The organism is Acidithiobacillus ferrivorans (genome assembly GCF_016250455.1).
GTDB classification, from domain to species: domain Bacteria; phylum Pseudomonadota; class Gammaproteobacteria; order Acidithiobacillales; family Acidithiobacillaceae; genus Acidithiobacillus; species Acidithiobacillus ferrivorans.
This window is the reverse complement of record NZ_CP059488.1, coordinates 1-461,373: the sequence shown is the minus strand read 5'-3', so window position 1 is coordinate 461,373 and position 461,373 is coordinate 1. Positions and strand designations below refer to the sequence as shown.

Genomic DNA, 461,373 nt, shown 5'->3' with positions numbered 1-461,373 from the left:
CCTTGAGGCGTCCCAATGCCGCAGGGGAAAGTCCCTTGGCCTCTTCGCCCAGGAGGATAAAGCGCCTCCTGCATGTGGCCAGAAGATACCCCATGCAGATACAGCCAGGGGACCGTGGCCGCCACCGTCCGCGATTTACGCACATACGGTGGCACCAGTGCCGAATTGAATTTAATCCCCGAACCCGAGCGATCCCGAACCTTGGGGACCTTCACTGGCACAGGGCCCAGGGCAGTTATGATCTCTCGCTCCGGCAGGTGGCCGTTACGAACGACCGCCTGACGACCATTGACCATCCGTACCGCAGAAAACTCTTCCAGCAATCCGGCCACCTCTGTCTCTATGGCCTGTTCGATCAGGGAACGTGCCGCACGCCGCAGCACGCCCTCTATCCCCAAGCCCAGCTCTCCCATACCACCCTCAAATACGGTATTCTTTTCCACGGCGTACTCCTTATGTTGCTTACTTGGTCTGCAAACCCTTTGTAGCAACAGTACGCCACCTTACTCAAGTCAGTTGTAATCTGCCTGTACACCAGATTCGATCATAGCTCCATTTGTGACACTTCTATATCATGACTCCTTCGGAACCATTTCTGGCCTTGAATCTGTTAATTCAGTTTGTCTATCTTTACTATGTTCAGCATATGTCACCCAAGCGCGCTGGCACTTCCATTACTTTCTCAATGACCGTTTCCGTTGCATACTTGCCATTCGAAAGCTCACCCGGAGGCTGAGAATCCGCGAGACGCCAGGATGATACTAATTTTCCGTGAACACCAGCAGCAAATTCAGGGCTGCACCCCGACCATAAATAAGCGCGCCACGGCATTGTTATGCGCATCGATACTGTCGGGCATAACGAACAAACCTTTCGCCACACCGATCCGCTTTCCAGACAGGGCCGTATCTATCGGCACCAACTTGGCGGCGAAACAACCATTCCTGGCGATCACCATCTCGCGCTTCTGTCCTTGCTCGATGGCTTCCCCCAGGCGGGACAGAAAGGATTTGGCTTGTAACATATTGACTGCATCGTATTCTCCACAAAATGGAGCCCGCCTATAGTCTGGCCAATTAAAATGGTCAAGACCGTGATTATGCTGTCTGCCACCGCAAACGCTGTCCGGGAACTACCCTGTGACGCGCAACACCGCCTGCCGCCACCTCCAACGTCGTGCGGGCACCCCGGCAGGATTTCATGCGCCATGCGCTGACACCTGAGTGACAAGCCAATACACCCTCAGATCGGTATCCGACAGGCCTTGTCTACAGACGACGGGGTACCGTACTATCTTGTGCAACGAACGGTAGTAACAGACTGGAAGCGGACGTTGGGCAAAGCGCAAGGAGAAGTATTGTTGATTGATTAATGTCGAGTGCAACTCCATCGAAGCCGTTCGATCCAATATTGACCGCATTGATCGTCAGATTGTCACTCTACTGGCAAAGAGTGGGACTTATGTAAAACAGGCGGCAAGGTTCAAGAAAAACACTACCGACGTCAAGGCACCCCAACGGGTTGAACAGGTTATTACGAAAGTCGTCACCCCGTCCGTCGAGCTTGGCGCAAACCCAACCGTTACCGAGCAGGTCTACCGTTCAATGATTGCTAGCTTCATTAATGCTGAGTTGGCTGAACATGCGGCCATGTATAATAGCAAATAATGCACAGCATAAATTAATTAGGCCAGCCGTCCGGCGCATCAAGTCACACTGAATTATTACCCAAACTGTCTAACAACACAAAGCATATCGGAATCTATTTATTTACAGGGTACAAGGAAAAAAACAAATGAGATTTATACATATTTCTGATATTCACTATTTTGGTGATTTTAACCAGGAGCGAGTTATTGACGCACTATGCTATGACATTCATAATCTGGTTAAAGCACAAGAAGTAAGCGCAATACTGTGCACTGGTGACCTCGCCAGCAAAGGATCTTTTGAGGAAGACGTCACTGCGAATAAAATCTCCCAGATGTTAAACAGGATTCGTCTGTCTGCCGGGAGCGATATACCATTAGTAATTTGCCCCGGCAATCACGACATGAGTATTAAATCGCGAGACAGCATATACCAGCCAATATTCGACGCTATTGATACTCCAGAAAAAGCAAATAGCCTTTTTGAAAAACTTAGTGCCGATCAGAGTTTTGGTTTGTTCTCCCACCTAAATGGTTATTTGCAACTGGCTAAGCTAGTTAACAAAACATATTACAAAAATAATCCCTTGTATTATACCTATAAGCTTACAATTGGGTCAAATAACATTGGCCTCGCAATGCTTAACAGCGCATGGCTGACTAAGGGCGGCGGGAGCAAAGATTATGGCAGCTTATACGTAGGTGAGCGACAAGTTGAATGTGCATTAGAAGAGATAAATGGCTGTGATGTAAAAATTGCATTGATGCACCATCCTCTAGAATGGCTTAATCCAGCCGAAAGAGAAGTTATTATGCGAAGTTTATCAAGAAACTTCGACGCATTATTCTGCGGCCACAATCATTCGGCCACTACAAGTGCATTAACTACAAACAGCGGAGCTTTGTTTGTCAGTAACGCGGGATGTATATATCAATCTCGCGATTACTTTAATGGCTATTTCCTTGTCGAATTCGACTCAAATAAATCTGACTGGATTGTGTCGGCGAGAGAATATTATTCTCAGAGAAATGAATTTGATATTTCGCCAAGGTTTTCGCACGACGGAATAATGATTTTTTCTATTTCAAAACGCTCTCCAGAGAGCTCGGTTCTTATTCCTGCGAATATTGTTCAGGCCGCTCAAAAGAATATTAATTCTAAATTGTTATCGTATTCGGCATCATCTGTTGCTCCAAAGATTCTTGGTGCAATTTTTGTTGAGCCAACCCTGGCGCGCGAGAGCGAAAAAAATTATGCCGCGCGAGAAACGGTGTCTGCGGAATCTGGCACTAACGATTTACTAAATCTGAATTATTTATTCAGCATTTCGGACGACATACTACTCATTGGTAAGCGCGAGTCTGGAAAAACTACCTTGATTAATTACTTGATAGCAGACCGTTATTTTGATTTCCATTCACCTGCTCGTGCAGCATTTATTATCGACATTTCTAAGCTTAGCAGATTTACAACTGCTGCCATTCTTGAGCAAGCGGTAGATTTTACTGGATCAGAACTGCCCCGCAGCAAAGTTATCCAGCTCCTAACTGGAGGATTCGCAGCCGTTGGCTTCGATAACGTTCAGCTTCATAATCCGGAACACGAAAAGTTAATAACAACTTTTTGCAACGAATACTCGAAAATAAGATATATTTATTGTGCAGCAGAAGAAGAAGTTGATGAGCTGTCCTACAAGGAGCCGCCAACATATCAACGCAACCGCTTTGTAGCACACATTCATTCATTTAAAGGAAATCATACCCGCGAACTAATTAGCAAATGGTTTGGAGAACCACTCCGAAGCGGTATTGTAGATCAAAAGTTTGATATGGTAAATAAGTTGTTAAACGGCCTGCATGTTCCTCACACACCGTTCCTTGTTTCTATCTTGCTCTGGGTTATTGAACAAAATCCAAACACTAGCTTGCTTAATCATGCTTCGGTGGTAGAAGTTCTAATCGACGGCCTTCTCGACAAGCTAAACGAATCTAAATCACGCTCAGAGTTTGATTCAACAATACAGGTGCATTTTCTTACGGAGTTTTCAGCGAAGCTTGACGAAGATAGAATTGAATCTGTCGCCGCACTAGAATTTGAAGCGTTCGTTGTTAACTATTTTCAGAAGAAAGGCCTGAACGTCTCCACTCGTGGGTTTACAGAGGAACTTCTTCGTAAGGGATTACTCTTTGAGGGGTTGCAGCAGATCGGATTTAAGTACGATTGTTTTCGAGCGTTTTTTCTTGCAAGAAAGTTGGCCGACAGTTCCGAACTATTAAGTAACGCAATAACTATAGATAATATTGGAAGATACCATCCTGAAATCGATTTTCTAACTGGATTGCACAGAGATAGAAAGACTCTATTAAGTGACCTTCTAAATCTCGCTCGTGACTTTAAAATTCCAGATGATATCAACGTAGAAAGTTCCTTCATTGATGAGATTGACGGCAAAACAACCCTAGTTCGTGAGCAATTATTAACGGCAATTGATGATGGACTTACGAGCAATAACGTTGATGACGGTCGAATGCGCACCAAGATCGATGGTCTTGCAGAAGTTCCAAGTGATGCTTCGGTGGACCATAAAATCGCTCGTAGGCGATATAGCTATGAGGCATCCAACATCGCGGCTAGACATTTCTCAATATTGCGGATTCTTTCTGTAGCATTGCGCAATAGTGAATTGGTTGATGATGTAAAGCTCAAAGAATCATGTCTAGATGAAGCACTAAATCTTTGGTCAAGATTTATGCTTATAATCTTAAAGTCAATTTCACTTCTTGATCCTGATGAGTTGCAACAAGTCCTTCCTGAGCCTATTTCTGATGGCGGACCCGATGAAATTAAGCAAATCTTATTGATGATCACGCCATCTGCGATTGTAAGCCTGATGTGTGATCTGCTCGCCACGCCAAAGCTAGAGGGTTTTATTTCGAGTAAAACAGGAAGCGGTACAATGCTTGTACGGGCGCTTGCTGTTTGTCTAGCTTTAGAAAAACCAAATAAGTTATTCATTGACCACGCTATTTTGCTAATCAAGGAATGCGGTCGAAATGGTGTTATTCCGCAGTTGATTTACCTCAAGCTTCTCCATCTCTATCTTTTTAATGGATCTCGCGAATCGACCGGATTATTGCGTCATGGATTGGGTGAAGCCTTTGCTATCCTTCGCATTGGCGGCGAAGGTCGTAAATCTCGATCGTTAAAGGGAGAATTCCTTCAGCGAATTGATAAACATCGATCAAAAGTTCAGTCTGAAGTAAATTGACAAAGACTTTTACGCGAAACGTATGATTAATGTCAAGAACCTGAATGACTGATTACGCTGCCCTGCCGCCGTTGAGCCCTGATGGTCGGCGGTAGACTGATTGCGGTCATTCAGCAATGCTGGCGCATCTTCGGGGAAGATATGCCCACCAAACAAAAAAGTTAAACCAACATCTCAAATATAGGAAACACTATGCTTCGCACTTCCACGGCCTCGAACAGCGCATGGATACCGCTGCGCAAGCGTTCCCCGTTTTAACCGCGGAAACCTTGCAACGTTGTACAGCAATGGGATTTCCAGTGATACGGGTGGCCTGGATAAGTATGGAGACGGTCAGGATTGTTATGGAATTGCCAAATTTATCAGCTTGCTAACATATATGACCAAGCGTGGGCCAGCCTTTGTTTCTTTAGTTTGGATTTACCTATTGATATTTTAGAGAATTGTTGTTAAGTATGATATTATTTTCTCCGGCCCGTACCTCAGACGTAAAGGAAATACAATGGCTAACTTTTTGTACATAAAAGAGCAGCAGCGCTTGGAGTTCAATAAGCTTTATGAAAGATATTTAACTGAACACAGTGACGGCACATTTATTCAGTACCCTGCATCTCATGGCCCAGACGTGAACAATGAGCAGATCATGAGAATTGAATTCGGTGAAAATCACTATAAAGAGTTCTGTAAGGCGCTTAGAGAAAACGACATTTATTTCAGAGAGAAAGAGTGATGACTGGGCAACGGAAAGAAGATAATCAATCTCTATCAGCAGGGAAAAGTTACGTCTGCTATTGCTAACTCTAGCTCTCCTTTACTCTATAAATATGTAACAAATGCCCGTTAGGACTCGATGAAACGAAGAAACTCATCATTGGACATAACGAGGCTCGAGTTCAAAGGGATCGGGAGAATCTCGTTGAGACGAATAGTCGTGTTTTTTAAGGCGTCTAGAGTGCCATAGTCATTCGTGACTAAGGTATCGAACGTATTTAGGTCGAGGATTAAGGCAATATAGGCGTCCTCACAGTCATTAGCGTCGATACATAACTCAGTCTCACCGCGTGGCCGGCGATTGGCGTACTGATATAAGCGATGCATGAGATAGCCAAAGTACGGTGCTGTCGCAAGAAAGGTTTTAGCTTGAAGACTTCTGTCGTTTGTTGGAGAAAGCGACTTGGCTGCGTCAGCCAAATAACCGAATAACGCTTCGGATGTAAGCGTGTGTTTACCGTTCAGCAATGGATCAAGCCCCGCGAGGGCAGGAAGTGATTTAATATGGGCGATATAGGTGACTTCCTCCTTTTGGAGAATCTCTTCAATTATCTTTCCAGCATCGATGCATGAAGCGATGGTGCCGTCTGGATAGGTAAGGGTCTTGGTACCTAGATCTGCTAGAGACTGAGATTGTTGTACTGCCAACAGTAACTGGCTTAAAACAAGCTTATCCTCCCCTCTCGTCGAATTAGCTGATAAGTGAAGTTTATCAGAAAGAAGCCAAAAAGGATCGTTCAGTAACAGTGGTATTTGGCATTTAAGAAAATTTCCTCGGGCTCGTAAGTATTCCGGGTCATCCAAATGACTGGCTAATTCTAGGACGGTCTGCGTTGAAACCGCGATGCCCACCTTCGATTTTGCCTCAGTCAACTTAGGGTGAGAAATGCCGCGGATTGCTGACGTATCAAGAATAAACATAATAAGTCCTAATTCATATTTAATGGCGCAATCGACGTATAGCTCGGTGTCGAGTGTCATATAGAAGTTGAAGACAAATTATAACCAATAGAACCTAATATATTTCATATTTATTGTGCTCCATGTAATATCTGCAAAAATGCAGTCCCAGGATAATAAATTGCTATGTGGGGCATATTTACACAAATCCTACGCTGACTCAATAGCTGCATTTGTCGAACGCTGGCAGTTCGTGGTGCCATCACCGTAACATCCGCCTTTGGTCAACCCGAGTTCGACAGTTCATCGGCAAAAATCGTCAATTTCGTAACATCGCCCCAGCATTCATAGGGGTTTCAGCGCCTATTTTCTAAAACTTCTGTGGTGGCACGTTTTATCACTTAGGCTCTTTTGTTGACATGCCTATGAACGCTGATAAAGTGGCGGCATGCATGTGAAGATCACCACCTCCGGCAGCCGCCGCTATGTCCAGCTTGTCGAGTCCTACCGGGATGATGCCGGAAAGGTCAAAAAGCGTACCGTCGCCACACTTGGGCGACTGGATCAGGTCGACAGTCAGTTGAATGCCGTGATTCAGGGCCTGATGAAGGTCAGCGGCCAGGTGCCCACCCCGGCGCCAACGATTTCTTCTCCACCATCCATCGCTTTTGAAACAGCGCGTGCTTTTGGCGATGTCTGGGCCTTGACCGAACTCTGGAAGGAGCTGGGGTTCAGCGCCCTACGTCAGGTGTTCCGCAAGACCCGCCATACGACCGATGTGGAAGCGCTGATCCGGGTGATGGTCCTCAACCGGCTCTGCGATCCCGAATCGAAACTGGGCGTACTGCGCTGGGTGGAAACCGTCGCCTTGCCGGATGTCACCGTGACAACGATTACCCACCAGCAACTCCTGCGCAGCATGGATGCCCTGATGGAGCAACAGAGTGCCGTAGATGCTGTGGTAGCCGGACTGTTGCGCCCCCTGATCGATCAGGACCTGTCCGTGGTCTTCTATGACCTCACCACGATCCGCAGTGAAGGCCTGGTCACGGTTCCCCAGGACGTCCGTCAATTCAGGATGGCCAAGGAAGGTCTGATCGCTCGCCAGTTCATGCTGGGGTCGTGCAGACTGCAGAAGGTTTGCCGATCTACCATGAGGTCTTCGATGGCAACACCGCTGAGACCAAAACGCTGCTGCCGACCCTGGGCAAAGTGCTGGAGCGCTTTCCGACAGTGCGGCGCCTGGTGCTCATCGCGGATCGCGGGTTGTTGAGTCTGGACAATCTGGAGGCGTTGCAGGCGATCCGGCTGGCCAACGGGCAGTCGCTGGAGTTTATCCTGGCCGTACCGGGGCGGCGGTACCATGAATTTACCGATCTGCTGGATAGTTTCCAGCGGGAGTCGTGCAACACTGCCACTGAAGAAGTCATCGGTGAGCGCACCTGGAACGACCTGCGGCTGGTTATCGCCCATGATCCCATGACGGCGGCGGACCAGACCGCCAAGCGGAATGCGCGGATCGAAGCGCTGATTACTCAGGGCGACCAGTGGGCCGGCAAACTGGATGATCAGGACGACGGCAAAAGCATCGGGGACGCAAACTCTCCGACAGCGGTGCCAAGGCACGCTTCTACCATGCCGTCTGCGAGGCGCATTTATCGCGCATCATCCAAGTCGATATGGCCGCACAGCAGTTTAGCTACGACATCGACAAAAGCGCACGCACCCTGGCGGAAAAGATGGATGGCAAGCTCCTGCTCGTGAGCAATGTGCAGGACCTGTCACCGGCGGAGGTCGTGGCCCGCTATAAGTCTCTCGCCGATATCGAGCGGGGCTTCAAAGTGCTCAAATCCGAGCTGGAAATCGGCCCGGTCTACCACCGCCTGCCCGACAGGATACGGGCGCACGCAGCGATCTGCTTCATGGCGCTGATTCTGCATCGGGTCATGCGCAGTCGTTTACGTGCGAGTCACACCGGGCTGACGCCGGAACGAGCCTTGGAGCAACTCCACCGCATTCAGCATCACCGAGTTCGTCTCAATGGCGCCCCACCCGTATCCGGGGTGTCTTCCATCCAGGAATGTCAAAGCGAGGTTCTGCATGCCCTCCGGGTAAAAAAACCAGCCGCGTCTCAGCAATTGACGCTGTTGTAGTGGAGCGTTTTGAAATCGCTATTTTCAATATCAAGGAGTTGCGAGATTAACTGTCGAACTCGGGGGTCAATATTACTCGTTCTGTGTCCGGAGGTGAATGGCTGTTTCCGCTGCCCTGCCGCCGTTGAGCCCTGATGGTAGGCAGCAGACTGATTGCAGACATTCAACAGCGGAAAGCCAATGACATCATCCGACCCAAAGCAGACCCCTGAACTGACGACCGAGCAAAAGCATTGTACCAAAAACCACTATTCGCTTCCTATAGAGGCTAACTAGCGATTCTTGATTTGAATGAAATTGCCTGATAACAGCGTTAAATGTAGTGTCTTTTTTTTAAGAGGGGGACAGAATCTGTATAACAGAATGATTGATTCACTCTTTCGATCAAAGAAAATACTTGGCCTTCTGCTTCAAAGAAATCATTTCTAGGCAAGTAATTCATTGTGATGCCCGTGCCTTTCAGAATCGAAATAATCCTTCGTTGATGTTCCTTATATCGAAATTCTCCCACTTTTGGGTTGCTGGATTTATCGTTAGACGTGCCGATTTCTTTATTTAGTTTTGCCACGAAATCAATATAGTTCTTGGATATGTCTGTTTTCCCGGTTCTGGATTTATCAAAAATACAATTATAAAGAGAAAGCACATCCACAGATGAGGGAGAGATCATGCTCAACTTTTCTATTTCACCATTTATATAGCTATGAAATATTGAAAAATGCGCGATATGATTTGATAGTGCGGATGTGTTTGAGTTATTAAGATAACTAAGAAGGGCGACGATAATGCCCCCGACAGTGGCTACAGAAACCAATAGTTTAAGCGTTGCATTGGCTATATCTATAGCACTATTGATCGATTTTAGAAAGAATCCAACACACTCATTATTCAAGCAGAGCAAAGAATTAAACAACCCCTCATCGCACATGGTCATCACGGCTACGACTGCAGACAAGGCAAAACCGACAAACGCAATTGCCGATAAAGAAATAACCAATATTTTAAGTTCTTTAGAATCCATAGGTCGGAGATATACTTTTTAGCCTGCCTCTAAGCTCGGCAGATGTTTTAAAATATGTCCTCTGCAGTATGTTTAGCCGTTCATGCGCCAAATAAAATCTCTTCATGTACCAAAAGGTGCTTTTATTTGCGCTATAATCTTTTTCAAGTCTTTCAACTATCTTCTTTGCACGAACAATATCTTTTTTGGACGGCAAGGGAATCACTTTTTTTAGCCTTAGCACAAGCTTTTGATGTTGATTGTGACCGATACGCCCTAATTTGTTAACGCGCCCCATGCATCTATTAAAGTCTTTTCGGAATGCATGAGATGTCCTGTAACGATGTTCACTCGCCAGAATTTCAATATTTTTCACTGCCGCCCTAATATTCCGCACTTCAGACGATGGAAGCCTGGGTTCCTTGAAGCCAATCCGGAGACCGTGAACTGTAAGGGGTTCAGTAGAGATGTGTTGAATCTTTGTTTTATTTGGATTAAGTGGCAGTCCTTTTTTATCAAGCATTACTTCAATTGCGCGAACTGCGTAAGTAAAGTCATAATCCGATATTACAGATGAAACATTCATGTCGTCCACATATCGCGTGTAAACTAAATTCTTGTGTCCTAGTTTTACCACCAATTCGCCTTCAACATCCCAAAGGCATAATGAGGCGATGTAACTAGAAGTAAGAGCACCTTGGACGACATGCCCATCTAAACAGCATAAATCAGATAATACCTTGGACACCTCCACATCATACTTTAAGAATTCTGTGAATATATTTTCAACGTAACTTTGATGAATATTATCAAAGAAATTCCTAATATCTAGGGTAAGAACGCTTTTTGCCCCACAATGTCGCCTTGCGCAACTAATATAATCTCTTTCAACGACGAGAGATTCACCACAATGTTGGTTGGGGACCGAGCCGAAAATATGGTCTGGCCAAGCAATTACATCCGAATTAGACAAGATACGGGCGTTAATCCTGCGTTGAATCTTGCGTATGAGAAAATGCGGACTGTATACCTTTCGCAAGGAACCATCGCGTTTAGGTGTTTCCTTAATCTTGTAGCGTTCAGAAGCGGACAACTCTTGCGCTTCTTGTATCTCTTCGAGAGTTACGTCCAGGCATGACGCTAATTTGGCCAAGCTGCCAATCGACTCAAGTGAGATCTTTTTTGGATTGTATATATCTATTTGTCGAGCTTCCATGATAAAGATAGACTCGGCCACCCCATACAATAGGGGAAAATGAAGAGCGTTGTTTTCGTCAGCAAGGCTGTTGGTAGCAACCGCCCTTCATATGGCCAAGCCTAACGTCCTTCTCTCTTCCGGATGGAAGAGACGGAGGGTATCACTCCTCCCGACAAGCCTTGATCCTTTTGAACCAAGACGCTCTAATAATTCAGAGCATCACCAACAACTGTAGATTTGCTGACTGCCACAAGTGAGCGATGCGCTCACGCGACTAGAAGCTTAGCACTATTTGTGTCGTGCGCAAAGAACGAACGTGATTGTTGCAGAATTCAGGGGGCCGTTGGTCTATTTCCGCGCACGGGGCCGGGTCTTGCCGCTTGCCGCTTGCCACATTACGCATACACGCCAGGAGGCTGGGACAAGTTTCTGCTTTCCTGCAGAAGGTACCGCCTGAACTGCCTGATCCATGAAGACGGCGACCGACCGATTATGGCCGATAGTAGCTCTACCCATGCCGCCTGTGAAGGACCGCTCTAGTAAAGGGTTGTCTGATGCCTGCCCACACTGCGGCTGGTTCTGCAGGGCTCCTCGGGCAGGCGTCGGACAAGCCACGAAGGAGGAAACCGCGGGGGGAAACGTGATGTTCAGATGAGGCTACAGGCTATGGGGATTTGAAGCGTCGTATCCTGGCACGAAAGGCCTAATTGGCATGACTGATGGGCTGATTTGTTCTCTTGGATAGGTAGTCTGTGATCGTATATGCTCGATTTCTGGCGATACACTACGGTTCAACAGGCTGAAATTGTCCTGTTTTCTGGACGAGGCCCAAGGGTCTCTTATTGGCTCTGGCCAATATATCGCCGGTTGGCAGTGGGGTAGGTATCGGTATGCGCTGGAAGTCATAGTGCGCCGCAATGCCGGGGTGGCGCGCGGATGGAGGATTCACGCACCAGAATGTCGACGATGATCATCGCGGCCCCGCAATCCGGGCAGACAAAGGTGGGCTGGGTGGCTGTTCCTGCTGACGTTTCATCGTGTTGTGGCGATGTATCGGGAGTCGCGTGTAAAAGCTTGCGTACCAGCGCAAGCTTTTTCTTGCGCCCGGCGTTGGCCAGCAGCCCATAGTGTCGGATGCGATGGAAACTGCTGGGTAAAACATGCATCAGAAAGCGACGCATGAATTCGTCCGTACTGAGGGTCATGATTTTATGACGAGTACGACCTTTTGCCCGGTAATCTTTCCAGCGGAAGGTTACCCCGTGCGCGTCGAAGGCCACGAGGCGCCGGTTGGAAATCGCCACCCGATGCGTATAACGGGATAGATAGGCCAGCACCGCCGCCGGTCCGGCAAAGGGGCGCTTGGCATAAACCACCCATTCGCAGTTCCGCAATGGCGCGAGCCAGTCGGCGAAGGCGGCGGTATCGACCAGCGCAGCATATTCTCCGAAAAACTGGAGCTGACCGGCGTGGTGCGTTTGACTGAGTGCTTCGAGAAAGCGCCGTCGAAACAGGCGCGAGAGCACCCGCACTGGCAGGAAAAACCCCGGCTTACAGGCGACCCAACGGGTGCCGTCGAGAGATAAACCGCCGCCGGGGACAATGCCATGGACATGGGGGTGATGCGTCAGCGCCGATCCCCAAGTATGGAGGACCAGGGTAGCCCCGATGCGTGCACCCAGATGCTGGGGATCTGCCGCAATGGTGTCTAATGTTTCGGCAGCGGCGTTAAACAGCAAGCGATAAATCACCGCCTTGTTGTAATAGGCGATCGCGCTGATGGGTGCCGGCAAGGTGAAAACCACATGATAATAGTCTACCGGCAGCAGATCGGTTTGCCGGGCCTCCAGCCAGCGTCGAGCCGCGCTGGCCTGGCACTTCGGGCAATGCCGGTTGCGGCAGGAGTTATAAGAAATAAAGGCTGGTATGGCTACTTCAAACATGCCCATCGGTTCACCTTCTCGGCAATTGACGGCTTTGTTCGTCGTCGATTGCGGGCAATGCTGCGACGGCAGAAGCATCGACCGGGTCAAGGTCGATGTCTACGCGATCACAAACAATGGCCGAATGCCTTCTTCGCTGATCTTGGGCTGTTCACGATGTACGAAGCCCATCAATTGGCGCGCCAATCCCGATGTGGAAACAACTGACTGGAGAGCCCGTCGCGGGAAAACCGCACACCGGGTTCGGAGGGAGGGGACGGTAATCGCCGTTCCCTACCCCTATCCACCGCTGCATAGTTGCCATTCGAAAGCTCACCCGGAGGCAGAGAATCCGCGAGACGCCAGGATGATACTATTTTGTCCGTGGACACCAGCAGCAAATTCAGGGCTGCACCCCGACCATAAATAAGCGCGCCACGGCATCGTTATGCGCATCGATACTGTCGGGCATAACGAACAAGCCTTTCGCCACACCAATCCGCTTTCCAGACAGGGCCGCATCTGTCGGCACCAACTTGGCGGTGGGACGGCCATTCCTGGCGATCACGATCTCGCGCTTCCGTCCTTGCTCGATGGCTTCCACCAAGTGGGACAGAGAGGACCTAGCTTGTAACATATTGACAGACTGCATCGTATTCTCCACAAAATGGAACCAGCCTATAGTCTGGCCAATTAAAATGGTCAAGACCGTGATTGTGCTGTCTGCCACCGCAAACGCTGTCCGGGAACCACCCCGTGACGCGCAACACCGGCTACCGCCACCTCCAGCGTCGTGCGGGCACCCCGGCAGGATTTCATGCGCCATGCGCTGACACCTGAGTGACAAGCCAATACCCTCAGATCGGCATCCAAGAAAATGACATCGATGGGGAAACGCATACCCACGGTGTGTACACTCCCGCAAGCAGTCAGCAACAACCCCTGCTGATTAGAGAGTTCGGCCTTGCCCAGCAAACCCTGCAAACGGTCGAGAAAACTGGCCGCCATCTGCACCTCAGACCAGAGCACCTGACCATCACGGCAAATCATCCCTGCCGGTTTCAAAAACCGCCTTCCTGAAGAAATTTCATATAGATGACAAAAATCAGCATCAAAAAAATAACCTGATATCGCGGTAGGGATACCCACCATTTTTGCTAAATAAAGTAATTGAAAATTTTACCAATGAATCATGTGAATGATACCCAATTTAATTTACCTAGCTGACACCCCACACTTGCTCGCTGAAAACAAGGACGAGCTCTTTACCAAAGGTTTCTGGTGTGGCACCCCTAGAGCTGTTCCAACAATGACACGTTGTCACGCACTGCAAGAATGCGCTACTTACGGAACGCGTTGCAGGAACTGAAATATCAATTGCGCGATCTGTTTCTGGCCGGCTGCGTTTGGATGTATGCCATCCGCCTGGTAATATACATCAGCCCCGTGGGTCTTGAAAAATCGTCGTAATTCTGCATAAACCGGAATGACCGGAACGTTCATGGCGTGGCCTGCCGTATAAATATCCGAAATGGGGCCACGGATCAACATGGCTTCGCTGATACCGGAATTCGCGTGGATTAGCGGCGGCGGCGTACAGATATAAATCTTGGGGTGCGTTTTGAGCTGTGCGAAATGGCGAATCATCTCTTCTGCATCCGCGGTGAACTGGGAACCAAGTTTTGACCAACTTTTGGGGTTGGCATCATTGGTGCCCAACATGATGATAACAATATTGGGATCAAAGCTTGTGGCGGCTTTATATTCCGCTGTCTTCCAATAAGGCAGGCCGCCATTCTTCAGCATAGTAGCGCCGCTGTGACCGAAGTTTGCAACCTGATAGCCGGTTCCCAATAATTGCTGTAATTTCCCCGGCCATCCTTGGGTATGCCGCTGTGGAACTCCGTCACCGTAGGTAATACTGTCTCCGACGCAGGCCACGCGGATTTTCCCCGCCACCGCCCGGGAGTCGGTGAGCAGAAACAACAAGCCGGCAATCAAGATGACCGGAAACAACCGCCAAGCGCCGGATTTGTGATGGTCCATAGAAGACTTCTCCCATACCGTTAGAAATATGACCAAGCCAGACTCCCGACGGGTCGAACAACGCGGGGGCGTCCGTCATTACTGTAACTCCGCAAACACCCCCAACGCCCGCTTCAGATCCTCCCAGACCTTGCGTTTATCAATCGGGTTGCGCAGCAGATAGGCGGGGTGGTAGGTGACAATCAGGGGAATGCCTTGGTATTGCTGGGTCGTACCCCGCAATTGGCTGAGCGGCGTACCCATCTGAAGCAAGCCCTGCGCCGCAAAGCGCCCGAGGGCGACAATCACGCGCGGCTGCAAGAGGGCGATCTGGCGCTGCAGATAGGGCATGCATGCCTGCACCTCCGGACCCAGCGGGTCGCGGTTGTTGGGGGGGCGGCATTTGAGGATGTTGGCAATATAGACGTCTTTCTCGCGGCTCAGGCCCATGGCGTGGAGCATGTTGTCGAGGAGTTGACCGCCGCGACCCACAAAAGCTTCGCCGCGGCGGTCTTCTTCCGCGCCCGGTGCCTCGCCGACAAAGAGCCAGGATCCACGCGGGTTACCGGCACCGAATACGGCATGTTTACGGGTTTCGCCGAGGGGGCAGGCCTGACAGGTGCTGACCATGTTGTTGAGGGCACGCCAGTCCAGGGTGGCGATGCGTGTGATCCGTTGCGGGTCCGCAGCAGGGGTACTTGCCTGAGTGGCAAGCACTGGGGCTTGCCGAGCTTCAGTCTTGAGCGGCGGAGCCGGGCTGCGCACCGGAGTTGGTACCACCTCTGCGGGTGGTAGGGCAGCAGTCGCTGACCCCACATCGCGCCGTGCAGAGGACATCGCGGCAGAGGCTGGCTGCGCTGGCGCGGATACGGGCCGATTCGGCAAAGCGGTTGGGGCGTTAACCAGCGGTTTTGCCTGCACCATCTCCGGCGGCGGGTCGCCGGGCACAGGCAGACGCAGGAGTTGCAGGAATTGGCGTTGTTCGTCAGTGAAGGTGTCTGGCATGAGTCTATGCTAAAGGTCCGGTCCATCGCTGGCAATCCTTCTCGCCAGCCGGGAAGAACCCATCAGAAGGCTATTCTTTAACAAAAAATTCAGTATGATAGTGGGCACAGGCCACTCAGAGTGAAGCATCACCCGGTCGACCCAATACGAAATCCATTACCCTACAGGGAGCGTAACCATGGAAACCAGCAATCTCGCCGAAGTAGCCAGCAAGGACGATCGTAACATCGCCGCGCTCACCCATGCGGGCGGCATCTTGTTCGGGTTCATCCCGGCGCTGATCGTCTATCTCCTCAAAAAAGACAGTGGCCCCGCCTGGCTGGTGCAGCAGAGCAAAGAAGCACTGAATTTCCAGATCACCGTGCTGATTACTTATGTGCTGGCCAGTATCCTGAGTATCCTGCTGATCGGCATGTTGATTTTCCCACTGATTTTCATAGTGAATCTGACATTTTGCATTCTGGCAGCCATCAAAGCCAGCAATGGGGAGACCTATCGCTATCCCCTGACTCTGCGTTTGCTGAGTTAATGCGCAGAACCTGAGGGCGCTCGCCCGGCTTGCGCTGCTGCGGTGCGCCCCGTACCCTACGCCCTTATCTTTCGTAATTTAAGGATGGGGTCGGCTGAATGTCTATTCTGCGGCTGGAAGCGGGGCAAGTGGAATGGGGTGGCCGGGCACTGCTGGACCATGCCGAACTGAATCTGGAGGCGGGTGAGCGGGTCGGCCTTATCGGCCGCAACGGTGAGGGCAAGTCTACCTTATTGCAAGTACTGGCGGGCCTCAGTGCCTTGGATGCGGGAAACCTGTGGGTGGCACCCGGCGTGCACCGCGCCTACCTGGCGCAGGAGCCGGAGCTGGCCGGAGAACACGACCTGCTCACCGCCATCAAATCCGGGCACCCTGCCTGGCGACACTTGCAGAACGCCGATGCGGACGACGCTCATGCCCATGCCCTCGCCGACCATCACGAGGCCTGGCAGATCGACTATAAAGCCGAGGCCCTGCGCGATAGCTTGGGGCTGCCCGCTGCGGGCGTGGTCAGCGCCCTTTCCGGTGGCCAGCGCAAACGGGTAGCCATCGCCGCCACGCTCGTCGCTGATCCGGACCTGCTTTTTCTCGACGAACCCACCAACCATCTCGACCTGCCAGCGATTCTGGCGCTGGAGCAATCCCTGCTGCGCCATCGCGGCACGCTGGTCTTCATCACCCACGACCGGCGTTTTCTCGACCGCCTGGCGACCCGCATTATCGAACTGGATCGCGGGATACTGCGCAGTTTCCCCGGCACTTTTGCCGCTTATCAAAGTCGCAAGGCCGAAGTTCTCGCCGCCGAAGCCGCCGCCGACAGCCGTCTGGAAGGACAACTGGCGGAAGAGGAGGCCTGGCTGCGCCAGGGCGTCAAAGCCCGCGCCAAGCGCAATCAGGGCCGCCTACGTCGTCTGGAGGGGCTGCGTGATGAGCGCGCCAGCCGTCGCCAACAGCAGGGGCAGGCCACCCTGCAAATCAGCACGGCGGACCGTTCCGGTGCACTTATTGCCGAACTGGATCACGTTTCTTTTGCCTATAAAGGGCGTCCGGTCATCCGCGATTTTTCCACGCGCATTGAACGCGGCGACCGGGTGGGCATCATCGGCCCTAATGGGGCGGGTAAGACGACACTGCTACGCCTGATCCTCGGCGAGCTGGAGCCACAAGAGGGGACGATCCGCCGCGGCACCAAACAGGAGGTCGCCTACTTCGACCAGATGCGGTCCACCCTCGACCCCGAGAGCCGCGTGTTAGACGCCATCGCCGACGGCAACGATTTCATCGAAATCAATGGTGAACGCCGTCACGTACTGAGTTATCTGCAAGACTTTCTTTTTCCACCCAGCCGCGCACGAGGACTGATCAAGGCGCTTTCTGGCGGCGAGCGGGCACGCCTGCTGCTCGCCCGGCTGTTTGCCCGCCCGGCTAACATCCTGGTACTGGATGAGCCCACCAATGATCTGGACCTGGAGACACTGGAAGTTCTGGAAGAGCGTTTGCAGAGTTATTCGGGCACGCTCTTTCTAGTCTCCCACGATCGAGACTTTCTCGATAACGTGGTCACCCAGGTCATCGCCTTCGGCGAAGATGGCCAGATCAGTCAGAATGCTGGCGGCTATGAAGACTGGCTCCGCTGGCAGACGGAGTCCCGGCGTCCGGCAAAATCTACGGAGAGTGGCGGTGGCAAGGGTTCTGGCAAACGGGACGGTGGCGGCAAGGGCAAAAAATCCGCCATGAGCTACAAGGAAACCCAGGATCTCGCCATTCTGCCCGCGCAGATTGAGGCGCTGGAGAAAGAACAGAGTGAAATCGCCGCCGTGTTGGCCCTGCCGGAAACCTACCAGAACCCGGAACGGCTGCGCGAAGTTCAAGCCAGTGCCGATGCCATCGGCGCATCTTTAACGAAAGCCTATGGGCGCTGGGAGGCGCTGGAAGAAAAAGCGGCTGCCCTGACCGCAGGCTCCTAGGAAGCAGACTTCGGCGTGCCGCGCCCCTTGTCGCGCAGCAAAAAATGCAGCATCACGCCGTCAATAATGGCCGGAACCAGAGCGGTGATCAAGCCCACGGCCATACTCATCCAGGGTCCAGGCGGCACCTGCGGGTCAGGGATAAAACCCTGCCATTGCCAAGCTATCCCAGTTACCCCGTAGGCGATAATCAGCCCTGGAATCAGCAGCAGACCATCCACAGCCAGAAGCACCAGCACCGCCAATAGCACGAGCAACACCATACCCGCACCGTTGATCAGTTCGCGCAGCCACTGCAGCCAGTCGCGCGGCTCAGCCATGGTACACCCACAACAGAATATCTTTGCGCGGCAAGGTCACCGAGGCACCGCTTTTGAAGTCCAGGACAGCACTGGGCCAGAAGGCCGTGGCCGCAGAGCGCGGACTTGCCCGATAAGCACCTGGCCAATCGGGAGCCGCCGCTGCCTGATGCCCACCGACAATGATGGCACGCGCGCCCGCTGCATCCACATAAATATGCGCCACCGGGATGCGGGCAAAGGCAGCCGCCGCCAGTACCCCCAGCAGGATCACCGCGATACCTACCGTAAGCACCCTCGCGACCCATTTGTCCAGTCTGCTCATTTGCCGCCTCCCTCCGCCCAGATTTCGGCCTGAGTGGTCGTAATGTGATTATGCTTAGAGGCACAAGCCTTACCTCCGCACCAGCGTGGCGCAATGTTCAACTCTTCAAGGGCATGGCGCATGGTTACCCGGAACACTGGTGCTGACTCGACCCCACCGAAATTCCAGTAGCGAGTACTCCCGCGCAGAGTCACCGCCATCACCAGCTTCGGCGCAAAGCCCGGTGCAAAGCCGACAAAAGTGGCATTGGTCCTGTTCTTCAAAAAGCCGTCCTTGCCATTGGCCATATTCGCAGTTCCCGTTTTACCGGCCACCGCGTAGCCGGGAATGGCAGCGAGGATACCGGTGCCATTGGCCGCACAAACCCCCTCTAGCCAGTGCCGCAGGTGGGCGGCGATGCCCGCAGACATGATCCGCACGCGCTGCACCGACTGTCCGGCAATCAAGGTCGGGGTAACATGATAGCCTCCGTTGGCGATGGCGGCATAACCCTCTGCCAATTGCAGGGTCGTCACGGACACCCCGTAGCCCAGCGCAATTGTGGCGTGGCGCGCCTTATCCCAGGTCTGGGGCTGGGGAAGCACGCCACCCGTAGCACCCGCAAAACCGAGATTCGGCTCCTGACCGTAACCTGCCGCCAGGTACATGTCATAAATAGCCTTTGCGGGCGTCCGCAAAGCAATTTTAGCCGCACCAATGTCGCTGGAGTACTTGAGGATATGCGCCACGTTCAATTCATGGTGTACCACATCGTCGCGGATACAAAAACCGCCCACCGGCAGGCAGCGGGAGACATTGAAGCTCTGGTCCGGCTGGATGCTGTCCGTTGCAAGTGCCGCAGCCACCATAAACGGCTTCATGACTGAACCGGGCTCAAAGGCCTGATGCACGGCATTATTCACATAATCAGAAGGGTCGCCGCAACCGGCGCGCGCGTTGGGATTACAGGAGGGCACGCTCGCCATGGCGAGAATCTGCCCGGTTTGCGCATCCATTACCACCGCCGAGCCCTCTGTGGCGCCGAAGTGCTGTTGCGCTGCCAACAACGTCATGTAGGCCCAATACTGAATCTGCGGGTTGATAGTCAAATGCAGGTCGCGGCCGGGCACTGGCGTCTGCCGCGCACCCACAACATGAAGCACCTCGCCCTGCCCGTCCACCAGCACCTTTTCATTGCCCGCTTTACCCGATAACCATTGGTTGTAACCCATCTCCAGCCCGGCGGCGCCCTGATGATCCAGATGCACAAGGCCCAGCAGCGGTGTGGTTACCGCACCCAGAGGATAATAGGTGCGGCTGGTTTTTTGCACATAGATACCGGGCACATGCAGCGCGTTCAGAGACTTACCCAACTGCGGCTGCACCTGACGCAGGATATAGGCGAAGCCTGATCCACCCGACTGCACCCGCGCCGCCAGAGTCTCCGGACTGATGTCCAGAGCCTGCGCCACTTTGTCCCAGTCTTTGCGGTGGGCATTAAAGAGGCGCGGATCGGTCCAGATGGTCACCGCCGGCACATTTGCCGCCAGCGCATCGCCGTTGCTGCCATAGATCGCGCCCCGGTCGGCGGGCAACGGCCGCGTCTGCAAATAACGCATACGCCCCTGGGTACGCAAATCATGGGCCCGCCACCACTGCAATTCTGTATCTCGTGTCAGCACCACCACCAGCCCCAGCAGAATGACGATAAGGAGCAGCGTCGCCCGCCAGCGCGGCAAAATGCGTTGCAGGCTTAGTCGTTCCGGTGGCATGCGCAGTTCCTCAGCATTTTTCTTGGGTCATCGGCCTTCAGTGTGGCGTTGCCGCCCCATGCGCAGACTGACGATGGATCGCTTGCAGCCAGGAAACAGCTGGGATATAGCTTTGATTGTCTCGCAACAACTGCAATAAGGTAAGCTCCGCTGCATGCTTTTCACCCGCCCGCCATTGGGTCAGGGCGATTTCCATCTGCAGATTACTGCGCGGGTAGGGGAAAAGCGGCCGCTGCAAACCCGCGCTTAAAAAGGCCACCCCCTCTTTGAATTGACCCTGATCCACATAAGCCAATTGGGCGATTTTATTGCGCAGGCTGACACTTTCGGGATTGATGGCCAACCCCTTACGCCAAGCCAGCAAAGCCTGCCGATCCCTATGTGTTTTATCGAGATCTAGCAAGGCGCCCTGCGCCAGATAGAGCGTTCCGATGGAATTCCATACTCCCGACTGCTGTGGAATCCCTACCAGACTCTGCCGGTACTGACTGAGCGCTGCCTTTACCAGAGAACGGCGGTGTGCGACATCCGGCTGCGTCTCACGATCCGCGAGAGTCAGATAAGTGTTGGCCAAATACACATGGGGTTGTGTCGCCAGTGGGCGCACCAGGGTCAGCACATCCGCCGCTTTGAGCAAAAATAAGGCCCGTTGGTTCGGATTCGTGATCACCCGATTGAGCCAGCCATTATCGCTCAGCAAGGCAAAAATCGCAGCATCAGCGATCAGATTCCAGGAAGCAGCCACTACCGCCAACACCAAGAGCGCCTGCGTAATGAATCCATGGTTAATGCCGATCCGCGGCAACAAGGGCGCAGTCTCGCCCTGGACACCGTAGATACGCCATGCACGCGCCAGAAAAAGTCCCGCCAGCAGGCTCAGGGGGAAATTATAAAAAATGAAGTTCCCTAACGCATGGCCGGTAATAGCGAAAACCCCCAACACCAGACCCAAAGCCGGCAAACGGCGTTCATCCGTCACCTGTAGGGCCCTGCCCGCGCGGTACAACAGGCGGTACATCGCGTACATAAGGACTGCCGCAAAACCCAAGAGAAAACCCAGATTGATGAGTCCACCCTCGGCCAGATACTCCAGATAGTCGTTGTGGGTGTAAGTGCCGGCCGAGGCGAGTTCGTCAGGCAGGCGGTATGCGGGATAATTCAGAAAATAGGACCCCATCCCGGTACCCAGCCAGGGATGGCTAAGGAACATATGCCAGGTGGCCACCCACATCAGTCCGCGCGATATTGTAGCGATATTGCTTGATATATAGCCTGGAGCAAGATGCCCGATCAGATCAAAACCATGGGTATACCCCATCAACAGCAGAGCAATGAAGGCGAGTCCGAAAATCAACACGAAGCGCGCGCGCGCCGCGGGCTGTCGCCACAAGCCCCAGATGGCAAAAGGCATGGTACAAGCCCATGCCAGAAGGCCGCCGCGGCTATTGGTAGAGAAGAAGGCGAGGAGCAGCAGCGTCAGCGTCAGCAGGTAGAACAAAGCTACCGGATCGGCACCACCACTCAAGAAGCGGGTACGACGGCGGCCATCCTGCACAAAATAGACGGCAAGGGTCGGAAAAAAAAGCAGATTCAGCCAGGCGGCAAAACTATTGGTATCCAGTAGCGGGCCATAAGGCCGCAAATTGACCAGAGCAACGCCTTGCCCCATCCACTGGTAATACTGCCAGAGAGCCATACCGCTTAGTATCCAGGCACTGGCCAGTACGCCCCGCCACAGCCAAAGCCAGAACTGTTCCGCAACCGGCTCTGGAATCAGCACACTGACGAGGAATACCAGCGGCAAGGAACCCAGCACCCAAAAATAAAACCAGCTGCTATAGGGCGATCCGCTCCAGAACAGGGTCAGCCCAAACCACACTAGCCAGAGCAACATAAAAACCGGTAGGAAGCCGCGGGGCCAGGGCAGTCCCGCACGCAAACGTGGCCACCAAACCGCGGCACCCCAGATCATCAGAACGATACTGGCCATTGCCAGTAGCGGAATCAGCTGCCCGTTGTAATACCAGGAAAGTCCATAAGCGATGAGAGCAAAGGCGGTATAGAGCCCGGCCCGGAAAGAGGGTGCGGCAGGATTCACTGATCGTCTCCGACATGTTGTGGACAACGGTAATCACCATCACCCCGGCCGACCGCCGCACGAATGGAAAGATGTCGGCTGCAGCGCGTGCAACGCACCAAACGATCGACAGCAGAAACTTTCGGACGCCGGCATTTCTGGCGCCAGCCATAAAACAGGATCACAGCAAACGCTGCGACAATAAGCCACTTCAGCATCGGCAAGCACACCCGCGTGATGCCAAGGCGCCCCTATTTCCCATACAGGCGCATCGACCAGGAAAGTCAAAAAGACCATTACCCAACGACTACGAAAAAGGCCCGACAATGCGGGCCTTTCCTCAATTGGTCGGGGCGAGAGGATTCGAACCTCCGACATCCGCCTCCCGAAGGCGGCGCTCTACCAGGCTGAGCCACGCCCCGATAACATAACTTTAAAAATCACGCCGCACAGCAAATGCCGCCAAAAAAGCCAGGGCTTCTTTCTCCACACTGCCTGGGAATCCGGACAAGCAGGCAATAGCCTGATCCACCTTTTCCTCCGCGACGCGCAAAGTGTAATCAATTGACCCTGTTCTGGCAATGATTTCCCAGACAGGTTCAAAGATGGCCGGCGCATCACCGCAAAGAGCCTCACGCAGAATGGCCTGCTCTGCCGCCGTGGCATGTTGCATGGCATGGATGTAGGGTAAAGTTGCCTTACCATCAGCAAGGTCATCACCGCGGTTCTTACCCATTTTCTCGACACTGGCGGAGTAATCCAGGGCATCATCCATCAGTTGAAAAGCGATGCCGAGCAGGGAACCGTATTGCGCCAACGCCTTTTCCGCGGCAACATCCAGATTGTTTACCAAGGCCCCGATACGCGCTGCCGCCTCAAAAAGCTTGGCGGTCTTGGCTTCGATAACCGAGAAGTACGCTCCAGGACTCAGATCAGGGTCGTTGGCATTCTCCAGCTGCGCGACCTCACCCTGGGAAATGACGCTGGTAGCCTCCGCCATGGTGGCGAGGATACGCATATCGCCGTCCTGTACCATCATTTCGAAAGATCGGGCGTATAGAAAATCCCCGACAAGCACTGCGGCGGCATTGCCCCAGAGTTGATTGGCCGTCGCATTACTGCGCCGTAGTTCGGAACCATCGACCACATCATCATGCAGCAATGTGGCCGTATGGATGAACTCCACGATCGCAGCCAGTGGGATCGGACGCGGACCGCAGTCGCCGCCCATACGCGCGGCCAGTAGCAGAACGATGGGGCGCAGCCTTTTGCCACCGGCATTGATCAGGTAAGTACCCATGGCCGGAATAGTCGGCACCCCGGAACGCAATTGCTCTTGGATGACGCTGTTCACCGCCGCCATATCGGACCGCACGAGGCGGTTGACTTCCTCCAAATCCATGCCCTGCTGCTCCCTGTCTGCCTGCATCAGCACCTGCTCCACACCGGAAGGTGCCAAGCTTGCGGCCGCAGGCGATTGTCGTTAGCGCGGCATAAACTTGTCAAGCGCAGTTATTAGCGGTCGGTGGCAACGCCGGACAATCCGGCAGGAATATCCAGGTGGCGTGATTGGGCCAACCGCCGCAAAATCTCTGGGTCACCATTCCACTGCGCCAGCACGCTCCACAAAGGGTGTGGCCCCAGATCGACACCGGCCCGCAGCATGCGCTCGCGCAAAGTTTTACCACCGATTCTCACCGCGAGAAAGAGCAGGATCAATGCGTTGAGATAGTCCTCAATACGACGTTGCTGGTGGGTAATACGCAAGAGTTCGGCATAGAGAGGCAGGCGTAGCGGCTCATGCGCAATGGCCCGCTGCAATACCGCCATACCGTAGGCAGGATCAGCGTTACGAGACACCAGCGCCAGCGCCATCTCTGCAGTCATGACCGTCTCTGAGGCCTGCGCCTGCGCTTGAGGTACCGGCACCGCCATTCCCACCTTCTCGGCCAGCACCAGCAGTTCGAGATTGCCCGGATCCTGCGCCAAACCGGTATCCACGCGTTCTTTCCACCACGCCTCATTCATGGTCGCCGCGCCTGATTTCTCTCCCAGAGCTTCAAGCAGCTCGGCATAACTATCGATGTCTGCCATCGCCAGGTAGGCATCCAGAAGCCTGTTGATCGCCCTGGTCTCATGAGGGTTAAGGTCTACGTACCAGCGCAAAACCGTAGCCGCCTGGGCATAGTGCCCATATTCCATATAAATAACGGCTTCATTGAGAAGGTCGTTAATGCTGAGCACTTGCTGTTCAGCGCCGCAGGTAGTCGTTACAGATGGGACAACAGCATCTACGCTGGATAATACTTCGGGTCGAGTCTTCGCCACGTCCGTGGCGGGTGCCAAACACGCTGCTGAGGAGGCTGGCGCACTGCTCTTATTCTGTACGCGTCGGCGCCGTGCCCGCAGACGGATAAAAACTTCCACCAGCAGCAGCATAACCACCGCGATTTCCAACAGTAACATTACACCTTGCATAGCCGCCTCAAGCTCAACCAAACATGCCCCTTATACCAGCACACAAGGGGTATTTAGTCGAAAGCCTGGGATTCGCCAGGGCCGCTGCCAGGCGCGTCTTCCATGCCCAGTTCTTTAAGCTTGCGGGTAAGCGTATTACGCCCCCACCCGAGCTTGTGCGCGGCGTCCTGTTTATGGCCGCGGGTATGTTGCAGTGCTGCTTCCAGCAGGCAGCGCTCGAACTGTGGCTGAATCCTGTCCAGCAAGGCCTCTTCGCCACCGGCGAGACACTGCCGCACCACGGCCCCCAGCAGCAGACGCCAATCCTGGGCGTTCGAATCCAACAGCGGCACGGCAGGCGGCGGCGGTGCGGCCATTTCCGGCGGCAAATCCGTCACCTGGACCTCGCTGGTGGGCGCCATCACGGTAATCCAACGACAGACATTTTCCAATTGGCGAACATTACCCGGCCAACGCCAATTCATGAAGGCGGCCTCCGCCGCCGGACTCAATACCTTACGCTCGACATCCAATTGCTCCGCACTGCGACGGAGAAAGTGGCGAGCCAGACGCGGGATGTCTTCACGCCGCTCCCGCATGGGTGGGAGGTGGATGTGGATGACATTGAGACGGTGGTAGAGATCTTCCCGAAAGCTACCGTCGCGTACCTTGGCTTCAAGATTCTGGTGGGTCGCGGCAAGAACGCGGACATCCGCACGTAGGGGCGCATGGCCACCAACCCGGTAGAAGGTACCGTCGGAGAGCACCCGCAGCAGACGCGTTTGCAGCGCGGCGGGCATATCGCCAATTTCATCGAGAAAGAGGGTGCCCCCGGAGGCCTGTTCAAAGCGACCCTGCCGGGTCTGCACCGCCCCGGTAAAAGCGCCCTTTTCATGGCCGAAAAGTTCCGATTCCAGCAACTCGGCGGGAATGGCCGCCGTGTTGATGGCGATGAACGGTCCGCGCGCGCGGGGACTGTGTCTATGCAGAGCACTGGCTACCAGTTCCTTGCCTGCCCCCGACTCGCCGGTAATAAGCACGTTGATCTGTGAACGCGACAGACGACCAATGGCACGAAACACCTCCTGCATGGCGGGGGCCTCGCCAATCATTTCCGCCGGATCACTCTCCTCAACACCGGCAGCGTGCGGCTCTGTCTGACGGCCAAGAGCGCGCCGCACCAAGGCCACCGCCTCGTCCATGTCAAAGGGTTTGGGCAGATATTCAAAGGCCCCGCTCTGAAAAGCGGCGACGGCATTATCGAGATCGGAGTGCGCTGTCATCACAATTACCGGCAGCTTCGGCCAACGCGATTGCACCTCACGCAGGAAAGCCAGCCCGTCCAGGCCGGGCATGCGCAGATCGGTAACGATGGCCTCTGGTTGCTCGCGCCCCAGTGCCCGCAGAGCACCGTCGGCCTCGGCAAAACTGCGCACCGGGATATCGGCCTGGGCCAGCGCTTTTTCTAATACCCAGCGAATGGAAGGATCATCATCAATAATCCAGACCTCTGTCATGCGGATGCCTCCCGGTGCGGTAACAAGGGCAGGGAAACGGAAAACACCGTTTCCCCCGGTTGTGAGTGGCAATGAACCACTCCGCCGTGCCCGCGCACCAATCCCTGCGCGATGGCGAGCCCCATCCCCATGCCCTCGGCACGACTGGTGACCAGCGGCAAAAAGATCCGCGGCAGCAGGTCTGGGGGGATTCCCGGGCCGCTATCGACCACATCCACACGGAGCGCCAGGCGGAACTTGTGATGCAAGAGGGTAACGTAGCGATCGACCCGGGTGCGAATCAGGATCGTGCCGTGGCGATCCAGTGCTTGCTGGGCGTTACGCATTAAGTTCAGGAAAACCTGCACCAGTTGCTCCTGATCAGCCAAAATATCGGGGATAGAGGGATCGTAATCGAAGCGCAGGAAAATACCCGTGGGCAATTCCGCGTTCAGCAGCCGACGCACATGTTCGAGCACCTGATGGATATTCACTTCGGCAAAAACCGGGCGGCTGCGGGGCCCCTGCAGGCGATCCACCAGATGATGCAGGCGGTCGACCTCGTGGAGGATGACCCGAGTGTAATCCTTCAGTTCCGGGCGCTGCAGTTCACGCTCCAGAAGCTGCGTGGCGCCGCGCAAACCGCCGAGGGGATTTTTGATTTCGTGGGCGAGGCCACGCAACATCTCCTGGGCGACGCCATAGATACGATCCTGCATTTCCTCCTCGGCATGACGTGCCAGCAACTCCATCGGTCGCATTTCCAGAATGAGGCCACCGGTTGGCGCCGGGGTCACCACCAAATCTACTACTGCACGACCGCCCTCACTCAGTACCAAAGACAAAGCCCTGCGCAGTATGGCCATGTTCGCCGTGGCGACATCCGCAAAAAGTGTAGTGAAGTGCTCATCACCGACAATGCTGCAGAATGCCGACAAGGTCTGTCCCAGTGCCTGATGCTGGCTGATGCACAGCAGATTTTCAGCGGCAGGATTCATATAACGGATATGGTAATCACTCCCCAAAACCAGCACCGCTGATTCCAGAGCATCCAGCACCATATTCTCTGTGGGCAGAGCGGTTATTTTTTTGCGGCGCACCATGCAAGCTCCGATTTTGTAACTCACCAAATAGGCTCTATGCTCAGCCAAGCAAAAAACGCACCAACTCATCAGGAAGGCGACACCATTCACCCCGGCATACCACCCGGCACTGCTGAGATCCTCACCAAAAACCGGGCCCACGATCGCCCTGCGGCGGTCGATCGCCAACCCGCCGGTTGCACCATAATAGTGCGTTTTTGACGGATTGCCTAGCGCCTCCGGGAGGCAGACGCGGTCCACGCTTCCCAACGGCCTCATTTTCAGCGAGTATCATAAAATTCATGCCGTCGGGCTCACAGGAACACTCCATGACCTATTGCCTCACCGCTCATGTCGCAGAGGGGCTGATTTTCTGCTCCGACTCGCGCACCAACGCGGGTGCCGATAACGTCAGCATCTACTCTAAAATGCACAGTTTCTGCTGGCCCGGGGACCGCTTTCTCTGCCTGCTTTCAGCGGGCAATCTGGCGACCGCTCAGGGGGTGGTCAAGCGGATGCAGCAAGATATCGACCAGGACTCGGAAACCCATCTGCTCAATCTGACCAGCATGGCGGAGGCCGCGGACTATGTCGGTCTCATCAATGCCGGGGTGCAGCGTAACCAGGCCAACCGCGACACCGCCAACACCAATTTTGAGGCAACCTTCATCCTGGGCGGCCAGATCAACGGAGATACTCCGGCGACCTATATGATTTACCCGCAGGGCAACTACATCCATGAGTCGTCAGATCACCCATTCCTGCAAATCGGCGAAATCAAATATGGCAAACCGATTCTGGACCGTGTCATCAGTCCCGACCTCTCGCTAGAGGCGGCGGCACGCTGTGCGCTGGTGTCCATGAACTCTACCATGCGTAGTAACGTCACTGTGGGTCCGCCGGTGGAATTGCTCATTTATCGCACCGACAGCCTGCAGTCAGGGCGTTACCTGACATTGTCCGAGGATGACCCTTTCTACCGGAGCATCGGCGAGCGCTGGAGTCAGGGATTACTAAAAGCGCTGGATGATCTGCCACGCTTTGCTTGGGAGACTTCCGGCACCCCACTGGTCTAAGCTCTAGCAATGCGGGCAGATATGGAGAAATGTCCTATGCACCAAATATGAATAATGCGCACCGTTATGGTGCAACCGTGCAGTGCTTCCCTGCTCAAATACGGTTTGATACCTTGGTCAGGCTCACCAATCAGAATAGCGTTGTCACCGAGATCAGGAAAAACCGGAGAACACCCGACCAGTAGTTGGCGCAAGTATTGCTTAATCCTTCCAATAATTATAGTGCGCTCTGATCCGGTATACGGACAAGGACGTCGCCTCACCGCCATATCAGGAGCGTGATGCACGCGCAGAGGAGAAAGTGGCTTATGGATTGGCTGAGCAAGCATTATCAGCAGCAGAATGCCTATGATGAACTGGTGGGCGAAGGTGGCATTCCGCGTCTGGTCGCAGCCCCACTGTTTGACTACCTCAGCACCTTGGACAGCAGCGAACTGCTCGTCCGCCGACAAGCCGCAGATGCAGCGATCCTCGCCATGGGCATTACCTTCACCGTGTACAGCGAGGCTGGCAATATCGACCGCGCCTGGCCCTTCGACATTATTCCCCGCATCATGTCACGACGGGAATGGACACGCATTGAAGAGGGGCTCAAACAACGCTTGCAAGCCATCAACCTCTTTATCGACGACCTGTATAACGAGCAACGCATTGTCGCCGACGGTATTTTCCCCGCTGAAATACTGGCCAGCTCCCACAATTTCCGGGACGCCTGTCGGGGCGTGCACCCGCCTTTGGGGGTCTGGGCGCACATCTGCGGCAGCGATCTGGTGCGTGATGCCGACGGCACGATCTATGTGTTAGAGGACAATCTACGGGTTCCCTCTGGCGTCTCTTACATGCTGGAGAACCGGCAAATCATGAAGCGGCTCTTTCCAGAGCTCTTCAAGTCCGCCACCATCCTGCCGGTGGACGACTACCCAAACCGGCTCTACGAAACGCTCGCGGCCCTGTCCCCGCGCGAGGAGGAGCGACCCGTCGTTGCGGTGCTCACCCCCGGCATCTATAACTCGGCCTACTTCGAGCATAGTTATCTGGCACAGCAGATGGGGGCCTATCTGGCGGAAGGTGCGGACTTTTTTGTCGGCCACGACGATGTCGTTTATCTCAAGACAATCTCCGGGCCACAGCGGGTGGATGTAATCTACCGGCGCATCGACGACGATTATCTCGATCCCGAAGTCTTTCTCCCTGACTCCACCCTCGGCATTCCCGGGCTGCTGCGCGCCTGGCGACGCGGCATGGTAGCCATCGCCAATGCCCCCGGTGCCGGCGTCGCCGATGACAAAGTGGTGTACGCCTTCGTGCCCGAAATCATCCGCTATTATCTGGATGCCGACCCAATCCTGCCCAACGTACCAACCTACCTGTGCATGCGCGACGCGGACCGCGATTACGTACTGAATCACCTGGACGAACTGGTGGTCAAACCGGCCAACGAGTCGGGTGGTTACGGCATGTTGATCGGACCACACGCTCTGCCGGAAGAGCGGGCACGCTTCGCCGAACTGATCATCGCCAACCCGCGCAATTATATCGCCCAACCCACGCTGAATCTTTCCACCGCACCGACTTTGGTGGACGATCACCTGGAACCCCGTCACCTGGACCTGCGCCCGTTTATTCTGCAGGCCGACAAAATGTATGTGACCACCGGCGGCCTGACCCGGGTGGCCATGCAACCCGGGTCGCTGGTGGTGAACAGCTCCCAGGGCGGTGGCAGCAAAGACACCTGGATTGTCGATAAGGAGGCCCCATGCTTTCGCGGGTAGCTGAAAACCTATACTGGATGGCCCGCTATCTGGAACGGACCGAAGACATGGCCCGGCTGATCAATGCCACCACACTGCTGCTGCTCGATCTGCCCCAGGGCGCCGAGTTCGGCTGGGACATCCTCTTGCAGGTGACGGGCGATGCCGAACTCTATACAGAGCGTTACGGTACGCCGGAGGAAGATCGCATCATGCGATTTCTCATTGCCGACGAGCGCAACCCCAACTCGGTGATGGCCGCCATCCACCAGGCCCGGGAAAACTGCCGCACCTTCCGCGATCTGCTCCCCGCCGAGTTCTGGGAGCGCCTGAACACTCTCTTCCTCTTCGTGCGTGAATATGCTGGCATCAGCTCGGACAGCCGTCATGCACGTTATGCCTTTCTCAGCGAGGTCATTTCCCGACGCCATGCCCTGGTGGGCCTGCTCATCAGCAGCATGAGCCAGGACAATGTGTACCAGTTCATCAAGCTGGGCCGCAACATGGAGCGCGCCGACATGACCACGCGCATTGTTGACGTGACCAGCGCCGTGATCCTGCCTCAGGATCATGGCCTGCAGAAAACGACTGGAGCCAGCCTCTGGCTGGGCGTACTGCGGGCCATGAGCGCCTTTGAGATGTACCGCCGCCACGTTTCCGTGCAGGTGCGCAGCAATCAGGTGGTAGACTATTTGCTCAAGGACGGCAAGTTTCCACGCAGCATGAAATATTGCATGGGCGAGATGGAGGTGGCGCTGGCCCACCTGCCCAACGCGGGCATTCCTTCCGAGGCAGTGCGCCGGGCACGGCGGCGCTTGGATGCCCTGAAGCTCGCCAACCTGCGCCCGGACCTGCTGCACGAATATCTCGATCAGGCGCAGAAAGATCTGGCCATGGTCCACCGCACCATTCAAGGCACCTACTTCGCCCGGGATGGGGATGCTTCGGGCTTTGATGGCATGCCTCAGGGACTGCATTTGAGCGCCGTACAAGCCTGACGGAAAACACGGCACCCACTTCAACCTTCAGAGGAAATCATCATGGGTATCCATGTTGTTCTGCGCCATCAGACCAGGTATGACTTTGATCGCCTGGTGCAGATCCACCCTCATGTGCTGCGCCTGCGCCCGGCACCACATTGTCGCACGCCGATCCTGGCCTACTCGCTCAAGGTCGAACCGGCCAGGCACTTCCTCAACTGGCAACAGGACCCTTTCGGCAATTATCAGGGGCGCCTCGTTTTCCCGGAACGCGCAAAGTCGCTTAAGGTGGATGTGGAGGTCATCGCCGACCTGACAGTGATAGATCCATTTGATTTTTTTATAGAACCTGCGGCAGAACACTGGCCCTTCCATTACGATCCCACCCTCCGCAAAGAACTGGCACCCTACCTGGAGCGGGAGGAGGCAGGCCCGTTAATGCAGCGTTTTCTGCTCGACATCACGCGCCGTCGTCAGCGGACCGTGGATTTCCTCGTTGCCGTTAACCAGCAACTACAGGGGTACATCGGCTATACCCTGCGCATGGAGGTCGGGGTACAAACCCCGGAAGAAACCCTGCAAAAAGCCAGCGGCTCCTGTCGCGACACCGCCTGGCTGCTGGTGCAGGTGCTCCGCCACATGGGTCTCGCCGCCCGCTTCGTGTCCGGCTATCTGGTGCAACTGGTGGCCGACCAGGCCCCACTGGATGGACCGGCTGGCCCCACCAGTGACTTTACTGATCTCCACGCCTGGGTGGAGGTCTACATCCCCGGTGCCGGCTGGATTGGTCTCGATCCCACCTCCGGACTGTTTGCCAGCGAGGGACACATCCCGCTGGCCTGCACCCCCCATTATGAAAGTGCCGCCCCCATCACTGGCGCCACCGACGCCTGCGCGGTGGAGTTTCACTTCACCAACTCCGTCACCCGCCTGCCGGAGACACCGCGCGTCACCAAGCCCTACACCGACACGCAATGGGAACAGGTGATGGTCTTGGGCAATGCGATAGATATCCGCCTGCAGACCGCTGATATGCGCCTCACCATGGGCGGCGAGCCCACCTTCGTAGCCACCGAAGGGGTGGATGACCCCGAGTGGAATCAGGAAGCCCTCGGCACGGAGAAGCGGAAACACGCTGAACGGCTGGTGCGCCGTCTTGGTCAACGTTTTGCGCCGGGCGCACTGCGGCACACCGGTGAAGGCAAATGGTACCCCGGTGAGCCTCTGCCGCGCTGGGCACTCGGCCTCTACTGGCGCAAGGATGGCATTCCCTTGTGGCACGAACCCCGGCTGCTTGCCGATCCACTGCACGACTACGGCTGGCCAGCGGATACTGTCCACAACTTCGCCTGCGCCCTGACCAACCACCTGCAAATCGACAGCAACCGCCTGCTGCCCGCCTACGAAGATGCCTGGCATATCCTGCATCAGGAAGGCCGCACCCCGGTTAATATTGATCTCAGCACTCATCGCCTAGATGATCCGCTGGAACGCCAGGCGCTGATCGGCAAATTGCAGGCCGGACTCGACCACCCGGTGGGCTGGGTGCTCCCCCTCGCCTGGGAATGGCGCCAGCAGCGCTGGTACTCGGCGCCCTGGAGTTTCCGCGGCGGGCGACTGGTTTTGCTGCCTGGCGACTCGCCGCTGGGTATGCGCCTGCCCCTCGATAGCCTGCCTTGGGTCGTCGAAGCCCATAAAAAATGGCAGCCGGAGAGTGACCCCTTCGCGCCGATGCCACCATTACCGGATATCCACGGCGAGATCGCCGCGCGCAACAGCCATGTCCCCGAAGCACCGCCATCGCCCACGGCGGACCGGCAACTCTGGGAGGAGATACCCCATACCGCAGTCACCCTGGAAATCCGCAAAGGCTGCCTGTACTGCTTCTTCCCACCCTTGCAGGTCATGGAACACTATTTGTACCTGCTCAGCGCGATCGAACACAGCGCCGCCGAACTCAATATGCCGGTGGTCATTGAGGGCTATGCGCCGCCCAACGATCCACGGGTGGAGAAGTTGCTCGTCACCCCCGACCCCGGAGTCATCGAGGTCAATATCCATCCTTCCACGCACTGGCCGGAGATGGTGGAAAAGACTACAGCCATCTACGAGGACGCCCACGCCTGCCGACTGACCGCCGAAAAATTCATGCTTGATGGGCGCCACACCGGTACCGGCGGTGGCAATCACATGACGCTCGGCGGCGCCACCCCGGGCGACAGCCCCTTTTTGCGCCGCCCCGATCTACTGCAGAGCCTGATCACCTACTGGCAGCACCATCCAGCCCTGTCTTATTTTTTTAGCGGCATGTTTGTCGGCCCCACCAGTCAATCACCACGGGTGGATGAGGCGCGCCATGAGGCCCTTTACGAACTGGAGATCGCTTTTGCTCAGGTGCCACCCGGTACCGTGCCACAGCCGTGGCTGGTGGACCGTCTCTTCCGCAATTTGCTGGTGGACATCACCGGCAATACCCACCGCGCCGAAATTTGCATCGACAAGCTCTATGCGCCGACCGGGGCGGCCGGTCGGCAGGGGCTGGTGGAGCTACGTGCCTTCGAGATGCCGCCCCACGCCCGCATGAGCCTGGTACAGCAACTGCTGGTGCGGAGCCTCCTGCTGCGGTTCTGGGAAGCCCCTTATCGCCATGAATTGGTACGCTGGGGTACCACCCTGCATGACCGCTTCATGCTGCCTCACTACGTCTGGGAAGATCTCCGCGACGTGTGTGTCGATCTACAGGAACACGGTATTCCTTTCGATCTCGAATGGCTGACGCCCTTCTCAGAATTCCGCTTTCCGCAGCATGGCCATGTCCGGGTCGGCGAGATCGACATTGAGCTGCGCGCGGCCATCGAACCCTGGCATGTTCTCGGCGAAGAAGTGACCGGCACGGGCATGGCGCGTTATGTGGATTCCTCCGTCGAACGGCTGCAGGTGCGCGTGACCGGCATGACCCCGGGACGCCATGTGATCGCCTGCAACGGACGGCGGGTGCCGCTACGCGCTACCCGTGCCCATGACGAACACGTTGCCGGAGTACGTTATCGTGCTTGGCAGCCACCGTCCGCGCTGCACCCGACCATTCCGGTGCATACACCGCTGACTTTTGATCTGATCGACACCTGGAACGGGCGTAGCATAGGCGGCTGCACCTACCATGTCATGCATCCCGGTGGCCGCAATTCAGAAGCCTTTCCGGTCAACGCCTGGGAAGCAGAGGCACGGCGGCAGAGCCGCTTCACCACCACCGGGCACAGTCAGGGACCACGGCCGGATGCGGTCCTGCAGGGTCCCAGTGAGGGCTTCTTCGTGCCCACCGGCAGCGGTGAACATCGCTGGCTACCGTCCTATGCGGACGACCAGCCAGACTATCCCCACACCCTGGATCTGCGCCTGGCCCGCCCCGCTGCACCAACCTGAGCAACCTGAGGGGACGGCACCCTCCACGCGGGAAAGCGCCTCAGCTTTCTTCCTGGCGCTGATCCTTGTGCTGTAAGAGCAGAACTTCTGCCCGTGCGCCGAGATACACATAGACACCCAGTGCGACCATCAGTGCGGCGGCGGCAAGCAGCAACACCACCGCCAACCACAAATGTTGCGGGGCATCCAGGGCGAATTTGAAAACCAGCATCAACCCTTCAATAGACACCGCAATCAATATGGCGGCGATAAAACGGGTCAGGGTGCGCCGGGTAGTGCTGTGGCGACGAATATCTTTGCGGAGCAGCACCTCTTCTTCAAAAATGGTCTTCGCTAGATCGAATACCGCCAACGCCAATGTAAAGAGAATGGTTGCCTGAAAAGGGGCAGCAAAATCTCCTGGAGAAGCTGCTGACGACCATACCGGCCCCAGCGATAGCACCGCGTGCAACCCCAAAGCCATGCTCACCGCCAGCAATCCCAATGAAAACAAAATGTAAAAAAACTTAAAATAGGGTTCAAAACCGCGGCGAATATCGTCCTCTTCGAGCAGGGCAAGGGCACGATCGAACTCACTGTCCACTACCACCATACCCAGCAGTTTGCCACTTTCATCACGAATCGGAGCGGCGGCAGTCACACAAATATGGCCATTGGCAGAAGAAAGATAAGGCTCGGTGAGTATCGGGCTATTCGCCTCCAGCGTCAGCCGGTAATACGGCCGGTGACTGCGGTCCACGCCTTCCCCACCCTGCGTATTATGTCGGCGGGAGGCAGCAACGTTATCACCAATCTGTAGCCCTTCCGCATCAAGTAGATAGCAAAGGTCCAGGAAAGGATGCCGGGCAATGAGGCAGGCTAGTTTTTGGCGTTGTGTCTCACGGTCCTGCTGCAACAGCAGCGGACTGGCTACTGCATCGACTACTCCACCAAGTAAAACCGAAAGGTCTTTGCGCACCTCACGAAAATGCTCGAAGCGATTCATCGGTAATCACCTGTCGGGTCGAAGGCCGGGAATGGGCACCCACTAACAGAGCAAAGCGTGTGCCACGTCGAGCCGAAGTGCGCCTTTTAAAGATATCACACGGCAGCGCAGCAGCGCATCGAGAAGCTGGCACACTTCCTGCTTTATCAACATTGATCATGGTCATGTGATCACTCCTCCTCAAGTGGCTTCCAGGGCGGTCCTACCGCCCTTTTTTTGTCCACAAACCGCTTTTTCCTATACATCCAGCAAAAACAGTTAATTAAAAACATCATCAGCCCCGCGCCTACCCGTCAAAGCAGAGGGGTAAGGCGCCTTCACTGCACTGGCGCCGCCCAGAATTCTGCACCATACTTGTGCAGCGGGTGCGCCATCCTGGCGCACGACGTTTGCGGCCAGCTCAGTCCGCCCATTCACCGTAAAACGCCCGGCGGTCGATGCTGCTCATGCCGGAGTGGCACGGGAAATGCTTATTTCATAGCGTACTTGAGGGCTACGCAACCAGCGAACCCCATGACCTATAATGGGTCTAAACAACGTGAACGCGGCAGTGCCGCAAGGAGTGGCAAATGGCGTTATTCGACCGTTACCAGGAGCGCTTTCTGCAACAGCAGGAAGTTGTCCTCTCTATAGATGCCTACCTCGATCTCTGCGCGCGTGAGCCCATGGCTTATGCCACCGCAGCCGAGCGGATGCTGGCAGCCATCGGCGAGCCGCAGGTGCTGAACACCCAGGCCGATCCCCGGCTGTCACGTATTTTCATGAACCGTAAACTGCTCACCTACCCCGCCTTCAAGGACTTCTATGGTATTGAAGATGTCGTAGAAAACCTGGTCGCCTATTTCCGGCACGCGGCGCAGGGCCTGGAAGAACGCAAGCAGATTCTCTATCTGCTCGGCCCGGTGGGAGCGGCTAAGTCTTCGCTGGCAGAACGCCTGAAGAGCCTGATGGAGCAATACCCCATCTACTGCCTCGCCGCCCATGGCAAGGTGTCGCCGCTCTTCGAGTCGCCGCTGGGACTCTTCGATCGGGATGAAGATGGTCCGGTACTGGAGGATCGCTTCGGCATCCCCCGCCGCGCCCTCAATGGCGTGATGTCCCCCTGGGCGGCCAAACGACTGCGCGAGCTTGGCGGTGACATCCGCAAATTCACCGTCCACCGTCTGATGCCGTCCCAGTTGCACCAGATCGGCATCACCAAGGTGGAGCCGGGCGACGAAAACAATCAGGACATCTCCAGCCTTGTCGGCAAGGTAGACATCCGCAAGCTGGAAGACTTCTCCCAGGACGATCCCGACGCCTATTCCTATGCGGGCGGCCTCAACGTCGCCACTCAGGGTGTGCTGGAGTTTGTCGAGATGTTCAAGGCACCCATCAAGATGCTCCACCCCTTGCTGACGGCAACTCAAGAAGGCACCTACAATGGTACCGAAGGCTTCGGTGCCATGCCCTTCCAGGGCATCATCCTGGCCCACAGCAATGAATCGGAATGGTCCGCCTTCCGCAATAACAAGCGCAATGAGGCTTTTCTCGACCGTGTCTACATCGTCAAGGTGCCTTATTGTCTGCGCGTCACGGAAGAGACGCAGATATACCACAAGCTCCTCGAAAGCAGTGCCCTGCACGCCGCCCCCTGCGCCCCCGATACCATGGACATGCTGGCCCGCTTCTCCGTCCTCAGCCGCCTCAAGGAACCAGGCAACAGCAGCTTGTGGTCAAAGATGGAGATCTACGATGGCAAATCCCTCAAAGACAAGGACCCCAAGGCCAAAAGTCTGCAGGAATACCGCGATGCAGCCGGTGTGGACGAGGGCATGGATGGCATCTCCACCCGTTTCGCCTATAAAATATTGTCGCGCACCTTCAACTTCGACAGCGAGGAGGTGGCGGCCAACCCGGTACATCTCCTGCACGTCCTGGAAACACAGGTTCGTGCCGAGCAGTTCCCGGCAGAACTGGAGTCCCGCTATCTCGCCTTCCTGAAGACTGAGCTAGCCCCCCGTTATGCTGAGTTTCTCGGCCTGGAAATCCAGAAGGCCTATCTGGAGAGTTACGGCGATTACGGCCAGAATCTCTTTGACCGCTACATCCAGTATGCCGATTTCTGGCTACAGGACACGGAGTTCCGTGACCCCGATACCGGGCAACTCATGGACCGCGGCCTGCTCAACGAAGAGCTGGAAAAGATCGAGAAACCGGCGGGTATCGCCAACCCCAAGGACTTCCGCAACGAGGTGGTGAACTTCGTGTTGCGGGTCCAGGCATCCAACGACGGCGTCAGCCCGGCCTGGACCAGTTATGAGAAGTTGCGCGTGGTCATTGAGAAGAAGATGTTTGCCAATACGGAAGATTTATTGCCGGTAATTTCTTTCGGCAAGAAGAGCTCCTCTGACGATGAGCGCAAACATCAGGACTTCGTCGCGCGGATGACCTCCAAGGGCTACACTGAAAAACAGGTACGCCTGTTGGTCGACTGGTATATGCGTTATCGCAAGCATCATTAGGGATACCAGGCCGTCGCAGGAAAAAGCTAGCGCCCAACACACCCCTCAGCCACCATATCCTGCCCGCATTTGCGGGCATTTTTAACAGTGGTCCGATCATTGCCGTGGTGCGGCATATTTACCGCACTATTTTGGTGCACCCCTCGCTCCAGATACCTCATCGCGAGCCATAATCCATACGCCTTCCCGTTGTTAGTCATACTTGCACACTTATTGCTTAACTCCATCGAAGTAATCGACGAGGCAAACTGCCTTATCTCTGACAGGAAAGTAAGGAGTGACAAAATGCAGAAGGGAGCGATACACAAAATTTCTGTGGGAGCGTCGTGGGTCGGCGCATTAACCCTGTTGGCCAGCCCGCTGGCCCAGGCCGACACCACGCCGCCTTTTAACAGTGGCGATACGGCATGGATGCTGAGTTCCACGGCTCTGGTGCTGCTCATGACCGTCCCCGGCCTGGCCCTCTTTTACGCAGGCATGGTGCGCAAGAAAAACGTTCTGGCCACAGCGGCGCAGAGTTTCGCCATCACGGCACTGATTTCCGTACTGTGGATGATCATCGGCTACTCACTGACCTTCACCGCAGGTAATGCTTTCATGGGCGGGCTGAGTCGCCTTTTCCTCAACGGCATGGGCCTGGATTCCGCCAATGATCTGGCCCCCACCATCCCGGAGTCCGTCTATATGACCTTTCAGATGACCTTTGCCATTATCACCCCGGCACTGATTGTCGGCGCCTTTGCCGAGCGAATGAAGTTCTCTGCCCTGCTCTGGTTCACCGGCCTCTGGTCACTGCTGGTCTATGCGCCTATCGCCCACATGGTCTGGGGTCCCGGCGGCTGGCTGGCTGCAGATGGCGTCCTCGACTACGCGGGCGGCACAGTGGTACATATCAATGCCGGTATTGCCGGCCTGGTCGCGGCGCTGGTCATGGGCAAAAGGATCGGTTACCGACATGACATCATGCACCCCAACAACCTGATGTACACCCTGATTGGCGCATCTCTGCTCTGGGTTGGCTGGTTCGGCTTCAACGCCGGTTCGGCGGTGGCCGCCAGTGACCGCGCGGGGATGGCCATGGCTACCACCCAGATTGCTACTGCCGTGGCGGCCCTCTCCTGGATGTTTGCGGAATGGCTGGCGCGCGGCAAACCGACGGTGCTGGGCATGACTTCCGGCGCAGTAGCCGGTTTGGTCGCCATCACTCCTGCCTCAGGTTTCGTCGGCCCCATGGGCGCCCTGTGGATCGGTCTTGCGGCGGGCGCCATCTGCTTCTGGGCTGCGGTCTACCTGAAGAACCAGCTGGGTTACGATGATTCTCTGGATGCCTTCGGCGTCCATGCCATCGGTGGCATTATCGGCGCGTTGCTGACCGGCGTCTTTGCAGTAAAGGCCATCGGCGGTACAGCGGGTGTGCTGGAAGGGAATATCGGACAACTGCTCATTCAGGCGACGGGTGTTGGTGTCACGATTGTTTATGATGCCATCGTCAGCTTCATCATCCTCAAGGTCATCGACTGGACTCTGGGTCTGCGCGTCAAAGACGAGCAGGAACGGGATGGACTGGATATTACCCAGCACGGTGAGCAGGTATACGAGTAAGCCGTGATCAGGGCGGACCGCCCATGGGAGGGGTCCGCCGCAACCATCTGCCCCATTTTAGGTCATAATGAGGGTGAAGCGTCGCTGACCAGGAGTCTGCCATGAGCATGATTATCGACCGGCGCAGTTCCGGAACCCGATCCACGGCCAACCAGGATCGTCTGAACAGACGTGTTCGCGCCCGGCTCAAGGTCGCTGTCGAAAAGATGGCGCGTTCCGGCTCCATTGAAGATCTGGCCAACGCCGACCAGCCCATTTCCATCCCCACCCGCGATCTTCATGAACCCAGCTTTCGCCGCGACCTCAGCGACACCTCCTGGGAGCGGGTGTTACCCGGCAACAAGGAATATCAGCGCGGCGACAAAATCAGCAAACCCGAGGGCGGCGGCCCGGGAAAGGGTCGGGAAGGCTCACCGGACGGTCTCGGCGATGACGAGGTGGCCATCGTCCTCTCCGCCGACGAATTTCTCGATCTGCTCTTCGACGGGCTGGCCTTACCCAACCTGCTCAAGACCGTGCCGGGGGATATTCAGGCCGATCAATGGCGGCGGGCGGGTTTCATTAAAGATGGCAGCCCCTCCCGCATGCACGTCGGGCGCACCATGCGTGCCGCCCGTGCCCGCCGCCTCGCCCTGCGTGCCGGCAAGCGCCGTGAATTGCAGGACCTGCTGGACACCCGCGACACACTGCAGGAAGAGATTCAGGGCCGCCTGACGCAGAAGCAGGATGTCTCCGTGGAGCAGGAGCGCCTCAGCGAACTGGATCGTCAGATTGCCGCTCTGGAACGCAAAATCAAAGCCATTCCCTTCATTGATGAGGCGGACCTGCGCTTCGCCCATATCGACCAGCAGCCCCACCCCATCACCAATGCGGTGATGTTCTGTGTGATGGATGTGTCCGGCAGCATGGGCGAGAAGGAAAAGGATCTGGCCAAGCGCTTCTTCCTGCTGCTGTATCTGTTCGTGCATCGCCACTATCAGGCGGTGCAGATCATCTTCATCAAGCACCACAGCACCGCCTCGGAGTGCAGCGAGCAGGCCTTTTTTGGTGCCCGCGAGGGAGGCGGCACGCTGGTCTCCCCGGCCATCACCCTGACCGAGGAGATCATGCAGCAACGTTTCCCGCCAGACCGTTGGAATGTCTATCTGGCGCAAGTATCTGACGGCGACAATTATTTTGCCGACAACGCGGTGGTGGAAGAGCATCTTATGAGTCTATTGCCGCGCTTGCGCAACCTCTTCTATCTGGAGGTCAACCGTGACAGTGAGAGTGATCTGCTGCAACTGTACGAAGCCATTGCTCAGGATTTCCCGGAGCTGATCACCGCCCGCGCCAGCGAACGCGAGGATATCTATCCGCTCTTCCGTACCCTCTTTGCCACTGAGGAGATGCCGAGCCATGTCTAAGTTCCTCTTTACCGACAACGACTGGACCTTCGCGCGGATCGACACCGTCACCGAAGCCATCGCCACCATCGCCGCCGAAGAACTCCAGCTCGACACCTACCCCAACCAGCTAGAGATCATCAGCGCCGAGCAGATGCTCGATGCCTACGCCTCCATCGGCCTGCCGGTCTATTACGCCCACTGGTCTTTTGGCAAACAACGCGCCATCGAGTCCGGACAGTATCGGCGCGGCGAGATGGGCCTGGCTTATGAACTGGTGATCAACAGCAACCCCTGCATCAGCTACCTCATGGAAGAAAATACCATGACCATGCAGACTCTGGTCATCGCCCATGCCGCCTACGGGCATAATGCCTTCTTCAAAAACAATGTTTTCTTTCAGCAGTGGACCGATGCCGAGGGCATCCTGGACTACCTGGAATTCGCCCAGCGCTACATCGCCCACTGCGAAGAACGCTACGGGATCGACGCAGTGACCGACGTATTGGATGCCGCCCACGCCATCAGCCGCAACGGCGTGGATCGCGCCCGCCGCCCGCGCCAGCTCTCGGCGCGCGAGGAAGAGCGGCGGCGCGAAGAACGCGAGCGTTATCTGCAGCAGCAGCTCTCGGAAATCTGGCGGACACTGCCCCCGCATAGCGTCGACCAGCCCGCTGATGCCGCTGTATTTCCGCCATCCCCCCAGGAAAACCTACTCTACTTCATCGAAAAAAACGCTCCACACCTGGAGGGCTGGAAGCGGGAAATCCTGCGCATCGTGCGCAAGATCGCCCAATACCTCTACCCGCAAGGGCAGACCAAGATCATGAACGAGGGCTTCGCCTGCTTCGTGCATTACCATATCCTGCACAGCCTGCATGCCAGGGGGCTGATTACCGACGGCACCCTGCTGGAGTTTTACGCCAGCCACACCGCTGTCACCTTCCAGCCAGACTTTGACGATCCGCGCTACAGCGGCATCAACCCCTATGCCCTCGGTTTCGCCATGTTCCAGGACATCAAACGGATCTGTCTCGCGCCCACGGACGAAGATCATCGCTGGTTCCCCTTTGCTGGGGACCCCGACTGGCGCAAGCACATCCACTTCGCCATGCGCGAATTCCGCGATGAGAGCTTTGTCCTGCAATATCTCTCACCCAAGGTCATGCGTGACCTGCATCTCTTTGCCCTAAGCAACGATCCCAGCGCTACGACGTACCAGGTGAGTGCCATCCATGATGACTCCGGCTACCAGTATCTGCGCCAGGCCTTAGCCCAACAAATCGCCGAAAGCACCCGCCCGCCGGACATTCAGATCGTGTCCGTGGATCGCTGGGGCGATCGCCATCTGCGTTTGCGGCAGATGGATAGCCAACCCCTCGCCCAGGATGAGGCCCAGAGAACGCTCAGCTTTGTTCATAGCCTCTGGGGGTATGATGTTCACCTGGATATGGAAGACCTTTCTCTGAGTGAACCGCTCACCTCCTGAGGGTTGATACGCCGCAACTCCAACATACGCACCATAGTGGTGCATAACGCATCATAATAGTGCACATCACCGCTTGCTACCTAGCTTGTTTTACTAAACCCATTGATTTTTAAACCGTTACAAATTGGCATCAAGTTTGCTAAGAGCTCCCTGTAATGTCATACAAATAGGGAGCGACAAACATGAAGACGTTAAAAAACGGTTATCGTTATAAAATCATCTCGCTGGCAATGTCTGCGTCACTACCCATGATGATTGAGACCGGGCACGCATCGCCACTGGCGCTGCCCAGCCCCCTGACCTTTGCGGCTGGCCCTTTGGGCACCCTCAACGTACAGGGCGTGGCGAGCGGCTACGGCGTCTGGCAGGACAACAAGTTTGCCGGATCAGGCAACCCTGGCAACAAATCTGCATCCGCCGACATCAGCAACGGTATGGTCATCATCCAGAAGAACACCGGGCTCGTGCAGTTTTATCTACAGACAGGGGCGTATAACGTCATGACCCTGGGCTCCAGCTATTTCTCCACTGGCACCTTCACTCAGAACACCTTCGGTGCCCTGCCCGTCGGCTATGTTGAGATCGCGCCGACCGACAATTTCAATATCCAGATTGGTAAGCTCTATACCCTGATCGGTGCCGAATACACCTATAGCTACCAGAACTGGAACATTGAGCGCGGTTTGCTCTGGGGCCAGGAGAATGCGGTCAATAAAGGTATTCAGGCTAATTATACCGCAGGCCCGGTCACTGCGTCGGTATCCTGGAATGATGGCTTTTACTCGAATCGCTTTAACTGGGTGACCGGCATGTTGACCTGGGCGATTAACAAACAGAACAGTGTGTTCTTTCAAGGTGGTGGGAATCTGGGACAGACCGATTATACCTACTCCTCCATCGCTACCACACCGTTGCAGAATAACGAAAGCATCTTTGACGTAGGTTACACCTATAGTGGCAGCAACCTGTCGGTCACGCCTTACGTGCAGTATACCAGCGTACCGGCCGGCGCAATTCAGGCGCTGGGTGCTGGCACCAGAAAGACCAGCACCCTCGGTGCCGCCATCCTTGCCGACTACAGCCTGACGGACAAAATATCCGTCGCCGGTCGGGTGGAATACATCAGCAACTCCGGCACCGTTACAGATGGAGCGGCCAACCTCACCGGCTTCGGCCCCGGCTCCCATGCCTGGTCGCTGACCGTGACGCCGACATATCAGAACGGCGGCTTTTTTGCCCGGGCTGAGTTGTCTTATGTCGCTGCTACCATGCCAAACAATACGGGTTTCTCAGGCACCAACAGCCTTGCCCAGACCCAACTCCGTAGCATGCTCGAAACCGGCTTCATGTTTTAACCCCCGGGGCTTCTGCCCCAGGGATGTTCCAACCCTGTACGAGAGGTGTCGCCATGAAATTGATTACTGCCATTGTTAAACCCTTCAAACTCGATGATGTCCGTGAGGCGCTATCGGCGGTAGGGATCCAGGGCCTCACGGTTACCGAAGTCAAAGGCTTCGGGCGCCAGAAAGGTCATACCGAACTCTACCGCGGCGCTGAATATGTGGTGGATTTTCTCCCCAAGGTCAAGATCGAGGCGGTAATCAGCGATGATGCCGTCGACCAAGCCGTTGAAGCCATCGAAAAAGGTGCCCGCACCGGCAAGATTGGTGACGGCAAAATCTTTGTCTCCGAAGTCCTGGAAGCCATCCGTATTCGCACCGGCGAAACCGGTAATGATGCGTTGTAACCAGCTATAACCGCTTTACCACCGCTCCCTAATCCTTATAGGAGGAAGTTCTTCATGTCAGTAGCTTGGCTTAATACCGGCGACAATGCGTGGCAGCTCACCGCAGCAACTGTCGTTGGCTTGCAAAGTGTCCCCGGGCTCGTCGTCCTGTACGCGGGCATCGTCAAAAAGAAATGGGCCATCAACTCCGCTTTCATGGCTTTTTATGCCTTCGCCGCCGTATTGATCGCCTGGGTGCTCTGGGCTTACAACATGGGCTTCGGCAATGAATGGTTTTCCTTCGTCGGCATGCCGCACCCGATCCTCACCATGCAGGATGAGCTCACCCAGGCGCGCATTCCGGCCTCCAACACCACCGCCGCTTTCCCCATGTCTACCATGGTGTACTTTCAGTTCGTTTTTGCCGCCATCACCTTGATCATCATGGCTGGCGCATTCCTCGGGCGCATGAGTTTCAAGGCCTGGATGATTTTCGTGCCACTCTGGCTGACCTTTTCTTATACGATCGGTGCCTTCAGCCTCTGGGGCGGCGGCTTCCTCTCCACCCTCGGCGTCATCGACTATTCCGGTGGTTACGTCATCCATCTTTCTGCCGGGATCGCGGGCTTTATCGGTGCGGCGGTCATTGGCCCCCGGCTGGCGCGTGATCGCGAAAACTTTCAGCCCAACAACGTACTGCTGATGCTGGTTGGTGCCGGAATTCTCTGGCTCGGCTGGAACGGATTCAATGGTGGTGACCCCTACGCGGCGAGTCGCGATGCTGGTGCGGCCGTCCTCAACACCAATATCGCCGCCGCCGTCAGCGTGATCGTCTGGACCATCATGGATCTCATCTACTTCAAGAAGCCTTCCGTCATTGGTGCTGTGCAGGGCATGATCACCGGCCTGGTGGCCATTACCCCGGCCGCCGGCGTGGTAGATGGTTGGGGTGCAATCGCCATCGGCATCGCCTCCGGCATCATTCCCTGGCTGAGCATGAATCTTCTCGGTAAAACCGCACTGTTCCGCAAGGTCGATGACACCTTGGGTGTCTTTCACACCCATGCGGTAGCGGGTGTTCTGGGTGGCATCATGGCGGGCTTGCTGGCCACCAAGGCCGGCTGTGCGGCTTTCGGGCTGAGCACTCCCGGTGGTGCCATTGATGGCAACTGGCATCAGGTCTGGCTGCAGCTTATCGGCGCAGCGTTTATCATCGTGCTGAACGTTGTGGTGACCTACATCCTGCTCAAGCTCATCAGCCTGATCGTGCCACTACGTATGTCTGAAGAAGAACTGCTGATCGGCGATGATGCGATCCACGGTGAAGAAGCCTACGCTTTCTATGGCGACGGTGAACGTCGACCGGTGGCAGGGGACTAAACTCCACTAACACTTCAACATCCTTGCACACGGCGGTTACCCGCCGTGTTTTTTCTCCTTATTATTCACTTAATAAACTATAAATATCTTAACACCTATCATTTGCTATCGGCCACACAATAAACAGAAAAAATAACTTACGGAAAATATAAGGAGATTATATTTTTCACACATTGACACCTTGCCGAATTGTTCTAAATAACATTATAAGGCTAGACAACCGGCCTACCATGGCCGACTTATCGGGAGAAAGACACGCCATAAGTTAACGCATAATGGCATATTTTATGACTTTTACATCCCAGATGAAGACCTGCCCAAAGCCCAACAACAAGCGTCTCGTTTTACTGAGGATCATATGGAAAACGTAAAACTCTCTGAACGTGTTCCTGTCGGTGCATTCTACCGAACCAACATAGAAGCGGTAGAAGATGTACGCAGCAGATACTTCATCGCACTATCGATTCCTGCATTTTTACTCATCATGATTGGGATCGGCACCTGGGAGTCCTTAGCCTTCCACGCGCGATCTGCGACCTCATTTCACCAGTATGAACACTACCTGGGAGCGCTTAACAAAATTCAGGAGGGTCAAAGTTCAGCAACACACGCTCTTCAAGAGCTTGCCAACCAGACAGCAAAGTCAAGAACCAACATTAGCGGCCAGTATCTATCTAATTTTGAAAAAAAAATGGCATACAATCAGCCATTAAACACTGCCTTATCCAATCTATTACATGGTAACAATGGAAATATTCCACTAATACGTGGACAACTAAAAGCAGCAGCGCACCATTATCAAGAAATCGAAAAACAGTACTTCAGCTATGCTCAGTGGTTCTTATCAGGAGGTGGGGCGCTCATTTTTTTATCACTGATATATGTTTGGTTCGGTATTCTGCAGCCCATCGGCAAACAAAGCAGGGAGCGTGCGCTTGCCCTAGCCCGTGCCGGTGAATTCAATGAGGACGTCATTAATACTTCACGGGTAATCATCATGGTGATCGACGCAAAGGGTAACGTCGTTCTCGTGAATCATTATTTTCAAACGCTTTTGCAATGGCCTCGCACACAAATAGTCGGTCACCCTTTACTGAATCGTTTATTTCTTCCGCAAGATCATGCAAGCATACTAGCACTGTTAGACGTGGGCAATCCGGAGCAAATTCAAGAGCTCCCGATACTCAATTCTGCGGGTAACCAACTGATCATGGCGTGGACTGTGACGCCGGTACGCGATGTGACTGGCGAGGAACTCCTGCGGGTTGCCATGGGCGTGGATGTCACGGAACGGGCAGCCGCCGAACATGCACAACAAATTGCCCTGCTCAAGGCGCAGTCGTTGAGCGATCGTCTACAAGACGAGGCACAACAAGCGGCAGAACTACACACAGCTTTTCTCGGCCCAGAGCAGATCTCGCTACCAGGCCTCTCCGGTATCGCCGCCAGCATCACCAGCTCGGAAGTAGGCGGTGACTATCTGGATTGCTATACCACCAAAGAAACATCCGTGCTGGTACTCGGGGATGTGAGCGGACATGGTCTCGCGGCCGGGAGCATCGTGGCTGTCGCAAAAACAGTTATCAACCAATTGCGGGCGGATGGTATTGGGCGTCCAGATCAAGTGCTTAGGCAGCTCAATAATGCCATTCTTAATACCGCACAGGGATTGCGTCTAATGACCATGATTTGTGCAGCAGTAGATTTTCGCCACGGCATTCTATACATCGCTAATGCAGGGCAGCAATTTCCCTATCTCCAAAAACCGGATGGGCAGTGGGAGATGCTTGAAATTGGTGGACTTCCATTAGGCCAGGAATTGGATCTCGATATCTCCACAAGCGAATTTGATATGCCGTTAGGAAGCCGACTGATCCTCATCAGTGATGGATGGGTTGAAGAAAATGCACCGGATGGAACGCCATTTGGCTATGAGCGATTGGAACAAGCACTCGAAGATTTTTCTACCTTAGGTGACACCCAATTGCGTGATGCGCTAATCGCCAGACTGATTGCATTCTGTGAACGAGATACTTTTGATGACGATTTAAGTATCATCGTTGTGCACCATAACGAGCGTTATCCTGCAGTTTCTGAATGGCGTTCAGAACAACCACTGGAAATCATCAGAATATCTCAGGATTACTACGCTAACAAGACCATTTCTCCGCGCTTGTCACGCCAACATATCGTACTATTTGCTGAACATGAATGGCAAAACCTGCTTCCACGGATGAGTCAGGATGGAATACGTCGGATACTAATTCCAGGAAACCCATTCCTGCAAGCCATGGGCTGGGATAACCTCCTTAATGCCCACAAGGAAATTGACAACGAGCTATCACTATATCTCCATATTGATACTCCTCTGCAATTACCTATCACCACTTCGACAGATAAAGTGGGGGTTATTTCGTCCTTGGCGTCCTGGCTGGCGGAGACTGACGTGCGCGATGACTGGATCGACGTCTGCACACTCGTCGCCGATGAGCTCCTCGAAAATGCACTTTATGCCGCACCACGAGATGCCCGGGGACAAGCCATTTATTCAAAAAGCGTAGATCGCATACTTAACGAAGATGAACATGTCAGTCTGCATATGGGTCGTCGAAATAACATTCTCGCCGTTCAGATGAGAGACAACTGGGGCACATTAACACCCTCAACATTATTACAACGCCTAGGCGCACACATTCAAGGGCATGGACTCATCGCCGATCAGGGAGGCGGTGGATTATATTTGTTGTGGCGCTTTTCTGACTATATGCAAATTCGCGTTTTCCCTGGGCGCGAAACGCGCGCGACATTATTCTTCGACCTGGATCATCCACCGCACGAAGACCACTATCCCGCATTCCAATTTCTTTATCACAGTGACATTTGCGAGGTAAATCATGACTACCTTTGAAATCATCACTCAAAGCTCAGCCGATGATCCGGTCATCTACCGCCTGCGCGGCGTCATTGACGCCGCCGCCAAAGCGCACATGGACCCCCTGCTTGCCATCAACAAGCCAGCCATTCTGGATTTCACCGAAGTTTCACGCGTTAACTCTATGGGTTTAGCCATCCTCCTCAACATCTTGAAACAACTTCACGGTAACAGACTACCCATCGCGGTCAAAGGGATGAATCGCATGACGGCGATGCTGTTTAAAATGACCGGATTGAATCAATACCTGACAAATCATGCAGCCGCACCCGAGGCTGCTCATGTAACATTGACAAATACTTCGTCCACGCAAAATCATCCGTCACCACAACCTCCATCGCGGAGCGATCATTGGCGATTTTCCGTGAGCCTGCAGGAGCGGTCTCAGTTAGAAGGGTGGTATTTTCTCAATACCTATCTTCAAAAGAAATGGGGACACCCTATACGACTAGAGCCCCATTTCGGCGCACTGGAACAGAATAACACGGCACCTTCAGACTCCGCAGATATAGTGTTTGCCTCACCGTTTGCTGTATGCGAACTCATTCAGATGGGTTTTTCACCATTACTTGTACCCTGCGCAGCCCCCGAAGAGGCCGTCGTAATTTGTCGAAAAAATGACGAAAGAATGACATTTAATCAGTTCTCTCGCCCCAAAGTCATTACCGACAGAATGGACAGCTACGCCTACTTGCTAGGTAGACTGCTCATGGATGAATCAGGCTACTCATCGGACAATGCCAACTACTTATTTGTCGGCAATGATATCAAGTCTGTGCAAATGCTGCTACGAAACATGGGCGATATTGCCATTTTGCCACGACAAACCTTTTACGGACTTTCATCCATCACTCAAGATCAACTGAAAGTCATGGATGAGAGTCAAACGGACTTTGCTTATCATGCATTATGCTTGTCTTCACACCGGCGAGCCGATGCCACGGCGATCATAGATCTCTTCATGTCTCTGCAAGATGAAATAAAAGGCCAGGAGATACTCAGTGGGCTTGGCATTCGTGGCTGGCGTGAACCGGCATCCGAAGAAATAAACATGTTGACCGAAGTGTACAAAAAATATGTGGGAAGCGGGTAACATTTAATAACCAATTTTTACAGCTACAAGACTCTAATTTTACTGTGTATTACCAGAACTTTGTGGAGAACCATCATGTATCTAGAACACCCATCTTATTTGAGCCCTGGCGATACTGCGTGGCAGATAACTGCAGCCACACTCGTGGGGTTACAGAGCGTTCCGGGGTTGGCCATTCTTTATGGTGGTATCGTCAAGAAGAAATGGGCACTCAATTCCGCGATGATGGTCTTTTACGCTTTTGCTGCCGTTCTGATTACGTGGATGCTCTGTGGCTTTAGCATCGCCTTCGGCAACCCCGTGCATCTCGGCCCCGGAATACTTTCTGGACTATTTGGTTGGCCTCGCCCCGTCATGTCCGCCATCGACAGCATCGGCCAAGCCAACATTCCACTATTGAATGGCATCATGCCTGCCTTTGCCTTTCCACAATCCGCATTGATTTACTTTCAATTTGTATTCGCTGCCATTACCCCCATTCTGCTTGCCGGCGGCGTTCTTGGACGAATGAACTTCAAAGCATGGATTATTTTTGTACCAATATGGTCTGCACTCGTTTATTCAGTGGGTGCCTTCATGCTCTGGGGTGGTGGCTGGTTAGCGCAACTCGGAGCCGTTGATTACTCCGGAGGTTACGTCATTCACGTCGCTGCGGGTATTTCAGGATTCGTAGCGGCGGCGGTGATTGGACCGCGACTTTTTGCAGACCGGGTGGATTTCCCTCCGAATAACCTCATTATGGCCATGGCTGGAGCCGGTCTATTGTGGCTTGGCTGGAATGGATTTAACGGCGGTGATCCTTACTTCGCCAATCAGGATATGGCCGCTGCCGTGATCAATACCAATCTCGCCACAGCGGCAGCATTACTGACATGGCTATTCATGGACATGGCGTTTCTCGGCAGAGCATCTATGGTGGGGGCCATCAATGGTATGATATGCGGATTGGTCGCTATCACACCGGCTGCGGGTTTCCTGAATGGTTGGGGTGCACTGATACTTGGCGTAACCGCCGGTATGATTCCCTGGATTACCATGAACAAGATAGGACCAAAAACATGGCTGAGTAAGGTTGACGATACGCTTGGTGTATTACACACCCACGCCGTTGCCGGTGCCGTAGGTGGATTGATGGTGGGTCTTCTCGGTGATCCGCGCATGGTCCTATACTACGGAGCAGGCAAAACACCGGACATATCCGTAGATGGGTTACTCTATGGTGGTGGATTCACGCAACTCTGGCATCAATTGATCGCTCTCGTGGTAATCGTGGTATATAACGCCGCTATGACATTCGTTATTCTGAAGCTGTTAGGGGTGTTCATCCCACTGCGCATGAGTGACGCTGATTTAGAGATCGGTGACTATGCCATACATAAAGAGGATCCCATTCCGGGGGTCATGGGTGCGCCCATTGAGAATCTGGTGCCGAATAAACCCGCATGGGATGGTCCCGATACGGTCGGGCCAGCGACTCACTATCCGCCAGCTGGTACGGATTAGTGACGGCTTAGTTGGCGAAGTCCGCTCCATCCGGTTGCGGACTTCGCCAGAAGCAATGGTCCGATCCGGTGGTGACCTAGCCTCTGGTACACCCATCCCCACCCTGCCGTTGTAGGACCTCAAAGGACTTTGATGATTCCCGATTCTGTTCTGAACCGATTACAACATCTGGTGCGCGTCTACGAATTCAGTACATTTTTCGAGGAAACGGCGGCACTAGCCGCAGACCTGATGGAGGCCGATGGCGCGGCCTTCATCGTCCACGAAGATCATAACCTGCGTTACCTGTTTTTTCATGGCCTACCCACGATCTATTCAGACCTGTCGAAGCACGTTTTTCCCGATGACTGCGGCAACAGCGGTGCCGCACTACGGGAGGACCGCGCCATTTATGTGCCGGATTATCCGCACAGCCCCCACGCCATGCCAGAGTATGTGGCTACTGGTTTACAGGCAAGCCTCGCCCTCCCCGTCCACGGCCCCAAGGGTGTCAGTGGCGTCCTGGCCGTTGCCTGGTTCCGCCCGGCGCCCGCAGAGCTCGCTGAAAGCACCCTGCGCCTGGCGCAACTGTTGGCCGATATGCTGGGTGCCGCCTGGTACCGGATGGGTATTGAGCTGCACCTGGAACAGATTGCGACTCGGGATACCCTCACCGGTGTACCCAATCGCTACCAGCTCGAAGAACGCCTAAACATCGCCTGTGCCCGCGCACAGCGTGATCAACGCACCCTCGCCATTGTTTTATTGGATATTGATGGCTTTAAGGAAGTGAATGACAGCTTGGGGCACAGCGCGGGGGATCGTTTGCTGCGGGAAATTGTGACCCGCCTGCATGACGTGCTGCGTGCCAGTGATACCATCGTCCGCCTGGCCGGTGACGAGTTTTTACTGCTGCTGGAAAAACTGCACAGCCCACGCGACCTGGAAGATATACTCCAACGCATTCTGCTGGCGCTCAATATCCGCATGGGGGTGGATGATCAGCAGGTTGGTATAACCGCCAGCGCCGGCGTCACCACCTATCCCCATGATAACGTCGATCCCGTTGAGCTTATCCACCACGCAGACCAGGCGGTCTATCGCGCCAAGGCGGCCGGTGGAAATTGCTGGACCTATTACGATCACGCGGATGATGACCGCCGACGCTCCGCCCAACACCTGCGCGGTGAACTGGAGCGTGCACTGGCAAAACAGGAATTCGTCCTCTACTGGCAACCCATCATCGACATGCAAAGCGGCCTTTGCGTTGCGGCCGAAGCATTGATCCGCTGGCAGCACCCTGAACGCGGTCTGCTCCTGCCCGCCAGCTTTCTGGATGTCGCGGAAAACTCTACGGTCATGCTGCGCATTGGAGCGTGGGTTATCCATAACGCCTGCCAACATGGCGAAGTCTGGGCCAAGCAGGGCATGGTCCTTGACATCCAGATCAACCTCGCTGCTCGCCAGGTAGAAAACCATCGTCTCTGCGACGACTTACGCCGCGCGCTGGCGGACTGCCCCACACTGTCTACAGAACGCATCTGTCTGGAACTGGTTGAACGCATCGCCCTCCACGATATTGCCAAAACCGCCAGACTGATCAGTGACTGCCAGAGACTTGGTGTGCGCTTCGCCCTCGACGACTTTGGAACCGGGCCCGCCGCACTGCAATACCTGCTCGAACTTGGCTGCAACCAGATCAAAATCGACCACAGCTTTGTCATCCCCATGGCCGGGAGTCAACGTCACCAACAGATGATTCAGGCTATGATCCAGATGGCCCACGCGCTGGGCGTAACCGTCACCGCCGAAGGCATTGAGAACATGGAGAGCGCCGACCTCCTGCGCCAGATGCAGGCGGACCGAGGGCAGGGATATGGCATCGCCAGGCCTATGCCGGCATCAGATTTTGCCACATACTGGCTACAAAACACCGCTACGGAACAGCCTGCATCATGACGAAGATTCTCGTTTTACAGCACCATCCGCAAGAAGGGCTGGGTAGCCTGCAACATATTCTTGCGGCACAGGGGCACCAAACGGAGGTGCATCGCCTTGATCTGGGCGTACAGGTTCCCAATGATCTGCTTGGCTATGGCGCCTTGATCATCATGGGCGGACCCATGAGCGTCCACGATACGGGCCGCTACCCGTGGCTCCTCACCGAGCAACAAATTATCCGCCGGGCAGTTGGCGAAGAACTCCCCGTTCTGGGACACTGCCTCGGCGGGCAACTGATTGCCCGTGCGCTGGGCGGCCAGGTAACCCCTAACCCGGATGGCCCGGAAATCGGCTGGTGGACGGTCACCAAAACCCTGGAAGCAATGAGCAGCACCTGGTTAGCAGAGCTTCCCGACTCGTTCACACTCTTTCACTGGCATGGCGAAACTTTTTCCCTACCATCCGGTGCGGTACCGCTGCTCTCCAGCGACTTTTGTGCCCAGCAGGCCTTTGCTATTGGTAAACACTGTCTGGCCCTTCAGGGCCACCCGGAAGTCACCCCCACCATGGTGCAAGCCTGGACGGAAAGCATGGCGGATGACCTGCAGCAAACCGGTGCAGGCATACAGCGTAGCGGGACTATTCACGACCATCTGGAGCGTCGATGTGAAGAGTTGCTGGGCAGCGCCACAGCAATCTACCGCCCCTGGCTGGAGCAGTTGCGCTGACAGCGCAGCGCAGCGCCGCCCAGCCTTGATCATCTCCGCAGTCAGCAAACGGTGCGACGCCATGACCTCCGTCGGATCACCGACAGCAGCGGGTGGTCGGCCGCCATCGCAGGTCACTATGCCGCATTCAAGGTCGCGCGATGGCCTGCCCAACATACTGCCCCATCCAGTGTTCTATCTCTTGCACCTCACGGAGATGTCCATAAAGGCCTATGCGTGCCGAGAATTTAGTGACTGCAGCGCCTTTGGTCCGCAAGGTGATAAGAATGGCGTTACCCTCTGAATCATAGCCATGCACTTCGACCGTATCGGGGCTGATCTGCTTGGACCCGATAAACTGCATCCCCGCCTGAGGTAAGGCTTTCTCAGCCGCGGCAGTAACCACGCTGAGCGATGCGGGGTAATAAGTATAATACGGCACCGGATTAACTTGTGGGGCCCAGCTGGCTGTACATCCACTCAGCCCAAGGGCGAGCACCACAGAGGCCGCCGCGAGGCGTGATGATAGGGTCATAGCATTCTCCATAGCAAAGCACGAGATCGGTCCGGGGAGTGGACCATCGCCCCATACTATACCGCAAAAGGTGGCGGCGGGGATTCATCCTGCAAAGCCTCATGATGGTGAAGTACTAGGAGACACTCGGCCCGGGACAGCCATTGCGATCGGCAGAACTGTACCTAGTTGACTACACTAGCATCCTTGTGGAGCTTGGCACCATAATAAGCACCTAAATATTATACGAGGAGATAATGACGATGAAGACAGCACGCTGGTTGATGATTGCAACATTACCCCTTGCATTGGTGGGCTGCGCAAATAATCCCTATGCCAGTAATAGCACTACGGCGAACACGACGGGAGGTTCCCTGCTCGGTGCTTTAGCCGGTGCGGTTATCGGTAACCAGACAGGTTCCCCACTGGCGGGCGCCGCCATCGGCGCCGGGTTAGGCGGACTTGCCGGTTATGGCATCTCTAACAGCCAACAGCAGGCACCGGCACCACAGCCCGGTTACTATGCAGCGCCACAGGGCAGTGTACCGTGCCCCACCGGCTATGTGTGTACACCGACGGCGCCGCAATACCAGCAGGCCCCCGCCTGTCCGCCAGGATATACCTGCTACCATCGATAAGCTTGTGAAGCATGGCGTAGTCCAAACGTCCGGCAGGGCGCCCCGCTGCCACATATACAGTGGCGCCTGGAGGGCAGCGACCGGACGGCAAGGCACGGGGCACATTAAACAGAACAAAGGAAACCCTGATGGAATTCCGACAGCGCTGAGGCGGCCCATGGCAGCAGAAGTGCCGACCGTACACATCGTTTGCCGATACTTCTCGTTTATTGCTTGAGAATAAACAGCCAACCATCAGCTTCACTTGAATTTTCCGGAGACCATGGCCTAGAATGCAAAGGTCTTTCCAGACGGAGGCCGTGCATCAGCATGTGCGTACGATACCATCTTCAGATTTTCAGGCTGGGGGCTTTCGGCTTCGCCGCCGCAGCACTTGCGGGCTGCGCGAGTGTGCCCAGTCACACAGTCGGCACGTCAGGCGGTGGCTACGGTTCGGCGATGGTGGGCTCCGCTTATTCCACCGGGCAGGATTGCCACGCGCCGACGCCAAACCTCAATGCTGCCTACAATCAACCTTATGAAATAAATGGGTATTGGTATCATCCTATGCGTGGCGATGCCAGTTTTTCCGAAAATGGAATCGCCTCATGGTACGACCAGCAATCCTCCAGTGCTGTAACCGCCATGGGCACTGCTTTTCATGCCCGACAAATGACAGCCGCGAGCCGAACGCTACCGCTGCCCTCCTGCGTGCGCGTCACCAATCTGAAGAACGGGCGCAGCGTCGTCGTGCTGGTCGATGATCGCGGTCCCTTCGTGAGTGGTCGTATCATGGATATGTCTTATGGTGCTGCCAGCCAGTTGGGCATGCTCAACCAGGGCACAACGCCGGTACATATCCAGGTGATTCCCAGCAGTTCAACCCCCAGCACACCGTCCCCTCAAGTGCTGCCTGTGGCACAACGTATCATGCCCAGGATGGCGCCCGCCTATTCACCGCCTTCCACTGCCAGCGCCAACCTGACGGCTGTAGTGGACGACGCTTTTTCCAACAGTCCGGAACGCGCCATATCTGCCGCCGCCCAGAAAGCCCCTCCAGCTCCTATTCCACCGCGCCGGGAGGCCGCCACCCACATCTTAAGGCAGTGGCGGCAAGCACCGCGGTCCGAGCAAATCTATCTGGAAACGGCAAGCCCCATGCAGTTGCAGACTGCTGTCCGCGAGCGCGGCAAGCTGCAAGATTTCGGGATCAGCACCGCGCACATGGTACCAGTATCCTCCACAACCGCGGGCAGGCTATATAAAATCAAAATCGGTCCGATGGCTCCTACCTCCGCCCCGCAAGACTATGCGGCCAGCTTGCAACGCCTGCGCCTTGGCACCTTTGTCGTCAGCACGCAGGAGGGTTAAAGACATCCGCGCTTAATTTGCGCAAGGGTGGTGCCCGCCGCTCGCCGAGAATGGCCCAGACTATCAGGATGATCCAGGCAATGCCCGACCAGCCGAGCACGATGTTCAGCACCAGTACCCACAGAAAATGTTCGTGATGCCGTGCGGCGGCAACAATGCTGGGGATGAAATAGATGAATAAACCGAGTATGGCACCTAATAACCATACCACCACGTGTAAAAACATCGCCGCAATGCCCAATCCTATCAGGGCCAGCATAACAATGCTTATCGCCATTAAAGTACTCAAGCCGCAGCTCCTTCCGCCTTAGCGGTAAATAGTTTACTGATAATGGTATCTCCCGCCAGTTCTTCACCACTGAGCGTCAGCGCCAGCAATTCACCGCCCAACACTTCCGGGGAAATAATAAGGTCCACACCGATTTGTCGTAGACGTTCAAGATTTTTACCGTTCTGAACCGCCGCCACGGTTTTTCCGGGAATGGCCAACTCCTTGGCTGCAAGAATGATAAAGGCGTTCTCGCTGTCGACAACCCGCAATGCGAGCACACCCAAGGCGCATTCTGCCCCCGCCTTACGCAAAACATCCAGGTCCGTTGCATCACCTATCATGAGGTCTTCCTTAGCCATCCACACATGCTCTGGCGTCACGGGAACCAGCACCAACGCCGGTAAATGCCGGGCACGTAATGCACGATAGGTGTTTTGTGCCAACGCATTATCACCAATAACCAGATAATGGTTACGGTGAGCACGTTTTCTTTCTCCCATCAGCAGGCGCTGCATCCGGCCATTCACCAACGGTACAACGACCGCAGAAATAGAAGTTGCGAAAACGGTGATACCCAGGATGATGATAGAGATAACAAAAAGTCTGGCATCTTCGCTTGTCGGCACAATATCCCCATACCCCACAGTGGACATGGTGACCACGGCAAAATACAAGGCGCTCACCAGATTCTTGATAGGCGGCGAAAATCCTGCGCCCAGCACGTAACTGCCCAGTACCGCATAACTCATCAGAAGCAGAATAGAAATCGCCGCAAAAAGCGTACCTGCAGCCACGCTCGAACGTGCAAAATGACGCCGAAACAACAGCAACGCAACCAGGATGACGACATTAAAAATGGTAACGCCACTCCATACAATACCATAGTGATGCAGCAATATGGCCAGCATCGCTGCCGCCAGCACCAAGGTAATGGCCCAGGAAAAACGGGAGCGAAAGAGCAACCCGAAAGCCATCAGCAGCAGCACAAACCCGGCCACCGCTTCGGGTACTGTACCCAAAGCCGACAACAGGGGTGCCTGGGTCAGACTGGTGGAGGGTGCGAGATCAGCCAGTTCAGGGAAGAGCTGTATGAGATGGGGCAATGCATCCAGTATGGCCAGCACCCCCAGTAGTCCTACAGCAATAGCCATCGGTATCTGTGGAAACCATATATCCAGATGCAAAACTACTGGTGCCTTAACCACGAAGCGAAAAAATCGCTGCCGCAGCGATAGTTTCAGCACATCGGGGATTCTGATCATGGACAGCCCCTCATTTTTGGAGACCAGACGTTGGTAAATTGGAAATTCGGCTGCCGGACCAAAAGTGTGCGCATACCAGCGGCAACGGCCACAATCCACAACCCATCCAGAACGATAAACGTTCCATAAAACATTTTTCCAAGTGTCCAAAAATTCAGTAACCAGCACAAAATTGGACTATGATACATCAAGATCGTTCAAAAATAGCGACATGCCTTCTGGAGAGTTTGCCGCTGTGCATCTGTTATTGGAGAAAACGAAACGATAATTGCCGAGGCCCATATTGACCGGTCCGTCCTTCGATGTCATTTATACCATCTTCCACAACTGCCCATCCGCCAGATAAACCGCACAGAAAATCGCTCTTGACATTACACCGAGCTCCAATGTTTATCATGGACAGATAGTAAGCTATATGTAAACTGTCAGCAGCCATCCGTAAACGTGGCTTACAGCGGACCTTGCCGCGAAGAGGTGCATTCATGGAAGACGAAAAACGTGGGCACCTTGAGATTGGCATAGAGGGGATGACCTGTGCCTCTTGTAGCGCGCGGGTGGAACGGGCGCTGGGCAAGCTGCCCGGTGTAACCTCAGCCAGCGTGAATCTGGCGACTGAGCGCGCCGAGGTGCTTTTCGACCCACAACAGCTCGATGCCGCCCGCATCGCCGGGGCGATCCAGGCGACGGGCTATGCGCCAGTGACCGATGAGATCGATCTCGCGGTGGATGGCATGACCTGCGCTTCCTGCGTGGGACGGGTGGAGCGCGCACTCAGACAGCAACCCGGAGTACTGGAGGCGGCGGTGAATTTGGCTACCGAACGCGCGCATGTGCGCTATATCCCGGCGATGGTCGGTATGGACGAACTGGCCACCGCCGTAAGCGCTGCGGGTTATGCAGCACATCCCGTACATGAAAATGGGGAGCAAGACACCGACCAACGCCGCGCGCGTTTGCGCGCCATGGGCCGCGATGTGATCGTGGCCGCAGCGCTGGCCACGGTGATCCTGGTGTTAGCCATGGGCACGGCCTTCATCCCGGCCTTGCATCGTGCGCTGGCGGCGGCGAGCCCCTTTGCGCATTTCTGGGAGTGGGTGCAGTTCGTGCTCACCAGCATCGTCCTGTTCGGGCCGGGTCGGCGCTTTTTCAGACCAGGCCTGATCGCCTACCGCCATCTGTCGCCAGACATGAATTCCCTGGTCGCCACCGGCACCGGCGCAGCCTGGGCTTACAGTGTATTGGTGCTGCTGGCTCCCGCGCTGTTTCCAGCGGAGGCGCAGCATGTGTATTTCGACTCTGCGGCAGTAGTCATTGCCGCCGTGCTCGCAGGCAAGTACTTGGAAGCACTGGCCAAGGGCCGCACCTCGTCGGCGATCCGCAAACTGGTCGGGCTACAGGCCAAGACTGCGCACCGGCTCGACGAGAACGGTGCCGAGCAAGATATACCGGTGTCGCGATTACGCACCGGCGAGCGCATCGTAGTCCGCCCCGGGGAGCGCATTCCGGTGGACGGACGCGTGCTCGAAGGCCGTGCGCATGTGGACGAGGCGATGTTGACGGGCGAGCCCATACCTTCTGCCAAAAATCTGAATGATGCCGTGGTCGGCGGCACGGTCTGCCAAGATGGGCGATTGGTGGTGGAGGCCACTTCGGTCGGGCGCGATACCGTACTGGCGCAGATCATCCATCTGGTGGAGAACGCGCAGACCGGCAAGCTGCCGATTCAGGGACTGACCGACCGCGCGGTGCGGGTGTTCACGCCGGTGGTGCTGGTCATCGCGCTGGCGACCTTCGGCGTCTGGGTGGTATTGACGGGCAATGCCAGTGTGGCGCTGGTCACGGCAGTGGCCGTACTGGTGGTGGCATGTCCCTGCGCCATGGGCCTGGCGACTCCGGCGGCGATCATGGTGGGCACCGGGCGTGCGGCAGAACTCGGCGTGCTGTTTCGCAGGGGCGAGGCGCTGGAAACGCTGTCGAATGTCGACACCATACTGTTCGACAAAACCGGTACGTTGACCGAGGGTCATCCCGCGTTGGTCGATCAGGGCGGCGGCGCACCCGAAACCGCGTTGCGTCTGGCTGCAGCACTGGAATCAGCGTCCGAGCACCCGCTGGGGCGAGCGATTGTCGCGGCGGCCGGAGAGCGCGGCATGAACATACCTGCCGTCAAGGATTTCCGCGCTATTGTGGGCTATGGTGTCGAAGGCGAGGTGGAAGGCCGTATGGTGCGGGTTGGCGCCCGTCGTTTCATGGAGCGCGAAAACGTGGCGCTGGGCGATGACGCCGAGATGGCCGCGCGCCTCGAGGGCACCGGGCGCACGGTGGTATTTGTCGCTGTCGACGCAACGCTGCTCGGCTGGCTGGCCATCGCCGATCGCATCAAACCGGAGGCGCGCGCCGTAGTGCAGGCGTTGCGCGAGCGCGGCCTGCAGGTGGCCATGGTCACCGGTGATGCGCGCGCCACTGCGCAGTCAGTCGCCACGGAACTGCGCATCGAGGAGATACACGCCGAGGTGCTGCCCGAGGATAAAGCCACGGTCGTGACCGGTTTGCAGGAACAGGGCCGCCGGGTCGCCTTCGTTGGCGATGGCATCAACGACGCTCCGGCGCTGGCGCAGGCCGACGTCGGCATCGCGCTCGCCTCGGGCACTGACATCGCCATCGAGGCAGCGGACGTGACGCTCACGCGTGGCCAGCTCGGCGAGGTGGTCACGGCGCTGAATGCGGCGCGCCGGACGCTGGGCAACATCCGCGGCAACCTGTTCTGGGCCTTTTTCTACAACATCCTGCTGATCCCTATCGCTGCTGGCGTGGCTGCGCCTATCGGCATCCATCTGAATCCGATGGTGGCTGGTGTAGCCATGGGTCTGTCCTCGGTGTTCGTGCTCGGCAACAGCCTGCGGCTCAAGCGGCTCAAGGCTTACATACCCCTGATTACACCGGGCGCGGTGAAACATACCGCGCTCACACCCGCTCATTCCTGAGCCATTGTTCAAATCAAGGAGAACATTATGAGTCAGTTCGTTTTCAGTGTACCCGCCAAGGGCGATTTTGATACCACCGTGGCGCAGGTCACCGAAGCCCTCAAGGTTGAAGGCTTCGGCGTGCTCACCACCATCGACGTGGCCGCCACGCTCAAGGCCAAGCTGGGTATTGAGGGGCGGCCCTACGTCATTCTCGGGGCTTGCAACCCGCGCTACGCACATCAGGCGTTGGCGGCCGAGCCTGATATCGGCGCCCTGCTGCCCTGCAACGTGGTGGTGCGCACGGAGGCCGATGGCAGCGTGAGCGTGGTGTTCATGGATCCCGCCGCCGTACTCGGCATGGTCGACAAGCCGCAAATCACCGCGCTCGGCATCGAGGTGCGCGACAAACTCCAGCACGTGGCTGATGCCGTGCGTGCTTGAATAACTTTTATGCGAGCGCTTTGAATGATTCCTTTCACTTCATTCCCAACAGGAGAAAAGCCATGAGCGATACCAGGCTGAAGATCACCGGTATGACCTGTGCGCACTGCGTGCGTGCCGTAACGAAGGCACTGGAAGGCGTGCCCGGCGTGGCAAAGGCGGACGTCACGCTGGAGCCAGGAGAAGCCGTAGTGCACGGTCAGGCGAGCACCGCCGCACTGATCACCGTAGTTGAGGAAGAGGGCTATAAGGCGGAGGTGCGGGGCTGAAGCCCTGCACGCCGATCCGCCATGTCTGATCCTGTGCTGCTCTACACCAGTCCTGGCTGCCCCGACTGCGCCGCCGTGCGTCGCTACCTCGAAGAACACCACGTCGCTTACGAGGAACGCGACGTGACCGCTCCCGGCGTGGCTGAGGAAGCCAAATCACGCTACGGTGTGCGGGTCGCGCCGATCACAGTGATCGCCGGCGAGGCGTTGTGGGGGACATTTGCCCATCAAAAGCCACGGCTCGATGAACTGCTGACCAAGACCTGAACTTTTATGGATTGGGTTGTCGAGAGCCTATTACGACGAAAATACTGGCCAAGGCAGGCACGATCATTCCCCCCGAAGCGGGGGCATCGATGCCCCCGGTCTGCTCATCCCGGCTGGCGGGTGCCTTCCACCTCGACTTTAATGTGGATGGTGTTGGACAGGCCTTCCGGCAGATAAGCGGTCATTCCGTAATCACTCCGCTTGATGGTGGTACTGGCTACAAAACCCGAGAGGTAACCGCCCCAGGGCTTAGGCAGATAAGCCACCTTTCCGGCACCACCTATGTGCACCTGGAAGACCACCGGCTTGGTAACACCATGCAGTGTCAGGTTGCCGAACAGCTTGCCGGTTTCTTTGCCCGTGGGCTGGTATTTCGTGCTCACGAAGGTGACCTCCGGATATTTTTTGACGTCAAAGAACAACTTGCTGCGCAGGTGCTCGTCGCGCAGGGCGAAATCCGTATCGATACTGGATGCCGGTATGGTGATATGGACCTGGTCTTTCTGCGGGTCCTTGTTGTCAAAGGTGTAAGTTCCGGAGATTTTGTCGAAGCGGCCGGTAAAAGGTGCAATACCCACATGGCCGAGGGTAAACAGGACTTCCGTATGCTGCGGATCGATTTTGTAGGTGCCGTTGGGATTGCCGGTCAACCAGTGATACGAGGAGGATGCAGCGGGTGCGGCCATGGCGACAGTGGCCAGCACACCGGTGCCCAGCACGGCGACCGCCAAAGCGGTTACAGGTTTTAGCGTATTCATGGGATCCACCTCAGGTATGGCTTCATAAATTTTTGGCAACCTCGACAAAGTAGGTACTAAATAGCGGGGGACAGCTCCCGGGGTATGACTTCCCCATCCGTGTCTTCGGCATTCCAGCGCCGCGCCAGCGTATCCAGCGCGTCCAGCACTTCCCGCAACTCCAGTCCACGCCGGGTCAGGCCATAAGTCACTTCCGGAGGAATGCTGGGATAATACTCCCGAAAGATGACCTGGGCCTCCTCCAGGGTACGCAAGCGCTCCGTCAGCATGCGCGAAGAGATGCCACCCACTTCCCGTTTAAGCACCCCAAAACGCAACGGGCCGCGCTGCCTCAGGGTCCACAGGATGTACGTGGTCCATGGCCCCATCAGCAAGCGGAGCAGGGCATCCATGGGGCAGGTGATTTCTTGTTTGCTTTTTCGAGTCATGGTTACTCATCCGTACCTACTTCACAAACCATACTAAATGGTCTTTACTGGGCAGGCAATGTTCACTGACGCGAGGAGTTCATCATGAGCAAAATACTGGTTCTGTATCACAGCCTCTGGGGTCATATCGAAACCATGGCCCAAACCATCGCCGAGGGTGCCCGGGAAGTCTCTGGCGTGACAGCGGACATCAAGCGGGTGCCCGAAAGCATACCGGCAGAAACTCTGGCCGCCATGCATGCCAAAACCGGTCAGCCTGCTCCAGAAGCCCACCCCGATGATCTGGCGGATTATGATGCCATTATCTTTGGCACGCCGACCCGCTTCGGCAACATGAGCGGACAGATGCGCAATTTTCTCGACCGTACCGGCAATCTCTGGCAAGAAGGCAAACTGGTGGGCAAAGTCGGGAGCGTTTTTGCCAGCACGGCCACCCAACACGGCGGCCAGGAAACGACCATTACATCTTTTCACAGTTTCCTTTTTCATCAGGGCATGATCGTAGTAGGCGTCCCTTATAGTTGCCAGGAGCTTATGAACATGGATGAAATCAGCGGCGGCACGCCCTATGGGGCGACAACCATCGCCAAAGGCGACGGCAGCCGTCAGCCCAGTGCCAACGAACTGGCGGTCGCCCGCTTCCAGGGGCGCCACGTCGCGGGCATTACCCACAAGCTATTCGCTTAGCTTTCAATACCGCAACCCGTAATTACCACCTTTGGTACCACTTACGGTATTGGGCTGGTGCCCGCATGTAGGCAGAGCACAATCATTCTCCTAAAAGTGCGCATCCCGCGCTCAGGTCAGCCCCTGACCGGCAAAGACACGGACGTGCCCAATAACATGGGCCTCAGAGCCATGATTCCCCCGCATGGAGCAGACGGGTGAACCATCCTGCAGGCTGTACTGCGGTTTTGGCAACCACCGGCACCGTCTGCAGGAGATGACCATGCCAGCTAACAGACAGGGTACCAATGGGTGCACCGGCGCGAATGGGCGCTTTAAGACTGGCGACAGGAATAAACTGCGTATTCAGTTTGGTACCTTGTTGCTGTTTGGGTTCCGACACGATCACCGCGCTGGTGGTCACCCCCTGCACGGCTGCCGGACTCCAGTCTCCGTGATGGATTTGCGCCACCACCTGCCCGGCCGTATACAAGGGAACATTCTGCCAGCCATCCCAGCCATAATGGAGCAGTGCACTGGCGTCACTACCTGCCGCGCTGCGCGAGGGGGCACCCATGACGACCGCCACCAGGGTGCGGCCGTCACGGGTCGCGCTGGCATCCAGATTCCAGCTGCCTTTCGTCGCCAGACCGACACCCAGGCCGTTGATGTCCGCCCGACCAGCGAGGGGGTTGTAGTTGTACTGGGTGATATGATTATAGGTGTAAGCGGTTTTTCCAGCCAACTGCAACACCGCAGGATACGCCCGAATCAAGTACTCCGAGAGTCGCGCAATATCCAGTGCGGTACTCGTCTGACCGGGCTGGGGCAAGCCATCGGGGTTGGTAAAGTGGGTGTGCCGCAAGCCCATAAACCCGGCATCACGATTCATCAGGTCCACAAAACCGCCGACGCTGCCCGCTACCGTCTGGGCGATGGCGATGGCGGCATCATTACCCCCATCAATGAGCAGACCGCTTTCCAGTTGAGCCATGGTCACCGGCATACCCGGCTGAATAAACATCCGCGAACCCTGCACATGCCAAGCGCTGTCCGCAACCCGGATATTGGCTTGCGGCTGAACTATCCTTTGTTTTTCGGCCTGATACAGGACGTAGGCGGTCATCAATTTGACCAGCCCGGAGGGGTTGAGGGGTTTTTCGGCATGCTCCGCCATGAGCACTTGACCGCTGTTGACATCCAGAAGGATGGCACCTTGTATACCCGTCAGTTGTGGTACCGGCATGGGTGGCGGCGGGGGCAGGGTTGGTAATGCGGGCAAATTCGGGGTGGCCGCATTAGCACTCCCCCATGCAATCAAAGCCACAAGGGCCAGAACTTTGGGCGATTTCATCGTTTTCGGCGGCTCTTTATTAATAAAATCCGGCTAATAATACCTTGTTGGAAATCCACCGACAGGGAAAAGTTCCCCGTGGGCGTCATTTTTTCCATCCGCCGGAGCGTACGGCAGCAAAACACCGTACCAGCACAGCATGAGCAATCAGAGACCAGCACCTCTACGTTGCAAATAACGCTGCAGTAAAGCCATCGTCGAGGCGTCGTGGGGATGACTGGCCGTACCCCGCATATCCGCCACAATCCGCTGCGCCAACACCTTGCCCAGTTCCACGCCCCATTGATCGAAGGAATCAATGCCCCAGATAATGCCCTGGGTAAAAACGCTGTGCTCATAAAGTGCCACCAGAGCCCCCAGAGTGTGCGGCGTGAGCGCATCAGCCAGCAACACACTACTCGGTCGATTGCCAGAAAAAACGCGGAAAGGCACCTGCGCTTCGGCGACACCTTCAGCACGCAATTCCTCCGCCGTCTTGCCAAAAGCCAGCGCCTCGGCCTGCGCGATGAGGTTAGCCATCAGCAACTCATGTTGCTTTGCCAACGGACTGAGCGGTTGACAAAAACCGATAAAATCACAAGGAATCAGACGTGTCCCCTGATGAATCAATTGATAGAACGAATGCTGCCCATCGGTGCCGGGCTCGCCCCAGATAATAGCGCCCGTATCGACGGCAACAGGGTGACCGTCTTCGTCCACGCTCTTGCCGTTGCTTTCCATCTGCAGTTGTTGGAGATAAGCCGGGAAACGCGCCAGATCATGGGCATAGGGCAATATGGCCTGGGTCTGCGCACCCCAGAAGTTATTATACCAAAGCGCCAGCAAACCCATGAGCACCGGCAGGTTCTGCTCCAGGGGCGCCGTTTGAAAGTGGGTATCCATCGCATGAAAACCCGCCAGCAAGGCGGTGAAATGCTCAACCCCCACGCCCAGCATGGTAGACAGGCCGATAGCCGAATCCATGGAATACCGGCCACCAACCCAGTCCCAGAAGCCGAACATGTGCTCGGTGTCCATCCCGAAGGCCTTGACTGCTTCAGTGTTGGTAGAGACCGCGACAAAATGCCTGGCCACTGCCGCCTCGCCCAAGGCCGAGGTAATCCAATGGCGTGCTTCCTGGGCGTTGGTCATGGTCTCCAGGGTAGTGAAGGTTTTGGAAGAGATGATGAACAAGGTCTCGGCAGGATCCAGATCCGCCGTAATGTCGGTAAAGGTCGCGCCATCCACGTTAGCAACAAAACGTAGTTCCATACCAGGGTGACGGTGGGCGCGCAGCGCCTTCCAGGCCATCTCCGGCCCCAGGTAGGAGCCGCCAATGCCAATATTGACGATCTTGCGAACAGGCTGGCCGGTCGCCCCCCGCCATGTGCCCTCATGAATGGATCGGGTGAAGGCGGCCATGTGTTCCAGCACCTTATGGACTTCCGGCACCACATCCACCCCCGCCGTACGCATGACACGATCTTTGGGCGCGCGCAGGGCCGCATGGAAAGCCGCCCGCCCCTCTGTGTGGTTGATCCGTTCGCCCGCGAACATCGCCGAGCGGCGCTCTTCCAGGTGCCGCGTCCGCGCCAGGGCCATCAGCAAACGCAGTGTCTCCGGGTTAATAAGGTGTTTGGAATAATCCAGATAAAAACCACAAGCCTCGGCGGAGAAGTGCTGGGCACGCTGCGGATCGTCATGAAAGAGTTGACGCAAGGTCACCTGCTCCCAGCTTTGCCGATGTTGCTGTAAATCCTGCCAGACAGATAATGTATTCAGGGGTGCAGACACGGAAAAACTCCTTGCAAGAGCGGGACGGACGCGGAAAGGTACTGGCCCAAGAGTAGGCAAGGCGAGCCTTCGCTGCAAGGGCAAAAGCAGCAGCAAATGATGAAGCGCCGGGCTTTTGCCCTGGGCAGCATGATTTCACCGCCCTCCGGCCAAGCCCGCGGAAACCCCTGAATCACGGCACCAAGGATGGCAAGTGATCGGGGGGCCTAGCGGCCTGGATTTTCCTCTAAAGCCCACTGCTCATCGAGGCGCTCGCGGCGGCGAATGAGGCGGTGCTGATGGCCGCCGATGAGCACTTCGGGGGGGCGGGGGCGGCTATTGTAGTTGCTGCTCATGGCGAAGCCGTAGGCCCCGGCGCTCATGACGGCGAGCAAGTCACCAGCCTTGGCCGCCAGGGGGCGGTCCTTGGCGAGGAAATCGCCGCTCTCACAGACTGGGCCGACGATATCCATGGGCTGCGTGGCTTCTGCGCTCTGGTGCAGCGGCAGGATGTCATGCCAGGCCCCGTAAAGTGCCGGGCGCAGCAGGTCATTCATGGCGGCATCCACCACGCAGAATTGCTTGCTGCCGTTATCCTTGAGGTATTCCACCCTGGTCAGCAGCACGCCGGCATTACCCACCAGCGCCCGGCCCAGTTCCACGACCCGCCGCACCTCTAAACCCTGCAAGGCCTGCTCCAGCGTCCAGGCATAATCGGCGGGATTGGGCGGGGTTTCGTCGTGGTAGCAAATACCCACACCACCGCCCAGATCCAGATGCTGGAGGGCAATTCCATCGGCAGCCAGTTCATCATATAGTGCGCGTACCCGCGCTGCCGCCTCCCCCAGGGGGGTCAGGTCCAGCAACTGGGAGCCGATGTGACAGGCAATGCCTTTAAGCTCCAGCGCGGGGTGTTGCGCGGCCTGCAGGTAGAGATCGCGGGCCTGCTCCATGGGGATCCCGAACTTACTCTCTTTCAGCCCCGTGGCGATGTAGCGATGGGTGCCGGGGTCCACGTCGGGGTTGACCCGCAGGGCGACGGGCGCACGCTTGCCCATGTCGGCGGCAATGTCCGCAATGCGCCAGAGTTCGGCGGCGGATTCGACATTGAGGCAGGAAATAGCGGCGTTGAGGGCAGCATGGATTTCGACGCTGGACTTACCCACGCCGGAAAAAACGATCTTGCCCGCATCGCCGCCGGCACGCAGCACCCGCTCCAGCTCACCACCAGAAACAATATCGAAGCCCGCGCCCATCTCCGCGAAAAGCCGCAGGATGCTGAGATTACTGTTGGCCTTGACCGCATAACAGACCTGGGTATTCCCCCCGAGGGCAGTGCTGAAGGAGTGATAGCGCTCGCGCAGCGCCGCTTCGGAATAGACGTAGCAGGGCGTGCCGTAGCGCTCCGCGATCTCCTGCAAGGGGAGATCTTCGCCATAAAGGGCGTGATTGCGGTAGTGAAACGTATTCATGGGGCAGCAGGGCTCTGAACAGGCGCCGTGGGCTCAGCGGATGTGGGGTTCTGGGCAGAAACCGTGGGTGCGCCAGGTGTAACGCTGTGGGCGGGCGGCAGGGTCAAGGCCGTTTTACGGCCGCAACCGCCCAGCGCGAGACCAAGCAGCAGGAGGAGGAAGATGGCGCGGGCGCGGTTCACAGGGCCTCCCGCTGCAAGCGCTCACGGGCGCGCCGGATGGCGGCTTGCACTTGCCGGGGTGCCGTACCGCCCAAGTGGTCACGCGCCGCCAGGGAGCCTTCCAGCACCAGCACCTCATAGACTTCCCGACCGATGAGCGGTGACAAGGCCTGCAAATCCGCCAGTGGCAAGGCTTCCAGGCCGATGTTGCGTTCTTGGGCCAGGCGTACCGCCCGTCCCACCACGGCATGGGCATCACGGAAAGGCAGCCCCTTGCGCACCAGATAATCGGCCAGGTCCGTGGCGGTGGCAAAGCCGCGTTCTGCCTGCGCGCGCATAACTGCAGGCCGGGTCTGCAGGCCCGGCAGCATCCGGCCCATGATCTCCACGCTGGCGCGCATCTGGTCGAGGGCGTCGAAAAAGGTTTCTTTGTCTTCCTGATTGTCGCGGTTATAGGCGAGGGGTTGACCCTTCATGAGGACGAGGATAGCGACAAGATCGCCAATCACCCGCCCACTCTTGCCGCGAATGATTTCCGCGACATCAGGGTTCTTCTTTTGCGGCATAATGCTGGAGCCGGTGCAGAAGCTGTCGGGCAAATCAATGAAGCCAAAGGGCGCCGACATCCACAGGATCAGTTCTTCCGATAAGCGCGAGAGGTGGACGGCGAGGATAGCCAGGTCCGATAACACCTCCATCACAAAGTCGCGGTCGGAGACGGCATCGAGGCTGTTTTCGGCGACGGCCTCAAAGCCGAGCTGACGCGCCACATCCCAACGATCAATGGGGAAGGTGGTCCCCGCCAGCGCCGCAGCACCCAAGGGCAGCACGTTCACCCGCCGCCGCGCATCCAACAAGCGCTGGGTATCGCGGTGGAACATCTCCACATAGGCCATGCAGTGGTGGCCGAAGCTGACCGGTTGAGCCACCTGCATGTGGGTCAGGCCGGGGAGGATGGTTTCGACTTCGCGTTCAGCGAGATCAATAAACACCTTTTGCAGATGCTGGAGCGCCTGGATGAGGTCATCCAGACAGCCGCGGGTATAGAGGCGCAGGTCGGTGGCCACCTGATCATTGCGCGAGCGGCCGGTGTGGAGCTTCTTGCCGACGTCACCGATGATCTCGGTCAGACGCGATTCCACATGCATATGGATGTCTTCCAGGGCATCGACAAAGGGCAGGCGATCCTCGGCAATTTCCTGGCGCACCTGCGCCAGCCCGGTGACGATGGCTTCCGCCTCCGCCTCCGTCAGCACGCCGACCCGGCCCAACATGCGCGCGTGCGCCATGGAGCCGCGGATATCTTCCCCATACAAACGACTGTCCACCTGAATAGATGCCGTAAATGCCTCGACCAGACTATCGGTGCCCGCCGCGAAGCGCCCACCCCACATTTTTTCACTCATGCCCACCCCTCCTGTCTTGCCCGCGACTATAACGAAAAGGGGGCGTTGTTCGCCAGCGCTTCCCGCCACCGCTCTTTGGCATTCCTCTCCGGCTCTTGCTACAGTCTAAAAGAGGCACTTACACACGGGGGTACAACGAATGGACGAAGCCGAAAAAACGCATAGTCGGCGCTGGCTGATCGTGTTGCTGTTTTTGCTGATTGTGGCGGCGGTACTGTTCTTCTGGTGGCAGAATCAGCAGGTCAAGGCACGGGCCAAAGCGCCAGCAGAGGCAGCGGCTGCCGTGCAACTGACATCCCCCACGGCCTCTACGCAGTCTGTTGCGAATTTTCCCGTTGGCAAGACCATTTCTCAGGAAGGCACGCTGGAGGGCCCCATCAGCGGACAGTGCGGCAACATCAAGTGGCATGATCTCAGTCCCGCCGAAGTCGCCAACCTGCGTAAGCTTTGCCCGCCCGTAGCCGCTGCCCGGTCCTGAAGTCATCCATTTAACGTGACTGCGGCAGGGTTATGCGCGTCTCCAGGCCGCCACCTGGGGCATTGGCCAGGGAAAAACGCCCGTGATGGTAGGCCACAATCCGTTCGACGATGGCCAGCCCAAGTCCTACCCCGCCGCCCCTTCCGGCTTGTGCAAAAGGCGCACGCACGGTTTCCAGTTCAGTCTCCGCAATACCTGGCCCGTGGTCGCGGATGCGGATCAGTACGCCGCCCGCCGCGGCTTCTGCACTGACGTCTATGGGTGTTCTACCGTGCGACTGCGCATTGTCGATGAGGTTTTGCAGGGCGCGGGCCAGACCCACTTCCTGTATGGGCAGCTTCGGCAGATCCGCCACAGGGGGGTGCCACACCACGCCAGCCTGCTGGCGCAGAATAAACATTTTAAGCCAGAGACCCAGGTCAGTCGCTACCAGCGGCTCCTGCTCGCCGCTGCGGGCATAATCCAGAAACTGGTGGATAACCTTATCCATTTCCTGAATATTGGCGATAATTTCACCACGGACCGCCTCCTCGGCCGGTAGAAATTCGGCGCTCAGGCGCATGCGGGTAAGCGGCGTGCGCAGATCATGAGAGACCCCCACCAGCACCATCTCCCGCTCTTTCCAGAGACGATGCAAATCGCGCAGGGTCTGGTTGAAGCGCTCGGCCAGGCGCCGCAAATCAGCCGGGCCCGCCTCAGGCAGATCAGCCGTCGTATCGCCGCCGCGCAAACGTGCCACCCCCTGCATGAGCCGGGTAAGAGGCCGGGTGACTTGACGTACCGCCAGATACGCTCCCAGCCAGGAGAGCAGCAAAATGGCCGCCAGTTTGAACCAGGGCAACGGCAGCCCCGGTGAATGAGGCATGGGCATGGCCAGAGCCAGGGTTGCCTCGGGCCGGGCTTGCAACCAGAGCAGCCGGCGCTGGCCGTCCATGCGTAGTTGTGCCTGCGGCCAGCCCATGCGGTGCAGCAGCTGCAGGGCATTTGTCAGTACCGGCATACGGGGTTTGTGGCCGCGCAGCGCACCGGCAGGAACGATGCGGAGCCCTTGGCGCATCAGCATGGACTCTGTCGCCTGACGCTGGGCCGGGCTCAGCGTTTCACTCAGGGTCAGCATTTGCGCCCAGTTCTGCGCCAGACGCTCGGCCTGCGGGTTGGCCTGATAGATATTGAAAAACCAGTACACCGCAAGCTGACTCAGGAGCAGCAACCCGGCGATGATGAGGAACATACGGGTAAACAGGGTATCCGGCCAGAGGCGCGATTTTTTCATCCGGGTAAAACGCCTCCTTCCCTGGGCGTTGCGCCCCCACCGTCCGGTACCAGCACATAGCCCCGCCCCCAAACGGTCTGAATATAGCGTGGCTCGCCAGGATCGTCCTCGACGAGGCGGCGCAAGCGCGAGATAAACACATCAATACCCCGTGAACCCGGTGTGGCGTCGTCGTTACCGTGGGTCATGGCCAGCAGACGGTCCCGCGAGAGCGGCTGCCAGGGATGACTGGCCAGCGCGTGCAGAATGGAAAACTCGCTGTCGGTAAGGGAGATTTTCTCCTCATTCCGCCACAGACTGCGGCTGTCGAGAGCGAGGCGGAAGGGCCCGAAAATAAGCACTCCCGGGGTTGGATCGCTACTGCGCAGATCCTGACTGCGGCGCCGGACGGCACGGATACGGGCAACCAGCTCCGGCGGCTCAAAAGGCTTGGAAAGATAGTCGTCGGCACCGACATCAAGGCCTTGCACCCGGTCGCGGAGATCACCTCGGGCAGTCAGCATGATGATAGGCAAATGCGGTTCCTGCACCCGCAGGCGCTGACAGATGCTGAAGCCGTCTTCGCCGGGCATGAGAACGTCCAGCAAGAGCAGGTCATAGCATTCCCGCTCCAATTGGCGATCCATCTGCACGCCGGAGGCAGCGGCGTGGACGACAAAACCCTGCCCTTCAAGGTAACGCACCAGCATAGTGCGCAGCCGGGAGTCATCATCAACCAGCAGGATTTTGCCACCCGCCGTCATTTACTTGCCCCAGTGTCCCCGCTTGGTTCCCATTTTTTTATACAACGCGGTAGCTTTCTGCCACTGCACCGGCGTCAGGATCTTGTGGAGATAATTCACCTGCTGGATGCCATGTTCGAGCATTGTGGCATGATCCTTGAGGACCGCTTCCTGCAAGGGGACGATGGCACTGCCCGAGTCACCATTCAGCAACGCATCACGCAATGCGGTGTTGTGGACCAGCATCTCGTGACGCCAGGCCGGCATGGCTTTTTCCATTTGGCTTCGCCAGTTTTTCAGATCCGTTTCCTGCACCGGGGTCAGCTTGAGGTCCACCGCATGCCGCCAGACGATGGGCATCAGCATGGGCACGGGTGCATTCCGCATCCAACCACCCTTGCGCATGGGGCCATGCTCCCATCCCCCCGGACAGTGATGACCTTGCATCATGCCCGGCCCCATGGGGCCACCCTGCATGGCTGGCGGGGTCTCAGCACCTGTCGCAAAGGCAGGCACTGCCGCCAGCGCCATCGTTCCAACCATCAATCCGGATACCATATGCTTAAATTTTAACATCACTCGGCTCCTCGTCACTCAGGGGGAAAGGTGTGCCCTTTCCGTAGGAGACAAGTTAGCGCGCCGCCCCGGCGGACGCCAGCAGCAAAGTGTCAAGAATTGTGAATAGGAGAAATTGCTTGTTGCTGTGGACACACAGGGCAGTCCACTCGTGAGGAATAGCAACCCACATGGGATTACGCCGGCACTTCCAATGCAAAACGAGCAGAGCCGCCTGTTCAATGACAAAAAAGTTCCTGATTAGCACGATTTTCCAGCCGTACTTTCGGTTCAGTGCGCCGTTGCGATATTTGGCAATACGGTTCTAAACCGTAAATCATTTGGTAACATTAATTTTTGATATAGTTACCAAAAGTATCCCCGCTAGCATAGTAGTTGCGGCCAAAATCAGACGGGCAGTTATTTGTTCGCCCAGCAACGGAGCCGCACTAATGACGACAATCACGGGAACCAGCATTTGTATGACAGCACTCGTTACGCCCCTTAGCTCCTTCATTAGAATATACCAGAGCACATAAACCAATGCCGACGTTATTGCACCAATGAGCATAGAATAATAGATTCCTGCAAGGCTTATATGAATGACTTCATGATGCCAGCTTTCTATCGCCGTATAGATCACCAATAGAATAATAGCAGCCAGCCCAGAATATACAAAATTTGCCGTTGTAGTCGCCAAGTCATCCATAGAACTTTTGCCCAGTATCGAATATCCAGCCCATGCGACACCGGCCCCTATCATCAATCCTATCCCCAAAAGCTTAGGAAGATGCGAGATGCCACCCACCAACACCCACAACCCCACGAGAGTTATTCCGCTGCCAACCCACTGCCGTTTTGACAACCGGTAGCCACCACGAATCTCCCATGCCAGCATGGTCGCCTGGATGGCAAAAAATAAAAAAAGAGTCCCCGTTGCCGCCCCAAGCTGTTCATAGCCATATGCAAATGCCAACGCATACACAAACAACATCATTGGCATCAGCAAATGATGCAATCTTGGCCGCGACTTAGTCACCATCATCAGGACAATTAAGATCGCCGCGCCACTCTCTAGCCGAATTGCGGTAAATGGAAGCGGACCAATTAAATGTCCTCCCAAGGCAGCTCTTGCCAGCAGACTATTACCAGCCATACCAAAGAGTACTATCAGAGTCAGCAAGATTATGCGTACGCGGGACATATAATGATTTTCCTTGAACGCATTTGCCCCAAGAGAATCCATATAAATACTGATTTCAACGCATAGTGACGAGTCGGAAAGGAGTAGAGCGGTTCTTGGCTTTCCCGGAGTAGGCGGTGCCCACGGCGCAGATGGCTATGGTTTCTGGATTTTTCAGCGTTTATCTTTATGCTTCCTTATTTTCCTGTTAAAGCGACTTATGGCTTGGCATGATTTGCACGTATCCAGACTGGCCAGGCTCTTGCCTATGGCAGGCCTTGGATACCGTCCGAACTGATGGCAAAGTTGAGGCAGGTGATTAATCTGAAAGTCAGGATCATGTCCAGTCTATACACAATCTTGCCTGCCTCGCTCCGGGGATCAACCGCAGGGTACCAATCCATGGGGACTGATGCCAAGACATAAGTCTGGGCCAGCCATCAGACGGCGCTGTTTCCTGCGATGCAGTAGGGAAACTTGAGAAGTGCGGGACTAACAGACACAGTTATTTGACGCTACTATCGGATCGCGTTAGCATTCATCGATGATCATGAGCTTTGCCGACAAGCAAACCGCCGCAGTCTTCGCTGGCCAGCAAGTGCGCCGCTTTGGAGCGGAACTGCTGCGGATGGCGCAGCGGAAACTGGCACAGATGCATCGCGCCGGTCGGATCGAAGATCTGGCCGTACCGCCAGGCAACCGCCTGGAGAAGCTCTCCGTCGATCGGAGCGGCCAATGGAGCATGCGCATCAATGATCAGTGGCGGATTTGCTTCGTATGGCGCGACAGCAACGCCTGGGACGTGGAGATCGTGGATTATTACTGTATGGATGGAGGTATATCGTGAGCATTCGTGTGGAAGAGATCGAAAAGATGGATTTTTCCGATGTGGCGAATTTGCGCGCAGGTCGGTCTGTCCCCATTCACCCCGGCGAAATCTTGCTGGAAGATTTTCTGAAGCCGATGGGTATCACCCAGTACCGTCTAGCCAAGGAACTCGGCGTCCCGCAGCGCCGTATCGGGGAGATCGTGATGGGAAAGCGGGCCGTTACCCCGGATACCGGGCTGCGGCTGTCCCGGTTTTTCGGGATGAGCGACGGTTTCTGGGTGGGCCTGCAAATCGATTACGATCTTGCCGTGACGCGCCACGCCATGCAGGCAGTTCTCAATAAGATTCAACGATACGACGTTCATGCGGCGTAACGACCAGGATCCGCTGGTAACGACTCCGGCAGGTTGAGTTTGCCGCACTCTGGGCAGGTGGACTGAAAGGCTATATTGCAGCGGAAGCAGACCTTCCCGCGCTGCCTGGGGACGGCTAATATAGGCCAGTAACAATCATTTGTGACCGGGGGTGGTATGGGAATATTATACTACAGTTTGGAATGTTACGCTGCACTGTCAGTGTAGTCGAATTAGCGTTATGCACCCATTATCAGATAGGAGTCTTTTATGAATGCAAAGCATTCTGGGCAGTGTCTTTGTGGGGAAATCAGCTATTCAGTTGATATTGAACCAGTGTTTACTGGAAATTGTCATTGCAAAGACTGTCAAAGATCATCAGGCAGTGCATTCATTCCGGCGATGCTTTTCCCTGAAAAAGATGTTATTGTTTCAGGGGAAGTAAAATATTTCGAGTCTCAGGCAGACAGCGGAAATATACACAAAAGAGGTTTCTGCCCGAATTGTGGTTCTCAATTGTTCGCTCGGTTCAGCCATATGCTAGGAATTCTGGGTATAAAGGCTGGAACTTTAAATGACTCATCGAATTATGTTCCAAAGCTAGATTTCTATGTAGGTAGTGCTGCACATTGGGATTTTATGAACCCAGAGCTACCTAAAAAGCAAGGGGCAGCACAAAACTAACGATAATGCATAACGATTAATTCAAGCCGACACTGCTTCTCGGCGCGGCTTAATTCAAGCGTTATACGTCTCAATCGGAGCCTTCATGAGTGACATCTACGCCAACGCTGTTGATTCGCTTCAAATTGGAATTGAGCACTTCCTGAAGGAGCCCGGTTACTCCAGCAGAAAACACGCGATCCTGACGCTATTTCACGCAATAGAGATGTTCCTGAAGGAGCAACTGCATAGAACGAATCCGATTCTTATCTATCGGAACATCGACGCAATAATCACGGCCGACTCGATGACAGTCGGTATCAAAGAGGCGCTTATACGGCTCGAAAATCTGTGATTAGGTTTACCGAAACAGCCGCAAGAAGTCGTTGCGCGAATTCAAAAGCGAAGGAACCGCATTGAACATTATCGTTACGATCACAAAGGAGAAGATGAGACCATAATATCGGAGTCGCTGGCTTTTATCTTGTTCTTTGCAGAAATCGTACTCAAGGCTAAGCTTGAACGCGATGTGCCGCTGGAAACGCTGTGCAAAATTCGAGGCTTGGTCTACGACCGCCAAGATCTCTACTGGATAGCAATGTATCGACTTGAGCAATGGATGCATGAAGTTTGGCCTCAATGGAACAACGAATAGTCAGACACCCCAGACGAGTTCCATGGAACAATTAACTGCCAAATTTGCTGTGAGTCCTATCTGGTGATCGGGTACCACGACAAGCCGTTTTTCTTTCGCTGTAATACCTCTGTTGCCGCTGCCGAGTGCAAAAATTGCGGTCGTACTTATCTCTTATATGGATGCCTCCATGTGTGCAAGAGGATTGCGATGTCTGACATGTTGAGGTCGGGTTGCAGTCTTATATCCGGCCTTTGATGCATGACATTAAGCCTGCTGGCCCTGATGAAATCTGCCAGGAAAGTCCTCATCTCTAAAGCGTCCTTATTAGGACAGAGAACTTCCAGGTTCCCTTTCCTGCGGTCTGACCTGTTTTGCCATCAATCGTGTACCGCCTGCGCAACTCCTTTTTCTGAACGTCAACAATCCTGTAACTATTACTATAGGGCGGCCGCATTCCTAGCGTGATTGGCCACACATTCTGTGTTTTTCACCAGTAGCTCCCAGATGGTTCGTGCCATCTTGTTGGCCTGTGCCACGACCACCACATTATGGGGTCGCCGACTGAGCAGTTTGTCAATCCAGGGATTCCGATTCTTGATCTGGAAGTTCACCACCGCCCTGGCTCCATGGGTCAGCAATGTTCGGAGATAGGTATCCCCCCGTTTGCTGATCCCCAGTAACCGGACCTTGCCACCGGTCCCACTCTGGCGGGGAACCAGCCCCAGAAACGCCGCAAACTCCCGTCCTGAACGAAAGGACTTCATATCTCCCACGGTGGCGATAATGGCAGTTGCCGTAAAGCGCATATCAGGCCGCTGTACGGCTTCCCAGATCGCTGCCGCATCGTTCTTGTTGGTCTTCACGAAGGGACGCACAAACTGGGCAGCAATCAAGCGGACCTCATGCCCCAGCTTACGCAATTCCCGTCCCCAATAGTGGGCGCTACCGCAAGCCTCCATCGCCACGATTCCCGGTTGGCGAAAAACTCCAGGAGTGCACGGCGCTTCAACTGTTTGCGGTGAATCTCGCCGGTCTCCAGGTTTACCCAGTGCAGTTGCATGACCCTTTTTGCCAAATCCAATCCGTATGTTGTAACCTGCATGACGAGTCCTCCTTGTCCTTTACGTGGATAAATTTCCACCTTGGCACCTTGATGCCGTCCGGATCAAGCGGGGACTCCCTTCTGAAGCGCCCCGCTGCCGGTCCTGTAGGGGGAGGCATCCATTCCATCTGTTTGATCTCTTTGAAGCCCGCTTCGATCTTCCAGCGGGCGCCATAGTATTCGATGATCTGTGTCACCGAGAGAGTCAGGTCCGTGGTGAAGAAGGCCACCCTCTGGGTCTTGCGAAATACCCAGACGACCCGCACCGGGCAGCGCAGGTTTTTGAGCATAAAGACCTGATCGTAGGCGAGCACATCGCACTGTTTGCCGTAGAGCATGACCGAGAACGTCTGCGCTAGGTCCCGTAAAGACTCTGCCAGATCCGTCACCGATCCGCAGCGATCTCCATATTTGCGGGGCCGCCCTTTGGCGGCCTTGGCGGCGTCATTCGGTTCCGCGTACAGGGCGGTATTGATACGCAGGCGGGACAGCAGGTGGATGGATTGTCCCGATGCACTCAGGGGCTTCCACAGACCGTTATTACTGAACCAACTGTCGCAGACGACCAGGAGGGGTGGCTTATCGATAAAATGGGCGGCGATGCGCAGGATCATCTCCGCCGCCTGCGCCATCTTTGACTGAAAGGTCACCAGCTGGCCGTGACTGCGGGCGTTAATCTTCCCGGCATCGATGTCCTTCTGCCGATGGTAGAAGCGACTGGCCAGCGGCAAGCAGGACCAGCGACCCTTGATGGGTTTGAGCAGCCCGAGCATGACGATGTTCTGCGCCCACGGGTAGGTCGATTGGTTCACCTTGGCGGTATGATCGAAGAAGAAGCCGCAGCCAAAGATCCGCTTTCCAGTTTTGTTGTTGATGCTGTCGTCGAAAGCCAGCATCAAGCGCCCGTCGACCAGGGGGACGGGATCAGGTTCCAGGCAATGGGCCAGAGGCGATCCCAGGCCAGATGGGTCGAGGCCATGAAGAAATAGAAGCGGCGGGCATTCACGTTCAGACCGAACAGGGTCTGCAGGGAGTGCAGCAGATTGGAGCTCATAGAGGAGGTAAAGGGGACGATGACCGCCAGCAGGGTGAAGATGAACCAGTGGGAACGTTCGCGACCCAGTCGCGTGTCGGAAAAGTCCGATTGGAAAGGGGTGAGTAAATCGCGTAGCATAGTCATCGAACAGGGCCTCTTGCGCTTTATAATCAGTGAGTTAACGTGCGCTTATTATGTCACGACGAGACGTTCTGTTCACCTCTATCTAGCTGTTTTATCGAATAAATAAGGTAAGAAGCGGTTACCAAAAGGCACAACAATAAGCACTTTTTATTTATTCATAAACTCAATGTACGAGTGACGGTACTGAAAAACGGTGAAATTTCAGTGCCTTGACAGACGCCGCTTCCCATGCCTTTACTGTTGTCATCTTCACTCCACACGGGCCATCGCGCATGGGAATTGGTTATACTATACTTACAGACAGGTTCTCGCTCCCGGTCTTGGGAGTTGAGATTATCCATGCTGGGAATATAAGGAATCAATGCCCTGCTGGCAATTGGTTGCGTGTAATGCAAGCTTATGGAAAATCTTCGCGAAGGGTTTCTGAATCTGCAAATAGGGCGGGCACAGGATGGGGAGGCCATGCTGTCAAATAGGCAAGAATTCGCGAGCCCACATTGCTTAGTCCATCTCTCCTGGACACGTAGGCAAAGCGTATGCAGCTGCTGGTACAGGTTGTGGATCGACAGATCGCTTTAGGACGGGCGCAGATACAGGTAACGGCGCGGTGCCACACTGCCGACTATCAGTGCCGGTGCTGCCTATGGGTGGACACTGTCACCGTGCCACGGACCGGCGACAGCTAAGCTGAGTTTCCTGGAGTCGGTAACATGCTGTAGAGGTGGATTTATGCTGAAAATGTGCTTTAGCAGGAGGTTCTACCAGACCGCGAAGACTGACAGATCTTGGATCGTCTCATGGATTTTTCTGGCAGCAACAAGTATTACCACGATCCACGCCTATGCAAGCTCGCAATTTGAGGAGAATGCTCAGCATTTGGCGTTTACCAAAAACAAAGTTGGCACTTTCGATATCCGTGTCGGGCAACCCATTATTGCTCCACCTGCTGTGGATGGGAAAAATCTATTGGTGACGACAGGGAAAACCGGTCGCCATCAAAGTGGCCAGGTACTCAGCATTAATGAAAAGACGGGTGCAATTCTTTGGCGAACGCCTTTGGGCAACATCACGATGACGCAAGCGGTTGTAGCCGGAGATTATGTGATAGTGGGTCTTGGCGGAAAGCGCATGTTTGCAGTCAACGCCGGACGATCCTGTCGGTCCCGGTTTCCTCATGCCATCGTCGCACTCCAGGCAACTACTGGTAAGATCGTCTGGAAATATGCTACGCGCTGTCAGGATATGCCGACACCCACAGATGTACACCACGAGATTCTAACGCCGACCGGCGGTGGGCGCTTCATTGCGCTTGACAGTCACACGGGGAAACTACTTTGGCAAATACCCATCGCTGGGTGGTCAGGGATGTCCTCTCCTGCCAGAGCCCGCTCAAATCTCTACTTCGGAACGGATAATACCTTTACGAATCGTAATGACTTTTATGACATCAACTGGCGAACCCACAAAGTCGTATGGACACGAAATTTTACGCATGCCGTCAATCTTGCAGAAGCCTCGCCAGTGATTCATAAAGATACGGTGTTCACGGCATTTATGCACATACAGTCCTACGGACCATTCAGCTTTGTTGCACATCTCTGGAATCATATTCCAATGCGTGAATTTACATTTCAGATAGTTTCCATGAACGCTACAACAGGACAATTGCTACATCAGCAGGTTATTTATTCTCACACTGTGTCACCGGTAAAATGGGCTGATTACAGCATCACCAGTAACGATATATACTGGAAGAATTGGGTCATGGCGGCATTGCGAAAAGCTGCACGCGCCCTCAATATGACGATAAGATTGTCTGATATGGATAAGTCTGATCCTGCGCTCCCAGGTATCTACGATCCTCCACTTACGGCATGGCATCATATCATCTATGTCGAGCCAAGACTTACTAAACGCTTATATGCCATTGACGCTCACACCGAGAAAATTCTTTGGTCTTTTCGCACGGGGGAGGATATCACTAACCCCAATATTTATCACGGTGTTCTTTATACGGTAAATATGAAAGGAAAATTATACGTGCTGGATGCGCAAAGTGGTGATTTGATTTATACCAAAAAACTCGGAACCGGTACTGTCGGACCCTCCGAAGGGTTACTCAGCCCACACGCATTTATCGTAGGTGGACGTTCCGGAAAGTTAATATCCCTGTTTATCGCATCTCGCCACAGGAAATGAGTCAAGTCGTTTCGCATAAGCCTTGGGTTATGAATATCAGCCGCTTACATTACACATTCCAAAGACGCCCCTACGGCTGAGCAAGCCAGTTCGCACCGGTCATCATCATAAGGGCACCTCGAAAAACCTTCCCATTTCGGCTATATATGATAAAATATAACCAGTTGAATGTTCTGGGGTATGCCGGATGACACCACGAAAGAGCGCAATCAAAACCGACCTGTTTGCAGCGGATTCCCACCATCAGAAACTGGATCAGTTGGGTGATCCATTGCTGCGCATCGCTCCCTGCATCGACTTTCCTGCCCTGGCGGCAGAGGTCGATCGTGTGGCCCTCGTCCGGCGAGTCCCCAGGGCGGTCGCCCTCCTTATCCCACGGAAACCATGGTGCGGATGGATATTGGTGTTAAAGCGCCTTTACAATCTTTCAGACGAGCAGATGGAGTATCAGCTGCTGGATCGCCATAGCTATCAGCGTTTTTGCGGTCTGGTGGATGCTGCACGTCTTCCGGATCGCACGACTATCTGGCACTTTGAAAACCGTATTGGCGTAGCCGGTGCCGAAGCGCTGCTTGCGGCAGTCGAGCAGCAAATCCTGCAGCACGGCTATGTGGCCCGGGGGGGCCAGATCATTGATGCCACGCTGGTACCGGCACCCAAGCAACATTTCTCCAGAGATGACAAGGAACAGATCAAAAAAAACGCTATGCCTGCCGACTGGAGCCCAGCGAAACGCCGTCAGAAAGATCTGGATGCGACCTGGACGAAGAAGCATGGCAAAAGCACCTATGGCTTCAAGCTCTATTGGAGTAGATCGCAAACACAAACTGATCCGCAAGCTGGTGACCGACACGGCCTCTGTCCACGACAGCCGGCACTTTGAAGTTGTACTGGATGACTGGAATACCAGTGCGGAAGTGTATGCGGATAGAGGCTACCCCAGTCAGGAGCGGGAAGAACAACTCAAGGCCCAAGGCTACCGGAGTCGTGTCCAACGGAAAGGCAACCGCAACCACCCACTGTCCGAATGCCAACAGCGGCGCAACCATAAAATCGCCAAAGTGCGGGCGCGCGTAGAACATGTATTCGGCGCCATGGAGCAGATGGGCGGCAAGTGTATCCGGACCATAGGCCAGGCGCGGGCCGACTTTGCGCTGACCATGATGGCGGTTACCTACAACATCAAGCGACTGGGGTTTCTCGAAGTAGGTCCTATGAGGGCGTTGGCTTGCCCGCAATGCGGCAAATTATGGAAAAACAGCCGTAAAGAACAGCATTCGGCATCAAAACAGCAGGAAAATAACCTGAATTCTGAGCGCCGGTTTTTAGAGGTGCCCATCTGTAACTTTATCCCAATCCACCATGGTATTCCGTCAATCCTATCTGCGTGTTACCAGATACTCTAAGCGCATGCTGGCAAACATCGAAATCGGGCTGTGGATTGCGTGATCAGCCAGTCCTACGCTTGGTCCGCTGTGTTTCCCCGCATGGCCTTCACCGCCTGCCCCAGCCCTTCCTGAAACCGATGACTGTGCACATGCAACTGGCCGAGCAGGCGATGGAGTTCCTCGCGCGTTCCACTTTGCCGTACCTGGAGAATTTCCCGGCCCAGGATATGCACTGTTTCGTGCTCGGCCAGCAAGGTCTCCACCTCGGGTAGTTCCGATGCATGGGCATGCAGCCAGGTCGTGATCGGGCAGTCGGCCAGTTCCATATGCTCGTGACCCTGATGATTCATCACCGACTCTGCTGCCGCCCGCACCCAGCCCAGATGCTGGTACAGGGCCAGCATCGGCGTGTCCGCATCCCCGACGCCGAGGACAAAACTGCGCACAAAATCCGCCACCGCTTCCGCCTCCAGCGGCCTGGCAATGGCGTACCCCTGGAGATAGTTGATTTTCATCTCGCGCAGGAAAGCGATGTGCGCTTCGGTTTCCACTCCTTCCACGGTGATGAGGACGCCCATCGCCAAGCCCAGATTGACGAGACTTTCGACGAAAATCAGATCCTGGGGTTTGTTCGACAACTCGCGGATGAAACCCTGATCGATCTTGATCTCGTCAATGGGCAGATTTTTGAGTCGCAGGCGAGAGGCGTAAGCACTCCCCACGTCGTCCAGAGCGATTTTGATGCCCGCGCCGCGCAGTCGCTGCAGATGTTCCAGGGCGGCCTCCTGTTCGAGGATTTCCCCGATTTCCAGCACCTCCAGCACCAGGGATTTCGGAGGGACACTCGGATACGCCGCCAGGATGCCAAAGACCGTATCGGCAAATCCGGGTTGATCGAGTTCTTCCGGGGTGACATTGATGCTGAGAAAGAGGTCCAGTCCGGTTTCCCGCCACTGTGCGAGTTGCTGCAGTCCCTTTTGCAGCACGAAGCGCCCCATTGCTTGACGCTCCCGTACCCCCAGGGCGGAAAGGAATTTGTCGGGGGAGACCTCCCGACCCTCCCGGTGCCAGCGGGTCAGGGCCTCGAGACCCGCCACCCGATCCGTCGCCATGGCCACCAGAGGCTGATAGCGGAGGGTCACCGCTCCGCTGGCCAAGGCGCGCAGGAAATCCCGGCGCAACATCTCATCGCCCATGCTGACGCTGCCAATATCCGGGTGGTAGAGCTGCACCCAGCCCCCGCTCTCGCGACCAGATCGTATTTTGGCGGCATACATGGCCTGGTCCGCGTGGCGCAGGAGTAGGTCGGCATCCCCCTCGTCAAAGGGATAGAGCGTCAACCCCAGGCTCGCCCGGATGCTGACAACCTCTCCCTGGATGTAGAAAGGCTGCGTAATCGTGGTCTGGAGACGGGCCAGAACCAGATCCAGTTCATCCATGCTGCGTAGGCCTTCCAGCAACAGGATAAATTCATCGCCCCCCAGGCGCGCGACCGTATCGGCTCGCCGTACCGCGTTCTGCAGGCGGCGCGCCATTTCCTGGAGCAGATCGTCACCGGCGGCGTGCCCGTAGGTGTCATTGACCGGTTTGAAGTCGTCGAGATCCAGAAAACCCACGGCCAGAAGCTGTTCCTGGCGGTCGGAACGCGCCAGCGCCTGAACAAACACCAGTCGCAGGCCATCGCGGTTGGGTAGGCCGGTCAGGGCATCGTGGATGGCGCGTTTTTTTTGGTGGTCCCGCTCATCAATGAGAATCTCTTCTTGCCGATTACGCAGACGCATCTCCCGCGCCAGCAAAAACAGCGTAAAGGCACCAATCCCAAGCAGGCCCAAAACGATGCCAATATTATTGGGCAGCAGCCTTTTCTCCTCGTCCCACCAGGCTTGTTCCGCCAGAGACGATGGCCATCCTGCAGCGATGGTCCATGGGTATCCAGGTACTGGTTCATGCACTTGATTGTCTGAGGGAAAACTCTGCAGGGAAGGACCGGAAAGAGAAAGCTTTCCCTGCCGGAAAAAAACAAAGGGTACATGCTGGGCATCCAGCAGAAACAGGTCGTAATTGGGTAAAATGGTAAGCGTATCGAGACTCATGATATTGATCGGGCTGCCGACTGAGAATAACAGATGGGCGCCTCCGGCATCATGCACCCTGTAGCGCATAGTGATTACCCGCGCGTGCATCCTCTGGGCATAGTGAAGCTTGCCAATCAATCGGTTCGGGTGGCCTGGCAAAGGCGTAAAATCATTCGCTAGCGAAATCGGCTGGGAAGATTGCGGCAACGTTGACCAAAGAATGCGATCCCCCAAGCTGTTTTGAAGATTGATGGCCATGACATTGGGATATTGTGCCCGGAGGATTTGCACCTGCTCTAAAGTCCTGGTGCCGGGTGTCTGCACTCCGGCATCTTGGGGCAGCAAGACGTTGCCGACGTAGACCAAATTATCGAAATACTTATTGAAAACGGCCGCTACCTGCAGCGCCGCGCTCTGCGCGGACAGTGAGGCGTGCAGTTTGATTTTCTCTGCAGCGACTCGATGCAAATGCTGGGACTGCTGAATGTACAGCGCCGTCAGCAGGCTCGCCAGAAGCATAAAGGCTATGCCCACCTGCCGGAGGGTGCGGCGCTGCGTAGCGGTTAATGGTGCAGTGATCATGGTAAGCGGGTACGATTTTGGGAGGAATATCTGAATAGTAGACAATGGTATCTTTCCGGCACCTGGTGAAACTTGCTCCAGCAGCGGTGATAGCTTGTCATTCCGACCATCCTATCGTTGGTGTTCGGCTGCACCATTCTAGATCATAACGATACCGGGTGTCCTCATTTGTAGTTTGACAATAATGGATAGTCCCGTTTCAAGCGGACAATCGTGTGAAAGACTATGCGAACACAGCGGGAGCCAGCTAACCAATCCGTGAATGCCAGCGTTGGCGGTTGCAATAAATCTCGATGCATTTCCGAATAACCGATGGTTGTTATAACCGCGCTGTCCATATCCGCTATGGGCGGTAAATCATTCAACCGGACAAGGCCATAGCCCCAGGACTACGGCAAGCATGCTGCTATCTCTTTGATTGGTTGATCCTATCTCTGTATTTTTACGCTGTGTACGATGAGCAGCATTGAATCTTCTGCGAATTCATCAGGTTGCAGCGAATCTGATATGCATGAAAATATGAATAATCAATGAGTTATGGAAGACTTTGGCGGAGCCCTGGAGGGGAAGGAGAGGTTCATCCCATTAAAACAGTGATTTTCTCCATTTTTAGGATCAGACACGAGTCCTACTATTTTAACCGAGTCCTATGTCCGCTTCCAGTCTGATTCTGCCGTTCGCTCCGCAAGGTACTACGGCACCCCGTCGCCTGTAGACAAGGCCTGTCGCAAGAGGCAAAAGACGGGTTGCCGCCAAGCATACCCCGTCGTCTGTGGATCAGGGGACTAGGATAATACTATTATGTCCGTTAACACCGCATGCGTGCTCTGCTCGCGGACAAACCGAATTAATAACTATAGGCAAGCCCGAGATTCATACCGAGCAGATTGGTCGATGATGGGGGCTCCTTACCAATATACTTCGTGGCACCTTGATAAAACGTTACAATGCCCGTCCCAGTGTAGGTAAGGTGGGTGAAATCCAAGCCACCATAAACATGCCATCCACCGGAAATTTTATAGTCTGCATGAATCCCTACGGTTTCTTCTCCACTGGTACCAAACCCAGAGGACCATTGGGATGTTTTGATGCCCCCGCCAACAAGCGCGAGTACACGCATGTCAGCACCCAGGACCAACCTGGCTGTCGGTGCGTACTGATACATGAGACCGGCGCCAACAAGCGCAGAATGGTAACGTTCGTGAGTACCGGGAAGCTGTCTGTTCCACAACAGAAACCCACCCGCTATATAGGGTGTGAGCATCATGTTATCACTAATAGAAAAACCTTTGCCCAATTTTCCCAGAAAGTTCTGCGTGGTTGCCTGATCCGTTGTATCAGCGCGCCTAACTGAGTTCGGTATGCCAGGGTTATACACGAACCCTTTATAAGCTATCCCGGCCGAAGAATAATTGTAATTAAGCGATAAATACAGATTTCTTGTGAGGTTATTATTCATCCCCGAGAGATTTACCGAAAATCCCGGCAACCATCCTGATTCCGTATCATCCATTGGCGCACTGAGGACACCTGTTGTGGCAAAGTGTTCCTGATAATTCATCAATGTGCCCGTCGCCGCGAGACCTATTTCGTTGTTGGCCGCAACGATTGGATTCTGGCTGGCATTCCAGGCGCTGTCGGCCATGGCAGAGGCGGAAAACAGGGCCAGACTTGCTGTGGTCAGGGTTGCGATGGCTTTCTTGTTGATCATGCGGACATCCTTTTATTTATCCCTTAAGATAGTGTTCACGCGCTGAATCGGCCTGTAACCCAATGGTAACCATACACGTCACAGAGTCAGTAAAGATTTATATAGAACATGATTCGTCTTCCGCAAGGCCCGCCCGTAACATTTCGCAACAATTTCCTCTGGTGCCACATCTTCCTTGTGACCCCGCTTTCCGGGAGAATGGCGGCTCCACTGCCGAGGAACCTGAGCGTGCCCCCCAAAGCGCTATTGCTGGCTGTCTGTACCGTTTTCTGTATGGCTCAAGGCGGGCTGGCGCAAGCTGGCGTCGGTGCGTGGCTGGCCGACCCTCTGGATACGGATAGCGGCCTGAGTGCCAGCCCGGCCCAGCCTTGGACCACCCAAGCCACCCTGCCCGATTTACCTAAGCTCCAGGGCCTTTCTGTGGACGAACAGGCGCAAATCTGGACGCTGCCGCAACTCACTGCGTATGCCCTCGCCCACAACCCGCAGACCGCCGCCGCCTGGGATGGATTGCGTGCGCAGGCGGCAAGCCTGGGGATGGCGAAAAGCGCCTGGCTGCCGAGCCTGTTCCTCAATACCAATTTTAGCCGCCGACAAGCAGCCTCCACCGCCGGCTTTACGGTCCCGGCACGCAACAGCGCCAACCCCAACCTGACCTTGAGTTACACCCTATGGGACTTTGGCCTACGCGCCGCCAAGGTGGATGCTGCCCGCGCCCAGGAATGGGTGGCGGGCTTCACCCAGAACCAGAACATCCAGACCGTGGCCTTCAGCGTCGCGCAGGCCTATTACCAACTCCTCGGCAATCAATCCCTAGTCCTTGCCGATGAAAAAACCGTTGCGGAAAACCAGAAAAACCTGGAAGCCGCCGAGGTGCTGCATCGTGCCGGGCAAGCCACCATCGGCGCCCTCTATCAGGCTCGGGCCGCCATGGCGCAGGCGCAGTCCACCCTCGCCGCGCAACGCCAGACCGTGCGCAGCAGCGAAGGGTTGCTGGCCAGCACCCTGGGCCTCAGTCCGCAGACCACCCTGAAGATTACGTCCCTCAAACTGGGGCAGGAACCACCCCAACTCCACAGCGCTGCCAAGACGCTGATGCATGCCGCCCTCACCGCCAATCCCACCCTGCAGCAGGCGCGGGCGCAGGTAGCGGTGGCCCAAGCCAATGTCCGCAGCGCCGAGGCCAGTGGTCTGCCTAGTCTGGGGGTCAACAGCTCTTATGGTTATCTCTATCAAGGCGGCTTCCGGCCCGGTGACACCTGGACGGTGGGTTTCACCCTGACGGTGCCCCTCTTCACTGGCTTCAATACGCATTATCAGATACGCCAGACACAGGCACTGAGAGACCAGGCTCAATCCAACCTCGCGGCCAGCCGCAACAGCACCGAAGCGACGGTCTGGCAGGATTTTCACAACTTCCAGGGCGCCATTGCGGCCTACCCCGGCGCACAGAGCGGTCTGGAAAATGCCGGGAAGGCGCTGGAGGTGGTACAGGCCCAGTATCGGGTCGGCCAGGCTACCATTCAGGATGTCCTCCTCGCCGAATCCACCCTGGCGCAGGCGCGCTACACCCTGATTCAAAATCTGGTTAACAGTTATGTCGCCCTAGCGCAACTCAGTCAGGCCGTCGGCATACCTTTGGGAGAGAATGCACCGTGACCCGTCCCCCTGTTGTTCTCCTGCTGACGCTGGCAGTCCTCTCCCTGCTGTTGAGTGGTTGCCAGACCAAGACCAAGCATGAAATGCCGCCCCTGCAGGTCAGTCTCGTCAGCGCCAGCACCCGCCCCATGACCCATTACGAAGCTTTTCTGGGCACGGTGACGCCCCTGCAAACGGCGACAATCGTGCCGCAGACTTCCGGCATCCTGCAGAGCGTGCAGTTTGCCGAGGGGAGCATGGTAGAGAAGGGACAAGCCCTGTTCACCATCGACCCGGCACAGATGCAGGCAGCGCTCGCCCAGGCCCAGGCCAAACTGGTGGCGGATCAGGCCACCGCGCGCTACAACCGTAACATAGTGGAGCAGGACCGCCCGCTGGCGGAAAAGGATTTCATCACCCGGCAAAGCTTCGATCAGGCAGTCTCCCAGGCACAGGCGGCGACAGCGCAGGTACAGGCTGACCAAGCCGCCCTGGAGCAGGCCCGCCTCAACCTCTCTTACACCCGCATCGCCGCCCCCATCAGCGGTCGCATCGGGCTGGCCCAGGTCAAGGCAGGCAACCTGGTCATCGCCAACCAGACACCACTGGCTACGGTCAACCAGATCGCGCCCATTACCGTGAATTTCAGCATTCCCCAGGGCTTGCTGAGCGCGGCGCGGTGGGCGCAACAGCAGGCAATTCCCCTGCCCATCAACGACGAGAAAATCGGCACCGTGCTCGCTCAGGGCAAGCTCACTTTTATTGACAACAGCGTGAGCCTGGGGACCGCCACCATCGGCCTGCAGGCTACCGTACCTAACACCGACCTCGGCCTCTGGCCAGGGCAGTATGTGCAGGTGCAGATGCCGGTACAGCAATTGGCACAAGCCACAGTGCTGCCGGTGGGCGCGGTCCAACAGGGCAGCAGCGGGCCCTTTGTCTATGTGGTGCAAGATGGCAAAGCGGTGGACAAATCGGTGCAGGTGCTCTGGGAATCGGGCACGGATGCGGTGGTACAGGGCGTAGACAAGAGTATTCGGGTGATTTTTCCGCTTCCCGCCCGCCTCTATCCGGGGGCGAAGGTGAAACTCACTGGCACCCCTGCAGCCACCGGGTCGCATAGGGGTCAGCAGAGGAAATCCGCATGAATTTCTCCGCCCTGTTCATTCGCCGCCCGGTGATGACGGTCGTCCTCATTCTCGGACTGGTGCTGTATGGCATTTTTGCCTTTATGAAACTGCCGGTAGCCTTGCTGCCCAGTGTGGACTTTCCGACGGTCATGGTCGCGGCGAGTCTGCCGGGAGCGAGCCCGCAGACCATGGCCAGCGCCGTGGCTACGCCTTTGGAGAAACAGTTTTCCGCCATTCCTGGCCTGTCCTCCATGAGCTCGGTGAACAATCAGGGCTCGACGCGGGTCATCCTGCAGTTTGACCTCAGCCAGAACATTAATGTCGCCACCCAAAATGTCGAAAACGCGGTCACCCAGGCCTCCCACCTGCTGCCGCCGGGCATGCCCAGCCTGCCCTTCGTCAAACAGCTCAATCCGTCGGCGGCACCCATCGAGTTTATTGCCCTCGCCGCGCCCAATATGCCTATCTATCAGCTCAACCAGTATGCGGTAGACAAGGTGGTGCCCGCCATTTCCGGTATTCCCGGCGTCGCCCAGGTGCTGATCTTCGGCGAGCAGAATTACGCGGTCCGCATCCACGCCAACCCCTTTGCCATGCAGGCGCATGGGATATCGCTGCAGGCCCTTACCCAGGCTATTTCCAGTCACAACGTCAATCTGCCGCAGGGCACAGTGCTGGGTGCGGTGCGCAATTATGCGGTGAATGTGCATGGCCAGCTCCATGATGCCCAGGCTTTCGCCAGCATGCCCATCACCTTCGCCAACGGCGCGGTGGTGCCACTCGCAAATATCGCCCAGGTCAGCAACGGCGTGGACAATGACCAGATCGCCAGTTGGCTGGGGGGGCAGCGCGCCCTGATTCTCGCCGTAGTACGCCAACCCAATGCCGACACCGTGGCCATCTCCGACGCTATCCAGAAACGCCTGCCCCTGCTGAGCGCTAGTCTGCCCGGCGGCGCCCACATGACGGTGGTGTACGACAAAGCCGACTATATCCGTTCGGCGGTGGAGGAGGTCGAAGTCACCCTGTTGCTCGCCTCCATACTGGTAGCCGGGGTGCTCTGGCTTTTCCTGCGCCGCGGCAGCCCGACCCTGATTGGCGCACTGGCGATTCCCGCCTCCATTCTCGGCACCTTCGCCATCATTTACGCGCTGGGCTACACCCTGAATACGCTGACGCTCCTGGCGCTGACCCTGGCGGTGGGCTTTGTGGTGGATGATGCCGTGGTCATGCTGGAAAACATCGCCCGCCATGAGGAAAACGGCGAAGAGCCCTATCAGGCGGCGATTGTTGGCAGCCGCGAGATCGGCTTTACCGTGATTTCCATGACCCTGTCGCTGGCCGTGGTCTTCCTGCCTTTTCTGGTGATGGGTGGCATCATCGGTCGTTTATTTCGCGAGTTCGGCGTCACTATCGCGGTGGTCATCCTATTGTCCGGGCTGGTATCCCTGACGTTAACCCCCATGCTCTGCGCCCGCTATCTGCGGGTGAAACATCAGGGACAGAGCCGCTTCGAAAGCGGTTTCCTCAGCCTGCGCGACTGGTATGGACGCAGCCTGCGGGTGGCGCTCAGCCATCGCGGCTGGGTGTATGGCGGGGCCTTGCTGAGCCTGCTGGCCACGATCGGACTCTTTATCCTGCTGCCCAAGGGCTTCATCCCTACCGAAGACAGCGGCATGATCATGGGCAATCTGGAATATCCCCAGGGCATTTCCTTTGCCCAACTCGAAACCACCCAGAAGGCCATCGCCGCTGCCGTCGGCCACAATCCAGCCGTGCAGTCCGTGTTGTCCAGTGCCGGGCAGGGTGCAGGGGCCTTTGGCTCCGCCAACACCGGGCGGCTGATCATCCGCCTCAAGCCCTTGGGCGAGCGGGCGTCAGGAACCCAGGTCATTGGGGAATTGCGCAGTACCGTCAGCCATTTTTCCGGGGTTGAAGCGAGTTTCCAGTTACCGCCCGCCATTCAGATGGGGCCGGTCTCATCACAATCTCATTACCAATACATTCTGCAGAGCGAGGATCAGAATAGCCTGAATGTGACCGTGCCCAAACTGGTAACAGCCCTGCGCAAAGTACCCGGACTACAGGCCGTTAACAGTGATCTGCAATTAGCCAACCCGGAAATCGAAGTGCACATCCTGCACCAGCGCGCCCAGGCTCTGGGAGTCACTCCTCAGGCCATCGAGCAGGCGTTGAACTTCGCTTTCGGCGGCACCCAGGTGGGCACTATCTACGCCTCCACCAATCAATACGAGGTCATTCTCGACCTGGCGCGGCCGTTTCAGGAAAATCTCGGGGCACTTTCGGCGATCACGGTGCCGGGCAGCACCGGCCTGGTGCCCCTGGCCGCATTGGCGCACTTCGCTTACGGCGTCGGACCCTTGAGTATCAGCCACTACAACGGACTGCCCAGCGTGACCATTTCTTTCAATCTGGCCCCCGGCACCTCCCTCGGCGATGCGACCCGGACCGTGCAGGACACGGCGACAAAGATATTGCCCGCGGATGTGCAGGGAGAGTTTGGTGGCTCCGCCGCGGCCTTTTCCCAGTCCACCGGCAGCCTGCCACTCTTACTGCTGGCAACAGTGGCTCTGATCTACGCCATTCTGGCCATTCTCTATGAAGATTTTATCCATCCCCTGACCATCCTCACTGCCCTGCCCCTGGCCGGTTTTGGCGCCTTGCTGGCCCTCTGGATTTTCCATCAGGAACTCGATCTGTTCAGCTTCGTCGGCATCATCATGCTGGTGGGGCTGGTCAAAAAGAACGGCATCATCATGGTGGACTTCGCCATTCACCGCCGCCGCGAAGGGGCCAGCGCCATCGATGCCATGGTCGATGCCTGTGTCACCCGCTTCCGTCCAATCATGATGACGAACCTTGCCGCGGTGCTGGGTATTCTGCCTATCGCCATTGGCATCGGGGCGGGTGCTGAGTCGCGGGTGCCGCTGGGCGTGGCGGTGGCGGGCGGCATCATCGTCTCGCAGTTTCTGACGCTCTATGTGACGCCGGCATTCTATGTACTTTTTGAGGGATGGAAAGGGCACTGGAAGGGCAAGGCACCTGTTTCAGAGACGGCATCTCACGAAGCGATGTAAGCATCTCTCGGCGCCGGACTCCGCAATATCGTCCATTTGTGATATATAACGGGTAAAGGCCAACTATCTGAGAGTCTCGCCACATGCCCGCAAAAATACTTTTCCTCCTCCTCACGCTTGCCCTGTCAGGCTGTGCTTCCCTGCCACCTTCTTCCTCTTCAACCACCACCGCCAGCGCTGCCGCGCGCAGTACCGCTTTGGCCAATCGCAATAGCGAGGCTGCGCAGCAACGTCTCGCCGCCGTCGCCGCCCAGCGCGCTGAGGCGGCACAGCAATTCTGCCCCAACTGGCAGCAGGCGCTCGATCATGCACGCAGCAACGCGACGGGTTGCGCGCAAATGCCCACCAACGAACAGGCCACCTGCTGGCAAGCCGTTTCCCAGTGGGCACAGGAAGAGAGCCATTATTTCCATGCCCTGGCGCCACTTCTCCAGAGAAGTGCTTATGCGTCCCCAGCAGCCCAGGCGGCACATTTTTTTGATTTGACTCAGGGGTGGGCTATTACTTGTCAGAACGGTCAAAAGGCCTGCACCGCAGCGTCTGGCCACCGGCAGATGGACAACAGCAAAAATGCCATCAACCATTTCTGCCGGCGTTAATCAACGACATTTCATAAGTGATGGTTGTTTTCAATTTTAGGCGCATTGGTTATCCTACGGACAATGGGGCTTTAAGCAAGTAGTCAAAAAATGGTCGGCCATCATCAAAGGTGATTATCATGCTCAAAGCGTTTGCCAAGGACTTCAAAATATTTTTGCAGCGCGGCAATGTCATTGATTTGGCTGTTGCCTTTGTTATTGGCACGGCATTTTCCGCCATTGTGACGTCATTGGTCAGCAACCTGATCATGCCGCCTATCGGTATGTTGCTCGACAAAGTCGACTTTTCCAACCTCTATATCGTATTGAAGGAAGGCACCGTTCCCGGCCCTTACCAGACTCTGGAGGCCGCCAGGAAGGTGGGCGCCGTGACCGTGAATTACGGCCTCTTTCTCATGTCACTGATCAGCTTCTTTATCATTGCGCTGGTTATTTTTTCCATTGTGCGAATCATCAACAAGCTTTACACCAGACCTGCTACTGCCGTTACTACCAAAACCTGCCCTTTCTGTGCATCGACGATCCCTCTGGCAGCCACACGCTGTCCCAACTGTACCTCGCAACTGGGGTCCTGAAACCGCAGCGCATGAGTACCCGCTCCGCCGGGTATTCTGGCTCTGTTTTTGCCAACCGCTTGCGTGCCATCGCTTTGACGCCCCGCTTCGCGTATTCTCAGACTGCTTTTTCTAACCTGTAGGACCGGCTTTTGATCTGGGAAAATCTGTTGTATCTCATTGTCGGCGTGATGCTCGGGCTATTTGTGGCTGGACTGATAGCGCGCAGCATGATCCAACGCCAACACGATATCAGCGAGGCCCTTCGGGAAGGCAAGCAAGCCAGTGCCGCTCAGATGGACAGCCTGCAGCGAGAAATAAGTGCGCTGCGGCAACAGGCTCAGGAACAACAGGAAATCCTCCGCCATGAAAGTGAACATAGAGCCGGTGCCGAAGCGGAAAGCCGCCGTATCCCGGCGCTCGAAAATGCCTTGGTGGCGGAGCGCAACCATGCCGCTTGCCTGCAAACAGAGTTAGCCGCCCTCCAGGGCCAGTTGGCGGAACTCGGTGAACGGCTGGAGCAGGAACGCCTGCGCGGCAACGAAAAACTGGCACTCCTGGAAGACGCCCGCCAACGCCTCGGCGATGCCTTCCAATCCCTCTCTGCCGAAGCCCTACGCCGCAACAACCAGTCCTTCCTCGAACTGGCACGGGAGAATCTGGAGCGTTTCCAGGAAAGTGCAAAAACCGATTGGGAGGGCCGCCAGAAGGCCGTGGGACAACTGGTGGAACCTATCCGTGAGTCTCTGGAGAAAGTGGGCACCCGCATCGACGCCATGGAAAAAACCCGCGTCGATGCCTACAGCGCCCTCAATGAGCAAATTCGCGGTCTCGTACAAGACCACCTGCCGCGCCTGCATCAGGAGACCGCCGCGCTGGTGAAGGCGCTGCGCCAGCCCGCCGCCCGGGGTCGCTGGGGCGAAATGCAGCTCAAGCGTGTCGTCGAAATGGCCGGCATGCTGGCTTATTGCGACTTCACTGAGCAGGAAAGCGTTACCACCGATAACGGCCAGCAGCGCCCTGATCTCGTGGTACGACTGCCCGGCGGCAAACGCATCGTCGTCGACGCCAAGGCCCCTCTGAATGCCTACCTGGAAGCCATGGAAACGGACGACGAACAAAAACGTGCCCATTTCCTGCACAAGCATGCCAGCGAATTACGCACCCACATGACCCAACTCAGTAAAAAATCCTACTGGGAACAGTTTCAACCGACCCCGGAGTTTGTCGTTCTTTTTGTGCCCGGCGAGGTATTTTTTAGCGCCGCCCTCCAGGAAGACCCATCGCTCATTGAATACGGGGTGGAGCAGAAGGTGATCGTGGCCAGCCCCACCACCCTCATTGCCTTGCTGCGCGCGGTGGCCTATGGCTGGCGGCAGGAGTCCTTGGCCGAGAACGCCCGCGCGATCAGTGATCTGGGCAAAGAACTCTATGATCGCCTGAGCACGTTGGCGGGTCACTGGACGCGGGTAGGTAAGGGGCTGGGCCAGGCGGTAGAAGCTTACAACAAAGCGACCGGATCGCTGGAAGGCCGTGTGCTGATCTCGGCGCGCAAATTCCGCGACCTCAAAGCCGCACCGGATAACAAAGAAATGCCCGTCATAGAACCCGTGGAACTGGCCCCGCGCCTCCTTCAGGCTGATGAGATCATTGGCGCAGAGACTACGGACCCGCTCCCGGAGCGACGCTAACTTACAACAACCCACCCGGAAGCGGGACAATACAGTGTCAGGAGGCGTTTTCCCGTCGCGGTTGCGCCTGCACCAGCGCCAAGGGCAGACTGAAAGTGACTTTCTCCTCTACACCAGGCGTCTCTTTCGGAATCCGCGCGCCCCAGCTCTGGAGGGTGTCGATAATCTCCTGTACCAGGCTTTCCGGTGCCGACGCTCCGGCACTGATACCGATTTTCTCCACCCCGTCAAACCATTCGCGGCGCAGTTGTTGCGCATCCTCAATAAGATGCGTCGGTGTGCCCAGCCGGGTACCCAATTCCGCTAAGCGGCTGGAGTTGGAGCTGTTCGGCGCGCCCACCACCAGCAGAATATCGACGCCGGGCGCCAGCGACTTCACCGCATCCTGCCGGTTCTGGGTCGCATAGCAAATATCATCTTTCTTCGGCCCTTCAATCAGCGGGAAGCGCGCACGCAGGGCAATAATCACTTCAGCGGTGTCGTCCATGCTCAAGGTCGTCTGGGTAATGTAAGCGAGCCGCTCCGGGTTGCGGGGCGCCAGGGTCGCCACATCGGCGACATTGGAAACCAGATACATCATGCCCTCCGCGACCTGACCCATGGTGCCCTCCACCTCCGGATGGCCGGCGTGACCGATGAGCACCATCTCCATACCGTCCCGACTGTATTTCTTAACTTCCATATGCACCTTGGTCACCAGTGGGCAGGTGGCGTCAAAGACACTCAGCCCTCTTGCCGCCGCGTTCTGGCGAACCGTGATGGGCACTCCATGGGCACTGAAGATCACCGTCGCCGCATCAGGCACCTCATCCAACTCTTCGACAAAGATGGCGCCACGGGCGCGCAGATCTTCGACGACATGACGGTTGTGAACGACCTCATGCCGCACATAGATGGGCGCACCAAAAAGCTCCAGCGCACGATCGACAATCTGGATCGCCCGATTAACTCCGGCGCAAAATCCACGCGGATTCGCTAACAAAATGTCCATGCTGAGATTCCCAAAATTAATCAGCCTCGATGTTCTATCCTGCCGCCCGCCCTGTCAACCGCCGCGAGCGACTATTCCGGCAGGGGCTCCGGTGCGGGGCATGGGTGTAACCGCAGGTCTGAGGCGTAGTATCATGGGGCCGTCGACACCCATCGGCGGCTCACTTTCTGCCGGAGACAGGGCTTATATCTCCGGCCTGTTTTTTTAAGGCAGGTCATTCCCATCTGAGGACTGAACGGATGCTCATCAACTGCGTAGTGTATAACGATGGTCGCAAACAAGCGGATATTCCTCTCGAAGAGATTTCAGCGCACTTACATCAACCCGGTAACTTTGTCTGGGTGGCGCTGCAAGATGCCAGTGAAGCAGAATTGCGCGCCATGCAGAAGCAGTTCGGGCTGCATGAACTGGCGGTAGAGGATGTCTTTAACGGGATACAGCGGCCCAAGGTCGAGGAGTATGACGAGCACCTTTTTGCCTACCTGCAAGTGCCTGCCTACCATGGCGGGGAGGTGCATATCGGTCAGATCAGCATTTTTGTCGGGCCCGATTTCGTGCTTTCGGTACGCCAGAACTGCGAACAGACCTTACTGGGGGTGCGCGAGCGCGCGGAACGGGAACCGCATCTGCTCAAATATGGCTCTGTCTATGTGATGTATGCCCTTTCGGACGCCGTTGTAGATCTCTTCTTCCCCGTAGTAGATGCCCTGGATGATGAACTGGAACAACTGGAAACCGCCATGTTTCATAATCAGGAAACCCGCAAAAACATGGAGCGGCTCTACGATATTAAATACAAGGTCAACGTGCTGCGTCACGCCCTCCTGCCCCTGGCCGATGGTTTCAACAAACTCTACGGGGGCCGGGTTCCGGCGCTGGTGGGCGATGCCGAAAACTACTTCCGCGATGTCCATGATCACATCATGCTGCTCAACAGCCAGTTGGACTCCATGCGCGACACCATTTCCACCGCCATTCAGGTGAATCTCTCCCTCATCACCATTGACCACGGGGAAGTTAACAAAAAACTCGCCGCCTGGGGTGCCATCCTGGTACTCACCACCATTTTTACGGGCATCTGGGGTATGAACTTTAAGTACATGCCGGAATTACACTGGAAGTTCGGTTACCCGCTGGCTTTGCTCATCATGGCCAGTTGCGCCGTTTATCTTTATCGACACTTCAAGAAGACGGGCTGGATCTGACGGGGCGACTCAGAGATCGCCCCACAACGCCTGGGCGACGGCGATGGCGGCGATGGCCGCGGTCTCCGCGCGCAGGATGCGCGGTCCCATGCGCAACAAGCGAAAGCCGTGGGCCCGCGCGGCGGCCACCTCCTCCGCTGCCAGCCCACCCTCAGGGCCACTGAGCAAGGTAATCTCCGGCCCCGGATGACTTTCTATGCTGACGAAGCGCGCGCTGCCCTCCGGGTCGAGGACCAAGGGCGTTCCGCGCACGGCATCCCAGGCCACTTCCAACGCCAGAGGCGGGGCCAGCTCCGGGATGGTCGTGGCGCCACTTTGCTCACAGGCAGCAATGACGATGTCCCGCCAGCGCGCCAGACGCTTCTCCCCGCGCGCTTCACTCAGTTGCACTACCCCATGGCGGCAGGCCACCGGTTGAATCCGCCGCACCCCAAGTTCTACCGCCTTCTGCAAACTCCAATCCCAGCGCTCTCCCCGGGTCAGGGGCAAAAAGACCTGAATGGCCAAGGGCGAGAGCGTCACCTGCAGGTGACGCCCAGCAAGCTCCAGCAACGCCACCCCTGAAGACACCCCGACCAGAGTGGCGTGATAGACAGCACCATCCCCATTAAACAAGGTAAGTGGCTGCGCATTTCGGGCGCGCAACACCTTGAGCAAATGGTGACTGGGTCCGGCGGGAAGCAAAAAAGGTCCGCTTTCAGGGAGATTGGAATCAGCGTATAAGTGAATGCGTGGCATAGGGTCTGACATTGAGCAGGAGAACACGGGTGGGATTATATCATCGTGACACTGGCGTGGGTGACCCATGATCAAAGACACCGATTGCCGTCGCCCCCCCGTCTGGCAGACACGGCCCGGGCTGGTTCCGGCCTGGATTTACAATCAGGTCATCATTCTGCAACATGCCGCCCCGGGCCCCGTTTTCATCCCCTTGCGCTACGTCTCGGTCATGGCCATCCTGATGGAGCGGGAATGGGTGTTCTGCGACTACATCGGCGGGCGCATTGCGGTCAGCGTTTGGCACCACTTCGCCACCCAGTCCCGGGACGACCTGCACGAGGGCGTGACCTGCCAGATGGATCTTTTCAGTCCGGAAGGAGAAGAGATTCTGCGCCGCCTGCCCATGGAATTTCATCAGGCCCTGAACAACGCCGTCAAAAAGTCCGCAGAAAAAAGGCGCCACCCTGCCCAAGTGATCGCTCTGGATACCCAGCTGCGTCGGGGCCGAAACCCAGAGGCTGAGCACTAAGACGCGTACCGGAGACAACACCCATCATGACACCAGAAATCGATCAACAATGGGTGGGCAAACTGCTGCGCACCTGTGCCGAACGCTTCATTCTACCCCGTTTCCACACTGTCAGCGCCAACCGTAAACCCGATGGCAGCATCGTCACCAGCGCCGACATTGATAGTCAGAACTTTTTGCAGGACATGCTTGCCGCCCGTTACCCCGACATTCCCCTGCTTGGCGAAGAAATGAGCCTTGCCGAACAAGCCCGCCTGTTACAGGAAGCAGACACGCTCTGGTGCTTGGATCCCCTCGACGGCACCAGCAACTTTGCCGCCGGTGTCCCGGTGTTCGGCATTTCCCTGGCCTTGCTGCAAGGCGGGCGGTCCATGCTTGGCTGGGTGTATGATCCAGTGCGCGCCGAGCTTTTCTCCGCAGCACAGGGCGCTGGTGCATGCATGGATGGCGTACCCCTGGCGGCTCGCCAGGCACCGAAGCTCCAACACTGTGTCGGGGTCGTCGACTACAAAAGACTCAGCCGCCCCCTCGCCCTGCGCCTGATTGACGAGCGCCCCTTCCACAGTCAGCGCAACTTCGGTGCCTCCGTCCTGGAATGGTGCTGGCTGGCCGCTGGCCGCTATCATTTTTATCTGCATGGCGCCCAGCAACTCTGGGATCGCGCTGCGGGTGCCCTGATTCTCAATGAGGCAGGCGGGCGAGCCACGCAACTTAATGGCGACGGCCTGAGGGAAAGTGATCTGCCACCACGCTCCATCCTCGCCACCCTCGACCCCCAACTCCACGAAAGCTGGAGACGATGGCTGGAAACCGCCGCCGAGTTCCCAAATGCAGCCCTTTGATTTATGCTAAAACGATTATTGTCTTCTACTAATCCATCACTGAAGGAAAAACCCCATGGCCTCCATTGGTAATCTCGCGTTGTCCCTGCTTCCCGTTACTGAATCTGCGGCCCGCGCCGCCAGCAGCTGGATCGGTCGGGGGGAAAAGGAACTCGGCGACGGTGCTGCAGTGGATGCCATGCGTTCCGCCATTGCCCAGGTCCCCATGCGTGGCCTGGTCATCATCGGTGAAGGTGAAAAAGACGAAGCCCCCATGCTCTATAACGGTGAGGTGGTAGGCTCGGGTACCGGCCCGGAAGTAGAGATTGCGGTTGACCCCGTCGAAGGCACGACCTTCCTGGCTCAGGGCATGCCCGGCTCGATCTGCGTACTGGCGGCGGCCCCTAAAGGCAGCATGTTCCAGCCTGGTCCGGCCTACTATATGGACAAACTGATTGTCCCGGCCCCGGCCCGCGGTAAAATTGATCCTGCCGCACCGATGAAGGACAAGCTCCACGATCTGGCCCGTGCCCTCGGTAAAGAGGTCCGCGAGCTGCGCATTTTTCTGCTCAAGAAGCCCCGCCACGAAGCCATGATTCGCGAGATCCAGGCGGCCGGTGCTACCGTGCGTTTACAGACGGACGGTGATGTCAGCGGTGGCATCATGGCCGCCCTCGGCACCAAGGTGGACGCCATGATGGGCATTGGCGGCACCCCGGAAGGCGTCATTTCCGCCTGCGCCGCCCGTGCCATGGGTGCCGACATGTTTGGTTGCCTGTCGCCGCAGAAGCCCGGTGAAGCCGAAGCCATCGCCGCCGCCGGTCTTAAAGCCGGGCAGTGGTTGAGCCGCGATGAGCTGGTGTCCAGCGATGATGTGCTGTTCGTGGCTACTGGCCTGACTTCCGGCGACATCCTCGATGGTGTAACCCGTTCCCACTATTTCGTAGAGAGCGAGAGCCTGGTCATTTCCGGTCACGACGGCATCCTGCGCCGGGTCCGTACCCACCAGCGTATCGACTGATTTTTATTGATAAGGAGTGTTGTTTATGACTATCACCCGTACTGATCTGGCGAATGCTATCCGCGTTCTCACCATCGACGCCGTAGAAAAAGCCAAAAGCGGCCACCCCGGCATGCCCATGGGCATGGCGGATATCGCCGAAGTGCTGTGGAACGACTTTCTCGTCCACAACCCGGCTAACACCCACTGGGCCAACCGCGACCGTTTCATTTTATCCAACGGGCACGGGTCCATGTTGCAGTACGCGCTCCTCCATCTCACCGGTTACGATGTCTCCATGGAAGACCTTGAGAGCTTCCGCCAGTGGCACAGCAAGACCCCCGGCCACCCGGAATATCGCGACACTCCCGGCATCGAGACGACCACCGGTCCGCTGGGTCAAGGGCTCGCCAACGGCGTCGGCATGGCATTGGCCGAGCGGATGCTGGCATCGCAATTCAACCGCCCCGATCATGAACTCATCAATCACTACACCTACGTCTTTCTCGGTGATGGCTGCCTCATGGAAGGCGTCTCCCACGAAGTCTGCTCACTAGCCGGCGTCTGGGGCCTCAACAAGCTGATTTGCTTTTACGACGACAACAACATCTCCATCGACGGTCATGTGGATGACTGGTTCAGCGATGACACCCCGGCGCGCTTCGAGGCCTATGGCTGGCATGTCGTCCGCCATGTGGACGGTCACGATCCTGAAGCTATCAAAAAAGCCATCGTCGAGGCCCGCAAGCAAACTACCAAGCCAACCCTGATTTGCTGCAAGACCGTCATTGGTCATGGTTCACCCAACAAAGCCGGTACCCACGACGTCCATGGTGCGGCGCTGGGTGCGGAGGAAATCGCCCTGACCCGCCAGAATCTGGGCTGGAGCAGCGAAGCCTTCGAGATTCCCGAGGCGGTCTACCATGCCTACGATGCACGCGCCAAAGGGGAATCAGCCGAAAGCGCCTGGCAAGAAAAATTTGCCAAATATAAGTCCCTTTTCCCGAAAGAGGCCGCCGAGTTCGTGCGTCGCCTGTCGGGCAAACCCAGTGCTGACTTCGACAAGGCCATCGCCCGGCTCATCAGCGATTTCCGCAAGGAAGCGCCGAAGATCGCTACCCGCGTCGCCTCCGGCAAAACCATTCAGGGTATTGCTGCGACACTGCCCGAGTTTCTCGGCGGCTCTGCCGACCTGACGCCGTCCAACAATACCCGCTGGAAAGAAGCCATCGACATCGGCAAGCATCGTCTGATGGGTAACTACATCCACTACGGTGTGCGCGAATTCGGCATGTCCGCCATCATGAACGGTGTCGCCCTCTACGGTGGCTTCCTGCCCTTTGGCGGCACCTTCCTGATCTTCTCCGACTACAGCCGCAACGCCATTCGTATGGCGGCGCTGATGGGTATTCGAGTGGTCTACGTAATGACCCACGACTCCATCGGTCTGGGCGAAGATGGCCCCACCCACCAGCCCATTGAGCAGGTCAACAGCCTGCGCCTCATTCCTAACCTGCATGTCTGGCGCCCGGCAGATGCCGTGGAAACCGCCATCGCCTGGGAGTCCTCCGTCAAGCTGGAGCGGACGCCGTCCCTGCTGGCTCTCAGCCGACAGAACCTCCCGGCCCTGCCCCATACCGACGAAACCGTGGCCAACGCCCACCGTGGCGGCTATGTGATCAAAGATGCCGAAGACGGCAAAGCCAAGGGTATTCTCATCGCCACCGGCTCTGAAGTGGAGCTGGCACTGGCAGCACAGGCCAAGCTGGCGGAGCAGGGACATCCGGTGCGCGTGGTTTCCATGCCCTGCATGGACATCTTCGCGGCCCAGGATGCGGCGTATCAGGAGAGTGTCCTGCCCAGTCACATCACCAAGCGGATCGCTATCGAAGCGGGCACCACCGGGCTCTGGTACAAGTATGTGGGCCTGCACGGCGCGGTCATCGGCATAGATCATTTTGGTGCCTCGGCTCCGGCGCCGATTCTATTCGAGAAATTCGGCTTCACCGTGGATAACGTCGTCGCACGTTTCCAGGCACTGTAAATATTTTTATTCTTAACATTTAAGGAGTTAACATTATGGCGTTGCGTATTGGTATCAACGGCTACGGGCGTATCGGACGAAATATCCTGCGGGCGGTATACGAAGCGAACCGGACCGACAAGGTCCAGATCGTCGCGGTTAACGATCTCGGGAGCCCCGAGACGAATGCCCATCTGACACAGTACGATTCCGTGCATGGCCGTTTCTTCTTGCCGGTAAGCGTGGACGGCGGGGACATGCTGGTAGGTGACGACCGTGTCAAGGTACTCGCGGAACGTGATCCCGCCAAACTGCCTTGGGGCGATCTGGGTGTCGATGTCGTGTTGGAATGCACCGGCTTCTTCGCCTCCCGCGAAAAGGCCGCCCTGCACCTCAAAGGCGGCGCCAAGAAGGTCTTGATCTCTGCTCCTGCCAAGGACGCGGTGGATCTGACGGTGGTGTACGGCGTCAACCATCAGTTGCTTGACCCGGCCAAGCACCACATTGTCTCCAACGGCTCCTGCACGACCAACTGTCTGGCGCCGCTGGCCAAGACCCTCAATGATCTCGCCGGCATCGAGGGTGGCACCATGAATACCATCCACTCCATGACCAATGACCAGCGCATTATCGACGTCTATCACGAAGACCTGCGCCGCGCCCGCGCTGCCGGGATGAGCATGATCCCCACCAGCACCGGTGCCGCCAAGGCCATCGGCCTGGTCCTGCCGGAGCTGGCCGGCAAGCTGGACGGCTTCGCCATCCGCGTGCCCACGCAGAACGTCTCCCTCGTTGACCTCACCTGTATCGTCAACAAGGAAGTCTCCGTCGATGAAATCCATGCGGCGATGAAAGCGGCCAGCCAAGGCGCGCTCAAGGGTGTTTACGGCTACAACGACAAGCCCCTGGTCTCCATCGACTTCAACCATAATCCGCACTCCTCCACCTACGAGTCCTCCCTGACCAAGGTCAAGGGCAAACTGGTCAAGGTCTGCTCCTGGTATGACAACGAGTGGGGTTTCTCCAACCGCATGGTGGATACCGCCCTTGCCATGATGGGTCAGGCCCGCTGAGAGGGGAACTGACCATGAATATCATGCGTATGACGGATTTACCCCTGAAGGGCAAACGGGTGCTGATTCGCGAGGACCTCAATGTCCCCATGAATGATGCGGGGGCCATCACCGATGACACCCGTATCCGCGCCAGCCTGCCCACCATTCGCGCCGCGCTGGAAGGCGGCGCGCGGGTGCTGCTGATGTCCCATCTGGGGCGTCCCAAGGAAGGTGTTTTTGACGAAAAGGCCAGTCTGGCCCCCATCGCCACGCATCTCGGCCACTTACTGGGCCGCAATGTACCTTTGGTGCGGGATTGGCTGGATGGCGGCAAGGATAGCCTCGCCCAGTTGCAGGACGGGGATGTGGTCGTCCTGGAAAACGTCCGCTTCAATGCGGGCGAAGGCAAGGATGACGAAGCGCTGTCCAAAAAAATGGCCGCGCTCTGCGATATCTATGTGATGGATGCTTTTGGTACGGCCCATCGTGCCCAGGCCAGCACCCACGGCGTCGGCAGGTTTGCTCCCATCGCCTGCGCCGGCCCGCTGCTGGTCAACGAACTAGAGGCGCTCGGCAAGGCACTGCAAAATCCCAAGCGTCCTTTGGTCGCCATTGTCGCCGGGTCCAAAGTCTCCACCAAGCTGACCATCCTCAAGTCCCTGGCGGACAAGGTGGATCAACTGGTGGTAGGAGGCGGCATCGCTAACACCTTCATCCTCGCCGCCGGTCATTCCGTGGGCAAGTCACTGTGTGAAGTGGATCTGGTACCCGACGCCCAAGCCATCATTGCCGCCGCCAAAGCCAAGGGTGGCGACGTCCCGCTGCCCTCTGACGTGGTCGTCGCCAAGGAGTTTTCGGCAACGGCCCCGGCGCGGACTTGCGGCGTGGCCGAAATCGCCGCCGATGATATGGTGCTCGACATTGGTCCCGATACCGCCAAGGTCCTGGGCGACATTCTGCGTAAAGCAGGCACCATCGTCTGGAATGGTCCGGTCGGGGTGTTTGAGTTCGACGCCTTTGCCGGCGGCACGGAAGCCATTGCCCACGCCGTAGCCGAAAGCAGTGCCTTCTCCATTGCCGGAGGCGGTGACACCGTCGCTGCCATCAACAAATTCAACATTGAAGACAAAGTCTCCTATATCAGTACGGGTGGCGGTGCCTTCCTGGAATTCCTCGAAGGCAAGACCCTGCCCGCCGTAGCCATGCTGGAAGCACGTGCAAGAGGTAAATTCAATTGATACGCCGGACGAAAATCGTCGCAACCCTGGGTCCTGCCAGTTCCGATGTGCAGGTCATCGATCGTCTGATCGAGGCGGGCGTCGATGTCGTCCGCCTCAATTTCTCCCACGGCACGGCGGAAGAGCATATCCAGCGTGCCGATATGGTGCGGGAAAGGGCGCGCGCCCATGGCCGTGCCATCGGTGTGTTAGCTGATTTGCAGGGGCCCAAAATTCGTATCGGCAAGTTTGCCGAAGGCAAAATCCACCTCAAGGAAGGCGAGCCTTTTATCCTCGACACCACTTGCGCCCTCGGCGATCAGACGCGGGTGGGGGTGACCTATCCGCAACTGGTCGGGGATGTAGACCGGGGCGCGACCCTGCTGCTCAATGACGGCATGATCGTCCTCTGGGTAGAAAAGGTACAAGGTCACGAGATTCACACCCGGGTCGTGCAGGGGGGTGAACTATCCAACAACAAGGGCATCAACCGGGCTGGGGGCGGACTGACCGCACCGGCGCTGACCGACAAGGACAGGGCTGACATTATTACCGCCGCGCGCCTGGAAGCCGACTATCTGGCGGTTTCTTTTCCGCGCAGTGCAGCAGACATGGATGAAGCCCGCCGTCTCTTCCGGGAGGCGGGCGGACATGGGGCAATGGTTGCCAAAATCGAGCGGGCCGAGGCAGTAGAGGCCATTGAAGAAATTCTCGCGGTCTCCGAAGTCATCATGGTGGCGCGCGGTGATCTGGGCGTTGAAATCGGCGACGCCGCAGTGCCCCCCGTACAGAAGCGGATTATTGCCCTAGCGCAAAAATACAACCGCCTGACCATCACGGCGACACAGATGATGGAATCCATGATTCATCAGCCCATTCCTACCCGCGCTGAAGTATCCGACGTCGCCAATGCCGTGCTCGACGGGACTGATGCCGTGATGTTGTCTGCAGAAACGGCGAGCGGCGCATTCCCCGTGGAGGCCGTTGCGGCCATGGATCGAACTTGTCGCGAGGTCGAGCGGCAGGCACCCATCAACAATACCCTACCGATTCTCGACCGGCCACTGGAACGGATGGACGAAACCATCGCGGCTGCCGCCATTTTAGCCACCATGCGCTCCCCCATCGTCGCCATCGCGGCGTTTACCGAAAGTGGCTCCACCGCCTTATGGTTGTCCCGTGCCAATCCCCGGGTGCCGATCTACGCGTTAACGCCGCAGGTCTATACCCGGCGCAAGGTGACTTTGTATCGCGGGGTCCACCCGGTGAATTTTCCCCAGAGTCGCCATGATGATCCGGTGCAGGTCATGCGGGCGGCAGAAGACGAACTGCGACGACGCGGTGTCGTTCGCAACGGTGATCTGATCCTCATTACGATTGGCGAACCCATGGGTGCCTCCGGTGGTACCAACACCCTCAAGCTGGTGCGTGTCGGAGATGTTACGCATCGTGCTTAAATCTGTTTCTTTTGAGACTGTTACCGGGGTCCACTTGCAGTTTACGGGGTCCCTCTATACGATTACTCGATACCAACCAATTTTTCATTCACGTTTAGGAGAAGCATTATGGCCCTAGTTTCCTTGCGCCAGTTATTGGACCACGCCGCCGAGCACAGCTACGGAATTCCGGCTTTCAACGTCAACAACCTGGAACAGGTGCGCGCAATCATGGAGGCCGCTGCTGCCGTTGACGCACCGGTTATCCTCCAGGCTTCTGCCGGTGCCCGCAAATATGCCGGCGAGCCCTTCCTCCGCCACCTGATTCTCGCCGCCATCGAAGAATATCCGGACATCCCCGTCGTCCTGCACCAGGATCACGGCGCCAGCCCGGCGGTCTGTATCCAGGCCATTCGCTCCGGTTTCTCCAGCGTGATGATGGACGGCTCCTTGCTGGAAGATGCCAAAACCCCCGCCAGCTATGACTACAACGCCACCGTTACCGCCAGAGTTGTGGAGATGGCCCATGCCGTCGGCGTCACCGTCGAAGGCGAATTGGGTTGCCTCGGCTCCCTGGAAACCGGCCTCGCGGGTGAAGAAGACGGCGTCGGTGCCGAAGGCTGTCTGACCCATGACCAGATGCTGACCGATCCGGAAGAAGCCGCGCTCTTCGTCAAGGCCACCAAGGTCGATGCCCTGGCCATCGCCATCGGCACCAGCCATGGTGCCTACAAGTTCACCCGGCCGCCGACCGGCAAGGTGCTGCGCATTGACCGCATCAAGGAAATCCACGCCCGCATTCCGGACACCCATCTGGTCATGCACGGCTCCAGTTCTGTGCCCCAGGACTGGCTGAAAATCATCCACGAGTTCGGTGGCGATATCGGCGAAACATATGGTGTGCCGGTAGAAGAAATCCAGGAAGGCATCAAGTACGGCGTGCGCAAGGTCAACATCGATACCGACCTGCGTCTGGCCGCCACCGGCGCAGTGCGCCAGAGCCTGTATAAAAACCCCAAGAACTTCGACCCCCGCAAGTTCCTGACGGCTTCCCTCGATGCCATGCGCGACATCTGCCATCAGCGTTTTGAGGCTTTCGGCAGCGCCGGGCAGGCCAGCAAGATCAAGGTCATCCCGCTGGATACCATGTTCAAGCGCTACAGCAAGGGCGAACTCGACCCCCGCGTCACCGGCGTCTAAAACACGCTACTGACCTGTTGGCTGGCGAGAGCGCATGGCGCTCTCGCCCTGTTTTGGAGGCAATATGACCCAGTTCAAGATTTCCCCCTCCATCCTTTCGGCGGATTTCGCCCGTCTGGGTGAGGAAGTGCGCGCCGTCGATGAGGCGGGCGCCGACTACATCCATATCGACGTCATGGACAACCATTTCGTCCCCAACCTGACCATCGGACCGCTGGTGGCAGCAGCCATCAAGCCGCATACCCAAAAACCCCTGGACGTGCATCTCATGATCTCGCCGGTGGACAGCATCATTCCCGACTTCGCCAAGGCCGGCGCTGACATCATTACGGTGCATCCTGAGGCGACGCTGCACCTGGATCGGACCATCCAGTTGATCCACAGCCTGGGCTGTAAGGCGGGTGTCTCCCTCAATCCGGCCACACCGCTCAACGTGCTGGACTATGTGCTGGAAAACCTCGATCTAGTACTGGTGATGAGCGTCAACCCCGGCTTCGGCGGGCAGAGCTTCATTGAGTACACCCTGCGCAAGATCGAGGCGATCCGCAAACGCATCGAGGCCACCGGCAAGGCCATCGAGCTGGAAGTGGACGGTGGTGTCAAGGTGGATAACGTGCGGCGGGTCGCCGACGCCGGCGCCGACGTCTTCGTGGCGGGCAGCGCCATCTACAACACGCCCGACTACGCCGCGACCATAGCCGCCTTCCGCAAAGCGCTGGCGGGCTGAACGATGGTGAAGCTGAACACCAAGCCATTTACCGCGCGCGTCGTCCTGCTCGATCTGGACGGCACGCTGATTGATACCGCACCAGATCTTGCCGGTGCGGCCAACCATGTGCTGCAAAAACTCGGGCGTGCGCCCGCCGAAATGCCGGTCATTCGTGGTTTTATCGGTAACGGCGTCCGTGAACTGATGCGCCGCGCGCTGGCGATCCACAGTGATCCCAGCGAAGTGGAATTGGATGCGGCCATGGTCGATTTCAGCCAGTACTACGGGGAGCATCTGCTAGACCATAGCGTGATCTACCCGGGGGTGCGCGGCACGCTGGAGGCCTTGCAGGTTCAGGGCCGGGAGCTGGTATGCATCACCAACAAGGCGGCGGCCTTCACCGTGCCGCTGCTCCAGCGACTGGACCTGTACGATTTCTTCGGACTGGTCTTGTCCGGCGACAGCCTGCCGCGCAAGAAACCCGATCCATTACCCCTGACCCATACGGCCGAACATTTTCATCAGCCGGTGGGAAACTGCCTGCTGGTCGGCGATTCGCGTAACGACACGCAGGCGGCGCGAGCGGCGGGCATGCCCATTGCCTGCGTGACCTACGGTTATAACGGCGACGAACCGGTCCACTGCCTGGAGCCTGACGCGGTACTGGACAACATGAGCGAATTATTGGATATTCTGGCGTAGATTTGCGAGGAATCAGAGGCATCATGCGGAAAACACTGCGGTGGGAGAGACGATGGCGTTGCTGCTGAAAGGCAGTGACTTCTTTTCTATCGCTCTAACGAGGTGATCCGTGATTCCAAAAGCAACCTTTGAGGCTTTGGCGCGCCAGGGCTACAACCGTATACCCCTTTCCCGCGAGGTCATCGCCGACCTTGACACCCCCTTATCGGCCTATCTCAAACTGGTCGATGGTCCCTATGCCTATCTGCTGGAATCTGTGCAGGGCGGCGAAAAATGGGGCCGTTATTCCATCATCGGTCTTCCGGCACAGCAGATATTGCGGGTCACCCAAGGTGTTGTCACTGTTCATGTGGACGGCGTCGAGACCGAGCAGGCGACCCCGGCGGACCCCCTGGAATGGATCAGCGCCTTCCGCAAGCGCTTTCGTGTGGCACCGCTGGAAGATATCGGTGACCGCTTCAGTGGTGGCCTGGTCGGTTATTTCGGCTACGACATCGTCCGCACTATCGAGCCCCGCCTCGCCCGCAGCGCCCCCTTGCCCGACTCGCTGGATTTGCCGGAAATTCAGTTGCTGGTGGCCGACGAACTGCTGATCTTCGACAACCTGCGCGGGACCCTCCGTTTGCTGGTGCATGCCGACCCCGCCCAACCCAATGCCTGGGAGCGTGGCACCGCCCGCCTGCAGCAGCTCCAGCAGCGGCTGCGCGAGTCGGCACTACCGCCCCCACCGCCGGTGCGCACCAGACCCGTCCGCGAGGAAGATTTCACCGCCAGCTTCAGTCGTGAGGGGTATATGGCGGCAGTGCGCACCATCAAGGAATATATCGGCGCCGGAGACGTGATGCAGGTGGTGCCATCCCAACGCCTGTCCACGCCGCTGACCGCGCACCCGCTGGATCTCTATCGCGCCCTGCGTGGCGTCAACCCCTCCCCCTACATGTTTTATGTGGACTTGGGCGATACCCATCTGGTGGGCTCGTCGCCGGAGATACTGGTGCGCGTCGAAGATGATCAGGTCACGGTGCGCCCTATCGCCGGCACCCGTCCGCGCGGCAAGACCCGCGCCGAAGATGAGGCGCTGGAGCAGGAATTGCTTGCCGATCCCAAGGAACGCGCCGAACACCTCATGCTCATTGATCTGGCGCGCAACGATGTGGGGCGTATCGCCGACACCGGCTCGGTGCAGTTGACCGATTCGTTTGGTATCGAACGCTACTCCCACGTCATGCACATCGTCTCGCAGGTCACGGGACGATTGCGCCCGGAACTGGACGCCATGGATGCTTTACGAGCGACCTTCCCGGCCGGGACCGTTTCCGGTGCGCCCAAGATTCGCGCCATGGAAATCATCCGCGAGGTGGAGCCGGTAGCGCGCGGCGTCTACGCGGGGGCGGTGGGCTACTGGGGCTGGAATGGCAACATGGACACCTGCATCGCCATTCGCACCGCAGTCATCAAGGATGGCATGCTGCATATTCAAGCGGGCGGCGGCATTGTCGCCGACTCGGAGCCCGCGGCGGAGTGGGAAGAGACCATGAACAAACGCCGCGCCATGTTCCGCGCCGTAGCACTGGCCGAAAACGGCCTCGACCCCGAAGGGAGGGCAGATCATGTTGCTCATGATTGATGGTCGGGGTTGTACTGACATCTTCTTACCAGGTAAGAAGTGAGTGCTACCATGCGAACCGTAACTGTTTCTGATAAGGGCCAAGTCGTCATTCCGGTGGAAATCCGTCGTCGCTTAGGGATCACGCCGGGCTGTCAACTCGACTTTAGTTTGGAGGGGCATGTCATCCGTGCGGAGGTGAAACGCCAGGTTACCCCGACGATCGCCGAAGACGGTTTTGGCATGCTGGTTTGCAGGCGGCCGGGCAAACGCCGTCTTGCCGATTTCGATGTCGCCCTCGCCATGCGGGAAACCAAAGATGATCGCCCTTGATACCAACATTCTGGCGCGTTTCTATGTGGCTGACCCGGCTGACCCCGAGGCCGCCAGACAACGTCCGATTGCCCATAGACTCCTGACCGAATCCCCCCAGGTGTTCGTACCCCTGACCGTAATCCTTGAGCTCGAATGGGTCTTGCGCGCCTTTTATGGCTTCGCGGACGAGGATTTCGTCAGGGTCGTCAAACATCTGCTTGGTCTGCCCAACGTCAATGTCGAGGATTGGTCGCGCATCGCCGATGCCTTGGCCTGGCACACAGAGGGGCTGGACTTCGCCGATGCGCTACACCTGCTGGCCAGCAGCCATTGCACGGAATTCATGAGCTTCGATGACCGTCAATTCGCGCGCCGCGCCAAACGTCTTAGTGTTGCACCTGCAGTCGTTGTGCCTGCCAAGTAACCGCCGTCATGCCGTTACCCATCAACATCAATGACCTCCTCCACGGTAAACCCGTCGAATGGGAACGCCTGGAGTTCAAGGCTGGCTGGAACCCGGAGGCTGTCCTCCACACGCTTTGTGCTTTCGCCAACGACATTCACAATCTGGGCGGTGGCTATATCCTGATCGGCATTCAGGAAGAAAACGGTCGTCCCGTACTGCCGCCCGTCGGCCTCGACCCCGCGCAAATCGACGCCATCCAGAAGGAACTGCTAAACCTCGGCTTCAATGCCATTGCCCCCTATTACCACCCTATTGCCGTTCCCGTGGAAATCGAGGGGCGGCACGTTCTGGTGCTCTGGGCTTTGGGTGGACCGACGCGTCCCTACAAAGCGAAAATCAGTCTGGGCAAAGAGAGCAGAGACTACGCCTACTACATCCGCAAAAACTCCAGCACCATACGCGCCAAGGGGGCAGACGAAACTGAGCTGATGTCATTGGCGGCCACCATCCCCCACGACGATCGCGTCAACCAGCAGGCCAATGTGGAAAGCCTCTCCCGTGAACTGATGCAAGACTATCTGCAACAAGTGGGCAGTGATCTGGCCAAGCAGGCACCCGATCTTTCATTGGTAGAACTTGGCCGCCAGATGGGCGTCGTGGGTGGGACAGACGAAGCGCCGTTCCCCCTCAACGTCGGCCTGATGATGTTTAATCCGGAGCCATGGCGCTTCTTCCCTGTCATGCAGATTGATGTCGTCTGGTTTCCCAAGGAAGGGCCGGGTGGAAATAAATTCTCGGAAAAAATATTCAAAGGCCCGATACCCCGCATGACCCGCGACGCGCTCGATTACATCAAGCGCAACCTGATTACCGAAACCGTCATCAAGCATCACGGACGAGCCGAAGCAACCCGCGTCGAAAACTTCCCTTACGACGCCCTCGAAGAAGCCGTCGTCAATGCGGTCTATCACCGGGGCTACGACACGCGCGAGTCCATCGAAATCCGTCTCGAACACACAGAGCTGATGGTCATCAGCTACCCTGGGCCGGATCGCTCGGTGCGGCTGGAGCAACTGCGCGCCGGGCGCGCCCGGCCACGACGCTATCGCAACCGCCGCATCGGTGAATTTTTGAAGGAGTTGGAATTCACCGAAGGCCGTTCCACTGGCATCCCCAAGATCATGGAAGCCATGGAAAAGAATGGCTCCCCGCCTGCCGAATTCGAGTTCGACGAAGACCACAGCTATTTCATGGTGCGGCTACCGATCCACCCGGCGGCATTAGAGGTAGCAGAGTCAGCAACCGGCACTGCGGCGATTCCATCGGTAAAAATGGGCGCTGGCGATACGGCGGCAGGTGCCGGGATCAAGTCGGGACTAAGTCGGGACCAGGTTGAAATCTTGCACAAGTGCTTGGCCGATAGCCCAATTGCAGATCTCATGGCCGTCGCTGACCGGACCAACCGCACCAAGTTTCGGGATCAGGTCATCAAGCCAATGCTTGCCGATGGCCTGCTGGAAATGACCATTCCGGACAAGCCGACCAGTAGCAAGCAGCGCTACCGCATCACCGACAAAGGCCGGAACCTCCTCGCCTCGTTGAATTGAAGGCGCAGCATGAATTACCCCAGCATCCGCATCGAAGGCGCAATCCTCTCACCGGACATCCTCGACCATCTCGACGATGCCGCTGGTCAGCGTCCTGCCGATTTCGGTCTCGACACTGGCACAAGGTCCGTGGGAAGCCATCGACCAACTGGTGAACCAGCTTGGGCGGGTGCTCGGACGAACACCCATCGCATCGGGTGCTGGTGGCTGTCTAAATCGCACTTTTTACGGAGAACGCGTAATCTACAGCCCAATTAAAGCACTGCCTTGCAAAAAGCGGGCATGGAAGAGGGCATGATTCGCGAGTGTTTTATAGTAGAATACATACAAATCAATAGGATAATTTTATTATGCTACTCATGATTGATAACTACGATTATGTTCCAATAAGGGCCATGGACGTTTACGTTTTCTATAATTCCGTATTATATCAGCGTGTAATATTCTAGTGGCTTCTAATAAGACATAATGACATCCAAATAAAAAGCGGGTATAAAAGCGGGTATGATTTCAACCATACCCGCTTTTTTATGCTCACGGATGTAAAAGTTCGCCAGGTCAGGGCTACAGGCAAACCGTGTAAGCTCACCGATAGCAATGGCCTCTACCTAGAGGTTATGCCTAGCGGGGTTAAACATTGGCGCTATCGCTATCGCATATCCGGCAAGGAAAACCTATTTGCCATAGGAGACTATCCAGAAGTCTCCCTACAGGAGGCACGAAGGGCAAGGGATGCGGCCCGCGAGCTGGTAAAACAGGGAACGCATCCCTCTCATGCACGAAAAAAGCTGCAGATAGACCGACAGACGGATAGTGCGGTGACGTTTGAGTTGGTGGCCCGTGAGTGGTTAGCCAAGAAAATGGAGCACTGGACGCCCTACTACCATAAACAAGCCACACAATGCCTGGAGCAGAATGCCTTTCCTCGGATTGGAAAGGCGGCGATTAGAAACGTGAAATCAGCCGACATTCTCGAAATCATGAAAACGATGGAGGCACGCGGCGCCGAGACCTATGCGCTGCACCTGCGTCAGTGGTGTTCGTCCATTTTTCGCTATGCGGTGGTTACTCTGAGGGCCGAAGGGGACCCCGCCGCAGCCTTGAAAGGCGCCATCATCCGCCCGAAAGTCAATCATTGCAGAGCGATGGATAGGGCGGATATTCGTGACTTCCTACGTCGCCTGGAGGGCTACGGTGGGAATCTGACGACGGTCATCATCCTGCGACTTTTGATGTATTTATTCGTGCGAACGGTAGAGTTGCGGAAAGCCCGCTGGGGGGAGATTGATTTGGGTGCCGCGGAATGGATGATACCGGCAGAGCGCATGAAAATGCGGCGAGCGCATCTGGTACCGCTGCCCACTCAGGCTGTGGAGCTACTTACGGTGCTGCAGGGTGTTACTGGGGCTGGTGTGTGGCTGTTCCCGAACTTTCGTAGGCCGACAGACTGCATGAGTGCCACTACGGTCAATCGCGCGTTGGAGCACATGGGCTATCCGTCCGGGTGTTGGACTGGCCATGACTTCCGCGCAACGGCGTCAACGCGCCTGCATGAGCTGGGGTTTGCAAGTGCGGTCATCGAGCGTCAATTGGCCCATGTCGAGGGGAATGCGACTAAGGCGGCCTACAATCACGCCGAATATCTGCACGATCGTCGAATCATGATGCAGGCCTGGGCCGACTGGATCGACGCCACGAAACTACCTTAACCGGTCTTCTTGTCTCGCGCCGCTGTCACTTGGGAGGCAATCCATTCCTGAATCTCAGACTCCAGCCAGCCGACCATGCGCGGCCCTATCTTGATCTGATTTGGGAACTCCCCTTTTTTCATGTAGCTGTAGATGCTGGCGGTACACATGCCTACGATCCCCCGTACTTCTGCAATGCGCAGGATCCTATCCTTGCCCTCTTGCAGATTGTTGAACGTGTTTTCCGGCAATGCGAACAGGTTGGTTTTCGGCTTAGACATGATTTATACCCCTTCTAATGGCTTTCATCGGCACCTAACGCCATCTAATAACATACAGAATACCGTTATGTCAAAATCGCATGAATGTCGATTTACGTTTGAAAATGTCATGCGAGTTTTCCTAAGTGGAAGCGAGATGTGCCGGGTAGCGTTAGCGCGATGGGCGCGCCAACGGAGCCGGTCCGGCATGATTGCCAGACAACCGCTATGCGAGTGATAGGGTGAATCGGTCGATCTATTTTGTACGAAGTAGCGTGTCTATTTTTTCTCGGCGGCGCTGTTCCGCGTCCTGAATCTCTCGGAAGATTCGCTCCTGTTCGCGTTGAGGCAACTGCTGAAAAATCTCTAGTAGCGCCCTATCACGATGATTTGTAATAAAAAGATGTTCAACATCTTCTCGCCCGTTCAGCAGCCAATCGACGGACACTTCCAGCTCATCAGCGAACTTTGGGAGCTTCCGCTTGTCCAGTATGCCGTCATTGAGGAAGTGCTGGATGACCTGCGGCGCCTCTCCAACCTGTCGTGACAGCTCAGCTTTGGTGTACCTGCGTCCCATGGCGAACTCACGCGCCACTTTTCTTTTAAATGCTTGAGTGGCGCGTCCCGCAATTTGCTGGTTGGTCGGTTCATCATCATTCATCCTAAGAGGATACTTGATTATAGACACCTGAACAGATCACTTGACGACAACCCGAATGCAGCATAACGTAATAAATAATGCATGGTTAAGGCTGGTGATATTATGTGTAAACATAAAGGGCGGACAGATGGACTCGCCAAGGTCGGAGGTGGCGGGCGCAAGTGCTCTGGATGGGTGAACAGAGATGTCTTGATCAAGGCGGCACAGTTCTTCGGAAACCAGAGAAAGCTTGCACTAGCGATTGGTGCGTCCCCCGTACTGGTGAACCAGTGGATGCACCAATCCACCACTTTTCGGCCTGAGTGGGCTGTGCGCATTGAGAAGGCATCTCGTGGAGCCGTGCTCCGCGAGGAACTCCTGCCAGACGTTTTCGACCGCTCCTGGTCCAAGCGGAATCCGATCTGCGAGGCGAACTGATGGCACACCCAAAAGGAAAATCCAGGCCATACGCTGTCTGCTGCGAGGACGGTGATGGCGTCCACCCCTTGCGGGGATTCCGCTATGCGACACGGGCGTCTGCGGAGACTGCGCTGGGCGATCTGGATTGCGCGATGTCCTTCAGGCGACACATGGGACTCGGCGGCTGGCAACGCGGCTGGCACAGCTTTGTGGTCATCGACATGAGGGAGGCCTCTTGAGGTCGTTCACGCCCACAAAAAAACAGGCCCAGAAAACTGGACCTGCCTTTCTTTTCGCTGTTGCTGCTCTTCACCGGATATTTGCAGCGGATGAGGCGACCCGTTACAAAGTGGCTACTCTTTCCATAATGAGCAACATAATCAGCTACTTGGTGTTATGCTGGCCTCTTTCTGAAAGCGGGCAAAATGCCATATCAGAAACCCATTTCCATTCCGGATACAAGATGTCTTCTTTCGACGGACGTCATCTTGCACCGATTCAAATTCAACATCACACACTCAGCGCCACATACTCGGCACCACAACCATGCACTGCACAACACGTACTACGAGCACTACGACATGCACTGCACAACACCTAGCTATAATATAGCAGAAAACGGGTTTTACAACACCCATGCCGTGTCGGGGGTAGGGAAGCCCTACGTCATACCAATGGCTATCGTCGGGGCAATGCAGGCGGTGCTGAACGCTGCGTCTGACGTACCCATGAGGGCGCGTTTAGTGCTGGCACAACTCGTTAGTTGTGCGAAAACCCGTAATCTCGCAGAACCCGTATTCCCAAGTGTGGCGACATTGGCGAAGCGCGTTGAATGCTCAGAATCCACGATCCATCGACACCTGAAGGCGTTGGCGGACGCGGGTTACATCGAAAGAAAACCTCAAGGCCACAAAAAAAGGGGCGGGTTGGCCGTTGTTCATACCATGCTGAAACACCGCGTCGCCGCTATCGTTGGGCTCCCCTACAATCCGTATGGATGCAGCCAGCGCCTCCTGTTTGACAACAAAAGCTCGGCAGCCCGCCAGCAATCCGCAGTGGCAGGCGCTCAATACCCAGAGGATCGGCAGGAAAGTTACTCGATAGAATTACCAGCGCCTACCACCCCCCGGCGGCCCAGCAAACCCGTCCCTCACGACAAATTTGTCGCAGTGCAACAGGGGGGTGCCCACGCCAGCATCCCTGAGGACCTTGTGTTTTTGCTCGACAAAGGAGCGCATGTTTTCCAGGTGTGCCGCTGGATGGCTCGCGCCAGGAAAGCAGCATGGAAACTCAGCGACCTGGTCCGGATGCGTAAAGAACGGATACTGAATGCCGGAAATCCCGTAGGTTATCTGGTCGGCCTACTGAAAGCTGCGGAAAATGGTGAAAAAATCACTGATTATGCACCCGGAGCCATGGATACCATGGCCGATGAAATCCGTGCGGCCAACGCCAGAAAACACCAGGAAGAAAAGGAAGCCGCGATGCGAAGGCTGGAGTATACCCTGGTTGAGTGGGCATCGCCTGGAGGCTTGCGATGGGTAAGAACTGAAAAAAACGCAGAGAATGGAAGGATGTATCTGGAGAATCCAATGGTAGATCCCACTGCCGTCCCGAAAGAAGCCATTTCTGTGAAGCTGCTCGATAGTTATGTCCAGGCTGGATCAGCGAAAGTGATTTTTGATTACGGACCTTCCTATGGTGAGGATAACAGTCAAGGGCTTGAGTTGATACAACAGAGTGTTCGGAACATTTCAAGGAGATAGTAGATGGGACATAAGACGTGCCTGACACCGATAACGGATTTGTTAACCGGTTTTATTGATCGTGCTGAAACTGGCTCCTTTGCTCAAAGCGTAACTCGCTTATCTACGGGATTCACGGATCTGGATGAGATTACTGCTGGACTGCATCCTGGGCAGTTGATAGTGCTGGCTGGCCGCCCAAGCATGGGGAAAACGTCGCTTGCCATGAATATTGCCGAGCATGTGGCCTGTGTCAAAGGTGATCCGGTTGCCGTTTTCAACATGGAAATGTCCACGGATAACATTACGATGCGGGCACTTTCTTCTCGTGCTTGGACGGATGCTCGGCGTCTGTGTGCAGGCCGCACGCACGATGACGACTGGCCGCGCTGGTGTAATGCCGCCAAGGAGTTGGCGAATGCCCCATTATTTATTGCCGCATCATCGGAAAACACCGTTGAGAAGATTCGCGCTAAAATAGTGCAGTTGAAGCAGAAGCAGAACGTGCGTCTGATCGTTGTCGATTGTCTCCAACGAATGATTCATGGTGATAAAGCGGAAGAAATAACCAAGATCGTCCGTGGATTGAAATCGCTAGCCATGGAGTTGCAGCTTCCCGTGATTCTTACATCCCAACTCAACAAAGAGATTGATTGCCGTGTGGACAAAAGACCCAAGGTCAGCGATCTGCTCCACATGGGTGCTCTCATAGATGAGGCTGACTTAATCCTTTTTCTCTACCGTCATGAGATTTATTACCGCGATGAGATTCTTGACCAAGAGGAAGATAGTCTTCTGGGGATAGCAGAGGTTATCATTGGGAAACACCGAAATGGTCCTTTGGGGAGCGTGCGATTTCGTTTCTTTGGTGAGTGCGTTCGTTTTAAAGATCTATGAGCGCCCTCCTCATCGTCGAATCCCCCAAAAAAGCCCAGCATATCGGGCATATTCTCGGGAACGGCTGGCAGGTGAAGGCTACTCTCGGCCATATCCGGGATCTTCCCGTAACCGGGGAAGCCGCTTATGTCCGCCCGCCAGACTTCGCCATGCGCTACGAGATTCTGGATACGAAGCACAAAGAGATCGTCTCCGGACTCCGGGCTGCGGCGCAGAGCGCCGATGCCGTGTACATAGCCACCGACCCGGATCGGGAGGGCGAAGGTATCGCCTGGCATGTCTGCCAAGTGTTGAAGATCAAACCCGGTGAAGCCAAACGTGTGTCCTATCAGGAAGTGACGGAGACCGCCATCCGTAAGGCATTACTGGCTCCGCGTCCGGTGAACATGCGCCTGGTAGCTGCGCAAGAAGCCCGCCGGGCGCTGGATCGCATGGTCGGATGGGAAGTCTCCCCTGTCCTCAGCAATACCATCGGGGCGAAGGCCTCGGCGGGACGAGTGCAGAGCCCAGCACTGGCGTTGGTGGTCGAGCGCGAGCGAGCCATCAAATCGTTCAGACCCACGGCGTTCTACCAGGTACTCGCACACATGCCAGGCAAAGACGGGGTATCCGGTTGGAGAGCATCCTGGATAGACGGCACCAAAGAAGGCGAATACTTCCAGGACAAGGCATTCGCTCAGGCACTTGCCGATGCTCTGCCCTCCATGCCCCTTGTCGTATCCAAAGCGGAATCGAAACCCACACGCAAGGCCCCTGCTCCCCCCTTCACCACCAGCTCCATGCAGATGGATGGCGCCCGCGCCCTCAAGGTCGGAGTGGAAGACATCATGAAAGCCGCACAGGCGCTCTTCGATAAGGGGCACATCACTTACCACCGCACGGACAGTCCGAACCTCTCTGAGGAAGGTGAGGCGCTTCTGCGTACCGCGTTGGAAAAAGCCGGGCTTCCCGTTGTGGAAAAACCGCGACGCTGGAAGGCCAAGGGCGACGCCCAGGAGGCTCATGAGGCGGTTCGCCCCACGGAGCCCCTGTTGGAGGAAGCCGGTGAGGATGCTAATCAACGCGCCCTCTATCAGCTCATTCGCAAGCGGGCGCTGGCGTCCCAGATGCCGGATGCGATCTATCAGCAAACCTCATGCACGCTGAGTGGCGGGACTTTTCACTGGAGAGACCTGTCGCACCCGGCACTGTTCCGCGCCGTGGGGTCGGTGCTTACGGACCCTGGCTGGCGTGCCCTCTATACCGAGAGCGAAGACGATAGCGAGGGCAAAGAGACGGAGGCCGCAAATCCGGTACCCAAGCTCTCCGTCGGTGACAAGCTCAAGGCCGAGCGCGGAGAAATGGTCAGCAAAAAGACCAAGGCACCGCCGCGCTACACTGAATCGACACTTATCAAGGCACTGGAGGACCACGGCGTAGGCCGCCCGTCCACCTATGCCAGCATCATCAAGGTGCTCTACAAGCGTGATTACATGAAGCGCAAAGGCAAGGCGCCTGCCCTCTACGCGACGGATCTGGGTGAGCAGGTCGTCGATGCGCTGCGCCCTTTCGACTTCGCGGGCCTGGAATACACCCGGCTGATCGAGGAGAGCCTGGATCTCATCACCGAAGGCAAGATGCCACCCCGTGACCTGCTGGCGAAATCCTACGCGGATATTCAAAGCACCATAGCAACCATGCCCAAAGGTGCAGACAACTCGCAGCCGTGCCCGATAGACGGGTGCGGCGGCACCGTCAGTCGGCGCGAGAGCAAGAAGAAAAAGGGGTCGTTCTTTTGGGTGTGCTCCAATCGGGATAACCACAATCTGCTCCAGGACAAAGACGGGACACCGGGTGAACCTTTCGGGGATCAAGCGGAATCCAATACGGACGGGCCAGCGTGCCCGGAATGCGGAAAGCCGACTGGACGCTATGAGACATCCAAGAGGCATGGGTTTTTCAGATGCGCCAAAGGCCACGGAACCTGGTGGGACGACAAAGGGGCCATCGGTAAACTCTGGGAGACACTGCCGGCGGGCAAGGGCGGCAAGGCCAAGCCCGAAGCCGCCGCCAAAAGATCCGCGGGCAAACCGGCGGGGACGCGCACGGGTAAGCCCGCAGCGCGGCGGTCAACGATCATGGATTAAGGATTATCCGCATAGGACGGCGATATGTGGGTGATGCACAAAATACGCCGGAACCGTTAGACGATAGGAGTATGAGCCATGCAGATAGATACGAAGTCAAAAAAGGCGATTGAAGATGTCATCAACCGCAGAACAGCCATCCACTCCATGCAGGAGCAGATCAAAGAAGACATCAAGGCTATCGCCGAATATCTCGACATCAAACCGGCCCAACTCAACAAGATCATTGGGCTGGTCGAGAAAGAGCGCGAAAATGGCGACGTGGTAGAGTCGGAGCGCGATATTCTGGATACGGTAGAGGATATTGCCGGGTCAAAATCGACGGAAGGGGAAACGGCATGAACACAGAGGAACGCAAAATGCGATTAGCGGAAATTGAAGAGGAGCTGGCACGCAAACGCATACAGGAAAAGCTCTTAGTAGAGCGAGTTGAATTTCTCAAGAGCTGCGGTGATGATGACGAAAGCAACTTCGACGATTTTGTGGCGCAGGTGCGTCAGGCAAGGCCGGATCAAACATTCACCTTTGAAAAAGCGACAAAGGAAAACAGGATGGGAAGCCACCAGGCACATTGGACATTCCCCGGTGCACGACGTGGCGGAACCGTTACGTGGGTACACGGTACCAACGAACTATGCTGGGGCATTGATCATAGGGATGTTGATGCCTGGGAACAATACGAGCGGTCCTGTGGACGAGAGCCCAGATACACCTGAGCTGTCGTCCTGCGGGATCCAACACAGAAACGGAAACAGGGCACGCCTAAAAAAGCGGCATCCCGAAAAGCACATGGATTGTTTCGGGAATGTGACGATGCGAGTAGAGTTATCCACAGAAATTGTGGGTTGTCCAGGCAAAAGGAGAGAAAGGATGTTGAAGAAAACACTGTTTGCAATTATTGCATTAGGAACTTCAGGACTCGCTTTTGCGGCAACACCGTATGCGGGAAAATGGGAAGCGCGGTTCTCTGGCGGGGATCAGGGGCATTGCGCGATCCAGATTCGGGTATCTGGACGGCTCACCGGCATCTGCCACGGACGCAAAGAGAGCAATACACCGTTCCAGGTGGCAGGATTTGTGCGCGGTTCGACCATCCATTTCGGAATCGCCGGAACAGGTGCCAAGTTCGCCGGATATCTGAAAGGCGATCATGGCAAAGGTACATGGCGGAATACCGGAGACGGTGGCACCTGGAGTGTGAACAAGGACGCTTATTGATCACTGGCAGGGGTCCGGCGAACTTGGCACCTCCAAGGGACGCGATAGCGGCCCGCACGTTCCCGGACGTGCCCCCGCCCGCAGGGCGTGAACCGGCTCGAAGAGCCTGATATGGCCCGATAGGGCCTGACTGGGATGCGCGATAGCGCAATCCTGAAATCCCCCCGGAGGGGGTGATGAATACCAATATCCAGCAATATTCATGCTGGCACGATGGAATACGCGATAGCGGCACGGGGGTTTGATATGGGAGCAGCACGGCAGCAACAGATCGAAGCGTTCTTCGCGCAGCGACGCGACTGGCGGACACCGGACATCGTAATCAATCCGGTTGGAACACTGGTTCTTCATGACGGGAGGGGCTGGGTCTGTTCGCCGTGGCTAGAAGAGTTCATGCGCGAAATACGGGGTCGATACAATGGCGCGGATGATCCACGAGTGATGCTCTCTGTTCCTGCACACAGGAGTGGTGCCGGGCTATGGGACTTGGCGTTGTTGGAATCTGGCCTCAGCACATACTTTGGCAAGGCAGAGTATCTCTGGCCGCAGCCCATGCCGCTTTCGGCCATAGTTGCCTTGCGGAATATTGGGTACCCGCCAGGCGTAGAACCTATCACCTACATAGACTGTCTTCCTGACCGGATTCTCGACACCATAAGAAACAAGGACACGACGAATCCTGACCGGATTATCTACTGGCGGCCATCGGACCAATCCATCACCACAATGGATCGCTTCGGGATCGGATGGGTGGACAAGGAAGAGGATTTGCTGGACATCGTACAGGTTCAGTTCGCGGGGCAGCCAGAGGATGTTGTGGCGGTTTTTGAACCTTGAGCCGCAAAAAACCCCAAGCCGAAGCATGGGGGTGGGGGTAGATCAGGAAGCGCCGTCGGATAGATGGCGCTCGGGGTGCTGAGATTGTGTCTCTCGAAGCTCCCGCTCTTTTCTGGACTGTTCGGCCTTCATGTTCACAAAATCCAGGAACAAATAGAAGCCGCCGATGAAAAGAGCAATGCCTATCATTGTCAGTGCGAAAACTGTAATCCCATTCATCTCACTCTCCTTTTTCTGAGGGTGCAACAATTGCGGCGACGAATACCAGAACCAGCCAGACCACAGCGGCAAGGAACAACTCTTCGAGTTTGCTGTTTACCAGCGAGGCAACCGCTATGTAAGCAGACGCGCCCCGTGCAGCCAGAGACAATTCATGTGCTAAAAGACGCCGCCGATGCGGCGCATAAAAAAGCACAAACACCTTGGATCGGCGCAAACGCTCCCATAGATTATACATCGAAATACTCCTTCTAGGTCATACCATTCAGGAGTGCCGGACAGTTTCTATGTACCTGCGGGCGATGGACACGAAAAAACCCCAAGCCAAAGGCGAGGGGTGGGGGGAGAATCAAGCGGCAGTCTTGCGACGTGCCTCGATAGCATCAAACAACTGTTTCGCATCATCGCCGGTGAAGTTGACCTCCACCCACTGCTTCGCATACTCCAGGCGAGCGGCTTCAGTACGCTCGATCCTTCTAATGGCGCGAGCGACCTCTTCAGACGGCCCCGACGATGGATCTGGGGCAGCAGCTTCAGAGGGTTCAGCGGCGGTAGAGGTGTTGCCGAACAGGGCAGCGACCTCACCTGCCAGGCCAAGGAAATATTCCTCCTTTGCGGCCTTCCGAGTGGCGTCAAGCGCAGCCTTGGCTTTTACGCCCGCCTTTTCAAGCGCAGCAACAGCCGCCGTGCAAGCATCTTGGGCACGACGGAAGTGCGATTCCGCCTTAACCTCTTGGCCGTCTGTCTTAACGGACGCAACATGATTAACAAACGTCCGGCCACCGCGATCAACCGACGTGGGAAAGCACGCGATGGTGATCGCAACGCCAATACCGCGGTCTTTAATGGCAGCCTCCAACTTCGGAAGAAGCCGCTCACAAAACTCTGTTCCAAGGTCAAGCGAGAGAACTGTTGAGTCCTGGCCGTTGTTTAGGAAAACCCGCACCTTTTGGAACACGTTTCCCTGGGCGTCTTTCGTTTGGGGAGTAAATACCCCGGAGAGCGTGCCAGAGAGCTTGGTCAGAAGGGGTGCCCCGTGTTTCTTGAGAGCAGCACGGGCGACTTTGGACCTTTCCTCGGTGTAACCCGCCTTCCAGCCGGCCTCACCAATCTCGGCGCGTGCCTCTTGAAGCGCCGCGTTGGTGGTGGCGTCATTCACCAATATAAACCCAGCTACAATCGTATTATGCTGATACATAAGATATCTCCTTTCAAAAGGTCCGGCGAAAGTGCCGTAGATCGTTCCGACCAGGAGTACCGGCCAGTTTCTATGTACCAGCAGAGGGCTGGCATGGAAGATGCCGCGTCAATAGTGTATTTTCACTAGACTAGGATTTTCGACGATTGTGAATCAAAGAAGGACGCCCTTGTTCCGAAACTTTGTCTATAAGGCCTGGGTCGATCCCAAGGACGAACCCTTGCTGATCGAGCAGGCCCAGAGAATCAGACGTACTTACGCCAAAGCCTGCCAGTTCGGGACGATGGATGAAGGGCGAAAATACTTAAACAGAGAGCTGGCAGACATCTGGTATGCCACGCGGCAAATGACAGCGACCTGGCTCAAGGGCGAACATGCTCGGCGCACCATCAAAAGAAAAGGCCGTCCAGAGGACAATGATACGGAGAAGGCCGCGCACGACGGCTACGATGGCGTGATCGGGGGTGTGCTCGTGTCCGCCAACGAGATCCCCTATGCCGAGTTCCTGAAGCGTGACGAGAAATACAAAGTGCATTTCAAAACCATTAAAGCAGGAGAGAAACCGCTGATGGAGCTGACGATGCCGCTCTGGTCACGGCGCGATGGAGAACCGTTCTCCGTGCGTTTCCTGATGCACAGGCCCATCGCAGGTCATTTATTGGTGCGCCGGTTTCACCTGGTGATGCGCTATAAGCGCCACGCAGGCAAGCTCGTCGGATATACTTGGTACGTCAGTATCATGGTGAAGATGGATAACCCAGAGATGAGAAAACCCCGAAGGATCGGGACCCTCTGGCCGTCCTGGAAGGTGGAACCAGACGGCAGCATCCTCGTGATGCGCCTGGAAATTGATTATCTTGACGGCAGTAAAAAGGACATAAAGTACCATCTGCCACCGGGGACCATATCCAGGGCACGGCGAGCCTATCACCTGTCAATCATCGGACAAGATAACATCGAATACAACAACTTCGACCGGTGGCGCATGGATACCTACCGCAAATGGGCCGTGGATGTCTGCAAACGGGTGGATGTCATCAAGCAGGTGGATTTCACCAAGCCCATAGGTCTTGAGGTTGGGAGCAGCGTGCCGGGCACTATACCGCGTCATCGACCACTCGTGGCCGTGGGACTTCTGATCGCGGCGATCCGCGAAAAAGCCAACGGCAGCGGGATTAGCCTCGCCACGGAATAGGTCGTTCCATCATCACGCGCTTGCATCCTGCATTATCATAGTGTATTTATAATAACCGAATGGAAACCGTCCGTCTGGCAGTGCCAAAAGAGGTTGCACACCGCCATAAGCGCGGGTGGATACTTTTGTCGATCATCACCGGTGGATTGGGATGTGCGGCGGCATTGTGGGTGATTATTTTCCAGAATGGACCCATCAAGGCGGTCCCGTTACCGCCCGCACCCGCACAACACGTTTCGGATAGGGCAAGGAAGAACGTGGTGACGAAGCCCATAGTGATTAGGTCTAAACAAGTGGTTACTCCGGTGGAGGCGCCTGCCGTAAGCAATCCGGCAGTAGCGAATATGATCAGACAGGTGCAGGAAATGCAGCAAAAGGTGCAGGGCATGGAGGCTGAGGCTGAAAATGGTCAATAAAGAATTCAATATGGATGCGGAAGCAGTGGATTTGCTCACCCTGCCCGCCAACGAATTTGCGGCATCCATCCTGACCATGCTCTATCTCAATGTGCTGATGCCCAAGGGCGTCACCGAAATGACCGTGATCTGTAATGGTAGTGTAATTACACTAGGAAAAAATGACCCAATGGATCGCCTCCGGCGGGCAACGCAATGTCTGGCTGAAGAAATCCGCGTGCAGGAGATCAAAAGTGCGTAATCCTTTTGCAAAAAAGACGATCGACCCCCGAAAGGAGCCGGTAGTGGGCGAGACGGAAACGAAGCCCATAGACGGCATATCAGGCGGGAAAGCCAAAAAGAAGTCATTGAGCGCCAAACAGAAAACGGTCATTAGTGTCACGGTTCTCGCCGTGGTCGGCTTGATGGTTGCCAACAAGATAATGGGGCCAGCAAAACCAACCGAAGCGGACCAGTCATCGGGCATTGCCCCCATCATGGCGCCACACCAGACCGCGTTGCTTCGTCATTCAGCTACTGCGCATCCCGAAGCACCATCCAAGACCACCGCCACCGGGCCATTGATGCCGTCAACCACCCAGGTGGTAACGGCGCAGCCCGCCGTGCCCTATTCCGCCACACCCACGACGGAATCGCCACAATCCATTCAAAACTTGTTGAGTTCCGCCAGTGATGATACGGCCACAGTGATTCAGACATGGCCAGGCCCCGGCGGATTGACCGGGGCGCTCTACCGGGATGTCAACGGACAGGAAGGCGTCGCCTGGGTGGACGCACCGGACAACCTCGTGATGATCGGCACACTCGTTGGTGCCGATGGCAAGAACTACAACACCAGCTCAGATTTCGCGCTGGCGGCGAATCATTCGGTAGCTACACAGCCGGTCAGCGAAGAGCCGACCGCTGCGGGCGCCGTATCGACCCTCGGCACGCTCATGACAGGTGGAACCGGATTCACCGAAGGCAGATCCGGCCCGCAGGCTACGGTGTACATAGACCCCAATAGCAGCGTCGGACACAGCCTCTATCTGGCCTTGGCACCCAAAATCGCTGCGGGAATCCTGAATATTCGTTATGTCCCCATCGCCGAGAAAGACAAAAGCAGTCTGCACAAGGCCGAAGCCATCCTCGCCGCGCCCGCACCCGCCAAAAAGATGAGTATGGACGAGCGCCTGTTCAAAAAGTCTCCCGACGGGCAGATGGAAGGCGGCATTCGCGGCGTACCCAGCACGCTGTCCATGGTGCAGGAAGTGGACGGAAATACCGCATTACTGGCGACCGCGGGTTACATCAACAATCCGGTGATGGTCTATTGCGACAAAACCGGTAAGCACCAGGTATCGGTAGGAGACGCCACGGTCGGCGATCTCGCTTCCATTCTGGACAACATCGGCGCTTGCAAAGCCGGGGTCTGACTTTGAAACACTTTGGCGAGTTGCTGTTTTTTCTGTTCATTGCCTTTCTGATCTGGGTGTTTATCGGGGGTACGCCCGACCAGCGGATTCACCGGGTATGCAGTCCTATTTCTTGGGTAGGTAACTTTGTTGGATCCGTAGCGATAGCGGCAGACACCGATTACGGCAGGAGCATCAAGAATGGAACCGCTAATTTGGACTATCGGTGTCAGTTGACGATTTGGGATTATTTCTATGCGGCCAAGTGGGAAAAAGAGCACCCCGGAGTCCCGCTCCCCGGTGCTCAGAATGCTCAAAAGGGTTCTTAAATGGCGGATATTTGTTCTGATCATGGCGGTAGGCATGGCCTGGCATACCTGGGAGTTCCAGTGGGTGCCCCAGGTGATGATTCCGTGCTACGGGCAGTATGTGAACGACCCGCAGAAGGAAACCCTGGACTGGCAGATGGCCCATCCCTTCATGGCCGGAGTCTGGTCCGGCGCATCCCTGGGATTCTGGCCAGACGGTTACGCCGTCCCCAAGGGATGCAGTTATGTCAACGAGGGTGCGGGGGTTCCGCCGTGGACCTACACGCCCTTCGCGCATCTGGCATTTCCCGCTTTCCAGATATGGGCCACCTTGTTCACGGCGGTCTTCGTCTGGCTGTATGCGGCGTTCTTGGCCTGGGCCTTTCGGCCTGCGCCCACTGGACGCCCTCTTGGATGGAAAAGCCTGTGGCCCAGGCGCACGCACCCGCAGGTCCCGTCATCTACCAGCCTCAGCCCCGACTCGGAGCGGCATGGCAATACCAGCAGCCCGAGCCAGGACTCGCCCACGTCCTCGGAAAACAGATGCCGGCCATCGTGAATACTCCCGCATTCGGCCCCATCATCGTGCATCCCCGGATGATTCCGACACATTCACCATGGATGCCGCAGCAAACGATTCCATTTCCGACAAGGAGGCCCGCGTTCCATATCCCGGAGGCCTGGTTCAAGGCGGGCGCCAAGCGGCTGCATACACAGGCATCCATCGTTAATCCGTGGAGCTGCAAGCCAGCAACGCTCCCTTGTGGAAAGACAGGTACCGACTATTGGGCCTGCCAGAAGCGCGACAAGACCCTGGCACAAAAGGGGGAAACATCATGCAAGCCGTAAGAATGCCCAACCACGTTGACGACACCCAGCAGATCCTTTTCTGGGATGTCGAAGAAGTCGCGGTAGCCGCCATGTTTTTTATTGTCGGCTATGTGATGCGCGAACTTACCATCTGCGTAGTGCTCAGTGTGGGGGTGGTGTACCTCTTCTCGGGCTGGAAGAACAACCAGCTCAACGGTGTACTCCCGCACATGAGCTATCAGTTCGGATGGTGGCGGCTCAATGATGTTTTCCGGAATGGAAACATCAAGGAGTGGATCTCTTGAACTGGGACTTCTTCCGCAAAACCTACGACAAACTGGCGGAGAATAGTCGCCTGTATCTGTTCGTCATTGTAGCGCTCGTGATAGTGATTCTGTCGCAGCAGTGGATGATCTTCACGATGAAGACCAAGACCACTCTGGTACCACCTTATCTCGATAAGGCCGTGAATATCGGGTACGCCACGGCCAGCGCCGGTTACTACGAGTCCTGGGGCTTGTACGTCGCTGAGCTGGTCGGAAACCTTACGCCGGGCGACGCGACATACGTTGCCAATAGCCTCGGTAAGCTGTTCGATGCGAACGATTTCGCCATCGTTAAAGGCAAGGTGCTCGCCACGGCAGCCGCCGAGCGCGGGGACCAGGCAAATTTCTTTTTTCAGGCGAAGCGAACCATCTGGCAGGCGGCGAACAAAACGGTTTTTGTCTACGGGCTTCTCAGCCAGATCAACAATCTCGGGCAGACCGTATCCAAGGTGCATTACACCTTTTCCATGGCGGTACACATAGAAGGTGGCAGGCCTGTGTTGGATAACTTCAACGCCTATCAGGGCGGACCGCACACCATCAAATGGACCATGGCTCAAGAAAAAGACAAGGGGGCGAAATGATGCGCCGTTACGGGATCCTCTGCACCTTGGCCTTATGGCCTGTAGCGACGCTCGCAGGTGTTATGGCGCCGCCGCCCCCTACAGATACAGCGCTGACGCAAGGAGCGAGCCTCGGTCAACAGGGAGCGACAGAATATCAACAAGCCAGCGCAGGTAGTGCGGCATTCGCGCAAGGGGCAAATAACGGCTCTGGGCGATTCGTCATGCCGAGTTCGCCAGATCGCACGTCAGTTCTGCAGCAGTCGCCCGCCTTTGCGAGTCTTGGGCACATCCCCGCAGCGCCAAGTCAGCCCGATTTAACCGGTGGCAGGATGCCGGCACCCATGCCGCCCAGCGCACCCGGTAGCGCACCGTATATGCCACCGGCCACAGTAACCCCGCCGCCGGTCGGCGCCAATCCGTACACGATCCGTAGCGCCGCGATGAACACCTATGGCGCGTCCAACATCCCGCCGCACATGAGTTTCAAGGCGGCACGCATCGGGAGCATTCCAGTATCCACTACGGATATTCGCGTAGATCCCGGAAAAACCTATGCAGTCATAGTATCTGGTGTCACGCCTAACCTTTTTGTCACGCCATTCGCACATCCCAAAATCATCGCGGGGAGCAGCCAATATGCCAAGCCCTTCAAGCATGGATCAGATGTCATCATCGGTGTGACACCGAGCTTCCCCGAAGGGGTATATATCACCGGAGAAAATCCGGACGATCCAGTGGCGTCTCTCACTCTGATTCCGAAAAATACGCCGGCGAAAAACTATAAACTGGTTTTTCCGGGCTTCGTACCCAGAAGAGCCCCTAAAATCCCTGATCGGTCGGCCTATGCCAGTGTCATGGTCAGCCTGATGCGGGACGCGGTACTCGATCAGGTGCCAGAGAATTATCGGCAAAGCCGACGGGTTCCGAACCTTATATCGCCTACGCCATTATCCTGGACGGGCCTCTCGCACTGGATCGGGGGGCGCTATCAGATTGTGAGCTACAAGCTCACCGATAATGTCCATCAGGCCGTCAACCTGGTCGAAAATGAATTCTACCAAAAGGGCGTTCTGTCCGTAGCCTTCTATCCGCATCACAAACTCTATCCCGGAGAAAGCACGCAACTCTACCTCGTAGAAGCATTACCCGCCTCGCACCGGGGGCTGGGGGCCGTATGGTAGGTATCAAGGACCGCGCCAAGCTCTGGTGGAAAACCCAAAGCCCGGAGACCAAGCAAAAACTCAAGTTCGGAGGCCTTGCTGCGGGTGTGATAGGCGCCGTTGTCATCGGCAGCCAGCTCGCAGGACCACACAACAATAGTGCCGCAAACGCGGCATTGAAGAAGGCTATGGCCACCAACAGCCAGGTCTATGTTGAGCATCCTACTTCGCAAACGCCTGCGGAAATGGAAGCGCGGATAGACCATCTGGAAGATCAGATGAAGAAGCTCGTCAAAATCACGGCGGCTGAAAGCGGGATGACGAAAAATCAGGAAAAGGACCTTTCCGGGCATATCAGCAAAACCCTGCTCGCCAAGCTGAAGGCGGAGCACCAGTCCGTGCCTGGGGCAGCGCCCAGCCCGCAGATGCAGCAGTTGGAAAGCAGCATTTCCGCGCTGCAGAATCAAATCGCCACGATGAGATCCCAACCCATACAGCAACAGCACTACACGCCGCCGCAGACCTGGGTACCGGCATCAAGCCCGGTAGTTTTGGGACAGTTGCCGCAAACGCCAAGTGGAATACCGTCAAGCAATGTGCCTACGGCACAGGGCGGAATCCCTGCGGCTCCGACAACCCCTGCGCATCTGGATACCGTCAATCTAAAGCATCCGCACAAGCTCTCCACAGTGATGAATGCCGTGACGGTGAAGAGCAAAAAGGGCATCTATCTGCCCGCCGGCACCATTTTAACAGGCGTGTTGGTTAATGGGTTGCAGGCGGGTACAGGGCCACAAGCGAAAACCAATCCGCAGATCGTCGATATTCGTGTCAAGAAACGGGCCATTTTGCCCAATGGATTACGCGCCAATCTCGAAAACTGCATGGCGATTGCCAGCGGATACGGCAGCATCGGCAATCAAAAAGTGTACATGCGAACCAATATGCTTTCGTGCGTCGCACGAGGAGGCAAGGTCATCTCGGCGCCCATCCATGCGTATATCGTGGGATCCGACGGGCTGGTAGGCGTGTCCGGGAAAGTCGTATCGCATCAGGGACCGGCGATGATCAAGTCCTTTATCGCCGGCATCTTCTCGGGGCTCGGCAATGCGGTGCAGCCCATGGGTGTCCAGGGCCTCAATCTCAACCCGGCATCTGGCAGTACTCAGGGATTCCAGATGCCCTCTCCGAGCTACATCGGTGCAGAAGCCGCGGGCGGCGGGGTATCCACGGCGGCGGGCCAGATCTCCAAGTTCTACCTGAATGAAGCCGAGTCCATGTTGCCAACGATCCAGGTCAACCCGGGCGTGTCAGTCAGCATGATTCTGGAGACGGGCGTGCGGGTGCATACCGACGGTGAAAGCAAAGCGCAGATTCAAGAGGCCCAACTGCAGTCGGCACAGGCATTGAACAACAGTCCGATGGCGCCCAGCGGGATGCAAAGCCCCTACGGAGAAACATCGCCCTACGCAGGGGCCGGCCAGTCCCCCGCCGTGGCGTCCGCTTTCCCCAGCCAGGGTCAGTACAACAACACACCGGAAGCCCAGACCCGTCAGGAGTACGCCCAGCCATGATGAACCGCTATCTCTCCATTCCCGTTACGCTGGCGGTCGTCGTCCTCAGCGGATGCGCGGCCAGTCATCCGTGTATCCACGGAAAGGGCGGGGTCTGCGTCGGTCCTCGTGAAGTGTGGGGCATCACGCGGCACCGGGACCAGGTGAATCCAGACAAGAGCACCATCAAGGAACAGACCCTTGCGCGAAAGCTCTTGCGGACAGCGCCCGGCAAAAACGATGTTCTACCTTCTCTGCACCCGACGACCGCAGCTTCTGGAACCACGGTGGCCGGTGGCGGCACAAGCCAGTCTCAGGCGACAGCATCGGATTCAGGCAGCACCGGGACTGCACCCCTGATGGCCCCTCTACATTACCCCAGGCCGCTGATTTCGCAGCCCAAGGTGTTGCGGGTGTGGGTCGCACCCTACCATGGACCGGAGGGCAATCTGCATTTTCCGGGGATGGTGTACTCCATCATCACGCCGCAGACGTGGACTTTGGGAAACGGGTCCGCCCATGCCCAGGTTCCGGTGCCGGCAAGCTGATGGGTTTTCAATGAATGTTTCTCTCTTGATCAAGGAGTCTGATATGACAGCAGCAGTAATGAGTAAGGCGGCCAACGGGTACGATCAGATGATCACCCGTCTTGACCAGATGTTGAGCAGCAAGAAGGCACTCATGACGGCGGCCCTGTTGCTCGTCGCCGTCATGATGATGGCGATTCAGGCGCACGCCGGTACGGGTGGTACGTCCTTCGCCGCAGTAGCCACCAAGATCGAAGGTTGGGCGCAGGGTGATCTGGGTCTGGCCATCGTCGCGGGTGGCCTGATTTTTGGTGTGGCTACCATGGTTTTCACGGGTAAAGGTACCGTGCTGGCCGTCGTGGTTGGCGGTGCCGTGGCGCTGTACTACGGTATCCCGGTCCTCATCAAGATCTTTGCGGCTACTGCGGGCACGATCATCAGTCACACGCTGATCCTGCATGGCGTTGCCTGATGGTTAAATGGTCCATGCGGACCTTGGCCGGCGGATTGGCCGCCGGCCTGTTTCTCGCAGCGCCCGCCTGGGCGTTCGCCGGAAATGTGCCGCTCGCATTCCAGGCAGGCGCCAAAACCATCATGGCGATGAGCCACGGTCAGGCAATTATTCTCAAAACATTCCCCACAAAAGCGGGGCTGAATGGATACACCGTGCAGGTGTCTCCGGGTCACGCACTGATCATGTACAGCACGAAAAACGGCAAGTATGTGTTCATGGGCGGGCTGTTTACCGCCAGTGGAACCAACGAGTCCGTGCGCTATGCCCAGAAATATTTGCCCGCCGCTGATAAACCGCGAGTGATCAGCCCGGTGGACGTGGGCACAACGGTCCAAAAAACCACCAATTTCCTCATTGGAAAACCGGACGCACCCAAGCAAGTCTGGATGGTGGCGGACCCGAACTGCATCTTCTGCCACCTGGCTTGGGATCACCTGAAATCCTATGTGGATAACGGATCACTGGCCATCCATCTGATACCCGTTGGCTTCCTGAAGCCGAGCAGTCTGCCCAAAGCGGCAACCATCATCGCGTCCACAAGTCCGGAGAAAGAGTGGCGTTTCGACGAAACCCACTTTAACAGTCAGGAGGAAGAAGGTGGCATCGTGCCCAAGGCGCAGGTATCCGCAGAGGACACTCGCTCCATACAGGCGAACAACCGCTGGATGAACGCGCACGGTATCCATGGCACCCCTGCCTTGATCTACAAGAATCCACAAGGGAAGTGGCAGGTGACGCCCGGAATGCCCAGAAACACCGCAGCCTTCGTCCAGGACGTTGGCTGATGGCCGTCGTCGCCAAGGCATTCATCTCGACCAATGACCGTGACAAGGCGCTCACGGCCACTATGAACGAGCTATTTGAAACGGCGGCGCGAAAGAGATGGTCAGATCTACATTTTGAGAGCCTGGAGGATGGCAGCACGGAAATCCGGACAAGAATCCGTGGACGACTCAGTGTGGTGGCCGTCATCTCCCCGGGTGAGGCAAACCTGCTCGTTAATAAATTGCGGTATCGGGCAAATCTCGATGTCGCCGACACCCGGCACGAACAGGATGGCCGATTTGTGCAGGAGTTCGAGGGACGGCGCATCGACATCCGCCTGAACATCGTGCCGACCAACTTTGGGTATTCAGCAGTGGTCCGGTTGCTGGATTCAGCCAACGCGGGTTTACCCATAGAAAAACTGTTTATGCCGTCGGGTGTGGAAGATGCCTTCCGCTGGGCACTCAGTCAGCGCGAGGGCCTCATCCTCACCGCAGGACCGACCGGATCCGGTAAAACGACGACGCTGTACTCCGGCATGAATGCACTCAACACGCCGGACGTGAAGATCGTTACGGCAGAGGATCCCGTGGAATACACCCTGCATCGTGTTCAGCAGATTCCAGTTGGACCTGGCACGGGCCGGACCTTTGCATCGGCGCTTCGCGCCATGATGCGCCAGGATCCGGACAAGATTCTGGTCGGCGAAATCCGGGACGAAGAAACGGGAGCCATCGCCATGCGAGCCGGTATGACCGGCCACCTGGTCATGGCCAGCCTGCACGCCAATTCAGGGACGGAAAGCTATTTCCGGCTGGAAGACCTCAAGATACCCAAGCACATCATCGCCGCATCGGTAAAACTCTTCCTGGCGCAGCGCGTGATCGCCACTGTCTGTCCACATTGCAAGGCCGCTTCCGAAGTGCTCAATCCAGAGGTCTTTACGGGCAGCGGCGTTGCCGTACCGGATCAGGAATGGATTGGGAAAGGCTGCGAGGATTGTATCGGTACGGGGTATGCGGATCGTCGGGCCATCTTCGAGGCCATCAAAATGACCAAGTCCTATCGGGCGGCATTGGGAGATCAGGAGGCCATGGAGGCCGCAGCCCGCCTGCAGCCCCAGTATGCGACGCTGCAAACCGCCGGCTGCAATTTGATCGTGGCTGGAGTCACGAACAGCCTGGAGATCACCAGGGCATTATCAGAGGGACTCGCTGCATGACACGGAAGGTGCAAGTTGCCGCCATTGTGGCCGGGATCATTCTGGGATTTGCCAGTTCCGCCGCTTTCGCGGGACTGAATGGGCTGGACGGCATGACAGACAACGCCCACCAGTTCAAACCATATCGCCGGGTACACCTGGGACCGAAATATCAGGACACCATCATCGAGGCGATGGTCTATGAATGCCCGTTTTGCCGGGCACTGAACAACCAGACGCTACGCTGGGCCGACACCTTGCCATCCAGTATTCACTTCGAGCAGATGCCGGCGGCGGTCGGCAAGCCCTGGATCTCCATGGCGCAGAGCTATTTTGCGGTGGCCGCTGTTGATCCCGGAATCCTGCCACGATTCGATAGCGAGGCCTTTCATTTGGTACAGGATGATCACGACTCCTACTCGGATCCCAGAACCTATGCGCTGGCGGCAGAGAAAATCGGGGTGCGGCCCGCCGATTATCTGGCGGCTATGCGGTACAAACCCATCCAGCAGCTCGTGTTGCAGGATATTCGCGTCATGGGCAAAGCCGAGATACGCCAGACGCCCTCTCTCATCATCTGCGGTCGCTATGTGATCACACCGGGCAGCGTGCAGGGAAATTACAGCCTCTACTTCCAGCTTGCCAACGCCTTGGCATCGCATTGCATTTCCGAAAACCACCTGGAGGATGAAACCCCGTGAGCACGTTAAACGATCAGCTTTACCGGATCATCCAACGGCGTCGCCTGGAGACGCTTTTCCCCTGGTATGCCTGGGATCCCGAAAGGAAGCTCATCTTCATGAATCGCGGGTATGTGGGGACCACTATGGCCTGCAACCTGCTGTCCGGCGCGGATGATTCGCTCATGGACGAACTGGGTGCCGCGTTGTCCATCAATCTGCCCGCCGGCACGTTTATCCAGATCGTCAACTGGAACGTGCCAGATGTCACCAATATTATCTTCGATTATAAAAGTGCCCGTGATGACATCTTTTCCGATCCGGGCCTCACCATGGCGCAGAAGAAGCTACTGGACGGGTTTACCGACAACATTGCCGGGTTTATGACCGGGATGGAGAAGAACGGCAAAACCTTCAAGGATTCGGGGGTGCCGCTCACCCAGAGCATGGTGCTTATCTCGATCAAGGTGCCCACAGCGGAGATCCCGAGTGACGAGCATATCAAGCTGGCTGACGAACAGATCAGCGCCTTTCAGTCCAGCCTCAACACCTTTAATCCTCAGCGACTGAGCCGGGAGCCCACACTATCCATCTGGCGTCGATTCTTCAATATCCAGGGTGAATGGGAATACGACGCTGACGATACCACCTTGCTGCGAGACCAAATCCTCGGTCCTGGTGACGGCATAAAAGACGACGGCGGCATGTTCACGATCTCGCATGGAGACGATAAGGAAGACGTGATCTCAGTGCTTTCCATCAAAGGGTTTTCGCGCCCGGTGAACGTCTTTTCGACGGATTTTCTGATGGGTGATCCGCTGGGGAAAACCACCCAGCTTATCCGTCCGGCTGCGTTAGTCTGGACCATACACATACCGGACCAGGTCAAAAAGCGCAGACAGGTCACGGCCAAGAGTCTGGCGATTAACTGGCAGGCTTTCGGACGCATGGTGAAGTGGGTGCCACGCATTGCCCTGAAAAAAGAAGGCACCGACTATCTGGTCCATGCTCTGAACCATGGTGAACATGCGCTGGAAATGGCGTTTACCGCCATTCTTTGGGGTCGGAACATCAAAGAAGCGAAACAGGCTGCCAGCAACTTCACCAGCCATGCCGGTAAAGCAGGATTCACCATGCTGCCCGACAAATATCTGGCCCTGCCCATGTTCCTGAACGCCTTACCCCTGTTCCCGGACACCGAAAGCATGGGTATGACGCACCGGCTCAAATCGGTGGCCACGAGTCATGCCACAGCCGCAGCGCCGATTCTTGTGGACTGGACCGGCAATGCCGGCCAGGGCCGCATGACGACGAAAGGAGCCGGTACGATTTTCATAAGCCGGCGCGGGCACGTAATGCTCTTGGACCTCTATTCCTCTGAGTCCGGTCAAAACTTCGTTCTGGCCGGCATGACCCGCTCCGGCAAGACCGTCACCGGGCAACAGATCATCATGGATCAGCTTGCCCTGGGTGCCCAGGTCTGGGTCATCGAAATCGGCAGAGGATTCGAGAAGCTCTGCAAACTCTTCGGCGGAGATCATATCGACGTGCGGCCCGACATGGACATCGGCCTGAATCCTTTTTCCAGTGTGGAAACGCTGGATGATGAATTGGAGGAGTTGGTCGGGATCATCGGCACCATGATCTCGCCGAGTGGCAATCTGAGCGATTCCGATATGGCTACCATAGGCATCGCCATTCGCGCCGTTTACGGGGCCAATGGCACTAACGCCACACCTACCCACGTCGCGCAGTATCTCGCAGCACAGGATCACAAGTCGCGTGCCATCGAAATGTCGGAGATGATGCACGAGTTCACCGAACACGGGGCTTACGGACATTGGTTCAATAAGCCCATGAACGTCGATCTCACGGGGCGATTCGTCAACCTCGAACTCATCGAGCTGTCAAAACGTAAGCATCTTATGATGGTCGTTCTGATGCAGATGATGTTCGCCATCGCTCGCCAAATCTCCGCAGACAAAGATCCAAGTGATGTGCGCCGGCGGATCCTCTTCGTCGATGAGGCCAGTGTGCTCCTCAAAATACCGACAGCAGCCCATTTCCTCGAAGGGCTGGCCCGGCGAGTGGCCAAGCATCGCGGCGCACTCGGTATCGGTATCCAGGGACTTTCGGATCTGTACGCCAATGAACAAACCAGAACCATCGCGGCACAAACAGCGCACTTTATCGTCATGAAGCAGAGGGGCGACACGATCAAGCAGCTCGAAAAAAACGAGCAGTTCGACATCGGCAGCTACGGGCTATCCCAGATGCGGACGGTACGTAAAACCGGAGAGTACGCAGAGGCATTCATCTACAGCGATGGTGCCATGGGAGTGGGGCGATTGAAGCTCGACCCCTACCGGCGTGTGCTCTTTTCGACGGAAGGCCCGGAAAAAGAGGAGGTCCTGGCGGATATGCGGGCGGGCATGGATCCCGACTCGGCTATCCGCAAGTTTATGGCAACTCATCCGGGCTACATCGAAGCACAGGAGCAGGCCCCGGAAGAAGAAGAGGAAGACATGGACGACACCGATCCGCCGGATTATCTGCAATCCATTGCGGAGGCAGAAGCCGCAGCGGACGCGGCTTTGGCGGCAAAGGAGGTTGCGTGAGCACTGAGACTACGACAACAGAAGGTGCGTCTCCGACGCCTGCGACTGAAACGGCAGATCCACAGCCGGTCCGCCCTCAGAAACGCGGCTTTTGGCCACGGTTCGGGTACCCGGTCATGGTGGTTATCGGGATTCTGGGCGCGGGGGCCGCATCTTTTCTGGTACAGGCCAACTGGGGATATTTCTGGGGGCATAGCGGCACGAGTGTCACGGCACCAGGGCCGGTGAAAGTCAAAGTCGTCTATATCGACTCGGGCAAGATCATGTCGGACGTGATCAAAAACGTCACCGTCAACGGTGGCGGTGTATCGCACCGGCGGGCTGCGGAAATCGGCCTTGCCGTAGGCCAAACTATACAGGGTATTGCCAATGCCTATGCCGCCAAAGGGGATCTTGTCCTATCCCAAAACGTACTGGCCGCACCCGCCAGCAATAACCTCACGGCCATGGCGGAGGAAGAAGTCATGGGGCGTGTAAACGCCATCCTGCAAGGGCCAGCGGCGCCCGCCGGCGGTACCCATGACTGACAGCCCGCGCAAACTCGGCATTCGCGCAAAGATGACGCTGATCTTTGGCCTGGCTGCTATTGCGTTGGCATTGAGCCCCTTTTTACGCCCGGCGCTGGCCGCACATTACAGCCTGACCATCGACCCGCAGTATCAGTCCTGCCTGCCCTGGACCAGCTTCTTCGTCCGCTATGGACCCGTAAAACCCAAGGTCGGAATGCTGGTGGTATTTCATGACCGGAAAATCGACGTGATCGCCAACGGTCAGCACATCCTCGTGGTGAAGTATGTCGCGGGTGTGCCCGGTGATCGCGTGAAAATCACGCGCCGGTCTATCTGGATCAATGGTCACTACTGGGGCAAGCGGTGGCTGATGCCCTGGGTGCATTTTGAGCATCTGCGTGTGCTGCATCCGGGACAGTTCACTATTCCTGATGGCAGGTATCTGATCATGGGCACCACGCCCGGAGCCTACGATGGCCGGTACTGGGGCTTGGTCCCAGCTCGGAACATCATTGGCCAGGCATGGCCGGTGTAAGGGAGAGGACGATATATGACACTTACCACAAGAAAAATTTGGCCCAAAGCTCTATTCGCAGCCGTCCTCTTAGGAAGCATGGCCACACAGGCCTTCGCCGCCCCAACAGGGATTCTGGCGCATGTGCTTGCCGCACATCACGCGGGGAAAATCTTGAGGACTTTCCCCGGTCCGGACGGGCTGACTGGTATCGTCATGGAGTACAACGGCAGCAAGGCCATCGCCTATCTCACTCCGAACGGGAAATACCTGATCAGTGGGCTGGTGGCGAACCTGGAGACCGGGGCGAACGTGACCGCCGGTTATGGCATCAAGTACATCGGCAAGATCAACCTGGTGAAAGGCCCCGCGGCATCGAAAATTGCTTTCCAGTGCGCAAGCCTGTCCGGGATCACCGTGGGCAATAAGGGCGCAGCGAACGTCATGATCGCCGTATTCAACCCTTCCACGCCAATGGGTCACAAAGTCATGGCAGTTATGATGGGGGAGGCCGGACAAATGGCAAAAAAGGGCACGCTGCATGTCATGGCACTCAGACTCGTGCCCTATGGACCGCTGGCCCCGGCAATCCTTTCGGCGGGGAACGCTGGACGTGAGCAACGCCTGGCGAGCGTGTTAAAGCACAAGTCGCCGGGTTATGTCACCACAATGGGAACGCGCTTCGCGCAGCGGAATAATGTGGTACTCGGCAATATCCCGATGAAGCCGCCTTTTCTGGTCATCTACTTTCCGCAGGCGGGCCTTTCCGCAGCCGTCCCGGTCCGCAGCCTGATGCGGGTAGCATCCACCGTGAAGTCGGCGGAAGTTATCGCCGGGAATGTCCAATGATCGCGCCGGTCATCAATCAGCAGCAGGTTGCGGCCATCGTGCAAAGGTCGGATGCGATTATGAGCACTGCCGGCACCAGATCGGCTCCGGCATGGCTTCGAGAGCCCAAGGCGACACCTGCAGAGCAGGCCGCGGTCACGCCACAACTCGATAAGCAGGGCGCCAATATCCTGCAGGAGTATGCCGCCCAATATGCGCCACAGAGCAATGGCAAGGCGCAGGCATGGCTTCGCACGCGGGTCAACGGCGTGCCGGTGGTGCCGCCCAATCTGCACGGCAAGGCGCTCCAGGAATATGTCGATCACACCCTCATGGCGAAAGAGGAAACCTCGGCAAAAACGCTGGTGTTCATCAGCATGGATATGCCGCACAGCCTCTTGCGGCGCTGGTTCAAGGAGGTCGCCGATAACAAGCATCTCTTCGAGACCACGGTGTTTGTCCTCAGAGGATGGCCGAATAAGGCGGAAGGGCTGCCGGAAATGATCAGCACCGTGAACAAGCTCATGCCCTCGTTCAAAAAGACCGCGAACGTAGAGATCAATCCCATCCTGTTCACCGATCACAAGGTCAATCTGGTGCCGGTGATCATCCATCAAGAGCCCAATCAGCAATGGGGCGTGATGGTCGGTGACGAGTACGGGTTTCGCGGGGCGGTAAAGCGCATCGACAAAGGCAAAGGGAGTCCTACCAAGGTTCGCGGCGAGGCCTGGAAGGTCGCTGAGCCCAACATGGTTGCCGTGTTCCAGCAGAAGATCAAGCACTTCAACTGGAAGACGGAGGAGGCCAAGGCCAAGGCCCACGACTGGCAGAGCGTGCGAGCGCGATTGGGCGATCCCTTGCCGGATTCTCTGCGCGGGCGGAACTACAGCTTTAACCCTTCCGTCATCGCCACCCGAACGATCCGCCTGCCCAGCGGCAAATTGCTGGTCCGCAAAGGACAGGAGATCGACCCGCTCACCATGTTCCCCTTCCCCTGGAGCCAATCCTACATCGTCCTGAACCCGTCCCAGCCGTGGCAGGTGAGGCAGGTACAGGCGTGGGAAAGCATGTACCCCAATGTCGTGATCATGGCGAGCGAGTTGCCCGCCACCTGGCAGGGGGAGAACGCCGTGGTAAACGCTCTGAATCACCCGGTCTACGGAATTTATCCGGGGTTGGCGCAACGGTTGGGCATCAACCGGGTGCCGGCGTTGATCCAACCCGACCACGATGTGTTGTCCATTACGGTTCCGAAAGAACCTCTGCCGGGGGAACGGAGATAAAAATTGAAAATAAATGCGTTAGAGACTATCGGCAGACTTTTAAGCAAACCTCATTCGGTCGGCCCCCTCTCAGTCGCGAAGTCACACAGTTTAGAAAAAAGCACCGATTAAAGTGAGTCCACAGATTTCCGGCCAAAAGGCCTTTTCAACGGAGGTGTGTCATGCAGTTGAGCAAAGCCATGAAGGCGGTATCAGCGGTCGTTCTGGTTGCGGGAATGGGGTTTTCTGGTGCGGCATTTGCTGCAACAGATTCGGCGTCCTGCGGACCCAGCAAGATGCCCGACACGACGAATTACTGTTGTAACGCCAACAAAGTCTACAGCGTGGGAAGCACCATCCACAAAGGAAAACTCGTTTGTCATGTGGCTGGAGAACCTTTCGGAGCTCCGACCGTGGCTTATTGGACAAAGGGCAAGTAAATGCCTCTTCGCACATGGATCGCCGCAGGACTCACGGCCATTAGCCTCGCCCTGTCTGTACCGGCACTAGCCAGTAGCGCACAGGTGGCGACCATGTGCCCGGACGCGGGCGTTTTCAATGAACTGATCGGCGGGGTGTGCTGGTCCGCCCTCTTCCCGCTGCGCATCGCGGGCTCGACGTGGTTCGGCGGCAACTCCGGGGTACCCAATGGCGCGGCATCCGGAGCCGTCTGTGAGTGTGGCGGGAGCTGGAAGCACCTCACCCTGCCAACCGTCGGTGTCCAGATCGGATACTGGCAGCCCACAATGCTCATTGAGGCCGTGAGCCATCCTTTTTGCTCGCCGGTTCTGGGTGGCGTGAGTTTGTCGCCCAGCTCGACCACGGGAAACCAGTGGACCGGATCGTGGGGTGGCAACATCGGTACCGGAACGTCCACGTCCCAGCACAACAGCACCTTTTTCAATGTGCAGCTCTGGACTTTTCCACTCATCACGATGATGCAGCTTGCCAACATCCCGGACTGCAATACGGGTTACAGCGGCATGAATCTCATGCTCATGAGCGAAGTGTTCCCGACCTGGAATAACGATCTCCTGTCCTTTTTAGCTTCGCCGGAAGAGTTGCTGTACGACAACCCCATCGGATTGATCGGTTCCGCGGAAGAGTGTGCCCAGGAAAGCGTAGGTGCCCAGCCCATCGACAATGAATACTGGACGGCGGGCTGTTGGGGACTGCTCTATCCGATGGTCGGCAGCAATCTCGATGGTAATGACCCCATACAGGCGTCCAGTATGGATGTGTCACGGATGATCGCCATGGGATTCCGTCTCGGATTCCTGGAGCGCACGATGGGCAACAGCACGCTCTGTGGCCCTCGCCGCACCTATGTCTTGCCCAAGGCGCAGTTCCGCTTTCAGATCCTCTTCCCGAACGATGAAACCAATCAGGAACCCAACGCCAGCATCAATCTCGGCAATGCCCAGCAGCCGTCCGCGCAGAGCATCCCGCCGGCCAATTATGTGACCCCATCGGCGAGTAACCAAGGTACGGTGGCGCAGCCGGGCGGCGTGAATATTCAGGCGCCACCGACGCAATCCGGGGAGTGTACGCACTGGATGGGACAATCACCCTTTCAATGGGGGGAATGGGATAGCCAGCCCGCGACCGGGGGCAATTACGTCTATCTGGTCTGGCAGTGGACCAACTGCTGTCTCGGCATCATCGGCAACCAGGGGCCTACGGGGTAGCCATGGGATTCTTCGTCTGGATGGGACACCCCAAGCGTCAGCGCCGCGCCGCTGTGTTGTTTATGTCGTGGATGGTCGGCATGGGGATTTACTACGAATCCACGGCGACGGCTGAGGCGAGCACCTTTATCAACCAGGCGCAAAGTGGTGCCAACTTCGGCAACTCCTTGCTCATGGGCGGGCAAAGCGACGCCGCTAATAACGCGGGCACCACGGAGATGCAGGGCTTCGCCGGAATGAGTCCGACAGGAGGCCAAACGCAAGCATCCTCCTACTATCTCTCGAACAACGTGGGTATGACCCCCGGCAATGCCATCAATCAGGCCGATAGCGCCAACTCCGCTCTGATGAGTGATCCATCGTGCCCGGCTGGATGGCCCGGCCCGCTCAACACCTTTCAGCAGGACGGTGTCGGCAGCGTCACCGCCCTTGAGCACGCCTGCCAGGCGCCCTTGCAGGCCGCCCGGAGCAGCATAGAGACGGCGGGTGGGGGTGCCACCACGGGCGCTTATGCGGGCGCCCTGGCCGCCATCAATGCCTTTCAGCAGGCGGAGAATCGCGCAGGTTCCGCAGGCAATAATCTCGATACCTCCTGTGCGCCCGTCATCAACGGCGCTTACCAGTACGCACCCGCCTGCAATCTTTTGAGTCAATCGGGCACAGCGAGCGTTGCCGCGCTGGGGTCCACCTGGAACAGCACGATAGCGCCCCTGGAATCGCGCTGCAGCACGCTCTATACCAGCATCACGAACCCCACTGCGGCTCAGGGTCTTACCAATGTATTGACCTCGATGACCGCCAGCCTCGACGGGCTCATCGGCACGGGTGTCACCGGCGGTGCGGTGAATGTCAGCAATAATGGCGACGGTGCGGTGGCCCTGCCCACAGGCTACGGCACTGGCCAGACGCAGGCATCGCAGCAGTATCAGCAGATTCTTGGTGCCTGTACCTACGCCCAATCCTATCTGGAAAACATTTCGGCGTACCCCGGCGGCATGAATGCCTACGCCAGCGATCCCATGATCAACAATTTCATGAGTAACCTGGCGAATCAGCCGATGATCAACAATATGATGCCATTCATCGAGAGCAACCCTTCGGTGTTCGGCCAGTATTATCAGAACGTCGCCTGCACGAACAACAACACCAGCATCGCCAATGCCAGCACGACGGCGACCGGACCAAGCACGACCACCACCAGTGCGCCCAGCTTGAACTCTAACCCCGTTGCCTGCACCGAACCTTTATCCACTTACGAAAGCACAGGATGGATCACCAACTTCCCTGATCCTAACGCGCAGTGGATCTACGGTGTAACGGGGGGCTGTGGAGCCGGCGTGCCCAACGGCCAAACCGATCTCATGGAGGGCACATACTCCAATACGACGGGTGCCCCGATCAACGCCACACTTTATCTGGCGGCGGACGATGAGGGCATCGTCAATATCAACGGAACGCAAGTGGCGTCCTATTCGGACGGTGGAACGGGCGGTACCGGGGCGCAAGCCTATCCCGCTACCGGGGGTGTGGTTTCAGTCCCGATAACCCTCAGTCCGGGGCCGGACGAAATCATGTATTACATCACCAATAGTGCGGGATCTGCGTCTGGAAATAACCCATCGGCGGGCATACTCTCCATCATCGGCACCGTGAACGGTCAAAATCAGGTGCTCATCGACACGAATAGCAGTTGGGTATATGTGCCGCAAAACGCGGCGCAGGCGGGATCAACCGTCACCGTCAATCCCGGATCCGTGACCGCCAACACCACACCGAACACCCATGCGCAGAGTATTCTTTGCAATAGTCCGATTCAGTGCATGGGTACCCAGTGCCATGCGCTTTTTGGCAACCAAGACCTGCACTTCAATCAGGCGCTCACGGCACTGTCCGCCCTGCAACAAATGGAACAGGGGGCCATGTGCGCGACGGGAACGTCTATTGCCGCGGGTAATTGTCAGCCCATCATTTTCGGCGGAGTGGCCAGGTACTGCCGTACCTGGCCTGCCGGCGGGGTATTTACGAATAATTGTTGTGCGCAAGGTCTAAAAGACGCCGGGGCAAGCGGGAATTTGGCCAACTACCTCCTGCTTGCGCATGACACCTGGAAAATCGCCAACGCGCCAATCGTGGATGCCCATGTCTGGGGCATGGGCGCGTTTCATGGATGGGTAGAAAGCGCTTACAGCAGCATGAATCAATGGGCGGCCACTTCCTGGCGCTATGTCACCACGGTTTTCAAGGGAGCGGCTGAAGCCGTTAGCAATGCGTTTGGCATCGTAGGATCGTCGGCATCCACGTCGGTAGGCGTTACAGCTAATGCGGTAACAAGCGGAACCAGCACTGCAACCACGGGCTTGGTCAGCACAATGGAGCTCTATGTAAAGGACTGGCTCATGCAGGCTGCCGCCTATATTCTGAATATGGTTTTTGGTCCGCAAATGGCGGCTGAGATTATGACTGCGGTGTATAATTTCATAACCTCGGCGTATTACGAAGATATTATGATGTTTTTCAGCGTGATCGGCTGGATATATATGGTCTATCAGATTCTGCAGATCATAGGAAACCTTCTTACCGCGTGTAAGAACGAAGAGTTCAAGTTGGGACAGAAGCGCAAACTCCATGCCTGCCAGAATCTGGGAACATACTGTGTCACCAAGGTGCTGGGTATCTGCATGGAGCACAAGGATGTGTTCTGTTGCTACGCGAGTCCTCTTTCGAGAATTATCGCATCGCAGATCAGGATCGGACAGCCCAACGTGGCGGGGGGTTATGGCACGGCCCAAAACCCGCAGTGCGGCGGCTTCACAGTGCAACAACTGGCGGCTGTGGACTGGGCTGAAGTGTCGCTCAGTGCGTGGCAGGCGATGCTCCAGAATGCAGGGCTTATTTCCGGGAGCAACGCGCAAGGTGCCGCGACCTATACACCTGCGCAAATAGATCATCCAGCGGGCGACGTGAATATCAGTCAGGCACCCATATCCGTAGGCCATGGGCCGGTTGTGGCGCAAACGCCGGTCGCGGTGCCGACAGGGAATCCCAATGCAATTCCTTGATCAATTCATGTACCGCATCACAATGTTGTCATGGTGCTGAAAATGATGCACCATCACACATCATTAGATGCAAAGGGGGTGAGTATGAGAACCACTGTGACGATTGATGATGTGCTCTATGAGCGGGCGTTGGAGGTTGCTGATCCTGACATGGATAAGGCTGATCTATTCCGTGAGGCCATCAAGACCTTTGTGAGAGTCCAGTCGGCCAAGCGACTGGCCGCCTTGGGCGGAACCGTGCCGCAGATGCAGGAAATCCCCCGCCGCCACGAACTTGCGGAACAGTGAAGGGAATTCTTGTGGATACATCGGTGTGGGTCGATCACTTCCGGCATCGCAATGATGCGCTGGTTGAACTGCTGGAGCGTGATCTGGTGATGGCGCACCCTTTGGTCTTGGGCGAAATCGCCTGTGGAACACCGCCTAATCGGGACAAGACGCTGTCCGATCTCGACCGCTTGCAGTCTACTCAACAGGCCACAGTGCGGGAGACGATGGCGTTCATTGGGCGCGAGCGACTGTTCGGTTTGGGTTGCGGCCTGATAGACATCCTTTTGCTGGCATCCACCATGATAACGCCGGGGACGGAGCTGTGGACACTGGACAAACGGCTGTGCGCGTTGGCGGAGCGGTTTGGCGTGAAGCACGGGTCATTCCTGCATTAGGACTTGGGATCGTTGGCTGAAATGACGGGACGCAGCCGTTCCTGGTTGGCGATGGAGGCCATCAAGGAATACCTGGAAAGAGAACAATGGCAGGTGTCCCAGATTCGTGAAGCGATTGCGGAAGCGGATGCCGGGGATTTTGCTTCTCAGGAGGAAGTTGCTGCGGTATTCGGCAAGTGGACATCTCGTGCAGGTTAGGTTTCTTCGGAAAGCCCTACGGGATCTCAATGATAAATTTAGCGCATAAGGGAAACGTCATGCCCATATCCATCAGACTGCCGGAAGAAATCGAACACCGGCTTAACGAACTGGCCGCCCGTACCGGGCGCAGCAAGACCTTCTACGCGACCGAGGCCATCCAGGAGCATCTGGATGACCTGGAGGATTTGTACCTGGCGGAGCAGGCGCTGATTGAGGTTCGTGCGGGTCGCTCCGAAACGATCCCACTCGAAGAGGTCATGCGCCAGTATGGCATGGAGAGTTGATTTGTCCGGCCTGGCTCGAAAAAACCTCGCTGAAATGGATCCGCCCGCAGCCCGAAGGATCCTAAACTTTAGGAAATAGGAAAGGGAGAAAACCCGTGGGTATAACGCATACGACGATCCCGCTTGGTAACCCCGTAAAGCGGGAACTTGCCCCACTGGAGGTCAACGCCCTCTCGGATACTGGCGCGCTGCACCTGTGCATGCCGCAGCATGTGGCGATCCTGTTGGATCTTCAGGAACAGGAGAAGCGGGAGGTCACGCTGGCGGATGGTTCCAGACTCCAGGTGCCGTATGTCGGGCCTGTAGAGATTCACTTTGGAAATCGGCGCTGTTTCGTTGGTGCCATGGTGATGGGCGACGAGGCGCTATTGGGCGCTATCCCGATGGAGGATATGGATCTGGTGGTGCGCCCCATGACGCGGGAGGTGATGGTCAATCCGTCCAGCCCCAACATCCCTTTATCCATGGCAAAAGGAGCGGGGCGGTGAAGATCTATCACGTAAAACCTATTATCGCTTCTCTGATCGCTGTAATGCTCGCCGGTTGCGTTTCCGCGCCTTCGATCATGCCGCAGGCGGAACGCACGCAGTATCCAACGCTGCACCGGGCCATGGAGAACACATCCGTTGTTGAACATTGGAAAGGGTGTAGTGGCGGCTGGGGAAATTATTACCGTGAGTGTCAAACGGAGTTTATCAACCAGTCTGTTGGCCCAGTGCCGTTGCTCGTGGCCGCTGTGGGTGCCAAACACCTGCCAACCAGTATGCGACCGCTCAACGACGCGATGGATATCGGCGATATCGTCAATGGAGCCACGATGACGGGGTTTGGGGGCCTCGCTTCCGGCAGCATCGGCCTGGGGCTTTTGGGCCTGCTTTCCGGAGGGGCGTCACCCGATCTGGCCGGGCTCCATCGTTTTCAGTCGGGGAATTTCCTCTATGCGGTTCATTTTGAATCCACAAGAGCGGCGGCCAACTCATTTATTCCCAATGCCGCGATGTTGGAAGCCCAGGTGTCGGCAAAGTCTGGCGGGGCCGTGGTGGGCCATACGTCCTTTCAATTTGACGGTGTAACCTGGAAACCGCATAAGGAGCGCTGGAGAGCCGGGTCAGGATCCTTTGGGATTTTTTACAAGGCGCGTCCAAAAGCAAACGGTGCCGCCATTCAACCATTCGCGGTCTGGGATACCAGACTAAAACCCTTGATGAAGGCTTATGCGGTCACTGATCAGTGGGAATGGGCAACCGGAATCACGCAAAAAGAACGCGATATCAAGGTCAAAACAATCTCGGCGGTCTATCCAGGATGGACGTTCGTGGCATCTGAGGGTGCAGATGTTACGCTTATCTGCACGTCGGGATTTTGCCATACTGGCCCGAATATCAATGGTTAGGCGATCTCGATGAGACGCATAGTAAAGTTGTTTTCGTGCTTATCGGATTAGCTCCCAAAGACATCATATGTGGTGTGAAGCATCTTTCATGAGCACAATCTATTGTATGAGAAATGTTACGTTGGGAGACAACCCGATAAGCACGGTTGTTTTATCTGGCATTCATGGCGGTGGTGTATTTACACGCCGCCAATGCCCATGACTATCCCGGCGAAGCCGAAAGCAAAGTAGGAGATCTTTGGTCAACTACCCCGCCTTGAAGGGGCGGAGCTTGGGGCAAAAGCCACAGGCTGGGTTGACCAGGGGACCGGAGTGATCCGGTAGACGTGTGGCGCAGGTCGTTGAGACCCACTCCGGGATGCTTCCTCAGTCCCGGACACTGGAAGGTGAGAGCAATGCTGGCGAAAGGTAAAGCGCCGAATGTTTCCACCGCCCTCGAAAGAGGGGAGCCGGTGCCACACAGCCCCGAGGGGAGATGAGGCGCAGGCCTCGCGTCACAAGCCGTCCGTAAGGACATGCAGTCAGCAGGACAAAGGAGTAAAAAATGGCCGTATTGGTTTTGGACAAAAGGAAGAAACCGCTCATGCCGTGTTCGGAGAAACGGGCGCGGCTGTTGCTGGAGCGTGGGCGGGCGCGGGTGCATCGCATGGTGCCCTTCACCATCCGGCTGGTGGACCGGTTAGTGGAAAATTCCGTGCTGCAATCTGTCCGGGTGACAGCCGCCCCCGGCAGTAAGACCACGGGGCTAGCTCTGGTGCGGGAGAAGGAGACGGTGGATGCGATCACCGGCGAAGTCTCCCGCACCATCGTGGTGCTGATGCTCCTGGAGTTGCAGCATCGGGGCCATGCGATCCGCGATGCCCTTGTCAGTCGCGGTGCGTTTCGGCGGAGGCGGCGCGGGAATCTGCGTTACCGTCCCGCCCGTTTCGACAACCGCACCAAACCGAAAGGCTGGCTGGCACCGTCGCTGCAACACCGTGTCGATACGACAATGGCGTGGGTGACGCGGCTGCGGCGCTGGGCACCCGTCACGGACCTGTCCACCATGCTGCATCGCTTCGATACCCAACGGCTCCAGAACCCGGAGATCAGCGGGGTGGAATACCAGCAAGGTGAATTGCAGGGCTACGAGGTCCGTGAATACCTGCTGGAGAAGTGGGGCCGCAAATGCGCCTACTGCGATGCGGAGCATACACCCTTGACCATCGACCATATCCACCCGAAAAGCACGGGCGGCAGTGACCGGGTGAGCAATCTCACATTGGCCTGCTTCCCCTGCAACCAGCGCAAGAGCAATCGGGACATAGCGGAGTTTCTGGCGAAAGACCCGAAGCGTCTGGCCCGCATAGAAACGCAGCGGAAAGCGCCACTTCGAGATGCCGCCGCCGTCAACAGCACCCGCTGGGCGTTGTGGGAACGGCTCAAGGCAACGAACCTCGATGTGGAAGCCGCCAGCGGCGGGCGGACGAAATGGAATCGTAAACGGTTCAGCGTACCGAAAGCGCATTGTCTCGACGCCGCATGTACTGGTCCTGTGGATGCGATTCATGGCTGGCGGCAGTCCATGCTCCACATCAAAGCGACAGGTCGCGGCAGCTACCAGCGCACGCGCCTGACGAAGCACGGATTTCCGCGTGGGTACCTGACCCGAAGCAAAAGTGCCTTCGGGTTCCAGACCGGTGACATGGTGAAAGCCGTCGTCACTACCGGCAAGAAAGCGGGCGCTTATCTCGGCCGCGTCGCCATCCGCGCCAGTGGCAGTTTCAACATCCAGACGGCAAAAGGTCTGGTACAGCACATCCATCACCGTTTCTGCACACTGGTTCAGCGTGGTGATGGCTATGGATACAACCTGACGCTTCTCCACCCCGCGCTGAACCACGGGGTTGCCGAAGCAGGAGAACAGTGATGCGAGGCAGGATCAGAGCATTCGCGCTTTTCATAGTGTTATTACACTCCGGATATATTTGGGCCACCACCGGCGATACCGCTCAGCAAGACATCGCCCGCGAGTTTTCGGGAGCGCCGACGACGAACAACAACGGCGCCAATCCCATCGCGGCGCCAACCGACTGTAATGCCGCGTTGCAGCAGGAAGAAGCGGCGGGTCAAATCCCCGCCAATGAGTCCTGCTACTGCCAGGTGGGAGCCACGACGCCGACCTGTGTACAGAATGCGGCAAGCACTTGTCAGGCCATATTGCCGGCAGAGGAATCCCGGCTGGGACCGAATGCCGAGTATTACGAGTGCACCTGTCCGTCCGGGGCGAGCACCCCGTCCTGCCCCAGCTATTACAGCTTGTGTCAGGACAACCTTCAGTATTACCAGAACGCCTCGAATCAGTGTTCTTGCTCGAATCCTTCGACGACGGCGGCACCCTCATGCGTCAGCGATTATTCGCTCTGCGAGAATAATGCCGCACAGTATGAAAATAGCAATACCACCTGTTCATGCTCGCAAACGAGTACCTCGCCAACTTGCTGTACATCGACGACCACGCAGAATTGCTCAACGACACAGCAATGTACGACGACGCAGCAGTGTCAGCAGGTGGCTACGGGTTGGTCCTGCCCGGCGACATATAACGGTGTTCCATTTTTCTCTATGGAGTGCCGGGGTATCAACTCTGAGGTTCACCAAACCAACGAACCACTGAGCTACTGCACCACTCAAACGCCAGATTGCCTATACTCGACCGGCTACTACCTTTACGTGATATCTGCAGGTACTACCTATGGCCAGCAGTGCACTCCAGTGACCACCTGCACACCCGTACAAACCTGCACCCCCGTCACCACCCAATCCTGCATCACGGAGCCCTGATGAAACTCCGCGCCGCCATCCTCTTCGCTCTCTTCGCCGGCCTGCCGGCTGCAAGCCTATCCACCACTGCCCAAGCCGCTTCTGTGTACGGCATCGCCCAGAACGATCTCCAGATGAACACGCTGGGCACACCATACATCCATTCGCGCCATACGGGGCTTATGCCCTACTGGGGGCCATGCGAACGGTGTACGACGCAAATGGTATCCGAGCCCGCCTGTACAGTGGGTTCGCAGCCTCAAACACTCGCAACCTGGACAAACGCCGGTAATAGCTCATGCGGCGGATATGAGAGCGACACGTTTACCGCGACGACGCAGTGTTCCCTCTCTGGCGTGGTGCAGCTCGTCATCACCAATAACAGCTACAACCCGGCGGACACTACGGGGAAGGTAAACTACGGCATCAACATTCCGTTGACCGTTCCGAATGGCGGCAATTACGGCACGCAGCTAAACATGAATGATGTGTTCGGCGGCAATAACTGCTCTCAGAATTTCGATTGGTACCCGTCGTTCGGTATTACCGGAGAAGATGTTAATGGTACCTTCAACGGCTCCATCACCTTCGGCAATTATCTCTCGCCATCGCAGTACGCTCAGAGCCCGACGTTCCCGGTGGTATTCCAGAATTACAAACTGGTATCGGTGCGGACCTGCAAGCAATACGCGCCCACTTCCACCGAATGCCAGACGCCACCGCCCGCCTCCCAACTGAACCAATCCTCCTACGCCTGGGCTTGCAATACGGCGGAAAATGGTTGGCAGAGTGAGGTGTGTACGAACAGCGCCATCGCGAGCTCCGGGGCGCAGTGGATATTCGGAGCAAACGACGGCATCACCGGCACCGCGCAGGCCGGATATTCGGTCATGCAGGCGCAATATGCCAATCCCACAAATGTTGCCATGCCCGCCACGCTCACTTTCGCTGCCGATAACTATGGCTGGGTGTGGATCAATGGTCAGCAGGTGGGGTTTACAAACACCTTCAGCACGCTGACGACGACCAGTATCACACTGCCACCGGGCACCGACACGGTGGATTTCATGGTGATGAACATGCCCAATTCACCCCAGAGCAATCCTACGCAGTTTGAGAATCCGGCGGCGGGGATACTGGCCATAACCAACGGCTCCGGTCAGACGATTCTATCCACTAACGACACGGATTGGACCGTTATCGACAATCCGCCAGCGACACCCAATCCCACACCACAAAGCCTGATCTCTGGCACCGGATACACCCCGCAAAATTGCGCTGCAGGAGGATGCTGATGAAACACGCAATCACGGAAACGGATAATGGGTCCAGGCTCATTGATGCCCAGGGTCATCTCATCAGGACGGCGGACGCCGACCGCAGGCTGCTTCATGTTTTGCCAAAACTGTATGTCGATACGCCGATTCTGCGCCGCTTTATGCGGCCTGAGCATGTGCGGCTTTCCGTCACCGCCGATCAGCCTGAGTTGAACCATCTGCAACCGCCTGGAGGATCCATTCAAGTGACGCAATGCGTGCCGAACAAAGGCTATTTCATCGGAGGATGCCAGGACACGCGCTATGGATGGTTCGTGCGGCTGCCGGACGATCTCGATGTGATTGATCTCGTCTTCCATTGGGACATTGCGGTGGACGCCGCGCATTTACGCCAGCGCATCGAGCACGAGATCAGTCTCAACCTGAACCCAGGTCCTTACAATACATGGTCCATGGATTTGTCCGCCTGGCATCGTGTGCGCCGGTTCGAGCCGGGCAAGCCGCCACTGGTCTTTCAGCCGACCACTCTGCTGTCGGGTGCGGGATTTAATGAGGGGCGCAATGTGGAGGTTATTGACATCCTCCTTGGCGACGAATCTGAGGATGGTGATTTATTCGTGTACGTCGAGTCTTTGGAAATCCCCGCCATCCCCTTTTCGGATCTAGCTTACATCGAGGCGTTCCAGGACAGGCAACTGCATGAGATTTCACGACAAGCGACATTCACCAGGAACAACGATGCGCACCGGGAAAACGCCGTCATAGAAATGCCGAAGGAGGTCTTTGTCTCTGCTGTTCGCGCCGCGAGGGACGTTCCTTTCGACAAGAGCACGCCATATTTCAAGGGGCTCTGCGCGGATCATCCGGCCATGAAAACCCTCTCCGACTGGTGGAATGAGCACGCGCCGGAGCATCGCTGTGCAGCCTTCGCCATGCCCTGGGTGCGGGTAGAAGAGGACGCCGATGAATACTGGTGTGGATACTACGAAACCCCCAACACGGCAATCGCCCCTTTCGCCAAGGAGCAGACGGCCAACGCCCGCGTCGGGGATGGTGTTCTTGTCCAGTTCATGCGCCCGATTACGGAACAGGATTGTGGCCCGCATGGGGTGGACGTTCACCTGGTCAACGGGAATGTCCTTTGGAACGTGGGCGTAGACATCGAGGATGTGAAATCCGGGGAATATGATGAGGCATGGTATTCACTTGAAGCACTGTCTGTTTTCCCGAACCGCTTCCCGGAGATTTGGGGCGCGTTGGCGGAGGAGGCGATAACATGCTGACCGAAGAGCAGAAAAAAGAATGGGGTCGTTGGGCGAAATTGGCCGAGGCGAACGCCCAAAAAATGCTGAAGCCAGGCGATAGGCTGCGCGTAACGAAGTGCCCAGGGACAAAGCGATGGATCACGTTCTCACATTGGGACGGATGCTGGGTCGTTTCCAAGTCGGGGATCGGTGATTATCACCCCGTCAATGTGGATTTTGTTAATGGTCTGCCTGTCGATTTCGCAGGAAGAGGGATTCATGACTGAAGAACAGAAACTCGACATCATAGTCAGCGCCCGGCTTTTTTGGCGTTATTTCTGGCGGATCGCGCTGTTTACCATTGCCGGCATGGTCGGGACTGGCGGCGCTTCGCATTGGTGGATCACAAAAAATCATTACACGGGAGTGCAAGCGCACAACGTAGCAGAGTGGTTCACGCTGGTCTTCCTGATCCTGCTGTTGATTTACGGCATGGGCATCTGGGCGGGGCGACTGGTCACACGCCCCATGACGGTGCATGGTGAACGGATCTCGGTGACGGTCGTGCGGAAGAATGGCCAGCCCATTCACCCATTAGCCAAGGCGCTGGCCTGTTGGTGGGGCTTTAATTGGCGGAACAGCCTAATCTTCGTAGTAGGGACAGGCCTGCTCGGTGCCATTACTAAAAACCCGGATGTCCTGGTAACGGGTTATCTTCTGCTGGTCGTCCTGGGCGGCATTGGCTCGATGTGGTGGTGGATTTTTCATCCACTGGGGAAAATCCACCTGGTACTGCAAAAGGATTCCACATGAGCATCTTGCGGTTCCTGAAAGGCGTCATTTTTCACGGATTGCTGTACAGCGTCGCGGCAAGCGTCCTGGCATGGATACTCATATTTGCTATTGCCGTCTACCGTTACCGTTACATCGGGCACACGCCAGATCATATCCTCTGGCTAGCACCGCACATGATGTCATGGCCGAATGCGCTGGGTAAGGCCGCTTATATCGCCAGCGTTGCGGCCATCATCACCGTTGCTACGGGTCTGGCCCTGACCGTGCTCTTTAACATTGTTAGTGGGCTGGTGATGTTGGTTGCCATTGCTATTTTCAAGACCCGGCATCACGAGACGTTGAGCCAACATACGAAGCGGTTATAGGAGGCATTATGATCTGGTTGCTGGCGGTAATCGGTATCCCAATTCTGGTGGTTTTGATGCTGTTCTTCTCGGCGGCTGAGGATTTCTGGTCGATCATCACCTTCAGGATCGACTTCTCCCGACTTGTCGGCGATCTTCTCCATATTTTGTTTATCGTTGGCGTTGGTATTTTAGCGGAGTTATTCAGCCTGTTCATGCTGATAAAAGACATCCTTTAGGGGCCAAAATGTGTAAGAAACCTATCCATACAGGAGCTAGAATGCTGACCGCGCACGCCATCAAGGCGTTCGTGTTACGCGGGGCGTTATACACCATGTTCATGGCAACGCTGGTGTGGTTTTTTGTGTTTCTCGCGGGGATATATCACTATTTCAGCGTTGAGCACCTGGCCTGGGACGCGGCACTGGAAATTTCAGCGCGGCTCTCCGGCGTTGTGGCACTGGTGATCGCCGTGACCACGTTGACATTGATGTATGCCGTAACCGGGGCGGCGCTGGGGTTTTCATGGATCACCGACAAATTCAAACAAAAAAGAACAGGGAGCGAATAAGTGAGCAATATCATAAAAATATCACCAGGACAGGGGCGGGGTGAAACCTTCGAGCACATTACGCGACTTGCTGCGGACTGGATCTACCGCTTCGGTTATTCCTCACGGGACATCATGGAGAACCATCTTTTTCCATCTGAGAAAACCAAGGGCTTAGTGCGTGCCCTCTTCGCAAAGGGCTGGGCCACCGAGATTCCGTGCTTTTGCGGGGATCCGTCGAAGCGGGATCAGCCCAAGACCGTCATTGTTCTGACACCGCTGGGTGTTGCGCAGTTCCGGGATGAATACGATACCGTCTGGGAATACCCGGAGGTGGCATGGACGCGCTGCGACCTGGTGCGCTGCGACGACCTGCTCTATGTGCAGCAGGCCACGGCAAATAACCTGCGAACCGGCTCCATAGATCAGTTCTGGACGCCACGGATGATACTCGGGGCCGACCCCGAGTATCCGCTTCCCGATACGGAATGGCTGACTCGGACGGGGGAACGCCTGTCTGTGGATGCGGACACCGGGTGCTCTTATCCGTGGCGGCATCGACTGTGCCTCAATCTGAGCATTCGCATGGGTGCCGATCACCCGATCTATAACCGTGCGGCACTTCTATCGACGCAGTACGAGATTGTGGAGGATTACCACGAGCGACTGAAGGCCGGGAAGAAATTACCCATCTGGGCCGATGAGCCAGAGGATTTCGTCCCGCTCGCAGAAGTTGAGGTGCCAGACCTGTCGCGCAAGATGGTGGTGTTCCTCGCGGAAAGCGGACGGGAGATCGTGTTGTGATAGCTGTAGAGCTTGGGGGGTTATTCATTGTCGGGTGGTCGCTGCGCTTGCTACAGCCGTCCATAAAGGGCATGACCGGGGAATGGAAAGTCCGGCAGGCGTTGTCCTGGCAGAAAGCCACCGCACTGAACGACGTGATTATCGCGGATGACCGCGGACTCACCCAGATCGACCATCTGGTGCTGACGCCTGCGGGCATCGTGGTGCTGGAGACCAAGAACTATGGCGGAAAGCTCTACGACCGGGGCCGCAAGCGACCCTGGACGCAATACATCGGTAAGCAGCAGAACCAGATCCACAACCCGCTGGACCAGAACTACCGACATCGCAAGGCGCTGGCCTTTCTGGTGCCGGGTGTGCCCCTTCTGGACTTCGTGGTCCTCGCCGGAAGTGGCAGGTTTGCGGGCGTGGTGCCCCAGGGTGTGCTGACGATCTCCGAGTTGAACCGGAAGATCTGCGAGTTGAACGCGCTGGGGAGCGTTCCGGAATCCCTACAGGATGCGTGGCACACGCTACAGCCGGCGGCCCACACGGACAGCGCCACCCGGCGGGCGCATTTGCGCTCTATTCCAGGCGGTACAGAGGCGATCTGGCGTAGCGGCGCAGGGAAGTGGGGATTGCTTCTGGGGGTGGCCATGGTGGTGGCGGGAATCGTATGAAAAAACAACGGCAATCTGCAAAAAGAGGTTGACTAGCGATCATGAGGTGGTGAAGGGAGAAATGCCTGTGGTGTGCAAGAAGTGGTTGACTGGAGTCATTCTCAATATGTGCCGTTCTGTGCAGAACAGGGTTGAACACGCGGTCGTGGCACTGCCATCAAATTCTCTGCCTGGTGGTTAATCATCCCCAACCTGCGAATGCGAATGACCGGGTCGCAGCGAAGGATAGGGGTAGGAAACGGCGATTGCCGTCCCCTCCCTCCGAACCCGGTGTGCGGTTTTCCCGCGACGGGCTCTCCAGTCAGTTGTTTCCTCATCGGGATTGGCGCGCCAATTGATGGGCTTCGTACATCGTGAACAGCCCAAGATCAGCGAAGAAGGCATTCGGCCATTGTTTGTGATCGCGTAGACATCGACCTTGACCCGGTCGATGCTTCTGCCGTCGCAGCATTGCCCGCAATCGACGACGAACAAGGCCGTCAATTGACGAGAAGGTGAACCGATGGGCATGTTTGAAGTAGCCATACCAGCCTTTAAGAGTCGGGTTGAGAGCTGCAATCACGCAATCAATAGAGTTTCCCTCGTTACGCTTCGTCTTGATGCGGATTTTATCTCGCAAGGACATCAGACTTTTCTTGCGTACCCGACGCTGCCCTGCTTCAAACCGGTAACCCAGAAACTCAAACCCTTGATCCTTTACCCGGCAATCCCCAACATGGGTCTTGTCCGGATGAAGCGTCAATCCGTTCGCACTCACCCAAGCGCGCATGCGAGCCAGCGCAGATTCCGCTTCTTCCCGACTGCGACATAACACCACGGCATCATCGGCGTACCGCACCATCACCAGCCCGGCTTCACGCATTTCTACGTCAAGTTCGTGCAGGTAAATATTGGCGAGCAGAGGGCTAATCACCGCCCCTTGCGGACTACCAGACATCGGCGTCCATCGCTTCATGTCCTCCATGATGTCTTGCTTGAGAAACCGCTGAACGAGCTCCAACACTCCGCCATCTGCAATCCGATTTCCCACTTTCGCGAGAAGAGATGCGTGTGGAATCGTGTCAAAGTAGCTTTGCAAGTCTGCGTCCACCACCCAGCAGTGGCCTGCTTTCAAATACTGATCCACTTCGCGCAGCGCATCTTTGCAGCCCAGACCTTGCCGAAAGCCGTAGCTTCTTGGCTCGAATTCGTGCTCAAAGATCGGCTCGATCACCAGCTTCAGTGCCGCTTGAACCACGCGGTCTTTGACGGCAGGTATACCGAGCGGGCGCCGCCCCTTGCCTTTTGGTATGTACACACGTCTTACCGGTTGCGGGCGATAACTGCCATCCCGCAGTGCTTGCGCCAGTTCGGCCAGATACCAGTCCCGTCCTTGCGCGAATCTCTCCACGCTCATGCGGTCTACACCAGCCGCCCCAGCGTTCCGTTCGACCTGTATCCATCCCAACCCCAACGTTTCGGGGCGCGACACTTTGTCGATCAGACTATGCCATTTGCCTCCCTTAACTCCTGTTTGAAGAGCTGCCAACATAGCTTCTGTCCAGATTGGAGCTGGCACGAATTTCCGCTGCATGCAGCTTCCCAGCGCGCCTGCATCTTGTTTAGTCGTTTCCAACACTGACGATGCTTTGATTTCCATCTCTGCTCTCTCTGGCTTTTGGCTATCAACTTTCCTGCCCCACTTCCCTAATGCGCCTTTTGCTCTGACGCACGTCTCCACGTTACAGCTACTGCTCCGTGTCCGGTACTATTGGGACTCTGACTCCTGCCCGCGTTCACCGCACAGGCAGGTATCCCCGCTTGCTACGTGCCACCTTCCCATCGTTCCGTCCTCAACCACGTTGTACGCCACAGCATCGCTTTATCCGCCACTACAGCGTGCTGCGTTAATTCCAGGCTTCGCCACTTTAGTGCAGGCTCGCCGCAATACCCCGCCGAAACAGGTTCGTCATCCTACGGACCGACAGTTCGCTTCCGGTTACTCCCCACCCCGCCTCGCGACGACGCAGTTACCTTCAGCTACGGAGCTGTGGCCAACTCCGACAGGGACTTTCACCCTGCAAATGGCACGCCCTCGCGGGCGTACACTAAACCGCTGGCGCGGTAGGGTGGCTTCGTTCTGATTTTGTGGGCCATTGTGACAACGTGCCCTCCATTTCCTATGTTGAAAGCTCAGGCAATTCGCCTGCTTTCAGGATAGGAGCAGCGTCATGACCCCTTTGAATCGGGACATTACTCCCCTACGTCAACGCATGATCGATGATATGCGGATGCGCAAACTAGCCCCTAAGACACAAACCGCCTATATCCGAGCCGTGCGGAAATTCGCAGGCTATCTGGGGCGACCACCGGACACGGCGGCAGCGGAAGACCTCCGTTCTTTCCAGTTATACCTCGCCAATCACGGTGTTTCGTCGATCACCGTCAACGCTACCATCACCGGGCTGAAGTTTTTCTTTGAAGTCACGCTTGATCGTGCTGACTGTATGTCAAAGATGCAATCCGTGCCGGTCCCGCGCAGGCTACCCGTGGTATTGAGTCGTGAGGAAGTAGCCCAACTGATCGCCTCCGCCCCAAATTTGAAGTACCAAACCGTCTTCTCGGTCGCCTATGGTGCAGGACTGCGCTCTCATGAGGTGATCTCCCTCAAGGTCGGAGACGTCGATAGCCAGCGCATGGTTCTGCGGGTCGAACAGGGCAAAGGACTACAGGATCGCTACGCCATGCTCTCGCCAGTACTGCTGGAGCGTCTGCGTGCCTGGTGGTGGGCAGCCCACGCACAAGGGAAGATGCTCCGTGGTGGTTGGCTGTTCCCAGGACGCGACCCAAGTCATCCGCTCAGTCCTCGACAAATCAACCGCGCCATACACTTTGCTGCGACTGCGGCAGGGATCAGTAAACGGGTTTCGATGCATACGTTGCGCCATAGTTTCGCCACCCATCTGTTGGAACAGAAAGTCGATATCCGGATCATTCAGGTCCTGCTCGGCCACCGGCGTCTGGAGACCACGGCGCTCTATGCCCATGTGGCCACGGAAATCCTGCGTGAAGTGGTCAGTCCAATCGAGGGCCTGCGCCCCATGTAGGCCATCTCCGTGGAACAGCCCGCCGTAGAGGTCGCGGATATTTTTCGTGCCCATGGGCCTTCCTGGCGACAAGCTCAGCACACCCACTTGAGCCGCAGCCAACTCAAGGTCATGTCCGCCATCGAACAGTGCCGCAGCGCAGCGCTGGGAGGACATCTGCTGCGCTGCACGGAGTGTGCGCATACGGACATCTCTTATAACTCTTGCCGCAACCGGCATTGCCCGAAATGCCAAGCCAGCGCGGCTCGACGCTGGCTGGAGGCACGGCAAACCGAGCTGCTGCCAGTGGATTATTATCATGTGGTATTCACCCTGCCAGCACCCATCAGCGCGATCGCTTATTCCAACAAGGCGGTGATGTATCGCCTGCTGTTTAACGTCGCTGCCGAAACACTGGAAACCATTGCGGCCGATCCCCGGCATCTGGGTGCACGCATCGGGGCTACGCTGGTTCTGCACACATGGGGATCGGCGCTGACACATCACCCCCATGTCCATGGTATTGTCCCCGGTGGCGGCTTGTCACTAGACGGCACCCGTTGGGTCGCCTGCAGACCGGGGTTTTCCTACCGGTACGGGTGCTCTCGCGCCTGTTTCGACGGCGCTTTCTCGAAGCGCTCAGCCAGGCGCACCACGCCGGCCAGCTCCAGTTTTTCGGAGAATATGCTGCGCTGGTCGATACCGGCGCCTTCGCCGACTGGCTCGCGCCATTGCGGAACTGCGAATGGGTGGTTTATGCCAAGCGCCCCTTTGCCGGGCCTGCAGCGGTGCTGGCCTATCTATCCCGTTATACGCATCGGGTGGCGATTTCCAACCGGCGCCTCGTGGCCTTTGACGCGCACGGGGTAACCTTCCGCTGGAAAGATTACCGGGCAAAAGGTCGTACTCGTCATAAAATCATGACCCTCAGCACGGACGAGTTCATGCGTCGCTTTCTGATGCATGTTTTACCCAGCGGGTTCCATCGCATTCGCCACTATGGGCTGCTGGCCAACGCCAGGCGCAAGAAAAACCTAGTGCTGGTCCGTAACATTTTGCACGCGACACCCGATGCATCGCCAGAAAACGAGGATACCTCCGCAGGAACAACCACCCAGCCCACCTTCGTCTGCCCGGATTGCGGGGCCGCGATGGTCATCGTCGAGACTCTGGTGCGTGCATCTTCCATCCGTGCACCACCCCGGCATGGAGTTGCGCAATGATTGCCAGCGCCCACCGATACCTACCCTACTGCCCACCGGCGATATATTGGCCAGAGCCAATAAGAGACCCTTGGGCATCGTCCAGAAAACAGCATAATTTTCGCCTGTTGAATCGTAGTGTGCCGACAGAAATCGAGCATATCCGACCACGAGCTGCCCGCCCCGGAGAACAACTCCGTCCACAGTCCTGCCAATCTGGCCTTTTATGCCAGGATATGACGCTTCAAATCCCCATAGCCTGTAGCCTCATCTGAACGTCACGTTTCCCCCCGCGGTTTCCTCCTTCGTGGCTTGTCCGACGCCTGCCCGATAAGTCCCGCAGCACCAGTTGCCGCGTGGGCAGGCATCAGACAACCCTTAGCGTAACCGGACATCCAGAAATTGTTGTCAGTACGCAGTGCGCTTGGGTGACGTTTACCAGGCATAGAAAGACACGTGCTTATCCTGCTGTCTCCCAATGCCACTAAATATGGGGTTCTGTGAAAGCCCCTAAAAACTACACTACGACGACCGACTGGCCTTGCCTAGAAATGCTTGGCGAGGGTAGTGGGTTTGGGAGACAACCGGATAAGGACGGAAAGACAGACGAGTTGATTGACAGATTCAGGGTCATAAATGACTAAAATGTGTCTAGAAATAGAAGCATCACAAAAACGTTCGTTTGTGTGACAAAAAATTGGCATAACAATTGCTTTTGTGATGCGGTATAGCCAGATTTTGGGTATGCAGGTACGCTTTGCGACATCGCGATATTCTGTCATATATATCGAATCTCTCGATGGTTGCTCACTTTTTCTAAAAATGGAGACGTCCAACATGCAAAACAATTGGTCTGCTTTGGTACATCGTTATATGTCACAAAATATAGAGTCGGACCCCCACCTCAAGAATCCAGCCATTACGCCGACGTCAGGGGCGGTCAGGAATCGGTCGGTATGCATGAAAGCACAGCCGCCTGTCATGGCCTTACTCGCCAGTCTGTGGGTGGCGGGCATGGGAACCGCTGTGGCCGCCCCCCCACTCCAGGTCGCCTATGCCGGTTCCATGGGAGCGGTTATGGACAGCATTTGGGTCCTGCCTTCGCCAAAACACACCATGTGACCTACCAAGGAGAAGGACAGGGTGCCTATGGCCTCGCCCACCTCATTGCGGCAAAGAAGCTGCGCACGGACGTATTCATCTCCATTACGCCCGGACCCATTAAGGTGCTGGAAAAGGCCGGGATGGTGAGCAAGGCGGTCCCCGTGGCCAGCACCGCCATGGTCATCGCCTACAGCCCCAAGAGCCGCTATGCCAAAGAGTTTGCAGCCGCAGCCGCTGATAAAATGCCTTGGTACACGGTGCTGGAGAAGCCGGGGATCCAGTTCGGACGCACGGACCCGCAGACGGATCCCCAGGGTCAGAACATCATCTTTACCTTCCTTCTGGCGCAGAAGTACTACCACCAGCCTGAGCTTGTTCAGCGTGTTCTAGGCCCTGTGGAGAACCAAAAGCAGATATTCACCGAAGCCTCGCTGCTAACACGCCTGAAGAGCGGACAGATGGACGCTTCCTCCGGATATGAGAGCGCAGTGAAATCGCTCCATCTTCCCTTTATCATTCTCCCGGACGAAATCAATCTGAGTAATCCAGCCATGGCCAAGGCCTGGTACGACACCGTGCATTTCAGCATGATGGTGGACGGCAAGACCAAGACCCTGCATACCCAGCCTTTGGTGTTCTATGCCGCCGTGCCCAAAGACGCGCCGCATCCAAAATTGGGTGAGGCCTTCATCCGCTTCATGACCAGCAAGGCTGGGCAGGTCATGTTCAAGGAGACGGGCTACAACCCACCCAAAGGGGGCGATCTCTCCTAAAAGGGAATCATGAGGTCCTTAAATGGACCTCTTTTAATGCCTTGCGTCATATTCCGTGAAATATCTCGATACAAATCGTTATCAAGGAAAACTACCATGAGAAAGAGAGCACTTCCCCTTGGGTTCGTGGCCGCCACGACCCTGCTAGCCACCAGCATTCCTGCTCATGCAGAAACCCTCACCCAGTTTTTTCAGAAAAGCCACATCGATGGCCAAATCCGTTCCTATTATTTTAGCCGCCTCTATGGCACACCGAACACGCCCAACGCCAGCGCCTACTCCCTCGCGGGTCGCCTGAATGTCATCACAGCACCGTTTTTGACGGGATTTCGTGTGGGCGTGAGTTTTTATACGGCCAATTCCCTGGGCACGCAGAGCAGCGATCCCGCGCGCATCGATAAAACCTTGATGGGTATTGGTTCCTCCATTAACACCCTGGGGCAGGCCTATCTGCAGTACAGCCAACCCTGGCTAACGGTGCGTGTGGGCGATCAACTGATCAACACCCCCTGGCTCAACCGTGTGGGTGGCCGAGTGATTCCCGTCACCTACCAAGGGGTCTACGCCAAAGTCAGCCCCATCGCGCATCTGAACCTCGTGGGACTCCGAGTTTTTCGCTGGAAAGGTCGCACCTCGAACAACTTTTACCGGGACAACCTCTATTATCCGACGAACTACAATGGGGACGCGCTCTATGCGGGTCCCAATAATCTTCCCAGCACGATACCAGCCGCGAACGGCGCGCTGGCATTTGGCGTGAAATACGCCTTGGATGGCGCTACAGTGCAGTCTTGGTACTACGACTTCTATCATTTCGCCAAGATGTGTTACGGCGCTGGGCAATACATGCTGCATACCAGGACCGGTTTCAATCCCTTTGTGGCCGCCCAGTTCGTGCGGGAATGGGAAAGCAATAACGCCTTCGCCCAAACCGGTACCCAACTGTTCAACCAGCCCGGTGAAACGGTCAACAGCACGGCTTACGGCGTGAAGGCGGGCCTGAAATTTCCCAAAGGCAGCGTCTTCTGGGCCTATGACGCGACGAATCTGCATCCGGGTGCCGTGGGTGGCGGGGCGATCGTTTCTCCCTATACCATCGGGTACACGGCGGACCCCTTGTACGTGGATGCCATGATTCAAGGTTTGGTGGGCGTAGGGCCTGGTCATGGCTGGCGTCTGCGTGCGGCTTATTGGCTCTGGCATCGGCGGATCCATCTCGCGACTGGTTTTTCCCAGTTCAACACCTATTTTACCGGGAACAGCAACTGGACTCACGTTAGCGTGACCTATTTCCCCAAAGGGTTCTTGCAAGGCTTGGCGGTACGGGATCAGTTCGAGGTGGCCAACGGAGGCGTCAATCTCTATCCCGGCAGCGGGAAAAACGCCTTCGTGTATAACCGGGTGATGCTGACGTATAAGTTCTGAGCAAAGAAAGAGCGACTTGGAATTTTCTGCCGCGCGCCTCATCCAGTATCGCTGTGTGAGGCGCGCGTAGCGATGATGTGATGTGCTAAACTTTACTCACGCACTCAAATATCATCCCAATTTCCACTAAGGAAACTCTCATGAAAACCAGCCTACGCAATCACCTGAAAGGAAAAATCGTCAATATCATCAGGGGGGAAGTTGTCTCCGAGATAGAGATAGAAACGGCAGCGGGTACCGTGGCTTCAATAATCACCACGCATAGCCTCGATCATTTAGAATTTAAGGTCGGGGATTCAGCCATCGCGGTGGTTAAGGCCACGGAAGTTGGTGTCGAGAAACCCTAACGATAACCACCTACCCATTACCCAAGCATTCCTGTGTAATGGGAATGTAGCGCGATTTAATTGTGTGGTCACGTCACACCAGACAATTTGCATCAATTTGTCTGGTGGCCGCCGTCCCCGTCTGGACAAACGGCCAAATTTTGCTGAATTCTCCGCCTGCCGAATGAGGGTTATTTTGAAGCAAAAAGGTAAGGCTTATTTTCCTCGCAGTTGCCAGTTGTCATGGTGGTTTCCACCGCCCTCATATCCTTATGAAGGAATCATAGTGCAATTCAGTGAGCCACGTCACTCATTATGTGATCGGTTCCTGAGTACTAACTGGCATATGGGCAACCGAATGACTGCTATCAGTCTGGTCCGGACGATCGGGCTACGGATCACCCAGGCCACTTGGAAAGGTACGGCAGTTCTCAGCACGTGAGCAAGGGCTCGTGAAGGAGCCGGAGGTGGGCGGGTATTTCTGCCTGACACCCCTGGGACCACGTTCGATGGTCACATCCGCTCAGGAAGCGTTGACCGCACCCAGAGCACCGAATGCCACACCGGCCAACAATAATCAACCCATACGTCCGCTGCGTTTGCTCCGTCAGAGTGAAACTTATATGGATGCCTCCTTTTGTGCAAGTCGACTAGACGTCTAGCTTTTTGAGGTCAAAGTGCTGCCTTATATCCGGCCTATTATGCAGTTTTTCCTGCTGGCCCTGATGAAATCCGCTGGAAGGGTCCTTATCTTTATTGCGTCCTTTTTGGGACAAGTTTACTCCAGGTTCACCCTTCCCCGGTCTGACCTGTTATGCCATCAATCATGTCTACCTGCGCAACTCTGAAACTTTAGAATAGTGTGAGTGTCCAGCTACTCAACGGTGATCAAGCGGTAGCCACCGCCGTCGACTTGTAATTCGGGTCAAACTGGCGATTCTTAGCCAGTAAGGCCCAGATCGTTCGCGCCATTTTGTTGGCTTGTGCCACGACGACAACATTGTGGGGCCGTCGGCTGCGTAATTCGTCGATCCAGGGATTTCGATTCCTGGTCTGGCAATTCACCACGGCTCTCGCCCCATGAGCCAGTAGGGTTCGGAGATAGGTGTCCCCACGCTTACTGATGCCCAACAGTCGAACTTTGCCGCCGGTACCACTCTGACGTGGAACCAGTCCCAAGAACGAGGCAAACTCCCGCCCAGAGCGAAAGGACTTCATATCTCCTACTGTGGCTACAATGGCCGTTGCGGTGAGTAATCCCACGCCGGGGATGGCCATCAAACGAGCCACCGCCTCCTGGTTCTTTTTCCATAGGGTCAGGCGCTTCTCGATATCGGCTATGTCCTTGTCGAATTCTTCCAGCCGCTTGCGCTGACGCCGAAAGGTCTCCAGCGCCAGGTCCGATAGCCTGCCCTCCAGTGTTGCGAGCGCCTCAGGGAATTCCTTCAGGCCTTTCTCGCGACCTTGGGGAAGATCTATGCCAAATTCATAGAGCAGCCCCCGGATCTCGTTCACCTGCATGGTCCGGATCTTGACCAGCTGCTCCCGCATGCGATGCAGGGCCAGAACGGACTGCTGCTCCTCGCTTTTGACGGTGACAAAGCGCATATCTGGACGCTGAACAGTTTCCCAGATCGCCGCCGCGTCCGCCGCATCGGTCTTGTTGGTCTTAACGAAGGGGCGCACAAACTGCGCGGCGATTAAGCGCACCTCGTGGCCCAGCTTACGCAGCTCCCTGGCCCAGTAGTGGGCACTGCCACAGGCCTCCATGGCGATAATGCCAGGCTCCCGGTTCACGAAGAACTCAAGGAGTTTGCCACGCCGTACCTGCTTGCGATGGATCTCACCCGTCTCCCAATCCACCCAGTGCAGCTGCATCACTCGTTTTGCCAAATCCATCCCATAAATTGTATTCTGCATCTTGAGTCCTCCTTAACCCATTTGTGGATGAACTTCCACCTTGGCACCTTGATGCCGTTCGGTTCAAGCGAGGACTCCCTGCCCCTGGAGCTCCCCGCTGCCCGTCCTGTAAGGGGAGGCATCCATTACATCTTTATTGTCGAGGTAGTATTTTTTTATCCGTTAAGAGCCGCGCATGGCTCTCTTAAAGATTGCTTCTTGCAATAAACGCTCTGCTGATTACTTGCTGGCCAGCCAGTCTACAACTTTAATATCGAGTACATATCTTTATTTTCCAGTATACGACTTTATTACCAGGTATAGAACATTGTTTTACTTGTACATCAGGATTCCGGCATGCGCGCTGCCTGTCTGGCCGCTTCCAGCCGGAGAGGGGCCAGCACATGCAACCACAGCAGCGTGGCCAGACTGCCGATGGAGTTGCGACAAAGAACGAAAGTTCCCACAAGAATGCAACACTACACTAGGCGGTGAGCCGAACCTTCTGAAGGAGCTTGGCGTTGATGGAAACGATCACGGTGGAAACGGACATCAGGGCCGCCCCCACGGCTGGGGACAACACTATGCCGATGCTGTAGGCCACCCCGGCCGCAAGCGGGATCGCTACGATATTGTAGCCGGCACCCCACCACAGGTTTTGAATCATCTTGCGATAGGTCGCCCGGGAAAGTTCGAGGATGGCCGCCACATCCCGAGGATCGGAACGGACCAGCACGATGTCCGCTGACTCGATGGCGATGTCCGTACCCGCCCCGATGGCGATCCCGACGTCGGCCTCCACCAGGGCGGGGGCGTCGTTGACGCCGTCACCGACCATGGCCACGCGCAATCCCCGCGTTTTTACCTCCTTGATCTTCTCCGCCTTCTGCTCAGGGAGCACTTCGGCGAAATAGTCGTCAAGCCCCATTTCCTGGGCCACCCAGCGGGCCACCGCTGCCGAGTCCCCGGTCAGCATCATCACCTGTACGCCCATCCCCTTCAGCCGCGCGAGGGCTTCCCGCGACTCTGCTCGAATGATATCGGCCAGCGCGACCGCCCCTGCCGGTTTCTCATCGACGAGCAGGTATACCACCGTTTTGCCCTGGGATGCCAAGGCCCCGATCCGCCCATCGCTGACATCGAGGCCGTGCTCCTTGAGATAGCCGGGACTTACGACTTTCACGTTGCGTCCTTCCACGATGGCTTGCGCGCCCTTGCCGGGGATGGCCTTGAATTCCTTGGGAGGCTCGAAGCTTATGCCCCTCTCTTTGGCATCTGCCACGATGCCGGCGGCGATGGGGTGCTCCGACTGGCTTTCGAGGGCTGCGGCGAACCGCACGACCTCATCTTCGGCATATCCGCCCAGCACGACCACATCCGTGACGCCGAACCGCCCCTCCGTCAAGGTCCCGGTCTTGTCGAACACCACCGCCTGTAGTTGGCGCGCCCGCTCAAAAGCAGACCGGTCCCGGATAAGCAGCCCATGCTGCGCCGCCATGGCGGTGGACACGGCGACGACCAGCGGAATCGCTAGGCCCAGAGCATGGGGACAGGCAATCACCATAACTGTGACCATGCGGGCCAGGGCAAACTCGAAGTGCTGGCCAAGGACCAGCCAAGTGGCAAGGGTAAGCCCCCCGACACTCAACGCGGTAAGGGTCAGCACCAGGGCCGCGCGGTCGGCCAGGTCCTGGGTCCGGGAGCGGGACTCCTGTGCCCGGCGCACCATCTCGATGACCTGTGAAAGATAGGTTTCACTGCCGGTCTTGTGGACCTCGACGGTGATACTCGACTCTCCGTTGACCGAACCGCCGATCACTTCGTCGCCGCCCCCCTTCTCCACGGGCTGGCTTTCGCCGGTGAGCATGGCCTGGTTGACGGTGGTTCGCCCCTCGACGATCAGACCATCTGTAGGGATTTTTTCGCCGGGCTTCACCAGCACCCGGTCACCGCGCTGCAGATTGGCGACCGGCACGTCTTTCATACCGTCCGGGGCCACGAGATGAGCCTCGGAAGGCATCATTTGCACCAGTTTTTCCAGTGCGCCGGATGCCCCCATGACCGATTTCATCTCGATCCAGTGGCCGAGCAGCATCACATCGATCAGCGTGGCGAGTTCCCAGAAGAACACTTCGCCCTGAACCCCGAACACGACGGCACTCGAGTAAAAATAGGCCACGCTGATGGCCAGGGCGATCAGCGTCATCATGGCTGGCTTGCGGGTTTCGAGTTCGGCAAACAGCCCCTTCAGGAAGGGCCAGCCGCCGTAGAAATAAACCCCGCTCGATAGTGCGAAAAGCACATAGGACGACCCTGTGAAGGCGAGTGCCGCCTCCAGTCCCAACAGTCGCTGGATAAGCGGCGACAAAAAAAGGATAGGGATCGTCAGGGCCAGTGACACCCAAAACCGCTGCCTGAAATCGGCGATCATGGCGGCATGGTTGTGACCGCCGTGCGCACTGAGATGAGCGGTACCCATCCCTTGTTTCTGATGTCCCGAATGGTCCATAGAGTCCTCTCCTTTTACCGCCGCAGGGCCTTATAATGCCGGTTGCCGGTTGCCGGTTGCCGGTTGCCGGTTGCCGATTGCCAATTGCCAATTGCCAACCTTAGTGCGCGTTGAGCCTGATTCCGTAGGCTAGGTATGGTAATGGGACAAACGTCCGATGAGCGGCGGAGCAAAATAGAATGTCACACCCTATATACGGCTACGCCTCGGCATCTGGGGATCCACATCCATGCCGCAGACTGGATCCTTAACCAACGAGATAAGCTTTCCACCGCTGCCCCATCTGTTGGTAGCGCATCCGGACCAGCTTCGGCGGATGGGGAAGCGCTATCGTTCCAGGTCGCGGCGCCTTTCCAGGTACTCATCCCTTCCAATTTCCCCACGAGCATAGCGCTCGTGGAGTACATCCAGCGCGGTGGTTTTCTCGCCACCCCGACTCCCGTGACCTGGGAAGGCCCGCACCAGCGACACGATCCCGGCAACAATGCCAAAAATCAGCAAGAGGCAAAGCAAACCCCAAAACAGGATCATGAATGCCGACCCGACCCAACCGTAACCATTGAAAAAACCACCCATCATATAAGGCCACATTTTCTGTTCCTCATCGTGCTCGCTACACCATGGACGCAGAACTAACTCTCGCCGATAACCAGCTCACTTAAGGCTTCAGTGTAGTAGGCAGTGTCCACTTATTCCATCTTCTTTCAGGCCATCCAATGGATGGGGCCAGCCATCGGCGTCCTGGCGACTGAGGATATGGTCTGCGGCAAGATCTTCGGCCACCCGTACCTTTGCTGCCAATGGCCTTCCCTGGGTTGACCGTTAGATATCTCCTCAGCTCACCCCTGCCTCGCAGTAACTTTGCTCCACACGTTGGTAACGGCGCCACACATAGATTGCCCAGATGCGATAGCGTTTCTCGCCGATCATGGCAACAGCCTCTTCCTTGTGTTCCTCCAAGCGCCGGACCCAGTGGGTGAGGATTTGGGCGTAGTGGGGGACAGAGGTTTTTCACGTCCAGGACTTCAAGGTGCTGGCCGGCCATTTCGAGGACCAGCCGCCAGAGATGGGGAATCTCGCCGTCGGGAAAGACTTGCAAACACCGACGGTTGGGGCGGTAGAAAAAGCCGTAGATAAGGGGCACGTCAGTAAGGGCGGGAAGCGCGGCACTCAGTCGCGGCAGCATTGACATTTGATGGCCGTTGAGTTTTAATGACTAAACTAACGTCTCGAGATTGGGGTACTGTGCGCGTTTTTCGCCCGTTCGTTCGCCGGATAGCCTTTATGGCCCTGCTTCTACTGCTGCCTTGGATAGTGGCACCCGTAGACGCGGCTCCGGCGCTGTGCGCCCTGTCGATGACAGGGGTGGCCGCACACGGCACACAAATGCCGCGTTGCGAACAGGCCCTTGGTGCCCCGGCTCAGCAGCAAGGCTCCTGCCTGACTGCTTGCTGCCACCACGATATGATGGCGCCGGTAGCGGAGAGTGCCCACAACATCACCCCCGCCATGTCGGCTCTCGCCGTTTCCGTTGCATCCTGGATTACTCTCTCTTCTCCTAAGCCCGTTCCACACTTTCTCCGCGTTGCGGCCCACACTGGTCTTCCCCCACTCTCCGCAGTTCGTTTTCTCATTTAGCCTCCCGCCTGAATCCGCAGTCCCGCGCACATAGTCGCGCCGGACAGGAAATTCGCGTCTTAGGCCCTAACTCGGGCCGTATGTGGAGGCTATATGAGCGATGTGCAAAGAAGTTCTGGAAATAAATATTTTCTAAAGTGGGTTGCGGCTATTTGCAGGGGCGCGGGGCCACTCTCCCTTCCCGCCATGCTGATGATGGTGTTCAGCCCTTATGCCAGTGCCGCCCCATTGAGCCTGCAGGGTGCTGAGGCTATTGCCCTGCGGCAAAACCCCGGTCTCGGCGCCCTAACCCAGAAGATCGCGGAATTACGGCATAAAGCCGTGGCGGTAGCCCAACTGCCCGATCCGCATCTTGGTCTCGGTGCCGTGAACCTGCCCATCAACAGCTTCTCCATGAACCGGCAGCAGATGAGCATGCTGAGCGTGGGCCTGAGTCAGACTTTTCCCTCCTTTGGCAAATTAGGGCTGGAAGGACAACAGGCGGGAATGGAAGCGCAGATGGCGAACTTCACCCTGCGCGGCCAGGCTGCCGAGTTGGTGCTATTGCTGCGCCGCGCCTGGCTGCAAGCCCTGTATACCGAAAATGCCATGGCCACGGTCCGGCATCAGGAACAGTTGGAGGCCGAAAGTGTGCAAGCGGCACTGGCGCTCTACCGGTCCGCTCAAGGGTCGCAGGCCGAGGTACTCCGTGCCCAACTGGCGCGCGACAGTTTGGCCAATGACATCACCAGATTGCAGGCAGAGCAGGCAAGCGATCTGGCGCAAATCGCCCAGATTCTGAACCTGCCGGAACCGCCGTCCATAGAAAAGCAATGGCCGAATCTGCCGCCACCACCCACTCTTGCCGAAATGGAAGCCCGACTTTCCGGCCAGCCCCTCCTGCGCGCCGCCCAGGCGCAAACCCGGGCCGCGCAAATGGGCGTGCAGGTAGCCAAAACCGGCTATTGGCCGGACGTCACCGTCAGCGTCGGTTATGGCCAGGATTTCCACCCCGGCAGCCCCAACTGGCTGTCAGCGGGGGTTAACCTGAGCCTGCCGATTTTCCCGGGAGATCGCCAGGACCAGGACGTTGCCGCCGCCCAGGCCAAGGCCCAGCAGGCGCAATACCGCTACGACGATCAACACCTGGCCCTGACCCGGCAGGTGCGCGCCGCCTTTGCCCGTTACATAGCCCTCAAGACCCAGTTGGATCGGACCGATCAACGCCTGCTGCCCACCGCACGGAACGCCTTTTCCGCAACGCTCGCCGCCTACTCGGCAGGGCGCGCCGGACTGAATGCGGTGTTGCGCACCCAGAAGGAAATGCTGGACTACGCCCTGGCCCGCCTGCAATACCGCCGCGACCTGGCCATCAGCGCCGCAGAACTGGATTTCCTCACCACTCAAGGAGAGATGCAACCATGAAGTCACGCAACTGGATCATCGGCATGGGTCTGCTCGTCCTTGGCGTAGCCCTCGGGGCTGGAGTGGTGTGGTGGCTGCGGGCCCCCGCCGCGGCACCGAGCGCCAACGCCGCCACAACCCAGCCTCAGGAAAGCACATCCAAGGGACGCCACATCCTCTACTGGGCCGCACCCATGAACCCCAAGATCCATTCGAATCACCCGATGAAGGACAGTATGGGGATGGCCTATATCCCGGTCTATGCCTCCAGCCCGAACGCAAAAAAAGAGTCCGGTCTCAGCATCGATCCGCGCCTGGCGCAAAACCTGGGGGTGCGCCTTGTGGCGGTGCAGCACCGTCAGATGGGGCATGCCATCCATACCGTGGGCACCGTGGCGGTGGACGAGAACCGGGTCTATTCCGTCACACCACGTTTCTCCGGCTGGGTGACCCGCTTGAACGTCCGCGCCGTGGGTGACCCCGTGCAGCGCGGCCAGGTGCTCGCCGAGATATATTCTCCCGAGCTGTATAGTGCCCAGCAGGAATATCTCATTGCCCGCCGCCAGGGTGGAGCGATGGAAGGCCCGGCACTGCTGGCGGCAGCCAGGGCGAAATTACGGCTGCTGGGCATGCCGGAAGGCCAGATCGCGGCGCTCGCCCGGCGCGGCACGGCGGAGCGGGACGTGCCGCTCATGGCGCCCGCGTCCGGGGTGGTCGAAACCCTCAACGTGCGCCAGGGTGGTTACGTCTCGCCGCAGACGAATCTCTATGAAATAGCCAACCTCGACCGGGTTTGGGTCAATGTGGCGCTCTACTCCCATCAGTTGTCCTGGGTACGGATCGGCAACCCCGTGCGTCTGCATCTGCCGGCCTATCCCGGCAAGACCTGGGAAGGACGTTTGAACTTCCTCTATCCGACCCTCGACCCCAAAAGCCGGACGGTGACGGCCCGGCTGAGCTTTCCCAATCCCGGGGGAAACCTGCGCCCCGGCATCTATGCCGACGCCACGGTTCTGGCCAGCCCCGAGGAGACTCTGGCGGTGCCCAGCAGCGCCGTACTGCGTACCACTCAGGGGGATTATGTGATGCTGGGTGAGGATAATGGACATTTTCTGCCGGTCCAGGTTGCTCTGGGGCCGGAGGCCGACGGCTGGGTAGCCATCGACAAGGGACTCAAGACGGGGGACCGGGTAGTGGAAAGTGCCCAGTTCCTGCTTTATTCCGAGTCTCAGTTCCAGTCGGTCAAGGCCCGTATGTTAGGGGGCAACACGGCGTCCACCACGAGTGCCGCGCCGGGCGTAGGGGTTTCCCAGCCGCAGAACATGACTCAGGGCCGGAAATCCTCTGCACTGGCCGCTCCCGCCGGGAATGCTGGTGCCCCGCCAACGCCACCGGCCTCATCCGGTCCGAGCGCCATGGCCGGGGTGAACAGGGGTCAGGGGGGCAAATCCCATGATTAGAGCGATCATGCGTTGGTGTATGGAAAACCGCTTGCTGGTCGTGATCGCCGTCCTGGTGTTGATCGTCGGCGGTACGCTGGCGGTGATCAACATCCCCCTGGAAGCGCTCCCCGACATCTCGCCCACCCAGGTCATCGTCAAGACCTCCTACCCGGGTCAGGCTCCGCAAATCATTCAGGACCAGGTCACCTATCCCCTGGAGACCACCCTGCAGGAGGTACCCGGTGCCCAGGCGGTGCGCGGCTACTCCATGTTCGGGGACTCCTATGTCTACGTCCTCTTCAAAGGGGGCACCAGCATCTATCAGGCCCGCAATCTGGTACTCCAATACCTGAGCCAGGTGCAGTCCAAGCTGCCGCCGGGGATCACACCGGCCCTGGGCCCGAACAGTTCGGGGGTGGACTGGATCTTCGAGTATGCCCTCAGTGACCCCGGCGGGACCTTGAATCTCGCCCAGCTCACCACCTTGCAGAACTGGTTTCTCAAGTACGAACTACAGGCCATCTCCGGCGTCGCGGAGGTGGCCACGGTGGGGGGCATGGTGCAAGAATACCAGGTGGTGGTGGACCCACAAAAGCTCCTCGCCTACCACCTGACCCTGCCGGAGGTGGAGACCGCCATCCGTGCCGCCAACGGGGAGACCAGCGGTTCGGTGGTGGACATGGGAGGAGCGAGTTATATCGTCCGCACCTCGGGCTACATTCGTTCCCTGAAAGACCTGGAGGATGCGTCGCTGGGGGTGCGCGACGACGTGCCCATTACGCTGCGGCAGGTGGCCCGGGTGCAGTTGGGCCCGCAGCTGCCCAATGGCATCGCCGATCTCAATGGCCAGGGTCAGGTGGTGGGCGGAATCGTGATGATGAACCAGGGCGGCAACGCCTATGCCCTCATCCACCAGATCGAGCGCAAGCTGAAGGACATCCAGCCCTCCCTGCCCAAGGGCGTGCAAGTTGTCACGACCTATAGCCAGGCCCCGCTCATCCAGCGCAGCATTCATACCCTGACCGGCAAGCTGCTGGAAGAATCCCTGGCGGTGGCGCTCATTTCCCTGCTCTTTCTGCTGCGCGCGCGTTCGGCGCTGGTGGCCCTCGTCGCCCTGCCGCTGGGAATACTGGCCGCCATCCTTATCATGTGGGGCATGGGTGTCCCCGCCAACATCATGTCCCTGGGCGGCATCGCCATCGCCATCGGCGTGATGATGGATGCCCCCGTGGTCATGATCGAAAACATGCACAAGCACCTGGAGCAAACCCCCGGTGTCGATCCCTGGGCGGCGGCGATGGCGGCGGCGGAGGAGGTCGGTCCGGCCCTGTTCTTCTCGCTGATCATCATCGCCGTTTCCTTCCTGCCGGTCTTCGCCCTGGGCGGCGAGGAGGGCAAGCTCTTCGCGCCCCTCGCCTTTACCAAGACCTTTTCCGTGGCCGCCGCCGCCATCCTTTCCATAACCGTGGTGCCCATTCTCATGGCATGGTTCATCCGCGGTCGCATCCGCCCTGAAAACAAAAACCCCCTGAATCGGGTCCTGGCTTTCCTCTACCGTCCGGTCATCCACGGTGTCCTGCGTGCGCCCTGGATTATTTTGATCCTTGCCCTGCTGCTCACGGCCACCCTCTACTACCCCTGGAACCGCCTGGGGTCGGAATTTATGCCGCCGCTGAACGAGGGGACGCTGCTCTATATGCCGGTCACTCAGGACCCGGCGGTTTCCATCGGCGAGGCCGCCACGCTCCTGCAGCAGACGGACCGCATCCTCAAGACCTTCCCCGAAGTGAAAACGATCTTCGGCGAGGCGGGACGGGCCCAGACGGCGACGGACCAATCGCCCCTGTCCATGTTCGATACGGTGGTGAATTTAAAGAATCCCGACCAGTGGCCAGCCGGGATGACGATGCAGAAGCTGCAAAGCAAGATGAACAAAGCCATGAGTATTCCCGGCCTGTCGAATATCTGGACACAGCCGCTCAAGGGACGGGTGGACATGCTGACTACCGGTCTACAGACACCACTAGGCATTAAAATCGGCGGAACGGATCTCGATACCCTGAACCGCCTGGGGCAGGAACTCCAGACCGTCCTGCGCAAGGTACCCGGCACCCAGAGCGCCTATGCGGCACAGGTCACTGGCGGCCGCTACATCGTCGTGCACTCCGACCGCGCCAAGGCCGCCCGCTATGGCCTATCGGTGGCGGATGTGAACCGTCTCGTGGAGACGGCCATCGGTGGCGAGGTCCTGACCACCGCGGTACAAGGACTGGAACGCTTCCCAGTGGATCTCCGTTACCCCCGGGAACTGCGCCAGTCCCTGTCCACCCTGATGGAAAGCCGCATCGCAGCTCCCGATGGCGCCCAGATCCCTCTGGCCCAGGTAGCCGATCTCCGGATCGAGGGCGGGCCTGCCATGCTTACCAGCGACAACAGTCGCCTGAACAGTTGGATCTATATCGACCCGAAGCCTGGCACCAACATCGGTGCCTATGTACCCCGCGCCAAAGCGGCCATTGCGAAAGCCGTCAATCTCCCAGGAGGTTATACCGTCTCCTGGGTAGGCCAGTATCAGGTCATGGAGCAGGCCGCCAAGCGCCTGGAGCTGGTCATTCCTGCCGTCATTCTGCTGATCGCCCTGCTCCTCTACTTCAACTTTAAAAACTGGGTGGAGGTAGCCATCATCCTGCTCACCCTGCCCCTGTCCCTGGTGGGAGGCTTCTGGCTCACCTACTGGCTCGGCTACAAACTCTCGGTGGCGGTGGCCGTGGGCTTCATCGCCCTGGCGGGAGTGGCGGCAGAATTCGGGGTAGTGATGCTCCTCTACCTGGATCAGGCCCTCATCCGGCGGCAAGCTCGTGGCGCTTTGCAGACCTGGCACGACCTTCGGCTCGCCGTCATCGAGGGGACCATGCTGCGCCTGCGGCCCCTGGCCATGACCTTGACCCTGGTGGTGGGTGGCCTCTTACCCATCATGTTCAGCCACGGCGCCGGTGCCGATGTGATGAAGCGCATTGCCGCCCCCATGGTGGGCGGCATGTTCAGCGCCGCGTTACTGGCGCTGCTGGTGATCCCCGCCCTCTACGCCCTGTGGCAAAAGCGGCGATTGGGCCTGCGGTGATGATGGCGCGCGAAATGCAGAAGGAGAAGTTCGTGGCAACACTAACGAAGCGTAGGCGTGGAGGATCGATGATGGAACCGAAATTATTGACATCGGCGAAGGTGGAAGGTGGGGGGCATGGTGGGATCCGCTTCCGTCTGGAGGGGGAATTAACCCCGATATTGACGTTGGACTTGGACCCTTTGAGTTTTGTGCTCTTCGAGCATCACACCTTATTGTGGAAAGACTCGAAAACCGCTATTTCGGCCACGTCGCCGAACAGCGCTCGAAGTTTCTGGGGCCGTCCGTCGTGGCTGATGATGGCATCCGGACCCGGGTCACTGAGTCTCAGCCGGGATTGCGTCGGCAAGATATTCGGGGTGAAGCTGCATGACGGAAATACCTTGTTGGCACCCGCCCCGCACTTTCTGGCGGCGAGCGGCGCGGTCCACATTGAGAGCTTCTCCGGCGGAAGCGACGGACCTTGGGTTACCGGGGACACCGCGCCAAGCGTTGATCGCTTTTCCGTGGCGGGCGACGCGGAGGGGTTGGTTTGGTTGCACGGTCACGGTGATATCTGGGAACTCACACTGGCAAAAGGGGAGTCTTTGGACCTGGATCCGGGGGCATGGATCGCTCGTGATCCCTCAATCCAATGGGAACCCATCGGACTGGGATCGCTTTCTACGGATATGGCCGCAGGAGCGAACTGGGGCATATGCCGCGCACAGGGTCCCGGGACCATCTGGATGCAAAGCGGCGGAGTCGGCCCTGCGCGATGGTGAGGGCTGTTCCACGGATATTTGTGGCCTGGTCAATGATACGCAGATCCTGGAGGAAGTATGAAATCGACAACGGATAACCGTTATATCCTGCACCCTGTCTGGGACCCGCTGCTGCGGGCACTGCATTGGTGGATGGCGCTTGCCATGATGGCGCAATTCACCTCAGGCGCTACCCTCCTGGCCTTGGGTAACGACATGTCTGACACCCTGATGGGGAAGATCGACATCATCCATTATGTCGGCGGCTATGCTTTCGCCGCCGGGCTGGCGCTGCGCATCCTCTGGCTCTTTGTCGGCCCGCCGACGGCGCGCTGGCGCGACCTCCTGCCCCTGACGTCAGCCCAGCGCCGGATCTGGCGGGAAACCCTCGCCTGCTATCTGAGCGGCTTCCGCCGTCCGATTTCCCCCTATTGGGGACATAACGCTTTCGCTGGCCCCGCCTATCTCGCCTTTTTCCTGATTGCCGTGGCGCAGATCGCCTTGGGAATCAGCCTCTCACTTATGCCGGATAGTGAAGCGATGAACTCCCCGTTGATGGTGATGCATGAATGGGGTTTCTTTCTGCTGCTTGCCTTCGTCATTGTCCATGTGGCGCTCGTGATGGCGCACGAGATCGCGGGCCGCCACGGTTTGATATCGGCCATGATCCACGGCCACAAGGGATTCACCGAGTCGGAACACCAAGCCCTTCATGCCGATTGGGACGCTGCGCTCAGTGTCCAGGCGGACCCGAGCGGCGGGACGGAAGAGCTGGACGATATTACTTCAAATAACGGAGATGTCACAAAAACCAGGCATGAGTGATGGATAGGCGAGTGGTACGGACGCGCAATTTCGCCGTGGGCGGAAAGGAGGGACACCGGAAATTATTGCCATAACCAAGTGTTTAAACTTTGACAAACGAACAGTTCAACAACAGCAAGGAGACGAACATGAAACGTTTTTATCTCACCCTCATCCTGGCGTGTTCGGCGGCGGCCACGCTTCCGGCATATGCGGCCACAGGCAACATGCCGGGTATGGACAATATGCGCACCGTGTCGGGCCAAGCGACCAAGGCCCAAACCTTCATGGGGCAGGGCAAAATCAACAGCATCAGTCCTGATGCGAACTCGGTCAATGTCGCCATGGGCCCCGTCAAGGCCCTTGGTTGGCCCAGTATGTCAATGAATTTCCTGCTCCAGAACACGGCCATGCTCAACAGCCTCAAGACTGGAGAGATGGTGAATTTCGTCTTCGCAAAGGATACCGCCGGGGGGTACGTCATCACTAGGATCACGCTGGTCAGACAATGAAAACACGAAGTAACTGTAATCCGGCCCATCGGGGAATACCACGGGGATATTATCGAGTTATATCATCCACTGGATCGCTACTAAATTCATCTGAATCAATACAGGAGGATTCGCCATGACATTAGAAACATCCCACCAGGAGACATACAAAGAAATACGGATCATGACAATCAGACTTCGCCATGCTGCCCTGCGGGGTTTTATGATGACGATTCTTATGACCGCACCATTATCTGCCTATGCACGCGAAGATCATGCGCCAACCAATCCGAGGTATGAGACAAAAATACTGACAGATAAAGCAGAATATTTAACGTACACCATGATTGTACAGATCAAGGATGGTCACTGGAAGGAAGTCGTTAAGGACGCCCAAAAGGTTGCCGAGATTGGCAAACGAATACAGGCAATAAACACTTATTGATGTGGCCACCAGCGCCATTAGACCTTCGTGACGAGCAGGAACGCTAGCATCTATCAGCCGGATGGCTTGGTGTAACGGGACGATGCCTTTGTGGGCGAGGGACGGTCGGGCGGGAAATTGGTCGTGGCGCTGAAAGGTAAAACTCCCGTCATTTTGGCCGTCGAAAGTTCAGGAAAGAATGCATGCTTAATTCTAAAAACAGCAGTTCCCTTTCGCTGAAATCATGAGATTCACCTGATAGGATGGGTTTTTCGTTGTGAAGATGGTTACCCAACGGCTGACCACTTGGGGGTTTGCTTCTCATGGTCTTTGGGGGTGGAAACACACTTGGACGGGCACGGACTGTTTGCGGTGCTACTGCAGAACCGCAAGCCCACCGTCATCGGGTAAAGGCTGCGCGGGATACAGCCAGCAGTGCGCTGCCGCTTGTTGGCGTAAGGCAAAATCACCATAACGGATTTTAGAGTTATTTTGGTGAGGTATTCGGGTATATATTCGTCGAACAGCCGGTACAGAGGTTACGCTACCGCCAGGTACAGCAAACTCAAGGGATACCACAAATGGCTAATTGCTGTGAAGACAAAAGCTGCGAGATCGCCAATGTCGGTGTCTTACTAGCCGCCAGCAGCATTTACCTGCTTGTGCTTGCCTCGCGCTGGCCGGACATCATCGTCGGTGCCCTTATCTCCGGCGTGTTTCTCAGCTCCGCGCTTAATGTCCTGCGGCAATCCTTGCAAGCGCTACGTGCGCCCGTTTCATCCCGTTAAGGCGTGCAGCGGTTCGGCTTGCTCGGACAAGCCGTGACCGAAAGAAATCAGACAACAGCTTTGGACAAGGGGTTAACCGGGCTTTACGTTCCGGGCTCCCCCAAACCCCAATAGCGATAACTCCAAAAGCCAGCTTGAAAACCAAGGTTTTGTGACGGCATGGGCACCCGTTCCCGATGGCGCCCGGTGTCCGCCACTGGCACCCGCATCGTCACCAACCCTTAACCCACGACCACCCTCACACTCCCAATATGCACCATCTGCATGAATGAAGGCCTTAGGAGATTTCTATGACCTCCGGGCTGTTCGGGGCCGAACCGCCGTGGCACACACACCCTTCCCCTTGGGCAGCGGTCACCAACTCATGCAGGATACCGCATTCGGCGGTGGTATGCCGCCCGTGGCAGCATCCGCGCAGTTGCTCAAGCTGCCTCGCCAGCGCTTGTAGCGATTGGAGCCGTCCCTGTACATGAGCCAGATGCGTATTGATCAACCGATCCACGTCCAGGCAATCGTCCAGCGGATGATCCAGCAGATGCAAGAGTCGCTGCACGTCCGCGAGTGGCATGTCCAGCGCCCGACAGTGGCGAATAAAGGCAAGCCGTTCCAGATGCGCGGGGCCATAAGCTCGATAGCCGTTCGCCCGCCGAACTGGCGCGGGCAAGAGGCCTATCCGTTCATAATAACGGATGGTCTCTGGATCCACGCCCGTGGCCTGCCTAAGTTCGCCAATTCGCATATCATCCCCCCAAAAAGAGCAGTATAAATCCTTGACCATGTAGTGACTACAAGGTTTTTAATGGCAATTCATTCGGATTTTTGCAGAGAAGGATGATGTATGGCACACGATTCTCATGACCATGCCGGCCATACCGCTGGTCACCATCATACCCACGCGCATAGCCATGCCCACGGTCCGGCAAACTACGGCCGCGCTTTTGCCATCGGGGTGGCGCTCAACCTGAGCTTCGTGCTGGCTGAGGTCGTGTTTGGGATGATTGGACATTCCCTGGCTTTGCTGGCGGATGCCGGACATAACATGAGTGACATCCTGGGCTTACTCATGGCTTGGGGCGCCACGGCACTGTCTCGCCGCCAGCCCTCGGCGCGCTTTACCTACGGGCTGCGCAGCTCGTCTATTCTGGTGGCTCTGGCCAATGCCGTATTCCTTTTGGTGGTGACTGGCGGGATCGCCTGGGAAGCGATTCAGCGCCTGCTGCATCCCACGCCCGTGGCAAGCGACATAGTCATTGGCGTCGCAGCCTTCGGAGTGGCGATCAATACTGGGACCGCCCTGCTGTTCATGGCGGGGCGCAAGGGCGATCTGAATATCCGGGCGGCATTTCTGCACATGGCGGGCGATGCCGCTGTATCGCTCGGGGTGGTCCTGGCGGGGATCGGGATGCTGTTTACTGGCTGGTTTTGGCTGGATCCCACGGTCAGCCTGCTCATCAGCGCGGTGATCGTGATCGCCACCTGGGGCTTGCTGAGGGACTCCCTCAACCTGACCCTGCACGGCGTGCCCGAAGGAATCGAAACCCAGGCGGTACGCGCCTATCTCGCCGCCCTGCCGGATGTGGCGGCGGTACATGACCTGCACATTTGGGCCATGAGCACCACCGAAACGGCGCTGACCGTGCATCTGGTCATGCCCAACGGCTACCCCGGAGACGCGCTCCTGAACCGGATCGGCAATGAATTGCAGAGGCGCTTTCGCATCGACCACCCCACCTTGCAGGTGGAGGCTGGCGATCCGGCCCACCCGTGCGCACTGGCGCCGGATCATCGGGTTTGAGATTTTCCGGAAGGTTTATGCAAGGATCCAAGAATATGGCTTCGAGAAGATTTCTTTTCCACAATTATAGATACTCTGAAGACCAATGTCCTCATGGGATTAGGAAAGAGACAGGATATGCCATCAACACCTTTGAGGATCGGCTTGTCATAAACTCCGGTACTTGGTATTCAAGCGATATCGCCGACCGGCTGATCATATCGCCAATGCAAGCCGATGTTCGGCCCTTCAAATCCTCATCACCTGTACCTAATCAGTACAGATCGTTGAACAGGTATTTCTTCGGTATGGGGGGCTATGGCCTGAATCAAAACTATTGAGGAAAAGGTCATGAACCCGACTGGAGCCCGAGGACCCACCCCCGAAGAAGCCCAAGACCGCCTCGCCCGCTTCGGCTCCCACCAGAAACATCGAGGAAGCAGAATATTTAACGTACGCTACCGCTAGGTACAGCAAACTCAAGGGATCCCACAGATGGCTAATTGCTGTGAAGACAAAAGCTGCGAGATAGACGCCATGCGCGACAGTCACAGGCGTGTACTGTGGATCGTGCTCGCCATCAACGCTGTCATGTATTTCGTGGAAGGCTCGGCGGGCCTAATCGCCCATTCAATTTCGCTGCTGGCGGACGCGCTGGACATGCTGGGCGATGCCTTGGTGTATGGGTTCAGCCTCTTCGCGGCGGCACGGTCGGCGCGCTGGCAGACAGTTGCTGCCTTGGTAAAGGGCGGCTTCATGCTCGCCTTTGGGCTTGGTGTGCTGGGGACTGCGGCCTACAAGGCGTTTCACCCCGTCATGCCGGGTATAGAAACGATGGGAATCGTCGGCATGCTGGCACTCATCGCTAATCTTGCGTGTTTTTTTCTTCTGTACCGATCCCGTGGCCACAACCTAAACATGAGTTCCAGTTGGCTGTGCTCTCGAAATGACTTGATCGCCAATGTCGGTGTCTTACTAGCCGCCAGCAGCATTTACCTGCTTGCCTCGCGCTGGCCGGACATCATCGTCGGTGCCCTTATCTCCGGCGTGTTTCTCAGCTCCGCGCTTAATGTCCTGCGGCAATCCTTGCAAGCGCTACGTGCGCCCGTTTCATCCCGTTAAACCGTGCAGCGGTTCGGCTTGCACGGACAAGCCGTGACCGAAAGAAATCAGACAACAGCTTTGGACAAGGGGTTAACCCGGTTTTACGTTCCGTTGCTCCCTAAACCCCAATAGCAAAAACCCATGGTTGACATCTCCGTTTTCTGCCGGTACAAAGGCCCCTGAATTCTTCACACAGGAGGGCCAGCGACTTGGACAGTGACCCTAGTTGCTTTCACAAAGCACCGTTGCAGTTCGTAGATCGGGTCATCCTGGCATAGTTGCTGTTGCCATCACCCGGTCCTCGGGTGATGGAATATTTCCATTCATTATCGTTGTTTTGTGCGCGCCGCCGTGAGTGCGTCCCAGTCGCATGCCCGTAAAGGAGCATACGATGGCGACAGAGGTACAAACCAAAAATATCACTAACCTGTTGGCATCCCTTCCCGAGGATCAGCGCCACCGGGTGGCTGACCGCTGGCGGGTCCACCAGCAACGGGAAGCATTGATTCAGCGCCCTTCCTTTTGGAAACGGCTCTGGCTCTTTCTCACCCTCATCGGGCCAGGAATTCTCGTTATGATCGCGGATAATGATGCTGGTGGGGTGATTACCTATGCCCAAACCGGCGCCGCCTATGGTATCGGATTTTTCATTCCGTTTCTCATCCTCATGGTCCCCGTGGCCTATGTGGTGCAGGAGATGACCGTCCGTCTTGGCGCAGTGACACACCGCGGGCATGCCGAAATGATCTGGGGTCGTTATGGCCCTTTTTGGGGCGCCTTTTCCCTCTTCGATCTGGTCGTCGCCAACATCCTCACCCTCGTTACAGAATTCATCGGTATCACCATAGGGATGAAGATGTTTGGCGTGCCCGCTGTTTGGAGCGCATTGGGCGGATTTCTCATCGTTGCAGGAGTGCTTTTATTTTTGCGTTATCACACCTGGGAACGGGTGGCGCTTTGGGTTGCTGTTGGAAACTTGATTTTTGTCCCGCTGGCCATTGCTTCCCATCCACACTGGGGACAGGTGGTAAAGGCCTTGGGGAGCTGGCATATCCCTGCGGGTATCGCGGTAAGCGGCTTTGTTTATGTGATTCTCGCAAACCTGGGCACGACGATTGCGCCATGGATGCTCTTTTTCCAGCAATCGAGCGTGGTAGACAAAGGCCTGACAGAAAAGGATATCCCCATTGGCCAGGCCGACACCGCCATTGGCACCATTCTGATGGGGCTGGTCGCCATAGCCTTGGTTGCCCTGACAGGATCTTGGGTGTATGGGTTGTCCGGCGCGGGAAATTTCGGAATACACCGTATCATGGCAGCTCTTGCACATAGCCCAATCGGGTCTGTCGGTACCGCGCTCTTTGGGCTGGGACTGGTCGAGGCCGGTCTGATTGCCGCCATCGCGATTACCGCAAGCACTTCCTGGGCCGTGGGCGAGGCGCTTAAACTGCCGCGAAGCATCAATTTACGGCCTCAACATGCACTCCCGTTCTATTTGTCTGGGCTTCTAGGTACGGCTTTGGCGGCCTTGATCGTCCTGCTCCCACATGCTCCTTTGGGATTTTTGAACCTCACCGTTCAAGTGGTCGCCTCCATCTTCATGCCAGCGGCAATGATGTTCCTGCTGCTATTGCTGAACGACCCTGAAATCATGGGTCAGCATGTGAATCGTCCTTGGCAGAATATGGCGGCATTCAGCATTGTGGGTTTACTGATGGTCGCCGACGGTCTCTATGGATTTACGGTGGTTTTCCCTCACGCACTTTAGGAGATGGCACATGCAAGATAAAGACTTTTATCCTGACACCGGGGGCCCCAAGGAAACCTTAGATGTCTCTGATGGCTTTGAAAGCTTTCTTCTGGCAGAAGGGGGCGGGGAGTTGGCCCCATTATCCCGTGCACCCGTTCAAGGTGCGGTGAAAATCGCGTTTTGGGGGCTGCGGCTCTACATCGTCGCCATGTTGATGCTAGTGACGATTGGTTTTACCCGCGGGATGCATTGATTAGGGTGCGGGCTTATTAAGGAGGTGCCACAAATTGGGCAGTAAACGTTATATTTTATATTCATATACGAAAATTGTCTGTTTCTAAGCATAACCGCTGATTCGTGGGAGTGCCCTGGCAGGCATTTTGAAAAGGAACCAACATGAATAAAATAAATTTTTTCCCTATTACCGCCTTGCTGGCAACGCTTATCATGAGCATCCAAGCCGTACGTGCAGATGATGCCGTCCAAAATCCCTGCACCGGACCATCCGCATTACTCGCTCTGCTAGATCGGCCCACGGTGTCTGACAGCGCGTGCGTGGTGCAATACGGCCAAGCCGTACTGGAAGCTGGCTACCAACACGCCAACCTTACGGGAACCGGAGGCGGCACTGCCGATAATTTCCCCGAGGCGGAATTGCGCTTTGGCATGCCGGGCCACAACGAATTCGTCCTGCTGCCGCCCAACGACAATCTCCAGCAGGTCCCAGGCAGCCCACATCTCCAGGGGTTCTCGGCCACCACGGTCGGCATCAAGCACGAATTGGGCTATACCAAACACTGGCTGGGGGCCGTGGAAAGCTTGTTTACTCTGCCCTCCGGGAGCCCGGCATTTGGCAGCCGGGGGACAGGGGTAGCTTTTAACGGTATCGTTGACTATGCTCCCAGCAACGACACCGGGATATCCTTGCAATTGGGCGTCACATCTCAGACCAATCCCGCACTCGCAGGCGGTGGTCGCTTCACCAGCGTTAATCCGGACATCACCTTTACCTGGTTGCCTTTGTGGAATCTGCAGTTCTATGGCGAGGTCTACGGACAAAGCCGCACGGGGCCGGGCCTGGGGTCCGGTTTTGATGCGGACGGCGGTGTGCAGTACCTGCTAACCCCCTCCTGTGAGGTAGACCTCGAAGAAGGTGTGCGCCTGAGCGGAAACCTAGGTGGATTTACCCATTACTTCGGGGCAGGGATGGGTTTCCTGTTCTGATCCGTTAGGGTCCTTAAACAAAAGGGTATCAGATGTCCTGACAATGCAGCCGCCCCTCCCTCGTCGTAACAAGGCATTGCAAAGCGATGGGGGTGCGACAATTTGCCGCATGTAACCGTATCCGTATTAACTGTAAGATAATTTACCTGGGACGAGGAATCTGGTGTCTGTCAGCGATAAACAGCGCAGCCTATAGCTTTAACCGTGTCTTTGGTGCCGAGGTGAAGGTTAAATTCCAGATCCAACCTGGGAGGTGGACGGTCCTGCTACTGTGGCCAAATATGCCGAACTCCTTCAATAACCCAGGTGTGCAAAGCGAATTTTCGATCAACTGATGGGCATCATACCGATGGTCGCTGGTCTTTTACGGTCAAGTAACATCTTCCGATGCTGGATCTGTGGAGCGGGCGGGAAGGGCCCCACATCAATGCTCCAAGTTGCCAGGATTCTGGATGTACAGTGTTCACAGTGTAGACAATACTGGAACCATCCCCGTGGGGCGCTGTGCGCACGCAGTGAATATCCAAAGTGCGTTGGGGGTGGCGGTGTTCGTCGCGTCGGTTATCCTCCATCACGCCATGCCGCCATCTGACATGCGCCAGCTTGCGTCATCGCAGTCCATCTCGATAGTTAGCCCCATCGAGGTAGTTAAACTAACCATCACTGCACATGATAGCGCTTGAGCCAAGAGTGAGAGCGACTGATCGCATGATAATTGGAAAGGACGCCGTCATGAATAAGCTCCTCGTCGCGCTGTTCGTAATAACCGCCCTTGCAGGGTGTTCGCGTTCCAATAATCTGGATGATAGCCATACCGTGAAATGGTACTTGGCGCACGATGCCGCCGCCTACCCCTCTTTTCTTGTTGGTTTTTTGGGGTCGGCGAATTCAAATAATAACCACCCGCCCTCTGCGCCCAGGAAACCTGAAGCGTAAAAGAGCTCGTAAGGTGTCTGGTATCACAATGCCAACCCCATCCCCGGCGACGCAATGCATAGTGGAGCCCAGCACCTGCCTCCAACGTGTCGAGACATACCTCTCGTGCAACCCAGGTAGTGGCTCTCGACAACCCAATACGTACAGGAACGCGCCGAGCGGTCCCGTAGCAATACAAAGCCCCACTTGAGAACCTTGGACTCTGGTGTGGCGCGAATATCAACCGCAACAAACAGTACTGATAACGCGGTAAGGATAAACCACAAAAGCATCACGCCATTCAACATTCCCCCTCCCCCCATCCCCTTGAGCCACGCCCAAGTGATCGTTGCCGACAGATAGCGCCTGCACTTACGCCCAGATCTGGAGCATCTCCAACCACCTTGCCCGAGTCAGAAGGCGCAATATTAAACGAGGAGAAGCATCCAGCTTGCTCTACGGTCCATCCTATGACCGTTTGTAGTCATTCATGTGCTTTTATCCCCATGTTCAGTAAAGTTTTAGGTCCCGGCCAGCAATTCATCAAGCCGTGGCTTCTGATGAGCAAATGTTCCCCATAACGCCTCGCCAGCGATCACCGTGATTGGCGCGACCCGCACTCCGTAGCGTGATTTGGCTTCCTCAGCCACGCCGGGAGCAGTCACGTCACGTTCCTCGTATGCGACATCGTGTTCCTTGAGGTAACGGCGCACTGCCGCGCAGTCGGGGCAGCCGGGACTGGTGTAGAGCAGTACCGGATCAGACATGACGGTCGGTGTGCGGGACTTCAGCCCCGCCCCTCCGCCTCATAGCCTTCTTCCTTGACCGCAGCGATCAGTGCGGCGGTGCTCGCCTGACCATGCACTACAGCTTCTCCTGGCGTGAGAGTGACGTCCGCTTTTTCAACGCCGGGTACGCCTTCCAGCGCCTTCGTCACGGCCCGCACGCAATGCTCGCAGGTCATGCCGGTGATCTTCAGATTGATATTGCTCATGGGTTTTCTCCTATTGGAAATGAAGTGAAAGGAATTATTCAAAGCGCTTGCATAAGTATTATTCAACCACGCACGGCATCAGCCACACGCTGGAGTTTGTCGCGCACCTCGACGCCGAGCGTGGTAATTTGCGGCTTGTCCACCATGCCGAGTACGGCGGCAGGATCCATGAACACCACGCTCACCTTGCCATCGTCGTCCTCACGCACCACCACGTTGCAAGGCAGCAGGGCGCCGATGTCGGGCTCGGCCACCAACGCCTGATGGGCGTAGTGCGGGTTGCAAGCGCCAAGAATGACATAGGGCCGTCCCTCAATGCCCAGTTTGGCCTTGAGCGTGGCGGCCACGTCGATCGTGGTGAGCACGCCGAAGCCTTCCACCTTGAGGGCCTCGGTGACCTGCGCCACGGTGGTATCAAAATCGCCCTTGGCGGGCACACTGAAAACGAACTGACTCATATGGATTCTCCTCGTTTGAACGATTGCTCAGGAATGAGCGGGTTCGAGTGCGGTATTCGGTACCGCGCCCCGGGTTACCGTTGGCACATAAGCCTTGAGCCGTTTAAGGCGCAGGCTGTTGCTGAGCACGAAGACGGAGGACAGCCCCATGGCTACGCCAGCCACCATCGGATTCAGATGGATGCCGATAGGCACGGCCACGCCAGCCGCAACCGGGATCAGCAGAATATTGTAGAAAAAGGCCCAGAACAGATTGCCGCGGATATTGCTCAGTGTGCGCCGTGCCGCCGTCAGTGCCGTGACCACCTCGCCGAGCTGCCCGCGCGTGAGGGTCACGTCTGCTGCTTCGATGGCGATGTCCGTGCCTGAGGCGAGTGCAATGCCGACATTAGCCTGTGCGAGCGCTGGGGCGTCATTGATACCATCGCCGACGAAGGCGACCCGTCGGCCCTGTTCCTGCAACTGGGTGACGACTTTCGCCTTATCCTGGGGCAGCACCTCGGCATGCACCTGCTCGATCTGTAATTGCCTGGCAACAGACTGAGCGGTAGCCCGCGCATCGCCAGTGACCATGGCCACCTGCAGCCCACGCGCGCGTAATGCCTGTACAACCGCATACGCCTCCGGTTTGATGCGATCGGCAATGGCGAGCCACCCGAGCAGCGTTGCGTCGACCGCGACGAACACCACCGTGCGCCCGTCATTCTCTATTTGTGCCGCAGTCTCGGCGTTATCCCCCAGCAGTACATTTTCGCGTTCCATAAAACGTCGGGCGCCAACACGCACCATACGGCCTTCCACTTCACCTTCGATCCCATAGCCGGCAATAGAGCGGAAATTTTGGACTGTAGGCAAGTGTATACCGCGCTCGCCGGCCGCAGTGACAATAGCCCGCCCGAGCGGATGCTCGGAAGCCGATTCCAACGCTGCAGCCAGACGCAGTGCTGTAGCGGGATCAGGGCCACCCTGATCAACGAGGGCGGGACGGCCTTCGGTCAACGTGCCAGTCTTGTCGAATAGCAGGGTGTCAACATGTGATAGCGTCTCCAGTGCCTCGCCTTTGCGAAACAGCACGCCGAGCTCCGCCGCACGTCCGGTGCCCACCATGATCGCCGCTGGCGTTGCTAATCCCATGGCACAGGGGCACGCCACCACCAGCACGGCGACTGCTGCGACCAGTGCGATGCTGACATTGCCCGTCAAGGCGATCCAGACGCCGAAGGTTGTTAACGCGATGACCAGCACGACTGGGGTGAACACCCGTACCGCACGATCGGTCAGCCCCTGAATCGGAAGTTTGCCGGTCTGTGCGCTCTCTACCAGGTGGATGATATGTGCCAGTACGGTGTCGCGCCCGACGGAGGTGGCCTCTACTACCAATCGCCCATCCTGGCAGATGGTGCCACCCACTACAGTGTCATCCATGGTCTTTGCCGAAGGCAGGGGTTCGCCGGTCAGCATAGCCTCGTCTACATGTGCGCGCCCCTCGACTACGCGTCCGTCCACAGGAATCCGTTCACCGGGGCGCACCACGATGCGCTCGCCAGTGCGCAGTCGCGATACCGGCACCTCTTGCTCGATACCGTTCGCATCGAGCCTATGCGCGGTTTTTGCCTGCAAACCGGCCAACTTGCGAATGGCCGATGAGGTGCGGCCCTTGGCCAACCCCTCCAAGTACTTGCCAGCGAGTACGGCTGCGATAACGACCGCGGCTGAATCGAAATACACATGTCGTGCATCGAGTGGAAACCATGCGGGCGCCACCAACACCAACGCACTGTAAGCCCAGGCCGCGCCAGTGCCGGTGGCCACCAGGGAGTTCATGTCTGGCGACAGGTGGCGGTAGGCGATCAGTCCTGGCCGGAAAAACCGCCGACCAGGCCCGAACAAAACAATACTGGCAAGCACAAACTGCACCCACTCCCAGAAATGCGCAAAGGGACTCGCGACCATCAGCGCATGATCAAAGGCTGGGACGAATGTGGCACCCATGGACAGCACCAGAATCGCCATGGCCAGCACCGCAGCTACGATGACATCACGACCCATGGCGCGCAAACTCACACGGCGCTGGTCTGCCTCGTTGACATCCTGCTCCCCGTCTTCCTGAACAGGATGCGCGGCGTAACCAGCCTCGCTTACGGTGCTGGCCAATTCGTCCATACTGATCATCGCCGGGATGTAGCGCACATGCGCACGCTCAGTAGCCAGGTTAACCACAGCCTCCAGTACTCCGGATTGCTGTCTGAGTGCACCTTCTACGCGGCCCACACAGGAAGCGCAGGTCATGCCCTCCACCACAAGATCAATCTCATCGGTCACCGGTACGTAGCCGGTCTCGCGGATCGCCTCGGCGATGCGGGCGGCATCGAGTTGCTGTGGGTCGAAAAGCACCTCGGCGCGCTCAGTCGCCAGGTTCACATTAGCCGAGGTTACGCCGGGCAGTTTGCCCAGCGCCCGTTCCACCCGCGCGCTACAAGAGGCGCAGGTCATCCCGTCTATGCCAATCTCAAGGTGTCCACGGGTTTTGTCATCCATGAATATATCTCCTCGGGTGATGCCCGCTGTGTACAGTGGATCACGTCTTAAAGAAGGATTCCGAGAAACTATATGTAACCCACTATCCGTCCATCATAAACCTTGAAGCTTGCTACAATGTCAAGAGTATTTGATTGCGTTTAGCTCTCGCAAACGAAACTCCGACAGTCTGCTAGCAGCCCGTCGGTTTTAGCTTCGGGCTGCCGCCCATCCCCACCCATGGTTTTTTGAAAACGCCATTATTTGGGTAGTTTTACCCATTGTTGCCCTATATTTTGCTGTTTTCTTCATTTTCCTGCCCTACAGGCGCAACACGGCCATACGTTTTATATTCCACGCCAGACAAACAAGGCTCCATTCCCCTTGTGCCTGGCGCAGGCCGCGCAATGAGAACTGCCGAAACCCCATCACCGATTTGATGATGCCGAAGACGGGCTCTACCGTTTGCTTGCGTAGCCGGTAGATGCCGCGACCAGCCTGGGTCTTCAGACGATGGATCATGGCCTGCATCAGGGTGGCAGCTTCAGCCAGTTCTTCAGGCTCGGTATGCCGCTGCCGCCAATCTGGATGATGATCTTCCCGGGCCACGGCAATGAAGGGGGTGATGCCTAGCGCCTCACAGGCTTCGACATTCTTTTCGCTGCAGTAGCCTGTGTCGGCAACGAGCGCCTTTATGGGACCCAATACCGCAGCTTAGGTTTGCAGCATCTCCAGCATGGGGAGTACCTGCTCTTTGTCATTCGGCGCTTGGCTGACACCCGTGGCCACCACCAGCATGGTCTGGTCATCGACGGCGGCTTGGGCATTATAGGACTGTTCAAAGCCGCCACCCGAGACCGGCATGATGCGGGATTCCTCATCGGTGAGGTTGATCTGATCCTGCGCTTTCGGGGCGGGATCGGGTGCTTTGGGTTCTTTGCCCAGACGTTTCTGGCCGGTTGCTTCACGTTCAGCGCGGCGGGCCATTTTCTCGTCGTAAAGGATTTTTTCCTTTTCATAACGGGCTTGAACCCGTTCGGCAATCTTGGCCTTGGCGGCGGCCATCACGGCTAACCGGTCTTCGCGGCGACGTATCTCCTCGGGCAAATTCACACCATCAGGAATGACTGCCTGATCCGCTTGCTCTGCCAGCGCGAATAATTCCTGCACTTCGGCCTTCAGCTGCCGCTCCATCTGTTCGATATGGCCGTGGGACAGGGCTTGATGTTTGGAGGCGTTCGCGTGGATCTTGGTGCCATCCAGACAAACCCGGCCAATCTTCAGCAGCTTCATTTCTTGGGCCAGTTCCAGCACCTGCACGAACAGGTTTTGCAGTTCACCCAGGAAACGGCGGCGGAAGTTAGCCAGAGTATCGTGGTCAGGATGACTGCCGGCAGCGAGATAGCGGAAGGCTACGGAATCGTAGGTGGCCTGTTCCAGTTTGCGGCTGGAGAATACCCCATTGGCATAGCCGTAGACTAAAATCGCCAGCAATGTTGCCGGATGATAGGCCTTGCAGCCTCGACCGGCATATTGCTTAACCAATCGGGAGAGGTCCAGATGCTCAATCACCTCGACGATAAAGCGGGCAAGATGCCCTTCGGGTAACCAGTCCTCCATGGACGGAGGCAGAAGATAACTGGTCTTGCGGTCGGGGTCGATAAAGAGGGCCATCGTTCACTCATCATATTGAATATAAATAATTATATCTCATAATGAGGCTGAACGAAACTCCGACAGGCTGCTAGCAACCTACACGCAGACATCAGCGAAGCTCCAAACGCTGGCCGGAAAAATAAAGCTACTCGAATGCCAACATCAAGATGACCCCACTGCATTTCCGCTTGATGCGGCCACAGCTGGCAATCTATTCGACCAGATGCAGATGATACTCTCAAACGCAAATCAGGAATGGACGAAGATGATGAAGGGGAATAAACCTGAGCAGCCAAAAGATGCGTTCAGCAAAAATTCTAACCACTGAAAAACGCCATATTCTCGAAAAGCTCACCAGAAGCTCTGACACGCGCAGTGCTATGGAGCCTGACTACTTCCATCTCGGCGATCCGTTACTTGATCGCCCAACACTGCGCGGATCCATGGTGCTGGCACTGAACGAAGGTTTTCTACTAGACAATAAGAGGTCGTTTTTGTATGGAAGTCCCATGGACGTAGGAGGACTTCGTTTTGGATTCATCAATCCGCCCGGTGACCGATCACGCCTCCTCCAGCTCGTTCAGTGTGACGCTTATAAGTTCTTTGCTTTTTTGAGCGCACTTGCCGAAGTGCCGAACGAAGCGCGCTTGGCGCTGTTTTCTCACCGCCCGCATGAAGCGGTGAGAGCAATTATCAGCGATGTGTTTGGACACGAAGTGAGCCAGTCTATGTTCACGCTCGGAGACGATCCTCACGCATGGCTTTTCGAATACGCATTAAGGCCGGACTATATTCTGAAACCAGAGCATGTCTCTTCGTTGTGGTGCCCGAATACCTACAAAAACACAGACAGTTTCCGCACGCTACGTCGATTGCTGAGCGGGCGCATCCACTACTACAACCCGAAGTATGGACTGGAGGCCTGCTGTGGGAAATAACCCAGCATTTATCATTGTGGGGGCCTATGAGTGTGCGGAATTGGAGGCTCTTCCGTCCCATGTGTCGCCGATAGTCGCAGAGGCAACGACTGAAGGATTCCGGCGTTGGCGCTATAAGATTACGAAACCGTACCGAATCTCGCTTGAAGGTCCCATTGGGCCATTCAGAAAAGGGATTGGCGACCTATTTCCGGTCCGATCATATACGTCCATCGAACCTGTTGCGTTCGTAGACACAGTTCAACTGATTGCCATTTCACAGGCTCGCGTAATTGTTTCTGAACATAAAATGATATTGGCCTTGAGAGTGATCAGCCTGGCTGTGAGGAAATGGAACCGCCCAAGCGATATGCGTCGCATTTTGATCACTTTAGTTAATATATTTCTCTAGCGTGGAAATGAGGATGACACCTCGGATCCCACAGTGGCCAACAAGGTGTTTCGCGTGGAGCCCTCGTTCACTGCACTCACTCGGCGTACGTGAAGACCGTGTTGAAAATGTAGATGGAGTAAAACGACTGGTTTACGCCGCACACCGGCCACTAAATTGGCGATGCCAGACCGCCCCTTGGGGTCGTCTTCTGCCTAATGGAACCCATCCAGTAAGCGGTCATTACGAATTATTACAGTGGACAAATTAGACGTGATTCTCTGGTCAATTCAGCGTGATTTTACAACCAGGAGGAACAGGTTGAGCGAGCAAGAGGCTGAACCAGTAAAGAATAAAGCCCCCAAGGCTTTGCGGGATGTCAACGAAACCGAGTTCGCCGCGCTGGTGCGCGGCCTTGTCCTGGATGTGGTGGATGCTCACATCCACTGGGGCCAATTAACTCTATTAGAAAAAGAAATGAATGCGAGGCCAGATGTTTCGGCTCAGGCGTACACGTTCTGGCATTACACGCGGGTAGCACATCGCCAAACCGCTCTTGCGAGCCTGGCCCGCGTATTCGATCAAGAGCCTGGTTCGCTTCACATGCGTTCGTTTTTGGAAGCCATACGTGACCACTTACACCTCTTTAATAAAGAGGGGATTTCACGGCGTCGGCCTGATGATCCGTTTGTAAAAATGATGTCGCCAGAGGCCGCAAAGCCAGATCCAGCACAACTCGCACGCGATATAGATTCGTGTTCAACTTTGGATCCAGACATCAAGGCGCTGAACAGATTTCGCAGTAACCTTTTGGCTCATCGTGGGGCCAAGCTGACAAGACAGGATGATGTAGACAAATCACCTCCGCTGTTGGTCGAGCAGGTGAAGCGGCTACTCGACAGAGCTAAAACGCTACTCAATCGGTACAGTTTCATGTTCGATAATTCCGGCTATTCCATGGTTCCTCATGGACACGGGGACCTTGTGAACATTTTCGACGGTGTCGAGCGCGACCTGAATCCCAAATTCCGCGATTGAAGCAGGCGACTATGGTGCGATGGGGAGGGAGCAGGTTTTCGGCAAGATTTAGGGTCGTGCGCGACGATATGTTCAGCGATATATCACTGATTGAGGTGGTTTTTGCGTGGGATTCGGGTATAAGAACCCTGCTAATCCGGGCGTCGGGCAGCGATGTCCATCGTGCAGTGCGCGATCCTGGTGGTGCTTGTCCTTACGCGCCAGTCATCCGGGTGCAGGGTCGTGAATGAAGGCGTAAGCGCGGCTCCGAATGGCCGCAAAGTCTTCTGCAACAGTTGCCGCCACCTTCAGGACCCAGGTACCAGCATGGCGGATCAGGCGGCCCGGTATTTGAAATAGCCGCCAGCGCACGGTGGCCACCCGATGCCGCTGCCAGCCTTCGCCGAGGGCCGAGTGTTTGAAGAGCACGAACAGATTGTGGGCGATGACCCCGATTCGGAAGAAGGCCGCATTAGCGCTCTCTTGGCCGCAAGGCATCCGTTCCATGCCGAAGCCGACTTTGAGTTCCTTGATGCCATTCTCGGAATGTTCACCCCGCTGGCGGTACCAGATCAGCACATCGGCGGTACTGCCCGTGCGGTTGCTGGCAATGACGTGGTAATGGGGCCGGTCTTCTTCCAGCAGTTCCGCCTGATGGTGATACCGCACTACGATGAGACGGAAGGCTTTGTGGGTATGCTCCATGCTGTGCACGGTCTCGGCTACGGCGCAATCGGCATACTGGGTCCAGGCGGAATCTGGAATGGCGGCGATGGCTGCCAGCGTCGGGGCATCCAGTTTGCCGCCGATGGCGAAGGTCTTGCCGGTCTCTTCGCAGTAATTGAACAGATCGGCCTGATAGCTGGCGGAGTCCGCACGGACGGACGTAAGGGTATGGTCTTTGGGCAGGCGCGCTTGGCAGGCTTTGACGAAATCAAGATTGGCGCTGGCCGGAGCGACATTCCCGGCCCGGAAGCCGTCGTGGATCACCACCCCGGCTTCGGCCAAGTGCCCCACCATGGGCATGTAGCCCCGTTCCCCTTTGTAGGTCCAGGCCGCATCCCGTTTCTCCGCAATAATCTGGGTGGCATCGATATCCAGGGTGTGGGTCCGGCGTTCCAGCTTGCGCAGGCGCTGGGCCACGATCCGGCGGTTCACCCGGTCCAGCCCCGTCAGACCTGCTCCTTCTCCGGTGCGGCGCAGCCAGTCTCCTGCCGCGTCCGTGCTGGGTAAAGTATCCAGATGCAGCAGGCTGCGTAAGCCCTTATCCATATGGATCATCTGCAGATCCTCCAGAGAACGTCCGCCACCAGTCAGCATCAATACGAAGGGCAGAACATGCGGAATCGCTCCATAACCCCGCTTGCTGCCCGGCTTGGGCATTTCCTGTTCCAGCCAGCGATGAACGCCCAGCCCTCGAATGAACTCTCCATGGAGCACCAACCCTGATTGTGCGGTCATGGGTTCTTCAGTTGCTGCCACCTTGAAAGGAAGCACGGTTCGTGCCATTTTTCTCATCGGACCCTCCTGTAAGTCTCCCGGTAGGTGATCTGCTTTCGCAAAGCCATTATACCGGAAACCCTTACAGATCGGGTCCTTCAATCCACTTCCACCTTATTCCATCGCGGAATTAAGGTGAATCGGCAAAAGGCTGAAGCAGAAGCACAGGGAAAGCCAGAGTTTCCGTAAGATCGTAGATAGCCCGTGTCGCGGCCGCAGTTGGGTTTGGAGTCGACAGTGCATCTCCGACACGCAGCAGTCCGGAGTGGGTCGAACGCGGTTATATTGATGATTGGGAATGAATGACCGCTTCCAGTCTTTACCGGCCATCCAACAGAAAACCTCCACCGGTGCCTTTGACATAAGGAATACAGGTCGCGGAAGCATTCTCCTTCCTACCAGCATGCTTCTACATACCCTAATCACCGCGTTCCGTTTTCCCACCCAAGGCCAATGCGAATTATTCAGGTTTACGGCCTGCAAGTCCATGGGCTTCCAACCTCATTTTACAAATAGCCCTTTTTTGTCACTGAACCCATAGGTCTTCTTGCCCGCACGTCGGCGTGAACGGTATGCCCACAAGTCGAAAACCGGACAAACCTCTCCTGTCGGGGTGCAACATCTTGATCGTCTCGCGGCTCCAAGCAAAGTGTGGTTACAATCTGCGACGCCATGATAACCGCCTATTGGTGAACTGCGCTCCGGATGCGCTCATCGGCCAGTATCCGGTACCCATGCTTCGACCGGCGTAGTGCCGCGTCATACAGCAGAGCCGTGACTTCCTCAGCGGAGGGAGCAAATCCGAGATAGGCTTTCTTTCTGCCGCCAAACGGTGTGTTTTTACGCCACCACGAGTGAATCAGGAGCCATTCTCCGAAGAGGTCCTGACATAAGTCTACCTGGTAGCGCCGCTGTTTCTCTTCATTCTCCCAGAGTGCCGTAATCCACCCGGTAGCCGGGTGGCTCGATGCGTGCAGCAGGCGGGCCTGTTCCTGCGCAATGGCCTTGTGGTCGATGCGCGGTTTACGCGGCTTCTTTGCCGCGGGCGAATGTTCTTTGACGGGCACCACGTCGATCTTTGGTGCGGGCCTGGCCACCACAGTGGCCGCCGGCGGCACCGCAAAGGTGCTCGCCACCGACCGCAAGACGGGCCGCATCGCTGGCCCTTTGGCATAAGGCCTGTGAGGCACATAAGGAACGGATCTTCCTTGCATTACATCCCCCTTACGGCATCCTGCCGTGAACAATATCGCGCAAAACAGAGTCCGGGAAAACACCTTTAATCATGCCCACATGGCCATCCGGAAGCCGGAACACGAGATCCGGCACAATGTCCACGCCCGTCTCAATGAGCATCGAGCGGTTGTACTGCAGCCCGGCCCGCGCTGCAGCGTCAGGGTCTATGGCTCGGACGCCGCCCGTGCCGTTTTGCACAACGCCCTTCATGTCTACGGCGAGGGCCGCAGGAGGATTCGGTGCCTCCAGGATGGCCGCCGACTTCCCCAAACTGGAGGGCGTCAGGAATCCTACGGGGATGTAACGCACCGTCAGTTTTCCTTCTGGATAAACTGCTGTTCCAGCTTGTACGGTACGGGGCAGTAAGAGCAATTTGGGTCGAAAAAGTCGTAGACCACGACGGGGCCATGGCCGACCTGGACATAGGCGGAATGATCAAGTTGCCGCCAGTATTGCACCCATGACGCCCCATGCGCGGCCAATGGGACAAACCCCAGCATGAGCGAGGCCGAGAGCGCCTTATACCACAGCATCCTGTCCTTCCGTCTTCGCAACATGATTCTGCAATTCTGCGCCATCGGATGAAGAATGGTGAATTTCATCAATGCCGGACGCACCATCTGTTTTTATGCCGAGCCATGCGGCAAAGTCGCCGAAATCCGGGTATCTTTCCCCACTTTCCAAACGATACTGCTCAATGACCTTTCCTAAAGCAGCCAAGGCCACTTGCATCAACTTTGTGTCCCTTTCGCTTTTGCTGCGGGTGACTCGGTTCAATCCGAGTGATACCTCGATGATCTCCAGATCAACGGCTTCATCCCCGCTAAATTCTGCGGAAACCCTGCGAACCGGAATACCTGCGATGTTCTTTGCCATGGCGGTCAATCTCCTCGTAACCACGATACGGCTTGGATTATATCGCATATAACAGATATTGACGATAGGTTGTCGTTATGATGTTATGATAATGCACTCACGTTCTGGGGGGTTGGTGGCGTGACATGAGGATACTGTAGTTATGATAACCTATATTATACTAACTAGGGCTCATTCAGGCAGGGGAAACAGGGGTCATGATCGACGTTGACGGGCTGACAAACCGCTTCACCCGGTGGCTTGTGGGGCCAAACTTCAGAAACCCCTACTCGGTAGCCACAATCCGCCTATATGGGGTAACAGTGCGCCGCTTCCTGGAGTTTGTGGACTTCGACGGGGTAATGGAGATTCAGGAAGTCAGCATCCATCTGGTACGCAAGTACGTCGTTAGCGGTAAAATTGGAGCTATAGCGCCGAAAAACACGCAGACTGTTAGATCATCCAGCCTTGTACTGTTCTTTGATTATCTCGAATCCAACGAAGAAAACTTCGGAAATCCCGCAAGGGAGTTTGTAGATGACCAGAAGCGCAAAAGCGGTGGCAGAGGCGGAAGAACGGCCAGCAGACTCAAAACCGTGCTGGAATGGGATGAGATCGACCGTCTGCGCTTCGAGGCGGGAAGATTGGAGACGATTGCCGGTATCCGCGATGCGGCTCTCATCGGATTGATACTCGACACCGGCCTGCGGGCGAGTGAGGTGTGTGGCCTCACTATAGCCGATGGCGATGGATACCTGGCAGGACGCCTCAAGGTGATCGGCAAGGGCGACAAGGAACGCCTGGTGCGCTTCGAACCGCATCACGCACCCCGGATGCAAAGCTGGCTCCGGACTCGCCGACGGCTCACCACCCGCGATGGCAGCCTTTTTGTGACCGACCAGGGTAACGGCCTGACCATCGCTATGCTCTATATGATCGTGAGTCGTCTACTGGAGCGTGCGGACATTCACAAGACCCAGCAGGGGCCTCACCTGCTACGACATACAGCGGCCAGCATGTGGCTGGCCAAGGGCATTGAACTCAAGCAGGTACAGGAGAATCTTGGGCATAGTAATATTGGGACTACGAGCAGGTATTTGCACCTGCTGGAAGATTCCCGGAACCCTTAAAATCGAAACGGTGATCGTCATACTCACCACACTGAACAAACCTCATTTCTAATGCTGCTTGTGGGACAGATCTTTTCACTGATAGCATCATCCTATATCTGGTGGCATAAGAGTCGCCATAGATATTTTTACATGTAAAATCCATATAAAAAGGATAATACTCATTCGATGAAACAATGGAGTTAAATAATCCATTGATGCCACCATGAAAGCACTTTGATCCATTTATTTCAAACGCAGTGCTTTCGTCGAGATCATCTAGCGTAATTCTCTTGTCTACATTAACAAAGCCGTTGTGACCTAATCCAGAAGCTACTTGAAGGTTATTGAACTCGGGTATAATTTTTTGATCGGACAAATAGGATATATTCAACCTACAATCTATTGCGAATGCCGAAGAAATGTTCGTTAGCCGCCCAGAAATATGTGCACCAGGATGGCTGGTACTTTTGTCGCTAAACATGCTAAAACCAATCGCTCGACGATCGTTCTCTTCGTCATCATTGGCCTCAAAGTTCATGACCAGCATTGGGCTATTTCGCTTGCGCTCTCTTTCCTCCTCTTTTCTGTTTGCTTCCCGAGACTCATAACCCAAATAAAAGGTAGCTGCTGTCATCACGGATGTCACAACAGCCAATGTCATTGTTGCAACCCCTGTTAAATGCTCCACGATCCAATTCATGACTGTCATCACACCAACCCAACCAGATTACCCACAATCCTCACCGTCTCCACACTCACCCTTACAACCTGCTGAACAAGCCTGAAAATATATTCTGGATCCTCGTGCTCCCGGCACCAGTCATTTGGGTCGTTCCTGATCCCGCTGTCCTTGTCCACAGTGATCTTGTAACGCTCCATGATCCACTCGATAGCGGGCTTGCCGTTCACGACATACTCATAGGCTTCCAGCGGGACACCCTTGATGGTGATGTATCCGTTACAGTGGATGATAGTCTTGTCCCTCTCCCGTCCCGTCAGCTTGGCAAACTCCATCTTATCGATGTGATAGAGCGTGTGGGGCGGCAGGTTCTTCGCCGAGTCCTTGATGACGATTTCCAGCCCCTCATAGGGATCGATCTTTTCATAGTTCAAGTGCCAGTAGGCGAGATCCCGCCCGGCCTTGCTGAATGCCCAGAAGTCTGGTGCAAAAGGAATTCTGGGGAGCATCTTCTTGAGGTCGTTGGCATAGCGTTCCCGGTACTCTGGGGAGTGCAGAATGCCATAGACGTAGTAGAAAATATCCTCTTTACCGATGGACCCGTCCAGATAATGGGCGCGGTAGTCCGCCAATGCCGCATCGGTGATGGCGTCGCGGCGGACATAACCGTCGGCATCCGTTGCCATCTCCACATCTTCCAACAGGCCGCCCTGGCCCTTTTGTTCGGATGGCTTTTCGTAGTAATAGAAGGGGAAGCATTGTGCGCCATCCATGTGAACGTGCAAATCTGGTGTCGTATCAACTATTAAGACTGAAAAATCTTTTCTATGCCCCGTACCCGGAAGAACGATAGCGAGGTTTTGATGGTGGGCCGTGGGGAATAATACCGGCATCTTGTAAACCATATCGTTCATCTGGCGACTGGTGTAAAACCACTCATGAACGAATGGCCGATAGGCACCAATCCGCACTGCTTCTTCTTCGTACACATGAAGGCTATGTGCAAACTGAGGTGGGAAGTCTTTGCTCGCATCAAACCCGACCAACCTCCGTTTTGTGCAAAACATGGTTGCAAGCCCACTTGATTTTTTGCGGGCTCCATTTATGATACACATGTGCTGAACATGCACAGCAAGGAGAAAGCAATGGCAACAGCCAATGAACGCATTCCGGTTCTGGTGACTTCGCAGGAGAAGGCACTGATCTCCAAGATGGCCCGGGACGCTCATATGTCGATGGGAGAGTTTCTACGCCGCGCCGCCTCGTCGTTCCGCCCGAGCGAGGACGAGAAGATGCTGGAGGGGATGATTGACCAGATGTTGAAGACAACTGCCCAGGCGAGTGCTGCCGTTGACGACGCATTGTCCTTTGTGGATACCTCAAACAAACGTATTGCAGCCATGGAATCTGGGCGGGTGTATTGATGGCAATCACGGACAAGATGTGGGATGCGTTAACCACCGTCATCAAGATGAATGACAAGGTTGAGGCACTGGCCGGCACAGCAAAGTCACAGCAGGAAAAGATTGAGAATCTAACGGAGCGGGTAATTCGGCTTGAAACAGCGTTGGAAATTGCATTATCACGTCCGGTTACCACAAGGACTGATGCGGTCCAACTGGAACTCAAAGACTGATCGCGTTCCGCTGCCTACCGTCCAATGGGACGTTCCAACCAGAAGCATTTAAGACCATCCGATCGATCAAAGCCGCTGGGCTTGCGGTTTCCAACCTTGTTTTGCATATTGCCCACATGAATAATGCCGCGCTCACAGTCATTTTTCAGTCCGCGAGACCAACTGATTCGTTGGGAATCTGCGCTGCCAGAATATCTCTGACGGGCCTGTTCATTGTAGAATTCGATCATTCCCCGTATATTCTTTGCTAATGCGGGCCTGCTAAAGTTATATACCCAAGCATCTCTATGTGATGCTACTCCAAGAGAATAAATTGAAAATATAACCTTTTTACATTCTCCTGATTTATCCCCAACGGCCATAAATGAACTAAAATCCTCACTTCTCTTATTGATCCAATCATGGCTTTCATTGGGCGTTATCCGTCCCCATGGCACATTCTCGATGCTGGTAGAGTCCTGCACAATCTTCAGCTTTTCTTCACACGACAGATAATCGCCAATATCCCGGTAATGGATATTGCAAGGCCCAGTCTTGGCCGGATTCCTAATCAACAGAGTAATGGCGATGGTTGCTCCACTTCCTTGACCAAATATATTGCCGCCTTCTTTTTTGTCAAACTTCCGAAAATTCCCCCGCAGGTTAAACACATAGATGCTCGTAAACTCCTCCGTCAACGATTTGCGGAAGCCGTCCATGGTATTCCCGTCAATCCAGCCACCATTGCTCACAAAGCAGATCACGCCCTGGTCCTTGATGCGGTTGGATGCCCAGCGGAAGGCCCTCATATAGCTGTCATAAAGGTCAATTTTACTGCCGGCGGTTGAATAAGCCGCATAGGTATTCCGTATGCTCGCATCCAATGCCTCATACTTGAAATTTTGGTTGTTATCATTAGCATTTTTCTGACCGGATGAGTAGGGCGGATTTCCAATTATCACCCTTATATCCGCCTGATTCTGTCGGCGTGCGCGTTCGCTATTTTCCTGGGAGAACATCTCCGTTTTCTTCTGTCCTTTCTGATCCCCCATCATGAAGGTGTCGGTGAGCACGATACCGGGGAACGGCTGGTAATCCTGCCCAGATATATCGTGATAGGCCGCCTCGATGTTGATGGCGGCAATATAGTAGGCCAGCAGCACAATCTCATTGGCATGCAGCTCGTGGGCATATTTGTAGGGCAGTTTCTCAGGCTGGATCAGTCCGTTCTGGAGCAGGCGTACAAGGAACGTGCCCGTTCCGGTAAAGGGATCAAGGATATGGACATGCTCATCGGCCAGCCGTACACCGAACTCTTTTTGGAGTGCCACGTCAGCACTTTTAACGATGAAGTCCACGATTTCCACCGGGGTATATACGATCCCCAGTCGATCCGTCATGGATTTGAACGCAGTGCTGAAAAACTTCTCATACAGCTCCACGATCACCCGCTGGCGGGCCTCATGATTATCCAGGCCGGATGCGCGTTGGCGCACGCTGTCATAGAAGTCCTTGAGGTTTTCCGTGTCCTTTTCGAGCGCCTGCCCCTCCAGTATATCCAGCATCCCCTGCATAGCCTGGGAGACGGGGTTGTGGCTGGTGAATGCGTAGCCGGAAAACAGCGCATCGAATACGGGCCGGGTGACGATATGCTGCGAAAGCATTTCCACAGCCTCATCGCGGCTGATATTGGGGTTGATATTCTCGCGCAGACCGCCGAGAAAAGTATCAAAAGCCTCTTTCGTGCCAGGCCTTGGATGTTTCAGGAGATGCTCGATGCGCCGACGGTGATTCTGGGCGATCTCGGCCACGTCCTTGGCCCAGGACTCCCAGTAGCGCCGGTCGCCGCACTTCTCGACCACCTTAGCGTAAATGGCGTCCTTCCACTGGCTCAGGTTCTCCTCGGTCAACTCGAAGGCAGACTGGACGCCATCGACATCTACCCGGTCCTTTTTGGGCGGGGTAACAGCCTTGACACCGATCACATTGATCTTGTCGTCTTTCTTCTTGTTCAGGTCGATGGTGGCAAACTCGCGCTCCAGGCGGTCATCGTGGGCACGCAGAGCATTGAGCACCTGCCAGACCACCCGATACTTCTTATTGTCGTCAAGGGCCTTTCCCGGGTCTTTATCGCCCGGTATGCCGATGGGCAGAATCACATAGCCGTACTTCTTTCCCGGAGCCTTACGCATGACGCGGCCAACGCTCTGAACCACATCCACAATGGAATCGCGGGGATTCAGGAAGATCACAGCGTCGAGTGCCGGCACGTCCACGCCCTCAGACAGACAACGGACGTTGGTGAGGATACGGCAGGTGTTTTCACCCCTGCCCGTATTCGCCTTGAGCCAATCGAGCTTATGGTTGCGCGTCAGAACATCCATAGTGCCATCGACGTGCTCGGCCTCAAGGGCCATGGTTCCATCTCCATCCTCCCGAAGCTCGTCCACGACCGCCATGAACTCCCTGGCCAACAGCTTGGAGTGCGGGATGGTACCGGCAAAAGCCACGGCGGTTCGCATGGGCTGCGCGTCACCCCCGAAGTCCACGCTGCCAAAGGCACCACGCTTGGCAAGACCATTCCAGCAGCCCACAATCTTCACGGCATCATCCAGCTTCAGGCTGTCCCCGGAGTCGCCAATGCGATCCTCCAGCTCTTGCAGGATGCTTTCCTGATCTACGGCCAGGATCAGCACCTTGTAGTCAGACAGGAGATCCCGATCCACCGCCTCGGCAAAGCTCAAGCGGTGAAAGACCGGCCCGAAGTGGGCCTCATTGCTCATGGAATAGACCAGGTGGCCCTTCTCCTCGGCCTTACGGCTGGCGTCATCTTTGTAAATCTTCGGGGTGGCCGTCATGTAGAGGCGCTTTTGAGCGTGGATATAGTCGTTATCATGGACGCGCACAAAATGGGAGTATTCCAGCGTATTCTTCTCGTTGTCGAACTGAGCCACCCCCGCCGTGCGATGGGCCTCATCACAGATCACCAAATCAAAGGCTGGGCACCCAGCCTTTTGCGCTTCATGCACGACTTCGATGGATTGGTAGGTGGAGAAGATCACCGTAATCCGGCCATCGTCGGATGTGCGGTTCAGGTGCTTGGCGAGCTTCTGAAAATCAGTCGTCGCAGGATAAGCAAGATCATGAACCCGGATGTCTTCCTCTTCTTTGCCAACTTTACTGTCAGAGCAAACTGCATAGCAGCGCAACGGTGCATGGGCCTCTGCCGTCCATTCTCGAAGCGTTTGCGCCAACAAAGCCAGGGACGGCACCAGAAAGAGTACATGGCCACCGGGTTGCACCATGGATTCCATGATGGACAATGAGGTATAGGTCTTGCCCGTACCGCAGGCCATAATGAGCTTGCCCCGGTCATGGCCCTGAAAGCCCATCAGCACATCCCCACGCGCAGACTCCTGGTGCGGGCGAATCTGCTTGCCCGTCTTGCGGCGCAAGGATTCCGGCTTCTCCACGTCGAAGGCGGACCAGTCAATGACGCTGTTTTCTAGATCGGTTAGACCGATACGGCGAACGCGGATTTGTTGGGTGTCCAGCATCTCATCGGCGTTTTTCCCCCAGTGATCTGTAGTGGAAATAATCAGACGGCTGGTAAATGGCTCCCTGCCGGAGAGCATGAAGAACGTCCCCAGATCATCCATGGAAATGCGCTGATCTTCCCCATAGAACTTGCACTGGATCGCGCAAAAACCGACATCACGGTCCTCGGCCACGAGATCCACCCCTTTGTCCTGGGCAGTGAATCCATGGGCTTGCAGCTCCGGCCAATCCTTCCAGAGCCAGACACCCGAGAACTGGTCCGCGAACATCGGATCTAGACGCAGAAAAGCCGCCATCAATCGCTCAAAGGCATCTCCCTTGCCGCGCTGATCGACGGTGTACTGGCGGAACTGGGCGAGGATGTCGTGGATGGTGTTTGCGGACATGGGGGATTAGCTCTCTTCTTTGGGTGAGCGCTCAGGGGCTTTTATTTTCACACAGAGAGGCTGCGGGGATCGTTCCTGTAACCAGGTGCTGTCTGCAGGAGGCGGGTTCAGGTAATTTATTACAATATCTGGCAATTCATCATCACTTATCATCATAGTTTTATCTTTCAAAAAACCGAAACGGCTTGTGAAATACTTGACGTTCGCATTAAACAGGCCAGAAAACCAGAGCCACTTCCGCCTTGCTTCTGGATTTATGTGGACAAGATTATCCATAATTATCTGACGATATTTCTTGAAATATTCTTCAACATCACCATTTTTGTTGGGAAGATAATTCTGTTCTGGGTAAATCGAGTCCAGAATAATCTGGCCTGAATTATTTTTTGCAAATATGCCTAAATTGCCATAAAGGGAGCCTTTCAATCCATCTAGTGCTTGCACCGCTGATTCATTTAGCATTATTTGCGGGTCAACTGCACTCTTTTCCCCTTCTACCGCTTGCTGAAAACCAGTCCCAAAGATGTTTGATTCAGTGCAATGGGCATTCCCAACGGCAATAGCGCCACGCACCAGGAATCCCATATCCAGTAGCGCGTGTGTAATCTGGATGGCTTTAATAGAGACGGCGACAAGCGGAGGGTATGGTGACTTTTCGGAGATTGGTGCAGAGATAACCAAGCTATCTGAACAGCTCAAACACTTTAGTTCCATATTGTCTGGAAATGCGGAATTTCTACCCTCTGAACTGATTTCTCTTGGGATAATCTCGTTAAACAACATATCTAATTGTTTCAACTTGATCGAGTCTTCCTCTGCCGCCTTCACGAAATTTGAAAACCCCAAAATATCCAGATAGGCAACAGCGTGTGGGTGAAATTCCATCATGATGACGCTTCCTGCGATACCCAAGGATTGATAAGCGGAATGCTGAGATCCTCGAAGTCTGAGATGTTGCGGGTGGCCAGATGCGCCTGCCGAAAATGGGTGATGGCGGCAATCTGGGTATCCGCCTGGGGAATAGCCCGCCCAGACAACTTCCTCTGAGCGGCGATCTCTGCAAACGCCATTGCAGCGCCTCCATCAAAGGGAAGTATTCGCCCCGCAAAGTCTTCCCGAAAGATAGCAGCGATAGCCTGTTCGAGGTTGGTTCGGCGACTTCCTTCCGGCAAGATACGCACTCCATAAAACATCTCTGCCTGCGTGATGCTCGTCGTGTAGAGATTATCTAATGGTTGGCTGGCTATCCAGGACATGACCTGTCCGGCTGGAGCGGGGCGAAGCAACTCTGAAATGACGTTGGTATCCAGTACAATCATTGGAAGTCGGGAGGATCCCGAACAGGATCTCTAGGCATGGTCGGCAAATCCACTCCGCCAAGAGGCTCCATTCGCGCTCGAATCCTCTGCGCCAGATTGCCTCCCTGTTGCTCCGACGATTGCAGAGCAGCGCGTAGAATCTGTCTGGCTTCTTCTTCCATAGACAGCCCGTGGGTCGCCGCACGGATGCGAAGGCTGGTTTTTACGGATTCATCCAGGTTCCGAATGGTGATGATGGCCATGATAACTCCGCGTTTCGCCAATTTCGATTTAGTATAGGCATTGCATTCATTGCAGGCAACCATAGGCCGCGAAAGGCATCTGATGGTTCTTTCGGTGAATCACTCGGCGAGATCCCCCGACGGGGAACATCCGCTAGTTGTGGCTCTGTGCCACCCAAGCGACTCAGACGGTGGGCACGTTCTCGAATTAAAGCACGCAATGCCTCTTTCAATAGGGTTCCACGGTCTTCCAGTCCCCCTACCCTGATGTTGGGAAGCTATTGACCTGATGCAAACCCCTCGCACTTTCGCCTTGCATTCGGAAAGCACGCCAGATAACCATCGTCTGCCTTGCCCGAAGGCGGTAGCCCGACCTGTGTCTTCCCGCAGCGCCCGATGCCGTTGGTACCTATAACGTCCGGCGTGAAATGGCGGCAGGAGCCACAGGTTATTCTGGTGTTATTTTCTGGGTCAGCCATTCGCTTTCTCGCGCACTATCCGGCTGCTCCGGTACGTCACCACCCGGCGTGCGGAAATTTCGACCGGATCCATATTCGTCGGATTCCGCCCCGGACGCGCATTTTTATGCAGCAGGACAAAATTGCCGAAGCCTGAGAGCTTCACGTCTTCGCCAGAGGCCAGGGTCGTGCGGATGGTGTCGAATATCGCCTCGACCACCAGCTTGCTGTCTGTTGCCGACAGCCCGACGGTGTCGGATAGGTGGCGGGTTAAATCCAGCTTGGTAACGGTCATTTTTATGGGTTCACCTTGTCCTGAAGCGACTTGGCGGCCTTGAACGTCACATTATTACGCGCCGCGATCTGGATCTCTTCACCCGTCTGCGGATTCCGCCCCTTTCGTGCTTCCTTGCGTGAAAGCTGGAACGTGCCCACTTCTGGGACGACGATCTTCACCACCTTCGTGATCTCGGCATGAATCGTCTTGCCGAAGGCTTCCAGAAAACGCTCTGCTTCAGTCTTGCTGCTTTCGGCGTGATACGCCAGCGCTGCCACCAATTCTGATTTCTTCAAGGCCATTCTCCTTTTCTTAGTGAACCGACTATTGCCGAGGGGTACTGTTACTGCATACAGACTGAATTAGCGCATCCACATCCTCATCGGACATTCCAAAACGTGTCTTGAGGCGGTCTCTAGCTTCTTGCCGGTGTTCATCCGACACCGGACCAGCTACCCGCAGATCGAGGTGATAGCGCACCGACCCGGGTGCCGCCAGCCGGGCCAGATAAGGCTTGCGTCCGGTCAGAACACGGATCGCCATGCGCACATTTGTCGCCGTGATGTCTTTGACGTGGCGGCTTCCGATAAGCCCCTCTCGGATAGTCGCCACCAGATCGCCCCCAGTACCAAGGGCGATAGGCAGCTCATGCTTGACGATGAGCGCCACGTTGCCCCATTTCCCCAGAAGGCGGCCAGCCAGCGCTCCGGCATCCACGAAAGGCGGACCCGCATCCTTTCTGGCCAGGCCAGGGCGCTTCCTGGGCGGCCTCACGGGCTTTGTCTCTGGCGTCTCGGCGGTGGGTTCAGTCCGCACATCCTGCTTCCGCAGATCAACCGCCGCCATTTTCAGGATGTCGATAGCTCTGAGATGTCCTGGATCTTTCTTGGCGTCCAGCACGGCAGCTTGCGAAAACTCGGCGGTTTTGGCCTTTTTCTGCTTGTTATAGACGATTTTCTGCTGTTTTTGGACTTTCTTTCCCATTTCACATCCTAAAATCGAATCCTGATAAGAAAATTATCGCACCCAGAACAGATAAGCCATCACCCCGACGATCCCCAGCGGAATCGCCGACAAGGATACTAGGCGCAGGTCCGGCCTGGACGGAATGCACTCCAGCAGGCACTCAGCCGCTATAAGGGGCGTCAGGATGAACTGCCAGCCACCCAGCCACGAGAACCGCCCAGGCGTCCCGTACACGATAACCGCGTATGCCAGAGGCATGAGCAGCAAAGGGGACAGTCCGATCAGTGCCCCATTAAACCAGCGGGGGTTATGGATCGGCACACGGCCCAGCGCATAGGCATTCCCCATCTTCTTGGGAATGAATCGGGGAAAGCCGGGGCGCCCGAAAGTGGCAAACGCCACCATCCAGTGCGTCATCTCGTGCAGAATCACGCCGGGCAGCGCCGCCAGCCAGAACGCCACGATATTGCGGCGAAACAGACGCAGTATCAGCACCCAGATCAGGGTGAGCGCACCGACGAGTTCCATGGGCGTTAGCACGCGGCAGGCGTCAGCACGCGGCGACACAAAAATCCATGGTAGGGGATAACGCCCACGATTGCGCGGCGCAGTCCCACGACGCATCGCCCGCCAAGCGTTCAGACAGACGATGCAAGCCTAAATCATCGCAAAATGTTTGGCAGGCCGGGGCGTCGAAGTCCTCACGCATGACGCCTGTATTTCCCGGTCGCAGCTCGGGAGCCTTGCGCCAGTCCATGATATGCAGGTTGCGCTCGATAGCGGGAATCATGGCCGCTATGGCGACCGACTTCTTATCTTTGGCGTGGCCTTGATCTACCGCTTGCTGTATGCCCTCCAGCCCGCCGTGCAGTCGTAGCAGTTTCAGAGCGGTTGCCATGCCGACGCCAGGTACGCCGGGAATGTTGTCGGATGGATCACCGGCCACGGCTTTCGCTAAAAGATATTCATCTGGCCCCGCGAATGGCCCATCTTTAGCGGCGGCGGTGCGCAGCATCTCCAGCGACATCGGTTTGTCGGTGATGGGCGTAAACCAATCGACACCCGGTGAAAGTGCCTGCCACCAGTCGGTATCGCCGGAGATCATTGTAACCCGGTCTATGCCATGCGCTGCGGGCGCTTCGTTCAGACACAATCGCCCGGCGAGATCATCGGCCTCCGCATCCACGGCCCGCATTTGAATCACGCCCATGTGCAGCAACAATGTGCTCGCTAACGGCTGCTGTTGCCGCCAGCTATCGGCTACCGCCACTTTTTCCGGCGTGTCTTTACGGTTGGCCTTATATTCCGGGCAAAGCGATTTTCGCCATGCGGCATGACCGTCCCAAAGCACCACGGGTACTGCGCCGGGGTATAGTGACGAGATTCGCATGACCGACTGTGCAAGCCCCATGACGCCGCCCGTCGGCTGGCCATGGTGCGCCAGGCGTGAGAGGGCTGGCACATACATCGAAGCGTATCCGATGTTATTACCGTCGATCAGTAGAACGTGCCGCATATCCTATCTCCTCTGTGATTCATTGGCAGAGTCCGACATTACGGGCTCTTCCAACAATAATGCTTCAACGTAATCCCGATACCGTTTCCACGACCCCACGGCATCCCGATAAATCGGCTTATTCACCTGCCCCTGGCTGGCAGTGAGTATCCGTCTTGGATTCTCATAGAACCGTGCGCAGGCTGGATCCCAGTCTTTGCCCAGCGCCCGCAGCAGGCCGGTCACGGTACCCTGCATATCGTCCACCAGCGCCTCATAGGACACCTCCAGCACCCGCTGGGGATAATCCTCCCGGTATCCCTCCATAACCTCCTCATGCCAGCGGAAATACCGCCCCAGCGTGCCGAGATCATGTGCGTAGGGGTGGATTCCTCTGAAGTGCTGACGATAGATCGACGTGCAGTTATCCATCGGATCACGGCGGCACCAGATCACCCGGGCACGCGGGAACAGGTGCAGAATCATACCGGCATGGACGAAATTATGCGGCATCTTGTCGATGCACCATGCGGCGCGGGGCGCAATATTGCCGGCTTTGCGGCTGAAAGCGTCGCAGGCCTGCAGTACGGTCTCACCGTTGTCCGTGGCGTAGTACCGCTGGGCCACCATCGCCATGTCGTGAAGCTCGCCCGCCCCATGAAAAGCGGGGTGCATGTCGAGTATTTGCTCCAGTAGCGTTGTGCCCGAGCGCGGCATACCCACTATGAATATCCATTGTGGACCATCACGGGGCGCTGGTGGTGCCAGTTGCAACCAGGGTCGCCGGCGGATCCATGTGTCGAGCTGGTGATGGCCCTCTTCGCTGAAGGGTTGACTGACCGCCATGATCCGGTGCGCCGCATGATAGTGCTGCATGGCCGCCGCTGGCGTGCTCTGTTCTTCGGCGATCCGCGCCAGACGAAAATGCAGATCAGCGATGTCTTGCGGATGGTCCTTTCTGGGCGTAGACAGGTACGTCAGGGCATCGGCGATGCGTTCGATGACCTCCGGCCCTTCAGCCGCCATGATCCGCAGCGCGTGCGCCCGTGCACACTCCGGTAGGCCCTTGACGCGCTCGCGGGCCTCAATGAGGTATCCGGCATGGATGAGCACCCAGGCCACCAGTTGATCGACCGCCGGGCCGTGCATCGTGTGCGTTAGTACCACGGCTTCATCGAAGCGTTGCAGCTCGGAAAGGACCAGTACCCGAAGATACCGGGCAAGATTCCCTGTCTTGTTCTGGTCGAGATAAAGGGCGGTTTCCTCATCCACCAGCGGGGCCTTGCCCGCATGGATCATGCACACGACGCGGCCCTCAAAAGCGCGGCCATTGGCCATCTTTTGGTACACCACAGACCAGGCATCCACCGCTTCTTCCCAAAGCCCTAGGCCCTCTGCGAGTTCCGCCCGGTAGCGCCATCCATCCATGCGTTGCGGATGCAGCTCGCAAACTTTTCGGAAGGCGTGCAGGGCGTCCAACACCTGCCCCTGCTCTTTCAGGCTGCCCGCCAGATTAAACCAGGCATCAACATGCGTGGGATCCATCTCTACTGCGGCGCGTGCGGAATCCTCGGCGGATTTCCAGTCGTGCAGGCGCAAATGGCACACGGCGGCGTTGGAAAGTGCGTCCGAGCGCATCATCACCGGGGCGCGGTCGTTGCCCCAAACCATCTGGAACGCGCCGATGGCCTCCCTGTACCGCCCTTTCTGGAGATCAAACATCGCGTTTCGCATGGCAATATCGGGTGGCATCATTGTTCAGTGCTCTAAATAAATACTGTCTCAACAGGATGACGATGGTGGCTGGTATGAATCACAACCCTGCCGAGTCGGAACCAAACACCGCCCGTTCCTCCGCCGTGCCGTGGTCAATCTCATGGCAGTAGTCCGGCGGTGGCGATTGGTCAGATGGATCAATCCAGCTTGGCGAGCCGCAATATTTGCAGGTGAACGGTGCTTCATTCTTTCCCACAAGCAGAAAACCAGACTCGTTGAACTTGAACTCAGGAAGCGCCCATTCGCAGGCAAAGGCTGTGTTCTGCGCGGTTTGCAATGCGCCCACAATGGCGTCCTTGCTTTGCCAGGACATGCTCATCTCGCGCACTTCACGCACGATTGCATCAAGGTCGATCCGGGCGCTCGTGCTGTTGAAAAACTTCCACTCTGCAATGTTTTCGATGGCAGCGGAAACGTGAGCGACTGCAAAGGCATTGGCAGTATTGAAGTCGCTCCCAGGAAGCAGTCGCTTCGCCAGTTCATTCGCGCTGTAGAGCATAATGATTGGGTGATGCTGAAAAAGCGGATGAACGATTTCCATACTAATCCCCTTCTAACTCACTGAGAAACTCATGTTCTTCGCCCAGGGTCCTGTCTCCGGCATCCCAGCCGGACACCCGATGCGCACACTCGCTGCACACGCCAAGGCCCGCCGCTCGGTCCAGCCTGACCCAGCAGCATCCCGACTCGCAGGCGTGCAGGTCGTCGCAGCCGCACTCAATGCACTTGGCAATCATTCGGCACTCTCCCCCGGCATGAATCAGGCCATCGTCCCAATGACGACAACCACGGACCCGACCCAAACGCCGCAACACAAGCAAACGTGAAAGGCGCACCTGGTAGGCTTGGAGCCTATGAAAACGCACGACGCGAAGGGGCTCAAAACGACAAGAACCGGATGACGACACCAAAACAGCCGGAGAAAAGTGATGCCAGCACAAAACAGGCTGACCAGAATAAGAACAAATCCAAAGAAACGGTTTATCTTTTATAATCATTCGTATATCTCCTATCAAGCGCGTGAAACATCGCCCAGCACTGGTGATATTCCGCCATGGAAAGGCTATACCGGGCCATCAGGTGATAGCTCTCGTTTCTCTGAGGCAATTCCCGATTCAGCACGGTTTCGGCGGTCGTGCGCCAGGTGCCATCGAAGTCGAAAAGCACCTGGTCGGCATCTATGGCTATTCTCTTTGCAATCATTCGGCAATCCTTCTCAACAGAAAGTGGCGAATAATCGCCGCCATTTTCTTGCTCCATGGCGGTGTAGCGGTCTGGATTGGAGGCAGTCCGAACATGGCTCTGGCTCCATCGACGGTGATTATTTTATAAGGATCGCGTTGACGCACCACATCTGCCATTTTTTCTAATATGGGGACAGCTTTGAGGTATTCCAGACCTTCAACCCAGAGCACGGTGTCTTTGACTCCGCGCTCGTTGTGGGTCATCACCTGCACATCCAGCAGTAGAATCTCGGGGAGATAGCATTCGAGTACATCTATAACCAGTCCCATATCTGTATGACTCATGTTTGCTATTGCTTGATTTTTGATGCGTTGTATTTTGCTCATTCGGCAATCCATCATCTATGATATTTACCCGTTATCTTGTTTAAGACCGCGATTTCAATCTGATCCTTTTTGATGTTTGTGTTAGGTATATTCACGCCACCCCTCCAACCACACTTAACGCAACAGCCACCGGCTGCACCCAAATAGGCATGGCATTGAGCATGAAAGTCTCTCCGGACCACGCCAGCAGGAGCGTTTGACCCATCACCCCGGCGATGGCCTGTGCCGCTGGTGGAGGTACCGCGTTCCCTATCCTTTCGCGCCAGGCCGAATCGCTGAGTCCTTCCAGCTCCAGATGCTCTTCGGGGTCTACCAGCCCTTGCAGAGCCGCCAGCTCCAGAGTGGTGAATGGCCGATGCCAGGTGTTGTCCAGAGCGCGGATGACGGCCACTAGATTGGTGTTCTGATCGGGCATTTCGTCCGCCTCATTCCCGATCGAAAAACAGGAAGCGCGTGGGTCCGCCACGCTCCACTTGCCGTTATCATGCCCGGCGGCTGCCGATACCGCCCCACAGGATTCTGCCCAGGGCACAACGCCGTAATGGGCCGCCGTGAGGTAGTGATCCCCTTTGGCGCGAGCAAGGCCCGTGCGGGGATCGGCCACGGCGAGTGCACCGCCAGCAACATGAGATGCGCCTACGACGGTCTTACTCGCGCTGTCCCATGGGACGATGCGATAGATGTTCTGGTGCGTAGTGCTCTTGTAACCCGGTCGCGGGTCTGCCACGGAGAATCGTCCCGTCATGGGGCGTCCGCTGGCTGTTACAGCGCCACTTGCCTGCTCCCACGGCAACACACCCAAAGTACCATCGTGAATTTCCTCAAGGCGCGGGTCGGCGACAGCGTAGCGCCCATTGGTGACAGTACCGCGTCCCGAAATGGTCCCGGTCGGCGCATTCCAGGCATTGACGCCCAGGTAGTGGGCGCGGCGTTCCGGCAGAATCAAATAATCCTTGAGGGTTCCATCCTGGACCGCCAGCTTGTTGAGTGATCGCCAGTCGCCGCCGGCCTCCACGAAGGCCAGGCGCACCCAGGTCTTCCATTGCAGAGAAGGGACTCGGTGCATGGCGCCGCCAGAAGGATCTCCAGGCATGGGCATCCGGCCCAGAATGTCGCCCACGGCCAGCAAAGGGCGCTTTTCCGGCTCATAGAGGAAGGGTGGCACCTTCTCCATGTGCCGGGCCACCAGCAGGAACCGCTTGCGCGATTCGGCGAGGCCGCCCAGTTCGCCGCAATCGTGGGTAGTCTCCGCCACGGCATACCCATACCGGCGCAGCAGCCCACCGATCTGATCCAGCAGGTGCCGACCCCGGTTCTGAATCCGGGGGACGTTCTCCAGGATCACGAACTCCGGCAAGTCATCTTTCCAAGCTTCCAGGGTCAGCCAGATCCCGCGCACGGTCAGGCGGTTGAGGGCCTGGTATTTTTCGGTTTTGCTCTTGCCCTCGGAAAGCAGCCCGGAAAACGCCTTGCAGGGTGGGCTGGTGAAGACGATATGGGGCCGTTCATTGCCCGCGGCCTTGCGGATGTCCGCTGGCGTCGCCTCTCGCCAATCCGCAGACGGCTCCTCGCCGTGGAAGGCACGGAACTGATCCCTGTCGAAGAGATTCAAAAGTGTGCCCGGTACGCCGGCAAGGCGCGAAAAATCGGCGATGGCCCGTTTGTCGGAATCGACCCCACCTAGGCAGCGGAAACGGGCCTGCATGGAGCCGACGCGAGCCTGCCCACGGTTGAAGCCGGCAGCGCCGCCGCCCAAGCCGCAGAACAGGTGGAAATGGCGGATTTCGCGGTAGTTATTCATTATTCTTCTTCCCCTTTGCATGGCGCCATTCCTGTTGTCCACGACTCCCTTGATTCCCTTTCCGCCTGATACAACCAACGATACCGCGCTAGCCAGTCGTCTATATTCCATGGACTCGGTAGAGCACCGTCCCCCCGCCCTGCCTCGCGTATCTGAGAGGCCCACATGGTCAGGTCGTCGGCTAACTCAAACGCAATCTCTTGTTCATCATCCTTCTTCATAATTCCATCGCCTTTCGTATCTGATATGGCTTCAATCCAGCAGCCACGCAGCCAGCTTCCGTGGCATGGTAATAATGAGTCTCTTCATATGCCCGACCCTTGCGTACCAAGCCCGCGAACTCCAGCCGCTCCATGCTCTGCAGATCCACTCCAGCCGGAGCAAAATGGTTACGGTAGCCCCACTGCCGCTTTTTGATGTGCGACCCAATGCCGAGCATGTGACGGAGGTTGTCCATATCTGTATCGTTTATCATTATCTTTCCTTGAATAATAACCGGCATAACGAACAAAATGTGTCACAGAACTTACGGTATGGTATTCGGGCCAGCTCCAGACCAGTTGCTGCCAGATGAATGGCTTTTTGTGTTGGTACCCACATAATGACCGTGACTGCTAGGCCATTGCGTAGTTTCGACAATCGCGTAGTAACCCGCAAACGCAAGCAGGAGCCAGCACACCGCTATCGTGATTGGCCATTTTGATAGTTGGAGAAACTTGTCTTCTGTCATTTCTGGATTTTCCGACTCCACCAGTGCTTTGTACGCTCTTGTGTAAAAGCGGATCACAAAAAACAAAAAAGAAACAAGCATAAAAGAGAACAGTAAGATTAATATTATTCTAAAGTCTTTAGGTCCTATACCGACTTCGCTATAAAACCTGAATATAATGTCATTCAGACTCATTTATTTTCTCCTCTTCACCAAAGCATGTGTTTTTGCACCGATTGCGACGATCACCGCGCCGCTCCCTTGCTACCCAAATGGTACACATGACGAATAAAAAGAACCGCCACAGTGATCGCCTGCGAGACGAGTCCGATCACACCAAGATAAATAAGATAAATAAACCAGTGCGGATTAATGTTTCCCACCTCAGCACGCGGCTTAGTGTATCCCAGCCCGGCAATCAGAAAGCAATAAGGTAGAACCACCCAGCACGCAAAAATGAGATGTGCAATAAATTTCAGAAAGACGCCAATCATCCTCCGCCCATGGGTGTTAACTCCCCGCACCATTGGCATGAATTCCCGCTCCAAAAAAATGTGAAGACCTCTCTTGAAAGTCATGACGCGTTCGCTTATCTGTGTCATGTTATCGCACCCCCACAAAAAATCCCTATCATCGCTAGCCACTTTTTTAGCTTAGGTTTTCCGTTACAATTTTCTACATTCCATGTTGCATTAGTCCAGGCGATGCCGGTTTTGTCACTCATAAACAGCGAGGCGCGAAAAATCGGCGATGGCCCGTTTGTCGGAATCAATCTCGCCCAGGCAGCGGAAACGGGCCTGCATGGAGCCGACGCGAGCCTGCCCACGGTTGAAGCCGGCGGCACCGCCGCCTAAGCCGCAGAACAGGTGGAAATGGCGGATTTCGCGGTAATCTTTCAGCATGATCTTTTACTCTTCATCTTTCTTCTGTTTTCCATTTCAATGGACCATAATAACTGCCAATATTTTCAGGATCAGGTTTTATGTCACCTATGTACTCCATATAAAGATGTTTCCCATCATTGACCAGATAATGTCCGTTTTCGACGATCTCTCCGGGTTCAAGAATCTTCGCCAGACCGCTGGTGCATTTTTCAGCCCATGCTTGCTCAATAACGTATTGTGAAGCACCGTTTTGGTGCAGCATCATGCAGAAATTCGCTATATCGACAGGATCGCCTTTGTTTATATGTTCCATCAGTAATTGCGCCAAATGCTCAGGTGTGGCCGTCTGCCATCCACCACGACCTTTCTCTTCGCGGGAACGACGCATTTTGGCTTTCATCGCTTCGGCAAAAGCATCAATGGCAAGATCGTCTGGATGTTCGGTTTTTGCGGTCATACTTTTTCTCCAGGCCCCAACTCTTGCCAATCCATTTCCACTGGATCCCCAACACGCCAGCCTTCTGCAAGTAGCCGTTCAAGCGGTTCCAAAACATCTGGTTCTTCGGTGCCTATATCCAGCACATCTGGATCATTGACGCTCCAATGTACGTCGTGGACATAAACGTAATCGCCCTCTGGCGTACATTGGAGCGCGGTGCCCACTGTTGGCACGAACGGGATATGAATGCAGATATAAATATTCTCAGCTTCATATTCCTGTTCGCCGATAGGTTCGGCGATATGTCTAACAACGGCTTTCATGCTGATAGCCCTCCATGAAAACTCTCCTATCCCTGCGCCAAAACCGATTTACGAAGACGATCCCGTGCGCCTTTATCGCAATCCGAATAGGATGCAGACAATGCCCGCAGCAGCACCACTATGGCCCGATGCCGGGCCTCCGAAAATGTCTCCGCCGGATTCTGGAGAATAAAAACGGGGCCGCTGCGACCGCCGGTGTTGTGCCGGAAACCTGCCGTCCAGTGATAGCCGGCGGCATCGCGGCCTATCCCGATTTCCCACCAGGTATCACCATCGAGATCGTGCCGCTCCCAATGGCAACTGTCTTGCGCGAAGCAGCGCGGATTATTTTCGCTCACCCGCGCCGCCGCCACATCCGGCACATCAAGACCAGCGAACAAATCCGGTGTATAGCCGGGCATAATTCTGCTTCGCGTATCAAGCGATGGCATGATGCGCCTCCACATCCCGAAATAGTGGTTTTCCGGCCATGCCCACCAGGGCAGACCGGAAAACTGTGGTGGCCCAGAGGGACCGCCCCAAAAAAGAACGGGCAGCAACCCCCTTGCTGTGGACGACGCGGCGGACCGCGCCGCCGACAACCCGGACGATGGCCCGAACAACCGAGACGGCGACGGCCTGAGCCATGTCCGCCACGCCGTCAGCAGCTTCCTCGATCTCGCTACGACGCCGCATGGCCTCGTCAATCAACCGGCCAACTTTCTTCTCGACGGGCTCCAGAGCCCGATTCTTAAACAGAGAGGCGTCATCAGCCACGAAGATCCCCGCCTTAGCCGCGATCACCACGACCGCGAACAGCGTCGAAACCCGAATGATCATCACCATGACAGCACCCCCTTAACCCTTCCTAATCCAAATCCCTACCCATAATCGTTATTCGTCGAACGTCAGGCCTAGCGATTTTTGCAAGCGCCGCCGTTCGGTCAGGATATGTTCCAATCGTGCGGCGAGCCGTTCGAGTTGAATGGCAGTGGGATGGCAGTGGGATGGCACTCCGCCAACCTCCTGGCCTGCGTCCGCGCCCTCACCACCAGTCCAATGGGATTGGGCACCGGGCGATCCGGCTCCTGACTGCCACCTACTGTTGCCTGTAACACGATTTTCTCCTTCACTCGCTCTTGCTGATTCGCCGACAGCCACGACCAACTTGTAAGTTATATTAAATACACTATGATTCACGAAGTCAAGAAAAAATAACAACGTGTTCACATGGTTAGCCCTTATAGAATCCTGACAGGAAAATGAACATGAAGCTTGCCACCGTTATGAAAACCATGCCCCACTTATAAAGCCGTGCCCGCCCCTCCTTGGTCAGGTTGACACCGATCAGCGGGAGATAGCTCTCCGCGATTTTCCAGCCATCCAGAGGCGGAATCGGCACCAGATTGAAGCCAGCCAGGGCAAAGTTCGCCATTGCCATGATGAAGAACACCTGCCGCCAGTTCTCAGCAAAAGGCAGGTAGTGGAGACCCAAAAAGAAGTAGGCCGTAAGCACCGATGCCGCAGGCCCCGCCGCAAAGATGAGCCGCCAGTCCGCCATCGAGGCTTTATCCTCGTCGAAACGGACATAGCCCCAGATAGGCAGGATGCCCACGGCCATCTTTTTCCAGCGCAGAAACGTGAGGGATCCTGCACGGATTTCAAAAACGGCACGCCGTCCCAGCAACAAGGCTACGACCGCCGCGTGCCCCAACTCGTGCGCCAGAATCGAAAACACGAAGAGTAGCAGCGTCGCCAGTAAAGCGAAGAGAAAGAATAATGGGCTACTGTGCATAAGAATCCCCCTCACTGCATTATGAGCAAGAAAAAACCCTCAAGGCAAAGCCGAGAGGGTGGAGGATTACCAGTTCCAGCTTAAAGAAGCGGGAATTGTCTGGAGCAGCCCACTAAGGACAGCCTTCGAGCGTTCGCGCTGAATGGCGCTCCGGCGCTCACCAAACTCCGCCTTGAGCACACCTATCGTATGCGCAAGAACGATCTCCTCATTTCCGTGAGTCGAATCCGCTTGTAATGCCGCATGGACACGCACGGCTATGTGCTCAGGACTGACAGACATACATAAATGTGCAGAACTCAATATCGAAACGTAACCGCTATTAAGCTTCTGGATACGCCGATCTTCCGTCTTTGTTACGTTCATACTCTGGATTTGGGCACCGCCATTGGCGAGACTGCCCATAAACACAGACACCTGGATAGCTATTGGGACGGGCTGCTTTTCGAGATCCCGTACATAGCCCCATATTTCACGGGTCGATGCCTTATACAAAACAACCAGTTGTTTCAACATTACATCCTCCAAAGAAAAAACCCGGAAGTGGGTTGGTTCATATCCATGGAGGATTACCGGACAATTTCCATGTGCCGGCGGCGGGTACCGAACACAAAAAACCCCAAGCCGAAGCATGGGGTGGGGGAGGATCAGGGTTTGCTAAAGGTGCTCATGCTCGCATCCATACGAACACGATCTTGTGGATCCGCAAATACCTTGCTGAGACTATCCACTACGTGCGTCGATGTCTCATGAGGAATCCGACCGCGAACAGCCGCTAACTCTTCTGGTGTGGGCATATCGTGCGCCACGCCCTCCGGAAAAAACTGATCGTAGAGGCGGTTGATGGCAATGTGGACCGCCTTGTTTTGTGAAACACCTAAGTGCTCCGCAATCCGTTTCAATGCGAAGTGCGTTGCTCCCGTAATCGTCTTCTCGTCATCAAAACGGACGGTGATGGCATGGGCCATATCAATCTCCTGTAACCACATTGGTATGATGGTATCATAACGATACCGTTTTGCAATCATCGGGTGCGGGTCAGAAACCGTGAACAGCGCCCAGTGCCCTTCTCAGTTTGCCCATGGTCACTGGATCATCCAGCCGAAGTCCCCCTATCTGAGCACACTCCTCCGGTCGAAAACGCGCCGTCACCTTGAAGTCGAACCGAGTTGGCTGGCTTAATCCAGCGGCCTCCAGATCTTCCTTCTCCCACAACACCATCTCGTGCGCCAGATGCCCGGAGATGGATACTTTCTTCGACGACCCGTAAGTCACCGTAACCACTTCGCCGCCGAAGGTGCTTTCCACCAACACTACCACTCCGTAATGAGGGAGGGTTCGGCCATCATCCGTCGGAAATGGCACTTTTACGATGTCGCCCGCGCTAATTTGCGTGTCCATACAACCTCCAAGAAAATTGGTTCATACCGGGAGGAGATACCGGACAGTTTCCATGTACCGGCGGGCGCCGAACACAAAAAACCCCAAGCCAAGGGCGAGGGGTGGGAAAATCATCAAGTAGCACCCTTTACGGTGTTCAGCAGCTTGCAGAGCGCATCGCCTTCGTCTTTGCCAAGACCATCGGCGAAACCAAACGACACAGCAGCCCAGATGGGGTCCGGCTGGCTGTCAAAGAGCCGCGACCGCAGAATTTCCCCGATACGCACCAGGCCGCGGGTTGAGAGCGGAGCGGACAACTCGCCTGCACGATACGCCGAGCGGGTCTCGGTCCCGAACCGGATCAGGAGATCGAGGATCTCATCCGGGAGATCGGTTCCGAACTTGCCCGAAAGGATCGCCTTCTCTTCCTCATTGGACGGATAATCCACCTCCGTGAAAAGAAAACGATCCAGAACCGCGGCATCCTGTACCTGCCGCGCACGGAACGATCCCGTCTCATCCCCGCGACCACGGGTGTTACCCGTAAAGGCCACCCGAAAGTCCGGATGCGGCTGGATGGTGTCGCCCGTCTCCGGGATCACCAGTGCGGAGCCTTCCAGGACGCGGTTGAGAATGATCGTGATCGACGGAGGCAGCGCATCGCCCTCATCAAACACAATCATCTGACCATTGCGCAGCGCACGGACCAAGGGGCCATCCACGAAGGCCGTAGCCCCGTTTTCAAGCCCCAGATACCCCACAATGTCCGCACGCTCCGTGCGTGCGTTGCAAGACAGGGTAACGCAGGACCAGCCCAGCCGTGCCGCCAACTGCTCGGGGAAACTGGTTTTGCCACTCCCAGCGGGGCCGGAAAGGTACATGCTCCGCCCTGCCACGCCCGCCATCCAGAGAAGCCCTTTGCGGAGCAGGTCTGGACGGAAAACGTAATTCTGAATCTTGTCGGGGACTCCTTCCGCCCCGACTTTGCCGGGAAACATCTTTCCCGCGAGTGCTGGGATACCAAAAGCGGTTCCCAAATCAACGGTGGTAGTGGTCATTACATCCTCCAAAGAAAAGGCCCCGGAAGTGGGGCGGTTCATACCGAGGAGGATTACCGGACAGTTTCTATGTACCGGCGGGGTTCGGACACAAAAACCCCCAAGCCAAAGGCGAGGGGTGGGGGAGAATCAAGGTTTGCTGCAGTACCAGTCTGAGAAGTCCTGCCTCCTCACCAGTTCCAGCCAAGAGAAGCCGGGATGTTCTGTAGCAACCCGGTTAAATCCCTGCCCTGAGCAACCTCAACGGGTGCCGGTGCCCGCACGACCTTCCATTGGTCCAGCAGCGCGTCAATGCCGTTACTGAGGCCGCCATGACGGACGAAATTGCCGTAAACATTCTTGATGACGCTGTCCATCAGGAGGTCCAAATGGGAAGTCCCTTGAGACAGAGGTTCCGGCACCTCAATGTCCCGGTCCCAGCGGAGCGGGTAACATGGAGTCTTCTTGCGATGTGTCGCCACCGCCTTGGCAATGTCCGTAGTTGAAACGACAGGCCTGCCGCCACCCCCTGGGCCACCGTAGAAAACCTTAGTGAGCGTGCCCCGGGCATCACGCCCCTGAAGCACACCCCAGACCTTCATCTTCGGGCTGTTCGGATCCTGCAACAGCCATAATCTTGCCTTCATAAACACCTCCAGTTTTCCCCAAAAACGTCCGTAGTTCATACCGTATTCAGGTACCGGACAGTTTTTGTGTACCGGGATAAGGCTTCGGGCTTTCATTAAATCAGTTTTTATAGTAAAAACACTATGAAATGAACATCGAAAAACGCGAGGCCATCATTCTTACCAGCACCCGAGGCATGGCACATGCCCTGGGGCGGCGGTTTGGCGTGCGTTCGGCATCCGCATCGGAAATGGTCACGCGCAAGGGCACCCGCATTCTATGGACAGGTGGGCCGCTATTGCGGCACTGCACCCCCGGCGAGTACCGACCGCGATGGAAAGACTATCGCCTGAGCGATTTGCCGATACTCCCGGACTTCCGGCTCAAACCCATCGCTACCGCGAGAGATCGCATCAAGGCGATACAGGATGCCCTGTCCGCCTGCGATCAGGTCATCCATGCCGGAAGCCCGGATGCAGGCGGGCAGTTCGGAATAGACACCCTCCTCGATCACCTCGACTGGAAGGGCTCGGTGCAGAGGATGCTGTTACCATCCCTGCATCCGGAGGACATCAGCGAGGTTCGGCCAGTGTCCAACACGCCATATCGCGCCTGGACGGAATCCGAGAAGTGCCGGATGCACGCGGACTGGCTCATCGGCATCAACCTCTCCCGGATGCTGACGCTGACCGCCAACCAGTCCACGCCGATTCCCGCTGGCCGCGTCATGACGCCCCTACTGGCTCTGATGCGCGACCGCGCATCGACCCAAATCCCCAAGCCTGAATCCGTCATCACCCCATTCGATACCGCCCATCTGCAAGCCGCCTGCCTGCGATCCGCGGGCACGCCTCCCGAGAAAACGCTGATGGCGGCACAGAACCTCTATGAAGCGGGTCTCATCTCGTATCCTTTCACGAATCACAAAAAGCTGAATCCGGCGCTCTGGTCAGCGCACCATGCGTTTCCAGTCGATCTGCACCAGGTCGAACCGGCTGTGATGGCCCACGCCGGCGGCCTGCAGATACTCGACATGCCGAAACGCCCCCTGAAATCCGACGAACAGACCGTGTTCGAGGCCATATTGGCGCGGGAATCGCAGCTCCGGCAGGAATGCTCCCGGCAGGGCTGCACCCGGCAGACGGCGCACCATCCGCAGAGCACCCATGCGCTCGCGGATCTGTACGAAGACATGGCGGATTTGCGCCGCTGGGTAGCATCCCCCGAGTTGCGGGCACGCGCTGACGACAGCATCCAGCTCGGCACGCCCCGATCTCGCCACACCATGCTCGCTAAAGTTTTCAAGGACGGATTCGTGAACCCGTCCACTTTGCGCATCACGCATAAAGGCGAAAGCGCCCTGGCACACGTCCCGCCGTCCATGCTGGATTCGGGAGCGATCATTTTGTGGGAGTCCGCAATCAGCGCTGTGGCGCAGGGAAGTCTCGACGCGGACGCATTCATGCGACGCATTCAGAGCTATGTAGGCAGTCTTTTGCAAGAAACTCAAAGGAGAAAAGCATGTTAGGAGATAAGCCGCTGGCCAGTTACGGCCACGAAAACGGGATGTTGAACGTCGCATGGATCAGCGGATTTGCGAGGAACTTCACGCGGGATGGGGATAGCGTCAGTGGATTTATCCAGCAGACCAACGATGTCACCCGCATGGTTCCCGTGGGACAGTCCCCGCGTCATAAGCGCACCTTCGCGGCCATCCAGAACGAAGAGGCGGTCAAGATCACCGGACGGGTGCATGGCCGCTTCGTCACCTGGAACAACGGTACCAAGGAGGTGACGGAGCACAGCGCCTTTCTCGACCCCCTGGAAGTGTCATCCCCCAGCATCATCGAAATGCCCAGTTCGCTGACCTGGCACACGCCGATCAAGAATCGCAAGGCCGACCGGATTCAGCAGGACGACTTCCAGCCCTTTGGCGGGGAAACCTTCGGAGAAGGCCGGATGCGGGATGCCGCGAATAACGTCGTGCTCGCCGGCATTGTAGACGGTATTCGGTCTTTGCGCGGCGAGGGGCAGAATGTCATCGTCGGAGTCGAAATCATCCTGCGACAAACGGAGAACCCTGAAGAAAGCATTCCCGTGCGGATGATGAACAGCAAGCTCGCCCGCATCATCAGGGAAGAATTGCGCATGGGCCGCCCGATTATGGTGCAGGGCAAGCTGCGGGTGCGTGACCTGAAGGCCGTTGATGCCGACGGTATCGAGACACCAACTGGGCAGCAGGTCGGTTACGTCTGGTGCAGAAGCATCCTCAATGCCCGGCGTGGCAAGGACATCCTCACGATTCCATCCTGGGTGAAGGACATCATGGCCCGCTATGGCCAAGCGCCGGAGGGCGGCGAAACGGCTCCAGAAGAGGATGCTCCCAAAGCTGCGGATGCCCCTGAACGTGCGGGGACCGCCGCCGAAAGCAGCATAGAAGATGAGATCGCCAGCCAACTGGCGAGCCTGTAAGTGGCGCGGGGGGGCGCGGGTGTGGTAGATTTTCTGGGTGCCCGGCCAGTTGCCGGTGACGTGTATGAAGAGCCGGATCCCGCAAGGAGTCCGGCTCGCTTGTTTTCAGCGTCCGCACCGCCTCCCTCCATAAAATCATCCCCCTGGTACATAGAAACTGTCCGGTACTAGGGGTCGGTATGAAGCTCTGGCATTCCGCCAGGCATTTTCTTGAAGGAGATACACCATGTATAGCATGAATAAGGTTCAGTTTGTTGGCCACCTGGGCAAAGACGTGGAGCTTCGTTACTCGCCTGCGGGTAACGCATTCGGATCCACATCCATTGCCACATCCCGTCGGGTCAAACAGTCGGATGGCACCTATAAAGACGCCACTGATTGGCACAATCTTGTCCTGATGGGTAAGACCGCTGAAAACGCCAACAAGCATCTCGGCAAAGGCAGCTATGTCTTTGTGGAAGGCCGCTTGCAGACCCGCAAATGGGCTGACCAGGACGGGAATGACAAGTACACCACGGAGGTCATCGTGAACACCATTGGGTATCTCGAACCCAAGGAAGGTAGTGCGACAACTGGCAATGGCAACGGGATGCCCCCGGCACCAGGCGAAGACTTCGACGACGACATTCCGTTCTGACCAGTACCCCACCCCTCGCCTTTGGCTTGGGGTTTTTTTACGTCTGGCACCCCTGGCACCAAGGATAAATAACCCGTGCGCGACAAGCTGAAGCTGGGAGGCAGTGAGGATACGGCGGCCCTGTTGGGGATCGCTGCCTCCCTGTGGGCCTGTGGCCCCTATATCGTGTCCGGACCCATCTGGCAGACCGCGACCGGCATTGCTACGGCGGTCGGCGGTCTGCACCTCACCCGCAAGATTCATCGCTGGATGGACGGTGGAGAGCACGCGATCAGAACCCGCGTCGATCTCCCCTCTGACCCCCCTATTCTCAAGGTTTCGCATCACGAATCCTTGCCGGATGCCGTATTGCTCGGCTACTTGACCAATTCCGGTGAACCGCTGTGGCTGCCGACTCTGGGCGACACCAAACGCCCGGAGGATCCACCGAACGATCACATGATGATTCTCGGCATGTCCGGTGTCGGCAAGACGGTCGCTGCCAGCGAAATGATGCTGCAACAAATCCGCGCCGGCGGTGGTGTCATCTTCGCCGATGGCAAGATAGACTCCGGCAATATCAACGTGCTCTGGCAGATGCTCCGCTGGACCGGGCGCGAAGATGACTTGGTGGTGATCCATCCAGGTGATCCTTCCGTCAGCAATACCTACAACCCCATCCTTTATGGTGACGCAGATGAAGTGGCCTCGCGTATCATGTCCATGGTCCCTGCCGCCGGCAACAGTGCGGGTGCGGACTTCTACCGCAAGAGCGCGACACAGGCCCTCAGCGCCCTCATAGCCGCACTGCAGCGCGGCGGATACGCCTATACCCCTGCCGACCTATCCCTCTTGCTTCTGAGCCCCTCGGAACTCGATAAACTCCCCAACCTGCCGGGTATTCGCGGTACGCCGGAGGGTCGTGTAGCCGCATTGTTCATCAACCGCTTCCGGGTGCCCAACAAGTCCGGCGGCACAATGATCAATGTCGAGAAGGTCAAGGATCTGTTCGGCGGCATCGGCGGTCGTCTTGGCCTCATGGGGTCCGGCAAGTTCGGTGAGATTGCCAACACCACCCGCCCCGACGTGAGCCTCTACGAGTGCATCATGCAAAACAAGATCGTCTATCTTCCCCTACCCACCATGGGCAAGGAAGAGACGGCCTCTGACTTCGCCAAAATGTTCATTGGAGACTATCGCACCGCCGTCTCCTGGATTCAGAACCTTCCAGAGCGGATGCGGCCCAATCCATCCACTCTGGTCTTCCTGGACGAACCAGGTTCTTACCTGTCGGACACCTGGGACCGCCTCTTCGAGCAGGCCCGCTCCGCCCGCCAGCGACTCATGCTCAGCCCGCAGACCAAGGCCAACCTCGATAGTGTCTCCGAAACCCTGTTCGACAAGGTGGCGGGCAACTGTGCCACGAAGACCTTCTTCCAGCTCGGCGCCCAGGAGACGGCGGAGTTTGCCGGGGATTTCATCGGACAGCGGTTGGGTGTGTTGAAAACACTCTCGGAAAGCAGCTCGGATTCTGCCAGCGAATCCTCAACGGATGTGGTAGGCAGCGGTGCCGCCGGCGCGGGCGCGGGAACCACGGAAGGCGAACGTGAGCAGGAGATGTACAAGGTCTCCCCGGATGACCTCAAAGCATTGGGCAAGGGAGAGTGCATAGTCTCTTGGGGAGGAAGCAGCACCTTTCACGTCAAGGTGCCCATGGTTTCCTTCAGCGACGAGTTCAAGAAGTGGGCGGGAAAGCCAAAAATTTATGCTCCCGAGAACCCCAGGCGTCCGCGTCCGTATCGGACGGATTACGGTATTTTCGAGCGCCTTGAGATGGTCATCAAGGCCGATCAGGATTACATCAAAGCGCAGTTCCCGGCGAAGCAGGAGAAAAAGGCCGAAACCAGGAAGCAGGCGGATGCTTAGATCGGAGGCGTTTGACAAGGCCAGCACCAAGGCGTTAGGCTCTAACATACGTTACAGCCTAACAGGCGGGTGTATGAGCGCGGAATCAAATCGGGAACGGCAAAAGCGGTGGCGGGAACGCACTTTGAAGGAATCCGATGGTCCGCAATTGACCCGATTGCAGGTGTATATCGAGCTCGAAGCCGCTGCCGATCTGGAACAGATCGTCCGGAAAACCGGGTGGACGAAGCGTGTTGCCATCGAAACCGCCATCAAAAAGCTGGCCCGCGATGTTGATTAGAAAGGAGCTGAATCATGAGTCAGTCCATTATGTCCCCAGTGACGGGGGCCAGCCCCGTGGCGGCGACACACTCCACATCGGCACATGCCGGGATGCTGGCCCATTTCTTCACACCGGGGACGGACTTCCTGATCGTGGCGACCGTGGTATTGCTGCTGCTGTTGCTGTGGATGCCGGTAACGCGGGAGATATTGAAGGGGATTTTTGGGACGCTGTTGATGCCGGTGTTTTCGGCCATATTCCTGGCGACCTTTCACTGGATGGTGAAGACGGGTCGGACGATAGTGGATGCCCATCTGATTTTGTTTCGGAATCTGTACTCTTCTCACAAGGACATACATCCCACCCTGGAAGATCCGAAGAGAAAGTAACCCGCGTCATCCGGGAGTATGTCGATGAGTTGACGCCGGACAGGCGGCTCGTTTTCTACCACCTGCAAAGCAGGATCGCCCTGGCCACGACGAAACGGGTGACACCGGCACGCAGGGAGTCGGCGGTGCTCTGGATTTTTGGCGCAGAGTCACGGGAAGACATCGGCTTTGCCGATTGTTGCGAGGTGCTGGAAGCGCGTCCGTGGATCGTGCGGTTGCGGGTGCAACTCCAGTTCTGGTTTCGGGATATGCGCTTTACGACAGCCATTCCCGCCCTGGTCACGCCACTGCCCGCCCGCATCGTGGAAGAGGCCTTCGGCGCGTCCGGTGAGGACGGAATATGGGCGGCCAGGCGCCTCTGGGAGTGGCCAGGCGCGAGCCACGAGGCGTTATGCCGGATCACCGGCGCACCGGCTCCCTTGGCGCTACGGCACGCCCTGGAGCATCTGGAACAGTCAGGGATCATAGTATCGGGATTCGACGGGTTGTACTGGTACTGCGTCGGACACAGCCCGCTGAACCGCTACGGGCAACCGATCCCGGTGAGCTGGGCCAGCTTTTGGAAAACGGTCTGAAGGAGATTTTGATGAGAGCTTACACATTCGCGCATTACGAGAAGGCCTGGACCGGCTTGATGGTCTCACATCCGCGCTTCGGCGGCGGTGTCATCGTGCGCGTGGTGCGCGACGGTGGCGATGTCCTGGTAGCCGTCCGTTTCCACGACGGGCTGCGCAAGACCTTCGCCTCGGGCGAAGAAGCATTACGCGAGCTGAAGAGCCTCCGGGGGATTCTCTCCGCCCCGCTGGATCCGCTCGACCGACTCAGCGACCAGGCGCTGCAGCGGCGTATTCAACAAGCCCAGCGTCGCCACGATACGCGCTGTCAGATCGACGACGATCTTGAAGAGCGCCTGGATGCGGCTGCCGGAATGCGCAAACTCATAACCTGCCCGCCGGCGGGCTCCGCTGCCGCCTGGACCTGGTAGCAGTTTCCCATGGCCGCAGCTCCACATCGTCGCATCGTCAAATCCACCCTCACGGTGCTGACGTTCTGGGTGCTTGTGGGCCTCGCCGTGGCCGCCTGGACCAACCTGCCGATGATGCTCTCCCGGATCCCGGAGATTCCGTGGAGACTGTCGTGGATCGCCATCGTGCTCTTCTTTGCGGCGGCGCTGGCCCTTGCTGTGGACGCCTATCACATCTTCCGGGTAACGATGGGATTGCGGCCCATGGCATACCGGGGTGCCGTCACCAGCATTGGCATTCTGCCGTCGCCCATTCTCCCGATTCGCCTGACCATCTCAAATAAACAGCAGGTGCTACGCCTGCAAGCCTTGCTGGCGACGATTTCACCGGACAAACACGACCCCCGGCTCAATACCGCGGTACTACTTGATCTCGCCACATCCAAAACCCCAATGGCGGACCTCTTCTGGGCGGTGTTCTCCATTCTGGATGCGTCACAGCTCCCGGCCTCCCCCGTGCGGGGATCCCACGGGGATGCGCTCCTGATCAGCCATAGCCTGCGGGTATCCGCGGCCATGGCGAAGCTCTGGGAAACGGCGACCGCACCCGTCATGCCGACGGACGTGAATAAGCCCGCGCAAAGCCGCCCATACGATCTGCCAACCGCGATCCTCGCAGGCATCGCCCATGACATCGGCAAGGTGCGCTGTTTCAAACGCGGGTCGGACGGGACCATTACGGTGATTGGCCTGCACGATATGGTAGGCAGCAGGATACTGGCCAACTTGCCCGAGTTCTGGGGGATCGTGGATGACCAGGGCGTGCATGACGACTACATCCAGCGTCTCCTCACCCAATCCATCCGCTATTACCACCATCCCAACGCCTATCCCGGCTCCGGATACAAGCGATCCCTCATCCATACCGACGGCGCCGTTACCGCCCTTATGGAGGCGATTCATGATGCCGATCTCGTAGCCGGGGCCATAGAGGGCCGCAGCAGCGAAATCATGGCCGACTATCGGGACGAAGACGAACTGCCCGAACTCGATCTGAATCAGCAGATATGGGAAACCTTCCTGCACCTCATGGACGATGGATCCCTCATCAACAGCAAGTCCCCGCAAAAGCGCATCGCGTACAAGAAGGGGCGCGTTCTCTATGTCATAGAGAACAAGTTGCGCACGCTGATCTGCGATCACCTGTCTTTGACTCGCGCCGACTACACCGGCAACAACAATGGCAATCCGGGCAAACTCATCAATGTCATTGCCCACCGCCTCGATGCCCAGGGGCTGATCAAGAAAGACTTTCAGGGGACGGTCTGCAAGAAACCGGAGGGCGCCGGTTTCTATCTGCAAATAGACGGAACCAATAAGGATGGAGAATCGTCCGAAACGGAATTGCGTCTGCCCCACTACATCGTGCGCATCACCGAGGATGAGAACAATCCATTCGCCAAATATGCGAACATGGAGGATTATCCTGCAACCATCACGCCCAAGGCTCCCACATGGCCGCAGTGGTTCTCCAAACCGAAGGAAGAGGCCGCAGAGCCCCTGCAAGCCCCGGAGGCTACTGCAGCATCTGCCCCAACGCCCCCCGCGCAACAGGCCTGGGCAGGAGATGGAGAAGACGAAGGCGACGCGGACGATAACGACCGCGACATACCGCCGGACCTGCATGAAGCAGTCCCCCACGACGCACCAGAAAGCACGGGAGAAGAGGAGGACGATGACGACCCCTTCAATGTACCCAGTGTGCCACCGGCACCTTCTGGAGAACCCCCTTCAGGAGAAATCTCTTCGGATGAAACGCGAAGCGAGCCCCCTGACACGCCGCCCGCACCCGTTGCCGAATCCATCGGGAATATGCTACCCGCGGAATCTGCAGCGGAAAATCAGACGAACATTCGCCAACGCGAAGAAAAGCTGCGCCAACTACAGCGCGTCCGGGACCGCGCCAGTATGAACAGGGAAAGCGCCCACATCATCAGGAGAGAAATGGAGACCCCGAAAGAGAAGAATCAGAAGCTCATCGAGCGTGTGCGCTACTATTGGACTCAGTACCCCGACATTCTCACGGAAATAGCCGGCAGAGATCTGCACCTGGATACCGCTGCCCGCAAGTCCGTGCTCTTCGCCCTGATCTGGATGGACCAGATTCGCCGGGATCGTGCGCAAATGACCGGAGCGGATGACCCCAATGCTATCCAGAAGGTCAGTCTGAACGACCTGTTCAGCTTCCCCGTGAAAGACAGTACCGGGAAACTGGTGCTTAAAGCTCTTGAGAAGCTCGGCACCGGACGTGTGCTTATCCCCGAGATGAGAACCCTGCTGGAAATCAGAACGCTTGCGGACGGGAGCATCGACCTTGAAAACGGCACGCTCTCGGCGCCCGTTCAGTTGCCGCACGACCAGTCTGCCGCCTGATGGAAGAGCGACTGCTGTCCGCGACCGAGATCAACCAGGCGTTATCCACCTGGATCCGGGGTGACAGCCCGAATGAGGAGCGCCTGTTCCGGCAACTCCTGCCCGCCTTCCGGCGCATCGTGCGCGGTGTCGCCGGAAGGATGTGCCGGAAGACGGGCATCCCGCTGGATGACGAACTTCAGGAGGAGATTCTTCAGAGGATATGGATAGCGTTACTCAAACGACGGGACCAAAAAGAAGGCTTCACCAGTGAACTCCCCGCGAGCTTGTGGGTCTGGACCACCGCCCAGTTTGCCATGACCCGGATCTTTCGATCAGAAAACCGCTATGCGCTGTCTGCTCAGTCCGAGGACGGTCACGACTGGATGGACAGCATGACCGAAGGACGGATCGGCGATCCTCTGGAATCCATCATGGAAGAGGAAACCATGACCCTGATGGAACAACGACGGGAGGAGGCTATGAAGCGAGTCGCACCATTCATCGGGAGTTTGCCCACACCGCCCGAGACACCTGCGAGAGAGCGGGAGATGGCCCCCATCGGCCCCGCTATGGAGTTGCGGGGGGTCATTCGTAAATTGCACTGGAGTCAGCGGCAGATGGCGGAGTATCTCGGTGTCTCCGTAGGCATAGTGTATAACTATGTCTACGGACGCACGCTTATCCCCGATTACCAGATGGACCGTATTCGCGCTGCGGAAAGAACGACGGGAGACTACTCGGATACCGGCTGGGACGAACTTCTCCGCAGCGCGGAAGCGGCCCTGCATGTGACAGAGATCCCCCTCAGAACCGAGCTTGCGGAGCGCATGGGCGTATCCGAACGCACCCTGCGCCGCTGGATCGCTGGCGGCGACGGATCGGCAAAGGGGCTCACCAAGGCCGTAGCACTCAGGAATCGTGGCTGGACGCGGGCATAGAAAACCCTCAAGCCGGAGCGAGAAGGTTGGGGTGGATCAGGATGCCAGCGGCAAATGTCGCAACCCCTTCCTATCCAGAAGTTTATTTAATACACTATGAAAGTATGTAGCCGCAGAATTGGGGATCTAACACCTTGTTTGTCATCGCACCTGCCTGGACACACCAAGCCGATTTTCACGGCGCACCGATCTCCTGCATTGCTGCGGCGTCCAGGCAATACGGTGTCCCGAAGCGGGACATCATCGCCCTGATGAAAAATGAGGGTGCGGCCCCCGGTGTGGCGGCACACGACAGCAATGGCACTACGGATCTCGGTCCGATGCAGGTCAACACCTGTCACCTGCCATTCCTGCGCCAGTACGGATACAGCTATCAGGTACTCAAGAATAACGCCTGCGCCAACGTCATTGCTGGTACCTGGGTGTTCACCCGCTGCCTCGCTCAGACGGGTAACGTCCTGAATGCCGCCGCCTGCTATAACGCAGGCATGAGTGGAATGCCGATAGCCTGGCAAAACGGTTATGTGGCGCGATTCGCGGCGCACCTGGGGCTGCAGATCCAAAATGGCCCCACACACCAGGAAGAAGCGATACCTGCGGGTCTCGTCGTCCTCAAAGGACAGAGGAATTGAACGGGCGGGCACGCGCACTGACAGCCATCGGCATGGCCGCCGCGATGCTCACGGCCATGCCGGGCGCATTCGCAGGCCCGCTGGACAGCAACGCGCACGGCTGGTTCTGGTATCAGCTCCCGCCACCACCGCCCCCCAAGCCGCGGCCATTGCCCGTCATGGCTCCAAAGCCGGTAGCAAAGCCCAAGCCAAAGCCCAAAAAACCGCAGGTTCTTTCGGTAAAATGGATCCGCGTGCATCTCAAGAAGTACCGGAATGAGGCGATCAATAACCCCAGCACGAAAAACGTCACCAATTACCTATCGCTTCAAAAGGTGATGTTCGACAAGGCCCAGAACTTCGCCGAGAAGTTCGTGCAGGTCGCCAATACCAATCCCGTGCTCAACTACTCGAACCTGGTACCCCGGTCCAATGCCGGCAACAGCGCGTTTAACACCTACATTGCCGACAATCGCCAGAAGGCGCTTCAATATCTCACCAAGAAGGTCGGTATGTGGGTCTTCGTCAAACACGACTGCCCATTCTGCAATATGCAGCTCGGCCAGTATCGTCATCTTCTACAGCTCGCCCACTTCCGCACGGTCTACATAGACGTGAATCATGGCTCGATCTCTGGCGTCCCGAAGAACGCCGTTTTTGTGCAGGATCACGGGCAGGCCAAAATGCTGCACCTGGTAGAAACACCCGCCATCGTGATGGTCTGGCCACCAGACAATTTTGCCGTTGTGACCCAAGGATACCAGGTGGCGGGCACCCTGATGCAAAACATCGTGACCGATGCCGGATATGTGCATCTTCTACCAAAGAAACTCGCTCAGTGGTCCACCAGCGCCTACGAGCGCGGTGTCATGACCACGCAAGAGATTCAGGCTGCTGAAAAAGAGGGTATCACCGCTCCCGGGCAGATCAGCAATTATGTGCAGAACCAGACTGAAAACCGGATTCATACTTGGTAGGAGAAATTTGATGCTAAATCAGGACGCCCCCTCATTCCGCGTCATTGCTAAAGGTGTTTTACTCGCCGTGGGCACTTCCATGGCCACGACCATGGCCCTGCACGAACAGATGGCCTATGGCCTGGGGATGCAGAGTTTCGTGCAAGGCATGTTCTCGGCGACTTCCGCTCCGACCCTGGCGAATACCGGCAACGGCTACACCCTTTCCGGCGGCTACTCCGAGATCCGCACCCCTCTCAGCGGCGTCAACATCCTGTCTTTCAGCCCCCCCGACATCTCCGCCGGATGCGGGGGGATCAACCTCTACATGGGATCCTTCCACTTCATCAATGGACAGGAGTTTCTGGCCCTGCTCCGCACCATTGGACAACAGGCGTTGGGATACGCTTTCCAGCTCGCCATTGACGCCATGTGTCACCAGTGCGGTGCGCTACTGGCATCCATCCAGAAAGCCATCACCGCCATGAACAACGCTCTGCACAACACCTGCCAACTGGCGCAAGGGGTTTTCCCGGCCAACCAGATCTTGGGTGCCTTCAAAAGCGTAGGAGAACAGGCAGTAAAAACCATGGGTGCCAACGAGGGTGATGTCAGCGACTTTTTTTCCGCCAGCAACTCGTCGAATCATGCCGGGGTTTTGTCACACATCGCCAACACCTTCTACAAGAATATTACCCAGTCTTTCAATGGACAGACTACCACTCGGCAAGTCCCCCAGTCGGCCTTAACACCCGAAGGCAATATGTTCTGGAAGGCCATCAACAATAGCGAGGCATACAACCTGCTGACCAATATCGACGCCGGTGCCACAGGCACGCTCAATGGTCAGGCCTGCGCCACGGCAGGGAGCAACGCCTGCACCAAGGAAATCCTGATGTCACTGGTCGGAACAGAGATTCTGCGCCCGTCCGCAAGCGCCCAGGGCAATACCGTGCAATCGAACATGCAAAACCAAGCCACATCCTCCACACCCAACGCTTCCGATTCCAAAAACACCGAAACCGTGGGTCCGAGTCTGTTTCTCTCTAATCTTGTGGATGGCACCAAGGGTGCCCCGGTATCGACCTGTCAGCCCTGGGTATCAGCTAATAATCACACTTATCAGCCTTTCTCACCCAACATGGGATGCGAACTGGTGGACCCTGGGCAAACCACGCTAGGTGCCATGGGTTATGAGGGCATCGCCAGACACATCAAGCACATGATGTATGGGGGTGGCCCAGGCAATCACCTCGGGCTGGTGAATTACCTCAGCACCGGACAGGCGCTTTCCACGAACCAGATGGCCTTCATATCGACCGTCCCCGCCGGGATCGTATCCCTCATGCACGAGGCACAGCCTAATGTAAACCTCATACACACCATAGGGCAGGACGTGGCCCCCATCCTAGTGGATGCCTACGCCGTCAAGCTGGGTACCGCACTGATGTCCACGGAATCCAGCGTCTACAACGGAAATTCCCATGTAATTATTCCTAAAGAATATTACACCGCCATGAGTGGTATGGCGCAGGAAATTGATGCGTATTCCGAACGCGAGGCGATCCACGAAAACGTGATGAATACCCTGACCACCATGGTTCGCAATTATCGCGCATCCTTGGCAGAAAATGGAGCGAACAGCCAGTAATATCCGGCAAAAGAGGGCTTTGACGTGGTTCCAAATATCTATGTCGTAGGCAATCTGAACAGTTTTTTTTCGGCGCTGACCGCGCTGCAGATGCTTTTCAATCCGGCAAACAACACCCTTTGGGCCGGGAATAACGGCGCCTTTGGCGGCGGCGCCCTGATTGCTTTGGGACTCGTAATAACCCTCGTGATTCTTTTCGTCACCTCGATGCTCAAGCAGCGATTCGAGATGCACCAGGTCCTCCTTCTGGCGGTATTCTTCGCAATCATGTTCGCTGTCAAAACCCCGGTCAACCTGGAAAATATGTATAACGGAGATTCCAGTATCGTCGATGGAGTACCCATAGGGGTTGCCTATACCGCGTCGATCTTCTCCACTGTTTCCTATGAGGCCAGCAAGGAAATCGGCCAGGCCTTTCAGCAAGCAAACAATACGGATACCAGCCTGTTTACCGGTTCTAATGGCAATGGTGGTGTCTACGGATTCGATGGGCCATTGGCACTGACTTACAAATTGCGCGGTTTGTACAGTCTGTTTTCCATGAAACAAGCACCAATGAGCAATTCAGTAAGCAGCTTTGTAGCTTCCTGCATCGAACCTACCAGCGATGTTTCACAAGGAGAAATAGGCACGGCGGGAAGCCTGACCTGCGCTTTCTTTGGCCTGAATTGTACAACTGGTCAACAGCTCCCTCTGGCTAATGCCGAAGCCACGCTGTATGTGAACAGCGCCGATCAACCCGTATCCGGGCACACCGTACCCTGCAGTACCGCATCACAGACTTTGGCAAGTGCCTGGTCTGACTTCCAGAATGGCACCACCAGTGCCGGTGTCCCGAATTTTAACGATCTGCTACAGGAAAAGACGACCGGATCCAGTCTGAACGGGCAGACACCTGCGTCGGCCAGCATGATGGTCGGCACCATGCTCCAGGGTACGGCCAATACCGGCTACGACTACATGAACAACATGATCCTGAATTGTGCATTCCAGGCTGGGGAGCACGTCGGATTGTCCGTTTATGACCCTAATATGCCAACCGCCTTAGACCCGTATTGCGTTACCAAGGCTACCGCCTTCGGACGCCAGGCGGCCATGAATGCCGGTACCGCATCATTATTCGGCATGAACATGCTGCCTCTTATGGCGATTCTCCAATTCCTGTTTTTCGCCATGACCCCTATCGTGATCGGTGTCGTCATGATGCAGGGGATGGCGGGATTGAGTAATTTCGGGAAGTTCCTGCTTTTTGGCGCATGGACCGAGAGCTGGATGCCTGTCGCCGCGTTGATCAATGACTACTCCCAGGAGATCGTCGGCGAATCGTTCAAGAAAATCAGTGCCAACTTGGGCGGCGTCCCCATGACCAGCCCATCGAACATCGGGATGATTCTGGATCATGTGCAGCGCAATCTTTCCATGGCGAACCTCATGATGGGCCTGACACCCGTACTGACATTCGCCATCCTGTCAGGATCCTATTACGGCTTCTCCCAGCTTGGAACGGCCATCCGTGGTGACAGCGTGATGGACAAGAACATGAGCGAGTCCACGCCGACGGCGGGCGCAAGCACCCTGGCGGGCAACACATCTGAGAGGACGTTTGCCAGCCCTGGTAATGGCCGGGTGATGGACATGGAATCGGCGCTAAATGCCTCTAGTATATCGAGTGCAAGCAACACGAGTAGCGCGGTAACAGGAGCCCAAACGGCCTCTATTGCAAAGGCACAAGAGGCCTCTGCCAGTGCAACGCAGCTCGGAGAAGCAACGTCATCGCTTTTGAATGACAAAAGCACAGCACTCAACAGCTACCTAAAGGATAATAACGGTGCAAAGCAGGCTTATGCTCAGATGCAAAGCGCACAGCACTCTGTGAGCAATGCAACAGGCCTCGCGGAAGATAAGGCCGCAGATTTTTCGGCGCACTTAAAAACGAATATGGGCGGCAAAATTCTCGGCAGAATCTCTAGTGGAAAGGTTGTCGCTGCAATGGCAGATGCGGGTATGAGCATCACTGGCGAAGAAGGTTCAAAAATTGCGGACAAGCTGAACACTACCGCAGGGATAGCCGCTTTGAACTCGCTCACCAGCAGCAGGAATCTGGATCACTTTAACGGTGTTGATTCCGGAGTGGAGAATAAAGCCGGCCAAGGAACAAAGGCCAGCCTTGGTCAAATGGCCCGGCAAACCTGGGCGGATGCAGCACAGGCCAAAGTGGCTCAACAGCAAGCGCAGTCACTTGCCGAAGCCGCAAAAAATGAGTCAGGTCAGGGTGCAGCCCAAAGCTACGATACCGCAACATTAGGTGCTGCTATTCAGAACCGAGCGTCTGGTCATCCGGCAATACCATTTACGGAAGCCATGGCAGAGGCCAACGGTCTGGGTGGACTTTTTGGTAAGGGCTTAGAGCTTGCCAAAAAGTCTGGTGACACCAGCCAATCTGCACAAGCCGCATGGGCCGCCCAGTACGCATATCGGCGAGCAGGCGGGGAAGGCAAATGGGGTAACGCCGACAATTTCATTCATGCCATAACCGGAAACATGGCGTTTGGTGGGGAGACTGCACACATTGCCGAACAGGCGCAGCAACAGATTGGTTCAATCTCTCACAATACCAATGCTGCGGGGAATAATGCCGCCATATCCAGCATTCCGGCCTTCAACGCTGGAGTGGATAGTGCCACAGAAACATCCCCAGGAGGGCCGACCCCTGGAGCGGCGGCAGCGAAAGCTGATGCCGCTCAGGGGGCCACCGATGCGTTCTATGGTGCCAACTCTGGTGGACAAGATTACGCTCCTGGAACTGGCGCACGGTTTTATAAAGCCAACAACAAAGGATTTCACAGTCCTGTTCTGAACAGCCCGATTGCTGGCACCGTAGTGAACGCGGTGACCGCACCCACCGCCGTCAACAACCTTGCGGATGGAGAGACCAGGCATCCGGGACCAGTGAATGAAGTTGCGGACACAACGGATGCGGCACTGAATGTAGGAGGAGCTTTGGCAGCGCACACCGCCGAGGTTGCACAAAAGGATTTTGATAAGGCATCCGTCGCGGCCACAAATAGCCCGCAAGAGGCAGTGGAAGTTCAGGGTGGCGCACCTTGAAACAACCTACTTTCATGAATCCTAAAAGGATTAATATAGATACAATCTTGTATTCCGACTTCCATTGTGGTATCAGATCAGATATATCCGTTGGAATGAGGACTCCGACATGAAAGCAAATAATATCCAGAACTCACAGATTGCTGATGATCCGCCACTCCCTACTTTCTGGGGAGAGATTCGTAACTTTTTCACCGGCCTTCCCGATAGATGGAGCCAAGACACGGGATTAGCTCATATTGATCGTCCTGCGGAGTGTCATAAAAACATTACAGAGGAAGAGGGCTTGCCTACTCTTTCAGGTCTTATTGGGTCCTTTTGTGCTTCCCACCTTGATAGCTTTGATAGCGCCGCTGAGATGATCTCTGACCCGACATCGTTTGATGGCTATATGTTTGGAGTCGGGCCATTCAATGGTTTTAGCAAGAGCGACGACGACTAAATCTCGTTATCACGGCTCTCCCTCCTGACCCATCAGCTAGCGCATAGAAATGCCTAAGTGCATTACATAATGCTTTAATATTACATGTAGAATTATGCTGTAGCCATTGATATCGTCGTGTAGTACGTTCGTATCCATTAGGAACGCACCGAGGCAGCCACCGATGAGGGATGGGTGGGCAACCTGGGCGAAATGGTTTTTAACTCGTGGTTCAAGCACGAGGGAATCCAAGGTTTTGAATGGGTACTAAACGATGCATCTGGTCAGCCCGACTTCGTGACGGCCCTGAACATTCGCATTGGGGTCAAGACGGTGAAGCGCAAGGTGCTACCCCGTGAGGACTATACCGCCAAAATCACCGCCCGCCATACGGATGAACCAATCGACCAGGTCTTCTTCATGACCTACGAAATCGCCAAACGACGCATGTGGCTTCTGGGTGGTATCGACCGCGAGAGATTCCTGCAGGAGGCTCGCTACTACGGGGCCGGGGAATGGGTACATACCAACTACCAGATTCGGCAGGGGCATGAGATTTACAACATCGAGATAGCTAAGCTGACCGCTCCCAAGGACTGGATCAGCCAGGTCACCTAGTGGGCTTAATATCTGTAGCCGCAGTCCTCGCTTTTGCACGGAAGAACCCACACATGGGGTTGTCCGTCCTACTTTGACGATACTTGCTGCGCCATGGGTTGGGAGATGAATGTCTGTGAGGAGTGTGTGCAGAAGCTTTCTGGTTGGAGTGAGATGGTGTACAGTTTGTGAAACTTTTACCTGAACTCTCTCCGATTAGATACCTCCTGTAGAGTTTCTCTACCGAAAGACCGGTCCAGACTGTTAGCTGCCATTGGCGATTTAAACCCCTATAGTCCCAGGTTAGCACTGGAAGGCGGTCAATCTCCACTGGTGAGCGCTATGAGATGTCTACGCATTTAAGCAAGTGTATGGCGCTGGATGCGGTTCCCGAATGGTGGTGCACGACTACAAATACCGCAGATAGAATAGGAATATTCGTTCGAATGCTTCTTTTACAAAAATCAAATTCTTCGAACGCCGCGGAAAGATATTTCGAAACGGGGGTCTACCATCTTCCGATCTGTGTAGCCACATGGCATCATTCTGCATGTCCAGTATACATGAAAGCTCCTGTCTATAAAGATTCGTGGATCCTTTACCATTTAAAATTGCTTTCATGTTTTTCGCCGCTGCGCTAGCTCGAAGTTGAGCCATATGGGCTTGATGCGGCACCCATGGCGGCGGATTCTCGTGATTAGCGCAATCTCCCGCGGCAAAAACATGAGGCAGCCCCTTTACCTGTCCATATTTATCTACATCAATATGGCCACCAATAGACACGGGAAGGCATGACTTCTGCACAAGCGATGGTCCCGTTATTTCAGGAGAATAGAGGACCAAATCGGCCTTCCTGAACCTGCCATCCTTATCAGCCATCCCTCCATCTAAAAATTCTGCCGGCTCATATCCATCGTCAAGGATGATCCCGCGCTCACGCAGTCGATCGGTTATCGCGCCTTTCTCTCCCGGACTTCTATCTGGGGAGAAGAAATGAATCTCAAAATTATTTCTTACCTCCCTTTCTCTCAATGCGTAATCCAGGAGGCAGGCGCATTCATACATGGGGCCGGGACGTCCGGCAACGAAACCGTCCATCCGGTTAATCTTGTAGCCGACATATATGATACCAGCACTCAGGGATTCCAGCTTCTTTACAAATACATCCATGTCATCAGGACCATAACATGGCGAATATGTATAGTCTTTTGTTCCAGGAATGTCGTCTTTTCTAAAGGATGGCCCTATACCAATAAATAGATAATCATTCTTGTATTCTCCATCATGGGTAATCACGGTCCGTCCGCCGTCCTGTATATCGACAACCGTACCCTCAATAAAGCGAATGTTTCGTCGTCTTAGGAATGGACGAATATCAATGGTGACATCTGCTTTGTTTTGCTTCTTTGTGAGAAATTCAGGAATTGCTGGAAAATAAATGAATTTACCATTTCCGATGACTGTGATGTCGTATCGGGAATATATCCTTCGAAAAAAATAGGCGATGACAGGAAAGATGGGGATGGCGAGAAAATACCTAACGAAAAACAGGGATGCGAACCCATTGCCTATGATGGTGATTTGTTTCTTCATCAGTATCCCTTTTCAATATGCTCAACGACATGATGCCCAATGAGCAAGCGATCATTCCGGAGGACGCGCATCGGTACATGCCCGTCCCGGGGAAACCGTCAGCCGTTAGGACTTTTCGATGATTTCCGCATGCAGGCGGATCTTCCCTTGATTCTGCAGATGGGCCAGCAGGGTGGTCACGCTCGCCGGACTCATGGACAGCGCGGTGGCCAGCGCCTCAGGGTCCAGGCTGCCGCGCTCCTCAATCAGCTTTAGAACATCACCTTCCCGGGCCGCCAGCCATTCTTCAAAAAGCTGGTGCAGTTCAGGCTGCGCATAGACCGCCAGGGAAGTGGTGCGACGCATGGTGTCCAGCATTTCCGTACACATTGCCATGCACGTCCCCATCATCTGTTGCATGGGATTGCCGCCGCTTTCCGCCCCTTCTCCTTTCTGACCCATCATCTTCTGCATCATCGCCATGGGGCCTCCGCCGCCCTGGCCCATCTGACCCATCATTTTTTTCATCATGCCCATGCCCATGGACTCACCGCCGCCTTCTTTTGTCGCTGCAGATGCTTCCTGCGGACTCTCCGCCTGACCTTCTGGTGCTTTCGTTTCCATTGTAAACCTCCTGAACTGCAGAACCTGATGGAAAGGGAATGTCCCGGAACCTGCGGAGCATCCCCACTTTTCCCGTTAACCGGGAAGCCGGAAAATGGCGCCGTAATGATACGGAGGAAGTTCGACCACGCGATCCAGCCGGAGACCAGAGGGTTCGACGACGGCGCGCACCTGCTCCGGCGTCATGCGCAGTTCCGTGCGCGGTCCGCGGGCCTGCCCCAGGACCGGTGTTTCTACCCGAGGGCGGGCGTGCCAGTTGACGACGGCGAAAAGCCCGCCGGGCTTCAGGACGCGGGCGATCTCCCAGACCAGGGCCGTCTGCTCGGGCACGCCGTGAAAGGTATTGGCCATGAGGCAATAGTCCACCGGCTCGGGGAGCAGCCGATGCAGGTCCATGGCGTCGCCCTGCAGAAAGGTGCAGTTTCCCAGCCCGGCGCACACCGACGCGGCGGCGGCCAGCATCTGCTCGTCCAGATCGAAACCGAGGATTCGGCCGTCCTGCCGGGCGAGGGCGGCGGTGAAATAGCCATCCCCGCAGCAAAGATCCAGCACCGTCATGCCGGGCCTGACACCCAAAGCCATGACGACCCCCTCCGGATCGGGCCACAGGGCCTGCCACCAGTCGGGATCGGGCATGACCGTGGCCGGGAAAAACGCCGCGTGCTCTTTCGTATCCATCCCTACTCCTTCCGTACTATTCCAGATCCTTGCGCATCTGCTGGTATTCTTCGCGGGTGATCTCGCCCCGGGCGTAACGCCGGTCCAGGGCTTCCCGCGGAGTTTCTGCTGCGCCCGATGTTTTGTGCGAACCCCCGCACATGGGGCCGCCGCCCATGCCGCCGCGCATCATGAAAACGATGAAAACCACCATCAGCACCAGAAAAAACAAAGGGAAAATCATCATCCAGGGCGTCCAGCCCCACCCGCCATTTATCCACATGAGTTGGCCCTCCTTTTGGTCATGGAAACGCTTTCGTTGCTAATATCTTCCGAATCCTGAGTATTGGCCAATGAGGCATGTGCGGCCACCCAAAGCTGCAACGATTGCAGGATCGCCAACAACTCCGGATCGGGGAGGCAATAGTAAATAAAGGCTCCCCGGCGCTCTGCACGGACGAGGCCCGCCTCGCGCAAGATGCGCAAATGGAAGGACACATTGGTTTGGGGCAGAGCGGTGGCATGAATAATGTCGGTCACTGGCCGACATTCCGTCCCCAAGGCGCAGAGAATGCGTAGGCGGTTGGGCTCAGCCAGGGCCTTGAAGACGGGTCCCAGGAGGACGGCGGGGCAGGATTCAAAATCCACGGCAGGCACCTCATTGACATAAGTCATGTTACATATGTATGTTTGCTCATACTACTTATGACGCATAGATTTTGTCAACGGATTTCGATGGGTTATTTTCCTCCTCCCACCCTGCCAAGGTTTTGCCATGTTGACTTTGATCCACTTCGATTTCTGTCCTTTCTGCCAGCGGGTACGATTGGCATTGGGATACAAAAATATTGAATTTGCCGAGCTGCCTGCGCGGTTTTATGGACCAGACCATTTCCGGAACATCAGCGGATTTGAGCGGCTTCCAGTCATTATCTATCCTGATGGAGACCGCCAAGGCGAATCCCTGGATATCATTGCCGATCTCGATCGGCGTTTCCCGGCAACGCCGCCGCTCCATCTGGGAGCCATCGCCGCCGCCGATCTGGAGGCGGTGCTGGCCTGGCGCGCGCGCATCAGCGGCATGCTTTTTCGGCTGATTGCACCGACTTTGCCGCAATACCCCGGGCTCGGCGACGATCCCCGCGCCATGACTTTCTACCGGGAACGGATGGAGGGCTGGCTGGGAGACACCCTGGAAGGACTGCAGGCCCGGCGGCATCAGTGGTATGCCTCCCTGGAGGCGGAGCTCAACGGGATTACGGACCGTATCGCCCGTCATGGTTTCTATACGCCGGTATTTTCTGTCGCGGACACGCTCATCACCGGCGATCTGACCGGTTTGCGCCTTCTGGAGGACATCACGCTGCCGCCGGAGTTGAGTGCCTATTTCGCGCGGGTGGAGACGGCTGCGGGGGTGTCTCTTTTGCCCGAACCCCTCAAACAAGGGCAGAATCTTTGACGCACGCCGCCCCAAGGCTCCCACCAGGATGGGAAGGTCGAAGCTGGACAGCCAGTACCGGATTCTATAGAGCAGCGGAATGCCGGAGAGATCATGGAGGGGGCTTTCATTCAGGGTCAAAGGCCAATCTGGTTTGGCCCTAAAAACCTATCCTACCTCTCCCGAGATTACCACCAGGCCGCCCCAGGGCAGTGTATGGGGCAGTACCCGTTCCATCGCCCGCGCCACGCGGTTCCCGGAAGGGAGGAATATGGCGGAGTGTACCGCCAGCCGGCGCACTCTCAGGCCGGAGAAGAAGTCGAGCACTTCGCGGGGACGATGCCAGCGCGCCCCACGATAGGCCCCGCTTCCACCGCCCCGGCCCTTCTGCCTGTAGAGCAGGCTCGTCCGGTTGAGCCAGCCGATGGCAAAGCGCTGCCGCGTCACCCGCACGATCTCGGCCACAGCTTGGCGCTCGTCTTCCACGAAGCACAAGGCCGCGACCGAAACCACCCGGTCGAAACTGCGGTCGGGAAAAGGCAGGGCACGGGCATCCCCCACGATCCAGCGGATCGCGGGAGGCCCCTTGATTTGAGCGAAGGCGAGCCAGTCCGGGTTCGGATCCAGACCGCTGGCGAGGAGACCCTCCTCGGCAAAGCGGCGGGTGAACCACCCGGTACCACAGCCCACATCCAGAAGCGTATCCCCCGGCCGGGACTGTAGTACCCTGGAGAGCAGGCGGAACTCGGCCATGCCGATCCAGCGCCCGCGAGCGGTATCGTACCAGGCGTCATAAGACGCGGCGTCCATCAGCCTACCGCGCCTGCCAGCCCGCGCCAGGCGTTGATCAGAGCGTTCGCCGCCTCGTCGATCTCCGCCGTGGTGGTGAATCGGCCCAAACTCAAACGGATCGCACCCAAGGCTTGTTCCCGGGGCATGGACATCGCCGCCAGAATATCACTCACCGTATGCCCGCCCGCATGACAGGCGGAGCCCGTGGATGCGGCGATCTCCGGGGCGGCGGCGAGGAGTTGCCAGCCCGCCACGCCGGGGAAAGAGAGATTCAAGGTATTGGGCAGGCGCTCGGTAGGGTGGCCATTGAGCAGCAGGCCGGGAATGGCGATAACCAGCCGTTCCTGCAAGGCATCCCGCAATAAGCGCAGCCGTGCCGCTTCCTCCGCCACCCCCTCCTGTGCCAGCCGGGCCGCGGTGCCCAAGGCCACGATGTGCGGCACGTTCTCGGTTCCAGGGCGCAGGCCCCGTTCGTGGTCCGCCCCGGCCATGATCGGCAAAATGGGGGTTCCTTCCCGCACATATAGGGTGGCCACGCCCTTGGGCGCGTAGAACTTGTGCCCCGCCAGAGTGAGGAGGTCGGCGCCGAGATCATGGACATCGATCGGGATCTTGCCCGCTCCCTGGGCGGCATCCACATGCATGAATGCGCCGTAGGCATGAGCGAGTGCGGCGATTTCCGAGACGGGTTGCATCGTCCCCGTTTCGTTGTTAGCGAGCATCACGGATATCAAAGCGGTGTCGCGGCGGATCGCCTGCGCCGCCGCCTCCATGCGCACGCGGCCCGTGCCGTCCACTGGCAACACGGTGAGCTGCCAGCCCTCCGCTTCCAGCCAGCGCATGGGCTGCATCACCGAGGGGTGCTCCACCGCCGACGTGACCAGGTGGCGCCGCTCCCCCCGCAGGGCCCGCGCCGCCCCGAAAATCGCCAGGTTGTTGGCTTCCGTGGCGCTGCCGCAGAAAACCATATCCTCCGGCCGCCCGCCGATCAGCGCCGCCACCTCCGCCCGCGCCGTTTCCACTGCCGCCTTTGCCTCTTTGCCATAAAGATGTGCGGAAGAAGGGTTGCCGAAACGCTCCCGCAGCCATGGCTCCAAGGCCTGTGCCGCTAAGGGATCTACTGGGGTGGTGGCGTTGTAGTCGAGGTAAATTGGCAAATCGTTCATTAGACTCCCACCGGGACTTCCAGGCAAAAAGGCCGAAACAAGCTATTGTAGGAGTATGGTGGGCCCTTGAGGGTCTTGCAATCGACAATGCACAAGAGTCCCCACCCGATTGAGTCATGGCATTCCATGTGATCTTTTTTGGCGAAAAAACAAGATGCCAGCCGTCTTACGCCCAGTAAATCCGGATGGCAGTCTGACTCCAATATTCATCCGCTCCTTAAATACACGGGCGGCCGGACCAGATCTAACGGCACTGCAGCCTAGCTGTAGGGTCCGTGTTTTTTGGTCCTCTTTAATAGGCCGATACCTTCGCTACGGCTTGCCCGAAGCGCCCGAAGCGTATGGCCAGAATGGGTAGCACCAGCAGATTCAAAACGGTAGATGTAATCAGGCCACCGAGAATGACCTGCGCCATTGGTCCTTCGATCTCGTTGCCCGGCGCCCCGCTGGTGAGCGCCAGGGGCAGCAGGCCCAAGGCCGTGACCAAAGCGGTCATGAGAATCGGTACCAGCCGCTCCTGTGCACCCCGAATCGCCGCATCCTGCCCCCAGGACACCCCTTCCTCCCCAACAAGATGTTGGTAATGGGCAATCAGCATGATGGAATTGCGTAAAGTGATGCCGAAAATGGTTACGAACCCTACCAAAGATCCAAGGGACAGCACACCGCCTGTAAGCAACACGGCGGTCACCCCACCAACCAGGGCGAAGGGTAGATTGAGCAGTACCAGGAACAAGGCTCGCATGCTGCCCAAAGCGATGTAGAGCAGGAGGACAATACCAACCCCCGCCATCAGCGCGTGCATGAGCAGTTCGTTTTGCGCTTTCGCCTGGGCCGCCGCCGCACCCGAAAAGGTCACATAGGTCCCAGGGGAGAAAGAGACGGCTTCGTGGATTCGTTGTTCCGCAGCATGTACAAATTTACTCAACGCCTGCCCGCGCACATTTGCGGTGACGGTCTGTACCGGCTGTCCTGCGGTTTCGAGGATGGCATAGGGTCCAGGGCTTTCATGGATGTCGGCCAAATCGCGCAAGGGTACCATCAATCCATTTGGATTGCGCAACGGCAGATTGCCCACCTGCGCGGGATTACGCCGCCCTGCGGGATCAAGCGTTACCACCACATTGAACACCCGGTTGCCTTGATAGGTTTGCGCAACTACGGTGCCCGCGTAGGCGGTCTGAACCGCATCCAGCACATCTACCGGTGCAAAACCCCAACGTGCCAACGCCGCTTGTCGCAGGCTAATGACCAGTTGCGGCGCAGTTGGAGGCGCATGCATCTGCACGTCTACCGCGCCGGGCAGGTGCTTGAGAACCGCGGCGATTTCCCGCGCCTTTTCATAGAGCGCATCGAAATTGGTCCCAAAGACGCTGATTACTACCGGCGCGGTGTAACCGGAGATTGTCTCTTCAATACGATCCGACAGAGGGGTTTCAACGGAGAAACTCACCCCTGGAAACCCCGATAGGGTCTTGCGGATCCGGGTCAGGGCCTGCTCCTGGGCCTCCCCCGGGAGAGATTGGAGACCGACGATAAATTCGCTCACGTTGACGCCGTAAGTATCCGTACCCGTTCTCTCCGCCCGCCCCACCCGCTGTGCCACCGAGCGGACCGCGGGGATGCGGCTCAAGGCCATAGATATGTGGCGCCCGAGTTGCAGCGACTCGGCAAGCGACGTCCCCGGTGCAGTGGACACATGCACGATGAAATGCCGTTCACTAAACTCCGGGAGGAAATTACTTCCGAACGAGTGGAAGACTGCCGCTGCGGCCAGGAATAATATCGTGATCCCTACCATCAGCCACCGGTGCTGGCCCGCGATGGCGGCGAGCACCCGCGCTTGCCCCGCCTTGAGCGCACGGATCCAGGCATGATCGATTGGGCTGGTTGGCGTGTGTCCCAGCAACAGGTAAGCCAGGGCAGGGGTCACGGTCAGCGCAACACCCAAAGAGGCGAAGACGGCCGCGATATAAGCCTCCCCCAGCGGCGCGAAGAACTTACCGGCTACCCCGGAGAGCGACAGTACCGGCAGGAAGACCAAGGCCACGATAAAGGTGGCGTAAGTCACCGCTCCGCGTACTTCCATCGAACTTTTGAGCACCACTTTCGCGATGGATAAGGGTTGTGGCCGGGCGCGGTTTTCCCGCAGACGCCGAAAGATGTTCTCGACATCGATGATGGCGTCGTCCACCACTTCGCCAATGGCAATAGCAAGTCCACCCAAGGTCATGGTATTGATGCTGGCGCCCAGCGCGTTGAGAACGATGACCGCGGTGATCAATGAGAGCGGGATGGCGATGGCCGATATCAAGGCGGTGCGCACATTGAACAGAAAGAGAAAAAGCACGGCAACGACCAGGATGGCCCCTACCAGCAGCGCCGTGCGCAAGTGGGCGATGGCGGTTTTTATGTAACTGGCTTGCCCGAAAAGATCCGGATGCAAAGACACGCCTTGCGCCGCCAGTACCGGTTCGAGTTGTCGGAGCCGATCCTTCAACACCCTGGTCACCGCCAGGGTGTTGGCACCGTACTGCTCCTCGACATTAAGGATGACCCCCGGCTTGCCCCCTATGGTGGCACCGCCGATGGCTGGCGCCGGGGCCGCCGCTACCTGCGCCACGTCGCCCAACCGGACATCCGCACCCTGGTGACGCAGGATGACCACGTTCGCCAACTGGGCGGCGGTGATGCTTTGGCCCTCGGTGCGTATGGCGATCCTTTGGTTGGCATCCTCCAGGAAGCCCGCCCCCCGTACTCCGGTGGCCCGTTGCGCAGCGCGAACGACGTCCTGGAAGGTCAATCCGAAACGGACCAGCTTTTCCGGTTCGACCTGGATCTGCAGCTCGCGCACTTGCCCACCGTATATGGCGACATTGGCCACGCCGGGGATGCTGAGCAGTTGTGGCTTGAGCAGCCAATCGGCCAGGGTGCGCAGTGTCATCAGCGAGCGGGTGTCCGACGTAAGACCCAGCACTTGGACAACGCCCGTCGCCGACGTCAACGGGGTCAGAAAGGGGGCGCGTACACTGAGCGGCAACTGTCCGGCGACGGTGTTCAGCCGTTCGGCCACGATCTGGCGATCCCGGTAAATGTCCGTCCCGTTATGGAACGTCAAGGTAATCACCGATAGGCCTTGAATGGATCGAGAGCGCATGGCCTGCAAACCGGCTATCCCGGATAATGCGTTCTGGATGGGCTGGGTGACCAGTGCCGCCACTTGCTCGGGCGAAAGACCCGGCGCTTCGGTATCAACCACCGCTAATGGCGGTGTGAAGTTGGGGAAGGCCTCCATTTCCATGTGGGAGAGGGTGTACAGCCCGTAGCCGACCAATAAAAACGACAGGGCGATGATCATCCCGCGAAAGCGGATGGAGAAGCGGATAACGGCTTTGAGCATGGCGGATTCCGAAGTGCGGTGGGCGAGTCAACGACTGAAATTTAGTCGTTGTCCTGGTCTTCATTGGCCTCGTGGCTTGCCGACGGCGGGGCCAACAGCTCCTGGGATAGCAGGAGTTGGGCACCTTGCGTCACCACCCGTTGTCCCGGTCTGATATCCGTCTCGAACCAGCCGCTCGGGACCGGATTCCGCGTGGACACCAGATGCCGGACAAAATGGTCCGCGTCGGTTTGTAGATAGACCCAGGCTTGACCGGCATACCACAGCACTGCGGAATCCGGCACCACAATGCCCTGCGTCGCCCGTCCTGCCAGCGGCGCATCCACTGCTACCCGCATGCCGATGCGGACATGGTGTGCGGGCATCCGGTAAAAATAGGTCTCACCCTGGACGCTGGGATCACTCTGCGGCGCAGCGGAAATGAGCCAGGCGTCGGTGTAGGCGGTCGACTTGCCGCTCTCAACATGGACAACCGGCGGCATGGAGGGAATGGCCAGACTCGGCGGCAACGTGACCAGCAAGAGGGCATCATGGCCGTTGAACAGGCGAGTGAGGGGGGCGCCGACTTTGCCCAGTATCCAGCCCCCCAGCGCGGATCCCCACTGGGTAAGCGCCATCTGCCGCAAGCTGGCGGCATTGGCCAATGCCGCAGTGAGGCGTGCCTGGTCCGAGCGATACGCCGCCTGCGCCGCCTGTGCGGTTTTGATGGAAATGTTCTGGCCGTCTCGATTCAGGTGGCGCAGCCGTTCATACTCCCCCTGCGCAGCAGTAACGGTGGCACGAGTCACCCCTGCCTGACCCAGAGCGGCGGTGTAGCTTGTGCGCAACTTCAGGAGCGGTAGTGGGTCAAGGATCACGCCATAGGCACTGACTTGGGCTCGATAGCGCGCTGGGGTAAGGGGTCGTGTGCGGATACTGGCCTGCGCCTGCAGCGCCGCATCCAAGACAACGACCTTCAGACCGTGCGCAGTAACAGTCATCGGCATCTCATGGGCGGGGTCTGTTTTAGCGCCGCCCCCGCCTTCGGGGTACGCCCTCGCGCCAAACCAGGTCAGGATGACCAGGAACAGCAATGCGGCCAATATGCCCGCAATGACCAAATTGCGTTTCATGCGCGCGCCCTCTCGCGACCGGATGGGGATTTTTCGTGAAGTGCAGGTTTGAGAGAAAGATGCTCCGTAAAGGGCCGCTGCAGGGCATTTTCCAAGGTACCCAGGGCTTGTTGTGCCTGATACAAGGCGGCGAGCCGGTCCTGGGCCGCTACCAGAGACGCCAAGTGCCCACCGAGCATGGCTACGGATCCGATGGCACCCGCAGCAAATCGCTGATCAAGCATGCGCTGGTGTTTCGTTTGGATTGTGAACAGGTTCTGCGCCGTATGGAGTGTTTGTACAGCGCCGCGATAGCCAACGACGGCCTGACTGACTTGCCCGATCACCTGGGCCTGCAGGGCGGCGAAGCGCGCAGATTCTTCCGTCACGCGTGCCTTGGCGACGGCGATTGGGCCTTGGTTTTGATTCAGCAGGGGAAGGGTTAAGGACAACAAGCTCAGCGACCACCGGCTATCCCCTTCTTCCCATTCGTAACCTGGGCCCAAATTAATGTTGGGATATTGCTTTGCGATTTCGAGCTTGAGGGTGTCCTCGGCGGCGGCATATTGTGCCAAAGCGCGCCGAAGATCCAGGCGGTGGAGCAATGCCATCCGTTCCAAGGTCCTGGTGGATAGCTGCTGCAACGCGGGAAGACGGTCTATGCTCGTGAAGTCGAAACGCGTGTCGGCAATGGCGCCTACCGGCAGGCCCAGCGCTTCAGCCAACGCCGCCCGCACACTGGCGGCGTGCGCCTTGGCGGCGGCTAGCGCCATCTGCGTCCGTTGTAAGGCCAGTTGGGCGCTGTTTACCTCAAACGTGGCGCTCTCGCCGACGGAGAAACGTTGTGATATCAGTTCCAGCATCCGGCTGCGCACCGCTGTTTCGGCCTTGAGTGCTTTGATTTGCTCTATGGCCGCAAACAGGTCCAGGAATCGTTGGCGGACACGGGTGCGCAGCTGCCAGGCGGTCTCGCCTACCTGGAATCGCGCGGCGGATGCGAGGTCAAGGGCCTGTTGGATGCGGTCCCCCCGTTTGCCCGCCGTTTCAATGGGCACATCGAAGGAAAAACCGAGCGTCCAGGGCAAAACTCCGCCAGGGGCGATGCTGTGGTGCTGAGAAAGGAAGCTGATACGGGGATTCGGGCGTTGGCCGGCGGTGATCACACCCGCACGAGCAACTGCCCAGTGGGCACGCTGGGCGGCCAGTTCCGGACTTTCATAAAGGGCTACCAGGGCAAGATCATCCAGATTCCAATGCCGCTTGGGCCAGTGCTTCGGCGGGCAGCCATAGTGGGCGAGAAAAGTCCTTAGTTTCGGGTTATCAAGGCTGCGCGCCTGAAAGGCGGCTGCGGTCACTGAGGGCACCAGCACGCGCGGATGGTAACTGGCGCAGCCACTCAAAACTGCCAGGACCAAAATCGTCAGCACCGAGTGCCGGTGCACGCGCACAGCAGACATTACGGCGGATGATGCTGCCGCCCTCTCCCCGCAAAGCGCCTGTCTCGGCGAAAAAACAGCGCTTTCCCTCTGTCCGCCTTTTGACAAAACGCCCGATCCTTCAGAAAGGCGCCTCTCTGATTGCACCTCTCGGCCAGCACTCCTAATGGTCCATCGCACTGTTCTTTCCCTTTATCTGTGGGCAATCAGGAGCACTGTTTTGAAGACTTCCACTGCCTCGGCAGGCTCATGTTCTCGCCTCCCCGTCTTGAAGCGACGATGCCGTGACGTGTGCGAGTCGTTGACAATCTCGTGAGTCATTATTATATTCATTCAAATGAAAGATTCAAGCACTGCACCTCGCTGCCGTATCCGTTGCTTTGAACCCGAAAAAGTAGCGGGTATCCGCGATCGCCTGGCTGAGGAAGAGGCACAGATTGCGCGATTCGCCCGTGTTTTCGAGGTGCTGGGCAACCGCACCCGGCTCCGCATTCTGCGGGCTTTGGCGCGAGAGGAGTTGTGTGTTTGCGACGTGGCGCAGGTCCTGGATCTCAGTATCGCCGGCGCATCCCATCAACTCCGGGCATTGCATGACCGGGGATGGCTGCATATGCGCAACGACGGCAAGATGGTGTATTACCGACTGTCTCCGGACGCCCTGCGGCAGGTGCTGCAGGAGGGCAGGATTTTCCTGGAGGAAGGCATCGCTTCATAGGGGGTGACGAGGGTTTGGGGAGAATCCCGCAGATGGAATGGTTACGCACCGTCAAAAACTGAAGGTGGTTCGGATGCACGGTTGGCGCAGGTTATCCATAGTCTATCGTGCCTCGGGCCAAAGGGTATCGACGATATGACCACGGTCCAGAGCAGACGACCGTCGTTCTGGACCCCAAAACTTCGGTTGCCGAAGTCTTAATCAATCCAAATCCTATCCCAGCATCTGCCTGGCGAACACGGTAACTTTACGCCCGTTGGGCGAAGATCTACTATCCGCAATGGGTTGCCGGTGCGGATCCTCCAAATAGATTGCGGAGAAGTGCGGTGAGGGCTTTTCTCCCATATAGGTGACCGGAGTGGGCTTCAGCCTTTGAACATTGCAGTTCTGTCGCCGGAGAAAATCTGTCCAGGATTTTACGGTTGGATGCCATTTGGGAACGCTTTCTTGAGGAGGTAGGAATGAACGAGAAGAACATCGGCCTTTCCACTCGTTGCGTCCATGCCGGAGAGCTGAAGGACCTCCACGGTTCGCCGCACACACCGATCTACACCACCACCACCTTCAAGTTCGATTCCACCGCCGACTTGCTTGATGTGGTGGAAGGACGCAAGTCGGGCAGCCTGTATACCCGCTATGGCCTCAATCCTACCCTCTTCAGCCTGGAGGAAAAGCTGGCCGCGCTGGAAGATGCGGAGGCAGCATGGGTATTCAGCTCGGGCATGGCTGCCGAAGCGGCGCTGTTCCTCGCCTACGGACGCAAGGGCATCGTTTGCATCGGCGACGCCTACGGCGGCACCATGGAACTCCTTTCCAGCCAGTTGCCCGAACTGGGCATTCCCACCCACTTCCTACTCGGCAGCGAGCTTGGCGGGTTGAAGATGTTACTGGAAACCGGGGCGGGTCTGGTATTTTTCGAGACACCGACCAATCCTACATTGGAAGTGCTCGACGTTCGGAAAATTAGCGGCATGGCCCATGAATACGGCGCTCTGGTGGCGGTGGACAGTACCTTCGCCTCACCGGTAAACCAGAACCCGCTCGCACTAGGCGCAGATTTCGTCATTCACAGCGCAACCAAGTATCTGGGGGGTCACAGCGACATCACCGCCGGTGCATTAATGGGATCCAAAGATCTGCTGGCATCGGTGTGGAACTGGCGCAAGAATCTGGGCACCGTGATCGCTCCGGAAACGGCTTCGCTGCTTGCGCGCAGCATCCGCACCCTGACCGTGCGGGTGGAGCGACAAAATGCCACGGCGCAGGCAGTTGCGGAGGCAATGACAGAGCATCCAAAAGTGGCTCGGGTATTTTATCCGGGGCTGCCCGCTTTTGCCGGCCACGCGGTGGCCAGGTCTCAGATGAAAGGGTTCGGCGGCATGCTGACGCTGGAACTGAATGGTTCCTATGAGGATGCAGTGCGGGCGGTGGACAGGTTCCAACTCTTTGCCATCGCGCCCAGTCTGGGCGGGGTGGAAAGCCTCGCTACCATGCCGGTGACTACTACTCATCATGGTCTGTCACCGGAGGAGCGGATGCGGCGCGGCATTTCCGATGCCATGATCAGGCTCTCCATCGGCCTGGAGGACGCCGCCGACCTGATTGCCGACCTGGAACAGGCGCTCGAATGAGACCCTGAAGAAACACCTTCGTAGGTCTTCTTAATAACGGCTCTCCGCCGCCAAGTAAGCTGGCAGGAACTGGCAGAATGGCTTGATGATTACCCAAAAATAGTATCCCAAAAGGCTACCAATTGCGCTCCATAATCTTCAATTTTGTGAATGGAATTGTGGCCCGCCTTGGGCAAAACCCATAGCTGCACCCGTTCGTTTTTGCGCTGCGCATAAATCGCCCTGGCGTCCGCCACCGGTACCTGGGCATCGTCCTCGCCATGGACGAGCAACACGGGACACTTTATCCGCTGGATAGTCGCAATGGGAGCGATATCGGCAAAACTCACACCAATTTGCCTCTCTACCGTCTTGAGCACCCAACGCCCTACCGGCCAGTAAGGGACATGATGAGCTGCCATGAGCCTGCGCATCACCACGGCAGGATGGGCAAAGGCGCCAATACTGACCACCCCCGCCACACGGCGGCGGGAAGCCACCAGCAAGGCCGCCGCCGCCCCCAGCGAATGACCCAAGATAGCGACCCGCCCCGGCGCAACATCAGGCCTGGCTTCGAGCCAATCGATGGCATGCTCTAGATCCTCGGCGAATTTGGGCATGGAAGAGAAATCATCCGTATCACTCTTGCCATGATTCCTTGCGTCAAAAAATAGCAGCGGATAACCCGCACGATGTAAAACTGGCGCAAAAGGCAACATCATCTCTGCGTTTCCTCCCCATCCGTGGATAACCGCGATGACCGGGACCGGGAGGGGTGAGGAGGTGATCTGTGGCGCGGGAATGTACCAGGCGAAAAGCCGTTTGCTCCCTTCGGTGGCAAGGGAAATTTCCTGGTAAGGCAGATTAAAACGGGCTGGCGTGCCTTTTTCCACCATTCGCGGCGCCCGAAAGGCACGGCGGAGGAACCATGGCGCGAGAGCGTCGAGCAATACCAGCAGGGCGGTAATTCCAATGAAGAGTTCGATGATGCATGCCGTCATGGTTGGCAACCGGATATCCCCAAAGGCGATCTCATGAGCGCGATGCTTCAGCTAGCCCATGTTTGACACCATGAAAAATTTTTTCAATAAGGACTGATCGGCGTACTTCTGGGCGTACATTTCTGGGCTCGGTTCTAGCAGGTTTCTTTTTAGGCATAGGGCAAAATAGAACGGACTTAGACTTGCGGTCTAACGTGGGTCTAAGGGTCTGCGCGCTTTTGCGTAGACCCGCTTGAGCGTAAGTTTGGGCTTATACGGCTCCATTACAGCACCATGCCATTTTCACCCTACTAAAATTTGTGGATAGTCTTCTGGAAAGCAGACATAATTATCACCAAGATAAACAGAAATTTTTTTATCTCTGTTAATACGGATACACAACTCATTGACCAAATCCTGACTATGAGGCTCAGTTGTGGCATAAGCTTGATTACTTGATATGCCTGCTTCGATGATTTTGAATTCCCTACTCTGAAAACGGAACCAGTGATCTCCCGTTGCTATTTTTAAATTCATTTCCCCTCCTCGGGTTATTGGCACAGCCTAACAGTTAATAGAGAGACCGGCGGGTCAGGACATTGTTTGATATAACGACGTCGTCCATAACACAAAATCATCATTTTTATTTAACAATATTATCTCTCCAATCGGTCCCTATATGCATGTATGAAAAGGTGGGTCCGGCACTGTCCATCTTTGTGCATTGGAATTATGCTCCAACTCTTTGTTGTCTTCTATAGGAGCGAACATCATGGGGGTGACCCCGCCCCCACCTGATGGACATGGTATCCATCGTCTGCCGTCGCCGGCATTGCAGTTTCTGCATCGAGGACAACCACATCCCACAGGTGCACCGCACACTAACCAAAATTATCTGGACGTCCGGTTACGCTGCGACCCGGTCATTCGCATTCGCAGGTCAGGGATGATTAACCACTAGGCAGAGAATTTGATCGCCGTGCCTCGACCGCTTGTTCAACCCTGTTCTGCACAAAACGGCACATATTGAGAATGACTGCAGTCAACCACTTCTTACACACTACAGGCATTTCTCCCTTCACCACCTCATGATCGCTAGTCAACCTCTTTTGCATATGGCCGTAAAAATCACTCCCTTGTGCAAATCGGGTAATGGGCTATTTGATCGCCCTTTTAACCGCCGGTGCAGGAACCATTCTCATCGTGATAGGAGGGCCTTTGGGTGTCGGTTTATCCAATTTATCTCTGATATGGGGTGCGATGATTGCGGCGATTTATGTGGCCAACGGATACTGAAGGACAATGCGACGAGTCTGGCCGAACCGGTGTGGGATACCCCGGGAAGCGCGATTATCCCAGCCTTACCGCCGTCCCATAAGCCGTCACTTCGATAAACTCTTCCTCATTCCCGGCCCCCATGCTACTACTGTCGAACCGAAAACAGATGACGGCATCGGCCCCGTTATTCTTCGCCTCTTCCTGCATGTCGGCCACGGCGTTTTCCCTCGCCGCTTTCACCAGCTTTTCGTAGCCAGCCATCTTGCCGCCGGTTATGGATCTGATCTTGCCCATAACGGTCCCCAGCTCCGAACGGGAGCGAACGGACACCCCGTATACGGTGCCCAGCGTCTGGGTGATTTGCTTACCGGATATTTCCGCACTGGTCGTGATGAGCATCGGTGACCCCTTCCTATGTTGATGTGCTTGCTGGATCGGCAGCGGCCCCGGCCCCTTGCAGTTCATAGAGCATTTGCAATCGCTCCATGGTGTAAGGTGTGCGCGATGAGTATTGTTTGGCAAGCTCGACCAGGTGCGGCGGCGTATCCGGTGGCAGATTGGCGACGGTGAATGCCACGAGCTCCTCTCTGGACATGTTCTCCGGGGCAGCGGCTGACGTTGTTGGCGAAGCTGTAGAAGGGACAGTCTTTTGATCCGTTGTACCCACCATCTCTTCACGTCCGGACCCGCCACGCTTCTTCATTAGCGGCAACAATGTGCTATCTCCGGCTATGCCATGCTCTGCCGCGTTACGCAGGGCGAGCTTAACCATCACGCTCCTATATGATGGCTGTATGCTGTTATACCAGGCTAGTATTTCCTCATCATCATCGCCAATATAAATCGTTATCCGTTTCGACATATCATCCCCCGGTCTAATCGTTTCATATCAGGACTTACGCCGATTCGCCATGCCGGGCATTCCAGACGCCTTCACCAAACCGCCGGAAACCTTCCGCTACGGCGAATCGTGGATCCTCAATGAGTTCTGCTTGTGGCCAGTAAGGGGCCAGCCCATCGAAGAGCAGTTCGGCACCACCGCCAGCCACGAGAATCTTGTCGAGCTTGCGCCCGTTATCCCCGAACTTCGTGGATACGGCATCAAATATCTCTGAGGAGAGGATTCGCATGGCGATCTTCACGGTGGCAGAAACGTCTATCTCTTTGCCGTAGTATTGGATGGCGCCCTTCCAAAGCGCATCATCGGCATCCAGGTAGTCCACCTCATAGCCCTGGTCCTTCAGCTTCTTTTGCACCATGATGGCCGCACGGCTCATACCATTAGCAGATCCTGCAGCTTCTTCGACCCATCTACCGTTCAGCAGAGCCATCGAGTCGGTGGTGAATCGACCAATGGCGATCACGCCCATATTCTTTTTCGCATCGGGAATCATACGGCCCTTTTCGTCAATGCTGTATCGCATGGAGACGCCGTTGGGCTCCGGATAGACCTTGACCTCCGCTTCGGTGCAGGCGGATACGATGTTGCGCATCTGGAGCTGCTTCTCACGAAAGATCGCGGGTGGAAGACCTGTAATCACGCTGTCTATATTGCCCACATCCGCCATTACCAGATTGATGGCCCCTTGCACCAACGCCCGGAACTCCCGCATCTCCAGCCAGCGATGATGCAGGCCAGCGACCTTGAGCGAACCCGCCTCATGAATAGCCGTGTCACCGATGAAGTAAACATCGCCATCCACAGTGACGGTTTCCTTCGCGGCTTGGTCTGATGCGGCCTTGTCGCTAATGGTCATAGCAGGCACAGCGACCGATGGAATGGTCACATGCTTGATTTCGCCATCCTTACCTCTCCAAGCCACTTTTACCGCTGAGTGTCCGATGTCCAAACCTACGCACGCCATAAAAGCCTCCAGAAAATGAGAACACCACACCTAACACCAAAACAGCGCGAAGCAACACTATAACGGTGTTCACGCAGCCTGTATGACACGATACAACATCAAACGACACACAACAACACCAATCATCGTCATAACCACAATGGCGGTGATGGGAATGACGCCACAAAAAGGCATTTAACGCGCTATAACGACACCACGCCACGCTAATGCAACATGAAAGATACTGTTGTGACACTAAAATGGCCTATAAATGGATAGCTATCGCTGCTTGTGGGCACGATGCCAACCACCACTGACATAAGTTAAACCTTAAAATATCATTTTACCGTCACTCCATCGTTTTCATGATAATATGGCCTATCAAGAACCTGCTCTGGCGGCACTCAGGTGCTATAGCACCACCACAACAACACCACACGACACGATTGATGACATCAGAAAATTACGCCCTTGATGATGACCTGATCCGCGAATCCAACCGCTACGCGCCGCTTCCTGCTGGATCCGATGCACAGATGGTGCGCTACCTCACCATGCACAGGGACCGCACGGTGGCCCTCCTGGGCGAAATCGACGAGGCGTTAGATGTTTACCGCCGCGCCCTTGATGCGTACCAACCGAAGAGCAACCAGAAGGTAGGTCTTATCTGGATGCGGGAAAGCGACCGCCTCAACGGTGCCACGAAGCCCATAATGGTTCGCTGGCTGATCCGTAATTACTCCGGGGGAATGCGCTGGTTTTATACGGAGCTTCCGCAAAGGGATCTGCCGCGTCGGGCGAAGAGCCGCGGAGGATGGGCATTAGGTGCCGATGAGACGAAGGAAGCGTTGCGCCGCATTCAAACTCTCATGGAGCAGAGGAAAAATCTGGTGGCCCACTGGGCGAATCTGTCTCGGGCCTTGTCCGCAATGGAAGCGTCGATACCGGATCTGCGTGAGGAGCGTCGGAAGGTTCTGGAAGCTCTGCCGGCTGCGCCTTTCTACGCCCAGTCCCAGAAGTACAATCGGGGCGGTTGAACTGTCCGTTACGGAAAGCCCGCCTTACCTGCCGGGCGCACCACAAAAAACCCTCAAGCCGAAGCGAGAGGGTTGGGTGGAAAATCAGAAACAGCCGGTTGCTTCAAGCGCAAACATCTTTTCAGCGTGCGGCGATTCCGTAATGGGCGTTTCCGTCCACAACAGCACCTCATCGCCGTCGGGATCCAATACGGTTTCGCATTGGGTGCCTTCCACGTCGTAGTCGGCGATCACCACCTGGACCTTCGCCGCTGCCGCCTCTTCGTCGAGATAGACGGCGTTGACCAGGCCACCAGATAAGCTCACGAGGATTTTCATATCGCACCCCCGACTAGGCTATCCAGGCGGCCCTTGATGGCCTCAGCCAGCGCGAACATATCGCTGTCGTTTGCCAAGGCATCATCAAGATCCAGAAAAGCGCAGACCTGACGCCTCTCCAACAGCATGAATTTGGCGGACTGGAACACATGATCCGCCTCATCCAGTGCCTCGGCACGCACAAGGCGCCCGAATGGTATTTCCCTGAAGAAACACAGCCCGGCCTTTCCATTGTATTGGTGGGCCGCCCCATCATCGGAAAGAATGGGTGCTTCAGCTGGTTCGTACAAGAAGTTCACCTTCTCGCCGTTTACAAGCCGCTGAAGATTATTCTGCCAGACTTGCGCTTTATTGGTGACCCACTCCAGATAATCAGCCTCGGTGATTTCTTCCAAAGGCGGGGTCAATGGTGCGATCTGGTCCAGTCTGTCTTGACACCAACGCCGGATCGCTGCCGGATTGTTGCCCTTGTCGATCATGGAAATGATGTCCTTGGCTTCCACCAGCTCGTCTCCGTCCGTGACCACCAGATCCTCGGACTTTCCTCCGGCACGAAACCGGAAATAGGTCTTCTCGGCCTTATACTCAAAGTATTCACTGGATTCGAGATCATAGGGAATTCCCAGACGATCCAGCTCCGCCACCAACCACGGCTTGCCATTGCGGGCTTCTTCTTCCTCAAAACATGACACCTTGCTGCTGGGCTCCAGCTCCAGGCAGCAATCTTCTGCGTCCTTGGGCAGAAACTTCGTCGCCCACGCAGGAAACCGCACCGCACCATAAAAACGGTCACTCATGACACCCTCCTGAAATGTGCTCGTGGCGGAATGCCAGAGCCTCATACCGGGAGGGTGTACCGGACAGTTTCTATGTACCGCCAAAGAAAAACCCCACCGCAGAGCGCGATGGGGTTGGGGGGGATCGAACTGCCCAAAAACCGATCACGCTTTTTGGGCAGACTTAGAGCCTAATCAACTTGCCTGGGAACGCCCCGTGCTGCTCGGCAAGCTCAGAAAACCGCTTGGCGACTCGTTGGATGTCCTCTTGGGTGCCCGGCTGGTACCCCTTTGCCGCCCTGGTACTTCGCCAGTCTTCCATAGAAGGTTCGTCTTTGTCGGCCTCGACCAGATCAATCCAAAGGCGATTCACGGCCATGACCACCAATTCCGGCGCGGTATGGTGAGGATACATGGCCAGGATTTCGTCAAGCTTCACCTTGACCCGGCGGGCTTCGTCTTCAGTCAACCCAAACATATTTTTCTCCAGAAACTTCAATGCAAACATACTCCACCTCCTGATCAGATATGTCCAGCAGACCGCAATGCCCGCTGTAGCTTGTAGAACAGGTTAGGGCATTCCTGAATGTTCGAGACAGGCTCGAAATCCCGAATATCGACCCACGCCACCTCCTTCATGTCGAAACGAGTTTCCCTGGCAAGATGCAATTTCTCTACATCCCGCTTCTGTTCGATCTGAAACTCATGTTCCAGAGGGCAAGAATCCAGGTGACTTGACGTTCCTGCCGCCACCAGCATCCGTTCCTCGTTCACTTCCAATACGAAGCAGTAATGCTTCATCTTTCTGCGATCAGTGATCGCTTGGTACGGATATGGACCGTACACAATGTCTCCGTCCTCCATGGTGGATCCTCCTTGTCAAAATCATTCCGGAGAGGACTACCGGACAATTTCTATGTACCGACGGGCGTGAGACGTAAAAAAACCCCAAGCACAAGGCGAGGGGTTGGTGGTTGTCGTGAGCAGAGGACGGGATACGTCCAAAGCCCTTCTGTTCCCAGGGATCGACTGTAGCCCCGGTCATCCTTAACGATGACAGGGGTGCTCAGGAATCAAATGATTCCGAAGCTGGCGAGCTTACCGCGAATACCAGCATAAAAACTGGTACCTGCGATAATGCAAGCCACAATGACGATAGCCATTGCAGTCTCTCCATATTGATTCATACCGACCCCTAGTACCGGACAGTTTCTATGTACCAGCGGCATGTTTTTGTGGACTACCGGACAGATACATAGAAACTGTCCGGTAGTCCTCTCCGGAATGACCGGCCCGCTTCGGGCTTTTTCTTTGGAGAGGCATTATGAAAGCATTACGCATTTTGGCCGCAGCATTGGGCCGCAGCATCGGCGGGGTCAGCGTCACCGTGGATCCCAGCGCGGACACCGCCTACACGGACGGAAGACGGGTCGTATTGCCCCTTCTCCCTGACGTAGGCGGAGAAGGCCTGGAGGACCTGCTACTCGGCCTCACTGCACACGAGGCATTCCACATCCGTTTCACCTTCGGTGGCAAAGCTGCCGAACCACCTGCGGGCGTCCGCGTCACACCGTTCATCGAGCGCCTTCAGAATGGTTTGGAGGATCCGCGGATCGAGGCCTTGGGCATGAAGCAGTACCGGGGAATCCCCAAGTACCTGCACAAGCTCATCGACTACGGGGTCCGGCAGGGTTGGTTTTCGGACGCCCCGAAATGCCGGGAGCACCCCGGCAACCTGGTCCTCTTCGGTCTGCTTTACCAGTTTCGTGCGCATTTTCTGGGGCAACACGCCTTGGATACCGCTGCGAAGAACTGGGGGGATGCCGTCATCAAGCAGTTTGGTGGCGAACTCTGGGCTCAGGTCGTATCCATCGGCGAAGCGGCGGTTCGCGCTTCCTCAGTGGACGCCCCGGATGGCCCGTGGATTGCCGCGCAGAAGATCAGCGATCTTTTGGGCGACGCCGCCAAGAACTACCCCAATAAAAAGCGGGGGAAGGCGGCGAAAAAGGCTATGGAAGCCCAGGAGGGCGAGCTGCGCCAGACAGACGTTTCAGGCATGGCGACAGGAAACCTTACGGCGGAAGTGAAAAATGCCTCCTGGCAGATGACGCTAACGCCTACTCGTCAGCAGGTAGCGGATATTCCGGATGACGTAAAACTCGAAGCCGGCAGGCTCTACCGCAAAATTGCCGGCCCTCTGGAAAGCAAGCTCTGGGCACGGTCGCAGGAAGAGACATATGCGGCTCGCACGGGCACTTGCGGGGTTGTAACGACAGCCCTGCACCGGGTAGGTACCAGCGGATCGGTATTCGTCCGGCGGGTTGAAGGGGATTCCCGCAGTATCGCCGTGAAGCTCCTGATTGACAGATCCGGGAGCATGGAAATAAGTAATTCTGGATCTGAGAGTCGGCACTTCTTGGCTGCTGCCGGTGCTTTGGCGCTTGTCAGAACCTTCGCGAGCCTCGGCGTCGAATATTCGGTGTCGTGGTTTAACGGTGAGTTCACCCAGGGGCGTCCGTTTTCTTCAGCGCCGCTCAAGGCAAATGAGGGCTGGTCGTGCTTCTGCTCTGGTGGAACCTACATGGAAGGCGGCATGACCCATGCCGGCCTTGAGCTGCAAAATCACCAGGCGGATCGGAAGCTGCTGATCGTCCTTACGGACGGTTCGGTGGCGGAAGAATCCGTAGCGGCCATCGACGATGCGTTTATGCGGCAGGGCATCGAGGTCCGGTACGTCCTGATCGGAAAACTGGATGGATTTGATTTCGCCAAAGGACGTGTTGGGTCTTCGGATGATGTTGGAAAATCCATGATTGAAGCTTTTTCTGGTTTTGCTACTTGATCCCCCCACTCCCACGCTTCGGCCTGGGAGTTTTTTGTGCCTGGCGCCCGCCGGTACATAGAAACCGTCCGGTACCTCCTATCGGCATGAATCACTAAGGGGGTATGCTATGCTGAGTTTGACGAAGTGGTTTTTGGGGCTTAATAGGGCCGCCAAGAAGCACCTTGCGCGAAGGCTGGACGTAGCCAGCCATGCTGTTACTGTTTTCCTGATGCCGTTGCCAGCCTACGGGTTACAGCACGCATTTGCGGGGACCGTAAGCGAACTGGACTGGGTGAAAATCGGTCTTTCTTCGCTGGTGATCCTGGTCTGGTACGCGATAACACAATTTGCCGTAGTTGCCATCATCAACACACTCGATGATGCGTAATAAGGAGGTTAAGATGCTGAACTTTTTACCATTATTGATTCTTGAGATTGTAATTGTGAGTCTTGGCGCCTGGTTCTCTATCACTATTATTCGTGCTGCGGCACTATCGAAGAAGGCGGACAGGAAGCCTGCTGAACCAGGTAGCAATGACACCGCTCATGAGTGTTGACTGGTCACTTTAACCATCGGTACCGTGGTGGTTTTGGCTTGAGCATTTGGCGGATACCGCCACGCGATCATTGATCCCTCCCAACCCTCACGCTTCGGCTTGAGGGTTTTCTTTGTGCGGCGCCGCTCTGGCGCTACTTGCCGACGGTGCGGTTATCGAACAGACGGCCTCGGCACCTCTCACCTACCGAATCATCCACCAGGGCGCGTCCGTGCCCCTCTCTGGCGACATCGTACAGCGATTGAGAATCGACCAGCACATCAGGGAGGTCTGCACCGTGAATGGAAGAAAGCAGTTTTATCTGCGCTGACGCGGATCACATCCAGCCACCGACTTTCGATTAGAGTCTTTCGCATGGTGGGGCACGCCACAAGCACCGCGAGCAATGGGTCATATTTGCCCTGTAGCGCATTTTCCGACTGTGGTTGGATGGGTGGGACGATTAATGCGCCCAGCAGGTGGCCTTGGGGCGTGCCAGGCCTTCCACAGCGCCTGGCCTCGGCGAACCCGATGTTTTAGAAAACCGAAAACGGTGCCTCTGTGCATCTTTGTTTTCTGTTATAGATATACAAAAATGCTATAAATAGGTTGTTGTTCCGGGATTAAAACGCAACATATTGAAATTACAACTTAAAAGACACATTTGTTGAAATGTGTGTCTATCATTATGGGGCACGGTTTCGGTAGAAAAAAGGCCGCCCAAGATCGACCTGGGCGGCCACTGTCCTGCGGAAACGCCCGGAAGCGTCAGGTGAACCTATCCGTTAGGGCGGTATGAATTCCTCTGATCTCCGCGCCTGAACGGAAGATCAGAGGCCCCTGATTACCACCTCCGGGTGCGGAGTTTTTGGAGATTGATCCCGGTGGGGGATCATAAGGCGGCAACCTGCCCTATGTCGCCAAAATACACTTGCGGCCCCGCCACGTCCATGCCCGGTACATAGAAACTGTCCGGTATCTCCTCCCGGTATGAACGCGGCATTTCGCCGAATCCTTCAGGAGATTGACATGAAAGCACACGTACACACGGCCACTGGCCGCGCAAACATTTTCCAAGACGAGACGGGCGTGCATCTGCGCGTCCTGGAAACCAATGGCAATGTTTGGGAGGCAGGGTTTTTCCCCGCCGAGAAGTGGGATGAGCTGCCGCAGGCGTGGCAAGCGGCACTATCATTGGCGCGGGAGATCATCTCTCCCGATTTTGGAACACGGCACTAAGGGAGGAAAACGCCATGAAAACAGTAGTTTTTCTCCCGGAAATGAAGGCGATAAGTGGTACCAGGAGCATCGACCGCAATTTGGTTGAAGCGCGTGACGGGCGGGATCTGGACAAGGTGTTGGCCTCCGCCGGCACCATCCAGATCATGCCCAAGGACGCGCTAAAGCCCTTTGGCCAAGCCCGCAAGGCGGTTGACCGGGTGTTGTTGCGAAAAGGTACCCGCTTCTTCGGTGGCTTCATGGTCGCCGATGCAGTGGTCCCAGAAGTCCAGGCTGAGTTGGAAAAAATCAGCCTGGACTTTGACGCAGCGAAAGCCAGACTCATTGCGGACCTGCCGGGTTTGATCGCCCTTCGGGTATCCGAAGCGCCGGAATGGGAGGACGTAATTCGTGCTAACGCCCCGTCCACTTTGGATCTCGCAGAAAACATCAGCTTCGGTTGGGTGAAAGCCCCCATCGACCTAGCGGATCCGGAGATTGTGGAGACCCTCAAAGGTGATCCGCTGGCAATAAAAATTGCCCGAGAGATGGCTCAGATGGCTTCTACTCATCTCAGCAAGCCTCAGACGGGCAAGAAGGGCATTGCCGGCCTCTCAGTGCTTCAGGCCATCCGGGTGAAAGCTCAGGCTCTGAGCTTCATTGATAGCCGCCTGGGAGGTCTTGTAGCAGCCCTTGATGCAGTTATCTGCGACGCAAACGCGGCCAAGGGCACGCCAATGCAGTCGGCGAGCGCCCTCGTGGTCGGCGGCGTACTTCAGGGTATGACCAAGGCGTCCGCGATACTCGCCGTTGGTGAGGCGGGCGCATTTGATCTACCCTCACCGGTCGATCCGATTCTGGGTACTCCTGATGCTGACGCTGATGTCGCTGCGGACGCATCAGCGGCCATTCCTGTCGCCACACCGGCTGTCCCGGTCTCATCCTGGGCCTTCTGATCTCCCCACACCCCTCGCTTCGGCTTGGGGTTTTTTTGTGGCTGGACAGCCCCGACCACCGTCTTTGGCTGCCCAAATCGCACTTTTTTTCAAGAACAGGTACTCTACAACCCCATGAAACCACAGCATTATAAAAAGCGGGTATAAAAGCGGGTACGAATTGAAACGCTGACATGAAATAACTTATGTTAATCAGTAGGATGGTGCAATTATGCTACTCATGATTGATAACTACGACAGCTTCACCTACAACCTGGTGCAGTACTTCGGCGAACTGGGGGCGGAAGTGCGGGTCGCGCGCAACGATGCCATCGACGTGGCGGCCATTGAGCAATTGGCACCCAGCCGCATCTGTATTTCGCCCGGCCCCTGCACCCCCAACGAGGCGGGTATTTCTCTGGACGTCATTCATCATTTCGCCGGAAAAATCCCCCTGCTCGGGGTCTGCCTCGGGCATCAAGCCATCGGCCAGGCCTTCGGCGGCAAGGTCGTCCGCGCAGCGCAGGTCATGCACGGCAAAACCTCGCCCATTTTTCATAAGGGTCAAGGGGTATTCCGCGGCTTACCCGACCCTTTCGCCGCCACCCGTTATCACTCCCTGATCGTCGACCGTGACTCCCTGCCAGAGGCGCTGGAAGTGACGGCCTGGACCGCCGAAGGAGAAATCATGGGCTTGCGCCACCGCAGCCTGGATGTAGAGGGTGTACAGTTTCATCCCGAATCCATTCTCAGCGAGCACGGCAAGGTCTTGCTGCAACACTTTCTGCAAGGAGGCGCGCAATGATCGTCCGGGACATACTGGAGCACATCGTGGCGGGGCAGGACTTGTCGCGCCACGAAGCGGAAACCGTCTTCGCCGGTATCATGGCCGGGGACTGGACGCCCGCACAAATCGGCGCCCTGCTCATGGGCCTGCGCATGAAGGGGCAGCGGGTTGAAGAACTGGTGGGCGCTACCATGGCATTGCGCGCCTGTATGACCAAGGTCGTGGTCTCCACGGATCACCTGTTGGACACCTGCGGTACCGGCGGCGATGCCTTGAGTACCTTCAACATCTCGACCGTGGCGGCGGTGGTGGCGGCGGCGGGTGGGGCGCGGGTGGCCAAGCACGGCAACCGTTCCATGCTCAGCCGCAGCGGCAGCGCCGATGTGCTGGAAGCGGCCGGTCTGCCTATGGACATGAGCCCCGAGGCCGTCGCCAACAGCATTGAACGCATCGGCATCGGTTTTCTGTTCGCGCCGGCGCACCATAGTGCCATGCGCCACGCCGCCGGCCCGCGCAAGGAACTCGCCATCCGCACCCTGTTCAACCTCATGGGACCACTGAGCAACCCTGCGGGAGCACCGCATCAGGTGCTCGGCGTTTATGCCGAGCGCTGGCTGATCCCTCTGGCGGAGGCCGCGCGTGAACTGGGATCGCGCCATGTGCTGGTCGTCCATGGTCACGATGGCCTGGATGAAATCAGCCTTTCGGAACCCACGGATATCGCCGAGTTAAAAGACGGCGTGATCAGCCGCAGTCGGATTCAGCCGGAGGATTTTGGCATAGCGCGGGCACCGTTGGCCGCTTTACAGATCGACAGTGTGGCGGCGGCGCTGGCGGCGGCCGAAGAGGTTCTGCAGAATCAGCCCGGACCCCGTCGCGACGTGGTTCTGCTGAACGCTGGTGCTGCCCTGTATGCAGCAGACGTAGTTCCCGATATGGCCGTTGGTGTAGTTTTGGCACGGGACGTGCTGGAGTCCGGCGCCGCCTGGAACAAGTGGCAGGCCTTACTGGGTAAAACTCCACAGGGATAGAAGATGGCCGATATACTTAAGGAAATTATTGCCCGCAAGCGCGAAGAGTTGACTGAGCGCAAAGCTCGCCTGGGCCTCACGGAGTTGCAATCGGTAGTGGCCCTGACGGCCCCGCCCCGTGACTTCATTGGCGCCATTCAGGCCAAAATAGCCCAAGGACAAGCCGCCGTGATCGCCGAAATCAAGAAGGCATCGCCGTCGGCGGGGGTTATCCGCGAGGACTTCAACCCGGTGATCATTGCCCAGGATTATGCGACCCATGGGGCGGCCTGCCTGTCGGTCCTGACCGATGCGCACTATTTCCAGGGTGCTGACCTCTATCTGACCGCCGCCCGCGAAGCCTGTACACTGCCGGTATTGCGCAAGGATTTCTGTATTGATCCCTATCAGGTCTGGGAGGCACGCGCCATCGGGGCCGATGCCATCCTGCTCATCGTCGGGGCACTGAGCGATGCCGAACTACAGAGCCTGGAAGCCATCGCGCAGAGCCTCGGTCTGGCGGTACTGGCAGAGGTGCATGATGCGGCCGAGTTACAGCGGGCATTGAAGTTGCGCACGCCCCTGATCGGCATCAACAATCGGGATCTGCGGCGCTTTGTCACCGCGATCGAAACCACGCTGCAACTACTGCCGGAGATTCCCGAAGGGCGGATAGTGGTCACCGAAAGTGGCATTCATCGACGCGAAGATGTGGTGACTTTGCGCGCAGCGGGGGTGGGTGCTTTTCTCGTCGGCGAGGCATTCATGCGCGCCGCACAGCCGGGAGAGGCCCTGGAACATCTGTTTTTTGATTAAACGCGGTTTACACGGCTAGTTGATTGTCATTAAATGGGAATCTGCAATTTCCGGAAATAGGGAGTGGTTTGTGAAGGCACGTGTACAGTGGATGGGTCCTGAGCAGATGAGCTTTGTCGCTGAGGCCGATAGTGGTCACGCCCTGGTCATGGACGGCTCCGTCGAGATTGGCGGGCGCAATATCGGGCCGCGCCCCATGGAACTCCTGTTGATGGGTCTGGGCGGCTGCTCCAGTATTGATGTGGTCATGATCCTCCAGAAGTCCCGGCAAGATATCCGCGACTGCGTGGTGGAGCTAAGCGCCCAGCGCGCAGATCAAGAACCCAAAGTATTCACCCAGATACATCTGCATTTTGTGGTATCCGGCAAGGCGCTCGACCCCAAGCGGGTGGCTCACGCCATAAACCTGTCTGCAGAAAAATATTGCTCGGCCAGCATCATGCTGGGCAAAACTGCGGTGATCACCCATGACTATGAAGTTCGAGAAGAAGGCTGAGGATGCCGTTATGCTACTAAGTAAAACCAGCGAATATGCCTTGCAGGCCCTGATTTATCTGGCCGCCCAGCCGCCCGGAGAATCGGTACTGAGCCGGGACATCTCCGATTATCTGCATGTTCCCGCCCAATATCTGGCGAAAATTCTGCAAGATCTCGCCAAACGCGGGGTGCTGGACTCCTTCAAGGGGCGCGGCGGCGGTTTTGTCATGCGTTCCGGCGCAGAGCAGCTAAATATCCTGGAAGTGGTGGAAATTGTCGAAGGACAGCCTTTTGGTCAAGGCTGCGTGCTCGGCCTCAAGGCTTGCGCCGATGAAACAGCCTGCCCCGTGCACACGCAATGGAAGCCACTCAAGGCCGAGGTGGTCGGTCTGCTCAGCAAGCAGACCATTGGCAGCATGGCCGAAGCCGTACGTGCCGGACGCTACCGCATTTACCTGCCGGGTACGGAGTTGAATATGCGCCCAATCCGGGCACCCAGCAAAGACCTCTCCTGAGCCGTCAAATCCAGAGTGCCCCCCGCGTCAGGACCTTGGAAAAAACCCCCATAGCCATACGTACCGGCATGGGGAGTTTTTCGGCGCCCAGCGCCTCCGCCTTTTCGGCGTGCCCGACTTCGTCGTCCCGCATCTGTGCCACAATGGCGCGGCTGCGCTCATCATCGGCGGGGAGCTCATCCAAATGGCTGTTGAGATGTTCTTCCACCTGATTTTCCACCGCGACGACCAAGCCGAGATTGCTGGCGCGCCCGCGACGGGCAGCCAGAAAGCCCATGCTCCAGCCCGCGCTGTACCAGAGCGGGGCGAGCAGGCTTGGGCGACTGTTGAGTTCCCGCAGACGGGCTTCACACCAGCGCAGGTGATCTTCTTCCTCCACACGGGCCTGCTGTAGCTGCTCACGCAGGGCAGGGTCATTCGTGCCCGTCGCCTGGCCCGTATACAGCGCCTGTGCCATGATCTCACCCGCATGGTTGACCCGCATCATGCGTCCGGCCCGCTGTCGTTCCCAGGGACGCAGGAGCGCGTCGGGAACGTCCCTGGCCGGATACGGTCGATCACTGCCAATCTGCTGTCCGGTCAGGGTACGCAAGGCATTATCGATATTGGCGATGACTTGATCGCTGAACATGGCATCTCCACACGCTGTCAGTAAAGGCTAATTTGGGTATAATGTCCTTGTATGAAGAGGGGGTCAACGCTTATGGAAGATGCTTTTTATCAACGGCATATGTTTCTTTGCCTGAATCAGCGCGACAATGGCGAGCAGGCCTGCAATAACAGCGGCCTCGCCGAAGAGATGTTTCACGAGGCCAAGAAGCACGCCAAAGCCCTCGGCATCCATGGCGAAAGCCAGGTTCGCGTGAACCGTTGCGGTTGTCTGGGACGGTGTAGCGAGGGGCCGGTTGCCGTCGTTTACCCCGATGCCGTCTGGTACACCTATGTAGACGCCGACGATGTGCGTGAAATCGTCGACTCCCACCTGCGCAACGGCGTACCCGTCGAAAGGCTGCGAATCTGATGCTACCCATTGATCGCCGGCATCTTTACGATGGGGGCGAACTCGCTGGCCTGGAATGTGTAGGCCAGCACGTTACCATTCCGGGCCCGGCGGGTATGCTCGAGGGTATCACGGCGTGCCCCGATAAGGAGACGCGCGGCGCGGTAGCGGTCATCCTCCATCCGCATCCGCTTTATGGCGGCACCTTGAACAACAAGGTTGTGTATTGTCTGAGTCAAACCTGCAATCAATTGGGCATCCCCTCGCTGCGTTTCAATTTTCGCGGCGTGGGAGAGAGTACCGGCGTCTATGATGATGGTCGGGGCGAAACCGAAGATTGTCTGGCGGTGCTCGACTGGGTACAAGAGCGCCGCCCCGGCTTCGATATCTGGCTGGCCGGATTCTCCTTCGGAGCCTATGTGGCCTATCGCAGCGTGCGCCGCCATCCCCGTATCAGCCATCTTCTGACCGTTGCCCCGCCCGTTAATCTCTTTGATTTCGGTTCATTGCCGACCCCGGCCTGTTCGTGGACCCTGATTCAAGGCGAACTGGACGAACTGGTCCCCGCCGCCGGCGTGGCAAACTGGGTCGATACCCTGCCCGTTCAGCCCCGGAAGATTTTGCTGCCCGCAGACCACTTCTTTCATGGTCAGTTCAACGCCATGCAGGCGGCGCTGTTACAATCCCTCAGTGACGAAGTAACCGAGATAGGAGTCAGTGATCCCTGTCGTGAATCCAGCCTTTCTTGAACTACGGGCGCTGCATAAGCGTTATGGCGAACGCGAGGTGCTGCGCGGGGTAGACTTCGCCGTTGCCGCCGGGGAGTGCTTTGCCCTGGTCGGTCCCAATGGGGCGGGCAAGAGCACCACGGTGCGGGCGATCCAGGGACTGACACCCACCGATGGCGGAGAGATTCGCATCGGTGGTCAGGTGCTCGCAGAAATGGGGCGCGCGGCGCGGGCAGACATGGGGGTGGTGCCGCAAACGGATAACCTGGATCCCGATTTTAGCGTGCAGGAGAACCTCTGGACCTACGGCCGCTACTTCGGCCTGCCGAAGGCGCTGATCCGCCAGCGCAGCGCCGAGTTGCTGGAGTTTATGGCCCTCAGCGGCTATGCCGCGCAACCGATCCATTCGCTGTCCGGCGGCATGCAACGCCGCCTGACCATCGCCCGCGCCCTGATTAACGCCCCCAAATTGCTGCTGCTGGACGAACCCACCACCGGCCTCGACCCCCAGGCCCGTCATCTTATCTGGCAACGTCTGCGCGAGTTACGCCGACAGGGCACGACCTTGCTCCTGACCACGCACTACATGGATGAAGCGGAACGGCTGGCAGATCGGGTCGGGATCATCGACCATGGCCGGATTCTGGCGGAAGACAGCCCGCGCGGTCTGATCGCCACCCATATCCCGGGGGGCGTCGTCGAATTGCGCCGGGTGGACGGTGCACTGCCGGACCCGCAGGATTTGCATCGCCAATGGGTGCGCATCAGTGAGCGCATAGGCGATACCCTGATCTGCTATGGGACGGATCTGAGCCCGCTGCTGGCGCACTTCGCGGAGGATCCGGCCTATCGCTGGTTGCAGCGTCCCGCCAGCCTGGAGGATGTATTTCTGCACCTCACCGGGCGCGATCTGCGGGAGGAGACCGAATAATGCCGATTGGCGAAGTCTTGCCGGGACCAGGTGCGCTGGCCGTCTTGCAGCGCAACTTCGGCGTCTGGCGCAAGCTGCTGGTGCCGAGCATGCTCGGCAACTTTGGCGACCCGCTGCTTTACCTGCTGGCGCTGGGGTATGGTTTGGGGCACTTCGTCGGGCGTATGGACGGGATGCCCTACATTACCTTTATCGCCTCCGGCATTGTCGCCAGCAGCGTGATGAATACGGCCAGCTTCGAAGGGCTTTACTCCGCTTTTACCCGGATGAGCGCTCAACGCACTTACGCGGCCATGCTGGCCACGCCCCTGCGGGTGAGTGACATTCTCGCTGGCGAAGTGCTCTGGTGCGCCGTGAAAGGCCTGATCAGCGCCGTGGCTATCATCATCGTCGCCAGCTTCTTCGGCGCCATACAGGGCCCCTGGGTGCTGCTGGCGTTGCCGGTCATTCTGCTGGCGGGGCTGAGCTTTGGCGCACTGGCGCTGGTCATGACGGCACTGGCGCGCAGTTATGATTTCTTCATGTATTATTTCACCCTGGCGGTGACGCCCATGTTTCTCTTTTGTGGCGTTTTCTATCCCCTCCATTCGCTGCCGCCCCTTGCCCAGCAAGTCGCGCAGGTGCTACCCCTGACCCATGCGGTGGCGCTGCTGCGACCACTGCTGACCGGGCATCTGCCCCACGAGGTGCTGTACCACGCTGGCGTTTTGCTGTTGTACACCCTGGTGGCCTATGGATTTGCGTGGCGCCTGCTCAGCCGTCGGCTGCTGCGCTGACGATAAATGGACGGCAGTCGCACCGGCGCCCTTGACAGCGACGCAGGTTAACGCTTTAATTTGCGCCTCACGGCGCTTTAGCTCAGCTGGTTAGAGCAGCGGAATCATAATCCGCGTGTCCGGGGTTCGAGTCCCTGAAGCGCCACCATATATCAGCCAGTGATCCGCCCCATTCTGGCAATCATCAGGTGCAAAGCTACTGCTCGGCCAGATTGTTGGGCGCGCAGTTCCTCCTCGCTCAGGTAGATCTTCGCAACACCCATATCGGATTTTAGGGTATCTGTGCCTTTCCAAGTCGTCAGGCCCATGTTCTGCACCGGATATCCCATGAACCCGCCTGGCGAGAGGAGGTGAAGCATGCAACGCGTAGCGGGTGCCGTGATGGGCGCCCTGATTGGTGATGCACTGGCTTTGGGATGTCACTGGTACTACGACCTTGCCGAGCTGCGGCGGGAATGTGGTCCCTGGATTACCGATTATCTCACGCCGCGCTCCGGCCGTTATCACAGTGGCCTGCTTGCCGGCGACATCTCGCAAACCGGATTGCTGCTGGTCATGCAGATGGAGTCCTTGGTCCACTGCGCGGGTTACGTGGAGAAAGATTTCACCCAGCGGCTGGATACGGAGCTGTTCCCACACCTGGACGGCACGCCCATGCAGGGGCCGGGGGGCTACACCAATCAATCCATTCGGGAGGCCTGGCGTAAGCGCGTGCCAGAGCATCACCCATGGGGAGAATGCGCCGGGGACGCGGACACGACGGAGGGTGCCGAGCGCGCCATTGCCATCGCTGCCTTTTATGCCCTGCGGCCGAAAAAAATGGCGGAGGCGGTGTGTAGCAACATTGCCCTGACCCAGCGCGATCCGGCCATCGTCGCCATGAGCGTCGCCTTCAGCGCCGTTCTGGCCCAGTTGGTCTCTGGCGCTGCGTTGACGCCGCAGATAGGCGCCACGCTCATGGCGCAGGTGCGCAGCGGAGCACTGCCATTCCACACGGTTACCCAAGGCCACTTGCAGCCACCGCCGCAGGGCGCCGAAAGGACGCAGGCAGGCCGGTTTACGTCACCCGACGCCCTGCTCACGGCCGGATACGCAGCGCTGGCCGCCGCAGATCCCGACATCGTCATTGAACCCGCCTGGAAGGTGAGTCTGGTTTACGGCATGCCCTGTGCCATTTACCACCAACTGCCTGCGGCTTACTACCTGGCCAGTCGTTTCCGGGAAGATTATGAATCAGCCGTACTGCACGCCATCAACGGGGGCGGACAAAATATGTCCCGCGCGATGTTGACGGGTGCGCTCGTGGGCGCCCAGGTGGGTCTGGAGGGAATTCCCCGTCGTTTCATCACCGGGTTGCGTGACGCCCAGCGCTATCTGGCGCTGGCGGCGGAACTGGAGCAATCGGCGGCCAGACTGGTGACCCGCACCGCAGCGACCGGGCCTCTGCGACAAGCCGAAGCTCAACCGGTTAAGCCAAATCATTGAGCTGTCTTGCGCATGCCAATCAGGAGGGAATTGATGTCGGCCACACCCGAACTGCACGCCAGGCCCAGCGAAGCGGATGTGTTGCAGCGATTACCCGAGGAGGTGCGGGAGCGCATCCAGGATCGCTGGCGGATTTATCAGCTCCGCCATCATCCCTCCTGGTGGCGGCGACTACTGCTGTTTCTGAGTCTGATCGGGCCCGGCATCCTGGTGATGATCGCTGACAACGATGCCGGCGGCGTCATCACCTACGCCCAGACAGGGGCAATGTACGGTATCGGTTTTTTTATCCCCTTCCTGTTGCTCATGATTCCGGTGGCCTATGTGGTGCAGGAAATGACCGTGCGCCTTGGCGCAGTGACGCATCGCGGTCATGCCGAAATGATCTGGGGGCGTTATGGCGCTTTTTGGGGGGTGTTTTCTCTGCTGGATCTGACGGTAGCGAACATTCTGACGCTGGTGACGGAGTTTATCGGTATCCGTGTGGGCATGAGCGTGTTCTCCGTGCCGCCGGCCCTTTCGGTCATGCTGGCCTGGATATTTGTCGCCGCGACCATGATTTTTTTGCATTACCATACCTGGGAGCGGCTGGCGTTGTGGATCGCCGCAGGCAATATCGTTTTTGTGCCCCTGGCTATCGCGGCGCATCCCGACTGGGGCCAGGTTATTGCGGCGGTAGGCAACTGGCACATCCCGGTGGGGACTGCAGTGGGTGCCTTTACCTATGTTGTACTCGCCAACCTCGGAACGACGATCGCTCCGTGGATGCTTTTTTTTCAGCAATCTTCGGTGGTGGATAAGGGACTGACGGTCAACGACATCCCCAGCGGCCAAGCCGATACCGCCTTCGGAAGCCTTTCCATGGGGATCATCGCCATTGCCATCGTCATCTTGACGGGCACCCTGGCGTATGGGCACGTCCATACCGCCCAGTTTAACATCCACGCGATCCTCCACCTGTTACGGCAGAGCAGCCTCGGCAGCGTCGGAACCGCGCTGTTCGCTCTGGGCCTCGTCGAGTCCGGGCTGATTGCGGCCATTGCCATTACGGCGAGCACTTCCTGGGCGGTGGGCGAGGCCCTCAAGCTTCCCCGGAGTCTGAATCTTAAACCGCAACGGGCCTTGCCCTTTTATCTGTCCGGCATTTTGAGCGCCGGAATGGCCGCTCTGGTGGTGCTGATTCCCCACATCCCCCTGGGGTTTTTGAACCTGACCGTGCAGGTGATCGCTTCCATATTCATGCCGGCGGCCATGCTATTTCTGCTCATGCTGCTCAATGATCGCGAGATCATGGGAAGCTACGTGAATCGGCGCTGGCAGAATTATTCAGCTTTCGCCATCGTTGCTTTCCTCATCCTCGCCGATGCCATTTACGGCTATACCGTCGTCTTCCCATCCGCCTGAGGAAGTGTTACATGCATCCCAAAGAAGACTTTCGTTCCGAGGCGACCCCGGAATTTCTGGCGTTTCTGGAAGAAGAGATCCATCAGGAACCCAGGCCCCTGACCCGCGCACCGATTCGGGGAGGTATTCAGATAGCCTTCTGGGGCTTGCGTATCTACATCGTGACCATGCTGATCATGGTGGCCATCGGTTTTGCACACGGTATACATTGACCGCCCATCTCTTCCTCTCGCTGACAGCGGTCAAGGCGCGGACATAACCAGCCGCCGTGCGGAAGGCCAGAGCCCCACCAGGATGGCAGGATCTTTTCGCTAGTCCGCCTCACTTCCCGATGCAAAAGTGCGAAAAAATCTCGCCGAGAATATCTTCTACATCAATATGGCCGGTGATACTAGCCAATGCCACAGCGGCTTCACGCAGCGACTGCGCGACCAGTTCGGGGGAGTCTCCCAGGCGATGTATATCGCACGCGGCGTGAATGTCCTGCAGGCAATGCTCCAGCGCCTCGACATGGCGGCGGCGGGCGCTGAAAGGACAACTGTCGCCCTGCACGCCGAGGGCTTCAATCAAGCTGCGGCGCAAAGTATCGAGACCGGCGCCAGTTTGCGCAGAGAGGGCGATGCCCTGCTCACCGACGGGGGCGAGGGGCGGGGCAGAAACCAGATCCAGCTTGTTCCAGAGGATCAGGCGCGGTCCTTCCGGCAGGTCACGCAGGATGGCTTCGTCCTCCGCCTGCCATCCCGTGCTCGCATCGGCCACCAGCAGGATCAGTTGCGCACTGTGCAGTACGTTGCGGGCACGGGCGATGCCTTCCGCCTCCACGGCATCCGTGGCCGCGCGCAATCCGGCGGTGTCGATAAGCTCCACCGGCAGGCCGTCGAGGACGATTTCTTCGCGGAGCAGATCGCGGGTGGTGCCGGGGATGGCGGTGACGATGGCCGATTCGCGGCGGGCGAGGGCGTTCATCAGGCTGGATTTGCCGACGTTGGGTCGTCCGGCAAGCACCACCCGACCGCCGCGGGCGAGTCGGGCGCCTTGTTGTGCTTGCCTGAGCAGATGGGCGATCTGGCCTTCCAGCCGCATCAGGCCATCGGCGATGGCCTGTTCGTGGGCATCGCCGAGGTCTTCTTCACTGAAATCCAGTCCGGCCTCGGCGAGGGCGAGGAGTTGCAGGAGCTGGCCATGGATGCCATCGACCGCCTGCGAGAAGGCACCCTCCAGGCTCGCCGCTGCGGCGCGTACCTGGGCGTCGCTGCGGGCATGGATGAGGTCGGCAACCGCTTCGGCCTGGGCAAGATCAAGACGACCATTGAGAAAGGCCCGCTCACTGAACTCGCCGGCACGCGCCGTCCGCGCGCCCAGAGCGATGGCCTCGCTGAGCAGGCTGGCGAGGGCCAGCGGGCTGCCATGGCCCTGCAATTCCACGACAGTTTCGCCGGTATAGCTGTGGGGGGCGGGAAAATAGAGGGCAATGCCATGATCAATCACGCTGCGGTCGCGGGCGTGAAAGCGGCGAAAATGGGCATGCCTGGGCATCAGTGCTTTTACTTTTGCTCCACCGCAGAGCGTCGTCGCGATGGCCAGGGCCTGTGGCCCAGAGAGGCGCAGAATACCGACGCCGCCCTCTCCCGGCGGCGTGGCAATCGCCACAATGGTGTCTCCCTGCTGATAGGCCAAGGCTTTAACTCAACACGAAGGCCCCACCCTAGTCCTTGGTCGCCATGATATGGCGGGTGATCAGGTACTGCTGGCCGATGGAGACCACGTTGTTGGTCAGCCAGTACAGTACCAGACCCGCCGGGAAGAAGGAGAAGAATACCGCGAAAATCACCGGCAGTGCCGACATGATGCGCTTCTGCATGGGGTCCACCGGCGCTGGATTGAGGCGCTGCTGGAAGAACATGGATACGCCCATGAGCAGGGGCAGGATGTAGTAAGGATCGGGTATGGCCAGATCATGAATCCAGAGGATAAAGGGCGCCTGCCGCAGCGAAACGCTCTCCACCAGCACCCAGTACAGGGCGATGAAAAAAGGCATCTGCAATACAATGGGCAAACAGCCCGCCATAGGGTTGACCTTCTCGCTGCGGTACAGCTCCATCATGGCTGCGCCTAGCTTCTGGCGGTCATCCCCGACCTCCTTCTTCAGTTTCTCCAGCTTGGGCTGCAACTTGCGCATATTGGCCATGGAGCGGTAACTGATGGCTGAAGGGTAGAAGAAGATGAACTTGACCACGATGACCAGCAGGATAATCGCCAGACCCCAGTTGCCGACCAGTCCATGGAACCAGGTCAGCACCACATGCATGGGCTCGGCGATGATGGCGAACCAGCCGTAGTCCACGGTCTGCTCCAGGCCGTTACCCATGGCGACCAGGGTTTGCTGCTGCTTCGGCCCGAGGAAGAGCTGCTGGGTGATGGTGGTGCTCTGGCCCGGTGCCAGGGTCGGCAGCAGGGTGCTCACTCCGGCGACATAATTGGTACCCGATGGACGGGTATAAACCTGGGATTGTGCCTGTTGGGCAGGCACAATGGCCGTGAGGAAGTAGTGATCCATCATCCCCGCCCAGCCGGGGCCGGACTTCAACTCCGGATGATCGTGGATATCTCCGAAACTCACTTCGCTGAAGTTGCCCTGGTGCATGAGCACCGCGCCGGTGAAAATCGACATAAACATGTGACTTTCAGCGCGGTCATTGCGCAGGATCTGGTCAAAATAGCTGCCATTCCACGCCGTGGACCCGCTATTGGTGATGGTGATGTGTTCGTCCACCACATAGCTGTCGGGCTGAAATATCCATGTTTTTTCGACGCTCAGGGGGCCGGCTTTGCCGATGAGGGTGATAGGCTGGCCGTCGGCCCGCCGAACGGCAGGAACGGCAAACTGGGCAACCAGAGTCTGTCCATCGCTGCTGACGAAGCCGCTCTGCTGCACAGTGAGCTTGGCTGCCGCCCTGTCGAGGATGGGATAGGGTGCAGGATTATCCACCGCCTGCGGATAACGACGCAGGCCGAGCTGTTGAATATCGCCGCCATTCAGGCCGATCTGGCCAGTGAACACCTGCGTCTGGAAAGACACCGTAGGCCCAGTCGCCAACTGAAGACCGGTGCTGACCGGCGCAACCATCGGTCCAGTCACTACCGCCGCTGAGGTAGCCCCAGCGGATGTTGGCGTGCTGGGGGTCGTGACACTTTGGCGGACGGCAGTCGGCGTAACCGGTTTCGGCGCATTCTGCTCCTGCCAGGCCTGAAACAGCAGGAAGACGACTACGGCAAGTGCAACAGCGAGGATGGTCTTCTGATTATCCATGAGGCCCCAAGGCGTTTAAGGAACGGGATCGACACCACCGGAGTGCCAGGGATGGCAACGGCTGATGCGTTTGATGCCTAGCCAGGAACCTTTGGCGATGCCATAGCGTTCAATGGCCTGACAGGCATATTCGGAGCAGGTCGGGTAAAAACGGCAGCGCGGTCCGAACATAGGGCTGATGACATACTGGTAGCCGCGCACGACAACGACGGCCACGTGCCGCACACTCATGCCCTCTCCAGCGTCTGTTGGAAGTAGGCACCCATGGCCCGCATGCTGAGTTGCCGGGCACCCGCGCGCGCTACAACCAACACATCCCGCCCCTGCGTGCGCGTTGGCTGCTGCCGAAAGGCTTCGCGCAAGCGTCGCTTGATACGGTTGCGGACCACGGCATTGCCCACCTTGCGACTCACTGCCAAACCCAGACGGGGGTGCGGCAGTTCATTACGCAGGGCGTAGATCACCAATTCTGGGAAGACCTTCTTGCGTCCCTGCTTGAGGGTGCGCTGGATGGCCGCCTTCTGGCGGAGGCGATCCTCGCGGGTAAAACGATGAGGATGCACCGGCGCCGGGTTCATGACTTACGGGCAGAGACGCTGACGGCCCTTGGCACGGCGCCGCTTGAGTACAAGGCGACCGGATTTGGTGGCCATGCGGGCACGGAAACCGTGGGTCCGCTTACGATGAACAACGCTGGGCTGAAAAGTACGCTTCATGAGACACTTCCTGCGGATAATTCTTAAGGGCTGAGAAGATAAGGAGATGCTGCACGAAAGTCAAGGCACCGGGCCGCATTTTCGGGACCCGGCAGCCCGTATCTTCAGAGGATACGGGGCAGACGGCCGTCGGCAGCGAGGCAAAAAACCCTAACGCACAATCGGCTTATACCGCAAGCGATGGGGCCTGGCGCCCTCCTCACCCAAGCGGCGTTTTTTGTCTGCCTCATATTCATGGTAGTTGCCCGCAAAGAACTCCACATGGGCATCGCCTTCAAAGGCGATGATATGGGTCGCGATACGATCCAGAAACCAGCGGTCATGGGAGATGACCATGATGCTGCCCGCGAACTCCAGCAAGGCGTCTTCCAGCGCACGCAGGGTTTCCACATCGAGGTCGTTGGAGGGTTCATCGAGGAGCAGGACGTTGCCGCCAGCGATGAGGGTTTTAGCCAGATGCAGGCGGCCACGCTCACCGCCCGACAGCTGTCCCACCAGTTTTTGCTGGTCGGCGCCTTTGAAGTTGAAGCGGCCGCAATAGGCACGGGATTGGATCTCAAATTTACCGACCGTGAGAATGTCCAGCCCACCGGAGATCTCTTCCCAGACATTGTTCCCAGCGGCGAGGGCATCACGGGACTGATCGACATAGGCCAGTTTGACCGTGGAGCCAAGGGTGACGGCGCCGCTATCCGGCGTCTCCTGACCCACAATCATGCGGAAAAACGTGGACTTGCCAGCACCATTGGGGCCGATAACGCCGACAATAGCGCCCGGCGGCACTTTGAAGCTGAGGTTTTCAAACAGCAACTTATCGCCGAAGCCCTTGGTCACATCATGAAATTCCATCACCTCGTTGCCGAGACGCTCCGCCACCGGGATGAAAATTTCCTGAGTTTCATTGCGGGTCTGATATTCGTAAGAACTCAATTCTTCAAAGCGGGCCATACGGGCCTTACTTTTGCTCTGCCCACCTTTAGCGTTCTGCCGCACCCATTCCAGCTCGTGTTGCATGGCTTTGAGGCGCGAGACCTCGGTGCGGGCCTCCTGTTCCAGGCGCTTTTCCTTCTGCTCCAGCCAGGCGGAGTAATTGCCCTTGTAAGGGAAGCCGCGGCCGCGATCCAGTTCCAGAATCCACTCGGCGGCATTATCAAGAAAGTAACGGTCATGGGTAACGGCAACTACGGTACCGGAGAAGCGTTGCAAATACTGCTCCAGCCAGTCTACGGATTCGGCATCCAGATGGTTGGTAGGCTCGTCGAGGAGGAGCATGTCGGGACGGCTGATGAGCAGGCGGCAGAGCGCAATACGGCGCTTTTCACCACCGGACAAGGGGCCGACCAAAGCGTCCCAGGGGGCGAGACGCAGGGCGTCGGCGGCCACTTCCATCTGTTGCTCGGCCTGATGGCCATCACTGGCGGCGACAATAGCTTCCAGACGTGCCTGCTCGGCGGCGAGAACGTCAAAGTCCGCATCAGGCTCGGCGTAGGCGGCATAGACCGCTTCCAGCTCCTGTTGCGCGCCGAGGATCTCACCGAGACCCTCCTCCACCACCTGGCGCACCGTTTTATTCGGATCGACCTGCGGCTCCTGCGACAGATAACCAATTTTGAGACCGGGCATGGGCAGCGCTTCGCCTTCAAAATCCTTGTCGACACCCGCCATGATCTTTATCAGGGTGGACTTGCCGGCACCATTCATGCCGAGTACGCCAATCTTGGCGCCGGGGAAGAAGGACAGGGAGATATCCTTGAGCAGGGCGCGCTTGGGCGGCACGATCTTGCTGAGGTGATTCATCGTAAAAACGTATTGCGCCATGCCGTGTTTTCCATCCAGAGAGTGGGTTTAGACCGCCAAGGGGCGGAGTTGTCCTAGTGTAGCGCAAATGGCAGGCCGATTCTCGAACAGCTGACACTGCCGGCGCAGCGCCAGCAAGAAAGGCAGAGAAAGTAAAGTATGCCATACCCGCCAACCGGCATTGTGGTCGTGTCCTGCCGATTTGCCGGAGCATATACGCCATTCGTGTGACCCATTTCCCAAGAATTAAGCCGCATACTCTGTGCCATTCTTTTTTGGCTTTTTTGGGGTCCCGATTAAATATAATGAAGCCCATATTAAATGGCAGACACTTTATCCGGCATAGCTGCTTGCCGTATTCTTAACTGGTCGGAGTGGGCTGAGCTGCGGAAAGGTGAAGTCCAGAAGGTGCCTGTGCACCGTGTAAATGAAGGATGACTGAATTTGAACAACATGCCTTACAACAAGTTTAACCCGCGCGAATTTATTCTGCGGGACTGGCTGGCCCTGGACAGGACCGTATTGGCCAATGAACGGACGTTTCTGGCGTACACCCGGACGTCATTGACCCTGGTTCTTGCCGGCCTGACTTTTATCCGTTTTTTTGGTCCCGACATCTGGTCCACCATCGGCTACATCTCCCTGATTTCGGGTACCACCCTCTGGGTGACCGGCGTCAAGCGCTATCTGCACATACTGGGGCATTACCGCGCCATGATTGTTGCGGAAAACAAGGCACTGAACGACAACAAAGGCAGTGCCGTCACGCCCTGAGATTCCCACACCCGGATGGCATCGCGCTCAGGAAGTGCCGATGTGTACCAACCCAGGGAATAAGGCCGCCAGGCCATTGGCGATAAAGGTCACGGCAATAGCCGCGAGCACCAGCCCGAAGATGCGGGTAGAAATATTGATGCCGGTCACCCCCAGTCGGCGTGACAGGGGCTCCGCCAGGCGCAGCGCCGCATAGGCTACCCCGGCAATCAGCACTATATCGACGATCAGCAGGCCGCTGGCCAGCCACGACGCATTTTTGTGATGGGCAATAATCACGGTGATCATGGTACCCGGACCCGCCAGCAACGGAATCGCCAAGGGTACGACGGCAACCGCCTCTTTCTGCATCCCCTCGGCAGCTTCCTCCGGGGTATGCCGATAGCGGCTGGACTTGGCCTGCAACATGTTAAAAGCCAGCATCATCAGCACCATGCCGCCAGCCACCTGAAAAGCGGCGATGCTGATCCCGAAGAATTTCAGCATATATTCACCGAGAAAGGCAGACGTCAGCAGCACGACGGCTACCGCACGGGATGTCAGCTTGGCCGTAGCGATCTGCTGTTGCGCATCTTCGTCGCCGGTCAGGGCAATGAAAATCGGAATAGCGCCAATGGGGTTAAGAATGGCGAGTAGTGCGATGAGCGTCTGCAATGCGCTGTGCAGTTCAGTAGCGATGGGCATCCGCGCCCCCCTTATCGGGTCGGTCCCAATGTAAGGCCCTTGAAAATTGCGGCGTGAAGACGTATTTAATAGGCATCTTTGAAGTTACAACCCAATACGGAGTCGATACGATGCCAACTTACGAGTATGTATGCAAGGACTGCGGGCACCATCTGAGCGCCGAGCAGCGCATGAGTGATCCCCGTCTGACCGACTGCCCCCACTGCGGCAAAGCGGGACTGGAGCGGCAACTCAGCGCCGGCGGCTTCGCCCTGAAGGGTTCTGGCTGGTACCAGACCGATTTCAAGGGGGGCGGCAACAAAGCCAGTGAGAGCAAACCGGAAGCCGCCGCTGCGCCGTCCTGTCCCGCTGGGGGCTGCGCCTGTCATTGACGTAGCGCGCGCGGCAAGGCTAGATTGTGCGCGGGCCTCCCGGTCGGGTGGCCCTTTTCTTGTTGATTCATACGGGATGTAGCATGCGGACACACTATTGTAACGGCATTCACGAAAGCTTGATTGGCCAAACCGTCACCCTCTGCGGCTGGGCGCAACGGCGGCGCGATCACGGCGGCGTCATTTTTATTGATCTGCGGGATCGCGAAGGCTTGGTCCAGGTCGTCGCCGATCCGGACCAGGTGGACGCCTTCGCGGCCGCCAATGAGTGCCGCAGTGAATTCGTGTTGCAGGTGGAAGGTGTGCTGCGCGCCCGTCCCGCGGGCACCGAGAATCCCCACATGCCCAGTGGCAAAGTGGAACTGGCCGCAGCGCGCATCAGCATTCTCAACCGATCCGAGCCGGTCCCTTTCCCGCTGGATGAGGAAGACATCGCCGAGAATCTGCGGCTCAAATACCGCTATCTGGATCTGCGCCGCCCGGAAATGCTGAATCGCTTGCGACTGCGCCACCAGGTGACCCGTTTTGTGCGCAGCTACCTGGATGCCGCTGGCTTTATCGATGTGGAAACACCCGTCCTTACCCGCTCCACCCCCGAAGGCGCCCGTGACTATCTGGTGCCCTCGCGCACCCAGCCGGGACATTTTTTCGCGCTGCCCCAGAGTCCGCAACTCTTCAAACAGCTCCTGATGGTGGCCGGGCTGGACCGTTACTACCAGATCACCAAATGTTTTCGTGACGAAGACTTGCGCGCCGATCGTCAGCCGGAGTTCACCCAGATTGATATCGAGGCCTCCTTTGTCGATGAAGAGGCCGTTATGGGGATTGCCGAGCCCATGATTCGCGGGCTTTTCGCCGAGGTGCTGGGGGTGCAGCTCCCCGACCCCTTCCCGCGCATGACCTACACAGACTCCATGCACCGTTTCGGTGTGGACCGCCCCGACCTGCGCAATCCGCTGGAACTCACCGAACTCACCGATCTCATGGGCGAGGTGGACTTCAAGGTCTTTCGCGAAGCCGCCGCGCGCCCGCGCGGGCGGGTGGCCTGCCTGCGTATTCCGGGCGGTGCCCAGCTCAGCCGGGCGCAGATTGATGTCTACACCCAGTTCGCCGCCATCTACGGGGCCAAGGGCCTGGCCTGGATCAAGGTAAATGCCCTGGATCAGGGTAACGAAGGTCTGCAATCCCCCATCGTCAAGTTCCTGCCGGAAAATGTCTTGCGGGAAATCCTCCGGCGCTGCGGCGCGGCAGCGGGCGACATCCTCTTTTTCGGCGCCGATACGGCCAAAATCGTCAACGAAGCCCTCGGTAATTTGCGTAACCGTCTGGCCACTGATCTGGGTTTGCTGACAGGCGAATGGTGCCCGGTCTGGATCACCGACTTCCCGATGTTCGACTATGACGACAAGGAAGACCGCTGGACGTCCACGCACCATCCCTTTACCGCGCCGCAGACGGAACACCTGGAAACCCTCAGTCAAGATCCCGGTAACGCCCTGGCACGGGCTTACGATCTGGTGCTCAACGGCAATGAGGTGGGCGGCGGCAGTATCCGCATCCATCAGGAGACGATGCAGGAAAAGGTTTTTGCCGCCCTCGGCATTGCTGCGGAAGAGGCGCGGGATAAATTCGGTTTCCTCCTCGACGCCCTGCATTATGGCGCGCCACCCCATGGGGGTCTGGCTTTCGGACTGGACCGGCTGGTCATGCTCCTCTGTGGTGCCGAGACGATCCGTGATGTGATCGCCTTCCCCAAGACGCAAAAGGCCGGTTGCCTGCTCACCGAAGCCCCTGGCACTGTGGCCGACAAGCAGCTTCAGGAGTTGGGCATCCGCCTGCGTCCCGGAATCGGCGCCGACGTACAAAATCCCTGAAAAGGGCACCGCTTGACGGGCAGCAGGCGGCTTCGTAACGTAATCGGATATTTTACACGCGCGATAGCGCCTGAGAGGGTCGGTTATGGGTGTGGAAACGGTGATGATTCAGGGACTCCGGCGTAGCGATGGGTTGGAACTCGATGCGCGGATTCGGCGGGCCAAGGCAGCGCTGGGCAAACGCGCGGTCATCCTCGGCCACCATTATCAGCGCGAGGAAGTCTACCGTCATGCCGACTTTCATGGCGACTCCCTGCAGCTCTCCCGTGCGGCCGCCGAGCAGGAGGCCGAGTTCATCGTCTTCTGCGGCGTTCACTTCATGGCGGAAGTGGCCGACATTCTCAGCCGTCCGGAACAGGCGAGCATCCTGCCCGACCTCAATGCCGGTTGTGCCATGGCCGATATGGCCGATATGCCCCAGGTGCAGCGTGCCTGGGAAGAGCTGGCGACGGTGATCGATGTGGAGCGGGAGGTCACCCCCGTCACCTACGTGAACTCTTCGGCTGCGCTCAAGGCCTTTTGCGGCGTCCACGGCGGCACGGTCTGCACCTCCTCCAATGCCCGCAAAGTGCTCGACTGGTCTTTCCAGCAACGTCCCAAGGCCCTGTTCTTCCCCGATCAGCATCTGGGACGCTGGACCGGGCATCAACTGGGTATTCCGCTGCGCGACATGCCGGTCTGGGACCCCAGCCAACCCCTCGGTGGCCTCACGCCCGAGGAAATCCGCCGTGCCAAAATTCTGCTCTGGAAAGGGCACTGCGCCGTCCACCAGATGTTTCAGCCGGCCCATATCGAACGCTGGCGGCACGAGCACCCGCAGGGACAGGTGATCGCCCATCCGGAAGCGTCTTTTGAAGTCTGTCAGCGCTCCGACGCCGTCGGCTCCACGGACTTCATCCTGCGCACGGTCAAGGCTTCGCCACCCGGCAGTGAATGGCTGGTGGGCACTGAAATCAATCTGGTCACCCGCCTCGCCGAGGAGGTGCGCGCGGAGGGCAAGACGGTGGAGTTCATGTCGCCTATGGTCTGCATGTGTTCCACCATGTTCCGCATTGATCCGGAGCAACTGGCACGCTCGCTGGAAAGTCTCCTTGCCGGTCAGGTCGTCAACCGGATTCAGGTAGACCCCGAGACCGCCGCCCAGGCCCGCCTGGCACTCAAACGCATGCTCGCCGTTTCCTGACGGACACCATGGGGCTATCGTCTACGACGGCCGATCAGGCAACGGAATGGTCCTTTACCCAACGCAGCCTGCATGCCCTGCTTTACGGCTACACCCGCTTTTATCAAGGAGGTCACTGGGAGTCCAGCAGCATTCCCGCAACCGGGCCGGCCATCCTTGCCTGCAACCACGTCTCCGTGCTCGACCCTTTGTTCCTGGTAGCCAGCAACTGCCGGATGATTTCCTTTCTGGTCGCGCGGGAATATTACGACAACGCCTGGACACGCCGCCTGCTGGAGCAGACTTACAGCATCCCCGTACGTCGCGACCGCCGTGACGTGGGTGCCCTCCTGCAGGCGCGCCGGTTATTGGAAGACGGACGCGTGCTGGGCATATTTCCCGAAGGCGGGATCAACCGCGGTCAGACCCAGAAAGGCCTGGCTTGGCTGGTGCGGGAAAGTGCTGCTCCGGTGGTGCCCGCCCATATCAGTGGCGCACGGCAAGGCCGCTCTGACCTCGCCACCTGGCTGCGCCGGCAGCGGCCCCTGCTGCGTTATGGCGTGCCCCTGCATTTTCATCGTGATGCCGATGCCGCCGAAGTGCTTGGCGCCACCATGAGCGCCATCACCACCCTCGCATGACGGCATCCCCGCCTTTGCGGTACCATGGGCGATATTTTGGCAGAATAATCCAGTGATAGAACAGGGAGTACGTTATGTCCGGGCATAGCAAGTGGTCCACCATCAAATTCAAGAAGGCGCTGAAGGACGCCAAGCGCGGCAAGATTTTCACCCGCCTCATCCGCGAAATCACGGTGGCGGCGCGGGCGGGCGGCGGTGATCCAGCCAGCAATTCCCGCTTGCGTCTTGCCCTGGACAAGGCCTACGGGGCCAATATGACCAAAGACACCATCGAGCGGGCGGTCAAACGTGGCACCGGTGAGCTGGAAGGTGTGGATTACGAGGAAGTAACCTACGAGGGCTATGGCCCCGGCGGTGTCGCTATCCTGATCGAGACCATGACCGACAATAAGGTGCGTACCGTCGCTGAAGTGCGCCACATCTTTTCCAAGCGCGGCGGCAATATGGGTACGGCAGGCTCGGTGGCTTACCAGTTTAAAAAGCTTGGCCTGATTATTTTCCCGGCAGATGCTGATGAGGACCGGATTCTGGAAGCGGCCCTGGAAGCAGGTGCTGAAGATGTGGTCAATGAAGGCGAGCGGATCGCCGTTTATACGGCCCCATCGGATCTTCACAGCGTGGTTCTGGCCCTGGAAGCGGCAGGGCTCAAGCCGGAAGAAAGTGAAATGACGATGATTCCGGAGAATACGATCGAGGTCAGCGGTGAGGAGGCGGAGAAATTGCTGCGGCTCATCGATTTCCTCGAAGAAAATGATGACGTGCAGAACGTCTATGCCAACTACGAGATCAGCGACGAGGAAATGGCCCGTCTGGAAGCGGCATCCTGAACCCGCGATGGCGCTTTTGGCGGAGTCTGCGGCCATGCTGAATGCCGGAACGTCGCCGGCACCCCTGCCCAAAGCCGCAGTGCGGATAATCGGTATTGATCCCGGTTCTTTGCGCACCGGCTACGGCATTATTGAGTCTGACGCGTCTGGCCAGCTCCGGCATATCGCCCATGGTTGCCTGAATGTGTCCGGGCAGCCCTTTCTGGAACGCATTGGCGCCATCTATCACGAATTGAAACAGGTTATTGGCGACACTCAGCCGAACGTGGCGGCCATTGAGCAGGTGTTCATGGCGCGCAATGCCGACTCTGCTCTCAAGCTGGGGCAGGCGCGCGGGGCGGCGCTGGTCGCTTTGCTCGAAGCCGGGTTGCCCGTACATGAATACACGGCACTGCAGATCAAAAAAGCCGCCGTCGGTGGTGGCCATGCGGCCAAGGAACAGGTACAGAGCATGGTCCGCTGGCTCCTCAAACTGAGCGAAAACCCGCAGGCCGATGCTGCCGATGCCCTGGCCTGCGCCATTTGTCATGCCCATCATGCCAGCACCCAGCAACGCTGGCAGCTGGCTGCCAGCCGCTGAACCGCGTCACGACCGAAGGGACCACCCGTCATGATCACCTCGCTTACCGGCACTATCTTGCAGCGGCGTCCGCCCTGGCTCTGGCTCAATGTGCAGGGCGTTGGCTATGAACTGGAGATGCCCCTGTCTGGCTTTTATCAGATGCCCGCCGAAGGTGCAGCGCTGACCGTGCATACCCACCTCACCATTCGCGAAGATGCCCATTTACTCTATGGCTTCATGACGGTAGCGGAGCGCGATACGTTTCGCCTGCTGATCCGGGTCAACGGCATCGGTGGCAAGGTGGCGCTGGCCTGCCTTTCCGGTCTGTCTGCGGAGCGGCTCAGTCAGGCCGTGGCCGAAGGTAACACTGCGCAACTCACCGCTATCCCCGGCATCGGCCAGAAAACCGCCGAACGGCTGGTGGTGGAACTGCGTGACAAGATGGGGGGCATCGCGCCGGGACCTGTCGGCAGCACCGCTAGCGGCGACCCCCGTCAGGAAGCCATTGCCGCACTGCTGACTTTAGGTTATAAGCCTGCGCAGGCGAGCCAGGCCATAGCCGGTCTGGCGGAAGGTCTGGGTTTGGAAGACCTTATCCGTCAGTCGCTGCAAAATTTGTCACGTCATTGATTTTTTGGAACCCACCAGCGCGCCAATGGTCAGATCAGAATGATGGATAGAGGCCCTCTCGACCCCCAGGAAGCCCACAATGATGCGGTGGATCACGCCCTGCGTCCGCGGCGGCTGGCGGAGTACCTCGGACAAGCCAAACTGCGTGAATCTCTGGGTCTGTATATTGATGCGGCGAAAGGTCGCAGCGAAGCACTGGATCATGTGCTGCTCTTCGGGCCACCCGGCCTCGGCAAAACCACCCTGGCCCATATCATCGCTCAGGAGATGGGTGCGGGCCTCAAGGTCACTTCTGGCCCGGTGCTCGACAAGCCGGGTGATCTGGCCGCCATCCTCACCAACCTCCAGCCCCACGACGTGCTCTTTGTCGACGAGATTCACCGCCTCAGTCCGGTGGTGGAAGAAATCCTCTACCCGGCGCTGGAAGACTACGAACTCGACATTCTCATCGGCGAAGGACCCGCGGCGCGCTCCATCAAAATCAGCCTGCCACCCTTCACCCTGATTGGTGCCACCACCCGTGCCGGGCTGCTGACCTCGCCGTTAAGAGATCGCTTCGGCATCAGTTTTCATCTGGAATTCTACAGTGACGCCGAATTGACGCAGATCGTCACCCGTTCCGCCCAGATTCTTGGCACGCCGCAAGCCCTGGAGGGTGCGCAGGAGATCGCCCGGCGTGCGCGCGGCACGCCGCGCATCGCCAACCGCCTGCTACGCCGGGTGCGAGATTATGCCCAGGTACGCGGTAATGGCGAAATTGACATGGCGACGGCGCAGGCCGCCCTGACCCTCATGGAGGTGGACCAGCACGGTTTTGATGGTCAGGATCGCAAGTTGCTCCAGGCCGTTATCGCGCGCTTTGCGGGCGGGCCGGTAGGGGTGGAGAGTCTGGCGGCAGCCATTGGCGAGGAGCGCGGCACCATCGAAGATGTGCTGGAACCCTTTCTGATTCAGCGCGGTTATCTGATTCGCACCCCGCGCGGACGCTGCGCGACGGAACTCAGCTATCTCGCCCTCGGCCTGACGGCCCCCAAGGAACCCGGGGGATTTTTCAATGCTGGCTAACGATCCCGTCAGCACTTTCCACGTTCGCGTTTATTATGAAGATACGGATCATGGCGGGGTGGTGTACCATGCCAACTACTTACGCTTCATGGAGCGCGCCCGCACCGAAATGCTGCGCGAACGGGGTTATGAACTGGATGTACTGGAGCAGGATGCAGGAATCATTTTTGCGGTGCGTCGCGCCCGCCTGGACTTCCGCGCTCCGGCCCGTTTCAATGACCTGCTCCGGGTGGAAACCAGCGTCGTGAACAAAAGCCCCGTGCGCATGGGTTTTCATCAAGTCGTTTCGGTTGGGGACAGGATACTCTGTAGCGGAGAGGTGGAAGTGGTCTGCCTCGATGCCGCCGGTTTTCGTCCCCACGTTATTCCTGCGGCATTATTGCAGGCCATTCCTCTTTCTGTTCAGCCGTGAGATTTTATGGATCCCCATACCATCGCCGATACCACCCAATCCCTCTCCATGACCCATCTGGTGATGCACGCCAGCGGCGTCGTACAGGTTATTCTCGTCATATTGCTCATCGCGTCCGTTGCTTCCTGGACGATCATCTTCCAGAAGTTTGCCGTCTTTAGCAGCGCTCACAAGGCCCTGGCACGCTTCGAGAAGCGTTTCTGGAGCGGTGGGGAGATGAGCCAGATCTATCAGCATGTTTCCGGAAACAGCAACCTGGAGACGGGCGCGGGCAGCATTTTCTGTGCCGGTTATGAAGAATTCCAGCGCCAGCGCAATAAAATCCGTCCCAGTGATGCCCTGGATGCCGCGCGGCGCGCCATGCGGGTTGCCCAGATGCGCGAAGTGGGACGCCTGGAAAACAATCTGGCCTTCCTCGCCTCCGTATCCTCCGTCAGCCCCTTTATCGGCCTCCTCGGCACCGTCTGGGGCATCATGACGGCTTTCATGGCCATTGGCGTTGCCGGGCAGGCCACTCTGGCGACGGTGGCGCCCCCCGTCGCAGAGGCCCTTATCGCTACGGCGGCAGGTCTGTTCGCCGCCATCCCGGCAACCGCGGCTTACAACCGCTATGTTCATCAACTGGACAAGCTGGATGCGCAGTACGAGGTTTTCATGGACGAATTCACCAACATCCTGCATCGGCAGGTGCCTGAGACGCAGCCATGAAACGACGGCGTCTTATGGCGGAGATGAACGTCGTCCCCTACATCGACGTGACCCTCGTGCTGCTGGTGATATTCATGCTCTCGGCGCCGCTGCTGACTCAGGGGGTGAATGTCAACCTGCCCAAGGGGGTGACCAAACCGGTATCGGATAAGACACCGCCGGTACTGATTTCGGTGACCAGGCAGGGTGGTATCTCGGTGCAGTACAAGCAGAGTCACCGCGCCGTTGCCCTCGATGACCTCGCGACGATGGTGCGGCATATTGCTGCCGCCAGCCATGATCAGGTGCAAGTGCTGGTGGGCGGTGATGCGCATGTGGATTACGGCAAGGTCATGGCGGTCATGGCGCGTTTGCAGGAGGCGGGCATTTCCCATGTCGGCCTGCTGACCCGCCAGGAGGGCCATTGAAAGAACGCAAATCGTTCTGGCCGCTGGCACTGGCCATCGCGCTCAATAGCGCGATACTGGTGGCCTTGTTCTGGAGTTTTCATATGGAGGTGCCGAGCGCCGGAGACACCCCGATGCAGGCACAACTGAGTAGCGGCATGCCACCGGTTGCGGCACCTACACCACAGCAGCCAGTTCCGCTAGCCAAGCCAGTCCCTGCGCCCAAGCCTGCGCCGAAACCGGTACCCGCACCCACTCCGAAGCCTGTACCAGTACCAAAGCCGGCGACACCGCCCCCACCCAGCGCCGCCCGGATTGCCGCCGAAAAGGCGGCACAAGAGAAAATGGCAGAGCAGAAAGCCGCGCAGATCACCGCCGAAAAACAGGCCGCCGAAAGGCGGGCTGAGGAGTTGGCGGCACGCGCTGCGCATGAGAAAGCCGCGCAACGGGCAGCCGACAAGGCAGCCGCTCAAAAGGCAGCCACACAAAAAGCCGCGGCGCAGAAAGCGGCCGCAGAAAAGGCCACCGCCGAAAAGCAGGCGGCGCAAAAAGCGGCCATTGCCCAGCGCGCTGCGGCGCTGAAGCAGCAACTCGCCAAGCAGCAGGCCAAGGCTGCAGAAGCCGCGCGGGCCAAGGCACTGCAACAGCAGATGGAAGCCCGGGCCAAGCTGCAGGCCGAGGCCAACATGGCGGCGGCGCTAGCCAAGCAAGCAGCAGAAAATCAGCGATTGTCCGCTCTTTTCGGCAACCAAATTGGGGAGCGTGTCAAGCGACATTGGCAGCCCGTTTTTGCGCCCAACCTTCATTGTCAGGTAAGAATTGAGCTTTCACCGCAAGGTCAGCTGGAAGGCGACCCGGCAATTACCCGGTCCAGTGGAAATGCACAATTTGATTCAGCAGTGATTGCTGCGATTGAAGCGGCAGCACCGTTCCCACCACCCATTGGGTTGTCTTACTCGGAATTTAAAGTTGTGAATATCGTCTTCAGCGCTAAGGAGCTCAGTAATGGCTAAAAAGTTAATATTTATTTGGCTGCTATCGCTTATAACATGGACCGTTGCCCTTCCCGCCCAGGCGGCGCTCACGGTGCAAATCACCAAGAGTGTTGCCTCGGCTCTGCCTATCGCCATTCCTTCCTTTGGTCCGGGCATAGCCGGACAGCCATCCGTCGCCGATGTGGTCCGTAATGACCTGAGCCACAGTGGTTTGTTCCGGGTCATTGACCCGACGGGCTACCCCGGTGATCCGCGCGCGCCCAGCGGCGTGCAGGCGGCCGACTGGACAACGGTGGGCGCCACCGGCCTTGCCGTGGGCTCTGTGGAACCGCTGAACGGCGGCTATGTGGTCAACGTCTATGTCTACAACGTCAGCACGGGGCAGGAACTCATCGCCAAACGTTTCACCTGCTCCGCCGCCGAATTGCACATGACCGCGCACCACGTCGCGGATGTCATCTACCAGGCGTTTACCGGCAAACCCGGCCCCTTCGCCAGCCGGATCGCCTATGTCCGGCAGACCGGCGCAAACTACGAACTGCTGGTGGCTGAATCCGATGGCTGGAATCCACACCCCATCGTGCGCGGTATTATGCCGGTGTTTTCGCCGGTCTGGTCGCCGGATAATCACCGTCTGGCCTATACGACCTACGCCAATGCCCGGGCCGTGATTTATGTGCAGGATCTGGCTACCGGACGGCGCCAGTCCATCGCCCCCGGCGGCGAGATTGTCAGTGCTCCGGCTTTTTCGCCCAACGGCGAAGAATTGGCATATGCCCGCTCCTCCGGCGGCCATACGGAACTCTACGTAGCGAATTTACGCACCGGACAGCGCCGCAGGCTCACCAACGATGACGCTATCAATACTTCCCCGACCTGGTCACCGGACGGCAGTCAGATCATATTTGTCTCCGACCGCGCCGGTAGTCCGCAGATCTATGGGATGAATGCGAGCGGCGGCGGCGTGCATCGTCTGAGCTACGACGGCAACTACAATGCCGATCCGGTCTATTCGCCCGCGGGTAACGCGATCGCCTTCATTCACCGCACCGATGGCGTCTATGCCCTCGCCGTGATGAACCCGGATGGCAGCGGCGTGCGCGTGCTGGATGCCCAAGGCAATTGCGATCATCCGAGTTTCGCCGGTAATGGCCAGATGATCCTCTACGGCACCCACCGCGGCGGGCAAAAAGTGCTGGCGGAGGTCAGTCTGGACGGCAAGACCATGGCCATACTGCACAGTAATGCGGGGGAGGATAGCCAGCCGGCCTGGTCCCATTAACCGGCGCGGCGCTCAGACATCCTGATAAGGCGTGGGATCGGCAATCCCCGCCTTTTGGAAGCCGTCCCGACGCAGACGGCAACTGTCACAGCGGCCACAGGACCGGCCTTCGGCATCGAGCTGGTAGCAGGAGCGGGTCATGCCGTAATCAACCCCCAAACTGCTGCCGAGACGAATAATCTCGCTCTTGTTGAGAAACTGCAGGGGCGCATGAATACGCGGTCCGCGGGCTTCATCCCCGAGACGGGTGGCCACCTGCGCCAGTGCCTCAAAAGCCTGTACGAATTCGGGGCGACAGTCCGGATAACCGCTGTAATCCTGACTGTTCACGCCCAGAAAAATATCTCTGGCGCGCAGCACTTCTGCCAGCGCCAGCGCCAGCGCCAGAAAGACGGTGTTGCGCGCCGGTACGTAAGTGATGGGTATGCCCGGCGTCAGTCCGGTCTCGGGGACGCTGATTTCCGGGTCGGTGAGTGCGGAACCACCAAAGGCCGCCAGATCAATATTGACCACCCGATGGCTGGCGGCGCCCATGGCCTGTGCCAGCAATGCCGCGTAATGCAATTCTTCCTTATGGCGTTGCCCATAATCAAAAGAGATGGCGTGGACCGCAAAGCCATCCCGGCGCATGAGCGCCAGCACGGTGGCGGAATCCAGTCCGCCGGAGAGGAGTACGATGGCAGGTATGGCAGGCGTTGGCATGGTCAATGTCCGGGCAGGTCGCCCCAGATCAGTTTGTGCAACTGAATCTGCAAACGTACCGGCAGATGGTCAGCGAGTATCCATTCGGCGAGATCACGCAAGGCAAGCGCACCATGGCTGGGAGAAAAGAGTATTTCACAGCGCTCCGCCAGCGCTTCCCGCACGAGTACATCCTTGGCCCAGTCATAATCGGCGCGACTGCAAAGCACGAATTTAATCTGGTCCTGCGGGTTAAGCAAGGGCAGATTTTCCCAGAGATTGCATTCGCACTCCCCGGAGTCAGGACTTTTGAGATCGAGCACCTTCACCACCCGGCTGTCCACCCCGGCCACGGAAAGAGCGCCGCTGGTTTCCAGAAAGACTTCATAGCCCGCATCGCAAAGCTGCGTCAGCAGCGGCAGCACATCGGCCTGTGCCAGCGGTTCACCACCCGTCACCACCACCAAGCGATTGCCACCAGCGCGAACGGCTTCCAGAATCCCGGCAATTTGCTGCCATTCACCGCCATGAAACGCGTAGGCCGTATCGCAGTAATGGCAACGCAAGGGGCAGCCCGTGAGACGCACAAAAGTCGCGGGGCGCCCGACACTGCGGGTTTCCCCTTGCAGGCTGTGGAAAATTTCCGTGATGCGGAGCCGCCCCTCCATCACTTTTTGGCGGGTAATGCCTGCAACTGCGCCTCAGCCTTCTGTGCCGATGGCGTGCTCGGGTATTGCTTGATGATCTTGTCGAGGACGACGCGGGCTTTGCCGGGCTGACCGATGGCCTGATAGATTTCCGCCATGCGCAACATGGCTTCCGGCGCCTTGCTGCTTTGGGAGAAGCGGGTCTGCACGGTATCAAGACTTTTCAGCGCCGCGTCATTCTGGCCCAGCACATATTGCGCCTGCCCCAACCAGTAATACGCATCGGGAACCAGACTGCTTTGCGGATGCCTCTGGATGAAGCCCTGCAGACCGGTTACGGCGGAGCCGTATCGGCCTTGGCGCAGCAGATCGAAAGCCCGCTGGTAATCAGACTGCCCCAAGCCCTGGATCGTGGGCGCCGAAGTGTTACTTGCGGCGCTGGCGATGACCGCAGCGGAATTGATAAGCGCGGCGCTACTGGCGGTAATAGCCGTGCTGCTGGTACTGGCTGTAGCAGAAGTCAGATTCGCCAGTTGTGCAGTCAATGCCTGCTGCTGAGTCTGCAGGGCATGGGTTTTGGTGTCCAGTTCGCCGCGCAGATCGCGGACTTCCTGTTCCAGACGTTGGGTCCGGACGAGGAGGTCAGCCAGCGCACTCTGACTGCCCTTGCTGGCCTGCTGAACCGCCACCAGGCTGCCCAGTTCGCCCTGCATGACCGCCATCTGCTGTTGCAACTGCAGCACTTTCTCGCCGGTTGACTCGGCCTGTGCAAAAGGACTCAGGCATAGTAAGGAAAGGACGGGAAAAAGATGCCAGCGTGTCATCAGCAAACTCTCCTTGGCGTTCAGCCCTTATAGCCACCGCTGTAAACGAAGTCCACACGACGATTTTTTGCCCAGCAGGCAGAATCGTTCGTGGTACACAAGGGATTGTCCTTGCCAAAACTAACGGTGCTGACCCGCGCCGTGCTGACGCCCTGGGATTCCAGGAACTGTTTCACGGTCTCGGCGCGCTGTTCACCGAGGGCCAGATTGTACTCCTGGGTACCGCGATCATCGGTATTCCCCTCCAGACGGACCTGGATATGGGGATGGGCGACCATGAACTGCGCATTCTGGGTGGCAATCTGCTGGGCCTGTGCATCCATAGAACCACTATTGAACTCAAAATGCACCCGCAAATGCTGCGGCAAGGCGGCCAATTCAGCGGCAGTCAGACCACTGCTGCCCCCGCCGATGGGGCCATTGGCATTGAGGTTCTGGCCATTGATGCCTTCACCGGCATAACCGGCCGTGGCTGCAGAGTGGGCGGGAGCCACCGCTCCGGCGTTAGTCGGAGCCCCGCTCCCCACGTTGTGCGCACATCCCGCCAGCGTCAGTGCCCCGGCCACAGCAACAACCACCTTCAGAAGATCAGAACGCATATTTTTAACCCCCGCAAAAATTTACGGAATTGTAGCCTGTAGCCAGAGATAATAGCAATGTGGCCCTCTACAGCCTCGACGAGCGATCCCTTTCGCGCTAGATTGTCAAAGGATACTACCGTCTCCCACGAAACAAGCATGGCCCTATGAACCAGACTCCGGAACAAGTCATCCTGGCGCATGCTCACACCACCAGCCGCCTGCTGCCCAAGGCGGCGGTGTGACCGATCGCGCTGCGCCGACACCCGACAGCGAGGCATCGGAAAACATTCATCGCGGTCCGCGTATCGCCTACTCTACACTGATCAACTTGGCGGGTGCTGCCATACCAGCAATCCTGCTGTTAATCACTGTGCCTCTCTATCTCCACCTCATTGGTGAGGCGCGTTACGGTGTACTAGCTATAGTTTGGCTGCTTTTGGGTTACTTCGGTGTGTTCGACATGGGGTTCGGGCGAGCGGTCGCCAATCGTATCGCCGCCCTCCATGATGCTTCGATCGAAAAGCGCCAAGGTGTTTTTTGGACAGGGTTAGCAATTAGTGCCATTACCGGAATCTTTGGAGGTATCATTCTCTATCTGGTTGGAGATTGGCTATTTGCCCATGTTTTCGACATCAACGGTTCCTTACGTGACGAAGCAGAAAATGCCATGCCGTGGATGGCACTCGCGCTGCCCCTTGCCATTATCATCTCGTTGCTCGCGGGCGCCCTAGAAGGACGACAAGCGTTCCTCGCTCTTAACGGGGCACAAATTTTTGGCACAGTACTTTATCAGTTGCTTCCATTAAGCGTGGCCTATGCAGGCTGGATAACATTACCCTACCTAATATTTGCCGCCATTGTGGGGCGGTTTTTTAGCGCTCTGTTGCTTTTCGCCCTCAGCTATCGCTATACACCCCTATCGCCCCATCCTCATCTCGCCATCAACGAAGTAAAGCCATTGCTCCATTACGGCGGCTGGGTTACCGTCACGGGATTGGTCGGCCCCTTATTAACCGTTTTCGACCGCTTCGTCATTGGTTCCAGAATGGGTATGGTGGCGGTCACCGCCTACACCGTACCCTATAACCTCGTCATGTATCTCTCCATCCTGCCTAGCAGCCTGCAGACCGCCTTATTCCCACGATTCGCCATGGTGGGTTCTGACGAGGCAAAAGTCCTAGCGGCGCGGAGTGTGTTATCAATAGCCGCCATCATGACGCCGGTAGTGGTGATTGGACTGCTGCTCATCAAACCCTTCCTGATCTTCTGGGTAGGCACAGCGCTGGCGGAAAAGGCAATCCCGGTCGGACAAATTCTGCTCCTCGGCATCTGGATCAATACACTGGCCTTTATTCCCTTTACCTACCTCCAGGGCAGGGGACGCCCAGATCTACCGGCCAAGTTTCATGTCTTGGAGCTTTTGCCCTACATCGGTATTCTGTGGGTGTTTATAGACTTACTCGGCGTATCAGGTGCCGCTTTGGCGTGGGATCTGCGCGTCCTTGCGGATGCCCTGCTCCTTTTTTGGGCTGCGCAGACCTTTTCCGCCTTGAGCCATGCCATGGTGGGTATCCTGCCCATCACGGGAGCCTTCGTCGCAGCTTTTGAACTGCCTTATGATTCTGTCCTATATATGGGAATTGGCGTAGTGCTGGCGGGCGCGAGCGCCGGATGGTCCGTTGCCACCATTCCTCAAAACCTGCGCATAGCCCTTTTGCAGCGCCTATTGTTGCGGCGACCCCCTGTCGAATCATCGGCATCCCAGGAAACTCATGGACCATAAAAATATTCAACTTCAGCCCTGGCCCAAAGAAGGTTTGGAGCGAGTGGAAAACTGTCCGATCTGCGGAGAAGTGGACCGAACACTGTTATATGAAGGCTTGACGGACAAGGTATTTTTCTGCGCGCCGGGACAGTGGTCACTCTATAGCTGCCCGACGTGTGGGTGCGCTTACCTGGATCCCAGGCCGACGCCAGCCACCATTGCCATAGCGTATAGTGCTTACTATACGCATGAAGAGGTGGTAAATGATGTTCCCAAAGGCCGACTCGGCTTATTCAAACGCAGGCTGCGAAACGGCTACCTGAACGCCCGTTATCAAATGCATCTTCGACCAACGTGGGGGATGGGGCGCTGGATAACTCCCCTCTTGCCCCAAAAGAGGTGGGTGGATGAAGGGGTTCGCCATCTCCCCACCACCGAAAAGCCAGGTATTTTGGTGGACATCGGCTGTGGCAACGGTCAGTTTCTGCGCACAGCCTTGCAACTGGGTTGGGACGCATGGGGCGTTGATCTCGACCCCAAGGCGGTGGGAACCGCCCAAAAGACGGGGGCCACCGTCATCCAAGGCGCCTTTCCAGATACCGGCCTACCTTCCGGACATTTCGATATCGTGACCATCAGCCATGTGATTGAACATGTTCACGACCCTCTAGCGGCGTTCCGGGAAGCGTTCCGAGTGCTCAAGCCGGGGGGGGCGATATGGCTCGCCACGCCAAACTTGGAGAGTTTCGGCCACGCACGTTTCGGCTCCGACTGGCGGGGGCTGGAGCCGCCACGCCACCTCGTACTTTTTACCGGCCATAGCATGGAAAAGGCAATGATCAACACGGGATTCGCAAATATAGAATACAAGCCATGCCCAATGCAGGCTTCAGGATATTACCAAAATAGTCTGCGTCTTTCCCGTGGCGAGGATTCCTTCGATGACAGAGCGAGCACCCTACCTTTGGCCCTGCGGCTCGAAGCCCTAATCGCAGACCTCAGAGCTGTGGCCAACCCATCTCGAAGTGAAGCCATCGTGATGACGGCCACACGTCCGCCATCAGACTGAATTCCAACATTAGGATAATCGCGATGAATGCTGATAACGTAATTAACCCCGGCCAGGTGACGGTAGTTACGGTTACCTATGGTGACCGCCGACACTTGCTGGAACCGGTACTGCGGGCAACACTCGCACAAGAAGTGGGCAAGATCATCGTCGTTAATAACGGTGCATCCTGGAATGTGGATGCTTTGGCTAGCACGCTGGAATCTAAAGTGATCGTCCTCAATATGGACGGTAATGTGGGATCCGCAGGGGGTTTCTCTGCAGGTATTGCGCGAGCGATAGAGACCGACGGCGAGGTCATCTGGCTCCTGGATGACGACAATCTGCCTAATGCTGATTGTCTGAAGGAATTATTACACGCCACCAACCAATCTGACTCTGAATACTTTATTGCCTTGGCTGCTAGACCCAGGATGATTGCCAACCTTAATGCATCTGCAACCCAACATTTTTTTGAGAAAAAATCAAATTATTTTTTAGGAATCCATATTATTGACATTCCCAGGAAAATAATAAAATTATTATTTTCAAGCGATCCCAAACAACTCAGCGCAAAGTGCACAGATATAAACGTATGGACCGCGCCCTATGGGGGGCTGTTTTTCCACAAATCATTAGTCAACACCATTGGCCTGCCGAAGGCAGAATTGTGCCTGTATGTTGACGATTCAGAATATACTTGGCGGATGGTTCATCATGGCTATCCCATCCAGCTTATATGCAGAGCTACCATCAACGACATAGATGATTGGGAAGAGAGATCTCATGGAAAATTTGGCATGACGGCATGGTTGTCTGTTCCGTCATATCGATTTTACTATTTCATGAGGAACCAGATTTGGTTTACTTTCCATCAGGTATGCAAAAATAAATTTTTATTTTTGTTTAACGGACTAATATTTTTTATTGTTTTAGGCTCAGTAAGCATCTTTCAAGGAAAACCCCATGCGATCACCACTATGTACAATGCTGCATATGATGGGATTTTCTCAAGACTCGGAGAAAGCTACAAATACCCACTTCCTGGCAACATGAAAAACCATTAGTTAACAATTAAATAAGATACAGTTATGAATAAATAACGGCAATTATCCATGGCCTTGTTTGCAACCAACTGTATAACATTGTAACCACCAACAAACAATTCAGAATAGATAATTATTTAATAAAAATTAATAACCAGAAATCCACAGAAAATATATCGCACAAAATATCTAAATAATTTGCTCCGTCTCAAAAACTGCAATGCCATTACCAGCGCGGCTGGGGAGGGGTTTCATGAAGGCGGATCATAGGTGGGAGATCGCAACACGGAAAATAACACCCACTTGGCTTAAGACTCTGGTTTATCGAACGGTTTTTCCCATACCGACCACGCTACAATCCAACGCTAAAGGTTGCCATGAAAACCTCCAACCATTCGCCCTCGCCTAAAAGGTCAATGAAAACTGTCATAAAATCATGGATGCGCGCTTTATTGGCAAACCCGAATGTCATTGCCATCGCTCGCAACATGTTGCGCCTATTTCCAGCACTGGAAGAAGAGGTACGAGTATGGGTTTATTTATTTAAAAAATATACCCTTCGTACCCGCCACGCACCACTCTTGGCAGAAAGCCATCGGACGCAACCAAGTTTTATTCCCGAAGAACATCAACTATTGGTAGACATATCGGGCCTGATATTGCGTGATGTACATACCGGCGTGCACCGAGTCGTGCGCAGCATCTTACAAGAACTCCTGCGCCATCCACCTTCACGCTATGTTGTAGAACCAGTTTATGCCGATGGGACAGGCCAACTTTGGTATGCACGAAAATTTCGCAACATCCTAATGGGCAAGGAACCCACCGATCCTGAAGAATCTCTGGTGCTCCTTCAGGCAGGAGATGTGTTTTTTTGCCCTGACCTGTACCTAGACTATCCCTTTCCGGCATTATCGGCCCTGCAACAGCGCGGATTACGGATTGTGTTTACTATCTACGATATCATTGGCCTGAGTGATCCATGGCTTTTCCCTAGAGCCTACAACCTCGCCTTCACCGACTGGCTCGCTGGCGTGATGACGGTGGCCGACGCCATCGTCTGCGACTCCCGCTCTGTTGCTGACGAAGTAAAAAATTGGTTGCAGCAACACCCCGATGCGCGGCAGGCGCCTCTGCCCATAGGCTATTTCCAACTTGGTGCGAACCTGGAGGCCAGTAAACCCACTGAAGGCGTAAACGCGAATGAGGCAATGTTGCTGACGCAACTACGCGAGCGACCCACCCTCCTCATGGTCGGCACCGTAGAAGCGCGCAAAGGCCACGCCCCGGCACTCGATGCGCTGGAAATGCTCTGGAAAGAGGGCACGGACATCAATCTCGTCATCGTCGGGAAGGAAGGCTGGCGCAGCCACGACCTGGTCCGCCGTCTGCGCCGCCATCCCCAGCGCAACAAGCAACTGTTCTGGCTGGAAAAGGCCAGCGATGCCCTGCTCATGCAGCTTTACGCCCAATCGACGGCCTTACTGGCCGCCTCCTTCGCCGAAGGCTTCGGTCTGCCGCTCATCGAAGCGGCCCATTACGGCCTGCCCGTCATCGCCCGCGATATCCCGGTTTTTCATGAGGTGGCGGGCGATTTCGCCTTTTACTTCCCCAACAGCGATAGCGCCGCCTTGGCCGACAGCCTCCGCCACTGGCTCCAGCTCCACGCCGAGGGCCAAGCCCCTCGCTCCGCCGACATGCCCTACCTCACCTGGGCGCAAAGCACCCAGCAGCTCCTGAAGGTGATCCTGGAAGACCACTGGTACACCACCTATCAGCCCGCAGATGCGCGGGAGACCCCCAGCGCTAAATAATGCGTGCGAGATTTTTTCTACCCCTGGTGTTTTGTGTATGACACCCCAGCCGAATCATTTCGCAAGCGAGCAATCCTTGTTTCGTTGCAAGCTATGGTCAATGCCATCACTTAACCCGCCAATAATGCTTTGAGATCCCTGTTTATGCCGCGTGGCCGTGCAGGGCACGAATCGCCGCATGGGGATCCACAGCCACGATCTGCAAAAGCGCCCTAGCTGGCCCTGCCGGACGTACCCGCTTCTGCTCCCAATTCTGCAAGGTCTTGAGCTTGACCCCGATCATCAGGGCGAACTGCGACTGAGAAAGCCCTGTGGTTTCACGGATAGCCTTCACATCAGGATCCGGAATGCGGGTCGTCCGCCCGTTATCATCCTCGCCGCGCATATGACGGCCCATCCAGCGCACACTATCCAGCAGTTCGTCAAATCCTTGCTCATCCATGATGTAACTCCTGCTCAACGAGCTTTCCTAGCTGACGGATTTGCTCCTGCGTTAGATCTGACCCTTGCCCGTCCACCAGTAGTAGATCACGCGAATCCCTCCACGCTTTCCCCTGCCTTCGACTCCCCACCGCACCTTGCGTAGACCACCGCCATGGGGAATCACCACGCCCAATGCGGGGTTCTCTACCAATGCATTTTGCATGGCTCGGTATCCCTCATCATCGAGGATGGCCACGATGGCTTTGGTGAATACGGGTGACTCGACGATGACCATGTAGTTATCATACGCTGCAAGCGTATGGTGGGCAAGATTTGATGCGGGAAGCCGAAACAAGCCTTCTGCACGCGCTCCTCACCTCAGCCCGCGGATGCGCGGGAGACCACCAACGCTGAATAACGCGTGCAAAACTTTTTCTACTAAATACGGTTGAACAAGGCCGTTCAGAGCTTGCCCTCTGCCGACCTCGCGGCATTCTGGCGTGGGTTCGCTGAATTTGACGCGGCGACCTGGGATACGCAGATTGAGGTCAATGCGACAACAGGTTAGACTGGGCGGGTTGCTGGGAGAAGCGCTCGCCGAGTAGCACAGCGGCACGGTACGCGAGATTTGAGGTACTTCACATCCATCTGAAACAAAACCCTGGGTACCCATCATTAATGTCATTGGCGATGATTATTGCCGGACAAATCCACATACGGTATGAAGTATCGCGATGCTTAGCGACTTATACGAAGCCAGTGTAACCCCACCGGGAGCTGATCATGTTCTCCCGGAATAGTGCCGCCAGCCGATTCTTTGGACTGAAGGCATTCACGATTTTTCTGCTGGCACTGCTGTTCTTCGGCTGTGGCATTGGCAATACCAGTCTTTGGAACATCGACGAACCCATCTATGCCCAGTCGCTGAAGGACCAGATTGCCCAGCACAATCTGGTGGTCCCGACCTTCAATGCGCGGCTGATGCCTGACAAACCCGCACTCAATTACTGGCTCATGTGGACCGGCGTCAAGGTGCTGGGCTTGAACTCCTGGGGTTTACGGATGGGTTCCGCTGTCGTCGGGGCCTTGCTGATCCTCTATCTGATCATGGCCCTGCGGCGTCTGTATGGTGAAAATATTGCGTTGATCGGCGGCCTGCTGACGGCCACGGCGCTGCACAGCACGGTGATTTTCCGCGGCGCCACACCGGACCCCCTCCTCATCCTGACGGTCACCATTGCCCTGCTGAGTTATCTGCGCGGATACCTGTTCCCGGATATCCGCAGCCGCGAACTGCTCATCACCTATGCCGCCATGGCCTTCGCCACCCTGGATAAAGGCCCCATCGGCTTCCTGCTACCGGGCCTGATTATCGTGCTGTTTTTGTTGCTGCGCCGGGAGCTGTCCTTTCTCTGGCGGGAAGGTCGGCTGGACTGGGGGATACCGCTTTTTCTGCTTATTATGCTGCCCTGGTATCTTGCCGTGGGCGTCGAAACCCACTGGGCCTGGGATCGCGCCTTCATCTTCAAGCAGAATATCGGTCGCTTTGATGACAGCATGCAGGGGCACCGCGGCCCCTGGGTGTATTATCCGATCAGCACTTTTCTCGGGATGCTGCCCTGGTCGATCTTTTTACCGCAGGTTTTTCGGGATATCTGGCTTTCCCGCCAGCACTTTTTACGCAGCCAGCCGAAGACGCTTTTTCTGCTGGTCTGGGCGACGGCGTGGATCGGCTTTTTTACCCTGTCTGCAACCAAGCTCCCCAATTATGTCTGGGAAGCCTACCCGCCGCTCTTCATTCTGCTGGCCGCTTATTTTGAGAAAGTCCGCGTTGCCGCCACGCAGCCCGCGCGCTGGGGAATGGCGGCCTCTCTCGGGGTGCTGTTTCTCATCGGGCTGGCACTGAGTGTCTTCGCCGCCTGGGTGGTGCCTTTGCGCGAGCCGCAGCTACCGGGCATGGTGGAGATCGGGATACCTTATATGCTGGCAGCAGCGGTCGCCCTCGTGCTGCTCCGGCGGCAACGCTGGCCGCAGGCTGGAGTCACCCTGGCTGGCGGCAGTGTGGCGCTGGCGGCACTGCTGGTTTTCGTCATCACCCCGCCCATTAACGCCGTGAAACCCGCACGGGCGATGGGGCAACGCATTGCTGCCCTGCAGGGCCCGCAGCCCTACCGGCTCGCCTCCTGGCAGTGGTTTCAGCCGAATTTTCTGTTTTATGCCGGGCGCGGCAACATGCCCATCCGGCATCTGCGGGCATTGACGGAGTTACCTGCGGTCCTCGGCCCGGAGCCTCTTTATCTGGTTTGTCCGGCCAGTGATATACCTGCCGTTCGCGCCGCAGTGCCCGCCGCCTATCAGCAGCAAACCATCATGATACGATACGAAATCTACAATCACACGGATATCGCGCTCCTCCGCATCAGCGCACGGCAGGAAACATCTTGACCTCCATAACGCGCCAAACTACCATAAATAAAACATGTGGTGATGGAGTCCACCCGATAACCGCCTTTATAGGCTAATGACTGCTACTGATCCTGATCGCAAGGTCGGGCCGTGGAGCGTCATGGAAACCATATAAAGGGGAAGACATGTTCGGCGATATCGTCCTGCAGTGTGGACAAGTCTTGACGGTGCTTTTGTTGTCACCGCTTTTGCACGGCTTCATGGTCACCATGGAAGAGCGCGTTCAGCGCGGACAGGGGCCGTCCATATTCCAGCCCTATCGGGATCTCTGGAAACTATTTCACAAAACCCTGCTGATACCGGAATCCGCATCCTGGGTGTTTTTCTGGGCGCCGGTGGTGGCTTTTACCGCTATGCTCATCGTGCCGATGCTGATTCCGGTGCTGACCAATTTCCCCCTGCCGCTCTCGGACATGGGCGATATCCTCGGCGGCGGCCTGATTCTGACCCTCGGTGGCTTTTTCATCCTGCTGGCCGGGCTGGATACGGGTCAGCCCTTTGGTGGACTGGGTTCCAGCCGGGCGGTTATGCTCGCCATCCTCGCCGAGCCGACCCTGATCCTGGTCTTTGTGGGTATCACCTTTCTCGATCACTCCATGCTGCCTTTCGTCGCCAATCACCTGCTGGCACAGCATCCGGCAGCCTACTGGAGCCCGGCGCATATTTTTCTGATCTTCGCTTTTTTCATCCTGCTGACGGTGGAAACGGACCGCCTGCCCATCCACTCCACCATCCCTTACGAAATTTACATGATCGACGAGGCGCGAATTCTGGAGTATTCCGGGCCATTGCTGGCCCTGCTCAAATGGGCGGGCTGGATGAAGCAGTTTTTACTCTACACCATTTTCCTCAATGTCTTTTTCTTTCCGTGGGGATTGTCCACGACGGGCAGTCTGGGTTCAGTGCTGCTGGCGTTGCTTATCATACTGGCCAAATATGGCGCGGTGGGGCTGGTGATGGTGGCCGTGGATACGCTGCAGTCGCGACTACGCTTCTATCGTTATCAGGAGCCGCTGGCGCTGTCTTTTCTCTTTGCCGTGCTGGCCATCGTGGCTGACCAGCTTTAGGAGGGTGCGATGCTGATCTTTCATCTCGGTCCCCTGGCTACGTCCCTGTTCAGTCTGCTGGCGATTCTGGCGCTGGTGCTGTCCTTTGTGATGCTGGCATCTCATTGGCTGAAGAATCATGTTTATGCTTTTGCGGCAGAATCCTGGACTATCGCGGCCATTTCCGCCGCTATCGGCTATTACGGGCATTATCCCGAACTCTACCTCATCGCCGTTCTGACAGCGCTTTTTCGCGGAACCATCCTGCCCTACCTGGTGCTACGTCTGGTCAACCGACTGGATATCCAACGCGAGTTCACCCCGCTGCTCAAACCTTCCTCCAGCATGGTCCTTGGCGCGGCGCTGGTGATTTTCTCCTACGAGGTCGCGCGACAGCTGGGGGTGGCGCTGCACCTGACCGACAACATTGCGGTGCTGGCCCTGACCTGCATGTTCAGCCTCAAGCTCATCGGCTTTTTGATGATGATCCTGCGCTCCGAGGCCATCAGCCATATTTTGGGGCTGCTGGTGATTGAAAATGGTATTTTTCTGGGCTCACAGATTCTCGTGCCCGGCATGCCGGTGCTCCTGGAACTGGTGATCATCTTCGACCTGATGACCATTGTCATGGCCTTCGGGATGCTGGTGCGTTTCCTGCAGGCCCACGCCGGGACGACCAGCAGCCGCGGCCTGCAAAAGCTGGTGGGCTGAGATGGATTTTACGGCGCTCATTGCTGCCCTGTGGATTGTGCCCGCGGTAGCTATTGTGCTGATCATGGCCATACGCCGCCCGCGCTGGGCGGAGTATCTGAATCTGACGTCATCGGTGGCCGTTTTTGGCCTGACTCTGGCCATTCTGGTAGCCCTGCCCGGCAAGGCACTGGTGACCGGTGCAGGCTATATTCTGCTGACGCCGCTGGGGGCCTGGGTGCTGCTCTGCGTTGGGCTGGTCTACCTGCTGGCGTCTCTCTATGCCATCGGCTATATGCGCCTGCTTCCCGAGGAAAAGCCCCGTCTCCACAAATATTATGCCTTACAGGCCGGCTTTGCGTTGACCATGCTGATCGCGCCACTAATGAACAATCCCGGCATCTTCTGGATTGCCATCGACTTCACTACCATCGTCAGCGCCTTTCTGGTGGGTTTCGAGCGGGAGGCGGAGTGTATCGAGGCGGCGTGGAAATATCTGATCATCGTTTCTGCGGGTCTGGCATTGGCGCTGCTCGGCATCATTCTCTTCTACTGGGGCGGGACCTTCACCCTGGGGCCGACCTATGCCCTGACCTGGGCTAATTTGCGGGAAGTGGCGCCGCATGTGCCGGAGACGCTGCTCTTTCTCGCCTTTCTGCTCACCCTGGTGGGCTTCGGCACCAAGATGGGTCTAGCACCCATGCATACCTGGCTGCCCGATGCCCACAGCGAAGGCCCGGCGCCGGTTTCCGCCATGCTTTCCGGGGCACTGCTGAATATCGCCCTGCTCGGCATCTACCGGTTTCTGTCCATCGTCGACAGCGGTGGTTATGGAGTGATGGGGCATACGGCACTGCTGGTGCTGGGCGTCATTTCCCTCTTCGTCGCCGGAATGTTCATCGTCCGGCAGGATGGCGCCAAGCGCATGCTCGCCTATTCCTCCCTGGAACACATGGGAGTGCTGGCCATCGGCTTTGGTTTCGGCGGCCCCCTGGCCTTCGCCGGGGCCATGTATCACATGATCAACCATTCCCTGACCAAATCCATGATGTTTTTCGGTGCTGGCAACATGATGCGCGCCTATGGCACCAAGTCCATGAGCCAGATGCGACGGGTATTGCGTTATTACCCGGTCAGTGGCGCGCTCTGGCTGCTGGGGGCGGTGGCCATTACCGGAGCACCGCCTTTCGGGCTTTTTCTCTCGGAAATCACCATCCTGCGTGGTGGTATACTGAGCCCCAACCCCTGGGCGGTGTGGGTGATGGCGATATTGCTGATCCTCATTTTCGTCGCCTTCATGAACCACTTCCGGCGCATGATCTGGGGACCGGAACCGGCGCCCGGTGCGGAGCCGACCCTGAAGCTGTCCGTCTGGAATACCCTGCCCATGTGGCTCGCCTTTGTACCGATTCTGGTGCTTGGACTGTGGTGGCCGGAAGGGCTGTGGCATTTCTTTCAGCAGGCTTTTCGGGCGCAACCATGAGTGCGGCCATGACCTATAACGATTGCGAACGGCGCCAGATATCGGCAGCGGAGCTCACGGCGGTCGCCACCGACTGCATAGCCGCCGGGATGCGCTTTCAGATGGCCTGGCATGATTGGGAGGAGGGTGTCTGTGTCGTGCGCTATCTGATCAGCCAAGGCAACCGGGTACCTTTTCTGCTATTGGAGTTGCGTACGGACGAAACCTTGCCGTCCCTGGCGGCCATCGTGCCTCTGCTCGGCTGGTATGAGCGGGAGATGCAGGATCTCGGTGGTCTGCGCTTTACGGGGCATCCAGAGCCCTATCCCCTGGTGATCCACGAAGGATTTTCGCTGCCGCGCCCGCCGCTGGGGCGGGAGGGGCCGGAAGGCCACCTCAGCGGTGCGTATGCACCGCCCACCATGCCGGAAGTGCGGGGAGATCAGGTACAAGACCTCTATTGGGGGCCAATACGGGCCGATGTGGTGGAGACGGGGGAATTTCACTTCTCTTACATCGGCGAGGCCATCCTCCACTACCATCCCCGGCTGTTTTTCAAACATCGTGGGATGGAAGCACGCTTTGCCGGACAGCGTGTCGAGGCGGCCGTTTTTCTGGCGGAGCGCGTGTCGGGCGTCGGCAGTGTCGGCCATGCCCTGGCCTATTGTCAGGCCGTGGAGTCCGCCTGGGGTATCGAAGTACCCGCGCGGGCACAACTGCTGCGGGTGATCCTCGCGGAACTGGAGCGCCTCTACAATCACTTCCACTATTTTGGTCTGCTGGCCAAGACGACGACGCTGAAAGTGGGCTCGGCGACGGGCTTTCTGCTGGAGGAGCGCGTGAAACAGCTTGCCGGACAACTGACCGGGTCGCGCTTCCTGCGCAGCCTGCTGACCATAGGCGGGTTGCGCCACGACCTCCAGGCGGAGCACCTGGCGAGCGCACTGGAAAACATCATCGACGAGGGCGAAGCGTATCTGACCCGCTTGCACCAAACTGCCAGCCATCTGGACCGCCTGATGGGCACCGGAATTTTATCGAAGGAAGCCGCCTTTGATCAGGGGGCGACGGGACCGGTGGCGCGCGCCTCCGGCCTCGACCGGGACCTGCGCCGCGACCATCCCTACGCCGCCTACAGCCACCTGCGCTTTAATGTGCCGGTGCGCGAAAAGGGCGACGCCATGGCCCGCAGCGAGGTTCGCGCGGAATCCCTGCGCGAGGCTATCGCTCTGCTGATGCAGGCCTCCGGACACCTCAAGGCGGGTCCGGTGCGCGCCGAATACACCGCGCCGCAGGGACAACAGGAAGGCCTGGGCTGGGCGGAAACGCCGCGCGGCTCGCTGTATTACAGCGTACGGATCCGCGATGGCCGTCTCGAACGGGTGAAGATCAAATCCCCCTCATTTTCCAACTGGCGGGTGTTCCCGCTCACGGTGCATGGCACCAACATGATGGACTACGCCATCAATGAGGCCAGTTTCGGCCTCACCACCGCCGGTTGCGACCGTTAGGAGGACAAAATGCCGGTATGGACCTGGACAGGATTAAAAGCGGGTAAAGCCGCCACCCACTGGCCGCAGCACGGTCCCGACGGGCAGGAGGGCGTGCTGGGCATGCCGCGCTGGGACCCCACCGCCTGTCGCAGCGACTGCAACACTTGCGCCGCCGCCTGCCCCACGGGCGCTATCGCCGTCGTCAAGGACACCGTGGCGGTTGATTATGGGCGCTGCATCGTCTGTCAGCGTTGCGTGGAGGATTGCCCGGAAGGGGCGATGACCAGCTCCTATGACTGGGCCTTCGGCGTGCGGCGACGCGAAGACCTGATCTGGGCTGCGGCACTGAATGGCCCCGAAGGACAGCAACTGGGCAAGGGGGTGGCACGAAGCCTGCGCCGCAGCCTGCACATTCGTCATGTGGATGCGGGCTCCTGCAATGGCTGCGAATCCGAAATCAGCGCCCTCGACAACCCTTTTTATAACCTGCACCGTCTGGGTATCTTCTTTACACCCTCGCCACGCTTTGCGGATTTGCTGATGGTGACGGGCCCGGTGACGGCGCCCATGCATGCACCACTGCTGGCCACCTGGGAGGCGATGCCGGAACCCCGCATGGTGCTGGCAACCGGTACTTGCGCGGTCTCCGGCGCGCCCATGGACGGGGGCTACGCGGGTGGATCGGGATTGGAGGATGTGCTGCCGGTAGACGTCTGGCTACCGGGCTGCCCGCCCAATCCCGCGGCACTGATTCATGCGCTGCTCCTGCTGCTGGAACGGATGCCGCAACGGGTTCAGGGAGGCCATTATGGTGCTGGATAGTTTTTGCATCGCAGCTCTGCTCCTGGTTCTGACCATTGCCCTCGGTGTGCTGCGGCAGGGCTGGCTGGCGCGGATCACCCTGATTGTGGGTACACTGGCGATACTGATTGGCAGCGCCTCCTGCCTGCCAGACGGTTCGGCGACCGGGGCGCTGTGGCCGCTGGGCGATATTGCCGTGACCTGGCAGCTCCAGCCCGCTGCGGCCTGGCTGTTGCTCTGGGGTGGATTGGCGGCGCTGGCGGCCTTTCTCTCCCCCAGTCGCGCCCAAAATCCCGCCATCTGGATGGCCGGCGCGGCCGTTGCCCTGCTGGGCAGTCTCGGCGTTGCCGGTTTGCAGGAGGGTGTCTCTTTTCTGATGGCCTGGGAGTTTTTGAGTTTCGGCGGCGCGATCATGCTCCTCGCCGATGGCCTGCAGGAAACTCAACGCGGCGGGCAGGCCAGTCTCTATATGCTGGCCCTGTTGGAAATCGGCGCGGTGGCGTTGTTGCTCTGCCTGGTGCTGCTCGGCGCGAGCGATACGCAGTTTGCCGTCTGGGCAGCGAGCTGGTCCACTTATGGCACGGCGGCCTTCGGAGTGGCGGTGCTGTTTATCATCGGCTTCGGCGCCAAGCTCGGCATCCTGCCCTTTTACGAATGGTATCCGGGTGCTTACGGGAGTGGCAGTGGTGCTTCGGGGGCACTGCTTTCCGGCATTGTGCTGAACGTCGCGTATTTCGCCCTGGGACGGGCCATGCTCGACTGGTTGCCGGTCAGCGCCGCCACCGGTGTGGGCATTCTGCTGGTGGCCCTGGGGACGGTATCCGCCATCCTCGCTATTCTCTACGCCTTTCAACAGGAAGACTGGCGACGCCTGCTGGCATTTTCTACGGCGGAAAATGCGGGGCTGGCGGTGGTCGCGCTGGGTGCCGCCTCCCTGTTCCGGGCCGACGGCCTGTCCATGCTGACGACTCTGGCCTGGACGGTAGGCCTGATTCATCTCGGCGGCCATAGTCTGGCCAAGGGTGCCATGATGCTCAGCGCCGATCGGGTGGCGGCGGTGCGCGGCAACTATCAGATCGCGCAGAGCCGGGTACTGGCCCTCGCCCCTTGGACTTTAGGCATCGGCGCCCTGTTCGGGGCCATGAGTCTCGCCGCCATGCCGCCCATGGCGGGTTTTGCCAGCGAATGGTACCTCTTTCAAACCGTGTTTCAGGATTTCCATCTGACTTCTTCTGCCGCCCGGGTAGCGCTGGCGCTGAGCGGTGCTGGCCTGGCCCTGACCGCTGCCATTGCCCTGGCGACCATGGTCAAAGTCTTCGGCATCGGCCTGCTGGGACGGGAGGAAAACCCGACCGAAGTCACGGGCCGCTGGCCGCTTCTGGGTCTGGGTCTTTTGGTGCTGGCCTATGCCGTGGCGCTGCCCTGGACATTAGCGGCACTGGTCCGGGACGGCTGGCCCGCCGTTCCCCGCTGTGGCCGCCATGGTGCGCGGCCCGATACTGGTGCCATTGACTCCTCATTTCGCCTTTATTTCGCCCCCTTTGTTGCTGCTCATGGGAGTATTACTGGCACTGATTCCCCTGGGTTTGCTGGGCTGGAGCCAGCACAGTCACGGCCGCCGCCGGGTACCCGTATGGGGTCACGGCCTGCGCCGGATACCGGCGGACAATGCGGTGACTGCGCTGGCTTTTTCCAATGCACTGCGGGAATTTTATAGCTTTGTGTACCGGCCCAGCACCAATACCGAAAAAAGCCATACGGACCGCCATTATTTCGTTCATGAGGTGCACTTCAATTACAGTCAGGCCCCCGTCTTTGGACCCTGGTTGTTTCGCCCGGCAGTACGCCTGGTGCAGAATCTCAGCGACCGGATTGGTCTGACCTTGCAAAATGGCTCACTCAACGCCTATCTCGCTTATATCGGGATACTGTTGATCGTCATTCTGGGCAGCGTCTTTTATTTGTAATAGAAAGGAGTAAAAATGTTTGCCACTTTCGGCTTCATTGCGCTGTTTGCCGTACTCGGTGCCTGGGCGCGTTATGGACAGACCTTGCTGGTGCAGACGGTGTTCGGCCGCGGTTTTCCCTGGGCAACCCTGAGCATCAATGTGCTGGGCTGTTTTATCATGGGCTTCCTGTTTTTTGAGACCTTGGAACGTATTTCGGTAAGCCCGGAATTACGCACCGGAATACTCACCGGCGGACTGGGTGCTTACACCACCTTTTCGACATTCTCCCTCGAAACGCTGGTGCTTTTTGAGAATGGTGAAGCCATCAAGGGCCTGCTCTATATGTTTACATCGCTGTTTCTGTGCGTCGGTGCCGCTTTTGTCGGGGCCTGGGTTTCCCGCAGCATCTGAGAGGTGAAGCATGACTACGGTATCTGTAGTGCGTATTTATATTAAAGAAGGCGATAAACATGACGGACATAATCTCATGGAGGAAATCTTCCGCATGCTCCACGATCAGTACAAGGTGCATGGCGTTACCGCCTTTCGCGGTATCGCGGGCTTTGGCAGCAAAGGGGTCGTGCATGCCGACGATATACTGCGCCTGAATGTGCACCTGCCGCTGGTGTTGGAGTTTTTTGATGAGCCAGAGACCGTGGATGCCGTGCTGCCGCACCTGCGGGAATTGGTGCCACCAGGCCATATTCTGCGCTGGGAAGCGGATTGCGATTGCTGACCTTGACGGGAATTTGAATGACCAAGGGTGTCCTATACTCAACCCAAGGCGGATATTTGCGCATATAACTTGAGTGTTTCTGCCATCCATTTTGCAAGAACGGGAGTCTCAACGTGAAAGATCTACGCACTAGCTTCTTGGACCACATTAAAAAAGGCCTCAAGGGAAAGCCGTTGCCGCTGCGCGTCCTTTTCTGGGATGGCCATGAATACACCTTCGACGAGCAGCCCCTCGTCACTATGCATCTGCGTTCCGCCAAGGTCCTCTCGCGCCTGCTCATGGGCAGCGCGCTGGATGTGATCGGCGAGGGGTATGTGGAAGGCACCATCGGCCTTGATGGTCGCTATCAGGATATTCTTGCGGTAGCAGAAGGATTGGGCGATGTCTTCCCCGCCAAAAAGCCCAAAGGTGGCATTTTTCGTAAACATCACGCCACCCACAGCAAATCTCAGGATGCCGAGGCGGTTCAGTACCACTACGATGTCTCCAATGATTTTTACAAGCTCTGGCTTGACCACAACATGGTCTACTCCTGTGGCTATTTCAAAACCGGCACCGAAGATATCGACACCGCGCAGGAGCAGAAGCTGGATCATGTTTGCCGCAAACTCCATTTGCAGCCCGGCGAAAAGCTCCTCGATATCGGCTGCGGTTGGGGTGGCCTGCTGACTTGGGCCGCAACGCATTACGGGATTCAGGGCGTGGGTGTCACCCTCAGCGAGCAGCAGTTTGCCTACGCCAAAGAACACATAAAATGCGAGGGCTTGGCCGATCGCGTAGAAATTCGCCTGCAGGATTACCGCGACATTCCCGAACGGGATTATTTCGATAAAGTCTCTTCGATAGGGATGTTTGAGCACGTCGGCCGCGCCAAGCTAGGCGAGTATTTCCAGGTGATCAACCGGGTGCTCAGGGAAGGCGGCTGGGTGATGAATCATGGCATCACCGCCGGCCAGCAGGATGACGAAGACGGGCATCATTCCGGCAGCGATTTCATGGATAAATACGTCTTCCCCGACGGCGAGATCCCTCATTTGTGGCGCCTGGTATGGGAAATGGCGGGACAGGATCTGGAGGTTCTGGATGTAGAAAACCTGCGCCCCCACTACGCCCAGACCCTCATCCATTGGGTGCAACGCCTGGAAGCACGCAAAGCAGAAGCCGTCGCCATGGTCGGGGACAAGCGCTATCGCATCTGGGCCATCTACATGGCGGGCTGCGCCTATGCCTTCTGGCGCAATTGGTCGGCTCTGCATCAGGTACTGGCGATCAAACAGACCAAAGAAGCATTAACTCTGCGCCCCTGGGAACGGCGCTATCAGTACCAGGAGGACAGCTTCCACCGGGCCGATCCGGATTGGGGGGATTTGTAAACGGCGCCCCAGGACAAACGAGCCCTCGTTAGCGGACGGGGGATTAAGCCCGACATCCGTGGTGTGGAAGGGACGCGATGCACTTACGCCGTCAGCGTCAGCAGGATATCGGCATACCAGGTGCAATTGAGGCCCAACGATTCATCGACTTCGGTATCCCGCCCCCCCATATCGATACGCGCGGAATGCACACCCAGCAGCTTCCACGGTAGGACCTGATCACCCTCTGTACAGCGCAGCACCACAGGTGCGCCGCTGCTGCCACGGTGTGTCCGTGCGTCCGTGAGGAAATACCCTTGCCCCTGAAAGCGCAGACCGAAGGAAGAAGCAATGACTGCCTGCCGGACCACCGGCAGATGATGTAGCGTGTCATGAAAGCCCAGCGGAAAGCCAACCACCAGCAATAAGCTACCCACTTCGATTTCCTGGAATGAGCTTTGCAAATGCGTCGGCGTAAAGCACTGGATCACCACCGACTCCGGTAAATCACTGCGATCGATTTCAATGACCGCCACATCAATCTCTCCCCCACTGTCTTTGCCCTGGCGCCAGAGGCTTTTGCCATCGCGGTAAAGATAAACCGACAAAACGGTTGCGCAGGTTAAATTCTCGGCATCCGTATGGAGTTCAATCTCAATACGGTTCGGGAAGTGTTTGCTGGGTTTGTCCGCGACCACATGTCGGCTGGTGACGAAAAATAGTCGTGTATCTCGGGCGAAAAAGAAACCACTGGCGCGGGTGAGCAGTCGATCAATATCAAATGTCGACACGCGGGCCGTGGTTAAGAGCAACGATTCAATCATGGGGATCCTTGGTGCTAACCATCCGTCGAGAGGGCTGAACGCACCAGTTGCGGCATCACGAGAAGGCCATCAGCACCGGCTATGGCCTCAATATTTATCACTGGCGGGGAAGAGCCCACCTCTCCAAAAATCGTCGCGAAGGCGACGTCGGCGGCGTCGCGTCCCGTGCCAAAACGTACCAGCCCCATGGGAATCGCGGTTCCCGAAGGGTCGAACAAATACCATCCACCGACTAAATACACTTCGACATAAGCATGAAAATCCAGGGGGCCATAGGCGGGATCCACCCCATAATTGATGCCCGTCGTAAAGCGGGCAGGTATATTGCTGGCACGGCAAAGCGCAATCATCAAATGGGCAAAATCACGACAAACACCCGCTGTCTCGATCAGGGTGTCGATGGCGGAACTGTTGGAATCCGAGATGTTTTTGGCGTAAGTAATCCGCTGCGCCACCCAGTCACGAATCGCCTGAACCCGGCCATAGCCCTGCTGCCGCTGACCAAACTCACGCATCGCCAGCCGATAGAGGCGGTCAGACTGACAGTAGCGACTGGGGTAAATGTAACCTAATACCTGTGCCGGCAGTCGCGCTACCGGAACCTCGGCGATCTGTTCCGGTGCAGCCATATAATGGGTCAGATCAACAGATGCCGTATAAAAGATTTGCAGGGGCCCCGTAGCAGCACTCAGCCGCAGGTAACGGTTGCCGGTCGTTGGATCGGTCTCTACGGTCAGCGGCATCTGCTGATTGACCACCAGCGACTCATCGACCACTACTTGTCGGTTGGTATGCGCGGCATGGATGTTAAAAATGAAGTTGCTGCCCGGTTCATTCACTTCATAACTTAAGGCCAGGGAGAGTCGCAGACGAATCATGGCCAGGGCACCTCTCTGCAGACTATAAATGTGTGTTGATCACTGGATCAGGTTTTCGCCGGATAGCCGATGATGCACTTGCTTGTAAGTATGCCGTATTGCTGGCTGACGATCCAACCTGGGGGGGCGCGCCGTCACGACCTTTTGTTTTGCGCTACGTCCGCCTATGCTTCTTGTCGACTTTTGCCACTTTCACCCGGTGGCGTCGCAGCTACCGCTCTCCATAAACGGGTTGCCAGGATGAACCAATTAGTGACTACGACGCGGCACTGGAAACGCGCCCCATGACGAAGATGCAGGATGATACAGGAACGCGAGGGCAGCGACTGGGCACGTTCACCGTAAAGTGGTTATTGCAGTGGACCGCCCGGTGGCCGGATACATGGCGTTCACGTTGCGGCGGCGGGTTGGGGCTGATCGCCATGGTAGCACTCCCCAAGATACGCAGGGTGGTGGACATCAATCTGGCGATTGCTTTTCCTGACTGGTCGCTCGCCAGACGTCAGCAATTACGCCGACAAAATTTTTGTGAACTCGGGCGCACCGCTCTGGAATTAGGACCGATATGGGCGCGACACTTACCTGGGGCACTAGATATGGTGCGCACGGTGGAAGGCGCGGAGGCCGTCGATCACGCCCTCACGCTGGGGCATGGGGTCATTCTGTTCACCGCGCACCTCGGCCCCTGGGAGGCAGCCGTCCTCTACACCGGACAGCGCTGGCCGATTACCGGTATGTACCGGGCGTTACGCAATCCCTGCATGGATGCCCTGATGCGGCACTGTCGCGAACGCAGCGGGGCACGCCAGCTCAACAAGGAGCGTGGCATCCGCCCCTTATTCCGAATCCTCAAAAAAAAGGAAATCATCGGCATCCTCACCGACCAGAATGTTGATCCGCGAGAGGGAGTGTTTGCGCCATTTTTTGGGTATCCCGCGTGCACGACCCCGGTGCTGGGGCGGCTGGCGGCGCGTGACCGCGTGCCCGTTTTCGGCATGTTTGCCTATCGTTTGCCGCAAGGGTCGGGGTTCAGAATTGAATTTGTGCCGCTGCCTGACACTTTTCCCAGCGGCGACGCCGTGGCCGACGCCTCCGTCATGAATGCCTGCATGGAAACCGCCATTCGCAAAGCCCCAGAACAATACTGGTGGGTGCATCGCCGCTTCAAAGATCAGCCCGCAGCGCGCGAACGCCCTTACTGAGCCTGCGTCAGAGAGCCACTACCGAGTCATTCATTGCACATCTCCGGGATCAATTCTTCAGCGCGAAGGGGAATCCTTGCAAGAGCTGAACGACCTCTACATACTACGCTCAGGTAACAGATCGTGGCGGCGCCGCCCTGGCGGACCGCGTCTTGGGTTATCATCCATCACCGCCAACTCCGACTTAGAGGAAATAGCCATGAAACAAGCTAATTTTGCCCGTTCGTTCGCCCTTGGCTCTGCTTTTGCCGTGACCCTCGGCACGCTCCCTTTGCTGGCCACTTCGGCAGACGCTGCGACCATGCGCATGGCGACTGCACAGCCCGTCGCCATGAGCACCGCCACCAAAAGCGAAGGCAACTGCTCCCAGAAGATGGGCAAGGGCTCCCAGGAAGGAAATTGTTCCAAAGGCAACATGAAGACCAAAGAAGGCAAACACGTCAAGAGTCACATGAAACAGCAATAATAGACTGTATCTATGCCATCAAGGATTCAACGGGATGAAGCTGCCCTGGCAGGATACGGGCAGCCGGCGCCTTAACATCCCATAAGCGGGAGGGGCAGTCATCCATGCTATCTGCTTTGAGCAGCAATCCCCACACACCCGCCAATAAGGCGGTTGGTTTGGGCCTGCGCCGCGAATTCCTGCCGCAACTCCTTGCGACACCAGGGCACGGGGTGGATTTTTTTGAACTGGCCCCGGAGAACTGGATTAACTTCGGCGGCCGCCCGGCAACCCAACTCCGTACCCTGACCGAAAAGCATCCCTTCATCTGCCACGGTCTGTCTCTCTCCATTGGCGGACCAGCGCCGCTGGACATGGCGCTGCTGGAGGCCGTTCAGGGCTTTATGACGGAGCATGGCATCCACCATTACAGCGAACATCTCGCCTACTGTGCGGACCACGGCCAACTTTACGATCTGCTGCCGCTGCCCCTCACCGAAGAGATGGTACACCATGTGGCGGGGCGCATCCGTCAGACGCAGGACTTCCTGAAAATGCCGCTGATCGTCGAAAACACTGCCTACTACGGCGGATTCCGCCATAGCGCACTCACCGAGCTGGAGTTTCTGCTGGCCGTGCTGGAAGAGGCGGATTGTCGCCTGCTCCTTGATCTCAACAACCTCTACGTCAACAGCATCAACCACCACTACGACGCGGTGGATTTTCTGCGTGCGTTACCCGCCGGACGTATCGTCTATCAGCACCTTGCCGGTCATGCCCGGCACCCCCAGGGCTGGCTCATCGACACCCACGATGCGGTGGTCGAGGCGCCGGTCTGGGATTTGCTGCGCCGCAGTGAACAACTCTTCGGCCCCCTGCCCACCCTGCTGGAATGGGATAACCAGATTCCTCCCCTGCCCCGGCTTCTGGAGGAGCTCCAGAATGTGCGCCCAGTGCAGGAAGCCCGTGGCACAGCCTGAATCCGGCAGCGATCGGGCGCTGACCACGGCCCTCGCCGCGCATCTGCGCGCGCCTGTAGATCAGAACTGCCCCGCAGACTTCGATTTCCAGGCGGCGGAATTATACCGTGAACTGCTCGTCGGCAATTTTGCGGCGGCCCTGCAAGCCTGCTTCCCCCTCTGGATACGAGCGATGGGTGAGGCGCAGTGGCTGGCGTGGCGAGACGCCTTCATCGCCGAACACGCCTGTCGCAGCCCCTTTTTCCGGCAAATACCCGACGAATTTCTCGCCTACCTGTCTGACCGGCAGGCAGACCTTACGGCAACGCTCCCCTATGCCCTCGAACTCGCTCATCTGGAATGGCTGGAGCTTACTCTGGGTGTCGCCGAGACTGACCTGCCCCCCCAATGCGACACCGACGGCGACCCCTGGACCAGCACCGCCGTTCTGAACCCGGTGCATGCCCTGCTACAATACCGTTACCCGGTACAACGGCTGATCCTCGATCCGTCCTTCACCACGGCGCCGGGGCTTGCACCGGAGCCCAGCCCCCTTTTTCTCTATCGTGATGCGGAGGATGTCGTGCAGATGATCGTGCTGGATGCCCTTGGTCTCCGCCTTTTCGCTACACTGCGCGAAACTCCCATGCCCGGTGCCAGCCTTTTCGCCCAGTGGCGGGAGTGCGGTCTGTTGGAGCAAGCGACGGACCTGCACAGCCTGGAGGCAAGCATTCGCGCTTTTCTGCAACGGATGCAGTCCGCAGGGGCCATTCTCGGCACTATACCTACGCCTCCATGAGCCACCCGGCAATCGAACCGGGCTTTATCGTCCTCCACGGCGACCGTCTGGAATGGCTCAGCGATGCGGTCCTGGAGTGGCTGCGCGAGCACCCGTTGCAGCCGCTGGAAGAGGAAATCTTTCTCGTCCAGAGCAATGGCATTGCCGAGTGGCTGCAATGGACCCTGGCGGCCCATGAAGGCATCTGTGCCGCAGTGCGCGTCGCGCTGCCGGGACGCTTTCTCTGGGACAGTTATGGACGAGTGCTCGGCACCGGCATCGTCGCGACCCGCTCGCCCCTGGACAAGGCCCCCCTCACCTGGCGCCTGATGCGGCTCTTGCCGGAGCTGCTGCCCCAACCCGATTTCGCCCCTCTGCGGCATTTTCTGGGGCAATCGCAACGGCCTGGCGGTGCATTGGAACGGCGCTGGCAAATGGCCGCCCAGATCGCCGATCTCTTCGACCAATATCAGGTCTATCGTGGCGACTGGCTGGCGGACTGGGCCGCCGACCAGTCGTCCCTGCGCCGTGGCGATGGCGAACGTATGGCCCTGCCCGCCGACCAGCGCTGGCAATCCCGGCTCTGGTCGGCGTTACGGCACGACCTGCAATGCCGCGAACAGGATCAGGCACTGGGTCGGGCGCAGGTGCATGACCAGTTTCTCGCGGCCCTGAACGCCGGGCAGCCCCCCGCTACACCGTTGCCCCGCCGCGTTATTCTCTTCGGGGCCGCCACGCTGCCGGAGCAGAGTCTGACGGCGCTGGCCGCGCTTGGGCAGCAGATGCAGGTGATTCTCGCGGTACCCAACCCCTGCCGCTATCACTGGGCCGACATCGTCTCGGGACGCGAATTGCTGCGGCGCGAACGCCGTCGCCAGGCGTTGCGCAACGACCGTGATCTGTCGGCCGTTGCGCCCGCAGACCTGCATGTGGAAAGCAATCCCCTGCTCGCGGCCTGGGGCCGTCAGGGCCGGGATTTTCTCAATCTGCTGGACCAGTTCGATGAAACGGCAGCACTGCAGCAGCAGATGGACATCCCACGCATCGACCTCTTCAGCGAAGATCAGGGCGGCACCCTCCTGCGCCAGTTGCAGGTGCAAATCCGTGATCTGGAGGGTATCAGGCCGGAAACCTGCACCGCGCTGGCCGATAATGATCACTCCGTGGTCTTTCACATCGCCCACAGCGCCCTGCGCGAGGTGCAGATCCTGCACGATCAACTGCTGGACCGCTTCGCCACCGGCAAGCTACAGCCCCGCGACGTGATCGTCATGGTGCCGGAGATCGCCAGTTTTGCACCCCTCATCCGCGCCACCTTCGACCAGTATGATCGGGAGGATAAGCGTTACATTCCCTACCACATTGTCGACTTGCAAGCCCGCGACGAACAACCCCTGCTTCAGGCCCTGGACTGGCTGCTGCATTTGCCGGAACAGCGCTGCCGGCAGAGCGAAATCCGCGATCTCCTCAACTGCCCCGCCCTGCGCCAGCGCTTTGCTCTGGAACTGGAGGACCTGCCCATCGTGCAGCAATGGTTGACTGGTGCCGGCTGGCGCTGGGGCCTCTCGGCGCAACAACGCGCCGCCCTGGGCCTGCCCCATTGCGGCCCCCAAAACAGCGGCGCCTTTGCCCTGCAACGCCTCTGCCTCGGTTATGCCAACGGCGATGACAGCCATTTCGCCGACATCGAGGCCTACGGCGAGGTGGGCGGGCTGGACGCCGCACTCCTCGGCCCTCTCAGCCAATTGCTGGAGAAACTGGAGCACTGGCAGCACGTTTTGACGGAGTCCCTGACGCCGGAGCACTGGGGTGAAGCGGCTCGCGCCCTGCTCATGGACTTTTTCAGCGCTAGCGATGACGACGACGCAGCCCTCCTGCAAAATCTGGAAGAGACCCTGCGCCAATGGCAGGCGGACTGCGCGGCGGCAGATTTTAACGAAGCGCTCCCCCTCGCCGTGTTTCGCGGCGCCTGGCTAGAGATGCTGGATGCGCCGGATTTAGGGCGCAGCTTTCTCGGCGGCGGCGTCACCTTTTGTACCCTCCTGCCTATGCGCGCGGTGCCCTACCCGCTGGTCTGCCTGCTTGGCATGAACGAGGGCGACTACCCCCGGCGTAGTCCCCGCCTGGACTTTGATCTCATGGCACTGCCCGGCATGGCCCGCCCCGGCGACCGCTCCCGTCGCGATGACGACCGCTACCTGATGCTGGAAGCCCTCCTTGCCGCCCGACAGGGACTTTATATCAGTTGGGCCGGAAAGGATCAGCGCAACAACCGCGAAAGAGCGCCCTCTCTGCTGGTGACGCAGTTGCAGGATGCCATGCGCAGCGGCTGGCCGCTGTCCCTGGAAAAGCGCACTTTCGCGCATCCCTTACAACCCTTCAGCCTGGAATATCTGCTCGGCAAACCTGGACTATGCACCTGGGCCCGCGAATGGTATCCATCTCCGCACAGCGCCCCGGAAGACACCGCGCTCCCCAACCCTGCCGAGCTCACCCCCCGCCGCATCCGCGAATTGCTGGAGTTTTTCCGCCTGCCCGCACGCGCATTTTACCGGCAACGCTTGCGCACGGACTTCAACGAAGAAGACTTGGCAGAAGAAGACGACGAACCCTTCACCCTCAACGGTCTTGAAACTTATCACCTGCTCGAAGACCTGCTCCGCGGCGCCGAAAAAAATAGCCCGGAGACCACCGCCGCAAGGGTGCAGGCGCAGCAGCGCAGCGGTCAGTATCCCCTCGCGGGCATGGCGGCGAGAACCGCGACCGTACTGCTCGACGACGCCACCGCTATCCTCGCCGCCTGGCGGGAGATCAGCGCGGAATGGGCCGCAGCGCCACAACGACCGGCTATTATCCATGCTCACGGCCAAATGTTGCTGGAAGACTGGTTACCCGCTTTGTACCAAAATAACGCAGGAGACCTCGCCTGCATCCAGCTCTGCGCCAGTCGCCTGCTGAATAAAGACAGTAAAAAACCGGAAGGGGATAAACTCGCCGCCCTCTGGCTCCAACAATTGCTGGCCAGCGCCACCGGCCTGCGCTGCGCTGGCATTGTTGTGGGCCGGGATGTGCTTATCCGCGCCGCGCCGCTGCAACTGGATGCCATGGTCGCACTGGACGCTCTGCTGGATCTCTGGCAGGAAGGCCTCTGCCAGCCCCTGCCGGTCACCCTCAAAACCGCCCTCGTCAGCCTGCAAGGTAAAAACCCGAGTCTGATTTACGACGGCAATAAGCGTCGGCCTGGCGAAGTCCAGAAAGACCTCGGCCTGTTCCGCGATTACCCCGACTTCACCACCCTCAGCAGCACCCGCATTGGGCCCCGGCAGCGCGGCTTCGCTGACTATGCCGAAGCCCTCTACCGCCCCTTCGCCGATTGGCTGGAAACCCTGGAATGGCAGGCGCACCCATGACCACGATTCTCGACCCCCTGCACTTGCCCCTGCGCGGCAGCCGCCTGATTGAAGCCAGCGCCGGGACCGGCAAAACCTGGACTATCGCCGCCCTCTACCTGCGCCTGATCCTCGGGCATGGCAGGAAGGACGAATGCTTCACCCGCGCCCTCCTGCCCGAAGACATTCTGGTGATGACCTTCACTCGCGCCGCCACCCAGGAACTCAAGGAACGCATCCGTGATCGCCTGCAACATGCCGCCCAATACTTTCGGCGCACCGACACCCCCGCAGAGCCAGATGCTTTTCTCGAAGCGCTGCTGGCCGACCATCCCGATCCCAAAGCTCGCGCCCAAGCCGCGCACCAACTGGTCCTCGCCGCCGATGCCATGGATGACAGTGCCATTTTCACCATCGACGCCTGGTGTCAGCGCACCCTGCGCGAACACGCCTTTGCCACCGGCAGCGATTTCCGCGAAACGCTGCTCCTGGACGAAACGGATCTACGCAACGACGCTGTGCGCGATTTCTGGCGGCAGGAAATCTATCCGCTGACCGAGCCCGCCCTCAGTGAAGTCCTTCAACTCTTTTCCAGCCCCGACAAGGTGCAGCAAGAAACAGATGCCCTGCGCCGGCTCGACCCGCCCCTGCCCACCCCCGTGTCTACTCTGGCGGACTGGCTGCCCGCCGCCGTCACCGCGCCCCGGCGGCAACTTGCCGCCCTCAAGGTGCAATGGGCGGCGGAGCATGATGCGTTTGCGGAATGGCTACTGGGGATATTACAAGGTCCGAAATCGAGCAACCCGCTGAACGGCAAAAGCATCAGCGTAGCCATCGTCACGAGGACCCTCGCTGCACTGCGCGGCTGGGCAGACCGCCCAGAAATTCTGCTCCCTGATGAGCTGGCCATGTGTCAACGCCTCACCGCCAGCAATTTACCGTCCTACTGCAACAAAAATCAGACCATTACTCCACCCCCCGCTGCCGAGGTACTGGATACCCTGTTCAGTGCGTTAGAGGCCATCGCTCAACAATTCACCCAACTGCACGGCGCTATCCGCAGCCACGCCGCCGCCTGGATCAACGCCCGTCTGAGCCAGCTCAAGGCCAGGAGCGGACAGGTCAGCTTTACCGACTATCAACAGCGCCTCGCCGGGGTGCTGCACGACAAAATTCAGGGACCGGCGCTTGCCGCCCGCCTGCGGCAGAAATATCCCGCCGCCCTCATCGACGAATTTCAGGATACCTCCGCCCTGCAATACCAGATTTTCGACGACATCTACCATGCCGCCGACAACGCCCCCGACACCCTGCTCCTGCTCATCGGTGACCCCAAACAATCCATCTACGCCTTTCGCGGCGCCGACATCGACAGTTATCTGCAGGCACGCCGTCTGACCGAAGGCCGCCACTACGCGCTCGGCATCAATTATCGCTCCAGCCACGCACTGGTCAGCGCCCTCAACGCCCTCTATACCGCCGCCGAACACACCGACACCCAGGGCGCATTTGCCTATGCAGCGCCGGGCGCCGACAACCCGCTCCCCTACCAGCCGGTGCGGGCCCATGGCCACGAAAAGCTCTGGCAAGTGGCCAAACAGCCCGCCCCAGCACTCACCTTCTGGGCAGCAACCGAGTCACTCACCAAGGACCATTACAAGGCACTGCTGAGCGAACAGGCAGCAGAATGCATCGCCACCCTGCTCACCGACCCGACCGCCGTTTTCGCCGAAGACGGGAAAGATCCAAAGCCAGTCCAGCCCAAAGATATCGCCATCCTCGTCCGTGACCGCTTTGAGGCCGCCAGCATCCGTCAGGCGCTCCACCGTCGCCAGTTGCGCAGCGTCTTTCTCTCGGAGCGGGACTCCGTCTACACCAGCCATGAGGCCCGCGACCTGCTCCTCTGGCTGGAAGCCGTCGCCGATCCTGAAGACGCCCGCCGCCTGCGCGTCGCCCTCGCCCTGCCACTACTGGGACAACCGCTCAGCATCCTGGATGCCTTCAATCAGGACGAAACGGCCTGGGAAGCGCAGTTGGAGCAGTTCCAGGATCTCTCCCGGCAATGGCGACGGCAGGGGGTGCTGGCCATGCTCCACCACAGCATCCATCAGTTTGGTATTGCCGCCCGGTTGTTGACGCAGCCTGAGGGCGAACGCCGCCTCACCAACTTGCTCCACCTCGGCGAACTGCTGCAGCAGGCCAGCGCCACCCTCGATGGCCCCGAAGCCCTCATCCGTCACCTGCACGAGGCCATTGCCGCCGGGAGTGATCAGAATGACGCCCACATCCTGCGTCTGGAGAGCGATGCCGAGCTGCTGCGCGTAGTCACCATTCATGCCGCCAAAGGCCTGCAATATCCACTGGTATTCCTGCCCTTCATCGCCACCAGCAAAGCGGCCAGGGCCAGTCCGTTCACCGTCACGCACAGCGCCGCAGGGCAGCCCGCCATCCACTGGGAAAGCGGCGACACGACAGCCGCAGAAAGGGCACGCCTGCAGGAAGATCTCCGCCTCCTCTACGTCGCCCTCACCCGCGCCGAACACGCCCTCTGGCTGGGTCTCGCGGCACCCAAGAACGCGGGAACACCGATTTTTGCAAGCAGCGCCATCGCCCACCTGCTGGGCAGCGAACGCCCCGCCCGTGACCTTGCCACGCTGCTCGAAGATTGCGCCCGACTTTCTCCCGAAATTCGCGTCGAGATGCTCACGAACAACATTCCCACGACGCTGGCCGTGCAGCACTACAACAACACCCTTAATCCGCCTGCAGAATACACCACCAGCTTCGAGAAGCACTGGGGCGTCGCCAGCTTCTCCCATCTGGTGCGCGATCTCGCCGCCGACCCGTCGGCGCCACTGACACCCCGGCGCGCGCAGACCGGGGCTCCCTGGCATCGCTACCCGCAAGGCAGGAATGCCGGCAGCTTTCTCCATGACCAACTGCAACGCCTCGCCCAGAACGGCTTTGCCCAAACCGGTCAGGACCTCTTTGCCGAACAATTGCACAAGGCCTGTACCCAGGCCGGCCTGAGCGATTGGGCCGAGGAGAGCGCCGAATGGCTGCAAGCCATCATCCACAGCCCCCTCGCCCCCCTCCCGGCGACCCTCCACGACCTTACGGATTACCAAAGCGAAATGGCCTTCTGGTTTCCCAGCGACGCCCTGCGCAGCGATGACCTGGACAGGCTCTGCAAACAGCACGTTTTTCCCGGCGCAGAGCGCCCCAAACTCCCCCAGCGCGTCATCCACGGCATGATGCGCGGCTTCATGGACCTGATTTTCAGCCATGCCGGGCGCTATTACGTCCTCGACTACAAATCCAACGTCCTCGGCGGCGGCGATGCGGAGTACCACGCCGGAGCCCTGCGCGACGCCACTCTCGGCCATCGCTATGAGTTGCAATCCAGCCTCTATCAACTAGCCCTGCACCGTCTGCTGCGCCAGCGCATGGGCAGCAGCTACCGGCCCGCAACGCAGCTCGGCGGTACCCTTTTCTTTTTCCTGCGCGGGCTGCATGGACCGGAGCAAGGCATGCTCCATCTTCCCGCCGATCTCGCCCTGCTCGACGCCCTCGATGACCTGTTCGGCCTGCCACAGCGTATAGCTCAGCCATGCGTAAGCCCATGACCTCAGCCATGATGGACCAACTCCGCAGCTGGACTGAGGAAGGCTGGCTACGCCCCCTCGACCTCGCCTTTGCGCAGTTCCTCATCCGCCTGGACCCGCAGGCCCCGGCCCTCCTGCCCCTGGCGGGTGCCCTCCTGGCGCGCCTCGAGGGGGAAGGGCACCCCTGCGTCGCGCTAGATGACTTCCTCAGCGCGCCCGAACGCTTCCTGGACTGGCCCGCGCCGGAGCTCGCCACGCTGGCAACCGCGCTCGGTTACTGGCCCCACGCCGCCGCATGGACAGAAACCCTCGCCCAGAGCCTCTGCGTGCAGGTCACCGAGCGCAACATATCCGACCCGGCAAACAGCGCAGAAACACCTCTGGTCCTCAGTGCCACCCGCCTTTATTTGCGCCGCTACTGGCGCGACCAGCAATTCATCGCCGAAACGCTGCGCCAGCGTGCCCAACAGCGTGTCGCCGATACCGCCAAGCCCGAGGCCTTAAAACCCTGGCTGGAGCAGCTTTTCCCCGCACCTGACGAAACCCGCAACGAGCTCCCCTGGCAAAAAATCGCCTGCGCCCTCGCCCTGCGCAGCCACTTCGGCATCATCACCGGCGGCCCCGGCACCGGCAAAACCTACACCGCAGCGCGCCTCATGGCCTTGCTCATGGCGACCAGCAGCACCGCTCTGCGCATCGTCCTCGCCGCCCCCACCGGCAAGGCCGCCGTGCGCATTGACGAATCCCTGCAGAGCGCCGTCAGCACCCTTCCGCAACTGGGCCCGGGACCCGATATGGCCGCCGCCTTCGCCCGCCTGCGTCCGGCGCGCACCCTGCACAGCCTGCTCGGCGCCCGTCCCGACCGCCGCCGCTTTCGCCACAATGCCGCCAATCCCCTCGAACTCGACGTACTGGTGGTGGATGAAGCCTCCATGATCCATCAAGAGATGATGGCCGCCCTGCTCCGCGCGCTGCCGCCCACGGCCCGCCTCATTCTCCTCGGCGACCAGGACCAGCTCGCCTCCGTCGAAGCGGGCGCCGTGCTGGCCGAGATCTGCCAAGGCAGCGGTAGCTACGATACCGAGACCTGCCACTATCTGCAGGCCAGTTGTGGTGCCACACCGCAGCCCAACGACAGCGGCACCAGCCCCCTTACAGCAAGCATCGTCCGCCTGCAACGCAGTCACCGCTTCAACGCCGAAATCGGCGCTTTGGCGGATGCCGTCCACGGCGGTCACCCCGAAACCGCTATCCGCATCCTGCAAACTGCGCAGACCAGTACCCTCGCCTGGCAATCCGCCCCCGCCATCCACCAGATACTGGATCTCGCCGGCACTGAGATCGCCTATGGCCGCGTCTGGCAAGCGGCGAGACAGCCGCCGCCAAAAGACCCGCAACAACATAGCGCGTGGGTTAAGGCCATCCTCAAAGACTACGCCGATTTCCGCATCCTCTGCGCCTTGCGCCAAGGCCCTTGGGGCGTCACCGGCATCAACCGCGCCATTGAAGACTATCTGCAACGCCAGGGCATCTTGCAGAGCCGCGGCCTTTGGTATGTCGGCCGCCCCGCCCTCGTCACCCGCAACGACCCCGGCCTCGGTCTCAGCAATGGCGATATCGGCATCGCCCTGCCCGACCCGGATAGGCGTATGCGCGTCTATTTTCCCAACAGCGACGGCCCGCCCCGCGCCATCCTTCCCAGCCGTCTCAACCACACTGAAAGCGCTTGGGCCATGACCGTCCACAAGGCGCAGGGCTCCGAGTTCGCCCACACCGTACTCATCCTCCCGCCGGAAGACAGCCCAGTGCTGAGCCGCGAACTGCTCTACACGGCCATCACCCGGGCCCGCATCTGCTTCACCCTCATCGCCCCCCGTGCGCGCCTGGAAAACGCCATTCAGCGCCAGACGCGGCGCATGAGCGGGCTACATGCGGCCTTGTGCAATGCCAGCCGTTGAATGGCACCGGCATTATTTTGGCAAAATTGCCAGGAACCAGCTGATTTAGCTCATGGACATACGCCCCACGGCACCAACTAACGCCCATCATGTGACCGGGCTTACCCGCGCAACGGCGGCGCGGCGTTTGGCCGAAGAGGGTCCCAACCTGCTGCCGGGCAGCACGCCAAAAACGCTGCTGGCCATCGTGCTCGGCGTCCTGGTCGAGCCGATGTTCGTGATGCTGTTGGTGGCTGGCGGCATCTATCTGCTCCTGGGGGACCATGCCGAAGCGCTCTTCCTGCTGGCCTTTGTGTTCGTGGTCATCGGCATCACCCTGGCCCAGGAGCGCAAGACCCAGCGTGCGCTGGAATCGTTGCGCGATCTCTCCGCCCCGCGTGCCTTGGTGATCCGTGATGACCGGGAACTGCGCATCGCCGGACGCGAGGTGGTGCGCGGCGATCTCCTGGTTCTACACGAAGGCGATCGCGTCGCCGCTGATGCACAACTGGTGCAGGGTCAGCTCACGGTGGACGAATCCTTGCTCACCGGCGAGGCGGTGCCAGTGGACAAGCTCCCTAACCCGAAGATCACTGAGCTGGCCATACCTGGCGGTGATGGCACGGCAACCTTGTACGCCAGCACCTTGGTTACCAAGGGGGTAGGGTTCGCGATGGTCGGTGCAACGGGTACAGACACTGCGGTGGGACGTATTGGCCAGGCTTTGGCAACAACGGGAGAGATGACCTCCGGCCTGCAACAATCCACGCGCCGGCTTGTCCGTAACCTGACGGTGATCGCGCTGTTGTTGGCCGTATCGCTGTTTTTGGTGAACTGGTTGTGGGATGGACGTTCGTTGCTGGAGAGCCTGCTCTCGGGCATTGCCCTGGCCATGGCCATCCTGCCCCAGGAGATTCCGGTCATTCTCACCGTATTTCTGGCCTTGGGCGCCTGGCGTATTTCGAAAAAAAAGGTGTTGACGCGCCGCATGTCCGCCGTTGAGTCGCTGGGAGCGGTCACTGTGCTTGCGGTGGACAAGACCGGCACGCTCACACAAAATCGCATGGAGGTCGCGGAGCTGGCCGCAGGTGATGCGCATTTCATTGCGTCACAGGATGCCGATCTGTCCGAAGCCTTTCACCCCCTGGTCGAATTCGCCATGCTGGCAACGCCGGCAGATCCCTTTGATCCGATGGAAAAAACCATCCAAACCTTTGGTCACACGCGGCTGGCAGGCACCGAACACCTTCACGACGATCGCCGCCCCGAATTCCAGTACGATCTGTCACCCAACATCCTGGCCATGACCCGGGTGTTTTCTGGTGCGCGACCGGCCACCCATTTGCTGGCCACCAAAGGCGCCCCTGAGGCGGTGGCTGATCTATGCCATCTGGCAGATGAACTGCGATTCGCCATTCAGCGTCAGGTTGAAGCCATGGCCGAGCGGGGACTGCGGGTGCTGGGTGTGGCCAAGGGCGAATGGCAGGCAGGCAGCCCGGATGCGCCGTGGCCACCAAGCCAGCACGACTTTGATTTTACCTTCCTGGGCCTGGTCGGTTTTTTTGATCCGCCGCGCCCCGAGGTTTCCGCAGCGATTGCCGAATGTCGAGCGGCGGGAATACGCATTCTCATGCTCACTGGCGATCATCCTGCCACCGCGCGAGCTATTGCCAGGCTGATCGGTCTGTCCGATAGGCCAGAGGTTATCACCGGCGCCGAGATCGCGGCGCTGGATGACATCGGTCTGCGCCAGCGCCTGCTGCAGGTGGACCTCTGCGCTCGCCTACAGCCGGAGCAGAAATTGCGCCTGGTGCGGGTGCTGCAACAAGCTGGCGATGTGGTAGCGATGACCGGCGACGGTGTCAACGACGCCCCCGCACTCAAAGCTGCTGATGTGGGCATCGCCATGGGGGAGCGCGGAACAGACGTCGCTCGCGAAGCTTCTGCCCTGGTGCTGCTGGACGATAGCTTCGCCAGCATCGTCGCCGCCATCGCACAAGGGCGGCGCATCTACGACAACGTCGTCAAAGCGGCGCGCTTTGTCTTCGCGGTGCATCTGCCCGTTATCGCCCTGGCGCTGCTGCCAGCGATATTCAATTGGCCCATCCTGCTGTTGCCGGTGCATATTGCAGTGCTTGAACTGCTGATCGACCCGGCCTGTTCCACCGTGTTTGAGGCTGAGCCTGCGGCAGCCGACATCCTGTGTCGACCACCGCGCCCACGCGACGCTAACCCATTCGCTGCCGGTAACATTGGCTTTGCACTGGCGCAAGGCCTCGGGATCGCCATCATTCTTCTGGCCGGGTGTGCATTGTTGCAGAACTTAGGCTGGACCGAAGAAAACCTTCGTATCAGTGTGTTCACCGGCTTAGTGCTGGCGTTATTTCTGTTGATCCTGAGCAATCGCGACTTGGCCCATACGGCGCTGCGTAATCTGGGCGGTAATAATCCGTTACTGGCACCCATGTTCGCGGGTGTCGGTGTCGTGCTCGTGGCGACCCTGACGATTCCTTTTGTGCGCAATGTGATGGGCTTTGCTGCCATTAGCATGCCACCACTCCTGGTTGCCGGCGGACTGTTGTTGGCCTGTATCCTGTGGATGCAAATCGTGCGTTTGGTATTACCAATTATTTTGATTTAACTCCCAATGGACGGTCCTCAGAAAAATCTTCAAGGTACACTTCATTTCGCCAGCGATCATAAGAATCTACTATTACCACAGCTTGCAGCAAGGCCAATTGATAACTTGACATTCAACCTGCTTAACTGTTTTATTGCACCATGACAAGCGCGTGGATAAAGCGGATTGCTGAACACTTTATTAGCAGAAAGCGTCATAGTGCGATTTTTACAGTCATTGCATCGAGGGGATTTTATGGATATCATGAAGCGCTATAAGCGGTTAATTTATGTGGCGGCATTACTTTTTGTTGGTGCTTCCATGCTTTCTGGCTGTATAGTGGCTCCGCCGTATGGAGGCTATTATGGCGGCCATTACGGGGAAGGGCGCGGCGGGTGGCATCACGGTGGCGATGACTGATTACAACCCACCCTGTGCAATGCGTTAATAGTGACCGCCTGACATTGTTAACGCCTCTTTTTTTCAACATATGGAATCCTATGAAAAAATATCTATTGACAACACCGTTATTTATCCTGGGGCTCACCTTCTCCGTTGCCCACAGTGCGTTTGCTGACGACCAGGGTTACGCTCCTGGTTACTACATGACACCGCAGGCTTACTATGGTCAACGTACAGACTATAGGTCCCGTGATGAGCACAGATACAGAGATGGTGAGCGACACAGAGAAGATCGGCAGCATAGGCGCCGAGATTATCATCGCGGCGACCATTAGGCAGCCGATCCCGGGAGTCTACGGATCTCTATTTGCGCAACCGGATACCCAAAATTTTACCTTCTGGCAAATGGCGCGAGGCGTCATGTAGCGCACCCGGTGGTCATGCTTGCTGGCCCACAGCCAAACTGGCCAGCCACCTTATAATACGAAGCACGATGAGGGATTAATGTCGCGGTGACGGCCGGCAGTGTGAGGCCTGGCACGACACGACGAGCTCGGCCCGGTGAAAAAGCCGGGCCGAGCTGTGTCTGAATACATCGCCATATCCACAAATGCAGAAAGTTAACACTACTCAGATATATACCGGCTCCCCAGGGCCGCCGACTATTGGAGCATTCCAGTAGTGGCTTCCTGAAGGGGAATAAACATATTCTGGGGAATACCTACTAAGGGGCACTTCGAATAACAAAAATTTCACGACTTGAGAATGGAATATCCCCCTTTCCTCGCCACTTTCAGGCGATTTTTACGCACTATCCCTACTTTATCTGCGTATTTCCAGTATTTTTAGCCTTTTTCGTGGGCTTTGGACGGATTGATCCCTACCTGGCCACCGATTGCTGCATTAAGCAGGTAAATCGCCGCATGTTATAGACCAGATTCATCATGCCGATTTTGACTTCAGCGCGAGCCATACCAATGGTGCGCAGAAACTTACCACCCTGCTGTACCATGGCGCCAAAGGCATGCTCAACCCGTGCGCGGTGGTGTGACCGGCGCGTGTTGGCCAACTCCTGGGCCTTGGTCAAGGGCGGTTGCGTTGCGCCTTCTCGTGGATTCGGCTGCGGTAACCTTTTTGACATAGCATTTGCTCCGCTTCCGTTGAACGATAGGCGCTGTCCGCAAAAACCTGTACGCCCTGATTCTCCGGGTCCAGAAGCGCTTCCAGGCACTGACTGTCATGCACAGCGGCATCCGTGACCATGTACTGATGAATCAGCTTGTGGCGCTTGTCCACGTTGATATGGTTCTTGTATCCGAAGAAACTGCGGCCATTCTTTTTGGTCCAGCGGGCATCGGTGTCTTTCTGGCGGCGCTTGGCGGGCTGATCCTGCCACGTCTGGGGCGTTTCGCCCTGATTGACCTGTTCCCGCTCCTTCCGGTGCATCCGTTGCCGTGGAACCGTCACAAAACTCGCGTCGATGATTTGCCCGGCCCGTGCGGCGTAGCCGGCTTCCCGCAGAAAAGCATGGAAGGCCGTGAACAGTCGCTCCGTCAGTTTGGCCTGGGCCAGTGATTCACGGAATAGCCATAAGGTCGTGTTATCGGGTACGGCTTCCTCCAACCCAAGCCCCAGGAAACGCTGAAAACTGAGGCGATCCCGAACCTGGTATTCGGTTTGTTCGTCGCTGAGATTGTGCAGTTGCTGTAACACCATCATCTTGAAGAGCAGCATCCGGTCGTAGGGCTTCCTCCCTCCCGGCCCTTTGGGTTTGGCCTTCGGCACACTCTCCAGAATTGGGCGGAAGCGCTCCCAGGGAATGAGCCGGTTGAGCAGCGGCAGGCCGTCGCCCAGCAAATCCAGTTCCCGCAACCGGCGGTCTCCGGGGAAAAATCCTGTTTGCCCTACCAGTCCTGCCATGGTTGCTCTCCCTTCCAATCGGCTCCCTATATTTTACTGGAAGTGGGGAGTTTTTCGAACCGCCCTAAGGTCTGAATATGCGCAGAATGGCTGGTGATTTTGCGGCATGAAGCGTAGCCATGCCGATATGACCCCACCAGTACAACCAGACAAATGACGAAAGAAAATCGTGCATTTTCTTGGGAATCTGGTAGAAGCTGATCGGGGCTGCCACTCCGTAATTTGGAATTAAGAAAAACATGATAAATCCTAAGAAGGCCATACCGGTCACGGCAAGTAAACCAAGACCATGTATCATGCCCGGTAAACCGCCGCGCATCCCACTGGGTGGCAACCTTCTCTCTGCCAGCCCCTTTATATCGCTGCATATATTTTCTAAATACTCGCCACTGTACGGGAAAAGGTGTGCGCGTATGCTTTTGTTATAGAAAACCTGGGTCCAGAATGCAATAACAATGACTGTGGCGAACATGCCAACCCACATGTGGGCATGAAACAATAAATGCCGAAATGGAAGCTCGCCAAACTTTTTCCATATGGCTTTCATATCGAGCTCACTGAAAAGCAGAAAAGTCACCACCAGTGCAAATCCCACATGTATCCATCGCGTACTTCTTGGCCATTCTTGAACATTTTCAGACATGGAAATCCCCGTAATTTGATGATATATAATTTGTAAAATAAAGCTGATTATTCACCGATCGAATCTTAACAGGTGACGCCGCATGTTGCAATCATCAAAGCTGTTTTGCATATTACTAAAAATCATAAATATAATGATTAACTGTCATGTTGTGTTTGGCTTTTTCCTAACTGGCAATTAATGGCAATAATGCAACAACCTCATATCATTACAGTTCCCATCCTATAATTTATCATCACGCCACCGAACACGAACGCAGCCCACCTTCCCGGACTGATGGGTGGGTATTCTCATAATAATCGGTATTACTGAAACCCTTTGACAAGTTATGATGCTATCACTTGTCAAAGGGCAGCGCGTCACAGGACGCAGTGCCCTAAAACAGCTTAGAACTTGGCCGATACCGTCATAAAATACTGCCGGGGAGCACCCGGATCAGCCAGAATGGCACCAGTACTGTTACCACCGAAGTACCCGCCACTGGTAATGTACTCAATGGGGTTGTACTGTGCGTCAAAAAGATTGTATATCCCCACCGAGAGCTTCACGCCTTTTAGAGTCGGTATGTATTGATTCAAACGGCTTGTTTTTATCCCAAGGCTAAGGTTAGAGACGTTGTATCCCGGCTGCTTCTGATGCGATGGCGCACCGGTCACGTTGTTAAAGAGATACTGTGAGCTCGTGTACTGATCCACAAACTGGGGTGAGAACAGGAAGCCATGATAGTAGTACCGATAATCAATACCTGCACTCATGGTAAGGTCCGGGCTATAAGATACATTGGCACCATGTAACGTCGTACCCCCACCCTGCGGAGTATATGAGGTATAGTACGAGTGATTGAATGCCAGATTAGCAAACAGATGCCAGTTCCAGGAGGGATTGTCGGCAATCGCGATATTTACGCCATTCACCACCGCATTCGCCGATGCAAATTTGGTTTGGGCGATATTGCTCAGGTAAGTCGCTATGGTCTCATTGGCCAGATGATCATAGTAGTAGTTGATGTTGAATGTGAAATTATGAAGCATCATCCAGTTGTGCACCATGAACTTGGCACCCACTTCATAATCCGTACTTTTTACCGGCTTCAAGCTATTGAAGTCGATGCCACCGCCGTGGCTATTATAGGCCCCAAAGTTATTATCAGTAGGATTTTGATAAGACCGGGCATAACTGGCATATATGGAACCCCACTTTACCGGGGCAAAGCGAATGCCAACCGAAGGTTCAAGACCGGATATGGTGTCCGCAGAGCTATTGATCAGCGTCTGATTCTGAGCACCGGCAGGAAGGTTGGTGAATGCCTGGTTCCCGTTATTATACATTTGGGTCTGGTACTGGACTGCAGCAATGCCCGGCGTAATCTTGAAGCCGGAAAACGGCGTGATCGTGTCTTGAATAAAGCCCGTCAAATAGTTGTTATACAGCACATCACTATTGTACTGACTGGGAAACGACGGACTGGTGCCGAGAAGCGTGTTGTATCCGGCATAGGGCGTGGTGAATTGTTGGTGAATCCATGACCCACCTGCTTTCAGGAGATTCATCGGCAGATGCCAGTCAAAATACAGTTTGTCTCCATAGGTGTCTGATGTCGGATTGTAATACTCCGAATTCGCACTATTCCCTGGTATATAATTGTTAACGCGATAATGCACCCGGTGGCCATGGCGATACCACGCCAACTCATGTAGCGTCACATCTTTACTGAGGTGGAGATTCAGCTTGGAGTACAGCATGTAGTCTTGTACCTTCAACTGTTTAAACCAGATGGACTCTGGCAGTGATGCGTAATATCCACTGGTCTGCTGACTATACAAAGGCGCATTGGCGTTCAGACCTTGGGTAGTGATGCCCTGTATGGGAGTAACCGGGATAAAATTAGGTCTGAACTCGCGCGAGCTATCTACATAACCGCCGAGGCTGAAGGTGCCACTTCTGAAGGTCTTCACCGCCTTACCAAAATAGGCAAAGGACTGGGCTGGGGCACTGAACGAACCCGTGCGGAAGGTGTTGTTTTTCGTATAGCCTCCGGCCAGAACAGCGGACCAACCATCGTACATCCCCGTTTTGAGATCGAAGTTGTAGCCGAGCGTGCCGTTACTTCCGAATGAAGTCCCTATTTCAGCGCTTGGTTTTACCGATGGCTGCAGCGGTACGAAGTTGATGGTACCGCCGATACTGTCGAACCATCGCCCGGCGGGATTTCCGGGACCGTAGGTCACATTGATGCCATGGATCATCTGCAGGATCGGGATTTCGTTGGAATCCCAACCACCATTGTGTGAAATCAAATTATTCATAGGGATCCCGTCAAACAGCACCGTCAAGCCATTGCGCTCGACGTCACCGTTCACCGATGACCAACCGACCTTCACGCCGCGCACGGCGATTTCATAGCGCGCGGTCGATGCGATGCCGCCATAACCACGGACAGCGATACCGGGCGCCAGAGAGAGCGCTTGTGCAGCGCCGGCGGCTGGCCCAACCCCTTTAATTTCACGCTTTCCGAGTACCGCCTGGGATTGGGTGGATTTGAATATTTTCTTTTTGGTCAGCTTACCATCGGTGCTGGCCAGCGCTTTGGCCGAATCAGAAAGTGCGTTTGCTGAAGCGTTCACTTCACCAATACTGGTGGATTTACTGCCCGCATTTTGCACCTGAGAAACGTTACGTCCAGGCACCGAGTCGGCACCGAAAGCTGTTGTTAGGGTACTCAGTGTACAAAACCCCGCAGTACACATTGCGAACAATAACGGGTTAATAAAAAACCGCTTACTCATTTTTGGCTCCTGTGTAAAAAGATGCTCGCATAAAATCATGTGATGCCACCATGTTGCTCACGCAACAAACAAAATACTACAGGAGAATTATGACACTCAGATTACGCTACAATGACCATAATATGACATTCCACATTTAAAAAACCGAGGCGAAGGAATGTTTCGCCCCGGCTAACCGCATTACTTCGTGATGCTATAAATAAGTTTTAATATCAGATAGTTAACAACAAGCACGGCTAAGCGTGAAAATCACACCTAGCCATAATGGAACGTGGCGTCTACGCAAAATGACCTTCAAGGCTGACATAAACCGCCCGTGGCATACCCGGATCCGCTAACATCTGGCCGGCCACACCATAATACCCACCGCTGGAGATGTATTGATAACTGTTATATTGCTTGTTGAGCAGGTTCAACACATCCACATTCACCGACAGTTTGTGCAAGGCAGCAAACAGATATTGATGCCCAATATTCACTCTCAACGCCGCATTCCAAATGCCAAAAGCAGGCAGCTTCTGGTTGGTTGGTGCCCCGGTGTTGTTATTGTAGATATTCTGGGCACCGGTATATTGCCACCATATTCTGGGCTCATAAACCACTCCGGCATGGTACCACTGGTAATAAGCGCCAATGTTCGCCGTCTGTGCAGGGACATCGGATACCGGCATCCCATCATAGGAAACCCCATGCGAATTCACATAATTTGAATACACGGCCTTTTCAAAGCTGAGATTGGAGAAAATATGTATATTATACAATGGGTCATCTTCGAAATACAGGTTCACTCCGCTAAATGTCGACGATCCTGATGCAAACTCACTATACAGATGGCTTACCACGGGGATGGGGATGATCTCGTTGGTGTCATTCAAGTGATAATAATTGGCGCCGAACGAAGCATGGTTGAGGATCCCGTCATGGGGTACATAGGCTTTGACACCGAACTGATACTGCGATGAGGATTGCGGCTTCAGTGAAGACGCCAGCATATGCGCATAGGTCCCGGTCGCCCCGGCCGGTGCTTTATATGCGGTGGAGTAGTTGGCATAAACCGCGACATTCGGGGTGATTTGCCAATTGGCGCCGATCGATGGTTCCACGTCCGTGAAGTTGGTAGATGAATTAGGCTGACGATCCCCGCTGGTACCATATGAATTAACGCCATTGCTATACCCGTTGAGGGGGAACTGGGCCGCTTCATTGTTGACAAAGTTGGTGTTGAATGTCACTACCCGCAATCCTGGGGTGATGCGTAGATTGCTGACGGGTTGTATATCATCCTGAATGAAAGCTGCCAGGTCAGTCATATACATGTAGGAGCTATGAGAGTCCCCATTAGGTACCGCAAGACTGCCATTTACCGGCGCACCAACTATAGGGTTGTACTGTGCCTGTGCAGGACTAGAATTGTAAAACTCCAGAAGCGAGTTGTATTTGTTGTTGAGAAAATAGCCACCAAAAGTAACCGTATTCCATGGCAAGCGGTCGGTAAAGTATAGCTTGTCACCATAGGTGTCCGATTTTGCCAGATAATATTGGTTCAAGGCGCCAGGACTATAGGTATTATAGTGCAAGTGCTCCCGTGACCCGTGACGGTACCATAATAGATTGTGCAGCGTTAAGTTGCATGATAAGTGGTCATAAAACTTCGAGTACAGAATATAGCTGGTATTGAACGCTTCCTTCCAATATACGGAATAGGGTACCGTAGTATAAAATCCGGTCGTCTGCTGACTGTAAATAGGCCCAGGGTTTGAATTACCGTTGGCATTAATCCCGTTAACGGTGACATTGGAGTTGGGGGAAACAGGGATCGCTAATGGTCGATATGAAACTCCTCTGGCGGCGTATGCACCAAAGCTGAAATGGCCGCCATGGAATCTTTTGATGACTTTCGCATAATAGGCGTAATTATTGCTGGGATTGTTGAACCCATACCCGTTCAGGTAGTTGCCAGCACTCGTCATGCCTCCCGCGATAATGCCCGACCAGCCATCAATATTGCCGGTGCGTACATTAAAGTGGACGCCACGCGTGTTGAAGCTGCCGTAAAAACCTCCGATACTGGCACCCGCTTTGGCGGTAGGTTGCAAGGGAAGAAAGTTGATGGATCCCCCGATATTATTGAACCAGCGGTTTACCGGATACCCAGGGCCATAAGTGACGGCAATACCTTTGATCATGGACATCTGTGGCACCTCTGGGGAGCCCCACACACCATAGGCGGGATCGACCATGGGGACACCATCAAAAGTGACCATGACCGTGCCGTCATTCGCATTGCCAGCAATATTGCTCCATCCGGTCTTCATGCCGTTAATACTGATCGTCGTTCTAGAGCCTCCGGCTGGCGAGTCGGTTTGCGTGTTCACGCCAGGGGCGACCGCCAGTGCTTGGCCAGCACCCCCTGCAGGTCCGGCGGTCTCCATTTGTTTCTTACCAATCACCTTGACGGATTGTGTGGACTCGAAGACTTCCTTTTTGGTGGGTACTTTACTCAGTGTATTCAATGCCAGTCCGGCTGACACCCGCCCAACATTAACCGCGCCATGAGTGGGAGCAGAAGTGGTTGATGCAGTGGCCCCGGCTTGAGCCGCCGCCATGACGGTAATGTTCAGTGCGCCCGTGGCGGCAATAGCCACTAGCAGAGGTTTTAACGGCAGTTTCTTGTACATCTCGTACTCTCCTTTTTATTTCAGCGGGGTTTTGCGGCAATACCAATATCACTGACCCCTGCCTTCTGGCAGGCATCCATGACGTGAACGAAGTCTTGAAACGGTACGGCTTTATCAGCGGCGATGGTGATCTGGGTCTTGCCGGGGTTGCCGTCACGGGCGAGCAGTTGCCTGAGACCGGCAAGATCATAGTGCTGCCCCTTGACCGCCACCGTCCCATCTTTCTCGATGTTGATGGTGTAATGCGGGTGCGGCAGCAGCTTCGCCTGACTGGAGGCGGGCAACTGCAAGTTCAGCCCCTTGTCCGGGATCATCTGCAACGTAATCATGATGAAGAACACCAGCAGGAAGAGCATAATGTCGATCATCGGGATGATCTCGACCCGCCCCTTCCTCTGTTCGAAATAGCGCCGTTCCATCAGCCCGCCCTCGTCACGGTCGCTGCCATCTTCGGCATCGCGGTCTGGATATTCCCCGCGCCGTCGGTGATCGGGTGTCCGTCCATGCGGTTGAGCAGCATGGTCTTCACCGAATCCAACTGCAGCAGAATTTGCCGCACCTGATTGTTGAAGGCGTTGAAAGCCACCAGGCCGGTCATGGCAATGAAGAGACCGGTGGCGGTGGCGACCAGGGCATCCGCCACCCCGCCCGTCACCGCCGCCGGTGCGTGTCCTGGTGCGGCCAATATGGAGAAGGCGTGAAACATACCGATGATGGTGCCAAAAAGTCCCAGCAGTGGTGCCAGGGTGATGATGGTGTCCAACACCCATAGGCGACGATCCAGTTGCGGCGCCATGACCAGGATGCTCTCCTCCAGGCGACTGGCCAGTGGATCGCCCTGCACGTGTCCCGAGTGGCTCGCCGCCGTTTGCAAGAGCGCCGCCTCCGGCAGGTCGCCTGCGGCATCCGCGAGGGTTTGCAGGGCACCGCGATCCAAGCGTCCGTGCTGGGCGAGCTCCTGCACAAAAACGGTGCCGCGCAGCATGGTGCGGCGCAGATACCAGAACCGGTCGACAATAACGCCCAGGGCGACCACAAGAAGGCCGGCCAGCACATAAAGCACACCGTCGGAGTAATTGGCGAGGTGGATGAGGTAAGCGGTATTCATCAATAAGACTCCTGAAATATCAGAAAGAAACGGCGCCGAAGCGCGCGCGGAAGAAGAAAAATTGGTGCTGGGGGTAGCGTCCTGCGCGACTTGTAGATGCGGCAGGACCCTTGGATGAATCGACGGCTGTTACCGGGCAGGAAGCCCGGGTAACCGACCCGAATGGTGCTTCCCGGTCAATCCAACTGCTTTCCGGCGGTTTGCCGGCGAGAAAGCGAAGCGGAGTGAGTCGCTGTGTGCCCAAGGCGGCTTTACAACGATGCAGGCCACTGGCCCGAAAGCTCAACCCGATATAGGCAGACAATCGATCAGGCAAGGCGTGGGCAATCAAAATGTGTCCCGCCCCGGCACACACCAACGGGTATGCCGGGCTTTGTATTACGGTGTTCATGCGGCTACCTCTTTATATGCGCCGGGATGTATCCGACGACATCAAAAGTGGAGGTCTTTTGCCTCTTGGAATAGCCCCATGCTAACAGCCGAATATTGCATCCATGTGTCACTGAGGTGCTGATTTTATGACGTTGTTATGACATTTTTATGACGTTTTACGTATTCTTTGGTGGTGAAAAGCGGTATCCGAAACTGTGCACTGTTTCCAGCCAGCTTTTGGCACCAACACTTTCCAGAATCTTGCGTAAACGATAAATCTTGACCACCAGGGTATTAGGAGCGAGATAAGTGCCCTTACCCTCCCACAGGATGTCGGCGATCTGATCGTTGGAAACGACCTCGTCCGGATGGGTGGCGAAATAATAAAGCAGATAAAAAAGCCGTCGCGGCAGATGAATTTCCTGTCCCAATATCCAGACCCGCAGTGACACCAAATCGATGCAGAGGTTTTCCTCTTTAACCACCCGGGCAGGCGCCTGTGTGCGCAGCTTCTTGAGGAGACCGCAGACCTGAGCGGTTAAGATTTCCGGCCCCATACTGGCAGGGATATACGCCTGTGCACCTACTTCCAGAGCTGCTACAGCGTGTGTTTCTTCATGGTCTACCGCACTATTGCCGACCACCAGGAAGGGCAGATCGCCCGCACGCGGCGCGAATTGCAGATGCCGCACCCAGTCACTTGTCGTGGCAGACCATCCGAGCAGAACCAGGACTTCAGGGTCCCAGCGCCGCACCAACTGCTCCGCTTTAGAGCGCTCCATGATCCGTATTACCTGGCCACCAGTGCGCTCCAGAGCCACTTCAACGGAGATGATCGTTTTACCGTTGGTCCGTGCATTCACCAGCAACAGGATCCGTGGGCCGTGTGGTGATCCGGTCCGCATCGGCGAGGAGGGTCGCGTCTGCGCAAACATTGCCGCACGTAGCACATGTACCGCGTGCGCAACAGCGCTGTTTAATAAAATTAATAACATGGCGGAAACTCCATGCGCACCATGCACGCGACGCACAGATGGAAGAAGCTCACCGAGCAATGTTGAGCGGGGGTGTCGATGACACGGAGTTGGACTACGTGCGTGCCCGTGGACTGACTCATGCAGTTCTCCTTAATGCGGGGCTAGATTGCGGCTCCGGTTAGGATAACTGGCTTATGTGACATTAGCATGAAGGTTACATGACTTTTTTATGACAATTCATGCCGGCGACGCCCTCAGACCAGGGATTATGGTTACTCTCCTGGCACCATAGCAGAGTTTTCCACAGGCATGCGTTTATCTGCAAATACCCTGCTCGCCGTCATCTGTCGCCAACGAGCGACATCCACACATAACGACTAAATTTCTCTTCTCCCCCTCTGAAAAGCGCTAATTATTAAGTGGACTCAAATACATAAGAATTTACTGCAATTGCGCGCAGGTTATTTATTTTGTTGTTCCCAGGCGACGAAAATGGTTGCGCGCCTATAGCCTCAATTAAGCCATTTTTACAGAAAATTAGTGACCTACGCCTGGTGGCATATAACTTGCTGGATCTATCTGCATGACTATCAGCAAATCAAAATTCAATATCCGTATCATCGTGCTTCCCCTGTGTTGTGGGGCGCTGCTCGCGGCTGTTTCTCCGGGTGCTGCAGCAATACCATTCGCTTTCAGTCAGGTGGTGCATGACGCTCATGATCTCGCTCAGAGGGCCTGGCATCCGCGCCCGGTGGAGGCCAGTAAAAGCCTGCGCCAACTAAGTCCGCAGGCGTATGGGCATATACTCGATACTCATCCACTGTGGAAGCACGACGGTTTTCCCTTCGAAGTCTTATTTTACCCGTTGGGCGGCACCTTTGATCATCCCGTGCGCGTCAATGTGATTCGCAACGGTCAGGTGTATCCCATTCGCTATGATTCGAAGACCTTTTCCGTCGAGGGCGCGCTGGCGAAAAAGGTCCATATCCCCAAAAATGGAGGCTATGCGGGTTTCCTTGTTAAAGATACGGGATATGCGCGGCAGCACGATGAATTTCTGTCTTTTCTTGGTGCGAGCTATTTTCGGGCGGTGAACAAAGATGCGGTTTATGGCACCTCGGCACGCGGACTCGGGATTGACACCGCGCTGCCCTCCGGTGAAATTTTTCCGTATTTCCAGGAATTCTGGCTACAGCGCCCAAAGCCTGGCGTGCATCATCTGACGATTTATGCGTTGCTCAACAGTCCGTTGATAACCGGCGCCTATCGCTTTGAAGTTACCCCCGGCAAGAACACGCATATCCGCGTCCACGCGGTCCTGTATCCGCGCAAGAAGATTCGCCAGTTGGAAATCGCGCCGTTATCCAGCATGTTCTGGCATGGCCGTGGACGCGGCATTCGCGCTGGGGACTGGCATCCGCAACAGCATGATTCCAGCGATCTCATTATGGCCAACGGTGATGGTGAGTGGATTACCCGACCATTGAATAATCCACTGTATACGCAGGTCACACGGTATACCTTGGCGCATCCGCAGGGCTTTGGTTTGTTTCAGCAGGATCGGCGATTCACCAGTTATGAGGGAATCTACACGCAATATCAGAAGCGTCCGAGTGTCTGGATTCAGCCTTTGAACGATTGGGGAAAGGGGCAGGTAGAGCTGGTGGAATTACCTACCAATAACCGCAATCTTGACAATATCGTGGCGTTTTGGGTACCGCAGCATCCGCCGCAACCGGGGCAGGCCTTTTCCGTTAGTTATCGCCTGAATTTTTTGCGTGACGCCGCCGATCTGCCACCAGGGGGGCACCCCGTCGCGACCTATTTTGGGACCGTGCCGCACAGCGGCGGGAGCCGCCGTATTGTGGTAGATTTCGCGGGTGGCGGTTTAGGCCGACTCCCAGCGAACACCCCCGTGCAGGCGCATATTTCCGTGGGGCCGGGCACCCGTTTAATCCATTCCGCGGTACGCTTCGACCCGGCCAATCATCAGTGGCAGTGGCGGGCCCAGATCCTGCCACCAGCGGATCATCCGACCAACGTTCGCGTCTTTCTGGAATCGCGTGACCACGCCCTCAGCGACACCTGGACCTATCTGCTGCAGCGCAGCAAGAAGTCTTAGGCGTCAGACAATAACAACCTGAATAGATCGTGCGGCGCGATGGCTTCTTGCAAGCCATCGCGCCGCACTCCCCAAAGTATGCTTCAGTCCCCGTTCGTCAACTGTTGCGTTGCGGAGCTGGGATTGATCTGGACGTGATCCCCGTGGGCATGCGCAAATGCCGGGGCGGTCAGGCCACCCATCAGGATAATGCCCCATACGACGGCAGCTCTGACCATCCTTTTACCGCGTGCAGAGGTACGACGTGCTGGCAAGACAAAAGTAGCTTTGAGGCTGTCACCTATTGTTGAAGCGACGGGTTGCTGACTGAAAAAGTGCCGCAATGCATCTTGCGGAGAACGCAGAAACGGTTTTGAGGCCATCGACGAACGGTGAATCACCGGAACTTGCTGACGACGCAACCATGCCGCAGGATACTCAGCGTGACGCGTGGCGGGCAATGAGAGCGTCAGTCTCGCATGCAGTTCATCCCCCTCCGCGAGGGACCCGAGCGCGGCCTGTAGTGCAATGAATGCGTTACCATTTCCCGCACCACTTGGCACCTGTGTAATTTCCTCTTCTACCCAATGCCGCTGTGCGGGTGTCAACGCCAAGTGGTCCAGGTAGCGCTGCGTCAGGGCGGGTGTTGTGGTATGCGGGACCTCACCGCGAAGTAGCGGTGATCTGGAAATGTTAACGGCATCAGCATCTTTTAACACGATAAAACTCCATGATTTGGCGGTTTCCCTAAACCATATACCATGTAACCAAGCAGATATCGTGCCATAGCCGCTATCGGTTGTTTTTCGCGCTGTCAGTCCAATAGTTGACCATACTGAACCGTACTTTCGTCGCCCTAAGGCAACAAAAAGAAAATGAGCTGTGGCGACACGCGAAATGAAAATCATCGATAGCATGGGATTAAAATCTATCGTTTATTGATCCGTTGTAGAGGGATTGCGACACCCGGCTCTTCCGTCGCTCAATAACGACATTCACCACCCTTTTCATCTTCGGACTGGTATTAAGGCGTTCAATACCGTTTAATGGAAACTACGTGGCCTTTTCAAAGCGCAACGCTGCCGAATTCAGGCAATAGCGCAGTCCCGTCGGTGTCGGACCATCGGGAAATACATGCCCCAGATGGCTATCACAACGGGCGCAGCGGATTTCCGTGCGGACCATACCGTGACTGGCATCGCGAATTTCGCAGAGGTGGTCAGGCGCATAGGGCTCCCGGAAACTCGGCCAACCGGTCCCCGACTCAAACTTGGCTGTAGAACGAAACAGCGGTAGGCTGCATAACGCGCAGACGAAAGTCCCATCACCCTTTTCATGCAGCAGTCCACCGCAGAAAGGCGGCTCCGTACCATGCTCAAAGAGCACATGACGCACCTCGGCAGACAATCCCCGCGCCATTTCTGCACGTTTATCAGCCTCAATCGGGGTTAGATCAAATCCCGCAGATGAACAGATCATCGCTATAATCTCCTTCAAATATTACGCAACAATTGCGGAAAATGCGCATGCAGCTTTTCCACTTTCGGTAGCGCCACCGCACAAATATAGGGTTGATCGGGATGCCGGCGGGCGTAATCCTGATGGGTGTCTTCGGCGGGATAAAAATGCGTCAAGGGCGTGATTTCGGTGGCGATGGGAGCCGCAAAAACACCCGCCTGATTGATCTGCGCCACATAATCCCGCGCCATCACCGCCTGCGCATCGTTCAGAGTAAATATGGCGGAGCGGTACTGCGTCCCCACATCATTCCCCTGCCGGTTGTGCTGCGTCGGATCGTGGGCCACCGCAAAAAAGACCTGCAACAAACGGCCAAAAGAGAGCAGCCTCGGATCGTAGTGAATCTCCACCGCCTCAGCATGGCCCGTTGCACCACCGCACACCGCCCGGTAGTTCGCCGTCTCCGCCGCGCCGCCCGTATAACCAGACACCACCCGCGTCACCCCGGCAAGATCCAGATACACCGCCTCCACGCACCAGAAGCAGCCCCCCGCCAGTACCGCCATACCAGGTATATCGGCGGCGGGATCCTCCCGGCCGGGAGCAGGAATCGTTAAAGTCATGACATGCACTCCATGAGCGCCCATTACCCCTGACCGGAGTGGGCATTGTCCTGAGCATAGCGACAAACTTTCAGCAAACCAAACACCAGCGGGCTGATGTGCCAGACTCCAGCGCATTTGCTAGTATTTACGCTCTGGCGAGATTCGTTTTGCAAAAATTGGGGAGAGTGGGCATGGCAGATGAAGATCAGCGCAGCAGAACAAAAGGGCGCATTGCATTCAGAAGAGCCGCAGGGCTGCGTTTAGCGGCGCTGCTTTTCGGCCCACTAGTGCTCGCCGGGTGTGCAACCACCAGCCCGAATCTCAAATCTGCGGAGCATCTGGTGCAAAGCAACTTCCATGGCCAGGCCCATGTGGTCAAGGTTTTTCCCGGTCCCACCCAAAAACTTACCGGCATCGTCGCCGAGAATAGCCAGCATCAGCAGGGCATACTCTGGATGTTGTCCAACCGCTACCTCCTGCTCGGCCCGGTGGTGAACGATAAGGGCCACGACATCACCCAAACGGCCACAAAAAGGTATCTGGCCCAACCCAGGAAGGTCCCTGCCGAGCATCTCGCCCCGGCGGCCCTGAAGGCACCGGGCTTCACGATAGGTCATGCCGGCCCGCTGATCGTGGTGTTTATGGATCCCAACTGCATTTACTGCCATCTGCTCTGGAAAGCGTTACAAAAACCCGTCGCCGACGGGCAGCTCCGGGTAAAATTAATCCCGGTCGGCTTTCTGAAAGACTCCAGTGCCGCCAAGGCCGCCACGATTCTCGCCGCCAAAGACCCGGCAGTCGCCTGGGCGAATAATGAGAAAAGATTTAATGACCATACCGAGGAAGGCGGCACCCAGCCCTTGGCGCAGATTCCCCCAAAGGACGTGGCAGCCATCAACACCAACACCACGTTGCTGCAGGCCAGCGGCGAAGAAGCGACACCAACCCTGCTTTTCTGCCAGAAGAATTCGTCTGCCGCCAACGCAACAAAGGATAAAACCGGCCCGCAGATGACCCTGGAACATGGCATCGCCATACATGCACTGCCCGCGCTAATCGGCTCGCTCGATGGCAATGTGAGCGCGACGGGCTGCACCACCCCTTAATCTCCGCACGCCTGGCGCACTTCGATGCGCGCCGACTTCCCTCCCGGGCAACCCTTGGTTATATTCCGCCTATGCACCGTTCCACACATGATGATCTGGTCATCCTCGGCGGCACCTTCGACCCTATCCACTACGGGCACCTGCGCGCCGTGGAAGAAGTGCGGCAGGCCCTTGGCGTTACACAGGTGATGTTGATCCCGGCCGGGCACCCACCGCACCGCCAAAGCCCGTGGGCTGATGCCCGCCATCGTCTGGCCATGACCCGCATCGCCGTCGCCCACCACCCGCAGTTCACAGTCAGCTCCTGGGAAGTGAAGCGGGAAGGGCCGTCCTACAGCGTCGACACCCTCACTGCCCTGCGCCAGCAACGCCCAGATGCGGTACTCGCCATGGTCATCGGCATGGATGCCTTTCTGCGCTTCGACACCTGGCACCGGTGGCAGCATATTCTGGACCTCACCCACCTCATTGTTACCGGGCGCCCCGGCTGGCCCGCCGCCGAATTACCGGAAGCCCTGCGTCAGGCACTCTATCAGCGCCGTTGTGAAGATGTCAGCACCCTGCGTCAGACGCCAGCCGGGCGCATTTTGTTCCACACGGTCACCGCGCTGGAGATCTCCGCCACCAGCATCCGCAGTCTGCTCGCCAGTCATCACAGTCCGCGTTTCCTGTTACCGGACGAAGTATTGGATTATATTGACGCTGAAGGGCTCTACCATAGCCCGTAACCCGACACAAAGGATCATAACACTTGGCGACAGCAGAAACCCTCCGCGACCTGGCCATCTCCGTTCTGGATGAACACAAAGCGCTCGACATCAAGAGCATTGATGTCCGCAAGCAGACCGACATCACCGACTATCTGATCATTGCCTCCGGCACATCCGACCGCCACCTGCGGGCGCTGGCCGACGCCGTGATGGCCCGCATGCGCGAGGAAGGCGTAAAGCCTATAGGCAAGGAAGGCCTCACTGTGGGCGACTGGGCGCTGGTAGATCTCGGTGACGTCGTCGTCCATGTGATGCGTCCGGAAGTGCGCGATTTTTATCAGTTGGAGCGGCTCTGGGGAGAGCTCCCGCAACTGCGTGGCCAAAACGAGGGGCGCTGATCCGCAATGCGCCTCTGGGTGCTGGCCATCGGCAGCAAAATGCCGGCATGGGTAGAGGCGGGCGTCGCCGAATACACCGCACGGATGCCGCCGCAAATGCGCGTCGAGTGGCGCGCGCTCCCGCTGGCTCGACGCGGGCGCAGCGGGGACCCGGTACGCTGGCGGCGCGAAGAAGGCGAGCGAATTCTGGCAGCCACTCCCGGCGGTGCCGAGCGGGTAGCGCTGGAAGTGGGTGGCAAGCGTCTGGACAGCGAAGCCTTAGCGCAGCGCATCGACACATGGTTCGCTGGTGGACGCGATGTGGCACTATGGATCGGCGGCCCCGAAGGTCTCGATCCCGCCCTGCAACCGGACTGGCGCTGGTCCTTGTCGCCCCTGACCCTCGCGCATCCGGTGGTGCGCGTCGTGCTGGCTGAACAACTATACCGGGCCTGGAGCATTCAGGCCCGGTTACCTTATCATCGTGGCGGAGAGGAGTGACGCTGACGTGAATACGCTATGGAACCGAAGTCTCTATCCCCGCCTGGGGATGGCACTGGCCCTGAGTCTGGGCCTCAGCGCCTGCGCGCAGATGGTACAGGTCAACCCGCAACAGAGCGCCGCTGACGCAGTTGCCGTACAGGCGGGCCGGGAGCGCATTCTCGCCCTCTCGCCTGCGGTCAACATGCGGCAACTAGCACCGGTAGAGAAGGCACTGAACGCCGCACGGGAAGCGGTTACGCGCGGCGATCATGTGTATGCCGAGCGGCAGACCCTGCTCGCCAGGGTCCTGCTTGACAACATTCAGACCCGCCTGAATGCGGCCCCGAACAGTCAGCGCGCAGCGCTGCAAAGTCAGATCGGCAATTTGCAGAGTCAGATTGCCACGACCCACCAGCAAATTGACGCCACCAAAGCACAAATCGCCAAGGAGGCTTCATGATGCGCGCCCGTCACTTCACCGCCGTCGTCCTGCTCCTTGCGCTGCCCGGTATAGCGGTGGCCGATATCGCCACCACGCAGGCCTTGCAGCAAGCCCTCCAGCGCCTGGAAAAGGCCCAGCGCAGCGGCCCGCCCATACCTCCCGCCACCCTGTCCGGCCTGCACAGCAGCCTGCGGATGATGACCAGCGATCAGGTCAACCCTGTGCTTTTCCAGGTCGATCGCGCCATTTTTAACGCGCGCCTCGCCGGTCTCCGCGAACAACGTCAACAGGCGGCAGAACAAGACCGGCTCAGCGGCCTGCGACAGCAGGTGCAGTCGTTGACCCGCCAGCACCAGGCGCTACAGAACGAATACGGCAAGCTGCGCGAACAACTGGCGAGCAAAACCATGAGCGGTGCCCGGACCCAGCACCTGCAAGCCGAAATCCAGCAGCAGCAGCAGATGTTGCAGTCTGAAGAACAGCGTCTGGCCGGGCTGGCGCAGCAGCAGGGCGCCACACCCATCCCAGGCGTCGCCGCTAGCCCGCTCACGACGCAGCCCGGCTACGGCAAGGCGTTGATGGTATACGCCCAGGTCCGAGCCGCCAGCGACGGGGTACATGTCACCATGCCGGTAAACAGCTTGTTCGGCAGCGATACCCGGCTTTCCGCTGACGGTAAACAGCGTTTGCAGGCTATTTCCGGCATCCTCAAGCAGACGGCAGCCAGTGAAATACTCGTGCGGGTAGCCCCCCAGCCCCTGGGCGCCAATGTCGCCACCCAACGCGCCGAAACCATTCTCCGCACTCTGCGCCACAATGGTATCCCCGGTACGGTGCTGGCACTGGCCACCGGCGTCGGCCTCAGTTCGGGGACCGCCGAACTGCTGTTGGTGAACGCCAGCCCGACCCCGTGACCCGCCTGATTCTCGCCTCTGCCTCACCGCGTCGCCTGGCCCTGCTCCAGCAGTTGGGCTACGCGCCGGAGATTTTAGTCACCGCCGTGGATGAAACTCCGCGACCCGGCGAGACTCCGGCTGCCCTCGCTCAGCGCCTGGCCCATAGCAAAGCACTCGCTGCGGGTCCGGCCAACCCGGAAGCCATCATCCTGGCGGCAGACACCGTCGTGGCGTTAGGGGATCGCAGCTTCGGCAAGCCCGGCAACTTCGCGGAAGCCATGCAAATGTATGCGGCACTCGGTGGCCTCTGGCATCAGGTGCATACGGCTGTCGCTGTGCTCCATCGGGACCAGGTGACTCTGCGCCTGTGCAGCAGCGCCGTGCGCTTACGCCCTCTTGCCAGCACGGAGATGCGCGCCTACTGGGATACCGGCGAACCGGTTGACAAGGCCGGGGCTTATGCCATTCAGGGCATCGGCGCGGTCTTTGTCAGCGGTTTGCAAGGATCCTATAGCGGCGTCATGGGCCTGCCCCTTTTTGAAACGACTGAGATGCTTGCCGCTTGCGGCCTCTCCACCCCTTACCTCTCAGGACAACCATGAGCGAAGAACTGCTGATCAACGTCACCCCCCAGGAAATCCGCGTCGCACTGGTGGATAACGGCGTCCTCCAGGAACTCCAGGTTGAGCGCAGCGGTCATCGCGGTCTGGTGGGCAATATCTACAAAGGCATCGTCCGCCGCGTCCTGCCCGGCATGCAGGCCGCTTTCGTCGATGTCGGCCTGGAACGAACCGCCTTTCTCCACGCTACGGACATTCAGGATGACAGCGAGGAGGTGCAAGGCGAGACGGACATCGAAACCCGTGCCGGTCACCACGAGGTTCGCAACGTCTGTGCCCTGCTCCACGAAGGGCAGGAAGTGGTGGTGCAGGTCATCAAGGACCCTCTCGGCAGCAAAGGCGCGCGCCTCTCCACCCGCATCACCCTACCCGGACGTTATCTGGTTTACATGCCCTTTGTGCCGCGCATCGGCGTCTCCACCCGCATTGAATCGCCTGAAGAACGTTTCCGGCTCAAGGAACAGCTCAAATCCGCGATCCCGCCCGAAGAGGCTGGCGGCTACATTATCCGCACTCTCGCGGAGGGCGTAGAAGAGACCGATTTCGTCGGCGATATCGATTTTCTCCGGCGCCTGTGGGACTCCATCCGCGCCCGACTGGAGCATAGCCCGGCCCCCGGCCAGATTCACAGCGACCTCAACCTCGCCATGCGCATGATGCGCGATGTGATGTCCGACGACATTCAACGGGTACGCATCGATTCGCGGGAAACCGTCGATGCCGCCCTGGCCTTTTGTCGGGGCGTCACCCCGGAAGTCGCCGATCGCATCGAGCACTACAGCGGCGAGCGTCCGCTCTTCGATCTTTATAATGTCGAGGACGAAATTGAGCGCGCCCTGCAAAGCCGGGTTACCCTCAAGTCCGGTGCCTACCTCATCATCGACCAGACCGAGGCGCTGACCACGGTGGACGTCAACACCGGCGGCTTCGTGGGGCGGCGCAATCAGGAAGAAACCATCTTCAAGACCAATCTGGAGGCGGCTGCCGCCATCGCCCGGCAGATGCGCCTGCGCAACATCGGCGGCATGATCATCATCGACTTCATCGACATGGAAGACGAAGAGCACAAACGCCGCGTCCAGCGCGCACTGGAAAAGGCCATCCAGAGCGACCGTACCCGCTGTAACATCACCCAGATCTCCTTTCTGGGCCTAGTGGAAATGACCCGCAAACGCACTCGCGAAAGTCTGCGCCAGACCCTCTGCGAACCCTGCCCCTACTGCCATGGCCGCGGTTTCATGAAAACCGCAGAAACCATCTGCTACGAAATTCTCCGCGAGATCGTCCGCGAAACCCGTGCCTACCCCGCCGAACGCTTTGTGGTTTTGGCGTCATCGCAGGTCATGGAGAAACTCCTGGACGAGGAGAGCACCAGCCTTGCGGCACTGGAGGAATTTATCGGCCGCCCCATCAAGGTGCAGGCAGAGGCGACTTATACACAGGAGCAGTACGACATCATTCTGATGTAGCAGAGCAAAGACGCGACGGGATTCTTTAATTTATGCAGATTCCCCGCAGCCCATATCAACGTTTTGTTTTCTGGAAAGCTTCCAGCAATCCACCCTCAAACGCTTTTTGCGTCTGTTTCACCGTTTCCCAGTCTCCGATAACGGGGGCCTTCAACAACGATGCGATAGCGCGATGAACCTCCCAATGCAGTCCAAACAAGAGCGAGTTTTCCGCAAGACCCAGACGCCGCATATGCTCATCCATGGCACAGCGGGAAGCCTCTGCCAGTTCATCACTATTGATCAACAGCGGATTATCGAGGATCACCTTTTTCAAAGCCCCTTGGTCGGATACCTGTTTGGCATAAAGTCCGAGCAAGCTGGTCGGATGCTGTCGATGATAGGATGGATGCTGGACGAGAAATTCCCGCAATTGCGCTACGGGCATGGGCCTGGCGATAGCATAGCCCTGCAATAATCGGATGCCCATGACCGAGATCGCATCCAGGATGTCATCCGTTTCCACCCCTTCCACCACCAGGTCCACTCCCATGCCGAATGCCAAATCCCGGATAGAAGCAATAAAATACAAATCCTGGGGCCGCTCCTCCAGGGAGCGGATGAAGCCCTGATCCAGCTTGATCTCATCAATAGGCAACACCTTAAGACGCAGCAGTGAGAAATAAGCACTGCCCACATCATCCAGAGCGAGGCGAATACCCAGATCCTTGATGTCGTGCAAAATAGATAACGCGGCATTACGCTCCAGGAAATCGCTGCCCCCCAGGATTTCCAGCGTAATCCGGGAAGAATCAATGCCGCTGGCTTCAACAACCCCTGCCAGACAGCGGACGTAGCGGTCGTCGACGGATTCCTGGGCTACGTTAAAGGATACCCAGAGCGACCATCCCAGAACATCCAGCCCGGCCAGATCGGCCAATGCCCGGATAAGGACCATCCGGCTGAGATCAGTAGTGTCCTCGGCCGTGATCAGTGGCAGGAACTCTCCCGGATAAAGAATTCGTCCATCCTCGTCCCGCAGTCGCGCCAATGCCTCCACCCCCACGATCTGGTGAGAGTGGGTGTCGAGGACGGGCTGGTAATGGACGAGCAGTTCACCATTCCGCAACAGTTTTTGGACGGCATTCAGCCGCAATGACACTGGTTTCCCATAAAGGGTCCAGAAATGCAAGCGATCCGTCTTGTGACTCTTACAATTATAGAGCGCCTGGTCGGCGTAGCGGAGAAGCGTGTCCGGATTATTGATATCATCGGTAGGATAGATAGACATCCCGGCACTGAGATCGACCACCGCCTTGTTTCCATTGTGAAGATCAATGGGTTGTCGGACCACCCCCCCGATCTTCTCCATGGCGATGTTGATTTCCTCTATGGAGGTGCAGTCTTCCAGGAGCAAAACGAACTCATCACCGCCCAGCCGGGCCACAAAGTCCGTGCGGCGCACACCTTCCCGCAAATGTTGGCCGACGCGCTGCAAGACCAGATCGCCCGCCGCGTGGCCATAGGTGTCGTTGATACCCTTAAAACCGTCGAGATCTATCATGACGACACCTAAAAGGTATTTATAGCGATCGGCGCGGACCATGGCCTTTTCCAGCTCGGCATCCAGAGCACGGCGATTAGGCAGGCCGGTGAGCATATCGAAGAGCGCTTGCTGTGCCAGTTCATCCATCAACTGATGGCGCTCCGTCACGTCCACACAGGTCCAAAGGATACGTTCCACGCCATCCGGTTCGTCCAGTCGTTGGCCGGAAAGATCCATATAGATGATGCCGCCATCCATGCGGCGGTAGGGCACATCTCTGAGTGTTCCATGCCCCTCTTTCAGCACGGTTTGCGCAGCTGCACTCACCCACGCATAGGTTTCTTCTCCTGAAAAAAACTCTCGTAGCGGATGGCCTACCACATCCTCCATAGAAGCAGCCTCGAACATCTCCAGCATCCGTGCATTGATCCGTTCGATAATCCGTTCCGGATAGCGCATCACGTTGATACCAGAAGTTTGTACATTCAGTAGCACTTCGTTGAAAGCGTTGGCTTCCCGTTCCTTGCGCAGGATATCCAGACGATCCAAACCATAGCCCACATCCTTGGCTAAGTCTTCGAGAATCTTCTGGAGATCGGCATCAAAAATGCGTTCTTCGCCACGGTATACCGCCAGGACAGCCCACAGCTTGCCGCCCCGGTAAATAGGGAGCGAGGCGTTCGCCCCCATCCCAAAGGCCTGAGCGCGTTGCACCCAGGGATGCATGTGCGGGTTTTTGGTAAATGACGCATTATAAACCGGTTGTTGATCGCGCCATGACTGGCCTACAGGACCTTGCCCATCGGGAGATTCTGCGGACACTGAAATGCAGATGTCCTCCAGATAGTCCACCGCCCCGGCAGCGGCAAGGCTTTTAAAAGCACCCCTGTCATCGGGCCGACCAATCCACGCCAACCGTATATTCGTGTGCTGGACGGTCAGTGCGCAGAGGGATTGCAGCAACTCCGCTTCGTTCTCCATATGGGCGATGGCTTCATTGGCACTGGAAAGCAGCACACTGAAATGCGTGAGTTGCTGCAGTTGCTGGTGATCCCTGGATTGCGTGAGGGCGGCACCTACGGATTGAACCATCTGTGCGAGGAGATTTTGCAGAGCGGGAGTAAAGTGGTGCCGGGTATCACTTTCGATCACAAGCACGGCGAAGGGATCCGGACTCTCGGACAAGAAGATAGGATAGGCCATAACGCTACGCACGCGGCGCAGCGCAGGGATGCCATTATGGATCTCTGCCATCGCCGCATGTTCTTGGGGATCCAGTGGCCCTAACAGTATTTTTTCGCGAAAACAACGCGCCGGGAGCAGATTGCCATAGGGCAAATGGGCGGAATCCAGCGAAATTTTCATCTGCACCAGGGACTGCTGCAGGTCAGTATCATCGGCCCGGGCAGCGGTGATGCGCAGCCACTCCGCACCGGCCTCGGGAAGGGCCACATAGGCACCGATGGCTTTGGTCTTTACGACGATGGTGTCCACCACCAGCCGATACATCTCCTCTGTATCCCGGAGGTTGATGAGTGATTGTTGAATATGGAGTGCCGCCTTCTGGTATTCATGCAGTTGGCGGATACGGGCATAGGCGATTTGGGTGGCCGTATCCGTGGCTGCGGTGATCAGGAGCAACAAGAAAGTGAGCAGCAGATAGCGCCATTCGTTCTCCCAGAAGAGGTGCGCCAGCGTTACCGCATCCCATTGGGTGTGAACAATCCATGGCAAGCCCGGTATGGGCGTTGTTATTTCACCTACGGGGCGGGGCAGAGGCGAGCCCGGCGGGAGCCAGTGCCCATCCCTCCAGAGGGATATCGCCTTGCCGTCGGAAAGACTCAGGACCACCCCCTGGATCATCGAAGGGGTCTTAATGCTGCTCATCCTTGACAGGAGAAATGGCGATCCGATAAAACCCAGCACGCGGCCGTCGTTATCCCTGAGGCGTTCGCGCAGGGGTAGTATCCAGGCCTGATCCCGTGTGGCAAAGAATGGTGCCCCCAGAAATTGATTTGGATCGTCTTGCAGCGCATGGAATGCCTTGCCCGCGGCAATGATGGGGTGGGAAGATGGCTTTTGACTCGACCAGACGGTGAGATGGCCAGTGGGGTTCTGAATATTGATGGCGATGATGGCCGGATGTGTTTGGCGAAAAGCCGTTAAATCGGCCAGCGCTTTGGCGCTGGGGATCAGCGTTCCAGATCCCTTTTGGAGGAAGGTATCCCGAAGGAACGTCAAATCATGAAAATGGGCACGGATTTGCAGCGCCACCCCGTCTGCGACAATATGCCCCGTCTCTGCGGCTTTGCCATGCAATACAGCATGGGCGGCATTTCTGGCATTTATCGTATTGGATACAAGAAATCCCACGATCAACAGGGTAATGGCAACAAAAAAAGCGTGGATAGAGCGCTCCGGCCGTTTGGCAAAAGCGGACAGCAGATGCATAAAAGGCACGCTGGCCTTCGTTAAGAAGGATCGGTTACGAGAGGCCCTATGGATCATGGAACTAAACCCCTGATGGGCTGTTCTTCCTGTAGATAGGCGATATAGGCAGAAAAGGCAATGCGTTGAGGCCAGGCACGCGGTGGGCTCTTGTTCGCCTGAGGCTTATTGGCTAATGATACGAAAATCTAACCTGTGGCCTGGGTCCGGCGCGACCTGTTTGTTGAAAAACCCCTCCCCATATCTAAAGTAGAGTGTAGATTAAGATATTGAGAAGTAACCGGTTAACCGCTAAAGTGAGGGCCACCGATGACTATTGTTAACTGGCCAAATTTCTATGAATAACCATCGTCGCAACAGTTTTATTGAAGATATCGGAATAAGAAGCATGTTTATAGTAATTTTTGCCGTGCTGGGCGGAGCTGTGGCTTATCTTCTCCGTCCAGCAGTCCCGCTTATCGGGCAACTACCTTTCAGCACCATCATGACAGACGGAAAGAATCTTCACGGTCTTGAGCGCCTCGCGCAGCCTTATGCACAGCAATCTTTAGAATATTTAATCGCTGGCGTGGTGATTGGTGGCATGTTCGGGATAATTGCTTCATACCTCTATGCTCTGTCACAAGATGATGGCAGACATCATCGCACCCCACCCAGGCCATGACAGATGCATTCAGGGCCACTTCAGCAATCACCTACTTTTCCACTGAAGACGGCAAGCCATAAAAAAAGCGCCGCAAAAGAGCGACGCCCTGTGGCGATCATCCGATAAAGGATTATGCCTCGCGCACGTCCTCAGCCTGCATGCCTTTCGGGCCGCGAACACTGTTAAACGTTACGCGCGCGCCTTCCGCCAGAGTCTTAAAGCCGCTGCCCTGGATAGCAGAGTGATGCACAAACACATCTTCCTTACCATCTTCCGGCGTGATGAAACCAAAACCTTTGCTATCATTGAACCACTTTACTGTACCAGTTGCCATGTTTAAGAACTTCCTAACATTATGTTAAATTCGGACGACTTGTCCGGTAGGTCACCATAATGACTTTTACGCACGTATGCAAGGATTATTTGCAGCAAACCCGACTTCCCCAATCAGGATGGGATGCTCCCGGGTTCGTTAGTGACGGTGCAACCGTCTTTCCGGGAAGATACCCGTATGGCAAGGTGCATTTACTGATGGGGATTTGCAAGAAATATGGAGGTGACCGACAGGCTGGAGGCGCTGTCGGTCTGGGAGGAGATGTATGAAGTTTAATTACAGCTTGCCATAGGAATGCAACCCGGAAAGGAAGAGGTTGACGCCAAGAAAGCAGAAGGTGACCACCCATAGACTCATGAATGACCACCACGCCATCTGCTTGCCACGCCATCCCTTGCTGGTGCGCGCATGAAGATATCCCGCATAATTCAGCCAAACGATCAGCGCCCAGGTCTCCTTGGGATCCCATGACCAAAACCCGCCCCAGGCCTTGGCAGCCCAGACAGCACCAAGGATGGTGGCAATCGTGAACAATAAAAAGCCAAGGGCAATCGCCTTGGACATCATGTTGTCCATAATCTCCCCACTGGGCAGCGCTCGTGCAAGAATTCCGCCACCGCCGCTTCTCCGCGAGCGGTCAGCGAGAATGTAGGCGAGGCCCACCAGACTGGCGATGGTAAAGTTCGCATAAGACACAAACATCATGGGCACATGCAGCTTCATCCAGAAGCTCTGCAATGCTGGAATGATAGGGGCTATGCGATTCATATGCTGGACAAACGTGAGCCAGGCCAGAAACACTGCAGACACCGCCACCAACGGCATAACAAAAGCGCCTAGTGCTTTGGACTTGAAGCGGGATTCATAGTAGAGGTAAAAGAGGGAGGTCGCCGCACAAAATACAATCATCACCTCCCAAAGATTGGTCACCGGAACATGCCCCCAATCAGGATGCCCGAGGTAGGTTTCGCGCCACCGCACACCAAGGGCAATGAAGCCCATGAGCACTCCGACCCAGGTCAGCCCCGTTGCCAGACGCCCCACTTTTTCCGAGAGGGTAAAAAGGTATATCAGGTAGGCCGCAGTCGCCGCCAAAAGAAAGCCGATCATCCACATGGCACCAGCGTAACCCTGGAGCACGTAGCGCAAGATGATGTCGTTGGCGGGCGTTTGCCCGATGCTATATAGCCAGACACCCAGCAATGCGGCACTCAGCACGGTCAGGAAGGCCGCTTGAAAGGCGCGCCAATGGACGCCAACGGCAACGAGCGTGACATACCAGGTGGCCAGGACCACATATTGCCAGAACCAAAACTGACTGTTAAAAACATCCACCAACACACCGACGGTAACCGTGAGTCCGGCGAACCACAACAAGTCGAGCCTGCTAAGGCGGTTAATCCAGCGTCCTTCTGCTTCAATCTTTGTGAGCGCAACCAAGTCATCTGCTCGTGAACTAGCCATCATTATTCTCCTTCTGATCATCCTGATTCTTCAGGACACTTCTGAGACGGGTCACCAATCCATCAAACTCTTTGGTGAACTCATACGGGTTTCGGCTGCTGGTGCCGCCGATGATCACTTCTGTGCCCTCTGTCAATGCGCGCAATACCACCGAAAGGCGGCGCTGCGGCAGATAGAAGAGTATAAATATACCAAGAACCAGCACGGCGCAGCCCCAGTAGATCACGATGGTGGCCGGCCATTTCGTTACCTCCAGCCCAGCCGCCCAGCGGTGATCAAATCCGGTCAGGGTGACAATAAAGGGCACCGGGTACGCCTTCAGTTGCAATATGGCGCTGATGGCCGATTGAAAATAGGCGGCCTCGGCATCTGGCGTCATGGCAGGGGCGTTCCTGGCGATCACTTGTCTGAAGGTGTTCAGAACGTAACTCTTGTTGTTTTCACCACTATTTACAGTCGCCTGTTTTTGCAAGGCCGATAAATATTTCATGAATAGCCCAATGCTTCCATTGGGCCCGGTTGGAATGAAGAGGTATTGGTAGGGGGTGCCAAATGCTGTTCTGACACCCTGTACAAAATAAGATTGTCCGCTTTTCGAGATGGGCTGCATGTAGGTTTTGAATTCGGCGCCGGATCCGGACCCGCTTTGCGCGATGGACGTAAAACTCGGGCCCAGGTTGATGTGTTGCTGGTCCCCTGCCGGCACGGATTCGATGGCTGCGGCAGGCACCACATTATCCAATGAGAAGTTTTTGAGCTTTAGTGTGTATGTGGTGCCAGAAAGATCCACGGCTTGCCCGACGCGGCCTTCTTGATGGATGGCACCCGCACTGGGATTATTAAGCATGTAGCGTTTCATTTTCAGAAGCGAGCCGCCATCGACAAAACTGGCTTGAAATATCTGGACACCCTCATAGCTGAGGGGATGATTAACCCGGACATTCGCCTCTTTCAGCACTTTCCTTGCTTATTGTAAAGGACAATATTGGAAATGAAGTCCTTGGGCATGCCGGTGGAGTAGTAGGAGACGTGGAATCGCCGCAACATAATTCGAAAGGGGAGTGGCTGGACGAGATAACCGTTCCCCACCAGTTCGTAGGCTACCTGCGTTGACTGCCCTTCGGGAACGGTAACCGTACCGCGGTATGCTGGATTGCCAACCGGCAGCCATGCAGCCTTGGAAACTTTAGATAATGGAATGTGAAAGTTGTTTTCCGGTTGCGTGGAACCTACCAGCATGGCCAGTTTCACGGGGATATCCGCGTTATAAAGGGCTGCCGCACAAAACACGATAATCGCCGCATGCGTCAATATATAGCCAATGCGGCTATAACGGCCCTTGCGGCCAATAATGACCATACTGCCGTCGCCACGGTCGTGCAGTCTCGGTCGATAGCCGCGCCCACGCAGAACGGCTGTCACCATATGCGTTGCAGAATCCATAGGCAGCGACGAAATGATTTCCGTTTTATTGGCCATACCCAGCGGGTCATATGCCGATGTCATGGTCATATCCGGCTCGCGCATTTCCCTGACCATGCGCGGTGTGTTACGGATCAGGCAAGTGCTGGTGGACAAGACGAGAAAGCCCACAATAGCCAGATACCAATTCGTCCGGTAAACGTTGTATAAACCGAGATCGCGAAAAACATCAAACCAGAACGGGCCAAACTTTAACGCATAGTCCTCGTAGGGTTGTTGCTGGTTGAGAACGGTCCCGATAATGGAGGCAATGGCCAATAACACCAGCAGACTAACCGCCAACCGCATTGAACCAAGAAAGTTTACTACCAAACTGATTCGTGACGGTCCTGCAACGCTGCTAGTAGACTGCTTGGTCAAAGAATGATCCTCTGATTAATTCGCACATGGATAGGTGCTAATATGTTATCCGTACCATTGGTTGTTCTCTAACCGATGAGAGTTATCGAGCACCGAGTAAAATTTACTTCTTCGCATTTTTCACTGCAACTTTTTCCAACCGAGAAACATTCATCATAATGGTGGTGTTAGGCGTCTCTGGAAGGGTTGGCATGGTCTCTTTGGGAAACTTGCCGGTGAGGCTGTCCAAAAAGGAAACAATATCGTTCACCTGCTTATTCGTGACTGTCAGACCCAACTGGCAAGCTGCCATGACCCGCACTGCAGTCTGCAGAGTCCCCACGGAGCCATTGTGGAAATAGGGCGCTTCCAGGGCAACATTGCGCCAACTGGGAACCTTGAATACATGCATGTCTGCCACTTTGTGGGTCACGTCGAAACGGCCTGGATCATCCATGAGATGATATTTCTGTACATATTTGGCACAGACCGGATTGTGCGGCTGCACCGGGAATTTCTGGAACCATCCAGTTCCCATGGGCGTACCGGGATTGTCGAACATCGGTCCGGCATGACACGCCTCACATCCGAACGACCGGATTGTTTTCATACCGGCTATGGCGCTGCTGCTAAGCGCTGCTTTATCGCCTTTGACGTAACGATCGTACGGACTATCTGGCGTTACCAAAGTACGCTCATAAGTGGCGATAGCCTGTGCAACGTGCTCGAAGGTGATAGGACCTTTGTCGCCGAATACCTTACGAAATTCATCGCGATAGCCAGGTATCTCTTGCAAGCGTCTGACCAGGTCCGCTGCATTGGGCATTCCCATTTCCACATGGTTGAGGATGGGACCTTTGGCCTGGGCCTCCAGGCTATTGGCACGACCATCCCAGAACTGCACGGTATTGAAAGCGGCATTAAAGACCGATGGCGCATGGCGAGGCGTGTCCACCCGGCCAAGCACCCCGAACGCAAGGGGCAAACCGTCACTGCCATTGCCCATGACGTTGTGACAGGTTTCACAGGATACATCGCCGGTAAGGGATAGTCGTGGATCAAAAAACAGTTGCTTACCAAGAGCGATTTTTGCGGGTGTCATCGGGTTGTTTGCCGGCACCGGAACCTTCGACGGGAACTCGCCGCCAAAAGCGAATGCCACCTCAGTCCCGCCCAGACAAATGCTTGCCGCCAGAACCGCACGAGCGATGACCAGCCTATACTGACGTTGTCCGTGTAGCTTTGCGATTTCCATATTCCCTCCCAGTAAACAGAGCCATTTCTTAGATCCATTATAAAAATAATTCATGGCACAAGTCTAGATCTGGTCAATGTAACGTGCTGCCACGGCCCGCCCTTAAGGTGGCTATACACATGCAACTGACCGCTGGAGTTCCACGCGCTTCCCGCCGTTTTGCCCCTGAAGGATTTCTCGCCCCCGGGCACGCCCTGTGTTTTATACCCGACCAGCAGGGCTCCCCCCTGGCCGCTCTGCACACCGGCGCGCTACCAGGTCGTGATCTGGCAGAAGGCGTAAAATCATTCGCTGACGAATTTTGGCCGGGACGGTTTTGCTTTGCCGCGGAAGGTTTTGACCGAAGTGGACAAGCCCTGTTCGCGGATCAGCGCTTTCCAGGTCCCGCAAAGGTATTGACGATGGCGGCCATGACAGAAATCCTCTCGACACGATTTGCCACTGTACTGAGATCTGTACCTGATGACGGTCAAGGTCTGAATTTAGATGGTGCCCAGAAACGGAATCGAACCGCTGACACGAGGATTTTCAGTCCTCTGCTCTACCGACTGAGCTACCTGGGCCAAGAGCGCGTATTTAAGCGGGGCCTTGCGCAGAAGTCAAGGCCAACGCGCGCGTATAGAGAAACCGATGGGCCATACCACTCTGATTCGCAGCAATACGCACGGCCTGGGCCAGCGGTAATTCAGCCAGCAGCGGGCTGAGCAACTGGTCGGCATCGGTTGCTTCCTGAGTCTGCTCCGGTGCTCCCGCCACCACCAGCGTCATCTCGCCGCGCACTTTGTCCCGATGCGCCTGCAGCAGCGCTACCAGCCCACCCAGACTGTCCCGCAGGCACTCCTCATACATCTTGGTCAACTCCCGGCACAGCGCTGCCCCGCGATCTGCACCCCATAATTCAGCCATATCCGCCAAAGTCTCGACGATCCGATGCGGCGCCTCATAAAAAATCATGCTCCGCGGCTCCAGTTGCAGGGCTTGTAACCGCGCCCGCCGCGCCCCCCCTTTGGCTGGCAGAAAACCCTCGAAGCTAAAGCGATCACTGGGCAGACCGGACAGTGCCAACGCGGCCAACGCGGCATTGGGGCCCGGAATAATGGTCACGGGCAACTGCTGCTCCCGGAGCAGGGCCAGCAACGGAAACCCCGGGTCGGAAATCAGCGGCATTCCCGCATCTGACAGCAGGGCAATATCCTCTCCGGCGGCGATACGCTGGGCAATCTGCGGGGCCAGAGCCCTCTCGTTATGCTCATGCAGCGCCAGCGTTTTGGGCTGCACACCCAGATGTTGAAAGAGCCGCTGGGCATGACGGCGATCTTCCACCAGAATCAACGTTGCCGTACTAATCGCACGTTGCGCACGCAATGAGAGATCATCGAGATTGCCGATAGGGGTAGCGATAATAGTCAGTTGCCCGGCACCGATCTCCGCAGGTTCGGCATGGTCATTCATCACCATACCCCCGGCTGAGGTCGTGTTTCAGTCATTGAACACCTGCGCCTTTCTCCATACACTCTGCTCATGATGCCCCCCCCAGCCCTAAAGACCTCTTTGCGCTTGCTGATGACCCTGGCCCTGGCCACTGGCCTGAGCGCTTGCGCGAGTATGCCACAGAAGACGCCACCACCGTCGAATCCAACGCCGGTCGAAACGCCGGCCAGCACCCCTGAAACACTGACGGCGCAGCGCGCCGGCCAGCTCACGGCCACGGGGCACGATCTGGCGGCGGCCAAGGACTACATCCGCGCCGCCGCCGAGGCGCGGGGACAAACTCAAGTCCATTACCTGATGGAAGCCGCACAAGCCTCTTTGAAAGGACGCAAGCCGCAGGTTGCCATATTGCTGGCTAATGAAGTTCTGCGTTTGCAGCATGACAACGCCGAGCTACGCAGTGCGGCACTTTGGGTCCGCGCGCAAGGATTCATGGATCAGGGACAGACCCCCAGTGCCAAGGGCAACCTCGAAGAGCTGCTGACCATCACCAGCACGCCCCAGGAAGTGCGCGCTCAGGCCATGGGTACCCTGGCCACACTCTACACCCAGGAAGGTCACGAACTCACTGCACTGAATTTCCTGATCGAAGGGGATAGCCTCCTGAGCGGCAATGACGCCGCCGAAAATCATCGCCGCATTCGTGCCCTCCTTGACTCGCAGTCGACTGCGAAACTTCAGAATTGGCAGGGACGCAGTGGCAACCCCCTGGTGCAGGAATGGCTCGCTGTCGCCCTGATCACCCGGCAAAACCCCGATCCCCAACAGCGGCAGGCAGCGATCAGTGCCTGGCTGACGGCGCATCCGGGGCACCCCCTCATAAACTTCTCGGACCACAACGCGACTATCACCGACACTTCCAGGCTCAACCCGGCGCTTGGCAGCATATGCGCCTTGTTACCCTCCAGCGGACCCTATGCGCCCCTCTCCCAGGCCATCACTGCCGGAATGAAAACGGCAGCGCAATTACAATCTGGTCCTGCCGTGCGTGCCCTGCGGACCACCGGCAACCCCAGTTACACCGCCGTACTCTTTGAACGTGGGATAAAGGAGGGGTGCAAAGTCTTTGTCGGCCCCTGGCTGCCACAAGATATCAACGCCGTAGCCGCCGTCAGGAAACCTTCCGATCCGCCCATCATCACTCTCGGAGTGGTGCCTGGTGTACAGCAGTCGGGGCTCTACACCCTGAGTCTGAGCCGTAACGTCGCCGCTCAACAAATTGCCGTCCAGAGCTATGGGGCGGGTTATCGTCGTGCCTACGTGCTTTATCCGCAGGACTCCAGTGGCGCCGCCATTCAGGCAGACTTTATCGCGACCTGGAAGAAGCTCGGGGGTGAGGTCGGTGGTGTCGCCACCTATCTGCCGGGGCACACATTCACCAATGAAGCGCAACGACTCCTGAGCGGGTCACCGGGACAAGACAGCTTTGTTTTTTTGGTCACCAATGCGAAAAACGCCAACGCGGCCGTTTCCTCTATCCGGTTGATCAACAACAGCGTGCCCATTTTCAGTCCGGCGCTACTGCATGGTGCCGCCTTACCCAATGACGCGCGAGGGCTCTCCGGCATTGCATCCGTCGATATGCCCTGGATCATCAACTCTGGGCAAAGCTGGCCGCAAGCAGTGCTGTTGCTACGCAGTACCCTGCCAAACGCCAGCGATGCCCAGTGGCGTATGGCAGCCTTCGGACTTGATGCTTACCGGATAGCGGAGCGTGTTCTGGATAAAGATACGACAGGCAGCTTGGCGGGCGCCACCGGCACCCTCCACTTTGTCACCCGCAACCAGGTCATACGTGACATGGAATGGATGGAAGTGGAGAATGGCCAAATCGTACCTTTGTCGGGAGTGCCCAAGCCGGGTACCTGAATCATGCCATCAGCACGCCAGAATTTAGGTCAGCAGGGTGAAGACAGCGCCGTCGCCCTACTCGCCGGGCACGGGCTACATCCCCTGACACGCAACTATCGCTGCCGAATGGGTGAAATTGACATTATCACCCTTGATGGCGAAACCCTGGTCTTCGTGGAGGTGCGCCAGCGCGCCCATGACCGGCAGGGGGGTGCAGCGGCCAGCATTACGTGGCGCAAGCAAAAGCGACTGATCCGCGCCGCTGAATATTTCCTGTTGCATAACCCTCAGCATGGGTTACGTCCCTGCCGCTTTGATGTCGTCGCCCTTGACGGTGATGCCTCGGCAAACTGGATTCGTGATGCCTTTAGAGTACCCAGCCCATGACCAGCAATGACTGGATGGATGCCGCCTTGCGCGCCAGCATCCTCTGTAAGGAGAAATCGGCGGCGGCGCTGGCGGCGCCTTTCGCGCAAGCCAGCCAACGTTTGATTGCCACCTTGCAAGCCAACGGGCAGGTGCTTAGTTGCGGCAACGGTGGTTCTTCGGGTGATGCCCAGCACCTGGCCTCGGAACTGATCAACCGCTTTGAGACGACGCGCCGGGCTCTGCCCGCTATCGCCCTCAGTACCGACAGCAGCGTGCTTACGGCCATCGCCAATGATGCCTGTTACGAACAGGTTTTTGCCCGCCAAATTGAGGCGTTGGGTCGTCCCGGCGATTGTCTGGTCGCATTCAGCACCTCGGGCAACTCCGCCAATGTGCTCGCTGCGGTTCTTACCGCCCAGCAGCGCGGCATGTGGGTGCTGGCCCTTACAGGCAAGGAAGGCGGACATCTCGCGCCGCTCCTGCGCCCTGCGGACATTGAACTGCGTGTGCCGGAACAGAATACAGCGCGTATTCAGGAAGTCCACCTCGTCCTCATCCACGCCCTCTGCAATGGTGTGGATGCCAGTTTTGCGGAGCACGCCGTTGTTTCCACGCCTTACACCGGCCAGGTGTTTCGCGACGCGGAGAGGTTGCGGGCAGCTTGTGCCTTCCGGCGACCGCTGGTTTTCACCAACGGTGTCTTTGATGTGCTGCATCGGGGTCATGTGCAGTATCTCGCCGAAGCCCGCTCTGCGGGTGCCTGTCTGGTGGTCGGCGTCAACAGCGACGCTTCAGTGCGCCGTCTCGGCAAAGGTGCGGATCGCCCGATTAATAGCGAAGACGATCGCATGGCGGTGCTCGCCGGATTACAGGCAGTGGATTTTGTCACGCTGTTTGACGAGGACACCCCACTGCAACTTATCCAGCATCTCCAACCCGACGTGCTGATTAAAGGTGGCGACTGGCCGACAGAGCGTATTGTCGGTGCCGATTGGGTGCAGGCCAGGGGCGGTCGCGTGCTCAGCATTCCCTTCCGTCACGAGCGGAGCACCACCGCCCTCTTGCAGAAAATCCGGGAGAGCCAGCCATGAACGTCAGCACCATCACCCTCGCCCTGCGCGCCGCCCTCGATACTGAACGGGTGCGCGACGATGCCGATACCATCGCCATTTACAGCCGCGACGAGACGCCGGGGAGCTGTGCACCGGTGATGGTGCTCTTCCCCCACAGCCACGAAGAGGTGCAGGCGATTGTCAGCATTGCCCGACGCCATCATCTGCCTCTTGTCCCGCGCGGAGCAGGTTCCGGGAATGTCGGCGGGGCTCAGCCGGTGCCCGGCAGCGCCGTCATCAGCTTCGAGTGTATGCAGAAAATCTGCGATTACAGTGTGGTCGACCGCACTATCACCGTCGAAGCAGGATGCATCACGGCCGCGATCAGTGCCTATGTACAGGCCGACGGACTATTCTACCCCCCCGATCCCGGCAGCAACCCCTACTGCCGCATCGGCGGCAACCTGGCAATGAATGCCGGAGGTCCGCACGCCGTAAAATATGGAGTCACTCGCGATTATGTACTAGGCCTGCGCGCTGTCACCGGCACTGGCGAGACGCTGTCTTGCGGGGTCCACACCAGCAAGGGCGTGGTCGGCTATGACCTGACCCGCCTGCTGGTGGGCAGCGAAGGCACCCTCGCCCTCATCACCGAGGCCACCTTGCGCCTGCTGCCCCGGCCTGCCGCCAATGCCACCCTGCGCGCCGCCTATAGCAACACGGCAAGTGCCTGTGCAGCAGTACAGCGGGTCATGGCGCAGCGCCATATCCCCAGCGCGATCGAACTCATGGACCCCCATGCCCTGGCTGCCGTGCGCGCCATGGGCGCGGCCAGTGACCTGCCCGCAGGCAGCAACGCCCTGCTGATGGTCGAAGTGGATGGTGAGGCGGTCACCATCTCCGAGCAAATGCAGGCGATCCGCGCGGCACTGGCTGGGGAAGGGAATCTGGAGATTCTGGAAGCAACTGACGCCGCTGTCATTGCCGATCTATGGGCGGCACGTAAGTCCCTGTCTCCCGCCACCAAGGCCATGGCACCACTCAAGATCAATGAGGATGTGGTCGTACCGGTCAGCCGTCTGTGCGAATTGCTGGTGACCATCGAAGAGATTGCCGCAGACCAGTCCCTGCATATCGTCAGCTTCGGACATGCCGGGAACGGCAACCTGCATGTCAACTTTCTGGTCCACCCCCAGGATAAGGACGAGATGCGCCGCACTCAGCACGGTTTACAAAAACTCTTCCAGACCGTACTGGTGCTGGGTGGAACTCTCTCCGGGGAACACGGCATTGGCAGCAGCAAGCGTGCCTATGTCCCGCTGGAACTCAGCCCGGAAAACCTCAGCATCCAGCGCGCCATAAAACAAGTTTTTGATCCGGATGACATTCTCAATCCTGGCAAACTGCTCCCCAAGGCCTGAATCATGAATAGCATCCTCCACGCCATCCAGCCGGTACGTCATATTTCCCTCAAAAGCTGGCGCGAAGATTTCGAGATGGACCTGGTAGAAAACACGCCCGCCCACCGCTTGCTCCGCGGTGGAGATATTTGGGTGGTACTCTTCCGCTCTGGCGTCCTCTGCTTTTTCGGCGCGGGACCGGCGCTACAGGCAAAAGTCATCGCTACCGTGCAGGCCCAGTTCACCCCCATCGCCAACCCCAAGGTTGAAGAACTGGCGGTCCGGGTCGGCGAGCGCGACGGCGTGGGCCGCGACGGCGTCATCCTCAAAAATCTCGACGAAGAACGGATCCTCCTCGTGGCCCTGCGCCTAGCCCAGAGCCTCGCTCTGGAACTTCATGAAGAAGCCGTTGAAAACCTGCTGGAAACCACTCTGAACCTGCTCTCGGAAGTGACTCGTACCGGACGTTTACCGGGACGGCGCGGCAGACATTTGCGCTTTCTCGCCTCGACTTCCGCCACCCGCACCGAAATCCTTTCCCGTCTGGCGGTGCTGGACAATCCCGACATTGTCTGGGAGACACCAGGCCTGGAACTACTCTCCCGTGAGCTCTCCGCCGATCTGGAACTTACCAGCCGCTTTCGCGCCCTCGACGAAAAACTCGACGCGATTCATGAGGGACTGGAAGTCATGATCGTCGCCAGCCGCCATCATCGGGAGACCATTCTGGAGTGGATCATTATCATTTTAATCTCAGTAGAAGCACTGATTATGTTGATTGGCAAGTAAAATGGGCGAATCATTATCGATCTTAGAGGCGACTTCTGCGGCAGACGATGCTGGCGAAGCAGAACCGCCCTACAACGAATACGACGCCTTCATTCCGCACAACACCCGCATCGCCCACAGCTATGATCCCGCCCGCCTGCTCCTGGTCGGACCCGCCTGGGTAGGAGATATGGTCATGGCGCAAGTCTTGTTGCAAGTGCTGCGCCGCCGCTGGTCGCGCTTGCAGGTGGATGTGCTGGCACCACCCGCCAGCATCCCGGTGGCAGAACGCATGCTCGAAGTGCGGCACGCCATACCGCTGGACATCGGCCATGGCCAGCTCGGCTTACGCCGGCGTCGGCAGGTAGCAAAACAATTGCAGAAGCAGGACTACGACTGGTCTATCTGCCTGCCCAACAGCTTTAAGTCCGCCCTCATCCCGTATTGGGCGCAGATCCAGACCCGTACTGGATTTCCCGGCGAGGGACGGCGTTTGCTGCTCAATGATCGCCACCGCCTGAACAAAAGGAAACTACCGCGTACCGTGGACCGCTTCGTGGCCCTCGGCCTGCCGCCGCGTCTTCCCCAACCCACGCAACTGCCCGCTCCCCGCTTGCAGGTGGACCACAGCGCCCGCGCTGCCGCCTTAGAGCGACTCGAGATCGCCATACCGCAACGACCACTGGTCGCCTTGGCACCCGGTGCCGAATATGGTCCGGCCAAGCGCTGGCCGGTGCGTCACTGGATTACCCTGGCCCAATCCCTCGTCCAGGGCGGCCATGCCGTCTGGCTGTTCGGCAGCCCCAAGGATGCGGAAATCACTCAGGCCATCGCTTCGGCCGTCCCCGAAGTACTTGATCTGGGTGGTCAGACCACCTTGTTAGAGGCCATTGATTTGCTCTCCCTCGCCCCAGTCACCGTGAGCAACGACTCTGGCCTGATGCATGTAGCCGGTGCCGTGGGCAGCCGGGTCATCGCGCTGTATGGGCCTACCCCGCTCACGATGACGCCACCGCTTTCGTCCGGCGCCCAGCCGCTGCGCCTGGATCTCTCTTGTAGTCCCTGTGGCAAGCGCGAGTGTCCTCTCAAGCATCATCGCTGTATGGAAGACCTCAGCCCGGATCGGGTCATCCAGCAACTGTATCCAGGGTAATCACAAAACGGGCGCAAAAAAGCCCCGACCAGCGGGGCGAGGAGAGGAGGAGCAATGCCAAGGCATTGCAGGGATAAAGCGGCCTTGCTGGCCACCGGGCATTTCGCCTCGGCGCCTGCTTCCATTATTAAAATGCGTACGTCAGCATCACCCGGTTATAGATGAAGGAATGCCCTTTGTTGAAACCGGCACCATTACCCTGGAGCCCGTTATAGGCGTCCAGACCATTGGCCACTTCCACACGATCGCGAATGGACAGACCTTTGAACCTGCCCGGAACGAAATACGTCAGATCCGCGTAGGCGTCATTGCTGACACCGTTATAATAGGTGTGGTACTGCGCCAAAGCGGCCATGAACAGGAAGCGCTTGGCGAGGAGATTCTGAGTCCACTTGACCTTCCAGCCGTTGCCCGGTCCGAGTTCCACCAGACCGCGGATCATGGAAGTCGTATAGAGGGGATCTGTGGCATAGCCCGCAGTATAGGGTGAAATAACGGCACCGCCGCCCACTGCACCGGGATGCGCCAAGATTTCATTGTAAGACCAGGTTAGCTGGCCATTTCCCAGTACATTATTAAAAGCCGCATAGTTCAAACCCACTTGTGCACCCCAGGCAGTACTGTTCACCGAAGTAGCGGTAATCGGGGAGTTGTTGATATTCGAGCCATCCAGCAGGCTGTTGTTCTGCCACTGACGGTTGAACTGGGCGCCCACGAAAGGATTGAATCCCGTGCCCGTCTTCAGGGTATAATTCACGTCGCCATATATACTTTTGGCGAACTGATAGTAATCGTAATACCAGACCTGGGCTTTGGCCCCCATGAGACTGCCACTGGTACCGAAAGCCAAGACACCATTGGTCGCCGGTGAAGAACCCGTGATCACCGGTGTACCAGAACCACCGTACATGGAGTCCCCATCAAAGGTGGCCGGGTCGTAGAGGTTATCCCGGTAATAGCCCGACGACGTACGGCTCTTCCAGCGGAAGATGCGCATGCCGTAGATGTGCCAGTCAGAATAGGGAGAAACTTCCGCGAAAACGCCCTGATAAGTAGCTGGCAAAAGACGCGAGTCAGAGTTGTTTACCCAGGGAGTATTGATGACCTGGTCCCCCGCACGGACGAGCAGGACCTTGGGAAGGGCATACTGGATGTAGGCCTGACCCAGGGTGTTGATGGATTGGCGGGGCCCCATCAGCGTGGAATCCACGTAGGGATACGCCGGTGCGCCGGACAAGTTATTCGCCCCAAGGCCATTGGCCGTATAGAAACTGACGCCCACACCAAAGCCCCCCAGGAAAGGCGCTGTCTGCACATTCAAAATACCGCCGACGCTGAAGGCATTCTGGTTAGAGGTATTAGGGCCAGCGGCGCCATAATCACGGCTGAAATAATAAGAACGGATCTGGCCGCCGATCTTACTCTGTTTGAAAAAGTCCGTCAGGGTTTCTGCCTGTGCGGCAGCACTGACGCCGCACAGGGCGGCAACAACAGCGATGGCAATGCGATTTTTGATAAACACAGTGACCTCCTCTTTAGGTATTATTGCAACGATGTGTGCCATAATAAGAGGTAAATATGACAATATGATGACAGTTTCATGAATTTTTTATGACAAATATCCTAAGCAGCGAACCATTCACGCTCGCCGCATCGAGCTCAAAAGTCTTTGCATTACCAGCTGGTCGTGGGACACTGCGAAGCGGATTTACCGAACACCGAGACCCGCATGCCCCTGGAAATACGTCACCTGCGCACCATTGAGGCTGTCGCCCAGTTCGGCAGTCTGGCGGCTGCGGCACAACGCCTGCACCTGACTCCGTCGGCGCTCTCCCACCAGTTACGTGGGCTGGAGGCGGAATTCGGTGTCAGCCTGCTGGACCGGGAACCCGGCACACAGTTGCGCCTGAGCCCCACCGGAGAGGCTTTATTGGCCGTCGCCCGGGAAGTGCTGCCACGCATCCGGCAAATGCAGGAAGATCTGCGGCGACGGGCGGCAGGTAATAGCGGCCGTCTGCGTATTGCCGTCGAATGCCATACCTGCTTTGACTGGCTGACACCCGCCATGGACCACTTCCGCGAGAACTGGCCAGATGTGGAAATGGATCTGGTTTCGGGCTTTCAGCAGGATCCCCTGCCCCTGCTCCAGAATCATCAGGCCGATCTCACCGTGCTCACCGCGCCCGATGCCATGGCCTCCGATATTCTCCTGCATCCACTCTTTGCCTATGAGGTCGTCGCCCTCGTCAATCCGCGGCACGCCTTAGCGGAGCGCAGTTTCCTGACCCCTGAGGATTTTCTGGAAGAAACCCTGATCACTTACCCCGTAGAGGATCGTCGCCTCGACCTTTTCCGCGAGTTTCTCCAGCCAGCAGGTGTGCAGCCCTGGCGCCGACGGCATGCCGAGCTGACCGTCATCATCCTTCAGCTGGTGGCCTCCGGACAGGGCATCTCCGCACTACCTGCCTGGGCAGTGGGAAGCTACGGGGAGAAAAACTACGTGCGCGCCATTCCCCTCGGACCGCGGGGTCTCTGGCAAACCCTGCAAGCGGCCACCACGGCGGAGCAGGCGGAGCAGCCGCACATGCAGGCTTTTCTCGCCGAAATCCGCGCCAGCGTGGCGGCCAATCTGTTTGGGGTAAAAGATATTCCGGGCGTATGATCGCTATTTGACACGTATTTGACGGAGCCCAACAGCAATGGCCATAGATAACAGCCAACATCTTGTTTTTGATCATGCACTTATCCGTCGCTACGACCAGCCGGGGCCGCGCTACACCTCGTACCCCACGGCCCCCCATTTCGGCGAAGATTTCGATGAAAAGGCATTGCAAGCTGTGCTCAACGACTCCAATGCCAGCGGACGGCCGCTTTCCCTCTACTTTCACATCCCCTTCTGCGAGCATTTGTGTTTTTACTGCGCCTGCACCAAGGTGGTGACCCGTCATCACGAGTGGGGGACGCCCTATGTCGCCCATCTGGATCAGGAAATGGCCCTGACGCGAGAACACATTGACGGCAGGCGCCCCGTGGATCAGTTACATTTCGGCGGCGGCACACCCACTTTCCTGCGCCGCGGTGATATAGCCTTCCTGTTGGACAGCATCGGCAAACACTTTCATCTGCTCCCGGATGACCAAGGCGAATATGGCATCGAAATCGATCCACGCGCCCTGGAGCCCGGCACCCTCCGCCTGCTCCGCGACTTTGGCTTCAACCGCATCAGCATCGGGGTCCAGGATCTGGACGCGGCGGTGCAGAAAGCGGTGCATCGCGAACAAAGTTTTGCCCTTACGGCCAGCATCATTGATGAAGCGCGCCAACTTGGCTTCCGCTCCGTCAGCCTCGACCTCATCTACGGACTCCCCCTGCAGACCCCGGAAAGCTTTGCCCAGACCCTAGAAGCGGTTCTCACCTTGCGTCCGGATCGCCTTTCAGTCTTTAATTACGCCCACCTGCCGGACCGCTTCCCGCCGCAAAAACGCATTCTCGATACCGACATCCCCAGCCCGGACATGAAGCTACGCATCCTCGCTGAGAGCATCGCCACCCTGCAGCAGGCGGGCTACCTCTATATCGGCATGGACCACTTCGCCCTGCCCGACGACGAGTTAGCCATCGCCCAGCGGGAAGGCAGCCTGTATCGCAATTTTCAAGGCTACTCGACCCATGCCGGGACCGATCTGCTGGCTTTTGGAATGAGCGCCATCGCCATGGTCGGTACAACTTACAGTCAGACCATCAAGGATCTGGACACCTGGGGTGCTACCCTGGACAGCGGTCACTTACCAGTAGAACGCGGCCTGCGCCTGAGCGCCGAAGACTTACTGCGCCGCCACATCATCACCCGCCTGATCTGCGACTTTAGCTTGGATTTTAACGCACTGAACCGGCAGTTCAGTCTCGAGTTCCATCAGCATTTCGCGGCTATTCTGCCTGCCCTGAAGGCCATGTCGAATGATGGACTGCTGCAAATAAACGCCCATGCTCTGACGGTCACTCCGCAAGGACGACTGCTGATTCGCCACATCTGCATGGCCTTCGACGCCTATCTTGCACAAAAAACGGTTCATTATTCACGGGTGATCTGAGCGAATTAGATTGGCCCGGCCCGAGGCCCTGAATAGCCGCCATGCCTATCTCTTCGATCATTATCGGATGCTGTAGCAAGCACTACGACGATTTATCCTTGACCGGTACCCATCTGCACCCGATAATACGCAGCCCTGGCGGTTGTCTCGCCAGGTCCTGCCTTTGGGGATGTAGCTCAGTCGGTAGAGCAGCGGCCTTTTAAGCCGTGGGTCGCGGGTTCGAATCCCGCCGTCCCCACCAAACAAAACAATATGTTATATGATTTTCCCTGCGAATATTTTTCAAGTTTTTAGCGGCTGGCATCCCTACGTCGCGCACATTGTGGAGTAAATTTCAGGCCTCGGCAGCAATATTTGCGTGGATCTTCTATTCAAGCGCGGTTGCGATCAGGAGACAACGCGCTCTCGGAATACCGATCCGGTATAACCACTGGCCATTGCCTCGGTCCAGCCCTCACTCTGGATTCACCGTGGTACCCTAGAGCAATGGCACGCCCATTTTTGGCGCGCTGCACGCTATTGGTGCGCAATAATGGTGCGTTCTGGCCTTGGAGACATCCCTTTAGCAAAGACATGCCCATGATTTATTGATTATTTATGGCGCGGCGGCTTTGGCATTGATATTGCTACCTGTACCTACAGGTATCACAACGGGATCGGTATCAATGACATCTACGAAATACGCCTACTCAACCATCACCTCAATGCATCCATTGTACTTACAACTAAAAGAACAAATACGATCTAGTATTCTGGATGGAACATACGCACCACACTCTCAGATGCCGTCCGAAAGTGACATGGTAAAATCTTTTAACGTAAGCAGAACTACGGTAAGGCAAGCATTAAGAGACCTCCAATCAGATGGATTGATATTTAAAGTCCCAGGTAAAGGATCATTTGTTTCCCGACCAAAGGCTACCCAAGAACTGATTTCACTGCAAGGCTTTGGCGAAGCCATGGTAGCAAAAGGACACGAAACATTTTCGACGTTGCTCGGATCGAAAGAAATAATCGAGAATAAGGCGGTAAGATTAAAATTAAAACGTGACGCCACTGATATTATGGAAATCAGAAGGTTGCGCTATTTAAATCGAGAACCAATATCGGTAGATATTACTTATGTACCATGCGATATTGGTAGACGATTAATTCTAGAGGATCTAGCGACGCAGGACATTTTTGTCATCATGGAAAACAAATATGGCCTTCGGCTTGGCCGCGCAGAGATTCAATTGGAGTCCATACTGTCAGATGAGGCACTTTCTAGACTTCTAAAAATAGAGGAAGGGTCACCCATTCTAAAAATGGAACGACTTACTTATACGGCGGAAGACATGCCAATTGATTATGAACATATTTATTATCGTGGTGACGCATTGAAATACATGATAAATCTTAAGCGGAATCAAGAGGACAAATGAATGAGCTCTACATATTCTGAAAAAGAAGTTGATATCCTTGTAGTGGGCGGAGGTACTGCCGGGCCAATGGCCGCGATCAGAGCCAAGGAAGCCAACCCACTCCTCAACGTAATGCTAATTGAAAAAGCAAACGTAAAACGAAGTGGCGCGATATCCATGGGTATGGATGGTTTAAACAATGCGGTGATACCAGGACATGCCACGCCTGAGCAATATGTGCGTGAAATAACCATTGCCAATGATGGAGTTGTAAACCAGAAAGCTATATTAGCTTACGCCAGCAATAGCTTTCAGATGATCCAAAGATTAGACAAATGGGGTGTGAAATTTGAAAAAGATGAGACCGGAGAATTTGCCGTAAAAAAGGTTCACCATCTCGGAAATTATGTGCTCCCCATGCCGGAAGGTCATAATGTAAAGAAAATATTATATCGCCTGCTTAGAAAAAACAGAATAGATGTTACGAATAGATATAAAGTAACGCGCGTAGTGGTTGGGCAGAATGAACGTGTTTCAGGCGTTATGGCTGTAGATACAAGAACGGCAGAGATTGCATTAATTAAAGCTAAGGCAGTAATAATTTGCACTGGCGCTGCTGGACGGCTTGGTCTCCCATCTTCTGGTTATTTATTCGGCACGTATGAGAATCCCACTAACGCTGGCGATGGATACGCCATGGCATATCATGCCGGCGCGGAACTCTCCGGCATAGAATGTTTTCAAATAAATCCCTTGATTAAGGATTATAATGGGCCAGCCTGCGCCTATGTAACAGGGCCGCTCGGTGGCTACACTGCCAATGCACATGGTGAGCGATTTATTGAGTGTGACTACTGGAGTGGCCAGATGATGCTGGAGTTCTTCAGAGAACTTGAAGGTGGGAACGGGCCTGTTTTTCTCAAAGTAAATCATTTGGCGGAAGAAACTATTTCCACAATAGAAAACATTCTCCATACCAATGAACGACCTAGCCGTGGCCGCTTCCACGAAGGAAGAGGAACCAACTACCGTCAAGATATGATTGAAATGCACATTTCTGAAATTGGTTTATGCAGTGGCCATAGCGCCTCTGGCATATGGGTAAATGAGCGTGCGGAAACGACTATTCCGGGACTCTACGCCGCTGGAGATGTTGCATGCGTACCGCATAACTATATGTTAGGAGCCTTCGTATACGGTGAAATTGCAGGATTGGAGGCTGTAAAATATTGCGAGAATATGAGCAGCGATAAACCGGATAACGATTTTGCTGCACGTGAGACCGAACGTATTCTACAGCCATTAAAACGGAAAGATGGTATTACACCATATCAAGCCGAATACAAAATCAGGCGGCTAGTAAATGACTACCTTCAACCGCCAAAGGTAACAAAAAAGATGGAGCTTGGATTGCGCCGTTTTTCAGAGATTCGTGAAGATTTAAATGATCTCTGGGCAGATTGCCCGCATAATCTTCTACGGGCCATGGAGGTGCATGATATTCTCGACTGTGCCGAGATGGCGGCGGTATCGTCTCTCTACAGAACAGAAAGTCGGTGGGGCTTGTATCATTACCGAGTAGATTATCCGGAGAAAAATGATGACTGGCTTTGCCATGTGCAGTTATATAAGGATAAAGATGGGCAGATGGCGTGCAAAAAAATCCCTATTGAACCCTATATATTTGAACCTGATGAAGGTGAAGTGCAGGCGTATGAACGGCTCAGAATTGTCACCAAGGACATGGTATAAATTACCATATAGGATATTATAATGGCTACAGCATCAATGTCTGTTAAGGTCCCAGTATCTGTCGATGCCGACAAGTGTATTGCCTCAAAAGGATGTACAGTATGCGTTGATGTATGTCCACTTGATGTGCTTGTGATCGACATAAAGAATGGTGTTGCGCTCATGCAATATGATGAATGTTGGTATTGTACTCCGTGTGAGGTGGATTGCCCAACCCACGCATTGACCGTGGATATTCCATATCTTGTTAAATGATGGAAGAAATATTGAAGGAGGCATTTAATGGCACCAGATCAAAAAAGTTATAATCCTGATCCAGATGTGAGACGTTTGGTCATTATTAATGCTATAGAGTCAGACAGAGAGACGGCTTTGAGGTTGATTCTCAGTGGATTTGACGATACGAGTAGTGCGGTCCGCGAGGAGGCGGCCAGAGCGATTGCGGATATCCCGGGAGATTACATGTTGGTACCGCTGCTCAAGCTGCTTGAAGATAGCGATGAAAATGTCAGAATGGTAGCAGCAGATACGTTATCAGAGTGCAACTTGAAAGAATTTGGCGATATATATGAGGAGTGGATCACGAACAAAAATGATTTTGTCCGAGCTTCCGTGTTGCGAGCGCTTAGGCCTCTGCGGATCCCTGGTGTGGCCATCTATGCGTTAAAAGGTTTGCATGACTTGTCGCAGCAGGTTCGTTTAGAAAGCGTCGGCGTTCTTGGCTACCTTCAAAACCCAGCGTATGCTCACGATCTATCTAAAATCGCAGTAAGTGATGTAAGTGAGGAAGTGAGGCGCGTTGCCATTGGGGCCATTGGATATTCACTGACGCCAGAGACTTTAGCTGCTGCCCTTCAAGGTTTGCATGACAAAGAATGGCAAGTGCGGGCAGAAGCTACTGGCACAATTGCCAAACTTGGCGCCGACGGCGTATGTGACGAAGTGGTAAAAGTCATGTCTACAGAAACGCAATGGCAAGTGATTTCTAAAATGTTGGTTGCGATAGGTAAAATAAAGTGTCATGCCGTGGTGTCCGAAGTAATTAAAATGTTAACGTATCCTGTGAGTAATGTCCGCAAGGAAGCAGCGATGTGTCTTGGAGAAATTGGCAATCCTGTTGCTATTGCCAGTCTGCGCGACGCACTTTTAGATAGAGATCCGGATGTGAAGAAAATTGCGGCGTGGGCAATAGCAAAGCTACAGGCAATATAGGAGTATTTATAATGACGTTTGTAGTTACCGATAACTGTATCAACTGCAAATACATGGATTGCGTCGAGGTGTGTCCCGTGGATTGCTTTCACGCCGGCCCAAATTTCCTTGTTATAGATCCAATGGAGTGTATTGACTGTACCTTATGCGAACCGGAATGTCCCGCAGGTGCTATTTATAAAGACAGTGATATCCCGCATGAATTTCGTGAATTTATTGAATTGAATGTGCGTCTATCCTCCCAATGGCCGGTGATTACTGAGCGGACTATTACTCCTGTAGATGCGGACAAATGGGATGGTGTAGCTCACAAGATAGGTCACATTATTGACGCTGAGTAATAACACCAGCTTGGGATAGACAAATGAGTCTTGTAATGAATGAATTTTCTTATTCAGAACTTTTCACTGCAGCCGGACTGTTTCGCCTCGATGCGAATTTTTTGCGCCTGCTGAGCGCGCAGGATGGCGGGCTGGCGACCAGGCTCGGCGCCTATCGCGATGGCAGGCAGCCACTCAGCGGGCAGGCCCGGAGTGAGTTTTTATTACGGCTTGCGCCGCATCTTGAACGGTTTATCGCCCGGCTTTTTTGTCTGGAGCCGGAGGTGGCTGCGTTACAGGCCCGGACCCGCAGCCATGATGTGGTCATGGACTTCAAAAAGCACTTTGTGCTGCGCCGCGCGCGCCGTTACCGCGGTGAATTTTCCGAATCTTTTGCCGATCTCGATCACTGGCTGGATGCAGAAATCCAGCAGCGCTGCTGGCCGCAGGAGGATCGCGAATGGGCGGTTGCCCGGCTGGGTGAAGAATGGCTTACGGATGAAGTGGCGCATGCCGAGGCCATTCACCGTCTGACGCAGTGGTGTGCCCTTATCCTCACCGACCCACAGGCCGGTCTGGCGGTGCCGGGTTGGTCGAGTTTCCGTCTGCCGCAACGCGTGGATCACGAAGCCCTGGTGCCGCTGCAGCGGTGCGATGATCTCCCGGTGCGCCTTTTGTCTCTCCGCAAGGCACCTTGCGGCGTCGTGACAGTTTCCATCTCACGGATCAGCGGATGGACCTGCGCGGGGTCCAGAGCGAAGTGCATTATTGTCTGTATTGCCATGATCATGATGGGGATTTCTGCTCCAAGGGCTTTCCGGAGAAGAAAGGGGTGCCGGAACTGGGTCTCAAGGTGGACCCGCTGGGCGTGACCCTGACCGGCTGTCCCCTGGAAGAAAAGATCTCGGAAATGCAGCTCCTCAAGCGCGATGGCCTCAACATTGCCGCACTCGCCATGGTGATGGTGGACAATCCCATGGTCCCCGCCACCGGGCATCGTATCTGTAACGACTGCATGAAGGCTTGTATTTACCAGAAGCAGGATCCGGTGAATATTCCGCAGGTGGAGACCCGGGTCCTCACCGATGTGCTGAACCTCCCCTGGGGGGTCGAGATTTATGATCTGCTGACCCGCTGGAATCCGCTGCGGCACACCCAATATCTGGCGCAGCCTTATAATGGGCGGAAGGTGCTGGTCGCGGGTATGGGTCCGGCGGGCTTCACCATGGCCCATCATCTCTTGCAGGAAGGCTGTGCGGTCGTGGGGATCGATGGCCTGAAAATCGAACCCCTTCCCGCGCCGTGGCTGGAGGAGCCCATTCGCGACTGGAGCAGTCTGCAGGAGGATCTCGATGAGCGCATTCTGCTCGGTTTTGGTGGGGTGGCCGAATATGGCATTACCGTCCGTTGGGACAAGAATTTCCTCAAACTGATTTATCTGACCCTGGTGCGACGCCCGCATTTTCAGATTTTCGGTGGTGTGCGCTTGGGCGGTACCGTCACCCTTGAGAATGCCTGGGAACTGGGTTTTGATCATGTCTGTATTGCCACGGGCGCGGGCTTGCCGCGGGTGGTGCCCATGGGCGAGAGTCTGGCGCGCGGGATGCGCCAGGCCAGTGATTTCCTGATGGCCTTGCAGCTGACCGGGGCGGGCAAGCAGTCCAGCCTGGCTAACCTGCAGGTGCGCCTGCCGGCGGTGGTGATTGGCGGTGGTCTGACGGCGGTGGATACGGCGACTGAGGTGCAGGCCTATTATGTGCGGCAGGTGGAGAAGGTGCTGGCGCGCTATGAGCAGATGGCGGCGCGCTCCGGCGAAGAAAAGCTCCGCGCCGGGCTGTCTGCGGAAGATACCGAGATTCTGGAAGAGTTCCTGACCCATGGCCGGGCGGTGCGCGCGGAACGCGAGCGGGCAGCAACTGCAGGTGAAGCACCCAACTTCGTGCCGCTGATCCATGCCTGGGGCGGCGTGACCCTGGCGTATCGCAAAGGCATGCGGCAGTCGCCCGCCTATACGCGCAACCATGAGGAGCTCATCAAGGCCATGGAAGAGGGCCTGTACTATGGCGAAGGTCTTGATCCACTGCGGGCTGAACTGGATAGCTATGGGCATATCGCGCACATGGTCTTCCGCCGGATGCGCGAGGTGGAAGGGCGCTGGCTGGCCAGTGATCAGGATTTGCGGCTGCCCGCACGTGCCGTCTTTATCGCCGCCGGTACCGTCCCCAATACCATCTATGAACGGGAATATCCGGGGACTTTCCAACTGGATGGGGACCATTTCCAGACCCATGTGGCCCACGCTAACGGGCCGTTGCAGGCGGTGCAGGTGGCTGAACATTGCAAGGCGCCGGAGGCCGGTCCCTTTACGTCCTATGGTGACCACAGCGGGCATCGGATCAGTTTTATTGGGGATACGCATCCGGTGTTTCATGGCAGTGTGGTCAAGGCCATCGCTTCGGCCAAGGCGACGTATCCGCAGGTCATGCACGCTTTGGGGACCTTGGCGGCGGCCAGTGATTTGGATGTGCAGCGTTTTCAGGAGCGCCTGCAGCATCTGCTGAGCATGCGGGTACTGCGGATGGATCGCAGCAATCCCGCCGTCACCGAGCTGTGGGTGGAGGCCCCGCTGGCGGCCCGCAATTTCCGGCCGGGTCAGTTTTTCCGCTTGCAGACCTTCGAGAGTCACAGCCCGATCGTGGACGGCACCCGTTTGCAGATTCCGGTGCTGACGGTCAGCGGTGCGGGGGTGGAAGGCGACGCGGTGCGCCTTTTGATCCTGCAGTGGGGCACCGGGCCGCGCCTGGTGGGTCGTTTGCAGCCGGGCGATCCCCTGATTCTGATGGGGCCGACTGGCGCCCCCACCGACATCCCCACGGGTAAGACGATTCTGGTGGTCGCCGGACGCTGGGGTGCGGCGGTGATGCTCGATATCGGTCCGGCGTTGCGGGCGGCGGGCAATCGCGTGCTTTATGTGGCGGCCCTGGCGAAAGCCGGTGAACTGGATTATCAGGCGGAACTGGAAGCCGCTGCGGACCAGATCATCTGGTGTACGGGCAGCGGCCCCTTGATCACCCCCCATCGGCCGCAGGATCTCAGTGTGGAAGCCAGTGACATGGTGGCCCTGCTCTGCGCCTATGGGGCGGGGGATTTGTCCAGACCAGGGGCGCCGGGCGAGCCAGGGATAGCACTGAGCAGTGTGGATCGCCTGATGGTCATGGGTTCCACCGGCTTGCTCAAGGGTTTTCAGCAGGCGCTGAAGGCGGAGCTACGACCTTATTTCCGGACGGATCTGGAGGCGACAGCGACGGTGGGCAGTCCCATGCAGTGTATGCTCAAAGGGGTGTGTGCCCAGTGTCTGCAATGGCAGATCGATCCGGAGACGGGCCAGCGCACCAAGGCGGTCTTCTCCTGCGCGCAGCAGGATCAGCCCCTGGCTTGGGTCGACCTCGATAACCTCACCGCTCGACAAAGCCAAAATCGTCTGCTGGAGTATCTATCCAGTAAATGGCTAAATACGGTGCTAACAGATAACTAAAGGCGTCAATGATCACATGAAGACATTATCAGCACTCCAAAAATATCTTTGGGTTCATATTCATGACGAAGCAAATCGCTGCCAGAGTTGCGGAATGCCGTTGCGTTTTGATAAAAATTACTCATCCTCTGGCAGATATTGTTCATTTTGTCATGATGGCACATCATTTGTTGACAAAAATCTTACTCTACAGGAAATGAAGTCCAAGGTAAGAAAATTATTATCAGAGAGAAAAGTGAACAGATTTATTAAACTATACTTGATCATGCGCCTAAGCACACTGAAAAGATGGAAATCGGTTTAACTGTAATTAAAATTACATCACCGGTGCCCTACAAATCCGATGGACATTAAAAACAGCATAACCATTAATCTGGTTGGTATTACAACTGCAACATTCGTGAAAACCACCTTAATGGTGGGCGCATGGTCACTGTATATTCTGTCGAGAATATTTCTACAGTTTGAATTGCACCACGCAGACGCACAAAATTGAAGCGCAACGCACAGCTATAGTGCACCTGTATGGCATATGAAGCAATGCTGATATTTGCATCATCATGGTTTCTTTTGGTTTTCATGATCTCCCCAGAGATTGCTTGGCTGGCACAAGGATTGCTTAGCATGTAGGTACAGGTTCCCATATGCTGGAGGTTCACTAAATGTTACGCCTATCGCTCTGTATGGTTACAGCAATCTCGGCGCTTGCAGCATCGCCCGCCTTCTCTAAAACGATAACAATAAGTATTGGCTACCAATCCATGTGTACAGATACATACCCGGCTGGAACGGTGTTAAAGGGTCTGGATCTGTTGCAGAAATATCTACCTCATACAGGTAAATATGCAGGTGTTAAATATCATATAATATGGCGGGATTATGGTTCCGGAGCCCCCATAACAAATATGATGATGGCCGGCAAACTTGATTTCGGAACGATGGGTGATTATCCATTGATAGTGAATGGTGCAAAGTTTCAACAAACATCAACAGAAAGAACCTATTTGATTACGATGACAGGGTACAACCTGGATGGCGCAGGCAATGGCATTGTTGTACCCATTAGTTCTAAAATAACCAATGTAAAAGAGTTGGAAGGAAAAACAATCTCGACGCCTGTCGGGAGTTCAGCGTGGGGAATGCTCTATGAAATGGCCGCAGATAATCACATACCATTCTCATCTTTTCATGTTGTAAATCAAAGCCCAATGGCCGGTATTGCCGCCATTACAGCAAACAAAATACCCGCGCATGCTGATTTTTGCCCAATATCAGAGGACATGGAATATAAAAAAGTTGGCAGAATGATTTACAACGGTGAGGAAACACATGTTCCATATCTTCATGGCGCTGTAGTAACCGCATCGTTTGCCAAAAAATATCCTGAAATTGTCGTTGCCTACGATAAGGCAGTAATAGAAGCAGATCAGTGGATAACCAACAATCCATATAATGCAAGCAAGACCATCGCAAAATGGACGATGATGCCTAAAGAAGTCCTTTACTTATACTTTAGTCACGGCGGATACCTTACCATGGATCCAGCTATCACCCACAAATGGGTAAAAACACTACAATATGATCACACTATTTTGGCTAAAAATGCGAGCATCCCCGCTCTTGACTTCAAAGACTGGGTTAATCCTAAATACCAGGAAACAGCATATAAACAATTAGGATTAAAATACAGCGCGGCAAGTACCGGTGCCTACAACCCTAAAAATAATATAGCTCTCCCTCCTGAAATCTGGGTTCAGGGTAGTGGAATACAAAAGTATAAGTCTGTAAGATTAATGCTGATAGCTGCAAAAGCAGATATTGAGTCACACAAGAAAATTGATGCTACTTATGTATATGACCACACAACTGGACTTAAGTTATTTGGCAATTATGCATACTATACCAAGAACGGCAATAACTACACTGCATACATGACGGCAGCAGGTGCAAAAAATGACGCGCATGGCACCCCCGTCTACAGCTATAAACAGATTCTTTCTGCAGCATAGCCATCCCAAACGTATGACCGTAGTAATATGGCGACGCTATTCTTATTATTACCTTGATGATGGTTGTCGCCATAATTATTCACAAGATATGTGAGGACTATAATGATTGCTTCAGATCAGAAACAAGATCAGAAACCGCAGGGTTTTAATGATCATGCGATGAAAACATCATCGTTGGCCGTTAACTATGGGTTGGATTACATAGTCAGGTTATTTCATATTGGGAAGCATTCGCTGCGCATCCTTATTATCCCATTGCTGTCAATCATGACCGGTCTTCTAGCTTGGCAAGGATTAACTCAAACTCATGCAGATGTAATCCTCGATTTTTCAAATATCCCGTCACCATTGCATGTCTATAAATCTTTTTTAAATGTGGTTGTAACCAAAACGTACTGGAAAGATATTTATTGGAGCCTCTACCGAATAGCTCTGGCATTCACAATAGGATCTCTTGTCGGCATTACCGTCGGTGTTGCCTTGGGTTATAGTACCATACTTCGCCTTATAATTGCACCATATATTGAGATAATGCGACCAATCCCAGCCATTGCGTGGGTTCCAATGTCGATTCTTATGTGGCCAACAACAGAGCAAAGCATCGTATTTATCACTTTCCTTGGCGCGGTATTTCCCATTGTTCTGAATACCTGGGATGGGGTAAAGCGGGTACCCATAGAATTGGTCAAGGCAGCAAGATCACTAGGCGCAAATCGTATAAGTGTATTATTTCATGTGGTAATTCCATACGCGATTCCCAATATAACTGTTGGGATGGCACTGGGAATGGGTGCCGCATGGTTTGCTCTTCTAGCCGGGGAAATGATCAGTGGAAGATATGGGATAGGGTATTTTACATGGGAATCATATGAACTGATTCAATATGGAAATATTATCGTCGGAATGCTTACGATTGGCATTCTGAGTTCCATCACATCTGGGGCAATATATCTTATTAAACGTAAGCTTGTCCCATGGTCTGAATAAGCTGAAAGCACGTAAATGAGGCTATAATTATGGAAGGTATTGGACATATTGAAATTCAACGTGTTTGCCTGGGATACAAATCTGGTCTAGATACCAGAACGGTAATAAAAGACCTATCCTTAACCCTTGGCGCCGGATCATTTACGTCTCTTATTGGCTCATCCGGCTGTGGGAAAAGCACCCTGTTAAATGCAATAGGCGGACACTATAAACCATTATCTGGCAGCATCCTTCTTGATGGGGTCGAAATAAAAACTCCAAGTGCTGATCTGGGCATAGTTTTTCAACAGCACACGCTTTTTCCGTGGAAAACGGTTAAGGAAAATGTGCGATTTGGACCTATGCGACGGGGTGCAGGAAGGGCTGCATCCGATAAGCTTGCAGATGAGTATATCGAACTTGTTGGACTTTCAGGCTATGAAAACTATTACCCTAAAATGCTTTCTGGCGGAATGCAACACCGCGCTGAAATAGCGCGTGCCCTGGCTAATAAGCCTGCCGTGTTATTGATGGATGAGCCGTTTGGTGCGTTAGATGCGCAAATGAGGGCGTCATTGCAAGATAGTTTGTTGTCCATATGGCAGAACACTCACGTCACTATTGTATTTGTTACTCATGATGTAGATGAAGCGATTCGTCTTAGTCAAAGGGTTGTCATTATATCGCAGCGATCCAGCTCAATTTCTTCAATCATAGAAACCAATAAGAATCATGGTGAGTCTATAGAACAATCTGCAGAACGAACAAATGAATTAAAAAGTCGCTGCCTTACACTGCTCTCTGCTTAGCAGAGATAAAGCCATAGTGACAAAATATTTGCATTATATTCAGAGGGTTAATAAAGTGAACAAGAAATTATTTTTAACTGCCTTTTTTATATCGACATTATATCCTGTTTTAGCGGACTCAGATACGCTAACTCAATTCTTCCAGAAAAGCAAAATATCTGGTCAGGTGCGATCATACTACTTTAGCCGTCTCTACGGCGCAACGCATGTGCCAAATCAATCTTCCTTTGCCATTGGTGGTCTACTTAATATTAAAAGTGCACCATTTCTTGGCGGTTTTGGCATTGGTGTTAGTTTCTACACAGCCAATGATCTTGGAACACATGGGTATTCGCCTTCAACGGTTGATACCACCATGATGGGATTAACGCCATCATTAAATGCCCTTGGCCAAGCGTACATCCAGTATGCCAAACCAGGAAAACTACTCGTGCGGGCAGGTGATCAAATAATTAGCACTCCGTGGATGAATAATTCTGATGCACGTATTTTACCGGCCACCTATCAAGCTTTATTCGCTCAATACAGCCCGCTCCCGGATGTAAAGCTGGAAGCGCTGAGAGAGTTCCGCTGGAAGAGTCGCACGTCTCCAAATTACTACAAAGACAATCTATATTACGGTACCGGATATAGTGGTGACCCGATTTATGGTGGTGTGCCAAAACTTCCAAATTCTGATCCACAGGCGCAGGGCACTCTGGCTTTTGGCGCCAGCACCACCGCTTTGGGTGCAAAAGCTCAGGCCTGGTATTATGATTTCTATCATTTTGCGAAAATGTTCTATGGTTCAGCGTCATATACTCTCAAAACTGCGACGGGGATTGATCCTCTTGTTGGGGTTCAGTTCGTTCGCGAGTGGGAGAATAATAGCTTGTTGAATAGCAGTATGGGTGCACAAGGTGTTGATAATACCATAGGCAATACGGTGAATAGTAGTGCCTGGGGTGTTCAGGTTGGTGCTAATTTTGACATTGCGCCTAATATATTGGGGAAGGGCCAATTAACTTGGTCATACAATGAGATTATTCCCCATATCGGTGCTATTGGTGGGGGTGCCATTGTCTCGCCATATACCATCGGCTATGCTACGGATCCGCTGTATACCACTTCGATGATTCGTGGATTAGTAGAAATGGGGCCGGGCAATGGCTGGAAGGTGAAATGGACACAGAATATTCTCCACAAGCAGTTTCTATTGATGGCAGCTTTTGCGCGTTATCATACGTACTACAATGGCAACAGTAATGACGCTTATATGGATCTTACTTATTTTCCCGGTGGTATGTTTAAAGGATTATCCGTTCGTGACCGAATGGAAGTTGCGAACGGAGGATTGGTGCATGATGCGCCACTCAATCCACACAACAAGACTTTTGTTTATAATAGGGTTATGCTGACTTACATGTTTTAAGGTTCGCCACTGTTTTTAAGTGGGCAACCTGAACTGTACTTACCCAGGACGGGAAGGAGCTAAATAGTTAGTCCTGCAATATTTACTCTTAGCGCTGGCCCTTTATGACACCCCAGGAATGGCTAATTGGCGATGGCGCCCGCCATTCCCTCATTGATTAGATTAATATATATTCAATCCGGGGCGGCTATACCCCGTTGTGGCGAGGTGGAAATTGGACCGCGGCAACCCGCGCCGCCACCAGGACTGCTAACAGGGCGGCGATGGCCAGGAGTACGGGCGAATCCATGCGGTGCGCGTAAAGACCGATGAACATCTCGCGCAATACAAAAACGATGCCCACTTCGGCCAGTACCCGCAAGCGGAGGCGATGAAACTCCAGATAATCTGTGAAGGTGCGGAAGAGTTCGATAAGGACAAAGGTGGAGAGAACATCAACGACAAGGCCTTGTCCGAGGCTCTCAACGAGACCGTGGACATGGGTGAGGCCCTGAACGGCAGCGGCGGCGCGCAGAGTACTCACGGCAACTGCAAAATCATAAATCAAACCAACCAATGCTCCCAGCAGGGTAAGCAGCATAACAAAGATCAATGCTATAACAATGAGATCCAGAAGCCTACCATAAAAAACCAGGGTTCTACCTCGAGCCCCAACCACCATCTCCTGCGGCACCATCCCATTTCTTTCCTGCTGTTCTGGCATAGACTCATTCCCTGGCCCCGATAGGCTGGCGCAAGCAAGCCCCCAAAGCACATTGCGACAGCGACGGTTTAAGTCTGAACCTTTTTTTATCAGTCGGCAAGATGCGTTCCATTATAGGGTCTAAAAACCCGTTGTTACCATAGCGATTATCTTCTGAATTTTTAGATTGTCACGCTGCCTGATAGCAGATCCCAGGCAAACCGTTCTTATCGGGCTTTATTCAGTTAGGGGTGCTTCGGGACCACGCCATGCCTTAGCACACCACAACATGATTATCTTGATGAAGGCAAAATTGCCTGCTAAGCTTACGCCTGTGCGGGAAGGAGCAGCACCACATCACCTTCACTAGGAATTCCTTCGATTTTGGCAAAAGATTATGATTACTCGCTGGCGGCGAGTGCTTATTGCAGTTTTGGCAAGGTGCTGTTACTACAGATAGATTAAATCCGTCTTTGAATGGTAGGGGGCTTATAATGGGCATAGAAAATCCGGATGGGAAAGAAATAAAAAACGTTATTCTCGCTATAACTACCGCCCGCACCGGTTGGGGGCGACGTCTAAAAATGATCACTTTCTTCGTTTCTTTTATTGTCAGCCTACTGATTCCCGTGGGAGTCATTGTGATCTATTTTTTATGGAAACATGGCAATAATATTCTGAATAAGAATGGTGCGATTATCCGCCTGAATTACGGTATAAGCACCGGCGAGGAGTAGACGGAGTTGGGCGCTGAGGGTGGGAGCAGCACCATGGACGGTTGTCGTGATGGAGGAATCGCCGGTCGACGATAATAATGCTGCGGGTGCCTTTCCCGGAATCGGGATGCGCCATAAGGAAAATAAGGTCCGATAAAACCAGGCGTGTAGATATTCCGCGGCGGGGTACGCGCGGTCTGCAGGCTGTTCTGATAGTTGTTAATGGCAGCCAGTAGATTAAGCCGGGTAATGGCCGTCTGCGCTTTGGATGCTTTTGACGAGGCTCCCTCTGCTGCCGTCGGCTCCGGATTCGTCCGGGTGCTTGCCGTCGGCGGTGGCGCCGGGGGAATGGCCTGAATCTTCCGTGCACCGCGGGGTGGCTGGTTCCCGTAGCTCACCACCCCGTTCGGCGAAACCCATCGGTAAATCGTGTCCCCGAACGCCAGCGGGGTTGCCAGGATGCCCCAGGCAACTGCGATGGAGATCAGCAGGGCGCTTCCCAACAAAATCCCCACTCTCCCAAAGTCCGGCATGCACCTGTCGTTCCCATTCCCGTTCATCCTTACTCCACGACAACCGCCGTCCCGTACGCGGTGATTTCATTCATTGCCTGCCCTTGCCCCGAGTCAAATTCACCAGAATCAAAACGCATGCCCAGCACCGCGTTGGCGCCGAGGGATCGAGCCTGTTCAGCCAGGTGCAGCATCGCATCATCCCGCGTTTGGGCGATCATATTGATAAAGCCCGACTGCTTGCCTCCGAAAACCGCCCGGATACCGCCCAAAAAGTTGCCTACAAAGTTGCGGGAGCGGACGCTGGTGCCATACACCGGGCCAATTACCCGCACAATCCGGTAGCCGGGGCAGTCATCGATGGTCAGAATAAGGACATTGCCGGGTTCGGGCATCTCATCCGTCCTGCCTGGTGGTCATCTCCGCCTTCAATCGGGCGAGGTCGTTGTCGACTCCGCTGGTGACGCGGAGTTTGTCCATTTCCCGCTCCGTCTGGGTGCGATGGTCGAGAGGATCGTTGATGACACCTGACGCCCACAGGCCATCCATAGCCTGGGCCTTGGCCTGCTCCTGCGCGGTACGCTCCTGCGCCCGGCGTAGCGCATCTCCGGCGTCATCCAGGCCATGACCCAGACCGGTCAGGGATTCGGTCACTTTCACCTGGGCCTGCGCCGCCGCCATCTGGCTTTTCATGACCTCTTTCTGGGTGTGGAACTGTTCGATGCGATCCTGGAGGGCGTGTTCATAATCCATGAGCTTCCGGGCCTGCGCGGCGACGGTGTCGTGGGCTTCCTGCAGGGCGGCAATTTTTTGCGCTTCGGCCTGCTTTTCCGCCAGCGCACTGCGCGCCAGGTCTTCGCGGTTGGCATTGAGGGCCATGCGGGCATTGTCTTCCGCCTTGGCTGCCTGCTTTTGTGCCTGCGCGATCTGATTCTCCAGGGATACCTGCTCAGTGAGCACATCGGCAAGATGGCGCTTGCCCTCTTGCAGGCTGGTCAGCATCTTTTCATAGGAAAGGTCCAGGGTTTCGGCGGGGTCTTCGGCCCGGCTGAGTAGTTTGTTGACTTTAGCTTCCAGAATATTGGCGGCGTGCTTGAAAATGGACATGCAGGGCTCCTGTAGGGCGCAGTGGTCATGGTGCAGAACCACGCACTTAGATATAGCACAGCCCCACATCTCCGCAACCTTTTGTACGCTTTCCTCTCGGCATTCACAAACCCGGAAGGCTGGTCAATCCTCCATAAACCCCCAACCCGCCCGCCAGAATCACCACAAACAGTACCAGCCAGAGATACGGGCCGCGCAAGCGGTGTGCGGCGGGCAGCGCCTTGATGGACAAGGCGACCAGGAAGCCCAGCACCATAGGCAGAAGCAGCGCATTCATCACCTCCACACCGATGTCGAGGCTGACGAGATCGGGGATAGTGATTACCGCAGTGGCGCCTGCCACGATGATGGCGGTGTAAATCCCGTAAAACCAGGGCGCATCCCTGGGGTGATGCTCCAGCGAGTGGCGAAAGCCAGTGACTTCCCCCCAGCCCCAGGCCCCGGCGAGGGAAGCGACAATCGCGGCCACCATGCCCGCCCCAAGGATACCCAGAGAAAATACAATTCGTCCCCAGGTGTCACCAAGATAAGGAATAATGGCCTCCGAGAGCTGGTGTACCGTATTGAGGGGTGCGTTGGGGTTCAGTCGGCCGATGGTGGCGGCCGTCGCGATCAGCACCGCCGCCATGACCGCCTGCGTAATGATGGCACCAACGGCGGTATCCCAGCGGGCGTGGCGATAATGCTCGGGGTGCAGCCCCTTATCGGCGACGGCTGACTGCTGATAGAACACCATCCATGGCATAATGACCGCGCCGATATTGGCGGCGACCAGCATCATATAGTCATCATTGGTGATGGGCGCGTGCAGCAGGCCATTCAGCATTTCATGGATGCTCGGATGGCTGGCCCAGGCGATACCAAAAAAGACCAGTTCAAAGAGACCCATGATCAGGGCGATGCGCTCCACCCGCCGATAGGAGCCAGTCCAGACGATGGTCAACAGGGTAGCCGCCGCCAGGGCAACCCCGACAGAACGCGGCAAGCCATAGAGATTGCTGACGCCGGCCACCCCGGAAAACTCCGTCAACAGGGCACCGGTGGTAGCGACACTGAGACCGGCGACAGAGAGGTAAGCCCAGCCTTTCCCGAAAGTTTCGCTGATCAGTTCGCCGTGGCCTTTACCGGTAAAAATACCCAGACGGACCGTCAGTTCCTGCACGATATAGAGGATAGGCATGAGGATGAATTGCAGGAGCAGCAGCTTGAAGCCCCACTGCGCACCACTCTGCGCCGCGGTGATGATACTGCCGACATCGGTATCGGCGAGCATCACCACCAGACCCGGTCCCAGCACCACCAGGAAAATTTCCCAGCGAGAACGATGGGTGGGTGGGTTAGTTTTGCTGAAGGCGCGTGTTGACGACATGGGAAGCATCCGTTTTATATTTTACTTAAACGAGAATGATTCCTGTTTGCTTGTGCTTTGTCAAGTACCTCCTTGTCCGAAAGTACCACCAAACACCCTCTGCTATTAGGCCTCTTTGTCAGGAAATGACAAGTGAGCGATCAAGCCACCCGTTTCGGCATTGGCGAAGCGGAGGATGCCGCTATGCAACGCCATGATGCGCTGGCAAATCCGCAGGCCAATGCCGGAACCGTGCCCAGACTGGCGCGGCAAGGTACCGTCGTTCATCGGCCCGATGTCGCGTTCCGGCACGCCGGGGCCATAGTCGCGCAGACAGATTTCGGTACGGGCCGGATGGCGGATGATCCGCATATCCAGGCGTCCGCCACCGTAACGCCGGGTGTTGTCAAAAAGATTGCGGAATACGCGTTCCAGCGCCAGGGGGCGGCAGTGCAAGGGCGGTAAGGCGGCATCCCCGACAGAATGCACTACCTGCACCTCCAGGCCGTAGCGTTCCTCGGCCGTCGCGGCCATTTCGGCCACCCACTCGCGCACCTCCACCTGGATGACTTTTTCCTGGTCTCCACTGCGCACCAGGGTCAGAAACTTGTCGATAGTCTCGTCCATTTCGCTGACATCTACCAGCATGGACGCTTTTTCGGCCAACAGATCGTGCCCCTGAAGATGCAGGGTCAGCAACATGCGCGACAGTGGGGTACGTAATTCGTGAGAAATGCCGGTGAGTAGCAGGGTGCGTTCTTCGTGCAGGCGATGCAGATCGTTAGCCATACTGGTAATGGCTTGCTCCAGATGACGCACCTCCAGAGGCCCGCCAATGGGTTTGAGGGATTCCGGCATGTCGCCCCGGCCAATGCGCTGCGCCTCCACGGCCAGCCGGGCCAGGGGGCGGTTGATCTGGCGAACGATGAGCCAGGCACCAAGCAATGTACACAGGGCGATGACGCCGAGGCGCATAAACATGAAACCTTGCCCGCCGAAATTCATGGGCGACGCGCGCATGCCCAGCCAGGGTTCATGGCGGCCACCGCGAATCCACAGCCAGGTGGCATCCGTATCACTGGGACCAATCCGCAATGCGGCCCCCGGAGACATCCGCGCCAGATAACCAGCGCTCTGGCGCAAAAAATACTTGTTGGCGGGGATGCCGGGCAGGTCGTGGGCGGATCGCCATTGCAGGCCGCCAGCGGATGAGCGTTCGGCACCAGCGGCAATCAGGGCGTGATCCGTCTGCCAGAGGAATTCCGCGAAGCGTTCGGCGGCAGGATTCAGCACGTATTGATGAAACAGGACATAGACGGCGCCTTGGGTCCCCAGCAGTAGAACTGCCAGCAGGAGCACGGTCCGCCCCAAAGTACTGCGCGGCCAGAAGCTCCGCATGTTCATCAGGGCTCTGCGACAAACAGGTAACCATGACCCCAGACCGTGCGGATATGCCGGGGCCGGCCGGGGGAGCTGTCAAGCAGACGGCGCAGGCGGGAGATCTGCATATCAATGCTGCGGTCGTCACTTTCCAGTTGTCGGCCACGGGTCAGCCACATGAGCTTTTCGCGGGTCAGGGGCTGGCCCTCATGCTGAATGAGTGTCGCCAGGGTCTGGAACTCGGCACTGGTGAGAGACAAGGTTTGCCCGCCCAGTTGAATCTCTTGCCGGCCCATATCCACGGTGAACGGGCCGCATTGGAAGGGGGCTGCTACCGCTTCGGGGCGAGGGACGGCAGCGCGGGTCCGGCGCAGGATTGCCTGGATGCGGGCCACCAGTTCGCGGGGGTGAAAAGGCTTGGCGAGATAGTCATCGGCGCCCATCTCCAAGCCCAGGATGCGGTCTATTTCATCGCCGCGCGCGGTGAGCATGAGGATAGGAACATCATGATGCTGGCGCAGCCGTCGGCAGATTTGCAGACCGTCTTCATGGGGCAGCCCCAGATCGAGAACAATCAGATCAATGGTGGTTTCGGCGAGCAGGGTTTCGATCTGGCGCCCATCACTGATGCCTCTTACGGCAAAACCAAAACCCTGCAGGTGCGACTCCACCAAACTGCGCAGGCGCAGGTCATCATCCACCACCAAAATCTGTTTTTGGATATCCATGTGCACATGGTAATCCCTTGTTCTCTCGTGGGCCAAGGCCAAATGTAACAGAGCCTCACGACCGCCGCCAAAGTGACAGTCTGTTACGTTTTAACCGGCCTGCAACAAAGACTGTTACAGGCATTCCCGCTACCATTTTTCTCTGTTGCGACAGCTGCGCGGGGAGTTGCTCTCTCGGTGCTTGCGGATAGGGCCGCTTATTCCCGTATATCAACTGAGTGAGGGTTTTACATGAAAAGCGCTAGATATCTGCACGGCCAGGGGCGGCAGAAAGCGGGGCGTTCGACTCCGGCTATAGCCCGGCTGGGTGCCCTGCTCGGAGTTGTCGCTGCGGCGGGCTGCGCTGTTGGCCCGCATCTCAGCACACCGGCTGTCCCAGCGCCCAAGACCTATAACGCCCATCCCATAAATCTGCACAGTGCTCAGCAGCGGGTCCAGTGGACCACGCAAGAGGCACAGGCCTGGTGGTCGCTCTTCCGTTCGACACCGTTGAATGACTATATCCGCCAGGCCATGCAGGCCAACCCGGATGTACAGGCGGCGCAGGCGGCCCTGGCGCGCGAGCAGTCTTTGATTGCGGTGGCCCAGGGCGGACTACTGCCCAGCGTGGGTGCCGGTGCCGGAGTCAGTCGCGGGCGGGCACAACGGACCGGCGCGAACGGCGGGGCGAGCTATCGCATTCCCGGCAATCTCTACAGCCTGCTGCTAGGCACCGTCGACGTCCACTACAACCCCGATGTATTTGGTCGACAGGCCGATCTGGTCCACGCCGCCAAGGCCCAGGCGGCAGTGAGCCGTGCCAGTCTGCATCAGAGTGAAGTCTTTTTGGCGGCGGCGGTGAGCCGCGCGGTGATCAGCGGCGCGGCGGCGCAGGCGCAGCTTAATGCCGCCCAACAGATTGCCGCCGCCGATGCGCATCTGCTGCATCTGCTGCAGCAGGAATATCAACTGGGTTATCAGAACCTGCAAAGTGTGGATCAGCAAGCGGCCATCACCGCCGCGGCGCAAGCGCGCATTGCCCCCTTGCAGGCGGATGTGGCAGCGGCGCGCCATGGCCTGGCGGCCTTGCTGGGCCAGACTCCCGATGCCGATCTGTCGATGCCGACGCTCGCCAGCCTGCAATTGCCGGCCAGCCTGCCCACCAGCCTGCCTTCGGCTTTGGCCGCGCAGCGCCCGGACATTCAGGCGGCGACGGCGGAGCTGAAGGTGGCGGCGGCGCAGGCGGATGTGGCCACCGCCAATCTCTATCCGCAGTTTAATATCACGGCGGACATCGGTAAGGCGGCCATGACGGGGGGGATGTTCTTCAACCCCATTTCGACCCTCTGGTCGCTGGGCGCGGGGATAGCGGCACCGCTGTATAACGGCGGCGCGCTGCACGCCCAGCGCCGCGCGGCCCTCGATCAGTACAAGGTGGTCAGTGATCACTATCGCGGCACCGTGCTCAACGCCTTCCGCGAAGTGGCCGACGCCTTGCGTGCTTTGCAGGGCGCTGATGCAGCTTATCAGTACCATCTGGCTGCGCAAAAAGCCGCTGGGGCCGCCCTGCACCTGGCCGAAGCCCGCTACCGCGACGGGGCCACCGACTATGCCACGGTCCTCAATGCCGAGATCGCCTATCAGCAGGATACCGTCGCCGCCATCACCGCGCGCAGTCAGCGTTATCTGGACAGCGTCGCGCTCTTTGTCGCCCTGGGCGATGGCTGGCGACCTGATCCCAGCGCTGTCACGGCTACCGATGCCAAAACCCATTCTATCGTTCAAAACGCGCAAGGAGCCCCTGCATGAAGAAGGTCTTTTTCTTACTGGGTATCGTCGTCGTGCTGCTCTTCGGCAGTGTCTATGGCTGGTACCAATGGCGTCAGGGTCAGTTGCATGCCCGCCTGGCGGCTGCCGCCAACCCGGCGGTCACCGTTTCCGCCACCCGTGTGCAGAGTAAGTCGATGGCGGGCGAGCTGACTGCCGTGGGCGAAATCGTGCCGCAACAGGGAGCGGTGCTCAGCCCGCAGACCGGCGGTGTGGTGCAGCGTATCGGTTTTCACTCCGGTGCCACCGTACAGAAAGGACAATTGCTCCTGTCCCTGGACCCTGGCGCTCTGCCTGGCCAGTTACAGGCCGCGCAGGCCCAAGCTGCCCTCGCCCGGGTAGACTACCAGCGCGCCGAAAAGGTTTTCGCCATCCATGGCATCTCCACCGCCGCCCTGGATAAGGCTCGCTATGGTGCGAGTGCGGCACAGGCTCGGGTGACGGCCTTGCGGGAATCGCTGGCGGACACGCAGATCCGTGCGCCCTTCGCCGGGATCCTGGGCTTGCGTACCGTAAATCCGGGTGAATATATCCACGCCGGCATGCCGGTGGTGCACATCGAAAATCTGCAGCAGCTCTATGCCGACTTCAGCGTCCCGCAGCGCAATGTGCAGGACGTACAGACAGGGGCACAGCTACGGATTGACGTGCATAACGGCGATATCCTGCGTCACTACAACGCCAAAGTGCAAGCCATCTCCAGCGATGTCGATGCACAAAACCGGGCGGTCAGCGTCCGCGCGCGCATCGATGCACCTCAGGGTCTGAAGCCGGGCATGTTCGTCCGCGTCGTTCTGCAAAAAGAAGCCCCCAGCGCGCGCCTGATGATTCCCATGGTCGCCGTGAGCTTTAACACCTACGGCGATTTTGTCTACGTATTAACCCCCGGTGGCCCGGACCAGACGCTCATCGCCAAAGAACAATTGGTGACCACGGGCACGCAGCGCGCTGGCGAAGTCGTCATCCGCTCCGGCCTGAAGGCTGGGGATCTGGTGGTCACGGCCGGGCAAGTCAAGCTGCACAGCGGCGACCATGTGCGCATCAATAACGCCGTGCATCTCTGAGGATCCACATGCATTTCACCGAACCCTTTATCCGCCGCCCCATCCTCGCCATTTCCCTGAGTCTGGTGCTGTTTTTCTTCGGGCTGCGCTCCCTCGGCCTGATGCCCATCACCGAGTATCCGCCCACCAACAGCTCCATGATTACAGTGACCACCCACTACTTCGGGGCGACTCCGAAGACCGTCAACGCTTTTATTACGGCGCCGCTGGAGAAAGCCGTCGGCCAAGCCCCCGGCATCAACTACATGACGGCGGTGAGTGAGGACGGCATTTCCATCCTCACCCTCTATATGCGCATGGGCGAAGATCCCAATGCGGCCTTGTCCCAGGTGCAGAGTAAGGTCAATACGGTCCTCAATCAGCTCCCCAAGGGGGTGATGCAGCCCGTGGTGCAGGAAATGTCCGGTTCCGGTGCCTACCTGATGTTGCTGAGCTACCATGGTAAAGGCTTCAATCAGCAGCAGATCACCGACTACCTGACCCGCGTGGTGCAGCCCGCCATTCAGTCGGTACCAGGGGTAGGGCTGACTTCCATTCTGCCGCCGGGCACCGGCCCCAACGGCAATACCTACGCCATGCGCGTCTGGCTGAATCCCCAGGAAATGGCCGTGCTGGGCATTACCCCCGCGCAGGTCAGTGCCGCCCTGAAGCAGAATGATTTCGTCGCGGCGGTTGGTCGTCTGCGCGGTCAGTACACGGCGGTTTCCCTGAGTGCCAACACCGCCTTGCACAGCGCCGCCGAGTTCCGCAATCTGGTGGTGGCGACGGTACATGGGGTGCCGATTCATCTGGGACAGGTGGCCAAAGTCTCCCTGGGTGCCCAGACCTATGACTCATCCGTTATGGTGGACGGTCAGCCCGCGGTCAATATCGGCATCCAGCAGGCCCCCGGCAGTAACGCCCTGAAAGTGTCTCAGGGTATTCAAAAAGTCATGACCCAGTTGGACTCGACCATGCCGCCGGGCATGAAGGGCTACACCATTTACAATGGCGCGCAATTCGTCAAAAGCTCCCTGCAGGAAGTGGAAGTCAATATCGCCCTCGCGCTGCTGGTGGTCATCCTGGTGATCTACTTCTTCATGGGCTCGTGGCGGGCACTGATCGTGCCGGTCCTGGCGATTCCGGTGGCGATGGTGGGGGCGATCACCATCCTCCATACCCTCGGTTACACCCTCAATCTGCTCACCCTGCTGGCCATGGTGCTGGCCATCGGGCTGGTGGTGGATGACGCCATTATCGTTGTGGAGAACGTCCATCGACATATCGAAAACGGCGCCACGCCGCTGCACGCCGCCCTGACCAGCGCCCGTGAACTGGCCAGCCCCATCCTGGTCATGGCGACGACGCTGGTGGCGGTATTCGCGCCCATGGCTTTCATTGGCGGTCTGGTGGGGCATTTGTTCAGCGAATTTGCCTTTACCGTTGTCGCCACGGTGATACTGTCCATGGTGGCCGCCCTGACCCTCGCCCCCATGCTCGCCTCGCGGGTCCTGAAGGCGGGGCACGCCGGCCGGATGGCGCATCTGGTGGACCACGTTTTCGGGCGACTCAAGGCCCTGTATGGTCACACCTTGTTTCAGAGCCTGCGGGTCTGGCCGGCAACCGTGACGCTGGCGCTGGTCCTCACCGTCGGCATTTATTTCCTCTTCTCCATCAGTCAGAGCGAGCTCGCCCCGCCGGCCAATCAGGGCATCGTCTATGTCAACGGCGTCGCCCAGCCGACGGCGACCCTGGAATACATGAATGCCTACGACCACTATCTGACCCAGACTGTCTTTAACAAAATAGACAGTCGCAGCCACAGTTTCGCGGTCAACGGGGTGGGTATTGGCGGCATGTTGCTGAATAACGATGTGATGGCGGGTGTGGTGCTCAAACCCGAGCGCGGCGATGTGACCACTCAACAGGTCAAAGAAAAAGTGCAGAAACTGGCCGAGCAGGTGCCGGGCATGAAGCTTTCCGCCTTCGGCCTGCCGCCCTTGCCGGGTGCGGCGGTGGGGCTGCCGGTGCAGTTTGTGATCACCAGTACCGGCGGCGGTTACCATCAACTGGACGCCGTCTCCGGCAAGCTGGTACAGGAGGCCAGAGCCAGTGGCCTGTTCTCCTTCGTCTGCAAAAATCTGAAGTACAACAATCAGATCCAGGAAATTCATATCAACCGGCAGATGGCGGCCTCCTTCGGTCTGAGCATGGCGGATATCGGGCAGAATCTGGAAACCCTGCTGGGCGGCAACTATGTCAATTATTTCGACATGGATGGCCTCAGCTACCGCGTCGTGCCCCAAGTGCCGCCCGCGCTGCGCGCCAATCCGGATTTCCTGAAGGCCTACACCATCAAGACGCCATCCGGTGCGCAGGTGCCACTGTCCACCTTTGTTTCTCTACAGTCGCGACCGGCACCCACCTTCCTGCCGCAGTTCCAGCAGTTGCCTGCGGTCTTCATTCAAGCCAATCCAGCACCGGGGGTGTCTCTGGGCCAAGCCCTGCAATTCCTGCGGGATCATGCCCAGAAAATCCTGCCCGCCGGTGATCAGATCCACTATGCCGGTGTCTCTCGTCAGTACATGCATCAGGGCAGTGCGCTGGTGGTCACCTTCGCTTTTGCGCTGTTGATGGTCCTGCTGCTGCTGGCGGCGCAATTCAACAGCTTCCGCGACGCCCTAGTGGTGCTCACCGCGGTGCCCGTCGCCCTTTTCGGGGCCTTACTGCCCATTAGTCTGGGGGTTTCCAGTGTCAATATCTATTCTGAGGTGGGAATGGTCATGCTCATCGGCCTGATCGCTAAACAGGGCATTCTTATCGTGCAATTTGCCCGTGTCATGCAGGAGGAAAAGCATTTAGACCGACGCCATGCAGTGGTGGAGGCGGCAACCCTGCGCCTACGTCCCATCCTCATGACGGTAGCGGCGATGATCGCCGGCGCCGTACCCCTGCTTTTCGCCAGTGGCGGTAATGCCGATGCGCGGTTCTCCATGGGACTGGTCATTGTCAGCGGTCTGAGCTTCGGGTCGCTGGTTTCGCTCTTTGTGATCCCGGCGTTTTATGTGTGGTTCGGGCAGGTGGTGCGGAAGCCGGAGAGGGATTTAGTGGTGTAGTTTTGTTATCGGTGCGCTGATTGTAGTGGTGGGCGCCTTTCGGGGCGCTTTTTCGTTGGAGGGGAGGGAATCATGGGGTGGATTGAGTAGGATCATGAATTGGTGTAGGTTTGTGGACAAGAATAGGTGCTGATCTGCATTTCTGTGCGGATTCGTTTGCGTGTGGCGTTCATCCGGAAAAATTTAGGCTGCTATAAATGTTGCAGGAGGGTGTTGGGTGCTTGATTTTCTGGGTGGCGGGTGGGGCTGGAAAAATTTAGGCGACGTGGGCGGGGCTGTGCAGTCGTTTTCTAAATTACGTTATGTGCTTCATCGCCAACACATTCGCGGCTAAATTCAAGGGCAACACAAAATGTTTGAAAAACACGTCGATATATCCATCCCATTTCTTTGGGGGCAGGAGCACTTTAAAAAACATCAGTGGGGTGCAATTAATTATCTGGTCGGGCCAAATGGCACTGGCAAGTCGTTATTGGCAATGCAGATAAAGCAGCAATTTAATGGTGGAGGTATAGCTTCAAGATATTTGAGTGCAGAGCGTCTTGTTGGATTGGAAAAGCAACAGGAGGGGCGTTACGGGGGCGGGAACCTGCAGCGGGGCTTCGATCTCTCAATCCTGGCCGATTATAAGTCTAGGGCAGAGAACGTAGGTCTATCATCCTCAGGAATTATAATTCTTAGGGAACGCCTCGACATTCGCATAAAGATCGAGGCGCTGCTATCAGATATTTTTGGAAAGACAATTAGGCTTTCCGAGGAAGGGGGCTTCCTCAAGCCCAAGATGCAGAACATAAAAGCAGGTGATGAATACGGCCTAAGCGAAAGCGAGTGCCACGGGCTCAAGGAGCTGATAACACTTCTCACGTTTCTGTATGATCCAGAAAAGAACTGCATAATATTTGATGAGCCAGAGCTGCACTTGCATCCTCAATATCAGTCGTTCTTTCTTGAAGAAATTCGAAAGATCGCCGGGAATCCATTAAATGACCCAAGCAAGAAGCTAATATTCATTGTCACGCACTCGCCATATTTCATTGACATTAAGTCGATCGATGACCTGAAGAGTATTTTGGTTTGTAGTCCAGGAAAAGTTCCCGCGTATGTCGGCGAGCTTGATGATAACGACAGGTACATACTAAGCCGATTTCTTCCACGCTTTAATACGCATCACAAGCAGTTCTTCTTTTCACCAAACCCAGTGTTTGTCGAAGGGCATACCGACCAACAGGTCATCACCATCATTTTCGAGAAGCTGGGGATCAACATTGGTGCAGCCGGATCTTGTGTAATTGATGTTGGTGGCAAAGATGAGCTTGGCGTCTTTTACAAGCTGTGCAGCGCATTGAAGGTGGACTGTAGGGTTATTGCCGATCTGGATGCCATTTTTCGGGGTAGATTGCGGAGCGTGGCAAGTGATGACGCACGGGCTGTTGCATATGTGCAGGAACACGGGATAGGTCAAACGACCGCGGCAGCCATCGGCGAGTTAGAGAGAATTCTCGTCGAACTGGCAGATTCTCTCATTGCCAAAGATCCCACAATGCCGAGTGTCTCTAGACTAGCAAAGGCAATGCGTGAACTGACACCTGAGGAGCTTCACAGGAAACGAGTCCTGATGCTTCTTGGCGTTCTAAATGTCGAAAATGACCTTCGGGAAATATTTTCCGGTGGGGACTTGGGTAAGCTCAATCTGGTTATTGGCCGATTCGCACAACTCCTGAAATCATTTGGTGCGGCCAATGTATATATCCTGCCGAGGGGCGAAATCGAGCACTATTACACGAAGACAAGTACCGATTATCTGAATATCACCAATAAAGACGCGTGTTTCTACACCGAGAGAGAGCACCTTCTTCAGGTGTCTGCCGCAGAGGAAATCAAAAGGGAATATGCAGACCTAATTGATATGCTGAAGAAGGCTGTGCCTATTGTCGAGATTGAAATTAGGAGGCACATTCGTTTTGAGGTCTTCGAGTGGATACACAAAGTCCAGACTTCTATCGCCAAGCGAGAAGTGTCCGGGATTGAAGATTTGAAGAGGAGCGCGAGAATCAACTACGCGCTCTACAGTCAGATACTGGACGTGGAGCGTCTTACCATCAATGATGATCGTACGTTTGAGTGTGGGATTTCTCTGAAGAAGACGGTCATTGGTGAAGACGTTCCAATCACGTTCAATCATTCAACAAACGCACACACTTTCGTGGTGTAGAAAGACACACATAACCAGCCGCTGAACCGGACGCTCCTGACGTCGCGCCGGTTAGCGGCACGTTAGATCACAAGGAGAAATAAATGGCTAGTAGTGAACATCATGGAGCAAGAGGAGAAATGTGGCTTAAACACTCGTGGACTGAAACAAGCAGTGGTCATGTTGAAACATACGATGATTTGAAACTTGAAAGCACTCAAAATGAAAAAAGCATAGTGCTAGTTAAAACCAGTGGCGTAAATAACTTCATTAAATCTTCAGACAGTAGCAGCACTGAAGAACGGTATGAAATTCTAGCTGATGATTTGGTCAATTTAATTAAACAACATGGCAAGCGCGTCTAACTCATCCATCAAGCGGGACGCGCTAAAGCGCGCCCCTTATGTCAAACGTTGGGCATTCTGAGGAGATTGATCTTGGACGATGAAACAGAGGAACTTCAGATCGTGTGCCCCTTGTGCTCAGAGGAGCACAGCTACCGGCTGGCGGTTGATCGAAGCTACGTTCTTTATCACATGACGTCAGCAATGATGGATTCCAAGCCGACCTACAAGAGATTCAAGCGAATATTTACATGTCCGGCTAAGAACGAGCATTTCCAAGCTGTCGTAAGACTTGAGGAGTCATTTGGAACGATCATCAACGATGTAAAAGTCGTTCCGGACGATATTGCATGAACACCAAGTCATCACCCGTTGTCATAGAGTCGGTTGAGCCGTTGTCCCCGCATGCCAAGGCTGTACTCGAAGCCGGGCAGCAGCTATTTCTCGATTCCGTTGAAGTCGGTCGGGAGTTTTGTAAGACGATGGTTGGAACTGCGCTGACTGCAATTCCTGTCTATGTGGGACTAATCAAACTTTTTCTGCCGACAGGCTCTTCGCCGATAACGGTTATTGGAATTGGCTGGTTTGTGCCAGTCGTGCTTTTCCTACTGTCTGCGGCCGTATCGGTTGGCGGTCATTTGCCGGGGCGAACGCTTATTTGCCTTGATCTGCCAGCTGAAATCGAAGCTGCACTTGCTAAAGCAACGGCGCGGCGTTTTTGGTGTGGAGTAATCGCATTTGTGTTTATGGCCGCAGGCATTATCGACTGTGTGTATGTGCTTTCCAGTATCTGAGCGCAGATGCCCAACCCATCATTCCACCGGACCTTGCGCATAAAGCCGCGCAAGGCCGGTGAATTCAGACGTTGGGTATCATCACGGAGCTCAAGGGCGTGCCAATAAACCAATTTACAGCGTTTTACCCGTCGAGGCCGTTCTGGGCATGCAGCAAACCCGACTTCTCAAATCAGAACCGAGAAGGCTGGTTCCATGACCAAATGGCAAAGGAAGTCTTTTCGCGTGAAACGGATTCCTACACGATCAAGGTTTGCAGGGACGGTCGAATCATGCTCCGCATTGAAGCTTTGGAACGGGATCCTGAGCCGGAAATGCCAGGGGGAATTGAAGACATCGTAAAACGGTGGGGCGATTATCTCGATTATCTTAACGCTTTCTACCTACTTCTTGACTCGGCGATGCTACAGGTTTCCAAATTCGCCTACTTTAATCTCCACGAGATCACGAACCGAGATGCATTCCGCGTTCGGTACGAGGGCGGCAAGAGCGTAGGGGAAAACATCGCGATAGAAAGCATCGCGTCAGTTTTTCAAATGGGCCGACATCTTTCAAGCTACCCGCACTGGATGCCGATTGAGTACGACTCCAAGATCATGATGCGCCAAGTCGTACCACTCGACGTCATTCAGTTTGCTTCGACTCAGTTTGAGTCGGTCTTAAATGCTCCAGGTTCCGAAAAGGACTTGGCATCCTTCGCAAAGAGCTTAAGCGAATACAAAGTTGGCAACTACGAGACATCTTTAATTCTCGCCTGGTTCATCACGGAGGGCAGCATCGCCTACTTGTGGGAACGTCATCTTGATGGCCTCAATTGCGAATATGAGAACGGCCAAAAGAAGATCAATCGGGAGAGACGTGATTTGCTAGTCGGTCGGGATTTCACTATTAGCATGATCTCCAATTTGCTGGAACTCTGGGATGTTTTGCCAAATTCTCTATTCAAAGACGTAGATGCAGTTCGAGGGTTTCGGAACAAGATTGTCCATAAGTTGAAATATGAGCCGAATGCAACGGATACTCAGCTTGCAATGAAAACGGCACAGGTGATGATCGAACGGATATGGAACATTTCCTTCATTCCAAGCTTGGGCTATTCGGTCACCGGCATATGATGCCCAACCCATCATTCCACCGGACCTGCGCGAAAAGCCGCGCAGGCCGGTGAATTCAGACGTGTGCGCCGGGTATGGCGCGTTACTTCATAGGTACGAGTCCTATGGCCAGGTTTACGCAGAGCCGAAGGCAAGGAGAAGGGCAAGGGCGTTGTCGCGAAACAGGGTCTGAAGGAAGCTGACTCGACTCCAAAGCTGCGGGGCGATGAACAAAAACCGGATAGGAGGCGTGGTGCATCCGGGACGAGCGGGTGCATGACCGCGAAGTCCTCCATCTGCGGAGGTTGGGATGCACTTTGTAAATCCGGCGCTCGCGCGGCGAAAGTGACGTGTCTTACCCCGGGAAGTCTCTCCGGTGCTTCGGAGGATTGAAGCTGGGCATCTGGAAACGGGTGCTGAATACCGTGGAGAAGTCAGCAGAGGGCATAGTAAGTGGGTGGCACCACTGAAGGCCCGAACAATGAACGACGAGGGAACTGCATGAAGAGTGACAGAACAGCATCTGACAACCTACTTTTGCAGTTACGGGTTCCGCCCCGGACGCTCGGCGCATCAGGCCGTGCGACAAGTCCAGGCGGATATCCGCGCAGGCTATGCCTGGGTGGTGGACACCGACATCGAAGCGTTCTTTGATCGCGTCAATCACGATCGGCTCATGGTGCGGCTCAAACAGCGCACCAATGACCCGGCCCTGTTGCGCCTCATCAACCGCTATCTGGAAGCAATGGGGAGGGGCGGGTTATCGGGAATTGCGCAAACGCGGCGTATCTGTGCGCGAAGCATGGAACACTAGTAAAAGCGCACACGGCCCGTGGCGCCTGTCGAAAACCCCGGCGCTATCGCTGGCACTGCCAGCGAGGATCTTCAGCAGTATGGGTCTGCCATCCCTCGCGGGATGACAGGAAATTGTTCATTGAACCGCCGTGTACGGTCCCGTATGCACGGTGGTGTGGAGGGGGGCAAGATCGCGAGGTCTTCCCCCATCCCGATTGGGCATCTCGTTGGACATTTCCCCTTCACTCGGCACCAACCTCACGGTATAACTTAATATTATCTTTACGGAGACATTAGCCATGGGAAATCAACTCGAATTGCTCGAAGCCGAAGCCCTGAAACTAACTGCAGGGGAGCGCGCAGCTTTCGCTCAGCTATTACTCGCTAGTCTCGACGAAGATTCCGAGATTGAGGAAGCGTGGGCCGCCGAAACCGAGCGCAGAATCTCTGACATCGAAAGTGGGGTGTTGCAAGTCATTCCGATTGCTGACGCTCTGGCACAGGTCCGTGCAGCGCTGAAGTGAAGCTCGTCGTTATTCCACCGGCGCTCGCCGAACTGCACGACGCAGCAGCATTCTATACGCTGAAGGCGGGTGTCGAGCTTGGTCTCGCGCTTGTGGCTGAGTTTGAACGCACGGCCAATCTCGTTCTGGACAACCCTCTGCTCGGTGCTGTGTTCCGAAGCAAGCGCTGGCGATATATCCTCCGTCGATTCCCATATAGCATCATCTATCAGGTCACCACAGAGGAGCTTCAAATTCTCGCCGTGGCGCATCACAGGCGTCGTCCCGGCTACTGGGCGCAACGGAAGTAGTACGCAGTGTCTCTTCGATCAGCGCTGCCCAAAACCCATCGTTCAAGCGGGACGCGCCAAAAGCGGCGTACCCCTTAAACACGTTGGGCCGGCCACCTTTACCTTAACGTTGGCCTTGATTTATACTACGTCCATGCCTACTCCCACTGCCACTATTGAATACATGAAGTTGTCCGTTTCCGAGCGCATCCAGCTCGTTGAGGACATATGGGATAGCATTGCTGCAGAGGCACCTGATACCGTTGAATTGTCACAAGCTCAAAAAGCCGAGTTGCATCGTCGCGTTGCTGCGCACCGTGCTGATCCTTCCACCGCCATCCCATGGGAACAGGTTCGATCCAAATTATTTCCGAATAAACCGTGATGTTAGTCGTGCTCCGTCCAGAGGCAGAGCATGAGCTTCTGGAAGCGCAGATTTGGTATGAGTCAAAAGCGCTGGGGCTTGGTTTTGAGTTCGCCCGTGCCGCTGACGCGGCAGTTGCGTCAGCGCTTCGCAATCCCTTTGGGCATTTGCGCATCGAAGAAGAAGAGTTCCGGCGTGTGTTATTCCGCAAATTTCCCTACACGCTAATTTATCTACCAAGTCCAGATGAGTTGCTGGTAGTTTCATTCTTTCATCAGCACCGTGAGCCTGGTGTTTGGATAGAGCGGTTTAATAGCTGATACCCATGGAGCATCACGTTTGCGAACACATTCAGCCCAACCCTTCGTTCGAATGGGACAGCCCAGAAACGGGCTGCCCCCTCAACTTTACGGTGCGCCGGGCATGGCGCGTTACTTCATAGGTGCCGAGCCTTGTGGCCCGGTAAGCATTCAATTCATCGAACCGCTAGATACGTGATCCGTACGTCCGGTGGTGTGGGAGGGAGGTAGGGGCCGTGAGACTTCTTCCTATCCCGATTAGCCCCCAGAAAGCGCGACCGCGATGCCTGGAAACGCCCCTAACAACTTACCGTCCATCGTTACCAGCTTCGTGCCCAATTTCATCGCTAGTGCGACAAACTCGCAGTCATATGCTGAACATTCGCTATCCCGCACCAGTTCCAAGACACTGAGCGAGTCCACTTCGTATTCGGCTCCAGCGAGCAAATCTTCTGCCTCACACTGGAGGCTATGCGCTTGCTGGAACGTCAGGCTTCCGCGTCTAAGGTACCCAGCCAGCCAGGATGTTTCGAAATTCACTTCGCCAAAGAACCGGCGCAGCCCAATTTGGGTCGTGTTCGAGCAGGGCTTCTGCGACCGAGGTGTACTCGCCGGGCAGATACAAATACGCCAGCACATTCGAGTCCACGACAATCATGGACGTCCCTGCCTCTTCAGGATGTCAATGTCGCGCGCTAGAAACTTCGTTGTGCTCAACCCCGCCCTTAGCTGGCGCGCACGCGCAAGCCGTTCGCTGGGAGCTATCTTGGTCGGCGTAAGCACGGTCTCAAGGCACACAATCGCCTCACTGTTGAGGCTGCGACGGTGCGCTTCCGCTGCAACCTTCAGGCGTTCGTACACCTCATCCGGAATGTTCTTCAACGTCAGCGTTGTAGGCATAGCTTTCTCCAACCATAATGGCACCATAACGGTTCCAGCATACAGTCTGCCGCGCAGCTTGCCAATCTGCGGGCTAACCCGGCGTTGCAGGGGACGCGGCGCGATAAGGCCGCGCAGCGTCCGATTAGCTCTACGTGTGCGCCGGGCATGGCGTGTTACTTCATAGGTGCGAGTCCTATGGCCAGGTTTACGCAGAGCCGAAGGCAAGGAGAAGGGCAAGGGCGTCGTCGCGAGGCGGGGTCTGAAGGAAGTCCAATCCGAAATTGCGGCATCCGCGCCCAACTCACGCGCGGGGGAGCGGGTGATGGCGAGCGTGACAGGCCTGGTAAGTGACTCGCTGAGGCTCACAGTGAATTCGCTGAAAAGCGCGGTGGACCTATCCCGATGGGGCGTCTCAGTAGTGGAAACGTAACTGAGCAATCATCAATGCATCACCTTCTATTCGATACACCATGCGATGCTCATCCGTAATACGGCGTGACCAAAATCCTGAAAGAGCATGCTTCAGTGCCTCGGGTTTGCCAACTCCCGCGAAGGGTTCACGCTGTGTCTCATGTATCAGTTTATTGATTCGCTCGACCATGCGCTTGTCTTGCTTCTGCCAATATAGGTAGTCTTCCCATGCATCGTCAGAGAAGATCAGCCTCACTTCGCCAGCTTCCGCTCAACGCCTTTACCGGCGTTCAGTTGTGCGACGGCCGCGAGAAGGCGCTTGGCGTTGGCGGGGGTACGCAAGAGGTAGGCGGTTTCCTCCAGCGCCTTGTAGTCTTCGAGCGAGAGCATCACGACGGACTGTTCGCCATTGCGGGTAATGATCAAGGGTTCGTGGTCGTCGCAAACGCGGTCCATGGCGCTGGCGAGGTTTGCACGAACGGTGGTATAGGTAATCGCATCCATAACAAGCCTCCAAATATGTACGTGTTACTGTACATATTCTACGACAACCTGTCTAGCGCGACGGTGCAGACGGCCCACCCCGCGTTCGAGAACGGACGCGCCGATCCAAAAATAATGCGCCCTACGAATCCCTATAACGCGAAATCACCAGATAATGCATTACATAGAGTGATTATTCATTATTACATGTAACTAATTGTAACGCTGTTTCATCATGTTACAATTTTTGTCCTTGACGGGATCAATTGATCTGCCTAATGTGCGATTACTGCATGATTAATAACAATTTATTAATTGGTTATATGGTTTATTTCTGATTGATAAATTTTTAACGGCGCGCAGGCGCTTCCCTTCCTTGAGGAGATAATAAAATGAAAATCCGCAAAGCTGTCGTTTTATCCGCAATATGTACGTTAATATCCGGCACGGCCTGGGCGCAGACCGCTACGGTCCCGCTGGACCCGGTCAACAACGCGTTAGATCCGCAGAGTCCATTTGCCGTCCTGTACCTGCCGCAAAACGCCCCCGCACCCGTCGATCAGGTCGGCCCCACGGCGTGGACCCATGCCTATGGTAACCCGCAACATAATGCCGCCTTTCCGGTTGCCGCCAGCGCGCCGGCCTGGATTCGTGAGGGTGTACGCTGGAATTTCCCGGAGGCCCGGGCCTGGCCGTTGGGCGACCCGCATCCTTATGGGGAAAAGGTCTATGGCATCAAAGAGGCCCTGCCGGTGCAGACCCAGTTTTACGGTAATGCGCTCGGGGTCTCTGTTGTCAAGGGCGTGGTGTACGCCGAGAGCGATGACATGTTCGCCTATGCCGTCAATGCACGGACGGGCAAACTGATCTGGAGAACCAGTCCGGTCGCCAATACGCTGATGGGCAATCCGCTGGTGGTCGGCACGCATGTGTACCTGTCTGCCGGAAGCGTATCCTTTAACTTCGCCAACGTGATGAAATACGCCAAGCATCCGGCCCAGGCGGGGCGCGGCAAGGACATCAGCTACAACGGGATATTCTGTCTGGACCGAACCAACGGCAAACTGCTCTGGAGTTTCAAAACTGCTGGTGACGCCATGCCGACCCCAGCCTACGCCGATCATTCCCTCTTCATCAGCACCGGAGATGGCAACATTTATCGCATCCGTTCAGCGGATGGCCGGAAAATGTGGCGTACCCATGTCGGCGGTATCGCCAACATGTCCAGCCCCATCGTGTGGGACGGAAAAGTCTACGTCTCCATGTCCGTCATTCCTGGTCTGTATGCCCTGAATATGCAGACGGGCAAGGTATTATGGAAGGGCGAAATTCCCGGTGCCGTGAATACGGGCATGGGGGATGTGCCGCCCGCTGTGGCGAATGGCATCGTGGTCATGGATTCGGTGGCAAATCCGCAGATGATCCAGGGTAAACCCACCATGACCACCCTGGTGCGGGCTTTCGATGCGCGTAATGGCAAGGTCCTGTGGACCGATGACATGGGACGCGGATCAAGAGTTCCGGCATTCAAGGGGGGCGTGCCTATGATTCATGATCATACGGTCTATGTGGGTTCACCGGTCACGTCCGCCTATGAAGCCATTGACTTGCATACCGGTAAAGTGGCGTGGACCTGGCATGTGCCCAACCCCGGCCCGGCTGGTGCCGGTCGCGGCGCGCCGACCTACTATGATCATACCCTGTATATTTCCACGGGACCGGATATTTATGCCATCGATCCGAAGAACGGGAAGATGATCCATCAATACAAGGTCGGTGGGCGTTTTGGCATCGTCAATCCGACCATAGTCGGTGGCACCATATATCTGGGCAACTCTTGGGACTGGATCAACGCCGTCCCCGTTCATGATGTGAATCCGCAATTCAACGCCCATCCGTCGTAACTCAGGGAGTGTCGCGCAGGAAATCACCCATACCCTGCTATACTTCTTCCTCTTTCGCCGTCGTGAACTGGCTCAGCCGGGCTGGCGAAGGTCGTGACGGCGTGATGAGGGACTGATATGCAGTCAGATACACAGGCTTGGGCCGCTGTGGGCGCGGCCCTCTATGCTGCTGATCCACAACAAAAAGTAGAGCAAGTACGGGCTTTGCGCTGGCCGCTGGCATCCATGCCGGAAGTCTCGGCCCCACCCCTTTCCGCCACACCGGGGCGACCGAGCCATCCCCTGCTGTTGGGCCCCAAAGACTTGCCCAAACGCCGTGCCCTGCATACGCAGGCAGGCCGCTTCGCTTTGTTGCACGCCCTGGCGCACATTGAATTCAATGCCATCAACCTAGCGCTCGATGCCCTCTATCGCTTCCCCGGTCTTCCTGAGGATTTCTACCGCGACTGGTTGCGGGTGGCGCAGGAAGAGGCGGAGCATTTCGTCCTCCTGCGTCAGCAGTTGCAGCGCCTCGGCGGTGATTATGGCGATCTGCCCGCCCACGATGGTCTCTGGGAAATGGCCATGGACACGGCGGCGGACCCGTTGGAGCGCATGGCGCTGGTGCCGCGTGTGCTGGAGGCGCGGGGACTGGATGTCACCCCGGCCATGCGCGAGCGACTGCTGGCCGCAGGGGATGCAGAAGCGGCCGCCGTGCTGGCGCGCATTGAAAGCGATGAGCGCGGACATGTGGCGGTGGGCAGCCGCTGGTTTCGCTACCTCTGTGCACAACGCGGGCTGGAGCCGGACAGTACCTTCATGGCACTCCTTCAGCAGCGTTATCGGGGACGGATTCAGGGGCCGCTGGCATTGACGGCGCGGCGGGCGGCGGGTTTTTCGGAGCCGGAGCTGGACTGGCTGCAGAGCCGCATCGGACAACCCGCCGCCACGCGGCCAGAGCAGGTGCGCCATGATTGAGCGGATCCTGGGCATTGAAAGCTCCTGCGATGAAACCGGGCTTGCCCTCTACGACCGCCAGCGTGGCCTGCTCGGCGAAGTGCTGTTCAGCCAGATTGCCCTGCACGCGCCCTACGGCGGCGTTGTGCCGGAACTGGCGTCACGCGATCATGTGCGCCGCCTGCCCTTGCTGCTCAACGAGCTGCTGGCGCAAACCGGCGGACAGCGCCCTGACGCCATCGCGGTCACCGCCGGACCGGGGCTCATCGGTGCTCTGCTGGTGGGGGTGAATTTTGCCCGCGGCCTCGCCATGGGCTGGGATATTCCGGTGATCCCCGTGCATCATCTGGAAGGCCATCTGCTGGCCCCGCTACTGAATGGCGTGGACCCCTTCCCGGCGGTGGCCCTGCTGGTTTCCGGTGGGCATACGATGCTGGTGGAAGTCCGGGGCATCGGCGACTATGTTTTGTTAGGGGAGACGCTGGACGATGCGGCCGGTGAAGCCTTCGACAAGGCAGCCAAGATGTTGGGTCTCGGCTATCCCGGTGGGCCAGCGCTGGCGGCACTGGCGGAGGGCGGAGATGCCCAGGCTCTTCGCCTGCCCCGGCCACTGCTGGACCGGCCGGGACTGGACTTCAGCTTCAGTGGCCTGAAAACGGCCTTCCGCCTGGCCGCCATGCCGATCGCCGCCGACGATGCCCAAAGACGGATGGATCTGGCCGCCAGTTTTCAGGCGGCGGTGGTAGAAACGCTGTTTAAGAAATGTCAGCGCGCCCTGCGCCAAACCGGGCTGAAACGCCTGATCGTGGCGGGTGGGGTGGGTGCCAACCGGGCGTTGCGGGCCGCGCTGAACGGGCTGGAGTCGGACGGGGTCGAAGTCTTTATCGCCGACCTTGCTCATTGCACCGACAATGCGGCGATGATCGCCCTGACCGGCGCACTGCACACGGAGCGGGCCCAGCCAGCCACCGCGGATTTCCCGGTGCGGGCGCGCTGGTCCCTGACGGAGGAGGAGGCGCAGGCATGATGAACGAGCCATTACGGACTGAAGGGCTTTAACGCTTTTTAAAGGGGCTTTCGCTGCTATCCAGCAGGCGGCGGATGTTACTGCGGTGACGCCAGAGGACCAGCAGCACCAGCACGATGATGAGCGCCCGCAGACTGGTCCCGGAAGACAAGACAAAAGCGAAAGGCACCGCGCTGAGCGCCGCCAGCAGCGCCGCCAGCGAGGACACGCGCGTCAGCGCAAACACCAACATCCAGACGCCCAGTATCAACCCGCCCAGCGCCGGTTTCAGTGCGAGCAGAATGCCCAGCGCGGTAGCCACCCCCTTCCCGCCGCGAAAACCAAAAAAGACCGGATACAGGTGACCGAGGAAAGTGGCAAGGGCCACGGCAGCCAGCGCCCAGTCGTGCAGCCCGAGCAGGCGGGCGACAACGATGGGGATCGCCCCCTTGCTCAGGTCACCCGCCAGGGTCAGTGCTGCGGCCTTTTTGCCGCCGATACGCAGGAGGTTGGTAGCGCCCGGATTGCCCGATCCGGACAGACGCGGGTCGCCGAGACCCAAGGCACGCGCCACCAGAATGGCGGTGGCGATGGAACCGACGAGATATCCGCCGCCGGTGAGGACAATATCCAGAAGAAGTGACATGCGGTGCTTTAGTCAGAAAATTGTTTATTATAAGCTGAGCTGCGGCAGATTGTCGCTTTTTTCGGGATAAGCATGGATATTCTTTTTGTACGTGAACTGAAGGTAGATACCCGTATCGGCATCTACGACTGGGAACGCGAGGTCAAACAGACGGTACTCATCGATCTGGACATTGCCGCCGATGTGCGGGCTGCGGCCCAGACGGACAAGGTGGAGAGCGCCATCAACTATCAGACCATCTGCCAGCGTCTGGTCGCCCATATCTCAGCATCAGAAGTGGAACTGGTGGAAACCCTGGCCGAGCAGATTGCGGACATCATTCGCAGTGAATTCGGTGCGGTCTGGGTGCAGGTGACGGTGCACAAGCCCGCCGCCGTGCGCGGCACACGGGATGTGGGAGTGCGGATCGAGCGGGGCAATCGCTTGCCCTGAGCGACCCAAGGCCGGGATCAGGCCGACACCAGCACCCCGTACAGATCATGGGCATCGGCCCGGGTGATCGTCACCTCCACCCTGTCCCCGACCTGCAACCCCGCTGCCTTGCCCAGATGGACCACGCCGTCGATCTCCGGGGCATCGCTGGCCGAACGGGCGGTGACTTTGCCGCCCCGGCCCACGGCGTCCACCAGCACCCGCTGACGCTGGCCCACCCGGCGTTGTAGCCGCCCACGGCTGATGGCTTCCTGCACGGCCATGAATTCGGCGCGGCGTTCTTCTTTGACCGACTCCGGCACCGCTCCGGGGATCGCATTGGCGGGCGCACCTTCTACTGGCGAATAGGCGAAACAGCCCACCCGGTCCAGCTCTGCCGCCCGCAGAAAATCCAGTAGCTCCACAAAGTCCGCATCGGTTTCGCCGGGAAAGCCGACGATAAAGGTGCTGCGGATGGTCAGATCGGGCACGATCTGGCGCCAGCCGAGAATCCGGTCGAGGGTTTTTTCGGCCGCGGCGGGGCGGCGCATGGCCTTGAGGATACGCGGACTACCGTGCTGCAAAGGCACATCCAGATAGGGCAGAATCTTGCCCGCCGCCATCAGGGGCAGGAGTTCATCGATATGCGGGTAGGGGTAGACGTAGTGCAGGCGCACCCAGACGCCGAGTTCGCCCAAGGCCGCGCAGAGATCGGTGATGCGAGTCTTGAGCGGGCGGCCATTGTGAAAGGCGGTGCGGTATTTGCGGTCCACCCCGTAAGCGCCGGTATCCTGAGAAATTACCAGCAGCTCTTTGACACCACCCGCCACCAGCGCCTCGGCCTCGCGCAGAATATCGTCCGGTTCGCGGCTCACCAGCTTGCCGCGCATGCTGGGAATGATGCAGAAGCTGCATGACTGATTACAGCCCTCGGAGATTTTCAGGTAGGCGTAGTGGGGCGGCGTCAGGCGCAGGCCCTGGGGCGGGACCAGATCGGTGTAGGGATCGTGGGCCGGAGGGAGCGCCGCATGAATCGCATCGAGCACCGCACTGGCTTGATTGGGGCCAGTCACGGCGAGCACCTTGGGATGGGCGCTGCGCACAAAGTTGCCGCCTTCGCGGGCCCCCAGACAACCGGTGACCACCACCTTGCCGTTCTCCTCCAGGGCCTCGCCGATGGCCTCCAGCGATTCTTCCACCGCCGCGTCGATAAAGCCGCAGGTGTTGACGACGACGACATCGGCACTGGTGTAATCCCCTACCAGCAGATAGCCTTCCGCACGCAACTGGGTGAGGATGCGCTCGCTGTCCACCGTGGCCTTGGGGCAACCGAGGCTGACGAAGCCGACTTTGGGCGGGGTATTCGGGTCCGGCCTCAAAAGGTATTACTCACACTGACCACTCCCGGCACCGCGCCGACAATACGCTCGACGACCTGCTTGAGGTCGATGACGGCATTGGGGCAACCGGCGCAGGCGCCTTTCATGCGTACCCGCACATCGCGTTCGATGATTTCCACCAGTTCGATATCGCCGCCATCGCGCTTGAGAATGTGGCGCACGGTCTGCACCGCTTCCGCCACGGCCGCAGGTTCGGGCAGGGGGTCGTCGGGTCCGTAGCGTTTCTGGCGGTCGAGTCCGCGTTCGGCCATGGCCTGGGCGTGGGCAATTTTGGCTGCGGCAAGGGGGTCTTCACCCTCCAGGGCGTCCAGTTCTTCTTCGCTATAAAAGCGGATGGGGGATTTTACGGTTGAGCTCATGGCCATCAATATAACATGCGACCACCATCGACGACGAGATTGTGGCCGGTGACATAAGGCGCATCGAAGAGCAGATAGGCGACGGCGCCGGCAATATCCTGGGGACTGCCGACACGCTTCAGGGCGTTACGCTCGATGAGTCCCTGCTGGTCGCCATCGGGCGGGTCTTTATCCTCGGCCCAGAGCACCACGCCGGGCGAGACACTGTTGACGCGTATTTCCGGCCCCAATTCTTTGGCCAGGGCGCGGGTAAGCGCTAACAAACCAGCCTTCGTGACACTGTAGGGCAGGTAGCCACGCAGGGGGATTTCGGCGTGGATGTCGCCGATGTTGACGACGGCGCCGCCGCTTTTCCGCAAATGGGGTGCGGCCGCCTGGGTCAGGAAAAGGGGCGCGCGCAGATGCACGGCCTCCATCGCTGCCCAGTCACCCGACGTGATTTCGCCAAAAGGGGCAGGGGCGTATAAAGAAGCGTTATTGACGAGGCCGTCGAGACGACCAAAATGTTCGATAGCCGCGTCTATCAAGCGAGCGGGGGTTTCTGCCTCGCTGAGATCGCCGGCGATCAGAAAGGCTTCGGTGCCATACTGCATGCGCAGATCCTGCACCAGGGCTTCGGCCTCTGCGGCGGATCGCTTATAATGCAGAGCGAGCTGGCAGCCTTCCGCCGCGAGCTGGCGGGCAATGGCGGCGCCCACCCTGCGGGCGGCGCCAGTGATGAGAACGACTTTTCCGGTAGCTTTCAAGAGGTGTCCATGCGCGTAGAGCGTCCTGATTTTTTAACCCATTCTCACAGGGCGCGCAAGGCAAGTTTGCCCGTCCCGAACGCCGATGCGCTGGCCCACTCGGCGGCGTTGCTGACGCATATCCGGCAGGAAATCGACGCCGCCGGTGGGATAATCTCCTTTCGTCGTTATATGGAACTCGCCCTCTACGCGCCGGGGCTGGGCTATTATATGGCGGGACAGACCCGCTTTGGCGCAGCCGGCGACTTCGTTACGGCTCCGGAAATGGGCCGGGTGCTGGCCGCCGTGCTGGCCCGGACCCTGCAATCTGATCCAGGGCCGGACGGCATTCTGGAATTTGGCGCTGGGAGCGGCGCGCTGGCCGGGCAGATCCTGCGAGATTTGCCGGACACGCCCTATACCCTGCTGGAACCCAGCCCCGATTTGCAGGCGCGGCAACACGCGGCCGTGCCCGGCATTCAGCATCGGCAAACGCTGCCGGAACATTGGCGCGGCGTGCTGCTCGCTCACGAAGTACTGGATGCCATGCCGGTGCAGGTGCTGGAGTTGGACGCCTCCGGGCAGTTGCACGAATGCGGTGTGCGCTGGACTGGCGAGGCACTGGAGTGGGCGCTGTTGCCGCCGCCGGTCGCTACGCCGCTGGCGGCGCGCCTGGCGCCCTATGTACCACATTGGCCCCGGCCCTATCGGGCGGAAATCAACCTTACGGCAGAAGCCTGGCTACGCGAGGTCGCCGCCCGCCTGGACTCCGGCGTCATCCTCCTGATTGATTACGGGCACGAAGCGGCGGAGTTTTATCACCCGCAGCGGCAGACCGGCAGCCTGCGCGCCTACTATCGCCACCACTGGCTGGACGATCCTTTTTACCTGCCGGGCCTCTGCGATCTCACTGCCCATGTGGATTTTACCGCGCTGATGACCGCTGCGGTGACGGCAGGGCTGGAAGTGGCCTTTTACGGTAATCTCGCCCGCTTTCTGATAGAGCATGGCCTGGCCGAGGTGTATGGCGCCCTCTGCGCGCAGGCGGGTGACGACGGCATATTCGCCCTGAACAATGAGATTAAACGCCTCACCCTGCCGCAGGAAATGGGCGAGAGCTTCAAGGTATTGATTCTGAAAAAGCGGGAGAACGTATGACCATTCAGATTTACGGCATTCGCCACTGCGACACCATGAAAAAAGCCTTCGCCTGGCTGGACAGCCAAGGGCTGGAGTACCGCTTTCACGATTACCAGAAGGCCGGGGTGCCGATGGCGGAACTCCGCCACTGGCTGGAGCGCTGGGACTGGGAACTCCTCATCAACCGCAAAGGGACTACCTGGCGACGCTTGCCAGAGCATGAACGGGAGATCGTCGTGGATGCTGAATCCGCACTTAGACTGATGGAAACACACCCCAGCCTGATCCGGCGGCCCATATTGACCGACGGTGATCAAGGCTTGCTGGGTTTTGATGTGGCGGCGTGGGCACAGGCCTTCCCTATCCGCCACGGGGCGGGATGACCGACCATCCTGGACAGGCATGAGGTACGGACCTTAGCTGTCCGCTGGTTGCCCGATGGGTTTGTCTATCGTTCTTCTACGGCTTTACTGCGCTGGAACGCATCCAGAATCACCGCCTCAAATGCCTTTTCCGCCTGTTCAACAACGCGCCAATCACCATTTATGGGAGAAGAAAGCAATAGGGTATTCATGGCTGCGATGGCTTGGTGATATTCTGCGTGAAGCCGATACAGCGGATCGTCGTCAGGAATTCCCAGGCGATGCATATCCGCATGAATAGGACAGATTGTGGCATTCGCCAGTGTCGCGCAGTCCACCAGGCGTGGATTATAACAAATCGTTTTTTTCAACGCGCCATGATTAACGAGCTGTGTGGCATAGAGCCCGAGCAGGCTGGCGGGCTGCTGCCGCTGATGCGAAGGTGCCGGATCGAGAAATGCCTGTAACTGTGACAGTGGCATGGGCCTGGCGATCGCATAACCCTGGAGGAAATTGGCACCCATGATCGTTACGGCATCCAGGATGTCATCCGTTTCCACGCCCTCCACCACCAGATCCACGCCCATTCCAACGGCGAGGGCCTGGATAGATTCCACAAAGTGGAGATCCTGGGGGTGCTGTTCCAGGGTTCGGATAAAACCCTGATCCAGTTTAATCTCATCGACGGGAAGATCTTTCAGGCGCAAGAGGGAGGAGTAGGCACTGCCCACGTCATCCAGGGCCAGACGCACGCCAAGCGCCCGCAACTCCAGAAGATACTTCAAGGCGGCGGGCTGTTCCAGAAAGTCACTTCCTTCGAGAATCTCCAAGGTGATGCGTGACGGATCCACCCTGCCCGAGGCAACCATTTCCCGCAGCCACAAGGTGCTGGATTCCGAGATGGAACTTGGATCTACATTCACGGATACCCACAAGGACCACCCTTGAGCCTCCAAGATGGGCAGGTCCGTCAATGCCTGATCCAGAACTTTCTTGCTGAGCACAAACAAATCGGCATCTTGTAATTGTGGCAGAAACTCCGCCGGTGACCAGATTTTTCCTTCTGCATCCCGCAAGCGAGACAGCGCCTCTACACCCACCACCTTGCGGGTGCGGCTATCCAGGATCGGTTGATACCAGATCTCCAGAGCTCCGGTATCCAGTAGACGTTGCGCCATTGTGCGCTGTGTTTTTCGGGTTTCCTCGCCGAAAAGTACCCAGGAAAACTCCCGGTTGGCCTTGTGGGCCTTACTCTCATATAGCGCCTGATCGGCCAGACGCAGAAGGGCGTCGGGATTATCTCCCCCCGCAAAAGGATAAATGGCCACCCCCATGCTGAGACCGATACTTACTAGCTGCCCGTCCTCCAGGGTGATAGGCGCACTGATCGACGCTCCGATCGTGTCGAGGATGGCTTCCAAGGGATCCAGGCGGTCTAAGTTCTCTACCAGCACGACAAACTCGTCGCCGCCTACACGCGCGATAAAATCGGTTTTACGCAGGCTCTGCGGCAAGCGTTGGGCGACGATCCGCAGCACCTGATCTCCGGCGTCATGACCATAAGTGTCGTTCACCGGCTTAAAACTATCCAGGTCCAGCATACATAACGCCAGAAGACTCTTGTACCGCGCTGCGTGGGCTATAGCGCGATCCATCTCCATATCCAGGGCGCGGCGGTTAGGCAAGCCCGTCAACAGGTCAGAAAGAGATTGCCTGGATAACTCACCCATGAGGTGATGACGTTCCGTAACCTCCATGGAGGTCCACACAATAACGGGATGTTTCGGATCCGTCAGCAGTCGCTGACCAGAAACGTCCACATAAACAATCTGGCCATCTTTGCGTTTTATCACGAGATCTTTCAGTGCCCCATAGCCCTCAGCGAGCACTTCCTGCGCGAGTGTGGCCATGCTTGCGCTGCTTTCCTGATCGGGACAGCTCTTTCCCGCAAAAAGCTCCACCAAGTCCTCCACCGAAGAGGCTCCATAGATTTCCAGCATGCGGGCGTTTACCCGTTCGATAACCTGATCCGGAAAACGCACAATGCTGATGCCCGCAGCAAGGTTATTCAGCAGCGCCTCATTGAAATCCTGGGTAGCACGCTCCCGGCGGACTGCATCCAGATGGTCCAGCCCAAAGCTGATGTCTTTGGCCATCTCTTCCATGATCCCACGAACATCGGTATCCGCCACCTTTGCATCGCCTTTTGCATAGGCGATGCACACGGCCCAAAGGACTCCGTTCCGACGGATCGGCAGCACAGAACTACCGTGAAATCCAAAACGTGCGGCACGCTCTCGCCAGAGGGCTTCCGCATTCTGGGAGAAGTCGGCATCATAGATGGCCCTTTGCTGTCTCCAGACCATCCCGGTGGTTCCTTGTCCTTCTGGAATATCCGCCCGGCTGGATATTTTTATATCATTCAGATAACCGGTTTCTCCGGCTGCCGCCAACACCTGGAAATCTCCTTGCGCATCAGGTCTGCCAATCCAGGCAAGGGCGCTGCTGGTATACTGCACAATGAGGTCGCAAACCTCCTGAAGTAGAGAACCCTCATCATCTGCGCGAGTGATAGCTTGATTTACCTCACCCAGCAGCACATTAAAATCTGTGAGCTGCCGCTGATGCTCCAGGCTCCGTTGCAAATCCGCCTCCAAGAGTTTGCGCTTGGTAATATCTCGGGCAGAATCTAACAATACCCATTTTCCCTGTATCTGGATGGGTGAACCATGGATTTCCACATCGATAATGGTCCCATCCTTACAACGATGGCGGGTCTCAAAACGCAAGGACTCTGCTGTGGAAAATTGCCGGGCGATTAACTCCTTCAGCACACCGGCGCTGTTCTCGGCGTCCCACTGGGAAACGTGCATACCCAACATTTCCGCACGGGAGTAGCCGAGCATGGCGCAGAACCGATAATTGACCTCGATCAGAAAGCCGTTTTCGTCAAGAACATGAATACCATCACTGGCATTGTTCAATAAGGCTTCATTTTTCTCCGACGATTCCTGAAGGGATTTTTCCAGAGAGATGAGTGCCTGGTGTTGCCGCCGCTGCGTCAGGGCCAGACCGAGGGTGGCGGCCAACTGGCCGAGCAAGCGCTGCAGGGATGGGGTGAAATGCCGGGACAAGTCGCTTACTATCACCAGCACGGCGGATGGCTCCGTGTCTTCGCACACGAAAACCGGATAGGCCATGACACTCCGAATACGGGACAGCGGCGCTTGCTGTTGTTGTACGGCCGTCATCGCGGGAGACTGCTGCGGACGGGTGGGTCCCTGTGCGGTTTTTTCGCGGAAGGCCCGACTGGGGATCATATCGCCATAAGGGAAGTGCGCCGCATCACGGGAGGGTGTCAGCGCTTCCATGGCCTGTCGAAGTTCCGGTGTATCCGCGCTGGCGGCCACGACCCGTAACCACTCGCTGTTCGCCTCGGGAACGACGACATAGGCGCCGATGGCTTCCGTCTGCTCCACCACGACCGCCACCAGCCGCCGATACATAACCTCGGGATCCTCCTGGCGCAGCAAATCCTGCTGGGCCAGGATCGCTGCCATCTGGTATTGGCGAAAGCGCAGTATCCGGCGGAGGAGTTGTAGTAACAGCGCCACCCCGGCCAGAACGAACAAAGCGGCCAGCAGAATGGACAGCCGCGTCCGTTCCACCCGCCAGAAGGCGTGATCCAGTGCCGCCGCCGTCCATTGCACCTGCAAAACCCAGGGATAACCGGGGACAGGAACCACCACTTGACCAACGGGCCGGGGCAGAGGCGTACCCGGTGCCGCCCAGTGGCCTTCTTTCCAGATCGATATAATCTGCCCATGAGGACGCATGAGGACGATAGATTGCAGATATGGCGGCGTATGGATCACGCTCAGATGGGAAAGTATGAAGGAACAGCCAATGAACCCCAGCACATGGCCTTCGCTGTTCCGGATACGCTGCCGCATGGTCAGTACCCAGGCATGCGCCCGATGGGCGTAGAAAGGCTTTCCCATGAAGCGATCTGGATACCCAGGTAGGGGCGTGAAATCATTTCCCGAAGCAATGCGCCGGGTCGACTGCTGCACGCTCGACCAGACGATTCGATTGCCGGACGGATCCCGGACATCGATGGCCATAATGGCCGGATGGGTCTGCTGAAAGGCGACAAAGGCAGAAAGAACCTTGGCACTCGGTAACAGATGGTCCGTGCCCTGCGCAAAAAAAGCATTTCTGAGGAAGGCAAGGTCAAAGAAACGTGCGTCGATGTTGGCGGCCACTATGCCGGCGGTTTGCGTGGCCGTGACTTCCGCCCAGTTATGAAAATCGGCATGAATGGACTGCTTCAGATCAGCGGCACGCCACCAGGCAATACTCATGAACAAGAGTGCCAAAGCGATGAAAAAAACCCTGGTTCCCCACAGAATTCCACGGTCACTGCGGGAAAACACCCCGATTTTCTTCTTGGATTTGATTCCCATGAAACGAGCCAGCAATAAACGCCGGGCGGATAATACATGGCGCAGAGAGGGCATGTTGGCGGGATCTCCAGTCCTTTTCGCAAGTATATCAGATCGGAGCCGCCATCATCAGCCTTCTGAATAACAGCAAATTCGCCGTTAGTGACCCTGATTACCAAGATTACCAGCCAGACATTAATCGTGCCAATGGAATTGACGAAGCTGTTGCCGCACGCAGCGACCAGGAATGGGTTATACTGGACGACGTTTGGTGGACCTTCGCACACCACCACATAGGAGCATGATCATGAACCGTTGGATGGCAACCATGACCGGTATACTGCTTATCGGTAGCTTCGCTGCCGGAGCCCAGGCAAGTACGGACAGGGCATCGGCCCCTTATCCGCTCACGCATAACAGGACCATCGCTCAGATGCGCGCGCAGCTCAACCATGAAGAGATCGCTCAGCACCAGTTGGAAGAAAGGATTATCACTCTGAAGGCCCATCATGACCAGGCAGGTGTCATTCGCGCCGAGCAACAATTGAGATCCAGGAAGGCCAATATTGCAGGACTCAGAGAAGAGCTGCACGATGCTATGACCAATGGTGAAGGATACCAGAGCAAGACGCATTAAAGCCCGGTGATAAAATCACTCCAGATTGGCTGTATATTCCAAGCACCTGCACAGAGGAAAATATCATGAGCAAAACACAGCAGAGCAATAAAGAAACCAAGAAGCAGCCGGCGATGTCGCCCAAAGAGAAGAAACAGGCCAAACAGGCCAAGAAGAATTCCGGCGGTAGTGGAGTCACCATCGTTCCCCGCTGAGATCATCGGCGCCCGGTCAAAAAAATGTGGGGGAGTCCCGTAACAGGAACAGGTTGCGGTACACAGAAGCAAGGGAGAATACGTGATGCTCTAATGTGTCGTCAGGTTATTCCGAGGAGAGCGTTATAGCTACAAAAAAATTAGAGTTTTCGTCCTGCGTAAAAAATGCCCTGAACAACGCATCGGATACGAACTTGTTACGCTCGGAGTTGTTCAGCGTTGAACAACTGAAACAACATGCGGTAACGTTGGCTGGTCAGCATGCTATCAATCCATACCCCGGGCCAGATCGCCTGCTACCACGCCTGGCCGACAACGCCGCTGTTTTGCGTGCGGCCTATGACGTGGTCACCGCAGGAACCGCGCAGACTGAGCAGCGGACCCTGGCTGGCGAGATTTGGTTGCTCGATAATTTCTACCTCATCGAGCAACAAATCATTCTGGCACGAAAACATTTGCCTAGCGGCTATGGCAAGCAACTGCCACGCCTGCAATCCGGCAGCTTAGCGGGATTCCCCCGTATCTACGACCTCGCCTCTGAATTGATTGCGCATCAGGATGCCCGTGTCGACAGTGATAACGTCAGCGCCTATATTCAGGCCTACCAAAGCGTTACGGCATTAACGCTGGGCGAATTATGGGCCTTCCCCATCATGCTGCAATTGGCGTTGTTGGAAAACCTACGCCGTGCTGGTCTGCTCGTTGCCTGCCGGCGAGAGGAACGCAACGCCGCCATGAACTGGGCGGATCGCATGTTCGCCACCGCAGAAAAAAAGCCGAAACTGCTGATCCAGCTACTTGCTGAATTCGCGCATGCGGATATGCCCTTGACGGCACCGTTTGTAGAGGAGTTTTACGCCAGATTGCAGGCCTACGGTCCCGCTATGGCGTTCGTGCAAACCTGGGTCGAACATAAATTACTCGAACAGGGCATAACCGCGACGCAGTTGTCCGAAGTGTCCGCCAGAAGGTCCGCTGCCAACCAGATATCCATGGCAAACAGTATTGGAAGCCTGCGCTTCCTCACCGCTGTGGACTGGCGGGATCATGTCGAAGCATACAGTGTTGTCGAACAAAGCCTGCACCAAGACCCTATGGGAATATACGCCGGACAAAATTTCGCAACACGCGATTGTTATCGCCACGCTATTGAAGATATTGCGCGCAGCAGCAGGCGTGATGAGCTGGCCGTGGCGGCGGAGGCGATTGCACTTGCCCAGGCGGTAGCGCAGCAAACCGGCAGCGGCGATCGCGCTGCGCATGTCGGCTATTATCTGCTGGATCGGGGTCGGCAACGCCTTGAGCGGGCGATGGGCTGTCACTTTGAATGGCGGTCAGCGGTCCGACAGATGGGCGACCATCTCCGTCTTTCCCTGTATATCAGCGCCATACTATTATCGACGGCACTGATCAGTTTAATTTTGTGCTTCCCCCTTGCCGGTCTCAGCTCTGCAGACTGGCGTTTCTGGTGGCTAGGCATTGTCGGGGTTGTGAGCATTTCAGCTTTGGCGGTTTCTCTGGTAAATCGCCTGATTACCCTCTTTATGGCGCCCGGCACCCTGCCGCAGATGGATTTTTCGCAGGGTGTTCCTGATGCGCACCGCTGCATGGTTGTTATCCCGACGCTGCTGAGTACGCCCCAAGAAATTGACGCGTTGTTGGAGGCCCAGGAAATCCGCCACCTCGGAAACCGCGATCCCAATATTTACTTCGCGTTACTGACGGATTTTCGGGATGCGGCAGAGCAGACCTGTCCGGAAGACGCTGCATTGATCGACTATGCACGTGTCGCTATTCAGACCCTCAACGCCCGCTATGCCGATGATCGACCTTGCCTATTTTATTGGTTTCATCGGCCGCGGGTATGGAACCCAATTGAACGGGTGTGGATGGGCTACGAACGCAAACGCGGCAAACTGGAACAATTTAATGCGCTGCTCCGGGGGGCGGGGGTGTCGGCATTCTCGGAGCAGGTCGGCGACCTGTCCATCCTCGGCAGCATCCGTTATGTCATCACCCTCGATACCGACACGCAATTGCCCCGTGACACGGCGCGGGCACTGATCGGTGATATGGCGCATCCACTTAACCAGGCCGTATATGACGCCGACAAGGGCCGTATCGTCGATGGCTATGCGATCATTCAGCCCCGCGTGGCGATCGACCTGACCAGTGCCGGTCAATCGCCATTCACCAAACTCATGGCCGGGGATTCCGGTATCGACCCCTATACGCGCGAGGTGTCCGATGTCTATCAAGATATTTTCAGCGAGGGCTCCTTCATCGGCAAGGGCATCTACAATGTAGATGCCTTCCGCCAGGCGGTTGATGGCCGTTTTCCAGAAAACCTCATCCTCAGTCATGATTTACTGGAAGGCGGGTATGCCCGTGCGGCACTGGCGACCAACGTCGTCCTGATCGAAGAATTGCCGGGAAGTTACACCGCAGAGGCCTCCCGTCGACATCGCTGGATTCGGGGTGACTGGCAGATTGCCGGCTGGCTGTTGCCGTCGGTGCCCGGTGCCCCAACGGCCAACGGTATGCAGGCACCGCGTCCGGCCAATCCGCTATCGGGCTTGTCGATGTGGAAAATCTTTGACAATCTCCGTCGCAGCCTGGTGTCGTCCGCGCTGTTGTTACTGCTGGCGGGGGGATGGCTCCTGGACTCGGCCTTCTCCTGGTTATGGACCACACTGGTAACCGCGATCATCCTCGTGCCGGTCCTGCTTTCGCCGCTCATCGACCTCTTCCGCAAGCCTCAAGACCTCGACTTGGCAGCACATCTCGCCCTGACCAGAGCTTCGGCAATTCGCCCACTGCTCTCCGCGCTACTGACTGTCGCACTGCTGCCCTATGATGCCGTGATGAGCCTGGATGCCATTCTCCGCTCAGGCCTGCGAATGTTCTTCACCCGTCGGGGATTGTTGCTTTGGCAGCTGCCCTCCTACGCATACCGTAACGCCTGTCATACCCCCGGCGATTTTTTCAGGGAGATATGGAGTGCACCACTGCTCGCCATCTTTATCGGGATAGTCTTGGTGGTTGCCGCCAATCTGGGGCTCAGTTCGCCCGCGGCCTTACTGTTCAGTACGCCCATTTTAGTGTTATGGCTGTTTTCACCGCTTATCGCATGGCGGATCAGTCAGCCGCTGCGGACCGGCGTTACGGGTTTGGATGACACACAGCGACACTTTCTGCGGCTGTCGGCACGGCGTACCTGGCGGTTTTTTGATGACTTTGTCGGCCCTGCGGAGCACTGGTTACCCCCCGATAATTTCCAGGAGTATCCCGCAGCGGTCATTGCCTCGCGCAGCTCACCGACCAACATGGGCATGTCCTTGCTGGCGAATCTGGCGGCCTATGATTTTGGTTATATTTCCGCCGGCAAGCTCCTTCAACTGACCGAAAACACCGTGGCAAGCATGGAGCAACTGGAACGCTATCACGGTCACTTCTATAACTGGTATGACACGCGCACCCTGCAAATACTAAGTCCGCAATACATCTCAGCGGTGGACAGTGGCAATCTTGGCGGCTGCCTGCTCACCCTCCAGGCGGGGTTGAACGCGCTCAAAGATCATCCGGTGTTGCCGGATAATGCCTTTGCGGGTTTGCAGGATACGCTGCATCTGTTGGCAGCATGCATCCACGACATCCCCACGGCGGACCTGACCGAAAAAGTCCATGCACTGCACGATATACTGTCTGCCACGGTGCTCAACGGGTTCCCCTCATCCCTGCTGGATGCCCGTGACCGGCTTGCTGATATTCAACGGATCAGCAGCGAGCTCGTGAATGGGCTCCCCGCCGATGCTCCGGCGGATAGCGAATGTGCTTACTGGGTGCGGGCATTTGATCAACAATGCCGCGCTTTCGCGGCGGATCTGGAAGACCTCACCCCTGCAGCGCGGCATTTAAACGCTGCCCTGACACTGGCCGAATTGGCCAATGACATTGCCATGGGGACGGCAAACACCCGGGCGTCTGCCGCAGAACGGTTGCGGGTCATTGATCAATTGGTGGATCGCTGCCGCGCGTTGGCGGTGATGGATTTTGAATTTCTTTACGACCATACGCGCGACCTGCTGGCTATTGGTTATGATGTCGGGGAACGGCGCCGTGATCCCGCCTGCTACGACCTGCTGGCATCAGAAGCACGCCTGGCCAGTTTTCTGCTTATTGCACAAGGGCAGGCACCACAAAAACACTGGTTTTCGCTGGGTCGCCTGTTGACGAGCTACGGCGGCGAACTGTGCTTGATTTCATGGAGCGGCTCGATGTTTGAGTATCTCATGCCGCAATTGATCATGCCGGATTTCCCCAACACGCTGCTCAACCAGACCTGCAAAGCGGCCGTCTCCCGCCAAATAGAATATGGTCGCCAGCGCGCCATACCCTGGGGGATATCGGAATCCTGCTTCAACGCCATGGACATGCATCAAGTCTATCAATACCGGGCTTTTGGGGTTCCCGGTCTCGGTTTCAAACGCGGTCTCGGCGATGATTTGGTGATTGCACCCTATGCCAGCGCGCTGGCCCTGACCGTGCTGCCCTGGGCGGCATGCCACAACTTGCAGGCCCTTGCTGCGCAAGGGTTTCTCGGTACTTATGGATTTTACGAAGCCATCGATTACACGCCATCCCGGGTACCACCGGGCGAGAGTCATGCCATTGTCCGCTCCTTTATGGCGCATCATCAGGGCATGAGCCTCCTGGCTTTTGCCCATGTCCTTCTCAATCAGCCGATGCAGCGCCGGTTTTTATCTGATCCCGGCATTCAGGCCACTCAGTTATTGTTGCAGGAGCGTCTGCCCAGGCAAGAGGCTACCTTGCATCCCCATGCGGCTGAAGTCAGCGCCGCCGCAAAGGTATCCAGCGCCGAGACCGCCGCGATTATGCGCGTATTCACCAATCCGGATACGTCGCTGCCAGAAGTCCACCTTCTGTCTAATGGCCACTACCACGTCATGATCAACCACGCTGGCAGCGGCTACAGCCATCGTGGTGGTCTCGCCGTGAACCGCTGGCGCGAGGATACCGCCATAGACACCTGGGGAACCTTCATCTACCTGCGTGATCATCATTCCGGACACTTTTGGTCGACGACCCATCAACCCACCCGAAGCAAAGCCGATCACTATGAGGCGATTTTCGTCCAGGCGCGGGCGGAATACCGTCGCCGCGATCAGATGATAGAAAGCTATATGGAGGTCGCTGTTGCGCCGGAAGACGATGTGGAGATCCGCCGCGTAACGCTCACCAATGTCTCCTCGCGCATTCGTCAGATAGAGTTAACGAGTTATACCGAGCTTGTCCTCGCGCCGCTGAATGCCGACCTTGCTCACCGCGCATTTAGCAACCTGTTCGTTCAGACCGAAATTCTGGCAGAGCACAATGCGATTCTCTGTACCCGACGTCGCCGCTCACCGGACGAGCAAGTACCTTGGATGTTTCATCTGTTTGCGGCTCCGGGAGTTACCGCCAGCGCAGCATCTTACGAAACCGATCGTGCGCAGTTCATCGGCCGTGGTCGTACCGTCGAGCATCCGCGTGTCTTCGATAGTCTACAGCAGGCCACCTTATCGAATAGCGAGGGTCCCGTATTAGACCCCATTGTGGCCATCCGGCGTACGCTGACGCTTGGCGTAGACACGTCCGCGACGGTGCAGATCATTTCCGGACTTGCCGATACCCGTGCGGCGGCCATTGCCCTGCTGGAGAAGTATAGCGATCGTCATCTGGTGGAACGTGCTTTTGAAATGGCCTGGTTCCAGGGCCAGGAAGTGCTCCGGCATCTGCGCGCCAGTGAAGCCGATGCCCAGGTGTATGGCCGTCTCGCCAATTCCGTGGTCTACGCCAGCGCCCTGCGCCGGGCCACGCCCAGCGTGATTGCCCGTAATCAGTTAGGGCAGTCCGGCCTGTGGCGCTTCGGGATATCGGGCGATTTGCCGATTGTGCTGCTGCACGTCAGTCAATTAAACCGCGTTAATCTGGTAAAACAAATACTGCAGGCCCATGCCTATTGGCGACTGCAAGGACTGGCGGCCGATCTGGTGATCGTCAACGAAGATTTCACCAGTTACCGGGCCACGCTACAAGACCAGATTATGGGCTTGATTCACACCGGTCCGGAAGGGCAAGTCATCGACAAACCCGGTGGCGTCTTTGTACGCCGCGCCGAAGAACTTTCCGAAGAGGATCGCGTGCTGTTCCAGACCGTCGCGCGCATTATCCTCACCGACAGCGCCGACTCCCTGCTGGAGCAGGTGGAACGGCGGGTATCCGGGGATCGCTTCCCTGCTCCGCTGAATCCGCGGTCTCCCCCCGCCACCGAGATCATACAACCGCTGCTTCCGCGTGAACGTATCTTTTTCAACGGATTGGGTGGATTCACGGCGGATGGACGTGAATACGTCATCAGCCTCGAGCCGGGCCAAAGTACGCCCGTCCCTTGGGTCAATGTGATTGCCAGTCCGCATATCGGCACCGTCATCAGCGAGAGCGGCGGCGCCTATACCTGGGTCGAAAACGCCCATGAATTCCGTCTGACCACATGGCACAACGATCCCCTGAGTGACAGCAGTGGCGAAGCTCTGTATATCCGCGACGAAGACACGGGGGCGTTTTGGTCCCCCTCTCCACTACCCGCCTGCGGCCAGTCCGGATATGTATGCCGCCACGGATTTGGATACACCGTTTTTGAACATTATGAGTCGGGGATCTCTTCAGAAATGACCACCTACGTCGCGATGGACGCGCCGGTGAAATTCGTGGTGGTCAAACTGCGCAACCATTCCAAACGCCTGCGGCAGCTTTCGCTGACGGGATACTGGGAACTGGTGCTCGGCGAGTGGCGTCATGCCAATATGATACATATCGTCACTGAAAGCGATCCGCACAACGGTGCGCTGTATGCCCACAATGACTATGGCCGCGAGTGCGGGCATCGGGTCGTTTTCGTTCAGACCAGTGAACGGGAGCGTACGATCACTGGCAACCGCAGCGAGTTTATCGGCCGTAATGGTACGCTTGCCAAGCCTGCGGCACTGTACCGCAACCGTTTGTCGGGTAAAACAGGGGCAGGCCTTGATCCCTGTGCCGCCATACAAACACCGATTCATCTGGCTGAAGGCGCGGAGCGCGAGATCGTGTTTGTTTTTGGTACCGCAGCCAGCACCGACGAAGCGCAGCAATATACAGACCGCTTCGCCAGTAGAGAGCGTGCGCGGCAAGCTTTGGCAGGGGTGCGGGAATACTGGAACCGGACCTTAGGTACGATATATGTGGAAACCCCGGATCCTGCACTGAACGTACTCGCGAACGGCTGGCTGGTCTACCAGACCATCTCCAGCAGACTCTGGGGCCGCAGCGGCTATTACCAGTCGGGCGGGGCTTATGGTTTCCGCGATCAACTACAAGACAGCATGGCGCTGATTCACAGCACACCCTGGCTGGCCCGGGAGCAACTGATCCGTTGTGCAGGACGCCAATTCCGTCAGGGGGATGTCCAGCACTGGTGGCATCCGCCCCACGGCCAAGGGGTGCGCACCCATATTTCGGACGACTATCTCTGGTTACCCTATGCCACCTGTCGTTTTGTGATGGCTACTGGCGATAGTGGCGTGCTCGACGAAACCATTCATTTTCTCGAAGGCCGCGAGCTGAATCCCGAGGAAGAGTCTTACTACGATCAGCCCCAGCAATCTGCCGAATCCGCCAGCCTCTATGATCATTGCGTGCGGGCGCTCAAAAACGGCTTGCGCTTTGGTGCCCATGGCTTGCCGCTGATGGGCTGTGGCGACTGGAATGACGGGATGAATCTGGTCGGTCACGAGGGTCGGGGTGAGAGCGTCTGGCTGGCCTGGTTCCTGATTCAGAATCTGCAGCAGTTTGCCGGGCTCGCGCGCAGCCGGGGGGACAGCGCTATCGTTGATCTTTGTCTGCAACAGGCCGCCGTATTACAGGAGAACGTAGAAAAAAATGCCTGGGACGGTGCCTGGTATCGGCGGGCTTATTTTGATGACGGTACGCCCCTCGGTTCTGTTACGAATGACGAATGTCAAATAGATTCCATCAGCCAGAGTTGGGCCGTCCTTTCCGGTGCGGGTGATCCCTTGCGGGCTCAACAGGCCATGGCGGCGGTGGACAAACATCTGGTGAGTCGCGATGCACAGCTTATCCGGCTGCTTAACCCACCCTTCGACCAGTCAGCCCTCGAACCCGGCTATATCAAAGGCTATGTGCCCGGTGTGCGCGAAAATGGCGGACAATATACCCATGCCGCTGTCTGGACCACCATGGCTTTTGCCCAGCTGGGTGACAAAGTGCGGGCCTGGGAATTATTCAACATGCTCAACCCGGTCCACCATGGAAGTAGCGCAGAGTCTATCGCCCGCTATAAAGTGGAACCCTACGTTATCTGCGCCGACATTTATGGCACCGCACCGCACGTTGGTCGTGGTGGCTGGACTTGGTACACCGGCGCAGCGGGCTGGATGTATCGATTAACGATCGAAACCTTGCTGGGCCTGTCGCTTGAAGTTGATCACCTGCGCATCACGCCCTGCGTCCCGGCGGACTGGAAATTCTACAAGGTCCACTACCGCTACCGCGACACGCTGTACCATATCACCGTCCATGCTGATAGCACCGCATCAGCGCGGGTAGTGCGCATTACCCTGGATGACACTGAATTGCCGCAAGACAGGATTCCGCTCATGGATGACCGCCGCGAGCACGATGTCGATGTCTACCTCGACTAAATAAATGTTTGGGAAACTTGTCGTCATCCGCTTTAGGAGGAACGGTGTACCATGATTGCATTTTTCTGGACTTGCTGTTTATGACCTATGAGGTACCCTGATTTGCCGTCCGCAGGACAGGATCTTTACCCACGGCAGAAGCGACGACCAATAAGCGCCCGGGGGGTGAAAGAAAACATCACACCGCCCTGGAAGGGGATCGCCTGCGGGTCACGAAGGCCTGTGCCATGCGGATGGATCAAATCCAACATCAAATTCTAAAGGTGCCGATATTTTCGCGCAACAAATTCGCGGACTTTTTCAATCGCTCCGCTTGATTGCGCGCAGCCTCGCTCGCAACATCGATGTCGCACATCGCCGTTGATATATGGAGAATATTCTCGGTCACTTGCTGGACGATGGTGCTCTGTTCCTCGATCGCCGAGGCCACAGAAATCACCTTATCCGACACAGAGTCAATCTGCCCTGTGATCAAGGAAAGCGCCTGCCGAGCCTCATCTCCCTGCCTGGCTCCGTGCTGGACATGTTCTTTTCCAGATTCCATAGCCCGTATGGCGTCCTGGGCATCTCGCTGGATGGTTTCTACAATGGTGCGAATGGCCTCCACTGCCTCTACGCTCCTGTTGGCCAGACTGCGCACTTCGTCAGCGACAACAGCAAATCCTCTGCCACTTTCTCCTGCGCGAGTCGCCTCTATAGCGGCATTTAACGCCAACATGTTGGTTTTGTTTGCGATATCATTGATAGTGCTGACGATTTCTCCGATGCGCGCGCTGGACTTGCCAAACTGGTTGACTGTCTGCGCTATGTCATCGATGTTCGTCACAATCTCGTTCATCGCATCAAGAGTTTGTCCAATGACTCGCCCTCCATTATCTGCCTCTATTTTGGCCTGTTGTGCATTTGATGCAATTTCCTCCATATGTTGAGCCACATTCGTGGTGGCGACATTCATGGCTTTTGCTGCCGTAAATATGGAGTCTGACTGGTCTTTGGCTTTGGTCGTTTCAGATCTGAGGCCTTGCGATAACGTGTCAATCTCGACACTCTTCTGCGTTACATCATCAGCAGCGATTCGCACTCCGCCAATAATCTGTTTCAAGTGATCCACCATAGTAGCCATGGACTCCATCATCCGACCGGTCTCATCGCCGGTGCGTGCCACCATCCGCACGGTCAGATCTCCATTCGCCACACGCTCTGCAATAGTCATAACCTCCACAAGAGGTTGAGTAATAGATCGTGTGGTCCACCAAGCGATCCAGATGCCCAGCGCAACGGAAATCAGGGCAAGAATAATCATCACCTCAGCGATCATGCGCACCTGGTTGGCGCTCTGCTTTTTTAGACTGGCCATAGCATGTATAGGAGCAACCCGCAATTCCGTGTTGATTTTATGTAAGTGTTGTTCAGCAAGCAGCACTGAATTATTGTAATAATTATTTGCTGCTTTTATTTGTTGCGACCAGTCGCTCGCGGTTGGCAGTGCAGCACTAAGCATGCGCAGATAATTCTGCGACGATTTATAGAACACCACATAATCCGTTTTTGACTGTTGAAGAATAGCCTGGGTACGAGGCACAAGCATGTTGGCATGCAGAAAATTAAAATTGATCATAATGCTTGCGTTGGACGCTTGCAACTCTTTGGCTATTTGTGTCGCCTTTGCTGGAAAAGCATGAGCCAAATCCATTTGACTTTTCATGGCCGCCAGTTCAAGTAGCACAGAATCGACCTTATGAATATTCATCGGTGCCTTACCAGTAGCACGCACCAGATCATTCTGCAGTTGAGCAATGCTCCACCAGGCTGTCGCTCCAATAAGAATAAAAAAAGAAATAACAACGGCAAAAGATAAGCCAAGTCGGAGTCCAACACGCATATTTTTAAACATGTCTATTATCCTATAAATGTCAATCATACGGTTTAATCTGCCGATTTTATTCGGTCCGACTTAGCCGCGCTTGTTTTTCTATATTTTGGCATAATGACGCCTTGTAATGGGGCGACTTTTTCGCACTTCAAAACAACATGTAAGGCTCACTTAAGAAGGCTAAAAACTAATCATAGCTTGCATCGCTAATTCGTTGTCTACTGCATTACTGATACTGTCAGGCACCGAACTTGACAGTGGCGCAGTCAAGCTGCGGAAGTAGTAACCAGCCATAATTTTAGTGAGCGGAGTAATGTGATATTGCAGCCCAAGCGCCCAGGTTTTGAAAATGCGCTGCTGAGCTGGATTATTAGGGAGACGGTCGTAATAATCGTAGCGTATATCGGCCTCGATACGTTTCGTAAAGAAGAGCCCCGCTTCGATATCATAACCATTAGCCTTATTGTTACTTCCGGTATATAGCTGCGTATTCGTGAGATTTGAGGTGGCGGCAGAAGGAGTTAACCCTGCATTGGAGCTAAAAGCTGAGGGGGCCGAAATCCAGCCTGAACCGTGAATATATTCAAATCGCAAACGACGTCCCCATTGGTGCATGTAACCCTGCAAATACTGGAATCCGATACCATCACGGGTCATGCCATAGCTCTGATCTCCCAGTTGTGGCCGCGCGTGCTGATACCAGACCCAAGCGGTGACATCACTGCGGAAAGGCCCCTTACCACCAAAAATGTAAGAACCCTGCAGGCGCCCGGCAACAAGAGGACTATTGGACTGATTACCGGCAGCGACACTGCCGTAGATGCCCACCATAGCACCATAGGCGAGCTCCCAGTGTCCCCATCGAAACCAATCCATTGCCTGAACTCCAGGATAACGATAAGCATTTACACCCAGCGTATTCGAGCCACCGATGAGATAAGGCCTCCCGGAAATATTTGCCTGATGGTAGTTCGCAGCAGAATCGTAAAAAGTTTGCTGCATCAATTGACCTATCACCGTTGGCAAAACGACAAAGTTATTAGCCATGAATCCCTGCATAGCATCTTCTGCACTGGGAGCGCGAATGAGACCAACTTCGATGCGAGCTCCAGGAATGTAGCTAAAGGTAACATGTCCGTCGATCAGCCCTGGCTGGTATTTTTTCCGGATATCAGTAAATCCATCACTTCCAAACTCGCCACCGAAAAAATAGGATATATATTTATTTAAATTTCCACGCAACATCAGTCGTGCGCGAACTATGGTCGCCATAGTACTCTGGGTGTCATTTGGAGCCACGCGATTAATATTGGGCACGGCACTCTGCTTTCCCACTATAGCATCAGTACCGGACATGGCATAGATACTAGGCTCTATAAATCCTGAAACACCAAATATAGGGGCATTAGCCGGAGAAATTCCCTGCACAGAAAACCAATTGGCCGCGTGCGCCAATGGTGAAGACATGGTGATAACAGCAGCCACAATAAAGACCAGACGAGAATATTTATAATAATCGTTCATGCGCACACCTCAATATTTTTTTGCGTGTTTTTTAGAGTGCAGCATCAGAACCGGATTTTATCTGGCGATCATTTCTGGAAAAATGATAAAGCAAGGCTCAAGCCATTATGGAAGTCTTTATCCCATTCAACCCATCAGGATAATCACTTCCATCTACATGTTCATGATACTGCTTAACCGTTTTCGCTATTTCTTTTGCCCCCTGGACAACCCCTACCCCTCATCCCCATCCTCGCCCACATGCCGTTCGCCCTTCAGGGCAATACTCAGATTCTTCAGCTTGCGATACAGGTGCGTGCGCTCCAGCCCCACCACTTCTGCCGTCCGCGCGATATTCCAGTCATTACGGGCCAGATGATATTCGAGGAAAGCACGCTCAAAACGTTCCCGAGCGCGCTTCAGGGTACCGCCAAAATCTTCCCCATCGAAATTACTGTTGGCAAGGACGAGGCGATTATCCAGACCCAGCGCGCCCTCTACCTCTTCCGCACTGACCTCCGGCCCTTCCGCCAGAATCAGCAAGCGCTCCACCAGATTCTGCAATTCGCGGACGTTGCCCGGCCAGGGATAATGGTGCAGCACATCCAGGGTTTCCGGAGCGAAGTGGCGCGCCGCCAAGCCATCGCGGGCGCCATAAAAGCGTACAAACTCTTCTATCAGCGCCGGAATATCTGCACTCCGCGCGGACAGCGGCGGCACCTTCAGGGGCAGGGCACTGAGCCGGTAGTAGAGATCGCTGCGAAACTGCCCGCTCTGCACGGCCAGTGCCAAATCCTGTGCGCTTCCGGCGATCACCCGTACATCCACGGGCACGGGCGTCGTCCCACCCACCCGGATAATGCGCCGCTCCTGCAAGGCCGAGAACAGCCGCGCCTGAGTTTCCAGGTCCATATCGGCAATTTCATCAATGAAGAGCGTCCCGCCATGGGCCACTTCCAGACGTCCACGGGTCAGTTTGCCATGATCTTCATTGCCGAAGAGCTCAATGGCGACATTGGGGCGAGCGATGGCGGCGGCCCGCAGGTCTACGAAAGGCCCCTGTGCCCGTCGGCTTTGCCGGTGCAGATAACGCGCGGCCACTTCCTTTCCGCTACCCGGCTCGCCCAGCAGCAACGCCCAGGAGTCCACCGCAGCCACCCGCTGCAACTGTTCGCGAAACTGGCGAATCGCCGGGCTCTCGCCGCTCGGCCGCTCTATCCAACCAGCCTGGGCGCGCAGATCGCGGTTCTCGCGCTGCAAACGACTGGATTCCAGGGCATGGGTAACAGTGAGCAGGGTTTTGTCCAGGGACAGTGGCTTTTCGATGAAATCATAGGCGCCCAGCTTGGTCGCCTGCACCGCCGTTTCGATGGTGGCGTGCCCGGACATCATCACCACCGGCTGCTCCAGACCCGCTTCAGCCCAGCGTCGCAGAAGGCTGACACCGTCCTCACCGGGCAGCCAGATATCGAGGAGGACGAGGTCCACCATCTGATCGCGCAGCAGCGCTTCGGCGGCTTCCGCGCTCCCTGCCGTTTGCACGCTGTAGCCTTCGTCCTCCAGAATTTCTGCCAGGGTCGCGCAGATATCGGGTTCGTCATCTACCACCAGAATATTCAATCGTGCCTCTTCCATGTCGCCTCCTGAATGCTTGTTTTAACCCAACGGAAAATCAATAACGATACGTGCTCCGCCATGCAACCCCTGATTATCCGCAACAATCTGCCCGCCATGCTCCTCAACGATACGCCGGACGATGGCAAGACCCAGTCCCGAACCCTTCACCTTGCTGGTGACATAGGGCTCAAAAACCCGCGCCAGCAACTGGGCCGGGAAACCGGGTCCGTCATCCAATACACTCAACTCTAGCATCTTTGCCGGATCGGAGTCGGTCAAGCGGGTGCGAATCAGGATATGTTTACCCTCAGGAGGGTCTGAATCCCCCTGCAAGGCATCAATGGCGTTGCGCAGGAGATTATTGAGGATCTGGCGCAGCCGATGCACATCCGCACGCAGGGGGGGCAGGTCCGCACCCAACTCGGTCCGAATCTCCACGCCATTCTCTTGCCCGCGATACAGGTCGAGCACGTCCAGAATCAGCGTGTTCAGATTGAGCGGGCGCAACTCCAGTTGCGGCTGCCGGGCGTACTCCGAGAAGGCATCCACCATCACCTTGAGGGCATCCACCTGATGGATGATGGTGCGGGTGGCACGATCCAGGGTCTCCCCCTCATCGCCAAGGCGTTCCAGATATTTGCGCCGCAGCCGCTCGGCGGAGAGCTGAATGGGGGTGAGCGGGTTCTTGATCTCGTGGGCCAGACGCCGCGCCACTTCACTCCAGGCGGCGCTGCGCTGGGCGGCGACCAGCGTACTGATATCATCAAAAACCAATACGAAACCTCGACTACCGGCGTCATCCGCAAAGTGTGCGCCATGCACGATAATGGTCTGTGGCCCGTCGGAGCGCTCGATCTGCAACTCTTTTTGCATCCCGTTACGAGGGTGTTTCACCCAGTCCGCCACCAGCGTCCACAGAGGCTCCAGTGCGGTGCCATCGTGCAATATATCCAGAGCGCTGCCCCTGGGCAAGTCTTCCTGGAGGATATGAGTCGCTGCGGCGTTGACCTCGGCCAAATAGTTTTCGCCATCAAAGGTCAGGATGCCGCTGGAAATCTGTCCGAGCACGGTTTCCAGATACAGCCGCCGCTGCTCCGCCTGCTCCTGCGCCGCCGCCGCCTGTTGCTTGGCCCGCGCCAGTTGTCGGGTCATATTGTTGAACGAATGTATCAGGACACCCAGCTCGTCGTGACTCGCCACCGTCTGCAAGGGAATAAACTCACCGCGTGCCACCGCCTGGGTACCCGCCGCCAGTCGTGCGATAGGTGCCGTCAGTCGCCGCGCCAGGTGCAAGCCTATCCATACCGCCGACAACACGGCCAGCAGCAAGGCCACCGCCAGGCTGAGCTGAAAGGCCGTCTTCATCGGTTCGCGCATGAGCATCAACTGGTGGTAGCGGGTATAAGCCACCTGCACCGCATCTGCTGCCTGCGTCAGCTGCTCGGGGATAGGCTGCTCCACATAAAGAATATGACTGCCCTGTCCCAGATGCGGACTCAGTACTGGGATCAGCACCTTCACCAGCAAAGCACCGTTGGGCTCCGGCTCAATAGAGGCGGTCGGGTGGTTCTCTTCCATAGCGAGGATTTCCCGGCGCGGCAGGCGCGGTGCCAGACTCAGGTTATCGCTGCTGGTGGCAATAATCCGGTTATCGCCGGAAAAGAGCGTGACACTGCCCAGATGATACTGATCGCGTAAGGCAATCACGGTGATTACGGCGTTGCTGTCAGACTCCCCCACCAGGGCCTGAGCGATGCTCTCCGCCGCCAGCAGGGTGGAATTACGGTAACGGTCCACGCCTGCCTTCGCCACGTTCAGTGCCTGATCCAACGCACTCTGCACCGCGCTGCTGAACCACGAGTCCACGCCCCGATTCAGATATTGCCAGGAAAAACCGAAGACGATGGCTGCCGGCAGAAAACTGAGCAGGGTAATAATCACCACCAGACGGGTGGCCAACTGACTGCCCACTTCGCCGCGCCGCAGGCGCAAGAGCAGCGCCACCACCGAGACCAGCACCAGAATGACCAGAAAGAGGACGACTCCTGCGGAAATCACCAGCATCGGCACAAAATAGTGGCTCAGCGGCCCCCCGGCACTGGTGAAAAAGTTAACCCCCAGAAAGGCGACGATAGCCAGCAGGAGCAGACCAGCGCCCCAGCGCGGTCCCACCCGCTGCCGCTCCGGGGTGGCGCCGGCACTCAAGGCGCGCAACCAGTTTCTTAGTGCGAAAGGGGCGCGCTGACGATCCATGGGGACTCCAGTTTCCAGTGACCCAGCAGAGCACGCAAACGCAACGGCAGGGGTAAGGCCAAAATATCAATATATACCCGCACCGCCACCTGGTCGCGTGCCGCGGCGACCTCACTCCAGGGCGCGTATAAAGTGGGCATCCCGTGCTGATTCTCGATATCGCCCTGCGGGGTCACCTGCAAATGTTTCACGTGAAACGCCGAACCCACCATCGCTATCCCAGGCATGCCCAAAAAACCGCTACATCCGCTCAGGACAACGACAAATTGCTGTTGCCAGCCCCTGCGGGCAGGCAAAGGCAACGCGTCGTTCTGGTTCATGCGGCCTTCTCCAGCAAGGCATAGTAAAAGCCATCCATCGCGTCCTGTCCGGGCAGACGTTGTCCGGTCAGCGGGTGCGCAGAACGGTGCGCATCAGGATGCCGCTGGAGAAAGGCGATGATCTGTTCCTCGTTCTCCTCAGGCAGCACCGAGCAGGTGGCATAGAGCAACCGACCGCCGGGGCGCAGACAGGGCCACAGACCCTCCAGCAAGCGCACCTGCTGTACCACCGCCGCAGTCACATCATCCATTTGGCGGCGCAGACGGATATCTGGATGGCGACGGATTACCCCGGTGCCGGTACAGGGCGCATCCAGGAGGATGGCGTCATAGAACTCGCCATTCCACCATGTGGTGGTTTCTGCCGCATCGGCCGCCTGCAAATGCACTGTACCGCCTTGTCTTTCCAGTGTCTCACGCACCCGTTTCAGGCGTTCTGCGGAGCGGTCCAGGGCATCCAGGCGCGTCGCCCCCAGTGCCCACAGGTGGGCCGTCTTGCCGCCAGGGGCCGCACAGGCGTCGAGAATCCGTTCCCCCTCCTGAGGCGCGAGGATGTGGGCGGCCATTTGTGCCGCTCCGTCCTGCACTGCCACCCAGCCGGCATCCCAGCCCGGCAGGGTCGCGACCGGCACACTGGCGGGCAAACACAAGGCCGCGGCACTCCACGCCACGCCTTTCGCTTCAAGACCTTGTTCTGCCAGCAATTGCCGATAGTGGTCAGGATCCACCCGTTGCGTATTCACGCGCAGCCAGAGGGGCGGCGCCGTGTTATTGGCCGCGGCAATGGCGGGCCAGTCTTGGGGATAGGCAGCGCGTAAGCGCGCCGCCAGCCAGGCCGGATGCCCGAGATCGCGATCGACCAGTGCCCCATCCAAAACCTCCCGCTCACGCAGATAACGACGCAGAACGGCATTTATCAGGCCGCGCGCCCAGGGCTTTTTCAGTGCCTCCGTCATCGCAACCCAATCATTGACTACGGCGAAGGCAGGCCGTTGCCCATGGCGCAACTCAAAAAGCGCCAAACTGAGCAGGAAGCGTAAGTCGGTATCTTCCTCGCGCCAGTCTTTGCGCAGCAGTTTTGCGGCCAGGACCTGCACGGGCAGGTACTCGCGCAGAGTGCCCAGAACCAGCCATTGCATGGTCGCACGATCAGCACCTGTCAACGATACCGGCAACAGGGCAGCATCCACCGTCTGCCCACTATCCACGCCCTGCAACACGCCGATGGCCGCCTTGCGCATCGCCACACCCGCTGTGCTTCTCCCCCGTTCAGTTTCTGGCCGCGTTTCCTTCATCCCAGTACTTCACCGATTTGCGGACGATAACCGCGGGCGAAATCACTGCCGCTGAGCACACCCTTGCCTGCGGGTTGCACCGCCAGCAACTGCAATTGATCCTCGCCACAGGTCACCACTACCCCGTCTTTTTCCACGGCACTGATGGTGCCGGGCGCCTGCTCGCCCCGGACAGCCAGTATCTGCGTCTGCCAGACCCGCAAGCCTTTGTCGCGGAAAAGGGTATGCGCGACAGGGCTGGGGTTGAAAGCCCGCACCAGACGCTCCAGCGTCGCCGCGGGGAGTTGCCAGTCGAGGCGTGCCTCTTCTTTCTTCAGCTTGCGGGCATAGGTCGCCAGGGCGGGGTCCTGGGGTCCGGGTTTGAGCCGATTCGCCCAAAGCCCGTCCAGAGCCCGGCGCAAGGCAACGCCGCCCAATCGCGCCAAACGGTCATGGAGGCTGGCTGCCGTGTCATCGGGTGCAATGGGCACGCGCTCCGCCCACAGCACCGGACCGGAGTCGAGCCCGGCTTCCATCTGCATGATGGCGACACCGCTTTCTTTGTCACCCGCCGCAATGGCCCGGGCAATGGGCGCCGCGCCGCGCCAGGCAGGCAGGAGACTGGCGTGGACATTGATGGCGCCGCGCGTCGGCAGGTCAAGAACCGCCTGCGGCAAAATCTGTCCATAGGCCACAACAATCAGCAAATCCGGCGCCAGGCTGCGGAGCAAGTCCAGAGCCTCCCCCGTCTTGCAAGATTCCGGCTGAAAAACGGGAATGCCGGCAGCCAAGGCCTCCTGCTTTACCGGGCTGGTCTGCAATGCCCGCCCCCGGCCCGCCGGGCGATCCGGCTGAGTCAATATCCCGACGACTTCTTCCGGACCGCGCAGCAATTCGGCCAGAATGATACGTGCGAACTCCGGCGTCCCGGCAAAAACAATGCGCTGTTTTCTAGTCACCGAGCCGCACCCTTTTGTCCGCCTTACGACGAATCAGGTTTTGCTTGAGGCGGGACAGATGATCCACCAAAAGGGTACCGTTGAGATGGTCGATCTCATGTTGCAGGCAAACCGCCAGCAACCCGTCGGCCTCCAATTCAATGGTCCTGCCCTGCACCGTGGTCGCGCGCACCGTCACTTTTTCGGCACGCCGCACCATCTCCAGTACACCGGGTACCGACAAACAGCCTTCCTTCATCTCTTCTTCACCCGTGCTCGCAATAATTTCCGGATTCACCAAGGTCAGCAGATCATTGCGATTTTCTGAAACATCCACGACAATCAGACGATGTCCGGCGGCCACTTGCGGTGCAGCTAAACCGATACCAGGGGCATCATACATGGTTTCCGCCATGTCATCGGCCAGTTGCTGAATTTGTTTGTCCACCCGGGCTATGGGCTGGGCCATGCTCTTGAGGCGGGCATCGGGAAACTCAAGTATTTTCAAGAGGGGCATTTCGTCACCAATTATTACCATCCGGCAAAAATCGTATCTTGAACTAATACTATTCCCTGCGGAAGTCCGGAGGAGATCATTCATGCAGAAGTACATCTGGCGCAACACCCTATTTTGTCTCGGCCTCAGCGCCATGGCCCCGGTAATGGCGCAGGCTGCGCCGTCCGGCATAGGGCTGCGCACTGAACAAAGTTACACCGTCAAATCCGGAGATACCCTCTGGGGAATCGCCGCACATTTCTTGCGGCATCCCTGGCAATGGCCACAGATCTGGCATAAGAATCCCTACATCCATAATCCTAATCTCATTTATCCCGGTGATCGCATCGTGCTCAGCCACGGGGCCAACGGTCGGCCGGAACTTCGGGTAGAAAGATCTTATGGTTCTCATGCAGGAGGTTCTTCGGTCGTCGAACTGCATCCACCGATGATGGTAGAGCCCTTACCCACCGTGGCTACCGGCGAGGTGATGCCCTTCCTCGGTACGCCGGGGGTTATCGCCAGCAAAAAAGCTTATGATGCATTACCTTATCTGGCGGCCGGTGCCAACAGCGGCCGGATCGCCTACACCGTGGGCGACAAGCTGTATGCTTCCGGTCTGAAACGGGTTCCGGTGGGTACCCGCTACGGTATCGTCGCTCTTGGGCCGGAACTGCACCGTCCCGGTGTCGAGAAGCCACTTGGTTATGCGCTCTACGACCTGGGCAGCATCATCGTACGCAGTAACAGTTCCCACGCAGCTGTCGAGATTGCCAATGCCCGCAGGGAAATCTCGCTGGGCGATCGTCTGATCCCCGAAGCGAGCGCCAAAATACCTCGTTATTTCCCCAGCGCGCCCGCCCACCCGGTAAGCGCTCAGATCATCGCCAAAATGAGTGACTACCCGGAACTCCTGGTGGGTCAGGTCGTTATCGTGGATCAAGGCCGGGAAGCTGGATTGAGCGATGGGAATCTGCTGCGGATTGAAAGGGCCAGGGGAGATACGAAAAATGCCGTGACCGGCAAATCCTTCGCTCTGCCGCCGCAGAAAGTGGGCGAAGTGATGGTGTTTCGGGTATTTCCCACGGTCTCCTACGCTGTGATTACCAGGGCAACACGTGGCATCTTAGTGGGTGACAAGCTGGCCAGCCCGGGCCCTGTAACAGCCAGCGACAGCGCTGCAGGAAACGAGTGACAGACCGGGCCTGGCTCGCCCTCAGCCGTATCCCCGGCCTCGGTCCGCTTCGCCAACGTGCCCTGCTCGAACGCTTTGGTGCGGTAGAGCGCTGCTTTCAAACCGGGGCCGGAGCCTTGCAGAACCTCGGCCTGCAAACGGGACAAATCGCCGCCTTGCAGAAGGCGCCCGAGGACATTCTCACGCCGGCAGACCAGCGCTGGCTGGAAAGTCCCGACACCGACCTCTGCCGCTGGACCGATGCCGATTACCCGCCCCTGTTGCGCCATATCCCTGACCCGCCCCTGCTGCTCTATTTACGCGGACAGCGCGCCGGTCTGAATCAGGCCATGCTGGCTATCGTCGGCAGCCGCAGCGCCACGACTACCGGCATCGCCACCGCCGAAGCCTTTGCCAAAAACCTGGGTGAAGCGGGTCTTACCATCTGTAGCGGCCTGGCCCTCGGTATTGATGCCGCCGCCCATCGCGGTGCCCTTCACAGCGGCACCGTCGCCGTACTTGGTACCGGTGCCGACCTTATCTACCCGCGCAGTCACCTGCAACTCGCCCGTCAGATTACCGAACAGGGCCTTATCATCAGCGAACAGCCCCCCGATACCGGTCCACGCAGTGGTCTATTCCCCCGCCGCAACCGCATCATCAGCGGCCTCAGTCTTGGCGTGCTGGTGGTCGAAGCGGCTGACGGCAGCGGTTCGCTGATTACCGCACGGCTGGCGCTGGAGCAGGGCCGTGAAGTCTTTGCTATCCCCGGCTCCATCCACTCACCGTTGTCGCGCGGCCCGCACCGTCTCATCCGCGACGGTGCCAAACTGGTCGAAAGTGCCGAAGACGTCCTCAGCGAACTCGGCCCGCTGTACGCCGTGCTGCGCAGCAGTCAGGCCGCCGCACCCGCAGCAGACTGGCGGCCGGAAGATTCAACACAAGCTAAAGTTTGGGCCGCCATGGATTTCGACCCTCTCGCCCCGGAACAGATCGCCAGCCGCTGCGGATTGACGCTGACCGAGCTTTCGGCCATCCTCTTGGACATGGAATTACAAGGTTACCTCGCGGCCTGTCCCGGCGGTCGTTTCTGTCGCCTCCCACCGGCTTCCTAAGGCCACGGTATGGAAGACGTCATCGACATCATTAGTTATTTGCTCGACCATCTCGACGACGAAGACGACGAGATGGTAGAAGAGCGTTTGCGCGCCGTCGGTTTTCCGGACGACGATATTCAGCGCGCCCTCGACTGGATGGAAGGCTTCGCGGTAGAAGCGCAAGAGGACACCAACCCCCGTTCACTGCGCGCCTACCATCCCTACGAACAGCAAAATCTTTCTGTGGCTGCCCGCGGGCAGCTCCATGACTGGGAGCGGCTTGGCGTCATTAACGGCGCCATGCGTGAACGCATTATCGATCGCCTGCTTGCCCTTGGTCTGGACGATACCGATCTGGAAACACTCGACTGGGTGACTTTTATGGTGATGGCCAATGATCCCGGCCCGGAGGCCTTCTGGGTCGATGCCTTACTGGGCGCCGACGGCGCACGGATTCTTCACTGACCCATGGCATATCAGCTCGTTATCGTTGAATCACCGGCTAAAGCCAAAACCATCCAGAAGTATCTGGGGGATGACTTTCAAGTGCTGGCCTCCTACGGCCATGTACGCGATTTGCAGCCCAAAGAGGGTGCTGTAGATACCGAACATGATTTCGCCATGCGCTACGCTGCCATCGAGCGCAACGAGCGCCATGTGGACGCCATCACCAAGGCCCTGCGCGGCGCCGAAAAACTTTGGCTCGCCACCGACCCGGATCGCGAAGGCGAAGCTATCTCCTGGCATCTGGTGGAGCTGCTGCGCGAGCGTCACCTGCTCGGCAACATGCCCACGCAACGCGTCGTCTTCCACGAAATCACCAAAAAAGCCGTGCAGGAAGCCATTGCCAACCCCCGCGAAATCGCCATGGACCTGGTCAACGCCCAGCAAGCGCGCCGCGCCCTCGATTATCTGGTGGGCTTCAATCTGTCGCCGCTGCTCTGGCGCAAGGTGCGTCCGGGCCTCTCGGCGGGCCGGGTACAAAGTGCTGCGCTGCGTCTGATCTGTGAGCGCGAAAACGAAATAGAAGCCTTTGTCAGCCGCGAATACTGGACCATCGCCAGTCACCTGCAGCAGGCCGGTAGTGATTTCAGTGCACGCCTGACCCACTGGCAGGACAAAAAACTCGAACAGTTCGACGTTACGGAAAGTGATCAAGCCGCAGCGATCCGCAGCGGTATGGAAGACGATCTCAACCGCCAACCGCTACGGGTCCGGGAAGTGGAACGCAAGAGCCGGCAGCGCCAGCCGGCAGCGCCCTTCACCACGTCCACCCTGCAGCAGGAGGCCTCGCGCAAGCTCGGCTTTAACGCCAGCCGTACAATGCGCGTCGCCCAGCAGCTCTATGAAGGCATCAATATCGGTAACGAAACGGTAGGCCTTATCAGTTACATGCGTACCGATGCCGTCAATCTTGCCGAAGAGGCCATCGCTTCTATCCGCGACTTTATCGGCGACCACTACGGCGGCGAATTCATCCCCGAAACTCCGCGCCGCTACAAGACCAAAACCAAAAACGCCCAGGAAGCCCACGAAGCCATCCGCCCCACGGACATCGCCCGCACCCCGGAGGCCCTGCAGGGCGTGCTCGAACGCGACCTCTGGCGCCTTTATGATCTGATCTGGAAGCGCAGCATCGCCTGCCAAATGGCGCCTGCGCGTATGGACCTGGTCGCTGTCGATATGGACGCGGGCACCCACTGGACCCTGCGCGCCAACGGTTCCACCGTCACCTTTCCTGGCTTCATGGCCGTCTATCAGGAAGGCAAGGATGACGGTGACGAGGACGAGGGCAACCGCATTCTACCGCCCCTCAATACCGGCGATGAACCACAGGTGCTCGGCATTAACCCCGAGCAGCACTTTACCGAGCCCCCCCCCCGTTACAGCGATGCCACTCTGGTTAAAACCCTGGAAGCCCATGGCATCGGCCGTCCATCCACCTATGCCAGCATTATTCAGACCCTGCAGAACCGCGAATATGTCGCTGTCGAGCAGCGCCGCTTCCGCCCCACCGATCTCGGACGGGTGGTCGGCCGTTTCCTGACCAACCATTTCGAGCGCTATGTGGATTATGGCTTCACCGCCAGCATGGAAGATGAACTGGACGCCATTTCCCGGGGTGAGAAGCAGTGGCAGCCGGTGCTCAGCGCGTTCTGGGGACCCTTTCGCGCACTTCTTGATGAAAAAGCCAACGTCAGCCGCACCGAAGCCACCAGTGAAGCGCTGGATGAAGCCTGTCCACAATGTGGCAAACCCTTGTTCCTGCGCCTTGGCCGCCATGGCCGTTTTGTGGCCTGTTCGGGGTATCCCGAATGTAATTATACCCGCCCGGTGGATGGCCCTCGCGAACCCGCCGAACCCGTAGGCCGCGACTGCCCGGACTGCGGCAAGCCGCTGGTCTATAAAACCGGGCGTTATGGCCGCTTTATCTCGTGCAGCGGCTATCCCGAATGTAAGCACATCGAGCCCCTAACCCAGCCTAAATCCTCAGGAGTCACTTGCCCCCAGTGCGGTGAAGGCGAACTGGTAGAAAAACGCAGCCGCTACGGCAAAGTCTTCTACTCCTGTAATACTTACCCCAAATGCAATTATGCGGTTTGGGGACCCCCGGTAGCACGCGCCTGTCCCCGTTGCGCTTGGCCGATAATGATCGAAAAAAGCGGCAAGCGCCTCGGTGAACAGCTCGCCTGTCCCCAGAGCGAATGCGCCTTTCATTTCCCGGTGAACGCCAGCGATACGGAAATTGCCGCCATGCTGGTTGACTACACCCCGCCACCGCCCCGCGAAAAGCGTGCACCTCCCGCCAAAAAAGCGGCTCCTGCCCGTAAGGCGGCGGCGAAAAGCACCAGAAAACCGGCCGTGAAAGCGGCAACGCCTGCTGCCAAAAAGCCCGTAACCGCTGAAAAAACGGCCGCAGTGGTAAAAAAACCAGGCAAAGCCAAGACCCCGGCGGCAAAGAAAAGCACCTCGTCCAAAAGTACGGTCGCATCAGCCAGCGAAGCGGCCACGCCTGCACCACGGAAGCGCTCTGTAAAGAACGTCACCGACTCATGACCTACGTCGTGACCGAAAATTGCATCCAGTGTAAATATACCGACTGTGCCGAAGTCTGTCCGGTTGAGTGCTTTCATGAAGGACCGAATTTTCTCGTCATTGATCCTGACGAGTGTATCGACTGCGCCGCCTGCGTACCCGAGTGTCCTGCCGACGCTATTTTCGCCGACGATGAGCTCCCTGCCGACCAGCGCGACTTCACTGCCATTAATGCCGAACTCACCATAAACTGGCCGGTCATCCTCCGCAAGAAGGCACCATTACCCGATGCCGAAACTTGGAATGGTAAGGGCGACAAGCGCCCTTTGTTGCGGCGCTCATGACGCGCGCACATCGATGTTTCACGTGAAACATGGCTAACCCCCGCTCCCCCGGCACGGAAGCCAGCGCGCCTTTACGCGTGTCCGGCGGCGTTTTCACCCTCTCCATCCTCCACCTGGAAAGCAACAACCCCCAACACTTGGCGCAACGTATCGCCGAAGAGCATCAACGCCACGCCGCTGCCGCCGATTTCCATCGCCATGCGCCGGTGGTCCTGGATCTGAGCGCCATACCCGAAGAGGCGCCTCTGGCTCTCGCCGAAATCTTGAATGTATTGCGCGTCGCCAACTGGTTCCCTGTCGGTTTACGCAATGCCGCTCCCCGCCATCGGGCATTGGCGCAGGATCTGAACCTTCCTGTTTTACGGGGCCAGGATCGTAACGCCACCCCGCAGCCAGAAACACCCGCACCCGCGCAATCCGTCCCAATAAGTCCGGGTGGCCTGACTATAGATCACCCAATCCGCAGCGGCCAACGCAACTATGCCCGTGGCGGCGATCTGGTCTGTCTGGCTGCCGTCAATGCTGGCGCTGAAGTCATCGCCGACGGCAACATCCACGTGTACGGCCCCTTACGTGGTCGCGCTCTGGCCGGCGTCAACGGGCAGGACGCTGCGCGGATTTTTTGCATGAGCCTGGAAGCAGAGCTGGTCTCTGTTGCAGGTCTATATCGCACCCTCGAAGCGGATCATCCCCTCTGGGGCAAGGCAGCACAGATTTACAGCCGCGACGAGCAATTGCATATTACTGCTTTAACCTTATAAGTCTTGGAGAAAAGAACCGTGGCCAAAATCATTGTCATCACTTCTGGAAAGGGTGGGGTCGGCAAAACCACCACCAGTGCCGCCTTTGCCAGCGGCCTCGCCCTGCGCGGCCATCGCACCGTCGTTATCGACTTCGACGTAGGGCTGCGCAACCTCGACCTGATCATGGGCTGTGAGCGACGGGTTGTGTACGATCTCATCAATGTCATCCAGGGCGAGGCTAAACTGCAGCAGGCGCTCATCAAGGATAAGCGCTGTGAGAATCTTTACGTGCTGCCCACCTCCCAAACCCGCGACAAAGATGCCCTGACTACCGAAGGGGTAACAGCGGTTATGGATGAACTACGCAAGGAATTCGATTACATCGTCTGCGATTCACCGGCGGGGATTGAGTCGGGGGCACTCATGGCGCTCTACCATGCCGATGAAGCCATTGTGGTCACCAATCCGGAAGTCTCCTCCGTGCGGGATTCCGACCGCATTCTCGGCATTCTAGCGGCCCGCTCACGGCGCGCGGAGCAGGGCGAAGAACCGGTGAAGGAACATCTATTGCTGACCCGTTACTCCCCCAAACGGGTGGAGGATGGGGAAATGCTTTCTCTGGAAGACGTGAAGGAGCTGCTACGTACCCCCCTGCTGGGGGTGATCCCCGAATCCGAAGTTATCCTCCAGGCCTCCAATCAGGGCATACCCGCCATTCACATGGAAAACAGCGATGTGGCCGAGGCCTATAAGGATGTCGTCGCCCGCTTCCTCGGCGAAGAGCGTCCCTTGCGTTTTATTCATCCGGTCAAGGTGGGGTTCTTCAAACGACTCTTTGGAGGCTGACATGTCCTTTCTTGATTACTTCCTCGGCTCCCGCAAGAAAACTGCCCATGTAGCAAAGGATCGCCTGAAGCTGATTCTCGCCCACGAGCGCGATGCCGATGGCCCCGACTTCCTGCCCGCGTTGCAGGAGGAACTCCTGGCAGTGATCGCCAAATACATTCCCGTAGACAAGGAAAATATCAAAGTGAGCATGGAGCGACGCGGAGATTATGAGGTACTGGAATTGAACATCCTGTTCCCCGATCAACATTGAGCACAGCGCCATTCACTTCAGGCTGAGCTGAAACGTGCTGATCGCGCCTATAATTTTCGCCAGGGCGACCAGCGAGTCCCATAGACTCCACAGCCGAAGAGGTTACCTTAGCGGCCCAAATTCGGCTTCACTCAAATTAGGTGATTCTCCATCACGACGAAAAACCCAATTATCGGGAGTGTTCTCATCGTTCAGCGGGGATAACTGTCGAATTTAGTGCCATCAGTCATTACGTAACCGTTACCGTATGGTGTCGATGTAGGTGCCGGGGCGCGGCGCTAATCGAATTCGATCAAAAATATGACTCTTTTATCATGCTCCCCCGCTCATGACATGATCCAGCCACTGGCTGGAGATCCTTTCCAGCAGACGATTTTGGCTTTGTCGAGCGGTGAGGTTATCGAGGTCGACCCAAGCCAGGGGCTGATCCTGCTGGGCACAGGAGAAGACCGCCTTGGTGCGCTGGCCCGTCTCCGGATCGATCTGCCATTGCAGACACTGGGCGCACACCCCTTTGAGCATACACTGCATGGGACTGCCCACCGTCGCCGTCGCCTCCAGATCCGCCCGGAAATAAGGTCGTAGCTCCGCCTTCAGCGCCTGCTGAAAACCCTTGAGCAAGCCGGTGGAACCCATGACCATCAGACGATCCACACTGCTCAGTGCTATCCCTGGCTCGCCCGGCGCCCCTGGTCCGGACAAATCCCCCGCCCCATAGGCGCAGAGCAGGGCCACCATGTCACTGGCTTCCACACTGAGATCCTGCGGCCGATGGGGGGTGATCAAGGGGCCGCTGCCCGTACACCAGATGATCTGGTCCGCAGCGGCTTCCAGCTCCGCCTGATAATCCAGTTCACCGGCTTTCGCCAGGGCCGCCACATAAAGCACGCGATTGCCCGCCGCCCGCAACGCCGGACCGATATCGAGCATCACCGCCGCACCCCAGCGTCCGGCGACCACCAGAATCGTCTTACCCGTGGGGATGTCGGTGGGGGCGCCAGTCGGCCCCATCAGAATCAGGGGATCGCCCGGCTGCAAACGACCCACCAGGCGCGGCCCGGTGCCCCACTGCAGGATCAAAAGGCGCACCGCGTCGCCTTCCACCCCCCGCACCGCTGACCGTCAGCACCGGAATCTGCAAACGGGTGCCGTCCACGATCGGGCTGTGACTCTCGAAGGTCTGCAAGCGGAAAAACTGACCCGGCCGGAAATTGCGGGCCGCCAGCGGGGCCTCCACCCACAGCTCGGTGACGGCGGGATTGCTGCGATCCATCCGCAGTACCCGCATGCTCAGCAGATGCTGCAGGCGCTCCTGAAAACGCTGCACATCCAAATCACTGGCCGCCGCCAAGGTCCCCAAAGCGTGCATGACCTGCGGATACGTCGCCTTGGCCGAAGCGATGGCCTTGACCACACTGCCATGAAACACCGGATGCGTATCCCCAATAAAACTGATCCGATGCCCGCTGTGGTCACCATAGGACGTAAAGGGACCGGCCTCCGGCGCCTTGCAATGTTCAGCCACCTGCACCGCCTGCAACGGCCCGTTAGCGTGGGCCACATGGGTCTGGAAATGGTCCCCATCCAGTTGGAAAGTCCCCGGATATTCCCGTTCATAGATGGTATTGGGGACGGTACCGGCGGCGATAAAGACGGCACGTGCGGGCAGCCGCAAATCCTGATCACTGGCCAGCCAGCGCCCTTCCACCTCGCGCATCCGGCGGAAGACCATGTGCGCGATATGCCCATAGCTATCCAGTTCAGCCCGCAGTGGATCAAGACCTTCGCCATAGTACAGGCCCTCTTCCATGGCCTTGATGAGCTCCTCATGGTTGCGCGTATAGGCGGGCGACTGCCGCATGCCTTTGCGATACGCCAGGGTCACGCCGCCCCAGGCATGGATCAGCGGCACGAAGTTGGGTGCTTCACCTGCAGTTGCTGCCCGCTCGCGTTCCGCGCGCACCGCCCGGCCATGGGTCAGGAACTCTTCCAGAATCTCGGTATCTTCCGCAGACAGCCCGGCGCGGAGCTTTTCTTCGCCGGAGCGCGCCGCCATCTGCTCATAGCGCGCCAGCACCTTCTCCACCTGCCGCACATAATAGGCCTGCACCTCAGTCGCCGTATCCACCGCCGTCAGACCACCGCCAATCACCACCGCCGGCAGGCGCACCTGCAGGTTAGCCAGGCTGGACTGCTTGCCCGCCCCGGTCAGCTGCAAGGCCATCAGGAAATCACTGGCCTGGCGCATCCCGCGCGCCAGACTCTCGCCCATGGGCACCACCCGCGGCAAGCCCGCGCCCGTGGCAATACAGACATGATCAAAACCCAGTTCCCAGGCATTCTCAAGGGTGACGGTACCGCCCAAGCGCACACCACCGAAAATCTGAAAATGCGGGCGTCGCACCAGGGTCAGATAAATCAGTTTGAGGAAATTCTTGTCCCAACGGACGGTAATGCCATATTCGGCCACCCCACCAAAACCGAGCAGAATGCGCTCATCGAGATCCTCCTGCAGACTGCTCCAGTCGCGAATGGGCTCCTCCAGCCACGGCGCGGGAAGGGGTTCGATTTTCAGGCCATCGATCCCCACGACCGCACAGCCTTCCTGCAAGAGATGATGGGCCATGGTGAAGCCCGCCGGACCCATACCCGCGACCAGCACCTTCCGCCCATTATAAGGCTGCGCCAGATATTGGGTGTGCCGCAGCGGATTCCAGCGGGTCAGCAGATCATAAATCTCGACCCCCAGGGAGGTTCAGCACATCGGTGAGGACCCGGGTCTCCACCTGCGGAATATTCACCGGATCCTGCTTCTGGTAAATACAAGCCTTCATGCAGTCGTTACAGATACGATGCCCGGTGGCGGGGACCATGGGATTGTCCACCATCACCATGGCGAGTGCGGCAATGTTGAGGCCATCGCGCTTGAGGAGCTGCATTTCCGAGATCTTTTCTTCCAGGGGACAGCCGGTCAGGGTCACGCCCAGCGGGTCCACCTTGAGACCCAGTTCCGGCACCCCTTTCTTCTCCGGAAAGCCCTTGGAGCAGAAATCCCCATCATGATCATGGCAATACAGACAATAATGCACTTCGCTCTGGACCCCGCGCAGGTCCATCCGCTGATCCGTGAGATGGAAACTGTCACGACGCCGCAAGGTGCCTTGCGGAGAGACAAAAGGCGCACCCGGGAGATCATCGCACCGCTGCAGCGGCACCAGGGCTTCGTGATCCACGCGTTGCGGCAGACGGAAACTCGACCAACCCGGCACCGCCAGACCGGCCTGTGGGTCGGTGAGGATAAGGGCACACCACTGCGTCAGACGGTGAATGGCCTCGGCATGCGCCACTTCATCCGTAAGCCATTCTTCACCCAGCCGGGCAACCGCCCATTCGCGATCCTCCTGCGGCCAGCAGCGCTGCTGGATTTCTGCATCCAGCCAGTGATCGAGATCGGCAAAAGATTCGGAAAATTCACCGCGGTAACGGCGCGCGCGGCGCAGCACAAAGTGCTTTTTGAAGTCCATGACCACATCATGGCTGCGGGTCCGGGCCTGTAACGCAGCCACCTCCGGCTCCAGACAAAAAAGCCGGGCGATAAACCGTTCAAGATGCGGCGCAAGCCGTAATAAAAACTCACTCCGGGCCTTGTCGGTAGGCTGATCTCCTGCCGCACGGTAGATCTGCAAGTTTTCCGCCAGGGTTTTGTCCTTTTCCGCCAGGGACCAAAGAAATTCCCCATCCAAACGCCCAAGCCCTTCATCAGTAAAAAGTTCTTTGTATTCAAAGTTAAATGGGTTAAGCACCATGATCTCCAGAGTCATACCGGCGGCTATACGGCGACCAGCTTTCATCAAACTGTCATATTTTGCTGGCAATATAGGGTTCTGTCACCTTTTCAGGATGGCCCTATGGCCCATTATCGCAGCATATTTCTATCGGATGTCCATCTCGGCACCCGCGGCTGTCAGGCGGAGAGCCTTTTGGACTTCCTGCGCCACAACTCCTGCCAGCAGCTCTATCTGGTCGGCGACATCATCGATCTGTGGCGCCTCAAAGTGCGCTGGTACTGGCCGCGCAGCCATAATACGGTGGTCCAGAAGGTGCTCCGTCTGGCCCGCTCCGGGGTAATAGTACGTTATGTCTGCGGCAACCATGATCCCGTCTACGAATTACTCTCCGACTATGTGCAAAACCAGGGCAACGCCCTTGCCCTTGGCGACATTGCCATCCTCCGGGAAGCTGTCCATGAGACCGCCGATGGCAAAAAGCTCTGGGTCATCCATGGTGATCAGTTTGATGCCGCCATGCGCTATGCCACCTGGCTCATTCGTATGGGCGATCATGGCTATACCCTGTTGCTCTGGAGCAACCGGCTGCTGCAAAGTGCGTTCCGGCGCCTGGGCCTGCGTCGCCACTGGTCCCTGAGTGCTTACATCAAGTACCGGGTAAAAAAAGCGGTACAGTTTATCAACGACTACGAACACCTGCTGGCCGAAGAAACCTCACGCCGCGGTTACGCTGGCGTGATCTGCGGCCATATCCACCATGCCGAGCAAAAAACCATCGATGGCATCCTCTATTACAACGATGGCGACTGGGTCGAGAGCTGTACCGCACTGGTCGAACATACCGACGGGCGCATGGAAATCATCCATTGGCCCATACCCCTGCGTTTTGATCAGCATGTTGCCGCGTAATCAGATATCGAGTCGCGATACGAAACGTGCATTTTCCTCAATAAAGCGGCGACGCGGTTCCACGGCATCGCCCATGAGCATGGAAAAGACCTCGTCGGCAGCGATGGAGTCTTCCACATCCACCCGCACCAGACGCCGGTTTTCGGCGTTCATAGTGGTCTCCCAAAGCTGTTCCGGATTCATTTCACCCAGACCCTTGTAGCGCTGAATCTCGATACCCCGACGGGCATCAGCCAGAAGCCAGTCCATAGCCGCACGGAAACGGCTGACGGTAAGCCCTCGCTCGCCGCGTTCCATACGCGCACCCAGGTGGATATTACCTTCAATCACCCGTGCATAATCGGCCAGATGCCGGTATTCACCACCGGCAAAGAAATCCTGATCAAAGAAACGTACTTCCTGACTGCCGTGATGTTCACGGCGAACCACCAGGCGCAAAGCCTCTGCTTCGCCCACCCGCTCCACCGTATAATGTTCGGCGGGCAGGGCGTTGATCTCCAATGCCGCGCGGAGTTGTTCCGCAAAATCGTCCCAGGTGGCGCTATCCGCCGACTCCGTAACGACAGGCGGCAACGTAGCCATGGCCCAGAGCAGGGTACCGGGATAGCGCCGCTCCAGGCGCTGCACCAAAGCCTCGATATTCTGGTATTGACGCATCATGCCGGCCAGTTGCTCTTCAGTTACCGGCTCAGCATCCACCGCAGGACGGAATTGGGCGCCCTGCATAGCAATTTCGCGCAGGTAGGCGGCCAGTTCGGTGTCGTCCTTGATGTAGCGCTCATCCTTGCCTTTCTTGACCTTGTAGAGAGGTGGCTGGGCGATATAAATATGGCCGCGCGCCACCAGTTCGGGCATCTGCCGGTAGAAGAAGGTCAGCAGCAGGGTGCGGATATGGCTGCCGTCGACATCCGCATCGGTCATGATAATGACGCGGTGATAACGCAGCTTGGCCACATCAAAATCCCCAGCCCCAATACCGGTACCCAGGGCCGTAATGAGAGTACCGATCTCATCCGACGAGAGCATTTTGTCAAACCGCGCCCGTTCCACATTGAGAATTTTACCCTTCAGGGGCAGAATCGCCTGATGCCGACGATCACGGCCCTGTTTGGCAGAGCCGCCGGCAGAATCGCCCTCCACCAGATAAATTTCGCACTTGGCCGGATCTTTCTCCTGGCAGTCGGCCAGCTTGCCGGGGAGGTTGGCAATATCCAGCGCACCCTTGCGGCGCGTCAGCTCCCGTGCCCGGCGAGCGGCTTCCCGCGCCCGTGCCGCTTCGACAATTTTGGCAGCAATGGCCTGCGCCTCTTTGGGGTGCTCATCCAAAAATATCGTCAATGCCTCGGACATGGAGGACTCTACGATCGGTTTGACCTCGCTGGAAACCAGCTTTTCCTTGGTCTGCGAAGAAAATTTGGGGTCCGGTACCTTGACGGAAAGCACCGCTGTCAGGCCTTCACGCGTATCTTCGCCACTCACCACCACCTTAGCCTTGGCGATGATGCCTTCCCGTTCCATATATTGATTCAGCGTACGGGTCAGCGCACCACGAAAGCCCGCCAGATGCGTGCCCCCATCGGCCTGGGGAATATTGTTGGTGAAGCAGAGCACCGCCTCGTTATAGCCTTCATTCCATTGCAGGGCGGCTTCAACGACAATACCGTCGCGCTCGCCGGTGAGGGTGATCACACTGGGATGAATGGCGGTTTTGCTGCGGTTGAGATGCTCCACAAAGGCGCGGATACCGCCTTCATAATGGAAAATTTCTTCCCGTCCGCCCCGTTCATCCAGCAGGGTGATGTGCACACCGGAATTGAGAAAAGCCAGTTCGCGCAAACGTTTTGCGATAATCTCGAAGTGAAAATGGGTATCGGCAAAAACCTGGGGCGAAGGTTTGAAGCGGATGATACTGCCATGTTTGCGTGACGCCTCGCCACGCGCAACCGGTGCCTGGGGTTCGCCGTCATGATATTCCTGGGTCCAGACATAGCCATCGCGGAATATACGCAACTGAAGCATTTCTGAAAGCGCATTCACGACCGAGACACCGACGCCGTGCAGACCGCCGGAGACCTTGTAGGCATTGTCATCAAACTTACCACCGGCATGCAGTACGGTCATGATGACTTCGACAGCAGAACGCCCCTCTTCGGCGTGAATGTCGACCGGAATGCCGCGCCCGTTATCGCTGACGCTGACCGATTCATCATCATGGAGGGTAACAACGATGGCGTCGCAATAACCACCGAGCGCCTCGTCGATGGCATTGTCCACCACTTCAAAAACCATGTGGTGCAGACCGCTGCCATCATCGGTATCACCGATATACATGCCGGGGCGTTTGCGTACTGCTTCCAGCCCTTTCAACACCTGAATACTGGTAGAATCGTATATTCCCGTCATGATGCTGTTTCCTTCTCAAGCTGGCCTGCTGCCAGACAAAAATGACCACCACAACTCACCGCCGCCGGAATCTGCCCAGCCGCGGTGACGGCAGCAAAGACCTGCACACCCAGCAGATCAAGTTCTTTCACCCACCAATCTCGCGCTGAAGCATCGAGCTCCGCCGCAAAATCGTCAATCAGTATGGTCGGCAGGGGCAGGCCTGCCTGCTTCAGGATTTTCACCTGCGCCAGGCGATAGGCCAGACCCAATACCCGCAACTGGCCGCGTGAAAGGATATCCAGTGCCGCTTTGCCGCGCACCCGAAACGCCAGATTGGCACGGTGCGGGCCGCTGTGGGTATAACCCATTTCGCGATCCTGTTCCTGATCCCGCTGCAGGCAGTCGCTTAAGGCCAAGCCCTCTTTCCAGCCACTGTGCAGATGCAGGCTGAGTCCGGAAAGTGACCCGGACCAGCGTTCCCAGAGGGTGACAACTTCAGGCTGCACCGTGGCCAGATGCGTTTGCCGCCGCTGCTGGATTTCTTCACCGGCGGCAATGACGCCATCATCCCAGGGTTGCTGACCATAACCGCTTTTCAGCCAGGCGTTGCGCTGTTGCAAAGCCCGCCGGTACTGGCGAAACACCGTGCCATAGTAGCGATCTGCGTAATAAATGCCCCAGTCCAGTACACGTCGGCGGTCTTCCGCCGTTCCCGCAACAAAATGGCTGTTGTCATCGTGCAGGCTTTGTAGTGGCAGAATGTCGAGCAGCATCCAGGCTGAACCGAGCGATTCGCCATCATAGCGTATTTCCCGCGTCTCGCCACGCCGACGCAAGGCGAGAAAATGATCGGGTAGGTGGGCGCTGACCAGATATTCGTTGTCATCCTCCCGCTGAACATGGCGGGGATTGCGTCGCCAGGTTTGCCCCGTGCCGAGAATATGGATGGCCTCCAGCACGGAGCTTTTTCCGGCACCATTGGCACCGATCAGCCAGTTCCATTGCTGATCCGCTTTCAGATCCAGGGTTTCTATGCAACGCACCGATTGGATATGCAGAGCCTCTAGGGGCATCTCAGAGACGGACAGGCATAATGATATACAGGGGATTATCTCCATCTATCGGAGTAAAAACTGCGCTGCTGTCGCTATCCTTGACGCGCATCCGCAAACTTTCCTGGGCGAATATCTGGGTGGTATCCGTGAGATAACGACTGTTGAAAGCAATATCCAGAGTGTCATTCTGATATTCAACAAGGATTTGGATCTCGCCTTCTTCCTGCTCCTCATTGCAACTGCGCAGGGTCATCTGGTTGTTGCTGAGGTGTAAATGGGTGGTCGGATTACGGTCGCTAACCAGGACATCACTTTGTTGCAAGGCACTTTTGAAGGTCTGACGGTCGAGTATGGCGAAGCGAGGATGTCCTTGGGGAATCACTCGCCGGTAATCGGGATATTTGGCGTCGATGAGTTTGCAGGCGAATTGTTGCGTGCCATCGTTGAGCAGAAAGCCGGTGTCCGACATCTCCAATGCGATATCGCCATCATCAAGAATCCGCAGCAGTTCAAGAACGGCTTTGCGCGGAAGAATAGCCTGGTAGCTCCCGCTTTCCAGGTTGTTGGCAAAAGGCAGGGTCATCATGGCCAGGCGATGACCGTCTGTGGCTACGAGACGCAGTTCCTGGCCTTCGACCTCGATGAGGACGCCGTTCAGAAAGAGCCGTGCGTCATTCTGTGCCATGGTGTTAGCGGTGACGGCAAGCGCTTCGCGAAAGGCTTTGGCATTGCAGTTACCCTGACAACGACTGCTGTGAGTACTGAGATACGGAAATTGATCGGCGGGCAACACATGCAGGGTGAAGCGACTTTTAGCAGCTTTTAGGAGCAGCTTTTCCCCGTCTTTATGAAATTCTATGGGGGTGTGTTCGGGTAAAGCACGGCAGATATCATAGAGCTTGCGAGCGGGCACAGCACAGGTGCCAGGAACATCTACCGGATGGTCCAAGTCGGCGGAAAGCTGTACTTCCAGATCCGTGGCGACGAAGCGGCAATGTTGCCCTGCGGCTTCGATGAGGACATGGGCAAGAATGGGCTGTACCGGTCGCCGGTCGGCAATGTTTGCCATATTCGCCAGAATAGGCAGGAGATCTTCGCGATCTATGGTGATTTTCATCAGGGTTTGCTCCTTGAGTGCCAGGTCTGAAAAGGGGCTGATCGGGCCGCTTTATATATATAATTTATATTTTTCCTTTTAACTACTACTATTATTAATGGCCGAGTAGCCTGTGGAAACGTGCTATAACCCATTACTCTGGATAGCCTAATGGGCTTTGACAAGCTGTCGGCAAGCTGTGGATAAGCCGGTATGCTTGGGGATAAAAAAGGGCCCTCTTTTTTATACAGAGTCGGCACAGAGGTTATACAGGGCCTTATCCACAGCTTGTGTGAGTGCTGGATCATGCGCCGAGAATCCGTAGCAGATTGCGGTAATCTTCATCCATCTGGGTGTCTTCCTGACGTAATTTATCGATCTGGCGGCAGGCGTGGAGGACGGTGGTATGATCGCGTCCGCCGAAGGCCTCGCCGATTTCCGGCAGGCTATGGTTGGTAAGTTCCTTGGTCAGGCACATGGCTACCTGGCGTGGCCGGGCGATGTTGCGACTGCGCCGTTTGGACTGCATGTCGGAGCCGCGAATATGAAAATACTCGGCCACGACTTTCTGGATGTTGTCGAGGCTGACCATGCGCTTTTGCACGTCGATCAGGTCACGCAGAGCCTCCCGGGCGGTATCCAGGTTATAAGGCTTGTGGGTGAAGTTGACATGGGCGATGATCCGACGCAGTGCCCCTTCCAATTCGCGGACATGGGAGCGGATTTTTTCGGCGATGAAAAAGGCTACTTCTTCAGGCAGATCGATGCCGCTTTCTTCCGCTTTGCAGAGGACAATGGCCATGCGCGTTTCGAGATCATGGGGCTGGATGGCGACCGTCAGCCCCCAGCCAAAGCGCGATTGCAGGCGCTCTTCCAGGCGGTCCACCTCTTTGGGGTAGCGGTCGCAGGTGATAATAATCTGCCGACCGCCGTCAAAGAGGGCGTTGAAGGTGTGAAAAAACTCTTCCTGGGTACGATCCTTGCCCGCAAAAAACTGGATGTCGTCGATGAGCAGGGCATCCAGTTTGCGGTAGCGCTGCTTGAAATCATTGATGGTGTTGTGTTGCAGGGAGCGCACCATGTCCATGATGAAGCCTTCGGAAGTAACGTAGAGCACCTTGGCATTGGCATCGCGTTGGAGAATGGCATTTCCTACTGCCTGCATGAGATGCGTTTTGCCCAGTCCAACGCCGCCATAGATATACAGAGGGTTGTAGGATTTTCCCGGATTTTTGGCGACCTGCAGGGCCGCTGCCACGGCCAATTGATTGGATTTGCCGGCGACGTAGGACTTGAAGGAAAAGCCCGGGTTGAGCCGGTTGCCATTGCGAGGATCGGTGATTGAAGTAGTGGCTGGAGTAGCCGCTACTACCGGGGCTAGGGCCGCCGCGCCGTCGGTGCTGAGCTCCAAGCGAAGCATCATTCCGGGTGCAAGCTCGCCGAGCACTGCTTCCAGTAGGTCTATCAGCCTTTCCCGCACCCATTCCATGACGAATGTATTGGGTGCGAAAAGGTGCAACTCGTTGCCATGCAACTCGCCACGAAGGGGGCGCAGCCAGGTATTGAACTGCTGGGCGGTGGTTTGTTCTTGCAACTGCACACACAGCGCCGCCCATAAGGCGTCGCCGTTGCGCAGCGCGGATGGCGCTGGATGACTACTCAT

The 461,373-nt window shown here is 56.9% G+C and carries 440 protein-coding genes, 4 tRNA genes, 12 pseudogenes and 1 riboswitch (1 of these 457 only partly in view); of the genes and pseudogenes, 276 read left to right on the top strand and 180 right to left on the bottom strand.

Annotation, left to right across the window (positions count from 1 at the left end):
* A pseudogene (locus H2515_RS02255) lies at window positions 1-443 on the bottom strand (IS256 family transposase); it reaches 853 nt to the left of the window's first position.
* A 347-nt stretch (window positions 444-790) separates the two neighbouring features.
* Window positions 791-1,024 (bottom strand): type II toxin-antitoxin system Phd/YefM family antitoxin, encoded by a 234-nt coding sequence (locus H2515_RS02250; RefSeq protein ID WP_198660847.1) that lies wholly within the window; start codon window positions 1,022-1,024, stop codon window positions 791-793.
* Between the two features lie 340 nt (window positions 1,025-1,364).
* On the opposite strand from H2515_RS02250, the gene H2515_RS02245 reads away from it, so the two are divergent.
* The 3 genes from H2515_RS02245 (at window position 1,365) to H2515_RS02235 (ending at window position 5,647) form a co-directional block, all read left to right on the top strand.
* Window positions 1,365-1,667 carry a chorismate mutase gene (locus tag H2515_RS02245; RefSeq protein WP_198660846.1) on the top strand — a complete coding sequence of 101 codons (303 nt, stop codon included), beginning with the start codon at window positions 1,365-1,367 and terminating at the stop codon, window positions 1,665-1,667.
* Window positions 1,668-1,794: 127 nt separating this feature from the next.
* A complete protein-coding gene (locus H2515_RS02240; RefSeq protein WP_198660845.1) occupies window positions 1,795-4,917 on the top strand; it encodes a metallophosphoesterase in 3,123 nt (1,040 codons plus the stop codon).
* 502 nt (window positions 4,918-5,419) lie between these two features.
* Window positions 5,420-5,647 carry a hypothetical protein gene (locus tag H2515_RS02235; protein WP_198660844.1) on the top strand — a complete coding sequence of 76 codons (228 nt, stop codon included), beginning with the start codon at window positions 5,420-5,422 and terminating at the stop codon, window positions 5,645-5,647.
* A gap of 110 nt (window positions 5,648-5,757) precedes the next feature.
* Here the strand turns inward: H2515_RS02235 and H2515_RS02230 are convergent, their stop codons facing one another.
* Entirely contained in the window at window positions 5,758-6,609 is an 852-nt protein-coding gene (locus H2515_RS02230) for a hypothetical protein (protein WP_232821508.1), read from the bottom strand.
* Window positions 6,610-7,036: 427 nt separating this feature from the next.
* Between H2515_RS02230 and H2515_RS02225 the strand changes: the two are divergent.
* Window positions 7,037-8,741 (top strand): annotated as a pseudogene (locus tag H2515_RS02225) (IS1634 family transposase).
* 313 nt (window positions 8,742-9,054) lie between these two features.
* Here the strand turns inward: H2515_RS02225 and H2515_RS02220 are convergent.
* The 3 genes from H2515_RS02220 to H2515_RS02210 form a co-directional block, all read right to left on the bottom strand.
* On the bottom strand, window positions 9,055-9,762 hold the full coding sequence (locus tag H2515_RS02220) for a retron Ec48 family effector membrane protein (RefSeq protein ID WP_198660842.1): 708 nt from the start codon (window positions 9,760-9,762) through the stop codon (window positions 9,055-9,057).
* Window positions 9,752-10,957 (bottom strand): reverse transcriptase family protein, encoded by a 1,206-nt coding sequence (locus H2515_RS02215; RefSeq protein WP_232821507.1) that lies wholly within the window; start codon window positions 10,955-10,957, stop codon window positions 9,752-9,754. The genes H2515_RS02220 and H2515_RS02215 overlap by 11 nt, the downstream gene beginning before the upstream one ends.
* A gap of 884 nt (window positions 10,958-11,841) precedes the next feature.
* Entirely contained in the window at window positions 11,842-12,882 is a 1,041-nt protein-coding gene (locus tag H2515_RS02210) for an IS91 family transposase (protein WP_232821642.1), read from the bottom strand.
* On the opposite strand from H2515_RS02210, the gene H2515_RS16460 reads away from it, so the two are divergent.
* On the top strand, window positions 12,826-13,089 hold the full coding sequence (locus tag H2515_RS16460; RefSeq protein ID WP_198660840.1) for a group II intron maturase-specific domain-containing protein: 264 nt from the start codon (window positions 12,826-12,828) through the stop codon (window positions 13,087-13,089). The two genes, H2515_RS02210 and H2515_RS16460, sit on opposite strands and share 57 nt — an antisense overlap.
* Window positions 13,090-13,264: 175 nt before the next feature.
* On the opposite strand, the gene H2515_RS02200 is transcribed toward H2515_RS16460, so the two are convergent.
* The 4 genes from H2515_RS02200 to H2515_RS02185 form a co-directional block, all read right to left on the bottom strand.
* Window positions 13,265-13,513, bottom strand: a complete 249-nt coding sequence (locus H2515_RS02200; RefSeq protein ID WP_198660839.1) for a type II toxin-antitoxin system Phd/YefM family antitoxin — start codon at window positions 13,511-13,513, stop codon at window positions 13,265-13,267.
* Between the two features lie 50 nt (window positions 13,514-13,563).
* Entirely contained in the window at window positions 13,564-13,926 is a 363-nt protein-coding gene (locus tag H2515_RS02195) for a DUF192 domain-containing protein (RefSeq protein WP_198660838.1), read from the bottom strand.
* A gap of 279 nt (window positions 13,927-14,205) precedes the next feature.
* Window positions 14,206-14,820 (bottom strand): GDSL-type esterase/lipase family protein, encoded by a 615-nt coding sequence (locus tag H2515_RS02190; protein ID WP_198660837.1) that lies wholly within the window; start codon window positions 14,818-14,820, stop codon window positions 14,206-14,208.
* Window positions 14,821-14,985: 165 nt separating this feature from the next.
* Entirely contained in the window at window positions 14,986-15,891 is a 906-nt protein-coding gene (locus tag H2515_RS02185; RefSeq protein ID WP_198660836.1) for a uracil-DNA glycosylase, read from the bottom strand.
* A gap of 178 nt (window positions 15,892-16,069) precedes the next feature.
* On the opposite strand from H2515_RS02185, the gene H2515_RS02180 reads away from it, so the two are divergent.
* The 4 genes and pseudogenes from H2515_RS02180 (at window position 16,070) to H2515_RS16445 (ending at window position 18,387) form a co-directional block, all read left to right on the top strand.
* Entirely contained in the window at window positions 16,070-16,420 is a 351-nt protein-coding gene (locus H2515_RS02180; protein WP_198660835.1) for a DUF4870 domain-containing protein, read from the top strand.
* Between the two features lie 98 nt (window positions 16,421-16,518).
* Window positions 16,519-17,355, top strand: a pseudogene (locus H2515_RS16455) (ATP-binding cassette domain-containing protein); the annotation flags it as partial.
* A gap of 150 nt (window positions 17,356-17,505) precedes the next feature.
* Window positions 17,506-17,817 (top strand): annotated as a pseudogene (locus H2515_RS16450) (ATP-binding cassette domain-containing protein); the annotation flags it as partial.
* Window positions 17,818-18,153: 336 nt separating this feature from the next.
* Window positions 18,154-18,387, top strand: coding sequence for an ABC transporter C-terminal domain-containing protein (locus H2515_RS16445; protein WP_408626831.1), 234 nt, complete (start codon window positions 18,154-18,156; stop codon window positions 18,385-18,387).
* On the opposite strand, the gene H2515_RS02170 is transcribed toward H2515_RS16445, so the two are convergent.
* The 9 genes from H2515_RS02170 to glnL all read right to left on the bottom strand — a co-directional run bounded on the left by H2515_RS02170 (window position 18,384) and on the right by glnL (window position 28,135).
* Complete coding sequence (locus tag H2515_RS02170; RefSeq protein ID WP_198660833.1) at window positions 18,384-18,707, bottom strand: hypothetical protein; 324 nt, start codon at window positions 18,705-18,707, stop codon at window positions 18,384-18,386. The two genes, H2515_RS16445 and H2515_RS02170, sit on opposite strands and share 4 nt — an antisense overlap.
* Window positions 18,700-19,011: a hypothetical protein gene (locus H2515_RS02165; protein ID WP_065414280.1), complete on the bottom strand. Its 312-nt coding sequence runs from the start codon at window positions 19,009-19,011 to the stop codon at window positions 18,700-18,702. Before H2515_RS02165 ends, H2515_RS02170 begins: the two co-directional genes overlap by 8 nt.
* A complete protein-coding gene (locus tag H2515_RS02160) occupies window positions 19,008-20,762 on the bottom strand; it encodes a peptidoglycan D,D-transpeptidase FtsI family protein (protein WP_198660832.1) in 1,755 nt (584 codons plus the stop codon). Before H2515_RS02160 ends, H2515_RS02165 begins: the two co-directional genes overlap by 4 nt.
* 37 nt (window positions 20,763-20,799) lie before the next feature.
* Window positions 20,800-22,860 (bottom strand): O-antigen ligase family protein, encoded by a 2,061-nt coding sequence (locus H2515_RS02155; RefSeq protein ID WP_198660831.1) that lies wholly within the window; start codon window positions 22,858-22,860, stop codon window positions 20,800-20,802.
* Window positions 22,861-23,184: 324 nt separating this feature from the next.
* A tRNA-Pro gene (locus H2515_RS02150) sits at window positions 23,185-23,261 on the bottom strand.
* A gap of 11 nt (window positions 23,262-23,272) precedes the next feature.
* On the bottom strand, window positions 23,273-24,268 hold the full coding sequence (locus H2515_RS02145) for a polyprenyl synthetase family protein (protein ID WP_231551180.1): 996 nt from the start codon (window positions 24,266-24,268) through the stop codon (window positions 23,273-23,275).
* An 86-nt stretch (window positions 24,269-24,354) separates the two neighbouring features.
* Window positions 24,355-25,305: a tetratricopeptide repeat protein gene (locus H2515_RS02140; protein WP_232821506.1), complete on the bottom strand. Its 951-nt coding sequence runs from the start codon at window positions 25,303-25,305 to the stop codon at window positions 24,355-24,357.
* Window positions 25,306-25,370: 65 nt separating this feature from the next.
* The gene (gene ntrC, locus H2515_RS02135) at window positions 25,371-26,813 is read right to left on the bottom strand and encodes a nitrogen regulation protein NR(I) (RefSeq protein WP_065414276.1); all 1,443 of its coding nucleotides are present in this window, start codon (window positions 26,811-26,813) and stop codon (window positions 25,371-25,373) included.
* Window positions 26,810-28,135, bottom strand: coding sequence for a nitrogen regulation protein NR(II) (glnL, locus tag H2515_RS02130; RefSeq protein ID WP_232821505.1), 1,326 nt, complete (start codon window positions 28,133-28,135; stop codon window positions 26,810-26,812). Before glnL ends, ntrC begins: the two co-directional genes overlap by 4 nt.
* 68 nt (window positions 28,136-28,203) lie before the next feature.
* Here glnL and H2515_RS02125 point away from each other — a divergent pair, with 68 nt between their 5' ends.
* The 4 genes from H2515_RS02125 to H2515_RS02110 all read left to right on the top strand — a co-directional run bounded on the left by H2515_RS02125 (window position 28,204) and on the right by H2515_RS02110 (window position 35,104).
* Window positions 28,204-28,950: a peptidase gene (locus H2515_RS02125; protein ID WP_198660829.1), complete on the top strand. Its 747-nt coding sequence runs from the start codon at window positions 28,204-28,206 to the stop codon at window positions 28,948-28,950.
* Window positions 28,951-29,258: 308 nt separating this feature from the next.
* The gene (locus H2515_RS02120) at window positions 29,259-30,722 is read left to right on the top strand and encodes a circularly permuted type 2 ATP-grasp protein (protein ID WP_035193564.1); all 1,464 of its coding nucleotides are present in this window, start codon (window positions 29,259-29,261) and stop codon (window positions 30,720-30,722) included.
* Window positions 30,707-31,699, top strand: coding sequence for an alpha-E domain-containing protein (locus H2515_RS02115; RefSeq protein WP_065414274.1), 993 nt, complete (start codon window positions 30,707-30,709; stop codon window positions 31,697-31,699). The genes H2515_RS02120 and H2515_RS02115 overlap by 16 nt, the downstream gene beginning before the upstream one ends.
* Window positions 31,700-31,741: 42 nt before the next feature.
* Entirely contained in the window at window positions 31,742-35,104 is a 3,363-nt protein-coding gene (locus H2515_RS02110; RefSeq protein ID WP_198660828.1) for a transglutaminase family protein, read from the top strand.
* A 40-nt stretch (window positions 35,105-35,144) separates the two neighbouring features.
* Here the strand turns inward: H2515_RS02110 and H2515_RS02105 are convergent, their stop codons facing one another.
* Window positions 35,145-36,089: a PDC sensor domain-containing protein gene (locus tag H2515_RS02105; protein WP_035193569.1), complete on the bottom strand. Its 945-nt coding sequence runs from the start codon at window positions 36,087-36,089 to the stop codon at window positions 35,145-35,147.
* Window positions 36,090-36,658: 569 nt separating this feature from the next.
* On the opposite strand from H2515_RS02105, the gene H2515_RS02100 reads away from it, so the two are divergent.
* The 12 genes from H2515_RS02100 (at window position 36,659) to H2515_RS02045 (ending at window position 54,351) form a co-directional block, all read left to right on the top strand.
* Window positions 36,659-38,593 carry a PrkA family serine protein kinase gene (locus H2515_RS02100; protein ID WP_065414272.1) on the top strand — a complete coding sequence of 645 codons (1,935 nt, stop codon included), beginning with the start codon at window positions 36,659-36,661 and terminating at the stop codon, window positions 38,591-38,593.
* Between the two features lie 285 nt (window positions 38,594-38,878).
* A complete protein-coding gene (locus tag H2515_RS02095; RefSeq protein WP_035193573.1) occupies window positions 38,879-40,195 on the top strand; it encodes an ammonium transporter in 1,317 nt (438 codons plus the stop codon).
* A 101-nt stretch (window positions 40,196-40,296) separates the two neighbouring features.
* The gene (locus H2515_RS02090; protein WP_035193575.1) at window positions 40,297-41,601 is read left to right on the top strand and encodes a YeaH/YhbH family protein; all 1,305 of its coding nucleotides are present in this window, start codon (window positions 40,297-40,299) and stop codon (window positions 41,599-41,601) included.
* A complete protein-coding gene (locus H2515_RS02085) occupies window positions 41,594-43,069 on the top strand; it encodes a SpoVR family protein (RefSeq protein WP_035193577.1) in 1,476 nt (491 codons plus the stop codon). The genes H2515_RS02090 and H2515_RS02085 overlap by 8 nt, the downstream gene beginning before the upstream one ends.
* Before the next feature lie 182 nt (window positions 43,070-43,251).
* Window positions 43,252-44,424 (top strand): porin, encoded by a 1,173-nt coding sequence (locus H2515_RS02080; RefSeq protein WP_198660827.1) that lies wholly within the window; start codon window positions 43,252-43,254, stop codon window positions 44,422-44,424.
* A 53-nt stretch (window positions 44,425-44,477) separates the two neighbouring features.
* Window positions 44,478-44,816, top strand: coding sequence for a P-II family nitrogen regulator (gene glnK, locus H2515_RS02075; RefSeq protein WP_014027746.1), 339 nt, complete (start codon window positions 44,478-44,480; stop codon window positions 44,814-44,816).
* Window positions 44,817-44,870: 54 nt separating this feature from the next.
* Window positions 44,871-46,175: an ammonium transporter gene (locus H2515_RS02070; protein WP_198660826.1), complete on the top strand. Its 1,305-nt coding sequence runs from the start codon at window positions 44,871-44,873 to the stop codon at window positions 46,173-46,175.
* Window positions 46,176-46,533: 358 nt separating this feature from the next.
* Entirely contained in the window at window positions 46,534-49,083 is a 2,550-nt protein-coding gene (locus tag H2515_RS02065; protein WP_198660825.1) for a PP2C family protein-serine/threonine phosphatase, read from the top strand.
* Window positions 49,070-50,200: a PhnD/SsuA/transferrin family substrate-binding protein gene (locus H2515_RS02060; protein WP_198660824.1), complete on the top strand. Its 1,131-nt coding sequence runs from the start codon at window positions 49,070-49,072 to the stop codon at window positions 50,198-50,200. The genes H2515_RS02065 and H2515_RS02060 overlap by 14 nt, the downstream gene beginning before the upstream one ends.
* 75 nt (window positions 50,201-50,275) lie before the next feature.
* Window positions 50,276-51,703, top strand: coding sequence for an ammonium transporter (locus tag H2515_RS02055; RefSeq protein WP_065414265.1), 1,428 nt, complete (start codon window positions 50,276-50,278; stop codon window positions 51,701-51,703).
* Window positions 51,704-51,835: 132 nt separating this feature from the next.
* Window positions 51,836-53,641 carry a putative bifunctional diguanylate cyclase/phosphodiesterase gene (locus H2515_RS02050; protein WP_198660823.1) on the top strand — a complete coding sequence of 602 codons (1,806 nt, stop codon included), beginning with the start codon at window positions 51,836-51,838 and terminating at the stop codon, window positions 53,639-53,641.
* On the top strand, window positions 53,638-54,351 hold the full coding sequence (locus H2515_RS02045; RefSeq protein ID WP_198660822.1) for a type 1 glutamine amidotransferase: 714 nt from the start codon (window positions 53,638-53,640) through the stop codon (window positions 54,349-54,351). Before H2515_RS02050 ends, H2515_RS02045 begins: the two co-directional genes overlap by 4 nt.
* A gap of 127 nt (window positions 54,352-54,478) precedes the next feature.
* On the opposite strand, the gene H2515_RS02040 is transcribed toward H2515_RS02045, so the two are convergent.
* On the bottom strand, window positions 54,479-54,865 hold the full coding sequence (locus H2515_RS02040) for a hypothetical protein (RefSeq protein WP_035193589.1): 387 nt from the start codon (window positions 54,863-54,865) through the stop codon (window positions 54,479-54,481).
* Between the two features lie 242 nt (window positions 54,866-55,107).
* On the opposite strand from H2515_RS02040, the gene H2515_RS02035 reads away from it, so the two are divergent.
* Together H2515_RS02035 and H2515_RS02030 are read left to right on the top strand one after the other, a co-directional pair.
* Entirely contained in the window at window positions 55,108-55,482 is a 375-nt protein-coding gene (locus H2515_RS02035; protein ID WP_035193591.1) for a glycine zipper domain-containing protein, read from the top strand.
* Window positions 55,483-55,791: 309 nt separating this feature from the next.
* Window positions 55,792-56,832 (top strand): septal ring lytic transglycosylase RlpA family protein, encoded by a 1,041-nt coding sequence (locus tag H2515_RS02030; RefSeq protein WP_198660821.1) that lies wholly within the window; start codon window positions 55,792-55,794, stop codon window positions 56,830-56,832.
* Here the strand turns inward: H2515_RS02030 and H2515_RS02025 are convergent.
* Both H2515_RS02025 and kch read right to left on the bottom strand, forming a co-directional pair.
* Window positions 56,813-57,121 (bottom strand): superinfection immunity protein, encoded by a 309-nt coding sequence (locus H2515_RS02025; protein WP_035193596.1) that lies wholly within the window; start codon window positions 57,119-57,121, stop codon window positions 56,813-56,815. The genes H2515_RS02030 and H2515_RS02025 overlap by 20 nt on opposite strands.
* Window positions 57,118-58,365 carry a voltage-gated potassium channel protein gene (kch, locus tag H2515_RS02020; protein WP_172804434.1) on the bottom strand — a complete coding sequence of 416 codons (1,248 nt, stop codon included), beginning with the start codon at window positions 58,363-58,365 and terminating at the stop codon, window positions 57,118-57,120. The genes H2515_RS02025 and kch overlap by 4 nt, the downstream gene beginning before the upstream one ends.
* Window positions 58,366-58,847: 482 nt before the next feature.
* On the opposite strand from kch, the gene H2515_RS02015 reads away from it, so the two are divergent.
* From H2515_RS02015 to H2515_RS02000, 4 genes are all read left to right on the top strand, one after another.
* The gene (locus H2515_RS02015) at window positions 58,848-61,349 is read left to right on the top strand and encodes a heavy metal translocating P-type ATPase (protein WP_198661386.1); all 2,502 of its coding nucleotides are present in this window, start codon (window positions 58,848-58,850) and stop codon (window positions 61,347-61,349) included.
* Between the two features lie 27 nt (window positions 61,350-61,376).
* Window positions 61,377-61,772, top strand: coding sequence for a DUF302 domain-containing protein (locus H2515_RS02010; protein ID WP_014027733.1), 396 nt, complete (start codon window positions 61,377-61,379; stop codon window positions 61,770-61,772).
* Between the two features lie 62 nt (window positions 61,773-61,834).
* On the top strand, window positions 61,835-62,041 hold the full coding sequence (locus H2515_RS02005; RefSeq protein WP_198660820.1) for a CopZ family metallochaperone: 207 nt from the start codon (window positions 61,835-61,837) through the stop codon (window positions 62,039-62,041).
* Window positions 62,042-62,062: 21 nt separating this feature from the next.
* Window positions 62,063-62,308 (top strand): glutaredoxin family protein, encoded by a 246-nt coding sequence (locus tag H2515_RS02000; protein ID WP_198660819.1) that lies wholly within the window; start codon window positions 62,063-62,065, stop codon window positions 62,306-62,308.
* A gap of 104 nt (window positions 62,309-62,412) precedes the next feature.
* Here the strand turns inward: H2515_RS02000 and H2515_RS01995 are convergent, their stop codons facing one another.
* Window positions 62,413-63,066: a YceI family protein gene (locus tag H2515_RS01995; RefSeq protein WP_198660818.1), complete on the bottom strand. Its 654-nt coding sequence runs from the start codon at window positions 63,064-63,066 to the stop codon at window positions 62,413-62,415.
* A 56-nt stretch (window positions 63,067-63,122) separates the two neighbouring features.
* Window positions 63,123-63,494, bottom strand: coding sequence for a winged helix-turn-helix transcriptional regulator (locus tag H2515_RS01990; protein WP_198660817.1), 372 nt, complete (start codon window positions 63,492-63,494; stop codon window positions 63,123-63,125).
* A gap of 84 nt (window positions 63,495-63,578) precedes the next feature.
* Here H2515_RS01990 and wrbA point away from each other — a divergent pair, with 84 nt between their 5' ends.
* The gene (gene wrbA, locus H2515_RS01985) at window positions 63,579-64,181 is read left to right on the top strand and encodes an NAD(P)H:quinone oxidoreductase (protein WP_071183127.1); all 603 of its coding nucleotides are present in this window, start codon (window positions 63,579-63,581) and stop codon (window positions 64,179-64,181) included.
* Between the two features lie 163 nt (window positions 64,182-64,344).
* Here the strand turns inward: wrbA and H2515_RS01980 are convergent, their stop codons facing one another.
* The 5 genes from H2515_RS01980 to argH form a co-directional block, all read right to left on the bottom strand.
* A complete protein-coding gene (locus H2515_RS01980; RefSeq protein WP_198660816.1) occupies window positions 64,345-65,514 on the bottom strand; it encodes a D-alanyl-D-alanine carboxypeptidase family protein in 1,170 nt (389 codons plus the stop codon).
* Between the two features lie 147 nt (window positions 65,515-65,661).
* Window positions 65,662-67,287, bottom strand: coding sequence for a glucose-6-phosphate isomerase (gene pgi, locus H2515_RS01975; protein ID WP_065413177.1), 1,626 nt, complete (start codon window positions 67,285-67,287; stop codon window positions 65,662-65,664).
* Between the two features lie 206 nt (window positions 67,288-67,493).
* Window positions 67,494-68,738 carry a diaminopimelate decarboxylase gene (gene lysA / locus H2515_RS01970; RefSeq protein WP_198660815.1) on the bottom strand — a complete coding sequence of 415 codons (1,245 nt, stop codon included), beginning with the start codon at window positions 68,736-68,738 and terminating at the stop codon, window positions 67,494-67,496.
* Window positions 68,735-68,920: an LPS translocon maturation chaperone LptM gene (gene lptM / locus H2515_RS01965; RefSeq protein WP_198660814.1), complete on the bottom strand. Its 186-nt coding sequence runs from the start codon at window positions 68,918-68,920 to the stop codon at window positions 68,735-68,737. The genes lysA and lptM overlap by 4 nt, the downstream gene beginning before the upstream one ends.
* Entirely contained in the window at window positions 68,917-70,305 is a 1,389-nt protein-coding gene (argH, locus tag H2515_RS01960) for an argininosuccinate lyase (RefSeq protein WP_071183125.1), read from the bottom strand. The genes lptM and argH overlap by 4 nt, the downstream gene beginning before the upstream one ends.
* Window positions 70,306-70,444: 139 nt before the next feature.
* Between argH and H2515_RS01955 the strand changes: the two genes are divergently transcribed.
* Window positions 70,445-70,783, top strand: coding sequence for a hypothetical protein (locus H2515_RS01955; protein WP_035193617.1), 339 nt, complete (start codon window positions 70,445-70,447; stop codon window positions 70,781-70,783).
* A 10-nt stretch (window positions 70,784-70,793) separates the two neighbouring features.
* Here the strand turns inward: H2515_RS01955 and H2515_RS01950 are convergent, their stop codons facing one another.
* From H2515_RS01950 to H2515_RS01935, 4 genes are all read right to left on the bottom strand, one after another.
* Window positions 70,794-72,056, bottom strand: a complete 1,263-nt coding sequence (locus H2515_RS01950; protein WP_198660813.1) for an ATP-binding protein — start codon at window positions 72,054-72,056, stop codon at window positions 70,794-70,796.
* Complete coding sequence (locus H2515_RS01945; RefSeq protein WP_198660812.1) at window positions 72,053-72,799, bottom strand: response regulator; 747 nt, start codon at window positions 72,797-72,799, stop codon at window positions 72,053-72,055. Before H2515_RS01945 ends, H2515_RS01950 begins: the two co-directional genes overlap by 4 nt.
* Complete coding sequence (locus H2515_RS01940; RefSeq protein WP_065413182.1) at window positions 72,800-73,354, bottom strand: Spy/CpxP family protein refolding chaperone; 555 nt, start codon at window positions 73,352-73,354, stop codon at window positions 72,800-72,802.
* Between the two features lie 316 nt (window positions 73,355-73,670).
* Window positions 73,671-74,537 carry a DMT family transporter gene (locus H2515_RS01935; protein ID WP_198660811.1) on the bottom strand — a complete coding sequence of 289 codons (867 nt, stop codon included), beginning with the start codon at window positions 74,535-74,537 and terminating at the stop codon, window positions 73,671-73,673.
* 523 nt (window positions 74,538-75,060) lie between these two features.
* Between H2515_RS01935 and H2515_RS01930 the strand changes: the two genes are divergently transcribed.
* From H2515_RS01930 to H2515_RS01915, 4 genes are all read left to right on the top strand, one after another.
* Window positions 75,061-75,363 (top strand): type II toxin-antitoxin system RelE/ParE family toxin, encoded by a 303-nt coding sequence (locus H2515_RS01930; protein WP_065413184.1) that lies wholly within the window; start codon window positions 75,061-75,063, stop codon window positions 75,361-75,363.
* Complete coding sequence (locus tag H2515_RS01925) at window positions 75,360-75,719, top strand: HigA family addiction module antitoxin (protein WP_035193629.1); 360 nt, start codon at window positions 75,360-75,362, stop codon at window positions 75,717-75,719. Before H2515_RS01930 ends, H2515_RS01925 begins: the two co-directional genes overlap by 4 nt.
* A gap of 249 nt (window positions 75,720-75,968) precedes the next feature.
* Window positions 75,969-76,382, top strand: a complete 414-nt coding sequence (locus H2515_RS01920; protein ID WP_198660810.1) for a GFA family protein — start codon at window positions 75,969-75,971, stop codon at window positions 76,380-76,382.
* Between the two features lie 85 nt (window positions 76,383-76,467).
* Window positions 76,468-76,716, top strand: coding sequence for a hypothetical protein (locus H2515_RS01915; RefSeq protein WP_065413185.1), 249 nt, complete (start codon window positions 76,468-76,470; stop codon window positions 76,714-76,716).
* Between the two features lie 719 nt (window positions 76,717-77,435).
* On the opposite strand, the pseudogene H2515_RS01910 reads toward H2515_RS01915, so the two are convergent.
* The 3 genes and pseudogenes from H2515_RS01910 to H2515_RS01900 form a co-directional block, all read right to left on the bottom strand.
* Window positions 77,436-78,100 (bottom strand): annotated as a pseudogene (locus H2515_RS01910) (transposase).
* Window positions 78,040-78,996, bottom strand: coding sequence for an IS701 family transposase (locus H2515_RS01905; protein ID WP_198660809.1), 957 nt, complete (start codon window positions 78,994-78,996; stop codon window positions 78,040-78,042). The pseudogene H2515_RS01910 and the gene H2515_RS01905 overlap by 61 nt, the downstream one beginning before the upstream one ends.
* Window positions 78,996-79,280: a hypothetical protein gene (locus H2515_RS01900; protein WP_232821504.1), complete on the bottom strand. Its 285-nt coding sequence runs from the start codon at window positions 79,278-79,280 to the stop codon at window positions 78,996-78,998. The genes H2515_RS01905 and H2515_RS01900 overlap by 1 nt, the downstream gene beginning before the upstream one ends.
* A 729-nt stretch (window positions 79,281-80,009) precedes the next feature.
* On the opposite strand from H2515_RS01900, the gene H2515_RS01895 reads away from it, so the two are divergent.
* Together H2515_RS01895 and H2515_RS01890 are read left to right on the top strand one after the other, a co-directional pair.
* Window positions 80,010-81,479: an outer membrane protein assembly factor BamB family protein gene (locus H2515_RS01895; RefSeq protein WP_232821503.1), complete on the top strand. Its 1,470-nt coding sequence runs from the start codon at window positions 80,010-80,012 to the stop codon at window positions 81,477-81,479.
* Between the two features lie 187 nt (window positions 81,480-81,666).
* Window positions 81,667-82,702, top strand: a pseudogene (locus H2515_RS01890) (IS5 family transposase); the annotation flags it as partial.
* Between the two features lie 236 nt (window positions 82,703-82,938).
* Here the strand turns inward: H2515_RS01890 and H2515_RS15960 are convergent.
* Together H2515_RS15960 and H2515_RS01880 are read right to left on the bottom strand one after the other, a co-directional pair.
* Window positions 82,939-85,569 (bottom strand): putative bifunctional diguanylate cyclase/phosphodiesterase, encoded by a 2,631-nt coding sequence (locus H2515_RS15960; RefSeq protein WP_232821502.1) that lies wholly within the window; start codon window positions 85,567-85,569, stop codon window positions 82,939-82,941.
* Between the two features lie 802 nt (window positions 85,570-86,371).
* Window positions 86,372-87,235 (bottom strand): hypothetical protein, encoded by an 864-nt coding sequence (locus tag H2515_RS01880; RefSeq protein ID WP_198660807.1) that lies wholly within the window; start codon window positions 87,233-87,235, stop codon window positions 86,372-86,374.
* Between the two features lie 228 nt (window positions 87,236-87,463).
* Between H2515_RS01880 and H2515_RS01875 the strand changes: the two genes are divergently transcribed.
* From H2515_RS01875 to rmuC, 6 genes are all read left to right on the top strand, one after another.
* Window positions 87,464-88,894: a TolC family protein gene (locus tag H2515_RS01875; RefSeq protein WP_065412654.1), complete on the top strand. Its 1,431-nt coding sequence runs from the start codon at window positions 87,464-87,466 to the stop codon at window positions 88,892-88,894.
* Window positions 88,891-90,021: an efflux RND transporter periplasmic adaptor subunit gene (locus H2515_RS01870; protein ID WP_065412653.1), complete on the top strand. Its 1,131-nt coding sequence runs from the start codon at window positions 88,891-88,893 to the stop codon at window positions 90,019-90,021. The genes H2515_RS01875 and H2515_RS01870 overlap by 4 nt, the downstream gene beginning before the upstream one ends.
* A complete protein-coding gene (locus H2515_RS01865; RefSeq protein ID WP_198660806.1) occupies window positions 90,018-93,101 on the top strand; it encodes an efflux RND transporter permease subunit in 3,084 nt (1,027 codons plus the stop codon). The genes H2515_RS01870 and H2515_RS01865 overlap by 4 nt, the downstream gene beginning before the upstream one ends.
* Before the next feature lie 83 nt (window positions 93,102-93,184).
* Complete coding sequence (locus H2515_RS01860; RefSeq protein ID WP_198660805.1) at window positions 93,185-93,700, top strand: hypothetical protein; 516 nt, start codon at window positions 93,185-93,187, stop codon at window positions 93,698-93,700.
* A gap of 119 nt (window positions 93,701-93,819) precedes the next feature.
* Window positions 93,820-94,275: a large conductance mechanosensitive channel protein MscL gene (gene mscL, locus H2515_RS01855; RefSeq protein WP_198660804.1), complete on the top strand. Its 456-nt coding sequence runs from the start codon at window positions 93,820-93,822 to the stop codon at window positions 94,273-94,275.
* Between the two features lie 131 nt (window positions 94,276-94,406).
* Window positions 94,407-95,945, top strand: coding sequence for a DNA recombination protein RmuC (gene rmuC, locus H2515_RS01850; protein WP_198660803.1), 1,539 nt, complete (start codon window positions 94,407-94,409; stop codon window positions 95,943-95,945).
* A gap of 37 nt (window positions 95,946-95,982) precedes the next feature.
* Here rmuC and ispH read toward each other — a convergent pair whose 3' ends face one another.
* A complete protein-coding gene (gene ispH, locus H2515_RS01845) occupies window positions 95,983-96,936 on the bottom strand; it encodes a 4-hydroxy-3-methylbut-2-enyl diphosphate reductase (RefSeq protein ID WP_014027701.1) in 954 nt (317 codons plus the stop codon).
* Between the two features lie 239 nt (window positions 96,937-97,175).
* On the opposite strand from ispH, the gene H2515_RS01840 reads away from it, so the two are divergent.
* Window positions 97,176-98,141, top strand: coding sequence for a magnesium and cobalt transport protein CorA (locus tag H2515_RS01840; RefSeq protein ID WP_035194772.1), 966 nt, complete (start codon window positions 97,176-97,178; stop codon window positions 98,139-98,141).
* A 9-nt stretch (window positions 98,142-98,150) separates the two neighbouring features.
* On the opposite strand, the gene H2515_RS01835 is transcribed toward H2515_RS01840, so the two are convergent.
* Window positions 98,151-98,879, bottom strand: coding sequence for a 16S rRNA (uracil(1498)-N(3))-methyltransferase (locus H2515_RS01835; RefSeq protein WP_071182798.1), 729 nt, complete (start codon window positions 98,877-98,879; stop codon window positions 98,151-98,153).
* Window positions 98,880-98,946: 67 nt separating this feature from the next.
* Between H2515_RS01835 and H2515_RS01830 the strand changes: the two genes are divergently transcribed.
* The 14 genes from H2515_RS01830 to H2515_RS01765 all read left to right on the top strand — a co-directional run bounded on the left by H2515_RS01830 (window position 98,947) and on the right by H2515_RS01765 (window position 113,487).
* Entirely contained in the window at window positions 98,947-99,390 is a 444-nt protein-coding gene (locus H2515_RS01830; RefSeq protein WP_065414159.1) for a hypothetical protein, read from the top strand.
* 26 nt (window positions 99,391-99,416) lie between these two features.
* On the top strand, window positions 99,417-100,232 hold the full coding sequence (locus H2515_RS01825) for an inositol monophosphatase family protein (RefSeq protein WP_071182797.1): 816 nt from the start codon (window positions 99,417-99,419) through the stop codon (window positions 100,230-100,232).
* Window positions 100,233-100,287: 55 nt separating this feature from the next.
* Window positions 100,288-101,232: a class II fructose-bisphosphatase gene (glpX, locus tag H2515_RS01820; protein ID WP_035194762.1), complete on the top strand. Its 945-nt coding sequence runs from the start codon at window positions 100,288-100,290 to the stop codon at window positions 101,230-101,232.
* Between the two features lie 25 nt (window positions 101,233-101,257).
* Window positions 101,258-103,255: a transketolase gene (gene tkt, locus H2515_RS01815; RefSeq protein ID WP_071182796.1), complete on the top strand. Its 1,998-nt coding sequence runs from the start codon at window positions 101,258-101,260 to the stop codon at window positions 103,253-103,255.
* A 35-nt stretch (window positions 103,256-103,290) separates the two neighbouring features.
* Window positions 103,291-104,307: a type I glyceraldehyde-3-phosphate dehydrogenase gene (gene gap, locus H2515_RS01810; protein WP_014027694.1), complete on the top strand. Its 1,017-nt coding sequence runs from the start codon at window positions 103,291-103,293 to the stop codon at window positions 104,305-104,307.
* 14 nt (window positions 104,308-104,321) lie between these two features.
* Window positions 104,322-105,527 (top strand): phosphoglycerate kinase, encoded by a 1,206-nt coding sequence (locus tag H2515_RS01805; RefSeq protein WP_071182795.1) that lies wholly within the window; start codon window positions 104,322-104,324, stop codon window positions 105,525-105,527.
* Window positions 105,524-106,963 (top strand): pyruvate kinase, encoded by a 1,440-nt coding sequence (gene pyk, locus H2515_RS01800; RefSeq protein WP_014027692.1) that lies wholly within the window; start codon window positions 105,524-105,526, stop codon window positions 106,961-106,963. The genes H2515_RS01805 and pyk overlap by 4 nt, the downstream gene beginning before the upstream one ends.
* 108 nt (window positions 106,964-107,071) lie before the next feature.
* Window positions 107,072-108,142: a class II fructose-bisphosphate aldolase gene (gene fba, locus H2515_RS01795; protein ID WP_014027691.1), complete on the top strand. Its 1,071-nt coding sequence runs from the start codon at window positions 107,072-107,074 to the stop codon at window positions 108,140-108,142.
* Between the two features lie 64 nt (window positions 108,143-108,206).
* Window positions 108,207-108,869, top strand: coding sequence for a ribulose-phosphate 3-epimerase (rpe, locus tag H2515_RS01790; RefSeq protein WP_014027690.1), 663 nt, complete (start codon window positions 108,207-108,209; stop codon window positions 108,867-108,869).
* A gap of 3 nt (window positions 108,870-108,872) precedes the next feature.
* A complete protein-coding gene (locus H2515_RS01785; RefSeq protein WP_035194751.1) occupies window positions 108,873-109,553 on the top strand; it encodes a phosphoglycolate phosphatase in 681 nt (226 codons plus the stop codon).
* A 109-nt stretch (window positions 109,554-109,662) separates the two neighbouring features.
* Window positions 109,663-111,180: an anthranilate synthase component I gene (trpE, locus tag H2515_RS01780; RefSeq protein ID WP_014027688.1), complete on the top strand. Its 1,518-nt coding sequence runs from the start codon at window positions 109,663-109,665 to the stop codon at window positions 111,178-111,180.
* Between the two features lie 51 nt (window positions 111,181-111,231).
* Window positions 111,232-111,492, top strand: coding sequence for an AbrB/MazE/SpoVT family DNA-binding domain-containing protein (locus H2515_RS01775; protein ID WP_014027687.1), 261 nt, complete (start codon window positions 111,232-111,234; stop codon window positions 111,490-111,492).
* On the top strand, window positions 111,479-111,898 hold the full coding sequence (locus H2515_RS01770; RefSeq protein ID WP_035194747.1) for a type II toxin-antitoxin system VapC family toxin: 420 nt from the start codon (window positions 111,479-111,481) through the stop codon (window positions 111,896-111,898). The genes H2515_RS01775 and H2515_RS01770 overlap by 14 nt, the downstream gene beginning before the upstream one ends.
* An 8-nt stretch (window positions 111,899-111,906) precedes the next feature.
* On the top strand, window positions 111,907-113,487 hold the full coding sequence (locus tag H2515_RS01765; RefSeq protein WP_198660802.1) for a Fic family protein: 1,581 nt from the start codon (window positions 111,907-111,909) through the stop codon (window positions 113,485-113,487).
* A gap of 48 nt (window positions 113,488-113,535) precedes the next feature.
* On the opposite strand, the gene H2515_RS01760 is transcribed toward H2515_RS01765, so the two are convergent.
* Entirely contained in the window at window positions 113,536-113,676 is a 141-nt protein-coding gene (locus H2515_RS01760; RefSeq protein ID WP_156103937.1) for a hypothetical protein, read from the bottom strand.
* Window positions 113,677-114,017: 341 nt separating this feature from the next.
* Between H2515_RS01760 and H2515_RS01755 the strand changes: the two genes are divergently transcribed.
* The gene (locus H2515_RS01755; RefSeq protein WP_198660801.1) at window positions 114,018-115,196 is read left to right on the top strand and encodes a tyrosine-type recombinase/integrase; all 1,179 of its coding nucleotides are present in this window, start codon (window positions 114,018-114,020) and stop codon (window positions 115,194-115,196) included.
* Here the strand turns inward: H2515_RS01755 and H2515_RS01750 are convergent.
* A complete protein-coding gene (locus tag H2515_RS01750) occupies window positions 115,193-115,456 on the bottom strand; it encodes a helix-turn-helix transcriptional regulator (protein ID WP_198660800.1) in 264 nt (87 codons plus the stop codon). The two genes, H2515_RS01755 and H2515_RS01750, sit on opposite strands and share 4 nt — an antisense overlap.
* A 235-nt stretch (window positions 115,457-115,691) precedes the next feature.
* Complete coding sequence (locus tag H2515_RS01745) at window positions 115,692-116,096, bottom strand: hypothetical protein (protein ID WP_198660799.1); 405 nt, start codon at window positions 116,094-116,096, stop codon at window positions 115,692-115,694.
* Between the two features lie 102 nt (window positions 116,097-116,198).
* Between H2515_RS01745 and H2515_RS01740 the strand changes: the two genes are divergently transcribed.
* The 10 genes and pseudogenes from H2515_RS01740 to H2515_RS01700 all read left to right on the top strand — a co-directional run bounded on the left by H2515_RS01740 (window position 116,199) and on the right by H2515_RS01700 (window position 123,318).
* Window positions 116,199-116,513, top strand: a complete 315-nt coding sequence (locus H2515_RS01740; protein WP_198660798.1) for a transcriptional regulator — start codon at window positions 116,199-116,201, stop codon at window positions 116,511-116,513.
* On the top strand, window positions 116,513-116,734 hold the full coding sequence (locus H2515_RS01735) for a hypothetical protein (RefSeq protein WP_198660797.1): 222 nt from the start codon (window positions 116,513-116,515) through the stop codon (window positions 116,732-116,734). The genes H2515_RS01740 and H2515_RS01735 overlap by 1 nt, the downstream gene beginning before the upstream one ends.
* 186 nt (window positions 116,735-116,920) lie before the next feature.
* Window positions 116,921-117,406: pseudogene (locus H2515_RS16440) on the top strand (helix-turn-helix domain-containing protein); the annotation flags it as partial.
* A gap of 300 nt (window positions 117,407-117,706) precedes the next feature.
* Complete coding sequence (locus H2515_RS15955) at window positions 117,707-118,261, top strand: hypothetical protein (protein WP_232821501.1); 555 nt, start codon at window positions 117,707-117,709, stop codon at window positions 118,259-118,261.
* Window positions 118,262-118,264: 3 nt separating this feature from the next.
* Complete coding sequence (locus tag H2515_RS01725; RefSeq protein WP_198660795.1) at window positions 118,265-119,137, top strand: DnaB-like helicase C-terminal domain-containing protein; 873 nt, start codon at window positions 118,265-118,267, stop codon at window positions 119,135-119,137.
* Window positions 119,134-121,263, top strand: a complete 2,130-nt coding sequence (gene topA / locus H2515_RS01720) for a type I DNA topoisomerase (protein WP_198660794.1) — start codon at window positions 119,134-119,136, stop codon at window positions 121,261-121,263. The genes H2515_RS01725 and topA (H2515_RS01720) overlap by 4 nt, the downstream gene beginning before the upstream one ends.
* 78 nt (window positions 121,264-121,341) lie before the next feature.
* On the top strand, window positions 121,342-121,605 hold the full coding sequence (locus tag H2515_RS01715; protein WP_198660793.1) for a hypothetical protein: 264 nt from the start codon (window positions 121,342-121,344) through the stop codon (window positions 121,603-121,605).
* Window positions 121,602-121,979: a hypothetical protein gene (locus H2515_RS01710; protein WP_198660792.1), complete on the top strand. Its 378-nt coding sequence runs from the start codon at window positions 121,602-121,604 to the stop codon at window positions 121,977-121,979. Before H2515_RS01715 ends, H2515_RS01710 begins: the two co-directional genes overlap by 4 nt.
* Window positions 121,980-122,133: 154 nt before the next feature.
* A complete protein-coding gene (locus tag H2515_RS01705; protein ID WP_064219522.1) occupies window positions 122,134-122,481 on the top strand; it encodes a hypothetical protein in 348 nt (115 codons plus the stop codon).
* A gap of 213 nt (window positions 122,482-122,694) precedes the next feature.
* Window positions 122,695-123,318: a hypothetical protein gene (locus H2515_RS01700; RefSeq protein ID WP_198660791.1), complete on the top strand. Its 624-nt coding sequence runs from the start codon at window positions 122,695-122,697 to the stop codon at window positions 123,316-123,318.
* Between the two features lie 42 nt (window positions 123,319-123,360).
* Here the strand turns inward: H2515_RS01700 and H2515_RS01695 are convergent, their stop codons facing one another.
* From H2515_RS01695 to H2515_RS01685, 3 genes are all read right to left on the bottom strand, one after another.
* A complete protein-coding gene (locus H2515_RS01695) occupies window positions 123,361-123,537 on the bottom strand; it encodes a hypothetical protein (protein ID WP_155735310.1) in 177 nt (58 codons plus the stop codon).
* A 1-nt stretch (window position 123,538) separates the two neighbouring features.
* On the bottom strand, window positions 123,539-123,775 hold the full coding sequence (locus H2515_RS01690) for a hypothetical protein (RefSeq protein WP_064219520.1): 237 nt from the start codon (window positions 123,773-123,775) through the stop codon (window positions 123,539-123,541).
* A 111-nt stretch (window positions 123,776-123,886) separates the two neighbouring features.
* Window positions 123,887-124,735 (bottom strand): hypothetical protein, encoded by an 849-nt coding sequence (locus H2515_RS01685; RefSeq protein ID WP_064219519.1) that lies wholly within the window; start codon window positions 124,733-124,735, stop codon window positions 123,887-123,889.
* A gap of 169 nt (window positions 124,736-124,904) precedes the next feature.
* On the opposite strand from H2515_RS01685, the gene H2515_RS01680 reads away from it, so the two are divergent.
* From H2515_RS01680 to H2515_RS01485, 39 genes are all read left to right on the top strand, one after another.
* The gene (locus tag H2515_RS01680) at window positions 124,905-125,930 is read left to right on the top strand and encodes a hypothetical protein (RefSeq protein ID WP_064219518.1); all 1,026 of its coding nucleotides are present in this window, start codon (window positions 124,905-124,907) and stop codon (window positions 125,928-125,930) included.
* A gap of 260 nt (window positions 125,931-126,190) precedes the next feature.
* A complete protein-coding gene (locus H2515_RS15950) occupies window positions 126,191-126,346 on the top strand; it encodes a hypothetical protein (RefSeq protein ID WP_232821500.1) in 156 nt (51 codons plus the stop codon).
* Window positions 126,336-126,587, top strand: coding sequence for a hypothetical protein (locus H2515_RS01670; RefSeq protein ID WP_232821499.1), 252 nt, complete (start codon window positions 126,336-126,338; stop codon window positions 126,585-126,587). The genes H2515_RS15950 and H2515_RS01670 overlap by 11 nt, the downstream gene beginning before the upstream one ends.
* Window positions 126,580-127,761, top strand: a complete 1,182-nt coding sequence (locus tag H2515_RS01665) for a hypothetical protein (protein WP_198660788.1) — start codon at window positions 126,580-126,582, stop codon at window positions 127,759-127,761. Before H2515_RS01670 ends, H2515_RS01665 begins: the two co-directional genes overlap by 8 nt.
* 288 nt (window positions 127,762-128,049) lie before the next feature.
* The gene (locus H2515_RS01660) at window positions 128,050-128,607 is read left to right on the top strand and encodes a hypothetical protein (protein WP_198660787.1); all 558 of its coding nucleotides are present in this window, start codon (window positions 128,050-128,052) and stop codon (window positions 128,605-128,607) included.
* Entirely contained in the window at window positions 128,592-128,897 is a 306-nt protein-coding gene (locus H2515_RS01655) for a hypothetical protein (RefSeq protein ID WP_155735307.1), read from the top strand. The genes H2515_RS01660 and H2515_RS01655 overlap by 16 nt, the downstream gene beginning before the upstream one ends.
* Entirely contained in the window at window positions 128,885-129,163 is a 279-nt protein-coding gene (gene traL / locus H2515_RS01650; RefSeq protein ID WP_064219513.1) for a type IV conjugative transfer system protein TraL, read from the top strand. Before H2515_RS01655 ends, traL begins: the two co-directional genes overlap by 13 nt.
* Window positions 129,160-129,768 carry a type IV conjugative transfer system protein TraE gene (gene traE, locus H2515_RS01645; RefSeq protein WP_064219512.1) on the top strand — a complete coding sequence of 203 codons (609 nt, stop codon included), beginning with the start codon at window positions 129,160-129,162 and terminating at the stop codon, window positions 129,766-129,768. Before traL ends, traE begins: the two co-directional genes overlap by 4 nt.
* Complete coding sequence (locus H2515_RS01640; RefSeq protein ID WP_064219511.1) at window positions 129,765-130,931, top strand: TraK domain-containing protein; 1,167 nt, start codon at window positions 129,765-129,767, stop codon at window positions 130,929-130,931. Before traE ends, H2515_RS01640 begins: the two co-directional genes overlap by 4 nt.
* On the top strand, window positions 130,925-132,484 hold the full coding sequence (locus H2515_RS01635) for a TrbI/VirB10 family protein (protein WP_198660786.1): 1,560 nt from the start codon (window positions 130,925-130,927) through the stop codon (window positions 132,482-132,484). Before H2515_RS01640 ends, H2515_RS01635 begins: the two co-directional genes overlap by 7 nt.
* Window positions 132,481-133,011, top strand: coding sequence for a type IV conjugative transfer system lipoprotein TraV (gene traV / locus H2515_RS01630; protein ID WP_198660785.1), 531 nt, complete (start codon window positions 132,481-132,483; stop codon window positions 133,009-133,011). The genes H2515_RS01635 and traV overlap by 4 nt, the downstream gene beginning before the upstream one ends.
* Before the next feature lie 43 nt (window positions 133,012-133,054).
* The gene (locus tag H2515_RS01625; RefSeq protein WP_198660784.1) at window positions 133,055-133,462 is read left to right on the top strand and encodes a conjugal transfer protein TraA; all 408 of its coding nucleotides are present in this window, start codon (window positions 133,055-133,057) and stop codon (window positions 133,460-133,462) included.
* On the top strand, window positions 133,462-134,289 hold the full coding sequence (gene dsbG, locus H2515_RS01620) for a thiol:disulfide interchange protein DsbG (RefSeq protein ID WP_198660783.1): 828 nt from the start codon (window positions 133,462-133,464) through the stop codon (window positions 134,287-134,289). Before H2515_RS01625 ends, dsbG begins: the two co-directional genes overlap by 1 nt.
* The gene (locus H2515_RS01615; RefSeq protein WP_198660782.1) at window positions 134,289-135,491 is read left to right on the top strand and encodes a GspE/PulE family protein; all 1,203 of its coding nucleotides are present in this window, start codon (window positions 134,289-134,291) and stop codon (window positions 135,489-135,491) included. The genes dsbG and H2515_RS01615 overlap by 1 nt, the downstream gene beginning before the upstream one ends.
* Window positions 135,488-136,171, top strand: coding sequence for a thioredoxin domain-containing protein (locus tag H2515_RS01610; protein ID WP_198660781.1), 684 nt, complete (start codon window positions 135,488-135,490; stop codon window positions 136,169-136,171). Before H2515_RS01615 ends, H2515_RS01610 begins: the two co-directional genes overlap by 4 nt.
* Complete coding sequence (gene traC, locus H2515_RS01605) at window positions 136,168-138,768, top strand: type IV secretion system protein TraC (RefSeq protein ID WP_198660780.1); 2,601 nt, start codon at window positions 136,168-136,170, stop codon at window positions 138,766-138,768. The genes H2515_RS01610 and traC overlap by 4 nt, the downstream gene beginning before the upstream one ends.
* Complete coding sequence (locus H2515_RS01600; RefSeq protein WP_198660779.1) at window positions 138,765-139,295, top strand: hypothetical protein; 531 nt, start codon at window positions 138,765-138,767, stop codon at window positions 139,293-139,295. Before traC ends, H2515_RS01600 begins: the two co-directional genes overlap by 4 nt.
* On the top strand, window positions 139,288-139,812 hold the full coding sequence (gene lepB, locus H2515_RS01595; protein ID WP_198660778.1) for a signal peptidase I: 525 nt from the start codon (window positions 139,288-139,290) through the stop codon (window positions 139,810-139,812). The genes H2515_RS01600 and lepB overlap by 8 nt, the downstream gene beginning before the upstream one ends.
* Window positions 139,813-139,890: 78 nt before the next feature.
* Window positions 139,891-140,640, top strand: coding sequence for a hypothetical protein (locus tag H2515_RS01590; protein ID WP_232821498.1), 750 nt, complete (start codon window positions 139,891-139,893; stop codon window positions 140,638-140,640).
* Window positions 140,637-141,902, top strand: coding sequence for a TrbC family F-type conjugative pilus assembly protein (locus tag H2515_RS01585; RefSeq protein ID WP_198660777.1), 1,266 nt, complete (start codon window positions 140,637-140,639; stop codon window positions 141,900-141,902). Before H2515_RS01590 ends, H2515_RS01585 begins: the two co-directional genes overlap by 4 nt.
* 161 nt (window positions 141,903-142,063) lie before the next feature.
* On the top strand, window positions 142,064-142,321 hold the full coding sequence (locus tag H2515_RS01580; RefSeq protein ID WP_198660776.1) for a hypothetical protein: 258 nt from the start codon (window positions 142,064-142,066) through the stop codon (window positions 142,319-142,321).
* The gene (locus H2515_RS01575) at window positions 142,322-143,569 is read left to right on the top strand and encodes a TraU family protein (protein ID WP_198660775.1); all 1,248 of its coding nucleotides are present in this window, start codon (window positions 142,322-142,324) and stop codon (window positions 143,567-143,569) included.
* Window positions 143,570-143,571: 2 nt separating this feature from the next.
* The gene (traN, locus tag H2515_RS01570) at window positions 143,572-146,628 is read left to right on the top strand and encodes a conjugal transfer protein TraN (RefSeq protein ID WP_198660774.1); all 3,057 of its coding nucleotides are present in this window, start codon (window positions 143,572-143,574) and stop codon (window positions 146,626-146,628) included.
* Between the two features lie 84 nt (window positions 146,629-146,712).
* Window positions 146,713-146,916, top strand: a complete 204-nt coding sequence (locus tag H2515_RS01565; RefSeq protein ID WP_198660773.1) for a type II toxin-antitoxin system VapB family antitoxin — start codon at window positions 146,713-146,715, stop codon at window positions 146,914-146,916.
* Between the two features lie 11 nt (window positions 146,917-146,927).
* Entirely contained in the window at window positions 146,928-147,293 is a 366-nt protein-coding gene (locus H2515_RS01560) for a type II toxin-antitoxin system VapC family toxin (protein WP_198660772.1), read from the top strand.
* 21 nt (window positions 147,294-147,314) lie between these two features.
* Window positions 147,315-147,491, top strand: a complete 177-nt coding sequence (locus H2515_RS01555) for a CopG family ribbon-helix-helix protein (protein WP_198660771.1) — start codon at window positions 147,315-147,317, stop codon at window positions 147,489-147,491.
* Window positions 147,492-147,550: 59 nt separating this feature from the next.
* Window positions 147,551-147,778, top strand: coding sequence for a type II toxin-antitoxin system RelB family antitoxin (relB, locus tag H2515_RS01550; protein WP_198660770.1), 228 nt, complete (start codon window positions 147,551-147,553; stop codon window positions 147,776-147,778).
* 95 nt (window positions 147,779-147,873) lie between these two features.
* On the top strand, window positions 147,874-148,266 hold the full coding sequence (locus H2515_RS01545; protein WP_198660769.1) for a clan AA aspartic protease: 393 nt from the start codon (window positions 147,874-147,876) through the stop codon (window positions 148,264-148,266).
* The gene (locus H2515_RS01540; RefSeq protein ID WP_198660768.1) at window positions 148,263-149,171 is read left to right on the top strand and encodes a hypothetical protein; all 909 of its coding nucleotides are present in this window, start codon (window positions 148,263-148,265) and stop codon (window positions 149,169-149,171) included. Before H2515_RS01545 ends, H2515_RS01540 begins: the two co-directional genes overlap by 4 nt.
* A 544-nt stretch (window positions 149,172-149,715) precedes the next feature.
* On the top strand, window positions 149,716-151,080 hold the full coding sequence (gene iscB / locus H2515_RS01535) for an RNA-guided endonuclease IscB (protein WP_198660767.1): 1,365 nt from the start codon (window positions 149,716-149,718) through the stop codon (window positions 151,078-151,080).
* A 913-nt stretch (window positions 151,081-151,993) separates the two neighbouring features.
* Complete coding sequence (locus tag H2515_RS01525) at window positions 151,994-153,268, top strand: hypothetical protein (protein WP_198660765.1); 1,275 nt, start codon at window positions 151,994-151,996, stop codon at window positions 153,266-153,268.
* Window positions 153,268-154,533 carry a hypothetical protein gene (locus H2515_RS01520; RefSeq protein WP_198660764.1) on the top strand — a complete coding sequence of 422 codons (1,266 nt, stop codon included), beginning with the start codon at window positions 153,268-153,270 and terminating at the stop codon, window positions 154,531-154,533. The genes H2515_RS01525 and H2515_RS01520 overlap by 1 nt, the downstream gene beginning before the upstream one ends.
* Complete coding sequence (locus tag H2515_RS01515) at window positions 154,527-154,781, top strand: hypothetical protein (RefSeq protein WP_064219489.1); 255 nt, start codon at window positions 154,527-154,529, stop codon at window positions 154,779-154,781. Before H2515_RS01520 ends, H2515_RS01515 begins: the two co-directional genes overlap by 7 nt.
* Complete coding sequence (locus tag H2515_RS01510) at window positions 154,774-155,307, top strand: hypothetical protein (RefSeq protein WP_064219488.1); 534 nt, start codon at window positions 154,774-154,776, stop codon at window positions 155,305-155,307. The genes H2515_RS01515 and H2515_RS01510 overlap by 8 nt, the downstream gene beginning before the upstream one ends.
* Window positions 155,304-155,654 (top strand): hypothetical protein, encoded by a 351-nt coding sequence (locus H2515_RS01505; protein WP_198660763.1) that lies wholly within the window; start codon window positions 155,304-155,306, stop codon window positions 155,652-155,654. Before H2515_RS01510 ends, H2515_RS01505 begins: the two co-directional genes overlap by 4 nt.
* Before the next feature lie 8 nt (window positions 155,655-155,662).
* On the top strand, window positions 155,663-155,872 hold the full coding sequence (locus H2515_RS01500) for a hypothetical protein (RefSeq protein WP_198660762.1): 210 nt from the start codon (window positions 155,663-155,665) through the stop codon (window positions 155,870-155,872).
* Between the two features lie 41 nt (window positions 155,873-155,913).
* Window positions 155,914-156,204 (top strand): hypothetical protein, encoded by a 291-nt coding sequence (locus tag H2515_RS01495; protein ID WP_198660761.1) that lies wholly within the window; start codon window positions 155,914-155,916, stop codon window positions 156,202-156,204.
* Window positions 156,205-156,987, top strand: coding sequence for a hypothetical protein (locus H2515_RS01490; RefSeq protein WP_198660760.1), 783 nt, complete (start codon window positions 156,205-156,207; stop codon window positions 156,985-156,987).
* On the top strand, window positions 156,984-157,646 hold the full coding sequence (locus H2515_RS01485) for a nuclease-related domain-containing protein (protein ID WP_198660759.1): 663 nt from the start codon (window positions 156,984-156,986) through the stop codon (window positions 157,644-157,646). The genes H2515_RS01490 and H2515_RS01485 overlap by 4 nt, the downstream gene beginning before the upstream one ends.
* A 313-nt stretch (window positions 157,647-157,959) precedes the next feature.
* Here H2515_RS01485 and ltrA read toward each other — a convergent pair whose 3' ends face one another.
* Window positions 157,960-159,285, bottom strand: a complete 1,326-nt coding sequence (gene ltrA / locus H2515_RS01480) for a group II intron reverse transcriptase/maturase (protein ID WP_232821497.1) — start codon at window positions 159,283-159,285, stop codon at window positions 157,960-157,962.
* Window positions 159,286-159,856: 571 nt separating this feature from the next.
* On the opposite strand from ltrA, the gene H2515_RS01475 reads away from it, so the two are divergent.
* From H2515_RS01475 to H2515_RS01455, 5 genes and pseudogenes are all read left to right on the top strand, one after another.
* A complete protein-coding gene (locus H2515_RS01475) occupies window positions 159,857-160,732 on the top strand; it encodes a tyrosine-type recombinase/integrase (protein WP_198660758.1) in 876 nt (291 codons plus the stop codon).
* An 87-nt stretch (window positions 160,733-160,819) separates the two neighbouring features.
* Window positions 160,820-161,934, top strand: a pseudogene (locus tag H2515_RS01470) (IS91 family transposase).
* A gap of 935 nt (window positions 161,935-162,869) precedes the next feature.
* A complete protein-coding gene (locus tag H2515_RS01465) occupies window positions 162,870-163,790 on the top strand; it encodes an extracellular solute-binding protein (protein WP_232821496.1) in 921 nt (306 codons plus the stop codon).
* A 96-nt stretch (window positions 163,791-163,886) separates the two neighbouring features.
* Window positions 163,887-165,215, top strand: a complete 1,329-nt coding sequence (locus H2515_RS01460) for an OprD family porin (RefSeq protein ID WP_198660757.1) — start codon at window positions 163,887-163,889, stop codon at window positions 165,213-165,215.
* 140 nt (window positions 165,216-165,355) lie between these two features.
* Complete coding sequence (locus H2515_RS01455; protein WP_198660756.1) at window positions 165,356-165,562, top strand: TOBE domain-containing protein; 207 nt, start codon at window positions 165,356-165,358, stop codon at window positions 165,560-165,562.
* An 867-nt stretch (window positions 165,563-166,429) separates the two neighbouring features.
* Here H2515_RS01455 and H2515_RS01450 read toward each other — a convergent pair.
* The 5 genes from H2515_RS01450 to H2515_RS15945 all read right to left on the bottom strand — a co-directional run bounded on the left by H2515_RS01450 (window position 166,430) and on the right by H2515_RS15945 (window position 170,909).
* Window positions 166,430-167,461 carry an IS110 family RNA-guided transposase gene (locus tag H2515_RS01450; protein WP_064218521.1) on the bottom strand — a complete coding sequence of 344 codons (1,032 nt, stop codon included), beginning with the start codon at window positions 167,459-167,461 and terminating at the stop codon, window positions 166,430-166,432.
* A gap of 463 nt (window positions 167,462-167,924) precedes the next feature.
* Window positions 167,925-169,949, bottom strand: a complete 2,025-nt coding sequence (locus H2515_RS01445; protein ID WP_198660755.1) for a copper-translocating P-type ATPase — start codon at window positions 169,947-169,949, stop codon at window positions 167,925-167,927.
* Window positions 169,950-170,276: 327 nt separating this feature from the next.
* On the bottom strand, window positions 170,277-170,540 hold the full coding sequence (locus tag H2515_RS01440) for an SHOCT domain-containing protein (protein WP_198660754.1): 264 nt from the start codon (window positions 170,538-170,540) through the stop codon (window positions 170,277-170,279).
* A gap of 75 nt (window positions 170,541-170,615) precedes the next feature.
* Window positions 170,616-170,750: a hypothetical protein gene (locus H2515_RS16280; protein ID WP_269802057.1), complete on the bottom strand. Its 135-nt coding sequence runs from the start codon at window positions 170,748-170,750 to the stop codon at window positions 170,616-170,618.
* 33 nt (window positions 170,751-170,783) lie between these two features.
* Window positions 170,784-170,909 (bottom strand): hypothetical protein, encoded by a 126-nt coding sequence (locus tag H2515_RS15945; protein WP_232821495.1) that lies wholly within the window; start codon window positions 170,907-170,909, stop codon window positions 170,784-170,786.
* A gap of 70 nt (window positions 170,910-170,979) precedes the next feature.
* On the opposite strand from H2515_RS15945, the gene H2515_RS01430 reads away from it, so the two are divergent.
* The 10 genes from H2515_RS01430 to H2515_RS01385 all read left to right on the top strand — a co-directional run bounded on the left by H2515_RS01430 (window position 170,980) and on the right by H2515_RS01385 (window position 180,783).
* Window positions 170,980-171,138 (top strand): hypothetical protein, encoded by a 159-nt coding sequence (locus tag H2515_RS01430; protein WP_198661509.1) that lies wholly within the window; start codon window positions 170,980-170,982, stop codon window positions 171,136-171,138.
* Between the two features lie 95 nt (window positions 171,139-171,233).
* The gene (locus H2515_RS01425) at window positions 171,234-171,587 is read left to right on the top strand and encodes a hypothetical protein (RefSeq protein ID WP_198660753.1); all 354 of its coding nucleotides are present in this window, start codon (window positions 171,234-171,236) and stop codon (window positions 171,585-171,587) included.
* Window positions 171,588-171,680: 93 nt separating this feature from the next.
* The gene (locus H2515_RS01420) at window positions 171,681-172,991 is read left to right on the top strand and encodes a TolC family protein (RefSeq protein ID WP_198660752.1); all 1,311 of its coding nucleotides are present in this window, start codon (window positions 171,681-171,683) and stop codon (window positions 172,989-172,991) included.
* The gene (locus H2515_RS01415; RefSeq protein ID WP_198660751.1) at window positions 172,988-174,430 is read left to right on the top strand and encodes an efflux RND transporter periplasmic adaptor subunit; all 1,443 of its coding nucleotides are present in this window, start codon (window positions 172,988-172,990) and stop codon (window positions 174,428-174,430) included. The genes H2515_RS01420 and H2515_RS01415 overlap by 4 nt, the downstream gene beginning before the upstream one ends.
* Window positions 174,423-177,533, top strand: coding sequence for an efflux RND transporter permease subunit (locus tag H2515_RS01410; RefSeq protein ID WP_198660750.1), 3,111 nt, complete (start codon window positions 174,423-174,425; stop codon window positions 177,531-177,533). Before H2515_RS01415 ends, H2515_RS01410 begins: the two co-directional genes overlap by 8 nt.
* 68 nt (window positions 177,534-177,601) lie before the next feature.
* Window positions 177,602-178,297 (top strand): AIM24 family protein, encoded by a 696-nt coding sequence (locus tag H2515_RS01405; protein WP_198660749.1) that lies wholly within the window; start codon window positions 177,602-177,604, stop codon window positions 178,295-178,297.
* 57 nt (window positions 178,298-178,354) lie between these two features.
* Window positions 178,355-179,101 (top strand): cytochrome b/b6 domain-containing protein, encoded by a 747-nt coding sequence (locus H2515_RS01400; protein ID WP_198660748.1) that lies wholly within the window; start codon window positions 178,355-178,357, stop codon window positions 179,099-179,101.
* A gap of 128 nt (window positions 179,102-179,229) precedes the next feature.
* Complete coding sequence (locus tag H2515_RS01395; protein WP_041638090.1) at window positions 179,230-179,592, top strand: copper-binding protein; 363 nt, start codon at window positions 179,230-179,232, stop codon at window positions 179,590-179,592.
* Between the two features lie 115 nt (window positions 179,593-179,707).
* Entirely contained in the window at window positions 179,708-180,016 is a 309-nt protein-coding gene (locus H2515_RS01390) for a hypothetical protein (protein WP_163057233.1), read from the top strand.
* Window positions 180,017-180,576: 560 nt separating this feature from the next.
* Entirely contained in the window at window positions 180,577-180,783 is a 207-nt protein-coding gene (locus H2515_RS01385; protein ID WP_014003705.1) for a cation efflux protein, read from the top strand.
* Between the two features lie 277 nt (window positions 180,784-181,060).
* Here the strand turns inward: H2515_RS01385 and cadR are convergent, their stop codons facing one another.
* Window positions 181,061-181,522: a Cd(II)/Pb(II)-responsive transcriptional regulator gene (gene cadR / locus H2515_RS01380; RefSeq protein ID WP_064218664.1), complete on the bottom strand. Its 462-nt coding sequence runs from the start codon at window positions 181,520-181,522 to the stop codon at window positions 181,061-181,063.
* A gap of 99 nt (window positions 181,523-181,621) precedes the next feature.
* Between cadR and H2515_RS01375 the strand changes: the two genes are divergently transcribed.
* The 6 genes from H2515_RS01375 to H2515_RS01350 all read left to right on the top strand — a co-directional run bounded on the left by H2515_RS01375 (window position 181,622) and on the right by H2515_RS01350 (window position 187,571).
* On the top strand, window positions 181,622-182,578 hold the full coding sequence (locus H2515_RS01375) for a cation diffusion facilitator family transporter (protein ID WP_064218663.1): 957 nt from the start codon (window positions 181,622-181,624) through the stop codon (window positions 182,576-182,578).
* Window positions 182,579-183,052: 474 nt separating this feature from the next.
* A complete protein-coding gene (locus H2515_RS01370; protein WP_198660747.1) occupies window positions 183,053-183,679 on the top strand; it encodes a cation diffusion facilitator family transporter in 627 nt (208 codons plus the stop codon).
* A gap of 373 nt (window positions 183,680-184,052) precedes the next feature.
* Window positions 184,053-185,429: an NRAMP family divalent metal transporter gene (locus H2515_RS01365; RefSeq protein WP_198660746.1), complete on the top strand. Its 1,377-nt coding sequence runs from the start codon at window positions 184,053-184,055 to the stop codon at window positions 185,427-185,429.
* Between the two features lie 10 nt (window positions 185,430-185,439).
* Window positions 185,440-185,664, top strand: a complete 225-nt coding sequence (locus tag H2515_RS01360) for a hypothetical protein (RefSeq protein ID WP_163057239.1) — start codon at window positions 185,440-185,442, stop codon at window positions 185,662-185,664.
* A 143-nt stretch (window positions 185,665-185,807) separates the two neighbouring features.
* A complete protein-coding gene (locus H2515_RS01355) occupies window positions 185,808-186,635 on the top strand; it encodes a hypothetical protein (RefSeq protein ID WP_014003699.1) in 828 nt (275 codons plus the stop codon).
* A 732-nt stretch (window positions 186,636-187,367) separates the two neighbouring features.
* The gene (locus tag H2515_RS01350) at window positions 187,368-187,571 is read left to right on the top strand and encodes a hypothetical protein (RefSeq protein ID WP_081254369.1); all 204 of its coding nucleotides are present in this window, start codon (window positions 187,368-187,370) and stop codon (window positions 187,569-187,571) included.
* Window positions 187,572-188,071: 500 nt separating this feature from the next.
* Here the strand turns inward: H2515_RS01350 and H2515_RS01345 are convergent, their stop codons facing one another.
* The 5 genes and pseudogenes from H2515_RS01345 to H2515_RS01325 form a co-directional block, all read right to left on the bottom strand.
* Window positions 188,072-188,317 (bottom strand): glutaredoxin family protein, encoded by a 246-nt coding sequence (locus H2515_RS01345; protein ID WP_014003716.1) that lies wholly within the window; start codon window positions 188,315-188,317, stop codon window positions 188,072-188,074.
* Between the two features lie 20 nt (window positions 188,318-188,337).
* Entirely contained in the window at window positions 188,338-188,544 is a 207-nt protein-coding gene (locus tag H2515_RS01340) for a CopZ family metallochaperone (RefSeq protein ID WP_198660745.1), read from the bottom strand.
* Window positions 188,545-188,606: 62 nt separating this feature from the next.
* The gene (locus tag H2515_RS01335) at window positions 188,607-189,002 is read right to left on the bottom strand and encodes a DUF302 domain-containing protein (protein WP_014003714.1); all 396 of its coding nucleotides are present in this window, start codon (window positions 189,000-189,002) and stop codon (window positions 188,607-188,609) included.
* Window positions 189,003-189,029: 27 nt separating this feature from the next.
* Window positions 189,030-191,540 carry a heavy metal translocating P-type ATPase gene (locus H2515_RS01330; protein WP_198660744.1) on the bottom strand — a complete coding sequence of 837 codons (2,511 nt, stop codon included), beginning with the start codon at window positions 191,538-191,540 and terminating at the stop codon, window positions 189,030-189,032.
* A 300-nt stretch (window positions 191,541-191,840) separates the two neighbouring features.
* Window positions 191,841-193,193, bottom strand: a pseudogene (locus tag H2515_RS01325) (IS1182 family transposase).
* 281 nt (window positions 193,194-193,474) lie between these two features.
* Between H2515_RS01325 and H2515_RS01320 the strand changes: the two are divergent.
* Together H2515_RS01320 and H2515_RS01315 are read left to right on the top strand one after the other, a co-directional pair.
* On the top strand, window positions 193,475-194,113 hold the full coding sequence (locus H2515_RS01320; RefSeq protein WP_198660743.1) for a hypothetical protein: 639 nt from the start codon (window positions 193,475-193,477) through the stop codon (window positions 194,111-194,113).
* 691 nt (window positions 194,114-194,804) lie between these two features.
* Window positions 194,805-195,521, top strand: coding sequence for an AbiU2 domain-containing protein (locus tag H2515_RS01315; RefSeq protein WP_198660742.1), 717 nt, complete (start codon window positions 194,805-194,807; stop codon window positions 195,519-195,521).
* A 204-nt stretch (window positions 195,522-195,725) separates the two neighbouring features.
* On the opposite strand, the gene H2515_RS01310 is transcribed toward H2515_RS01315, so the two are convergent.
* The 5 genes from H2515_RS01310 to H2515_RS01295 form a co-directional block, all read right to left on the bottom strand.
* Window positions 195,726-197,009, bottom strand: a complete 1,284-nt coding sequence (locus H2515_RS01310; RefSeq protein WP_408626830.1) for an IS1380 family transposase — start codon at window positions 197,007-197,009, stop codon at window positions 195,726-195,728.
* A 674-nt stretch (window positions 197,010-197,683) separates the two neighbouring features.
* Window positions 197,684-198,214, bottom strand: coding sequence for a hypothetical protein (locus H2515_RS01305; RefSeq protein WP_198660740.1), 531 nt, complete (start codon window positions 198,212-198,214; stop codon window positions 197,684-197,686).
* 10 nt (window positions 198,215-198,224) lie between these two features.
* A complete protein-coding gene (locus tag H2515_RS15940) occupies window positions 198,225-198,545 on the bottom strand; it encodes a hypothetical protein (protein ID WP_232821493.1) in 321 nt (106 codons plus the stop codon).
* Window positions 198,546-198,547: 2 nt separating this feature from the next.
* Window positions 198,548-198,769 carry a hypothetical protein gene (locus tag H2515_RS15935; protein ID WP_232821492.1) on the bottom strand — a complete coding sequence of 74 codons (222 nt, stop codon included), beginning with the start codon at window positions 198,767-198,769 and terminating at the stop codon, window positions 198,548-198,550.
* The gene (locus H2515_RS01295; protein WP_198660739.1) at window positions 198,756-199,112 is read right to left on the bottom strand and encodes a hypothetical protein; all 357 of its coding nucleotides are present in this window, start codon (window positions 199,110-199,112) and stop codon (window positions 198,756-198,758) included. Before H2515_RS01295 ends, H2515_RS15935 begins: the two co-directional genes overlap by 14 nt.
* 197 nt (window positions 199,113-199,309) lie before the next feature.
* On the opposite strand from H2515_RS01295, the gene H2515_RS01290 reads away from it, so the two are divergent.
* Window positions 199,310-200,221, top strand: coding sequence for a tyrosine-type recombinase/integrase (locus H2515_RS01290; protein WP_198660738.1), 912 nt, complete (start codon window positions 199,310-199,312; stop codon window positions 200,219-200,221).
* Here H2515_RS01290 and H2515_RS01285 read toward each other — a convergent pair.
* The gene (locus H2515_RS01285; protein ID WP_198660737.1) at window positions 200,175-200,903 is read right to left on the bottom strand and encodes a hypothetical protein; all 729 of its coding nucleotides are present in this window, start codon (window positions 200,901-200,903) and stop codon (window positions 200,175-200,177) included. The genes H2515_RS01290 and H2515_RS01285 overlap by 47 nt on opposite strands.
* An 8-nt stretch (window positions 200,904-200,911) precedes the next feature.
* Window positions 200,912-201,871 carry a type ISP restriction/modification enzyme gene (locus H2515_RS01280; RefSeq protein WP_198660736.1) on the bottom strand — a complete coding sequence of 320 codons (960 nt, stop codon included), beginning with the start codon at window positions 201,869-201,871 and terminating at the stop codon, window positions 200,912-200,914.
* Window positions 201,872-202,027: 156 nt separating this feature from the next.
* Between H2515_RS01280 and H2515_RS01275 the strand changes: the two genes are divergently transcribed.
* Together H2515_RS01275 and H2515_RS01270 are read left to right on the top strand one after the other, a co-directional pair.
* Window positions 202,028-202,306 (top strand): plasmid mobilization protein, encoded by a 279-nt coding sequence (locus H2515_RS01275; protein WP_012606742.1) that lies wholly within the window; start codon window positions 202,028-202,030, stop codon window positions 202,304-202,306.
* Window positions 202,306-202,518, top strand: coding sequence for a hypothetical protein (locus H2515_RS01270; protein ID WP_064219364.1), 213 nt, complete (start codon window positions 202,306-202,308; stop codon window positions 202,516-202,518). Before H2515_RS01275 ends, H2515_RS01270 begins: the two co-directional genes overlap by 1 nt.
* Window positions 202,519-202,532: 14 nt before the next feature.
* Here the strand turns inward: H2515_RS01270 and H2515_RS01265 are convergent, their stop codons facing one another.
* From H2515_RS01265 to H2515_RS01215, 11 genes are all read right to left on the bottom strand, one after another.
* Window positions 202,533-206,441, bottom strand: a complete 3,909-nt coding sequence (locus H2515_RS01265) for a DEAD/DEAH box helicase (RefSeq protein WP_198660735.1) — start codon at window positions 206,439-206,441, stop codon at window positions 202,533-202,535.
* 6 nt (window positions 206,442-206,447) lie between these two features.
* Window positions 206,448-207,329 (bottom strand): hypothetical protein, encoded by an 882-nt coding sequence (locus H2515_RS01260; RefSeq protein ID WP_198660734.1) that lies wholly within the window; start codon window positions 207,327-207,329, stop codon window positions 206,448-206,450.
* Complete coding sequence (locus H2515_RS01255) at window positions 207,326-207,760, bottom strand: type II toxin-antitoxin system VapC family toxin (RefSeq protein ID WP_198660733.1); 435 nt, start codon at window positions 207,758-207,760, stop codon at window positions 207,326-207,328. Before H2515_RS01255 ends, H2515_RS01260 begins: the two co-directional genes overlap by 4 nt.
* The gene (locus H2515_RS01250; protein ID WP_035195000.1) at window positions 207,757-208,002 is read right to left on the bottom strand and encodes a FitA-like ribbon-helix-helix domain-containing protein; all 246 of its coding nucleotides are present in this window, start codon (window positions 208,000-208,002) and stop codon (window positions 207,757-207,759) included. The genes H2515_RS01255 and H2515_RS01250 overlap by 4 nt, the downstream gene beginning before the upstream one ends.
* A gap of 450 nt (window positions 208,003-208,452) precedes the next feature.
* A complete protein-coding gene (locus H2515_RS01245) occupies window positions 208,453-208,734 on the bottom strand; it encodes an HU family DNA-binding protein (RefSeq protein WP_198660732.1) in 282 nt (93 codons plus the stop codon).
* Between the two features lie 2 nt (window positions 208,735-208,736).
* A complete protein-coding gene (locus H2515_RS01240) occupies window positions 208,737-209,018 on the bottom strand; it encodes an HU family DNA-binding protein (protein ID WP_232821490.1) in 282 nt (93 codons plus the stop codon).
* A gap of 22 nt (window positions 209,019-209,040) precedes the next feature.
* Complete coding sequence (locus H2515_RS01235) at window positions 209,041-209,700, bottom strand: ProQ/FINO family protein (RefSeq protein WP_198660730.1); 660 nt, start codon at window positions 209,698-209,700, stop codon at window positions 209,041-209,043.
* 33 nt (window positions 209,701-209,733) lie between these two features.
* Window positions 209,734-210,249: a hypothetical protein gene (locus tag H2515_RS01230; RefSeq protein ID WP_198660729.1), complete on the bottom strand. Its 516-nt coding sequence runs from the start codon at window positions 210,247-210,249 to the stop codon at window positions 209,734-209,736.
* The gene (locus tag H2515_RS01225; protein WP_198660728.1) at window positions 210,233-211,198 is read right to left on the bottom strand and encodes a 5'-3' exonuclease family protein; all 966 of its coding nucleotides are present in this window, start codon (window positions 211,196-211,198) and stop codon (window positions 210,233-210,235) included. Before H2515_RS01225 ends, H2515_RS01230 begins: the two co-directional genes overlap by 17 nt.
* Before the next feature lie 3 nt (window positions 211,199-211,201).
* On the bottom strand, window positions 211,202-212,911 hold the full coding sequence (locus H2515_RS01220; protein WP_198660727.1) for a tetratricopeptide repeat-containing sulfotransferase family protein: 1,710 nt from the start codon (window positions 212,909-212,911) through the stop codon (window positions 211,202-211,204).
* Between the two features lie 79 nt (window positions 212,912-212,990).
* On the bottom strand, window positions 212,991-213,494 hold the full coding sequence (locus tag H2515_RS01215) for a hypothetical protein (protein ID WP_198660726.1): 504 nt from the start codon (window positions 213,492-213,494) through the stop codon (window positions 212,991-212,993).
* 31 nt (window positions 213,495-213,525) lie between these two features.
* On the opposite strand from H2515_RS01215, the gene H2515_RS01210 reads away from it, so the two are divergent.
* The gene (locus H2515_RS01210) at window positions 213,526-213,780 is read left to right on the top strand and encodes a hypothetical protein (RefSeq protein WP_198660725.1); all 255 of its coding nucleotides are present in this window, start codon (window positions 213,526-213,528) and stop codon (window positions 213,778-213,780) included.
* 154 nt (window positions 213,781-213,934) lie between these two features.
* Here the strand turns inward: H2515_RS01210 and H2515_RS01200 are convergent, their stop codons facing one another.
* The 18 genes from H2515_RS01200 to H2515_RS01120 all read right to left on the bottom strand — a co-directional run bounded on the left by H2515_RS01200 (window position 213,935) and on the right by H2515_RS01120 (window position 223,518).
* Entirely contained in the window at window positions 213,935-214,156 is a 222-nt protein-coding gene (locus H2515_RS01200; RefSeq protein ID WP_198660723.1) for a hypothetical protein, read from the bottom strand.
* Complete coding sequence (locus tag H2515_RS01195) at window positions 214,153-214,524, bottom strand: hypothetical protein (RefSeq protein ID WP_198660722.1); 372 nt, start codon at window positions 214,522-214,524, stop codon at window positions 214,153-214,155. Before H2515_RS01195 ends, H2515_RS01200 begins: the two co-directional genes overlap by 4 nt.
* Window positions 214,525-214,615: 91 nt before the next feature.
* The gene (locus tag H2515_RS01190; RefSeq protein ID WP_232821489.1) at window positions 214,616-216,325 is read right to left on the bottom strand and encodes a DNA cytosine methyltransferase; all 1,710 of its coding nucleotides are present in this window, start codon (window positions 216,323-216,325) and stop codon (window positions 214,616-214,618) included.
* A 217-nt stretch (window positions 216,326-216,542) separates the two neighbouring features.
* Entirely contained in the window at window positions 216,543-216,800 is a 258-nt protein-coding gene (locus H2515_RS01185) for a hypothetical protein (protein WP_198660720.1), read from the bottom strand.
* Between the two features lie 51 nt (window positions 216,801-216,851).
* The gene (locus H2515_RS01180; protein WP_198660719.1) at window positions 216,852-217,229 is read right to left on the bottom strand and encodes a hypothetical protein; all 378 of its coding nucleotides are present in this window, start codon (window positions 217,227-217,229) and stop codon (window positions 216,852-216,854) included.
* A 50-nt stretch (window positions 217,230-217,279) separates the two neighbouring features.
* On the bottom strand, window positions 217,280-217,636 hold the full coding sequence (locus H2515_RS01175) for a hypothetical protein (protein ID WP_198660718.1): 357 nt from the start codon (window positions 217,634-217,636) through the stop codon (window positions 217,280-217,282).
* Between the two features lie 114 nt (window positions 217,637-217,750).
* Window positions 217,751-217,936, bottom strand: coding sequence for a hypothetical protein (locus H2515_RS01170; RefSeq protein ID WP_198660717.1), 186 nt, complete (start codon window positions 217,934-217,936; stop codon window positions 217,751-217,753).
* Window positions 217,937-217,949: 13 nt separating this feature from the next.
* Window positions 217,950-218,375: a hypothetical protein gene (locus H2515_RS01165; RefSeq protein ID WP_198660716.1), complete on the bottom strand. Its 426-nt coding sequence runs from the start codon at window positions 218,373-218,375 to the stop codon at window positions 217,950-217,952.
* Complete coding sequence (locus H2515_RS01160; RefSeq protein WP_198660715.1) at window positions 218,372-218,680, bottom strand: hypothetical protein; 309 nt, start codon at window positions 218,678-218,680, stop codon at window positions 218,372-218,374. Before H2515_RS01160 ends, H2515_RS01165 begins: the two co-directional genes overlap by 4 nt.
* A gap of 26 nt (window positions 218,681-218,706) precedes the next feature.
* Window positions 218,707-219,111 carry a hypothetical protein gene (locus H2515_RS01155; protein WP_155735361.1) on the bottom strand — a complete coding sequence of 135 codons (405 nt, stop codon included), beginning with the start codon at window positions 219,109-219,111 and terminating at the stop codon, window positions 218,707-218,709.
* Window positions 219,098-219,505 carry a hypothetical protein gene (locus H2515_RS01150; protein WP_064219995.1) on the bottom strand — a complete coding sequence of 136 codons (408 nt, stop codon included), beginning with the start codon at window positions 219,503-219,505 and terminating at the stop codon, window positions 219,098-219,100. The genes H2515_RS01155 and H2515_RS01150 overlap by 14 nt, the downstream gene beginning before the upstream one ends.
* A 98-nt stretch (window positions 219,506-219,603) precedes the next feature.
* On the bottom strand, window positions 219,604-219,777 hold the full coding sequence (locus H2515_RS15930; RefSeq protein WP_232821488.1) for a hypothetical protein: 174 nt from the start codon (window positions 219,775-219,777) through the stop codon (window positions 219,604-219,606).
* Window positions 219,778-219,893: 116 nt separating this feature from the next.
* Complete coding sequence (locus H2515_RS01145) at window positions 219,894-220,454, bottom strand: M50 family metallopeptidase (RefSeq protein WP_198660714.1); 561 nt, start codon at window positions 220,452-220,454, stop codon at window positions 219,894-219,896.
* A 66-nt stretch (window positions 220,455-220,520) separates the two neighbouring features.
* Window positions 220,521-220,970 carry a hypothetical protein gene (locus H2515_RS01140; RefSeq protein ID WP_198660713.1) on the bottom strand — a complete coding sequence of 150 codons (450 nt, stop codon included), beginning with the start codon at window positions 220,968-220,970 and terminating at the stop codon, window positions 220,521-220,523.
* A 131-nt stretch (window positions 220,971-221,101) separates the two neighbouring features.
* Window positions 221,102-221,422, bottom strand: a complete 321-nt coding sequence (locus tag H2515_RS01135; protein WP_198660712.1) for a hypothetical protein — start codon at window positions 221,420-221,422, stop codon at window positions 221,102-221,104.
* 70 nt (window positions 221,423-221,492) lie between these two features.
* Window positions 221,493-221,855: a hypothetical protein gene (locus H2515_RS01130; RefSeq protein ID WP_064220399.1), complete on the bottom strand. Its 363-nt coding sequence runs from the start codon at window positions 221,853-221,855 to the stop codon at window positions 221,493-221,495.
* A 113-nt stretch (window positions 221,856-221,968) separates the two neighbouring features.
* Window positions 221,969-222,892, bottom strand: a complete 924-nt coding sequence (locus H2515_RS01125; RefSeq protein ID WP_198660711.1) for an AAA family ATPase — start codon at window positions 222,890-222,892, stop codon at window positions 221,969-221,971.
* A gap of 170 nt (window positions 222,893-223,062) precedes the next feature.
* Window positions 223,063-223,518 carry a hypothetical protein gene (locus tag H2515_RS01120; protein WP_064220401.1) on the bottom strand — a complete coding sequence of 152 codons (456 nt, stop codon included), beginning with the start codon at window positions 223,516-223,518 and terminating at the stop codon, window positions 223,063-223,065.
* 128 nt (window positions 223,519-223,646) lie between these two features.
* Here H2515_RS01120 and H2515_RS01115 point away from each other — a divergent pair, with 128 nt between their 5' ends.
* The 16 genes from H2515_RS01115 (at window position 223,647) to H2515_RS01045 (ending at window position 240,845) form a co-directional block, all read left to right on the top strand.
* The gene (locus H2515_RS01115) at window positions 223,647-225,026 is read left to right on the top strand and encodes a DNA topoisomerase (RefSeq protein WP_198660710.1); all 1,380 of its coding nucleotides are present in this window, start codon (window positions 223,647-223,649) and stop codon (window positions 225,024-225,026) included.
* Window positions 225,020-225,970 carry a hypothetical protein gene (locus H2515_RS01110; protein WP_198660709.1) on the top strand — a complete coding sequence of 317 codons (951 nt, stop codon included), beginning with the start codon at window positions 225,020-225,022 and terminating at the stop codon, window positions 225,968-225,970. The genes H2515_RS01115 and H2515_RS01110 overlap by 7 nt, the downstream gene beginning before the upstream one ends.
* Before the next feature lie 226 nt (window positions 225,971-226,196).
* A complete protein-coding gene (locus H2515_RS01105) occupies window positions 226,197-226,607 on the top strand; it encodes a single-stranded DNA-binding protein (RefSeq protein WP_014030301.1) in 411 nt (136 codons plus the stop codon).
* A 75-nt stretch (window positions 226,608-226,682) separates the two neighbouring features.
* Window positions 226,683-228,512, top strand: coding sequence for a type IV secretory system conjugative DNA transfer family protein (locus H2515_RS01100; RefSeq protein WP_198660708.1), 1,830 nt, complete (start codon window positions 226,683-226,685; stop codon window positions 228,510-228,512).
* 73 nt (window positions 228,513-228,585) lie between these two features.
* Window positions 228,586-228,792: a hypothetical protein gene (locus tag H2515_RS01095; RefSeq protein ID WP_064220406.1), complete on the top strand. Its 207-nt coding sequence runs from the start codon at window positions 228,586-228,588 to the stop codon at window positions 228,790-228,792.
* 14 nt (window positions 228,793-228,806) lie between these two features.
* The gene (locus H2515_RS15925; RefSeq protein ID WP_232821487.1) at window positions 228,807-229,163 is read left to right on the top strand and encodes a hypothetical protein; all 357 of its coding nucleotides are present in this window, start codon (window positions 228,807-228,809) and stop codon (window positions 229,161-229,163) included.
* 29 nt (window positions 229,164-229,192) lie between these two features.
* The gene (locus H2515_RS01090) at window positions 229,193-229,738 is read left to right on the top strand and encodes a hypothetical protein (protein WP_231104577.1); all 546 of its coding nucleotides are present in this window, start codon (window positions 229,193-229,195) and stop codon (window positions 229,736-229,738) included.
* 11 nt (window positions 229,739-229,749) lie between these two features.
* Complete coding sequence (locus tag H2515_RS01085) at window positions 229,750-230,148, top strand: hypothetical protein (protein WP_064220408.1); 399 nt, start codon at window positions 229,750-229,752, stop codon at window positions 230,146-230,148.
* A gap of 9 nt (window positions 230,149-230,157) precedes the next feature.
* Window positions 230,158-232,560: an HD domain-containing protein gene (locus H2515_RS01080; RefSeq protein ID WP_198660707.1), complete on the top strand. Its 2,403-nt coding sequence runs from the start codon at window positions 230,158-230,160 to the stop codon at window positions 232,558-232,560.
* Entirely contained in the window at window positions 232,560-233,480 is a 921-nt protein-coding gene (locus tag H2515_RS01075) for a sigma-70 family RNA polymerase sigma factor (protein WP_198660706.1), read from the top strand. The genes H2515_RS01080 and H2515_RS01075 overlap by 1 nt, the downstream gene beginning before the upstream one ends.
* Window positions 233,481-233,614: 134 nt before the next feature.
* Entirely contained in the window at window positions 233,615-234,112 is a 498-nt protein-coding gene (locus H2515_RS01070; protein WP_064220411.1) for a lytic transglycosylase domain-containing protein, read from the top strand.
* A complete protein-coding gene (locus tag H2515_RS01065; protein ID WP_198660705.1) occupies window positions 234,109-235,068 on the top strand; it encodes a conjugal transfer protein TraF in 960 nt (319 codons plus the stop codon). The genes H2515_RS01070 and H2515_RS01065 overlap by 4 nt, the downstream gene beginning before the upstream one ends.
* Window positions 235,069-235,078: 10 nt before the next feature.
* Complete coding sequence (locus H2515_RS01060) at window positions 235,079-236,698, top strand: conjugal transfer protein TraH (RefSeq protein WP_198660704.1); 1,620 nt, start codon at window positions 235,079-235,081, stop codon at window positions 236,696-236,698.
* 24 nt (window positions 236,699-236,722) lie between these two features.
* A complete protein-coding gene (locus tag H2515_RS01055; RefSeq protein ID WP_198660703.1) occupies window positions 236,723-239,806 on the top strand; it encodes a conjugal transfer protein TraG N-terminal domain-containing protein in 3,084 nt (1,027 codons plus the stop codon).
* Between the two features lie 109 nt (window positions 239,807-239,915).
* Window positions 239,916-240,248 carry a hypothetical protein gene (locus H2515_RS01050; RefSeq protein WP_198660702.1) on the top strand — a complete coding sequence of 111 codons (333 nt, stop codon included), beginning with the start codon at window positions 239,916-239,918 and terminating at the stop codon, window positions 240,246-240,248.
* Between the two features lie 174 nt (window positions 240,249-240,422).
* Window positions 240,423-240,845, top strand: a complete 423-nt coding sequence (locus H2515_RS01045) for a hypothetical protein (RefSeq protein ID WP_198660701.1) — start codon at window positions 240,423-240,425, stop codon at window positions 240,843-240,845.
* A 387-nt stretch (window positions 240,846-241,232) separates the two neighbouring features.
* On the opposite strand, the gene H2515_RS01040 is transcribed toward H2515_RS01045, so the two are convergent.
* The 5 genes from H2515_RS01040 to H2515_RS01020 all read right to left on the bottom strand — a co-directional run bounded on the left by H2515_RS01040 (window position 241,233) and on the right by H2515_RS01020 (window position 244,325).
* Window positions 241,233-242,417 carry an NAD(P)/FAD-dependent oxidoreductase gene (locus tag H2515_RS01040; RefSeq protein WP_198660700.1) on the bottom strand — a complete coding sequence of 395 codons (1,185 nt, stop codon included), beginning with the start codon at window positions 242,415-242,417 and terminating at the stop codon, window positions 241,233-241,235.
* A gap of 105 nt (window positions 242,418-242,522) precedes the next feature.
* Entirely contained in the window at window positions 242,523-243,020 is a 498-nt protein-coding gene (locus H2515_RS01035) for a MarR family transcriptional regulator (RefSeq protein ID WP_198660699.1), read from the bottom strand.
* Window positions 243,021-243,095: 75 nt separating this feature from the next.
* Window positions 243,096-243,698, bottom strand: coding sequence for a class I SAM-dependent methyltransferase (locus H2515_RS01030; protein WP_198660698.1), 603 nt, complete (start codon window positions 243,696-243,698; stop codon window positions 243,096-243,098).
* A 16-nt stretch (window positions 243,699-243,714) separates the two neighbouring features.
* Window positions 243,715-243,960 carry an SHOCT domain-containing protein gene (locus H2515_RS01025; protein ID WP_198660697.1) on the bottom strand — a complete coding sequence of 82 codons (246 nt, stop codon included), beginning with the start codon at window positions 243,958-243,960 and terminating at the stop codon, window positions 243,715-243,717.
* Window positions 243,951-244,325 (bottom strand): ArsR/SmtB family transcription factor, encoded by a 375-nt coding sequence (locus H2515_RS01020; RefSeq protein ID WP_198661383.1) that lies wholly within the window; start codon window positions 244,323-244,325, stop codon window positions 243,951-243,953. The genes H2515_RS01025 and H2515_RS01020 overlap by 10 nt, the downstream gene beginning before the upstream one ends.
* Before the next feature lie 127 nt (window positions 244,326-244,452).
* On the opposite strand from H2515_RS01020, the gene H2515_RS01015 reads away from it, so the two are divergent.
* On the top strand, window positions 244,453-245,136 hold the full coding sequence (locus H2515_RS01015) for a glutathione S-transferase (RefSeq protein WP_198660696.1): 684 nt from the start codon (window positions 244,453-244,455) through the stop codon (window positions 245,134-245,136).
* Window positions 245,137-245,283: 147 nt separating this feature from the next.
* Here H2515_RS01015 and H2515_RS01010 read toward each other — a convergent pair whose 3' ends face one another.
* The 5 genes from H2515_RS01010 to H2515_RS00990 all read right to left on the bottom strand — a co-directional run bounded on the left by H2515_RS01010 (window position 245,284) and on the right by H2515_RS00990 (window position 253,021).
* Window positions 245,284-245,925, bottom strand: a complete 642-nt coding sequence (locus tag H2515_RS01010) for a class I SAM-dependent methyltransferase (RefSeq protein WP_198660695.1) — start codon at window positions 245,923-245,925, stop codon at window positions 245,284-245,286.
* Window positions 245,925-247,073, bottom strand: a complete 1,149-nt coding sequence (locus H2515_RS01005; protein ID WP_198660694.1) for a cysteine desulfurase family protein — start codon at window positions 247,071-247,073, stop codon at window positions 245,925-245,927. Before H2515_RS01005 ends, H2515_RS01010 begins: the two co-directional genes overlap by 1 nt.
* Before the next feature lie 292 nt (window positions 247,074-247,365).
* Window positions 247,366-250,473 (bottom strand): efflux RND transporter permease subunit, encoded by a 3,108-nt coding sequence (locus H2515_RS01000; RefSeq protein ID WP_198660693.1) that lies wholly within the window; start codon window positions 250,471-250,473, stop codon window positions 247,366-247,368.
* A 41-nt stretch (window positions 250,474-250,514) separates the two neighbouring features.
* On the bottom strand, window positions 250,515-251,585 hold the full coding sequence (locus H2515_RS00995; protein WP_198660692.1) for an efflux RND transporter periplasmic adaptor subunit: 1,071 nt from the start codon (window positions 251,583-251,585) through the stop codon (window positions 250,515-250,517).
* Window positions 251,582-253,021: a TolC family protein gene (locus H2515_RS00990; protein WP_232821486.1), complete on the bottom strand. Its 1,440-nt coding sequence runs from the start codon at window positions 253,019-253,021 to the stop codon at window positions 251,582-251,584. The genes H2515_RS00995 and H2515_RS00990 overlap by 4 nt, the downstream gene beginning before the upstream one ends.
* A gap of 316 nt (window positions 253,022-253,337) precedes the next feature.
* On the opposite strand from H2515_RS00990, the gene H2515_RS00985 reads away from it, so the two are divergent.
* Together H2515_RS00985 and H2515_RS00980 are read left to right on the top strand one after the other, a co-directional pair.
* The gene (locus H2515_RS00985; RefSeq protein ID WP_198660691.1) at window positions 253,338-253,715 is read left to right on the top strand and encodes an ArsR/SmtB family transcription factor; all 378 of its coding nucleotides are present in this window, start codon (window positions 253,338-253,340) and stop codon (window positions 253,713-253,715) included.
* Between the two features lie 461 nt (window positions 253,716-254,176).
* Window positions 254,177-255,346 carry a trans-sulfuration enzyme family protein gene (locus H2515_RS00980; RefSeq protein ID WP_232821485.1) on the top strand — a complete coding sequence of 390 codons (1,170 nt, stop codon included), beginning with the start codon at window positions 254,177-254,179 and terminating at the stop codon, window positions 255,344-255,346.
* Between the two features lie 89 nt (window positions 255,347-255,435).
* Here H2515_RS00980 and H2515_RS00975 read toward each other — a convergent pair whose 3' ends face one another.
* The 5 genes from H2515_RS00975 to H2515_RS00950 form a co-directional block, all read right to left on the bottom strand.
* Window positions 255,436-256,326: an alpha/beta hydrolase gene (locus H2515_RS00975; protein ID WP_232821484.1), complete on the bottom strand. Its 891-nt coding sequence runs from the start codon at window positions 256,324-256,326 to the stop codon at window positions 255,436-255,438.
* Between the two features lie 282 nt (window positions 256,327-256,608).
* The gene (locus H2515_RS00970; RefSeq protein WP_198660689.1) at window positions 256,609-256,842 is read right to left on the bottom strand and encodes a hypothetical protein; all 234 of its coding nucleotides are present in this window, start codon (window positions 256,840-256,842) and stop codon (window positions 256,609-256,611) included.
* Window positions 256,843-257,655: 813 nt separating this feature from the next.
* Window positions 257,656-257,982 carry a YbjQ family protein gene (locus tag H2515_RS00960; protein WP_198660687.1) on the bottom strand — a complete coding sequence of 109 codons (327 nt, stop codon included), beginning with the start codon at window positions 257,980-257,982 and terminating at the stop codon, window positions 257,656-257,658.
* A gap of 13 nt (window positions 257,983-257,995) precedes the next feature.
* Complete coding sequence (locus tag H2515_RS00955) at window positions 257,996-258,355, bottom strand: hypothetical protein (protein WP_198660686.1); 360 nt, start codon at window positions 258,353-258,355, stop codon at window positions 257,996-257,998.
* A gap of 124 nt (window positions 258,356-258,479) precedes the next feature.
* Window positions 258,480-259,448, bottom strand: coding sequence for a ParM/StbA family protein (locus H2515_RS00950; protein ID WP_198660685.1), 969 nt, complete (start codon window positions 259,446-259,448; stop codon window positions 258,480-258,482).
* Window positions 259,449-259,876: 428 nt separating this feature from the next.
* Here H2515_RS00950 and H2515_RS00945 point away from each other — a divergent pair, with 428 nt between their 5' ends.
* Entirely contained in the window at window positions 259,877-260,464 is a 588-nt protein-coding gene (locus H2515_RS00945; protein ID WP_198660684.1) for a hypothetical protein, read from the top strand.
* 84 nt (window positions 260,465-260,548) lie between these two features.
* On the opposite strand, the gene H2515_RS00940 is transcribed toward H2515_RS00945, so the two are convergent.
* The 4 genes from H2515_RS00940 to H2515_RS00925 form a co-directional block, all read right to left on the bottom strand.
* On the bottom strand, window positions 260,549-260,782 hold the full coding sequence (locus H2515_RS00940; RefSeq protein ID WP_064220425.1) for a hypothetical protein: 234 nt from the start codon (window positions 260,780-260,782) through the stop codon (window positions 260,549-260,551).
* Entirely contained in the window at window positions 260,779-261,579 is an 801-nt protein-coding gene (locus H2515_RS00935) for a hypothetical protein (RefSeq protein WP_198660683.1), read from the bottom strand. Before H2515_RS00935 ends, H2515_RS00940 begins: the two co-directional genes overlap by 4 nt.
* 163 nt (window positions 261,580-261,742) lie before the next feature.
* The gene (locus H2515_RS00930; RefSeq protein ID WP_198660682.1) at window positions 261,743-262,066 is read right to left on the bottom strand and encodes a hypothetical protein; all 324 of its coding nucleotides are present in this window, start codon (window positions 262,064-262,066) and stop codon (window positions 261,743-261,745) included.
* Between the two features lie 14 nt (window positions 262,067-262,080).
* Window positions 262,081-262,422 carry a hypothetical protein gene (locus tag H2515_RS00925; RefSeq protein WP_198660681.1) on the bottom strand — a complete coding sequence of 114 codons (342 nt, stop codon included), beginning with the start codon at window positions 262,420-262,422 and terminating at the stop codon, window positions 262,081-262,083.
* A gap of 460 nt (window positions 262,423-262,882) precedes the next feature.
* Here H2515_RS00925 and H2515_RS00920 point away from each other — a divergent pair, with 460 nt between their 5' ends.
* From H2515_RS00920 to H2515_RS00875, 10 genes are all read left to right on the top strand, one after another.
* Window positions 262,883-264,400 carry a vWA domain-containing protein gene (locus H2515_RS00920; RefSeq protein ID WP_198660680.1) on the top strand — a complete coding sequence of 506 codons (1,518 nt, stop codon included), beginning with the start codon at window positions 262,883-262,885 and terminating at the stop codon, window positions 264,398-264,400.
* A gap of 109 nt (window positions 264,401-264,509) precedes the next feature.
* A complete protein-coding gene (locus H2515_RS00915; RefSeq protein WP_198660679.1) occupies window positions 264,510-264,770 on the top strand; it encodes a hypothetical protein in 261 nt (86 codons plus the stop codon).
* Window positions 264,771-264,783: 13 nt separating this feature from the next.
* Window positions 264,784-264,939: a hypothetical protein gene (locus H2515_RS00910; protein ID WP_198660678.1), complete on the top strand. Its 156-nt coding sequence runs from the start codon at window positions 264,784-264,786 to the stop codon at window positions 264,937-264,939.
* Window positions 264,940-265,947: 1,008 nt separating this feature from the next.
* Window positions 265,948-266,157 carry a hypothetical protein gene (locus H2515_RS00905; protein ID WP_198660677.1) on the top strand — a complete coding sequence of 70 codons (210 nt, stop codon included), beginning with the start codon at window positions 265,948-265,950 and terminating at the stop codon, window positions 266,155-266,157.
* Between the two features lie 14 nt (window positions 266,158-266,171).
* Window positions 266,172-267,092: a DUF3150 domain-containing protein gene (locus H2515_RS00900; RefSeq protein ID WP_198660676.1), complete on the top strand. Its 921-nt coding sequence runs from the start codon at window positions 266,172-266,174 to the stop codon at window positions 267,090-267,092.
* Window positions 267,093-267,303: 211 nt separating this feature from the next.
* On the top strand, window positions 267,304-267,876 hold the full coding sequence (locus H2515_RS00895) for an anthranilate synthase component II (RefSeq protein WP_035194745.1): 573 nt from the start codon (window positions 267,304-267,306) through the stop codon (window positions 267,874-267,876).
* A complete protein-coding gene (gene trpD / locus H2515_RS00890) occupies window positions 267,873-268,889 on the top strand; it encodes an anthranilate phosphoribosyltransferase (RefSeq protein WP_198660675.1) in 1,017 nt (338 codons plus the stop codon). Before H2515_RS00895 ends, trpD begins: the two co-directional genes overlap by 4 nt.
* 3 nt (window positions 268,890-268,892) lie before the next feature.
* Window positions 268,893-269,684 carry an indole-3-glycerol phosphate synthase TrpC gene (trpC, locus tag H2515_RS00885; RefSeq protein ID WP_198660674.1) on the top strand — a complete coding sequence of 264 codons (792 nt, stop codon included), beginning with the start codon at window positions 268,893-268,895 and terminating at the stop codon, window positions 269,682-269,684.
* 70 nt (window positions 269,685-269,754) lie between these two features.
* Window positions 269,755-270,180 (top strand): OsmC family protein, encoded by a 426-nt coding sequence (locus H2515_RS00880; RefSeq protein WP_014027682.1) that lies wholly within the window; start codon window positions 269,755-269,757, stop codon window positions 270,178-270,180.
* A 10-nt stretch (window positions 270,181-270,190) separates the two neighbouring features.
* Complete coding sequence (locus H2515_RS00875) at window positions 270,191-270,676, top strand: RrF2 family transcriptional regulator (RefSeq protein ID WP_014027681.1); 486 nt, start codon at window positions 270,191-270,193, stop codon at window positions 270,674-270,676.
* Between the two features lie 4 nt (window positions 270,677-270,680).
* Here H2515_RS00875 and coq7 read toward each other — a convergent pair whose 3' ends face one another.
* Complete coding sequence (gene coq7 / locus H2515_RS00870) at window positions 270,681-271,307, bottom strand: 2-polyprenyl-3-methyl-6-methoxy-1,4-benzoquinone monooxygenase (protein WP_014027680.1); 627 nt, start codon at window positions 271,305-271,307, stop codon at window positions 270,681-270,683.
* 72 nt (window positions 271,308-271,379) lie between these two features.
* Between coq7 and H2515_RS00865 the strand changes: the two genes are divergently transcribed.
* The 5 genes from H2515_RS00865 (at window position 271,380) to H2515_RS00845 (ending at window position 274,259) form a co-directional block, all read left to right on the top strand.
* Window positions 271,380-271,697 carry a (2Fe-2S) ferredoxin domain-containing protein gene (locus tag H2515_RS00865; protein ID WP_035194739.1) on the top strand — a complete coding sequence of 106 codons (318 nt, stop codon included), beginning with the start codon at window positions 271,380-271,382 and terminating at the stop codon, window positions 271,695-271,697.
* On the top strand, window positions 271,697-272,425 hold the full coding sequence (locus H2515_RS00860; protein ID WP_198660673.1) for an alpha/beta hydrolase: 729 nt from the start codon (window positions 271,697-271,699) through the stop codon (window positions 272,423-272,425). Before H2515_RS00865 ends, H2515_RS00860 begins: the two co-directional genes overlap by 1 nt.
* Window positions 272,394-273,335, top strand: coding sequence for an ATP-binding cassette domain-containing protein (locus H2515_RS00855; RefSeq protein WP_232821483.1), 942 nt, complete (start codon window positions 272,394-272,396; stop codon window positions 273,333-273,335). Before H2515_RS00860 ends, H2515_RS00855 begins: the two co-directional genes overlap by 32 nt.
* Window positions 273,335-274,111, top strand: a complete 777-nt coding sequence (locus H2515_RS00850) for an ABC transporter permease (RefSeq protein ID WP_198660672.1) — start codon at window positions 273,335-273,337, stop codon at window positions 274,109-274,111. Before H2515_RS00855 ends, H2515_RS00850 begins: the two co-directional genes overlap by 1 nt.
* Before the next feature lie 71 nt (window positions 274,112-274,182).
* A tRNA-Met gene (locus H2515_RS00845) sits at window positions 274,183-274,259 on the top strand.
* Window positions 274,260-274,263: 4 nt separating this feature from the next.
* Here H2515_RS00845 and H2515_RS00840 read toward each other — a convergent pair.
* Window positions 274,264-274,440 (bottom strand): virulence RhuM family protein, encoded by a 177-nt coding sequence (locus H2515_RS00840; RefSeq protein WP_198660671.1) that lies wholly within the window; start codon window positions 274,438-274,440, stop codon window positions 274,264-274,266.
* A gap of 28 nt (window positions 274,441-274,468) precedes the next feature.
* Between H2515_RS00840 and H2515_RS00835 the strand changes: the two genes are divergently transcribed.
* From H2515_RS00835 to H2515_RS00825, 3 genes are read left to right on the top strand one after another with little or no spacing between them, the layout of a single operon-like run.
* A complete protein-coding gene (locus tag H2515_RS00835) occupies window positions 274,469-275,596 on the top strand; it encodes an ADP-ribosylglycohydrolase family protein (protein WP_232821482.1) in 1,128 nt (375 codons plus the stop codon).
* Window positions 275,597-275,629: 33 nt separating this feature from the next.
* Window positions 275,630-277,000 (top strand): NRAMP family divalent metal transporter, encoded by a 1,371-nt coding sequence (locus tag H2515_RS00830; protein WP_014027668.1) that lies wholly within the window; start codon window positions 275,630-275,632, stop codon window positions 276,998-277,000.
* Window positions 277,001-277,011: 11 nt separating this feature from the next.
* Entirely contained in the window at window positions 277,012-277,212 is a 201-nt protein-coding gene (locus tag H2515_RS00825; RefSeq protein WP_035194728.1) for a hypothetical protein, read from the top strand.
* Window positions 277,213-277,321: 109 nt separating this feature from the next.
* On the opposite strand, the gene mnmE is transcribed toward H2515_RS00825, so the two are convergent.
* From mnmE to ettA, 6 genes are all read right to left on the bottom strand, one after another.
* Entirely contained in the window at window positions 277,322-278,677 is a 1,356-nt protein-coding gene (mnmE, locus tag H2515_RS00820) for a tRNA uridine-5-carboxymethylaminomethyl(34) synthesis GTPase MnmE (RefSeq protein ID WP_065414183.1), read from the bottom strand.
* Window positions 278,678-278,705: 28 nt separating this feature from the next.
* Window positions 278,706-280,310, bottom strand: a complete 1,605-nt coding sequence (gene yidC / locus H2515_RS00815; protein ID WP_198660670.1) for a membrane protein insertase YidC — start codon at window positions 280,308-280,310, stop codon at window positions 278,706-278,708.
* Between the two features lie 15 nt (window positions 280,311-280,325).
* Complete coding sequence (gene yidD, locus H2515_RS00810) at window positions 280,326-280,541, bottom strand: membrane protein insertion efficiency factor YidD (protein ID WP_014027664.1); 216 nt, start codon at window positions 280,539-280,541, stop codon at window positions 280,326-280,328.
* Window positions 280,538-280,888 carry a ribonuclease P protein component gene (gene rnpA, locus H2515_RS00805; RefSeq protein WP_014027663.1) on the bottom strand — a complete coding sequence of 117 codons (351 nt, stop codon included), beginning with the start codon at window positions 280,886-280,888 and terminating at the stop codon, window positions 280,538-280,540. Before rnpA ends, yidD begins: the two co-directional genes overlap by 4 nt.
* A gap of 3 nt (window positions 280,889-280,891) precedes the next feature.
* Entirely contained in the window at window positions 280,892-281,026 is a 135-nt protein-coding gene (gene rpmH / locus H2515_RS00800) for a 50S ribosomal protein L34 (protein WP_009560916.1), read from the bottom strand.
* Window positions 281,027-281,176: 150 nt separating this feature from the next.
* Window positions 281,177-282,844, bottom strand: a complete 1,668-nt coding sequence (gene ettA / locus H2515_RS00795) for an energy-dependent translational throttle protein EttA (RefSeq protein ID WP_014027662.1) — start codon at window positions 282,842-282,844, stop codon at window positions 281,177-281,179.
* Between the two features lie 432 nt (window positions 282,845-283,276).
* Here ettA and H2515_RS00790 point away from each other — a divergent pair, with 432 nt between their 5' ends.
* Window positions 283,277-283,597 carry a DUF202 domain-containing protein gene (locus tag H2515_RS00790; RefSeq protein WP_232821641.1) on the top strand — a complete coding sequence of 107 codons (321 nt, stop codon included), beginning with the start codon at window positions 283,277-283,279 and terminating at the stop codon, window positions 283,595-283,597.
* A gap of 27 nt (window positions 283,598-283,624) precedes the next feature.
* Here H2515_RS00790 and H2515_RS00785 read toward each other — a convergent pair whose 3' ends face one another.
* Entirely contained in the window at window positions 283,625-284,281 is a 657-nt protein-coding gene (locus H2515_RS00785) for a MarC family protein (protein WP_014027660.1), read from the bottom strand.
* 110 nt (window positions 284,282-284,391) lie between these two features.
* Between H2515_RS00785 and H2515_RS00780 the strand changes: the two genes are divergently transcribed.
* The 13 genes from H2515_RS00780 to tolB all read left to right on the top strand — a co-directional run bounded on the left by H2515_RS00780 (window position 284,392) and on the right by tolB (window position 295,196).
* Window positions 284,392-284,652 carry an FmdB family zinc ribbon protein gene (locus H2515_RS00780; protein WP_014027659.1) on the top strand — a complete coding sequence of 87 codons (261 nt, stop codon included), beginning with the start codon at window positions 284,392-284,394 and terminating at the stop codon, window positions 284,650-284,652.
* An 83-nt stretch (window positions 284,653-284,735) separates the two neighbouring features.
* Window positions 284,736-286,526: an aspartate--tRNA ligase gene (gene aspS / locus H2515_RS00775; protein WP_198660668.1), complete on the top strand. Its 1,791-nt coding sequence runs from the start codon at window positions 284,736-284,738 to the stop codon at window positions 286,524-286,526.
* 85 nt (window positions 286,527-286,611) lie between these two features.
* A complete protein-coding gene (gene nadA / locus H2515_RS00770; protein WP_035194715.1) occupies window positions 286,612-287,709 on the top strand; it encodes a quinolinate synthase NadA in 1,098 nt (365 codons plus the stop codon).
* Window positions 287,710-287,717: 8 nt separating this feature from the next.
* Window positions 287,718-288,329 carry a lysophospholipid acyltransferase family protein gene (locus tag H2515_RS00765; protein WP_071182749.1) on the top strand — a complete coding sequence of 204 codons (612 nt, stop codon included), beginning with the start codon at window positions 287,718-287,720 and terminating at the stop codon, window positions 288,327-288,329.
* Between the two features lie 74 nt (window positions 288,330-288,403).
* Window positions 288,404-289,156 carry a YebC/PmpR family DNA-binding transcriptional regulator gene (locus H2515_RS00760; RefSeq protein WP_014027655.1) on the top strand — a complete coding sequence of 251 codons (753 nt, stop codon included), beginning with the start codon at window positions 288,404-288,406 and terminating at the stop codon, window positions 289,154-289,156.
* Window positions 289,101-289,736 carry a crossover junction endodeoxyribonuclease RuvC gene (gene ruvC / locus H2515_RS00755; RefSeq protein WP_232821481.1) on the top strand — a complete coding sequence of 212 codons (636 nt, stop codon included), beginning with the start codon at window positions 289,101-289,103 and terminating at the stop codon, window positions 289,734-289,736. Before H2515_RS00760 ends, ruvC begins: the two co-directional genes overlap by 56 nt.
* A 30-nt stretch (window positions 289,737-289,766) precedes the next feature.
* The gene (gene ruvA / locus H2515_RS00750) at window positions 289,767-290,348 is read left to right on the top strand and encodes a Holliday junction branch migration protein RuvA (RefSeq protein ID WP_014027653.1); all 582 of its coding nucleotides are present in this window, start codon (window positions 289,767-289,769) and stop codon (window positions 290,346-290,348) included.
* A 39-nt stretch (window positions 290,349-290,387) separates the two neighbouring features.
* Window positions 290,388-291,413 carry a Holliday junction branch migration DNA helicase RuvB gene (ruvB, locus tag H2515_RS00745; RefSeq protein ID WP_172804436.1) on the top strand — a complete coding sequence of 342 codons (1,026 nt, stop codon included), beginning with the start codon at window positions 290,388-290,390 and terminating at the stop codon, window positions 291,411-291,413.
* Window positions 291,403-291,825: a tol-pal system-associated acyl-CoA thioesterase gene (gene ybgC, locus H2515_RS00740; protein ID WP_065414189.1), complete on the top strand. Its 423-nt coding sequence runs from the start codon at window positions 291,403-291,405 to the stop codon at window positions 291,823-291,825. Before ruvB ends, ybgC begins: the two co-directional genes overlap by 11 nt.
* A 6-nt stretch (window positions 291,826-291,831) precedes the next feature.
* Window positions 291,832-292,533, top strand: a complete 702-nt coding sequence (tolQ, locus tag H2515_RS00735; RefSeq protein ID WP_035194706.1) for a protein TolQ — start codon at window positions 291,832-291,834, stop codon at window positions 292,531-292,533.
* Window positions 292,530-292,940: a protein TolR gene (gene tolR / locus H2515_RS00730; protein ID WP_014027649.1), complete on the top strand. Its 411-nt coding sequence runs from the start codon at window positions 292,530-292,532 to the stop codon at window positions 292,938-292,940. Before tolQ ends, tolR begins: the two co-directional genes overlap by 4 nt.
* On the top strand, window positions 292,937-293,932 hold the full coding sequence (gene tolA, locus H2515_RS00725) for a cell envelope integrity protein TolA (protein ID WP_014027648.1): 996 nt from the start codon (window positions 292,937-292,939) through the stop codon (window positions 293,930-293,932). The genes tolR and tolA overlap by 4 nt, the downstream gene beginning before the upstream one ends.
* Window positions 293,925-295,196, top strand: a complete 1,272-nt coding sequence (tolB, locus tag H2515_RS00720) for a Tol-Pal system beta propeller repeat protein TolB (protein WP_071182748.1) — start codon at window positions 293,925-293,927, stop codon at window positions 295,194-295,196. Before tolA ends, tolB begins: the two co-directional genes overlap by 8 nt.
* Window positions 295,197-295,208: 12 nt before the next feature.
* Here tolB and queC read toward each other — a convergent pair whose 3' ends face one another.
* The 4 genes from queC to pal are packed head-to-tail and all read right to left on the bottom strand — an operon-like array spanning window position 295,209 to window position 297,947.
* Window positions 295,209-295,898 (bottom strand): 7-cyano-7-deazaguanine synthase QueC, encoded by a 690-nt coding sequence (gene queC, locus H2515_RS00715; protein WP_071182747.1) that lies wholly within the window; start codon window positions 295,896-295,898, stop codon window positions 295,209-295,211.
* A 2-nt stretch (window positions 295,899-295,900) separates the two neighbouring features.
* Window positions 295,901-296,545 (bottom strand): 7-carboxy-7-deazaguanine synthase QueE, encoded by a 645-nt coding sequence (gene queE / locus H2515_RS00710; RefSeq protein WP_071182746.1) that lies wholly within the window; start codon window positions 296,543-296,545, stop codon window positions 295,901-295,903.
* Window positions 296,545-297,348 carry a tol-pal system protein YbgF gene (gene ybgF, locus H2515_RS00705; RefSeq protein WP_071182745.1) on the bottom strand — a complete coding sequence of 268 codons (804 nt, stop codon included), beginning with the start codon at window positions 297,346-297,348 and terminating at the stop codon, window positions 296,545-296,547. The genes queE and ybgF overlap by 1 nt, the downstream gene beginning before the upstream one ends.
* Before the next feature lie 20 nt (window positions 297,349-297,368).
* Window positions 297,369-297,947, bottom strand: a complete 579-nt coding sequence (gene pal / locus H2515_RS00700) for a peptidoglycan-associated lipoprotein Pal (protein ID WP_071182744.1) — start codon at window positions 297,945-297,947, stop codon at window positions 297,369-297,371.
* Between the two features lie 220 nt (window positions 297,948-298,167).
* On the opposite strand from pal, the gene H2515_RS00695 reads away from it, so the two are divergent.
* The 4 genes from H2515_RS00695 (at window position 298,168) to H2515_RS00680 (ending at window position 303,602) form a co-directional block, all read left to right on the top strand.
* On the top strand, window positions 298,168-299,712 hold the full coding sequence (locus tag H2515_RS00695; RefSeq protein WP_223306846.1) for a flippase: 1,545 nt from the start codon (window positions 298,168-298,170) through the stop codon (window positions 299,710-299,712).
* Window positions 299,702-300,763 (top strand): class I SAM-dependent methyltransferase, encoded by a 1,062-nt coding sequence (locus tag H2515_RS00690; RefSeq protein WP_071182742.1) that lies wholly within the window; start codon window positions 299,702-299,704, stop codon window positions 300,761-300,763. Before H2515_RS00695 ends, H2515_RS00690 begins: the two co-directional genes overlap by 11 nt.
* A 23-nt stretch (window positions 300,764-300,786) precedes the next feature.
* Window positions 300,787-301,809, top strand: a complete 1,023-nt coding sequence (locus H2515_RS00685) for a glycosyltransferase (RefSeq protein WP_071182741.1) — start codon at window positions 300,787-300,789, stop codon at window positions 301,807-301,809.
* A gap of 788 nt (window positions 301,810-302,597) precedes the next feature.
* Complete coding sequence (locus H2515_RS00680; RefSeq protein WP_190277962.1) at window positions 302,598-303,602, top strand: glycosyltransferase family 4 protein; 1,005 nt, start codon at window positions 302,598-302,600, stop codon at window positions 303,600-303,602.
* A 142-nt stretch (window positions 303,603-303,744) separates the two neighbouring features.
* Here the strand turns inward: H2515_RS00680 and H2515_RS00675 are convergent, their stop codons facing one another.
* The gene (locus tag H2515_RS00675; RefSeq protein WP_071182739.1) at window positions 303,745-304,044 is read right to left on the bottom strand and encodes a helix-turn-helix domain-containing protein; all 300 of its coding nucleotides are present in this window, start codon (window positions 304,042-304,044) and stop codon (window positions 303,745-303,747) included.
* Window positions 304,045-304,095: 51 nt separating this feature from the next.
* Window positions 304,096-304,380 (bottom strand): hypothetical protein, encoded by a 285-nt coding sequence (locus H2515_RS00670; RefSeq protein ID WP_087454999.1) that lies wholly within the window; start codon window positions 304,378-304,380, stop codon window positions 304,096-304,098.
* Window positions 304,381-304,808: 428 nt separating this feature from the next.
* On the opposite strand from H2515_RS00670, the gene H2515_RS00665 reads away from it, so the two are divergent.
* From H2515_RS00665 to H2515_RS00620, 11 genes are all read left to right on the top strand, one after another.
* Complete coding sequence (locus H2515_RS00665) at window positions 304,809-306,470, top strand: ArnT family glycosyltransferase (protein ID WP_071182738.1); 1,662 nt, start codon at window positions 304,809-304,811, stop codon at window positions 306,468-306,470.
* 29 nt (window positions 306,471-306,499) lie between these two features.
* Window positions 306,500-306,563: riboswitch (Fluoride riboswitch) on the top strand.
* A 53-nt stretch (window positions 306,564-306,616) separates the two neighbouring features.
* The gene (locus H2515_RS00660; protein WP_065414209.1) at window positions 306,617-307,558 is read left to right on the top strand and encodes a respiratory chain complex I subunit 1 family protein; all 942 of its coding nucleotides are present in this window, start codon (window positions 306,617-306,619) and stop codon (window positions 307,556-307,558) included.
* Window positions 307,559-307,567: 9 nt separating this feature from the next.
* Window positions 307,568-308,248, top strand: coding sequence for a hydrogenase (locus H2515_RS00655; RefSeq protein ID WP_065414210.1), 681 nt, complete (start codon window positions 307,568-307,570; stop codon window positions 308,246-308,248).
* A 1-nt stretch (window position 308,249) separates the two neighbouring features.
* Window positions 308,250-309,710, top strand: a complete 1,461-nt coding sequence (locus H2515_RS00650; protein ID WP_071182737.1) for a proton-conducting transporter transmembrane domain-containing protein — start codon at window positions 308,250-308,252, stop codon at window positions 309,708-309,710.
* An 8-nt stretch (window positions 309,711-309,718) separates the two neighbouring features.
* A complete protein-coding gene (locus tag H2515_RS00645; RefSeq protein WP_232821480.1) occupies window positions 309,719-311,200 on the top strand; it encodes a hydrogenase large subunit in 1,482 nt (493 codons plus the stop codon).
* A gap of 9 nt (window positions 311,201-311,209) precedes the next feature.
* A complete protein-coding gene (locus H2515_RS00640; protein ID WP_065414213.1) occupies window positions 311,210-312,004 on the top strand; it encodes an NADH-quinone oxidoreductase subunit B family protein in 795 nt (264 codons plus the stop codon).
* Entirely contained in the window at window positions 311,991-313,700 is a 1,710-nt protein-coding gene (locus H2515_RS00635) for a proton-conducting transporter transmembrane domain-containing protein (protein WP_232821479.1), read from the top strand. The genes H2515_RS00640 and H2515_RS00635 overlap by 14 nt, the downstream gene beginning before the upstream one ends.
* Window positions 313,701-313,704: 4 nt before the next feature.
* Window positions 313,705-313,950 (top strand): hypothetical protein, encoded by a 246-nt coding sequence (locus H2515_RS15920; RefSeq protein WP_232821478.1) that lies wholly within the window; start codon window positions 313,705-313,707, stop codon window positions 313,948-313,950.
* 15 nt (window positions 313,951-313,965) lie between these two features.
* Window positions 313,966-314,343, top strand: a complete 378-nt coding sequence (gene crcB, locus H2515_RS00630; RefSeq protein WP_035194680.1) for a fluoride efflux transporter CrcB — start codon at window positions 313,966-313,968, stop codon at window positions 314,341-314,343.
* Between the two features lie 10 nt (window positions 314,344-314,353).
* Window positions 314,354-314,668: a DUF190 domain-containing protein gene (locus tag H2515_RS00625; RefSeq protein ID WP_035194678.1), complete on the top strand. Its 315-nt coding sequence runs from the start codon at window positions 314,354-314,356 to the stop codon at window positions 314,666-314,668.
* Between the two features lie 113 nt (window positions 314,669-314,781).
* Window positions 314,782-316,041 (top strand): SAM-dependent methyltransferase, encoded by a 1,260-nt coding sequence (locus H2515_RS00620; protein WP_198660667.1) that lies wholly within the window; start codon window positions 314,782-314,784, stop codon window positions 316,039-316,041.
* Between the two features lie 83 nt (window positions 316,042-316,124).
* Here H2515_RS00620 and H2515_RS00615 read toward each other — a convergent pair whose 3' ends face one another.
* Both H2515_RS00615 and H2515_RS00610 read right to left on the bottom strand, forming a co-directional pair.
* Window positions 316,125-316,844, bottom strand: coding sequence for a S1 family peptidase (locus tag H2515_RS00615; RefSeq protein WP_065414216.1), 720 nt, complete (start codon window positions 316,842-316,844; stop codon window positions 316,125-316,127).
* A 14-nt stretch (window positions 316,845-316,858) separates the two neighbouring features.
* A complete protein-coding gene (locus H2515_RS00610) occupies window positions 316,859-317,722 on the bottom strand; it encodes a transglutaminase-like domain-containing protein (RefSeq protein ID WP_198660666.1) in 864 nt (287 codons plus the stop codon).
* 284 nt (window positions 317,723-318,006) lie between these two features.
* Between H2515_RS00610 and H2515_RS00605 the strand changes: the two genes are divergently transcribed.
* The 10 genes from H2515_RS00605 (at window position 318,007) to H2515_RS00560 (ending at window position 333,485) form a co-directional block, all read left to right on the top strand.
* Window positions 318,007-318,924 carry a lysophospholipid acyltransferase family protein gene (locus H2515_RS00605; protein ID WP_198660665.1) on the top strand — a complete coding sequence of 306 codons (918 nt, stop codon included), beginning with the start codon at window positions 318,007-318,009 and terminating at the stop codon, window positions 318,922-318,924.
* Between the two features lie 199 nt (window positions 318,925-319,123).
* The gene (locus tag H2515_RS00600) at window positions 319,124-319,390 is read left to right on the top strand and encodes a hypothetical protein (protein WP_198660664.1); all 267 of its coding nucleotides are present in this window, start codon (window positions 319,124-319,126) and stop codon (window positions 319,388-319,390) included.
* Between the two features lie 104 nt (window positions 319,391-319,494).
* The gene (locus H2515_RS00595; protein WP_198660663.1) at window positions 319,495-320,349 is read left to right on the top strand and encodes a DUF692 domain-containing protein; all 855 of its coding nucleotides are present in this window, start codon (window positions 319,495-319,497) and stop codon (window positions 320,347-320,349) included.
* A complete protein-coding gene (locus H2515_RS00590; RefSeq protein ID WP_223306844.1) occupies window positions 320,336-321,127 on the top strand; it encodes an HvfC family RiPP maturation protein in 792 nt (263 codons plus the stop codon). The genes H2515_RS00595 and H2515_RS00590 overlap by 14 nt, the downstream gene beginning before the upstream one ends.
* Window positions 321,124-324,516: an exodeoxyribonuclease V subunit gamma gene (gene recC / locus H2515_RS00585; protein WP_071182729.1), complete on the top strand. Its 3,393-nt coding sequence runs from the start codon at window positions 321,124-321,126 to the stop codon at window positions 324,514-324,516. The genes H2515_RS00590 and recC overlap by 4 nt, the downstream gene beginning before the upstream one ends.
* Window positions 324,498-328,121 carry an exodeoxyribonuclease V subunit beta gene (gene recB, locus H2515_RS00580; RefSeq protein ID WP_232821477.1) on the top strand — a complete coding sequence of 1,208 codons (3,624 nt, stop codon included), beginning with the start codon at window positions 324,498-324,500 and terminating at the stop codon, window positions 328,119-328,121. The genes recC and recB overlap by 19 nt, the downstream gene beginning before the upstream one ends.
* A gap of 8 nt (window positions 328,122-328,129) precedes the next feature.
* On the top strand, window positions 328,130-330,058 hold the full coding sequence (gene recD, locus H2515_RS00575) for an exodeoxyribonuclease V subunit alpha (protein ID WP_232821476.1): 1,929 nt from the start codon (window positions 328,130-328,132) through the stop codon (window positions 330,056-330,058).
* A gap of 52 nt (window positions 330,059-330,110) precedes the next feature.
* Window positions 330,111-332,678: a cation-translocating P-type ATPase gene (locus tag H2515_RS00570; protein WP_198660661.1), complete on the top strand. Its 2,568-nt coding sequence runs from the start codon at window positions 330,111-330,113 to the stop codon at window positions 332,676-332,678.
* A 234-nt stretch (window positions 332,679-332,912) separates the two neighbouring features.
* On the top strand, window positions 332,913-333,077 hold the full coding sequence (locus tag H2515_RS00565) for a hypothetical protein (protein WP_014027622.1): 165 nt from the start codon (window positions 332,913-332,915) through the stop codon (window positions 333,075-333,077).
* 234 nt (window positions 333,078-333,311) lie between these two features.
* Window positions 333,312-333,485, top strand: coding sequence for a hypothetical protein (locus tag H2515_RS00560; RefSeq protein WP_198660660.1), 174 nt, complete (start codon window positions 333,312-333,314; stop codon window positions 333,483-333,485).
* Window positions 333,486-333,939: 454 nt separating this feature from the next.
* On the opposite strand, the pseudogene H2515_RS00550 reads toward H2515_RS00560, so the two are convergent.
* The 8 genes and pseudogenes from H2515_RS00550 to H2515_RS00515 all read right to left on the bottom strand — a co-directional run bounded on the left by H2515_RS00550 (window position 333,940) and on the right by H2515_RS00515 (window position 343,561).
* A pseudogene (locus H2515_RS00550) lies at window positions 333,940-334,979 on the bottom strand (IS5 family transposase).
* A 64-nt stretch (window positions 334,980-335,043) separates the two neighbouring features.
* Window positions 335,044-335,622: a cytochrome b/b6 domain-containing protein gene (locus H2515_RS00545; protein ID WP_014027620.1), complete on the bottom strand. Its 579-nt coding sequence runs from the start codon at window positions 335,620-335,622 to the stop codon at window positions 335,044-335,046.
* A gap of 386 nt (window positions 335,623-336,008) precedes the next feature.
* Window positions 336,009-338,408 (bottom strand): TonB-dependent receptor, encoded by a 2,400-nt coding sequence (locus H2515_RS00540; protein WP_198660659.1) that lies wholly within the window; start codon window positions 338,406-338,408, stop codon window positions 336,009-336,011.
* 278 nt (window positions 338,409-338,686) lie between these two features.
* Window positions 338,687-341,086, bottom strand: a complete 2,400-nt coding sequence (locus H2515_RS00535) for a TonB-dependent receptor (RefSeq protein WP_198660658.1) — start codon at window positions 341,084-341,086, stop codon at window positions 338,687-338,689.
* A 20-nt stretch (window positions 341,087-341,106) separates the two neighbouring features.
* Entirely contained in the window at window positions 341,107-341,505 is a 399-nt protein-coding gene (locus H2515_RS00530; protein WP_198660657.1) for an ExbD/TolR family protein, read from the bottom strand.
* On the bottom strand, window positions 341,505-342,194 hold the full coding sequence (locus H2515_RS00525) for a MotA/TolQ/ExbB proton channel family protein (RefSeq protein ID WP_198660656.1): 690 nt from the start codon (window positions 342,192-342,194) through the stop codon (window positions 341,505-341,507). Before H2515_RS00525 ends, H2515_RS00530 begins: the two co-directional genes overlap by 1 nt.
* A 19-nt stretch (window positions 342,195-342,213) precedes the next feature.
* Window positions 342,214-342,585, bottom strand: coding sequence for a hypothetical protein (locus tag H2515_RS00520; protein ID WP_198660655.1), 372 nt, complete (start codon window positions 342,583-342,585; stop codon window positions 342,214-342,216).
* 157 nt (window positions 342,586-342,742) lie between these two features.
* Window positions 342,743-343,561 carry a response regulator transcription factor gene (locus H2515_RS00515; protein WP_065412955.1) on the bottom strand — a complete coding sequence of 273 codons (819 nt, stop codon included), beginning with the start codon at window positions 343,559-343,561 and terminating at the stop codon, window positions 342,743-342,745.
* A gap of 565 nt (window positions 343,562-344,126) precedes the next feature.
* On the opposite strand from H2515_RS00515, the gene H2515_RS00510 reads away from it, so the two are divergent.
* The gene (locus H2515_RS00510) at window positions 344,127-345,665 is read left to right on the top strand and encodes a glucan biosynthesis protein (protein ID WP_035194652.1); all 1,539 of its coding nucleotides are present in this window, start codon (window positions 344,127-344,129) and stop codon (window positions 345,663-345,665) included.
* 83 nt (window positions 345,666-345,748) lie between these two features.
* On the opposite strand, the gene H2515_RS00505 is transcribed toward H2515_RS00510, so the two are convergent.
* The 3 genes from H2515_RS00505 to msrA all read right to left on the bottom strand — a co-directional run bounded on the left by H2515_RS00505 (window position 345,749) and on the right by msrA (window position 347,725).
* Window positions 345,749-346,363 carry a hypothetical protein gene (locus tag H2515_RS00505; protein WP_071182905.1) on the bottom strand — a complete coding sequence of 205 codons (615 nt, stop codon included), beginning with the start codon at window positions 346,361-346,363 and terminating at the stop codon, window positions 345,749-345,751.
* A 334-nt stretch (window positions 346,364-346,697) separates the two neighbouring features.
* Window positions 346,698-347,123 carry a peptide-methionine (R)-S-oxide reductase MsrB gene (gene msrB / locus H2515_RS00500; protein ID WP_065412952.1) on the bottom strand — a complete coding sequence of 142 codons (426 nt, stop codon included), beginning with the start codon at window positions 347,121-347,123 and terminating at the stop codon, window positions 346,698-346,700.
* Window positions 347,124-347,137: 14 nt separating this feature from the next.
* Window positions 347,138-347,725, bottom strand: a complete 588-nt coding sequence (msrA, locus tag H2515_RS00495) for a peptide-methionine (S)-S-oxide reductase MsrA (protein WP_065412951.1) — start codon at window positions 347,723-347,725, stop codon at window positions 347,138-347,140.
* A 173-nt stretch (window positions 347,726-347,898) separates the two neighbouring features.
* Between msrA and H2515_RS00490 the strand changes: the two genes are divergently transcribed.
* The 8 genes from H2515_RS00490 to rng all read left to right on the top strand — a co-directional run bounded on the left by H2515_RS00490 (window position 347,899) and on the right by rng (window position 353,810).
* Window positions 347,899-348,813 carry a thioredoxin fold domain-containing protein gene (locus H2515_RS00490; RefSeq protein WP_198660654.1) on the top strand — a complete coding sequence of 305 codons (915 nt, stop codon included), beginning with the start codon at window positions 347,899-347,901 and terminating at the stop codon, window positions 348,811-348,813.
* A gap of 71 nt (window positions 348,814-348,884) precedes the next feature.
* A complete protein-coding gene (gene nadD, locus H2515_RS00485; protein WP_014027607.1) occupies window positions 348,885-349,541 on the top strand; it encodes a nicotinate-nucleotide adenylyltransferase in 657 nt (218 codons plus the stop codon).
* A 23-nt stretch (window positions 349,542-349,564) separates the two neighbouring features.
* On the top strand, window positions 349,565-349,921 hold the full coding sequence (rsfS, locus tag H2515_RS00480) for a ribosome silencing factor (RefSeq protein ID WP_065412948.1): 357 nt from the start codon (window positions 349,565-349,567) through the stop codon (window positions 349,919-349,921).
* A 6-nt stretch (window positions 349,922-349,927) separates the two neighbouring features.
* Window positions 349,928-350,401: a 23S rRNA (pseudouridine(1915)-N(3))-methyltransferase RlmH gene (gene rlmH / locus H2515_RS00475; protein WP_035194642.1), complete on the top strand. Its 474-nt coding sequence runs from the start codon at window positions 349,928-349,930 to the stop codon at window positions 350,399-350,401.
* Window positions 350,402-350,408: 7 nt separating this feature from the next.
* Window positions 350,409-350,843: a hypothetical protein gene (locus H2515_RS00470; RefSeq protein ID WP_083386356.1), complete on the top strand. Its 435-nt coding sequence runs from the start codon at window positions 350,409-350,411 to the stop codon at window positions 350,841-350,843.
* Window positions 350,840-351,739, top strand: a complete 900-nt coding sequence (locus H2515_RS00465; protein WP_198660653.1) for a hypothetical protein — start codon at window positions 350,840-350,842, stop codon at window positions 351,737-351,739. Before H2515_RS00470 ends, H2515_RS00465 begins: the two co-directional genes overlap by 4 nt.
* Window positions 351,736-352,323, top strand: coding sequence for a Maf family protein (locus tag H2515_RS00460; RefSeq protein WP_071182899.1), 588 nt, complete (start codon window positions 351,736-351,738; stop codon window positions 352,321-352,323). Before H2515_RS00465 ends, H2515_RS00460 begins: the two co-directional genes overlap by 4 nt.
* Window positions 352,320-353,810: a ribonuclease G gene (gene rng, locus H2515_RS00455; RefSeq protein WP_014027601.1), complete on the top strand. Its 1,491-nt coding sequence runs from the start codon at window positions 352,320-352,322 to the stop codon at window positions 353,808-353,810. Before H2515_RS00460 ends, rng begins: the two co-directional genes overlap by 4 nt.
* A gap of 55 nt (window positions 353,811-353,865) precedes the next feature.
* Here rng and H2515_RS15915 read toward each other — a convergent pair whose 3' ends face one another.
* Window positions 353,866-357,786: an EAL domain-containing protein gene (locus H2515_RS15915; RefSeq protein ID WP_232821640.1), complete on the bottom strand. Its 3,921-nt coding sequence runs from the start codon at window positions 357,784-357,786 to the stop codon at window positions 353,866-353,868.
* A gap of 334 nt (window positions 357,787-358,120) precedes the next feature.
* Here H2515_RS15915 and H2515_RS00445 point away from each other — a divergent pair, with 334 nt between their 5' ends.
* Window positions 358,121-358,447 carry a hypothetical protein gene (locus H2515_RS00445; protein ID WP_141672392.1) on the top strand — a complete coding sequence of 109 codons (327 nt, stop codon included), beginning with the start codon at window positions 358,121-358,123 and terminating at the stop codon, window positions 358,445-358,447.
* A gap of 112 nt (window positions 358,448-358,559) precedes the next feature.
* On the opposite strand, the gene H2515_RS00440 is transcribed toward H2515_RS00445, so the two are convergent.
* The 7 genes from H2515_RS00440 to rsmI form a co-directional block, all read right to left on the bottom strand.
* Window positions 358,560-358,763: a cold-shock protein gene (locus H2515_RS00440; protein WP_014027598.1), complete on the bottom strand. Its 204-nt coding sequence runs from the start codon at window positions 358,761-358,763 to the stop codon at window positions 358,560-358,562.
* A gap of 276 nt (window positions 358,764-359,039) precedes the next feature.
* Window positions 359,040-360,227, bottom strand: coding sequence for a c-type cytochrome biogenesis protein CcsB (gene ccsB, locus H2515_RS00435; RefSeq protein ID WP_198661375.1), 1,188 nt, complete (start codon window positions 360,225-360,227; stop codon window positions 359,040-359,042).
* The gene (locus H2515_RS16275) at window positions 360,220-361,185 is read right to left on the bottom strand and encodes a cytochrome c biogenesis protein ResB (RefSeq protein WP_269802055.1); all 966 of its coding nucleotides are present in this window, start codon (window positions 361,183-361,185) and stop codon (window positions 360,220-360,222) included. Before H2515_RS16275 ends, ccsB begins: the two co-directional genes overlap by 8 nt.
* The gene (locus tag H2515_RS16270; protein ID WP_269802054.1) at window positions 361,179-362,069 is read right to left on the bottom strand and encodes a cytochrome c biogenesis protein ResB; all 891 of its coding nucleotides are present in this window, start codon (window positions 362,067-362,069) and stop codon (window positions 361,179-361,181) included. Before H2515_RS16270 ends, H2515_RS16275 begins: the two co-directional genes overlap by 7 nt.
* A gap of 103 nt (window positions 362,070-362,172) precedes the next feature.
* Window positions 362,173-363,303, bottom strand: coding sequence for a cytochrome-c peroxidase (locus H2515_RS00425; protein ID WP_176712556.1), 1,131 nt, complete (start codon window positions 363,301-363,303; stop codon window positions 362,173-362,175).
* 487 nt (window positions 363,304-363,790) lie between these two features.
* Window positions 363,791-363,866 (bottom strand) — tRNA-Phe (locus H2515_RS00420).
* Window positions 363,867-363,879: 13 nt separating this feature from the next.
* On the bottom strand, window positions 363,880-364,755 hold the full coding sequence (gene rsmI, locus H2515_RS00415) for a 16S rRNA (cytidine(1402)-2'-O)-methyltransferase (RefSeq protein ID WP_065412774.1): 876 nt from the start codon (window positions 364,753-364,755) through the stop codon (window positions 363,880-363,882).
* Between the two features lie 69 nt (window positions 364,756-364,824).
* Here rsmI and H2515_RS00410 point away from each other — a divergent pair, with 69 nt between their 5' ends.
* From H2515_RS00410 to waaF, 6 genes are read left to right on the top strand one after another with little or no spacing between them, the layout of a single operon-like run.
* On the top strand, window positions 364,825-366,663 hold the full coding sequence (locus tag H2515_RS00410; RefSeq protein WP_198660652.1) for a penicillin-binding protein activator: 1,839 nt from the start codon (window positions 364,825-364,827) through the stop codon (window positions 366,661-366,663).
* Between the two features lie 3 nt (window positions 366,664-366,666).
* Window positions 366,667-367,032, top strand: coding sequence for a YraN family protein (locus tag H2515_RS00405; protein WP_014027592.1), 366 nt, complete (start codon window positions 366,667-366,669; stop codon window positions 367,030-367,032).
* Window positions 367,029-368,105 carry a D-glycero-beta-D-manno-heptose 1-phosphate adenylyltransferase gene (rfaE2, locus tag H2515_RS16615; RefSeq protein ID WP_198660651.1) on the top strand — a complete coding sequence of 359 codons (1,077 nt, stop codon included), beginning with the start codon at window positions 367,029-367,031 and terminating at the stop codon, window positions 368,103-368,105. Before H2515_RS00405 ends, rfaE2 begins: the two co-directional genes overlap by 4 nt.
* Window positions 368,102-369,487: an FAD-binding oxidoreductase gene (locus H2515_RS00395; protein WP_035194624.1), complete on the top strand. Its 1,386-nt coding sequence runs from the start codon at window positions 368,102-368,104 to the stop codon at window positions 369,485-369,487. The genes rfaE2 and H2515_RS00395 overlap by 4 nt, the downstream gene beginning before the upstream one ends.
* 3 nt (window positions 369,488-369,490) lie before the next feature.
* A complete protein-coding gene (locus H2515_RS00390; protein WP_035194622.1) occupies window positions 369,491-370,255 on the top strand; it encodes an RMD1 family protein in 765 nt (254 codons plus the stop codon).
* A gap of 1 nt (window position 370,256) precedes the next feature.
* Entirely contained in the window at window positions 370,257-371,387 is a 1,131-nt protein-coding gene (waaF, locus tag H2515_RS00385; RefSeq protein WP_035194620.1) for a lipopolysaccharide heptosyltransferase II, read from the top strand.
* Window positions 371,388-371,514: 127 nt separating this feature from the next.
* Here waaF and H2515_RS00380 read toward each other — a convergent pair whose 3' ends face one another.
* A complete protein-coding gene (locus H2515_RS00380) occupies window positions 371,515-372,909 on the bottom strand; it encodes an OprD family outer membrane porin (protein ID WP_087454991.1) in 1,395 nt (464 codons plus the stop codon).
* A 207-nt stretch (window positions 372,910-373,116) separates the two neighbouring features.
* Here H2515_RS00380 and H2515_RS00375 point away from each other — a divergent pair, with 207 nt between their 5' ends.
* The 10 genes and pseudogenes from H2515_RS00375 to H2515_RS16420 all read left to right on the top strand — a co-directional run bounded on the left by H2515_RS00375 (window position 373,117) and on the right by H2515_RS16420 (window position 384,004).
* Complete coding sequence (locus tag H2515_RS00375) at window positions 373,117-374,049, top strand: LysR family transcriptional regulator (RefSeq protein ID WP_035194616.1); 933 nt, start codon at window positions 373,117-373,119, stop codon at window positions 374,047-374,049.
* A 37-nt stretch (window positions 374,050-374,086) separates the two neighbouring features.
* Entirely contained in the window at window positions 374,087-375,478 is a 1,392-nt protein-coding gene (hemN, locus tag H2515_RS00370; protein WP_198660650.1) for an oxygen-independent coproporphyrinogen III oxidase, read from the top strand.
* A 165-nt stretch (window positions 375,479-375,643) separates the two neighbouring features.
* Window positions 375,644-375,719, top strand: a tRNA-Lys gene (locus H2515_RS00365).
* Window positions 375,720-376,143: 424 nt separating this feature from the next.
* A complete protein-coding gene (locus H2515_RS00360) occupies window positions 376,144-376,902 on the top strand; it encodes a GntR family transcriptional regulator (RefSeq protein ID WP_014027584.1) in 759 nt (252 codons plus the stop codon).
* Entirely contained in the window at window positions 376,903-378,633 is a 1,731-nt protein-coding gene (locus H2515_RS00355) for a fumarate reductase/succinate dehydrogenase flavoprotein subunit (RefSeq protein ID WP_065412769.1), read from the top strand.
* A gap of 21 nt (window positions 378,634-378,654) precedes the next feature.
* On the top strand, window positions 378,655-378,888 hold the full coding sequence (locus tag H2515_RS16425; protein ID WP_014027582.1) for a 4Fe-4S dicluster domain-containing protein: 234 nt from the start codon (window positions 378,655-378,657) through the stop codon (window positions 378,886-378,888).
* 27 nt (window positions 378,889-378,915) lie between these two features.
* Window positions 378,916-379,845 (top strand): HEAT repeat domain-containing protein, encoded by a 930-nt coding sequence (locus H2515_RS00345; protein WP_198660649.1) that lies wholly within the window; start codon window positions 378,916-378,918, stop codon window positions 379,843-379,845.
* Window positions 379,846-379,856: 11 nt separating this feature from the next.
* Window positions 379,857-380,186 (top strand): ferredoxin FdxA, encoded by a 330-nt coding sequence (gene fdxA, locus H2515_RS00340; RefSeq protein ID WP_065412767.1) that lies wholly within the window; start codon window positions 379,857-379,859, stop codon window positions 380,184-380,186.
* A gap of 23 nt (window positions 380,187-380,209) precedes the next feature.
* Window positions 380,210-383,700, top strand: a pseudogene (locus H2515_RS00335) (FAD-dependent oxidoreductase).
* A 16-nt stretch (window positions 383,701-383,716) separates the two neighbouring features.
* Window positions 383,717-384,004 carry a zinc ribbon domain-containing protein gene (locus H2515_RS16420; protein ID WP_198660648.1) on the top strand — a complete coding sequence of 96 codons (288 nt, stop codon included), beginning with the start codon at window positions 383,717-383,719 and terminating at the stop codon, window positions 384,002-384,004.
* 79 nt (window positions 384,005-384,083) lie between these two features.
* Here H2515_RS16420 and H2515_RS00325 read toward each other — a convergent pair whose 3' ends face one another.
* Window positions 384,084-384,281, bottom strand: coding sequence for a hypothetical protein (locus tag H2515_RS00325; protein WP_198660647.1), 198 nt, complete (start codon window positions 384,279-384,281; stop codon window positions 384,084-384,086).
* 81 nt (window positions 384,282-384,362) lie between these two features.
* On the opposite strand from H2515_RS00325, the gene H2515_RS00320 reads away from it, so the two are divergent.
* The 4 genes from H2515_RS00320 to H2515_RS00305 all read left to right on the top strand — a co-directional run bounded on the left by H2515_RS00320 (window position 384,363) and on the right by H2515_RS00305 (window position 388,895).
* Window positions 384,363-385,709 carry an ABC transporter substrate-binding protein gene (locus tag H2515_RS00320; RefSeq protein ID WP_198660646.1) on the top strand — a complete coding sequence of 449 codons (1,347 nt, stop codon included), beginning with the start codon at window positions 384,363-384,365 and terminating at the stop codon, window positions 385,707-385,709.
* A 102-nt stretch (window positions 385,710-385,811) separates the two neighbouring features.
* Window positions 385,812-386,696: an ABC transporter permease gene (locus H2515_RS00315; RefSeq protein ID WP_198660645.1), complete on the top strand. Its 885-nt coding sequence runs from the start codon at window positions 385,812-385,814 to the stop codon at window positions 386,694-386,696.
* Between the two features lie 29 nt (window positions 386,697-386,725).
* Window positions 386,726-387,484: an ABC transporter ATP-binding protein gene (locus H2515_RS00310; RefSeq protein WP_198660644.1), complete on the top strand. Its 759-nt coding sequence runs from the start codon at window positions 386,726-386,728 to the stop codon at window positions 387,482-387,484.
* Between the two features lie 55 nt (window positions 387,485-387,539).
* A complete protein-coding gene (locus tag H2515_RS00305) occupies window positions 387,540-388,895 on the top strand; it encodes an OprD family outer membrane porin (protein ID WP_198660643.1) in 1,356 nt (451 codons plus the stop codon).
* Window positions 388,896-389,082: 187 nt separating this feature from the next.
* Here H2515_RS00305 and H2515_RS00300 read toward each other — a convergent pair whose 3' ends face one another.
* Window positions 389,083-389,571: a phosphate-starvation-inducible PsiE family protein gene (locus tag H2515_RS00300; protein ID WP_198661374.1), complete on the bottom strand. Its 489-nt coding sequence runs from the start codon at window positions 389,569-389,571 to the stop codon at window positions 389,083-389,085.
* Window positions 389,572-390,071: 500 nt separating this feature from the next.
* Between H2515_RS00300 and H2515_RS00295 the strand changes: the two genes are divergently transcribed.
* A complete protein-coding gene (locus H2515_RS00295; RefSeq protein WP_198660642.1) occupies window positions 390,072-390,314 on the top strand; it encodes a hypothetical protein in 243 nt (80 codons plus the stop codon).
* Here the strand turns inward: H2515_RS00295 and H2515_RS00290 are convergent.
* The 6 genes from H2515_RS00290 to H2515_RS00265 form a co-directional block, all read right to left on the bottom strand.
* The gene (locus tag H2515_RS00290; RefSeq protein WP_198660641.1) at window positions 390,287-390,796 is read right to left on the bottom strand and encodes a DUF4124 domain-containing protein; all 510 of its coding nucleotides are present in this window, start codon (window positions 390,794-390,796) and stop codon (window positions 390,287-390,289) included. The genes H2515_RS00295 and H2515_RS00290 overlap by 28 nt on opposite strands.
* 59 nt (window positions 390,797-390,855) lie before the next feature.
* Window positions 390,856-391,200, bottom strand: a complete 345-nt coding sequence (locus H2515_RS00285) for a YbjQ family protein (RefSeq protein ID WP_198660640.1) — start codon at window positions 391,198-391,200, stop codon at window positions 390,856-390,858.
* Window position 391,201: 1 nt separating this feature from the next.
* Window positions 391,202-391,912, bottom strand: a complete 711-nt coding sequence (locus H2515_RS00280; RefSeq protein WP_198660639.1) for a PspA/IM30 family protein — start codon at window positions 391,910-391,912, stop codon at window positions 391,202-391,204.
* 103 nt (window positions 391,913-392,015) lie between these two features.
* A complete protein-coding gene (locus H2515_RS00275; protein WP_198660638.1) occupies window positions 392,016-393,281 on the bottom strand; it encodes an NRAMP family divalent metal transporter in 1,266 nt (421 codons plus the stop codon).
* Window positions 393,282-393,386: 105 nt separating this feature from the next.
* On the bottom strand, window positions 393,387-394,664 hold the full coding sequence (locus H2515_RS00270) for an ATP-binding protein (protein ID WP_198660637.1): 1,278 nt from the start codon (window positions 394,662-394,664) through the stop codon (window positions 393,387-393,389).
* Window positions 394,664-395,368 carry a response regulator gene (locus H2515_RS00265; RefSeq protein WP_041648258.1) on the bottom strand — a complete coding sequence of 235 codons (705 nt, stop codon included), beginning with the start codon at window positions 395,366-395,368 and terminating at the stop codon, window positions 394,664-394,666. Before H2515_RS00265 ends, H2515_RS00270 begins: the two co-directional genes overlap by 1 nt.
* Window positions 395,369-395,599: 231 nt before the next feature.
* Between H2515_RS00265 and H2515_RS00260 the strand changes: the two genes are divergently transcribed.
* From H2515_RS00260 to H2515_RS00200, 13 genes are all read left to right on the top strand, one after another.
* On the top strand, window positions 395,600-397,156 hold the full coding sequence (locus H2515_RS00260; protein ID WP_014027565.1) for an efflux transporter outer membrane subunit: 1,557 nt from the start codon (window positions 395,600-395,602) through the stop codon (window positions 397,154-397,156).
* Window positions 397,153-398,238 carry an efflux RND transporter periplasmic adaptor subunit gene (locus tag H2515_RS00255; RefSeq protein ID WP_198660636.1) on the top strand — a complete coding sequence of 362 codons (1,086 nt, stop codon included), beginning with the start codon at window positions 397,153-397,155 and terminating at the stop codon, window positions 398,236-398,238. Before H2515_RS00260 ends, H2515_RS00255 begins: the two co-directional genes overlap by 4 nt.
* An 8-nt stretch (window positions 398,239-398,246) precedes the next feature.
* Entirely contained in the window at window positions 398,247-401,333 is a 3,087-nt protein-coding gene (locus H2515_RS00250) for an efflux RND transporter permease subunit (protein ID WP_198660635.1), read from the top strand.
* Window positions 401,334-401,685: 352 nt separating this feature from the next.
* The gene (locus H2515_RS00245; RefSeq protein ID WP_198660634.1) at window positions 401,686-403,545 is read left to right on the top strand and encodes an ATP-dependent nuclease; all 1,860 of its coding nucleotides are present in this window, start codon (window positions 401,686-401,688) and stop codon (window positions 403,543-403,545) included.
* An 83-nt stretch (window positions 403,546-403,628) separates the two neighbouring features.
* Window positions 403,629-403,889, top strand: a complete 261-nt coding sequence (locus H2515_RS00240) for a hypothetical protein (protein ID WP_198660633.1) — start codon at window positions 403,629-403,631, stop codon at window positions 403,887-403,889.
* A gap of 72 nt (window positions 403,890-403,961) precedes the next feature.
* Entirely contained in the window at window positions 403,962-404,222 is a 261-nt protein-coding gene (locus H2515_RS00235; protein WP_198660632.1) for a hypothetical protein, read from the top strand.
* Window positions 404,219-404,662: a hypothetical protein gene (locus tag H2515_RS00230; RefSeq protein WP_198660631.1), complete on the top strand. Its 444-nt coding sequence runs from the start codon at window positions 404,219-404,221 to the stop codon at window positions 404,660-404,662. Before H2515_RS00235 ends, H2515_RS00230 begins: the two co-directional genes overlap by 4 nt.
* A 71-nt stretch (window positions 404,663-404,733) precedes the next feature.
* Entirely contained in the window at window positions 404,734-405,777 is a 1,044-nt protein-coding gene (locus tag H2515_RS00225) for a hypothetical protein (RefSeq protein ID WP_198660630.1), read from the top strand.
* 487 nt (window positions 405,778-406,264) lie between these two features.
* Window positions 406,265-406,570, top strand: coding sequence for a reverse transcriptase domain-containing protein (locus H2515_RS00220; protein ID WP_232821472.1), 306 nt, complete (start codon window positions 406,265-406,267; stop codon window positions 406,568-406,570).
* Window positions 406,571-406,850: 280 nt separating this feature from the next.
* Window positions 406,851-407,075, top strand: coding sequence for an addiction module protein (locus H2515_RS00215; RefSeq protein WP_198660629.1), 225 nt, complete (start codon window positions 406,851-406,853; stop codon window positions 407,073-407,075).
* Window positions 407,072-407,365 carry a type II toxin-antitoxin system RelE/ParE family toxin gene (locus tag H2515_RS00210; protein WP_198660628.1) on the top strand — a complete coding sequence of 98 codons (294 nt, stop codon included), beginning with the start codon at window positions 407,072-407,074 and terminating at the stop codon, window positions 407,363-407,365. Before H2515_RS00215 ends, H2515_RS00210 begins: the two co-directional genes overlap by 4 nt.
* Window positions 407,366-407,498: 133 nt before the next feature.
* Window positions 407,499-407,729: an addiction module protein gene (locus H2515_RS16415; RefSeq protein ID WP_408626827.1), complete on the top strand. Its 231-nt coding sequence runs from the start codon at window positions 407,499-407,501 to the stop codon at window positions 407,727-407,729.
* On the top strand, window positions 407,729-408,028 hold the full coding sequence (locus H2515_RS00200; protein ID WP_198660626.1) for a hypothetical protein: 300 nt from the start codon (window positions 407,729-407,731) through the stop codon (window positions 408,026-408,028). Before H2515_RS16415 ends, H2515_RS00200 begins: the two co-directional genes overlap by 1 nt.
* 633 nt (window positions 408,029-408,661) lie before the next feature.
* Here the strand turns inward: H2515_RS00200 and H2515_RS15905 are convergent.
* From H2515_RS15905 to H2515_RS00185, 3 genes are read right to left on the bottom strand one after another with little or no spacing between them, the layout of a single operon-like run.
* Entirely contained in the window at window positions 408,662-409,255 is a 594-nt protein-coding gene (locus H2515_RS15905; protein WP_232821471.1) for a FitA-like ribbon-helix-helix domain-containing protein, read from the bottom strand.
* 46 nt (window positions 409,256-409,301) lie between these two features.
* A complete protein-coding gene (locus tag H2515_RS00190) occupies window positions 409,302-409,556 on the bottom strand; it encodes a Txe/YoeB family addiction module toxin (RefSeq protein WP_035191770.1) in 255 nt (84 codons plus the stop codon).
* Window positions 409,553-409,804 carry a type II toxin-antitoxin system Phd/YefM family antitoxin gene (locus tag H2515_RS00185; RefSeq protein WP_035191769.1) on the bottom strand — a complete coding sequence of 84 codons (252 nt, stop codon included), beginning with the start codon at window positions 409,802-409,804 and terminating at the stop codon, window positions 409,553-409,555. The genes H2515_RS00190 and H2515_RS00185 overlap by 4 nt, the downstream gene beginning before the upstream one ends.
* A gap of 371 nt (window positions 409,805-410,175) precedes the next feature.
* Between H2515_RS00185 and H2515_RS00180 the strand changes: the two genes are divergently transcribed.
* The 3 genes from H2515_RS00180 to tsaD all read left to right on the top strand — a co-directional run bounded on the left by H2515_RS00180 (window position 410,176) and on the right by tsaD (window position 413,650).
* Complete coding sequence (locus H2515_RS00180; protein ID WP_198660625.1) at window positions 410,176-411,687, top strand: outer membrane protein assembly factor BamB family protein; 1,512 nt, start codon at window positions 410,176-410,178, stop codon at window positions 411,685-411,687.
* A 117-nt stretch (window positions 411,688-411,804) separates the two neighbouring features.
* On the top strand, window positions 411,805-412,644 hold the full coding sequence (locus tag H2515_RS00175; protein ID WP_198660624.1) for a ferritin-like domain-containing protein: 840 nt from the start codon (window positions 411,805-411,807) through the stop codon (window positions 412,642-412,644).
* Window positions 412,637-413,650, top strand: a complete 1,014-nt coding sequence (tsaD, locus tag H2515_RS00170; RefSeq protein ID WP_198660623.1) for a tRNA (adenosine(37)-N6)-threonylcarbamoyltransferase complex transferase subunit TsaD — start codon at window positions 412,637-412,639, stop codon at window positions 413,648-413,650. The genes H2515_RS00175 and tsaD overlap by 8 nt, the downstream gene beginning before the upstream one ends.
* 28 nt (window positions 413,651-413,678) lie before the next feature.
* Here tsaD and plsY read toward each other — a convergent pair whose 3' ends face one another.
* Window positions 413,679-414,275 (bottom strand): glycerol-3-phosphate 1-O-acyltransferase PlsY, encoded by a 597-nt coding sequence (gene plsY / locus H2515_RS00165; protein WP_071182474.1) that lies wholly within the window; start codon window positions 414,273-414,275, stop codon window positions 413,679-413,681.
* A gap of 72 nt (window positions 414,276-414,347) precedes the next feature.
* Here plsY and folB point away from each other — a divergent pair, with 72 nt between their 5' ends.
* Window positions 414,348-414,707 (top strand): dihydroneopterin aldolase, encoded by a 360-nt coding sequence (gene folB, locus H2515_RS00160; protein ID WP_014027549.1) that lies wholly within the window; start codon window positions 414,348-414,350, stop codon window positions 414,705-414,707.
* A 17-nt stretch (window positions 414,708-414,724) separates the two neighbouring features.
* On the opposite strand, the gene rimO is transcribed toward folB, so the two are convergent.
* The 3 genes from rimO to H2515_RS00145 are packed head-to-tail and all read right to left on the bottom strand — an operon-like array spanning window position 414,725 to window position 417,191.
* Window positions 414,725-416,065 carry a 30S ribosomal protein S12 methylthiotransferase RimO gene (gene rimO / locus H2515_RS00155; protein ID WP_071182473.1) on the bottom strand — a complete coding sequence of 447 codons (1,341 nt, stop codon included), beginning with the start codon at window positions 416,063-416,065 and terminating at the stop codon, window positions 414,725-414,727.
* On the bottom strand, window positions 416,062-416,445 hold the full coding sequence (locus tag H2515_RS00150) for a NifU family protein (RefSeq protein ID WP_071182482.1): 384 nt from the start codon (window positions 416,443-416,445) through the stop codon (window positions 416,062-416,064). The genes rimO and H2515_RS00150 overlap by 4 nt, the downstream gene beginning before the upstream one ends.
* A gap of 5 nt (window positions 416,446-416,450) precedes the next feature.
* Window positions 416,451-417,191: a pteridine reductase gene (locus H2515_RS00145; protein WP_071182480.1), complete on the bottom strand. Its 741-nt coding sequence runs from the start codon at window positions 417,189-417,191 to the stop codon at window positions 416,451-416,453.
* 9 nt (window positions 417,192-417,200) lie between these two features.
* Here H2515_RS00145 and H2515_RS00140 point away from each other — a divergent pair, with 9 nt between their 5' ends.
* The gene (locus H2515_RS00140; RefSeq protein WP_198660622.1) at window positions 417,201-418,328 is read left to right on the top strand and encodes a class I SAM-dependent methyltransferase; all 1,128 of its coding nucleotides are present in this window, start codon (window positions 417,201-417,203) and stop codon (window positions 418,326-418,328) included.
* Window positions 418,325-418,693, top strand: coding sequence for a Spx/MgsR family RNA polymerase-binding regulatory protein (locus H2515_RS00135; RefSeq protein WP_198660621.1), 369 nt, complete (start codon window positions 418,325-418,327; stop codon window positions 418,691-418,693). The genes H2515_RS00140 and H2515_RS00135 overlap by 4 nt, the downstream gene beginning before the upstream one ends.
* 65 nt (window positions 418,694-418,758) lie before the next feature.
* Here H2515_RS00135 and H2515_RS00130 read toward each other — a convergent pair whose 3' ends face one another.
* On the bottom strand, window positions 418,759-423,192 hold the full coding sequence (locus tag H2515_RS00130; protein ID WP_198660620.1) for an EAL domain-containing protein: 4,434 nt from the start codon (window positions 423,190-423,192) through the stop codon (window positions 418,759-418,761).
* A 232-nt stretch (window positions 423,193-423,424) separates the two neighbouring features.
* On the opposite strand from H2515_RS00130, the gene H2515_RS00125 reads away from it, so the two are divergent.
* The 3 genes from H2515_RS00125 to H2515_RS00120 all read left to right on the top strand — a co-directional run bounded on the left by H2515_RS00125 (window position 423,425) and on the right by H2515_RS00120 (window position 432,710).
* Complete coding sequence (locus tag H2515_RS00125) at window positions 423,425-423,754, top strand: hypothetical protein (protein ID WP_198660619.1); 330 nt, start codon at window positions 423,425-423,427, stop codon at window positions 423,752-423,754.
* A 65-nt stretch (window positions 423,755-423,819) separates the two neighbouring features.
* Entirely contained in the window at window positions 423,820-423,948 is a 129-nt protein-coding gene (locus H2515_RS16265) for a hypothetical protein (RefSeq protein WP_014027541.1), read from the top strand.
* A 194-nt stretch (window positions 423,949-424,142) separates the two neighbouring features.
* On the top strand, window positions 424,143-432,710 hold the full coding sequence (locus tag H2515_RS00120; protein WP_198660618.1) for a GH36-type glycosyl hydrolase domain-containing protein: 8,568 nt from the start codon (window positions 424,143-424,145) through the stop codon (window positions 432,708-432,710).
* Window positions 432,711-432,960: 250 nt separating this feature from the next.
* Here H2515_RS00120 and H2515_RS00115 read toward each other — a convergent pair whose 3' ends face one another.
* The 8 genes from H2515_RS00115 to def form a co-directional block, all read right to left on the bottom strand.
* Complete coding sequence (locus tag H2515_RS00115; RefSeq protein WP_232821470.1) at window positions 432,961-434,604, bottom strand: methyl-accepting chemotaxis protein; 1,644 nt, start codon at window positions 434,602-434,604, stop codon at window positions 432,961-432,963.
* A 159-nt stretch (window positions 434,605-434,763) separates the two neighbouring features.
* Entirely contained in the window at window positions 434,764-436,107 is a 1,344-nt protein-coding gene (locus tag H2515_RS00110) for a porin (RefSeq protein ID WP_198660616.1), read from the bottom strand.
* A 213-nt stretch (window positions 436,108-436,320) separates the two neighbouring features.
* Window positions 436,321-437,721, bottom strand: a complete 1,401-nt coding sequence (locus tag H2515_RS00100) for a sigma-54-dependent transcriptional regulator (RefSeq protein WP_035191760.1) — start codon at window positions 437,719-437,721, stop codon at window positions 436,321-436,323.
* A 21-nt stretch (window positions 437,722-437,742) separates the two neighbouring features.
* Window positions 437,743-439,956, bottom strand: coding sequence for a sensor histidine kinase (locus H2515_RS00095; RefSeq protein ID WP_065412491.1), 2,214 nt, complete (start codon window positions 439,954-439,956; stop codon window positions 437,743-437,745).
* On the bottom strand, window positions 439,926-440,276 hold the full coding sequence (locus H2515_RS00090; protein WP_198660615.1) for a hypothetical protein: 351 nt from the start codon (window positions 440,274-440,276) through the stop codon (window positions 439,926-439,928). The genes H2515_RS00095 and H2515_RS00090 overlap by 31 nt, the downstream gene beginning before the upstream one ends.
* Entirely contained in the window at window positions 440,273-441,571 is a 1,299-nt protein-coding gene (gene rsmB, locus H2515_RS00085; protein WP_065412493.1) for a 16S rRNA (cytosine(967)-C(5))-methyltransferase RsmB, read from the bottom strand. The genes H2515_RS00090 and rsmB overlap by 4 nt, the downstream gene beginning before the upstream one ends.
* Window positions 441,568-442,509 (bottom strand): methionyl-tRNA formyltransferase, encoded by a 942-nt coding sequence (fmt, locus tag H2515_RS00080; protein ID WP_198660614.1) that lies wholly within the window; start codon window positions 442,507-442,509, stop codon window positions 441,568-441,570. The genes rsmB and fmt overlap by 4 nt, the downstream gene beginning before the upstream one ends.
* Complete coding sequence (gene def, locus H2515_RS00075; protein WP_035192063.1) at window positions 442,502-443,005, bottom strand: peptide deformylase; 504 nt, start codon at window positions 443,003-443,005, stop codon at window positions 442,502-442,504. The genes fmt and def overlap by 8 nt, the downstream gene beginning before the upstream one ends.
* An 82-nt stretch (window positions 443,006-443,087) precedes the next feature.
* Between def and H2515_RS00070 the strand changes: the two genes are divergently transcribed.
* From H2515_RS00070 to minE, 8 genes are read left to right on the top strand one after another with little or no spacing between them, the layout of a single operon-like run.
* A complete protein-coding gene (locus tag H2515_RS00070) occupies window positions 443,088-444,179 on the top strand; it encodes a LysM peptidoglycan-binding domain-containing protein (protein WP_198660613.1) in 1,092 nt (363 codons plus the stop codon).
* Window positions 444,176-445,273: a DNA-processing protein DprA gene (dprA, locus tag H2515_RS00065; protein ID WP_198660612.1), complete on the top strand. Its 1,098-nt coding sequence runs from the start codon at window positions 444,176-444,178 to the stop codon at window positions 445,271-445,273. The genes H2515_RS00070 and dprA overlap by 4 nt, the downstream gene beginning before the upstream one ends.
* A gap of 9 nt (window positions 445,274-445,282) precedes the next feature.
* Window positions 445,283-445,720 (top strand): DUF494 domain-containing protein, encoded by a 438-nt coding sequence (locus H2515_RS00060; protein ID WP_014027528.1) that lies wholly within the window; start codon window positions 445,283-445,285, stop codon window positions 445,718-445,720.
* 3 nt (window positions 445,721-445,723) lie between these two features.
* Window positions 445,724-448,312, top strand: coding sequence for a type I DNA topoisomerase (topA, locus tag H2515_RS00055; protein ID WP_198660611.1), 2,589 nt, complete (start codon window positions 445,724-445,726; stop codon window positions 448,310-448,312).
* Window positions 448,309-448,635, top strand: a complete 327-nt coding sequence (gene fdxA / locus H2515_RS00050; RefSeq protein WP_065412508.1) for a ferredoxin FdxA — start codon at window positions 448,309-448,311, stop codon at window positions 448,633-448,635. Before topA (H2515_RS00055) ends, fdxA (H2515_RS00050) begins: the two co-directional genes overlap by 4 nt.
* Window positions 448,636-448,664: 29 nt before the next feature.
* Entirely contained in the window at window positions 448,665-449,396 is a 732-nt protein-coding gene (gene minC, locus H2515_RS00045) for a septum site-determining protein MinC (RefSeq protein ID WP_065412507.1), read from the top strand.
* An 18-nt stretch (window positions 449,397-449,414) separates the two neighbouring features.
* Window positions 449,415-450,224 (top strand): septum site-determining protein MinD, encoded by an 810-nt coding sequence (minD, locus tag H2515_RS00040; RefSeq protein ID WP_014027524.1) that lies wholly within the window; start codon window positions 449,415-449,417, stop codon window positions 450,222-450,224.
* A 1-nt stretch (window position 450,225) separates the two neighbouring features.
* Window positions 450,226-450,477: a cell division topological specificity factor MinE gene (gene minE, locus H2515_RS00035; protein WP_014027523.1), complete on the top strand. Its 252-nt coding sequence runs from the start codon at window positions 450,226-450,228 to the stop codon at window positions 450,475-450,477.
* 312 nt (window positions 450,478-450,789) lie between these two features.
* Here minE and H2515_RS16410 read toward each other — a convergent pair.
* Window positions 450,790-454,298 (bottom strand): annotated as a pseudogene (locus tag H2515_RS16410) (FAD-dependent oxidoreductase).
* An 87-nt stretch (window positions 454,299-454,385) separates the two neighbouring features.
* Here H2515_RS16410 and H2515_RS00025 point away from each other — a divergent pair.
* A complete protein-coding gene (locus H2515_RS00025) occupies window positions 454,386-455,174 on the top strand; it encodes a UDP-2,3-diacylglucosamine diphosphatase (RefSeq protein WP_065413290.1) in 789 nt (262 codons plus the stop codon).
* On the opposite strand, the gene gyrB is transcribed toward H2515_RS00025, so the two are convergent.
* The 4 genes from gyrB to dnaA form a co-directional block, all read right to left on the bottom strand.
* The gene (gene gyrB / locus H2515_RS00020; RefSeq protein WP_035192043.1) at window positions 455,175-457,577 is read right to left on the bottom strand and encodes a DNA topoisomerase (ATP-hydrolyzing) subunit B; all 2,403 of its coding nucleotides are present in this window, start codon (window positions 457,575-457,577) and stop codon (window positions 455,175-455,177) included.
* Complete coding sequence (recF, locus tag H2515_RS00015) at window positions 457,574-458,632, bottom strand: DNA replication/repair protein RecF (protein WP_198660610.1); 1,059 nt, start codon at window positions 458,630-458,632, stop codon at window positions 457,574-457,576. The genes gyrB and recF overlap by 4 nt, the downstream gene beginning before the upstream one ends.
* 1 nt (window position 458,633) lies before the next feature.
* Complete coding sequence (gene dnaN, locus H2515_RS00010; RefSeq protein ID WP_035192041.1) at window positions 458,634-459,731, bottom strand: DNA polymerase III subunit beta; 1,098 nt, start codon at window positions 459,729-459,731, stop codon at window positions 458,634-458,636.
* Window positions 459,732-460,014: 283 nt separating this feature from the next.
* On the bottom strand, window positions 460,015-461,373 hold the full coding sequence (gene dnaA / locus H2515_RS00005; protein ID WP_035192039.1) for a chromosomal replication initiator protein DnaA: 1,359 nt from the start codon (window positions 461,371-461,373) through the stop codon (window positions 460,015-460,017).

Bases quoted from the DNA above. Each gene is read 5' to 3' on its own strand.
- H2515_RS00665 (WP_071182738.1), top strand. From the start codon at position 304,809: ATGTTCTCCCGGAATAGTGCCGCCAGCCGATTCTTTGGACTGAAGGCA.
- H2515_RS00490 (WP_198660654.1), top strand. From the start codon at position 347,899: ATGGCAGATGAAGATCAGCGCAGCAGAACAAAAGGGCGCATTGCATTC.
- traL (WP_064219513.1), top strand. From the start codon at position 128,885: ATGCAAGCCGTAAGAATGCCCAACCACGTTGACGACACCCAGCAGATC.
- H2515_RS02125 (WP_198660829.1), top strand. From the start codon at position 28,204: ATGACCTATTGCCTCACCGCTCATGTCGCAGAGGGGCTGATTTTCTGC.
- aspS (WP_198660668.1), top strand. From the start codon at position 284,736: ATGCGGACACACTATTGTAACGGCATTCACGAAAGCTTGATTGGCCAA.
- yidC (WP_198660670.1), bottom strand. From the start codon at position 280,310: ATGGATAATCAGAAGACCATCCTCGCTGTTGCACTTGCCGTAGTCGTC.
- H2515_RS01340 (WP_198660745.1), bottom strand. From the start codon at position 188,544: ATGAGCAATATCAATCTGAAGATCACCGGCATGACCTGCGAGCATTGC.
- H2515_RS00150 (WP_071182482.1), bottom strand. From the start codon at position 416,445: ATGAGCTCAACCGTAAAATCCCCCATCCGCTTTTATAGCGAAGAAGAA.
- H2515_RS00975 (WP_232821484.1), bottom strand. From the start codon at position 256,326: ATGACGGCATGCATCATCGAACTCTTCATTGGAATTACCGCCCTGCTG.
- H2515_RS00250 (WP_198660635.1), top strand. From the start codon at position 398,247: ATGCATTTCACCGAACCCTTTATCCGCCGCCCCATCCTCGCCATTTCC.
- H2515_RS01755 (WP_198660801.1), top strand. From the start codon at position 114,018: ATGCTCACGGATGTAAAAGTTCGCCAGGTCAGGGCTACAGGCAAACCG.
- H2515_RS01690 (WP_064219520.1), bottom strand. From the start codon at position 123,775: ATGTATAATCTATGGGAGCGTTTGCGCCGATCCAAGGTGTTTGTGCTT.
- H2515_RS01035 (WP_198660699.1), bottom strand. From the start codon at position 243,020: ATGGAAACGAAAGCACCAGAAGGTCAGGCGGAGAGTCCGCAGGAAGCA.
- dnaN (WP_035192041.1), bottom strand. From the start codon at position 459,731: ATGAAAATCACCATAGATCGCGAAGATCTCCTGCCTATTCTGGCGAAT.
- rpmH (WP_009560916.1), bottom strand. From the start codon at position 281,026: ATGAAGCGTACTTTTCAGCCCAGCGTTGTTCATCGTAAGCGGACCCAC.
- argH (WP_071183125.1), bottom strand. From the start codon at position 70,305: ATGAGTGAAAAAATGTGGGGTGGGCGCTTCGCGGCGGGCACCGATAGT.
- H2515_RS00945 (WP_198660684.1), top strand. From the start codon at position 259,877: ATGACATCAGAAAATTACGCCCTTGATGATGACCTGATCCGCGAATCC.
- H2515_RS16420 (WP_198660648.1), top strand. From the start codon at position 383,717: ATGAAGACATTATCAGCACTCCAAAAATATCTTTGGGTTCATATTCAT.
- H2515_RS00645 (WP_232821480.1), top strand. From the start codon at position 309,719: ATGACCTATAACGATTGCGAACGGCGCCAGATATCGGCAGCGGAGCTC.
- H2515_RS00785 (WP_014027660.1), bottom strand. From the start codon at position 284,281: ATGCCCATCGCTACTGAACTGCACAGCGCATTGCAGACGCTCATCGCA.
- relB (WP_198660770.1), top strand. From the start codon at position 147,551: ATGCCCATATCCATCAGACTGCCGGAAGAAATCGAACACCGGCTTAAC.
- H2515_RS16415 (WP_408626827.1), top strand. From the start codon at position 407,499: ATGCCTACTCCCACTGCCACTATTGAATACATGAAGTTGTCCGTTTCC.
- H2515_RS02050 (WP_198660823.1), top strand. From the start codon at position 51,836: ATGATTCCCGATTCTGTTCTGAACCGATTACAACATCTGGTGCGCGTC.
- H2515_RS01860 (WP_198660805.1), top strand. From the start codon at position 93,185: ATGCCCGCAAAAATACTTTTCCTCCTCCTCACGCTTGCCCTGTCAGGC.
- H2515_RS01345 (WP_014003716.1), bottom strand. From the start codon at position 188,317: ATGTCTGATCCGGTACTGCTCTACACCAGTCCCGGCTGCCCCGACTGC.
- H2515_RS01655 (WP_155735307.1), top strand. From the start codon at position 128,592: ATGCCGGCCATCGTGAATACTCCCGCATTCGGCCCCATCATCGTGCAT.
- H2515_RS02100 (WP_065414272.1), top strand. From the start codon at position 36,659: ATGGCGTTATTCGACCGTTACCAGGAGCGCTTTCTGCAACAGCAGGAA.
- H2515_RS00070 (WP_198660613.1), top strand. From the start codon at position 443,088: ATGCAGAAGTACATCTGGCGCAACACCCTATTTTGTCTCGGCCTCAGC.
- H2515_RS00595 (WP_198660663.1), top strand. From the start codon at position 319,495: ATGCTATCTGCTTTGAGCAGCAATCCCCACACACCCGCCAATAAGGCG.
- H2515_RS01915 (WP_065413185.1), top strand. From the start codon at position 76,468: ATGAGTGACATCTACGCCAACGCTGTTGATTCGCTTCAAATTGGAATT.
- H2515_RS00245 (WP_198660634.1), top strand. From the start codon at position 401,686: ATGTTTGAAAAACACGTCGATATATCCATCCCATTTCTTTGGGGGCAG.
- H2515_RS01945 (WP_198660812.1), bottom strand. From the start codon at position 72,799: ATGACGGCGGGTGGCAAAATCCTGCTGGTTGATGATGACTCCCGGCTG.
- H2515_RS01905 (WP_198660809.1), bottom strand. From the start codon at position 78,996: ATGCTGGCTTTCGACGACAGCATCAACAACAAAACTGGAAAGCGGATC.
- lepB (WP_198660778.1), top strand. From the start codon at position 139,288: ATGACTGACAGCCCGCGCAAACTCGGCATTCGCGCAAAGATGACGCTG.
- recD (WP_232821476.1), top strand. From the start codon at position 328,130: ATGATGGACCAACTCCGCAGCTGGACTGAGGAAGGCTGGCTACGCCCC.
- cadR (WP_064218664.1), bottom strand. From the start codon at position 181,522: ATGCGAATTGGCGAACTTAGGCAGGCCACGGGCGTGGATCCAGAGACC.
- H2515_RS01255 (WP_198660733.1), bottom strand. From the start codon at position 207,760: ATGATTGTACTGGATACCAACGTCATTTCAGAGTTGCTTCGCCCCGCT.
- H2515_RS01155 (WP_155735361.1), bottom strand. From the start codon at position 219,111: ATGCCATCGCTTGATACGCGAAGCAGAATTATGCCCGGCTATACACCG.
- H2515_RS00935 (WP_198660683.1), bottom strand. From the start codon at position 261,579: ATGAGTGACCGTTTTTATGGTGCGGTGCGGTTTCCTGCGTGGGCGACG.
- H2515_RS01725 (WP_198660795.1), top strand. From the start codon at position 118,265: ATGGGACATAAGACGTGCCTGACACCGATAACGGATTTGTTAACCGGT.
- H2515_RS01180 (WP_198660719.1), bottom strand. From the start codon at position 217,229: ATGAGTCTGAATGACATTATATTCAGGTTTTATAGCGAAGTCGGTATA.
- H2515_RS00955 (WP_198660686.1), bottom strand. From the start codon at position 258,355: ATGGTTAAGCTCGCCCTGCGTAACGCGGCAGAGCATGGCATAGCCGGA.
- H2515_RS01200 (WP_198660723.1), bottom strand. From the start codon at position 214,156: ATGATTGCAAAGAGAATAGCCATAGATGCCGACCAGGTGCTTTTCGAC.
- kch (WP_172804434.1), bottom strand. From the start codon at position 58,365: ATGATCAGAATCCCCGATGTGCTGAAACTATCGCTGCGGCAGCGATTT.
- H2515_RS01640 (WP_064219511.1), top strand. From the start codon at position 129,765: ATGATGCGCCGTTACGGGATCCTCTGCACCTTGGCCTTATGGCCTGTA.
- H2515_RS01105 (WP_014030301.1), top strand. From the start codon at position 226,197: ATGTATAGCATGAATAAGGTTCAGTTTGTTGGCCACCTGGGCAAAGAC.
- H2515_RS00095 (WP_065412491.1), bottom strand. From the start codon at position 439,956: ATGGATCGTCAGCGCGCCCCTTTCGCACTAAGAAACTGGTTGCGCGCC.
- H2515_RS01555 (WP_198660771.1), top strand. From the start codon at position 147,315: ATGACGGGACGCAGCCGTTCCTGGTTGGCGATGGAGGCCATCAAGGAA.
- H2515_RS00950 (WP_198660685.1), bottom strand. From the start codon at position 259,448: ATGGCGTGCGTAGGTTTGGACATCGGACACTCAGCGGTAAAAGTGGCT.
- H2515_RS00905 (WP_198660677.1), top strand. From the start codon at position 265,948: ATGAAAGCACACGTACACACGGCCACTGGCCGCGCAAACATTTTCCAA.
- H2515_RS02120 (WP_035193564.1), top strand. From the start codon at position 29,259: ATGGATTGGCTGAGCAAGCATTATCAGCAGCAGAATGCCTATGATGAA.
- H2515_RS00185 (WP_035191769.1), bottom strand. From the start codon at position 409,804: ATGGATGCGATTACCTATACCACCGTTCGTGCAAACCTCGCCAGCGCC.
- H2515_RS00025 (WP_065413290.1), top strand. From the start codon at position 454,386: ATGGCCCATTATCGCAGCATATTTCTATCGGATGTCCATCTCGGCACC.
- H2515_RS00135 (WP_198660621.1), top strand. From the start codon at position 418,325: ATGACCATTCAGATTTACGGCATTCGCCACTGCGACACCATGAAAAAA.
- H2515_RS00780 (WP_014027659.1), top strand. From the start codon at position 284,392: ATGCCAACTTACGAGTATGTATGCAAGGACTGCGGGCACCATCTGAGC.
- H2515_RS01525 (WP_198660765.1), top strand. From the start codon at position 151,994: ATGAAACTCCGCGCCGCCATCCTCTTCGCTCTCTTCGCCGGCCTGCCG.
- H2515_RS00275 (WP_198660638.1), bottom strand. From the start codon at position 393,281: ATGTCGTCAACACGCGCCTTCAGCAAAACTAACCCACCCACCCATCGT.
- H2515_RS01615 (WP_198660782.1), top strand. From the start codon at position 134,289: ATGGCCGTCGTCGCCAAGGCATTCATCTCGACCAATGACCGTGACAAG.
- H2515_RS01220 (WP_198660727.1), bottom strand. From the start codon at position 212,911: ATGCGAAACGCGATGTTTGATCTCCAGAAAGGGCGGTACAGGGAGGCC.
- H2515_RS01015 (WP_198660696.1), top strand. From the start codon at position 244,453: ATGTTGACTTTGATCCACTTCGATTTCTGTCCTTTCTGCCAGCGGGTA.
- H2515_RS01835 (WP_071182798.1), bottom strand. From the start codon at position 98,879: ATGCCACGCATTCACTTATACGCTGATTCCAATCTCCCTGAAAGCGGA.
- H2515_RS01445 (WP_198660755.1), bottom strand. From the start codon at position 169,949: ATGGACCATTCGGGACATCAGAAACAAGGGATGGGTACCGCTCATCTC.
- H2515_RS01740 (WP_198660798.1), top strand. From the start codon at position 116,199: ATGTGTAAACATAAAGGGCGGACAGATGGACTCGCCAAGGTCGGAGGT.
- H2515_RS01695 (WP_155735310.1), bottom strand. From the start codon at position 123,537: ATGAATGGGATTACAGTTTTCGCACTGACAATGATAGGCATTGCTCTT.
- H2515_RS01825 (WP_071182797.1), top strand. From the start codon at position 99,417: ATGACACCAGAAATCGATCAACAATGGGTGGGCAAACTGCTGCGCACC.
- H2515_RS01295 (WP_198660739.1), bottom strand. From the start codon at position 199,112: ATGGCAAAGAACATCGCAGGTATTCCGGTTCGCAGGGTTTCCGCAGAA.
- H2515_RS00265 (WP_041648258.1), bottom strand. From the start codon at position 395,368: ATGGATATCCAAAAACAGATTTTGGTGGTGGATGATGACCTGCGCCTG.
- ruvC (WP_232821481.1), top strand. From the start codon at position 289,101: ATGCCAACTACGAGATCAGCGACGAGGAAATGGCCCGTCTGGAAGCGG.
- H2515_RS02015 (WP_198661386.1), top strand. From the start codon at position 58,848: ATGGAAGACGAAAAACGTGGGCACCTTGAGATTGGCATAGAGGGGATG.
- H2515_RS01165 (WP_198660716.1), bottom strand. From the start codon at position 218,375: ATGACCGCAAAAACCGAACATCCAGACGATCTTGCCATTGATGCTTTT.
- H2515_RS00610 (WP_198660666.1), bottom strand. From the start codon at position 317,722: ATGATTCGTCTGCGACTCTCCCTGGCCTTAAGTTATGAAGTGAATGAA.
- H2515_RS01395 (WP_041638090.1), top strand. From the start codon at position 179,230: ATGAAACGTTTTTATCTCACCCTCATCCTGGCGTGTTCGGCGGCGGCC.
- H2515_RS01160 (WP_198660715.1), bottom strand. From the start codon at position 218,680: ATGAAAGCCGTTGTTAGACATATCGCCGAACCTATCGGCGAACAGGAA.
- H2515_RS02045 (WP_198660822.1), top strand. From the start codon at position 53,638: ATGACGAAGATTCTCGTTTTACAGCACCATCCGCAAGAAGGGCTGGGT.
- H2515_RS01500 (WP_198660762.1), top strand. From the start codon at position 155,663: ATGATCTGGTTGCTGGCGGTAATCGGTATCCCAATTCTGGTGGTTTTG.
- H2515_RS02110 (WP_198660828.1), top strand. From the start codon at position 31,742: ATGGGTATCCATGTTGTTCTGCGCCATCAGACCAGGTATGACTTTGAT.
- H2515_RS01265 (WP_198660735.1), bottom strand. From the start codon at position 206,441: ATGTCCGCAAACACCATCCACGACATCCTCGCCCAGTTCCGCCAGTAC.
- H2515_RS01355 (WP_014003699.1), top strand. From the start codon at position 185,808: ATGAATAAAATAAATTTTTTCCCTATTACCGCCTTGCTGGCAACGCTT.
- H2515_RS02220 (WP_198660842.1), bottom strand. From the start codon at position 9,762: ATGGATTCTAAAGAACTTAAAATATTGGTTATTTCTTTATCGGCAATT.
- H2515_RS01095 (WP_064220406.1), top strand. From the start codon at position 228,586: ATGAGCGCGGAATCAAATCGGGAACGGCAAAAGCGGTGGCGGGAACGC.
- H2515_RS02165 (WP_065414280.1), bottom strand. From the start codon at position 19,011: ATGAGCAGACTGGACAAATGGGTCGCGAGGGTGCTTACGGTAGGTATC.
- H2515_RS00320 (WP_198660646.1), top strand. From the start codon at position 384,363: ATGTTACGCCTATCGCTCTGTATGGTTACAGCAATCTCGGCGCTTGCA.
- H2515_RS01685 (WP_064219519.1), bottom strand. From the start codon at position 124,735: ATGTATCAGCATAATACGATTGTAGCTGGGTTTATATTGGTGAATGAC.
- H2515_RS00915 (WP_198660679.1), top strand. From the start codon at position 264,510: ATGCTGAGTTTGACGAAGTGGTTTTTGGGGCTTAATAGGGCCGCCAAG.
- H2515_RS01290 (WP_198660738.1), top strand. From the start codon at position 199,310: ATGATCGACGTTGACGGGCTGACAAACCGCTTCACCCGGTGGCTTGTG.
- H2515_RS00445 (WP_141672392.1), top strand. From the start codon at position 358,121: ATGAATAACCATCGTCGCAACAGTTTTATTGAAGATATCGGAATAAGA.
- coq7 (WP_014027680.1), bottom strand. From the start codon at position 271,307: ATGTTCAGCGATCAAGTCATCGCCAATATCGATAATGCCTTGCGTACC.
- H2515_RS01710 (WP_198660792.1), top strand. From the start codon at position 121,602: ATGAACACAGAGGAACGCAAAATGCGATTAGCGGAAATTGAAGAGGAG.
- yidD (WP_014027664.1), bottom strand. From the start codon at position 280,541: ATGAGTGTGCGGCACGTGGCCGTCGTTGTCGTGCGCGGCTACCAGTAT.
- H2515_RS01385 (WP_014003705.1), top strand. From the start codon at position 180,577: ATGGCTAATTGCTGTGAAGACAAAAGCTGCGAGATCGCCAATGTCGGT.
- H2515_RS01215 (WP_198660726.1), bottom strand. From the start codon at position 213,494: ATGGAAATCGTTCATCCGCTTTTTCAGCATCACCCAATCATTATGCTC.
- dnaA (WP_035192039.1), bottom strand. From the start codon at position 461,373: ATGAGTAGTCATCCAGCGCCATCCGCGCTGCGCAACGGCGACGCCTTA.
- H2515_RS01955 (WP_035193617.1), top strand. From the start codon at position 70,445: ATGGACGAAGCCGAAAAAACGCATAGTCGGCGCTGGCTGATCGTGTTG.
- H2515_RS01120 (WP_064220401.1), bottom strand. From the start codon at position 223,518: ATGAAGGCAAGATTATGGCTGTTGCAGGATCCGAACAGCCCGAAGATG.
- H2515_RS01635 (WP_198660786.1), top strand. From the start codon at position 130,925: ATGGTAGGTATCAAGGACCGCGCCAAGCTCTGGTGGAAAACCCAAAGC.
- H2515_RS01515 (WP_064219489.1), top strand. From the start codon at position 154,527: ATGCTGACCGAAGAGCAGAAAAAAGAATGGGGTCGTTGGGCGAAATTG.
- rfaE2 (WP_198660651.1), top strand. From the start codon at position 367,029: ATGACCAGCAATGACTGGATGGATGCCGCCTTGCGCGCCAGCATCCTC.
- H2515_RS02235 (WP_198660844.1), top strand. From the start codon at position 5,420: ATGGCTAACTTTTTGTACATAAAAGAGCAGCAGCGCTTGGAGTTCAAT.
- H2515_RS00525 (WP_198660656.1), bottom strand. From the start codon at position 342,194: ATGAATACCGCTTACCTCATCCACCTCGCCAATTACTCCGACGGTGTG.
- H2515_RS00825 (WP_035194728.1), top strand. From the start codon at position 277,012: ATGCATCCCAAAGAAGACTTTCGTTCCGAGGCGACCCCGGAATTTCTG.
- H2515_RS02010 (WP_014027733.1), top strand. From the start codon at position 61,377: ATGAGTCAGTTCGTTTTCAGTGTACCCGCCAAGGGCGATTTTGATACC.
- H2515_RS00310 (WP_198660644.1), top strand. From the start codon at position 386,726: ATGGAAGGTATTGGACATATTGAAATTCAACGTGTTTGCCTGGGATAC.
- H2515_RS00395 (WP_035194624.1), top strand. From the start codon at position 368,102: ATGAACGTCAGCACCATCACCCTCGCCCTGCGCGCCGCCCTCGATACT.
- H2515_RS00570 (WP_198660661.1), top strand. From the start codon at position 330,111: ATGGACATACGCCCCACGGCACCAACTAACGCCCATCATGTGACCGGG.
- glpX (WP_035194762.1), top strand. From the start codon at position 100,288: ATGGCCTCCATTGGTAATCTCGCGTTGTCCCTGCTTCCCGTTACTGAA.
- H2515_RS01465 (WP_232821496.1), top strand. From the start codon at position 162,870: ATGCATGAAAGCACAGCCGCCTGTCATGGCCTTACTCGCCAGTCTGTG.
- H2515_RS00175 (WP_198660624.1), top strand. From the start codon at position 411,805: ATGCAGTCAGATACACAGGCTTGGGCCGCTGTGGGCGCGGCCCTCTAT.
- H2515_RS02060 (WP_198660824.1), top strand. From the start codon at position 49,070: ATGACTACCTTTGAAATCATCACTCAAAGCTCAGCCGATGATCCGGTC.
- H2515_RS02180 (WP_198660835.1), top strand. From the start codon at position 16,070: ATGGAAACCAGCAATCTCGCCGAAGTAGCCAGCAAGGACGATCGTAAC.
- H2515_RS01285 (WP_198660737.1), bottom strand. From the start codon at position 200,903: ATGAATTGGATCGTGGAGCATTTAACAGGGGTTGCAACAATGACATTG.
- H2515_RS16445 (WP_408626831.1), top strand. From the start codon at position 18,154: ATGAGCTACAAGGAAACCCAGGATCTCGCCATTCTGCCCGCGCAGATT.
- topA (WP_198660794.1), top strand. From the start codon at position 119,134: ATGAGCGCCCTCCTCATCGTCGAATCCCCCAAAAAAGCCCAGCATATC.
- H2515_RS01335 (WP_014003714.1), bottom strand. From the start codon at position 189,002: ATGAGTCAGTTCGTTTTCAGTGTGCCCGCCAAGGGCGATTTTGATACC.
- H2515_RS00840 (WP_198660671.1), bottom strand. From the start codon at position 274,440: ATGGGATATCCGGTGCAGAACATGGGCCTGACGACTTGGAAAGGCACA.
- H2515_RS00345 (WP_198660649.1), top strand. From the start codon at position 378,916: ATGGCACCAGATCAAAAAAGTTATAATCCTGATCCAGATGTGAGACGT.
- H2515_RS00640 (WP_065414213.1), top strand. From the start codon at position 311,210: ATGCCGGTATGGACCTGGACAGGATTAAAAGCGGGTAAAGCCGCCACC.
- ruvA (WP_014027653.1), top strand. From the start codon at position 289,767: ATGATCACCTCGCTTACCGGCACTATCTTGCAGCGGCGTCCGCCCTGG.
- H2515_RS01375 (WP_064218663.1), top strand. From the start codon at position 181,622: ATGGCACACGATTCTCATGACCATGCCGGCCATACCGCTGGTCACCAT.
- H2515_RS01130 (WP_064220399.1), bottom strand. From the start codon at position 221,855: ATGGACACGCAAATTAGCGCGGGCGACATCGTAAAAGTGCCATTTCCG.
- H2515_RS02250 (WP_198660847.1), bottom strand. From the start codon at position 1,024: ATGTTACAAGCCAAATCCTTTCTGTCCCGCCTGGGGGAAGCCATCGAG.
- H2515_RS00130 (WP_198660620.1), bottom strand. From the start codon at position 423,192: ATGCCCTCTCTGCGCCATGTATTATCCGCCCGGCGTTTATTGCTGGCT.
- H2515_RS01590 (WP_232821498.1), top strand. From the start codon at position 139,891: ATGGCCACACAGGCCTTCGCCGCCCCAACAGGGATTCTGGCGCATGTG.
- rsmB (WP_065412493.1), bottom strand. From the start codon at position 441,571: ATGAAGGAAACGCGGCCAGAAACTGAACGGGGGAGAAGCACAGCGGGT.
- H2515_RS01765 (WP_198660802.1), top strand. From the start codon at position 111,907: ATGCCGTTACCCATCAACATCAATGACCTCCTCCACGGTAAACCCGTC.
- H2515_RS00090 (WP_198660615.1), bottom strand. From the start codon at position 440,276: ATGAACCAGAACGACGCGTTGCCTTTGCCTGCCCGCAGGGGCTGGCAA.
- nadA (WP_035194715.1), top strand. From the start codon at position 286,612: ATGGGTGTGGAAACGGTGATGATTCAGGGACTCCGGCGTAGCGATGGG.
- H2515_RS01405 (WP_198660749.1), top strand. From the start codon at position 177,602: ATGATGGAACCGAAATTATTGACATCGGCGAAGGTGGAAGGTGGGGGG.
- H2515_RS01260 (WP_198660734.1), bottom strand. From the start codon at position 207,329: ATGATGGAATTTCACCCACACGCTGTTGCCTATCTGGATATTTTGGGG.
- H2515_RS01110 (WP_198660709.1), top strand. From the start codon at position 225,020: ATGTTAGGAGATAAGCCGCTGGCCAGTTACGGCCACGAAAACGGGATG.
- H2515_RS01245 (WP_198660732.1), bottom strand. From the start codon at position 208,734: ATGACCGTTACCAAGCTGGATTTAACCCGCCACCTATCCGACACCGTC.
- H2515_RS00300 (WP_198661374.1), bottom strand. From the start codon at position 389,571: ATGGTGCCGCAGGAGATGGTGGTTGGGGCTCGAGGTAGAACCCTGGTT.
- H2515_RS02070 (WP_198660826.1), top strand. From the start codon at position 44,871: ATGTCAGTAGCTTGGCTTAATACCGGCGACAATGCGTGGCAGCTCACC.
- tsaD (WP_198660623.1), top strand. From the start codon at position 412,637: ATGATTGAGCGGATCCTGGGCATTGAAAGCTCCTGCGATGAAACCGGG.
- H2515_RS02200 (WP_198660839.1), bottom strand. From the start codon at position 13,513: ATGCAGTCTGTCAATATGTTACAAGCTAGGTCCTCTCTGTCCCACTTG.
- H2515_RS00390 (WP_035194622.1), top strand. From the start codon at position 369,491: ATGAATAGCATCCTCCACGCCATCCAGCCGGTACGTCATATTTCCCTC.
- H2515_RS00115 (WP_232821470.1), bottom strand. From the start codon at position 434,604: ATGTTTAAAAATATGCGTGTTGGACTCCGACTTGGCTTATCTTTTGCC.
- queC (WP_071182747.1), bottom strand. From the start codon at position 295,898: ATGCCAACGCCTGCCATACCTGCCATCGTACTCCTCTCCGGCGGACTG.
- H2515_RS01025 (WP_198660697.1), bottom strand. From the start codon at position 243,960: ATGTGGATAAATGGCGGGTGGGGCTGGACGCCCTGGATGATGATTTTC.
- H2515_RS01455 (WP_198660756.1), top strand. From the start codon at position 165,356: ATGAAAACCAGCCTACGCAATCACCTGAAAGGAAAAATCGTCAATATC.
- H2515_RS01050 (WP_198660702.1), top strand. From the start codon at position 239,916: ATGAAAGCAAATAATATCCAGAACTCACAGATTGCTGATGATCCGCCA.
- H2515_RS00860 (WP_198660673.1), top strand. From the start codon at position 271,697: ATGCTACCCATTGATCGCCGGCATCTTTACGATGGGGGCGAACTCGCT.
- H2515_RS01010 (WP_198660695.1), bottom strand. From the start codon at position 245,925: ATGGACGCCGCGTCTTATGACGCCTGGTACGATACCGCTCGCGGGCGC.
- H2515_RS00535 (WP_198660658.1), bottom strand. From the start codon at position 341,086: ATGTACAAGAAACTGCCGTTAAAACCTCTGCTAGTGGCTATTGCCGCC.
- H2515_RS00655 (WP_065414210.1), top strand. From the start codon at position 307,568: ATGCTGATCTTTCATCTCGGTCCCCTGGCTACGTCCCTGTTCAGTCTG.
- H2515_RS00835 (WP_232821482.1), top strand. From the start codon at position 274,469: ATGCAACGCGTAGCGGGTGCCGTGATGGGCGCCCTGATTGGTGATGCA.
- H2515_RS00685 (WP_071182741.1), top strand. From the start codon at position 300,787: ATGAATGCTGATAACGTAATTAACCCCGGCCAGGTGACGGTAGTTACG.
- H2515_RS00925 (WP_198660681.1), bottom strand. From the start codon at position 262,422: ATGGAGGACGGAGACATTGTGTACGGTCCATATCCGTACCAAGCGATC.
- H2515_RS00830 (WP_014027668.1), top strand. From the start codon at position 275,630: ATGTCGGCCACACCCGAACTGCACGCCAGGCCCAGCGAAGCGGATGTG.
- H2515_RS00520 (WP_198660655.1), bottom strand. From the start codon at position 342,585: ATGAACACCGTAATACAAAGCCCGGCATACCCGTTGGTGTGTGCCGGG.
- H2515_RS01505 (WP_198660763.1), top strand. From the start codon at position 155,304: ATGAGCATCTTGCGGTTCCTGAAAGGCGTCATTTTTCACGGATTGCTG.
- H2515_RS00230 (WP_198660631.1), top strand. From the start codon at position 404,219: ATGAACACCAAGTCATCACCCGTTGTCATAGAGTCGGTTGAGCCGTTG.
- H2515_RS00680 (WP_190277962.1), top strand. From the start codon at position 302,598: ATGGGCAAGGAACCCACCGATCCTGAAGAATCTCTGGTGCTCCTTCAG.
- crcB (WP_035194680.1), top strand. From the start codon at position 313,966: ATGTTTGCCACTTTCGGCTTCATTGCGCTGTTTGCCGTACTCGGTGCC.
- msrA (WP_065412951.1), bottom strand. From the start codon at position 347,725: ATGACTTTAACGATTCCTGCTCCCGGCCGGGAGGATCCCGCCGCCGAT.
- minC (WP_065412507.1), top strand. From the start codon at position 448,665: ATGGCTAACCCCCGCTCCCCCGGCACGGAAGCCAGCGCGCCTTTACGC.
- H2515_RS02080 (WP_198660827.1), top strand. From the start codon at position 43,252: ATGAAGACGTTAAAAAACGGTTATCGTTATAAAATCATCTCGCTGGCA.
- H2515_RS02145 (WP_231551180.1), bottom strand. From the start codon at position 24,268: ATGCAGGCAGACAGGGAGCAGCAGGGCATGGATTTGGAGGAAGTCAAC.
- H2515_RS01460 (WP_198660757.1), top strand. From the start codon at position 163,887: ATGAGAAAGAGAGCACTTCCCCTTGGGTTCGTGGCCGCCACGACCCTG.
- H2515_RS00565 (WP_014027622.1), top strand. From the start codon at position 332,913: ATGGATATCATGAAGCGCTATAAGCGGTTAATTTATGTGGCGGCATTA.
- H2515_RS00660 (WP_065414209.1), top strand. From the start codon at position 306,617: ATGTTCGGCGATATCGTCCTGCAGTGTGGACAAGTCTTGACGGTGCTT.
- H2515_RS01785 (WP_035194751.1), top strand. From the start codon at position 108,873: ATGGTGAAGCTGAACACCAAGCCATTTACCGCGCGCGTCGTCCTGCTC.
- H2515_RS02185 (WP_198660836.1), bottom strand. From the start codon at position 15,891: ATGCCAGACACCTTCACTGACGAACAACGCCAATTCCTGCAACTCCTG.
- H2515_RS01450 (WP_064218521.1), bottom strand. From the start codon at position 167,461: ATGCAGAATACAATTTATGGGATGGATTTGGCAAAACGAGTGATGCAG.
- H2515_RS00255 (WP_198660636.1), top strand. From the start codon at position 397,153: ATGAAGAAGGTCTTTTTCTTACTGGGTATCGTCGTCGTGCTGCTCTTC.
- H2515_RS02105 (WP_035193569.1), bottom strand. From the start codon at position 36,089: ATGAATCGCTTCGAGCATTTTCGTGAGGTGCGCAAAGACCTTTCGGTT.
- H2515_RS00930 (WP_198660682.1), bottom strand. From the start codon at position 262,066: ATGTTTGCATTGAAGTTTCTGGAGAAAAATATGTTTGGGTTGACTGAA.
- dsbG (WP_198660783.1), top strand. From the start codon at position 133,462: ATGGTTAAATGGTCCATGCGGACCTTGGCCGGCGGATTGGCCGCCGGC.
- lysA (WP_198660815.1), bottom strand. From the start codon at position 68,738: ATGAATACGTTTCACTACCGCAATCACGCCCTTTATGGCGAAGATCTC.
- H2515_RS01270 (WP_064219364.1), top strand. From the start codon at position 202,306: ATGGCAATCACGGACAAGATGTGGGATGCGTTAACCACCGTCATCAAG.
- pal (WP_071182744.1), bottom strand. From the start codon at position 297,947: ATGCGTTCTGATCTTCTGAAGGTGGTTGTTGCTGTGGCCGGGGCACTG.
- H2515_RS00960 (WP_198660687.1), bottom strand. From the start codon at position 257,982: ATGCTCATCACGACCAGTGCGGAAATATCCGGTAAGCAAATCACCCAG.
- H2515_RS00405 (WP_014027592.1), top strand. From the start codon at position 366,667: ATGCCATCAGCACGCCAGAATTTAGGTCAGCAGGGTGAAGACAGCGCC.
- H2515_RS01370 (WP_198660747.1), top strand. From the start codon at position 183,053: ATGGCTAATTGCTGTGAAGACAAAAGCTGCGAGATAGACGCCATGCGC.
- H2515_RS02030 (WP_198660821.1), top strand. From the start codon at position 55,792: ATGTGCGTACGATACCATCTTCAGATTTTCAGGCTGGGGGCTTTCGGC.
- topA (WP_198660611.1), top strand. From the start codon at position 445,724: ATGGCATATCAGCTCGTTATCGTTGAATCACCGGCTAAAGCCAAAACC.
- H2515_RS01250 (WP_035195000.1), bottom strand. From the start codon at position 208,002: ATGGCCATCATCACCATTCGGAACCTGGATGAATCCGTAAAAACCAGC.
- H2515_RS01235 (WP_198660730.1), bottom strand. From the start codon at position 209,700: ATGGGAAAGAAAGTCCAAAAACAGCAGAAAATCGTCTATAACAAGCAG.
- H2515_RS00325 (WP_198660647.1), bottom strand. From the start codon at position 384,281: ATGAAAACCAAAAGAAACCATGATGATGCAAATATCAGCATTGCTTCA.
- tolR (WP_014027649.1), top strand. From the start codon at position 292,530: ATGAAACGACGGCGTCTTATGGCGGAGATGAACGTCGTCCCCTACATC.
- H2515_RS01735 (WP_198660797.1), top strand. From the start codon at position 116,513: ATGGCACACCCAAAAGGAAAATCCAGGCCATACGCTGTCTGCTGCGAG.
- H2515_RS00280 (WP_198660639.1), bottom strand. From the start codon at position 391,912: ATGTCCATTTTCAAGCACGCCGCCAATATTCTGGAAGCTAAAGTCAAC.
- H2515_RS01745 (WP_198660799.1), bottom strand. From the start codon at position 116,096: ATGAATGATGATGAACCGACCAACCAGCAAATTGCGGGACGCGCCACT.
- H2515_RS01670 (WP_232821499.1), top strand. From the start codon at position 126,336: ATGGTCAATAAAGAATTCAATATGGATGCGGAAGCAGTGGATTTGCTC.
- H2515_RS01040 (WP_198660700.1), bottom strand. From the start codon at position 242,417: ATGAAGAAACAAATCACCATCATAGGCAATGGGTTCGCATCCCTGTTT.
- H2515_RS01995 (WP_198660818.1), bottom strand. From the start codon at position 63,066: ATGAATACGCTAAAACCTGTAACCGCTTTGGCGGTCGCCGTGCTGGGC.
- H2515_RS00910 (WP_198660678.1), top strand. From the start codon at position 264,784: ATGCTGAACTTTTTACCATTATTGATTCTTGAGATTGTAATTGTGAGT.
- ybgC (WP_065414189.1), top strand. From the start codon at position 291,403: ATGCTGGCTAACGATCCCGTCAGCACTTTCCACGTTCGCGTTTATTAT.
- H2515_RS00940 (WP_064220425.1), bottom strand. From the start codon at position 260,782: ATGAAAATCCTCGTGAGCTTATCTGGTGGCCTGGTCAACGCCGTCTAT.
- H2515_RS00240 (WP_198660633.1), top strand. From the start codon at position 403,629: ATGGCTAGTAGTGAACATCATGGAGCAAGAGGAGAAATGTGGCTTAAA.
- trpD (WP_198660675.1), top strand. From the start codon at position 267,873: ATGATCGTCCGGGACATACTGGAGCACATCGTGGCGGGGCAGGACTTG.
- msrB (WP_065412952.1), bottom strand. From the start codon at position 347,123: ATGATCTGTTCATCTGCGGGATTTGATCTAACCCCGATTGAGGCTGAT.
- H2515_RS01770 (WP_035194747.1), top strand. From the start codon at position 111,479: ATGATCGCCCTTGATACCAACATTCTGGCGCGTTTCTATGTGGCTGAC.
- H2515_RS02140 (WP_232821506.1), bottom strand. From the start codon at position 25,305: ATGTTACTGTTGGAAATCGCGGTGGTTATGCTGCTGCTGGTGGAAGTT.
- H2515_RS01390 (WP_163057233.1), top strand. From the start codon at position 179,708: ATGACATTAGAAACATCCCACCAGGAGACATACAAAGAAATACGGATC.
- H2515_RS00355 (WP_065412769.1), top strand. From the start codon at position 376,903: ATGAGCTCTACATATTCTGAAAAAGAAGTTGATATCCTTGTAGTGGGC.
- H2515_RS02215 (WP_232821507.1), bottom strand. From the start codon at position 10,957: ATGGAAGCTCGACAAATAGATATATACAATCCAAAAAAGATCTCACTT.
- H2515_RS00765 (WP_071182749.1), top strand. From the start codon at position 287,718: ATGGGGCTATCGTCTACGACGGCCGATCAGGCAACGGAATGGTCCTTT.
- H2515_RS01900 (WP_232821504.1), bottom strand. From the start codon at position 79,280: ATGACTATGCTACGCGATTTACTCACCCCTTTCCAATCGGACTTTTCC.
- nadD (WP_014027607.1), top strand. From the start codon at position 348,885: ATGCACCGTTCCACACATGATGATCTGGTCATCCTCGGCGGCACCTTC.
- H2515_RS00140 (WP_198660622.1), top strand. From the start codon at position 417,201: ATGCGCGTAGAGCGTCCTGATTTTTTAACCCATTCTCACAGGGCGCGC.
- H2515_RS01175 (WP_198660718.1), bottom strand. From the start codon at position 217,636: ATGACACAGATAAGCGAACGCGTCATGACTTTCAAGAGAGGTCTTCAC.
- H2515_RS01075 (WP_198660706.1), top strand. From the start codon at position 232,560: ATGGAAGAGCGACTGCTGTCCGCGACCGAGATCAACCAGGCGTTATCC.
- trpC (WP_198660674.1), top strand. From the start codon at position 268,893: ATGGCCGATATACTTAAGGAAATTATTGCCCGCAAGCGCGAAGAGTTG.
- tolQ (WP_035194706.1), top strand. From the start codon at position 291,832: ATGGATCCCCATACCATCGCCGATACCACCCAATCCCTCTCCATGACC.
- H2515_RS00790 (WP_232821641.1), top strand. From the start codon at position 283,277: ATGCCTTACAACAAGTTTAACCCGCGCGAATTTATTCTGCGGGACTGG.
- H2515_RS00605 (WP_198660665.1), top strand. From the start codon at position 318,007: ATGACGAAGATGCAGGATGATACAGGAACGCGAGGGCAGCGACTGGGC.
- H2515_RS01400 (WP_198660748.1), top strand. From the start codon at position 178,355: ATGAAATCGACAACGGATAACCGTTATATCCTGCACCCTGTCTGGGAC.
- H2515_RS01310 (WP_408626830.1), bottom strand. From the start codon at position 197,009: ATGGCACGAACCGTGCTTCCTTTCAAGGTGGCAGCAACTGAAGAACCC.
- gap (WP_014027694.1), top strand. From the start codon at position 103,291: ATGGCGTTGCGTATTGGTATCAACGGCTACGGGCGTATCGGACGAAAT.
- H2515_RS02055 (WP_065414265.1), top strand. From the start codon at position 50,276: ATGTATCTAGAACACCCATCTTATTTGAGCCCTGGCGATACTGCGTGG.
- H2515_RS01495 (WP_198660761.1), top strand. From the start codon at position 155,914: ATGCTGACCGCGCACGCCATCAAGGCGTTCGTGTTACGCGGGGCGTTA.
- H2515_RS01305 (WP_198660740.1), bottom strand. From the start codon at position 198,214: ATGCAAGGAAGATCCGTTCCTTATGTGCCTCACAGGCCTTATGCCAAA.
- H2515_RS01080 (WP_198660707.1), top strand. From the start codon at position 230,158: ATGGCCGCAGCTCCACATCGTCGCATCGTCAAATCCACCCTCACGGTG.
- H2515_RS00425 (WP_176712556.1), bottom strand. From the start codon at position 363,303: ATGGAAATCGCAAAGCTACACGGACAACGTCAGTATAGGCTGGTCATC.
- rpe (WP_014027690.1), top strand. From the start codon at position 108,207: ATGACCCAGTTCAAGATTTCCCCCTCCATCCTTTCGGCGGATTTCGCC.
- ccsB (WP_198661375.1), bottom strand. From the start codon at position 360,227: ATGGCTAGTTCACGAGCAGATGACTTGGTTGCGCTCACAAAGATTGAA.
- H2515_RS02170 (WP_198660833.1), bottom strand. From the start codon at position 18,707: ATGGCTGAGCCGCGCGACTGGCTGCAGTGGCTGCGCGAACTGATCAAC.
- H2515_RS01880 (WP_198660807.1), bottom strand. From the start codon at position 87,235: ATGATCAACAAGAAAGCCATCGCAACCCTGACCACAGCAAGTCTGGCC.
- H2515_RS00980 (WP_232821485.1), top strand. From the start codon at position 254,177: ATGAACGAGAAGAACATCGGCCTTTCCACTCGTTGCGTCCATGCCGGA.
- H2515_RS01920 (WP_198660810.1), top strand. From the start codon at position 75,969: ATGAATGCAAAGCATTCTGGGCAGTGTCTTTGTGGGGAAATCAGCTAT.
- folB (WP_014027549.1), top strand. From the start codon at position 414,348: ATGGATATTCTTTTTGTACGTGAACTGAAGGTAGATACCCGTATCGGC.
- H2515_RS01520 (WP_198660764.1), top strand. From the start codon at position 153,268: ATGAAACACGCAATCACGGAAACGGATAATGGGTCCAGGCTCATTGAT.
- H2515_RS01475 (WP_198660758.1), top strand. From the start codon at position 159,857: ATGACCCCTTTGAATCGGGACATTACTCCCCTACGTCAACGCATGATC.
- recC (WP_071182729.1), top strand. From the start codon at position 321,124: ATGAGCCACCCGGCAATCGAACCGGGCTTTATCGTCCTCCACGGCGAC.
- H2515_RS02090 (WP_035193575.1), top strand. From the start codon at position 40,297: ATGAGCATGATTATCGACCGGCGCAGTTCCGGAACCCGATCCACGGCC.
- H2515_RS01000 (WP_198660693.1), bottom strand. From the start codon at position 250,473: ATGCTCAAAGCCGTTATCCGCTTCTCCATCCGCTTTCGCGGGATGATC.
- H2515_RS00690 (WP_071182742.1), top strand. From the start codon at position 299,702: ATGGACCATAAAAATATTCAACTTCAGCCCTGGCCCAAAGAAGGTTTG.
- H2515_RS01350 (WP_081254369.1), top strand. From the start codon at position 187,368: ATGAATAAGCTCCTCGTCGCGCTGTTCGTAATAACCGCCCTTGCAGGG.
- H2515_RS00375 (WP_035194616.1), top strand. From the start codon at position 373,117: ATGCCCCTGGAAATACGTCACCTGCGCACCATTGAGGCTGTCGCCCAG.
- H2515_RS00100 (WP_035191760.1), bottom strand. From the start codon at position 437,721: ATGGAAGAGGCACGATTGAATATTCTGGTGGTAGATGACGAACCCGAT.
- H2515_RS00270 (WP_198660637.1), bottom strand. From the start codon at position 394,664: ATGAACATGCGGAGCTTCTGGCCGCGCAGTACTTTGGGGCGGACCGTG.
- ltrA (WP_232821497.1), bottom strand. From the start codon at position 159,285: ATGGAAATCAAAGCATCGTCAGTGTTGGAAACGACTAAACAAGATGCA.
- H2515_RS02230 (WP_232821508.1), bottom strand. From the start codon at position 6,609: ATGTTTATTCTTGATACGTCAGCAATCCGCGGCATTTCTCACCCTAAG.
- H2515_RS00315 (WP_198660645.1), top strand. From the start codon at position 385,812: ATGATTGCTTCAGATCAGAAACAAGATCAGAAACCGCAGGGTTTTAAT.
- fdxA (WP_065412508.1), top strand. From the start codon at position 448,309: ATGACCTACGTCGTGACCGAAAATTGCATCCAGTGTAAATATACCGAC.
- H2515_RS00515 (WP_065412955.1), bottom strand. From the start codon at position 343,561: ATGTTATTAATTTTATTAAACAGCGCTGTTGCGCACGCGGTACATGTG.
- H2515_RS01930 (WP_065413184.1), top strand. From the start codon at position 75,061: ATGATCATGAGCTTTGCCGACAAGCAAACCGCCGCAGTCTTCGCTGGC.
- H2515_RS00285 (WP_198660640.1), bottom strand. From the start codon at position 391,200: ATGCCCGAACCCGGCAATGTCCTTATTCTGACCATCGATGACTGCCCC.
- H2515_RS00990 (WP_232821486.1), bottom strand. From the start codon at position 253,021: ATGTCTGCTGTGCGCGTGCACCGGCACTCGGTGCTGACGATTTTGGTC.
- rlmH (WP_035194642.1), top strand. From the start codon at position 349,928: ATGCGCCTCTGGGTGCTGGCCATCGGCAGCAAAATGCCGGCATGGGTA.
- H2515_RS01980 (WP_198660816.1), bottom strand. From the start codon at position 65,514: ATGAAATCGCCCAAAGTTCTGGCCCTTGTGGCTTTGATTGCATGGGGG.
- H2515_RS00360 (WP_014027584.1), top strand. From the start codon at position 376,144: ATGACATCTACGAAATACGCCTACTCAACCATCACCTCAATGCATCCA.
- H2515_RS00465 (WP_198660653.1), top strand. From the start codon at position 350,840: ATGATGCGCGCCCGTCACTTCACCGCCGTCGTCCTGCTCCTTGCGCTG.
- H2515_RS01140 (WP_198660713.1), bottom strand. From the start codon at position 220,970: ATGTTGAAACAACTGGTTGTTTTGTATAAGGCATCGACCCGTGAAATA.
- H2515_RS01935 (WP_198660811.1), bottom strand. From the start codon at position 74,537: ATGTCCCGCGTACGCATAATCTTGCTGACTCTGATAGTACTCTTTGGT.
- H2515_RS00900 (WP_198660676.1), top strand. From the start codon at position 266,172: ATGAAAACAGTAGTTTTTCTCCCGGAAATGAAGGCGATAAGTGGTACC.
- H2515_RS01195 (WP_198660722.1), bottom strand. From the start codon at position 214,524: ATGAGCAAAATACAACGCATCAAAAATCAAGCAATAGCAAACATGAGT.
- H2515_RS00510 (WP_035194652.1), top strand. From the start codon at position 344,127: ATGACTATCAGCAAATCAAAATTCAATATCCGTATCATCGTGCTTCCC.
- H2515_RS01830 (WP_065414159.1), top strand. From the start codon at position 98,947: ATGATCAAAGACACCGATTGCCGTCGCCCCCCCGTCTGGCAGACACGG.
- H2515_RS01510 (WP_064219488.1), top strand. From the start codon at position 154,774: ATGACTGAAGAACAGAAACTCGACATCATAGTCAGCGCCCGGCTTTTT.
- H2515_RS00675 (WP_071182739.1), bottom strand. From the start codon at position 304,044: ATGGATGAGCAAGGATTTGACGAACTGCTGGATAGTGTGCGCTGGATG.
- H2515_RS02000 (WP_198660819.1), top strand. From the start codon at position 62,063: ATGTCTGATCCTGTGCTGCTCTACACCAGTCCTGGCTGCCCCGACTGC.
- H2515_RS00985 (WP_198660691.1), top strand. From the start codon at position 253,338: ATGAAAGATTCAAGCACTGCACCTCGCTGCCGTATCCGTTGCTTTGAA.
- H2515_RS01750 (WP_198660800.1), bottom strand. From the start codon at position 115,456: ATGTCTAAGCCGAAAACCAACCTGTTCGCATTGCCGGAAAACACGTTC.
- H2515_RS02040 (WP_035193589.1), bottom strand. From the start codon at position 54,865: ATGACCCTATCATCACGCCTCGCGGCGGCCTCTGTGGTGCTCGCCCTT.
- H2515_RS01410 (WP_198660750.1), top strand. From the start codon at position 174,423: ATGATTAGAGCGATCATGCGTTGGTGTATGGAAAACCGCTTGCTGGTC.
- H2515_RS00625 (WP_035194678.1), top strand. From the start codon at position 314,354: ATGACTACGGTATCTGTAGTGCGTATTTATATTAAAGAAGGCGATAAA.
- H2515_RS01320 (WP_198660743.1), top strand. From the start codon at position 193,475: ATGCGTTCAGCAAAAATTCTAACCACTGAAAAACGCCATATTCTCGAA.
- H2515_RS01575 (WP_198660775.1), top strand. From the start codon at position 142,322: ATGCCTCTTCGCACATGGATCGCCGCAGGACTCACGGCCATTAGCCTC.
- recB (WP_232821477.1), top strand. From the start codon at position 324,498: ATGGCAGGCGCACCCATGACCACGATTCTCGACCCCCTGCACTTGCCC.
- H2515_RS00865 (WP_035194739.1), top strand. From the start codon at position 271,380: ATGGAAGATGCTTTTTATCAACGGCATATGTTTCTTTGCCTGAATCAG.
- H2515_RS01365 (WP_198660746.1), top strand. From the start codon at position 184,053: ATGGCGACAGAGGTACAAACCAAAAATATCACTAACCTGTTGGCATCC.
- H2515_RS00650 (WP_071182737.1), top strand. From the start codon at position 308,250: ATGGATTTTACGGCGCTCATTGCTGCCCTGTGGATTGTGCCCGCGGTA.
- H2515_RS02035 (WP_035193591.1), top strand. From the start codon at position 55,108: ATGAAGACAGCACGCTGGTTGATGATTGCAACATTACCCCTTGCATTG.
- H2515_RS01170 (WP_198660717.1), bottom strand. From the start codon at position 217,936: ATGCTGAAAGATTACCGCGAAATCCGCCATTTCCACCTGTTCTGCGGC.
- H2515_RS01865 (WP_198660806.1), top strand. From the start codon at position 90,018: ATGAATTTCTCCGCCCTGTTCATTCGCCGCCCGGTGATGACGGTCGTC.
- H2515_RS15925 (WP_232821487.1), top strand. From the start codon at position 228,807: ATGAGTCAGTCCATTATGTCCCCAGTGACGGGGGCCAGCCCCGTGGCG.
- H2515_RS01440 (WP_198660754.1), bottom strand. From the start codon at position 170,540: ATGTGGCCTTATATGATGGGTGGTTTTTTCAATGGTTACGGTTGGGTC.
- rng (WP_014027601.1), top strand. From the start codon at position 352,320: ATGAGCGAAGAACTGCTGATCAACGTCACCCCCCAGGAAATCCGCGTC.
- H2515_RS01005 (WP_198660694.1), bottom strand. From the start codon at position 247,073: ATGAACGATTTGCCAATTTACCTCGACTACAACGCCACCACCCCAGTA.
- waaF (WP_035194620.1), top strand. From the start codon at position 370,257: ATGGGCGAATCATTATCGATCTTAGAGGCGACTTCTGCGGCAGACGAT.
- plsY (WP_071182474.1), bottom strand. From the start codon at position 414,275: ATGTCACTTCTTCTGGATATTGTCCTCACCGGCGGCGGATATCTCGTC.
- H2515_RS02160 (WP_198660832.1), bottom strand. From the start codon at position 20,762: ATGCCACCGGAACGACTAAGCCTGCAACGCATTTTGCCGCGCTGGCGG.
- hemN (WP_198660650.1), top strand. From the start codon at position 374,087: ATGGCCATAGATAACAGCCAACATCTTGTTTTTGATCATGCACTTATC.
- H2515_RS00125 (WP_198660619.1), top strand. From the start codon at position 423,425: ATGAACCGTTGGATGGCAACCATGACCGGTATACTGCTTATCGGTAGC.
- H2515_RS00850 (WP_198660672.1), top strand. From the start codon at position 273,335: ATGCCGATTGGCGAAGTCTTGCCGGGACCAGGTGCGCTGGCCGTCTTG.
- H2515_RS01840 (WP_035194772.1), top strand. From the start codon at position 97,176: ATGCTCATCAACTGCGTAGTGTATAACGATGGTCGCAAACAAGCGGAT.
- H2515_RS01775 (WP_014027687.1), top strand. From the start codon at position 111,232: ATGCGAACCGTAACTGTTTCTGATAAGGGCCAAGTCGTCATTCCGGTG.
- H2515_RS01700 (WP_198660791.1), top strand. From the start codon at position 122,695: ATGGAATACGCGATAGCGGCACGGGGGTTTGATATGGGAGCAGCACGG.
- H2515_RS00875 (WP_014027681.1), top strand. From the start codon at position 270,191: ATGCTACTAAGTAAAACCAGCGAATATGCCTTGCAGGCCCTGATTTAT.
- H2515_RS00180 (WP_198660625.1), top strand. From the start codon at position 410,176: ATGAAAATCCGCAAAGCTGTCGTTTTATCCGCAATATGTACGTTAATA.
- H2515_RS00970 (WP_198660689.1), bottom strand. From the start codon at position 256,842: ATGAATTTAAAAATAGCAACGGGAGATCACTGGTTCCGTTTTCAGAGT.
- H2515_RS00545 (WP_014027620.1), bottom strand. From the start codon at position 335,622: ATGTCTGAAAATGTTCAAGAATGGCCAAGAAGTACGCGATGGATACAT.
- H2515_RS16460 (WP_198660840.1), top strand. From the start codon at position 12,826: ATGCCGGTTGCGGCAGGAGTTATAAGAAATAAAGGCTGGTATGGCTAC.
- H2515_RS00060 (WP_014027528.1), top strand. From the start codon at position 445,283: ATGGAAGACGTCATCGACATCATTAGTTATTTGCTCGACCATCTCGAC.
- fdxA (WP_065412767.1), top strand. From the start codon at position 379,857: ATGACGTTTGTAGTTACCGATAACTGTATCAACTGCAAATACATGGAT.
- H2515_RS02210 (WP_232821642.1), bottom strand. From the start codon at position 12,882: ATGTTTGAAGTAGCCATACCAGCCTTTATTTCTTATAACTCCTGCCGC.
- H2515_RS01415 (WP_198660751.1), top strand. From the start codon at position 172,988: ATGAAGTCACGCAACTGGATCATCGGCATGGGTCTGCTCGTCCTTGGC.
- H2515_RS00760 (WP_014027655.1), top strand. From the start codon at position 288,404: ATGTCCGGGCATAGCAAGTGGTCCACCATCAAATTCAAGAAGGCGCTG.
- H2515_RS01240 (WP_232821490.1), bottom strand. From the start codon at position 209,018: ATGGCCTTGAAGAAATCAGAATTGGTGGCAGCGCTGGCGTATCACGCC.
- traN (WP_198660774.1), top strand. From the start codon at position 143,572: ATGGGATTCTTCGTCTGGATGGGACACCCCAAGCGTCAGCGCCGCGCC.
- H2515_RS01150 (WP_064219995.1), bottom strand. From the start codon at position 219,505: ATGGTGATGATCATTCGGGTTTCGACGCTGTTCGCGGTCGTGGTGATC.
- H2515_RS01580 (WP_198660776.1), top strand. From the start codon at position 142,064: ATGCAGTTGAGCAAAGCCATGAAGGCGGTATCAGCGGTCGTTCTGGTT.
- H2515_RS00615 (WP_065414216.1), bottom strand. From the start codon at position 316,844: ATGATTGAATCGTTGCTCTTAACCACGGCCCGCGTGTCGACATTTGAT.
- H2515_RS00540 (WP_198660659.1), bottom strand. From the start codon at position 338,408: ATGAGTAAGCGGTTTTTTATTAACCCGTTATTGTTCGCAATGTGTACT.
- fba (WP_014027691.1), top strand. From the start codon at position 107,072: ATGGCCCTAGTTTCCTTGCGCCAGTTATTGGACCACGCCGCCGAGCAC.
- H2515_RS01705 (WP_064219522.1), top strand. From the start codon at position 122,134: ATGTTGAAGAAAACACTGTTTGCAATTATTGCATTAGGAACTTCAGGA.
- H2515_RS00635 (WP_232821479.1), top strand. From the start codon at position 311,991: ATGGTGCTGGATAGTTTTTGCATCGCAGCTCTGCTCCTGGTTCTGACC.
- H2515_RS01030 (WP_198660698.1), bottom strand. From the start codon at position 243,698: ATGGATACGAAAGAGCACGCGGCGTTTTTCCCGGCCACGGTCATGCCC.
- recF (WP_198660610.1), bottom strand. From the start codon at position 458,632: ATGCCCCTAGAGGCTCTGCATATCCAATCGGTGCGTTGCATAGAAACC.
- H2515_RS00530 (WP_198660657.1), bottom strand. From the start codon at position 341,505: ATGGAACGGCGCTATTTCGAACAGAGGAAGGGGCGGGTCGAGATCATC.
- H2515_RS00440 (WP_014027598.1), bottom strand. From the start codon at position 358,763: ATGGCAACTGGTACAGTAAAGTGGTTCAATGATAGCAAAGGTTTTGGT.
- H2515_RS01760 (WP_156103937.1), bottom strand. From the start codon at position 113,676: ATGGGTGTTCGTCCGAGCACCCGCCCAAGCTGGTTCACCAGTTGGTCG.
- H2515_RS01660 (WP_198660787.1), top strand. From the start codon at position 128,050: ATGCTCAAAAGGGTTCTTAAATGGCGGATATTTGTTCTGATCATGGCG.
- ntrC (WP_065414276.1), bottom strand. From the start codon at position 26,813: ATGACAGAGGTCTGGATTATTGATGATGATCCTTCCATTCGCTGGGTA.
- ybgF (WP_071182745.1), bottom strand. From the start codon at position 297,348: ATGACACGCTGGCATCTTTTTCCCGTCCTTTCCTTACTATGCCTGAGT.
- H2515_RS01330 (WP_198660744.1), bottom strand. From the start codon at position 191,540: ATGGATGACAAAACCCGTGGACACCTTGAGATTGGCATAGACGGGATG.
- ispH (WP_014027701.1), bottom strand. From the start codon at position 96,936: ATGGACATTTTGTTAGCGAATCCGCGTGGATTTTGCGCCGGAGTTAAT.
- H2515_RS01275 (WP_012606742.1), top strand. From the start codon at position 202,028: ATGGCAACAGCCAATGAACGCATTCCGGTTCTGGTGACTTCGCAGGAG.
- H2515_RS00995 (WP_198660692.1), bottom strand. From the start codon at position 251,585: ATGAAACGCAATTTGGTCATTGCGGGCATATTGGCCGCATTGCTGTTC.
- H2515_RS01585 (WP_198660777.1), top strand. From the start codon at position 140,637: ATGATCGCGCCGGTCATCAATCAGCAGCAGGTTGCGGCCATCGTGCAA.
- H2515_RS01085 (WP_064220408.1), top strand. From the start codon at position 229,750: ATGAGAGCTTACACATTCGCGCATTACGAGAAGGCCTGGACCGGCTTG.
- H2515_RS00260 (WP_014027565.1), top strand. From the start codon at position 395,600: ATGAAAAGCGCTAGATATCTGCACGGCCAGGGGCGGCAGAAAGCGGGG.
- H2515_RS01425 (WP_198660753.1), top strand. From the start codon at position 171,234: ATGGCCCTGCTTCTACTGCTGCCTTGGATAGTGGCACCCGTAGACGCG.
- mscL (WP_198660804.1), top strand. From the start codon at position 93,820: ATGCTCAAAGCGTTTGCCAAGGACTTCAAAATATTTTTGCAGCGCGGC.
- H2515_RS01950 (WP_198660813.1), bottom strand. From the start codon at position 72,056: ATGAAAAAATCGCGCCTCTGGCCGGATACCCTGTTTACCCGTATGTTC.
- H2515_RS15915 (WP_232821640.1), bottom strand. From the start codon at position 357,786: ATGCATCTGCTGTCCGCTTTTGCCAAACGGCCGGAGCGCTCTATCCAC.
- H2515_RS01420 (WP_198660752.1), top strand. From the start codon at position 171,681: ATGAGCGATGTGCAAAGAAGTTCTGGAAATAAATATTTTCTAAAGTGG.
- H2515_RS00410 (WP_198660652.1), top strand. From the start codon at position 364,825: ATGATGCCCCCCCCAGCCCTAAAGACCTCTTTGCGCTTGCTGATGACC.
- glnK (WP_014027746.1), top strand. From the start codon at position 44,478: ATGAAATTGATTACTGCCATTGTTAAACCCTTCAAACTCGATGATGTC.
- minE (WP_014027523.1), top strand. From the start codon at position 450,226: ATGTCCTTTCTTGATTACTTCCTCGGCTCCCGCAAGAAAACTGCCCAT.
- H2515_RS00560 (WP_198660660.1), top strand. From the start codon at position 333,312: ATGAGCACAGATACAGAGATGGTGAGCGACACAGAGAAGATCGGCAGC.
- H2515_RS02005 (WP_198660820.1), top strand. From the start codon at position 61,835: ATGAGCGATACCAGGCTGAAGATCACCGGTATGACCTGTGCGCACTGC.
- H2515_RS01990 (WP_198660817.1), bottom strand. From the start codon at position 63,494: ATGACTCGAAAAAGCAAACAAGAAATCACCTGCCCCATGGATGCCCTG.
- ettA (WP_014027662.1), bottom strand. From the start codon at position 282,844: ATGGCGCAATACGTTTTTACGATGAATCACCTCAGCAAGATCGTGCCG.
- H2515_RS02240 (WP_198660845.1), top strand. From the start codon at position 1,795: ATGAGATTTATACATATTTCTGATATTCACTATTTTGGTGATTTTAAC.
- H2515_RS01145 (WP_198660714.1), bottom strand. From the start codon at position 220,454: ATGCACAGTAGCCCATTATTCTTTCTCTTCGCTTTACTGGCGACGCTG.
- def (WP_035192063.1), bottom strand. From the start codon at position 443,005: ATGCCCCTCTTGAAAATACTTGAGTTTCCCGATGCCCGCCTCAAGAGC.
- H2515_RS01210 (WP_198660725.1), top strand. From the start codon at position 213,526: ATGTTCTTCGCCCAGGGTCCTGTCTCCGGCATCCCAGCCGGACACCCG.
- H2515_RS16425 (WP_014027582.1), top strand. From the start codon at position 378,655: ATGGCTACAGCATCAATGTCTGTTAAGGTCCCAGTATCTGTCGATGCC.
- tkt (WP_071182796.1), top strand. From the start codon at position 101,258: ATGACTATCACCCGTACTGATCTGGCGAATGCTATCCGCGTTCTCACC.
- H2515_RS00200 (WP_198660626.1), top strand. From the start codon at position 407,729: ATGTTAGTCGTGCTCCGTCCAGAGGCAGAGCATGAGCTTCTGGAAGCG.
- H2515_RS16265 (WP_014027541.1), top strand. From the start codon at position 423,820: ATGAGCAAAACACAGCAGAGCAATAAAGAAACCAAGAAGCAGCCGGCG.
- H2515_RS02115 (WP_065414274.1), top strand. From the start codon at position 30,707: ATGCTTTCGCGGGTAGCTGAAAACCTATACTGGATGGCCCGCTATCTG.
- H2515_RS01360 (WP_163057239.1), top strand. From the start codon at position 185,440: ATGCAAGATAAAGACTTTTATCCTGACACCGGGGGCCCCAAGGAAACC.
- H2515_RS00600 (WP_198660664.1), top strand. From the start codon at position 319,124: ATGAAACAAGCTAATTTTGCCCGTTCGTTCGCCCTTGGCTCTGCTTTT.
- H2515_RS02065 (WP_198660825.1), top strand. From the start codon at position 46,534: ATGGAAAACGTAAAACTCTCTGAACGTGTTCCTGTCGGTGCATTCTAC.
- H2515_RS00110 (WP_198660616.1), bottom strand. From the start codon at position 436,107: ATGAACGATTATTATAAATATTCTCGTCTGGTCTTTATTGTGGCTGCT.
- H2515_RS02085 (WP_035193577.1), top strand. From the start codon at position 41,594: ATGTCTAAGTTCCTCTTTACCGACAACGACTGGACCTTCGCGCGGATC.
- H2515_RS01125 (WP_198660711.1), bottom strand. From the start codon at position 222,892: ATGACCACTACCACCGTTGATTTGGGAACCGCTTTTGGTATCCCAGCA.
- H2515_RS01115 (WP_198660710.1), top strand. From the start codon at position 223,647: ATGAACATCGAAAAACGCGAGGCCATCATTCTTACCAGCACCCGAGGC.
- H2515_RS01805 (WP_071182795.1), top strand. From the start codon at position 104,322: ATGAATATCATGCGTATGACGGATTTACCCCTGAAGGGCAAACGGGTG.
- H2515_RS01715 (WP_198660793.1), top strand. From the start codon at position 121,342: ATGCAGATAGATACGAAGTCAAAAAAGGCGATTGAAGATGTCATCAAC.
- H2515_RS15935 (WP_232821492.1), bottom strand. From the start codon at position 198,769: ATGCTGTGGTATAAGGCGCTCTCGGCCTCGCTCATGCTGGGGTTTGTC.
- H2515_RS00295 (WP_198660642.1), top strand. From the start codon at position 390,072: ATGGGCATAGAAAATCCGGATGGGAAAGAAATAAAAAACGTTATTCTC.
- H2515_RS01895 (WP_232821503.1), top strand. From the start codon at position 80,010: ATGCTGAAAATGTGCTTTAGCAGGAGGTTCTACCAGACCGCGAAGACT.
- queE (WP_071182746.1), bottom strand. From the start codon at position 296,545: ATGGAGGGGCGGCTCCGCATCACGGAAATTTTCCACAGCCTGCAAGGG.
- H2515_RS00895 (WP_035194745.1), top strand. From the start codon at position 267,304: ATGCTACTCATGATTGATAACTACGACAGCTTCACCTACAACCTGGTG.
- gyrB (WP_035192043.1), bottom strand. From the start codon at position 457,577: ATGACGGGAATATACGATTCTACCAGTATTCAGGTGTTGAAAGGGCTG.
- ruvB (WP_172804436.1), top strand. From the start codon at position 290,388: ATGATGGATAGAGGCCCTCTCGACCCCCAGGAAGCCCACAATGATGCG.
- H2515_RS01625 (WP_198660784.1), top strand. From the start codon at position 133,055: ATGACAGCAGCAGTAATGAGTAAGGCGGCCAACGGGTACGATCAGATG.
- rnpA (WP_014027663.1), bottom strand. From the start codon at position 280,888: ATGAACCCGGCGCCGGTGCATCCTCATCGTTTTACCCGCGAGGATCGC.
- H2515_RS01940 (WP_065413182.1), bottom strand. From the start codon at position 73,354: ATGTTAAAATTTAAGCATATGGTATCCGGATTGATGGTTGGAACGATG.
- H2515_RS02095 (WP_035193573.1), top strand. From the start codon at position 38,879: ATGCAGAAGGGAGCGATACACAAAATTTCTGTGGGAGCGTCGTGGGTC.
- rsmI (WP_065412774.1), bottom strand. From the start codon at position 364,755: ATGAATGACCATGCCGAACCTGCGGAGATCGGTGCCGGGCAACTGACT.
- H2515_RS01135 (WP_198660712.1), bottom strand. From the start codon at position 221,422: ATGGCCCATGCCATCACCGTCCGTTTTGATGACGAGAAGACGATTACG.
- tolB (WP_071182748.1), top strand. From the start codon at position 293,925: ATGGCTAAAAAGTTAATATTTATTTGGCTGCTATCGCTTATAACATGG.
- H2515_RS01185 (WP_198660720.1), bottom strand. From the start codon at position 216,800: ATGATAAACGATACAGATATGGACAACCTCCGTCACATGCTCGGCATT.
- H2515_RS00920 (WP_198660680.1), top strand. From the start codon at position 262,883: ATGAAAGCATTACGCATTTTGGCCGCAGCATTGGGCCGCAGCATCGGC.
- H2515_RS01225 (WP_198660728.1), bottom strand. From the start codon at position 211,198: ATGCGGCACGTTCTACTGATCGACGGTAATAACATCGGATACGCTTCG.
- iscB (WP_198660767.1), top strand. From the start codon at position 149,716: ATGGCCGTATTGGTTTTGGACAAAAGGAAGAAACCGCTCATGCCGTGT.
- wrbA (WP_071183127.1), top strand. From the start codon at position 63,579: ATGAGCAAAATACTGGTTCTGTATCACAGCCTCTGGGGTCATATCGAA.
- H2515_RS01610 (WP_198660781.1), top strand. From the start codon at position 135,488: ATGACACGGAAGGTGCAAGTTGCCGCCATTGTGGCCGGGATCATTCTG.
- H2515_RS00215 (WP_198660629.1), top strand. From the start codon at position 406,851: ATGGGAAATCAACTCGAATTGCTCGAAGCCGAAGCCCTGAAACTAACT.
- H2515_RS01190 (WP_232821489.1), bottom strand. From the start codon at position 216,325: ATGAATAACTACCGCGAAATCCGCCATTTCCACCTGTTCTGCGGCTTG.
- traV (WP_198660785.1), top strand. From the start codon at position 132,481: ATGATGAACCGCTATCTCTCCATTCCCGTTACGCTGGCGGTCGTCGTC.
- H2515_RS01565 (WP_198660773.1), top strand. From the start codon at position 146,713: ATGAGAACCACTGTGACGATTGATGATGTGCTCTATGAGCGGGCGTTG.
- H2515_RS01060 (WP_198660704.1), top strand. From the start codon at position 235,079: ATGCTAAATCAGGACGCCCCCTCATTCCGCGTCATTGCTAAAGGTGTT.